The organism is Mesorhizobium sp. NZP2298 (assembly GCF_013170825.1).
Classification (GTDB): Bacteria; Pseudomonadota; Alphaproteobacteria; order Rhizobiales; family Rhizobiaceae; genus Mesorhizobium.
The window spans coordinates 3509387-3964093 of record NZ_CP033365.1 but is presented as its reverse complement, the minus strand read 5'-3'; the positions used below and the strand labels follow the sequence as shown (position 1 = coordinate 3964093).

The window sequence follows — 454707 nt, the reverse complement described above, 5'->3', positions numbered from 1 at the left end:
TGGCGTGATGCTGGTGACGCTTGGCAGCCGGCTGGTTCTATGGCGGCCAAAAGACCATTCCATCGAGCCTCTTCCTATGACCCTACCTGGCTATCCCAGAGTCAGGTTCAACGACGGGCGCGCCGATCCCCAAGGCCGCTTCTGGGTGGGCTCGATGGAGAACAACATCCTGGAAAATGGCGACCTCGATTTCGAGGTCGAGGCCAATTGGACGACACCGGGACTGGGCACGCTCTTTCGCATCGAGGCGTCCGGCGCCAGCACCGCCATGAGAACCGAGATCGGGATTTCCAATACCGTCTGCTGGAGCCCGGATGGCAACACCTTCTATTTCGGCGACACCACCGCCAACGAAATCCGCGCCTTTGATTTCGACGGATCAACCGGAGCGATCGGCAATGGCCGCGTCTTCTTCGCCGGCTTCGAGCGCGGCAGGCCGGACGGCTCGATCGTCGATAGCGAGGGCTATCTGTGGAATTGTCGTTTTGGCGGCAGCTGTGTCGTGCGCGTGTCTCCGGATGGAAAGATCGACCGCATCGTCGAGATGCCTTGCACCGACGTGACGACATGCACCTTCGGCGGCGCCGACTTCAAGACGCTCTACATCACCACCGCGATGATGCGGCTGCACAGGGGCGAACGGCTGGCCGGCGCGCTCTTTGCCCTCGACACCGACATCGCCGGGCTGCCCGAGCGCAGCTTCCGGCCGGCCAACTGAAAGGTTTTGACATGAGAATCGACGATGCCCGCGCCATGATCGCGAAGGCCCACCAACGCGCTGCCGAAATCGGTATCCAAGTGGCGGCGGCGGTGGTGGATTCGGGCGGCAATCCGGTGGCGTTCGAACGGATGGACGGAACGCAACTGGCATCGCTGACGATCGCGGCCGGCAAGGCCTACACCGCCATCTCCTGGCAGCGGCCCAGCGGCGAGTTGTGGCCGATCGCCCAGCCCGGCGCCGACGGGTTCGGCATCAACAGCATCGATCAACGCTTCGTGCTCTCGCCCGGCGGACTGCCGGTCAGGCGGGACGAGACGATCATCGGCGCCATCGGTGTCAGCGGCGGCACAGGCGAACAGGACGAAGACTGCGCCCGCGCGGCGCTCCAATAGGCTTTTGAAAATGGCGCTGGCGGCGTCGACAATTGGAGGAAGGGTTTGACGAAGTTTCTCGAATTTGGACTGAACGGTAAGGTGGCGCTGGTGACCGGCGCCGGCCGCGGCCTGGGTCGCTCGATTGCTTTGGCACTGGCGCATGCCGGAGCCGATATCGCAGTCAACGGAAGCAAAGCGGCAGGGCTTGCCAGTGTCGCCGCCGAAATCAAGGCAATGGGCCGACGGGTGGTCGAAGTTCCAGCCGACCTGTCCGATGTCGCCCTAGTCGGGGCCATGGTGAAGAAGGCCGAGAGTGCACTCGGCCCGATCGACATTCTCGTCAACAATGCCGGCATCAACCAGGTCGAGCCTTCGCTCGATGTGGCGCCGGAGACCTGGGACCGGCTGATGGACGTCAATCTCAGGGCGCCATTCTTCTGCGCCCAGGCCGTCGCCGGCGGCATGATCGAGCGCCGGCGCGGCAAGATCATCAACATCGCTTCCGACGCAGGCATCGTCGGCTATGCCGGCCATGCCGCTTACGGCACGACCAAGGGCGGCCTTATCCAGCTGACCCGCATCCTCGCGGTCGAGTGGGGACCGCACAATGTGCAGGTCAATGCCATCTGTCCGGGCGCCACATGGTCGGACATGACGACGCCGGCCATGCAGAAGCCCGAGATCGCCAGGGAGTTGCTGGCGCGTGGCGTCGCCGGCCGCATCACCGATCCCGAGGAGATCGGCGCCGCCGCTGTGTTCCTGGCATCCGAAGCGTCCAACATGATCATCGGACAGGCGCTGGGTGTCGAAGGCGGCTCGATCGCGAAATGACAGGAGGAAGCAGGATGGATCGACTGAAGGATCAAGTCGCGATCGTGACGGGAGCGAGCAAGGGCATCGGTCGCGCCAGCGCGCTCGGACTGGCCCGCGAAGGCGCTGCGGTCGTTGCCGTAGCCCGCTCGGCGGACAAGCTCGAAAGCCTCAAGGCCGAGATCGAACAACAGGGTGGCCGCTGCCTTGTTGTGGCCGGCGACGTCGCGCAGGAGGCGACAGCCAGGCAAGCCGTGGAAGGGGCGGTCGACAAATTCGGCCGGATAGACGTGTTGCTCAACAATGCCGGTATCGGCAGCTATGCCGATTTTCTCGACTATGACGTCGAGGCCTATGACGAGATCATGAACACCAACATGCGCAGCACCTTCCTGTTCACCCGCCATGCGGTGCCGGTGATGAAATCGCAGAAGAAGGGGCTGATCCTTCAGGTGTCGTCACAGGCCGGCATCCGCGGCTTCACGCGCGAGGCTGTCTATTGCGCGACAAAGCATGCACAGGTGGGCTTCACCAATGCGTTGCGCATCGAACTTCAGCCCTTCGGCATCAAGGTGGCGGTGATCTGTCCGGCCGGAGTGAAGACCGAGTTCGCCCTCGGCAAGGGGCGCACACAGGACTTCATCGACCAGTCCGGTTTTCTTGAGGCCGAGGATGTGGCGGATGCCGTGGTCTTTGCCGCGACACAGCGGCCGAACGCACGCATGACGCAGATCAATCTGATCGCTCTCGAAGAAGGGCTTTAGGATGTTTCAGGTGGGGCCGCACCGTGCGGCCCCGCTATGCCCTGCTCACCAGCGCTGATGAACGAACGGTTTCACATCGGTCTCATAGATTGCCTTCAACTGCGCCATCACCTCCGGGGACAGCGCCGGAAGTGCGGCTGCCTGAGAATTGGACCTGGCCTGTTCGGCAGTCCTTGCCCCTGGAATGACGACCGTGACGGCATCGAACATCAGGATCCAGCGCAGCGCGAACTGCGCCATGCTGACACTGCCGACGAGCGGTCGGATACGTTCGATCACCTCCAACCCCTTGTCGTAGGGCATTCCGGAAAAGGTCTCCCCGACATCGAAGGCTTCGCCATTGCGATTGAAGTTGCGGTGGTCCGCCTTGTCGAACTGGCTGTCCGGCTTGAACTTGCCCGACAGCAGCCCGCTCGCCAGCGGGACGCGTGCGACGATGGCAACATTCTTCTTCCTGGCCTGCTCGAAAAACAGGTCGATCGGCCGCTGGCGCAGGATGTTGAAGATGATCTGCACGCTGACCACGTTGGCAAACTCGATCGCCTTGAGCGCTTCCTCAATGCGCTCGACGCTGACGCCATAGGCTTTCAGCCTGCCGCTGGCGACGATCTCATCGAGCGCGGCGAAAACCTCCTGATGGTAGTAGAGATCGGTCGGCGGACAATGCAGTTGCACCAGGTCGAGCGCATCGGTCTCGAGAAAATCCAGGCTGCGCTGCACCCAGCTTTTCATGTTCTCAAGCGTGTATCCCGACACCAGTTGGCTCGGCAGCCGTTTGCCGAGTTTGGTCGCGATGAAGGGACGCGGCCCGCCTCGCCTTTTGAGCACCTTGGCGATGAGCTTTTCGGAACGGCCATCGCCATAGACGTCGGCGGTGTCAATGAATGTCACGCCTAGATCAAGCGCTGCATCGAGCGCGGCCAGCGCCTGGTCTTCCTCGACCTCGACCCATTGGCCGCCGCCGATGCCCCAGGACCCGAAACCGATCTCGCTGACGTTGCGACCCAAGCGGCCAAATTGACGATTTTTCATGGCGATGTGTCTCCTCGTAAAAGCCAAATATGTTTGCAGATATCGGTAACATAATTTTGCGGATCGCCGCCAGATGAATCTATTCCAGAATCGTCGCTATTTCGGCGGAAACGGGCCTTGGCGCAGAGCGGTTGCTTGACTTGATATCGATAACATGTAACCACTAACAACATCGATCGTGCCGCATAAAACCAGGGAGGTTGATGCCCGTCTTCTGACCGGCATGGAGGCACATCGCAGAGAGCAACAAGGTCGACCTTCACGTGAAAGCGGCGTCGGCGCCGAATTGCACCAATAAGGGAGGAATTGAGATGTCCAGAAGGCTTATGCGGACTTTTACCGCGGGTACGCTGGCCGCGATGGCGGCCAGTGGCTTGATGATGAGCGGAGCGGCACAAGCCGCCGACTTCGAACTGGCCATGGTGATCAAATCGACCACCAATCCATACTACAACGCGACGCTGGCTGGCGCGAAGATCGCGGCCGAGGAGACTGGCGGCAGCGTCAAGAACTATGGTCCCACCGAAGCCAGCGCCAAGGCGCAGGTCGATATCATCAACAGCCTGGCCGATCGCCATATCCCGGCCATCGCCATCGCGCCTAACGACCCCGACGCAGTCGTGCCTGCCATGAAGCGCGCGGCAAAATTGGGCGCCAAGGTGATCACCTTCGACGCCGATGCCAGCGGCGGCCGCACCGTGTTCGTCAATCAGGCAACGAGCGACTCGATCGGGCGCTTCGGCGCGGAACTCCTGATCCGTGAACTCGGACCGGACCCGAAGGGCCAAGTCGCGGTGGTTTCGGCACAGCCGACCGCGGCGAACCAGAACCTGTGGATCGAGGCGTTCAAGGATGAGGTTTCAAAGCACCCGGGCCTTGAGCTGGTCGACACCGTCTACGGCTACGACAATGAGCAGAAGGCATTCGACGCGACCGTTGCGTTGACGACCAAGTATCCCGACCTCAAGGGCATATTCGCACCGACCTGCCCTGGCCTGCCCGCGGTGGCGCGCGCGCTGGAATCCGTCAACAAGGGCAAGGGCCTGATCAAGCTTTCGGGCAATTGCGTGCCCAGCATCACCGCCGACTACATGCTCGATGGCACCATCGGCGGCTTCTACCTCTGGGATCCGAGCAAGCTCGGCTATGTCTCCTACTATGTCGCCAAGGCACTCGCCGAAGGCACGATCGAAGGCAAGCCTGGCGAATCGGTAACGGTGAGCAAGGGCAAGTGGCCGGGCACCTACACCATCGGTGACAATGGCCAGATCATCACCGGGACGCCTGTCGAATTCACCGCCAAGAACTACAAGGATTTTCCCTTCTAGGCGATTTCAGCACTAGACTTGTCGACGCGGCAGCTTTGCCGCGCCGACGGTCTGGAACATGGTATCGATCAAAGACGAGCGAGACCCGCTCCAGACGTGGCGCTCATGCAAGTGTGCGCCGACCAACAGAGCTTGTGCCCATGGTTTCCGCCCCCACCGTTGCCGCTCTCGAGCTGCATGACGTCAACAAGCGCTTCGGCACGGTCAATGTTCTAAGCGGCGTCGGACTGTCTCTCGAAGCGGGCCGCGTGCATGCGCTGGCCGGCGAGAATGGCGCCGGCAAGAGCACGCTGGTCAAGATTATCGGCGGCATCCATCGGCCCGACAGTGGCCGCATCGTCGTCAATGGCCAGGACGTTCATCTGGCCGGCCCGCTCGACAGCCAGAAGCGCGGCCTGGCGGTGGTTCACCAGCACCCTGCCCTGTTTCCCGACCTGACGGTCGCCGAGAATGTGTTCATCGGACGCCAGCCTCGCCGGTTCGGCGGTATCGATTGGCAACAGATGATCGAACGGTCGCGTGAATTGCTGGCCCGGTTGAGCGTCGATGTCGATGTGCTGTCGCCGGTGAAGCTGCTCGGCGTTGCGGAGCGGCAGGCGATCGAAATCGCCCGGGCGCTTGCCATCGACGCGCGCGTGCTCGTTCTGGACGAACCGACATCAGCCTTGTCGAGCCGCGAGGTCACGCGTCTCTTCGACGTTGTGGGGCGGCTGAAGGCCGACGGCGTCGCGGTTTTGTTCGTCACCCATTTCATCGACGAGATCCTCGACTTCTCCGACGACACCACCGTGTTGCGATCCGGCCGGCATGTCGTCACGGCGCCGACCAGGGATTTCACCGCCGAAACCATCGTCAGTGCGATGATCGGCACGAAACTGGAATCCTTCTATCCCAAGCAGGAAGCAACGATCGGCGATCCCGTCCTGGGCGTGCACGGTCTCATCGGCGCCAACCTTGTCGAGGACGTGAGTTTCGAGGTCCGGTCGGGCGAGATCCTCGGCTTTTTCGGTCTTGTCGGCGCCGGCCGTTCGGAAGTCGCCAACATGCTTTTCGGCATGATCGAGCCGGATGCAGGGACTATCACCATGGCTGGCGAGACGATCGCCCCGCGGTCGGCCCGGGAAGCGGTGGCGCATGGCATTTCGCTGGTTCCAGAAGACCGGCACAAGCAGGGACTGGTGCTGCAGTTTCCCATTCGCGCCAACGAGACCATGCCGATCCTGCGCAAGCTTTCGGGGCGGTTCGGCTTTATCGATCGTGGCCGCGAACGCCAGATCGCCAGCCAGTATGCCGAGCGCATGCGCGTGGTCTCCTCCGGCATCGAGCAGGTGACCGGCACCTTGTCGGGAGGCAACCAGCAGAAGGTGCTGTTGGCCAAATGGCTGATACCGTCGCCGAAACTGTTGATCCTCGATGAACCGACGCGCGGCATTGACGTCGGTGCCAAGTCGGAAATCCATCGTGTCATATCGCAGCTCGCGACAGAGGGGCTTTCAATCATTATGATCAGCGACGATGCCGGCGAACTGATCGGCATGGCCGACCGGATTCTCGTCTTCCGCAACGGCCGTATCGCCACGGAGCTGGCACGTCCCGAATTCGACCGGCAGCGCATGCTGTTGGCCGCCGCCCACGCCCCGCAGACCAACCATGCCCGCGTGGCGGAGCGGCAGGGATGAGTATGCTGGTGTCGCTGACAAGATCGCGCGAGCTCAAGCTGCTGCTTGTCCTCATCATCATCTGCATCGGCATCGCCTTGCGGGAGCCACGTTTTCTCGGCCTCCAGAATCTCGAACAGATCGCGCTTTCGGGCACGCTTTTATGCATCGTGGCGCTTGGACAGGCGCTTCTCATCATCGGTCGCCAGATAGACCTTTCGGTGGGCGCCATCGTCGCCAGCAGCGCTTTTGTCGCAACCGAATGGCTGTCGGGACATCCGGACAGTCCGCTGGTGCTTGTCTTCCTGATCGGCATCGGCGTCGGTCTTTTGCTCGGCGCCGGCAATGCCTTGCTGGTTGCGGGGTTGAGGATCCCTGCAATCGTCGCGACGCTCGGCACGCTCGCCATCTATCGCGGCGGCGCCATCGTCTATGCCGGAGGCCGCCAGATCTCGGCGACCATTCTACCTCCGGATTACGGTGCCTTCGCCCAGAAGACCATTGCAGGCCTGTCGCCGCTGATCTGGATTGCGATCGGCTTGACTCTGCTACTTGGCATTCTGGCGCGCTATGCCAGAACCGGACGCAACATCTACGCGGTGGGAAGCAACAGCGAGGGGGCGGAATTCGCCGGCATCAGCGTCAGATGGCACAGCGCCTACCTGTTCCTGCTGTCGGGCGGCCTGTGTGGCCTGACCGGCGTGCTCTGGGGCGCCCGCTTCGGTACGATCGACGCGGTCATCGCGCCCGACCTGCAACTGCAAACAATATCGGCCGCTGTCGTTGGCGGCGTCAGCATCTTTGGCGGCAGCGGCTCGGTTTATGGCGCCGCCATCGGTGCCGCGATCTTTGTCGTGTTGCAGAATGGGGTCCAGCTTCTCGGCATGGACCAGTTCTGGCTTCAGGCCATGATCGGTGCCGCGATCCTGGTGACCGTGATCCTCTACAGCCGCATCACCCTTCGCGATGGCAAGACGCCGAGGCAGAAACGAGGAGATGCGCGATGACGGCATGGACACGTCTGCTGCGTTGGGAAAGCTTTCTGCTGGTGATCCTGATCGCCACGCTGGTCGTGGGTACGCAGGTGTCGCCCTATTTCGCTACATCCTCCAACATCTCGATCGCACTGGCCGGAATGGCGCCCACGGCAATCGTCGCGCTGCCGATGACGCTGATCATCATAACCGGCGAAATCGACATTTCGGTCGGATCCATGGTCGGCCTGTGTGCGTCGATCATGGCCATCTGTCTCGAACAGCATTTGCCGATCGAGACCGCGATGCTGGTCGGCGTCGCGGTCGGGGCCTTGGCTGGCCTGTTCAACGGCTTGATCATCGTCGGCTTCGGGCTGCCCTCGCTGGTGGTCACCATCGGCACGCTGGCGCTCTACCGGGGTATCGCGCAGATCCTGCTCAAGGAGCGGGGCGTGAGCGACTTCCCGGACTGGTACCAGGAGCTTGGCTTTGGCACCGTTGCGGGCACACCGGTGCCCTGGAGCATTTTGGTATTCCTGGTGCTGTTCGTGGGGTTTGCCCTCTACCTGCACCGTAGCCATGGCGGCCGAGCCATCTACGCCATCGGCAACAACAAGGTCGCGGTCGAATATTCCGGCATCAACGTGCGGCAAAAGATGCTCGTCATCTTCATCCTTTCGGGGATCATCTGTTCGGTCGCGGCAATCATCTTCACTGCCTATCTCGCGAGTGCGCGTTCGGACACGGCGATCGGGCTGGAGCTGCCTGTCATCACCGCCGTGGTGCTGGGCGGAGTGAACATTTTTGGCGGGTCGGGTAGCCTGTTTGGCGTTCTGCTCGCGCTTTTGGTGCTGGCCTTCGTCAAGAACATCCTTGGCCTGATCGGCATGACGCCGGAACAGCAGGATATCGTCACTGGCGCCGTGCTGGTCGGCACGCTGGTGGTGTTCGGCGGCATACGAAACCTCAATGACCTGCGCGTGTTCATGCGATCGCGCCACCTCTAGGAAACACACTCGATGGCCAGAACGCTTTCACGATCGAACACGATCGGTCGCTCCACCGTCGCGGTATCGCCACTTGGCGTCGGCGGCGGCCCCTTCGGCAATCTGTTCAGCAAGGTCGAGGATCGCGACGTCGATGCCGTGATCCAGAACGCCGCGGCAGCGGGCGTGGCTTTCTTCGACACCTCGCCATTTTACGGTTTTGGCCTGAGCGAGCGCCGCATGGGCGATGCGCTACGCAATCTGCCGCGTGACAGCTTTGCCTTGTCCACCAAGGTCGGCAGGCTGCTCTACCCGCTGGCCGGCGGCATCAGCCAGCGTGCGCCTTCGGCCTTCTACGACAGCCCGATGCCCTTCGATTTCGTGTTCGACTACAGCTACGACGGTATCATGCGCTCGTATGAAGCGAGCCTGCATCGCCTCGGGCTCGGCAGGATCGACATCCTGCTGATCCATGATTTGTCGCGCGACATGCATTCTGCGGACGAGTATGCGAGGCACTTCAAAATCGCGATGGAGAGCGGCCTGAAAGCCTTGAGCGAACTGCGCTCGAGTGGGGACATCAAGGCGATCGGGCTTGGCGTCAATACGGTCGAACCTTGCCTCGAGTCCCTGCAGTACGGCGATATGGACGTCTTCCTGCTGGCGAGCCGATACACCTTGCTCGAACAGTCCAACACCGATGTGCTTTTCGACGAGTGCGTCAAACGCGACATTTCGATAATTGCCGGCGCGCCATTCAACTCCGGCATCCTGGTGACCGGCTCACGCGTCGCAACCACGTATGATCATGCGCCGGCCACCGGAACGGTGCTTGAGCGGGTCGCTGCCCTGGAAGAGATCTGCCGGTCTCACGGTATTGCCCTGCCCGCCGCCGCCCTGCAATTCCCGCTTCGACACAAGGCGGTTGCAGCCGTGCTCCCCGGCCTGCGCAACGGCAAGGAATTGTCGTCGGCCCTGTCCTGGTTCGGTGCCGAAATTCCGGAAGCCTTCTGGGATGATCTTGCGACGAATTTTCCTACCGGGATCAGTTGAAGTCTATCTGGACCTTCATGGCCTGCGAGCGGTCGCCGGCCAGATCGAACGCCTCGACCGCCCGATCGAGCGCCAGCGTGTGGCTGATCATCGGTTTCAGATTGACAAGACCCGAGCGCATGAACTCGACGGCAAGCGGGAATTCCTCGTGGAACCGGAACGTGCCATGCAGCCGCAATTCCTTCGCCGTCAGCAACTGCACGGGAACTTTCATGTCGCCGCCAAGACCAACCTGAACCACGACGCCGCGCGGCCGTACCACCGTCATGCCTTGCGCGAGCGCGGCCGCCGAGCCCGAACATTCGAACATGGCATCGAAATAACCCTTGTCCGGCAGGTAGGCATCGAGAGCGTCGGGGTTCGATGCGACGTTGATGGTGCGGTCGGCGCCAAGTTTTCCGGCCATCATCAGGGCGGCATCGGCGATATCGGTGGCGACGATCTCGATTGCTCCGGCGCGTCGCGCCTCGGCGATGGCAAGAATGCCGATGGGGCCGCAACCGGTCACCAGCACCTGGGCACCCATCAAGTCGCCCGCCTGACGCGCCGCATGAAGAATGACGGAGAAAGGTTCGGCCAGCGCCGCCTCGCCAGGGGTGAGACCCGATGCCGGCACGCACTGGACGGCATCGCAGTTCAGCAATTCGCGGAAGGCGCCCTGGATGTGCGGGAAAGGCATGGCCGACCCGTAGAACCGCATGTTCAGGCACTGGTTGCGCATGCCCAAGGCGCAATAGCGGCAATGGCCGCACGGGCGCGACGGCGAGATGGCGACCAGATCGCCAATCGCCAGCCCCGAAACGCCCTCGCCCAAGGCCGCGATGTGCCCGGACACTTCGTGGCCAAGGATCATCGGTTCCTTGAGCCGAACGGTTCCGAAGCCGCCATGCTGGTAATAGTGCAAATCAGACCCGCATATGCCGCCGACGGCAAGCCGGACCTGCACTTCGCCGGGACCGGGGGGAGAAATCTCCCGGTCGTCGATCCGTAGATCCATCTCCTGGTGAATGACGACGGCACGCATGGCTTTGGCCTTACAAGACTGGAGTGGGGAGCGCGCGACCATCGAAATGGGCGGCCAGATTGTCGAACACCAGTTTGCCCATCGCCCTGCGGGTTTCAACCGTGCCCGAGGCCTGATGCGGCTGGAGCAGCACATTATCGAGCGCAAGAAAGCGCGGATTGATCTTCGGCTCGCCGTCAAAGACATCCAGCGCGGCCGAGCCGAGCGTTTGGCTCTCCAACGCGTCCAGCAAGGCGACCTCATCGATGTTGGCGGCGCGTGAAATGTTGACCAGCATGCCTTCGGGGCCGAGCCTCTCGATCACTTGGCGCCCGACGATATGACGGGTTTTCGCCGATGCCGCCAGCGTGACGAAGAAGATATCCGACCGCGCAGCCAATTCGACTGGATCTTTCACATAGGCCCACTCGCCGGCATGCGCCTTTGGCTCGGGGCTGGAGTAGGCAATGTCCATATCGAAAGCCGCCAGCCGCCGCGCGACCTCGTAGCCGATCCGTCCAAGGCCGAGGATACCCGCCCGTTTGCCATGCACCCGCCGCTGCAGCGGATAGCCGCCCTTGCGCGCCCAATCGCCTGATCTCACCCAGTCCTCGCCACCGACGATGCCGCGGGCAAGCGCCAACATCATCGCGATGCCGAAATCGGCGACATCCTTGGTCAGCACGTCGGGGGTGTTGGTGACCCGGATACCGCGCTCGCGCGCCGCCGCGAGATCGACCGCGTCGTAGCCGACGCCGTAGATCGAGATGATCTCGAGTTTGGGCAGCGCATCAATCATCTCGCGGCTGGCGCCAAGTTCACCGCGCGTTGCTATGGCCCTGACATTGGCGCCGTTTCTTCTGAGAAACGCCGCCTTGTCGGCAGCCTCGAAATAGCGATGCGTGACGAAGCGTTGGTTGAGCGCCTCCTCGTCACCGGTGGGATAACCGCCGACCTGTAGAATTTCCACCTTGGTCAAGTTTTCATCTCCAAAATCTAGGACTTCCCGCGCGCGCTGACCACAGCCGGTGCCCAGATGTCTTTCAGGAAACGCGCCGCGTGCGCGACGAGCACCTCGGGCGCAGCGCCAATGTCGATATCGATCGTGCGCAACTCGCCACGCGTGGACTCCAGCGTCGCCAACTGGCTGGCCAGAAGACGCGCCGGCATGAAATGACCGGTGCGACTGGCAAGTCGCTCCGCAAGCAGCGTCTGGCTGCCGGTGAGATGGATGAAGGCGAGCCCTTCAGCGTCGCCCCGCAGACGCTCGCGATAACTGCGCTTCAACGCCGAACAGGAAACAATCAAACCCTCGCCTTGTCTTGCCGCATCGCGCAGCGCATCGCCGATGCGATCAAGCCAGGGCCAGCGATCTTCGTCGGTCAGCGGAACGCCCCTCGACATTTTATCGATGTTGGACGCCGGGTGCAGGCTGTCGCCTTCGAGGAAGCCGACGCCAAGATGCTGCGCCAGGGCCGCGCCGACGCGGGTCTTTCCCGAACCGGAGACGCCCATCACCACGGCCAGCGCCGGTTCAGAGCGAGATCGAAATGCCGCCATCGACATAGAGCGTGTGTCCATTGACAAAGGATGACGCAGCGCTGGCGAGGAACACGGTGGCGCCGATCAGTTCTTCGACTTCGCCCCAGCGTCCCGCGGGTGTGCGTCCCTGCAGCCAGGTGGAAAACACCGCATCATCCACCAAGGCCTGATTGAGAACGGTCTTGAAATATCCCGGCGCAATGGCGTTGACCTGCAGACCGTATCTGGCCCAGTCGGTCGCCATGCCGCGGGTCAGATTGCGCACCGCGCCTTTGGTGGCCGTATAGGGCGCTATGTTGGGGCGAGCGAGCTCGCTCTGAACCGAACCGATATTGATGATCTTGCCTTGGCCACGCTTGATCATGTGGCGGGCAACCGCTTGACCGACATTGAACACGCTCGACACATTGGTGCGCAGCAGTTCTTCCCAGCGCTCCGCGGGAAATTCCTCCAGCGGCGCGCGATGCTGCATGCCGGCATTGTTGACCAGGATGTCGACTGGCCCGATGTCACGCTCGATCTCGTCTACTCCCTGCCGCGAAGCAGCATGGTCGGTGACGTCGAAAGGCGCCGAAACCACCGAATAACCATCGGCTGCGAGCCTGCCACATGCAGACTCGAGTGCAGTCGTCTCGCGTGCGTTGAGCACGACGGTGGCGCCATGCCGCGCCAGTCCCTCTGCGATGGCGAAACCAATGCCACGGCTGGAACCGGTCACCAACGCTCTTTTGCCGCTGAGATCGAAAAGTGGAGGGCGCAATGGCTTCCTCGTACATTGCAGTCGAATGATTTCAGGCAGTGTTTATGTTATCGATAACACTGTCAAGCGGGCTTTTGCCTGGGCGGAGCACTCAGGTGCTTTCGCGCTCGACAACGCGGAAGGACGTAAGCACGATTTCATGGTGGCGAGAGGTCTCCTTGCCGCCAAGGATTTGCACCACCCGCGCGGCGGCCTGCTGGCCGATGCCGTAGCAATCGACATTGACGGTGGTGATCCGCGGAAAGCAAAAAGCTCCGACCTCGTAGTCGCCAAAGCCGGCGATTGCGAGATCGCCGGGCACGGCCAGGCCACGGCGCTTGCACTCCATGAGGGCGCCGAACGCGGAAAGATCGGAAACGCATATGGCGACTTCCGTGTCGGGCCAGTGTTCCAGCATCATCGCAATCGCCTGACCGCCTTGCTCGATGGATATTGGCGGAACGCCGAAGGACACCAATCGGCCGGGTGGCAGTCCCAACTCATCGAGAGCGCGGATGAAGCCCCTTCGGCGCTGGTCGCCGCGCTGGTCGCGCGCTGACGTCCCGCCAATGAAGCCGAACCGTCGGTAGCCGCGTCCGGCAAGCGTGCGGGTCAGCAGCGCCATGGCCTCTTCATTCGAAAAGCCCACAACCTGGTCAATCGGATCCGCTGGCAAATCCCATGTCTCCACGACAGGAATAGCCGCCATCTTGAGCATGCGCCGGGCGCGTTCGGTATGGACACCCCCGGTGAGAATGATGCCCTCGGGCCGACGGCGGAGCATTGTTTCGATCAATTCCTCTTCTTTCTGTTCCGAGTAGTCCGTGTATCCAAGCATGAGCTGCAAACCGGCGCGCTGGAGCTCTTCGGTGATCCCGCGTGCGGTATCGGAAAAGTTGGAATTGTTAATGGATGGAACCAGAGCCGCGATAAAGCCTGTACGTCTTGACGACAGAGTGCCGGCCGTGTGGTCAAGTACGTAGCCGAGTTCGTTCACCGCCTTGAGGATTTTCTCTCGGGTCGCCCCGGAGACCTGGCCATTCTGTTTGAGCGCCCGGGAAACCGTCATGGTCGAAACGCCGGCAAGGCGCGCGACATCTGCCATCGTTGGCGCTTCCAGTTCTACAGTCTTTGAAATGGACGCCTTGGCCACTTTTCCACCCACGACAATTGCAAAACCATTGTTATCGATATCAGCGCAATATGGCAACTGCATCCGCCTCCCCCGGTTGATTGAGATTTTACCCGCAGTTGCGATGTTGAGCATCGCACAGAAGTATGGCTCGGATATCTTCAAAACATGGATCGCCGATTACGTCGATGAGGCGAAAGGCGTCGCTGGATGACAGGAAGTCACCTTTGCTGATGCGATGAATGAAAAGGCGGGACCGCCAGAGTGGTAGCGGAGAGGCCGTTCAGTCGTTCCGAGGGCGCTGGCTAGAAAGATACGCGTTCGGAATCCGTGGTTGATCGGGACGTCCGCGTACAGAGCAAATGCAACCATGCCCAAGTGTGGAGGATCACGTGTGGGCACTTGCTACATACCCCAGTTCCGAAGTCACCATAATTTCGACTATTGTCGAAATATCCTCAGATCGAGCGCTGATTAACCCGCTTGGCGACTTCTTCCGCGCTTTCGACACGCTCCGAATAGCGGTCCGTCAGGTAGGCGGAACGGTCGCGCAGAAGGAGCGTGAACTTCATCAGTTCCTCCATCACGTCGACGATCCGGTTATAGTACGACGAAGGCTTCATCCTGCCGGCTTCGTCGAACTCGGCGAAAGCCTTGGCCACCGATGACTGGTTGGGGACGGTGACCATGCGCATCCAGCGGCCGAGAATGCGCAGCTGGTTGACCGCGTTGAAGCTCTGCGAGCCGCCCGACACCTGCATCACGGCAAGCGTGCGGCCCTGTGTCGTCCTGACGCCGCCCGTGGACAGCGGCAGCCAGTCAATCTGGGCCTTCATGATGCCGGACATCGAGCCATGGCGCTCTGGCGAGCACCAGACCTGACCTTCCGACCAGATGGAGAGCTCCCGCAGCTCCTGGACCTTGGGATGATCCGCAGTCGTTGAATCAGGCAGCGGGAGTCCCGCAGGGCTGTAGATGCGCACCTCGGCACCAAGTCGGCGCAGGATGCGGGCCGCTTCCTCGGTGACGAGGCGGGAATAGGAGCGCTCCCGCAGGGAGCCGTAAAGCATCAGGATGCGGGGCTTGTGAATCGAGCGCGGCGCGTCCAGCAGAGCCTGCATGTCGATCGGCAGCAACTGCTCTTCATCGATGTTCGGCAACGCGTCTTCGGCCACGTGGTTCTGTTCAGGCAATGCGCTTGCCCTTGGTATCGACGACGACTTCGCCATCCTCTTTCACGAACGGCCCGATATTGGGATTGGGCAGGATCTCGAGAACCGCTTCTGACGGCCTGGCCAGAACAACTCCGAGACGTGTGACCACGATCGGCCGGTTGATCAGGATCGGATGCGCCAGCATGAAATCGAGTATCTCGTCGTCGGTCCACTTGGGATCGCCGAGGCCGAGTTCGGCATAGGGCGTGTCCTTCTCGCGCAGCAAATCACGCGGCTTCATCTTCATGGCTGCAATAAGCTCGACCAGCCGTTCGCGAGACGGCGGGCTTTTCAGATACTCGATGACTTCAGGAGTCTCTCCCGACTGCCGGATCATGGCGAGCGTGTTGCGCGAGGTCCCGCAATCGGGATTGTGATAGATGGTGACGGTCATTTCGCTGCCTTTTCACTGGACATTGTGTTGCGCACCGCAGCCCCCTGCTCGTACCAGCCCTTGCTACGATTGACGATCCACACCACCGACAGCATGACCGGGACCTCGATGAGGACGCCGACGACAGTGGCGAGCGCGGCGCCCGAATTCAGCCCGAACAGCGCGATCGCGGCGGCCACCGCCAGCTCAAAGAAGTTCGAGGCGCCAATGAGCGCCGACGGACCGGCCACACAGTGCCGCTCGCCGGACACGCGGTTGAGCAGGTAGGCGAGGCCGGAGTTGAAATAGACCTGGATCAGGATCGGCACCGCCAGCAACGCGATCACCAGCGGCTGGGCGATGATCTGCTCGCCCTGGAAGCCGAACAGCAGCACCAGCGTCGCCAGCAGGGCAACCAGTGACAAGGGCTGCAGCGCGGCCAGCAGCGCATCAAGCCCGCGCTGTCCTCTGGTGGCCAGCAGGCGGCCTCGAACGAGCTGTGCGACGATCACGGGCAGCACAATGTAGAGCGCCACCGACAGCACCAGCGTGCCCCATGGCACGGTAATAGCCGACAGGCCGAGCAGCAGACCGACGATCGGCGCGAAGGCAACGATCATGATGGCGTCGTTGAGCGCCACTTGCGATAGGGTGAAGTTCGGTTCGCCGCGCGTCAGGTTCGACCAGACGAACACCATCGCGGTGCAGGGTGCGGCGGCAAGGATGATCAGCCCGGCAATGTAGGAATCGATCTGCACGGCTGGCAGCCAAGGCCGGAACAGCCAGCCGATGAACAGCCAGCCCAGCAGCGCCATGGAAAACGGCTTTACCGCCCAGTTGATGAATAGTGTCACGCCAATGCCGCGCCAATAGGTGCTAACGCTGGCAAGAGACGCGAAATCGACGCGCAACAGCATTGGCACGATCATCAGCCAGATCAGCACCGCGACGGGAATGTTGACCTTGGCGATCTCGGCGGACGCGATGGCGCCGAATACGCCCGGCAGCAAATGGCCGAGCGCGACACCAACGACGATGCACAACGCCACCCATACCGTGAGATATTTCTCGACGAACCCTATGCTAGGCCGCGCCGCCTCGCCGGCCTTCAAAACGTGATCGGTCATGATGGCTTTCCTTGGCTCAGCCGGCCTTCGGCAGGTTGCGGCCGATCTCGTCCAGCCGCTTTTGCAGGGCCAGCTTGTCGACCATGTTCATCGGCAGGCTGATGAAGATCGAAATGCGGTTGTTGAGCATGCGATAGGCTTCGGCGAAGGCCAAGTGCCTTTCGGCATCGCTGCCCTCCACGTCAGCCGGATCAGGCACGCCCCAATGCGCGGTCATCGGCTGGCCCGGCCAGACCGGGCATGATTCATTGGCGGCGTTGTCGCAAACCGTGAACACGAAATCCATTTGCGGCGCGGCAGGAACCGCGAATTCTTCCCAGTCTTTCGAACGGGCGAAGGACGTGTCGTAATTTAGGTTCTTCAGAAGCTGGAGCGTGTAGGGATGCACAGCCCCCTTGGGGTGCGACCCGGCCGAATAGGCCTTGAACTTGCCGGCACCGACACGGTTCAGGATCGCTTCCGCGATGATTGACCGGGCCGAGTTGCCGGTGCAGAGGAAAAGAACGTTGTATGGCTCGCTCATGGCGTAAGCCTCCCTTCTAGCATTTACAGGTCACCGCCTGAATCACGGGCTGACAGAGTTCCGGAGCCCCGTTGCAGCAATCTTCCATGAGATAGGCGAGCAGGTCGCGGAACCCGGTCATGTCGGCGACGTAGCGGATGGTACGGCCGTCGCGCTCGGCGCGGACCAGGCCAGCATGGTCAAGAACCTTCAGGTGCGCCGACATCGTGTTCTGCACGGTATCAAGGCGTGAAGCGATCTCGCCGGCGGGCACACCCTCGGCGCCTGCTTGAACGAGCAGGCGGAAGACCTCAAGCCGGGTGTCCTGGCCGAGGGCCGCCAATGCGAGGAGAGCTAACTTTTTATCCATGTATCTATAAATCCGGAATTAAGGGTACGTAGCTCCAAGATATGACAGCAGGATGACAATAGGCAAGTCGGTTGATCAGGTTTGCGGCGTGAACAGCTCGAGCGCTGGTGAGGAGCCGGGCGGATGGGTTTAGGCTAACTCCCAAACGGCTCGTAGCGCAGGGGCATGCTGTCAGTGATCTCGGCAGCTTCAGCCGGCAAGATGGCAAGGCCATTCGCCAGCGCAAGCGCCATCAAGTTGGCAGAGGATCCACGTTCGAGCAACTCGAGCACCGGTTCCCCGGTTTCGGTGCGCCCGGATATGCGGACAGGCGCAAACTCGGTCCGGCCCTGTCGTTTCTTACAGGTGAAGCCAGCCACCGCAGAAAACCATTGCGGCTGGATATCGGCGAGACCTGCAAGTTTGCGCAAGGCAGGCAAGACGATCTGTCGGAATGTGACCATCGCCGCATTGGGATTGCCGGGTAACCCGGCAAAAAGCATGTTCTTGATCTTACCGACTTTCACCGGCTTTCCCGGTCGCATCGCCACTTTGAGGACCTCGAGGCTGGCGCCGTGATGCAGGACGGCGGTGACCATATGGTCCTCTTCGCCGGCAGAGACCCCTCCGGTGGTCACCAGCGCGTCACAGGAGGCGACCGCCCGCGCAACGACGTCGGCGAGAAGATCCGGGCTGTCCGGCACGATGCCAAAATCGACGATTTCGGCCCAAGGGCAGGCTGCCAGCAACGACCGCAGCATGATCCTATTGGAATTATAAATCTGGCCATGGGCGAGAGGTTCGCCGGGCTCCTTCAACTCGGAGCCGGTCGACAGCAGACCGACCCGTACCTTTCGGAGGACTTCAACACCGGCGATCCCCACGGCGGCCAGCAGGGTAAGGTCCCTTGCGTACAGGGCCCTGCCCCGCCTTGCGAGCTCGGAATCCGCGCTGACGTCCTCGCCGGCGAGGCGGACGTGGCAGCCGCGACGCGGCCGCTCAAAGACGGTCACCATGTCACCCGAGCGTTCGCATTGCTCTTGCATGACCACCGCGTCAAAGCCCGGAGGAACGGGAGCCCCCGTAAAGATCCGCAGCGCCGTTCGCGGGTCCAGCTGGTCATGCGCGCGCACGTCGCCGGCGACAACCCGACCGGCCACCCGGAACGTCCAGGGACCGTTGCCATCGAAATCCGACGTTCGCACGGCAAACCCGTCCATGGCTGAATTGTCGAAGGGTGGCAGAGCGACCGGCGAATGAACAGCGACAGCGCAAACCCGTCCCAATGCTGCGATGAGCGAGAGATGTTCCCGGTAGCGAACCGGTCGGGCAAGCGCAACGGCCTTCGCCACCGCAGCCTCGAACGGAATAGCTTCACCGCCCTGCCCTGCCGAGCAGTCGGCTTGCAAAACGGGTTGCGCGGCGTGAAACACGATCGCTCCTCCCTTGCGCTTGATCTGGAAACGCAACGGCCTAAGGGTTTCTAGCCTGATACATTTTTGAGATAGGCGATGACGTTCTTGATGTCGTCGGGATTCTTGAGGCCAGGGAACCCCATTTTGTTCGTTGGCACTTTCGCCTTGGGGTCGGTCAGATATTCCGTCAGGTTCGGCTCATCCCAGACTAGGCCCGCAGCACCGGCATCCTTCATGGCTTTTGAATACGAATAGCCTGGCGCAGTCCCGGCCGTCCGCCCGACGACGCCCTTCAAGGTTGGCCCGACTTTATTGGCGTCGGTATCGGCGTTGTGACAGGCGGCGCATTTTTTGAAGACCACCTTGCCGGCTTCGATATCCTTGGCTTGGGCGACCGGTGGCAGGAGCGCCAAAACAAAGGTGGCGCCGACGAAAAGATATTTCACGCGGGAACTCTCCGTTTTCCGTACGATTGAAGACATGACAGCTGCCGCGAGCAGATCGGCTCGCGGCAGAAATCCGTTGGGCTTAGCCCGCCTGATATTCCGTGGATTTGAAGGAGAGATGCTTCACACCTTCCGGAGCATCTGAGATCTTCCGGATGTTGGCCCACGTCTGTTTGTAGTTCGGCAGGATCAGCTCGTTGGTGCCCGCATTGATGGCGTTCCCCACCACGCCGGTAGGGAACCCAAACAGCATGAAGGTCTCGCCCTTCTTGGCGGTTGGCGTCGGATACGCCATGGCCTGGGTCGAGCCGCTTTCATTGTAGACCTCGACGAGGTCGCCGTTGTTCAGGCCAAGCTCCTTCATATCGTCCGGACTGATCTGAATGAACGGGTAGGGCCAGCGGTCCATGACAAATTCACTGTCCTGGTCGAGGAACGCGTTCTGCCAAACGAGGTTGGCGCGTCCGTTGTTGATGAGGAACTTGTTGTTTTTCTTCTGCTCCTCCTTGCCCGGGGCCTGCAGGCCGCGCCAAGCGGCCTCCATGAAGGTCGCCTTGCCGTCCTTCGTTCCGAACTTGCCATCAGTATAGAGCCGCTTGGTGCCGACGATCTTGCCATCCGCGAAGCCGGTCGAGGGTTCCTGGAAGCCGTTGTTACCCATGGCGCGAAGCCGCTCATAGGTGACGTTTTCGCCTCCCTTGGCGTTCAAGTGATAGCCGTCCATGAACGCGTCTTCCTCGGTCTTCCAGTCGAACCCCTTGAACTGGTCGGCATATTTGGCATTCCCCGACGCACGGATAACTCTCTCCATGTTCTGGGCGATGCCTGCAGCGATGAGGCAATCCGGTTTGGCGGTGCCGGGTGGGTCCATGTAGCGCTCGACCAGCCGCATCCTGCGCTCACCGTTCATCGAGGTGAGGTTCATCTCGCCGGACTCGGCCGCCGGCAACCAAACGTGGCTGGCCGCACCGATCTTCGATGGGATGATGTCAACGTCGACGGAGAAAAGCCCACCAGCCTTGATCGCGTCGGTGATCGCCTTCACCATTGCGTCGCGATCGCCATAAGGCACCGCGTTCATAGCGTCCTTCACGATGTCGGTACGCTTCTTGTAGACCATGTTGAACTGGTGGGCGTTCAGGGTGGTCTTGTAGTGATCGCAGGCCCAGATGTGGTGAACACCGCCCTTGCCTTCGATGAGCAGCTTGTCGACGTAAGCGGCCGGCTTGCCGACATGGGCGTCGGAGGGACGTACATAGCCCTCCTGGTGGCCACCCATGCGCACGCAGCCACCGCCCTCGCGGCCGACGTTGCCGGTTGCCAGCGCCACGTTCACCAGCGCCGCATTGGTGCGGTAGTTGTCGTTGCCCCAGATCAGGCCCTTTTCGTAGGCGATCATCGTGCGCCGGCGCTTGCCTTCCTTGGGCTCGGCAATCCACGCCGCCGACTGCTTTATCTGGTCGACGGTCAGACCGGTGATCTTCGCCGCATCTTCGAGAGAGGTCTTGTTGGCGGCGACAGTCTTATCGAAATCCTTGGTGGATGCGTCGATGAAGGCCTTGTCGACCCAGCCCTTGGTGGCGATCTCGGTCAGCCAGGCGTTGAACAGCACCATGTCCGTGCCGGAGTTGATGGCGAGGTGCATGACGTTGTCTTTGCCGGCCTCGGCCTCGGCCGCGTTGATCGAAACCGTGCGACGCGGGTCGACGAAGATGATGCGCCCGTTGGCATGGGGCTCGCCCGGCAACTGCGCTTTCTTCTTGTCCATGGACGTTCCACGCAGGTTCGGAATCCAATGGTTGAGGAAATAGTTAGTCTGGGTTTCGAGCGGATTGTTGCCGACCGACACGATGGTATCGGCGAGCTCGGCGTCCTCGTAGCAGTTGTTGAGCTCGCCAACGCCCATGTCGCGCGTGGCATGGACTTCAGAGTTATAGGCCGGCCGGTTGTGAATCCGGATGTTTTTGATTTTCATCGCGCCGAAGTATAGCTTGCCCGTGCCCCAGGTGTTTTCATAGCCGCCAGCTGAGCCGCCATGATCGAACACGGACACGAACAGGCCATCCTCGCCTTGATCCTTGATGACGGCCGCAGTGACCCGCGCCACGAGGTCCAAGGCGTCGTCCCACGAGGTTGGCTGCATCTGCCCGTAGCGCCAGACCATCGGGCTGGTCAGGCGTTGCTGCTGCGAGCCGCGGGCGGTTGAGTACCGCAGTTCACCCATGCGGGCGCCACGTACCGAGCCGAGGCCAGAGTTCACCACGCACTCGGAATCGGGCTTGAGGACGATGTGCACATCCTGCCCGTCCTGCTTGACGATGTTGTACATCGAGGGTGCATACCAGGCGTCGGTCTCGGCAGCCTGCTGCTGAGAAAGGTCGACCCCGAAAGCGTTCGAGGCTGCATCGGTGCCGCCCTGCTTGTTGGCCGGCCAGGTGTAAGCATGGTAGCCACAGCCGACGATGCAGTAGTGGCAGGTGACGTTCTGTTTCTTGGCGTCGGCCGGAATGATCGGCAGACGGGCGACGTGACGTTTGTAAGCCATGATCCGATCCTCCCTTAAAGTACGTTGCTCAGGCGGCCATAAAGAAGCTCGTCGACGCCGTCGGCGTAGATGTCGCCCTTGGCATCGATGCGCAGCGCGTATTGGGGAAGGTTGGCGGTGGACTGGCCCCAGATCTGCTGGCCGCCGGCGTCGGCGTCGAAACGCGAGTAGTGGCCGGGGCAGTTGAAGGAATGATCATCCGCATTGTAATTCAGCGGGAAGCCCTTGTGAGGGCAGGTCGTCGAGAACCCGACGATGTCACCATCCGGCCCTGCACCGCCTTCCACCTTTGTGCCAAGTTTCAGCAGCACGCCGGGGGCGTTTTCATCCGGATAGCCGACTTCGAAAGGTTCGTTCGGCTTCAAATCGACTATGTTGGCCAACTTGTTTGAGGGGTATTCAACGAGAGCGAGCCCGGGGGCAGCCTTGGTCTGCGCTTGAACCGGTAGTGCCACGGCTGTGGCCATGCCTGCGGCGGCGAATGCCCCTCCCCGCAGAAATTGACGGCGGCCGACGTCGACCAGCTTGTTGCAGCGATCCATGCAATCCTCCCATTTGGCGAAACCTTGTCGCCAGGAGCTTTGCAATGCGTGTGCCAACCGCAGAAACCGTTGGTTTCGCCGCAACAGGACGGAGGAAACAGCTGGAAATTGTCCGCCACGTTCGGAAACCCGAACATGCTGCACTGCCGAAGGTTCAGGAAGTCGAACGCGCCCGATCGGCCAGTCCGAGCCGCGTCATTTTCTCCCAAAGCGTGGTTCGCGAGACCGCAAGCAGGCCGGCGGCCTTCGCTATTTGACCGCCGGTTTCGTCCAGCGCCCGCTCGATCTGGCGTCGCTCGGCCGCGTCGCGAACATCGGCGAGGGGAGCGAATGTCGTATTCCCTGATTTTACTGCCCGCTCCGGGAACAAGTCACCGGGCATGATCCATTCGCTGGTCGACAAGGCAACCGCTCGCTCGACACGGTTCCGGAGTTCCCGCACATTTCCCGGCCAAGGATAGGTAAGCGCAGCTTCCTGGGCCAACGCGCTGAACCCCCGGATCCGGACATCAGACCGGCTGACCGCATTCTCAAGAAACCGGCCGAGTAGCCAGGGGATGTCCTCGTGTCGCTCGCGCAAAGGCGGGATCGTCACCGGCAACACGGCAAGCCGGAAATAGAGATCTTCGCGGAAGCCAGACGATCCGCCACGCTGTGCAAGGTCGCGATGGGTGGCGGAGACGACACGCGCGCGAAATTTGCAGGGAGCCTCGCCACCGACCCGGTTGAAGCTGCCGTCCTCGATCAGCCTCAGGAGCTTGGCCTGTAGGGGCATTGGCATGTCGCCAATCTCATCGAGAAACAGCGTGCCCTTCCCGGCTCGCTCGGCGTAGCCGAGGTGCCGTTGCTGGGCGCCGGTAAACGCCCCCTTCTCATGTCCGAAGATCTCGCTCTCAAGCAGTTCGGCCGGGATTGCTGCACAATTCACGGCGATAAAGGGCTCGGCACTCCGAGGCGAAACCTCGTGGAGAAGGCGCGCGGCGACTTCCTTGCCGGAGCCGGTCTCGCCGGCAATCAAGACGGGCAGATCATGGCCGGCATAGCGGCGCAACAGGTCTTCGGCGTGCTGGATGGCGGTCGACTCCCCCAGAAAATAACCCTTCAGCCGGAGTTGGCTGTGGGTTGTGCGCCGTCCCGCATCGATACGCCGCAGGAATTCATCCATCGCGAATGGCTTGGTCATGAAATCAACGGCGCCGGACCGCATCAGACGAACCGCCTGATCAATCTCACCCTGGCTGGTGACGAACATGAAGGGCGGCGAGTTCGGCAGGTTGGCAAGCTCATTGAAAACGACCTCGCCCGAAATATCCGGGAGACGGATGTCGCAAATCACCAGATCGAGGGCATCGGAGATTCCTTCGATCCCGGAAATGGCGTCCCGTCCTGACTGCCACCAGGTCACGCGCCAGCCCTCGAGCTCGAGGCGTTGAACGATCGACCCTCCCATTACCGGATCATCTTCAACGAGACCTATGCGTGCTGGGTCAGGCTGCATTGGCTTTGGTCTCCCTTTCGAAGGGAATGGTCAGCGTGACCACCGTCCCTCCCCCCTCTCTTGTGGTGATTGCGGCAGACCCTCCGAGTTCGTCGACGACGCGCCGGACCATCCAGAGACCCAAGCCGCAGCCGGCTCGCACAGCGGGACCTGGATCGCTGTCGACCAGAATCCCCGCGATGTCGGGCGGGATACCGGGACCCTGGTCGCCGATCTCGATGTTGAGGAAGTCGCCCGAGCAGTTCGCCTTCAGCGAGAGCGCTCCGCCCTCTGGGGTAACCGTGCTGGCATTCAGCAGGAGGTTCAGGACGGCCTGACGCACAGGCCCTCCCCTCACCGGTAGTTCAGGCATGTCGTTCCAGATGATTTCCCAATCCAGGCGTTGCCGCTTGCGGTGCAGTTCGGGTTTCAGGAGGAGGCGGACGTCGTCAAGGTCGTCGGCCGACAACGGGCGATGCGAGCGTTCCGGTCGATAGGTCGAAAGGGCCGCTTCGACCACGTCCCGGATGCCGGCAAGGCCGCGCTCGATCAGGCTTATGGACGTGTCCCTGACGCCGGGTGTCTCTCCATGTTTTTTCAACGTATCGAGGGCGTTGAACAGCCCTCCCAGCGGGTTGTTGATCTCGTGCGCCATGCCCGATGCAAGGCGCCCCAGGCTGGACAGCTTTTCTTCCTCAGCGAGTTGCATCGCGAAATTCGCACGCTCGCGTTCGGCTTGGACCAGCGTGTTATAGCCCCTAAACAGGCCTGCCACTTCGCTATCGCCTTTGGGGATCTGATCTTGGGATATTGGCTCTGCAGCCCCGTCGGCCGCTGACCGCATGTGGTTCTCGAGGATCCGCATCGGCGCGATCATCTGCCTTACGATCAGGAAACCGCCGAGAGAAAACATCACCGCCAGCACGCCGTTGGTGATCAGCAGCGTGACCAAGATCTCACGTCGCTCGGCGAACAGATGCGACACATCGAAAGTGGCGTGAATCGTCCCGATGGACTGGCCTTGATACACCAGGTCCCGCTTGGCAAACCCGGTCGACGTCGCCTCATCGATCGTCACAATGCCTGGGCCATAACGCTTGAAGTAACTGTCCGGCAGTTGCGAGAACGTGGCCATGCGGATGGGATCGGTTGCCGCTAAAACTCGACCATCGGCACCAGTCACGACCGTTTCGACGGGAGAGAGCGCCTCATACGAGGATGAAGACCGATCGAGGGCGTCATAGACTTCCCAAACGTCCTGGCGCAGCACCGCCGGCACCACCGCCGAGGACAATCCGTCGAGATAGGTTTCCGCAAGTCCGTCCAGATAGGTCTTTTGCGTATGCGACAGCCGGTCGAGCACACGCTCAGATATGACGGCGCTGATAAACACCATCAGCAGCGCCACCATGACCGGAACACGGTAAGAAACAGGGATCGCTCGCAGTCGTTGCGCCATGCTCATCCGAACTGCCTCACGGTTTCGACCTTGGCAGCTATGGTGTCGAAGAGCGACGGATCGGTTGCAGCAAAGCCATCCAGGCGCAGCAGTCTAAGGACCTTCATTCCTTCCGGATCCTTGTTCATCGACACCAACGCCTGTTGCAGCGCCTTGACGCGCGCGTCGCCGGCGAGCGACTTCGGAGACGCCACTGGCGGAAAGCCGAGCCATTCCGACTTGCGGACAATCTTGGTCTGCTTGACCAAGTCGGGTTCGGTCTCGCGCATGACCTCATGGACATAGCCGTCAACGCTGCCGGACTGTGCCAATCCCGAGGCCACGGCACGGATGACGTTGCGGTGTCCGTAGGTGAAGAAGGTCTTTTTGAAAAACGCCTCCGGCAGCACCTTGTTTTCGGCGAGCAACGCCCGGGTGACCAGGAAACCGGAGTTCGAATCGGGATCCGAGAAGGCGTGAACGTCGCCGGCAAGCCCGTGCCAGTCGTCGACCTTACGGTCAGCAGCGGCGATCAAATAGGACTGGTAGAGTGGTTTGCCGTGCCAGACGGGGGTCGCGACCAGATCGAGCTCCCCTTTGTATTGCACATAAGGGTAGCCGCAGATCCACGCCGCATGGATTTCCCCAGACACGAGCAGCGCCGTGATTTCCTGATAGGTCCGACGCGTCACCAGCTCGACCGGGCTATCTAGCTTCGCAGTGAGATAGGCCCGGAGGTGGCCAAGAAGCTCCAGATCGTTGGAGAGGAAAACCGGAGTGAGTCCGAACTGAAAGGGCGCGATTTCGGCCGTAGACTGTCGGGATAAGCTCAGCAGAGCGAAGCCGCCCACAGCAGCTTTGAGGATATTCCGCCGACCAGGTTGGTTGTGGGTTGGCACGAATGCCTGCCTTCATTCTCGCACGGCTTCAATCTATCCAGAAGTACGGATGAGTGCGAGATGTTCGATCGAATCGATCGATTGTCCCGACTGGCGGTGCAAAATCCAGGATTCTGACCAGCATGGAGAAACGCCATTATGTCATGCCATATATAGCGGGTTGCGTTGGCCAATGGACGCGAATGTCCCCCGCGTGCGAAGGCGGTCGCCGAGTTGCTCGACCATGTGCCCCTCGTCAGAGCTGTAGCATGCGTCACCGGCAGCCAGGCGATGACATCCAGCGGCTGAGGCGCTGATTGCATCGGCCGCTCGATCCATGGCCTGAGCGGCGCCCCCCGTCGGCTCATATGACCGTTATGCAACACCGTCATGCGAGGCGGCAAGCATTCTTGCCGGTGGACAGCCAGGGCCGTGCGCGGCAAGAATGCCCCGCGCTACGCCGCCGCGATCCGTTGAACAAAATCCAGAAAAGCCCGCACTTTTGCCGGCGGCATGTGGCGTGACGGATGATAGGCGTAAAGCGGAAACTGTTCGTCGGACCATTCCGCCAGGATCGTCGTGAGCGCCCCGCTCTCAAGCCACTCGTCGAGGCCGATGGCAAGGCTCTGGAATATGCCTTGCCCCGCGAGACCGGCCGCGACGGCAGCGGAGGGATCGTCCATGACCAACCGCCCCGACGCCTTGATCTCGATGGTCCCGCTATCCCCTTGGAACTCCCAGGTGAACGGCCGCCCGGTCTGCGGGTCGCGAAATAGGATGCAATCGTGGTGCATCAGGTCGTGGGGCGTGGCTGGAATGCCGTGACGGTCGAGATAGCTTGGGGCGGCACAGGTCAGCACCGGTACGTCCAGCAGCTTGCGCGCGATCAGCGAGGATTCGTCCGGCGGACCGAAGCGCACGGCGACATCCGCGCCGCTCATCATCTCTTCGCGATAGTTGCTGGTGGTTAGATCGAGCGACAGTGCGGGGTAGCGTGCCAGGAATTCACCGATCCTCGGCGCCAGCACCATTCGCGCGAACCAGGGATCGATCGAAACCCTGAGCCGTCCGCCGACGAATGCCGCCGAACCGGCGGCTTCGGAGGCCGCCTCCTCCAGTCCGGCCAGCAGCGGCATTATCCGGGCATGGAAGCGGGCGCCCTCCTCCGTCAGCGTGACCTCGCGCGGATTGCGGTCGAACAACCTGACACCGACGCGTTGTTCGAGCCTCGCCACCGCACGACTGACCCCCGATGGCGTGAGACCGAGAACATCCGCGGCCCGCACGAAATTGCCCGCTTCCATCACCGCCCCGAAAACGCCGACCCCGGTCAACAACCGCGTGTCGAAACTCATGCCCTCTCTCCTTTGCAAGGTCGGTGATCGCAACCGTCCCATATGAGTGATTTTGAGTCATCTTATCTTTGATTTTATTGCGCGTGAATCATCGCATCGCTTCCCATAGATGATTTTTGAGCGCCCGGACGGCGCAGCGGCACACCGGACCGCGGAAGTCTCCGGCCTTGCGAGAAGGAATTCATCCATGAATGCGATCTCACGCAGAAGCCTGTTGGCGCGTGGCGGCCTTTTGCTGGCGGCGGGCGCCGCCGCCGTGAACACGCCGGTCCACGCACTGGCGGCCAACCCGCAAGCGCGGTCCGGCAACTTCAAGTCCATCGACATGGCCATGGAAGAGGCGGTGCGGGACGGTACCGTCGCCGGCGTCGTTGCCACCGCGGCAGGACCAGACAGCATGATCTATGAAGGAACCTTCGGAAAGGCCAATACCGTCACCGGAGCAATGATGCGCCCCGATACGGTATTCTGGCTGTTGTCCATGACGAAGGCCTTCACCGCTACCGCCTGCATGCAGCTAATTGAGCAGGGCAGGATCGATCCCGAGGACGATGCGGCGAAATATCTGCCGGAACTCGCCAATCCGATGGTGTTGGAGGGTTTCGACGGCGACGGCCAGCCGCGCCTGCGTCCGGCCAAGCGAGCCATCAAGGTGCGTCACCTGCTCACACACACCTCCGGCTATACCTATTCGATCTGGAGCGATGCACTAACCCGCTACGAGAACGTCACCGGCATGCCGGACATCGCCACGTGCAAGAACGGCGCCTTCCTGGCACCGCTCGAATTCGACCCCGGCGAACGCTGGCAATACGGCATCAGCATGGACTGGGTCGGAAAGCTGGTGGAAGCGGTCAGCGACCAGTCACTGGAAGTCTATTTCCGCGAGAACATCTTCGCCCCGCTCGGCATGACCGATTCAGGCTTCCTGATCGGAAGCACGCAGAAGGCCAGGGTCGCCACCTTCCATAACCGTCGCGAAGACGGCGGCCTGACGCCCGCGCCCTTCGAAATGCCTCAGCGGCCGGAATTCTTCATGGGCGGCGGCGGCGGCTTCAGTACGCCGCGCGACTACATGGCCTTCCTGCGGATGCTGCTGAACGGAGGCACTCATAAAGGCGTACGGGTGCTGAAGCCGGAAACGGTCGCGTCGATGATGCGCAACCAGATCGGCGACCTCGATGTCCAGGCCATGAGGACCGCCCAGCCTGCCTATTCGCAGAGCTTCGACCAGTTTCCCGGCGAGCCCCACAAGTGGGGATATTCGTTCGACATCAACACGCTGCCCGGTCCGAACGGTCGGTCGGCAGGCAGCATTTCCTGGGCCGGCCTGCTCAACTGCTATTTCTGGCTCGACCCTGTCAGGAAGGTGACCGGAGCTATCTTCACCCAGCTTCTGCCCTTCTACGACCAAAAGGTCGTGAAGCTCTACGGCACATTCGAGCGCGGCCTCTACGACAGCCTCGCCTGATCAATTCACGACCTCAACACCAGGAGACATACCATGTATGCGATTACAGGAATTACTGGCAAGGTCGGCGGCGCGCTGGCGAAAGCCCTGATCGATGCCGGAGAACCGGTCCGTGCGGTGCTGCGCGACCCCGCCAAGGCGGAAATCTGGCGCAAGCGAGGTTGCGAAATCGCCTTTGCCGAGATGGACGCCGCCGCGCAGCTTGCTGCCGCCTTCAACGGCGCCACTGGCGTTTTCATCCTGCCGCCGTCGGAATTCGACCCGGCGCCCGGCTATCCGGAAGCGGCGAAACAGAATGAGGTGCTGACGACCGCTCTCCTTGCTGCCCGCCCGGAAAGGGTCGTCTGCCTCTCCACCATCGGCGCCGACGCGGAAGTGGACAATCTGTTGAGCCAGCGGACGATGCTGGAACAAGCCCTCGGCGAGCTCGATCTTCCCGTCACCTTCCTGCGGCCCGGCTGGTTCATGGAAAATGCGGCCTGGGACGTCGCGCCGGCCCGCGATGAAGGCGTGCTGCATAGCTTCCTCCAGCCTGCCGACAAGACCTTCGCCATGGTGGCGACGCAGGATATCGGCCGGCTTGCCGCAGATCTGATCCGCGAGGAGTGGACCGGCAAGCGGGTCGTGGAACTGGAAGGCCCCGCACGGGTCTCGCCCAACGATCTCGCCAATGCCTTCGCGTCGGTGCTCGGGCACCCGGTGCGGGTGGAGATCGTCCCGCGGGAAAGCTGGGAGGGCCTGTTCCGTGCCCAGGGTACGCGTAACCCACAGCCGCGCATGCGCATGCTCGACGGCTTCAACGAAGGCTGGATCGACTTCAAGGCAGACGGCGAAAACCGTGCCATGGGCACGACATCACTTGAGCAGGTGATCGAAGCGCTGGTCCGGCAGGCGGCCGCGAGCGAGACCGCCTGAGCCCGCCGGTAGAACGGGCGGCGGACGGCTTCTGCCTCTGCCGCGTCCCTCGCAAATTGAAAGGAACGATCATGGAAACGGTTGAAACTCAAGGCGTCGCCATCCCCCGTCTGGGGCTTGGTACATTCCGGATGCCGGGCGATGCCGCCCGATCCGTGGTCGAAAGCGGGCTTGCCCTCGGGTTCCGACATATCGATACGGCAGCCATGTACGACAACGAAGCCGCCGTCGGGACCGCACTCGCCACTTCCGGCTTGAAGCGTGCGGATCTCTTCGTCACCACCAAGGTCTGGCACGACAAGCTTGCCCCCGACGCCCTGCGCCGATCGTTCGATGCCAGCCTCGGCAAGCTTCGTCTCGACCATGTTGATCTCTTTCTGGTCCATTGGCCGTCGGCGAACATGAAGATGGGCGAGACGTTGGAAGCGATCACCAAACTGAAGGAAGAAGGGCTGGCCCGCGCCATAGGCGTCTGCAACTTCAACCTGCCCATGATCCGGCGCGCTGTTGAGGATATCGGCGCCCCCATCGCCGTTCATCAGGTGGAATATCATCCGTTCCTGTCGCAGACGCCGATGCTGGATTATCTTCGTGGCAAGGGTATTCCGATGACCGCCTATGCGCCGCTTGCGCAGGGTCGGGCCGCGAGGGATCCCGTCCTCGCCAGGATCGGTGAAAAGCACAGCGCCACCGCCGCCCAGATCGCCATCGCCTGGCTTCTGGACCAGGAACGAGTCATCGCGATTCCCAAAGCCGCTCACCCCTCGAGCCAGGCAGCCAATCTCGATGCGCTCAACATTCGCCTCGACGATCAGGACCGCGCGGCCATCGCGGCTTTGCCGAAGAACCTACGTTACGTGGACCCGCCCTTTGCTCCAAACTGGGAGGCTGCAACGTCCTGAAACGCAGGTTCGTCAATCCACGGGCTAACCTCAAAGGACACCCTCGATTTAACCGTGCAATCCGTTTGTTGGAACCACGGCTATTGGTTGTTGGAACCACGGCTATTGGAGGCAATGACCGAGATTAGGCGCGTCGGTCCTCATCCTCCGAGTCGAATGTCCTTGGCTCGGCGGCGTCCATCTAACTGCTGACGCCATGCGCCTCGACTGCCGCCATGCGCCTCATCGACGTGTACCGAGAAGCGGCCCGTCCGCCGGATTGCCAACGTACAGTGTGCTGTCGCTTCAGATCGCGCGCGGGCCGCAGGTCCGCGTCGCCCGACGACACTGAAAAGACGGAGCGGAATTTTCGCGCCCGTCGCCCCAGCCTCCATCTTGTCGAATCCGTCCACCCTTAGTGGGAAAGTTCGTTCTTGTAGAAAACCCCACCCTTCATGATCGCCTGGAAGGATTTGCCCTCGTCGCCGAGCAGCGAGATGTCTTTCAGTGGATCGCCGTCTATCACAATCATGTCAGCATAGGCCCCTGCGGCGATGGTGCCGACCTTGCCAGCCATCAAGCACAGTTCGGCCGCGTTGATGGTGGTCGATCGGATGACCTCGATGGGCGGCAGCGCCTCGGCGCGGATATTGAATTCCAGGTTCTGGTGTGGATGTAGAAAGCCGAGATGATCCGAACCGTGGCAAATCTTTACACCGGCCTTGTGCATGATCTCGAGCGATTCCGGGCCACGATCACGCACCCACTGCAGGCGCTCAACGGCGGCAGCGTCGAGTCCGAGCCTTTCAGCCTCGATGATTTGTCCCTCGTATGCGCTGATTGTCGGCGTTGAATAGGCGCCCTTCTCGGCCATGATCGCGGCCGTCGCGGGGGTGATCAGCGTACAGTGCTCGATCGACTTGATCCCGCAGGCCAGCGCCCGCGCGATTGACTCGTCCGAATGTGCGTGCACGCAGACGTAGGTCTTGGCGTTCTCCGCTTCTTCCTGGAAGGCGCGAAGCTCATCCATCGAATAGGCATTCCATGAGCGTGGCATCCGCAGCTGCGCCGCGCCGCCGCCGGCCATCACCTTGATGAACTGAGCGCCTTTGCGTATCTCCTCGCGCGCCGCGCGGCGACACTCATCAACGCCGTCGACGATCTTCGACACGTTGCCGAGTTGATTGTTGAAGGTCTCAGCCGAGATCAGTTCGCCGCGCTCGCGCGGATCGGTATGGCCGCCGGACTGGACAAAAGCCTTGCCGCACATGGTCAACCTGGGTCCGTCGATCAGACCGCTTTCAAGCGCGTATTTGAAGCCCAGCGTCGCCCCACCGACGTCGCGGACTGTCGTGAAGCCGCGCAACAGCATGCCCTTGACGATCTTGGCCGCGTGCAGCGCCACCAGTTCGTTGGGCATACGTGAGCTGGCGGACGGATCTTCAGCGGCCGAATAAACGTGGACGTGGCAATCGATCAAGCCGGGCATCAGCGTCTTGCCCTTCAGGTCGATCATGATCGCGTTGGCGTCCTTAATCGGCTTGTCGGAAACTTCGTCAATCATGCCTTCCGACACCCGTATATGACGGTCATACTCCCCGTCGTCCGAGGAACCATCAAGCACGCGCGCGTTCTCGAAGACAAATGAAGGCATGGGAATCTCCTCTTCAATCATTCCTGTTAATAGGTCGCACGTCCGCCCGACAGGTCGAAGACCGCTCCGGTGGTGAAGGAATTCTCCTGCGTCGCCAGCCAGCAGATCATGGACGCTGCCTCCTCCAGTTCGAGCATGCGCCCGCGTGGGATCTTGCCAAGGATATAGGCTATATGTTCGGGCGCCTGGGCCATCGCGCCCGGTGTCTTGGCGACGGCCGGCGTCACGCAGTTGACGGCGATGTTGCGATCGGCCAACTCCTTACCAAGCGACTTGGTTAGCGCGATCACGCCGGCTTTCATTGACGAATAGGCGACCGCATTGGGATTGCCTTCCTTGCCGGCGACAGAGCTGATGTTGACGATGCGTCCGTAACCCTTCTCCATCATGTGCGGCACGATCGTGCGGCAGCAGTGGAAAGTTCCGTTGAGGCCGACCTGGACCACCTCTGCGAAGGCTTCCGGCGGGTACTCCCAAGTCGGCATGTTAGGGCCGACAAGGGCGGCATTGTTAATCAGGATGTCGACCTTGCCGTAGCGCCCGAGCGTCGCCTTTGTCGCCGCTTCCACTGAGGCGAGCACGCCGATATCGGCTGTCCGGCAGTATACGCGGTCGGCGTCCGCGAGCTTGTCGGCGCAGGCCCTTAGAACTGTTTCGTCGCGGTCCCAGATGGCAACGCTAGCGCCCGATTCGAGCATACGCTTGACCACCGCAAACCCGATACCTTGAGCGCCGCCCGTGATGACCGCGGTGCGGCCTTCGAGATCATATTGATTCATGTATGGACGGATCCTGACCTTTCCGTTGGTGCCCGCTTCGCCGCACGTGGGCAATTTCATTTTGTGTTTTCTGCCAAACGGGAATACGACCTTATTGGAGACATGGTGGGCAGCGCGAAGACTTGATTGGGAACGCGTGCGTCGTGATCCGCGATGCGCCCCAGCGCGACCGAACCATTCGCGATTGTCGGTCCATCCTTGGATCGTGGTCGGGCAACCTAAGCGTGGAGCTTTGTAACGAGTGCGTTTCGACCTGTTGTCACTGGAATTGTTCGTCGCAGTCTGTGAGGAGCAAAGCATTGCCAAGGCCGCCGACCGCGAGCACATAGCTGCATCTGCAATCAGCAAGCGCATTTCCGATCTCGAGGCCAGGCTCAAGACACCGCTGTTCTTGCGTGGTTCCAAGGGGTTGGAACTCACCGCGGCCGCCAATTCCCTGCTGTACCACGCCCGCGTGGTCATGCGCGACCTGCGCCAGATGGAATCCGAGCTGTCCAATCATGCCAGCGGCGTGCGCGGCCACGTCCGCGTCTATGCCAGCGTTTCCACCATCATCCAACACCTTCCGCGTGACCTGCGCGAGTTCCTCGCCCTACACGACGCCGTGCGCATTGACCTGCAGGAAGGGACCAGCCAGCAGGCGCTCGAGGCGGTGGCGGAGAACGCCGCCGATATCGGCGTCTTCGGCGGCGTTGTGCCGCGCCAAGGCTTGAAGATCATCCCCTACCGTGTCGACCGCATTGTCGCACTCGTTCACAAGGACCACCCGCTGGCGGACCGCACGATCGTCAAGTTTGCTGAATTCACCGATTTCGATCTAATCGGGCCGATGAAGGGATCCTTCCTCGACTCTCTTGTGCTACGCGCTGCTTCCGACCTCGCCCGCTCGTTGCGGATGCCGGTCCGCGTGAACGGTTTCGAGACCGTATTCAGCATGGTTGAAGCCGGACTGGGGATCGGCCTGGTCCCGGAGAAATGCGCCGAGCGCTATGTGACCAGCGGCAACACCGTCGCCATCGTCCTTGACGAACCCTGGGCCGAGCGCCAGTGGAACCTTTGCGTGCAGGCAAGCCAGACCATGCCGCCGCCCGTGCGCCTGCTGCTCAACCATCTCACCAACAGCGAAACCCGATAAGGCCGCTTGATTTCGCCAGCCGTCCTCGTCGGCGCGGTCCGCCCGCGACCGCCGACGCGCGTTCGCCTATGGCGATGGGCTGTTTCCGAAGGACGACTTCGAGGATGCACGCGACACTCCTATAAGACACCCGAAAGGGCGCGCGCCGTGGTGGTTTGCGCTCCTGTGAAATCCATCTGGAGGAATAGGACGTGAAAATCGCGGTACTTCCCGGCGACGGCATCGGCAAGGAGGTGACCGCTGAGGCGGTCAAAGTGTTGCGCGCACTTGCCGGCGCTGGACTCGCCTTCGAGATGACCGAAGCCATCATCGGCGACGAAGGCATTCAGACCGTCGGCGATGCGTTGCCGGCGAAAACGCTTGAGCTCTGCCGTGCGGTTGACGCTATCCTGCTTGGCGGTACCGGTGTGCCCGCCGACGAGCACCGCCCACCATCCGAGGGCGCTGGAAACGGGCTGTTGCGGCTTCGCCGGGCGCTGTCGCTCTATGCCAATTTTCGTCCGGTGCTGCTCTATCCCGAATTGCTCGACGCATCGACGCTGAAGCCGGAGGTGGTCGAAGGCGTCGATATGCTGATCCTGCGGGAGTTGAATGGTGACCTGTATTTCGGTGAGCCGCGCGGCATCTCGGTCAACGCGGCCGGCGAGCGCGAAGGCATCAACACAATGCGCTACACCGAGAGCGAGATAGAGCGCATCGCCCATGTAGGCTTCAAGGCGGCGCAAAAACGCGGCAGGAAGCTGTGCTCTGTCGACAAGTCGAACGTGCTGGAGACAATGATGTTGTGGCGCGAGGTGGTGACCCGCGTCGGCAAGGACTATACGGATGTGGAACTGACCCATCTCTATGTCGACGCAGCCTCCATGGCGCTGATCCGCAATCCCAGGCAGTTTGACGTCATCGTCACCGGAAATGTCTTCGGTGACATCCTCTCCGATGCCGCAGCGATGTTGGCCGGTTCAATCGGCATGCTGCCGTCGGCCTCGTTGGGCATCGGAAACAAGGGGCTCTACGAACCTGTCCACGGCACCGCACCCGACATTGCGGGCCGCAATATTGCCAATCCGCTGGCAGCGATTCTGTCGGTAGCGCTGATGCTGCGCTATTCCTTCTCGCTGGAACATGAGGCCGCGCGCGTCGAGGCTGCGGTCCGCTCGGTGCTTGCAGCTGGCTACCGAACCGCCGACATTATGCGGCCCGGCTGCCGCAGGGTCTCCACCAGCGAGATGGGTGACGCCGTTGTAGCGGTTCTCGTCGCCGGAACCAGCAGGCAGGCCGTCGGCTGATCGGTCCGATACGTCGCAAGCTCCCAGAAAGGAGAGTCCTTCTCCTGCCCGGGCGTCTTCAATCCAGGTCTGACGCTCGACTGAAATCCCGGGCAGGCGCAAAAGGAGTACGACACGCGATGAAATTGCTACGCTATGGCGAGCCGGGTGCGGAAAAGCCTGGCATTCTCGACCGCAAGGGCCTCATTCGTAGCCTGTCTGGCCATGTCTGCGATATTGCCGGCGAGACGCTGTGTCCCATTGGTCTCGACGCGCTCCGTGCGATCGATATCGCCAGTCTCCCGGTCGTCGATGGCAATCCACGCATCGGCCCTTGCGTCGCCGGGACCGGCAAATTCATCTGCATCGGGCTGAATTATTCCGACCATGCCGAGGAAACCGGCGCCACGGTGCCGTCCGAGCCGATTATCTTCATGAAGGCAACTTCGGCGATCACCGGTCCATACGACCGGGTCGAAATCCCACGCGGTTCCGAAAAGACCGACTGGGAGGTCGAACTCGGCGTCGTTATCGGCAAGACCGCGAAATACGTCTCGGAGGACGAGGCGATGGACCATGTCGCTGGCTATTGTGTCGTCAACGACTTATCCGAGCGCGCCTTCCAGGCCGAACGACAAGGTCAGTGGACCAAGGGCAAGTCGGCCGACACCTTCGGCCCGCTCGGCCCCTGGCTGGTCACCGCGGACGAGGTGTCCGATCCACAGGCGCTGAAGATGCACCTCGAGGTCAATGGCAAAGCCTTCCAGAACGGCTCGACAGCGACCATGGTCTACGGCGTGCGGCACTTGGTATCCTATCTGTCGCAGTTCATGAGCCTGCGCCCCGGCGATATCATTTCCACCGGCACTCCGCCCGGCGTCGGCCTCGGTCAGAAGCCGAATATCTTTCTCAAGGCTGGCGATGTCATTACCTTGGGCATCGAGGGTCTTGGCGAACAGCGCCAGCAATGCATCCAGGCGTAGCGATCGGATGCTCCATGACCGTCGACCCGACGCCTTTGACGTGGGTGGCAGCGATTAAATCCTCGAAGGCTGACGATTTCCGTTCGCCATCCCGGTTAGGGCCTTCACATCGCCCATCAATGTTGGCATCTGACATTTCTAGACCCGCCGGAGCAGGCATGCATTTCAATTTTTCCGACCTCAAGCCCATTGAGCGATACAAGCTCCTGTCCTCCACCATCACGCCCCGCCCTATAGCTTGGGTTTCCACCATCAGCGAAGCCGGTCAGCGCAACGCCGCGCCGTTCTCCTTCTTCAATGTTTTCGGCGAGGATCCGCCGGTTGTCGGATTCTCGATCAACGACCGCAGTCCCGGCGACCGGAAGGACACAGGCCGTAACATCCGCGCCACCGGCGAGTTCGTCGTCAACCTGGTCGACGAAGATCGGCTGAAGGTGATGAACGTCACGGCCACCGAATACGGCCCGGCCGTCGACGAGTTCACCGTCTCCGGGCTGAGCTCGCAGGCCTCGCTTTCGATCGGCGCGCCGCGCATCGCAGAAAGCCCGGTGTCCTTCGAGTGCAAGCTGATGCAAATCGTCGAGCTGGGGTCAAACCGTTCGCTTATCCTCGGCCTTGTGCAAGTCATGCATATCCGCAACGACCTGCTCATCAATCCGGAACGCTTCCATGTCGATACGGCGAAGATGCGCGTCGTCGGGCGGATGCAGGGTAACAGCTACATTGTCTGCGACGACATTTTCGAGATGGCACGCCTTCAGCCATAAGCCGGATTGCGGGAATGGAAGCGGCGCTTCCTTCACGGTGTTCGGCGCTCGTCGAGCGGCTGTCAGGGCGGCGGAGCGAGAGCGACCCTATGGAGTTTTGGCGTGTAACCGAGGCAAGTCGTTCGAGCCATGGATGACCCTAGCTGTGTCCCGATAGCGTCGCTTTCTGTAGCGGTTGTGGCTCAAACAGCAGCGAACACGATCGCTGCCAGCGTCGCAGAGAACGGTGCATCCGCGACTGCGTGGTCTCCAAGCGCAGCCGACAATAACGCCATTTGTCCCTTTCGTATCAGTCGGCGACAGCCCCGAGACTGAGCCATGGCGTCGCTTGCGCCGACGCTTTCTCATGATCTTTGATCGCCGGCAGTTCCGCCAGAGTGTCGTCGATGAAATCATTGCCCTTCAGCAGCCGCTCCCGGTCGGAATCGACAATCAAGAACGGCACTGTGCCAAGCCGCAGGTGGCTGAGCTCGCGCCTTTCCAGGTCCACCGTGAAGCGCGCTTCCTGCGGATTCGCCGCCGCGCGCAGGCACTCTGCCAGCACGTCCTCGCTGACGGTCGCAGGAATGATGCCGTTGTTGATGCAGTTCGCCTTGAATATATCGGCGAACATGGAGGAGATCAGGCAGCGTATGCCGAATGATTTCAGTGCCCAGGGCGCGTGCTCGCGCGACGAACCGGAGCCGAAATTACGCCCCGCGATGATGATCGTCGCCTCGTCATAGGGCTGCTTGTTGAGGATAAAGTCCGGATCTGGTGTGCCGTCTGGTCTGTAGCGCAGGCTGTGAAACAGGAACGGTGCCATCGCGTTGCGATCCGGCTTGCGCAGGAACTGCTGGGGATAGATCAGGTCTGTGTTGATGTCGGACATCGGAAAGGGCGCGGCGATGCCGCTGTGTCCGGAGATCGGTTCCATATTCGCCTCAGATCAGTTCGCGCACGTCTGTCAAATGGCCGGTGATCGCCGCTGCCGCGGCCATGGCGGGGCTCATCAGATGCGTACGCGCACCGCGCCCCTGTCGCCCTTCGAAATTCCGGTTCGATGTCGATGCGCATCGTTCGCCAGGTTTCAGCCGCTCGCCATTCATCGCCAGGCACATCGAGCAGCCCGGCTCACGCCAGTCGAAGCCGGCCTCGATGAAGATCTGGTCGAGTCCCTCCTGCTCAGCCTGGTCCTTGACCGGCCCCGAACCAGGCACAATCCAGGCGGTCGTACCGTCGGCGACCTTGCGCCCCCGCACCACTGCGGCCGCGGCCCGCAAATCCTCGATGCGGCCATTGGTGCACGAGCCGATGAAGACGTGATCAACGTGGATGTCGGTCAGCGCCTGTCCGGGCTGCAGGCCCATGTAGTCGAGTGCGCCTTGGATACTGGTGCGCTCGCTCTCGTTGTCGCAGGATGAAGGGTTTGGCACCCTGCCTACGATCGGCAGCGATTGGCCGGGATTGGTGCCCCAGGTGACGAAGGGCACTACGTCGGATCCGGCGATTTCGACATCCGCGTCGAAGAACGCATCCGGATCTGACTTCAGCGAGCGCCACGAATCCACTGCCCGGCCCCACATTTCGTCCTTCGGCGAGTATTTGCGTCCTTCCAGATAGGCGATGGTCTTCTCGTCGGGCGCCACCATGCCGGCGCGCGCGCCGCCCTCGATCGACATGTTGCACAGCGTCATGCGCTGTTCCATGGTCAGCGCCCGAACCGCCTCTCCCTGGTATTCGATGACGTGGCCGGTACCACCTGCCACGCCGATCGTATGCAGAATCGAAAGGATTAGGTCTTTCGCCGTTGCGCCGGAGGGCAGTTCGCCCTTCACGTTGACACGCATCGACTTGGACTTGCGCTGCACGATGGTCTGCGTCGTCAGCACGTGCTCGACCTCGGAGATGCCGATGCCAAAGGCGAGTGCCCCGAATGCGCCATGGGTGGAGGTGTGGCTGTCACCGCACACCAGCAGCGCGCCGGGCAGCACAAAGCCGAGTTCAGGCCCGATCACGTGGACGATACCCTGCCGACGGTTGCCGACCGAATAGACGTCGATACCGGCCTGCCCGCAGTAGGCCTCAATGTCCTGGACCATCTTGCGGGCGTCCTCGTCCTCATAGGCGATCCCGTTGACGCGGGGCGTCGTGGGAACGACGTGGTCGGCCACGCCGATCGTCAGATCGGGACGGTGCACCTTGCGCCCGCGCGCACTTAGCCCCGAAAATGCGTAAGTCGCGACACCTTCATGAACCAGATGGCGGTCGACAAAGAGAATGGCCCTGTTGTCGCCCAGTGGCTTGACGACATGGGCATCCCAGATTTTTTCATACAGCGTCTTCGCCATGGTGACCTCTTCGCGGCGGCGCCTGATTGCATCTGCCGAGGACACTCGCTGAACGGAGCATGCGACTGGACACCAGGCGCTCGTCGTCGGCGAAATCCACAGAGGTATCAGGCCGCCTGCAATCTAGGAGTTAGCCCACACGCCTTGAAGGCTCATTTCGACATGGCTCCGTCGCGAACGACGATGCGGATCACGCCACGGTCCAGTTGCTTCTGCCCGCCGCATCTTCAAAATCAGCGGAGCGGCTGGACAGTTCTGCCTCCCAGCCCTGTCAGGCGTTGATCGGCATTCCCAAGCCGACACCTAAAACGGTCGGTCACGAAGGCTCCGATCCCGGCACGCCTTCCTACACGCAACGAGAAGTAGGAGAATTGTCAGACACCAAGATAGTCGAGCAGACTTTGTTCCTCATCAGCCATCTGGAGATTCGTCAATTCCTTTACGATCTTCCCGTTCTCGATCATGTAGTATCTGTCCGTAACCTCAGCCGCAAACTGAAGATTCTGTTCGACCAATAGAATTGTCAGACCGGTCGACTTGATATCATTAATGATCGCACCGATTGCATCGACAACTACAGGAGCCAAGCCCTCGGTTGGCTCATCAAGCAGGAGGAACGACGCTCCCATATAGAGCGGACGCGCGATCGCCAGCATCTGCTTCTCTCCGCCAGACAGAGACGCTGCCTTTTGCAGGCGCCGTGCCTTGAGAATCGGGAAATGCTGGTAAATCCGTTCAAGTGGCCATCCTGTGGTTTTGTTCGGCCGACCGATGGTCAGATTTTCATGGACGTTCAATGTCGAAAATATGCCGCGGTCCTCAGGGGCAAAGCCCACTCCCATCCTGCAAATGCGCTCGGGCGAAATGTCGATGATTTCCGAGCTGCCAAAACGGATGCTTCCCGTCCGGCGCGGTATGTCACCAATGATGGATTTAAGCAGCGTGGTCTTGCCGGCGCCGTTGCGCCCCACCAGCGTCACGACCTCGCCTGCGTCGACTGACAGGCCGACGCTCTGCAATATATGGCTTTCACCATAATAGGCATCGAGATTTCTTATCTCCAACATACTCAATGGCGTTTTCCCAGGTAGGCTTCGATTACGCGAGGGTCCTTTCGTACGTCGTCATAGCGCCCGCAAGCGAGCAGAGCACCCTGCTGCATGACGATGATTTCGTCGGCGACATCGGCGATGACTCCAAGATTGTGCTCCACAACGATGATCGTGCGCTCGCGGGACAATTGGGCGATTAGGTCAGTTGTGCGTGACACGTCCGCACTCGTCATCCCTGCGGTCGGTTCGTCGAGAAGAAGGATCGCCGGGTGCGCCGCCAAGGAGATCGCGAGTTCCAAGGCCCGTTTGCGGCCATAGGAAAGATCACTGGCCGGCCGCTCGCGCAAAGATGGCGGAATGCCGACCTGATCCAGCAAAGCGTTGGCTTCAGGTCTGTGGTTCTCGTGCCAGCCTGACTTCGCCAGCACTTTGGCGCCCCCATCCGCTCGCCGTTGCACCGACAGGACAACATTGTCCATGACCGCCAGATTGGGAAAAATGCTGGTGATTTGAAAACTTCGCACGATCCCGCGCCGGGCAAACTGTTCGGTGCGCAGCGAAGTCATGTCTTCACCGTTAAACAGCAGACGACCACGCTTGGGCCGATAAAAACCGCTCAAGATATTGAACAGAGTGGTCTTGCCGGCGCCGTTCGGTCCGATGATCCCGTAAACCGGCTTTTTCTCGAACTTCAAGCTGATGTTGTTGATGGCCGTGAAACCGCCAAAGCTCATTGTGACCGACTGCAGTTCAAGGAGCGGCACGTCTGTCGAACCCGCCCCGTAGACGGAGTTACTAACGCCAGGATCAGGCATCGGCCACCTCTCCGGTTGTTGCAATCTGGTTCGGGTTTGCGGCGTAAAGCTCACCCTTTGCCGGCATATCGGGCGACGTGGCGCGATCGACCGAATGATGCACGATCTCGCCGAGTATTCCGCGTCGGAACAACAGTACGACGGCCACGAACAGAAGGCCGAGGAACAGGCTGCCATTGTCCGTGATTGACGACAACGTATTGCGCATGAGCAAAACGATGCCACTGCCTAGAAATGGGCCGAAGATGGTACCGGCGCCGCCAAGCAGCGTCATCATGATAGGCTCTCCAGAAGCGCGCCATGAGACCATTTCAAGGGTAACAAACTGATGGTTAAGGGCATAGAGAGCGCCGCCGATCGAGCACACCACCGCCGAAAATACATACGCCTTCACACGCAAGCCGTAGACGCTGTAGCCAAGGCTCATCATGCGCTGCTCGTTCTCGCGGGCGCCGAGAAGCGCAAGGCCGTACGGCGACTTTAGAAGTCGAATTACCGTGAAAATCACCAAGGCAGCGGCAGCGAGGCAAACATAATAGAAGATCCGGTCGTCCTTGAGGTCCAAGCCCAGGAGCGTTGGTCGAACCAATCCGTGCAACCCGTCCTCACCGCCCGTGTAGTCGGGAAACTGATTGACGACGAAATAAACGATCGACGCGAATGCAAAGGTGATCATGGAGAAATAGATCCCTTTCTTTCTTGCGACGATGAAGCCAAAAAGAAGACTTACAATCGTGCTCAGGGCGACGCCGCCGAGCAGCGAAAGGAACATTGGAGCCCCGAACTTAACCATCAGGATCCCGGTGACGTAGGCCGACATGCCCCAATAGGCGGCCTGGCCGAACGAGAGGAGTCCGCCGATCGCGAACAACAGATCGAAACCAACCGCAAACAGCCCCCAAAGGATAATGTCGGTCGCAAGGACCGGATAGACCAGCCACGGAAGCAAAAGCGCTGCCGCCAGCGCAATGAGAGCGGTGGGTCGGCTCAAGAACACCCGCCGCGCACGCTCGGTCATCGGTGTATAATGCAGCGCGAAATGCGAAATATCGATGCCTTGGAAAATCCCGCCCGGGCGTATTAGAAGCACGACAAGCATCAGAATGTATATGACTGCGGAGGCCGCCGGCGCATAGAAGATGGCCGCGATAGCCGAGACGAGGCCTGACGCAAAGCCCATGATTGCCGATCCGGCGATCGAGCCCATGCCGCCGGCGACGACCACGGCGAAGACGAAATTGATCATTTCCTCTCCCATGAACGGCGACACGTTGCGCATCGGTGCGGAAAGCGCCCCCGCGAGCCCAGCCAGAGCGGAGGCGAAAAAGAACGTGCCGGACACGAGAAGGGGCACATTGCCGCCGAAGCATTTAAGCAGATCGGGCCGCTCCGATGCCGCCCGGATCAGAGATCCCAGGCGCGTGCGCTCAAGCGCCAAATATGTGCCCAGGCATAGAAACACCGATACCACAACGACGAAGAGGCGATATTTCGGGTATGAGGCGAAGCCGAGGCTGACGGCACCCTTGAGAAGGTCAGGCACCAGGTATGGCGCCGACGTAACGCCGTAAAAAATTCGAACAACGTCTTCGATGATCAGCGAGAGGCCGAAGGTCAAAATCAGGATGTAGGCGAGATCCAAGCCATAAAGTCGGCGGATGAGCAGCCGCTCAATAATCACACCAAGCAGTCCGACCAGAACGGCGGAAATGAGAAAGCCCAGCCAAAGCGAAACACCGAGATGCGATCCCAGAATCACCGCGACGATTGCGCCCAGCATGAACATCGCGCCATGCATGAAATTGACTACGCGCATCATGCCGAAGATGATGCTCATGCCGAGACTCATCAACGCCAGGACACCTCCCGTCACAAGTCCGTTGAAGAGCAAAATTGCATAGTAAGACATTGGCCGGCCTCGGTTGCGTTGCGGATGAACGCCTCCCTCCGTCGGCGATCAGCCGATGGCGGGAGGCATGCTTCTTCCGCTACCAATCGTGCTTGCAGGTGCTTTCTGCTTCCGGGTAGTACGCCTCATCCCCTGGAACCGACCCGACGATGTTAAAAAAGTCGCTGTCGTTCTTGACCTCCGATGCGGGTTTGACCTGGCCAATAAAGGTACGCTTCACCACAAGATGGTCGCGCTTGCGCATGAGCGCGTCCTTGGTGAACATGTCGCTGAAACGCCGACCTTCTAGGGCTTCCGTTACCTTGTCGGGATCGTCCGTCCCGATTTCTTGGACGGCCTTCAGTACTTGATAGACGGCAGAATAGTTGCCCGCGTGTATGTCACCAGGGTAGAAGCTCAGCTTCTCGCGGAAACGCTTTGTGAATTTCCGGGTTTCGTCGTCGAGATCCCAATACCAGATCAGCGCGGCGTTTACGCCGGCCCACGTGTCCGGCCCGAGAGCCTTCACATCAGAAAGATTCAACTGTCCGGGAACAATCTTTATTCCGGCATCCATCAAGCCGAATTCACGGGCCTGCTTAACCGCGTTGCGCAGATCCTGTCCGGATTCAAGGATGCCAATAGCCTCGGCGCCAGCCGCCTGCGCTTTGAGAAGATAGCTTGAGAAATCGTCGTTCGGGAACGGCACCATATCCACCCCAACGACCTCACCACCATTTTGCTTAACGGCACTCGAGAAAGAAGCCAGCAACGACTTTCCGAAGGCAAAGTCGGCTGTGATAAAATACCATTTTTTGGTGCCGTCCTGGGTCATTTTCTTGACCGGCGCGGACATGGCTGAGGTATCGTATCCATAGTGCCAAGTGTATTTGCCGCAGGCTTCATTAGTAAGCGCCATGGTTCCCGGGCTAACGAAGGTCGTCAGAATGTGCCTTTCATTGGCGAGCTTGGCTATGGCGATGGCTGCAGCGGAACTCGACACGTCGGTAATGAGGTTCACGCCCTGAGAGTCTATGATCTCGCGCGCCTTATTGACCGAGAGTGCAGGATCCAGCTTGTTGTCGACGACGATGACATTGATCGGTACGCCGTTGACCTTTCCACCGAAGTCATCAACAGCCATCTTGGCGAATTCAACGTCACCGGGACCCGATGTTTCTGAGTAAACCGAAGAAAGATCGGTCAACATCAGGATATTGAACTGTTTGGCTTTCATCTGGGCATACGCCGGGACGGTACCGGCAAAAGCGATAGCCGTCAGCAGGCCAGCGGCGGCCAATGATTTTATCCGCATTTCAACTCCTCCTCCTCGAAAACAGGCATCCCTAGCCGTGAGCCACTCCAGTGACCGCATCTTATTGTCATTCGATTTTTAGCGGCAACGAAAGCAATGGGAGAAGTCTCATATGGGCAGCACGTCATCGCGTTTGGAGATGCATCACATCGCGCCCATCGCATCGCCATGGTAAACTCCAGAACATCCGCGGGCCAACCTCGAATGATTTCCGCGTGCGCCAAGGTTTTACCGCGTTTCACTGATCGCGGCGCCCCTCTGGTGACCGAGCGACACTAGTAGGCGGAACATTCCTGTATGTTCGCGACGCTTCATCCCATGGGCGCTGCCGAGCACCAGCGCCCTCAATTCAGTATCTTCTTCCTCACCTCGAAAGGGCCCATTACCGAACCTGTCCCGAGCGGCAAAGCAGGTGAGAGGACGGTCTTAGTGTCCGCTTTGAAATTTCGGCCCTTGAGTTTCTGATTGACCGGATGTGAGGCGCAAAGCTGTCATCGTCGCCTTAGCGCTCCAATGCAGCGCCGGGGTTACGACGAGAAGCCACGGTGATCGCTGGGCATCGCCGTGCATGACCACATCATCATCGGGCGCAAGGGATATGCCAGCATCAAGGGCCTGCTTCTGATCTGAGCTAGGCCGATATGGCGAACACGTCATCTTCGCCGGGAGCAAAGCCAGGACGTTCGCACGCAACGCATCCGACAAGGCTTTCGTCATCGACTTCCCGTGTTCCAGCGCCTTTCCGCCAGGCCGCTCGACCATTATTGGTTGGCAGCCAGGACCATGGTCCGACCGGCATGGGACTTCAGTGCCATCGCCGTCTCATGGCGCTGATTTGCGTGGAATATCAAATGATTACGCCGCTTGCGGTCACCGGCCTCGCGCATTGCGACCGCATTTGTCTAAAGTTTACTCCGTACGGTTAGCGGTTTCTCATATTACGCTGCCCTAGCGGTTGGGTGGAGGTGGCGATTCCCCGAGGAGGTTACCCATGACAAACCGAAAAACTCTGTTCGCGGCGCTTGCCGCATTGGCGCTTCTGGCGTCGCCGGCGCTCGCCGGAGGCGGCAATGGGCACGGTGGCGGCAACGGGCACGGCGGTGGCAACGGCAACGGCGGTGGCAATGCCGGCGGTAATGGCAACGGCAATGCCGGCGGCAATGGCCATGGCAAGAGCGGCGCTTCGCATGGAAAGTCTGCGTCAGCCCCAGGACAGGTAGCCAAGGCGGAAACGGACACAACAACCGATACCACGGTAGATACCACGGTCGACACCACCCAGGTTGCGTCCGTGCCCAAGGACAAGAACATCCATGCCAAGCTTGGTCGACTGAACTCGCTGCAGCGCAACATCAACGCTTATATGAATTCCAAGAGCAAGAAATTCGCTGCCATTCAGGCCTTTGTGACGCAGTCGGCGAAAGCCAAGAACGCCCAGGCCGCGGCCGAGGCGGCTGCCGCCACGGCCGCTGCTGCCCAGGTCCAACTGGATACGCTGAATGCGCAATTGACCGCGCTGCAGGCGGACCCGACCGCCACACCCGCGCAAGTCCAGGCTGTGAACGATCAGATCACGGCTCAGCAGGCCGTTGTCGACGCCGACAACGCGGCGGCGGCCCAGGCAGAAGCGGCGGCTGCCGCGGCGACCGTCGGCACCGATCAGGCGTCGCTCGACGCGGCGCTGACGGACATGGCCAACAAACCAGTCGACGCCGAGGTCACGGCTTGGGCCCAAGGCGTCCTTGCCGACAAGATCGACCAGATGGCGACCAAGATCAACGCGGAGACGACGCCTTAGGCGTCCACCAAAACGGCAGTATCCTGATTTGTCGAAGACAATGCCGTCGGGTTCGCCCGACGGCATTGCTGTTCTGGCCGTGGGGAAAACGCCCGAGGGCCATTCAAGCGTGGCAGCCGCTTGCTGGGTTGCTGGAAGGCGTTGCGATGAGCGTCCGATCTGGCGCAGCGGATCGAGCGAAATACGGAAATTTGAAAATCGTTCAATCCTGGAAAGATCGCTCCAGTCACCTTGATCCGCCTGGATCAATCTTCCAATAAATGAGAACGATCTTCAGTTTTTTGGAAAATAGTTTCGTTGAGGCGCCGCACGTGCGCTGCTACCGTTTGAAACGCTTCAATCGGAACCAGGCAATTGCAACGCAAGCGCCCTACCATAGCGGATGTCGCACGGACCGCCGGTGTTTCCATCGGCACGGTATCGAACTTCATCAATGGCACAGCCGGCCTCAGGGAAGACACGCGCGACCGCATCGAGAAAGCAGTCGCCGCGCTGATGTACCGGCCGAGTTCGTTTGCCCGTTCCCTGCCTGGCCGCGCACTGCGCAGGCCAAAAAACCTCGATCACCTGCCAAGGCTTCTGGTCGCCGGACGCGTCAGCGTCGACTTCCTGTGCCGGGTCGACGTGCTGCCGCATAGAGACGACCGGATCACCGCCAGCCATATCGAAAAGGCGCTTGGCGGCCCGGCGGCCAATCTCGCGGTTGCCGCGGCCGGTGTCGGGGCGCCCTACGCCCTTGACGTGGAACTGGCGACGGCGGTCGGCAGGGATGCGGAAAGCGACTGGGCGCTGGGCGAACTTTCCAAGCTGGGCGTCCACGCCCTCCCCATCCGCAGCACGCCCAACAACCGGCTTTCGCAGGCGATCGTCATCATCGAGCGCAACGGCAGCCGCACCATCATCAGCGAGCCGTTCGAACTGGGCGAGGTCGACCTGACCGCCAATCTGGACATCCAGCCCGAGCAGCGCCCGGCCTGCCTGCATATCGAAGGCTTTCACTATGAGACGATGACCGCCTCCATCACACGCTTTCATCAGGCCGGCTGGAAGGTCAGCCTGCATTCGGCCGGCTTGCCCAGAAGCGCGCGCACGCCGGAAACCTTCGCGCAGATGGTCAGGCAGATCGACCTGACCTTCATCAACGACGTAATGATGCGCGAGATTTTCGGCTTTCGCACCGGAATCGCAAGCATGATCGACGAGGTGCGGCTGATGCTGTCACGCATCAAGCCGCGAGGAACCGTCGTGCTCACCCTTGGCGAGTTTGGCGCGGTCGTCTTCCCGGCTGGCGGCGGCCCACAGATCGAGGTGCCGGCACTTCCGGTCAACCGCGTCGATGCCACCGGCGCCGGCGACAGCTTCGCCGGCATCTTCCTGAGCCTGTGGCTGCATGGCGCGTCGCTGGACGCCGCCGCCCGCCATGCCGCGATCGGCGCGAGCCTGACGACCACGGTCGAAGGCGCGCAGGGCTACATCGCGGATTTCGCCACCCTAAAGGCCGCCGCCTTGGCGAGCGACACTGTTATGACAAGTTAAATCAAAGACTTATCTATTTCTGGACATCCGCCCATCAGGCGAAATCAGGAGAATATGATCATGGCGAAAGCAAAAGTCCTTCTGGTCGGCGAGAGTTGGATGAGTTCGGCAACCCACTACAAGGGCTTCGATCAGTTCGGCAGCGTCACCTTTCATCTGGGTGCAACACCGCTCGTTGCCGCCCTGAAGGACAGCGAGTTCGATCTCGATTACATGCCGGCCCATGAGGCTGTCGAAAAGCTGCCTTTCACCATGGAAGGCCTGTCTCAATACAGGGCGATCATCCTGTCCGACATCGGTGCGAACTCGCTGCTGCTCCATCCCGATGTCTGGCTGCACGGCAAGACGGTTCCCAACCGGCTCAAACTTCTGCGCGATTGGACGCTGGCCGGCGGCGGCCTGATCATGATCGGCGGCTATTTCTCCTTCCAGGGCATCGACGGCAAGGCGCGCTGGCACCGCACGGCTGTCGAGGATGCGCTGCCGGTGACTTGTCTTCCCAATGACGACCGGCTGGAAATCCCCGAGGGCTTTCGGCCCGAGATCACCGGCCCCAGGGATCATCCGCTCTTTGCCGGCATCGACGGCGAATGGCCCATTCTTCTCGGCGCCAACGAGGTCGTTGCCCGCGACCGGGACGATGTCGAAGTCCTAGCGCGGCTGCCGCAAGACCAGGGCGGCCACCCGCTGCTGGTCACCGGACGCCATGGCGAAGGCCGCACCCTGGTCTGGACATCGGATATCGGCCCGCACTGGCTGCCCAACAGCTTTGTCGAGTGGCCCGGCTATGCGCGCCTTTGGACCAATGTGCTGCGCTGGGTGAGCAAGACCATCTAGCCACTCAGTCCGATCAGCAACGCTGGGGAACCACCATGACAGCACCGTTTCTTGTGGCCAGAAACATCGCCAAGCGCTTCGGCGCACTGACCGCGCTGGCGAATGTCGACCTGGAGATCCGCTCCGGCGAGGTGCTGGCGCTGCTCGGCGACAATGGCGCGGGCAAATCGACCTTCATCAAGATCCTGGCCGGCGCTCATGCGCCGAGCGACGGCGAACTCGTCGTCGAAGGCAAGCCGGTCGCCTTTTCCTCCCCCAAGGATGCGGCGTCCTCGGGGATCGCGACGATCTTCCAGGAATTGGCGCTTTCCGAGAACCTTTCGATTGCGGAGAACGTGTTTCTCGGCCGGGAATTGAAACGCTCCATTTTTGGCGTCCCGTTCCTGAAGCGCCAGGAAATGCGCCTGCGCGTCGACGGCCTGCTGAAAGAACTCGATGCCCATATCTCCGACCCGGAAGCGCCGGTCGGCAGCCTGTCCGGCGGTCAGCGCCAGGCTGTCGCCATTTGCCGGGCGCTCAATCTCAATGCCAAGCTGGTCATCATGGACGAACCGACGGCGGCCCTTGCCGTCGCCGAGACCCGTAAGGTGCTGGCGCTGACCCGGCGGCTCGCCGCGCGCGGCTGCGCCGTCGTCCTCATCAGCCACAACATTTCCGAAGTCTTCGAGGTTGCCGACCGCATCGTCGTGTTCCGACGCGGCCGCAAGGTGGCCGAGCGGCTGGCCACCGAGACCAATCACGAAGAAGTCGTTTCGCTCATAACAGGCGCTCATCCCGACGTGCGGGCGCTCGAAAAAACAAACTGAAACGCACGTCATTTCCAGAGAGGATCAAACCAAAATGCTTTCACAGCTCAAGAAAGTGCTCGCCGCCTCCGCATTGTCACTCGTTGTTGCCACGACAGCGCATGCCGCGGACAAGCACAAGGTCGCCTTCGTCCCGCAACTGATCGGCATCCCCTATTTCAACGCCATGGAAGCCGGCGGCAATCGCGCCGCCAAGGATCTCGGCGTCGACTTCATCTATTCCGGCCCGGTCGACACCAACCCGGTCGACCAGTTGCAGATCGTGCAGAACCTGATCGACCAGGGCGTCGAAGCGGTCTCGGTCAGCGTGCTTGATGCCTCCAGCATCGCCCCGGTGGTCGAGAGCGCCAAGGCCAAGGGCATCAAACTGTTCACCAGCGACAGCGATGCGCCCGATAGCGGCCGCGCGGTCTATGTGGCCCAGGCGACCGACGAAGGCCTTGGCACGACCATCATCGACGAACTCGTCAAGCGCGTCGGCGAGGACGCAACGATCGGTATCGTCTCCGGCGAGGCGACGGCGTCCAACCTCAACGCCTGGATCGGCTTCATGCAGAAGCAAGCCACAGCCAAATATCCGAAGCTGAAGCTGCTCGCCCCGCAATTCGCCGGCGGCACGGCGGAGCGCGCCGCGCAAATCTCAGGCGATCTCATGGCTGCCAACCCCGACATCAAGGGCATCATCGCCGTCGCATCCTCGACCTGCCCGGGCGTCGCCCAGGCCATCGAGACCGCCGGCAAGATCGGTTCCGTAATCGGCGCCGGCTATTGCAGCCCGAACACGGCGCGTTCCTACCTGAAGAGCGGCGCCTTCGGCTTCACCGTGCTGTGGGATCCCGAGCAGCTCGGCTATCTCACGGTCTGGGCCGGCAAACAGCTGATCGACGGCAAGGCCTTCGAGCCCGAGAACAAGATCGCCGGTCTGGAAAAGCCCGTCACCTATGACGCAACCAAGGGCATTTTGCTGCTCGGGCCGCCGGCTGTCTTCACCAAGGACAATGTCGACAAGTTCAACTTCTGAGCCTGACATGAGCGCGGTGCGACGGTCTGCAAACGGTGTCTTCTCCATGAACGGACGAGAGTGGTCTCTGCTTGTCGCCTGTTTGCTGGCGATCGCCATCTTTTCTGTCGCATCGCCTCACTATGCCACCTCTGGCAATGCGGCGACGGTGCTGCGCAACAGTGTCGAACTGCTGCTGATCGGCCTTGGCATGACCTTGCTGCTGGCGATGGGCGGCATCGATGTGTCGATCGGCATCGTCATGGGGCTGGCGGCCATCGCCATCGGCCGCGTGCTCGGAGCCGATGGCAGTCCGGTGCTGGCGATCATTGTCGGTCCGCTGGTCGGGGCGTTGCTCGGATGCGTGACGGCAATTGTCGTCGTCCTCGGCCGGGTCCCCGCCATCGTCGGCACGCTTGGCCTGCTCGGCGTCTACCGCACCGCCGTCTTTGTCCTGCTCGGTGGGCAATGGCTTTCCGGCCTGCCCTCGAGCCTAACCAACATCCTTGCAACAACCGTATTCGGCGTCCCCGTTCCCGCCCTGGTGATCGCCATTGCCTATCTCATCGTCTGGCTGGCGTTGCGGCGAACGCCCTACGGGCTGCATCTGCTGGCGATCGGCAATTCGGAGGAAAAGGCGCGGCTGTCGGGCATACCGGTCATCAAGACCCGCTTCATGACCTTCCTCATCAGCGGCCTTCTGACCGGCATTGCCGCCACATTCTATGTCGCCACCTACCGCAATGTGGAAATGACGGTCGGCAGCACGCTGGCGCTCGATGCCATTGCCGCGGTCATTCTCGGCGGCACGAGCATATTGGGCGGCAAATGCAGCCTGATCGGCACCGTGCTCGGCGTGCTGCTTTTGAGAATCCTCCAGAACGGGTTGCTGCTGATCGGTGTCCCCTCGCTCTGGCAACCCGTTGTCACCGGAGTTCTCATCATCGGCGTGCTCGGCTTCGAGGCCGCCTCCAACCGCTTGCCATTTGGCCTGATACAGCGGGCCCGCGCATGAAAACGCTCCGCAATCTGCAGGGCCCAGCCCTCACCTTGGCCTTGCTCTGCGGGCTCTGGCTGATCGTGGTTGTCGGCTTGGCTGTGCTCAGGCCTTCGGTCTTCAACCTCGGCACGGTCACCACCATTCTTCAGTTCTCGACGATCCTGGCGCTGGTCGGCCTCGGCCAGGCACTGGTTATCCTGGCCGGAGGCGCCGGCATCGACCTGTCGGTCGGCGGCGCGGTCTCATTATCCGCCATCGTCGCGATGCTTTGCGTCAAGCTGGGCTTGCCACCTGTCCTGCTGCCAGTCGTCTGCATCCTGGCCGGGGCGATGCTAGGCGCATTGAACGGATGGCTGGTCAACGGGCTCGCCCTGCTTCCCTTTATAGCGACGCTCGGCACATTCTTCGTCTATTCAGGCGCGGCCCTCGCCGTCACCGGCGGTGCCACCCAGGCCGGCGTGCCGTCATGGCTGCTTGTCTGGGGGCGTGGCGTGGTGATGGGCATTCCCATGCCCTTCCTCACACTTGCCATCCCGTGCTTCGTCCTGGCTGGCCTGGTGCTGATCTCGACGGCCTGGGGGCGCTGGATCTACGCCATGGGCTTCAATGAACGCTCGGCCAAGCTGGTCGGCATCCCGGTCGATCGCGTGCGTTTCATTCTCTATTGCCTGAGCGGAGCGCTCGCCGGTGCCGCCGGTCTGGTTTCGCTCGCCTGGCTCGGCAGCGGCAGGCCCAATATCGGCCAGAACCTCGAACTTGAATCGCTGACCGCCGCCATGTTGGGGGGCATCGTCATCACCGGCGGGCGCGGTGGCGTCGGCGGCGTTTTCGCGGCCGTCCTGCTGCTGGTCACGCTGAAGACCGGTCTTCTGCAATTGAACATCAACACGGTTTGGCAGGTGGGGATTGTCGGCGCCCTTCTGGTTTTCGTCCTTCTCGCCGACCGACTTTCCCAACGTTGGAGATCATGATGCCGTCCAAAGAAGAGATCATCGCCGCACGCGTCGAGGCAGCAGCCGACCGCATCGTCGCAACGCTGAGCGATCTCGTCGCCTTCCCCTCGATCGTAAAATCCAATCCCAAGGAGGCCGGGCCGGGTGAGCGTGATTGCCAGCTCTACCTGCAAAAACGCATCGAAGCGCTCGGCTTCACGACCGATCTATGGGACCCGGACGGTCCGGCGCTCTATGAAAAATACAAAGGCCGCGCCGGCGCCAACAAGGGCAGGACCTTCGATGGCCGGCCCAATCTCGGCGGCGTCCTGAAGGGCACCGGCGGCGGGCGTTCCATCATGCTCACCGGCCATATCGACGTCGTCCCACCCGGCGCCGCCAGCCACTGGACATCAGACCCGTTCAAGCCCGTCCTCAAGGATGGATTTCTGCACGGCCGCGGCACGGTCGACATGAAAGGCGGCGTCGCCTGCATGCTGATGGCCGTCGAGATCCTGAAGGAACTCGACATTCCTCTGTCCGGCGACATCGTCTTCACCACCGTCGTCGACGAGGAGATCGGCGGCATGGGCTCGCTCGCCATGGTCGATCGCGGCTTTCACGCCGACGCCGGCATCATGACCGAACCCACCGCGAACAGAATAGCGCCGCTCTGCCACGGCATCCTGTGGGGCAGGATCATCATCGACGGCATAGGCGGCCATGCCGAACTCACACCGAATGCCTGGTACTCGAGCGGCCCGGTCGATGCCGTCCAGCTTTGCCGGCAAATCCTCGACGGTATCGACATTCTCAATCGGCGCTGGATGTTCGATCCCAGGAAGAACCATCCACTGATGGACCTGCCCAACCAGATCATCGTCACTCAGATCAATGCCGGCGAACACCCCTCCTCCATGGCAGGACGCGGCGAGATCATCATCGATGCGCAGTATCTGCCGAGCGAGCATGACGAGTTCAGGCTGGGCGGCAACGTCAAACGCGAAATCGAAGAGCACATCGCCAATGTCTGCCAGGCAGACCCCTATCTGCGAAAGCACCCGGCCCGCGTCGAATGGATCCTCGACGCCGACTGCGCCGAGATCCCGTCGGACAATCCGTTCGTCGGCGTCTTCCAGCAGGCGGTCGAGGAAGCCAAGCTGTCACCAATCCTCAGCGGCTTCGGCGCGCACAGCGACATCGGCCTGCCGACCGGGCTTGGCAACACGCCGACCGTCAATTTCGGCCCAGGCGACCCGGCGCAGGCACATCAGCCGAACGAACGGGTCTCGGTGCGCGATCTCGTCGATTGCACAAAGGCCATTGCGATCGCCGTCGAGAAATGGTGCCGCTAGAGCAATTGCAGGAAAAATTGCGAAGGTTTAGAACCCGGCCGCGCTCAAGGCGGATCGGTCCGGCAGGTCCCGGCGATCTGCTCCACCGCATCTTCAAGCCCGGCAAGGTCGAAATCCGCCTGGCCGCGGCCTGACAACAATCCGAACCGCCAGGAAAGCGACAGCCGGCTTGCGGGAACAAGGCGTTTGATGCCGTCGGCGCCGTCGCGCACCAGCATTCGGCCGCGTGACCCGACCGACCAGCTCTCGTCGAACTTGCCGCCGCCGTCGACGCTAACCGACATGGTGATCTTGCGGCTGGCCGAAACCCCGTCATTCAACTGAAGCCATTCGGTCCAGCGCGGTTCGCCGTCCGCCCGGCAGGCAATGGTCAGCACCGGGCTGTAGCTCAAGGCGCCGCCGCCGGTGATCAGCTTGTTGGTCGCATGGAGCGAAGCAGTGACAAGGCCAGCGTCATCCGTGCCGAAGCGCCAGTCGCCGGCAAGCGCGTCGGCTTGGGCAAGATCACAGGCGAAGGCTAGAACGAGCGCCAGGGCGACAGCACGCCCTGTTTCAAAGAATAGGCTCAACGCCCCCTCCAGGAACCATACGGTTTGCAGCAGCAGCGCAGATAATGATCAACGCCCGGTATCGCCAAGTGCCGTGTCCCGAGAAGTGACCCGGCTGTTGCAGTTTCGCAACGAAAAAGGCCGCCTCGAGGGCGGCCTTCGTCGATTCCATCAAGTGCGGGAAACCTATTCGGCGTCCTTGGCGGCCTTCTTCTTCGGCGCGGCCTTCTTCTTCGGCTCTTCTGCCTCGTCGCTGGCCTCGCTCGCCTTGGCTTCGGCCTTCTTGGCCGCGGCCTTCTTCGCGGGCTTCGCCTTGGTCGTGGTTTCCGCTTCCTCGTCATCGGCCATCAGCTCTTCCTTGCTGACCTTGACGTCGGTGACCGAGATCTGGCCGAGCAGATGATCGACCACCTTTTCCTCGAACATCGGTGCGCGCAGCGCGTTCAGCGCTTCGGGATTGCTCCGGTAGAACTCGAAAGCTTCCTGCTGCTGGTTGGCCGGGAAGCGGCGAACCTGCTCGAACAGGCCACGCTGCAATTCCTCGTCCGATACAGTGACGCCGGCCTTCTCGCCGATCTCGGCCAGCACCAGGCCTAGGCGCACGCGGCGCTCGGCAAGACGCAGATATTCGGCGCGGGCTTCTTCTTCGGTCGTCTCTTCATCGGCGAAGGTGCGGCCGGCGGCTTCCAGATCGCGATTGACCTGCGCCCAGATGTTGTTGAACTCGGCGTCGATGAGCTTCGACGGCGCCTCGAACGAATAGGCCGCATCGAGCTGGTCGAGCAGCTGGCGCTTGACCTTTTGGCGCGTCATCGAGCCGAACTGGTTCTCGATCTGGCCGCGTACGATCTCGCGCAGGCGCTCCAGCGATTCCAGGCCAAGGTTCTTGGCGGTCTCGTCGTTGATTTCCAGTTCGCCCGGCTTCGACACTTCCTTGACGGTGACGTCGAAGGTCGCTTCCTTGCCGGCCAGATGGGCCGCCTGGTAATTTTCCGGGAAGGTCACGGTGACCTGCTTTTCGTCGCCAGCCTTGGCGCCGATGAGTTGGTCCTCGAAACCAGGGATGAACTCCTTGGAGCCCAGCACCAGCGGCTGATCAGTGCCGGCGCCGCCGGCAAAGGCCTCGCCGTCGATCTTGCCGACATAGTCGATGCTGACGCGGTCGCCTTCGGCGGCCTTGCCGGTCTTCGGCTCGTAGCTGCGTGCCGATTCGGCGACGCGCTTGACCTGCTCGTCGATCTCGCTGTCCGGCACGTCGAACACCTGACGCGTCACCTTGATGTCCGAGAAATCCTTGATCTCGATCGCCGGGATGACCTCATAGTTGAGGCGGAATTCGAAGTCGGTGCCGCCGGCCAGGATCTTCTCGGCTTCCTTCTCGTCCTCGGTCATGATGACTTCGGGCTGCATGGCGGCCTTTTCGCCACGGCCGGTAATGATCGAGCGGGTCGAATCATTGAGGATCTCGTTGACCACTTCGGCCATGAACGACTTGCCGTAGACCTTGCGCAGGTGCTGCACCGGCACCTTGCCGGGGCGGAAGCCGTTGATGCGGACCTTGTTGCGCGCGTCCGACAGCCGCGCCATCAGCTTGGCTTCCATGTCACCGGCCGGCACGGTGATCTTGATCTCGCGCTTGAGACCGGAATTGAGCGTTTCGGTGACCTGCATCGTAAAACCTTTGTTTTCACCAATGAGACTGCCACGGCCTCTGCCGTTTACAGCCTGCCGGTATAATCTTGCCGGGAATGGCTTTTGGTACGGAACCTGGCGATTTGACCGAAATTACGGCTCAAACTCTCCCAAACTGCGTTCCAAAATGTGAATAAGTTCTTGTTTTTCCTACTTCTTATCACATTCTGTAGAAGCGGATCGTCGCGTCCCGTCACATTTGACACGCCTTTTGTCACAGGCGAGGCTAATTTTCAACAGTCTTCGCGTTTAGGCGAATAACCAGCATTTCGGCCCTGACCCAACATCTTGTCTCCGACATTGACAGAATGATGGCTACATGAGATTGCCGGGCCATGCGGGTATGGCGGAACTGGTAGACGCACCAGATTTAGGTTCTGGCGAGAGATCGTGGGGGTTCGAGTCCCTCTACCCGCACCAACGATAGACATCCAACATCACTAATAGAGCGGCTCCTCGAACAACGTCTTGTCGCCATCGACCAGCGCCTTGATCTGCGCGGTACCGTCGCTGGCGAGTGCAAGACGTATCCCGAACGGGCGCACCCGCATGTCGTTCTGGATCGCGATGCCCTCGCCCTCCGGCAGGTAGAAGCGCTCGATGCCGTAATCCGGCGCGATCGTCATGCCCTCGCCGCGCAGATCCCAGCCTTCGGCGACATGGCCCAGAATATCGGCCTCGTCGGCAGCGGCCGGTGCCGGAGCCTTGCCGAACCAGGCGGTGGTCGGCGTCCAGTAGCCATCGGCGCCCTTCTTCAGGCGCACGACGATCGAGGTGTCGTCGCTGGAAAGTTTATCGGCGGGAATGTTGGCGATCATCTTCACCGGTATGCGCGAAATGTCGTAGCCGAGGATGATATAGTCGCCGCGCAGCAGGTCACGCGGATCGACGGGTTCGATCTTCAGCAGCACTTCCTTGCCGTTGCGCAGGATCGCCGCCCGGCCGGCGATGATCCAGCTCAGGAACCCTATCTGGACGAGGGCCAACACCAGCGCCGAGATAACAAGCCTTTTCCCGGTCATCATGCCGTGGCTCCCGTGGTGGCTGGACCCTTCATGCGTTTTTCGACGCGAATGATGACGACTGCCAGGATACCGAGCAGCACCGCGGCTGCCAGGAAGAAGCCGGCCGTATCGAGCATCGACTGCAAGGTCACGACATAGATCATGGCGAGTTCGAAGGCGAAGCCGAGATAGGCGAGCCAGCGCAGGCCTCGGCTTTCCCGTCCCGCCAGCACGATAGCGGCAACAATGCCGGCGAGCGCGACGACCGAGGCGATGGTGAAGCCGCTATTATAGGTGCTTTCGTCCGCCAGTTCGAACTGGATGATTGCCAGGCCGGTGAGGAAGCCGAGCAGGGCATGCAAGGGCAAGCGGCCGCCAAGGTGCACGATCCGGTCGACTGGTTCCGGTGCGAAGACGGCAGCCGTGAAAAGCACGGCAGAGACAATGACAAGGGGGATCGCCACCGGCAGCGTCGCGTGATTCCCGGCCAACAGCACGAGATAGAAAAGCAACGACAGGATGATCAGGTGCCGCGCCGGCTGGCTGCGGGTCCAGAATGAGACGGCAAACAGCGCGACGGCCATGACGACGAAGGCATGCGGAAAGTTGCTGCGGCTGTAGTAATCGAAGCCTTTCAAGAATAGCCAGGCGTCGGCGATACCCACCGCCGCGACAGTCAGGGGGTTCGATCGTAGCGCCACCGCCGCCAGCGCCGTGCCGGCGCCCCAGGTGACCAGCGCGGAAGCCTCGTCGCCGGACAAATGATACATCTGGCCGATCAGCGCGATCGAACCGCCGAAAGCAGCAGCAGCCACGATCCACAGCGCTTCGCCGATCGCCGCATGGTCGCGCGTCTTCAGCACCGCGCCGCCGACATAGCCGCCAAGGATGATGGCAAAGAGCGCGGCCACTCGAGCGAGCCGCGGGATCGCATCCCAGTTGGCGGCGACGAAGATCAGGATGGCCGCGCCAAACAGCAGCGCCGCCATCATCGCCAGGATTGAACCGAAGCTGAGTGATTTGCGCGCGTTGGCCTCGACGTCACGCGTCAGGGAGTCGGCTGTCGCGGCATCAATCAGGCCTGTCTGCAGCCACCGCGCGATGTCGGACCTGACCCGTGTCGAGTACCCTGCCATGCCCGGCCTCCCTTGCTAGGTCGTTTTTTCAGCCGAACCAGCCAAACCGTTGACGTCACGGCACTTTCTGATTCTGGCTTCTTTGTGTCAGGCCCGTGAAGGCGTATTAATGTTGCATTGCACAATTTGCATTGCTGCCATGCAGCCATAGCGCTTTTAAATCGATATGGGCCCGCCTATTTATGGTTCGTACACAAACGGAATGATCCGCAAGAAAGACGAAACGAGAACTACCATGAACCTGATCCGCAACTACCGCAACTGGCGCCGCTACAGGGACACCGTGTCCGAGCTGAGCCGCCTGAGCAACCGCGAACTGACCGACCTCGGCATCAGCCGCAGCGACATTCCTTACGTCGCTCGCAAGGCGGTCTAATTCTTCGGACCGCTAATGGTCCGAACAAGTTTCTGAAAAGAGAACGACAATGAACCTGATCCGCAACTATCGTAACTGGCGCGTTTATCGCGAGACGGTTACCGAGCTGGGTCGCCTTTCGAACCGCCAGCTGCATGATCTCGGTATCGTCCGTGACGAAATCAAGATCATCGCCCGCAGGGCAATCTAACGGAATTTCGCTGGGATCGACCTCCTCCCCGAGCCCAGCGAAGACGGTCAGCCCTTACCCTCCTCCCAAGGGTTGACCACCAAAACGGCGCCCGCCGCACCTCCTCCCGCGGCGGGCGCTGTTTCCCAGGCGGCAGCGAATTTTGCCCCAGAGGTTTCGCCCCTCTTCAAGATGGCGAAAGAAATTTCGTCAGAGCCGACCTCCTCCCCGGCGATGACGAATAGGCCCAACCTTCACCTCCTCCCGAGGGTTGGCCAACCAAACGGCGCCCGCCGCACCTCCTCCCGCGGCGGGCGCTGTTTCCCAGGCGGCAACGAATTTTGCCCCAGAGGTTTCGCCCCTCTTCAAGATGGCGAAAGGAATTTCGTCAAAGCCGACCTCCTCCCCGGCGATGACGAATACGGTCGGCCTTCACCTCCTCCCGAGGGTCGACCCCCAAAACGACACCCGCCGGACCTCCTCCCCCGGCGGGTGTTGTTGTTTCCGAGGGCAAGCTCTCCCGACCAGGCGTTTCCCGTTCACCGCCGCGCGACAATTGCAATCGCGGCGGCAAGCGATTATTCCGGCGCTCATGAGCAAAAATCCTATCCACATCATCGGCGGTGGCCTCGCCGGTTCCGAAGCCGCATGGCAGGTGGCGCAAGCCGGTGTTCCCGTTGTGCTGCATGAAATGCGGCCGGTTCGCGGCACGGACGCCCACAAGACGGATGGCCTGGCCGAGCTGGTCTGTTCCAATTCCTTCCGCTCCGACGATGCCGAAAACAACGCGGTCGGGCTGCTGCACGCCGAAATGCGGCTGGCCGGCTCCTTGATCATGAGCGCCGGCGACGCCAACCAGGTGCCGGCCGGCGGCGCGCTTGCCGTCGACCGCGACGGTTTCTCCGGGGCCGTGACGAAGAAGCTCGAAGCACATCCGCTGATCACCATCCAGCGCGAGGAAGTGCCAGGCCTGCCGCCGGCGGACTGGGATCAGGCGATCATTGCCACCGGGCCGCTGACCGCTCCTGGACTTGCCCAGTCGATAGCGGAGGCGACCGGCGCTGATGCGCTCGCCTTCTTCGACGCCATCGCGCCGATCATCCATTTCGACACGATCGACATGGACATTTGCTGGTTCCAGTCGCGCTACGACAAGGTCGGGCCTGGCGGCACCGGCAAGGACTACATCAATTGCCCGATGGACAAGGAACAGTACCTTGCCTTCGTGCAGGCATTGGTCGATGGCCAGAAGACGGAATTCAAGCAATGGGAAGGCACGCCCTATTTCGACGGCTGCCTGCCGATCGAGATCATGGCCGAGCGCGGCGTCGAGACGCTGCGCTACGGGCCGATGAAGCCGATGGGCCTGACCAATGCGCACAATCCGACGGTGAAGGCCTATGCGGTCGTCCAGTTGCGGCAGGACAATGCGCTGGGCACGCTCTACAACATGGTCGGTTTCCAGACCAAGCTGAAGCACGCTGAGCAGGTCCGTATCTTCCGCACCATTCCGGGCCTGGAAAACGCCGACTTCGCCCGCCTCGGCGGCCTGCATCGCAACACCTACATCAACTCGCCGACGCTGCTCGACGCCTCGCTGCAGCTGAAGTCGCGCCCGGGCCTGCGTTTCGCCGGCCAGATCACCGGTTGCGAAGGCTATGTCGAAAGCGCGGCCATCGGCCTGCTGGCAGGTCGCTTCGCCGCCGCCGAAAGGCTCGGCCATGCGCCGTCGCTGCCGCCGCTCACCACGGCCTTCGGCGCGCTGCTCAACCACATCACCGGCGGCCATATTGTTTCCGATGACGAGCCGGGCAAGCGCTCGTTCCAGCCGATGAACGTCAATTTCGGCCTGTTCCCCCCGGTGGAAGCGCCGAAGACCGAAGGCAAGCGCCTGCGCGGCAAGGACAAGACGGTCGCCAAAAGGCACGCCATCACATCACGCGCGCTGGGCGATTGCCGGCAATGGCTGGGGCTGCCGGCGCAAACGGCCGAAGCAGCGGAATAGCCCCCAGATTGGACCCGAAGTAGAAAGTAGGATACTATCCTACTCCGCCGGCTCGGCACCCGCCATCGGCAACCCAGGCTTGCCCGCCTCACCGGGATTCCGCCTGACATAGGCGGCCTTCAGGCTCTCCGAGGTCTCGCGTGAGCCGTCATGGCTCCAGCCGGGGGGCTTGATCAGGTAATTGATGCGATCGCCGGGCGTCAGGCCCGACGCGAAAGCGTCCCTGAACATGCCGATCCACTCGTGGAAGGCCACTTTCAACGGATTGAAAGTGCCGAGATTCTTGACGATGCCGTAGCGCGGCCTGTCTTCCTCCAATTCCTCGACGAAGGTGCCGAACACGCGGTCCCAGATGATCAGCGTTCCGGCATAGTTGGCGTCGAGATAGCGCGGGTTGGTGGCGTGATGGACGCGGTGGTGGGACGGCGTGTTGAAGATGAATTCGAACCAGCCCCACATCTTGCCGATGGTCTCGGTGTGGATCCAGAACTGCCAGACCAGGTTGAAGCCGAAGGTGAAGGCGATTACCGCCGGATGGAAGCCGAGCAGCACCAGCGGCGCCTGCAGCACGAACATGAAGGTGAACAGCCCGGTCCAGCTTTGCCGGAGCGCCGTCGACAGATTATAGTGCTGGCTCGAATGATGGTTGACATGCTCGGCCCACACCCAGCGCACCCGGTGCGCAATGCGGTGATAGACATAATAGTGCAGATCATCGAGCAGGAAGGCGGCCAGGAACACCCAGACCGACAGGCCGAGATTGAAGACGCGGAACTGCCACAGCCACAGCAAGGCCCAGTAGGAGACGACGCCAAGCAGCAGCCCGGCGACGACATTGCCGGTGCCCATCATCAGGCTGGCCAGCGTGTCGCGCGTCTCGAACGAGCCCTTGGCGCGGCCGCTGCGCACCAGCCAGAGCTCGATCAGGATCGCGGCGACGAAGAACGGAATGGCCAGTTGGGTGACCTGCGGGAAATCATAGCTGTCCATCACGCGGCCTCCCTCACGGAATTTGAATGATGCGAGCCCAGAGCCTTCAGCAAGGCCTGGGCATCGGCGGCACTCGCGAAGCGGAATCGACCGCCCTTCCAGGTGAAATCCGTCAGCCGAACCAGAATCGTATGCGCGTCGTCAGAGCCGGAGACCTTTGTGTCTGCAGGCGTGACGATGCGGGTCAAAAAGCAATCGCCGATGCTGTGAACAATGCCGATACGCCCTCGCCCAAGATCCAGAAATGCCGTCTTGGCGTCTGCCGTCAGGCGGACTGTCACAGCCGTCTCGTCAGGGTAATCTTCGGCGAAACGGTGCAACGCCTGATCCGGACCAGCCAGTGTGGCCGTCTTGCTGCCGCCGGTGAAATGCACCGCGGCGACCGACAGCGCAATGCCAAAGGCGACGATCGCGACCAGCACGGGCAAGCTCATGGAATTCCTCCGGGCCGGTCTGTCGTCTTCGGCGACAGTTTTCGGCTGGGCCGAATCCTTAACACGATTGACGTTTACGTCAAAGTACCGGCCAGCCCTTGCTTGCGCGCCGCAACAGGAGCCAATGTCGGCGCAGGGCAGAGAGCCGCGCGACGCTGTCGAGCAGTGAATGGCTCGAGCCTTCCATCTTGTCGAGATAGGCGCGCGACAGCGCCAGCGGCAGGAATGCTGGGCGTAACGACGCCGGCAATTCCGCGGCGCCCCGCTCGAAGGCGGAGAGGTGTTCGCGTGCCAGCGCGATCATCGCCGCCACGGCGCGCTGCGCCCCAGGTCCGCCATCGCCGGCAACAAATTCTTCCGGCGGCGATCCCGCCGCCGCCAGGATGTCGGCCGGGATAAAGCACTGCCCGCGCTTGCGGTGCAGCGGCAACAGCAGAAGCAGGCCGGTCATGGCCTGCGCACAGCCCGCCCTGCCCGCCAGTTCTGCAAAGCGCGGCGCCTCGACGGGATCGAGCACCATCGCCGCAAGCTGGATGAGCGCGGCTGCCGTCTCGCCGCAATAGCCTTCGAGATCCGTGCGCGACGGCATCGGATCGTCGTAGAGATCGAAGATGCGCGCTTCGAGCATGTTCTCGAAGGCCAGTTTCGGCAGGCGATGGACGGAAATTGTCGCCTTCAGCGCGTCGGCGGTGGGATGGCCGATGCCTGCGCCATCATTGTCGGCCGCGATGAGATCGCGCCACCATTGCAGCCGTACTTCACCCGGCAACGCTTCATGGATGCGGTCGCGAATGCCCGCAACCTCGGCATTGAAAGCGTAAAGCGAAAACAGCGCATCGCGCTTGCCGACGGGCGCGTAGAGCGCCGTTAGATACCGGTCATGGTCGGCGGCGCGCACCGCGTCCATGACGATTTTGGCATTTTCGGACATATCAATCGACGGCGATGAGCGCGGCAGCCACTGCGCGGTCTTCCGCCAGGAGGACATTGTAGGTCCGCACCGCTGCCCCGGTCGACATCGGATCGGACGCTATGCCTGCCTCTTTCAGCGCCGCCCGCAACGCCGCCGGCAACGGCCGGAGATCCCTGCCCATGCCGACCAGCAGGATCTCGACCTTGTCGGCCTCGACCAGAAGTTTGTCGAAATCCGCCACCGTCAGCGCAGTAGCGTCCGCCGGCTCCCAGCCATGGATGCCGGACGGCAGGCACAGCAACGAGCCGCGGTGCGACATGTCCGCAAAGCGGAACCCGCCATTGCCATAGGCCTCGATCGGAGCGCGGCCTGGGAAATGCGCCTCGCGGATTACGATCCCTCTGCCGGTCACCACTCAGTCACCCCTTCGGGGCCGCGCGTCAGGTCGCGACCGCCTTGCCGCCACCCACCGGCTTCTCCTCGTCGGCCGTGGCCTGCGGCCGCAGCTTGAACAGGATCAGCAGCGGTGCGGCGATGAAGATCGACGAATAGGTGCCGAACACAACACCGAACAGCATCGCCATGGTGAAGGAGCGGATGACCTCGCCGCCGAACAGCACCAGTGCCAGCAAGGCCAGGATCGTCGTCACCGAGGTGAGCGTCGTTCGCGACAGTGTCTCGTTGATGGCGTTGTTCAACAGCTGTGGCAGCGGCATTCGCTTGTATTTTCGCAAATCCTCGCGGACGCGGTCATAGACCACGATCGTGTCGTTCAGCGAATAGCCGATAATGGTCAGGATCGCCGCCAGCGACGACTGGTTGAATTCGAGGCCGGTGATGACGAAAAAGCCGAGCGTCATGACCACATCGTGCACCGTCGCAACGATGGCGCCGACCGCGAACTGCCATTCGAAACGGAACCAGACATAGACCAGGATGCCGACCAGCGCGACCAGCATGGCGATGGTGCCTTGCTTGGCAAGTTCGCCGGAAACCGTCGGTCCCACAACCTCGACGCGGCGGAAATCATACTGGTCCTGCAGCTCGCCGCGCACCTTGTCGATGACCGTCTGCTCGGCATTCTCGCCGCCATCCTGCGTGCCGACGCGGATCAGCACGTCGTTCGGCGCGCCGAACTGCTGAACCTGCACTTCGCCGATGTTGAGCTCCATCAATCGGCTGCGGATATCGCCGATATTGGCATCGCCGCTCTTGGCCTTCACCTCGATCATCGAACCGCCCTTGAAGTCGATGCCGTAGTTGATGTCGACGGTCATGAACAGCACGACAGACAGCACCGACAAGATGCTCGACAGCGCGAACGTCCAGCGGCGGATGCCCATGAAGGGGATCTTGGTGCCCGGCGGAATGAAGGTCACCGGCGCCTTCGGCAATTCCTTCGGACGGGCGCGGCGCAGCCAGATCGACACAAGCAGGCGCGTGAAGGTGAAAGCGGTGAAGACGGTGGTCAAAATGCCGATGGCGTAGGTGATGGCAAAGCCCTTCACCGGACCGGTGCCGAGATAAAACAGCACCACGGTGGCGATCAGCGACGTGACGTTGGAATCAACGATGGTCGCCAGCGCCTTCGAGAAGCCGGTGTCGATCGCCTGGATCACGGAGCGGCCAGCTCGTCGCTCTTCACGGATGCGTTCGTAGATCAGCACGTTGGAATCGACCGCCATGCCGATGGTCAGCACGATACCGGCGATACCCGGCAAGGTCAGCGTCGCGCCGAGCAGGGACAGCACACCGACGATCATCGCCACATGCACCGCCAGCGCGATGTTGGCGAGGAAGCCGAGGAAGCCGTAGGCGACGAACATGAAGGCAACGACGAGGATCGAACCGATGATGCCGGCGACCTTGCCGGCATGGATCGAATCCTGGCCAAGGCCTGGACCGACAGTGCGTTCCTCGATCACCGTCAGCGTCGCCGGCAGCGCACCAGCGCGCAAAAGCACGGCGAGATCGTTGGCGCTCTGGGCGGTGAAATTGCCTGAAATCTGGCCGGTGCCGCCGAGGATTGGCTCTCGGATCTGCGGCGCCGAGATCACCTGGTTGTCGAGGATGATGGCGAACAGCTTGCCGACATTCTGCGAGGTCGCCTGGCCGAAGCGCGCGGCCCCTTTCGAATCGAAGCGGAATGAAACCACCGGCTCATTGTTCTGCGAATTGTACGTCGCTTGCGCGTCGACGAGGTTTTCGCCCGAAACGATGACGCGGTTTTCAATCAGATACGGAACCGGCGGATCGTCCTGGGAATAAAGCACCGAGGAGCCGGCGGGCGGGCGCCCCTTGAGCGCGTCCTGCACCGGCATCGACTGGTCGACCATCTGGAAGGTCAGCTTTGCGGTCTGGCCGAGGATTTCCTTCAGCCGCTGCGGATCCTGCAGGCCTGGCACCTGGACAAGGATGCGGTCGTCGCCTTGCCGCTGCACGATAGGCTCGGTGGTGCCGAGTTCGTTGACGCGGCGCTCAACCACTTCGATCGATTGCGCCAAGGCGGTCGACGTGCGGTATTTGATGCCTGCGTCGGTGACGGTGAACTTGAGCAGGCCCGGTTCGGAATCGTCCAGCGACATTTCCTGGATCGACCCGCCGGTGAACAGGCCGGCGGCGACCGGATCGGTCAAGGTCTTCAACGCCTTCTTGGCGGCGTCGAGTTGCGCCGGATCCGTGATGCGGACCTGCAAGGTCCGCCCCGTGCCGCCAAGGCCGGTGTAGCCGATCTTGGCGTCGCGCAGCAGCGTGCGGATTTCGTCGCGCGTTGTCTCGAGCCGATCCTTGATCAGATCGTTCTGGTTCATCTCGAGCAGGATGTGCGAACCGCCCTGCAGGTCGAGGCCGAGTGTCATCTGCCGCTTCGGCACCCAGCTCGGGAGCTGGGCCAATGTGCTCGCGGGAATGAGATTGGGCGCGGCGAGGACCACTGTGGCGGCCACGGCCAGCCAGATCAGGATCATCTTGAAGCGCGAAAAATACAGCATATGGCGTCGTCCGTCAGAGCGTGTCCGCGGATCGCTCCGCCTGGAATTAGGTTATTTCTTGGCGTTCTGGTTCGCCACGGGTTCGCCCTTGACGCGCACGTCGGCGATCGTCGAGCGCAGCGCCGTCACCTTGGTACCGCCGCCGAGGTCGATCTCGAGCTCGTTGTCGTCGATCACCTTGGTCACCTTGCCGACGAACCCGCCGCCGGTGACAACAGTATCGCCGCGACGGACCGCCGCCAGCATCTCGCCGCGCTTCTTCAGCTGCGTGCGCTGCGGGCGGATGATCAGAAAATACATGATCACGAAAATCAGGACAAACGGCAAAATGCTGATGAGCATATCGGGAGAGGTGCCGCCGATGCCTTGGGCGTATGCCGGTGTCACGAACATCGAGAGTACTCCTGAATTTTGAAAACAGCCGCCAACCGTCCTGCGGAGCTTGGCGGCCCCTTGAAATTTGGCCGGAATATAGTCGGTAAAGTTGTCAATGCAACTGCGCGGCCGGGCAAATCGGCTGCTTTTCCGGCCTGCCGGGCCGTGTTAGAGCATGATCGCGAAAAGCGCGAGCCGGTTTTCGGAAAAGATCACGCTCGAACAAAAGGTTGGAACCGGTTTCGAACCCGACGGAATCGAACGGGTCCCACCTGCCCGCCCCAAGGAAACGAACCAAAAGACCTGAAATGACCGACAGCAGCATCGACGCCCTCAACAAGAAACTTGACCGCCTGATCGAGGCTGTCAGCCGCCTCGCCCCGCCGCCCGTGCCCGAAACCGACCTTGGTGAGGCCGAATGCTTCGTCTGGCAGGCCGATCCGGGCTATCTGGAGCCGGTGCGCAAGGTCAACCGCGTCGATATCGGCCTGATCCGGGGCGTCGACCGTGTCCGCGACATCCTTGTCGACAACACCGAGCGCTTTGCCGCCGGCCATCCGGCCAACAATGTGCTGTTGTGGGGCGCGCGCGGCATGGGCAAATCGTCGCTGGTCAAGGCCGTGCATGCCGAGATCAATGCCAAGGCCAAATCACAAAAGGCCAAATCCGACCTGCCGCTGAAGCTGATCGAGATCCACCGCGAGGACATCGACACGCTGCCGAAGCTGATGGGCTTGCTGAAGGCAGCCCCCTTCCGCTTCATCCTGTTTTGCGACGATCTGTCCTTCGATCACGACGATACATCCTACAAGTCGCTGAAGGCGGCGCTTGAGGGCGGCGTCGAGGGGCGCCCGGCCAATGTCATCTTCTACGCCACCTCGAACCGCCGTCATCTGTTGCCGCGCGACATGATCGACAATGAGCGCTCGACAGCCATCAACCCGTCCGAGGCGGTCGAGGAAAAGGTCTCGCTGTCCGATCGTTTCGGACTTTGGCTCGGCTTTCACAAATGCTCGCAGGACGAATATCTCGAGATGATCAACGGCTATGCCAGCCATCATGGCCTCGACATCGATCCCGAGCAGCTGCGCGCCGAGGCGCTGGAATGGGCGACGACGCGCGGCAGCCGCTCGGGTCGCGTCGCCTGGCAGTTCACGCAGGATCTGGCCGGCCGGCTTGGCAAGCCGCTGAAGGATTGAGATCGAAACTCAATTGGCTGTTTGCAGCAAACGTTCCAGATGGATGGCAGCGTTCACGCTGGCGTTTATCCTTCCCGGATGATGATGCAGTCGAGCCTTCGCGCACCCGGAGCCAGCGCCCATTGGACATGTCAATCAATCGCCAGTGGACCTTTGCACCAGAGTGGGACGAACGAAGTCCATCCGCCTAGAAATACAAATCTCTCAAACAAAACTGAAAAAGCCCGTTCCTCGCGGAACGGGCTGAGCCGGCGGGCCGGACTGGAGGTCAGACGGCCCGCAAATCGCTTTTTTTATTCTATTCGAGATAGGTCGAAGGATCGACCGGCGCCGAGTTCTTGCGCACTTCGAAGTGCAGCTTCGGCGAGTCCGTCGTGCCGCTCATGCCTGAGAGTGCGATTTCCTGGCCGCGCTTGACCTTCTGGCCACGCTGCACCTCGATCGAGCTGGCATGGCCGTAGACGGTGACCAGGCCGTTCTCGTGGCGCACAAGCACCGTGTTGCCGAATTCCTTGAGCCCGTCGCCGGCGTAGATGACGACGCCGTTTTCGGCCGCCTTGATCGGCGTGCCCGTGGGCACGGCGATGTCGACGCCATCCTTGCCCGATCCGAAGCCGGAGATCACCCGGCCGCGCACCGGCCAGCGCATCTTGCCGATCCCGGTGGCATCGGGAGCCACCGCATCGTCGTCCTCTGCCTGCTGGATGACTTTCGCATCCTTCTTCGGCGGCGTGTAGGACGCCAGTGTTTCCGATGGCGTGGTCTTTGCAGGAGGCTGCGTGGTTGCCGTGGTCACCGGATCGACCTTCGCCGGCTTTGCACTGGCGACCGTTGCCGTTCCGCCGGCCGGCACTTTCAGGGTCTGGCCGATCTTGAGCAAACCGTCCTTCATGCCGTTGGCCTGCTTCAGCGCCACGACGCCAACGCCGGTCTTCCTGGCAATCGAGGACATCGTGTCGCCCGACTGGACCGTGTAGGTACCGGCGGCGCCGGTTGCCTTGGCCACCTGCGCGGGCTTGGGCTCCTTGGGCTGGCTCGCGGCGGCCGAAGCATCGACCTGAGCGGCGGACTTGCCCTCCTTGAGTTTCGGCTGCTGCGGCAGAACGGCGACCTTGTCCGGCGCGGTGGCCGGCAGGTCGTGCTTGCCGTCTTTTGCCGGTTTTGCGTCCGCGACTTTCGGTTCAGCCTTGCTCGAATAGGCATAGGCCGGGATGACGATCTTCTGGCCGGTCTTAAGCCCCTTGGTCGGACTCAGGCCATTCACCTTCATGATGACATCGGCCGGCACCTTGTAATGCGCCGCCAGGCCGGAAATGGTTTCGCCGTCCCTGACGACGATCTCGGTCGCATGCGGCGTGCCGGCCTGCGCCATCTTCGGCGCGTCGGGCTGGGCATTCTTGAATGGCTTCGCGGCCGGCTCGACAGTGCCGGTCGTCGTCCTGTCGACATGAGGAGCAGGCCGAACCATGGCCGGTGCTGATGCGACACGCACGGGATTGGCGGCAGGCGCGAGTGCCGGAGCGGGTTGCGCCTGGGCTGAAACGGGCGGAGGCAGCGGCCGGCTGGAGACCGGCTCGAGGCTGGAGCGGCTGACCGACTGCGTGTGGCTGCCGTCGAGCGGGGCTGCCGAGACATCGCCCGGATAGGGCTGCACGGCATCCTGCTTGTTGATGATGGCACGCTGATTGTTGGTCGAGGATGTGAAGACGTCGTCGACACTGTTGAACCGCGACGCCTGGGAACTGCACCCGGCGGCCGCGCCTGCAATCACAAGAACGGCGCAGCCCCGCGCCAGATTGCGACTATTTGCCTTCAAAAAACTGAGTTGCATCGCACTAACCCGCACAAACTCTGCACCAACTGAGACAGGATTAAAGCGCGTTAATGTTACTGGGCGGTTAACCCATTAGAATCCGACGAAAATTTTCTTAAAACATTTTCGAGCGCGCTGGAGGCGCCTGGAGCAATTCCAAGAAAAGTGTGAACGGTTTCCCGTCCGGAATTGCGTCAAAACAAGGAGTTAGAGCGGTTCGCCGTTTCCATGAAACGGCGATATGCGCTAGATCACCGCAGCGACGCTGCGCAAGATCGGCTGCAGCCGCACGAGGCCGATATCCTCACGCTCGAAACGGCTGCCGACCTTGGTGAGCTTGGCCAGCACCTGCTCGCCCTCCTCCGGACCGATCGGCGCGATGACGATGCCACCGCTCGACAGTTGGTCGAGCAGGAAGCGCGGCAAGCTGTCGAAGGCGGCCCAGGCGACGATACGGTCGAACGGCCCTTCGGCAGGCAGACCGCCGGAACCGTCGGCCTGGCGCACTATGGCGTTGCCGATGCCGAGCGCCTCGAAGCGCTGCCTGGCCTGTTCGACAAGCGTCTTGTAGCGGTCGATGGTGACGATCCGTGCCGCCAGCCGTGACATTACCGCCGCCGTGTAGCCGGAGCCGGTGCCGATCTCGAGCACGCGATTGCCGGGCTCGATGGCAAGTGCCGCGATCACCGCCGCTTGCATGTCCGCGCCTTCTATCGCCTCGCCGCACTCGATCGGCAGCATGCGGTCGGACCAGGCGATCTGGTGGAACTGCGCTGCCAGGAAACCGCGCCGTGGCGTCGCCTCGAAAGCCGCGATCAATGCCTTCGGCACGGTTCCCCTGCCGCGCAGGCGCAGGAGGAAAGCGGCAAATCCTTCGCGGTCATCGATTGGCAGGTTCATGCAAGCGCCTTGCTCAGCTGGTCGCGGATCTCATGCGCGGTGAGGTCGAGCTGCAACGGCGTCACCGACACCAGGCGATTGCGCAAGGCGTAGAGATCGGTGCCTCGCTTGCCCTCGACCGGCTCGCGGCCAAATCGCAGCCAATAGTAAGGCAGGCCGCGCCCGTCACGGCGCTCGTCGACCCACAGGCTGTGCACGAGCTTGCCCTGCGAGGTGACCACCGTGCCGGCGACCTCCTCGGGAAGGCAGTTCGGGAAATTGACGTTGAGCAGCACGCCGTCCGGCAGAGGCGTCGCGACGAGCTTCTTCAGCAGTGCCGGCGCTAGCGCTTCGGTGGTTTCGTAGGGGACGACGCGATCCTCGCCGACATAGGAGTAGCCCTGGCTGAGCGCGATCGAGCGGATGCCGAGCAGCGCGCCTTCCATGGCGCCGGCGACGGTCCCCGAATAGGTCACGTCGTCGGCGATATTGGCGCCGGAATTGATGCCGGACAGGATCAGGTCGGGCGCTCCAGGCAGGATCTTCTTCACCCCCATGATAACGCAGTCGGTCGGCGTGCCGCGCACGGCAAAATGCTTCTCGCCGATCTTGCGCAGCCGCAACGGCTCCGAGATCGACAGCGAATGCGCATAGCCGGACTGGTCCTGCTCCGGTGCCACCACCCAGACATCGTCGGAGAGCGTGCGGGCAACGCGTTCGAGCGACGCCAGTCCCTCGGCATGAATGCCGTCGTCATTGGTCAGAAGAATGCGCATTATTTCGATTCGATCTTTTCCAGACCGCCCATGTAAGGGCGCAGCACTTCAGGAATGGTTACGCTGCCATCCTCATTCTGGTAGTTTTCGATGACAGCTATGAGAGCGCGGCCGACAGCGGTGCCCGAACCGTTGAGCGTATGGACGAAGCGATTGCCCTTGCCATCCTTGTCCTTGTAGCGGGCGTCCATGCGGCGCGCCTGGAAATCGCCGCAGACCGAGCAGGACGAGATTTCGCGATAGGCGTTCTGGCCGGGCAGCCAGACCTCGATGTCATATGTCTTGCGCGCGCCAAAACCCATGTCACCGGTGCACAGCACCATGGTGCGGAACGGCAGCTCCAGGCGCTTCAGCACTTCCTCGGCACACTCAGTCATCCGCTCATGCTCGGCAAGCGATGATTCCTGGTCGGTGATCGACACCAGCTCGACCTTGTAGAACTGGTGCTGACGCAGCATGCCGCGCGTGTCGCGTCCGGCCGAGCCTGCTTCCGAGCGGAAGCAAGGCGTCAGCGCCGTGTAGCGCAGCGGCAGTTTTTCATACGCTGTGATTTCCTCGCGCACGAGATTGGTAAGCGGCACCTCGGCGGTGGGGATCAGGCCAAGCCTGCCCTCCCCGTGCGGCGTGAAGAACAGATCCTCCTCGAACTTCGGCAGTTGGTTGGTGCCGAAAAGCACCTCGTCGCGGACCATCAGCGGCGGGATGACTTCCTCATAGCCATGTTCGGTCGTGTGCAGGTCGAGCATGAACTGGCCAATCGCGCGTTCCATCCGCGCCAGGCCGCTCTTCAGCACGGTGAAGCGCGAGCCCGACAGCTTTGCTGCCCGCTCGAAATCCATCATCCCGAGCGCTTCGCCGATCTCGAAATGTTCCTTCACCCAGTTCGGCCGCGTCGGCACCTTGCCGACGACGTGCTTGACGACATTGTCGTGCTCGTCCTTGCCGACCGGCACATCGTCGAACGGCACGTTGGGCAGCACCGCCAGCGCATCGTTCAGCGCCTTGTCGAGCTCGCGTTCGCGCGCCTCGCCATTCTGGATAAAGGTCTTGATCTCGCCGACTTCGGCTTTCAGTTTCTCGGCAAGGGCGGCATCGCCCGAACGCATGGCGTTGCCGATCTCCTTGGAGGCGGCGTTGCGGCGCTCCTGCTTGGTCTGCAGCTCGGTGACGTGCTCACGCCGCGCCTCGTCCCTGGCGATCAAATCATCGACCGTGGACTGCGCCTCTGCCGCCGACCACGAGCGCTTGGCCAGCGCCTCGACAAGGGCCTTCGGGTTGTCGCGAATCCATTTGATGTCAAGCATGGTCTATCCGTCCTCGGGTAGCATGTCGCCCAAAAGTGCGCAGCGGTTTTGGGACAACGACATGCTCAAAACAAAAACTGAAACGCACCGCCTTGATGGCGATGCGTTTCAGTCAGAGGGCGTAAACCGCATCCTTGACCGATGCAAGATGAGGCTGGGCGGCGGTTGTCGTTTTCCGCCGCGTTGATGTTCTTAGGAGGCTGCCGGCGCCGGAGGTTCGTCCGGTGCCTTGTCCGCCACGGTCTCGGCGGCTTCCTGCTTCTCGCGTGCCAGGCGCTCGCGCTCCTGGCTGCGCTCGATCCACCGCGCGGCCCAGATGGCGACCTCGTAGAGCAGGATGGTTGGAATGGCCAAGCCGATCTGGCTCATCGGATCGGGCGGCGTCAGCACCGCCGCGACGACGAAGGCGATGACGATCGCCCATTTGCGCTTCTCGGCCAGCGCCTTGGACGACAGCATGCCGACGCGGGTCATCAGGCTGGTCACCACCGGCAGCTGGAACACCAGGCCGAAGGAGAAGATCAGCGTCATGATCAGGCTGAGATATTCCGACACTTTCGGCAGCAGCGAAATCTGTACCTGCTCGTCGGTACCGGCCTGCTGCATGGCAAGGAAGAACCACATCACCATCGGCGTGAAGAAGAAATAGACCAGCGAGGCGCCCATCAGAAACAGGATCGGCGACGCGATCAGGAACGGCAGGAAAGCGTTGCGCTCGTTCTTGTAGAGGCCGGGCGCGATGAATTTGTAGATCTGCGTGGCGATCAGCGGAAAGGCGATGACCATGCCGCCGAACATGGCGAGCTTGACCTGCGTGAAAAAGAACTCCTGCGGCGCGGTGTAGATCAACTCGACCTTGTGCGGGTCGAGCCCCGCCCATTTCGTCGCCCATTTGAACGGGACGACCAGAAGATTGAACAGCTTCTTGGCGAAGAAAAAGCAAACCAGGAAGGCGACGAAAAAGCCGCCCAGCGACCAGATCAGCCGCCGACGCAGCTCGATCAGATGCTCCATCAGGGGAGCGGACGATTTCTCGATCTCGTCCTTTTCCTTGTCCGAAACGCTCACTTGGCGGCTCCAGCCGTCTTTTTGGCCACCGGCTTCTTCGCCGCGGCAGGTTTCGGTTCGGCTTTCGCCACGGCCTTGGCGGCGGGCTTCGTCGCAGCGGCGGTTGCAGGCTTTGCTGCCGTCGCGACCTTTGTCGATGCTTTGGACGCAGGTGCTGCTTTTGCCGTCACTGCTGGTGTGGCTTTTGCCGTCGCAGTCTTCGCGGATGTCGAGGCCTTGGCAGGCGCTTTTGCCACCGGTGCCGACTTGGCAACCTTCTTGACCGCGGATGCCTTTGGCCCCACGGCAGCTTCCGCGGATGCCGATACCACCGATTCATCGGTCATCGCCGGGAAAACCGGTGTTGGCGCCGCAGCTCCCGCCGCATTGACGCCAGGCATTTCCGTTGCGCCATTCTTCAACGGTTCGGCCGGCTGTGGCGTCGAAGCGGCGGGCGTAGCCGGATCAACGGCAGGCTTCGGCTTCATCGCGGCGTCGACGCCGGCGCGCACATCGGCCGCCGCCTGTTCGAACGGATTGAGCTGCTTCTTGATTTCGGCAACCGGGCTGAGGCCCCTGAGCTCGTCGACCGATTTCTTGACGTCGTCGAGTTCGGCTTCCTTCAGCGCTTCGTTGAACTGCTTCTGGAAATCGGCCGCCATGGCGCGCAGCTTCGCCGTCGTGCGGCCGAAGGTGCGCAGCATATTGGGCAAATCCTTCGGCCCGACGACCACGATCATAACGATCGCGATCACCAGCATTTCGGTCCAGCCGACTTCAAACATGGCAATCTGTTCCGACTAGAACTCTTGGCTCAGCTCTTGCTGGCCTTTTCCTTCACGGCCGAAACGGTCTCGTCGGCACGGTGTTCGACGGTACGCTTGTCCTCGGCGACGTCGTCGTCCGCCATGCCCTTCTTGAAGCTCTTGATGCCCTTGGCCATGTCGCCCATCAGCTCCGGAATCTTGCCGCGGCCGAACACCAGAAGCACGATGACCAGCACGATCATCCAATGCCAAATCGAAAATGAACCCATAGCAAATCTCTCTCGAATGTTTTCCCTGGCGATGATCTATGCGTTTTCGCGTTGGGATTCAAACACAACTGCGACAGAGTTTATGAAAGGCTGGCGGATGTCACGCATTTTCGGCAAGGTGGCCCGCTACCAAACGGCGCATGTAAAGACGTAAAGCCGCTTTTGATAGACGCTTGCGGTCAATCTTCCGTGACGCGCGGCGTCAAAAGGCCGAGTTCCTCGAGGTCGATGTCGGTCAGCGGATCCTCGTCCTCGGTCAGCGCATCCGGGTCGGCCGGCGGCTGCGGAATGGAGAAGTTCGACGGCATGCGGCCCGAAAGCAGGCCGGCGCCCTTCAACTCCTCCATGCCGGGAAGATCGCGGATTTCCTCGAGCGCGAAATGGTCGAGGAAGGTTTCGGTGGTACCGTAGGTGACGGGACGGCCGGGCGTCTTGCGACGGCCGCGCATGCGCACCCATTCCGTCTCGAGCAGCGTGTCGAGCGTGCCCTTCGAGGTCTCCACACCGCGGATGTCCTCGATCTCGGCTCGTGTCACCGGCTGGTGGTAAGCGATGATCGCCAACACTTCGAGCGCCGCGCGCGACAACTTGCGCTGCTGCACGGTGTCGCGGCTCATCAGGAAGGCCAAGTCGCCGGCGGTGCGGAACGCCCAGGCGTCGCCGACCCGCACCAGATTGACGCCGCGCCGGGCATAGACCTGCTGCAACTCGTCCATTGCGAGAGCGATGTTGATGCCATCGGGAAGGCGCGCGGCAAGCTGCTTTTCGCTGACCGGTTCGGCGCTGGCGAACACGATCGCCTCGGCCATGCGCACCGCCTCCGCCATATGCAGGCGCTCGGCCGGATTCTGTGGCGGATTCTGGGGCGAAGCCTGGTCGAGATCGCCCTCATCCGGCCCATCATCCACCTTGAAGGGGATAACCGAAGCGTTGGCGCGTTCGCTCATGATGCAACCTCGACTGCCTTGATTACCGGTGCGCGGTGGTCGCGCAGATAGATCGGCGCGAACACCTCGTCCTGCCGCACATCCATCTTGCGCTCGCGCACCAGTTCCAGTGTCGCCGCGAATGAGCTGGCGATCGCCGTGCGCCGCTCTTCCGGGCTGGTCATATATTGGATGAGGAAGCTGTCGAGAGACGTCCAGTCCCGCAGCGAGCCGATCAGCCGGGTCAGGATATCGCGCGCGTCCTTGAGCGACCAGACGCCGCGCCGGGCGATCGTCACATTGGTGATCGCCTGCTTCTGCCGCTGCTGGGCGTAGGCGGTCAAGAGGTCGTAGAGCGACGCCGAATAGGTGTTGCGCTTCTCGATAATGACCATTTCGGGCATGCCGCGCGCGAACACGTCTCGACCGAGCCGGTTGCGGTTGACGAGACGCGACGCCGCATCACGCATGGCCTCGAGCCGCTTCAGACGGAATTGCAACACCGCCGCCAGTTCCTCGCCGCTTTCGCCTTCTTCGCCAGGCTGCTTGGGGATCAGGAGCTTCGACTTCAGGAACGCCAGCCACGCCGCCATCACCAGATAGTCGGCTGCAAGCTCCAGCCGCAGCGCCCTCGCCGTCTCGACAAACGTCAGATACTGCTCGACCAGAGCCAGGATCGAGATGCGCGCCAGATCGACCTTCTGGGTGCGCGCGAGATGAAGGAGAAGGTCGAGCGGACCTTCGAAGCCGGCGACGTCGACAACCAGCGAGGGGTCGCCGGTGACGCGTGAATCGTCATTCTCGGCCCAAAGACGGTCCATCGGTGCGGCCTTCGCGGCCTTGCTTTCCAATGTTTCCGCCACTGTCCCTGTCACTTCCCTCGTTAGGCCACCGCATCGAAATAGGTGGCGAATTCAGCGCGTATCTCGGTTTCCTCGACCGCGTCGTGTTTCTTTATATAGGTCATCGCCCGCTTTGCGCGCTCCAGAGACTTGCCTTCAAGCCCCTTGGTCCGCGACGCGATGCCCGCCATCTCCTCGAAAACGCCATTGCAGTGAAGGACCAGATCGCAGCCCGCCGCAAGGATCGAGGCCGCCTTTGTCGGGAAATCCCCAGAAAGTGCCTTCATCGAGGTGTCGTCGCTCATCAAGAGCCCATCGAAGCCGATCTCGCGGCGGATGATCTCGTCGATGACCTTGCCGGAGGTGGTCGCCGGGTTGTTGGGGTCGATGGCGCTGTAGACGACATGCGCCGTCATTGCCATCGGCAGATGGTTGAGCTCCCGGAACGGGGCGAAATCATGCCGCTGCAGATCGCTGAGCGAAGCGTCGACCGTTGGCAGCTCGAAATGCGTGTCGGCAAAGGCCCGGCCATGCCCCGGAATATGCTTCATCACCGGCAGCACACCGCCGGACATCAGGCCTTCGGCCGCGGCACGGCCGAGTTCGATGACCGCGCGCGGGTCCTTGCCGTAGGCGCGCGCGCCGATTACATCGCTGGCGCCTTCGATCGGCACGTCGAGCACCGGCAGACAATCCGCCGTGATGCCGTAGCGCAACAGGTCGAATGCGTGCAGGCGCGCCATCAGCCATGCGGCACGGGCGCCGGCGTCGTGATCGTCGCGCCACAGCGCGCCAAGCGCCCCGCCGGCCGGATAGTTGGGAGCCAGCGGTGGCCGCAGGCGTTGCACCCGGCCTCCCTCCTGGTCGATGAAAACGAGCGCGTCCGGGCGTCCGATACAGTCGCGCATTTCGGCGACCAGATCGCGGATCTGCTCGGTCTCGCCAATGTTGCGGGCAAACAAGATGAAGGCCCACGGGCATTCATTGCGATAGAAATTGATTTCTTCGCGGGTGAGCGATTTCCCGGCACAGCCGAGGATCATGGATTTTGATTCGGTCATGTCAGGAGTTTAGGGCTTCGCGCGTCCAAAGGGAATCGCTTGCGATCACATGCGGTCCAACGCCAGAAGTGCTTCCACATGAAAACGCTGGGCACACGAAAAAGCCGCCGCGATCGAGGACCGCGCCGGCTTGATTGATTGATCGGCGCCTAGCGCGAGACGAAGCAGTTGCCGCCAGCCGCCTTGTAGCTGGTGCACAGGTTGATGGCATCGTTGCGCGACTGGGCCGCGACGCGGACGCGGTAGAACGTGCCCTTGCCGGCGATCTCGGCCTTGACGATGTTGGCGGTGCGACCGGCAAGCACGCTGCCATAGCGGCGCTGCAGGTCCTGGTAGGTCGACTGGGCGCTTTCCACCGTAGGCTGCGAAGCAACCTGCATCGACCACGAACCGCCACCGGTCGCCGTGGTTGCCGGATCGATGGAAGCGACCTGATCGGGCTTGACCTCGCCGACGACGTCGACCGGCTGGTCGGATGGGCGCTGCGGCGCGATCGCAACCTTGGCCGGGGTGTTTGCCGACTGGGCCTTGGCCGGTTTGGCTGCCGGCTTGAGAGCCGGTTCGTCGTCCGACTGGGCGGCGGCAGGCGCCACGGTGCCGGTCTGATCGGCATCGGCAGACGGCGCGACATGCTGCGGCGCCGGATCGGTCGGCTCAGCAGCCGCGACCTGCGGTGTGGCGGGCGCCGGGTCCTCGCGCGGCACCAGCGAGCCATCCGACTTGACAACCATGGTCCGCACCTTGCGCGGCGCAACGGCGACGACATCGGTGTTGGTGCCCTTGTCGGCATCCTGCAGCACCTGCGCGATGCGATCCTCGGACTTGGGCGCCGGCGCCGCATTGTCGGCCGGAGCCGCATTGGCGGTGGGCGAGGCGTTGCCGTCGTCGGCTCCGCCAACGGCAGCACTCTGGTCAGGAGAAAGATCTATGGCGCGGGCCGGATCCTTTGCCTGCACGTCCACCGGCACCTCGGTGTTGGTGACAAGCTTCTGCTGCACCGGTTCGGCGGGTTTCGCGCCCTTGACCACCGCGTCGTAGACCTTGTTGTCCTGGTTCGGCACCACGGTGCCGCCCGGATTTTCCGGCTTGACCTTGATCGGCGAATTGTCGGCCTTGACGATCACCGGAGCTTCGCTGCCGCCCTTGCCGCCGAAGGACAACGCAAAGGCGCCAAGACCGCCCGCGACCGCAACGGCGCCGACGATCGCAGCGATGAACAGGCCGCGACGGCCCGACGACGTGGCCGCTTCCCGCTCGCCGAGACCCGGAACGGACATGGCCTCGTCCAGTTCGGGGTCGTAGTCGAGTTCATCGACGGTGAAATCGTCCGCCTGCGAGACCGGCTGGCTGCCGGGCAGATTGTCGAGATCGAAGCCTTCCGAGGCATCGGCATAGCCAGTGTTCGCCGCAGCACGAGCAGGCGTTTCCGCCGGCCGCGCCGCATAGGTCCGCGCTTCAGTGTGATAGGCAGGCTTGGCTTCTTCGTATGCCGGCGCCTGGTATCCCGTATTGGACCTCTCATATCCCGGATTGAGACTCTCATATCCCGGATTGGGCTTCTCATATCCCGAATTGAATCCGGCATTGTAGGATTCGTCGGCATAGGCAGCGCTGCTTGCGGGAGCAGCTGGAGCAGGCGCGACCTCCACCGAATTCATTTCCGTCAGAAGGCTGGCGAACTCGGCGTCGAGATCGTCATAGCCAGGCGAGGCCGGCTCATCTTCCTCGAAATGCAGTTCCGGAATGTCGAGATCGTCCGCCAGCGCCACGACGCGCTCCGGCACATCGACAGTTTCGACATCGGGCATCTCTTCATAGCGCGACGGCTGTCGCGGCTGCGGTGTGGATACAGGGGCTGCATGGGCAGCAGCCGCAACCGGCTCGGGCGCGCGATAGGTCGGCACCACAGCCACTGCCGGGGCCACTTCCGGTGCGGCGGCCCTGGCCGCCATCGAAGCGGCCGGCTGCGTGGCAAATGCCGGCTGCTGGGGAACTGGTGTCACGCGGCTCCACGAACGGGTTGGCTCCGTCGGCACTGAGCGTTCAGCCAGCCAATCGAAGGAATCGGCCTGATCCTGCTCGGAAGCTGTCTCGTGGCGCGCATCGAGACTCCTGGCCAGGGCCGCATCGAACGCATCATCGTCGAGATCGACATGGTCAGCGGCATCCGAACCAAGATCCTGGCCCTGAATTTCGTCGAGCAGCAGATTGTCGAGGTCGGCATCGGCGGCGTGAACGCCACTCGAAGGATGCGGATTCTCGGGCGCATGGTCGTCAAGATCCCAGTCGAGATCGCCAACGAGATCGGCAGGTTCCTCGGAGACCTTCGCCGGTGCGGCGACATGGACCTGAGGGAGAGCAACAGCCGGCTGGGCTACAACAGGCCGAGCAACGACAGGCTCGTTGACCGGCGGCGGCGTGCGCGCCGTCATCGCGCCCAGAAGCGCGTTCAATTCGTCTTCGAGGCTCCGTTCGTCCGCTGCGTTGGCCCGCACCGGCTCGGCCATGACCGCCGCCGGGGCCATCGGCTGGACCGCAGCCGCAACCTCGGCGACCGGCTCTTCGGCAGGCTCGGCGAACGCATCGTCCAAAGTCAGATCGAAAGCATCATCCGAAACGGCTTCGGGGCCTGAGAACTCACCTTCCGGGTTCACGGCATCGGCGAGCACGTCGTGCGCATCCGCTGCGTCAAAGGCCACCGGCTCGTCTGCCTGAACGTCAAAATCCATGTCGACATCAGCCATGGCGTCGTCGAAATGACCCGTGAAATCCTCGTCGGAAGTCGCCTGGGCCTCATTCGCAACGGCCGGTGCCGGCTCCGAATAGTCGACCGCGGTCGCAGCCACATGGCGCTGATCCGCCGGATGGTCGTCAAGCATCAGCTCATCTTCGAGCGAAAGCGCGACCGCATCGTCGAATTGATGATCGGGCTCCACAGCCGCCGGCACTTCGGCCACCGCATGCCGAGCTTCGACGGTATCGTCCTCGATGTGGAAATCCTGATCGAGCGACGCGGCAAGCTCGTCCTCCATCGGCAGATCGTCTTCGAAGGGCGAAACGTCTTCCAGCGAACTGGCAACGGCATTGTCGAAATCGGCGTCGAAGGCAGGTTCGACGGATGGCGCGGCTTCGGCAGCGTGAGGATTGGCATGGCTGGCGACCAGCCCCTGCTCATCGGCACCCGTGAAGTCCAGATGGAAGTCGTCGTCTAGCGACAGCGCAAGGCCATCGTCGGCCGCGTGCGTGGCCGCCGTTTCGAATGTCGGCTCATGAACCTCGACGGATGGAGCGGCCGCACTGTCGCCAGTGTCGAACTCGCCCATCAACTCCTTTTCGAGGTCGATGTCGAAATCGTCCTCCTGCACGGGCTGGTTGGCGACAGGAGCCTGTACCGGCGCCTGCTGCTTGACCGGCTGGCGCGGGTCGAATCCCATGATCCTGGTCAGTTCCGCGAACGGATCATCGTCAGCGATGTCGTTGTTGTCGGCTACTCTCAGCTGGGTTCTGTCTGCCATTATTGTTCCCGAACTCGCACTCATTCGGACGCCATGGACGTCGCGCAGGGTTGGCCCTTACCAGCGCAATGTGGGCAAAAGGTGACAGGTTTTTTAGTCAAACCTAACGCATTTCGGTGGGCGCTGCGGCTCCGATCAACGTCAGGCCGGACGTCAGAACGTCCGAAACAGCCTGCACCAGCCCTAGTCTGGCATGAGTCAATTGTCGGTCGTTAACCTTAACAAAACGTAAGTCCGGATTATCCGTGCCCCGGTTCCAGTGTCCATGGAAACTGGAAGCCAGATCATAGAGGTAAAATGCCAGCCTATGCGGCTCCAGCGCAAGAGCGGCGGATTCGATCAGGCGTGGATATTCGGCGAGCTTGCGGATCAGGCCGATCTCGCCCTCGTCGGTCAGCGACGCGACGGCGGCCGCCAGGCTGCCGCGGTCGAAATTCGCCTCGCCCAATTGCTCGCTTGCCTGCCGGAACACCGAATGGCAGCGCGCCGAAGCGTACTGCACGTAAAACACCGGATTGTCCTTGGATTGCTCGGTGACCTTGGCGAAGTCGAAATCGAGCGGTGCATCGCTTTTGCGGAACAGCATCATGAAGCGCACCGCGTCGCGGCCCACCTCTTCAATGACTTCGCGCGCGGTGATGAAATTCCCAGCCCTTTTTCCCATACGGACCGGCTCGCCGTCGCGAAATAGCTTGACCAGATTGCAAAGCAGGACCGTGAGCTTCACGTCGTCGCCGGCAATCGCCCGCGCCAAGGCCTCCAGCCGCTTGACGTAGCCGCCATGGTCGGCGCCAAGCACGTAGATCAGGTCGACGAAGCCGCGATCGACCTTGTCCTTCAGATACGCCACATCGGCGGCGAAATAGGTGAACGAGCCGTCGGACTTGACCAGCGCCCGGTCCATGTCGTCGCCGACCGCCGTCGAGCGGAACAGCGTCTGCTCGCGGTCTTCCCAGTCGTCCGGCTTCTCGCCCTTGGGCGGCGGCAGCTTGCCCTTGTAGATATGGCCCTTCAGCGTCAGATCATTGATCGCCAGGCGGATTTTCCTGGCATTGTCGGCGTGCAGCGTGCGTTCGGAGAAGAACACGTCGTGATGCACGTTGAGCAGCGCCAGATCATCGCGAATCATCGCCATCATCGCGTCGATTGCGCGGTCTTTGACGATGGCCAGCGCCTCATCCTCCGGCATTTGGAGCAGGCTGCGGCCGAATTCTTTCGCCAGCGCCTGGCCGAGAGGAACCAAGTAATCACCTGGATACAGGCCGGCCGGTATCTCGCCGATCTCGTCGCCGAGCGCCTCTCGATACCGCAGTATGACCGAGCGGCCGAGCACGTCGATCTGTCCGCCGGCATCATTGATGACATATTCCTTGGTCACGTCGTAACCGGCAAACGCCATCAGATTGGCGAGCGCGTCGCCCACCACGGCGCCCCGGCAATGGCCGACATGCATCGGCCCCGTCGGGTTGGCCGAGACATATTCGACATTGGTTTTCCGGCCGGCGCCGATCGTCGAGCGGCCATAATCGCGGCCCTCGCCCAGAAGTGCCGACAGATGAGCCTGCCAGAAACCGTCCTTCAGCCTCAGATTGACGAAGCCGGGACCGGCGACGTCGACGGCGGCGACATCCTTGTCGCCCCGAAGCGCCAGTGCCAGCCTTTCGGCCAGCGCGCGCGGGTTCTGGCCGGTGGGCTTGGCCAACACCATTGCCGCATTGGTCGCGAGATCGCCATGGCTGGGGTCGCGCGGCGGTTCGACGGCAATGCGCGACAGGTCAGGCGAAACGCCGTCCTTGTCTTTCAGATCAAGCGCTTCGACAGCCTTTGTGACTCGCGCGGTGAAATCGGCGAAGATGTTCATGGGTATTGCTCTGGCGGCTTTATGGTGAATCCGGCTCGTTGGCCGGCAAAATCGCGCCCGCCCTAGCTCAAATCCGGGGTGCGGTCAAACAAACGCCGATGTTCCTTGAGCGCGTAGGTGTCGGTCATCCCTGCCAGGAAATCGGCCACGCTGCGCGCCTTGATGCGGTCCTCGGCCCGGTCCAGCCCCTCGCGCCAGCCGTCGGGCATGGCGCGCGGATCGGCGAAATAGACGTCGAACAGGTCCCTGACGATCTGCTCGGCGCCGGCGCGCACCCGCATCACCTCCTTGTGCCGATAGAGGTGCTTGTAGAGAAAGGCCTTCAGTTCCTTCTCGGCCGCGGCCATCTCGGTGGAAAAGGCCACCATCGTCTCGCCGGCCGCCCTCACAGCATCGGCATTGCGCGGGCCGACACGCTCCAGATTGGCGGTCGCGGAAACGATGACATCCTCGACCATGGCGGTGATCTGCCGCCGCATCAGTTCGTGGCCGGTGCGCACGCCATCGAGCGCCGGATAGCGTTGGCGCACCCCCCGCAGGATCGCTCCCGGCAGCGAGACGGCCTCCAGCATGTCGAGCGTCAGCAGCCCTGCCCGCAAGCCGTCGTCGATGTCATGCGTATTGTAGGCGATATCGTCCGCGATGGCGGCGCACTGCGCCTCGATGCCGGCGAAGTGGTCCAGTTCGAGATCCTGCAGCTCTGAGTAATCGCGGATCGCCTGCGGCACCGGCCCTTTCAGGCCCTTGCCGCTGCTGTCCGTCAGCGGGCCATTGTGCTTGACCAGGCCTTCCAGCGTCTCCCAGCTCAAGTTCAGCCCGTCGAATTCGGCGTAGCGCGCTTCCAGCCGGGTCACGATACGCAGCGATTGCGCATTGTGATCGAAACCGCCCCAGGCGGCCATCTTGTCGTTCAGCGCGTCCTCGCCGGTGTGGCCGAAAGGCGTGTGGCCGAAATCATGCACCAGCGCCACAGCTTCGGCCAGATCCTCGTCGCCACGCAGCGCCCGCGCCAGAGCACGCGCGATCTGGGCCACCTCGATCGAATGGGTCAGCCTTGTGCGATAATGGTCGCCTTCATGGGCGATGAAGACCTGGGTCTTGTGCTTGAGTCGCCGGAACGCCGTCGAATGGATGATGCGGTCGCGGTCGCGCTGGAACGGCGTGCGGGTCGGGCTTTCGACCTCGTCGAACAGCCGGCCGCGCGAGCGCGCCGGATCCGTGGCATAGGCCGCGCGCGGCCGGTAGCCGAATCCGATGTCGCCCAACTCGTTGGTCATGGTCGATGCCGCAGGTTGACTGGTCTAGTTGACTTGGCCGCTTGCGCTTCATACCTATCATGTGAAACCGAAAGCAAGGTGACGCCCATGGGCGCGGATGCCAAGACCGCCATGAAAGTCGATATGACCGAGGCCGCCGCCAAGCGGATCGCCAGGATTGTCTCTAACGAGGCCGGCAAGACGGCGTTGCGCGTTTCCGTCGAAGGCGGCGGTTGCTCCGGCTTTTCCTACAAGTTCGATCTGGTCGATACACGCAACGACGATGACGTCGCCATCGAGAAGGATGGCGCCACGGTGCTGATCGACGATTTGTCTCTGGTCTATATGGGCGGGTCGGTGATCGACTTCGTCGACGACCTGATGGGCCAGTCGTTCCAGATCCGCAATCCGAACGCGGTCGCCTCCTGCGGCTGCGGCACCAGTTTCTCCATCTAGCGGCATGCCTGCCGTCGGCGCGGTCCGTCAGGTCGCGCTGTCGGCCGGACGCGATCTTGATTCGACGCTCGCCTTCTGGCGCGAGGTGCTCGGCATGAATGTGCATGCCCGCTTCGACCCACCGGGCATCGCTTTCATCATGGCAGGCGCCGTACGGCTGCTGTTCACCGACGGCATACCCGCCGGCACGGTCTATCTCGACATAACGGGCCTCGAAGCCTTCCACGCCGGGGCAAAAGCCGCGGGCGTCCCCTTCACCGCGCCGCCGGCGCTCGTGCATCGCGATACCGAGGGCCAGTTCGGTCCGGCGGGGGAAAGCGAGTGGATGGCCTTCCTAAAGGACCCGGCAGGCAATACGATCGGCCTGGTCGAACGCCATCCAGCGCAAGAACCCTCAGAATAAGCACCGAGAGCGTCATGAAAATCGTCACCTGGAACATCAACGGCGTTCGCGCCCGCATCGGCAACCTCACCCATTGGTTGACCGAAAGCGCGCCCGACATCGTTTGCCTGCAGGAGATCAAGACGGTCGACGAGCAGTTCCCGCGCGCCGAGATCGAGGCGCTTGGCTACAATGTCGAAACTCATGGCCAGAAGGGTTTCAACGGCGTGGCGCTGCTGTCGAAGCTGCGCTTTGACGAAGTCATCAGAGGGTTGCCGGGTGACGACACCGACGAGCAGGCGCGCTTCATCGAAGGCGTCTTCTCGACCGACAAGGGCGCGCTTCGCGTCGCCTCCCTCTATCTGCCGAATGGCAATCCGATCGATGACGACAAGAAGTTTCCTTACAAGCTGTCCTGGATGGCCCGTCTGGAACGCTGGGCAGAAGAACGGCTGAGACTGGAAGAGGCACTCGTGCTGGCCGGCGACTATAACGTCATTCCCGAGCCGATCGATGCGCGCTTCCCGGAGAACTGGCTGGGCGACGCGCTGTTCCAGCCGCAGACGCGGCAGGCGTTCCGGCGGCTGCTCAATCTCGGCTTCACCGAAGCGGTGCGCGCGGTGACCGATGCGCCCGACACCTACACCTTCTGGGACTATCAGGCCGGTGCCTGGCAGAAGAACAACGGCATCCGCATCGACCATCTGCTGCTGTCGCCGGAAGCCGCCAACCGATTCTCGTCGGCCTCGATCGAAAAGCATGTGCGCGCCTGGGAAAAGCCATCCGATCATGTGCCGGTGGCGATCGATCTCGCGCTGCAGCCAGCCTGACCAGCCCCTTCCGCCATCGAATCGCCCCGGCTTTGTATCGCCACAAATCAGGCGCATGATGTAGAACCATCATGGCGGCGGGGGTTTCCATGACTTTTCGATTCGTTGCTTGTCCGATCGGCTTGGCATTCGCCACGGTCGTCATGCTGCCGGCCTTCGCCGCCCCGGAATGTCTCGCCAATGGAAAATCCTATCGGGTCGGTCAGGTCGCCTGCCTGACGGTTGCCGACCAGAGCCATCTGGCGCGCTGCGACATGGTGCTCAACAACACATCCTGGACCAAGGTCGGCGACAGCTGCCCCGAAAACAAGATGGCGCCGCACCTGCATGTCACGCCGATCTCGACGCCCGCGCCAAGCATGGTGCCGACGGAACCGACCGAAAATTGATTTTTCCCGATAGCTGATCTCCCTCGGGGGAAGATCACCCTTACTGGTCTGCGTTGGCGGTGCCCTTGGTAAGGATATCATCCGCCAGCGAAATCGCCGTGCGGCGATCAGCTTCACCGGCCGCGGCAAAAGCCTCTTCCTGCATGCCTCGGATCCAGGGCTGGTCGGCCGGCGACGCGCGTTCGAGCGCCGCGGTCATCATCGCCAAGCCGCGAACGATCTTGCCGCTCTGGAACAAGAGATGGCCAAGCGTCGCTTGCGCGCCGGCATGGCCCTTCTCGGCGGCGAGCTGGAACCAGCGCCCGGCCTGCTTGACGCTGGCCTTCACGCCGCCCTCGCCTTTCAGAAACATCTGCCCCATCTCGAACTGGGCGTTCGGGTTGCGGTAGTTGGCGGCGGCGCGCATGTAATATTCCTGCGCGGCCACCTCGTTCTCGGTGACCGGACTGCCCGGAATGCCCTTGCGCAGATAGTCGCCGAGCGCCACCAGCGCGTCCGACACGTAGCTTTCCTCTGGAGAACCGGGCTCGACATCCTGGTCGACGATTTCCGAGAAGAACTTGAACGCCTCATAGTCGTCGCGGGCCACGCCATCGCCCTCGGCATACATGCGCGCAAGCTTCCAGGTGGCGCCAATCTGGCCGTTTTCGGCGGCGTACTTATAGGCCTCGGCGGCCTGTTCCTTGTGGCCGTTCTTGTAGGCGGAGAAGCCGAACTGGAACACTGCCCATGGACTGGACTGCGGCTTCACGCCGGTCTTGTCGTCGAACACCTTGTCGTCGAAGGCCAAAGCCTGGCCCACGGCGCCAAAGATCGCAACAGCGACCAGTGCCGGAAGGACAGATGACCTCAACAACTCAGATATCCGCATAACAGTGTGTTTCTTTCGCACCGCCCGGATGGGTGACCGCACCATCCCTGGCAGACCCGACCGTCTGCGCGTATTTCCATATCGCGCCCGACTGGTAGTCGGTCGTGCGCGCCTTCCATGTCTTTGCCCGCGCCGCCAGTTCGGCGTCGGTCAGCGCCACTTCGATCGTGCCGTTCACGGCATCGATCGAGATCATGTCGCCATCCCGGATGAGACCGATCGGACCGCCAACCGCCGCTTCCGGCCCGACATGGCCGATGCAGAAGCCGCGCGTCGCGCCCGAGAAGCGGCCGTCGGTGATCAGCGCCACCTTGCCGCCCATGCCCTGGCCGTAGAGGGCCGCCGTCGTCGACAGCATCTCACGCATGCCTGGGCCGCCGCGCGGTCCTTCATAGCGGATGACGAGAACCTCGCCTTCCCTGTAGTTGCGATGCGTCACCGCCTCGAAACATTCTTCTTCCGAATCGAAGCAGCGCGCCGGGCCGGAGAATTTCAACTCCGCCATGCCCGCGACCTTCACGATCGCGCCTTCGGGGGCAAGGTTTCCCTTCAACCCCACGACACCGCCGGTTTGGGTAATTGGTCTGTTGGCCGGGCGGACCACATCCTGGTGTTCATTCCAGGCAACGTGCTCCATATTTTCGGCCAAAGTACGGCCAGTGACCGTCAGGCAGTCGCCATGCAGATAGCCGTGGTCGAGCAGCGTCTTCATCAACAGCGGAATGCCGCCGGCCTCGAACATGTCCTTGGCGACATATTTTCCGCCGGGCTTGAGATCGGCGATGTAAGGCGTCTTCTCGAAGATTTTCGCCACGTCGAACAGGTCGAACTTGATGCCCGCCTCATGCGCGATCGCCGGCAGATGCAGCGCTGCGTTGGTCGAGCCGCCGGTGGCCGAAACCACGGTCGCCGCATTCTCCAGCGCCTTCAGCGTGACGATGTCGCGCGGCCGGATGTTCTTGGCGATCAGCTCCATGATCTTTTCGCCGGAGGCGAAATTGAAACGGTCGCGCATTTCGTAAGGGGCCGGCGCGCCGCAGGAATAAGGCAGCGCCAAGCCGATCGCCTCGGCGACGGTAGCCATGGTGTTGGCGGTGAACTGGGCGCCGCAGGAGCCGGCCGAGGGACAGGCGGCCTGCTCGATCTCGAGCAGTTCGGCATCACCGATCGTACCGACCGAATGCTGGCCGACCGCCTCGAACACATCCTGTACGGTGATCTGTCGGCCGCGATAGCTGCCGGGCAGGATCGAACCGCCATAGATGAAGATCGACGGCACGTTGAGCCGCACCATGGCCATCATCATGCCTGGCAGCGACTTGTCGCAGCCAGCGAGGCCGACCAGTGCATCATAGCAATGGCCGCGCATGGTGAGTTCGACCGAATCGGCGATGACCTCGCGCGACACCAGCGAAGACTTCATGCCTTGGTGGCCCATGGCGATGCCGTCGGTGACGGTGATGGTGCAGAATTCGCGCGGCGTGCCATTGGCGGCCGCCACCCCCTTCTTGACCACCTGCGCCTGGCGCATCAGCGAGATGTTGCAGGGGGCGGCTTCGTTCCAGCACGAGGCTACGCCGACCAGCGGCTGCGCGATCTCGGCGGCGGAAAGCCCCATGGCATAGAGATAGGACCGGTGCGGCGCGCGCGCCGGACCGACAGTCACATGGCGGCTAGGGAGCTTAGCCTTTGAAATGACCTTGGCGTCCATTCTCATCCTTGCCGCGGGCGGTGCGGCCTGCCTCGTCGCCGGGCCTTTTGGCACGTGTCCCGAGACAGGTTCGAGGTGCGCCGGGTTTATGGCGGGAAATAGGCAATTTCCTCGGCCTGACTTTTAGCGCAGGGGTTGTTCAGAAAGTGTTGCCAAAACGTCACAATCGCACGAGGCAGTCCCAGTGCGGCTTCCATGCAACGCAGCTTGGATAGCAGCATCACCAACAATGCCCGCGCAAACGAAAAAGGCCGGGCAATTACCGGACTTTTTCTAGTATTTTCATAGGCTTAGAACTTGATCTTGAGGCCACCTGAGATCGCGGAGACCAGATCGTTACCAAAGTCGTAGCTGACGTCCGTGCCCGCCTGAAATCCGTTCTCGCCGTTCACCACGCCCGAGTGGCCGCTGGTCAGCACGCCGATCGCGCCAGCCAGGCGCAATTCGATGTTGGGCTTGGGAGTGTAGGCGACGCCGCCGCCAATCGTCCAGGTATCGGTCTGGTCGCCATAGCCGTGCGAGGTCCCGCGGTCCCATGAAATCTGGGCCGCGCCGCTCCACTGCTCGTTGAATTGGTGGCCGATGCCGCCAGTGACTGTCCAGCCGTCACGATACATCAGATCCAGCGAGGTAACGGCCGCCGCCGAACCGGTAACGCACACAGAAGCCGGAACCCCCTGCGGGCAGATCGGGATGCTTTGCAGCAGGCTCCAGTTGACCCACTTGATTGAACCGAAAGCGAGCCAGCCAGGCGCGATGCCCGACTGCAATTTCAGTTCCAGCGAGTCCGGCATCGACTGGGTTGGGCCATATATATCGCCGACAATATTCAAGGTGCCCGCGATGTTGTCGAGCTTCACCTGCGAATTGTAGACGAGGCTGGCGCGCAGCGCGATATCAGGAATTTCGTAGGCGACGCCAACGCGCCAGCCCCAGCCGCTGCTGCTCAGGTCAACACGACCGATTGTGGTGCCCAAGGCCGGGTTCGCATAGCTCTCCTTGAAGCCGTAGACTTCCTGGTAGAAAACGCCACCGATGAAGCGAAGCTGTCCCTTGCCGACATCCATCTTGTAGGAGCAGGTGCCAGCATAGTTGTTGCTTTTGATCTGGGTGTTGATGTTGGAATAGGAGCCGTTCCAGATACCGGGGTTTGAACTCGCACCCCATGGCTGCGAATAGTCAAGCATGCAGTCAACGCCATGGCCAAGCGTTGCCTTGACGCCGACATACGGCACCCAGTAGCCCTCTGTATTACGGGCGGTACTCTTGCCCGTCAGCCCGCCGCCGGACGTGTCCGTCGCGTTCTTGAGATCGCGCTGCGGCATGACATAGGTTCCGCTGACGTCCGAAGTGAAGGGGGCCGGATCGAACAACAGGTCGATGTCGTAGCCGCCGCGCTCAAGGCCGCCAGCATGCGCCGTGTCCATCACCGTGCCTATCAAAGCAACCGAAAAGCACCCCGCCCCCAGCAGCGCTTTCAGACGCGGATCGAACATGAATCTCCTCCCCGGATTCGAGTGCAACCCAAGCAAGACCGCTTTGCATGGCTAACGCAACAAGGATTTCAAGAGGTGTACACGTACGCTTGCGGCGAAATGTACTCTCGTCACGATGTCGGGTTAACTGAACCAGGCGAAATAGCCGATTTCAGAGGCGTATCTCAAAAAAACAAGGAAAATCAGCCAAGATCTTCCAGGAATGATGCCCTGGCGGCCGATTTGGGAGCTGTTACATTATGGCAACATCATGCCAAAAAAGCTTCCGTTTACGTCAAGATCAACTTAGTTAAGCAACTGCTTTTGGAGCGACGGCGCAACCGAAAAAGAAAAGGCCGGGCATTGCCCGGCCTTTCTCCAGAGATCAACTTCGTTACCACTTGATGCTGTAGCCAGCCGACAGCGCATAGCCCCAATCACCGTCCACGGAACGGTTGAAGCCATTTCGCGGGTCGGGGCTGCCAGGTACATAACTGTTATTGTATTGGGTCTCGGAAACGGAGGCCAGATATATTGCCGCTAAGCCCAAGCGCAATTCGCCACCCAACTTATCCTTCATCGAAACACCTGTGCCGATCGTATAGCTGTCGCCGGTCAGGTCCCAACCGGTGCTGACGCCACGGTCATAGGCTGCAAAAACAGTCCCTGAGAATTGATCGTTAAACTTGTGACCGATGCCGCCGGTGACCGTCCAACCGTCGCGCCAGAAATACAGATTGCCGCTGTTCAGCGCCAACGCCGGCACGTTCAGCATCAACCTTTCCGTAACGGACCAATCCGTCCACTTCACGCTACCGTAGGCGAGCCAGCCCGGAGCGATACCGGTTTGCGCCTTGAACTCGACCGATTGAGGAAAATTGGCTTGTCCCGTTGCTCCGCCAGGAAGATCCGTCCCCTGAAAACTTGCCGCGCCGGAGGCATTGATATCGACGCCGGAACGGTACATCAATTGCGTGCGCAGCGCGATCTCCGGAATCTCGTACGCAATGCCGGCACGCCAACCGAAATTGCTGTCATGCAGGTCAACACCAAGGACCGGTATGCTTGTGCCCACAGGAGCACCGGCAACGAGATTGTAATCGGTGACTTCGTTATAAACGCCGCCAATAAGCCAGACACGCCCTTTGCTGAGATCGAACTTCAACCCGCAAGTCGCACCATATTCATACATGGTGAAGTCTTCATTCAGCTTGCCGAGCGTGCCACTCGAACGAGACCAAGTCGCGGCGCCGCCGTATGATTGCGTGAGAGTGCCGGCACAGGAGAGACTGTCCGTCAGCTTGAATTTAACGGCAGCCGATGGAATGGCGTAACTGTCTGAGTAGTTCTCCCCGACCAGATAGGGATTCATCGGGTTCACCGAATATTTTCTAGTGGGCGCGACATAGGTCACGCTGGTGCGCATATTGAAGTTGCCATCCTCGAAAAGAATATCGGTATCGGCGGTGCCGCGCGAAAAACCGCTGGCATGCGCCGAACCCATCAAAGCCAGCGAACAGCACCCCGCCCCCAATAGCGCTTTCAGTCGCAGAATGGTCATGAATCTCCTCCCCCGAATTCGAGTGCATCAAGCTAGAACCAATTCAGGTTAACGGCGCAACAACGAATTCTCGGGGCGTACATGTACATGCTCGCCGAACGCATTTTCGACAAAATACAGATAAGCGCCGCAAGGCCTAAAACGGATCGAGGCGTGCTTGTCAGACCAGGAAACAACAAAAATTCGCCCCAAAAGGCTCAAAAAAAGCCACTTTTAAGGGAGTCATGGCCCCATTGTTACATTATGGCAACAATAGGCACAAAGTTTCCGTTTACGTCAAAATTAACGTAGCGGAACGCCTGTTTTCGAGGCAGCTGACGTATGGGAATTCGCCTCATGGCATGCGCGAATCTGTCCTTCAACCGGCGTCGCGAACCCTGGTCAAAGCCACTGAAAGCTTGTCCTGCGCGTCGCGGTATTCGGCGAGCTTCTCGCGCTCGGCCTCGACAATCTCGACCGGCGCGCTGGCAACGAACCGTTCGTTGGACAGCTTCTTGTGCAGGCGCGCGATTTCCTCGGTGACCTTGGCCAGTTCCTTCTGCAACCGCGTGGCCTCGGCGGCGAGATCGATCAAGCTGCCGAGCGGCAGGCAGATCGTCGCCTCGTTGAGCACGATCTGCGCCGCGCCCTTGGGCGCTGCATCGGCGAGCGAGATGTCACCGACGCGCGCCAACCGCTTGATCGCCGAGTCCTCGCGAACCAGCCGCTCACGCGTGAGATCGTTGGCGCCGACCACGACGAGTGGTGCTATCGCCGCCGGCGGCACATTCATTTCCGAACGCACCGAGCGAATGCCGGAGACGAGGTCGACCAGCCAATTGATGTCGGCGGCGGCATCCGCGTCCTCGAAATCCGGCGCCGGCCAGGCGGCGTGGCAAAGCAGCGAGGAGCGCTCCTTGCCCTCGCCCGCCGTCTGCGCCCACAGCTCTTCCGTCATGAACGGCATCATCGGATGCAAGAGCTTGTAGATCTCGTCGAGCACGAAGGCGACGCAGGCGCGGCTTTCGGCCTTGGCCGCCTCTTCCGCGCCCATGAACACCGGTTTCAGCAGCTCGAGATACCAGTCGCAGAACAGGTTCCAGACGAAGCGGTAGGCCGCCCCGGCCGCTTCATTGAAGCGGTATGAGGTGATGCCGTCCGTGACCTCGCGCGCCGCGCGTGTCAGTTCGGTCAGGATCCAGCGGTTGACCGCCAGCTTGGCATCGTTCAGCCAGAAATCGTCATTGCGGGCGACTTCGTTCATCTCGGCGAAGCGCGTTGCGTTCCACAGCTTGGTGCCGAAATTGCGATAGCCGGCGATGCGCGCCGGATCGAGCTTCACGTCGCGCCCCTGTGCCGCCATCACCGCCAGCGTGAAGCGCAGCGCGTCGGCGCCGTACTCGTCGATGAGGTCGAGCGGGTCGATGACGTTGCCTTTCGACTTCGACATCTTGGCGCCGTTCTTGTCGCGAACCAGCGCGTGCACATAGACGGTATGGAACGGCTCCTCGTCCATGAAGTGCAGGCCCATCATCATCATGCGGGCAACCCAGAAGAAGATGATGTCGAAGCCGGTCACCAGCACGTCGGTCTGGTAATAGGTCTTCAGTTCAGGCGTCTGGTCCGGCCAGCCCAAGGTTGAGAACGGCCAAAGTGCCGAGGAGAACCAGGTATCGAGCACGTCCTCGTCGCGGGTCAGGATCTCGCCGGGCTTGAAGTTCTCCAGCTTGTCCTCGACCCAGGCCTTCCACGGACCTTCAAGCGCCAGATAATATTCGATCGCCGCGCTCAGCGCCTCTTCCTCCGACTTCTCGACGAAGACGCGTCCGTCCGGCCCGTACCAGGCCGGGATCTGGTGACCCCACCACAGCTGGCGCGAGATGCACCAGGGCTGAATGTTCTCCATCCAGTCGAAATAGGTTTTTTCCCAGTTCTTCGGCACGAAGTTGGTGCGGCCCTCGCGCACCGAGGCGATCGCCGGCTTGGCGAGTTCGGCGGCGTTGGCATACCACTGCTCGGTCAGGAACGGTTCGATCGGCACACCGCCGCGGTCGCCATGCGGCACGGCATGGCGATGCGGCTCGACCTTGTCGAGGAAACCGCCGGCTTCCATCAGCTCGACGATCTTCTTGCGCGCGACGAAACGGTCGAGCCCGTCGAGCTCGTCCCAGACAGCCTGGCGCTCCGGCGTCACCTCGAGGCCGGCGAGGAAGTCCTCATTGTCCTTCAACTTGATGGCGGCTTCGACGGTCAGGATGTTTATCGCCGGCAATTTGTGGCGCTTGCCGACCTCGAAGTCGTTGAAATCATGCGCCGGCGTGATCTTGACCGCGCCCGAGCCCTTTTCGGGATCGGAATACTCGTCCGCCACGACAGGGATCTTCCTGCCGACGATCGGCAGCACCACGTTCTTGCCGACCAGATGCCGGAAGCGCTCGTCATCGGGGTGAACCGCGACCGCCGTGTCGCCCAGCATCGTCTCGGGGCGCGTGGTGGCCACGATGATGAAGGTCTTGGGGTCTTCCGGGTCGAAGGCCGCCCCCTCGATCGGATAGCGGAAATGCCAGAGATTGCCGTTGACTTCCTGCTGCTCGACCTCGAGATCGGAAATAGCGGTCAGCAGCTTCGGATCCCAGTTCACAAGGCGCTTGTCCTTGTAGATCAGCCCCTCCTTGTAGAGGGTGACGAAGACTTCGAGCACGGCCTTGGACAGGCCCTCGTCCATGGTGAAGCGCTCTCTGCTCCAGTCGGCCGAGGCGCCGAGCCGCTTCAATTGGTTGAAGATCGCGCCGCCGGATTCGGCCTTCCACTCCCACACTTTCTCGATGAATTCCTCGCGCGTCAGGTCGCGGCGATGGATCTGCTTTTCCATCAGCTGGCGCTCGACCACCATCTGCGTGGCAATGCCGGCATGGTCCATGCCCGGCTGCCACAGCACGTTCTTGCCGCGCATGCGCTCGAAGCGGATCAATATGTCCTGCAGCGTGTTGTTGAGCGCATGGCCCATATGCAGCGAGCCGGTGACGTTCGGCGGCGGGATGACGATGGTGAAGGCCTCGGCACCCTCCTCGGCGCCTGCGCCGGCGCGGAAGGCGTCCGCCTCTTCCCAGACTTTGGCGATCTTCGGCTCGACGGTCTTTGCGTCGTAGGTCTTTTCAAGCATGGGGAAATGGTCCGCGCTGTCGGGATTTTTGCTGGTTCGGTGTAAATCGGAAGGTCTTGGCCAAGTCAACCGCAAGGCCCGCTTCGGTTCATGAGAAGCAGATAGGCGCGGCGGTGTTCATTTCAACGGGAGCCATGCCGCGCGGCGTCCGCGCCTTGACCCGCGGCCGTCCCGGCAATACCTTGTCGATGCTGCTGTAGGGCGCATCGGCTTCCGGCCGGAGGGGCATTGCCCGCCTACGTCATCTTAACCCGCAATGCGCCCATGCCGACACTCGAACACCACAAGAAACAAGCCAAGCTCTATCTCAAATGGCACCGCGAGCGGTATTACCCCGTCGCTGCCGTGATTGGATGGCTCTTGCCGCGTTTTCGCCATTTCAGCGACAGCCAAATCCTCGATCACGGCTTCAAGCTGGCCGATGCCCAGGAACTCGTCGCCAGGAAGTCAGGTTTCGAGAGCTGGCAGGCGCTGAAGGAAGGCCTTCAAACCGTGACCGATCATGCAGCAACAGACGCCGCAAAACCGCATCTCGCCTTCGCCGAGCCACAGCTCTTTGTCTGCGACATCGCAGCGGCCTGTGATTTCTACCGGCAAAAGCTCGGCTTCGAGACGCGCTTCACCTATGGCGAGCCACCCTTCTACGCCCAAATCATCCGCGATGGCGCACGGCTCAACCTGCGCCACGTCGACAAGCCTCCACTGGCCGCCAATTCGACCGATGACCTACTGGCGGCGACGATCGTTGTCGACAACATCAAGGCTCTGTTTCTGGAGTACCAGGCGGCCACGGCCCCGTTCCACCAGACATTGCGGACCGAACCCTGGGGGGCCCGCACGTTCATCGTCAAGGATCCCGACGGCAACCTCATCTGCTTCGCGACCAGCGCGGGCTGACCTCATCGACAAAAACGCCGCCTCATGGGCGGCGTTTCGAGAGTGATCGTTGGAGGAGATTACTGCGCGCCACGCGCGACGCGCTCGATTTCTTCGCGCACCAGGCGCTCGACCAGCGTCGGCAGATTGTTGTCCAGCCAGTCCTGCAGCATCGGCCGCAGCATCTCCTCGGCCATCTCGTCGAACGTTTTCTTGCTGCGGCTGGCAAAGGCATCGGACAGTTCGCCAAAGGCAGCGGCGACCTGCCGGCCCGTGTGTTCGGAAAGAATTGCCGGACGAGCCGAAGGCGTTTCATTTGCCGCCGCATATGCCTGAGCGATACCGGCCGAAGCGTCGCTTGAAGAAGGCCGTCCGAACGCACCCTCCACCACCGGTTCGCTCGCCGGGGCCTCGGGCTGGGCGAGCGGCTTGCGCATGCTCCTGTCCGGCATCGCTTTCGCCTGCTCTCCAACCGCGGCGATCTCGCGCCGCCAATCGGCAACGATGGTATCGCTTGTCGCACTGGCCTCTGGGGCCGCTGGCGCGTCGATCCTGGCGTGGGGCGCCGGCTCGGCCGCGACCCTGGCACTGACCTCTGCAAGCGTCATCGACGGCCTGACCGGCACAGGATCGGCGTGCGCCTGCGATTCCATGCGCGCGATCACCGGCTCGGGCGATGGCGTCTGGACTTCCGCCAGTGCGACCGGCTTCCTGACTTCGGGAGCAGCATGCAGTTCGGCGCGAAACGCATCGACGTCCGCCGCCGGAGCTTCGCTCGGCGAAGGCTCCAGATCCTGCCGCGGCTCATCGGCGTCGCCGGGCTGCTTGCGACCGTTATCGCTATCCTCGATGATCCTCCTGATGGAAGCCAGTATCTCTTCCATGGAAGGTTCGCGCTGAGCGCTGCTTGCCATTGCCATCGTCACTTCCGCCGCCCTGGTGACCCTGCAGACTTCCACTCCGGCAGAGCCGGGTTCGAATCATGGCGACAGCGTAACCGACGGATCGCCGAACGAGAATCCCCAATCTGGGGACACGTGGGATTTCAACAGATTAGAGCGTGAAGCCGAAAAAAGCTGGACGGGTTTTTCAAAAAATCCCGTCCTGGCAGAAGGCGAGAATTCCAGCCGATGGCCTTAGCGGCCATCCGGCGTCCGCAGGCCGATCCACTTGTCCTTGACGGCGTTGTAGTGCTCTTCGGGCTTGTACTTGGTCACCGGCAAGCCAAGCCGATCGACCGACAGGCGGCCCATCGCCGACAGGATGGCATAGCTTGCCACGACCACATCGTGTTCGGAATTGGCCTGGTTGATCTTGGCGGTGATGACGGTGGCCTGCGCGTTGAGCACGTCGAGCGTGGTGCGTTGGCCGACATTGCGCTCCTCGATAACGCCGTTCAGCGCCAGTTGCGCGGCGTCGATCACTTGCCTGTTGGCCGAGACGCTCTGCTGCGCGGCGGTATATTGCGACCATGCGGTGGCAACGGCCTGGCGCACCTGGTCACGGCTGACATCGACCTGGATGCGAGCTTCACCCAACGATTCCTTGCTCTGCCGCACGAGCGCCGAGGTTCGGCCGCCAGAATAGATCGGAACGGTCAGCGTGGCGCCAATATTGGCCGAGGTCGAATTGCCGTTGGAACCCGTCGAGTCGGGGATGGCATTGCGGTAGTTTTCCGAAATGCCTGCCGACGCCGACAGCTGCGGCAACAGCGCGCCCTCAGACGATTTCACTGAAAACGCAGCCGCGTCGACGAGATGCTGGGTGGCGAGAATGGCTGGATGTTCGGCCGAGCCAATGGCAATCGCCGAATTGAGGCTCGACGGCAACAGCTTCGCCAGTGGCGCCGCTGGCTTGAGCTTGCCCGGCTCGTCGCCGACCACCTGGTGATAGGTTGCAGCGCTGGCCAACGCCTGCGCCCGGGCGGCACTGAGCGAGGCCACCGCCGAGGCGCGCGACGCGTCGGCCTGGGCGACATCGGTGCGTGTGCCCTCGCCAACCTCGAAACGCGAGCGCGCGGCGCGCGCCTGCTCGGTCAGGAACTGCAGGTTCTGTTCGGTCAGCACAGCGATCTGCCGGTCGCGGATCACGTCCATATAGGCCGTGGCCGCATTGAATAGCGTGTTCTCTTCGGTGTTGCGCAGGCTCTCCACCGACGCCTTCACCTGGGATTCCGCCGCCGCCACATTGTTCCTGGTCTGAAAGCCGTCGAACAGGGTCTGGTTGATGACAATGCCGTAACTGCCACTCGTCAGCTTCGAGTTACCGCCGCCATTTGCTTGCCGCGTGTTTGTATAGTCGATGTTGGCCGATCCCGTGATCGTCGGGCGCCAGCCGGACTTGGCGATGGCCACGCCTTCATCGGTGACGCGCACGCCGGCGCGGGACGCATTCAGCGAGGAATTATTCTGATAGGCCTTGGCGAGCGCGCCGGTGATGGTTTCCGCGGAAGCGGTCAGTGGAGACAGCGCGGTCGCGGAAACAAGGACAGCGGCAAAAAGGGTCTTGGATACAGACGGCACGGGTATATCCCTCATTCGTTTTCCATGGGAACCGCGCCGCGCCAGCTTCTCGCTAGAGTAGCCGGAGTGACGTGTTTCGATGTTCCCTGTCGTTCGGTCCCAAAGTGCCCCCAGTCCGGGATCAGCAACGATCGTTCAAATGCAAGCGACCATGACAAAGCTTCTGCTGCAAGGCCAAATCATTCAGAATTCGAAAGCATGCTCACGTTCGAATCCGGGTAGTGGCTTAATTGCCGCATTAAATGCCCGTCTCCCGGTTACAACCCCCCCAGCCTTGAAAAAAAGTCGCGCCACGCCGGAATTACCCTGCCCTTCGACCGCGACGAGTCGGCCGCCATCGGCGAGCTGATCGAGCAGCGGCGCCGGCACTTTCTCGACACTGCCGCCGATGAAGATGACGTCATAGGGTGCCTTGGCCGCATGACCTTGCGCCAGCGCGCCCTGGACCACGGTCACATTGCCGCAGCCCAGGCCCGAAAGAGTCGACGCCGCGCTTTGCGCCAGTACCGAATCGCTTTCGAGCGCCACGACGGATTTCGCCAGGCGCGACAGGATGGCCGAGGCGTAGCCGCTGCCGCTGCCGACATCGAGCGCCGAATCGGTCGGGTTGATCTCGGCCAATTGCATCAGCTTGGCCAGCGGTGATGCTTCCATGAGATAGCGCGCGCCATCGGCGCCGCCGCCGATGCGAATGTCCTCATCGATATAGGCGAGATCGCGCTGGCGGTCGCCGACGAAGAGCTCTCGCGGCACGGAAAGCAAGGCTTCTAGTAACGGGGCGCTGGTCACGTCGGTGGTGCGAACCTGACCGTCGACCATCTTGACGCGAAGCTCGGAGAAATCAGCGCTCATGTTCCAACCAATCCGCTTGCCGCGTCAAAAACGCGGCTCATTTCGACTGGAACTTCAGGCCCCGGCACGTGTGCGCGGGAGCCTGGGGCATTGGAGGCCTCGCCCGGAATCGAACCGGGGTGCAAGGATTTGCAGTCCTCTGCGTAACCACTCCGCCACGAGGCCTCATTGCTCCCGGCGTTCCACCCGGTTCCAATAGGTTGCGGCGAAAATGGCGTCAAGCGGCCTCCATGCATTCCTCGCGGTTTCCTCTGAATGAATCCTTACCCCCAAACATCGAGCGTCGCGGCCACGGTGATCGCGACGCATATTAGCACGGCATTAGATATAACAGCAGATCACGCGAAACTCCACGCCCCGGCCGCCGTTGAGAAACGGGAGGACTGCTCCATGCGGCCTGCAAGCCCGAACAACGGTATGGACGTCTGGGACGGCTTGTCGCGATCGGGATGCGAGGAGTTGCTGCGGCATGCCATCGACTGCCTTGCGATAGACGGCGCCGCCAAGCTTTCGCCGCGTGACCGCGCCCGCCTCGCCTCGGCCGCCGCCATTCTCAGGGAAATCCGCGAGGACCTGGAAAGAAGTGCGGACAGGCAAGCGGATTCGCGAAAATCCGGAACCCGAACAAGGGCATGACGCGCCGGCAGGCCTGCCCGGTCAAGGACGCGGCTTGGTGGCCGTCGTTCAGTCCGGCCGCCGCCGCCGCCGCTCCCACCAGACGACGAGGCGACGGCGATGGCGCCGCACCATGGCGAATTCATAAGAAAGCACCAGCAGTCCGATCGGAACCATCCAGAAGCCAAGAATCGGCAGAAACCCGACAATGCCGCCCATGGTCAAAAGAATACCGATCGTGATTCTGAGGCCCCGCGATCGCGGCATGGTGAACTCGCGCCCGAAAATCGAGATCTTTCGTGCCGGTATCCGATTTTCGTCTGCTGCCGTCATCGCGAATGGCTGCCCATCTGGTGGCTCGATAATGTCAGTTTACGAAAGCCGCGACCGCCCTATCGGTTCCGCGCCCGTCGCCAAGACGGCTAATATGAGGGCGGACACCGTCGATTGCGAGAAACCGCCACGCGAAAAAGTCTCGGAAAAATACGAAATGCTTCTTTGCAAAGCCGAAAGGGGTTTGCTATAGGCTGCGCCACTTGCTGAAAGAGCCTCCGTTCCCCGGTAGCTCAGTGGTAGAGCAACCGGCTGTTAACCGGTTGGTCGCTGGTTCGAATCCGGCCCGGGGAGCCAATCATTCCATGCACTTGTGATTATTTTGGCGCGCACAACAGTGCCAAGCTCTGCCTTGGGCAACGTTCGGGGCAACAATCCAGTGTCCGCGTGAGATAATCGACCAGTTTTCAGGGTACTCACCGTTACCCGAACGTCGGACGTCTCACTGTATAGCGACACCAAGCACTGCCGCCTTCTTCAAGACCAGAGCTTTCAGATCCGCGTCAGAACGTTCCGTTCCCGTCCTTTGGCGAAGCAATTCGATAAACTCGGCCATGGATTGGAAGTCATGTTCACCCAGCATCGTCTCGACCGCCATGGCCACGTCGACTGTATCGGGCCCAACCGCCGTTTTCATTTGCCGCCTCCGCACAAGGTCGCATTAGCGATCAGTAAACTTCGAACCCCCGCTTCCGTTCCTATCGGGACGATGTGACGCCTTGCATTTGAGCCAAATTGATGTGGGAGATGGTCATGGAATTCCGAGCGGGGGCTCATGACCACAGACCTGTTTCTTGCCGCTGTCGCGGCATTCGCGATTCTCGTCCCGCTCTACTTCATCCTCAAATGAGGCATTAGGCCTCCGCCAGCCTCGCCAGCGCGCGATCCCGCCAAGGGATTGAACCGTCGCGGCGTGTCGCGAGTTGATGCGGTTGTCAGGTTTGCGCCAGGGGCAACGATTGTCGATTGCTGCAAATCGGACCTGTAACCGGTCTGTCTTGGCCGGCGGCATGCCGCAGGCGCCATTCCCGTCGAGACAAGCCCCACGTGGCGCATCGAGGGCTTCGATCCCGGTCATCGAAGCCCTCGCGCTCAGCCGCCTCAGACTTGCGCCAACCCTCCGTCGACGAACACCTCGCCACCGGTCATGAAGCTGCTGTCCGAGGACGCAAGAAAGGCGGCCACGGCGCCGGTCTCCGACGGATCTCCCATCCGCCCGAGGACCGTGCTGGCCCCGAGCGCGGCTATGCCTTCGTCGCCCAGCACTTCCAGTGCCAGCTCCGTTGTGGTCGGTCCCGGCGACAGGACGTTGACGCGGATGCCCGTGCCCTTGAGATCCAGTGCCCAGCTACGCGCCAGATTGCGGACAGCCGCCTTCGTTGCGCTGTAGATGCTGAACGCCGGCGTCCCCATCACGCCCGTGCTGGAACCTGTCAGGATGATCGACGCCCCCTCGCCCATCAGCGGCAAAGCCTTCTGCACCGTGAAAACCAGTCCCTTTACATTCAGATCGAAGATCTGGTCGTAGTGTTCTGTCGTGATCTCGCCGAGTGGCGCGAACGCTCCGGTCCCGGCGTTGGCGAGCAGGATGTCCAGCCCGCCCCGCTCCGCCTTCACCGTCTCGTACAACCGATCGAGGTCGGCTGGATCGGTTACGGACCCGCCCACCGCCCGCGCATTGGGGCCTAGCTGCTCCAGGGCCGCGTCGAGCGTCTTCTGCCGCCGCCCGAAGATGTAGACGAATGCGCCTTCATCGACGAACCGTTTGGCGGCCCCGAATCCGATGCCACTTCCGCCGCCCGTCACCACTGCCGTCTTACCCTGTAGTCTGCTCATGATGTGCTCCTTCACTGAGGTTGCACAGACTTGGCGACCTACCCACCTATTGACAAGTATGCACCTTTTGGTAAGTGCCATGAAATGTCGTTAGATCACTCAGACCCAACCTCGTCGCCGACCCAGATCCCCTCGGCGGCCCAGAATTGCACGCCGACATTGCCAGGCTTCACCTGCGGCCTCGACGCCACCCTGCGAGTCATCGCGGGCAAGTGGAAGCCGCTAATCCTTTACTTCCTCGCCCAGGGTGGCCCCACCCGCTATGGCGAGTTGCGACGGGCCGTGCGCGACGTCAGCGACAAGATGCTGATCCAGCAGCTCAAGGAGCTGGAGACCGACGGTCTCGTGAAGCGGACCGACTACAAGGAGATCCCTCCTCGGGTGGATTACAGTCTCACCCCGCTCGGCCTCAGCCTGGCCGAGGCCCTCGTGCCGCTCTGCACCTGGGGCACGGAAAACATGGCTGAAGTCACGCGCGTCTTCGCCCTGCGGGAGGCCTTGAACGGCAAGATACGGTGATCCTTTTCGGCGGCTGACGATGGCGATCCGCTTTGTGTCTTCTAGACGTGTCTTCTCTGCGCGTCTTCAACAGGGCGGCTCGATGTCGTCGGTAGCCGGCTCGTAATTCGCTGCTTCGTCGGCTCCGGCGCGCCAGCATTTCCAACAGTCCGGTCCGGAAATATCCGCCAACGCCTGGCGGCGCTTGCGCGCGGTTGTCCGCCGCGCGATAGATGCGTCGGTTCAGGGAGGAATCATGCGGAAAATCCTGGTATCGGTACTGCTGACCGGAGCCGTACTTTATGCGAATTGCGCTCTCGCACTCGACAGCAGCGGCACGCCTGTCGTTGTGACACCGCTTGCATCGCGCACGACAACCGCGTCCGGCCAGCCGATCACGCTGCCGCAAAAGAACGTGCAGGTGCTGGTGTCGACCTATGATATCGCGCCGGGCGCGACCTTGCCGGTGCACCGGCACCCCTTCCCGCGTTACGCCTATGTCGAGGCCGGAACGTTGAAGGTCACCAATGTCGAGACCGGCAACAGCAACACCTACAAGACAGGCGATTTCATCGTCGAAATGATCGGGCAGTGGCATCAAGCCACCAATATCGGCGATGGCCCGGTCAAGCTCCTGGTGATCGATCAGGTCGAGGAAGGCGCCAAGAATACGGAATTGCGGCAGTAGCCGCCTATGCCCAAGGGCAAAGCAATCCGCCTTCCCGCGCCGTCGCGGACACCTCAAGCGTTTCAACGAGTGCTCAGCCCCAGGCTCCGACCCTCTGTCGGGTCGTCGCGTTCAGCCGATTGAAGGCGTTGATCAAGGCGATCTGGACAACCAAGGCGGCTAGCGCCTTTTCATCATAGTGCCTGGCGGCTTCGTCCCAGACATCGTCCGGCACGGCGTCGGGGCGGTCGGCGAGCCTTGTGCCTGCCTCGGCCAGCGCCAGGGCCGCCCGTTCGGCATCGGTGAAGTACGGCGTCTCCCGCCATGCGGCCAGCGCGAAGATGCGCTCGTCCTTTTCACCGGCTTTTTTCAGTTCGCGCGCGTGCATGTCCACGCAGACGGCGCAATTGTTGATCTGGCTGGCGCGCAGATGAATGAGCTTGCGCGTCACATAAGGCACGTCGGCCGCCTCCGTCGACTTGTCCAGAGCCAGCAGCGCTTGCAGGGCGCCCGGGATGAGCATGACCGGGTTCGTGATTCGAGCTTGCATGGGTCTTTCTCCATTGAAGGCGTTTCAAAGGGCGTGTTTTGCCGAGCCCGGATGCCGCGCATCCAGCTTCGATCCGATGAGATTTTCGGCTGCCGCCGGATCGCCGACGACCAATCAATAACCCATCAGCTATGGGTCAAATTCATAACTACACAGTTATAAGACTGTCAAGCAAGGAAATGGCGCCTGGTCCAAATGGCCTTGTTTCGTTCACGCTTTCGCGTCAGCCGCCCGGGTGCTAGGGCATTGCGCACCATCATGGACAGGATCGCCCCTTGACCACACAACCCCGCCCGCCGCTGATCGAAATCTGTGTCGAAGGCATTGATGGGCTGCTCGCAGCGCAGGCTGCCGGCGCCGATCGGGTCGAACTGTGCGCCAGCCTGGTCGAAGGCGGCATCACGCCGAGCCTGGGCACGGTGCGCGCGGCGCTGGACCAAGCGACGGTGCCGTTTCATGTCATGGTGCGGCCGCGCGGTGGCGATTTTCTCTACAGCGAGACCGAATACGGCTCGATGCTCGCCGACGTCGCCGCGCTGCGCGATCTCGGCGCGGCCGGCGTGGTGTTCGGCTGCCTGAACGCCGACGGCACCATCGACGAGAAGCGCATGGGCGAGCTGACGCAGGCCGCCGGGTCCCTGAATGTGACCTGCCACCGCGCCTTCGACATGACACGTGATCCCAGCGAGGCGCTGGAAGCGCTAGTCCGCTGCAAAGTCGGCCGCGTGCTGACCAGCGGTCAGCGCGACACCGCGATCGAAGGCCTGCCATTGCTGGCCGATCTGGTGCGGCAAGCGGGCGACCGTATAATCATCCTCGGCTGCGGCGGGCTCAATCTCGCCAACATCGCCGAGGTGCGCAAAAAGACCGGTCTGGCCGAAATGCATTTCGCGGCGCTGAAGGATGTGCCAAGCGCCATGGGTTACCGCAATCCCAAGGTCGGCATGGGCGGCTCCGATCTCGATCGCGAGTACCGCAACACATTGACCGACACACCGCTGGTGGCGGCGACGATCGCGGCGGCCAAGGCATGACCTCTCCGATAGACCGCATAGCGCCGGACGACGAGGCGGCCATACTGGCGCTCAACAACGAACATGCGGCGGAACTCTCCTGGCTCGAAGCCGAGCGGCTGTCGTTCCTGCTTGGCGAGGCATTCTACGCGCGGCGCATCGGCGATCTCGAAGCCTTCATCATGACCTTCGACCAGGAAGCCAACTACGACAGCCCGAACTTCGTCTGGTTCCGCGAGCGCTATGAACGCTTCATCTATGTCGACCGCGTCGTCGTGGCGGCGCACGCAAGGGGCCGCGGCCATGCGCGCCGGCTCTATCAGGATCTGTTCGAGCATGCGGAGCGCGCCGGCTACACGCTGGTCACCTGCGAGGTCAACATCGACCCGCCCAACCCGGCGTCGGATGCCTTCCATGCCGCTCTCGGTTTCGCCGAAGTCGGCGACGCGGTCATCCATGGCGGCAAGAAAGCCGTGCGCTATTACGCCAGGCGGATCGTCGCCTGATCCGCTAGCGCTGGCCACATAAGAAGCGGCAACTAACATAGCCGTTCCGCCAACCGGAGGAACCGCGATGCCAAGCAACGTCTTCCGCTTCGACGAAAGCTGGCACATTCCCGAAGGCACACTTCGGCAAGTGCGGGACGTGCTCTCCGACGCCGAGTTGCTGCCGCTGTGGTGGGGCGAGGACTATAAGGAAGTGGTGCCGCTCGACGCCAAGGGCAAGGCGTCAGTTGGTTCGCGGGCAAGGGCGCGTGCTCGCGGCGCCCTGCCCTATGAACTGAACTTCATCATCGAGGCCGCCGAACTCGCGCCTGGCCTGGTGGTGGTGAAGACCTTCGGCGATTTTGACGGATTGTGGCGGGCCGAACTGTCGCCGTCAGGCGCCGGCACCCATGTTCAGCTGACCTGGCAGGTCACGGTCGAGAGGCCCATCCTCAAATTCCTCCCACCGTTGCTGCGGCCGGCCTTCGCATGGAACCATCGCTGGACAACGCCGCGCGGCGAAGCCGGCCTGCGCCGTATCTGATGGCGAAAAACAGAGCCGCTTGACCGCCCGACCGAAATCCGGCCGGCCGTCTGCAGCCACGATGTCCACCCCCGCCGCAACTGCCTTGCCGTGCTCACCAGTTGCGATTGAGCCATTCGCGCGCCGGACGCTCGATGAGGTAGTAGCTGCAGAGCGCGCAGGCAAAGGCGCCGGCCAGCATCGGCCAGGGGTTGCTGCCTTGCTCATAGACGAATTTGTAGAATGGCTGCTGCCACAGATAGAGCGAATATGACCACAGGCCCAATGTCGTCATTGGCCAGGACGACAGCAGACCGGAAAAAAGTCGGCTGCTGAAATCGAGCGCGTTGACGGCCAGCGCCAGCAGCGGCGTAGCCAGGAGATAATGGATCGGCGTCGGCACCGCGTCCACGAACAGGAAAACCGCGCCAGCCGCCGCTGCCAGGGCGACATAAGGCCCTTTCAGCACGTCCGGCAGCCTGTCCTCGGCCTTGAGCAGGCAGATAGAGGCCGACAGCAGGATTGATGCGATGTGCACGTCGGTGCGCCAGTAAGTGGCCTCGTAGTCCAGATTGAAGACCCAGTACGACACCGCGCCATTGGCCATGGCGAGCAAGGCCAGCGCCACCAGCAAAGGGAGGACGCGGTCGCGGCTGAGGACCGTCGCGCTGATCAGCGCCAGGATGACATAGGCGTGCTCCTCGACGCAGAGCGACCAGATATGGTCAAGCGCCCCGGCGCGGGTGACGAGGATTCCCGCGTAATTGTAGGTGAATGTCAGCGCCGTCAGCGCAGCCTTCCATTTGAAGGCGATGAATGTGCCGGACAGCGCGATCATGGCAATGATGACGAAGACCAGGAGCGCCGGATAGATGCGCGAGAAACGGCGCTTGAAGAACTTCTTCAGCGGATACCGTTCGATGAACAGGATCTCGGCCATCAGCCGGCCGCTGAGCACGAAGAAGAACTCAACGCCGAGCACGCCGAGGTTGATTCCGGGAACCGGGAAAAAATGGCCGATCAACACCAGGGCGATCGACAGGCCGCGCCAGCCATCGAGATAGGCCAACCTTGTCCTGGCCGATCTGTCTACAACGGCCCGGGACGGAACCAAATGGGTCGCGGAAATTTCGGACATGCCGATCCTTTCGCATTGGCATGCGAAAGGGCACGGCGGTACGTGTTCCGAACCCGGCTCGCATTCCCGCCCCGACCTATACTGCAGTGCAATATAAATTTGTGCAAGTGCGAGATTGCCGCCGATACGGTTTCCAGACCGGTATGGCCCGGAATTGCTTCAAGCAAAGCGATGTTGCGCTGCGGCTGATTCCATCAGCAACTGGGCCACCACGGACGAAAAAGGGGCCACGATGGCCCCTTTCCGTGAAACCCCTGAAACGCGCCAGTGTCAGGCGTTGGCGGCTGCCACGGCGCGCTTGGCCATGACCACGATCAGATTTGCACGATAGTCGGCGGAAGCGTGGATATCGCTCATCAGGTTCCTGGCCGGCACCTTGATGCCGGCAAGCGATGCGGCGTCGAAATTCTTCGCAAGTGCCGCCTCGATTTCCTTCGAGCGAAAGACACCGTCGTCGCCGGCGCCGGTTACGGCAACGCTGACGCCATCCTTGCCCTTGGCCACGAACACGCCGACGATCGCGTAGCGCGAGGCCGGGTTGCGGAATTTTTCGTAAGCGGCCTTTGCCGGAGCGGTGAAGCTGACCGCGGTGATGATCTCGCCGTCCTTCAATGCCGTTTCGAACAGTCCCTTGAAGAACCTGTCGGCTGATATCTCGCGTTTGTTGGTGACGATGGTGGCGCCCAGCGCCAGCAGGGCCGCCGGGTAGTCCGCCGCCGGGTCGTTGTTGGCGATCGAGCCGCCAATCGTGCCCTTGTGACGCACCGCCGGGTCGCCGATCAGCGACGCCAGATGGGCAAGCGCCGGACACGCCTTCCGCAGCTTCTCGTCATTGGCGACATCATAGTGGGTCGTGGCGGCGCCGATGGTGACCGTCTTGCCCGATACCTTGACGCCATGCAGTTCCTTGATGCGCGAGAGGTCGACGAGATCTGAAGGAGCCGCCAGCCGCGTCTTCATGGCGGGGATCAAGGTCATGCCCCCCGACAAAAGCTTGGCATCGCCGCTCTTCACAAGCTTGGCGGCTTCAGTGACCGAGGCGGCACGGTGATAGTTGACCGAGTACATGGTTGTTCCTCCTCAGTGCTTCGTCGCGGCGCGGATCGCGGCCCACACGGTGGACGGCGAAGCCGGCATGGCTATATCGGCGATGCCGATGGCATCGGTGATGGCGTTGATCACCGCCGGCGGCGAGCCGATGGCGCCAGCCTCGCCGCAGCCCTTGATCCCAAGCGGGTTGCCCGGGCATGGGGTGTTCGAGGTCGAGACCGTGAACGAGGGCAGATCGCCGGCGCGCGGCATGGTGTAATCCATGTAGCTCGCCGTCAGCAGCTGTCCGCTGGCGTCATAGTGGGCGCCTTCCAGCAGTGCCTGGCCGATGCCTTGCGCCAGTCCGCCATGCACCTGGCCTTCGACGATCATCGGATTGATGATGTTGCCGAAATCATCGGCGGCGACGAATTGAACAATCTCGGTCAGGCCGGTTTCCGGATCGACCTCGACCTCGCAGATGTAGCAGCCCGCCGGGAAGGTGAAATTCGACGGATCGTAGAACGCCGTCTCCTTCAGCCCGGGCTCCATGCCGCCCGGCAGATTGTGAGCGGTGTAGGCGGCGAGCGCCATCTGGAACCATGGCACGTTCTTGTCCGTGCCGGCGACCTTCAGCGCACCATTCTCGATGACGATATCGCCCTCGTCGGCTTCGAGCAGATGAGCCGCGATCTTCTTGGCCTTGGCTTCAACCTTGTCGAGCGCCTTGACGATGGCCGACATGCCGACCGCCCCCGAGCGCGAACCGTAGGTGCCCATGCCCATCTGCACCTTGTCGGTGTCGCCGTGGACGATCGAAACCGAATCGATCGGCACTCCAAAACGCTCGTTGACCAGTTGCGCGAACGTCGTTTCGTGGCCCTGGCCATGGCTGTGCGAGCCGGTCAGCACCTCGATCGTGCCGACAGCGTTGACCCGCACCTCCGCTGATTCCCAAAGACCGACGCCGGCGCCAAGGCTGCCTACCGCCGCCGACGGCGCGATGCCGCAGGCCTCGATGTAGCAACTCATACCGATGCCGCGTAGCAGCCCCTTCTTGGCGGCAGCAGCCTTGCGCTTGGCAAAGCCGGCATAATCCGAAGCCTTCATGGCCGCATCGAGCGAAGCCGCATAGTCGCCGGCGTCATAGCACATGATGACCGGCGTCTGGTGTGGGAACGAGGTGACGAAATTCTTGCGCCGCAACTCTGCCGGCGACACGCCGAACTGGCGAGCGGCGGTTTCCATCATGCGCTCCATGACGAAGGTCGCTTCCGGACGCCCCGCACCGCGATAGGCGTCGACTGGCGCGGTGTTGGTGTAGATCGCCTTCACATTGGCGTGGATCGCCGGAATGTTGTACTGGCCCGACAACAGCGTGGCGTAGAGATAGGTCGGCGTCGCCGATGAGAACAGCGACATGTAGGCGCCGAGATTGGCCTTGGTCTCGACCTTCAGGCCAAGTATCTTGTGGTTCGCATCAAAGGCCATTTCGGCATGGGTGTGATGGTCGCGGCCATGCGCGTCGGTGAGGAAGCTCTCCGTGCGGTCGGCTACCCATTTGACCGGCACACCGGTCTTCTTCGACGCCCACAGGCAGACGATCTCCTCGGGATAGATGTAGATCTTGGAGCCAAAGCCGCCGCCGACATCCGGAGCTATGACACGCAGCTTGTTCTCCGGCGCGACATTGTAGAAGGCGCTCATCACCAGCCGCGCGACGTGCGGGTTCTGCGACGTGGTCCAGCAGGTGTAGTGATCCTCGGCCTTGTCGTAGTGGCCAAGAGCCGCCCGCGGCTCCATGGCGTTGGGAACAAGCCGGTTGTTGATGATGTCCATCTTGACGACATGGGATGCCTTCTTGAAGGCAGCCGCCGTCTCGTCGGCGTTGCCGATGTCCCAGTCGAAGATCAGGTTGTTGTCGGCTTCCGGGTGGATCTGCGGCGCGCCCTTGTCCATCGCCTTCGAGGCGTCGACAACCGCCTTCAGTTCCTTGTAGGTGATCTCGACCGCTTCGGCCGCATCGCGTGCCTGGCCCTTGGTCTCGGCGACGACGATGACGACCGCGTCGCCGACATAGCGAACCTTGTCGAAGGCCAGCGGCGACCATGCGCCCATCTTCATCGGCGAACCGTCCTTGGAATGGATCATCCAGCCGCAGATCAGGTTGCCGATGCCATCGGCCTTGAGCTCCTTACCGGTCAGCACCCCGATGACGCCGGGCATGGCTTGTGCCTTCTTGACGTCGATCTTCTTGATCTGCGCATGCGCGTGCGGGCTGCGCACGAAGGCCGCATGCTTCATGCCGGGAACCACCATGTCGTCGACATAGCGGCCGGCGCCGGTGATGAATCTTTTGTCTTCCTTGCGCGCGACCCGAGCGCCAACACCTTCAATGCCCATAAGAAATTCCTCCCGAAATGGTGAGTATGAGGTAGCGAGTACGTGAATAGTGAAGATCGCCGCCGGTTCAGACCGGCAACCGACTACTCACTACTCTACTGCTCACTCTTCACGCAGCCTGCCTCGCCTTGCCCTTGGCTCCCTTCGACATCGTCTTCGATGCGGCGAGAATCGCCTTGACGATGTTGTGGTAGCCGGTGCACCGGCAGATGTTGCCTTCCAGTTCGGCCCGCACCGTCGCCTCGTCGAGGCCTTCGGGGTGGCGGTTGATCATGTCGGTCGCCGTCATGATCATGCCTGGCGTGCAGAAACCGCACTGCAGCCCGTGATGTTCCTTGAAGGCTGCCTGCACTGGATGCAGGTCGGCGCCGTTGGCGAGACCCTCGATCGTCACAACGCTCGAGCCGGACGCCTGGACCGCAAGCATGGTGCAGGACTTGACCGCCTTGCCGTCGACATGGACGACGCAGGCCCCGCATTGCGAGGTATCGCACCCGACATGAGTGCCTGTAAGGCCGAGATTCTCGCGCAGGAAATGGACCAGAAGCGTTCGATCCTCGGCAACGCCGCTGACTCGCCTCCCGTTCACCATCAAAGAAACGTCCGACATGGTCCCTCCCTGGGTATCAACCTTGGTCATCACCTGCCGACACGCCGCTGGCGCTTCGGCCATGCGTTATTCGTACACCGCACAACGCACAAAAAACAGCGCGACGGAAAAGGCGGATCATTGTACTTTCGGGTCATGGCCAAGGCCAAAGGCGCACTCTCCTCGCCCCCATTGCCAAAACGCCGATTGGAAGCAACAATATCTTCGACGCCCGCGCGCCAGAAGCTTGTAAAATAGCCGCGCATAAAAACAGCGTCGGAGGAAGTGCGGGAGAACGCCGCTGACCTGTTCACGGACGCGCTACGCATGCGGCTTGTCGGCGCTGACCACGGACGAGCCCAACCCGGATGTTTTCGCGCGCGCGGTGGCCGCCGAGGCTGCCGCAATAAACGCCGGCTTTGCGCTGCTGTTCTTTTCCCAGAGCCTCGTCGAGGCCGGCGCCCTGTCGCGGGCACTCTCGGCCCACGCGCCGGGGCTCCATCATGCAGGCTGCTCCACCGCCGGCGAGATCACGCCGCAGGGGCTCGAGGAAGGCCATATGCTGGCAATGCTGCTGCCGTCGGCGTCGTTCACCGCGGTCAGCACCATGGTCGACAACCTGTCCACATCGGGCATGGACAAAATCACCGGCGAGGTCGAGGCCTTGCGGCGCACGCTGCGCGGCCGGCTCGGCGGTGAGCAGACCAGGAACACCTTCGCGCTCTGCTTCATCGACGGGCTATCCTATGCCGAGGAAGCGGTAAGCTCCGCCATCCACTGGGGACTTGACGACATACCGCTGCTCGGCGGCTCGGCAGGCGACGATTTGAAATTCGAGACGACACGCCTGATCTCGAACGGCAGGGTCACCTCGGACAGCGCCATCATCATGCTGATCGCCACGGAGATTCCGTTCCACGTCTTCAAGACCGACAATTTCGTTCCGACCGACGAAAAGCTGGTGGTGACGGCGTCCGATGCCGATCACCGCATCGTGCGCGAATTCAACGCCACCAATGCGGCGGAGGAATATGCCGCTTCCGTCGGGATCGTAGCGCAAACGTTGACGCCGCTGAGTTTCGCCTCGCATCCGGTGGTGGTGAAGGTGGGCGGTGAATATTATTGCCGTTCCATCCAGAAGATGCACCCGGATGGTTCGCTGTCGTTCTTCTGCGCCATCGACGACGGCGTCGTGCTGTCGATCGCCCAGCCCAAGGATATGGTGGAATCGACACGCGCCGCCCTGCGCGAGGTCGAAGAGAGGCTTGGCGGCATCGACATGATCCTCGGCTTCGACTGCGTGCTGCGCCGGCTCGATGCACGCAACCGGCAGGTCTTTCGTGACATTTCGGAACTCTACCGGGTCAACAACGTCGTCGGCTTCGGCACCTATGGCGAGCAGTACCGGTCGATGCACCTCAACCAGACTTTCACCGGCATCGCTTTCGGCGAACGGCAAGCGGCGGAATAAGATGCCGCTCAGGGACATAAACGACCTCGAAAAACTGAAGAAGATCAACGCCGCCCTGGTCAGCCGCGTCGAGCGGTCGATGGACCAGCAAGGCAATGCCTTCTCGCTGTTCCAGACCGCGATCTCGCTCGAAAACCGCGTGCGCACGCGCACGGAGGAGCTGCACTCGACCTTGCGGCGGCTCGAGCAATCCAACATCGATCTCATCGCCGCCAAGGAAAATGCCGAACTGGCGAACCTGTCCAAGACAAGGTTCCTCGCCGCCGCCAGCCATGACGTGCTGCAGCCGCTGAACGCGGCCCATCTCTCCGTCTCGGCGCTCGCCGAGGTGCAGACCAGCGACGAGGGCAGGAAGCTGGTGCGGCAGGTAGAGCGCTCGCTGGAAACGATGGAGGACCTGCTGCGCACGCTGCTCGACATTTCCAAGCTCGACGCCGGCGTGGTGCAGCCCGACATTGGCGACGTCAGCCTCGAGGCGCTGTTCTCGTCGCTGCGCTCGGATTTCCAGCCGGTCGCGGAAATGAAGGGTTTGTCGCTGAAATTCCGGCCGGTCAACGCCGTGGTCCGCTCCGACCGGACGCTGCTGCGCCGCATCCTGCAGAACATTCTTTCCAACGCACTGGGCTACACCCGCTCGGGTGGCGTCCTTGTCGGCACCAGGCATCGCGGCGACACGATCCGCATCGATGTCGCCGATACCGGCTGCGGCATTCCCGAGGACCAGCGTGAGGCGGTTTTCGAGGAGTTCCATCGCGGCACTTCGCCGACCAGTGCCGAACTCGACGGCGGCGGCCTTGGGCTCGGACTTGCCATCGTGCGCCGCATGGCCGGCGCGCTCGGCCACCCCGTGACTTTCTCGTCGAAGGTCGGGCGCGGCACGATCTTCCACATCGATGTCCCGGTCGGCATCGGGGCGCCCGCCGACGCCATCGCCAGCGCCACCGGCCTTGAGCGGTCGCGCGGCTACGGCCTGTTCGGCACCAAGGTGCTGCTGGTCGAGAACGACATCGAGGTGCTGGAGGCCATGACCTTCCTGCTCGAGCGCTGGCAATGCCTGGTGCGGGCCGCGACCTCGACCGACGATGCGCTGGACCTGCTCGGCGACACCGACTGGGTGCCCGACATCGTCATTGCCGACCAGCATCTCGATGGCGGCGATCTCGGCACCGCAACCATATCGGAAGTCCGCGACTATCTCGGCCGCGCCGTGCCGGCGCTGATCGTCACCGCCGACAGTTCCGAAGCCGTCGCCAAGGCGGCGCGGGCCGGCGGCATCGAATTGATGCGCAAGCCGCTGAAGCCGGCGCAGTTGCGCGCGCTTCTGGCGCATTTGTTGGCTTAGCCCATACCCTCGCCTCGATAGGCAGGTGAAAGATTCAAAAACCCGCCTGATCCCTGAAAAGCTCCGCATTGTCGAGTTTCGAAACCTCGATCACCGCTTGCGTACGGCTATACACGTTGAGCTTGCGCAGGATCTCCGAGACATGCGCCTTGACCGTGGTCTCGCCGACCTGCAGCTCATAGGCGATCTGCTTGTTGAGCAGGCCCTGGCGCAGCATCTGCAGCACGCGCAGTTGCTGCGGCGTCAGCTTGGAGAGGCGCTGGACCATGTCGGCACGGTCGATGCTGTCGGCGTCCGCCGGCTGGCCCTCATAGGTTTCCGGCACATAGATCGCACCGTCCATAACCGAGCGGATGGCAGCGGCCAGATCGCTCTTGCGGGCCGATTTCGGGATGAAGCCGGCGGCACCATAAGACAGTGCCTCGGAAATGATCCTTGGCTCCTCATATCCCGACACGATCACCACCGGCAGGCGCGGATAGCGGGTCCTGAGCTGCAGCAGGCCCTCGAAACCGTGCACGTCGGGCATTGAGAGATCGAGAAGCGCAAGGTCGAAAGGCTTGGCGCCCGCCAGCAATTCCACCGCCTCGGTGATCGAGCGCGCTTCCACCGTATCGACTTCCGGATAGGCCATCTGGACGGCGCTGTGCAGCGCCTCGCGAAACAGCGGATGGTCGTCGATGATCAGGAACCGGGCGCGATCGTTGGGTGCTGTCATGTGGCTCGTTCCGGTTTACCGGCCACACCATAGTCCCGCGACCATGGCCGGATTATTGGCAAATAGTCTATCGCCAATTGCCAGGATGCACCGCTGCAGAAGCAATGGAAACCCTCAATTCCTCATGCAGCCCAGGCAAAGGCCTTGCTTTATGAAAAGCGACGCCTTGCCCGCCCCCCGAAATCGGTCGAAGGTACCGCCATCATCCCGATATCCAAACGCAGAGACCAGCATGACCGCCTTTGTCCTTCCCGTGCCGCCAACACCTTCCGTCGCCGTCAGCGGCTCGGCCGAGCGCTTTGCCGTGCGGCGCATTTTCTGCGTTGGCCGCAACTATGCCGCGCACGCGCGCGAGTTCGGCAACGATGAACGTGATCCGCCCTTCTTCTTCACCAAGCCCGCCGACGCCGTGGTCGATTCCGGCACTGATATCCCCTACCCGCCGCTGACGGCCAATCTGCACCACGAAATCGAACTGGTGGCCGCGATCGGCAAACCGGGCTTCCGCATCGCGCGTGATCGGGCGCTGGATCATGTCTGGGGTTATGGCGTCGGCATCGACCTCACCCGCCGCGATCTCCAGGATGAGGCCAAGAAGGCGGCGCGGCCCTGGGACTGGTCGAAGGCCTTCGACCGTTCAGCCCCTTGCGGCCCGCTGGTTCCCGCGCAGAAATCCGGGCACCCGACGAAGGGGCGTATCTGGCTCGCCGTCAACGGCGCGGTGAAACAGGATGCCGACCTCACCGAATTGATCTGGCCAATCGCCGACATCGTCTCGATCTGCAGCGAAGCAGTCGAACTGCAACCGGGCGACCTGATCTTCACCGGCACGCCCGCCGGCGTCGGCGCGGTCAAGCCGGGCGAGACAATGACCGGCGGCGTCGACGGCATCGGCACGATCGAAGTGACGATCGGCCAGCCGCAATCTTGAACGACAAAGCCATGAGCCACATCGTCCTGCACAATTACTATCGCTCCTCCACCTCCTACCGGGTGCGGATCGCGCTGGAGATGAAGGGGCTGAGCTATGACTACGTCCCGCATCATCTGCGCCATGGCGAGCATCTGGAACCGTCCTATCTCGCGATCAACCCGCAGGGGCTGGTGCCGGCCTTGGTGCTCGACGACGGCACGCTTTTGACGCAGTCGCTGGCGATCATCGAATATCTCGACGAGATCCAGCCCGCGCCGCCGCTGCTGCCGAAAGACGCACTTGGCCGGGCTCGCGTGAGAATGGTGGCGCAGATGATCGCCTGCGATATCCACCCGGTGAACAATCTGCGCGTGCTGACCTCGCTGCGCACTTTGTTCGGCGCCGGCGACCAGGACATCACCAACTGGTTCCGCCACTGGGTGAACGAAGGCTTCCAGCCGCTTGAAAAGATTCTGGCTTCGTCCCCCGACACTGGAACTTTCTGCCATGGCGAGGCGCCGGGGCTGGCCGATATCTGCCTGGCGGCGCAGGTCACCAACAATGCCCGCTTCGGCGTCGACATGGCACCTTACCCGACGACCGCCCGCATCCACGCCGCCTGCATGGCACTGCCAGCCTTCCAGAAAGCCGCGCCGCGGAACCAGATCGATGCCGAATAGGGCCTCTACCGACCCACGCGCAGCGTGAGCGCCCAGGACGCCAAAGCCAACAGGCCGATGCTCGCCCCAAGCAGGCAAACGCCGCTCCAGCCCATGGCGCCATAGACCATGGTCGAGGCAATCGAGCCGAGCGCACTGCCGAGCGAATAGAAGATCATGTAGCCGCCAACCAGCCGGCTGCGGGCATCCGGGCGGCGCGAAAAAATCAGGCTCTGATTGGTGACGTGGACGGCTTGGATCGCCAGGTCCAGCATGACGATGCCGGCGACAAGCAGCCACAGCGATAGACCCATGAAGGCGATCGGCAGCCAGGCAGCCGTCATCAGAAGCAGGCTAAGGCCGGTGACCAGCTGCCCGCGCCCGCGATCAACGAGGCCGCCCGTCCAGCGCGCGCCCAGTGCGCCGGCGACACCGGCAAGCCCGAACAGCCCGATCTCAGTGTGTGAGAGTGAAAATGGCGCGGCACTCAGCGGCAGCACCAGCGGCGCCCACAGCACGTTGAAGCTGGCGAAGATCAGCATGGCCAGCACCGCGCGCACGCGCAGCAGCGGCTCCTGCACGAACAGCAGCACGACCGAAGTTAGCAGGCGCGGATAGGATGTGCGTGGCCGCTCCGCCTCGCGGCGCGGCAGGATGAGGAAGAGAACCACCGCCATGATCAGCGTCAGCGTCGCCGAGACCAGATAGACCCAGCGCCAGCCGGCGAGGTCGGCGACGACGCCAGCGACGAAGCGGGCAAGCAGGATGCCAAGGATGACACCACTGGTGACGGTGCCGACCGCCCGCCCCCGCTCGGACGGCACCGCGAGATCGGCCGCGTAAGCCACCAGCACCTGCACCACCACGGCAAGCAGTCCGACAACAGCAAGGCTTGCCAGCAGCATCGCCGCGCTCGGCGCGAGCCCGACCGCACTCAGCGCCACGGCGGAAAGCACCGCCTGGCCGGCGATCAGCTTGCGGCGGTCGAACAGGTCGCCCAGCGGCACGATGAAGAACAGGCCGAGCGCATAACCGATCTGCGTGACCGTCACCACGATGCCGACCGAGGCCGGCGCGATGGCAAAATCATGCGCGATGGCGTCGAGCAGCGGATGGGCGAAATAGACGTTGGCGACGCTCAGGCCACAGGCAATGGCGAAGACCAGCGCCGTCATTCCCGACAATCCCGGTGGTGACGCCGGCACGACCTGCGGTGGCCCACCGGACCGCTCCGCGCTTGACGTTGCGCTGTTCACCACCTGCAGATTCATGTCGCTCTCCACAATCGGTTTCAACTTGAAACCACTTGCTGGATAGCCAAATCAGTTTTATCTTGCAACCGACATGATTGATCTGGACCAACGATTGCCATGGTGAAACGAACGAGCCACCACGAAGCGGATTGTCTGATCGCACGGCCGCTGGACGCGATCGGCGACTGGTGGTCGCTGCTCATCGTGCGCGACGCCTTTGACGGTTTGCGGCGCTTCGGCGAGTTCCAGAAGAGCCTCGGCGTCGCCAAGAACATCCTGTCGGCGCGGCTGCGCAATCTGGTCGCGCATGGCATACTGGAAACGGTTCCCGCGCCCGACGGCAGCGCGCACCATGAATATGTGCTGACGCAAAAGGGGCGCGGCCTGTTCTATGTCCTGGTCGCCTTGCGGCAATGGGGCGAGGCCTATTTCTCCGGACCGGGCGAGCCCTACACTTTCATGGTCGATACGCAGAGCGGCAGGCCGATCAAGCGCCTTGAAGTGCATGCGGAGGATGGTCGGCTGCTTGTTCCCGGCGACACCCGACTTGCCGATTTCCGAGACCGGGAAAACAACTGACCGCTCTTGGCGCGGCGGACTGGCCAGCCTGGCGGAATCGATTTCCGCTTGACCGGACAGGGAATCGGCTATCGTTTCCCCAGACAGTACGCAGGGTGGAGTGACCGATGAAAGCCGTCGTCTTCGAGAAATTCGGCGAAGCGCCGACGATCCAGACCGTCCCTGATCCGAAGCCGGCAGCCGATGGCGTCGTCATCAAGGTCGAGGCAACGGGGCTCTGCCGCAGCGACTGGCATGGCTGGATGGGCCACGACGATGACATCCGGCTGCCGCATGTACCGGGCCATGAATTGGCGGGCGTCGTTGTGGCGGCTGGCAAGCGCGTGACGCACTGGAAGGCGGGCGACCGGGTCACGGTGCCTTTTGTCGGCGGCTGCGGCCACTGCTTCGAATGCACGTCCGGCAACCATCAGGTCTGCGAGCATCAGTTCCAGCCCGGTTTCACCGCCTGGGGCTCTTTCGCCGAATATGTCGCCATCGACTTCGCCGACACCAATCTCGTACGCCTGCCGGAAGAGATGGAATTCGCCACCGCCGCCAGCCTGGGCTGCCGCTTCGTCACGTCGTTCCGGGCGATCGTGGACCAGGGACGGGTCAAGCCCGGCGAATGGGTTGCCGTGCATGGCTGCGGCGGCGTCGGGCTTTCGGCGATCATGATCGCCAGCGCCATGGGCGCCAATGTCATTGCCATTGATCTCACCGACGAGAAACTGGAGTTTGCCCGCAAGATCGGCGCGGTGGCGACCATTAACGCCTCGTCCACCCCCAATGTGGTGAAGGCCGTCAAGCAGCTTACCAATGGCGGCGTTCACATGTCGATGGACGCGCTCGGCCATCCGACCACCTCGTTCAACTCCATCTCGAACCTGCGCCGGCGCGGCCGCCATGTGCAGGTCGGCCTGATGCTCGGCGACCATGCCAAGGCTGCGGTGCCCATGAGCAAGATCATCGCTTTCGAGTTGGAGATCCTCGGTAGTCACGGCATGCAGGCTTACCGCTACCAGGCAATGATGGAGATGATTCGTACCGGCAAGCTCAGGCCCGAACTGCTGGTCGGCAAGAAGATCAGCCTCGACGAGGCGCCCGCGGCCCTGATGGCGATGGGGGGTTTTGAGGGCATTGGTATCGGCGTGGTGACGAAGTTCTAGAGGCGGGCGTCGCCTCCCGAGCTACCGCGCGAACTTCTTTGCCCCGAACACGCACGCCACCACGCCCAGCGTGACGACCATCATCAGCGGGCTGACCTGCTCGTGGAGCAGGCTCGCCGCGAGTGCCAGGCCGAAGAAGGGCTGCAGCAATTGCAGTTGTCCGACCGCGGCAATGCCGCCTTGCGCCAGGCCGCGATACCAGAAGACGAAGCCGATCAGCATGCTGAATAGCGAGACATAGGCTAGGCCGATCCAGGCGTGGGAGCCGACGGCGGCAAAGGATGGCGGTAGCGTCGCGAAAGTCAGCACCAACATGATCGGCAGCGACAGCGTCAGCGCCCAGCAGATCACCTGCCAGCCGCCGAGCCTGCGCGACAGCGCGGCGCCCTCGGCGTAGCCCAACCCGCACACGACGATGGCGCCCAGCATCAGGCCGTCGCCGAGCGGTGACGCGGTCCCGCCTTGCGACAGGGCAAAGCCGGCGACGAGCGCGCTGCCGATGCACGAAAACAGCCAGAACGCCGGTCGTGGACGCTCGCCGCCGCGCAGCACCCCGAAGATCGCGGTTGCCAGCGGCAGCAGGCCGACGAAGATGATCGAGTGGGCGGAGGTGACGTGCTTCAGCGCCAGCGCGGTCAGCAAGGGAAAGCCGACCACCACGCCAAGTGCGACGATCGCCAGCGACAGCAGATCGCCCCGCTCCGGGCGTTTCTGCCGGAACAAGAGCAGCATTGCCAGGCCAAGCAGTCCGGCAATCGCGGCGCGGGCTGACGTCACGAATGTCGGATCGAAGTCCATCACAGCCACGCGCGTCGCCGGCAGCGAGCCTGAGAAGATCAGCACGCCGATAAATCCGTTCAGCCAGCCGCTCGCGATCTTGTCCATTCCAGGCTCCATGTCTTTCGCCCTCTATCGGGCAGATGCCATGGCGCAGCCAGAGACAATGGGGTACAATTCAGCGAAACTGTAATGGCATGACGAGCAGTACGGATGAACGACCTGGCTTTGGAAACCGACGGCGCGCGAGCCGTGGCCGGCCCCACTCTGGTCGAAAGCGTCATGGCGGCCATCCGCCAGCGGATCGCCGCGCGCAGCCTGACACCGGGAGCCCGGCTGCCGTCGATCCGCGCCTTCGCGCAATCCATGCAAGTGTCAAAGTCCACCGTGGTCGAAGCCTATGAGAGGCTCGCCGCCGAAGGCACGATCCGCTCCCGGCCGGGTTCAGGCTTCTATGCCGCCGGCTCGCTGGCGCCGCTGTCCCTGGCCGAGATCGGTCCCCGGCTCGACCGCGCCGTCGATCCGCTCTGGGTTTCGCGCCAGTCGCTGGACGCCGGCGACGAGGTGCTGAAACCCGGCTGCGGCTGGCTGCCGGCCTCGTGGATGCCCCAGGCCGGACTGCGCCGAGCGCTACGCACGGCGGCGCGTGCCGATGATGCCGCGCTTGCCGACTATGGCACGCCGCTCGGCCTGCCGCCGCTGCGGCAATTGCTGGCGCGGCGCATGGCCGGGCATGGCATCGAAGCCTCGCCTGAACAGATCATGCTGACGGAATCGGGCACGCAGGCCATCGATCTTCTGTGCCGGTTCCTGATCGAGCCCGGCGACACAGTGCTGGTCGACGATCCCTGCTATTTCAATTTCCACGCTTTGCTGCGCGCCCACCGCGCCAGGGTCGTCAGCGTTCCCTACACGCAGTCGGGGCCTGACATCGAGCTGTTCGCGCAGGCGCTCGCCGAACACCGGCCGCGCCTCTACATCACCAACTCCGCCATCCACAACCCGACCGGCGCGATCCTGTCGCCGGTCACCGCGCATCGTCTGCTGAAGCTCGCCGACCAGTCGGACCTGACCATCGTCGAGGACGATATCTTCGCCGATTTCGAACATGCCCCTGCCCCCAGGCTGGCGGCCTTCGATGGGCTGAACCGCGTCGTCCAGATCGGCAGTTTCTCCAAGACGCTGTCGGCCTCGGTCCGCTGCGGTTTCATCGCCGCGCCGCGCGACTGGATCGAGGGCCTGACCGACCTCAAGATCGCCACCACCTTCGGCGGCGGGCGCCTTGCGGCCGAACTGGTGCTGACGCTGCTCAAGGACGGCAGCTACCGCAAGCATATGGATCTGCTGCGCGCCAAGCTCGCGCGCGCGATGGTCGAGACCGGCACTCGCCTGAAGGCGATTGGCATCTCGCCCTGGATCGACCAGCCGGCCGGTCTGTTCCTGTGGTGCGGCCTGCCCGATGGCGTTGACGCGGCCGAAGTCGCACGCCGGGCGCTTGCCGATAACGTCGTGCTGGCACCCGGCAATGCGTTCAGCCTGTCCCAGACGGCCAGCCGTTTCCTGCGCTTCAACGTCGCCCAGTGCGACGACGAGCGGATCTTCAAGGTGCTGGAAACCGCGATGAAGCGGTGATCGCGCGCCGCCTGCAATCAGCGCCCCGCACAGACCTCCCGCACGCAGTCGCGCAACCACCGTTGCGCCGGATCGGCATCGAGGCGCGGATGCCAGAGCATCGAAATGGTGACCTCCACCGTCGTGACAGGCAGTGGAAAACTGTGCATGCCGGCGCGCGCGCCGGCCGTGTGCCGCTCGGGCACGCTGGCGATCAGGTCCGAGGCGCGCGCCATGGCGAGTGCTGCCGAAAAACCCGAAACCATGCACACGACGGTCCGCTGCAGGCCAAGCGCGCTCAGGGCTTCGTCGATCGGTCCTTTCTCGCGGCCACGCCGCGAAACACTGATGTGCCGGCCCGCCGCATAACGCTCGGGCGTCACCGTGCCTTCGCTCAAGGGGTGGCCTGCCCTAACAGCACCAATGAAGCGGTCGCGAAACAAGGCCTGGATGCGCACTTCGGGCCCGGTTTCCCCGGCAACGCCGATTTCCAGGTCGATCGCCGCGTCACGCAGCGACATCACATCCTTGTCGGATTTCGGCGCGAAACGCAGCCGTACTCCTGGCGCATCGGCCTCGATGCGGGCGACAAGGCGAGGCCCGAACTCCTCGACAAAGCCTTCATTGGTGCGCAGCGTAAAGACCTTGTCCATAACTGAGACATCAAGCAGCTCGGCAGGGCGCAGCAGCATCTCCGCGTCCTGGACAACGGGGCCGACCTGCCGCCGCAGTTCCTCCGCGCGCGGCGTCGCCACCAGGCCGCGCCCGGCCCGCACCAGCAGAGGATCGCCCGTTGCCTCGCGCAGCCGCGCCAGCGTCCGGCTCATCGCCGAGGGGCTGAGCCGCAAACGGCGCGCGGCGCGGGCCACGCTGCCTTCCGCCAGCAGCACGTCGAGAGCAAACAGCAAATTGAGATCCGTCATCTCCGGATCATAACATGATGTGGCGTCTGACGCATGAATATGATGCAAATGCTGCGCCTTCCGCCATATCAACCACAAGACTAGATCTCCGATGGCTCCGGTTCCGGAGCGAATGGAAAGGAGATCGCCTTGGCAGTCGCCGCACAAAGTCGAGATGGGCTGATATCAGCCCCGCAAGAGAAACAATCGGCCGGCTGGGCTCTGGCAAGCCTGTCGCTCGCCACGCTGCTGTCCTCGCTCGGAACCAGCATTGCCAGTGTCGGGTTGCCCTCGCTGATGCAGACGTTCGACGCGTCGTTCCAGGCCGTGCAATGGGTGGTTCTGGCCTACCTCCTCGCCATCACCACGCTGATCGTCAGCGCCGGGCGGCTGGCCGACATGTTCGGGCGTCGGCCATTGCTGCTTGGCGGCATCGCGCTGTTCACATCGGCATCGGTGCTCTGCGGCCTGGCCCCGACGCTCTGGCTGCTGGTTGCCGCGCGCGCCATGCAGGGGCTTGGCGCCGCATTGATGATGGCGCTGACGCTGGCCTTTGTCGCCGAGACCGTGAGCAAGGAGCGGACCGGCAGCGCCATGGGCCTGCTCGGTGCCATGTCGGCGATCGGCACCACGCTCGGTCCCTCGCTCGGCGGCCTGCTGATCGCCGGCCTCGGCTGGCGCGCGATCTTTCTTGTCAATGTGCCGCTGGGTCTCTTGACCTTCGCCCTCGCCTGGCGTGCCTTGCCTGCGAACAACAAGAACGCGCAGGCAAATAAAGGCAAGTTCGATGCGATGGGCACTGTCCTGCTGGCCCTGACGCTGGCCGCCTACGCACTGGCCATGACGCTTGGTCGAGGCAATTTCGGTCCGCTCAACATCGGCCTGCTGATCGCTACCGCTGCCGGCGTCGGTCTGTTCGTCATCGCGCAGAGGCGCGTAAAGAACCCCCTGGTCCAGCTTGCCAGCTTCCGGGATCTGCGGCTCAGCGCCAGTCTGGCCATGAGCCTCATCGTCGCCACGGTGATGATGGCAACCCTGGTGGTTGCCCCGTTCTATCTGTCGCGAGGGCTGGGGCTCGATGCCGCGATGGTCGGCGTGGTGCTTTCGACCGGGCCGCTGGTCTCGACCCTATCGGCGTTGCTGGCTGGGCGGCTTTCCGATCGCTTCGGAGCCAACAGGATGATGGTCGCCGGGCTCACCAGCCTTGCCGCGGGCACGTTCCTGCTCTCGCTTGCCATGACGAAACTCGGCATTGCCAGCTATGTCGTTCCGATCACCATCACCTGCTTTGGCTACGCCCTGTTCCAGACCTCCAACAATGCGGCCGTCATGAGCGGTGTCGGCGCCGGCGAACGCGGTGTCATGTCGGGCCTGCTCAACCTGTCGCGCAATCTCGGCCTCATCACCGGCGCATCCTTGATGGGCGCCATATTCGCGGTTGCGTCGGCTGGTGCCCGGCAAGGAGATGGTCAGGACGTTCTGAATTCGGCATCGGCCGCTCGAGGCATGCAGGTCACCTTTGAGACGGCGACGGCCCTGGCGCTGGTTGCGCTGCTGCTCGCGCTGTTTTCGCTACGGTTTGCCAGCGCCGATGAACCCAGGACCACCTGATCTGTTCGGTGGTTGCCGGTAGCGGAAACTGCCGCAGGTTGCCGAGCCAATGCCCTGCTGGTAATGAACGGCGCGCAGGGGAATGCCTGCGACGGCAATTGCGGGACAGCGGTATGGGAACCACCAAGTCAGCAGACAAGTAAGCCGCGACAACATCTTGTTGTTGCGGCCTTCTGCCCCGTCAAATCAGACCCATCTATAAAACGGCAGATCGCCGCCAAATCTCACCATTTGTGCGGATTCTCAATCATGCCTTTTCCAAAAAACCCGTCTCCAAAAAGGACGATATGGGCCTATTCCTTGCCGTCAGCGCTGCTGCTGATGGCACCTTTCGATATCCTTGCCTCGCTGGCCATGGACATCTACCTGCCGGTGGTTCCGCTGATGCCGGAAGCTCTCGGCACATCGCCCTCGGTCATCCAGCTGACGCTGAGCCTGTATATGATCACCCTTGGCCTCGGCCAGCTTGTGTTCGGCCCGATCTCGGACCGGATCGGCAGGCGCCCGGTGCTGCTTGGCGGTGGACTGCTGTTCGCGGGCGCTTCCGTGGCGCTCGGCGGCACGTCTTTGGCCACCGCCTTCGTCACGCTGCGTATCGTGCAGGCGATCGGCGCGTCCGCCGTTCTGGTCGCGACCTTCGCGACGGTGCGCGACGTCTATGCAGAGCGCCCCGAAGGCACGATCATCTATGGCCTGTTCAGCGCGATGCTGGCTTTCGTGCCGGCATTGGGGCCGATCGCCGGCGCAGTGATCGGCAAGGGTTTCGGCTGGCGAGCGATCTTCGTCACGCTCTGCATCCTGGCCACGGCCGCCACGTTCCAGGCCTGGCTGCGCTGGCACGAGACGCGGCCCTCGAACAGCTTTGGCCCGGTTCCTGCTTTCGGTCCGATCCTGCGCAGCTTCGCCTTCTGGACCTATACGCTTGGTTTCGCCGCGGCCATGGGCACGTTCTTCGTGTTCTTCTCGACGGCGCCGCGCGTGCTCATCGATCGTGCCGGCTTTACCCAGGTCGGGTTCAGCCTTGCCTTTGCGACTGCAGCACTGGCGATGATCGTGACAACGCGATTGGCCAGGCCGCACATCGCGCGCTGGGGCACTGCGGGCAGCTTGGCGCGCGGTATGGCGATGCTGCTTCTCGGCGCATCGATGCTGGCAATCGGCCAGTTGTTCGCCGCACCCTCCTTCGCGAGCTTCGTCCTGCCGATGTGGGTGATGGCGGTGGGCATCGTCCTTGCCGGATCGGTCACCGCCAACGGCGCGCTTGAAGCATTCGGGAATATCGCGGGAACCGCGGCGGCGCTATATTTCTGTGCCCAGAGCCTGATTGTCGGCATTATGGGTACATTGTTCGTCATCCTCTTGGGAGGCGACACCGCATGGCCGCTGGCCGGCTACGCCACGGTGCTCGCGGCAACGACGCTAGGTGCATTGAGGCGTCTTCAGAACCGGCGACGAGCCGCCAACTGAAAAATCGCAGGGACTTGGGCGGGTGCGCTCAGGCCCCTGCGCGTTTGCGGCGCTCGTAAAGCATGACCAGCGTTTCCGCCGTCAGTGCCGGCTTTTCCTCGCCTTCGATCTCGACGGTGTTGGCTGCCTTCATCAGGTATTGGCCGGGGCCTCTGTCTTCCATGGAAAGCAAGACCGTGCGCAGCCTGATGCGTGCTCCGACCTTGACCGGCGCGAGGAAACGCACCTTGTCGAAGCCGTAGTTGAAGGCGGCCTGCGTATTCTCGGGCACGATCCCCATGCCCAGCGCCAGCGCGCCGATGATCGACAGCGTCAGGTAGCCATGCGCGATCGTCGTGCGGAACGGGCTTTGCCGCCGCGCCCGCTCGGGATCGACATGGATCCATTGATGGTCGCCAGTGCATTCGGCGAACTGGTTGATACGGTTCTGGTCGACCGTGGTCCATTCCGAGACGCCCAGTTCCTGCCCGGACATCGTTCTCAACTGCTCGTAGGTCGGCGGCGTTTTAGGCCGTACTTCAGTCATTCCTGCTTTCCCGATAGCTTGCAGTGCCTCCGGACCACGAACGGACGGCTCCTGTCAATTCGCCTTGCGTGAATCCGTTCCGCCGAATTCCGGCTGAATCGTGCCATGCCGCCTGACGCGTGGCGCCGATGCAACTATGCGCAAGGGATAAGGAGTGCCGACGACCCGCGTGGGGATGCGGACAACGGCGCACGCAGACCTATTTCTTCTCGTAGCCGGCGCGGATTTCCTCCATCGCCTCCTTGATCCGCGCGCGCAGGATGTCGATCGATTCGGTGCCGGATTTCCGGGCCAATTCAGCCACTTCGCCGGCATTCTTGAGCGCCGCCTCGAACGATTTCCTGGCGAACTCCGTCTGCTTGGCCATGAGCTCCTGTGGATTGCCCGGCGCCCGATAGCTTTGCGCCACGTCGGCAACCTCGCGCAACGTGTCCTGCAGCATCTCGCGTTGCCTCGACAACAGCGAGGTCGCTCCGGCTGCGCCGGCTCGCGCCGCCTTTTCCAGCGCTTCCAGGTTCTTGCGGTGATGGGCGAGGATCGCCTCGACATCGACATTGGGCACCTTCAGGTCGCGGCCGAATTTGCCGAACATGTCCATGAAGGAATCGGATTCCGGTTGTTTTGCCATGACTTCTTCTCCCCTGTCGCCGCGGATGCGGGCGCCCTTGCCGGAGAATAGCACTCGCGTGTCACGAGTCCATTCGGACACAGGCATGGCGATCGACATGGAATCAATTGACCGGGAGCAGCAGCTCGATCGTATAAAGCACTATGCCCGCCAGCCCGCCGATGATCATGCCATTGAAGCGGATGTACTGCAGGTCTCGGCCAATGTTCATCTCGATCAGCCGCGTCAGTTGGGCAAGGTCCCAGCGCTTGACCTGATCGGCGATGAATTTCGACACGCCGCTCTTCTGGCTCTCGACGAAGGAGGCCAGCGCCACGACGAAGCCCTGGTTCATGTCGGCCCGGATCTGCGCATCGCCGGCAAGATGCCGGCCGACCTCGACGAACATGTTGGCGAGATGCGCGCGGATCACCGAATTCGGCGCCTTGGCGTCCTGCTCGATGAACAGGCTGAGACTCTCCCACATGTCGCCGGCCAGCGCCCTGACTTCGGGGCGGGCGAGGAAATCGTGCTTCATCTTCTCGGCACGCTTTGCATATTGCTTGGACGTCCGCAGCCGCTCGACGAAGCCTTGCGCGAAACGATCGAACTCGGCCCGCATCGGATGGTCGGGATCGGCCCGCACCTCGTCGAGCAAGGAACCCGCCGAGGCGACGATCTTCTTCAGGAGATAGGCGTCTGCGCGGAACAGGTTGAACAGCGACGGCAATTCCTCGCGGATTTTCTCGCGCATCGTCGCCAGCGCCTGTTCATCATTGAGGAAGCGTCCGACCACCTTGATGAATTCGTCGAACAGTTTCTGGTGGCGACGATCGTCGGTCAGCGCCGACAGGAGTTCCGCCGCCAGCGGCGCCAGCGGCACCTTTTCGATCTGTTCGAGCATGCGGCTGGTGACGAAGCCGCGCAGGCCGGATTGTTCGACGGCCGCAAGTGTCTGCGGCACCAGCCGAACCACGAAGCGCGACAGGCCAGCGGCGCGTTCGGCATCAGTCAGCCAGTCGGCGACGAGTGCGGCAAAATCGACCTCGGCCAGTTTCTCCCGCACCGGCTCCGGCGCCAGGAAATTGCCTTCGATGAAACGGCCGAGATTGTCCGCGATCCGGTTCTGGTTTTCCGGGATGATGGCGGTGTGCGGGATCGGCAGGCCGAGCGGCCGCCTGAACAGCGCCACCACCGCGTACCAGTCTGCCAGGCCGCCAATGGTCGCCGCCTCTGCGAAGGCAGCGACGAACCCCAGCCACGGATAGGTGTTTTGGAACGACTTGGCCAAGGCGAACACCAGCACGCAAACCGCCAGCGCGGCCGTGGCGATGAATTTGGTCCGCCGCAGCGCCGAGAGCTTGGCGGCCGCATCGGCATCGAAACGGACAGGCGCCAGGGACGAAGCCGATTGTGACATGGACGAATTGCTCCTCGTCGATTTCTGGTCGACCACTGGTCGATCTCGGGGTCGATCTCCGGCCTATCTAGGGTTTCATCAGCCGAAATGCCCGTGACGACCAGCTTTCCCCGCGTCCCGCCCGGTTGCGCACATAAAGTTGACGAGAATATTCATCTATAATGCGAAGCTAGTCTGGAATTATTCCAAGGTATAAGCCATATTCGGGCCAAGGCCAGCGTGCGACTCCGAAACTTCCGGATCACAGCCGCGCCAGCAAAAGTTCTGGAATCTGGCGTGGTTGCACCGCGCCGGCGCCTAGTGAGGACAAAAAATGCGGCTTACACGCCAGACCAATTATGCCATGCGCATCCTGATGTATTGTGCCGCCAACAACGATCGGCTGAGCCGCATTCCCGAAATCGCGGCCGCCTATTCGGTATCGGAACTGTTCCTGTTCAAGATCTTGCAGCCGCTGGTCGAGCATGGCCTGGTCGAGACGGTGCGCGGCCGCAATGGCGGCGTCAGGCTTGGCCGTGCCGCCGAGGCGATCAGCCTCTTTGACGTCGTGCGCGTCACCGAGGAAAGCTTCGCCATGGCCGAATGCTTCGAGAACGATGCGGCCGAGTGCCCGCTGGTCGACAGCTGCGCGTTGAATTCAGCGCTGCGCGAGGCGCTCAACGCCTTCTTCGCCGTGCTTTCCCGCTACACGATCGCCGATATGGTGGCGGCACGGCCGAACGTGCGTAACCTGCTTGGCATCGACATGCTGGAACGCCGCGCCCCGGCGGCCTGAGCTTCTTTCTCCCCGTTCCACGGGGAGAAATGCCCGGCAGGGCAATGAGGGGCAGCGCCGACTTCGACAATTGAGGCGTCACTGCCGGAAGCGCAGGAAGCCAGCCTCACCTGAATATCAACCGACCGACGATTGCGGCAGCACGAACGGCATATTTCCGGCCGGCAACACACCGACCCTGAGCCGGCAGTCGAACACTTTCTCGATCAAATCGTCGCTCAGCACCTCTTGCGGCGAGCCGGTCGCGGCCAGCCGGCCGCGATGCATGACAAAGATGCGGTCGGCATACATGGCCGTCAGATTGAGGTCGTGCAGGATGGCGACCACGCCGCCACCCCTTCTGGCGAAGTCGCGGGCGATGTTCATGATGATCAGCTGGTGCTTGATGTCGAGGCTGGAAACAGGCTCGTCGAGGAATAGATAGCGCGGCTTGCCATCGAGGACTGGCGCCCAGACCTGGCACAGCACGCGCGCAAGCTGGACGCGCTGCTGCTCGCCGCCCGAAAGCTCCTGGTAGAAGCGCCCGGCAAAACCGTCGAGGTCGACGCGAGCCAACGCCCGCTCCGGCAGCCGCGCATCCTCGCCAGGCAAGGCACCCGAGCGGCCGCCGACGAGGCCGAGCTTGACCACCTCGCGCACGGTGAATGGAAACGACAGCGTCGTCGCCTGCGGCAGGACCGCGCGATGGACTGCAATCTCGACTGGCTTCATCGCCGCAAGGTCGCGGCCGTTGAGCGCGATGCGCCCTGTATGGGCAAGCTCGCCGGACAACGCCTTCAGGAAGGTCGTCTTGCCCGAGCCGTTGGGGCCGACGATCGCCGCGATTTCGCCGGGTCGCGCATCGAAATCGACACCGCCGACGATACGTTTGCCGGCGATATCAACCGAAACATCTCTTGCCTCGATCATCCCAGCCTCACAAATCCCGAATTTCACAGGTCAATGACGCCTCGCTTGCGCAGCAGGATCCACAGGAAGAACGGCGCGCCGGCGACCGCGGTGACAATGCCGATCGGCAGTTCCGCCGGCGCCACGATGGTACGTGCGACGGCATCGGCAAGCAGCAGCAGCGAGGCCCCGAGCAGTGCCGAGGCCGGCAAAAGATAACGATTGTCCGGACCGATCAGCAGGCGCAGCAGATGCGGCACGACGATGCCGACGAAGCCGATACCGCCGCTGACGGCGACTGACGCCCCGACCGCTGCCGAGACACCGATGATGGCCGTATACTTCAGCCGCTGTACCGGAATGCCGAGATGGCCGGCGGTCGCCTCGCCCAACGCCAGCGCGTTCAGCCCGCGCGCCAGGAACGGCATCGCTGCCAATGCCAGTATGATGATCGGCCCGACGGAACCGATCTTCTGCCAGGTTGCGCCACCGAGCGATCCCAATTGCCAGAAGGTCAGGTCGCGCAACTGGCGATCGTCCGCCATGAAGATGAGGATGCCGGTCAGCGCCATGGCAAGGGCTGCCAGCGCGATGCCGGCCAGCAGCATGGTGGCGACCGAAGTTTGCCCGCGTCGCGTGGCGACCTGATAGAGCACAAGTGTCGTGGCAAGACCGCCGAAGAAGGCGGCCAGCGGCAGCGCGAGCGTGCCGAACAAGGCTGTCACCGGCGCCAGTACCGTCGTGCCAAGCACGATGACGGCCACCGCGCCAAGGCTGGAGCCGGCGGAAACGCCGATCAGGCCGGGGTCGGCCAGTGGATTGCGGAACAGTCCCTGCATGACGGCGCCGGAGACCGCGAGCGCCGCGCCGACCAGCATGCCGAGGATGATGCGCGGCAAGCGGATGTCGTAGACGATCAGGTTGTCACGCGCGCTCAGCGCCGCATCACCCGGGACGGCTCCAAGCAGCCAGTCTCTGAGAACATTGACGGCCGAAGCATCCGATGCCCCTGACGTGAGCGACAAAAGCACGGCGGCCGCGAGCCCGAGGCACAACAAGAGGATGACGATGCGGGCGCGGCCCGAGCGGTCGCCTTCGGATGCATTCGCCATCACCTTCACCGGGCCGGCGATCGATTGATCGACCATGATGCGCCCGCTCAGTCCGTGACCTGCGCGCCATAGAGCGAGACGGCGAGCTCGTGTATGGCTTCAGCCGTGCGCGGCCCGAAGCCGAGCAGATAGCCGCCATCGATGCGGATAACCTTGCGCGCGGTTCCGGCCGGCGTCGAGGCAACAGACGGATTGCCGAACAATTCGTCGTCCGACACCGGTGGTCCGGCATTGCTCATCATCAGGATCACGTCCGGCCTGGCGGTGATGATCGCCTCGTCTGACATCTGCTTGTAGCCGGAAAAGCCATCGACGGCATTGACCCCGCCCGCCAGCTTGACCATGCCGTCGGCAGCGGTATCGCTGCCGGCCGCCAGGATCTTGCCGCCCTGGACCGACAGCACGAACAGGACGCGCTTGCGCTCCTTGATCGAGGCAGTCTGCTTTTCGGCGGCGGTGAGCCTGGCATCGAGGTCCCTGGCCAGCACCTCGGCCTTGGCGTCGGCGCCCAGCGCCTTGCCGACGATACGAACCTTCTCCAGGATGCCCTCACGGCTATAATGTTCAGGCACTTCGATGAAGGGGATGCTCGCCTTCTTCAGCACGTCGACGGCTTCCTTGGGACCGCTGCCCTGCAACGCCAGGATGCCGGTCGGATTGACCGACAGCACACCTTCCGGCGACAGCGCGCGCATATAGCCGACATCGGGCAGATCGAACGCCGCCTTCGGATAGCGGCTGCTGGAGTCGCGCGCCACCAGTCGTTTCTCCTCGCCAAGCGCATAGACGATCTCGGTGATCGAACCGCCTATGGCGACGATCTTCGAGGTGTCCGTGAAAATCGAGACGCCTTCGGTGGCGGCAGCCGGCTGCAGCATGGCAAAAACGAGGGAAAGGCCGACCATTGCGCCACGCATGGTCGGCGATTTCGAAAGAAAAGACATCGTTTTGTTCCTCAGGCTGCCGTCGGGTTCGGGATGCGCGGCAGGTTCTCGGCCAGGAAGCGCCAATCGTCGCGCTCGCTTTCGCCTTCATGGCGCTTGCCGAAGAACTGAATGATCATCTCGCCGTCGGCGGCGTAGACCTCGAGCGAGGTGACATGGCCGTCCTTGGTCGGCTTGCGCACCGCCCAGACTTCATGGATGTGATCGGTGCGCAGGTGCAGATGGAAGGTCTCGTCGAGCACGTTGATCCACGGCCCCATCGGCTTGATCGACCTGACCGGTCCGGAATGGATCTGGATGCAGCCGCGGTTTCCGACGAAGCACATGATCGGCATCTCGCCTTCGGAGGCGTGATGGAACATGGCACGGACAGCGTCATTGTCGAGCAGCCAGGCATAGTCCGTTCCGACCATGCGCACAGCCTGGCGACGGCTGAGCTTCAATGTCTTCAGCATGCCGAAGAACTGGTGCACATCGGTCAGCCGGCTCCAGCGGTCGCGCAGGTCGTCAAGATTGGCGGTGATTGCTCCGGCCTCGCTCTCATCATCCGGGATTGGTCCCGAAATATCGATCGTCGGCTCCTGGTTCGACGATGCCAGCGCGGCGACCAGCTTCTGGTAGGCATAGAGGCTGGAGGCCGGGCGGAGATGCACCTTATGCACCGCTTCGCCCGCCTCGTCGAAGAACTGCAGGCTGCGGCGGATCTCTTCGCCGTCACGCTTTTCCACCGCGAAGCCATGCGCCCAGACTTTCGGGAAGATGCGCAGGTCGATGTTCTCGCCAAGCACCATGGCATTGTGGTTGCCGGTGACCACCTTGTCATAGACGCCGATCTTTTCGTGGACCGCGCTTTCATTACGGGTCAGGGCCATCACCTCGCCGACGGCCTCGAGGCCGGTCAGAAGGTCGTTGACGCGCGGCTCGACGCGCACGACGCCGTCGCCGCAATGTGCGGCCACCAGTTCGGCCTCCGAAATGCCGAGCTGAGCGGCAAGGTCACGCTCGCGCGCTTTCGGATTGTCCGTCCGTGCCCGCCGGATTTCATGCGGGGCGGGTTTTACGCGCTGGTCCATGTCTTGACCCCTGATACCTTTTTACTTGTTGAGAATGAGCTTGCCCTGCCGGGTGATCTTCAGCCGGTAGAGCGCACCATGATGCTCGATGCCGATCTCGTGCTCGCCCTGGAACAGCGTGTTGCTGGACAGCGTTCGCACCGCCAGCGGGATCCGGTCGAAGCGGGTGGAGGCATCATCGGAACGCCGGACGCGATAACGAAAATCGTTGGGATTGTGCGTGTTCATCTGGGTCGATCCCTTTCCTGTGCCGGGCATCTGGCTAGGCGTTGCGTAATTGCCGATTCATTTCTTGACTTGAATAATCATGTTTATTAGTCAGTGCAATACCGGAGCAAATGAGTCAACATTTAACACGCCGGACACGATGAAAAATGCCAGCCAGCCCCGGGCCAGCCAGCATGAAACCTGGAATTTGGAGTTGGGGCATGGGGTTGGTGAACTGGGAATGGCGTGGCCGGTCGGCGGCGAGCGGGATGGCGGCTTTGTTGGCAAGCGTGGCGGTCATCGCCCTGTCCGCGCCGGCAGCCCGCGCCCAACAGGCAACGCAGCCGGCGGGCGATCAAACGGATCAATCGAAGAAGGCTGACCAGGAAAAAGCAGTACCCGCGGGTGCGACGCTGCTCGACAAGATCCTGGTGCTCAGCCGCACCGGCGAAACAGCGATCGAATCACTGGCCTCGGCCAGCCATATCGATCAGGAACAGCTGGACCGTCGCATGGCGACGACGCCGAACGAGATGCTGCTCGGCGTGCCCGGTGTCGCCGCGCAGGCCGACGCCAGGCGTGTCAGCACCAGCATCAACATCCGCGGCTTGCAGGATTTTGGCCGTGTCGCCGTCATCGTCGACGGCGCGCGCCAGGATTTCCAGCGGTCCGACCACGGCACGCAGTCGACCTTCTATATCGATCCCGAACTCGTCAAATCCGTCGATGTGATCCGTGGTCCTGTCGCCAACACCTACGGTTCGGGCGCCATTGGCGGCGTCGTCTTCTTCGACACGAAGGATGCCTCGGATTTTCTCAAGCCTGAAGAGACGTGGGCCGGCTCCGTCACCGGACGCTACGAGAGCAACGGCAAGGGCTGGAGCACCAGTGCCACCGGCGCCTATCGTCTCAACGAGAATTGGGATGTGCTGGGCAATATCGTCTACCGCAACTATGACGACTACAAGGATGGTGGCGGCGACACCGTCAAGGGCACCGGCTTCGACGTGCTGAGTGGCCTGCTCAAGACCACCATCCGCCCGACCGACAACAGCGAACTGAAGCTCGGCTGGGTCGGCTCAAGCGACGGTTGGAACGAGATCAGCGGCGGCGTGCCGATCAATGATGCAGATCTGAAATCCAACACTTTCACGGCTCGCTACAACATCACCGACGAAGACAAGAGCTGGCTCGATCTCCACATCAACACCTCCTACAACAAGACCGATCTCGGCCTGACCAGCCTTGTTCCTCTCAGCCGATTCGATCCCATCACGGGCGATTCCATAATCCTTCCGGTTGGATCGACATCGACATTCGATGTCGGCACGGCGGCGATAGACATCTGGAATACATCGAGATTCGAGACTGGCGGCGTAGCGCACGAACTGACCTATGGCGGCGATTGGGTCAATGATGACGTCAAAACCGGCGGTACCGCGGGCGGAGACAGTTTCTACACACCTTCGGGAAAGCGTAACGTCTCTGGAGCCTACGTTCAGGACAAGCTCACCTGGGAATGGCTCGAAGTCATTGCCGGGCTGCGCTACGACAACTACAGCCTCAAGGACGGCACCCATGAAACGTCAGGTGACCGTCTTTCGCCGCGCATCACCGTCGGCGTCACGCCCTTCGACACGCCAAGCCTGTCGGGGTTGCAGTTCTACGGCACCTATGCGGAGGGCTACCGCTCTCCATCGCTGACCGAGACACTGATCAGCGGCAACCATCCGGCGGGGGTCACCTTCCCGTTCCTGCCCAATCCCAACCTGAAGCCCGAGACCGGCAAGACCGTGGAATTCGGCGTCAACTACAAACAGAATGACATCCTTGAACCCGGCGATGCGCTTCGCATCAAGGCGGCCTACTTCAACAACAATGTGGACGACTACATAGAGGGTACCTCCTTCGGGGCTTCCTTCACCAATCCAGCGAGCGCCTGCCCGGTCGATTGGGACCAGCTCATGAACAACCCCGGCTACATCCCGATCTGCTACCAGTATCAGAATTTTGCCAAGGCCAAGATAAACGGCTTCGAGTTGGAAGGCGTCTATGACGCCGGTTGGGGATATGCTGGCCTCTCTGCCTCGATAACCAATGGTCACACCATTTCCTACACGGGCGTTCGAGCAGACCTCGCCACGATACCGTCCTCTCAGGTCACGGCCCAGCTTGGCCTGCGCTTCCTCGAGGACAAGCTGACCGTCGGCGGCGAAGTGCAATACAATGGCAAGCCGAAGGGCAATGCCGTGGCCACGGACTATACGCTGGTCAACGCCTTCGCCAGCTATCAGGCGACGGACGATCTGAAGGTCGATTTCCGTGCCGATAATCTGTTCGACGTCAAATACGCCAACCCGTTGAACGGCAGCACGACAGTTGCGGTCTATGAGCCGGGCATAACGTTGAAGCTGGCGGCAACCATGCGTTTTGGAGGCTGATGGTCATGAAGAGCTTGACGGCATCACTTCGTCTGCTGACCTCGACGTTTGCGATGTCGCTGGCGATGGTTCCGGCGTGGGCTGAAGGGTCCGCGCCGGTCCCCGCACTGACCCTCGAACTGAACGCGGCGCAACCTTCCGACAAGGGTTGCCGGCTGACATTCCTGGTCAACAACAACCTCGGCGCCGGCCTCTCCAAGGCGGCATTCGAGATCGCGCTGTTCAACGAGGCTGGCGTCGTCGACCGGCTGACCGTGCTCGACTTCAAGGATTTGCCGGAAGGCAAGACCAAGGTGACGCGCTTTGATCTCGCCGGCACCGATTGCACCAAGATCAGCCGCGTTCTGATCAACAGCGCGACGGAATGCGCCGGCACCGGCGTCGAGCCGAACGCCTGCATGCGCAGGCTGAAGACCGACACCAAGACCGGCATCGCTTTCGGCGTCTAAGGTGGGGCTGCACACCGCGTTCACACAAGACACCGCGGCATGGTCCATGGCCGGCTGCGGTCTGCCGCCGTGCGGGGCAATCGATCTTGATTTGACAACACTGTGTGGGCCGCTGCAGTTTCCGGCCCGCAACATGCAGGAAGTCAGTCCCCTCCCCGACGCTGGCGGCGAGCTGGCGATAGCGCCGGCCGAGCCGCTTGCCCAGACGCGACCGCAAGCCGGCAACGGCAAGTGGGCGACGGCGATTATCATCTCCGGTCTGCTCCATGCCGCGGCAGCGGCGGCCTTTCTGGTCTCGCCCGCCGGCACATTCGATTTCCAGGATGCGGAGCAGTCGGAAGGCAGCAATCAGACAGGTGACAGGGTCGCCGGCAGCGCACTGGACAAGGACCCCGCGGCAGTGAACGTCAGGCTGGTGCCGAGCCCTCGGCCGGCCAGGCCACATCAGGCAAAGCCTGCCAGACCAGCGCCGCCGGCAAAACCTTCGCGGCCCGAGCAGGAAACCGTGAACCAAGCTCCCGAGCCAACAAAGGAGGCGGCAAAGCAACTGCCCCAGCCTTTGCCGGAAGCTGTCAAAGAGCAAGCGGTCACGCCGGACGTACTGGTGGCGGCGGCCCCGCGCCCCGATGACCAAAGCGTGGCTGCCGAGGCCGAAACGCCGGCACAGCCAAGAGCCCAGGCCGAAACCATCAAAATGCCTGTCGCCGTTCCGGACCAGCCGCCGATCCCCAGCGCCAGGCCAACGCCGGCGGCGATCCCTTCAAAAGCAGCGGATGAGAAGCGCGGCACCGCTGACGGCCAGGACCTGCTGGCTCAAGCGGCCAGCAAGGGCAAGAAACAGGAAGAGCCAGGCAGCGCCGCGGAAGACAGCTACCGGGGCGATGTGATCAGAAAGCTCAGCCGCGTCAATCGAGCCGTCCCGCCTTCCCTGCAACTGACCGCGCGCAACAATGCCGTTGTGACATTCGTTATCAGCAGCAAAGGCGGCATTGATGACCTGCGAATCCTGGAAAGCTCCGGATCGCCAAACTTCGACCAGATCGTGCTTGGCATCGTCCGCAAGGCGGCGCCGTTCCCGCCTATTCCGCCCAAAATCGGCAGCAGCCTGGAGTTTACCGGCGCTATCGGGCCGTTTTGAATGTCCCGCCTTCAACCATCAACAGTCCGCAATCCATTGATTGAAAAAGGAAATCCCATGTACATCGCCATGAACCGCTTCAAGGTGCAGAACGGCTCGGAAGCCGATTTCGAAGCCGTATGGAAGAACCGCGATTCCAGCCTTGCCGAGATGAAGGGTTTTCGGGAATTCCACCTGCTGCGCGGCCCGGTCAACGAGACCGAAGGCTATACGCTGTTTGCCTCGCACACCGTGTGGGCAAGCCAGGACGATTTTGTCGCCTGGACCAGATCGGAGAATTTCCGCGCGGCCCACAGGAATGTCGGCACGACGAAAGTCCACTATCTCGGCCATCCGCTATTCGAGGGCTTCTCCGTCGTCGAGGGTGCCTGACGTGGCTTTGCGCGAGCGACTGTGAGCACCCGGAACCCTCGTCATGGTCGCGTGGAACCGCGCCCACCCAGCCGACGCAGCCATTGGGCAATGTGCATGCGCAGCCACTGCCAGGGCCGTCCCCGGGTCAGGTCTCGCATCAGTCGCGGATCGTCGGCCAGCTCCCTGAACTGACGCACATGCTGCTTCAGGAATGCGGGTACGAACTTGCGCCCGTTGACATCACTGAGCCAGGCTGAATTCTCCAGCACATAGTCGACGACATCCGCCGCCAATATGCTCCTGTAGGCCCGGTAGCCAGATGTTTGCCCCACATGGCCGCCGGCAAACGCAGCGCCAGTGGAGGACAGGTTCGACCCGTGCAGGCGGTAGAGGCTGAGGCCTTCGGACAGGATGAGGCTACCACCGGCCAGATGCGCGCACGTGGCCGTCAGATAATCCGTACCCACCTTGGCCTTGAACGGGAAGGACAAGACCGATTCCAGCGCGCCACGCCGATACATGATCGCAGAGCATGGTGACCATAGCCAGCCAGTTGTCGCAGGCGTGAAATAGGTCACCGGATGCTTCGATGCGTAGGCAATCCCGGACGCTATATCGGCAAGCTGGCCACCAGGCGCAATGGCGACGCCATTGTCATCAACGCCGGAGCGCGGTTTGCGCAAGGCAAGGAAAGTGCCGCTCAGCAAGGTGCCGCTGCCATCGACCAGGAACACATCGGAGCTCGATAGCGCGGCCGAATGTGTTGCGTTGAGGTGGGCGGACAGATGCGCCAGGAGAAAATCCGGCAGCCACGCATCGTCGGCATCGAGAAATACCACGAAAGGCGCGTCGGTCGCGGCGAAGCCATCGCGGAATCCCGCGATCTGCCCGCCATTCTGCGAGCGCGCCAGCAGGCGCAGGCGCGGATCGTCTATGGCAGCCAGAAGCTCGCGGATATGGTCGGCCGAGCCGTCGGTCGAGGCGTCGTCGACAATGATGCAGTTCCAGTTCCGATAGGTCTGCGCCAACACCGAGCGGATCGCCTGTTCGACATAGGCTCGGTAATTGTAGCAGGTGATGACCACCGCCACGCGCGGCAGCTCAAACGGTGGGGACTTGTTACTCATCTGATCGGTTGCCCCGCTCGAATTGCCGGCCACGTTTATCCCCGGCAACTCGACATAAGGCAAGCGAGGTACGAATAGTCCTTATGCTGCCGCCAGCAGGCTGGCATTACCGCCGGCCGCGGTCGTGTCGACGCAGACGGCCCGCTCATGCGCATAGGCCGCCGGGTTGAGCACTTCGCTCACCAGCGGCACGATCGGGCCAGTCCTCTCGGCAATGACCTTGCGCACGATGCGCGCGGCTTCCGGCGTGCCCGAAAAAGCGACGACATCGACGCGCAGCGAGCGCGCCTCGATCGGATCAGGCCGGCCATCTATTGCCGCGAGCGGCAGCCCCTTGCCGGTCAACGCCGAAAGCGCCGCTGGCGCCCCAGGGGCAACGGCCAGCACCGCATTGCCGGCGGCAAGCGCCTGGATCGTCTGGGCAAGCAGCGTGTCGGCATCCGGCCCCAGGCACAGCACGCGGCCGCGCGGCGACAGCGACAGCGTGTTGGCCTCACCGGTCGGCCCGGGCAGATCGACCTGGCCGAAATCGATACCAGCGGCGGCCCCGATGGCGGCAGCTCCCTTGCCGCGCAGGTGCTTCCTCAGGATGGCGATCCGGTCCGGGCGCGTCGACCAGCCGCCCAGCGTGGGATCGGGCAGATTGTCGGCCAGTTCGGTCGCTGTCACCTTGTGGCCATCCTGCAAATGGGTGCCCGCCTCCGGCCCCTTGCGGAAGCGACGGAGATAATGCGGTCCGCCGGCCTTCGGGCCGGTGCCCGACAGCCCCTCGCCGCCAAAGGGTTGCGAACCGACGACAGCGCCGATCTGGTTGCGGTTGACATAGATGTTGCCGGCATGGATGCCGTCGACGAAATGCTGAACGCGCCCCTCGATGCGGGTATGCAGGCCAAAAGTCAGGCCATAGCCCTTGCGGTTGATGGCGGCGATCACGGCGTCGATCTCATCGGCGTCGAATGTCGCGACATGCAGCACCGGCCCGAACACTTCCCGCTCCATCTCCTCGATGCCCTTGACCCTGAACACATGCGGCGCGACGAAGCGGCCATCCTTCGGCGCCTCGAGCTTGGCGATCAGCCGGCCCTCGAGGCCCATCTTGGAGCAATAGTCGCTGATCGAAGCCTGTGCCTCATCGTCGATGACCGGGCCGACATCGGTCGAAATTTGCCAGGGATCACCGATGTTGAGCGCTTCCATGGCGCCCTTCAGCATCTCCAGCATCTTCTTCTCGACGTCTTTCTGCACATAGAGCACTCGCAGCGCAGAGCAGCGCTGGCCGGCGCTCTGGAAGGCCGAGGCCAGGATGTCGCGCACCGCCTGTTCGGGCAGCGCGGTGGAATCGACGATCATCGCGTTGAGACCGCCGGTCTCGGCGATCAGCATGGCGTCCGGTACCGCGGTCTCGGCTAACTGCTTTTCGATCAGCTTGGCGACCTCGGTCGAGCCTGTGAAGCAGACACCGGCAATGCGCGGGTCGGCGGTCAGCGGCGCGCCGACCGATGGGCCGTCGCCGGGCAGGAGTTGGATGACGTCCTCCGGCACGCCGGCCTCGCGCAGCAGTTCGACGGCGCGGAAGGCGATCAGCGGTGTCTGCTCGGCCGGCTTGGCGATCACCGAATTGCCGGTGACCAGCGCCGCCGCGATCTGGCCGGTGAAGATGGCGAGCGGGAAATTCCACGGCGAAATGCAGACGATGGCGCCGCGCGCCTGCGTGCCCGCCTCGGCGTTTGCCGCCTCGGCTGCGTAATAGCGCAGGAAATCGACGGCTTCGCGCACTTCCGCCACGCCGTCGGCCAGCGACTTGCCGGCCTCGCGGGTGGCCAGCGCGAAGAACTCGACGGCATTGGCTTCATAGAGATCGGCGGCCCGGTCGAGGATGGCGGCGCGCTCGGCAACGGGGCGCTTTGCCCAAGCCGGCTGCGCTTCCACCGCAATGCGCACGGCGGTCGCGACTTGCTTGGCCGCGGCCTCGTGAACGGTGCCGACCACTTCGTCAGGCTTGGCCGGATTGACCACCGGGCGCTGCTTGCCATAGCCGGCGGCCCGCGTGATCGGCTTGGCATGCCAGCGGTCCGGTCCGGCAAAGGCCGCCTTGGCCCTGTCGATCGCCGCCAGCGTCACCGTGTCGGTGATGTCGAATCCCTTCGAGTTGCGGCGGCCAGCGCCAAAAATCTGCGAAGGCCGGGCTATCGCCGGATTGGCGGCGGGGCCCTGGCTTTCGATCGTTTCGAGCGGATCGCGCGCGATGTCCTCCGGCTCGACGTCTTCGTCGGTCAACTGGTGGACAAAGGAAGAGTTGGCGCCGTTTTCCAGCAGCCGGCGGACCAGATAGGCCAGCAGGTCGGAATGCGCACCGACCGGCGCATAGATACGGCAGCGCGTGCCTTCGGCCTGGCGCACCGTCTCGTGCAATGCCTCGCCCATGCCGTGCAGGCGCTGGAACTCGAAGGAATTGCGATCACCCGCCATCGACAGGATGGCGGCGACGGTATGCGCGTTATGGGTGGCGAACTGCGGATAGATGCGGTCGGTCATGCCGAGCAGTTTTTTCGCGCAAGCCATGTAGGAAACGTCGGTGTTGGCCTTGCGGGTGAAGACGGGATAGCCGTCAAGCCCGAGCGTTTGCGCCCGCTTGATCTCGGTATCCCAATAAGCACCCTTGACCAGCCGCACCATGATGGTGCGGTCGTACTTCTTCGCCAGCGCGTAGAGCCAGTCGATAGCGAAGGCCGCACGCGGGCCATAGGCCTGGACGACGACGCCGAAGCCGTTCCAGCCGGCGAGTTCCGGCTCGGCCAGAACCCGCTCGATGACGTCGAGCGAAAGGTCGAGCCGATCCGCCTCCTCGGCGTCGATATTGAGGCCCATGCGCGAATGCCGTGCCGCGAGCGCCAGCGACAACAGGCGCTCGGCCATGACAGGCAGCATCTCTTCCTTCTGCGCCACTTCATAGCGCGGATGCAGCGCCGAGAGCTTCACCGAGATACCATGGTTCTGCCTGATGTCAGGACCGTTCGAGCCGGAATCGAGCGACGAGATCGCATCGGCATAGGCCTTGTGGTAGCGCAGCGCGTCAGCCTCGGTGCGGGCAGCCTCGCCCAGCATGTCGAAGGAATAGAGATAGCCCTTCTGGATCATCGGCCGGCCGCGCTTGACGGCTTCGGCGATGGTGCGGCCGAGCACGAACTGTTCGCCCATTTCACGCATGGCGGCGGCCACCGCTTTGCGGATGACCGGCTCGCCCAGCCGCCGCACCATCGAGCGCAGCGTGCCTTCGATCCCGCCCTCGCCCTCGTCGAGGACACGACCGGTCAGCATCAGCGCCCAGGTCGAGGCGTTGACGAAGATCGAGCTCGAACCACCGGAATGCGCGGACCAATCATGCGGCGCGATCTTGTCGGCGATCAGATCGTCCATCGTCTCGGTGTCCGGCACGCGCAGCAGCGCCTCGGCCAGGCACATCAGCGCCACGCCTTCCTTGGTGGAGAGACCGTAGGCCGAGAGAAAGACCTCCATCAGCCGGGGATCGGACGAGCCGCGCACCGCCTGCACCAGATCGGCGGCGCGGGCCGAGATCGCATTCCGATCTTCTGTCGAGAGTCCTGTCGCCTCGGCCAGCCGCTTCACGGCCTCGTCTTCGTCAGGCAAATAGTTGGCACGGATCTGCTGGCGGATGGTGTCGAGCGGCATGGCGGTCCTGCGGAACGAGCATCGGGGAGCGGGCCGGCGGTCACCGGACCGAATGGCGCAAGCTAGCACAGCTGTGAATTTCCATCGGTCCAAAGAAATCGACAGGGCAAACCAATCGACCTATCATTATGTCAATTTTCCAAAGTTTGGACTGTGATTTCCATGACAGAAGACCAATTGGACCGCATCGACCGAAACATCCTGTCGGCGCTGGCAAGCAATGGCCGGCTTTCCATGTCGGAATTGGCGGCAAAGGTCGGTCTGTCGAAGACACCGGTGCAGGCGCGGGTGAAGCGGCTGGAGAAGGATGGCTATATCAGGGGCTACCAGGCAATCATCGACCGCGAGCGCATGGGCGAAGGCCATGTCGCCTTCGTCCAGGTTAAATTGTCCGACACCCGTTCAGCAGCACTCGACGCATTCAACCGGTCGGTACATTCCGTGCCTGAAATCGAGCAGTGCCACATGATGGCGTCGAGTTTCGATTACCTGTTGAAGGTCCGCACCAGGGATATCGCCGCCTATCGCCGTGTACTGGGCGAGCGCATCTCGGCCCTTCCCCACGTCGCCCAGACCTCGACCTTCGTGGCGATGGAGACGGTGAAGGACCGCTGACCATGATCCCGAAAAGCGGGCGCCGGTTTTCGGACCAGATCATGGTCAAACAAGACAACAGAGCCTACTCCGACAGCGTCTTCAGGAACGCCACCAGCGCGGCACGCTCGCGATCCGACAACTCCAGCGGATGGATCTCGGATGTCCCCTCGACGCTGGGAGCCGCCTTGGCATAGTGCGCCACCACCTCGTCCAGCGACGAAAACTGCCCGGCATGCATATAGGGCGGCCGCGTGGCCGCGCCGCGCAACGACGGCGTCTTGTAGGCGCGGATCAGTTGCGGCGCATCCTTGACCATGAAGCGCAATTCGCCGCAGGCGGCGACGTCGCCGTCACGATAGGTGCCGAAGCAGTTGAACGGATCAGCCTCGACTTGGTGGACCGCGTCGACGCGGCCACGATCCGGCGGCAGATCCGCGACGGGCGGCACACCGGTATTGTGAAAACCGTTGTCGGTGAAGCGCGGGCCGTCGTGGCACGTTACGCAATTGGCCTTGCCTATGAACAGTTTCAGCCCAAGGATTTCTTCGCGCGTAAAGACCGCATCGCCTTTCGGTTCGGCGCCGGTGGCGAGGTCCAGCGCAAAGCGGTCGAAGCGCGTCTGCGGCGGCTCGATCGAGCGTTCGAAGGCCGCGATCGCCTTGCCGATATTGGCAAAGACGCGATTGATCGAGTCGCGCTGTGCATCGCTCATCGCGTTCCAGGCGGCCTTCTCCGCATCGGTGCCGAGCGGGCTGGCATTCAGCGGAATGCCGGAAAAGTCGGGCAGCGGCCCAAAAATGCGCTCATAGCGCTCGCCGAAGCGGGCCTTGATGTAATGCGCGTAGGCGGCGCGGTTTCCAGCCTGCTCCAGCGGGTTTTCGAGTGGGGTCAGCGCTTGCGCCCACAGGCTGTCGCGGCGGCCGTCCCAGAAGAAAAAGGGGTCGCGCGCCACGCCCGCCAGCGGCATGGTGCGCCGGTTGGTGCGGCCGACGCCGACGGCTTGCGGCAGGTCGTCCTGGAACTGGCGGTCGATCTTGTGGCAGGTCGAGCACGACACGGTGCCGTCGCGGCTCATGCCCAGATCGAAGAACAGCGTCGAGCCAAGCGCCGCCGCGGCCGGCACGTCAGCGAAGCGATTGGTGGTGTCGGGCTTCAGAGACGGCAAGGTGTTCAGGGTCAGCGAAGCGATGGTCTTCTTCTCGGCGTCGGAAAAATCCGGTTTGCCGCAGCCGCCAAGGATGACGGCCACCGTCAGCGCCAGAAAGCAGAACAGGCGCTTCATCGATCGCTCACAGCACCACGTTGAACAGCACCGTGTCGGAGCCGGCGCCGGACGAGATGGCGAAACGAAATTGCCACCAGCCGCTCATGGTGAATTTCAGCCCCTCGATGCGGTAGCGGCCGTCGCCCAGGTAATCGGTCACCTGCGGGCTGGTCGGCAGGCCGTGATTGTGTTGCGGCATGCCGCCGGAGATGGCGATCGCGGCGCGCTCCACCGAAGCCCCCGTCTTTGTTTTCAGGGTCAGCAGCCAGGATTCCAGTTCGCCCTGCCGCACCACGCCCCGTTCCGGCACGAAGCTGGCCATGTACAGCCCATTCTCGGATTTCTTCGTCCGCGAGACATCCGGGCCGGCAAGCTGCGCTGATTGTGGCGCCGTCAGATAGACGACCGCGAGAACGCCGACCAGCAGAGCAGCCAGACCAAGACCCGCCAGGAGATAACGCCATATCGATGCCAAACCGGTTCCTCTTCTGCAGACAACGTTCTGCCGGGTGGATCGCATCCCGCCAGCCTGTGGGAAAACGCTGTGGCGGAAAAAAGCCTGCTTGCCAAGCATGGCGCCGCCGCCGGCAAAAAGCTACAGCACGGAAATCACTGGAGGATAGCAGATGGCGGGAAACGGCGTCGCATCGATCGGCGAATGCATGCTCGAACTGTCGGGCCAGACCGGCACGAACTGGCGCATGGGTTTTGCCGGTGACACCTTCAACACGCTGTGGGCGCTGCATGCGTTGAGCGGTGACCGGCCGGCAACCTATGTCTCGGCCTTCGGCGATGACCCCTTCTCGCAGGGCCAGATCGGCTTCTTCGCCGAAAACGGCATCGGCATCGGTTCCAGCCCGGTGATATCAGGCGCAAGGCCTGGCCTCTACGCCATCACGCTGACCGGCGCCGAGCGCTCCTTCACCTATTGGCGCGGCGACGCCGCCGCCCGGCAGCTTGCGTCCGATCCCGCCGCACTGTCGAAAAACCTTGAAAATCAGTCGCTTGTGTACTTTTCCGGAATCACCTTGGCAATTCTGGAGGATGCGGCGCGCAAAACACTGCTGGAAGCGGTGGCCAAGGCACGCGCCGCGGGCTCGCTGATCGCCTTCGACCCCAACTATCGGCCGCGGCTTTGGCGCGACCGCGAAAGCGCGCAGGCAGCGATTGTCGAAGCACTCGGCGTCACCGACATCGCACTGCCGACCTTCCCCGACGAGCAGATGCTGTTTGGTGACCAGACACCGCAGGCGACCGCCGGACGGCTCAGGCAATGGGTCGCCGAAGTCGTCGTCAAGAACGGCGAACAGCCGGCGCTGATTGCCGAAAACGGAACGCTGCACGACGTGCCGGCCATCCATGTCGCGGACCCAGTCGACACGACCGGGGCCGGCGATTCCTTCAATGGCGGCTATCTGGCGGCACGCCTTGCCGGCCATGGTCCGCGGGAAGCGGCAAGCCGGGCCCATCGCGTCGCCGCCGCCGTGGTGCGGGTCCGCGGCGCGCTGGCGCCGTTCGAGACATTGCGGGCGGCGTTTGAAAACTAGCGCCTGGAGAAACTAGGGAAGACGGAAACGATATTCCGTCACGTGGTGATAAATTGCACCCGGCCACAGCGTCGCCTGTGGAAAATACGGCCGGTTCGGCGCATCCGGCCATATTTGAGGCTCCAGGCAGAAGCCGCTGAAGGCTTTGTAGTCTCGCCCTTCCAGCCCCTTGCGGGGCGTCACATACTGGCCTGTATAGAGCTGGACGCCAGGCTCCGTCGTCCAGACCTCCATCTCGACGCCGGAGCTTGCCCCTTGCGTCCATGACGCTTGCCGCAGCGGCCCGCGCGCCGAGGCAAGGCAGAAATTCTGGTCGTACGGCAGTTGTTCGCCCTCGGTCTCCATGCGCAACGGCCGCGCCTGGCGGAAATCGAAAGGCGTGCCGTCAACCGGCTTGACCACACCGGTCGGGATCATGTCGCCATCGACCGGCAGATAGGCGCCGGCGTTCAGCATCATCCTGTGATCGAGAATGTCGCCGGCGCCGCCATCATCCAGGTTGAAATAGGAGTGCTGCGTGAGATTGCACAGCGTCGGCTCCTCGCAGGTCGCCGTCAGTTCGACGCTGAGCGTGCCGGGTATCTTCAGCCGGTAGGTGCAGGTGACGTCGAGCGCGCCGGGAAAGCCCATCGCGCCGTCGGGATCGTGCAGCGTCAGCGTGACGAAATCCCGGCCGTGCAGTGAAACCGCCCATGGCCGGTGCGAATAGCCCTGCGAGCCGCCATGCAGCGTGTGCCTGTCGAGGAAATTTGGCTCGGTCTGGTAGCGGTTGCCGCCAATGGTGAAGCGGCCGTCGCGGATGCGGTTGGCATAGCGGCCGACCACCGCGCCGAAGAAGGCGTTGTCGGCCTCATACTCTTGCAGGGTGCTGTAGCCGAGCACCAGCGGCGCCTCATGGCCGGTCAGGCGCAAATCCTGGATGATGGCGCCGAGACCGATGATGTTGGCGGTGAGGCCACCGCCCCTGATGGTAAAGCGGCGCACGGGCTCGCCCGCCTGTGTCGTGCCGAAAACCTCGCCGTCCTTCATCGCCATGCCCGCAAATGCCAGTTGATCCAGAGGACTTCGGGAGGTCTTCCCAGGAAAGATGGGCCGCCCGTTGGGCTGCCCATCTCAAGAGCCGCCTATCAGAGGCCGAGGCCGCCGATGCAGACATATTTGGTATCGAGATAATCCTCGATGCCCTGATGTCCGCCTTCCTTGCCGAGACCTGATTCCTTGACGCCACCGAACGGCGCCTCCGGCGTGGTGATGAGGCCTTCATTGACGCCGACCATACCGTATTTCAGCCCTTCCATGACCCGGAAGGCACGGCCGAGATCACCGGTGTAGAAATAGCAGGCAAGGCCGAACTCGGTGTCGTTGGCCAGTTGCACCGCCTCTTCCTCGGTCTCGAACTTGAACACCGGTGCGACCGGGCCAAAGATCTCTTCCTTCATGAAGCGCATCTTGGGTGTAGCATTGGCGATGACCGTCGGCTGGAAGAACGAGCCGCCGAGCGCATGACGCTTGCCGCCGGCGACGATCTTGCCGCCCTTCGAGGTGGCGTCAGCAATCAGTTCCTCGACCTTCTCGACCGCCTTCTCGTCGATCAGCGGTCCCTGCTGCACGCCTTCCTCGAGGCCGGAACCGACCTTCAGCCCATTGCTGGCGGCGGCCAGTTTCTCGACGAACTTGTCATAGACGCCGGCCTGCACGAGGAAGCGGTTGGTGCACACGCAGGTCTGGCCGGAATTGCGGTACTTGGCTGTTATGGCGCCGGTGACGGCACGGTCGATATCGGCGTCGTCGAAGACGATGAACGGCGCGTTGCCGCCGAGTTCCATCGACACTTTCTTGACGGTGACGGACGACTTCTGGATCAGGATCTTGCCGACCTCGGTCGAGCCGGTGAAGGTGATCTTCTTGACCAGCGGGTTGGCGCAGATCTCGTCGCCGATTTCGCCGGCGGCACCGGTCAGGATGTTGACGACGCCCTTGGGGAAGCCGACTTCCTCGGCTAGCGCGCCCCAGGCAAGGCCCGAATACGGCGTCTGCGAGGCTGGCTTGACGACGGCGGTGCAGCCGGCGGCGAGAGCCGGGCCGAGCTTGCGGGCCAGCATCGAGGACGGGAAATTCCACGGCGTGATGGCGGCGATGACGCCGACCGGCTCCTTGGTCACCAGGATGCGGCGGTCCGCCCATGGCGACGGCACGACGTCGCCGTAAGTGCGGCGGCCTTCCTCGGCGAACCACAGAATGTAGGCCGCGGCAGAGCCGATCTCGCCCTTGGATTCGAACAGCGACTTGCCCTGCTCGATGGTCAAGAGTTCGGCCAGCACGTCCTGATTGTCCATCATCGCGTCATGCAGCTTGCGCAGCAGCTTCGAACGCTCGAGCGCGGTCGTCTTGCGCCACGACTTGAAGGCGGCATCGGCCGCCTCGATGGCGCGGCGGGTCTCGGCCTTGCCCGACCTCGGCACGGTGCCGATCTTGAGGCCGGTGGCCGGGTTGTTGACGTCGACCGTCTGGCCGCTGTCGGCCTGCACCCATTCGCCGTTGATGAGATTGGCCTGCCGCATGAAATGGCTGGTTTTCTGAAGCATGGTCTAGCCTCCGCTCGGCGCACTGACGGGCCGGTATCTGGATTTTCTTCGATGGGCGTGCCCGATGATATCGAGGCCGGGACACTGGAGCCAGTGCTCTTTACCTAGGGCAAGCCACGCAATCAATTGCAAGATGGCATATAGGCTTTGGGCCAGCGCGAAACCAGCCGAAGACGAACTAGCCGTAGATGTGGAGAACCACGGTCAGCCAGAAAGCCGTGGTGACAGCGGCACAGGCCGTGGCGATGGTCATCTGGTTCGAAGCCAGCGCCTGGCCGGTGTTGAACTGCACGGCGATGAGATAGGAATTGATCCCGGATGGCAGCGCTGCGACCACGACCGCCACCTTGGCGGTCATCGGAGGCAGGCCGAGCAGCCAGACGAAGGCGAGAACCAGCGCCGGCATCAGGAACAGCTTCAGCGCCGAAAGCGCCAGGGCCGGCCTGACATTGCCGGAAACGCCGAAGCGGCGCAGGCTGAGCCCCATGGCAAACAGCGCCACCGGCCCCGCCGTGTCGGCCAGCGCATCGACCAGCCGCATGGCGAGGTCGGGCAGCGGCACGCCGCTGAGCCGCCATGCCAGCCCCAGCAGAATGCCGATGATCAGCGGGTTCATGAACAAGCGCCGCAGGAAGCTGCGCAGCACCCGCAGCGGATGGACATGTTCACCGCTGCCGCGGCCGAACATCTCGAACAGCACGATCGAGGCCATCATCATGACCGGCAGATGCACGGAGACCAGAAGCGACAGCACTTCGAAGCCGCTCGGACCGAATATGCCAAGGATGAACGGCGCGCCGAGCAGCACCACATTGGAATAGGCCGACGACACGCCCCCGACGACGCCGGCGCGCGCATCACGTCCGAAGATCCGCGTGGTGACGACATGGCCGGCCGCCCAGGTGATCGCCACCGCCGTGAAATAAGCCCCCCACAGCGGCCATGGCGCCACGCCGTGGAAATCGGCATTCACCATCGTCTGGAACAGAAGCAGCGGCATCGCCACCGAGACCGCGAAGTCCGATATCCCCTCACCGCTCGCCGGTCTGAGATAGCCGGTGAGCCCGGCGAGATAGCCGAGCGCAACCAGGCTGAAGACGAAAAGCACGGTTTCTGTGAGCGGGGACATTTTTTCAGGGATAGGCGAGCCACGCCCGTGGCGCAATCGCGCCCGAATTTGATCATGCCCGAATTTGATCATGGTCTGCAGGCAGCGCTATAGAGGGTTTGGAACATCAGGGCGGACACGAACGACAAATGACCTTTGTCGAAACCTCAGGACGCAATCTTTTTGCGCGGATGTGGCTGACGGCCTTCGTCGCCGCTCTGTTTTGTCTTGCCGCGACGGCGTTTGCATTTGCCGAACCGAAAAACCTCAAGGGTGTGGCGCTGATTATCGGTCAGTCGAAATACGAACACATCGCCGCCCTGCCCAACCCGGCCAACGACGCCCGCGACATGGCCAAGATGCTGACCGACCTCGGTTTCGATGCCCGCAACGTCACCGATCGCGATGCCGCCAAGCTGAAGCGCGACCTCGAACGATTCGTCGAGGATGCCGAAGGCGCCGACGTCGCCTTCATCTACTATTCCGGCCACGGTATCGAAGCCGGTGGCGAGAACTATCTGGTTCCGGTCGATGCCGACGTCTCGTCGCTCAAGGATGCCGGTCAGGCCCTGGTGCCGATGTCCGCCGTCATGGATGAATTGAAAAAGACCGTGCCGGTGACGATCATGCTGCTCGACGCCTGCCGCACCAATCCGTTTCCGGCCGACGCCGTGGTGCGGCGCGCACCAACCGCTTCCGCCGAGCCGATCGGTGCTGGCGGGCTGGAACCGGTGCGTGGCGCCAAGGCCCTCGGCAACACGCCGGCGGCGGACGCGAGCCTGGGCACGGTGGTCGGCTTCGCCGCCGAGCCGGGGCGCCCGGCTCTGGATGGTGCCGCCGGTGAAAACAGCCCTTACGCGGCAGCGCTGCTGCGCCACCTCGCGGCGATGAAAGGCACGGAGTTCGGCGCGGTCATGCGCATGGTGACCGAGGAAGTCTATCTCGACACCAAGGCAAAGCAGCGCCCCTGGGTCAATGAAAGCCTGCGCCGGCTGCTCTATTTCGGTGTCGCGCCACCGGAACCGACAGGCGATGACGGGCTGATCACCGGCGAAAGACGGCAGTTGCTCTTGACCATCTCCGACCTGCCCGACCCGAAGCGGGCGCAGGTGGAACTGGCCTCGCTGCAGGACGGAGTGCCCCTCGACGCGCTCTATGGGGTGCTGAGGGCACTCGGCACTGAAAAGATCCCCGAGGATCCGGCCGACCTGCAGAAGGTACTCGACGCGCAGGCCGAGCGCCTGAAGAAGATGATGTCCGAGCGCGCGGCACTGCGTACAGACGATCCGGAGATCAAGCGGCTGGTCGCGTCCGCCGACAAGGCCGTCAGCCAGGGCGCAATGGTGACGGCGCGCAAATTCCTCGATGACGCGGTCGGCAGGGTCGAGCGGAACAGCGACGCGGTTGACGAGGCCGAGGACCTGGTCCGGCAGAAACGGATCGCCGACGCCGCCATCTACGCCAAGCGCGCCGACGCGTCGGCGCTGGTCTTCGACTACAGATCCGCCGCCAACGACTACGCCAAGGCATTCTCGCTGGCCGAGAAATGGGACGAAAAGCTGCGCTGGAACTACAAGAACCAGGAAGCCGAGGCACTCAATGCCCATGGGTATGCCACCGGCGACCTCGATGCGCTGCAGCACGCAATCGAAGCCTATCGCGTCATCCTGGACTTCATCCCTAATGGCGAACAGAACCGCGACTGGGCCATCACCCGCAACAACATGGCGGTGGTGTTGCAGACCATCGGCGAACGCGAGACCGAAACCGCCCATCTCGAAGAAGCGGCACAGATCTTTCGCGATTCGCTTGCCATTTTCGAGCGCGAGAAGGACGACCGCAACTGGGCGGCCGCGCAGAATAACCTCGCCAATGTGCTCTTGAAGATGGGGGAGCGGGAAAGCGACCCGAAGCGACTCAATGAAGCGGTGGCGGCGATGCACGCCACGCTCGAAAAGCGCCCACGCGACAAGCTGCCGCTCGACTGGGCCGCTTCGCAGAACAATCTCGGCCTCGCGCTCTATGCGCTCTCGGAGCGTGAGCCTGACGGCGGGCATCTGAAGGATGCGGAAGCAGCCTACCGGCTGGCGCTTGAGGAATACACGCGCGAGAAAACACCCGTGGAATGGGCGATGGTCGAGAATAATCTCGGCAATACCCTTGTGACTTCAGGCATCCAGCTCAACGACAAGGCCAAGATCAACGAGGCGGCCGATGCGTTCCGAGCGGCGCTCAAGGTGCGGACCCGCGAGACCTTCCCGGTGTCATGGGCGACCAGCCGGCTCAATCTCGGCAACGCGCTGAGCGGGGTTGCCCGCTTCGATATGGGCACGGGCACGCTCGAAGAGGCCGCCGCGGCCTATGACGACGCACTGACGGTGTTTACCCGCCAGCGGTTCCCGATGGATTGGGCGTCGGCGCAGAACAATCTCGGCTCGATCTACCAGACGCTTGGCCAGCGGACCCGCGATGCGGCCAAGCTTGAGCAGTCGGCGGCAGCCTTCCAGGCCGCCCGACAGGTCTATGTCAGGCGGAAATTCCCGCAGGATTGGGCCATGAGCTACTACAATCTCGGCAACACGCTTCAGCTGCTTGGCGGCGTCACGGACAAGCCCGGGCACTACAGCGAGGCGGTCGACGCCTATCGGAATGCTCTGCGCGAATACAAGCGCGAGACGAACCCTCGGCAATGGGCGCTGGCACAGGCCGGTCTGGGCTCGACGCTGCACTGGCTGAGCATGAGCAATGCCGATCCGAAAACCTTGCAGGATTCGATCGCGGCGCGGCGGGCGGCACTTGAAGTGCTGTCCATCGAATCGGCACCCGTCGACTGGGCCAACGCCCAGAATGGCATCGGCATGAGCCTGCTCAACCTCGGCAATATCGAACGGACCGGCAAATATCTCGACGAGGCCGAGGCGGCTTTCACCGCGACGCTGAAGGTGTTCACAAGGGAAAACCAGCCCATGCAATGGGCTTTCGAACAGAATAATCTCGGCGATATCCACTGGAACCGCGCCAGCTATGGCGGCGGCAAGCCGGAATATCTCAGGGCCATCGAGTTCTTCGAGAACGCCAAGCAGGGCTTTACCGAAGCCGGCTACACCGTACCCATCCCGCTCACCGACCAGAAGATCGATCTGGTGAAGCAGCAGCTCGCCAAAAAGTGAGACTGGGCCGTCTGCGACGCCCGCTTGTCTTTGTGCCGGCCTTCCGATCCCTATATGCGAATGACCGGAGCCCGGTGTCGGGCTCCTGGAAGGACCGCGATGATCCGATTTGCCCTGGCCTTGTTCCTGCTCGTCATTCCCGTCGCGGCCCATGCCACGGATGCCGGCTGGGCGTTGCTGCGCGATGGCGGCCATGTGGTGCTGCTGCGCCATGCCATGGTCACTGGCACCACTGATCCAGCCAATTTCGACATCGACAGCTGCGCCACCCAGATCAACCTCTCTGCGCGCGGCAAACAGCAGGCGAGCAAGATCGGCGCCTTGTTTGCCGCGCGCGCCGCGCCGATCGAGCGCGTGCTGTCCAGCCGCTACTGCCGCTGCCTCGACACCGCCCGCATCGCCTTCGAGGCCGAGCCGGAGCTGTTTGCGCCGCTCGATCTGCTGAGGGGTGACGATGCTCAAAAGGCAGCGCAGATCGCCGCCATCATGAAGGAAATCCGCGCCTATTCCGGCTCGGATAACCTGGTCATGGTCACCCATCTGGAAGACATCGTGGCGCTGACCGGTATTTCGCCGCGAGAGGGAGAAGCCGTGGTCGTCGAGCCGCAGGGCGACGGCCTGCGTGTGCTCGGCCGTGTCACCTTCTAGCGATGCGGTATCGCGTCACAGACGTCGGACGCGGTGTTGCCGAAATACCACCCCCGAAAGAAGCCGCGAATTCGCCCCGACAATGCCGCTTGCGACAACCCGTCGCAGGCTCTATAGCCGCGCTCCCGGTCACGAGAACCGAAGTGAGCACAACGGTTGGAGCTTTCGTCTCCGCCCGTGCAGGCGGCTTTGCCGCCCTGTATACGGCGCCGCTTTGGGGATTGGGATCGCGGATGTAGCTCAACTGGGAGAGCGCCGGACTTGGGTCCGGAGGTTGTGGGTTCGAGTCCCGTCGTCTGCACCACGGATAGCTCAGTTGGGAGAGCATCAGACTTGTAATCTGACTGTCGAAGGTTCGATTCCTTCTCCATTGGCCTGATAAGCCAGCACCCTGCCACGGTGTTATCTGAAAACGGTCCGGGGACTGGAATGCTGAAGACCTGACAAACGGCCGAAGCCTTCGGGCCAAGGCCGTTTTGAAAGGTCCGATGCCATCGGCTCGCGGCCAGGTCCGCGGTGACGGTCAAGGCGCAGTGTCGCCGGCAATGCAGGCCAAGGCTTGCCGAGCCCGCTTCGCTGCCCCGCGACCCGCTCCCGAAGGCCCGCCACGGATTGATGCCACCAGTCCCCGGATCATTCGTGTCCGGACCATGACGACGTGAAACGAGAAACGAAGGGAAGATCGACGCATGACGTGACGCCTCGCATGGGGCCATGCCCGACAGGAGTAAGACAATGACGACTATTCTCGACAAGGTTCTTGGACGCGAGCGCGTCCTCGTAAGGGAAAACGAACGTGCCCTCACCCTCCACAAGGGGGAGATCAAGGCCGTCCTGCTGCCGGGCGAGCACTCGCTCGCCAATCGGCGCGGAAGCCTGGAAGTGTCCCGGCACGATCTGAAGAATCCGGAATTCGTTTCGGCATATGAGAAGGCGTTGTTCGACAAGCTCCCGGATGTGGCCGCGCGTCATCTCACCGTCGTTCGCACCGGGCGCACGGATGTCGCCGTCATCGAGCGTGACGGCAATTTGCATGCCGTGCTGGCGCCGGATCGCAAGCTGGTGCTGTGGACGGATGCCGGTCCGTGGACGGTGGCGCTGATCGACACATCGGCCGATCTGACCATCGATCCGGCGGTCATGCGCCGGCTCGGCCAGGCCAGGAAGGCGGAGTTGATGTCGGTCCATCCGGTCCTCGACGGCCAGGCCGGGTTGCTGTTCATCGACGGTGTTCTGGTCCGGACGCTTTCCGCGGGCATGCACGGCTTCTGGAATGTCGGACGCATGGTGCAGGTGAAGGTCGTCGACCTCAAGCGCCAGTCGCTCGACGTCGCCGGGCAGGAAGTGCTGACCAAGGATCGCGTGACGATCCGCGTCAACATCGCCGCCGAATACCGGGTCGTCGATCCGGTCAAGGCGGTGAGCGCCGTGAAGGACTTCTCTGAAGCCCTTTACCGCGCCCTGCAATACGCCTTCCGCAAGACGCTGGGCTCGCTGACGCTTGACCAGATCCTTGAAAAGAAGGTGACAGTCGACGAGGAAGCGGCAGCCAAGGTGCGTGCCGACATGGCCGAGATCGGTGTGGAGGTCAGCGATATCGCCCTCAAGGATGTCATCCTGCCGGGCGAAATGCGCGAGATCCTGAATCAGGTGGTGTCGGCCGAAAAGCAGGCCGAGGCCAATGTCATCCGCCGCCGCGAGGAGACGAACGCCACGCGTTCGCTGCTCAACACGGCCAGGGTGATGGCGGAGAACCCGGTGATGCTGCGGCTGAAGGAGCTCGAGGCTCTGGAAACCATCGCCGGCAAGGTCGAGCGGCTGACCGTCCACAACGGAACGGGCGGATTGCTCAACGACCTGGTCAAGCTCCGCGACAACTGATGCATGTCGCCCAAAATTGATTCCGGTTTTGGGAAAACGACAGGCACCGAAACAGGGACTGACGTGACGTAATGGGAAGGGCCACCGGGTTGACCGGCCGGCCCTTCTTGCGTTTCTTGGGCAGCCTACCCATCTGCGCCCGGCTTATCAGGCCTTTTCCTGCTGGGAAAAACCGATTAGACAGCGCCCAAACAAGATGCGGACAGATTCCGCCCGCAAAGAAGGAAAAGCCCGTTGTCCACCACGAATTCCACCACGTTCGACAAAGTCGCCAAGATCATTGCCGACACCAGCGAGATCGATATCGACACCATCACACCCGAGAGCCACACGATCGACGATCTCGGCATCGACAGCCTCGATTTCCTCGACATCGTCTTCGCCATCGACAAGGAATTCGGCATCAAGGTGCCGCTGGAAAAGTGGACCCAGGAAGTCAATGACGGCAAGGCGTCGACCGACGACTACTTCGTCATGAAGAACCTGTGCGCCAAGATCGACGCGCTGGTCGCAGCCAAGACCGCCTGACGTCAGTTGAGCACGCGACCTTGACGCGCTCTGCCGCCTGACCCACAAAGCCGCCCATGAGCAGCCCCCGCGACGTCGTCATCACTGGTATCGGCCTTGTCTCCTCGCTGGGAGAAGGTCCTGACGCCCACTGGCAGAAGCTGGCGCAGCCGGGCCTGCAGCCGGTGCTCGAAGCCGCTCGCTTTGCGCCCTACACCGTCCATCCGCTGCCGGAGATCGACTGGAACCTGCAGATCGCCAAGCGCGGCGACCAGCGGCAGATGGAAACATGGCAGCGGCTCGGCACCTATGCCGCCGGGCTTGCGCTCGACGACGCCGGCATCAAAGGCAATGATGAGCTCTGCACGACCATGGACATGGTGGTGGCCGCCGGCGGCGGCGAGCGCGACGAGGCAGTCGATGCCGCCATTCTCGCCGCATCCGAGAGCCGCAACGACCGCGACGTGCTGCTCAATGAGAAGCTGACCACCGAGTTGCGGCCGACCCTGTTTTTGGCGCAGCTTTCCAACCTGCTCGCCGGCAACATCTCCATCGTCCACAAGGTGACGGGCTCGTCGCGCACCTTCATGGGCGAGGAAGGTGCCGGCGTCGCCGCCGTCGAAACGGCCGCCGCGCGCATCCGTTCCGGCCAGTCGACGCACATCCTGGTCGGCGGCGCCTTCCAGACCGAACATTCCGACATGCTGCTCGGTTACGAGCTGGCCGGCTATTTGCATCGCGGCCCCTGGAAACCTGTGTGGCAAAGACAGGGCGCCGAGGGGGGCGGCATCGTCACTGGATCCGGCGGTGCCTTCCTGGTGCTGGAGCAGCGCGAACACGCCGTGAGCCGCGGGCGCAAGATCTACGCCGAGCTCGGACCGGTGGTTTCCGGCCGCGCCAGGCGCTCGCGCGGAGAGCTCGGCGCCGAGATCGCAGCATTACTCAGCCAGGCGGCGCTGCCGAACGGCAAGCTGCTTGCCTTGTCGGGCGCCTCGGGCGCGCATGCCGCAACCACCGCCGAGAAGGCGGTGCTCGATGCCAATCCGGCGATTGCCACGCGCGGCTTCTCGACGCTGACCGGACACATGAAGGAAGCGCAGTTTCCTTTCGCGGTGGCGCTGGCGGCACTCGCCGTCGACCGCAGGGCCGGCTACCCTATTTTCGATGCCGCAGCCGAGAAGCCGTTCGAAGGCGTTCCCACGACGGTCCTTGCAACGGCGATCGGCTATCACCAATTCGAGGGCATGGCGCTGGTCAACGCCGCGTAACGCGGCGCTCCCGATCCATGCTGCAACGATAAACGCTCGAGGGCTCCCGGATGGCCAATCTGAACGATCACATGGGCAGGCCAATCGTCGCCGTCACCGGCATCGGCGTGGTCACCTCGCTTGGCGTCGGCAAGACCGACAATTGGGCGGCGTTGACCTCCGGCAAGTCGGGCATCCACCCGATCACCCGCTTTCCCATCGATCAACTGAATACCCGCATCTCCGGCATGGTCGATTTCCTGCCGTCGAGTTCGAAAGGTGCCAGTCCGCTCACCTATGAGCTAGCCGAGCTTGCGGGCCTCGAAGCGGTGACCGAAGCCGGTCTTGATTCCAGCGACTTCGGTGGACCGCTTTTCCTAGCATCGCCGCCGGTCGAACTCGACTGGGCCGAGCGCTTCTCGCTCTACAATTCTGACAAGGACAAGGATGACACCGCCGCCGAAAGACTGCTTCGGGTGGCGCGTAGCTTGAAAGAGCTGGATATTTTCGAGACCACCCAGTTCGGTTCGATCGCCGACCGCCTTGCCGACCGCCTTGGCACACGCGGTCTGCCGATCACCCTGTCGACGGCTTGCGCTTCAGGTGCCACCGCGATCCAGCTCGGTGTCGAGGCGATCCGACGCGGCGAATGCGACCGTGCGCTATCGATCGGCGCGGACGGTTCTGCCACCGCCGAGGCATTGATCCGCTTCTCATTGCTTTCGGCGCTCTCCACGCACAACGACATTCCCGAAAAGGCATCGAAGCCTTTTTCCAGGGATCGCGACGGCTTCGTATTGGCCGAGGGATCCGGGGCGCTGGTATTAGAATCGCTTGAGGCGGCACTGGCTCGCGGCGCGACCGTTCTTGGCGTCCTCAGCGGTTGCGGCGAGAAGGCCGACGACTTCCACCGCACCCGCTCGAAGCCGGACGCTTCGCCCGCCATCGCCGCGGTTCGCGCCGCCCTCGCCGATGCCGGCCTGAGTGAAGACGAGATCGACTATGTCAACGCCCACGGCACGTCGACCCCCGAGAACGACAAGATGGAACATCTGGCGCTGTCGACCGTATTCGGCGAGCGCATAAGCTCCATGCCGGTTTCGTCCAACAAGTCGATGATCGGCCACACGCTGTCGGCGGCTGGCGCCGTCGAGGCGGCATTCTCGCTGATGACCATGCGCGAAAGCGTCATCCCGCCGACCATCAACTACGACAATCCCGACCCGGCGATCGTGCTCGACGTGGTGCCCAACAAGAAGCGCAACGCCGAGGTTCGCAGCGTTTTGTCGAACTCCTTCGGCTTCGGCGGCCAGAACACTTGCCTTGTCATGGCACGGGAACCGGTCTAAGCGACCTTTTTCAGCCCTACAGAACCGACAGGCCCAATGCGCGCATTGCAACTTATCGAGGACCGGCGTCTTGAGACGGTGGACCTGCCGCCTCCCCCGCCGCCCGCACTCGGCGAAGTCACGTTGCGCGTGAAGGCGGTGGCGCTGAACCATATCGACGTCTGGGGCTGGCGCGGCATGGCCTTCGCCAAGCGCAAGCTGCCGCTGGTCGTCGGCGCTGAAGCCTCCGGCGAGGTCGAGGCGGTCGGCCCTGGCGTTTCCAGCCTGCTGCCCGGACAATTGGTGTCGATCTATGGCGCGCGCACCTGCGGCCTTTGTCGCGCCTGCCGCGAAGGCCGCGACAATCTGTGCGAACATGTTTCCGGCGTTCACGGTTTCCATCTCGACGGCTTCGCGCAGGAAAAGATCAACCTGCCCGCACGCCTGCTGGTGCCGGCCCCACCCGGCGTGACCGACATTGGCGCCGCGGTGGCGCCTGTCACCTTCGGCACGGTCGAGCACATGCTGTTCGACAACGCCAAGCTTCAGCCGGGTGAAACCATCCTCGTCCATGCCGGCGGCTCCGGCATCGGCTCGGCCGCCATCCAGCTCGCCAAGCGGATGGGTTGCACCATCATCACCACGGTCGGCTCGAACGACAAGATCGACAAGGCCAAGGCGCTCGGCGCCGACCATGTCATCAACTATCGCGACGACCGCTTCGAAGGCGTCGTGCGCAAGCTGACGAAGAAGAAGGGCGTCGACGTCGTGTTCGAACATGTCGGCGCCGACACCTTTGCCGGCTCGATGCTGTGCCTGAAGCGCGGCGGCCGCCTGGTGACCTGCGGCTCGACCTCCGGCGTGTCGACGCAGATCAACCTGATGCAGCTGTTCCAGCAGCAGCTGAAGCTGCTCGGATCCTTCGGTTGCCGAATGGAAAACATGGCCAACGCCATGCAGAAAATGGCGGCGGGACAGGTCGCACCGGTCATCGACACCGAGGTCGGATTCGACGATATCGACGCCGCGTTGAAGCGCATGGAAGGCCGCGACGTCTTCGGCAAGATCATCCTGCGCGTCGCCTAGGGCCTTGACCTCGGTGCTCAAGAAGTTTCGCCGCGACCTCAGATTTCGCTACGGTCGGCAGTTGCGCCAGGCGAACTACTGGCTGGTTGCGCGTGCGGCGATGATCATCCTTTCGGTGCTGCGCCTGCTGCCGGTCGACAGCGCATTGAATTTCGCCGACCGGGTCGCGCGCCTCATTGGCCCCCGGGTCGGGCGCCATCAGGTCGCCATCGACAATCTGCGCAACGCCTATCCGGAAAAGAGCGAGGACGAAATCCAGGCCATCGCCTCCGACATGTGGGGCAACATGGCCCGCCTCGCCGCCGAATACATCTTCCTCGACGCCCTGTTCGACTATGACCCGGCTGCCAGCAAGCCCGGCCGCGTCGAGGTCAAGGGAGTAGAACATTTCGTCGAGATCGCCGCGGAGAAGCAGCCGCATATCGTCTTCACCGGCCATCTCGGCAATTTCGAACTGCTGCCGGTGGCGGCGGCCACTTTCGGCATGAACATCACGGCGCTGTTTCGCCCGCCCAACAACCCATACCTCGCCGACTACATCCTTTCGACGCGGCGTTCGACCATGGGGGCGCTGCTGCCGTCGATGGCGGGAGCCTCGTTTGCCCTGGCGTCTGTGTTGGAAAACGGCGGCAATATCGGTGTCCTTGTCGACCAGAAATTCTCCAACGGCCTGGAGACGACATTCTTCGGCCGTCCCTGCCAAAGCAACCGGGTGCTCGGCACCCTTGCCCGCCACTACGACTGCGACGTCTATCCGGCGCGTTGCATCAGGTTGCCAGGCAACCGTTTCCGGCTCGAGATCGAGGACAAGCTGGTCCTGCCGCGCACCGCTGACGGCAGCGTCGACGTCCACGCCACCACCCAGCTGCTGAACGATGTGGTCGAGCGCTGGGTGCGCGAGGATCCCGGCCAGTGGATGTGGTTTCACAAAAGGTGGGAAATCAGCAACTGGCGGCGCAAAAAGCGGCCGAAGCCAGCTCCTGCCGCGAGCGCTTAGCTCAAGCTGCTGGCGAGAAAGCGACTTCTGCGCCAGCCATTGATGCCACGGCGAATCCGGGACGTTTCAGTTCGTCACGACAATGCGCGTGTTGCCGAAGCCCACTTCCCGCACCATCGAATAGAAAGCCGCGGCATTGGCCGTGTGCAGCCGCACGCAGCCATGCGAGGCCGGACGGCCGAGTTGCCTGACAGCGCCCGTCCCATGGATGGCGTAGCCACCATGGAAGAACACCGAATAGGGCATCGGCGACATGTCGTATTTGCGCGAATACCACATCTTGGCGGTTCGCTGCGGCCGATATGTACCACGCGGGGTGAAATAACCCGAGCGGGCGGTCGACACGGCCCAGCGATAGACCTCCGACCCGTACCGCACCGTCATCGTCTGCGACGACACGTCGATCTTCGCTTCCAACATCGCCGCGTAACTTGCGGACGGCGTGCCAAACAGCGCGGTTGCCAACATCGCAGCTGCCACGAGAAAGAACTTCTTCATGCGATCAAACCCCTTTGATTGCCCCTTGCCTGCTTGCCATCACGTTGTTTTTCACCTTTTTAATGGCAGTGAACAGATAGCACACACTCCTTGATCAATTCCCCAATCCAAAGCAGCGAATTTGAATGATTTCCCGCGATAGTTGCGGCAACGACACGTCACGCCGGCTTGATGCCCGGCGGGCTTGCAATGCAACACCGAACGCTGCTCAACTCTCCCGATGAACGAGAGACTCCTGCAAGCAATCGATGACAGGCGCGACGATGTCGTCGCGCTGACCGCCGACCTCATCCGTTTTCCGACCATCAACCCACCGGGCGAAGCCTACCGGCCATGCGCCGAATATCTTGGCGCGCGGCTGAGGAAGCGTGGTTTTGAAACCGAATTCATCCGCGCCGAAGGCACGCCCGGCGATACCGACCGCTACCCGCGTGTCAATGTCGTGGCCCGTTTCGACGGCCGATCACCCGGTGCCTGCGTCCACTTCAACTCGCATATCGACGTCGTCGAGGCTGGCGACGGCTGGACCGTCGATCCGTTTGCCGGCGTCGTCAAGGACGGCAAGGTCTATGGACGCGGCGCCTGCGACATGAAGGGCGGCCTGGCCGCGTCGATCATCGCTGTCGAAGCCTTCATGGACGCCTATCCGGACTTCCCCGGCGCCATCGAAATATCCGGCACGGTCGACGAGGAATCCGGCGGTTTCGGCGGTGTCGCCCATCTGGCCGGCCTCGGCTATTTCTCCAAGCCCAGGGTCGACCACGTCATCATCCCCGAGCCGTTGAACAAGGACCGCATCTGCCTTGGCCACCGCGGCGTCTGGTGGGCGGAGATCGAGACCAAGGGCGAGATCGCGCATGGCTCGATGCCGTTTCTCGGCGACAATGCTGTGCGCCATATGGGTGCCGTGCTGAGGGCTTTCGAGGACGAATTATTCCCGGCGCTCGACCGCAAGGTGACGCGCATGCCGGTCGTGCCCGAAGGCGCCAGGCGCTCGACCATGAACATCAATTCCATCCATGGCGGCCAGACCGAGGATTTCCGGCCCGGCCTGCCCTCGCCCAACGTGCCCGATTCCTGCCGGCTGACCATCGACCGCCGCTTCCTGCTCGAGGAAGATCTCGCCACGGTCAAGGGCGAAGTGACCGGCATTCTCGAGCGGCTGAAGCGCGAGCGCAGAAAATTCGACTACGAAATCCGCGACCTGATGGAAGTACTGCCGTTGATGACCGAGCGCGACGCGCCGGTGGTCCAGGCCGTGGCGCAAGGCATTCACGCGATCTTCGACCGCGAACCCGACTACGTCATCTCGCCCGGCACCTACGACCAGAAGCACATTGCCCGCATCGGCCATATCTACGACTGCATCGCCTATGGACCGGGCATTCTCGACCTCGCCCACCGGCCGGACGAGTGGGTCGGCATAGAGGACATGGTGGAATCGGCCAAGGTGATGGCGATCGGGCTCAACGTGCTGCTGCGCGGCACAATCGGATGATCGGCCCGCGGCGCAAAAACATTTCTCCTGACGCGGCGCGACAGCACGAAACGCAATTTACTCCCGCGCGAAATCACGCTTCTATCCGCCGGCTTGAGCATTTGAGCACATGGGGAGTTCAGCGATGAAACTGTGGAAGACCCTTCTGGCCGCTGCCGTGCTGGCGGTCGCAACCGCCACGTCGGCGTTTGCCGCCCGGACTGATCTTGTCATCGGCATTCCGCTTGAACCCCCGCATCTCGACCCGACGGCGGGGGCGGCCGCGGCAATCCGGGAGGTCACCTACGCCAATGTGTTCGAGGGCCTGACCCGGATCGGCCCGAATGGCGAGGTTCTGCCGGATCTCGCCGAAAGCTGGGCCATTTCCGATGACGGCAAGGTCTACACCTTCAAGCTGCACACCGGCGTGAAATTCCACGACGGCACCGATTTCAGCGCCGACGACGTGAAGTTCTCGCTCGACCGTGCCCGCGCGGAAAACTCCGTCAACGCGCAAAAGCAGCTCTTTGCCGCCATCGACAAGGTCGAAGTGGTCGACCCCGCCACCGTGAAGGTGACGCTCAGCCACCCGCAAGGCTCGTTCCTCTACAATATGGGCTGGGGCGATGCGGTGATCGTGTCGTCGAAATCCGCCGACACCAACAAGGAAAAGCCCGTTGGCACCGGCCCCTTCAAATTCCAAAGCTGGGCCAAGGGCTCATCGATCACCCTGGTGAAATCAGTTCATTACTGGGGCACCCCTGCTTTCCTCGAAAAGGTCGAGTTCCGCATCGTTCCCGATGCCGCGGCCGCGGTGCCGGCTCTGCTTTCCGGCGACATACAGGCTTTCCCCTTCTTCGATCCCGACAGCGTTTCCCAGGTCAAGGATGATCCCCGCTTCAAGGTTGTTGTCGGCGCGACCGAAGGCGAGACCATCCTGTCCATCAACAACAAGAAGCCACCCTTCGACAAGCTGCAGGTCAGGCAGGCGATCTCCTACGCGCTCGATCGCAAGGCGATCATCGACGGAGCCTCGGCCGGGCTCGGCCTGCCAATCGGCTCGCATATGTCGCCAGCTAACAAATATTATGTCGACCTGACCGGCCGCTATCCGCACGACGTGGCCAAGGCCAAGGAACTCCTCAAGGAGGCGGGACTGGAGAACGGCTTCAAGGCCACGTTGAAGCTACCGCCGACGACCTATGCGCGGCTCGGCGGCGAGATCATCGCCTCGCAGCTCCGCGATGTCGGCATCAACCTGGAAATTATCCCCGTCGAGTGGGCGCAGTGGCTGGACCAGGTGTTCACCAAGAAAGACTACGACCTGACCATCGTCTCCCATACCGAGCCGAACGACATCGATATCTACGCGCGCAAGGATTACTACTTCAACTACGACAACCCCGCCTTCAACAAGGTCATCGCCGATCTGGAGCTGACGTCCGACGAGGCCAAGCGCAAGGAATTGTATGCGCAAGCGCAAAAGATCCTGGCCGACGACGCGGTGGTCGGCTTCCTCTACGAACTGCCCAAGGTCGGGGTCTGGGACGCCAAGCTGCAAGGCTTGTGGGAAGACGCGCCGATCCCCGCCAACGACCTGACCAAGGTGAAGTGGAGCGAGTGAGGCTCTCTCGGTTTCGTCATCCTAGGGCGAAGCAGGCGCGCAGCGGCTGCGTAGCCCCTAGGATCCATTCCGTGACTTGCGAGCGCCCGCGCGGCGCAGAATCTGGGAGACGCAGCAGTGGAGACAGAAAGAGGCGCTGGTTTTGGACCGTCGCGCTCTTTGATCTCTGTCACGGCATGGATCCTAGGGTCTTCGCGACGTCGCTTCGCTCCTGCTTCGCCCCAGGATGACGACGCTACTGTCGTCGTGCAACATCCATGACCACCTATCTCCTCAAGCGCCTGGCCATCTCCCTCGCCACGCTGGTGCTGGCTTCCATCGTGGTGTTCGCGGTGCTGGAGATCCTGCCCGGCGATCCGGCGCGGCTGATGCTGGGCATGAACGCCAGCGCCGACCAGGTTGAACTCTTGCGCAATCAGATGGGCCTCAACGCGCCGCTTGCCCTGCGCTATTTGCACTGGGCCGGCGGCCTGCTCAGCCTCGATTTCGGCCGCTCCTACACCTATTCGGTGCCGGTCATCGACCTCGTGCGCGAACGCTTGGCCGTCTCCCTGCCGCTGGCGCTGATCGCGCTCGCGCTCTCCACCCTCATCGCCATTCCGGTCGGCCTGTTTTCCGCCAGCCGGCGCGGCCGCGCCGGTGACACGATTTCCATGGGCGCGGCACAGCTTGGCGTCGCCGTGCCCAATTTCTGGTTCGCGCTGATGCTGATCTATGTCTTCGCCGTCTGGCTGCGGCTGGTGCCGGCCGGCGGGTTTCCCGGCTGGGGAGCCGGTATCTGGCCTGCGCTGAAATCGCTGCTGCTGCCGGCGGTCGCCCTTGCGCTGCCGCAAGCAGCGATCCTGGCGCGCGTCACCCGCTCGGCATTGATCGAGGTGCTGAACGAGGACTATATCCGCACCGCCCGCGCCAAGGGCCTGCCCTACCGCGCCGTGCTGTGGCGGCACGCGCTGCGCAACGCCATGATCCCGGTGCTGACCATCCTTGGCCTGCAATTCGCCTTCCTGCTCGCCGGCACCATCGTCATCGAGAATGTGTTCTATCTCCCGGGCCTCGGCCGGCTGGTGTTCCAGGCGATTACCCAGCGCGACCTGATCGTCGTCGAAAGCGTCGTCATGCTGCTGGTTGCCGCCGTCATTGCCGTCAACCTCGTTGTCGACCTTTCCTACGCGGTAGTCGATCCGCGCCTGAGAGGCCTGCAATGACCTTGCACATCGATATCCCCGAGGAGACATTCAGCTCCATTCTGGCCAAGGCGTTCCGAAACACGGCTTTCGTCACCGGCTTCGTCATCACCGTGCTGATCCTGGCGATGGCTATAATCTCCTATGTCTGGACGCCTTACGACGTGACGAAGCTGATCATTGCGGACAAGACGCAAGGACCTTCGCCAACCCATTGGTTCGGCACCGACCATTTCGGCCGCGATATCCTGTCGATGATCATGGTTGGCGCCCGCAATTCGATCGCCGTGGCGCTGGTCGCGGTCGGCATCGGCATGGGCATCGGCGTGCCGCTCGGCGCCTTTGCCGCGGCACGCGGCGGCTTGATCGACGAGGCGCTGATGCGCGTCAACGATCTGGTCTTCGCCTTTCCCGCGCTGCTGTCGGCCATCATGATCACCGCCATCTTCGGGCCGGGCGCCGTCAACGCCATCATCGCCATCGGCATCTTCAACATCCCGGTCTTTGCCCGCGTCGCCCGCGCCGGTGCGCTGGCGATCTGGCCGCGCGAATTCATCCTTGCCGCGCGCGCAGCGGGCAAGAGCAGCACGCAGATCACCGTCGAACATGTGCTGCCCAACATCGCCACGCTGCTGCTGGTCCAGGGCACCATCCAGTTCGCGCTGGGTATCCTGGCCGAGGCTGGGCTTTCCTATCTCGGCCTCGGCGCACAACCGCCAATGCCAAGTTGGGGCCGCATGCTGTTCGACGCCCAGACCCGCATGGTGGTGGCGCCCTGGATGGCGATCTTCCCCGGCATGGCGATCGTCATCACCGTGCTTGGGCTCAATCTTCTGGGCGACGGCATCGCCGATATTCTCGACCCGAAATCGCGGCGGCAGCGATGAGCCTGCTGGAGATCCAGAACCTGTCGTTGTCCATCGGCGACACCCAGATCCTGAAAGACATGGAGCTTTCCGTCGCGCCCGGCGAGGTCATGGGGCTGGTTGGCGAATCCGGCTCCGGCAAATCGATGACCGCGCTGACGATGATGCGGCTTCTTCCCCATGCAGCGCGCGCCACCGGGCGCGTCTCGTTCGACGGCATCGATATCCTGGCGGCAAGCGAGGACCAGATGTGCGCGCTGCGCGGCGACGATATCGGCATGGTTTTCCAGGAGCCTATGACGGCGCTGAACCCGGTCAAGACCATCGGCGAACAGGTAGCCGAGGGCATTCGCTGGCACACCAAGGCGACACGCGCGCAAGCCGAGGAGCGGGCGCGAAAAATGCTCGACCGGGTCGGTCTGCCCTCGGCAAAATTCCCGATGTCGCGCTATCCGCATGAACTGTCCGGCGGCCAGCGCCAGCGTGTCCTCATCGCCATCGCCTGCGCCTTGAGACCGAAACTGCTGATCGCCGACGAGCCGACGACGGCGCTCGACGTCGTGCTGCAGGCGCAGATCCTGGACCTTCTGCGTGATCTCGTCGCGGAGAGTCGCATGGGCCTGCTGCTGATCTCGCACGACCTCGCCGTGGTGACCGAGATGGCCGACCGCATCACCATCCTGCGCCGCGGCAAGGTGATGGAGGCCGGAGACACCGCGCGCACGCTGTCCGAACAACTCCACCCCTACACGCGCCAGCTGGCGCAAGCCTCGATGCATGTGCCGGCACGCGCCAGACGACATGACGCCAGCCAGGGCAAGCCCCTGCTCCAGGTCGAAGGTGTAACCCGCGACTATCGCGGCCGCCGCGCCTCGCTGTTCCGCCGCGCGCCTGACATCCGCGCCGTCGACGACGTCTCGCTGTCGATGACGCCAGGCCAGTCTGTGGCGCTGGTCGGCCGCTCCGGCTGCGGCAAGTCGACGCTCGCGCGCATGATCCTGGCGCTGGACCGGCCGAGTTCAGGCACGATCCGGTTTCGCGGCGAAGCGATCACCGGCAAGAGCGAAGCCGAGTTGAAGCCGGCCCGGCGTGACATGCAGGTTGTCTTCCAGGATCCCTACAGCTCCTTCGACCCGCGCCAGAAGGTCGAAAAACTGGTCTCGGAACCCTTGCATGTGCTCGAGAACAAACCGACGCGCGCCGAGCGCCGCGAGATGGTGGCGCATGCGCTGCACGAGGTCGGCCTCGACCAGCGCGACATGGAGAAGTACCCGCACGAGTTCTCCGGCGGCCAGCGCCAGCGCCTGTCGATTGCCCGCGCCATCATCACCCGCCCCAAGCTGGTGGTCGCCGACGAGCCGGTCTCGGCGCTCGACGTCTCGATCCGCGCCCAGATCCTAGATCTGTTCGCCGAGCTCAACCAGAAGCTCGGCATCGCCTACCTCTTCATCACCCATGACCTGACCGTCGCCCGTGCCATCACCGACGAGGTGCTGGTGATGCATGAAGGCAAGATCGTCGAGCGCGGCAAGACGAGCGAGGTGCTGGACCATCCGCAGTCCGAGGCCGCCAGGGAGCTGGTCACCGCGGCCCCCGATTTACACCGGGCGATCGCTCGGAAGATGCAAGAGCAAGGGTGAGCGGGATGACGGCCCCTATTCTTCCGGCTTCACCACATCGACCGGGCTGATATCGAGCAGGTCGAGCGTGCGGCGCAAGAGACGCACCTCTGTCTCGGCCAGTTGCGAATCCGCCTTGGCGATCTCCGCCATGTGCCGAGCCAATTGCTTGCGCCGCTCGACGTCGAGATCGCGAAACAGCGCGATCGCCTGCGAGCCGTTGGTCTCATAGCCGAACTCGTTAAGATATTCGACGACGCTATCGATACTGGTCTCGGCAATGCCGAACGCCTCTTTGCAGATGCGCCGGAAGGCAACCATCTCGCTCTCGCTGACCGTCCCGTCGGCCAGGATCATGCGGAAAAGCATCAGAAGTTCGGCCGACAGCACCGGATCGTCCGCGACTTTGCGCACACCCGGGTCGCCGTCGAAGATCGAGCGTATCTGGTCCAGCAATGCGAATGCCATGGGGCGGCCCCTTTCCGATTCCTCTTCAATAGAGTTAGCGCGGAATCGGCCTTGCGCAAACGGGGCTGTCGTGGTCGAACGCCCCGCTATCTCCAGTCTACCGGACATCTCCACACATCAGATGATCGATCTCACCACCCAGACTGTCGCCATGCTCGCCTTGGCCGCCTTTGCGGCGGGCTTTGTGGACTCGATTGCCGGTGGCGGCGGGCTGATCACCATACCCGCACTGCTGCTTGCCGGGTTCTCTCCGGTCGAAGCGCTTGGGACCAACAAGTTGCAAGGTATGTTCGGCTCCGGATCGGCGACGATCCACTATGCCTCCAAGGGTCATGTCGACTTGCGCCGACAATTGCCGTCGGCCCTGCTGGCGGCCGCTGGGGGTGTCGTTGGCGCCTTGCTGGCCACCATTGTTCCGGGCGACCTGTTGCGCGCCCTGTTGCCGCTGGTGCTGATCGCCATCGCACTCTATTTCGCGCTCAAGCCCAACATGAACGATGTCGACCGGGCCGAGCGCCTGTCGCCCTTCCTGTTCGGACTGACCCTGGTGCCGGCAATCGGCTTCTATGACGGCCTGTTCGGCCCCGGCGCCGGTTCCTTCTACATGCTGGCCTTCGTCGCTCTTGCCGGCTACGGCGTGCTCAAGGCGACGGCACATACGAAGCTGCTCAACTTCGCTTCCAATATCGGCGGCTTCATCGTCTTCGCCGCTGTCGGCGTTATCTCCTGGAAGATCGGGCTGATGATGGGCGTTGCCCAGTTCCTCGGCGCCCGCGTCGGTGCGAGCCTTGCCATGCGCATCGGCGCCAGACTGATCAAGCCGCTGCTGGTGGTCGTCTGCCTCGCCCTGGCGGTGAAACTGCTGGCCGACCCGGCCAACCCGCTGCGTGTCATGATTGGTGTGTGATCACGCGCCTGTTACTATGCCGTTGTTCGAATCATGTTGCAGGAGCCCGGACATGAATCTCAGCGCGCCTACCCAGATTGTTTTCATAATTTCTCTTGTCATCGCCATCATCGGCATTCTTGCCGCCCTTGGCGTTCTCGCCTTTATCCCGCTCGCATCGGTGTGGATCGTTCTGATTGCCTACATCGTGCTCGCCGCCGGCTGCCTGATGCGCGGCGCCTGACAAGTTCCCTTGAAGTGGGGACGGAAAACGCCCGGCCAAAAGCCGGGCGTTTTTGATTCTGACCTTCGGTCTGCTAGATTCCCGAGCAGAAGGATGGCCAATGCCGATCGAGATGCAGCGCCGGAAAGAACAGGACCGCTCCGTCGCGGGGCGCTTCGAGATGCACCGGCGCCTTCCCGATCCGGCGCTTGATGGGATCGTCACCGACATTTGCGGCTACCGCGAAACGGCGCCAGGTCATTTCCGCAATGTCGAATACGCTTCGCTCACCGTGCCGCTGGTGATCAGCTTCGCCGAACCCTTCGCCATCGGCCTCGGCAAGGCGCCCGGCGACAATGACCGCTTCGCCAGTTTCGCCGCCGGCCTCTTTGCCGGACCGGTGATGATCGAATCCTTCGGCGCCGCCTGCTGCGTGCAGATCAACTTCACCCCGCTTGGCGCGCGCCGTTTCTTCCGCCTGCCGATGAGCGAACTGACCGACAGCATGGTCGCCCTCGACGACGTGCTGGGCGCCGAGGGCCTGGCCCTGCGCGAACGGCTCGGCAACGCGCCGGACTGGGCGTCGCGTTTCGACCTCGCCGAAGCTTTCGTCACCGTCAGGCTTGAGCACGCCGCCGAAACGCCGCTCGAAATCACCTGGGCCTATGACCGCATCATCGCATCAGGCGGTCGGGCCAGCATTTCCTCGATTGCCGAAAAGCTGGGCTGGAGCCGAAAGCATCTCGCCGGCAGCTTTTCCAATGCGATCGGCATCGGCCCAAAGACATTGTCGCGCATCGTCCGCTTCAACCGGGCGCTCGGCCTGTCGCGGCAGCTGACCGCCGATTGGGCCGGTATCGCCGCCGATTGCGGCTATGCCGACCAGGCGCATCTGGTGCGCGAATTCCGCGACCTCGCCGGCGAGACGCCGACGGCACTTGTCGGCAGGTAACATTTCTTCAAGACGCTGGAACAGCCTTCGCCGAGATTGGGGCATCGACCAATCCAGATGAAGGAGTTCCCATGCCCACCACCACCGAAGCCCCCCGCCTCTACCCCGCTTTGCGCTACAAGAACGCGGCGAAAATGATCGACTGGTTCTGCGAAGCCTTCGGCTTCAGCGTCCGCGCCCGCCATGGCGAAGGCGATGTCGTGCACCATGCCGAACTGGTCTTCGGCTCCTCGATGATCATGCTCGGCACAGTGCGCGATGACGACTACGGCAAGATGGTCGGCGAGCCCGGTTCAGGCGGCGGCAAGTCGATCTATATCGCTGTCGACGATGCCGATGCCGCCTATGCCAAGGCCAGGAAGGCCGGCGCGACGATCATCCAGGAACTGACGAACCGGGACTATGGCAGCCGCGAATTCATCTGTCGTGACCCGGAAGGTGGTGTCTGGTCGTTCGGCACCTACTGGCCGAAGGCGGGGGATAAGGGCTGACACCGGCCTGAGGTGTGCTGAGATTCAGGTCAGGCCGAGCCGAAAATGACGGGTTCCGAGAACCGGAGCGGAGCGTACTCAAGTACGTGAGCACCGGAAGCACAGGAACCCGCCGTTTGCAGGCCGGCCTCACCTGAATATCGGCGCGCCTCACCGAGCCAGGCCGAAAATCGCGTTACAGTCGAGATGGGTTTCCAACTCGGCCGCGACCTCGTCCAGCGCCCGTTCGACTTCGGCGCGGTAGTCGATGCCGCCGTCCTTGATGCCGAGGCTTTCCAGGAATTTCCCGCGAAAGGCGTCGGCGCCGAACAGGCCATGCATATAGGTGCCGATCACCTTGCCATCGGCCGAGATCGCGCCATCCTCGACGCCATTGATGACCGCCGACGGCCGCAGCGTATCCGGGCCGGTGGTACGGCCGAGATGGATTTCGTAGCCATCAAGCGGCAAGTCGAACTGGACCGAGCGGGCGCTGACATTGCGCACCGTCTTCTCCGGTTCCATCACCGTTTCGATATCGAGCAGGCCAAGCCCCTCGGCCTCGGTGACGCTGCCTTCGATGCCGTCGGGATCGCGCACCATACGCCCAAGCATCTGGAAGCCGCCGCAGATGCCGACAACATGGCCGCCGCGCTTGCGGTGCGCGGCAAGATCCCTGTCCCAGCCGTTCTCGCGGAATTTCAGGAGATCACCGATCGTCGACTTGGAGCCGGGAATGACCACCAGCCCGGCGTCCTCCGGCAACGGCTTGCCAGGGGGCACGAACACCACTTCGACCTGCGGTTCGGCCTTGAGAGGATCGAGATCGTCGAAATTGGCGATGCGGCCAAGCATCGGCACCGCCACTTTCAACGCACGCGCCTCGCCGGACGCCAGCCGTTCCAACACCACCGAATCCTCTGAAGGCAGCCGAGCCGCCGCCTTCAGCCACGGCACGACGCCGAAGCAGCGCCACCCGGTGAAACTGTCGATTGCCTTGATGCCGTCATCAAACAGCGAGACATCGCCACGGAACTTGTTGATGAGGTAGCCGACGATCATGCGCCGGTCCTCTTCCGGCAGGATCAGATGTGTGCCGGCGACAGAGGCGATGACACCGCCGCGATCGATGTCGCCGACCAGCACCACCGGCACATCGGCACGCGTGGCAAAGCCCATATTGGCGATGTCGCGGCTGCGCAGGTTGATTTCGGCCGGCGAGCCGGCACCCTCGACGAGGATGAGATCAGCGCCCTCGCCAACCTTCGCCCAGGAGTCCAGCACCGCATCCATCAGCCGGCCCTTCAGCGCCTGGTAGTCACGCGCCCGCGCCTCGCCGAACACCTTGCCCTGCACGATGACTTGCGCGCCGACATCGGTCTGCGGCTTGAGCAGCACCGGGTTCATGTGCACCGACGGCGCGACGCCACAGGCGATTGCCTGCAGCCATTGCGCGCGGCCGATCTCGCCGCCGCTTTTGCTGTTGTCGCCGGGAATGTCGGCGACGGCGGCATTGTTCGACATGTTCTGCGGCTTGAACGGCCGCACCTTCAGGCCACGCTTTTTCGCGGCGCGGCACAGGCCGGCGACCAGCACCGTCTTGCCGACATCCGAACCCGTCCCTTGCAGCATGATCGCCTTGGCCATCAGTTCCGCCCCTGCGCTGCGGTTCCGGTGATCGTCGATTTCTGCGCCAGCGGGCCGCCGCGCCAGATGTAGAGCGCCAGAAGCGGCTCGTTGCCGGTTCGCATGGCATGGTTGACATTGGACGCGTGATGGACGACCTCGCCGGCCTTCCGCTTGCGAAATCCCTCCTCGCCCATGCGCCATTCGGTGCCGCCGGTCAGCGGAATATAGATCTCCTCGGCGACGTGATGGTGGTCTGGGTAGACGATTTCGGGTCCAAGGATCAGCAGGCCGGCCGCCACCTCATCATTGGCGAAATGGCCGCGCGTGCCGAACAATTCCAGCCAGCCATAATTGTCGATGAAGGTCTTGCCGAAATCGGCCTCGGTGTAGGTCTGCCCCCAATGCAATTCGTTGCGCCGCTGCGCCAGCCATTGGACCAGCGGTTGCGCGGCCATCGGCGCCAGGTCAGCCGCGCGATCGAGATGGCGCAGGCAACCGAGCGCATGCGGCTCCAGGGCGCGGGCCGGCATGTCCCAGCCTATGCGCGCGACGGCGTCGCGCACCCGCGCGTCATCCACAGAAGCGAGATAGGCGTGGAACCGTCCCAGCAGCTCATCGAATTTTGTCGTCACTTCTTGCTCCGGACATGCATTGGTGCACAGCCGCTCCGCAGCGGGTCGGGTTGCGCGGCGGCATCATTGGTCTAGATTGGTGCGCGCGCAAAGCCAAAAACGACAGGCCAGCAGGACCGAAACCATCAGGGAGCACGCCATGGACGCCGCGGTCGATGCGAGCACCAGCCAGTACGAACTCAACGAGGAGCAGCGTGCCATCCAGGAGATGGCGCAGGCCTTCGCCGCCGATCGCGTCGCGCCGAATGCGCTCGACTGGGACCGCAGGAAATACTTCCCCGCCGACGTGATCCGCGAGACCGGGCCGCTCGGCCTCGGCGGCATCTATGTCAGGGACGATGTCGGCGGTTCGGCCCTCGGTCGCCTCGACGCCGTGCTGATCTTCGAGGCTCTGTCGCACGCCGACCCAGGCTTTTCATCCTTCATCTCGATCCACAACATGGTGGCCTGGATGATCGACCGGTTCGGTAATGACGAGCAGCGCCAGCGCTTCCTGCCGAAGCTGACCTCGATGGAATGGCTGGCAAGCTACTGCCTGACCGAACCGGGCTCCGGCTCGGACGCCGCGGCGTTGAAGACGCGCGCGGTCAAGAGCGGCGGCGACTATGTCCTCAACGGCGCCAAGCAATTCATCTCGGGCGCCGGCGACAGCGATGTCTATGCCGTGATGGTGCGCACCGGCGCCGAGGGGCCGAAAGGCATTTCCACCATCGTTGTGCCGAAGGATGCGCCCGGACTCTCCTTCGGCGCGAATGAACACAAGATGGGCTGGCACATGCAGTCGACCCGCCAGGTCATCTTCGAGGACTGCAAGGTGCCGGCGGAAAACCTCTTGTCGGGCGAAGGCGCTGGCTTCGGCATCGCCATGGCCGGCCTCGATGGCGGCAGGCTGAACATCGCCGCCTGTTCGCTGGGCGGCGCGCAGTCGGCGCTCGACAAGGCGCTGTCCTACACGGCCGAGCGCAAGGCCTTCGGCTCGAAGATCAACCAGTTCCAGGCGCTGCAATTCAGGCTGGCCGACATGGAGACCGAACTGCAGGCGTCACGCATTTTCCTCTATGCCGCCGCCTCCAAGCTCGACCGCAAGGCGCCCGATGCCGGCAAATGGTCCGCCATGGCCAAGCGCTTCGTCACCGACACCGGCTTCAACGTCGCCAACAATGCGCTGCAGTTGCTTGGCGGCTACGGCTATCTGCACGACTACGGCATCGAGAAACTGGTACGCGACCTGCGCGTTCACCAGATCCTCGAAGGCACCAACGAGATCATGCGCGTCATCATCGCGCGGGCGCTGATCGGCCGCTGAAGCCAGCAAACTCCGGGAGTGAGACAATGACAACGATCGCCTTCATCGGCCTCGGTAACATGGGCAATCCAATGGCCGCGAATCTGGTCAAGGCGGGGCATCAGGTGCACGGCTTCGACCTCATGCCCGAGAATCTGGCGACCGCGCGCGAGCATGGCATCATCGTCATGGCCAACGCACCGACGGCGGTGAAGGATGCTGACGTTGTGATCACCATGCTGCCCGCCGGCAGGCACGTGCTGTCGGTCTACGAAGACATCGCGCCCAAGGCAAAGAAGGGCGCACTGTTCATCGATTCCTCGACCATTGATGTCGAATCGGCTCGCAAGGCGCATGCGCTGGCTGCAAAACACGGCCTGCTGTCGGTCGATGCGCCCGTCTCGGGCGGCACCGGAGGCGCCACGGCCGGCACGCTGACATTCATGGCCGGCGGCTCCAACGATGCCTTCGCCGCCGCCGAGCCGATCCTGAAGCCGATGGCCGGCCGCATCGTCCATTGCGGCGGTGATGGTGCCGGCCAGGCGGCGAAGATCTGCAACAACATGATCCTCGGCATTTCGATGATCGGCGTCGCCGAGGCCTTCGTGCTGGCGGAAAAACTCGGCCTGTCGCATCAGGCGCTGTTCGACGTCGCCTCGACGTCTTCAGGCCAATGCTGGTCGCTGACCACCTATTGTCCGGTTCCCGGGCCCGTGCCGACCTCACCCGCCAACAGGGATTACAAACCGGGTTTTGCCGCGGCCCTTATGTTGAAAGACCTGAAATTGTCCCAGGAGGCAGCACTTGGCGCTGGTGCGGTGACCCCACTTGGCGCCGAAGCGGCGCAGCTCTACGCCCTGTTCAGCGCCCAGGGCCATGGCGGCGCCGATTTCTCCGGCATAATTAATTTTCTCAGGGGTGACCTAGCGTAACCAACGGATTTGATGGACTTTTTCGGATTCTTCCGGCAGAAAAACCGCAAATTTAGATTTGCTTAAGCTCTCGATAACTCCGCGGTAACGATGTCGCTATAAAACTGATCGTGAGGCGGACATATCGCATCCGCCCGGCGCTCCGGATCAGGTCTCGCGTACCGGAGCCCGTAAGTTTCGACAAGTGCCCATAAGTTTCGCAAATTGTTTGCGTAGCGAAGCTCCCATGCGTATCTGGCAAAGCCGCGTTCCCGATGGAGCGCGGTTTTTGCATTTCTGCACCGCTCAATCCGGGCTGACGTCTATATTCCGATCGCCGCGTTCGGGATTGGCACGTGGTCTTCGTTGGTCAGCACGATCGGCGCGTCCACTCCATCAACCCTGACCACGAGCAGGCGCATGCTCCAAGTGCCGGCATTGCGAACCAGATGGGAAAACACGGTGCCTTTGCCCTTGGTGCCGTGGACGGGAATACTGAACTGCGCGTCGCCCGTCCCATTCGCGTTGACGTTGAGATGGCCGCCGACCCAGAAATTGTCGGCTACGTCGTCGCCAATGGCAGCCTTCACACGGGTGTCGGCGCGAATGGCATCCATGGTCATGTGGTAGGCGCCGTTGCCCTTGAGCATGAAGGGGATGCTGCCTACCATGGTCGCACAGCCGCCGATACTGACCACCCAGACAGCAAGACCGGCGATTGCCCAGTTGCGCTGCGTCTTGCGGAACTGTTCCGCGTCGCGCCAGGCCCGGTTCTGCCACGCCCAGCGGCTGCCGCGCGCGCCAAGCACGATGATCACGATGAGGTTGACGACCGGGATCAGCGCCAGCAGCGCGATGAAAGTGCTGTTGCCGATACCCCAGATCCAGTTGAGGAAGAAAGCGCCCCAGTTCCAGCGGTCGAGTTCGGCCGGGATTTCGGCGGGTTGGTTAAGCGGCTGACCGGCCATGGAGGTCCCCCTGATGCAAGCCGCCCCCAGATCGGTTCTGGAATACCGGCACGCACAATGCGCTGCGGGCAAATCTGCCTCAGTGGGTTCTACATCACCATCCCGAAAACCGTAACCGCTCCCCTTCGGGCGACAATCCGTGGCCTCGGGGTCAAGCCTATGACGAAAGGCGGTGAAAATTCGCCTTTACCGTGCGGCTGGCCGGCTTCAGCGCCGCGCTGACCGACCGTTCAGCGGCGACGCCATTGAACAGCGACGGTGTGCGGCCCGAAAGAACCTCCGGCCAGAACCGCGAAGCCGATTGCAGCAAGGACATTTGCGCCGCAAGCGTGCCTTCGGCCATGGCAAGGGTCTTCTCGCTGACCGCCCTCGCCGTCTCCGTGGCCCAGGGTTCGCCGCTCCTGGCGTCCATGACCATCAGGGGCAGGCGCATCATCGCCACCAAAGGCGCCAGCATCAGGTCCGCGCCGATGCCGGCCGCATCTTGCATACCTCGGCTCTTGCCGGTCTTTCTCATGGAAACAAATCCCTCGTCGCGGGCCGATCGGCCGCCGCCTCACACACTACGCGCCAAGAACGGGATTCGTTCCCGACCATCACGGCATGTATCCCGAAACCGGGCATTCCCTTGAAGAACGCCCGGTCGAGGTTTGCTCTTATCGTTTGCGCAGATCGGCCTCTGCCAGATCCAGCGCCTTGCCGATACGCTCGCAGGCCATGTCGATCGTGTCGCGAGTCCAGATCAGCGGCGGCGACAGGATCATCGTGTCGCCTGTGGCGCGCAGCATCATGCCGTTGGCGATCGCATGGTCGCGCACCGTCACCGCGGCACTTCCCGACGGCAGGAACCGTTCCTTGGTCGCCTTGTCCTTGACGATCTCGATCGCGCCCATCAGGCCGATCGAACGCACCTCGCCGACGAGGTCATGTCCGGCAATGCGCTCCTGCAGGGCCTTGGCGAAATAAGGCCCGGTGTCGTTCCTGACGCGGTCGACAAGGCCTTCCTGCTCGATGATTTCCAGGTTCTTCAACGCCACGGCGCAAGCCACCGGGTGACCGGAATAGGTGTAGCCGTGATTGAACTCGCCGCCCTTCTCGACCAGCGTCGATGCAATGCGGTCGCCGACCAGCAAGGCCGACAACGGCTGGTAACCTGACGTCAGCGCCTTGGCCGTGGTGATGGTGTCCGGTTCGATGCCAAGCGTCTGCGCCGCGAACCATTCACCGGTGCGGCCATAGCCCGTGATGACCTCGTCCAGCATCAGCAGAACATCATATTTGCGGCAGATGCGCTGCACTTCCGGCCAGTAGCTCGCCGGCGGAATCTTGACACCGCCCGCCCCCATCACCGGCTCGCCGATAAAGGCCGCGACCTTGTCGGCGCCGGCTTCGAGGATGGCGTCCTCGACCGACTTTGCCGCGCGCAGGCCGAAATCATGATCGCTCTCGCCAGGCAGTGCCAGTTCATAGGCATAGGGCATCATCACATGGACGATGTTGGGCACGGCGCCGCCGAGCTGCTTGTGCATGGCATCCATGCCGCCGAGCGAGGTGCCGGCGATGGTCGAGCCATGATAGGCCATCTTGCGCGAGATGATGCGGTTCTTTTCCGGCTTGCCTTCCAGCACCCAGTAGTGGCGCACCAGGCGGAGCGCCGTATCATTGGCCTCCGAACCGGAGGAACCATAAAACACCTGGTTGACGTGCTTCGGCGCGATCTCGGCCAGCTTCTTGGACAACAGCACCGGCGTCGGCGTCGAGCATTTGAAGAAGGAATTGTAGTAGGGCAGTTCCTTCATCTGGGCGTAAGCGGCCTCCGCCAGCTCGTCGCGGCCATAGCCGATGTTGACGCACCACAGCCCGGCCATGCCGTCGAGGATTTCGGCCCCTTCGGAATCGTAGATGAACGGGCCGTTGGCGTGGGTGATGATGCGCGAGCCGGCTTCGCGCAGTTCCTTGTGGTCGGTGAAGGGATGAAGATGATGCGCGGCGTCGATCTGCTGAAGCTGCTTCAGCGAATAATTCTGATAGGTCATGTCTGGATCTTTCCTCTGGATTCTGTCCGGCTGGCGCCGGGGCGAATGCATCAGAGGGCTGCGGGCGGTGAATAACCGATGCGGGCGCACAGCCGCAAAAGCTCGGCGCGCAGCGTGCGCGGCGACGGTGTCACCGCGACCCGCGATGCGCGAGCCTCAAACGCGCGAACCAAGGTCCTGACGAGAGCCATGCCGGCACCTTAGAGCAAAGGCTGGTCGAGGTGAACCACCCTTTGCTTGGCCCATGAACGAATGATTCTAGGCCTTGGCGGTCAGCGCCCGCTGCAGGAAGACATATTTCATCGCCGTCTGCGCCGCCTGCGGCCGGCGGTCGCCACGCCCGCCATGTCCGCCTTCGGTTTCCTCGAAAAACAGCGTCCTGGCGTGGCCCGCCTCCTGCAGGCGAGCCGCCATCTTGCGCGCATGGCCGGGATGGACCCGGTCATCGGCGGTCGAGGTCGTCAGCAGCACCGGCGGATAGGCGGGATTGGCCTTGACGTGCTGGTAGGGCGAATAGGCGGACAGCCACTTGGCGTCTTCCGGCTTCGACGGATCGCCATATTCGGCCATCCACGAGGCGCCGGGCGGCAGCTCGGTGTACCGCAGCATGTCGAGCAGCGGCACCTCGATGATGGCGGCGCCGAAAAGTTCGGGATGCTGCGTCAGCGAAACGCCGGTCAGCAGGCCGCCATTCGAGCCGCCCTGGATGCCGAGCGAGCTTGCTGTCGCGATGCCGCGCCTGACGACGTCCTCAGCCACCGCGGCGAAATCGTCAAAACCGTTCTGGCGATTACCTTTCAGCGCCGCCTGGTGCCAGGCCGGCCCGAACTCACCGCCGCCACGGATGCAGGCCTGCACATAGGCATTGCCCTTCTCCAGCCACAGCCTGCCACGCACGCCGGCATAGCCGGGCAGGAGCGGCACTTCGAAGCCGCCATAGCCATAGAGCAGCGTCGGCACCGGACCCTTCTGGTCGCGCCGCCTGACGACGAAATACGGGATCATCGTGCCGTCCTTCGAGCGCGCCTCGAACTGCTCCGAGATCAGCGGCGCGGCATCGAACCGCGCCGGCTGCGACTTCACCGTGGCGAGCGTCTCGCCATCATCATCCGACCAGATGATCGAGCTCGGCGTCAGGAAATCCGTGAACGAGAAGGACACGCTCGACCCGAAATGCTCGGCATGGCTGATGCCGACAGTACCGTTTTCAGGCAACGCCACCGGTTTCATGGACCAGGCGCCCTCCTTGCGTTCGCAGACAAGAGCCTTGCCGCGGACATTGTCCATCAGGCTGATGAACAGCCGGTCCTGCGTTCTGGCGAGCCCGGCGATGGACACGCGATGCGCCGGCGCCAACAAGGTTTCGATGGTCCCAAAACCGCCGGCTTCGATCCAGTGGGCGAAATTGAACGAATAGAGCCCGTCCGGCTGGCACACCGTGCCGTCAGGCGCCGTCCACGGCGTGCGCACGCCAAACACCAGTTGATCCTTGAAAAGCGATGTATCGGTGGCGTCGTCGGGCAGCGGAATGCGCCTGTTTTCACCAGACGGGAAATGCAGGAAACTGTGCGACGCGAAGAAATTGATCGCCCGCGCCAGAAACACGTGACGCTTGTCGCCGTCGAACTCCACGCCGGCGCCGGCGGCGAGGTCTTCGGTCTTTGCCTCGAAGATCGGCGTCGCCTCCTCCAGCGTCGTGCCACGCTTCCAGAGCTTGATCACGCGCGGGTAGCCGGACTCGGTCTTGTCGGCCTCCTCGAAGGCAGCCGAGACAATGACCGTGTCCTTGTCCAGCCAGCCAAAACTCGACTTCGAGGCCGGCGCCCGGAAACCACCCTCGATAAACGATTTGGTTTCGATGTCGAACTCACGCATCTCGCTGGCGTCGCCGCCATCGGGCGACATCGACAGCAGGCAGCGGCTGAAATCCGGATAGAGCCGGCTGGCGCCGCTGAACACCCATTTTATCCCCTCCTTCGCCGCAAGCTGGTCGAAGTCGATGATTGTTTCCCAGACCGGCTTCTCGGTCTTGTAGGAAGCGACCGTCGTGCGGCGCCACAGCCCGAGCGCATTGGTCTTGTCCTGCCAGAAATTATAGACATGGCCGGCGATTGCCGCGCCGACCGCGATATTGTCCTCGGCCGTCATCAGGTCGAGCGCCGTTTGGAACGACGCCTGGTAGGACGGATCGCCCTGCAATTCGCCAACCGTGATCTCGTTCTGGCGATGCACCCAGTCCAGAGACTGTTTGCTGGTCCTGTCTTCCAGCCAGAGATAGGGATCTGCGGCTTCTGGCTTGGCGATGGGCTTGGGCATGGAATCTCCGATAGGCAATGCTTCGGCATGCAAGATCGACATGCCTTGTCCGATATTCAATAGCTGCGGCATCTCAGCAGAGGATTCGGGCCTTACCGCGACCAGCGACACTCGCAACCGCCAGCACCAGGCACATCAGGCCCAGCGTGATCGGCAGGCCACCGGCGCCCAGCAAATCCATCGCGCTTCCCGCCAGCGGCGGCACGGCTATGCCACCCACGCCCCACATCAGCGAGAAGGCGGCGTTGCCGGCGACCAGTGTCGAGCCGGTGAAGCGCTCGCCAAGCTCAATGATCGACATCGTGTAGATGCCGTACGAAACCGCGCCCCAGACAAAGATCATCGGCCAGATCAGCGGCGTTTCGATGAGAAGCGGCAGCAGCACGCATCCGAGCACGGTCAAGCAAACACAGGCAAGCCGCACCAGACGCGCGGAAATCCGCTCCGCCAGCAGGCCAAGCGGCACCTGCATGGCGATGTTGCCGGCAATCATCACCGACAGCAGCGCCGACATGCGGACCTCCGCGATGCCGTGATGGGTGCCATAGACCGGCAGCAGGGCCAGCGCGCCCTGTTCGAAACCCGCGGCAACGATGACCGCAAACAAAAGCAGCCACGCCATCGACACGAAGCCCAGGACCGAGACCTGGTGACCGGCCTCGTCGACCTTGGGCAGGCGCGGCAGCACCGAAGCCAGACAGATGCCGCATAGAACGAAGGCGGAAATACCGACGAGGAAGGGGGGCCAGCCTTCGGTGCCGACGGCAAGCAGGCAAAGCGGGCCAGCCGCGAATCCGGCCGAGATGATCGTCGAATAGACGCCCATGATGCGCCCTCGCCGCGCCGGCGGCGCCAGTGCGATCACCCAGATTTCACTCAGCACATAGAGCGGATTGGTCACCGCGCCGATCAGGAAGCGCAGCGGAAACCACAGATAGACATTCTGCGTCCAGCCGATCAGCGCCAGCACCACAGCCGAAAGCGCTGCACAGGTAAGCGCCGTCCGCCCTGCCCCGAACCGCCGCGCCAATCCTGGGATGAGCGGCGACGAGACGATGAAGCCGATCGGCGTCATCGCCGCCGACAAGCCGATCATTGCCGGCGAGACGCCCTGGCGCTGCAGGATGAAGCTCAACAGCGGATAGGACAGCCCTTGCGCGATCGCGAACACCGAGACGGTCGCGATCACGCCGGTGATCGCTGCCCATTGCATCCCGGCCTGGCTGTTGTCCGAACCGGCCGCCATCATGCCTGGCCGCTCCGGCGAACTGATGCGCGATAGAGCGCGAAGATCACCAGCAAGGCGTCGAGGCCGATGATCACCACGGGCAGGCCCAGCGGGCCGATGCCCTGCATCAGCAGGCCGGCGCCGGGCGGGCCGACGATACCGCCAACGCCCCACAGCAAGGCGAAGGCGGCGTTGCCGGTGACAAGCAGCGTGCCCTTGAACCGGCTGCCGAGCTCGACCAATGCCATCGTATAGACGCCGTAGCCGACCGCGCCCATCACCAGCAGCACGCCCCATATCAGCGGTGTCAGGATCAGCAGCGGCAGCAGAATCGCGCAGGCGGCCGTTGCCATCGCGCAAGCCAGGATCATCGGGCGGCCGCCGAACCGCTCAGCGAGCAGGCCAAGCGGGATCTGCAGCAGGATGTTGCCCAGGGAAAGCGCCATCACCAGCGCGGCGAGCACGGCTTCCGGCAAGCCATAGCCGGCGCCGAAGACCGGGACCAGCGCATAGGTGCTTTGCTGGACGGCGGCCGAGACCAGCACGGCCAGCAGCAGCGCCGGCGCCAGCCGTGCGAAACCGATAAAGCTGCCGGCGGGCTGGCCGTCATCCTCGAAACCGGCGAGCTTCGAGGAGACAAGACGCAGGATGATCGCGCATAGCACGAAGCCGCCGACACCAACGCTGAAAGGCCCCCAGCCCGAAGTTCCGACCAGGGTCAAGGTGAACGGGCCGGCCGCATAGCCGGCGCCCATCAGCGTGTTGAACACGCCCATCACGCGACCGCGCCGTGAGGGCGGCGCCAGCGACAGTGCCCAGACCTCGCCGAGGATATAGAGCGGGTTGATGACGACGCCGATGATGAAGCGGATGGCATACCAGGCCACCCAGTTTTGCAGGTAGCCGATGCCCAGGAAGCACAGCGCTCCAACCAGCGAGCAGCCGACCGCCAGGTTTCGCGCACCGACCAGCCGTACTGCCGCCGGCACGAACGACGCCGACAGGATCAGCCCGAGCGGCATCATTGCCGCCGACAGGCCGATAAGCCCAGGCGACATGCCTTGCTTCTGCATCAGGAGCGTGAACAGGGGCGAGCTCAGCCCTTGCGCAGCGCCGAACATGGCAAGCGCCGCGGTCACGCCGGCAAGCGCCGCCCACTGCGTCCCCGCTTCGCCTTCGCTCGAGCCGGTTGCGACCATTCCGTCATTCCATGTGAGGTGCCGGCTGACCTCCCGGCCGGCAAGTGTCACTAGCTACTGGCTCGATCATGGGAAAGAAAGGGCCGGCAGGGGAAATCCGCTTGCGCCAATCAACCCGAGCGATTGGCGATCACCGATCGGTCCGGATTGAAACGCGCGACTTGGCGACGCTACGGAAAATACCGGGCAATCGCGCCTTTCTTGCCTTCTGCGTAAGGCTTCAGCCACTTGTCGTCGACCGAAATCCCGTCATCGGCGGAAGGCCCTTTGCCGATCGTCCTTCGCCAGGCGCGGAACTTGTAGTGGTCGAAGACGTCGAGCATGTGCACGGCATAGGCCGCGGCAAATGTCTTGTCGCCTTCCACGATCACCAGGTTCTCGTCGTTTTCGTAGGACGCCTTGTAACCGAGGTTGTGGCTGCCGGTGATGACGGTGGCGTTGTTCTCCATCGGATCGATGATGACGATCTTGTCGTGCACGATGGCATGGCCGACGGTCAGCACCTCCGCCTGGAAGTCGCGTGCGATCGTGGCGCCGGTCAGGTTCGCCGCCCGCACGATGGAGACATTCGGCGCTTCCCAGACCTTCTCCGGATACACGAAGGGCGCCTTGCCGTCCTTGTTCGACTTGTGGGTGACCGGATCCTTGGTCGGAGCGACATAATTGGGCATTGCGGTTTCATCGCTGATCGCGCCTTGCACGATCAAATTCGGATCCGCCTTCGCCGCCGCGACGGCCTGGTCGACAATCGAGTTTTCGCCAAGCAGCGAAGGATTGAACACCAGGAACAGCACCGCCCGCTTCGCCGCCTTGATGCGTGCGAAGACATCTTCCAGATCCACCGGTCGCACCGAGATATCCTTCTTGCTGCGCTTCGGGTCGTTCGGGGAGAACCAGACTGTCATGCCGTCCAGCGCCGAGGTCGCCCCATTCCGCGGATTGGGCAAATGGTTATCCCTGCGGAACGGCACGCCTTGCATCTGCGCGACGTGCCCGGCAGCGGTTTCGCTGGCTGGCGGAGGAAACACGTCCGCCTTCATGCGCTGCCAATAGTCGTTGAAGACCTCGGCCATCGCGGGATCGTCACGGACGAAGGCATTGTTGGATTGTCCGCAAATGCCCGTCGAGGTCCAGTTGGTGCTGCCGGTCATCACCGCCAGCGGCTTGCCCTGCGCATCGCGGTAGACGGCGAATTTGTTGTGGCCGATATGGTTGTTGTTGAACAGGCGGTCCGTCACCACCACGCCCGCATCGCGCAGGCGCTGCCTGTACCGAAAGTTGCCGGCATCCCAAACCTCGGTCTTGTCGTCTTCGGCCGCGTCTGGAAGCTTGCCCTTGCCGGAATTGGAAAGGATAACCTCGATGACATCCTTGGCGGCGATGATAGCGTCACACAATTCGTCATCACCAAGCTCATAGAGGGCAAGCCTGACCGTGCCGCCCTCGGTCCTGGCCCGTTTCAGGAGACTGGTCAGTACATCGGGCACATCGCCATGCAGGTAGGCGCGTATCTTGCTGGTCGGGTCCTGAAGGATCGCGGCGATCTTCTCGCGCTGCCCCACCTTGATGCCGGCTTCCTGCAACGCGTGCGACATCCATTGCGTCGACAGCACGCCATTGGTGAAGGCGATGCGTGCCTTGCCGAACATCTGGCCAAGGAAGATCGGCGGGCTGATGGCACCCTGGCCGAGATAGCCGAGCGGCCGCGATGGCCCCGTATAGGCGGGTTTGCCGTCGACGACCTGATCGGGGCGCACCGGCACCGGATCGAGGCCCGGCTTCATGTCGCCAACGGGACGCACCCGGTAGGCGATCATCTCGCCGTCCGGTCTGACGTCGATGCTGTCGCGCCGTCGCCGCACGGTCAGATCGCGCCAAAATGTCTTCTGCACCGGCCAGACGCCGGTGTCCTGCGGAATCCATCGCGGATTGCGCTGCCCCTTGAACGGCACCCAGGACGCCAGGCAGCGCTCTTCGCCTGTGTCTGGATAGAGGCGCACGATCTCGAAACCGAGGCAACCCGGGATCATCCCGTCAAGATCCCAGGAAAGGAACGCGACTTCGTTGTTTGTCGCGGCACGCACTTTGACGACGTCAGGCATGACTGCCCCCCTCCAAAGACGTTAAGCGCCGAAGTATATCAGAAGTAAAAGACGGAAGTGTAACGCACTCCACGTCAGCCTCTATCCCGCCTGCCGCTCGCGGGCATTTCCCGGCGAGCCGGTTTGGCCAAGGCGAATGTCGTAGCCACGCGGCTGCCGTTCCGGCATGTCGCTTCCCTCGCCCTAGTGGTCGCCACCTCCGCAATGGCCGGCGGGCCGCCGGTCCATTATGCCGCCCGCCATTCGCATCCTACGAGGACCATCATGACCGCCGCCCTAAACCCTGCAGAACCGGCCCTGGCACCCGACCGTGCCCGCCGTGGCGGCCGTGCCGGAAAGCGAGCCGGAGGCTCGGCCGCGTTCGAGCAGCCGCCGTTTCGGCAGTTGAAGATCCCGCTGCAACCCACGAAGCTGGTTTCGGACGACGAGCTGGAGTCGATCCACCTCACCTCCTTGCGCGTGCTCAAGGAAATCGGCGTCGACGTCCTGCACGACGAGGCCCGGCGTATCATGAAGGCGCATGGCGCCGATGTGCGCGAAGGCTCGGAACGCGTTCGCTTCGACAGCGACATGATTCTCGAACTCGTCTCGCATTGTCCGTCCGAATTCACCATCCATGCCCGCAATCCCGCGCACAATGTCCGCTTCGGCGGCGATAATCTGATCATCTCGATGATGGCGTCGGCACCCAATTGCTCCGACATCGACCGTGGCCGCCGGCCCGGCAACCAGGCGGACTACCGCAATTTCCTGCGCCTTGCGCAGATGCACAACATCCTGAACTGCACCGGCGGCTATCCGGTCGAGCCGACCGATATCCATCCATCCGTCCGCCACCTCGAATGTGTTCGCGACCTCGCAATGCTGACCGACAAGGTGTTCCACATCTATTCGCTCGGCAAGGAACGCAATGTCGACGGCATTGAGATCACCCGCATCGCGCGCGGCATCAGCCACGAGCAACTGCTTGAGGAGCCGTCCGTATTCACCATCATCAACACCAATTCGCCGCTCAAGCTCGACGTGCCGATGATGGAAGGCATCATCCAGATGTCGAGCAAGGGCCAGGTCGTCATCGTCACACCCTTCACCCTGTCGGGCGCGATGGCGCCTGTGACCATCGCCGGTGCGCTGGTGCAGCAGAATGCCGAGGCGCTGTCGGGCATTGCCTTTGCCCAGATGGTGAAGAAGGGTGCGCCTGTCGGCTATGGCGGCTTCACTTCCAATGTCGACATGAAGTCCGGTTCGCCGGCCTTCGGCACGCCCGAATACATGAAGGCGCAGCTTGTCGGCGGCCAGCTTGCCCGCCGCTACAACATTCCCTATCGCACATCCAACACCTGCGCCGCCAATACGGTCGACGCGCAGGCGGCCTATGAGAGCGTGTTTTCGCTGTGGGGCGCCATCCAGGGCGGCGGCAACCTGATGATGCACGCGGCCGGCTGGCTCGAGGGCGGCCTGCGCTGCTCCTACGAAAAGACCATTCTCGACATCGACCTCTTGCAGATGGTGGCGGAATTCCTGACCCCGCTCGATTTGTCGGAAGAAGCGCTAGGCTTCGACGCCATCCAGTCGGTTGGCCCAGGCGGCCACTTCTTCGGCACCCAGCACACGCAGGACCGCTACAAGACCGCGTTCTACTCGCCGATCCTTTCCGACTGGCGCAATTTCGAGACCTGGGCGGAAGCCGGCTCGCCGACGGCAATGGAAAAAGCCAACAAGGTCTGGAAAGAGCGGCTGGCCTCCTATGACGAGCCCTACATGGATCCGGCGATCCGCGAGGAACTCAACGACTTCGTCCAGAAGCGCACGGCCGAAGGCGGCGCGCCGACCGATTTTTGATCGTGCTTGGCGTGCGTCGTCACGCCAGCGACCGAAACCTCTGATTCAATTTACGCAAAAACGGACCTATCTTCATGAAATCCCATGTAAAAGCGGTTGTCATCGGCGGCGGCGTCGTCGGCTGCTCGGTGCTCTATCACCTGGCCAAGGCTGGGTGGACCGACATCATGCTGATCGAACGCTCGGAGCTCACCTCTGGCTCGTCCTGGCACGCGGCCGGCGGCTTCCACACGCTGAACGGCGACCCCAACGTCGCCAAGCTGCAGGCCTACACGGTGCAGCTCTACAAGGAGATCGAGGAATTATCAGGCCAGTCCTGCTCGCTGCACCTGACCGGCGGCGTGATGATGGCTGATACGCCCGAGCGCATGGACTTCCTGCGGCTCGCGCACGCCAAGGGCCGCTATCTCGGCATGGATACCGAGCTGATCACGCCTTCGGAAGCCAAGGCGATGTTCCCGCTGATGGATGAGACGAACTTCGTCGGCGCCATGTGGGATCCGGTCGAAGGCCACCTCGATCCCTCCGGCACCACCATTGCCTACTCCAAGGCGGCCAAGAAACTCGGCGCCGAGATCGTGCTGCGCAACCGCGTCGTCGACCTGACGCAGCAGCCCGACGGCACCTGGAACGTGGTCACCGAACAGGGCACTGTCCATGCCGAGCACGTCGTCAACTGCGGCGGCCTGTGGGCGCGCGAGATCGGCCGCATGGTCGGCGTCGAGCTGCCGGTTCTGGCGATGGAGCACATGTACCTCCTCACCGAGCCGATGCCGGAGGTCGAGGAATTCAACAAGTCGACTGGCCGCGAGATGATCGGCGTGCTCGACTTCAAGGGCGAGATCTACACCCGCCAGGAGCGCAACGGCATCCTGCTCGGCACCTATGAAAAGGCCTGCAAGCCGTGGTCGCCGGTCAACACGCCTTGGGATTTCGGCCATGAATTGCTGCCGCCGGACCTCGACCGCATCGCGCCGTCGCTGGAAATCGGCTTCAAGCATTTCCCCGGCATCGAAAAGGCCGGCATCAAGCAGATCATCAACGGCCCCTTCACCTTCGCGCTCGACGGCAACCCGCTGGTCGGCCCGGTGCAGGGCCTGACCAATTTCTGGTGCGCCTGCGCCGTCATGGCCGGCTTCAGCCAGGGCGGCGGCGTCGGCCTCGCTCTGTCCAACTGGATGGTGCATGGTGATCCCGGTTTCGACGTCTGGGGCATGGATGTCGCCCGCTTCGGCGAATGGGCCGGCCTGCGCTACACCAACGCCAAGGTGCGCGAAAACTATTCGCGTCGCTTCTCGATCCGCTTCCCGAACGAGGAACTGCCGGCAGCGCGTCCGGCGCAGACGACGCCACTCTACGACACCATGCTCGCCAATAACGCCGTCATGGGCGACTCGTGGGGCCTGGAAACCCCGCTGTGGTTCGCGCCGACGGGCAAGGAGCCAAAGGACATCGTCTCGTTCCACCGGTCCAACGATTTCGGCCCGATTGGCGAGGAAGTCCGCGCCACGCGCGAGCGCGTCGGCGTGACCGAGATCGCCAACTTCGCCAAATACGAAGTGTCGGGACCGGGGGCGGAAGAGTTCCTCAACCGGCTGATGACCAACCGCATGCCGAAAACCGGCCGCATCGTGCTCACCCCGATGATCAACGAGTTCGGCAAGCTGATCGGCGACTTCACCATCGCCAAGGCGGGTGAAGATCGCTTCATGATCTGGGGTTCTTCGGCCGCGCAGAAATACCACATGCGCTGGTTCGAAAAGCACCTGCCGAAGGACGGTTCGGTGCGCATCCATCGCTTCGACCAGACGCTGGTCGGCTTGTCGATCGCCGGACCCAAATCCCGCGACCTCTTGCAGAAGCTGGTCGATGTCGACATCTCGACCAAGGCTTTCCGCTTCATGGATTTCCGCGAGATGGCGGTCGGTGGCGCGCCTTGCATGGTCAACCGCATCACCTACACCGGAGACCTCGGCTACGAGATCTGGATGGCGCCGGCCTACCAGCGTTTGGTGTACAAGGCGATCAAGGACGCCGGCGAGGAATTCGGCCTGGTCGATTTCGGCATGCGCGCGCTGCTGTCGATGCGTCTTGAGAAGAACTTCCCGACCTGGTTCCGCGAGCTGCGTCCGATCTACGGGCCGTTCGAAGGTTCGATGGACCGCTTCATCAAGCTCGAGAAGAACGACTTCATCGGCCGCGAAGCCGCCGCCAAGGAACAGGCGGAAGGCCCGAAACTGCGCCGTGTCTCCTTCATCGTTGATGCCGCCGATGCCGACGTGATGGGGGACGAACCGATCTGGGCCAAGGTCAGCAAGGATTTTGGCACGGTGGACAAGCCGCATGGCTATGGCGCGCCCCGCTTCGACGACAAGGGCAAGGAAGTGCGTGGCTCCAAGGCTGCCGAGGGCGCTTCGGCCGTGCGCGGCATCATCGACGGTGACTGGCGCGTGGTCGGCTGGGTGACGTCGGGCGGCTATGCCCATTATGTCCAGAAGTCGATGGCACAGGGTTATGTGCCGGCGGCGCTTGCCGAGGACGAAAGCGCCGGCCTGTTCGAGATCGAGATTCTTGGACATCGGCGTCCGGCCCGCATCAATGTCGAGGCGCCTTTCGACCCGAGCGGCGAGAAGATGCGGACCTGAGGTTCGACAATGGACAGCGCGGCGCCAAAGGGGAGCTTCGGCCGCCATCGCAAGATCATGCCTTTCGAGCCTGGCTCGATCGAGGAATTGCGCGAAGGCTCCCGCCAGAAGGCGGCTTCGCTCAACCAGCATGTGCTGGGCTATGGCGTCCAAGCTGAAGCGGAATGGGCGGCAGCGGGCATTGCCGCCCCCGATCTTCCGGCTATGCGCAAATACCGGCTGGAGCGCATCCGCGCCGAGCTGAAGCGCCGCGGCTATGCCGGCGCCCTCCTCTACGATCCGGTCAATATCCGCTATGCGACCGACAGCACCAACATGCAACTGTGGGTGGCGCACAACCCGACGCGGCATTGTTTCGTCGCCACCGAAGGCCCGGTGGTGCTGTTCGACTATTTTTCCTGTGAGCATCTGTCCGACCATTCCGGCGTCGTTGACGAAGTGCGTCCAGCTATCTCGTGGATGTATCTCTATGGCGGCGAACTGACGGAGCAGAAAGTCCGCCGCTGGGCCGCAAGCATTGCCGATCTGGTGAGAGAGCATGGCGGCGGCAACAGCCGCATCGCGGTCGATCACATCAATCCGGAAGGCGTCGAGGAACTGGCGCGGCTTGGCATCTCCATCGGCAATGGCGAAGCGGTGATGGAGAATGCCCGGCTGATCAAATCGCCGGACGAAATCCTCGCCATGCGCCGTGCCATCGTCGCCTGCGAGGCGGCAATGGGCGAGATGGAACAGGCGCTGAAGCCGGGCATCTCCGAGAACGAATTGTGGGCCGAACTGCATCGCGGCAACATTGCGCGCGGTGGCGAATGGATCGAAACGCGGCTGCTGGCGTCGGGCCCGCGCACCAATCCGTGGTTCCAGGAATGCTCGTCGCGCGTGATCGAAGCGGGCGACCTCGTCGCCTTCGACACCGACCTGATCGGCCCCTACGGCTTCTGCGCCGACCTGTCGCGCACCTGGCTTTGCGGCGACGCAAAGCCGAACAACGAGCAGCGCGACCTCTTCCGCATCGCCGCCGACCAGATCGAACACAACACGCAACTGATGCAACGTGGCATTTCGTTCCGCGATCTTGTCGAGCGCTCGACGGTGCCACCGGGAGACTGCTTCCCGACACGCTACGGCGTCCTCTACCACGGCGTCGGGTTGGCCGACGAATACCCCACGCTGCCACATGCCAGCGACTGGACGCCGGACACGCCCGACGGCGTGCTTGAACCGGGCATGGTGCTGTGCGTGGAAAGCTATATCGGCCGGCTGGGCGGGCACGAGGGCGTCAAGATCGAGGAGCAGATCCTGATTACCGAGAGCGGCAACGAGCAGCTCTCAACCTACCCGCTGGATGCGAGGCTGCTCGGCTAATCCAGCGAGAGCTTCGCGCATTGCCTTGACCGTCTTTTCCGGCGTCGTCCTGGCGGTGATGAAAGGCAGACCCTTGCGCCGTGCCGTCCAGCCGACAATGGCGACCTTGCGGGCGGCCGGCTCGAAACGCTGCGCCAGCGCCCAGCTTTCGCAGTCGATCGCAGCGATATCCGCCTTGCCCTCGGCGACAGTGACGATCGACGCGCGATGACCGCCGCTTGCGCTGCGCGCCGAAAAGATATCGAGGCTTTCGCCGGCCGCGTGCAGGTCGCGCGTCAGTCCGATGATGCCCGACATCGAATCGAGACCGTTGAACGTGAAGCGCTTGCCACGCATCAGATCTAGTGGAAGCAAGGCCTTGCCGTCCGCGGGCGAGCGAACCTCCGGCCCCTCGCCCGTCCGCATCACCAGCGCACTGGAATAGAGCTCGCTTTGCCCGCCTTCATAGGCGTCGTAGCTCGGCTGGCCGACCACTTGCACATGGCTCGACAGGCCAAGCTCCATCGGCCCCCAGCAGGTCTGCGCAAACAGCAGCGCCGGGTGCAGCCAAAGCTGGTGATAATCGAGTTCGTCGGTCGGCAATGTCGCCGGGTCCGGCGCGATCAAGGCGCCCTGGGCATCGCGGATGCCACCCGGCACGGCCGGCAGGTCACCATTGCGGCGCACGAGGGTCTGCGGCGCATCGATGCCCTTTTGACGGAAGGCGTCCCGCAGCAGCACCCATTGCGCGTCGACCTCGCCGCGTACCTCGGGCCAGTCATACATTGGCAATGCCGCAATCGATTCACTCATGCCGATATCAAATCATCCTGTCCGAGAGAGGATCGCAAAAACGCGGCGTCCAATCAGAACTGGCCGACACGCATCCCGGGATGCCCGGACTATTCCTTGGGCGGTTCGGCGGGCACCGGCGCGGTGCCGAGTCCGTTGATGTTGCGGGCCCGGATGCGTGGCTTGAATGCCCGGCCGTGCTCAGGCGCACGACGCAGCACCGGGTGCACGATCGGCTCCTTTGCCTTGAAGGCATAGGCTTTGATCAGCGCGAAATAATTCGGATAGGCATAGCCATTGTTCATCCGCAGCCACTCGTCGCGGCGCTCGCGAAACAGCTTGGGCAGCTTGTACCAGGCCACTGTCGGGGTCTTGTGGTGGACGAAGTGCAGATTGTTGTTCAGGAACAGGAACGACAGCGGCGAGCGCTCGATGATCACCGTCCGGCCTTCTGGGTGCTCGGACCACTGATGCTCGGCAAAGGTGCGGATCGCGATCAGCGACTGACCGAGCCAGACCGGTGCCAGAATGTAGAGCCAAAGCGGAATGCCGAAGCCGAACTGCACGATCGGCGCCACGATGGCGAGGCCGATCGCATGCAACAGCCAGGCTTTGCGGATCGCCTTGTCGCCAGCCATGATCTGCTTGGCGTCGTCGATGAAGAAGCCGATGCAGGACAGCCAGGGGCCGAGGAAGAACCGGCCGGCCATGGTGTTGTTGACCTTGAGCAGGAATTTCATCGTCGACGGCAATTCGTCGTGCTGCCACAGCGCCTGATAGTAGCTTTCCGGATCGTCCAGCGGATCGGTCAGCCGCTCGTCGGCATGGTGGCGCAAGTGCAGCGTCTTGAAGCGCCGGAACGGCCAGACAAGACCGATCGGCAGGAAGACGAAGGCTTCGTTGATCAACGCATTGCGCGTCGGATGGCCATGCAGCACTTCGTGCATGATCGACGACTGAAGCGCCAGGACAAAGCCGAGGAGAAAGAGCGCCACGATGGGATAGGAAGGCCAGAGCAGGAAACCGGTGGCAAGCCACGTTCCGTAACAGAAGAAAGCGAGAACCGTGGTCGGCCATTCGATGGCCGGTGCGTTTCGTCGCTTGATGCTCTTGCCTGTCATGCTATCGACCACTGCCCCTCAGTCGCCGGAACCCCAAATGGTTCCTGACAACATAGTGTCAGGAGAAATGATTCCACTCAACGCGACAAAGTATACAAAATGTTGCGATTGCGCATTTTTGACCGCACATGTTACACATTGTAAACAACCTTAGGGATTCATTTACGCCTGAGACGGCTCCCGGGCCGCTTCGGCGCAAATTTTTCCTCAAGATTCGGAGGACCGGACGATGGACAAACGCGACCTGTCAGCAATCTTCCGGGAGCGTCTGAAGCTGCTCCTGACACGATCGGATCTCAACCAGTCTGCCTTCGCTTCAGCGGTCGGCATCGACCGGTCGGCACTGTCGCAGCTGATGTCGGGCGCTTCGACGCGCCTGCCGAGGGCCGAAACGCTGCTCAACATCGCCGCTGAATTCAAGGTCTCGCTCGACTGGCTGCTCGGCCTCAGCCAGGACGAAGGCGTAACCGGTGAAATCCGTGAAAGCCTGGAAATCGAGGAAGCGCCCGACGGTTTCGACCGCACGCTGCTCGCCAAATGGTTCGCCGAGGCCGCTGGCACCAAGATCCGCTACGTGCCGGCCGGCATCCCCGACCTGCTGCGGACTCGCGCGCTGGTCGACTACGAGGCCAACATCACCAACAGGAGCCGCCTGGCGCAGGCCAGCGAGACGCAGTACCGCATCGAATACAACCGGCGCCCGGAAACCGACATGGAAGTCTGCATGCCGCGCCACACGCTGGAGATTTTCGCTCGCGGCCTCGGTGTCTGGGACCGTTTTCCGGAGGCCGATCGCCAGCAGCAGCTCGCCCATATGGCGACGCTGCTTGACGATCTCTACCCGACCTTCCGGCTGTTTCTCTATGACGGCCGCATGCGCTATTCGATCCCGCTCACCATCTTCGGGCCCTATCGCGCCGCCATCTATGTCGGTGATATGTATGTCGTGCTGAACGCCACCCAGCCGGTTCAGGCACTGACCCAGCACTTCGACAACCTGATCCGGGCCGCCGACGTCAACCCGCACGAGGCCGCCGCCTTCGCGCGCAATCTGGCCGGCATGACGTTCCCGTCAGGCTCCGCCTGATCGACGACCATCGCGGTTATCGAGCAGCTCGTCGCTTGCAAATCATTGACTGGACATAAAGACTTCTTTATATCCTTATTCGAATTAGAAATGTGAAAGCCAATCCGATGACGACGACCAATCCGATCGATGCCCTGCTGGCTGAAAAGGGCGTGCTGCTGGCCGATGGCGCCACGGGCACCAATTTGTTCGCCATGGGTCTGGAGGCCGGCGAGGCGCCGGAACTGCTCAACGAGACCGCGCCCGACACCATCACCAGCCTGCACCAGAATTTCGTCGATGCCGGCGCCGACATCATCCTGACCAACTCCTTCGGCGGCACCCGTCATCGGTTGAAGCTCCACCATGCGCAGGACCGTGTTCATGCGCTGAACAAGCGCGCCGCCGAGATTGCGCGGGCCGTTGCCGACAAGGCCGGCCGCAAGGTGATCGTTGCCGGCTCCGTTGGCCCGACCGGTGAATTGCTGGTGCCGCTCGGCACCATGACCTATGACGAGGCGGTCGACGCCTTTGCCGAGCAGATCGAGGGTCTCAAGGAAGGCGGCGCCGAAGTCGCCTGGATCGAGACCATGTCGGCACCCGACGAAATCCGCGCCGCCGCCGAGGCCGCAATCCGCGTCGGCCTGCCCTACACCTATACCGGCTCCTTCGACACGGCCGGCCGCACCATGATGGGCCTGTTGCCGAAAGACATCCATGGCGTCGCCGATGGCCTGGCGCAGGCCCCGCTCGGCGTTGGCGCCAATTGCGGTGTCGGCGCCTCCGATATCCTGGCCTCGCTGCTCGACATGACCGAGGCGAAGCCGCAGGCGACGGTGATCGTCAAGGGCAATTGCGGCATTCCTGAATTCCGCGGCACCGAGATCCATTATTCCGGCACGCCGGAATTGATGGCCGACTATGTCCGTCTCGCCGTCGATGCCGGCGCCAAGATCGTCGGCGGCTGCTGCGGCACCTCGTTCCAGCACCTTGCCGCCATGCGCAAGGCGCTCGACGCCCATACCAAAGCCAGCCGCCCGACGGTCGAGACGATCGTCGAGCGCATCGGTCCGATGCGCAACAAGGTGGCGACGGAAAACACCACCGAGACCAGCGAAGCCCGCCGCGAACGCCGCCGCGGCCGGGCCTGAAGCAATATCTTTGGGTTAATCGCTATTGTCGGCGTAGCTCGACTGCGCCGACTTGAAATCGACCAGATTGTCGCCGCGCATCGTCATCAGAGCACCGGATGAACCCGGGTCGGTGATCTGTTCCAGCATCAAGCGGAAGCGGTCGTTGGTCAGCGCCGACATTGCGGTGTCACGCGCCTGCGCGACATCGTCGCTGATGCGTCTGGTTTCGGCTGACAGGGCTGATGAAATCGGCGAAGCGTCCCGCGCCGGCGGCAGCGAGTTGGCGATAGTCTTGATCTGCAATTCCGGCTCCCTCAAGCCCTGTAAACAAGCCCGGTGTAACAAGAGGACATTGCGATCCGGTACCGGAAATACCGCGCAATTTAACGATCATGTGGGTTAAGGCCGCGCCTTGGAATCTGTTGAGATTCAGGTCAGGCCGGTCTCACCTGAATATCAATAGATCCGAAAAAAGGCCGGCAAGGGTAATATCCCTCGCCGGCCTGCCTCACCCGCCCGTAGGCCGATTTCCCGTATCAGAACGATCCCATCTGAAAGAAACCGGCCGTATCACCACTACCGGTTGCCGCCCAGCGCCGAGGCAAGGCGCACAAGCGAGAGGAACTCGGACCTGTACCCAAACGGGTCGGCTCCTCGAGCGGCGGTGGCGATCTCCATGATCTTGTCGTAACCGAACTTCGCGGTCGCATCCTCGTCGCGCAGCTTCTGGCCAAAAGCCGCGACCGCGACGGAGAAACGCTGGTCGGTGCTGGCCTCGTCGAAGGATGCCACCTCGTTGGCTGATGTCACCGGCGTGGTGATCAGCTTCGAGACGTCCTCGTTGGGCAGCTTGTAGCGAATCTTGACGAAGGCATATTCATCCGCGTTGGCGACACCGCCATTGTTGACCGTGGCCTGGCCATAGCGTAGCGGGTCGATCTGCTCGCCGCCGCTGCCCTTCGGCGTGATCTCGTAGATCGCGGTGACCGAATGGCCGGAGCCGATGTCGCCGGCATCGACGCGGTCGTTGTTGAAATCCTCGCGGTTGAGCGCCCGGGTCTCGTAACCGATCAGGCGATATTCGGAGACCTTGTTCGGGTTGAACTCGACCTGGATCTTCACGTCCTTGGCGATCGGGAACAGCGTCGAAGAAGCGTCTTCGACCAGCACCTTTTCAGCCTCGGCCAGCGTGTCGATATAGGCCGCCGTGCCGTTGCCGTTCTGGGCAATGGTCTGCATCATCTGGTCGTTCAGATTGCCGCGGCCGAAGCCGAACACCGACAGGAAGACACCGGTCTTGCGCTCGCTCTCGATCAGCCGTTTGAGGTCGTCATCGTCGGTCTGGCCGACATTGAAGTCGCCGTCGGTGGCAAGCATCACCCGGTTGATACCGTCCTTGACGAAGGACTGCCCGGCAAGCTTGTAGGCCTCCTTGATGCCGGCCTCGCCGGCGGTCGAGCCACCAGGCTGCAAATTGTCGATGGCATTGAGGATCTTGTCCTTCTCGGCAACCTTGGTCGGCATCAGCACGGTGCCGGCGTCACCGGCATAGGTGACGATCGAGATCGTGTCGTCGGCCTTCAGCTTGCTCACCAGCAGCCGGAACGCCGATTTGAGCAGCGGCAGCTTGTCGGGTTCATCCATGGAGCCCGAGACGTCGATCAGGAAGACCAGATTGGCCTTGGGCTGCTCGGTCGGCTTGATGTCGAACCCCTTGATGGCGACGTGCATCAGCCTGGTGTGCGTGTTCCATGGGGTCGGCATGACGCTGACCGTCGAGTTGAACGGTGTCGACGCCGAGTCCGGCCCCTTCCAGTCATAGGGGAAGTAATTGATCATCTCCTCGACGCGCACCGTGTCGGCCTGCGGCACGAAGCCTTGCTTCAGGGAACTGCGCACGAAGGAATAGGATGCCGTGTCGACATCGATCGAGAAGGTCGAGACCGGATCTTCAAGTGCGGCGTGCACCGGATTGGTCTTGAAATCCTGGACGCGGTCGCGGTTCTCCTCTTGCGGCGCGATCTGGTCGGCCGGTGCCACGGCCGGCTGCTGCGGTGCCATCAGCTTGGACTGGGCCGCGGGCATGCGGGCGACCCGCGATGTGCTGGGCGTGCTTACAGTTCCGTCCAATGCGAATTCACCCGTCGGCGCCGGCGGTGCCGGCTCGGCCACTATCCCGCGCTCCGCGGCAGTCTGCTGAGCTGAGCCACCGGCCTGGGCGGATTCGGGTTTCGGCGGAGCGGCCGGCGCGACAAGCGCATCGGCGGCGTCGCGGCTTTCCACATCGGTATCGGCCTTCTTGTCCTTCGCCAGTTCGGTCGGAGCCTGCTTCGGCTCTGCCACGATTGGCTTCACGGTCGCCGGCTTGTTAGCCAGCGTCTCGGTGATCTTTTCGTCGCCGCCGAATTTGGGCGGCTGTTCCCTCAGCAGATGGAAGGTGGCGTATCCGGCGATCGGCAGGGCGACGAGCCCGGCAAGGGCCGGCGTGGCGATGAGTTTCTTTTGCATGATCTCGCTCCAGAGCTTTTGTGCTCGCTCTGTGAGACGAAGACCGCCGACTGATCCTTGGGTGACGGCAGAAATATTTTCCTGATCATAGGCCCGCATGGCGGCCTCGAAGGCGCGCGCCTTCGCGCTCTCGCCCGGCGCCGGCGTTGCGATATCGCGCAGTCTCTTGAGTTCGTTGTCGTCGACCATGGTCACACTTCCCCGGCCGAGCGCATCAGCGTCTTCAGCCGTTTCTTCGCTTCATGGATGTGCCAGGAAACCGTCGCCTCCGAGATCGCCATCGCCTCTGCGGCGGCCGCGTGGCTCAGGCCCTCTCCATAGACAAGCAGCACGGCGTCGCGCTGCTTGTCCGGCAGTTGCCGCACCGCCGCCCACAGCGCCTCGGCCGGGTCTTCCGGTTCGGCCAGAGCCTCGCCCGAAATCAGCGCATGAACGCCGTAGGCCTCGGTCTTGGCCATGTCGCGGGCGGATTTGCGCATCATGTCGCGCGCGGCGTTCAAGGTCACGGAGTAAAGCCATGTCGTGAAGGCGCCGCCGCCGCGATAGTCGCGGATCGCCCGGCCGAGCCGGACGCAGACTTCCTGGGCGATGTCTTCGGCATCCGCCTTCTTGCCGCACCAGCGATAGGCGGCGCGATAGACGAAGTCGTAGTGGCGCTCCAGCAATTTGCCGAAGGCCCCCCTGTCTCCGCCCTTCGCCCGACCGATCAGTTCGGCGTCGGAGGCTTCGCTCTCATCCAGCATCATCGCCATCATTTGCCTGTTGGACGAAGGCTAATGGCCAATCCTTGGGGTGATGCAAAGATTTTTTTCAGCCCAGCGCTTTGACGCTCAAATCGCCTGCCGGGACGGCTTCACATCCGGCGCAAGAAAGAGTGACCCGCTGGCATCAAGCATGGTGCTGGCAATTCCATATCGACTCGGGTCTCTGGTTCTCTTGCCACAGTCCAACAAAGAGATGGTCGCGGTCAGAACGTCGACATGTCCGAACCGGAAACACCATCGGCCCCCAGCTGCTCGCAGCTGTTCTGGATTTTCACACGCATCGCCCTGACCAGTTTCGGCGGTGGATTGAGCGGCTGGCTGCTCCGGGAATTTGTTCAGAGCCGCAAGTGGATGACGCAGGAGGAATTTCTCAACGGCCTGTCGATTTCCCAGGCGCTCCCGGGTGTGAACGTCAAGAACATGGCTGTCTGGATCGGCTACCGGCTGCTTGGCTGGCGTGGCGCCGTTATTGGCTTTGTCGGCATTATCGTCCCGCCTGCGATCGTCATAGTCCTGTTGGGAACGGTATTCTCTTCACTGTCGCGCTATGCGCTGACACATGTTGCGCTAACCGGAGCCGCGGCGGCGGCCGTTGGCCTATCGCTCTCAATGGGCATCACGGCCGCGCGAGCGGTGCCTCGAAACGTTGTTCCCATGACGATCATGGCCGGCACATTCATTGCCGTCGCACTTCTGCACTGGCCGCTTTTCTGGGTCGTTCTCGCGGCTGGGACAGTAAGCGTCGCCTACACCTACGCCAAGGCAGGTTGATGAGCGAGACCCCACACACATCGTTGTTGCTGAGCTTGCTGGCGGTATTTGCTCCGCTCTCCCTCGTCACCATCGGCGGCGGGCAGAGCGCCATCGCCGATATCAACCGGCAGGTCGTCGACGTCCATCAGTGGCTTAGCCAGGCGCAATTCGTCGACGCCTTCGCCATTTCGCGCATGGCCCCGGGTCCGGGATCGCTGCTGGTTACGCTGATCGGCTGGCAAGTCGCGGGTTTTTGGGGCGCCGTCGTTTCAACGCTGGCAATTTTCGGCCCAACCACCTTTCTTATCTACGCGGTCGCTCATCTGTGGTCCCGCAACGGCGGCGCGCGCTGGAAGCGTGCGCTGGAGACAGGGCTCCGGCCAGTCGCCGCGGGGATGATCCTCGCGGCGACCTACGTGTTGCTGCAGGCGATAGATGGCGGCTGGGTCGCGCGCGCCATCGCATTGGCGTCAACAGCCACGCTTCTTCTGACCAAGGTCAATCCGCTGCTTTTGATCGGCGCAGGCGTGGCTATTTTCATCGGACTTCATGCGATCGGCCTGGTTTAGGCGATCCGCTCGACGGCTCAGATCAATGTTTCGGCAAACAGCGTGATCAGCCTTTGCCAATGCCGCTCGGCGCCGGCTTCGTTGTAGACGCTGTGATCCGGCACGCACCAGCCATGCGCCATGCCGATATAGTTCTCGATCGTGTGGTCGACTTCCGCGTTCCGCAGTGCCTCCTCCAGCCGCGTCGACTGTTCCGGTGGGAAACTCCTGTCGACGCCGGCCATGCCGACATAGACGCGTGCCTTGATCGACGCGGCCTTTCGGTGCGGGCTGTCGGCGGCGTCGCTGGCGAGATTGCCGCCATGAAAACTGGCGGCGGCCTTGATCCTTTCGGGATAGGACGCGGCGGCGTTCAGCGCCCGCGCGCCACCCATGCAATAGCCGACTGTGCCGACAGGCCCGGTGACGCCTTCGCCAACGAGCGCATCAAGAAAGGCCGCGCTGTCGCTGATCGTCATCTCCTGTGTCGTGCCGGTGACCAGCGCCATCAGCGCTGCCTTGGTCTTTTCCTCGACGAAGGCGGTCTTGGCATCGAACGGCCCGTAAGGCGCGTTGCGGTGGAAGAGATCGGGCACCAGCACCGCATAACCTTCACCCGCCAGTCGCTCGGCCATGCCGTCGAGCGCCGGGCGTGGACCGAACGCATCCTGGTAGACAATGACGCCGGCCTTGGCTGGAGAGTTCTTGGCCGAGCGGAACAGGCCCGCCTTCGCCACACCGTCACGGGTCTTGATCTGAAGGTCCTGCTTCGTCATTGCCTGCTCCGTTGATCAGATCAGCGATACATATCCGCGCAAACCGCCACGGCAAGGCGTTCCCTGAGCCCCTTGGTCAACATTTCGTGCAGGATCGCGTGACGCGTTGGCGAGTGTCCGAGGCAGCGACTTGGAAGGCCTGGATCAGCCTTCCCCCTCGATGCGCATGGTCCTGGCGCCGACATGCAGCGCACGTCCGGCGCCGAACCCCATGATGGCGGCACCCAGTCCAAGCGCGACGAAGAGGAAGGCAGATTCCGCGAAACTGCCGGTCCAGCCGCGGATCAGGCCGACCAACAGCGGGCCGGTTGCCGCAAGCACATAGCCCACGCCTTGCGCCATGCCCGAAAGATGCGCGGCGACATGCGAATCCGGCGAACGTAGAACGATCAGGGTCATGGCGGCAGCGATCAGGCCACCTTGCCCAATGCCTTGCAGGACCGCCCAGAAAAGCACGGTCGAGGTCGGCGCGAAGAGAATGCCGAGCAGCGCGACCACCGCTATGCCGACAAGCGCCACGTTGATGCCGCGCTGGTCCTTGAGCCGTACCGCGACGGAAGGCACGGCAAGGCAAGTGATGACCTGCGCCATGACAGACACCGACGCGATGGCGCCGGCAGAGGCCGCGTCGAAGCCGCGCTCGCGCAGGATCGGCGCCAGCCAGCCGAAGATGCAATAAGCAAGCGCCGACTGCAGCCCCATGAACAGCGTCACCTGCCAGGCCAGGCGATCGCGCCACAGGCCGACGACGCGAAAGCCGCGATGGCTGACCTGTCGCCGGCTGCCCAGCGCTTGCGGGATCCAGATCAGCAGCACGACCAATGTCGGCACCGCCCATGAGGCGAGCGCGCCCGACCATGAGCCCGTGACAAAATGTTCGATCGGCAGGGTGAGGCCGGCGGCAGCGGCTGAACCGGCGCACAGGGCCATCGTGTAGAGCCCGGTCATGACGGCGGCGCTGCCGGAAAAATCGCGTTTGACCAGACCCGGCAGCAGCACGTTGCCGATGGCGATGGCGCCGCCGGCAAGGAAGGTGGCGACAAACAGCAGCGGCACCGAGCCGAACCAACGCAGCCCGGTTCCCAGCGCCAGCAGCGCAAGCGCGCCAAGCAAGGTGCGTTCAGCCCCGTAGCGCTGGGCAAGCCTGGGCGCAAAGGGGGCGAAAAGGCCGAGACACAAGACCGGAAGCGTGGTCAGCAGGCTGGCGCCAGTCGTCGAAAGACCGGTCGCCTGCATCACCTCGGGCAGCAGCACCGACAGGCTGGAAAATAGTGGCCGCAGGTTGAAGGCGATCAGCACAAGGCTGGCGCCAAGCACGATGCGCGCGGCACGGCTGCGCAGTTCGGGTGGCTGCGGCTTCGGCAAGCTATCGGCTTCGGCATCGATGAGATCCACCCCCTCGACGGCCTTGGATTGCGCCGTCGGAGCGGGCTGACGAAACGTCTGGTTCATTGGGAAAGCAGTCTTTCAAGTTGGGCAAGCACCGGCGCCATGAAAGCGCGGACGGCGGAAACCGCTCGGTCGGGGTCACCCGCGGCTATGGCGTCGACGATTGCCGCATGCGCCTGCTGGTCCGGCTCGGGCAGTTCGCCGTCGATGGTGGCGTGGATGGTTTCGGTGATGGCCGCGGTGAAGAAGTCGTAGAGCTCCATCATCGCCTTGTTGCCGGAAGCCGCGACGACCGACTTGTGGAAGGCGAGATCGCGCCGGATGAAAGCTTCGCTTCCACCGTCGGCAATGGTGCCGCGTTCGGCAAGCAGTTGGCGCATCCGCTCGAGATCGGCGGGCGTGCGGCGCAAGGCGGCAAGCCGTGCGGCCTCCAGGTCCAGCGCTGCCCGCGCCTCCCACTGGTCGCGCAAGCCGGTGCGCTTGACGCGGTCGAGCGCGGCCGATGAATCGACGGTGGAGCGCACATAGGTGCCCGAGCCCTGGCGCGTGTCCAGCAATCCTTGCGAGACCAGCACCCTCACCGCCTCACGCACTGTGCCGCGGCTGACCGACAGCAGGTCGCTGAGCGCCGCTTCATTGGGAATGCGTTCGCCCACGCCCCAGCGGCCACCGACGATTTCGGCGCGCAGGCTCCCGGTTGCGCTGTCGGTAAGATTCGTTCGGATGGCAGGTTGCATCGGCCTATTCATCAAGTCATCTGATGACTTGATGAATAGGCTTGCTTTCGCCTGCCGTCAAGGTTCACATCAGCAAGTCCAAGCGCCACGCAATGGCGACGATCAGCTCCTGGCCCGTGCGAAGCTCGCCATATGGAAGGCCTGAACTTCCGGCGGATAACGATAGGCGGTGCCATAGGGACAGGCATTGCGGTCGAGGCAGCCGCCGCTCCGGCACGGTTCGCCATTCCCGCCACGCACATGCGCCAGGCAGGCCTGGTAGGCGAAGCCTTCCCTGGAATAGGCATCGACCGGACAGGATTTCAGGCAAGGTTTCTCGATACAGGTGTCGCAAAGGTGGATTGCCGCGGCCTGCTCTGGAAGCGCGATCTCGTCCTCGAACAGCAACGCGCCGCGATAGGCATGCCAGAGCCCGTATTGCGGATGCATGAGAATACCGAGCGGCGACGGTTTTAGCCCCTCTGCACGCATCGCCCATTGCTGGAACGGCAGATAGGGCTTGTCCGAGGGCGAAACGGCACGGGCGCCAAATTTTTCCGCGATCGCGCCAATTATTTCGCGTGACCATGTGTCGAGCGGATTGGCGATTGCCTGGGGTTGTTGCTCTCCCCAACCCAGGAAATGCGGCCAGGGCGCCGCACCCGCATGCCCCACCAGCAGCAAGGACCTTGCCGGCGCGCCCGACGGGCCATGAGGGGAACCCTCATTATCGGGGAAAACGAAACCGCCGCGCAGGATCAGGCCGTTGGCGCCAAGCGCGGCCGTGATCCCGTCGATCATGCCGCGCGCAAGAATCATCCCTTCTTGTCCGGATCGGAGAAGGCGCTCCGCCAGACTTCCTTGTGGATGATGTTGGCGACTTTAGCCCCGCCTGACTCGGGCTCCTTTCAGGTGAAGGCGTCGGGCATCGACCCCTTCTTCCTGGCGATGAAGTCCTTCAGGGCTTCGTCGATGCTCGGATCGAGATGCGGCGCCTCGTAGCTCTCCAGCCAGCGGCGGGCGAGTTCGTTGGCGCGCTGCGGCGCGGTCTTTTCGCCTTCGGCCAGCCACTGTTCATAGGAATTGTTGTCGGCGATGTTGGAGCGGTAGAAGGCGGTCTGGAAATTGGCCTGGGTGTGGTCGCAGCCGAGATAATGGCTGCCCGGCCCGACCTGGCGGATGGCGTCCATCGCCTGGCCGTTCTCCGACAGATCGACGCCCTCGGAGAATTTCTGCTGCATGCCGAGCTGGTCGACGTCCATCATGAATTTTTCATAGCAGGATGCCAGCCCGCCCTCGAGCCAGCCCGCCGAATGAAGCACAAAGTTGGTGCCGGCAAGGATGGTGGAGTTCAGCGTGTTGGCGCTTTCGTAGGCGGCCTGCGCATCCGGAACCTTGGACGCGCAGAGCGAACCGCCGGTGCGGAACGGCAGGCCGAGACGGCGGGCGAGTTGCGCCGCGCCGTAGGAGACCAGCGACGGTTCGGGCGTGCCGAAGGTTGGCGCGCCCGACTGCATCGAGATCGACGAGGCGAAGGTGCCGAACAGCACCGGCGCGCCCGGCCGGATCAGCTGCGTGAACGATGCGCCGGCCAGCACTTCGGCCAGGACCTGCGTCAGCGTGCCGGCGACCGTCACCGGGCTCATCGCGCCGGCAAGGATGAACGGTGTGACGATGCAGGCCTGGTTGTGCCGCGAATAGACCTTCAGCGCGCCGAGCATCGTCTCGTCGAACACCATCGGCGAGTTGGCGTTAATCAGGCTGGTCAGCACCGTATTGTTCTCGACGAAGTCGTCACCGAAGACGAGCTTGGCCATCGCCACCGTGTCCTCGGCGCGCTCCGGCGCGGTCACCGAACCCATGAACGGCTTGTCCGAATATTTGATGTGCGCATAGACCATGTCGAGGTGGCGCTTGTTGACCGGCACGTCGACCGGTTCGCACACAGTACCGCCGGAATGGTGGATTGACGGCGCCATATAGGCGAGTTTCACGAAATTCCGGAAATCCTCGATCGTCGCATAGCGCCTGACACCATCGAGGTCGCGCACGAAGGGCGGGCCGTAGACCGGTGCGAACACCGTGGCATTGCCGCCGATCTGCACCGAGCGTTCTGAATTGCGGGCATGCTGTGTATAGACCGACGGCGCGGTCTTCAGCAGCGAACGGCAAAGACCCTTCGGGAAATGCACGCGCTCGCCCTTGACGTCGGCGCCGGCCTCTTTCCAGAGCTGCAGCGCTTCGGCGTCGTCGCGGAAGATGATGCCGATTTCCTCGAGCACCGTGTCGGTGTTCTTCTCGATCAGCGCCAGCCCTTCCTCGTCGAGCACCTCATAGACGTTGATCTTGCGCTTGATGTAGGTGAGCTGGGTGCCGGGCCCGCCACCGGAGCGCGCCGCGCGCCTGGCCGCCGCTCCGCCGCTGGCGCCGCGCCCACGCCGCGCGTTTGACGCTTCCTGGTCGACTGCCGCGTGTTCGCTCATGATCGCTCTTCCCTGAATATGGCCTGGCCTTACTATGGGCCGGTCCGTAACCGTTGCGGCCGCATGGCGCGGCTTTCGCCGGATCGTAGCCATGCACCCTATTCGAAACGGCCCGTCCGCGCCAACGCCTGTCGCAAAATCGACAAGAAAACCAGTAGATTTTCCAGTCGCTTTCCTTTTGCGGGAAGTCGCAAATCAGCTATGGATACCCGCCCGTTGCGGGTTAGGTATGAACGCCAATATTTTGTGCCTTGCGACACAGTCGCGATGCCGTGAGGAGCTGGATTAAAATGTCCGACGACGAGATCATCCTTTCTGAACTTTCCGACGACGAGTTGGTGCAGCAGATGCACGACGACCTCTATGACGGGTTGAAGGAAGAGATCGAGGAAGGCACGCGCATCCTGCTGGAGCGTGGCTGGGCACCTTACAAGGTGCTGACCGAGGCGCTTGTCGAAGGCATGCGCATCGTCGGCGAGGATTTCCGCGACGGCATCCTGTTCGTTCCCGAAGTGCTGCTGTCCGCCAACGCCATGAAGGCCGGCATGTTCATCCTGCGCCCGCTGCTGGCCGCCACCGGTGCGCCGAAGCAGGGCAAGATGGTGATCGGCACCGTCAAGGGCGACATCCACGACATCGGCAAGAACCTGGTCGGCATGATGATGGAGGGCGCAGGCTTCGACGTCATCGACCTCGGCATCAACAATGCGGTCGAGAAATATCTTGATGCGATCGAGCAGCATCAGCCCGACATCATCGGCATGTCGGCGCTGCTCACCACGACCATGCCCTACATGAAGGTCGTCATCGACACGATGAAGGAAAAGGGCATCCGCGACGACTATGTCGTACTGGTTGGCGGCGCCCCGCTCAACGAGGAATTCGGCAAGGCCGTCGGCGCCGACGCCTATTGCCGCGATGCCGCGGTGGCGGTCGAGACCGCCAAGGACTTCATGAAGCGTAAGCATAACGTGCGCGCTTCCGCCTGATCCAAGGCATCAGGATGGAGACAGAAAAAGCCGCGCCTTGCAGCGCGGCTTTTTTGTTCCCAGATGATGGACGAGGCTGCCGATCAGTTGGCGACAGTGTCTTTGACAGCCCTCGCCGTCGATTTGACATCCTTGCCGACGCCCCGAATGGTGTTGGCGCAGGCCGTAAGGGCCAAGGCACAGGCAAGAATGGCAATCGGCGCGATGCGCAGCAGTTTCATGGACGGTGTCTCCCTCGACAGATAAATTAGCCCCGCAGCGAAAGCCGGCTCGACTTGGTCAAGACGCAAAAAACGAAACCGAATCAGACAGACAGGCTCCTCGTCATCGCCTGCGGGATGATTGCGCGCGAGGTATTGGCCGTCAAGGAACAGCTCGGGCTGGATCACCTCGACCTGACCTGCCTGCCGGCCGAGTTTCACTTCTATCCCGACCGCATCGCGCCCGCCATGGACAAGGCGATCGGGAAGGCCAAGGCGGAGGGCTACGACCACATCTTTGTGGGATATGCCGATTGCGGCACCGGCGGCCTGCTCGACCGCGTCATCGAGAAACATGGCGTCGAGCGCATGGCCGGCCCGCATTGCTTCGCCTTCTATCAAGGCATGGAAGCCTACGCGAAGGTTGCCGACGACGACATGATGTCCTTCTACATGACGGATTTCCTCTGCCGCCAGTTCGATGCTTTCTTCATGAAGCCGCTCGGCCTCGACAAGCACCCGGAACTGATCAAGGACTATTTCGGCAATTACGAGAAGCTGATTTATCTCGCCCAGACCGATGATCCCGAACTCGACAAGGTCGCGGAAAAAGCAGCCGCCCTGCTCGGCCTCGCCTATGAGCGGCGCGCGACCGGCTATGGCGACCTGACCGCGGGAATGGCGCAGGCGGCGAAGGTCGCCTGAGCCAATCTAGCCTGGCCCGTTCTCCGCCCTCAGCGCCGCCAGCACATCGGCAAAGCTCGTCCTGCAGACAAAACCCAGCCTGTCCCTCGCCCGCGACGCGTCGTAGACGCGATCGATGGAGGAAAACATCGTCCAGCCCTTGCGCGCGTAGAGGGCCGCGAAGTCCGGGAAATAGCGCGAGACGACCGACGGCGCGTCCCTGATCAGCGCGTCGCAATCGTCGGGCCGGAACGATGTAGGCGCGGATACGATAAAAGTGTCGAAGCCCAGCTGCGGCGCCTTTTCCAGCGCGGCGACATGCGCCTGCGCCGCATCGTCCACCGTCAGCCGGCGAAACAGCAGCTCATTCGCCTTGGTATTGGCATCCGATTGTTCGATCGCATGCGCCATGTCATCGGCCTCGGGAAAGAAGCGGGCCGTGCGCAGGACGACCACCGGCAGGCCGTGCTGAAGATGATAGAGGCGGCAGAGATGTTCGGCCGAGAGCTTGGTGACGCCATAGATATTGCGCGGCTCCGGCGACATCGCTTCGGTCAGCCATGCCGCCTTGCGCGCGCCGCCCTTGAAGCCGTCGCGTATCGCCTGCGAGATCATCAGCGATGTTGTCGAGGTGAAGACGAAGCGCTCGACGCCGGTCGCCACCGCCGCGTCGAGCAGATTGAGTGTGCCCTGCACATTGGTGGCGACGAAATCGCTGTTGGCGCGGCTCTCTATATTGGGCTTGTGCAGCGCGCCGCTGTGGATGATGGCTTCGATATCATTATCCCCGACCGCCCGCACAACCAGGTCACGATCGGCGATCGAGCCGATGATCTGGGTTTCAACAGATGGAACAGGGTCGAGGCCAATCACCTGATGGCCAAGCGCGCGCAAGCGCGGCGCCAGCGCGCCGCCCAGCCAACCCGACGATCCCGTGAGCAAGATTCGCATGCGCACCACCATGATTTTTGACGGTGACGCTGTTAAGCACGGATGACAGGCGCGAGCGACCCGGTAAAGTCAGCCATCAGCCGGCAGAAGCGCCGCTCCGGACATTAACTGCCATTTTCAACTGCCATTTCAGAGACTCGGGGAGTTCCAGATGATCCTTCGCCCACTGCTTGCGGCCATCGGCCTGCTCTGCTGCACCTTGCCCACCCTCGCCGACGGCCAGGTGCAGAAGCTGATCACGCCCGCCGACAAGGCCCGTCTCGACCAGTATGGCGAGACGCGCAAGGCGGCGCTTGCCGAGGCGAAGGCGGGCAATCCGGACGAGGTCAAACAGCTCGATGCCTTGCTGGCGAAGCCGCTGGTGTCGTTCTCCGACAAGGACCTGACCGGCAATTGGAAGTGCCGCACCATCAAGGCAGGCGGGTTGAGCCCGCTCGTCATCTATGGCTGGTTCAAGTGCAAGGTGACCGACGACGGCTCCGGGTGGCGGCTGGAAAAGATCAGCGGGTCGCAGCGAACCCAAGGCCGCTTCTTCGACGACAACGAGAAACGCGCCATCTATCTCGGCTCCGGCTCCGTCAACAACGATCGGGCCAAACCTTACGGCAGCGGCCCGCAGGCCGACCAGGTCGGCTATGCCTTCCGCACCAGCGCCAGCGAATGGCGCATCGAACTTCCCGCGCCCTACTACGAATCGAAGCTCGACATCATCGAGTTCAAGCGCTGAGCGTGGTCATCAAGATTTAACCCCCTTCCGGCACAAAATCCGGCCAGCGCGCGGCAGCCGGTCGCATGCAAGGCAGGAAAACGGGCAATGTCTTCACCGGGAGCAACGAGCGCGCCGATCGTCGTCGTGACCGGCGGCGGCCAGCATGTCTGGGCCATGATCAACGCAATCGCCGATCGCGTTGGTCCTGTCAGCGTCATCCTCGAAATCCCTGAATCCAAAAAGCAATTGCTGCGTGGCCGGGCTCGGCGCCAGGGCTGGGTTTCGGCCATGGGCCAGCTTGGCACGATGGTGCTGAGCAGGTTGGGCAAGCGGCTTCTGGCCAGCCATGGCGCGCGATTGATCGCGCAGGAGAAACTGGAGGTCGAGCCGCGACCAGGCCAGGAGATCATCCAGGTGGCCTCGGCCAATGGGCCTGAGTGCCTGCAGGCGATCCAGAAGATCCAGCCAGGCGTCGTGCTGCTCAACGGTTGCCGGCTGATTTCGGCCGGGATGCTGAGCAAGATGCCTTGCCCGGTGCTCAACTACCATGCGGGCATCACGCCGAAATATCGCGGCATGAATGGTGGCTACTGGGCTCTGGTATCAGGCGACGCGCAGAATTTCGGCACGACTGTCCATCTCGTCGACGCTGGCGTCGACACTGGCGGCGTGCTGAAGCAGGCCCGCGGCAGACCGAAAAAAGGCGACACCATCTCGACTCACGCGCTGCGCCAGGCGGCGTTCTCACGCGACATCTGCGTCGAGGCCGTGCGCGATGCACTGGCCGGAAAACTCACGACGATCGACCCGGGCCTGCCTTCGAAACAATGGTATCACCCGACGATCTGGTTCTACCTCTGGACCGGCCTCAGAACCGGAATCTGGTAGGCTCTTTTCAGTCCGGCACCGCATAAGGCAGGACGGCTTTTCCGGCATGCCGAACCTGCCGCCGGTGCACGTCGCAAACGAATAAAGACACCTTTCATTTTACGACATTGAAATGCGTCGCTTTTGAATGCGCGCGCGTCGTCCCATAACAAGCGGCCCCATTGCGCATGCGGCAATGCTCGATAGTTCGAGGAGCGAGAATTCATGGCCGATCTTATCGTCGTCTACTGGCGCGACATCCCTGCCCAGGTCATCGTCAAGAAGGGCCGGCAGAACGCCAAGCGTGAGCTGCCGCTGCGCTTCACCGAGGCCATCGACATGTGCGCCATGCGCACCGGCGCTGGCGGCACCGACGACTATCTGGCCGAATGGCGCAAGGCCGATCCGGTCCCGGTTGGCGACGACCTCGAAGCCGAGGTCGAAAAGGCTTTTCAGGAGCTCGATGCGAAATACGACCGCGAGCGGCTGGTCGCTCTGGTCAAGGCGGGCGGGAAAGAAAATGTCTGAGACGAACCCGGCGGTTACCCAGGCCACCCTGGTCAAGAAGGCAGCGCCGAAATCCGACTACAAGCCAGCCGACGTGTCGCCGCAGCGGCGCGTGCAGCGTTCTTTCGCGGTGAGATTGTGGTCGGTCCGGCATTCGCGCCTGCTTGAATGGTTCTATTCCCGTTTCGCCGACATGTTTCTGCTGCTGCACCCCTTGTGGAAGGGCATCGGCTACGGTCGCGTCGAGGCCCCGATCAAATTCGTCGAGAAGCGCGTAAAAGGCTTTATGTTCGACTGCCGCATGTGCGGCCAGTGCATCCTGTCCTCGACCGGCATGTCATGCCCGATGAACTGCCCCAAGCAACTGCGCAACGGTCCTTGCGGCGGCGTGCGCGCCAACGGCAATTGCGAGGTGGAGCCCGATATGCCCTGCGTCTGGGTCAAGGCCTGGGAAGGTTCGCAGAACATGGTCAACTCCGACAAGATCCTGGCCGTGCAGAAGCCGGTCGACCAGTCGTTGCGGGAAACGTCAGCCTGGCTGCGGGTCACCGCGCAGGCGGCGGCAGCTCGTGAAGCCGCTGCCGCGTCAAAGACCGGAGCCGCCGCATGACCGCTCGCCAGCGCGACGAAAACCCGGCCGGCATTCACTTGCCGCTCGATCCCCTGCCCGGGCACTCTTCCCGCGGCCGGCTGGAGCGCGTGCTGCGGCGCGGTGAATTCGCGGTGACGACCGAGCTCAATCCCCCAGACAGCGCCGATCCCGAGGACGTCTACAACAGAGCGAAGATTTTCGATGGCTGGGTCGACGCCATCAACGCCGTCGATGCCTCGGGCGCCAACTGCCACATGTCCTCGGTCGGCATCTGCGCGCTTCTGACCCGCATGGGTTATGCCCCGATCATGCAGATCGCCTGCCGGGACAAGAACCGCATCGCCATCCAGGGCGACGTGCTGGGCGGCGCCGCCATGGGTGTCGCCAACATGCTGTGCCTGACCGGCGATGGCGTGCAGGCAGGCGACCAGCCCGGCGCCAAGCCGGTGTTCGACCTCGATTCCATGTCGCTGCTCGAAACCGTCCGCATCATGCGCGACAACGGCAAGTTCCTGTCCGGCCGCAAGCTGACGACGCCGCCGCAGGTCTTCCTGGGGGCTGCCGTCAATCCATTCGCGCCGCCCTTCGATTTCCGCCCGATCCATCTTGGCAAGAAGATCGCGGCCGGCGCGCAGTTCGTGCAGACGCAGTATTGTTTCGACGTGCCGATGTTCAAGACCTTCATGCAGAAGGCGCGCGACCTCGGCCACACCGAGAAAGTGTTCGTCCTGTGCGGCGTCGGCCCCCTCGCCTCGGCCAAGACCGCCAAGTGGATCCGCTCCAACGTGCCGGGTATCCATATCCCGGACGCCGTCATCAAGCGGCTGGAGGGTGCCCAGGACCAGAAGAAGGAAGGCAAGCAGCTCTGCATCGACATCATCAACGAGGTGAAGGAAATCCCCGGTATTTCGGGCATCCATGTGATGGCCTACCGCCAGGAGGAATACGTCGCCGAGATCGTCGATGAATCGGGTGTGCTCAGGGGCCGCCAGCCCTGGAAGCGCGAAATCCGGCGCGACGACCAGATGGTTGCCGATCGGCTGGACCACATCCTGCATGACGAGATTACCGAAACCCAGGTGGACATGGTGAAGACCGCGCACTGATCCTGCACGGAGCACCAGCATTCACTTGATCGAAAAGAGATAACGATATAAAGAACTCTTTATATCACGACGGAGAGATTTCATGACCCGGACCATCGTTGCCTCGGCGACACGAGAAATCATCATCGGCTTCGACCAGCCCTTCTGCGTGATTGGCGAGCGCATCAACCCGACCGGCCGCAAGAAGCTTGCCGCCGAGATGGTCGCCGGCAATTTCGAGACCGTCATCAAGGATGCGCTGGAGCAGGCCGCCTGCGGCGCCACCATGCTCGACGTCAATGCCGGCGTCACCGCGGTCGACCCCAATGCGACCGAGCCGGCGCTGCTGGTGCAGACACTGGAGATCGTGCAGGGTCTCGTTGACCTGCCGCTTTCGATCGACAGCTCGGTCACCGCGGCGATCGAGGCGGCACTCAAGGTCGCCAAGGGCCGCCCGCTGGTCAACTCCGTCACCGGCGAGGAAGAAAAGCTCGAGGCCATCCTGCCGCTGATCAAGAAATACAATGTTCCGGTCGTCGCCATCTCCAATGACGAAACCGGCATTTCGATGGATCCGGATGTGCGCTTCGCCGTCGCCAAGAAGATCGTGCAGCGCTGCGCCGATTTCGGCATTCCGGCGCACGACGTCGTCGTCGATCCGCTGGTCATGCCGATCGGTGCGCTCGGTGATGCCGGCCGCCAGGTGTTCGCGCTGCTGCGCCGCCTGCGCGAAGAACTCAAGGTCAACACCACTTGCGGCCTGTCCAACATCTCCTTCGGCCTCCCGCACCGCCATGGCATCAACGCCGCCTTCATCCCGATGGTGATCGGCGCCGGCATGACCTCGGCGATCATGAACCCGGTTCGGCCGCAGGAAATGGAAGCCGTGCGCGGTGCCAATGTGTTGAACGGCACCGACGAGAACTGCACCAACTGGATCAGGACCTACAAGGACTACAAGCCTGCCGAAGGCGGCCAGGCGGTTGCGGCGCCGACGCAGGTCAATGCTCCCGGCGAAGGCGGCGGCAATGGCGGACGCCGGCGCGGTGGCCGTGAAGCCCGAATGGCCAGGGGATAAGCGCGCAATCGTGAACCGAACTGCAAACCACGCTGAACCGATCGCATCATTGATGCGGTCGGACGCGTCTGCTTTGCGCTCAGGCGATGCTCAGTACGGCGTCAAGCAACGCCATTCCCGTCCACGATCCGAATACACCGGTCACGCCGCCTATGATTCCGATGGCCAGGCATTGCGAATTGCGCAGCCATGGGCCCTTGAGCAGCCGCACCATGGTGAAGGCGGTGAATATGCCGGAAAGCAGGAGATCGGACATGATCGGTCTCTGGACCATCAGACATTCCGCCCAATCCTGAGACGATCCGTTAAACGGTATCGACAATTCTTACCGAGACACGTGCAAGCATGAATTCTCCCGCCAACATCACCGATCCGCTCGTGCTGTTTATGCCGTCGGGCAAGCGCGGCCGGTTTCCCGTCGGCACGCCGGTGCTGGATGCCGCGCGCCAGCTCGGCGTCTATGTCGAGAGCGTGTGCGGCGGCCGGGCCACGTGCGGGCGCTGCCAGATCGAGGTGCAGGAAGGCAATTTCGCCAAGCACAAGATCGTCTCCTCCAACGATCACATTTCGCCCAAGGGCCCCAAGGAAGAGCGCTACGAGCGCGTGCGCGGCCTGCCCGAGCGGCGCCGTCTCTCCTGCTCGGCGCAGATCCTCGGCGACCTCGTCATCGACGTGCCGCAGGATACGGTCATCAATGCGCAGACCATCCGCAAGGATGCCGATACCAGGGTGATCGCCCGCGATACGGCGATCCGCATGTGCTATGTCGAGATCGAAGAGCCCGACATGCACAAGCCGCTCGGCGACCTCGACCGGCTGAAGATCGCGCTGATGAAGGATTGGGGCTTCAAAAACCTCGAATTCGACTTTTACCTGCTGCCGCAGGTGCAGGGCATATTGCGCAAGGGCAACTGGACCGCCACCGCCGCCATCCACAAGGATGCCGACAGCGACATCGCACGCGTCATCGCGTTGTGGCCGGGCCTCAAGAACGAGGCCTATGGCCTGGCCTGCGACATCGGCTCGACCACCATCGCCATGCATCTGGTGTCCCTGCTCTCGGGCCGTGTCGCGGCTTCGTCCGGCACATCGAACCCGCAGATCCGCTTCGGCGAGGATCTGATGAGCCGGGTCTCCTATGTGATGATGAACCCGGATGGCCGCGAAGGCATGACGGTGGCTGTGCGCGAGGCGATCTCCAGCCTCGTCGACAAGGTCTGCGCGGAAGGCAATGTCCAGCGCAACGACATCCTGGATTCCGTTTTCGTCGGCAATCCGATCATGCACCATCTGTTCCTCGGCATCGATCCGACCGAACTCGGCGGCGCCCCCTTCGCGCTCGCCGTCTCGGGTGCGGTGCGCATCAAGGCCTCCGATATCGGCCTCAAGCTCAACCAGGGCGCACGCCTCTACATGCTGCCTTGCATCGCGGGCCATGTCGGCGCCGATGCCGCAGCGGTCACGCTGTCGGAAGGCCCGCATCGCCAGGACGAGATGATGCTGATCGTCGACGTCGGCACCAACGCCGAGATCGTGCTCGGCAACCGTACGCGGGTCGTGGCGGCTTCATCTCCCACCGGCCCAGCTTTCGAGGGCGCCGAAATCTCCGGCGGCCAGCGTGCCGCGCCCGGCGCCATCGAGCGCGTGCGCATCGACCCCGAAACGCTGGAGCCAAAATACCGCGTCATCGGCTCCGAACTGTGGTCCGACGAGCCGGGTTTCCTCGACAGCGTGCAGGCAACGGGCGTTACCGGCATCTGCGGTTCCGGCATCATCGAGATCGTGGCGGAGATGTATCTCGCCGGCATCATTTCCGAGGATGGCGTCGTCGACGGATCGCTCAGCTCGCGCTCGCCCCGGGTCGTCGCCAACGGCCGAACCTTCTCCTACGTGCTGAAGGAAGGCGAACCGAAGATCACCATCACCCAGACCGACGTGCGCGCCATCCAGCTCGCCAAGGCCGCCCTTTACGCCGGCACCAAGCTGCTGATGGAAAAGCAGAACACCGAGCACGTCGACCGCATCCATTTCGCCGGCGCTTTCGGCTCCTTCATCGATCCGAAATACGCCATGGTGCTGGGCCTGATCCCTGATTGCGACCTCGACAAGGTCTCGGCCGTCGGCAACGCCGCCGGGGCCGGTGCGCGCATGGCGCTCCTGAACCGCGGCTATCGCCGCGAGATCGAGGAGACGGTGAGCCAGATCGAGAAGATCGAGACTGCCCTGGAGCCGAAATTCCAGGAGCATTTCGTCTACGCCATGGCGCTGCCCAACAAGGTCGATCCGTTCCCGAAACTATCGGCGGCGGTGAAACTGCCGCCACGCAAGACGGTCAGCGAGGATGGTGTCGCCGGCGACGCCACTCCGCGCCGGCGCTCGCGCGAAGGCCACGCGGCACGACGCGGCCGGGAATAAAGGCGACCTCTACAGGTTGCCTCGAAATCTCAAACTCATTTGCATGCAAATGTTTCCGGATCGAACCGATCCGGAAACCGAAACGCTGTTTTCGCGAAATCTATCCGATACATAGCAGGCGCATTTACCCCGCATCGAACGGCAGCCGAAGATAAACCTCGGCCGCAGCCGTTCTTCAAGGGAGATGAAAATGTCGATGTTCGAAAATCTTGGCCGGTTCGGAGTGACCATCAGGCAGACCCATGCCAGGAACAAGGCGATCCGCGCGCTGAACAGCCTGCCGGCGCATGTCCAGAAGGATATTGGCTGGCCGGCTTCGCCGCCCAGCGACCCGCAGGCCGCGCTCACGTCGCTGCTTCTGGGTACGGCGCGCTGATGACTTTCGCCGACAAATGCAAATTGCTCGGCGTCCGCCGGGGAGCTCGCACATCGCCGGCGGCAACCAGCAACCGGCTGCGCGCGGCACTTTTGCCGCGCCGCTGACGTCAGCGGCGCGGATCACAGCGCCGTGTGGACGCTGCGTAAAACTTGACTTTCTCGGCCAAGGTACGATCTTCGGAAATAGTGGAGGTTTCTCTTAGTCGGCTGCAGCCGAAGTTCGTGTATCCGCATGCCAAGTTTCAAAAGCCACGTCGTGTCCTTCGTGCTCAGGTACAGCCGCAAGAAGGCGTTTTCCAGCCCGGAAAACCTGCAGCGCTGGATCGCGGCCGCGCGCAAGACGGAGGATCACCATCCGCCGGCCTCCCTGCGCCAGCGCTTGGATATCCAGACACGCACCGTCGACGGCTTTCCGGTATACGAAATCGCCCCGAGGGACGGCCAGTATAAGCGCATCCTCTATTTGCATGGCGGCGCCTATGTGTTTGAGATCACGCCCTATCACTGGCGTCTGATCGCCGACATGGCCGACCGGCTGGGCTACGGCATCACCGTGCCGATCTATCCCATCGCCCCGGAACACGATTTCCACGCCATGTTCGGCATGGTCGGCGACGTCTATCGCCAGATGCTCGACGAGACGGAACCGGAGGACATCATCTTCATGGGCGATTCCGCCGGCGGCAACATGGCCGTGGTGCTGACCATGATGGCTGCCGAAGAGGCCCTGCCCTTGCCGTCGCGCCATGTGCTGATTTCACCCGGGCTCGACATGTCGCTGTCCAACCCCGAACTGTTCGAGGCAGAGCGCAATGACCCTTGGCTCGGCATCCCGGGCGGCCTCGAGGCGATCCGGATGTACAGTGCCGGCATGGACCGCAGCGACTGGCATATCAGCCCGGTCTACGGCGATCTCTCGGTGCTGCCGAAAACGCTGATGCTGACGGGCTCGCGTGATCTTCTGACCCCCGACAATCTGATCTTCGCCGAAAAGGCGCGGGCAGCCGGCGTCGAGGTCGATGTCGTCCACGAGGAAGGCATGTTCCACGTCTGGCCGCTGATCGACATGCCGGAATCACGACGCGCACGCCAGCACATCGTCGCGTTCCTCAGCGAGAACCGCTCACCGGTCAGGCAAGACAGGAAAACAAGGTTTGAAGCGCCCTCCGCCGAGGCCGCGGAGTAGCGCTTCTGCCTTCGGTCCGATCCCGGCGGCTCAGAACTTGCCGGTTTCCCGAAACACTTCGAATGTCGCACGGATGTGGTCGGCCACCGCCTTGACCGGCGCGCTGGCGTCCGGGGCCACCACCATGGCCAGATTGTAGGTGCCGATATCGGGCATGCCGTCCTTCGGGCAGAGCTCGACCATGTCGTTGCCGAGGAATGACCGCGGCAGCGGCGCGACCGCGAGGTCGGCCATGATCGCGGCACGCTGGCCGGCCGTATGCGCGCTCATGTAGGCGACGCGGTAATTGCGGCCCTCGCGCCCCAGCGCATCGAGCGCGCCGGCTCGCCAGGCGCAACCCTCCTCCCACAGCGACACCGGCAACGGTTCGCGCAGATGCGCGCAGCCGCCCTTGGCGCCGGCCCACACGATCGGTTCGGTCAAAAGCACCTCGGCGCCGAGCGCGCTGGTCTTGTAGGAGTTGGTCAGCAGCGTGATGTCGAGCGCGCGGTCGTCCATGCGCCGGCGCAGATTGCTGCTCTGGTCTATGGTGACATCGACGGCGATCGAGGGGTGCGACTGCGCGAAGCGCTTCAGCACATGCGGCAGCACGCGCTCGCCATAATCATCCGGCGACCCCAGCCGCACCACACCGACAATCTCGGGAATGATGAATTTCGACACCACCTCGCGGTTGATCGACAGCAGCCGACGGGCATAGCCAAGCAGCATCTCGCCATCCGTGGTCAGCGACACTGAGCGGGCGTCTCGCGCGAACACCGAGCGGCCAAGAATGTCCTCCAGCTTCTTGATCTGCATCGACACCGCCGACGGCGTACGAAAGACGGCATTGGCGGCGGTGGTGAAGCTGCCGGTCTCGGCAATGGCCACGAAAGTACGCAGAACATCGAGATCGAGCAGTGGCAGCGGATGATTAAGCGGGGCGTTCATGGCGATCAGCCTTCAATTTTTCTGATACAAAGCATCATTCCATTTCGTTTGATTGAACATCAGATCGGGAGCATAGTCAACTCCATCGATTGAGGATGCTGCCACAAGCAGCCATGAAACGACCACGACACAGACCTGCAATCGACACGAAATGAAGCTGAAACAAACCTGACTTAACAGTCGCTGCCCTGGCATCCCCGCCAGGCGCGCAAGGAGAAATGAAATGTCTATCCTGTCGTCCCTCGGCCGCATCGCGACCGAATTCAGCGCGGCCCGCGCCCGCTACCAGACCGAGCGTGCCATCCGTTCCCTGCCGATCGAACTGCAGAAGGATATCGGCTGGCCCGAGGCATCCGACACCAAGAGCGGTATTCGCAACGGTATCGGATCCTGGGCTGGAGCAAAGTAAATCGTGTGTATCAGACGCTGAAGGCCTGCCGCGCAGTCCGCCCGGCAGGCCTTCTCTATCTTATTTGCATTCAAATGAGTTTCGAAGCCATGCAAGCGCTGCATGACGCATATGAGCAAGCCGCATAGCGGCGCGGATTTCAAACTAACGCTCTGTAAATAATTGCAAATTTCAGGCACTCTGCCCAAATTTGTCGCATTCGGTGTCGCATTTCATATCAAGCGCTTCGTTTTTGCGATTTAGTTTCTGCTCACACAAGCCTATATCAGCGCCAGCAAACGAGCTGCCCCACTCCATCAAGCGAAGGCGACCCGTCTGAGCAACCGATTGGAGATGATCATGAAGCTTTTTTCCCGCCTCTTTGCCCGCCGCGAAATGAACCTGACCACCGCTCTCGAGCGTCAGCGCCTTGCCAACACCATGCCCGGCCAGACCGGCGCGATGGCTGCGGCGCGCCTCGGCTTCGTCGCCTGACCATTTCCAGGCAGCGCTTCCCTGCCGCTGCTTCAAGACTGTACGCCGCCTGGCTCCGGCCACGGCGGCGTTTTTGTTCGCCTTTGCGCATTTTGCCCGTCGTTTGGACAGTTGATGCCGCGCCCCGGGGCATCGCCGCACAGCAATTGCCCATTTGCGACCCATGTCGCAAATTTAATCTTACCCAGGCGGCGTAGCCAATTGACAAGCATGGTTTTTCCTGATGTCGCTATGCTATTCGCGACATCCTGTTCGCGTCATGGCCAGATGAGGTTCCCGTGAACGCCGTCAAGCATCCGATCAAGCGATCGTTTGTGTTCTTCCTTATCCCCGATTTCACCATGATCGCTTTTGCGACCGCGCTCGACCCGCTGCGCTCCGCCAACCGCATGCTCGGCTACGAAGCCTATCGCTGGCGCCTCGCCAGCATCGATGGCAAGCCGGTGCGCGCCTCGAACGGCGTCGAATGCGCGGTCAACACCTCGCTGGAGGACGAGCGCAAGAAGATGGCCGGCCCTGATCGGCCCAACATGGCCATCGTCTGCAGCGGCATCAATGTCGAGCGTTACCAGAACAAGTCGGCCTTTGCCTGGCTGCGCGAAGAGTACAATCGCGGCGTCGCCGTCGGCGGTCTGTGCACCGGCGCGCATATCCTCGCCGCCGCCGGCCTGCTGTCCAACAAGCGCTGCGCCATCCATTGGGAAAACCTGCCGGGCTTCTCCGAGGCGTTTCCGAAGGCCAATGTCTTTGCCGACCTCTTCGAGATCGATCAGAACATCTACACTTGCGCCGGCGGCACAGCCGCGCTCGACATGATGCTGAAGCTGATCGGCGACGATTTCGACGAGAGCCTCGTCAATCGCGTCTGCGAGCAGGTGCTGACCGACCGCGTGCGCAGCCCGACCGACCGCCAGCGCCTGCCGCTGCGGGCTCGCCTTGGCGTGCAGAACTCGAAAGTGCTGACCATCATCGAATTGATGGAGGCGAACCTCTCCGAGCCATTGTCACTGATCGAGATCGCCGACCATGTCGACCTGTCGCGCCGCCAGATCGAACGCCTGTTCCGCACCGAGATGGGCCGCTCCCCTGCCCGCTACTACCTGGAAATCCGGCTCGACCGCGCCAGGCACCTGTTGATCCAGTCCTCGTTGCCGGTGGTCGAGGTCGCGGTCGCCTGCGGCTTCGTCTCGGCCTCGCATTTCTCCAAGTGCTACCGTGAACTCTATGCCCGTTCGCCGCAGCAGGAGCGCGTCGATCGCAAGCAATTGCTGGCGGCCTGACCGGATCAAGCCTCCGCGGGCTGGCCCTGCGCCGTGCGCATCGCCTCGACGCGGATATCCTCGGTCAGCCGCGCCTTCAGCGCCGAGAACTCCGGACTGGTCTTGAGCGTGTAGTGGCGCGGATGCGGCAGGTCGATGGCGACATCCGACTTGATGCGGCCTGGCCGCGCCGTCATCACGATGACGCGCGAGGCCATGAAGATCGCTTCCTCGATGTCATGGGTGACGAACAGCACCGTCTTCTTGCGCCGCTCCCATATGCCGAGCAAAAGCTCCTGCATCAGTCCGCGCGTCTGGTTGTCCAGTGCCCCGAACGGCTCGTCCAGCAGCAGGATCTCGGGATCGTTGGCGAGCGCGCGGGCGATCGCCGTGCGCTGTTGCATACCGCCAGAGAGCTGCTTCGGCCAATGGTTCTCGAACCCCTTCAGGCCGACGAGATCAACATAGGACGCAACGATTCCGTCTCGCTCCTTTTCAGCCATGCCGCGTTCGCGCAGGCCAAAGGCGATGTTTTCGGCGACCGTCAGCCACGGAAACAATGTGTAGGACTGGAAGACCATGCCGCGATCCGGTCCCGGCCGGGTCACCGCCTTGCCGTCGAGCAGCACACGGCCCTCGCTCGGCGCCTCGAGACCGGCGACGATCCTGAGCAGTGTCGACTTTCCGCAGCCGGACGGACCAAGGATGGTGATGAAGTCATTGGCGCCGACCACCAGGTCGATCGGCATCAGAGCCTTGACCGGCTGTCCGCCGCGCACGCCGGTAAAGGTGCGCGAAACGCCCTCGATGAGAAGCTTGCTCACGCCAGGCTCCATGGAAAGAGCCAGCGGTTGAACGCCTTGAAGGCGAAATCGGACAACAGCCCGATCAGCCCGATGACGATGATGCCGAAAATGATCTGCCCGGTCGCCAGGCGCGACTGGCTGTTGATGATCATGTAGCCGATACCGGAGGACGAGCCGATCAGTTCGGCGACGATGACATAGGTCCACGCCCAGCCGAGCACCAGCCGCAGCGTCTCGGCGATTTCAGGCGCATTGGCCGGCATGATCACCCGCTTGACGATGCTGTTGTTCGTCGAGCCAAGCGTATAGGCGGCCTCGACAAGGTCGCGCCGCGTCGACCCCACCTTGACGGCGATGATCAGAATGATCTGGAACACCGAGCCGACGAAGATGACCAGCAGCTTTTCCAGCTCACCAATGCCCGCCCACAGGATGAGCAGCGGAATGAAGGCCGAGGCCGGCAGATAGCGGGCGAAGGAGACAAAGGGCTCCAGGAAGGCTTCCACGGGCTTCCATGCCCCCATGGCGATGCCGAGCGGCACGGCGACTACCGACGCCAGCACGAAACCGCCAAAGACCCGCCAGATGGTGATCAGGATGTCGAGCCAGAAACGGTCCTCGACAAGCAGCCGCCAGCCGTCCCTGAGCATCGACAGAGGGTCGGCGAGGAAGATGCGGTTGACGTGACCGCCAAGTGTGATCCAGGCCCAGAACGCGATGAACAGCACGAAGAAGGAAATGCCGAGCACGGTTCGCAGGCCCGGCGAAACTGGATGCAAGGGGCGCATCGTCAAATCGACCCCATCTTCAAATCGTCCCCATGCTCAAGTCGTGCTTTGTCCAGGAGAAAACGGCGGCGCCGAGCGCCGCCGCATTATGGTCGGAAGCCGGACCGTCAGTTCGACACGGCGCTGGTGTCGGCCAGCGTGGAAACGTCGGGCGCTTCCTTGATCAGCCCCATCTGCAGCAGCAGTTCGCCGGCGGTCTTGGAAAAATCCTGGAATTCCTTGGTGAAGAACTGCTTGTTCTCCGCCCGGTCGGCCCATTTCAGGTACTTCGCCGAATCCTCGAACTCCTTGGCCGACTGCTTCACGTCGGCGCCCATGATCTCATAGGATTTCTGCGGGTCCTTCTTGATCAGGTCGAGCGCGTCGAAATAGCTGTCGGCGAGCGCCTTTGCCGCGTCGGGATTGGCCTTGAGGAATTCGGGCGTGCAGCCGACCGTGTCGAGCACCATCGGATAGTCGAGCGTGGTCGCCAGTATGTGCCCCTGGTCGGACTTGTCGCGCACGGCCGAGATGAACGGCTCATAGGTGACCGCTGCATCGTTTTGCCCGGCAAGGAAGGCCTGCGCCGCCGCGTCCGGCTCAAGGTTGACGACGGTCACATCCTTGGTCGACATGCCGTTCTTGTTCAGCACCCAGGCGAGCAGGAAATAGGGCGATGTGCCCGGCGCCGAGGAGGCGACGTTCTTGCCCTTGAGATCGGCGACGGTCTTGATGTCGTTGCGGGCGACAATACCATCGGCGCCATAGGACTTGTCGAGCTGGAAGATCTGCTTGGTGGTCACCCCGCTGGCGTTCCACACCAGCCAGGTTTCGACCGTGGTGGCGGCGCATTGCAAGTCGCCGCTGGCGATGGCAAGCGGACGGCTCGCCTGCGGCACCTTCTTCAAGGTCACGTCGAGGCCGTGTTTCTCGAAGAGGCCTGCTTGCTTGGCAAGCGTCAGCGGCGCGAAGCCGGTCCATCCGCTGATGCCGATGGTGACCGATGTGGCGGCCATCACCGGCGCCGACAGATCGGCGGCAAGCGTCAATGTTGCGGCAAAAACGGCGATCCTGTTCATGCGAGTTCCCCTTTTGTTTTATCTGGGGAAATTGTTCACAGACGCCAATGGGCTTGTCAATCAACAGGAACGTGTTTGGCGGCGGGAAGCCCGCTCACCTCGTGGCCGGCGCTCGGCAGGGCCAACGCCCTGCCCCGTCAATACCCGTCGCAGACGCACTCGGCCGATGAGATGCGGTCGTTCCAGTCCCCGAGAGCACGGGCCCTGCGCCTGATTTCGATTGAACGGCCGCCCATTCGCGTATCCTCATAGGCAACGAGGCTGCAGCCGCGGCGAACGAAAACCGACGATACGCGGTCATTCCAGAACTGGCCGCCGCGAAAATTCACCGAATCGTCGGGGCTCATTTCGATCGACCGCCCGCGAAAATTCACATGCTCGAACATGACGCAGGCGGGCTGGTCATTGTACTGGGCGCTGGCGCCGTCGGCAAAAAGCACGGACGCGGCAGCTGTCAGGATGGCAAGGCGTTTCATCTGCTGTTTCCTCGGTTTCAACCGCGGCCCCCATCAACTGGATAGCGCGGTCTGGCCAGTTTGCCAATGCTTGCCGCGCCGTTGCCCAGGCCTAGCGACTGTCCAGCATCCAGCTGCGGTTACGCCACATTTTCTCTCCGATCTGGCAGTCGGCGGCCGGCTTGTCCTGCGCCAGCACCACCGGCGGATGATCGGCCTCCTCCACAGCCCACTGCCGTGACGCCGGGCCGGCGAGTTCCAGCACCAGCTTGCGGCGTATGGCTTCGGGAAATTGCGTCCAGTCGTTGACCGGGATCATGAAGGCACCGGGGCCGCCTATGACGCAGTCGCTGTAGTAACGGTCGAGATCATTGACGTCATAGGCGCCTGAAAATCCGCCTCGGGTCATCAGCGGCAGGCCGTTGATGACGATACCCTGCCTGACCACCCCGTCGCGAGTGAGATTGACCGGCGCGCCCTGATTGTTGGGACCGTCGCCCGAAATATCGATGACCCGCTTGGTTCCCTGGTAGCCGCTTTCGGCGAAGAGATCGCTGCCGAACTCCAGCGCGCCTGAAATCGAGGTGCGGCGCGCGCTGTTGGGCGGCTGGGCGGACAACTGCGCCACCACTCGCTCGGCATCGGCGCGGTTGGCGATGACAGTCCACGGCACGATGACGCGTTGCCATGTGGTGCCGGCCCATTCGACATAGGTGACGGCGATCTTGCCATAGGCGCCATCGGCGATCGCCTGCAGTACATTGTCATGCGTCAGGGCCGCCGCGTAGCCGTGTCGCTGGATCTCGAGCTCATCCGCCGACATCGACAGCGAGACATCGACCGCCAGCACCAGCTCGACATCGACCGGCTCGTCCGCGAGCGACACGTCGGCGGTGAGCGGCAGGATAACCGCGGATACTGCCAGCAGTGCTGTCAATGCCCGAACCATGTCCGGATAATGCGCTCAGCCGACTGGCGCGTGAAGTGGCACCACTCACATTTTCTCGCATTGGCGCGCTTGCGCAGTGTTTCGCCCGACCGCTGTCGTTGTTGGCAAGTCGCGGAGAAAATTCGCGCCATCGGGTCGAAGTACTTCTGCGGCGAGCGGATTTGAACTATTGTTTCGCCTTCTGCTGGGAGGAAAACCATGTCTCGGACAAGCTCGGGCGATGAGGTCAGCCTTCAACTTGCCGCCGCGCAAAGCCAAGCTGTCGAGCAACTCCGCGTGCTGGAAAACGAATTGTCGAGACTGGAGTTGCGCGGCGTGTTGCCGACGCAAGAGATTTCGGAACGCGTCGATCTCCAGCCCATGGTACGCGCGCTCGCTCTGGCGACGCGGGTTTTGACTTTCAACGCAGCATCGCCCCCCGTCGACAACCCGAAGTCGATCTCGACCTTTGAACTGGCCGAGGCCATCACCGCCCTGGACAAGAGCCGGCAGGCGATGCTGCCAATCGGCCCAGCCGAGCCGCTGATGCGAGTGCTTTTCGAGAGCGTGAAGCTGTTGACGGCCCTGGCCGCGGCCAGCGAATGCCAACTGGCTGTACCTTACGCGCCGATGCATCAGGTTCGCAGGCCGGACGGCAGCGTCGTCTGGCAATGCAGCCATCGTCCCTCCCAACATCCATAATTGCCATGTTTGGGCTGGGTAAGTTCCTTTCGGAATTGCAAGACCTGTTCGGGGATCTTCGCGGCCCCGCCAAGGCGCTGATTGTCGTGTTGATTGGCATGGCTTTCGCATGGATGTTGATACATCACCAATGGGCTGAAGCGCTTCTGCTGGTGTTGTCGGCAATCGTGGCCGGCTATCTGCTGGAATTGATCGGCACCCTGTTGCTGCCGAAAAGGCCGCGCGCCGGGCTGCTTTTCCTTGAAGGTTGGGTGCTGGGACCGGCAGCCATAGCGGCTTTCGTTTCCGGCCTGATCGTCGTCCTGGCCATCGACCTCACACCGCCGAAGGACACGGATGCCACAACCGAAGAGATGATGAAAACGCTTGCCGCCGGGCTATCGACATTCCTGTCGGCGGCCTTCGTGTCCTGGATCAGTGAACAGGACAACACCCGGATCAGCGACCGCATCCGCGGCCAGTTCTACAAGAAGTACAAACGCGCCATGGTTTACCCGTCTCCGGCGGACGGAGCCATGTATTTCACGCCGGGATCAAGGGGCGAGACCACCGTCTATTCGAGTGTCCAGATCGGCGGGTGGAACTTCGCCGACCGCTGGGAGCGGGCAAGCCGATTGAGTGAAGAAATCGCCGCCGGCGGCAGCATTCCATCAAGCCAGGCTGAAATAGACAATGCACTGACCTAAAGCGCCTCGCGTTTGAACGGATTCAGGCTACGCGATTCAGGTTCTTGCTTTTGCATCTCGCTTGGATTTGGGTGCAACCGCCACGCAGCGCGCCCAAGGCTCTTGTGCTCAGCTGCGCGGCTTCAAGTTCTCCGGATCGTAGAGTGGCTTGTAACCAACGCCGGCGACTTCGACCGGGTAGGTCTCGCCGAAATATTCCACCTTGAGCTTGCGGCCTTCCTGCGCATACGAATGTGGCAGGTAGGCGAGCGCGATGTTCTTGCCGATGGTCGGGCCATAGGCGACCGATGTGGTGAAGGAGCGGCGGCCGAGTTCGTCGACCAGTGTCTCGCCGGTGGCGGGATCCAGCACCGGCATGGTGCCCACGGGATAACGCGCCACGCCTTTCGAATCGGTGTTTTCGGTCATCACCAGCGTGCACAAAGTCGCCGGCTGGTGTTCGCGGGCACGGTATTCCAGGTGCTTGGCCTTGCCGCAGAAATCGTTCTCCTTGACCTTCGGGCGCGCGAGATCGGCTTCGAGCAGATTGTACTCGGTCAGAAGGTCGGCGTTCTGCAGCCGCAGGCTCTTTTCCATGCGTCGCGTATTGGCATAGGTCTCGACGCCGAACGGCATGACGCCGGTCGTGCGCAGCGCGTCCCAGACGGCCAGCCCGTCCTCATAGCGCATGTGCAGTTCCCACCCCTGCTCGCCGACATAGGAGATGCGGAAAGCGGTGACATCCTTGCCGCCGATCCGGATCGGCTTGATCGCGGCGAAGGGGAAGTTTTCAACCGAGAGCCCGTCCGGATTCTCGACCACCTTCTGTAGGGTCGCGCGGGCATTCGGCCCCCAGATGCCGATGGTGACGTATTTTTCCGTCACATCGGTGATGGTGACATCAAAACCCTTGTCCTGCGCGGTTCGCTGCATGTAGCGGAAGTCGCGCGGGCCGGCGTCGGCACCGTCGATCACACGGCAGCGATCGGCCATCCGGATGACGGTGAAGTCGGCGCGCACCATGCCTTCCTCGTCGAGGAAGTGGGTGTAGATGCCCTTGCCGATGTTGTTGTCGCCGCCGATCTTGGCCGCGCACAGCCATTCCAGCAGCGCGACATGGTCGGGCCCTTCGACATCATACATGGAGAAATGCGAGAGATTGACGATGCCGCAATCCTCGCTCATCGCCAGATGCTCGGCATTGGAGACGCGCCAGAAATGGCGGTTGTCCCACTCGTTCTCGCGCACCGGCACCCGGTTGCCGTATTTTTCCAGCAGATGCTCGTTGGCGGCATAGCCATGGGCGCGCTCCCAGCCGCCCAGTTCCATGAAGTAGCCGCCGAGTTCCTTCTCGCGCTCCCAGAACGGCGAGCGCCTGATGTTGCGGCCCTTGGAGAACGGTTCGCGCGGATGCACCGCGGGATTGTAGACCTTCATCGCCGTCTCGGTGCAGCGATCCCAGATGAACTGCTCCTTGGTCTGGTGCGGATAGAAGCGGGCATAGTCAATGGCGTGATGATCGATCGCGGTGCGGCCGTCGGTCATCCAGTCGGCGATCAGCTTGCCCATGCCGGGCCCGTCCTTGACCCAGATGGCGACGGCATACCACAGGCCCCTCACCTTCTGGCTTTCGCCCATCGACGGACCGCCATCGGCCGTCACCTGCAGCAGGCCGTTGAAGGAATGGCTTTCATTGTAGCCGAGCTCGCCCAGGATCGGCGTCAACTCCATGGCGCGCTCGAGCGGCGCCAGGATCTGCTCCATGTCGAGATCGCGCTGCGACGGCGAAAGACGGGCCTGGTCCTTCTCCAGCAGGTCGCGCGGATGACAAAGGCGCGGATTGGTCTCTTCGTAGTAACCCCATTCGATTTGCCCGCCTTCGGCGGTCTTGGGATCGCCAGTGTCGCGCATGTAGGCCGAGTTGCCCTGGTCGCGCAGCAGCGGCCAGCCGATCTCCTTGCCGGTGCCGGCGAACTCGTTGTAAGGCCCGAAGAAGGTCAGCGGATGATCGATCGGCATGACCGGCAGGTCCTCGCCGACCATTTCCGCGATCAGCCGGCCCCAGATGCCGGCGCAGACGATGACATAGTCGGCCTCGATGGTACCGCGGTCCGTCACCACGGCGCTGATGCGGCCGTCCTTGACCACGAGCGACTTGGCGGGCGTGTTGGCGAAGGATTTCAGCTTCCCCGACGCCTCCGCCTGGTCGACCAGCTTGCCGGCAACGGTCTGCGAGCGTGGAATGACGAGGCCGGCGTCCGGATCCCACAGGCCGCCCTGGACCATGTCCTGTTCGATCAGCGGGAACTTTTCCTTGATCTCGGCCGGTTCGATCAGGCGGGCGCGTGTGCCGAAAGCTTTCGCCGAGGCGATCTTGCGCTTGATCTCGTCCATGCGGCCGTCGTCGCCGACACGGGCCACTTCAAGGCCGCCGATGCGGGCGTAGTGGCCCATCTTCTCGTAGAAATCGATGGAATAGAGCGTCGTCCAGCAGGACAGGAAATCATGGCTGGTGGTGTAGCAGAAATCAGAGGCGTGCGCGGTCGAACCGATGTCTGTCGGGATGCCCGACTTGTCGATGCCGACAATGTCGTCCCAGCCACGTTCGATCAGGTGATGGGCGATCGACGCGCCGACAATACCGCCGAGGCCAATGATGACGACCTTCGCCTTTTTCGGAAACTCTGCCATTGCCCGCGACTCCAAAGTGATAAAGCGGGCGGACTATAGGGCGGAGCGGTGGGCCTGATGAAGCCTGTTTGCGACATTGGTAAAAAGCCGAGCGACCAGACGACAGAATGGTTCTGTTCGTGGCTCAGTCCAGCCCGACCTTGCCCGGCGCCCAATAGGCCTTGGCTTTCACCCGTGACGATCCGACGCCCTCGGTTTTCAGCACGCGGCTCACATGCTGGATCGACCGCGCCTTGCCTGTCAGGATGACATACGCACCGCCGGCAGCATGCGTGGCCACCTCGACTGAAGCCGCGGTGAGATGCGCATCGTCGGTGGCACGCGCAATCAGCGTCGCACCGCCAAGGCCGATCGCCTCCAGTACCGGCTGCGATTCCGCAATATCAGTCGCTTCGAAAATACAGCTCACGCGCGATCTGGGAATGGCGTGGAATGCCGCCGCCAGGGCGAAGGAAGTTTCGTCCCCGAACAGCACCATCGTTGCCTCAAGGCCGGAGAGGTCGAGCGAACGGCGTGGCCCGAAGAACTGGCAACTATCGCCTTCGCGCAAGGCATCAGCCCACCGGCTGCCGGGACCGTCGCCATGCGCGAAGGCGAGCAGCCGTGTCCTGCCGCGTTCCGCGTCCCAGGATATCGGCGTATAGGTTCGGGCAGTCAGGCCCGTGCCCATGGATATCTGCAGCTTCTGGCCGACCGCCCAGGCGATCCCCTTAAGCGCCTCGCCTTCAAGATCGATCAGGCGGAAATGCTGCGACAGGGCCTCCACGGCGGCAACGCGCGCTGGGCGCATCAACCATCGCAGCAAGGTCCGCGTGACGTAGCCCGGCTGAGGCGAAGACGTCGTCTCCTGGAAGCGGTGGGCAGAATTGGTCAAAAGCATCACTCCATTATAGCGTCTGGGCGGGATATCGGCACCGCGAGCCGATCACGGTGGAACCGAACGGAGGTAGCCCTGGCGGTCCGTTTCCAGACCTTTCCGCAAAAGATCGGAAACGCCGGGAACCGACACGGCAGCACTCGCAAGTTCGGCGCCGAGGCCCGTGTGCCGGCCGGGCCTGATGTGCGCGGCGAATGGCTTGGCCGCCTCCATCGCGCGGACTGGTGGCCTGCCGGGCCAATCGCCGAGGCGCAGAAGGGTCGAGCTCTCGCCGAACTCGGCGGCGGGGTCCTCGATGATGGCGACCAGCGCTGCCGTCTCGTCCTGGAAGACGAATGGTGCGCATGCGGTCTGATCGGCTGATATGCGGACGGTGCCCGACACACGAACGACCTGCGCCGAACCCAGGACCAGCACCAGGGCAGCGACCTGCGGCTGCGCAAGATGATCGCCGAAGACGCGATTGCCCGGACGCTCCGTGAAACCGTTCCCGCCGCTCCGCGCCAGTATGCCGGCCGGATCGTCCTTGGGACTGAGCTCGACACGGCCCCACGCATCGACGGTCGCCAGCGCCATGAAGCGGTTGGCGGCAGCGAACGCGCTGACGCCTTGCGGCGCCAGCATCTCGAACAGGGCCGCCCAATATTCGGAGCGGATCAACGCCTTGTCGCAATGGCCATAGCATTCCTCGACGGCAATGCGGATTTCGCCATTCCGAACCTCCCTCACCGTGCCGTTGACGCGCATCGTCTCGCCGACGCATGGCAGCAGGAACAGCGAGCCAAAACCCTGGCCAGGCACGGCCAAGGCCGGATCGTCGAGCATCGCAACCGGCAACCGCAGTTCGTATGTGTCGCCGCTGGCGAAACCAGTAACGCCACCGCCGAGGGTGACGCCGAGCCCGGAGCTGTCTCCGAACGCTGCGAACATCAACGGCGAAGCCGCGATCCAGCGCAGCGCGGCATAATCGAGATGACCGATAATCCGAGAGTTCATCGGCGGCGGGGTCGCGCCCATGGTTGCTTTCAACAGGGCGGCGGTATCAACCGGCTTGTTCATGGCGGCACTCCACGTTTGGGTGGGCATTGAGAGGGCGCGACGGATACGACCTCAATACCCCTTCTCCATGGCCTCCTAATGGGCTCCTTGGTGGCATTTCCCTTAGGTTCGAGGACAATCACTACAATCTCAAGCGATTGGCGACATCGGGCAAATATGACAAAATGTTTCGAGATCCTGCCAATGTGGAAAGCCAGCAGACCAGATGCCCATTATCGAATCGCATCCCAAACCTGCCGATTTTCCCGATCCGGACGATGTGCCTCGACCAGTGATGGTCTATGGCTTGACGCTGGCCACAGGCGTCATCGAGCTCAGCCATCACGCGCACCGCAAGGCTCAGCTGCTGCTCACAATGCGCGGCGTCTTCACATGCGAAGTCGAGAGCGGTCTGTGGCTGGTGCCGCCACATTGCGCGATCTGGATGCCCGGCGGTGCCGTGCACGCCATCAAGGCGTCCGGACCAATTGAAGGCTATAATGTCTTTATCGATCCCGCGATGGCGGCTGCCTTGCCGGCCACCTGCTGTACGCTGTCCGTCTCACCACTGCTGCGCGAATTGCTGATCCGCGCCGCCAGCTTTCCCCTGGACTATCCCGAAGGCGGCCGAGAATCGCATCTGGGCACGCTTTTGCTCGATGAGATCGCCGCGGCTCCGGTCGAGCATCTGCACCTGCCGATGCCGCGAGACGATCGGCTGCGCCGGATCGTCGAGGCGATGATGGCCGACCCCGCCGATCGCGGCACGATGGAGACATGGGCGAGACGCGCCGGTCTCAGCGAGCGGACGTTTGCACGCATTCTCACGCGCGAGACGGGCATGAGCTTCGGCCGCTGGCGCCAGCAACTGACGATCATGCTTGCGCTACAGTGGATGGCGGCGGGCGCCTCGATCCAGAGCGTGGCGCTCGACCTTGGCTATGAAAGCGCGGGCAGTTTCGTCACGATGTTCCGAAAAGCGTTCGGTACCTCGCCGGGCCGCTATATGGCTGAACGACGCGGAGCCACTGCCGCCGTTGATGGGTAAACCTTACGCGAACGCCCAGATATCCTCGGCCTGGAAGCCGACCTGGTAGCCCGCCGTCTTCAGCTTGACCACGACCTGGCCGATCTCGGGCGCCGGCAGCGCGCCGACTTCCACCTTGATCAAGCCCGGGCGGTAGCGCTTGAGGTCGAGCTGCTCGAAGACCATCCAGTCCGCGCCTTCGCAATCGACGAGGAAAGCGTCGATATGGCTGATGCCATTGCGGTCGAGCAGCGTCTGCAGCGTTTCCGACGGCACCTCGATATCCCTGAGGTGCGGCGCGAATTTGTTGAAATTGGCATCGGCCTCGCCCCAGGCATTCTTGCCCGACATCAGATTGGTGTCGGTGACCGACGAGCAACCGATGAACTCGATCGGCAGCGTGCCGGCCTCCAGCGCGGCTGCGTCGAAAGTATGGACGGTGATCGTGCCCCTGGTTTTTGTGACGGCCACCGGCTCGATGATGAAGCGGTCCATGTCGGGATAATTGGCGCGCAGCCGTTTCTGATTGTACGGAATCGGCTCGACCAGCATGGCGCGGGCGCCGGCAATCCTGTGCAGCCACGGCGTGACATCGTCGAACAGCGCGCCGTCGCAGGCGCCGACATTGACCATCTGGAACGGCTGCCCTGCTCCACCGAAGCGCGCTTTCAGCGCCGCCTTGGCGAGGAATTTCGTGCCGCGCAGCGACGGCCCGCGATCGAGCAGGCCGGAGGGAAGACCGAGCGACAAGGCGATGCGCGCCAGGCTGGATAGAGAACTCATGGCTTGTCTCCGGGAATGACGTGCAAGGCCGCGCGGTGTTGGCCACGAACCGATACAGCCCACAGCGCCATGAAGGGCGCCGCCAGCAGCAGGAATGGCGGGATCAGATGTGGGAAATAGATGCGCGTGTCGTGGATCGGGAAGACCGTGAACTTCGCCAGCGCACCGAGGACCAGCGCCGCGAACAGGATGCCGGCACGGCGCTCGAGGTGGAACCCGGCACGGCCGGCGGCAAACCAGCCGGCCAGCGCCAGCACGGAGACCCCGACCCAGCTGTTCAGGTTGACGGCGCGCAGCAGCGACGTCGCAAACGCCCTGAGATAGGCGGTGACCGAGAACGCCGGCTCGAACCCGTCCATATTGTAGTGCTGTTCGATGCTGGAGAACCACAGATGCGGCCACCAGCCGGGATGATGGGCCCAGTGCGAAATGGCGAAATAGGCAACGAAGGACGCGGCGAAGCCGGCCAGCGCGCCCCACGCCTGCTGCCGGAAGGAGACCAGCAACACAGCAAGGATGGCAAGGAAGACAATATTGTCAGGCCGCACCATGAAGGCGAGGAAGAGCAGGATCGCCGTCGCCGCCTCGCGGCCCCTGACATAGGCGTAGAGCCCGCCGAGCAGCAGCGCCGACGTGAGCAGGTCCGGCGTCGAAGCACGCGCCGCATCGCCGAAATCAGCCATGATCAGCACCGCGCCGATCACCGGTGCCAAGGCCAAGGCCTTTTCCCAGCGCAGCCAGAGCAGCACGATCGCGCCGAACAGCAGCACCGAAAACACCTGTACGAGGCGCATCGCCTCGACCGGCGACATCACCGCGCTCAGCGTCGACAGCATCTCGGCATAGAGGAACTTGATCCGATACATGCCGAGCAGCGAATGGAAGTCGGCGGCATTCTCCGTCATGTGGCTGCGGAAGCCGCCGCCATCATCGGTCAGCGTCTTGTAATCGGCGACCGAAACACCCGCTTTGACCGTGCCGTAGGCGTAATCATGCAGCGCCTGCGCATCGGGATAGGTGCCTTCCTCTGATATTGCGAGGTAAGGCAGCATGTCCCAGTTGGCGTCGGGCATTACCCATGCCGTGAACGCGGTCAGAAGAATATAGAGCGCGAAGGCCGCCGCGCCGATGGGTGCGGCCAGCCGCGCATAGGTCCCCTCGCCCCAGGCCAGACCGGTTTCAGCGAGCCGGTCGAGCGGGTTTTTCGCGGCGGGAGACTTGGTCAGCATCGTTCTGCCCAATGAGCTTTCTTTTAGCGAACTTGGCTTTTGACGAAGTCCTTGACGATCGACACGATGCCGCGTGACAGCAAGCTGTCGAAGGCGTCGACGAAGCGGTCGACATGTTCGCGCTGGCAGATCAGCGGGGGTTCGAGCCTGATGACGTTGCGGTTGTACTCGGTGAAGGCGACGAGCACGTCGTAGTCGCGCAGCAAGAGCGCGCCGACAAAACCCGACAGCGAACCCTTCAGCTTGTCGTCGAGCACGCTGACGACCGGCCTGAGCACCATCGGCAAGGTCTGCGAGAAGTCGTGGAACTCCAGGCCGACCATAAGACCCTTGCCGCGCACATCCTTGATGATCTTCGGGTATTTGTCCTTGAGCGCCCGCAGCCGCTGCAGCAGATAATCGCCGGTGGCGGCGGCGTTGTCGATCAGCCCCTCGTCATAGAGCACGTTGAGCGCCTCGATCGAGGTGATGCAGGCCTCGCCCATGCCGCCGAAAGTCGCCATGGCATGGATCATCGCGGTCTTCGGCGTGCCATAGGCCTTCATGTAGATTTCGCGTCTGGCGATCATCGCGCCGACCGCCGCCTTGCCGCCGCCGAGCGACTTCGCCAGTGCCGTCACATCCGGCACGACGCCGTAGTGCTCGAAGGCATAGAAGCGGCCCGAACGGCCATAGCCGCATTGCACTTCGTCGGCCACCCACAGCACGCCATGCTGGTCGCACAGCGCGCGCAGCTTCTGCCAGTATTCGGCTGGCGCCTGGATGATGCCGCCGCCACCCTGGATGGTTTCGAGCACGATGACGCCGACCTCGGGATCGCTGCGGAACAGACGCTCGACCGCCTCGATGTCGCCGAACGGAATGCGGACCGTGTTCTCGGCCATCTTGAAGTCAGCGCGGTAGAGCTGGCCGTCGGTGATGCCGAGCACGCCCTTGGTCTTGCCGTGGAAGGAATTCTCGGCATAGACGATTTTCGGCCGCTTCGGTCCGGCGGCGCGCTCGGCGAGCTTGACCGCCGCTTCCATCGCCTCCGAGCCGGACGAGCCCAGAAACACCATGTCGAGATCGCCCGGCGAGCATTTGGCGATGTTGTGCGCCAATGCCGCCGCATATTGCGACATGAAGGCGATGGCGATTTCCTGGCGCTTTTCCTCCTGGAACTTTTTGCGCGCCTCAAGCAGGCGCGGATGGTTGTGGCCGAAGGCCAGCGAACCGAAGCCGCCAAAGAAATCGAGGATCTTGCGGCCGTTCTGATCGATGTAGAACATGCCTTCGGCACGCTCGATCTTGATCTTGTGGAAGCCGAGCAGCTTCATGAAATGCAGCTGGCCGGGATTGAGATGCGCCTTGAAGAGGTCGGTCATGCGGGCGACATCCATCGCCTTGGCCTGCTCGACGCTGATCAGATCGGGCTTGGCGATGGTGGCGGGCGACAGCGCCGGTGCGCTCACCATGGTGCGCGCATTGGTCTGTTCGGGCTTGGCCATGACGGTCATTTCAATCTCCTGTCCGCGCTACGACCAGCGTCGTGCGCCATAAAACTGTTTGGCGAGCCCGCTATTCGGCGGGCACATGTTTGGTGGCGACGGCGTGCCCTGCCTTCTTGGCGCGGTATTCGCTGTAGGCGGCGATCAGCATGTCCTCGTCGCGATATTGCGGCACCCAGCCGAGCTGGCGCTCGGCCTTGGACACGTCGAGCACACATTCCTCGTCGGCGATGAGATATTGCTCCGGGTCCATGATCGGCATGTTCACGAGGTCGAGCAGGTCGAGCGTGCGCTTGACCGCCCAGCCCGGTGTCGGGATCAAGATCGATTTCGAACCGGCATGCCGGATCAGGTCGCCGAGCAATTTCTTCACCGGTGGCGGATTGAGCGAGCCGAGATTATAGGCCTCGTTGGGCACGCCGACCTTCCAGGCGGCACGCGCGGCTTCCGCGCAATCGAACACAGAGATGAACTGATAGGGGTTTTTGCCCGAGCCGATCATCGGCACCGGAAGGTTCCAGTCGATCAGCTTGAACAGTTTCTCCAATATGCCGAGCCGGCCGGGGCCGATGATCAGGCGCGGCCGGAACAATGAGATCGACATGCCGCGCTTGCGCCATTCGGCGGCGAGTTCCTCGGTCTTCTGCTTCGACCAGCCATATTCGCCGAGCGGCGCGACGGGGTGCTCCTCGGTCATGGGCTGTGTGACCGTGTGGCCGTAGATCATGTCGGTCGTGTAGTGGACAAGCCTGGGCGCGCCGGCTTTGTCCATGGCCTGCATGATGTGCTCGGTGCCGTGGAAATTGACCGGGAAGAAGAAGTCGTGCCGCTTGGCCCGCACCTGGATCGGCGACAGCATCTTGGCCGACAGATTGTAGACCATGTCGTCGGCCTTGAGCTCGACAGCGGCGACCGAGGCCGGATCGGTGACATCGCACTGGACGAACCGGACATTGCGGTAGTGCGCCAGATCGCTTTTGACGATGTCGGCGACGACAACCTCTTCGCCATCGGCCACAAGCTTCGGGGCAAGGTGGCGGCCGACGAAGCCGTCACCGCCGAAAATCACATGTCTCATCGAACGGTCTCGTTTGCAGGGATCTTGTCGGGCGTGATGGAAGCGGTCTGGTCTTCATGTCCTCGCCCACTTTGCGCGATCAGCACGGTGCCGACGCAGATGAAGGCGATGCCGGCAATGCGCCAGCCATTGAGGTCTTCGCGAAAGACGAAGTAGGCGAAGATGGCGACAGCGACATAAGCGAGGCTGAGGAACGGATAGGCAAAGGAAAGCTCGACCTTGGACAGCACGTAGAGATGCGAAGCCATGGAAATCACGAAAGTGCAGAGCCCAAGAAACACCCAGGGGCTGAAGACGATCTGCAGCAATTTGAGGAGCGGATTGATGCCTTCGAACGAGATCGGCCCAAGCGACATCATGCCTTGCTTCAGCATGAGCTGCGCGGCGGCATTGGTCATGACCGTAAAGAGAATGAAGACGATATATTTCATGCCAGCTCGCCACCCCGTGTCATCGACTAATACAAACCTGAAAAGATATCGTGAACTCACAAGAATGTTTTGAGTAAATCCTGCGATTAATCATTCACTAACCACGATTCATTCCAATTGTATCTATTCGGCTGCCTCGACTCCACGCCGCCGCAGATCGATGCTGCCGGCCGTGCGCGCCCAGAAATCCGACATGAAGGCAGGGTCGCGCAACGCTTCCAGCCTCGGCCAGTCGGCGAAGGAGGCAGCGAAGGTTGCAGCACTCATGCGCGCATCCTTGTAAGGGTTGACAGCTCCACCAGCCGCGATCGCGATGCGGTCGAGCTCGCCAAGCAGGGCAAGCGTCGCCGCCCCCTTGTTGGGGAAATCCAGCGTCAGCGTGTAGCCCGGTCGCGGGAACGACAGCAGCGCGGGCGAGCGGACCTCGCCGAAACGCTTCAGTACTGTGAGGAAGGAGCCTTGCCCGGCCTGTCGGGCCGCTGTCAGCAGCTCTGGCACAACGATGCGCGCAGCCTCTTCCGGCACCACGCTCTGATGTTGGAACAGCCCCCTGGGGCCATAAAGCCGGTTCCAGTCACGTACACCGTCGAGCGGAAAGAAAAAACCGTGGTAGCCGGTCTGGCGCGGCACGGTCGCCCGGCCCTTCTTCCATCGGTAGGCGGCGTTGAAAGCGGTCAGGAACGGCCGGCTGAGCACATTGAAGGGCGGCTGAAACGGTATCGCCAGGTTGCCGCCGGCGCGCGAGGCCGCATGCGAGCCGTGTTCGGCGTGGTTGCCGGTAAACAGCAGGCCACGCCCGCTGTTGCGGCCGCCGGCAAGTTGATCGATCCAGGCGACGGCATATTCATTGGCCTGGTCCGCCGCTTCGGCGAGGTCAAAGAACTCGGCGAGGTCGCGAAACGGTGTCGTCTTTTCGACGATGTCGAGCGAATGCACCCGCATCAACCGGATCGATGCGGACAGGATGAGGCCAGTCAGCCCCATGCCGCCGATGGTTGCCCGGAACAGGCGCGGATTGTCTGATGCCGAGCAGCGATGGGTCTTTCCATCGGACCGCAGCAACGTGGAGCTTTCGACATGGCAGCCGAAGGTACCGCGCCGATGATGGTTCTTGCCATGCACATCATTGGCGATAGCGCCGCCGAGCGTCACGAATTGCGTACCCGGAACGACAGCCGGAAAGAAGCCGTAGGGCGCAGCGTGTGCGATGATATCCGCCAGCAGCACGCCGGCATCCGCTTCGAGCACACCGGTTTCGGCATTGAAGGCGCGGATGCGGTTCAGCGTCCGCATGTCGACGACCGCGCCGGCGTGGTTCTGGCAGGAATCGCCGTAGGAACGCCCATTGCCGTAGGCCAGCAGCGATGCTTCCTTCGCCTGGCCGCCCTTCAACAGCGCGATGGCGTCATCGGCGTGGATGGCATGCGGCGCGGGCGGCGTGGCAAGGCCAAAGCTCCGGAAGCGGTCAACCATGCCTACCAGCCCCCGATGACCAGCAGCACCGCGCCGATCAGCACCACGATCTGGCTGCGCCAGTCACGGATGATGAAGACGACCGGGTCGTCATGCATTTCGTCACGGCGCGCCAGGATCCAGACGCGCATGGTGAGGTAAAGCACGATCGGCGGCAGCGGCCAGATCAGCCATGGATGCGGGTAGAGCTCGCGCACCGCGACACTGTCCATGTAGAGCGCCAGCACCAGCGCCGAAGAAAAGGCCGATGCCATGCCGGCCTGGGCGACGATCTCCTGGTCTTCGGTGCGATAGCCACGGCCGGCGATGCGCTCACCAGGTGGAATGGCGGTGGTGCGCAGTTCGACAAAGCGCTTCACCAGCGCCAGCGACAGGAAGAAGAAGATCGAGAAGGCGAGCAGCCAGAAAGAGACGTCGACACCGGTCGCGGCGGCACCGGCGAGCACGCGGATGGTGTAGAGGCCGGCAAGCGTCAGCACGTCGACCAGCAGCATGCGCTTGAACGACAGCGAATAAGCCGTGGTGACGACCATGTAGCCGCCGAGGACGGCCAGGAATTCAGGCGCCAGGAACAGCCCGGTGCCGACGCCGACCGCCAGCAGCACCGCGATCGCGCCAAGGCCGAACGGGATCGACAGCGCGCCGCTGGCGAACGGCCTGTTGCGCTTGGTGGCGTGTTTGCGGTCGAGCGCGAGGTCGAAGAAATCGTTGAGGATATAGATAGCCGAGGCCACCGCGCTGAACGAGATGAAGGCCAGTACGCATTGCCAGATCATGTTGGTGTTGAAATACTCGTGCGACAGCACCATCGGCACGGCGATCAGTGAGTTCTTCAGCCACTGATGCACGCGCAACATCTTGATGATGGTCCGCAAGGTCGGCTTGGGCGCCGGCATGGTTTCGGCGCCATTCGCCGCCTGCCAGCGTGCGGCGTGGCGGTCGGGCGCGACGACGATTGCATTGCGCGCGGCATCGAAGACCTGGAGATCGTGGCGGCTGTTGCCGGCATAGTCGAAGCCGCCATCGCCGTAGGCCGCGACCAGCGAGGCGCGCTTCTTGCCCGAGGTAAGATTGTCGAAACCATCGGTCGCCAGCACACGGTCGAAAATGCCGAGATGGGCCGATATGGCGTCGGCGAACTTGCGCGGCGTGCCGGTCGCCAGCACGATCTTGCGTCCCTCGGCATGTTCAGTGCGAAGCCGGTCGAGCAGCGGCGCGCGATAGGGCAGCGACGCGGGATCGATGTCGATGCGCCGCGCGATCGCCTGCTTCAGCCGCGCCGGCCCGCCGGCCGCCCAGAAAGGCACCAGGAAAACATAGAGAGGATTCTTCTTGAGGAGGAGGAACAGGCCTTCCCACAACAGGTCGGTAGCGATCAGCGTGCCGTCGAGATCGACCGCAAGCGGTATTGCGTTCCTGTCCGACCGCGCATCCATGCCCGTCCTGCCTTGCCAGCGTATGATCCGGAAAACCGGAATCCCGTTGCGCGCCGCTTTTCGGCGTCTTGATGCTGGTATAGCGGGGGATGACGTAGCGAACGTTAAAACGCCTGGTTGCAGGCGGCTGCCGCACCGGTATTTCCGGCATCATTGTTAAACAACGGCTACTGGAAACGATAAAAGGCCGGGCAAATACCCGGCCTTTCCAATGATACCGCCAGAATTACTTGATGCGCGCGACGCCGCCGGAAATTTCGACGGTTTCCGAACCGGTCAGGGCTTCGAGGTCACCGTTCGGCAAGGTGACGAAGCAGCCGTTCTGGCAGAATTCAACGGTTTCACCGCCGGCCAGAGCAAGGTCGGTCTTGCTGCCGCCCTCCGTCACGACCAGCGTACGGGTCTCGGCGTCCTTGTTGACCGCGCTGGCGGCATGAGCCGAGCCGCTCACGGCGAGCAAGGCGACGGCAGCGACGAGAGACTTCCACATGGTGCAATATCGGTGTTCCCACCGCCTCTGTTGCATTTCGCAAGGCATTTTCGCCCTTTGCTTGCAAGCTTATATGAGATGGAAGCTGAACCGCAACTGAATGCCGTATTCATGCCGCAATTGGTTTTGGCATTCTCCAATGCCGGTTGCCCGGCACACGCCTGGGCCCTGTTAATTTACCCGACCGGCACAATATGATGCCGAAGGCGGCAACCGCGAAGAAAGACAATGCCCGGCACCGAGACAATGCACCGCAATTGGCTGGAAACGATCGGCGTTGGAGTTGAGACGCGAAGGATTGCCGCTGGACTGACCCATTATGTGCCTGCATCCATCAACCATCGGCTTGGAATCCACGTCGGGGCGCCGGTCAACGCGTCGTGCCACTGCGATGGAAAACATCACCGGCGGGTCCAGTCGGACGGCGACATCGATATTGTACCCGCAGGGCTCGACGGCGACTGGAAAGACGACGCGGATTGCACCATCCTGCGGCTGTGGGTCAGCCCGGCGCTGGTTCGGCGCGCGGCCGAGGATCTCGAGATCGATCCGGACAGGATCGTCGTCCATCCCCAGTTCCAACGTCGCGATCCGAGGATCGAACATATCGCCCATGCGCTGGCGACTGGTCTCAGCCCGGACGTGCCATCCGACCGGCTGTATTTCGAAAGCCTGGCCAAGGCATTGGCGATACAGATCATCCAGGGTGCTGCGTCGAAGTCGGACGTTCCAGCCAGGCAAACGCTTTCCTTCCGCCAGAAGCGCAGGCTGGCCGATTTCATCGAAGCCAACCTCGCTCAGGACCTTTCACTGGACGAGCTGGCGCAGGTGGCTGCCATCAGCGTCTCGCATCTGAAAGTGCTGTTTCGCCGTACATTCGGCATGCCGCCTCATCAATATGTTATCCATCGGCGGGTTGAGCGCGCCAAGGCGTTGCTGCACCAGGGAAAAATGCCGCTCAGCCAGATCGCGCTGGAAGCAGGGTTCGCGCATCAGAGCCACATGGCTCAAAGCATGAAGCGCATCCTCGGCGCCACGCCTGGCGCACTAATCCGTATGCGCCGATAGCAGGCGATCCGGCATTTTCGCCGTCTGCGGCTTCGAGTCCAATCATCCGTTTTTGTCTTCCGCCGTCCATATCTGGGCGACCTCGGCCCACCAATCCGGCATTCCTGACATCCCATTGGCCAGAATGAAGGATACGGGCATGTTTGTTGTGTTGGGCGCTGCCGGGAAGATCGGACGGGCGACGGTTGGCGCACTTCGTCGACATGGCGTTCCGGTAAGGACCGTGGTGCGAAACCCGTCGCATGCCGACGAATTCCGCGGGCTCGGTTGCGACGCGGAAATCGCCGATCTGCGCGATGCGCCGGCTTTGGCCCGGGCAACAAGGGGCGCGACAGCGGTGCAAGTCATCTGCCCAACTGGCGTCCGCGCCGACAGTGCGGCAGCCGAGATGGAATCCACCATCCGGTCCATCATGGATGCACTCGATCAGACCAGGCCGGAAAGCATCCTGGCGATCTCGGATTATGGGGCCCAGCTTGCCGCCGGCACCGGCATCACGCTGACCTTCCATCATCTGGAATCGCGGTTGAAAAAGATGCCGGCGGCGCTGACGGTGCTGCGCTCGGCCGAGCACATGCAGAACTGGAGCCGCCTGGTTGGCAGGGCAATCGAGACTGGCGTGCTGCCGAGCCTGCATCATCCCCTGTCCAAATCCTTCCCGACCGTCTCGGCCGGCGATGTCGGCCTGATGGCGGCCGATCTGCTTCTTTCGCCGGGCGGCGAAACGTTGCGTGTGGTCCATGCCGAAGGGCCTGATCGTTACAGCGCAAGCGATGTGGCGCGGACACTTGGTGAGATTGCCGGCGGCGAGATTGTCGCTCGCGAATTGCCGAGACAGGACTGGATTCCCGCCCTCGTCGGCGGCGGCATCGGTACGAGCTACGCCGAACTGGTCGCCGCGATGTTCGACGCCCACAATGCCGGCCGCATAGATGTGGAACACGGCGTCGGTGAGATCAGGCGCGGCAAGACCGATCTGCGCACGGCACTGTCGGCGCTGGTCCCAACCGTGAGCAGGCCTCGAGCAAGTCCAGGAAAAGTGTGAACGGTTTTCCGTCGGAGTTGCGTTAAAACAAAGAGTTAGAGCGGTTGGCCGCGTTTCCGGGAAACGGTGAAATGCGCTAGTCGGGATCGGGCTTGCGCAGCTTGCGCCCTGATTTGGCCAGCTTTTTCGCTTCCGCCGCCGCTTCTGCCTTGGCCAGCTCCTGTTCGGCAAAGTCGGCCTCGATCTTGTCGTCGTCGGTAGGCCAGGCCGTGGCATGCTTGGGCTCGACGACAGCGCGGGGCGTCGACGGTATCTCGATATGCTGGTCGTCGAATTTTTCGAGAACGGTGAAGCGGATGTCGTTTTGCACCGCGCTGCCGTTCATAATATCGGCCAGGAACACGCGGATCTCGAATTCCAGCGCGGCGGCGCCGAAATTGGAAAACAGCACGAAGGGCTCGGGGTTCTTCAGCACCAGCGGATGGCTGCGCGCGATTTCCAGCAGGATGGCATGCACCTGCCTGACGTCGCTGCCATAGGCGACGCCGACCTTGATCTCGACACGGCCGAGCTTGTTGCGGTGCGTCCAGTTGCCGACGGCGTTGTTAATCAGGTTTGAGTTGGGCAGGATCACCGACTGCCGCTGGAAAGTCTCGATCTCGGTGGCGCGCACGCTGATCTTCCTGACCGTGCCGCTGACGTCGCCGGCGACGATCCAGTCGCCGACCTTGAACGGCCGCTCGGCCAGAAGGATCAGGCCGGAGACGAAATTCGACACCACATTCTGCAAGCCAAAACCGATACCGAGGGAGAGCGCGCCGGCAACCAGTGCCAAGCTGGAGAGGTCGATGCCGGCGGCCGAGATGCCAACGAGCGCCGCCAGCGCGACACCGGCATAGCCGACCGCCAGCCGGATCGAGTTTCGCACCCCGGTATCGACCTTGCCGCGCGCCATGACGGAACCGTCGAGCCAGCCCTGGAACCAGCGCGTCAGGAAATAGCCGATGACGAACACGACGATGCCCGAAAGAATGCCGGTGACCGAAATCGTCACCGACCCGATATTGATCCCAGTCGCCAGCTTGTAGCCCCAAGCCTGGATGTCGCCGGGCTGGAAGCCCCACATCAGCAGGATCAGCGGCAAGAAAACCAGCACGATCAACAAATTGATGGCTACACTGACGACAAGGCCGAGCTGGTCGAGTGCAGTGTCCTCGTAGCTGGAATTGGTCGACAGCCAGCGCCCGACAGTCGTGTTGGCGAACGCCCCCTCCTCGCCGATCGCCTGCGCCGAGAGGAAGCCGATATAGGCGGTGATCAGCGCCGTGCCGGTGACCACGACCTGCAGCGAGACGAACAGCGCAAGGCCGATGAAGCCGAGCAAGGCGGCGGTAATGGTGAACAGGCCAAGCGCCAGTGCCAGGTAGCGCAGCCATGCGGGCCACGGTCGCCAGCTTCCGTCACGCGCCTTGAACGGCCGCAGCATCGCCATGAGGATCAGGATGATGCCGACGACAATGGTGGCGACGAAACTGCGCGCGATGGTCAGCGACAGCGGCGATCCCATCTTGTCGTTGATAATAGACAGGAATGTGTTGGCGCTGATGACCACGGCCATGGCGGTCGCCAGGCGCACCAGCCAGCGCGCCGGCCCGGTTTCGACCGGGATGAGACGCCAGTTCGGCAGCCGCGGAGACAGTGCCGCGTTGGTCAGCCGGTTGACGCAGAACACCACCCCGATGGCGGTCGCCAGTGCATTGAGGAAGAGGCCAATGTCGCCACGCAACACATTGTAATAATTGAAGAAGAAGATGGTCGAGCCGAGAAAGGCGCCGACCGCCAGCGTCGGCAGCAAGGTAGACCAGAAGGCCACCGACAAGCGGCTGAGATAGGACGGGTCTTCGTTGGAAGGGTCTGCCTCGAACACGCGCCCGAACAGGCGCCTGCCGCCGACCAGCAGCACCAGCGCCAGCCCGAGCGCCACGAAGGTTGCCGCCAGAATGGCCTGGAACTTGAACTTGAAAGCGAAGCTCAGCCAGGACGACACCGCCTTGTAGAAATTGGCGTATTCGTCCTGCGCGTCGGAAAACACCTGCGGGCTCAGTGCGTCCGACAGGACGTAGCGCTTGGTCAAAAGGTTGCGGAACAGCTCGCTGCGCATATTGCCGATCTTGTCGATCAGCCCGCTGATACGGATCGACAGGTTCTGCGCGCTCGCGACGACCGCGTTGATCTCGGCCTTTTCCGACTCCAGTGCCTGGCGCTCGCCGGTCACGATGTCGGGCTCTTGCGGCTGGCCGGCGGCCGGCGGCGGGCCCAGCACCTCGATGCGATTGTTGATATCGGTCAGTCGCGGACGGAACGCCAGCGCACTGGTTAATGCCGCCCGCGACAAATCCTCCAGTTGCAGGCGGATATCCACGAGCGAGGAATCGTCGTCACTGTCCTGCTGTATTTTCTTCTCGAGATCGTCGGTCTTGGCCGTCAGGCCCTGGATGACCTTCTGCTGATCGGTGATCAATCCGGCGGAGCCTTGACCAAGCGCCTGAGCCATGGCCTCGAACGAAGGCGGCGCCGAAATAACCAGCGCGAGGATCAGAATGAGGCGGAGCAATCTCAAAAGCATGACGTATTGGCGACTCATGGGCGGCAAAGGCATTCAAAAGCCTGTCCTTGATAAAGACGGCCATATCTTGGGGCAAGCCGTCGCATCCGATCGCGTTCGGATCGCGATCCGAGCGTCGGCCAGTCGAAAGGCAATGGCGCAATATTGGCTTTGCGGATACAGCCTGCTCTATAGTCTGCCGCATCGCCCGAACCGGATGACAATGATGGCAGAGTACTCGGCCTTTTCGCTGCTCGCGAACGCGCTCAAGGGAAACAAGGACTGGAAGCCGGCCTGGCGCAAGCCCGACCCGAAGGCTTCCTATGATGTCATCATCATCGGTGGCGGCGGCCATGGGCTCGCGACCGCTTACTATCTGGCCAAGGAACACGGCATCACCAATGTCGCCGTACTCGAGAAGGGTTGGCTCGGCTCCGGCAATGTCGGCCGCAACACGACGGCCGTGCGCTCGAACTACCTGCTGCCCGCCAACACCCGCTTCTACGAACATTCGATGAAGCTGTGGGAGGGCTTGTCGCACGAGCTCAACTACAACGTCATGTTCTCGCAGCGCGGTTGCCTGAACCTGGCGCACACCCCTGCCCAGTTCGACGACTATGCAAGGCGCGGCAACGCCATGCGACATCTCGGCGTCGACGCCGAACTGATGACGCCTGCCGAAATCAAGCGCCTGATCCCGGCACTCGACATTTCCAGCGATGCACGATTTCCGGTGGTCGGAGGCTTGATGCAGCGACGCGCCGGCACCGCCCGTCACGACGCGGTGGCCTGGGGCTATGCGCGCGGCGCCGACCGGCGCGGCGTCGACATCATCGAGAATTGTGAGGTCACCGGCTTCCTGCGCGATGGCGACCGCATCACCGGCGTCACCACGTCGCGCGGCGATATCAGGGCCAAAAAGGTGGCGGTCGCGGTGGCCGGCAGCACCGGGCGCGTCATGCGGTTGGCCGGCATCGAGACGATGCCGATCGAAAGCCATGTGCTGCAGGCCTTCGTGACGGAATCGCTGAAGCCCTTCATCGACACGGTCGTGACCTTCGGCATGGGTCATTTCTACATGTCGCAGTCCGACAAGGGCGGCCTGGTCTATGGCGGCGATATCGACGGCTACAACAGCTACGCCCAGCGCGGCAACCTGCCCATCGTCGACGAGGTGATGAGCGAGATGCTGGCGCTGTTCCCGGGCCTTGCGCGTGTACGCATGCTGCGCTCCTGGGGTGGCGTATGCGACATGTCGATGGATGGCTCGCCGATCATCACCACGGGCCCCCTGCCCGGCATGTATCTCAACTGCGGCTGGTGCTATGGCGGCTTCAAGGCGACGCCGGCTTCCGGGTGGACCTTCGCCTGGACCATCGCCAAGGATGAGCCGCACGATTTCAACGCGCCGTTCACCCTCGACCGCTTCCACCGCGGCCTCGTCATCGACGACAAGGGCCAGGGTGCGAACCCGCGGCTCCATTAGGAAACATCCTGTGCTCATCACTTGCCCCTATTGCGGCCCGCGCGACGTCATCGAGTTCACCTATCAAGGTGACGGCAACCGCGAGCGCCCCGACCCCGCCTCGCAGAACTTCGAGGCATGGAACGCCTATGTCTACGACCGGCTGAACCCGGCCGGCGACCACAATGAGATCTGGCAGCATTCCGGCGGCTGCCGCGCGCATCTCAGGGTCGTGCGCAACACGCTGACGCATGAGATTTCGAGCGTTGCCTTCGTGCGCGGCGACCATGTCTCGACCGCGCGCCGCAAGGCGGAGGACAAGGCATGAGTCCGCGCCGCACCGACACTGGCGGCCGCGTCGACCGGCTGAAGACGATCCGTTTCACCTTCGACGGCGTCGCCTACACCGGCCATGCCGGCGACACGCTGGCGTCCGCGCTGCTGGCCAAGGGCATCACGCTTTTCGGGCGCTCGTTCAAGTACCACCGCCCGCGCGGCCTGCTGACTGCTGGTGTGGAGGAACCCAACGCGCTGGTGACAGTGCTGAAGGGCGAGGTGCGCGAACCCAACATCCCGGCGACCATGGTCGAGATCCACGACGGGCTTGTGGCGATCAGCCAGAACCGCTTCCCCTCGCTGGCCTGGGACGTCAATGCCGTCAACCAGCTCGGCGGCAAGATCCTGTCCGCCGGCTTCTACTACAAGACCTTCATGGGACCGGTGATCGGTCCGCTCAAGGGTACGCGTTTCTGGATGTTCTGCGAGCATTTCATCCGCCGCGCCGCCGGTCTCGGCAGCGCCGGATCGGCGAAGGATCCGGCTCGCTATGAGCGCATGAACGCCTTCTGCGACGTGATGGTGGTCGGTTCCGGCCCCGCCGGCCTGATGGCCGCCAAGGCCGCCGCCGATCAGGGGGCACGCGTCATGCTGGCCGATCTCGAGCCGCGTTTCGGCGGCTCGACCAACTGGTCCGAGGAAACCATCGATGGCGCGCCGGCCGCCGATTGGGCCCGCCGCACCGTCACTCAGCTCGAAGGCCGCGACAATGTCCGGCTTTTGCCGCGCACCACGGTCTGGGGCTACTACGACAACAACACGCTGGCCGCGCTCGAGCGGGTGAGCGACCACAAGGAACAGCCCGCCAAGGGCGAGCCGCGCCATCGTTATTGGGCAATCCGTGCCAAATCCGTGGTGCTGGCAACCGGCGCTTTCGAACGGCCGCTAGTCTTCCCGGGTAACGACAGGCCGGGCGTGATGCTGGCCCATGCCGCCGAGCGCTACGCCAACGAGTTCGGCGTGCTGCCAGGCGAGAGAATCGCCCTGTTCACCAACAATGACAGCGCCTATCGCGCGGCCATCGCCCTGAAAAAGGCGGGTTCGGCAATCGTCGCCATCGTCGACGTCCGGTCCGAGCTTTCGGCCGAGATGCGCAAGCTGGCCACCGAGGCCGAAGCCGAGATCTTTGCCGGCCACGCCGTCGTCGCCACCGAGGGCGGCAAGGCGCTTTCCGGCTTCAAGGTTCAGCGTTTCGACATGGTCACCGGGGCGCTCACCGGTGATGAGCGAAGCATCCATGCCGACTGCCTGCTGATGTCGGGCGGCTGGTCGCCGACCATCCATCTGGCCAGCCAGGCCGGCGCCAAAGCGGAATGGAATGCCGCCCGGCAGGCTTTCCTGCCACCGACGCCGACACAGAAATGGATCGGGGCCGGCGCTTTCACAGGCAGTTTTTCGACGGCCGAGGCGATCGCCGAAGGCCGCGCCGCCGGTCTTGCCGCCGCGGGTGGAACAGGCACGCCCGCGGCATTGCCGACTGTGGAAGCTGTGGGCGGCGACCCCGATCCGGCGCCCGTCTTCGAGATCAGGGCCAAGGGCAAGAGCTTCGTCGACTTCCAGCATGACGTGACGGCTGAGGATGTACGGCTGGCCCACCGCGAAGGCTTCGTCTCGGTCGAGCACCTGAAGCGCTACACCACGCTTGGCATGGCGACCGACCAGGGCAAGAGCTCCAACATTCCCGGCCTTGCCATCATGGCCGAGGCGCTGGGCAAGCCGATCCCGGAAGTCGGCACGACACGCTTCCGGCCGCCCTTCGCGCCGGTGTCGATCGGCTCGCTCGCGGCCGAGCGCTTCGGCGACCTGAAGCCTGAGCGGCTGACGCCGATGCATGACTGGCACCTCGACAATGGCGCGACCATGTACTCCGCCGGCCTCTGGTACCGGCCGATGATCTACGGGCTTTCAGGCGAAACGGTCGAGCAGGCCTATGTGCGCGAGGCCAGGGCGACGCGCGAAAGCGCTGGCATCGTCGATGTCTCGACACTAGGCAAGATCGCCGTGCAGGGCCCCGACGCCGCCGCCTTCCTCGACCGCGTGTACACCAACATGTTTTCGACGCTCGCCGTTGGCAAGGCGCGCTACGGGCTGATGCTGCGCGAGGACGGCTTTGCCTTCGACGACGGCACCACCTGGCGGCTCGGCGAACAGGATTTCCTGATGACCACCACGACGGCCAATGCCGGCAAGGTGATGCAGCATCTGGAATATTTCCTCGACGTGATCTGGCCGGAGCTGAAAGTCCATGTCACTTCGGTGACCGACGAATGGGCGGGTGCCGCGATCGGCGGACCGAAGGCCAGGCAGATCCTGGCCTCCTGTGTCACCGGCACCGCCGTCGACAATGCGACCCTGCCCTTCATGGGCATCGTGCGCGGCGAGATAGCAGGCGTTCCGGTGATGATTTGTCGACTGTCTTTCTCCGGCGAGATGGCCTTCGAGGTCTATTGTGGTGCCGGCCATGGCACGCATGTCTGGCAAGCGCTGATCGACGCCGGCAAGCCGTTCGGGCTGGTCACCTACGGGCTCGAGGCGCTGGGCACGATGCGCATCGAGAAAGGCCATGTCACCGGCGCCGAGATCGACGGTCGCACCACGGCGCGCGACCTGCATCTCGACTGGATGCTGTCGAAGAAGAAGCCGTTCATCGGCTCGGCCATGATGGACCGCGAAGGCCTGATCGCGTCCGACCGCCTGGAACTGGTCGGCCTGATCGCGCTCGACAACCGGCCGCTCAATGGCGGCGCGCACATTGTCGAGACGTTGGACGAGGCCAATCCACACGGCTCGATCGGCCACATCACCGCCTGCTGCTATTCGCCGGCGCTCGGCAAGCATATCGCACTGGCGCTGGTCGAGGGCGGCAAGGCGCGGCACGGCACGCGTGCCCATGTCTCCGATCCCTTGCGCAACCGCTTCGGGCCGGTCGAGATCGTCTCCAACCATTTCTACGATCCGGAAGGGACCCGCATGCATGGTTGAGCGCCAATCCCCCCTCGAGCCGGAATTCCATGTCGGCTCGCATGGTAATTTCGAACACGGCGTCGAGATCCTCCTGACCGAAACGCGGCCGGGTTCGATCGTGCAGCTCGCCGCCTGGCCTGGGGAGGAGAAGAAGTTGATCGCGGCCATCCGCGCCGTCACCGGGCTTGCGCTGCCCGATGGCGCCGGCGGTGGCCTGAGCGAGGGCACGAAATCTGTGTTCGGCTTCGCACCGGGAAAATTCACCGTGGCCGACGAAGCCGAAGGGTTGGTCGCTTCCTTTGCCAAGGCGGTGACGCCGGCCATCGGCACGGTGACGGACCTGTCGCATGGCCGCACCGCCATCCGCATCGCCGGACCGAAAGCGGAGTGGGTGCTGGCGAAATTCTTCGCCATCGACTTCGCGCTGCCGGCCTTCCCCATCGGCGCGGGCCGCTCGACCACCCATCACGACGTCTTCGCCCAGATCCAGCGCACCGGTGCCGACCAGTTCGACATCTATGTCTTCCGCTCCTTCGCGCGTTCTTTCTGGAAGGCGCTTTGCCATGCCAGCGAGGAGGTCGGCTACGAAGTACAATAGCCGGTGGCGACGTATGGTCGCTCGCCCGTTGCTTCTGGCCTCCCCGTTGCTTCTGGCCTCCCCGTTGCTTCTGGCCTCAATGCCGGCCGGTTCTGTCGCTAGAGAATCCTGCCGCGGGCGCCCATGATGGAGTCACGTGGCCGCCCAAACGGTCCAAGGGGTAGAAAAATCCCGTCTTAAGAGTCGGCGCATTCGTTTGGTTCGAACATCCCCATGACCGCAGAAATATCCGCCGGCGCCACGGATCGCGCCGAGGTGTCGGCCAGAGCCTTGCTTCTGCTGCCGCTGACGGTCGCCTGCGGCGTGTTCATGACCAGCCTCGACCAGAATGTCGTGGTGACGGCGCTGCCCGGCATCGGCGAAAGCCTGGCTCGACCGCCCAGCCAGCTCGGCCTCTTGATCACCGTCTATGTCGCCAGCCTGATCATCTCGATGCCGCTCGGCGGCTGGGCGGCCGACCGTTTCGGCCTGCGCAATGTCTACTGCTTTGCCTTGCTGGTGTTCGCCACCTCCTCGGCGCTCTGCGGCCTGTCGAACGACATCTGGACGCTGGTCGGCGCTCGCGCGCTGCAGGGATTTGGCGGCGCGCTGATGGGCACGCTCGGCCAGGTCGTCATCCTGTCGAGCTTTCCGCGCAACCGGACGCTGAAGATCAACATGTATATCTCCGTGGCCAGCCAGACCGGTCCGCTGGTCGGGCCGCTCGTCGGCGGCGCGCTGACCACCTACATTTCCTGGCGCTGGATCTTCTTCATCAATGTGCCGTTCGCGCTGGCGGCGGCAATCCTTGCCGCCTCGCTGTTCCCGACAGTGACCAAGCCGGTGCGCACGCGCTTCGATTTTCCAGGCTTCCTGCTGGTCGGCAGCGGCATGATCCTGCTTGTCTTCGGCATGGACTCGCTTGCCGCCAAGGATGCCGCCGGCGGCATGATTGCCGGTGAACTGGCGCTGGCGGTCGTCATCCTGTCGATTGCCTCGCTCTACTGCCTGCGCGTGGCCAATCCCCTGCTCGACCTCAAGCTGCTGCGCATCCGCACCTTCCGCATCTCGTTCCTCACCGGCGGCGGGCTGGACACGATCGGGCTCAGTTCCGTCGCCTTCCTGCTGCCGCTGATGTTCCAGCTCGGCTTCGGCATGAGCGCGGTGCAGGCGGGATCGCTGACCTTCGTTGCCGCGCTCGGCTCGGTGGTCATGCGTTTCTTCATGCCACGCGTTCTCAACAGGTTCGGGTTTCGCCGCGTACTGGTCTTCAACACGCCTGTTGTGGCAGCGATGGTCGCGGGCTTCGCCTTGATGCAGGCCACGACGCCGGTCTGGATCGTGCTTGGCTACATCTTTGTTTTCGGCGTCTTCCGCTCCATCCAGTGGGCCTCGACCGGAAACCTCGCCTATTCCGACATCGCCCCCGAACAGCTTGCCCGCTTCAGCGCCCTCTATTACATCCTCTGGCAGCTGGCGGTGGCCATCAGCGTCGGCCTTTCGGCGGCGATGCTGTCGTTCCTGGCCGGCGGCGGCCCGGCCGTGACCAATGATTTCCGGATCCTGTTCGCGATCGAAGGCGTCATCACGCTCTGCGCGCTGCTCGCCTACCTCAAGCTGACGCCACAGGACGGCGCCCATGTCAGCGGCCACGGCATGCAGATGAACACGGAATAATGCATGTTGCCCAAAAGTGTGCAGCGGTTTTGGGACAACGACATGCATAAGAGAAAAGTCAACCGCTGGCGCGGCTACTCGCTGAACGTCACCCACTCTTCCAGCGGCACACGGTCGGTACGAAAGGCGTTTTCGGGCTTGGACGTGTCTTCATAGCCAAGCGCCATGCCGCAGACGACGATCTCCTCGTCGGGAATGTTGAGCACCGGGCGGATCTGCCTGTGATAGGGCGCGAATGCGGCTTGCGGGCACGTGTGCAGGCCCCTGCCCCGCGCCGCGACCATGATGTTCTGCAGGAACATGCCGTAGTCGATCCACGAGCCCTGGTTGAGCCGGCGATCGATGGTGAAGATCATGCCTACCGGAGCGTCGAAGAAAACGAAGTTGCGGTCATGCTGGGCGCGCATCTTGTCCACCTCCCGGCGGCCGATCCCGAGCGCACCGTAGAGGCCGAAACCGTTCGCCCGGCGGCGGGTAAGATACGGCTCGAAGAACTGGGTGGGATAGTAGCGATACTCGTCCCAGTCGGCCTTTTCGGCTCGGATACCGGAATTCAGGATGGCATCGGAGATCTGTTGCTTGGTCTCGCCCTTGGTGACGTAGACCCGCCACGGCTGCATGTTGGTGCCGGACGGCGCGCGCGCCGCGACCGCCAGAATGTCCCGGATGGTGTCGTCGTCGATCATGTCGGGCAGGAATGCGCGCACAGAACGGCGCGACATGATCGCCTCGTCGACGATCTCGGCATCACCCGCGATTCGAGCCTTCTTTTCCAGCATGGGCCGTCCCTTAGCCTTTTTGTCGATCGGACGTCCCCACTCGCCGCTCGCGGCGGAGCCTTTGCATGAACCGCCAAAATCCTGCAAGCAAATCTTGAGCATTGGTGAAAATCCACTTGATTTTTTCATAAGCTTGATTTCTCATGAAATTCTGAATGAAATTTTCACGAAGAGAGCGTTTTGCCCTCCACCACCGCACGAACATTGCAGGGACCCGACGAACGCGTTCTGGCCGGCGATATCAGGGCGCTGCGTCGCGCGCGCGGGCTGACCCTGGCGGAGATCGCGCTGAAACTTGGCCGCTCGGTCGGCTGGGTCAGCCAGGTCGAGCGCGGCCTATCGACGCCGTCGCTGAGCGATCTCAGGGCCTTCGCTGAGCTGTTCGGCGTGCCGATCAGCCTGTTCTTCAGCCACGACGTGCCTGTCGAGAGCGAACGCGGCGTGGTGGTGCGCGCCGGCAGGCGCCGCACGCTTGGCACCAGCGAGACCGGCCTGGTGGAAGAACTCCTATCGCCCGATCTCGGTGGCAGCTTCGAGATGGTGCGCTCGATCTTCGCGGCAGGCGCGGAGATGAAGACCGAGCAACTGCGGCCGACCGAGGAAGCCGGCTATATCGCCTCGGGTATTTTCGAAATCGAGATAGCGGGCGTCTGGCACCGGCTCGGCGAAGGCGATTCCTTCCGCTTCGAAGGCAAGCCCTATCGCTGGCGCAATCCAGGCACCGAGCCCGCGGTGATCATCTGGGTGGTTTCGCCACCCGTATACTAAGTTCAGTTTGGGAGAAGAAACATGGCGGGTTTGCCGAGCACGGCGCGCGTGGTGATCATCGGAGGTGGTGTTGTCGGCACCTCCTCGCTCTATCATCTCGCCAAGGCGGGTTGGACCGACTGCGTGCTTCTGGAGAAGAACGAACTGACCTCGGGCTCCACCTGGCATGCCGCCGGCAATGTGCCGACCTTCTCCTCGTCCTGGTCGCTGATGAACATGCAGCGCTATTCGACCGAGCTTTACCGGGGCCTGGCCGACGCTGTCGACTATCCCATGAACTATCACGTCACCGGTTCTCTGCGTCTCGCCCATTCGAAAGAGCGCATGCAGGAGTTCCAGCGCGCCAAGGGCATGGGCCGCTACCAGGGCATGGACATCGACGTGGTCGGTGTCGACGAGATCAAGCGCCGTTACCCCTTCATCGAGACGCACGATCTGGAAGGCGCGCTCTACGACCCGAGCGACGGCGACATCGACCCGGCGCAGTTGACCCAAGCGTTGGCCAAGGGCTCGCGCGACATGGGCGCCAAGATCATCCGCTTCTGCCCCGTCACCGGCGTGCGCCGCGAGAAGGATGAATGGGTGGTCGCCACGCCGCAAGGCGAGATCCGCTGCGAGATCGTCGTCAATGCCGCCGGCTATCGCGCCGCTGAAGTGGGCCGGATGTTCGGCCGCGAGGTGCCGATGATGGTGATGAGCCACCAATACATCCTGTTCGAGGAAATCCCCGAACTCGCCGCATGGTCGAAGGAACAGGGCAAGAAGCTGCCGCTGCTGCGCGATGTCGACACTTCCTATTATCTGCGTCAGGAAAAGGCCGGCATGAATCTCGGCCCCTATGAGCGCAATTGCCGCGCGCATTGGGCCACCCCTGGCGATCCCATGCCGGAGGATTTTTCCTTCCAGCTCTTCCCCGACGATCTCGACCGGCTGGAACACTATCTGGCCGATGCCGTCGCGCGCGTGCCGATCCTCGGCACAGCCGGCCTGTCCAAGGTTATCAACGGACCTATCCCCTATGCACCGGACGGCAATCCGCTGATCGGGCCGATGCCCGGCGTGCCCAATGCCTTCGAGGCTTGCGTCTTCACCTTCGGCATCGCCCAGGGCGGTGGCGCCGGCAAGGTGCTGGCCGAATGGGTCACGCAAGGCCAGACGGAATGGGACATGTGGTCTTGCGATCCGCGTCGCTTCACCTCTTTCGCCGCCGCACCCGACTACTGCGTCGCCAAGGGCCTGGAAATCTACGGCAATGAATATGCCATCCAGTTCCCGCGCCATGCCTGGCCGGAAGGGCGTGACAGGAAACTGTCGCCGATCCACGACCGCATCAAGGCGTTCGGCGGTCGTTTCGACGCCTATAATGGCTGGGAGCGCGCCACCTGGTACGCGAAGGACGGCGACGACATCTCCGAGGAAGCCACGCTGACCTTCCGTCGCGACGGGCCCTGGCAGCATCGCGTGCGCGAGGAATGCCTGGCGGTGCGCGACGCCGCCGGCATCCTCGACCTGCCGGGTTTCTCACGCTTCAACCTCGAAGGTCCGGGCGCCGCCGAATGGCTGAGCCTGCAGGTCACCGGACTGGTGCCGAAGCCCGGCCGCATCGGCCTCGTCTATTTCGCCGACGACAAGGGCCGCATCGTCACAGAAATGTCCGTCGTGCGCCACGACGAGAATGTGATGACGCTGATCACCGCCGCGGTCGCGCAATGGCATGATTTCGAGTGGTTGAAATCGCGCATGCCCAAGGACTCGCCATTCAAGCTGATCGACCGGACCGAGGAATTCTCCACTCAAATCCTGGCCGGCCCCAATTCGCGAAAAATCCTCGCCGAAGTCTGCGACGCCGACCTTACGCTGCCGTGGCTGACGCATCAGGAAACGAAGATCGCCGGCCGCTGGGCCAAGCTCGTGCGTGTTTCCTTCGCCGGCGAACTCGGCTGGGAAATCCACACCAGGGTCGACGACACAGCCGCCATCTTCGATGCCGTTTGTGCGGCAGGACAACAGCATGGCCTGAAGCCGTTCGGCATGTATGCGCTGGATTCACTGCGGCTCGAAAAGGGCTACCGCACCTGGAAAGGCGATCTCTCGACCGACTATTCCATCCTGCAGGGCGGGCTTGAGCGCTTCGTCAAATGGGAAAAGCCCGACTTCCGTGGCAAAGCCGCGCTGCAGAACGAGAAGCAGCAAGGCGTGAAGAAGCGCTTCGTCACACTGGTCGTTGAAAACCCCGGCGATTGCGACGCACCCTACATGTCGACGCTGTGGCATAACGGCCAGATCGTCGGCGAGACCACGTCAGGCGGCTGGGGCCATCGCATCGACCAGTCGATCGCGCTCGGCATGTTGCGCGTCGATTTGACCGAACCCGGCACATCAGTCGAGGTCGAAATCTTTGGCGACCGCTTCAAGGCGGTGGTGCAGAAGGACGAGCCGCTCTGGGATCCCAGGAACGAGAGGCTGCGCGCATGAAGAAAGTCATCCTCACCGACGGTGGCATGGGTCAGGAACTGGTCCGGCGCAGCAAATCCGAGCCGACGCCGCTGTGGTCGGCCAGGGTGCTGATCGATGAACCCGATCTGGTGCGCGACCTGCATGCCGAATTCATCCGCGCCGGCGCCCGCGTCATCACCATCAACACCTATTCGGCGACACCCGAACGCCTGGCGCGCGAGGGTGCCGAGGACCTGTTCAAGCCGCTGCAGAAGCGTGGCATCGAGCTTGCGAGGCAAGCCCGCGACGAGGCCGGCGACACAGCGATCGCCGGCTGCCTGTCGCCGCTTTTCGGCAGCTACGCACCGGCGCTGACCATTTCCTACCAGGAGACGCTCGACATCTACCGCCGCATCGTTGCCGAGCAGGCGGATGGCGTCGATCTCTTCCTCTGCGAGACCATGGCCTCGGCCGATGAGGCGCGCGCGGCCGTCACCGCGGCCGCTGAGAGCGGCAAGCCGATCTGGGTGTCGTGGACGCTCGCCGATCACGGCGCGCCGCGGCTGCGCAGCGGCGAAACAATCACCGCCGCGGCCAGCGCGCTTGATGGCTTGCCGATAGCGGCGCGGCTGCTCAATTGCTGCCGGCCGGAAGCGATCGCCGCCGCCTTGCCTGAACTGATCGATCTTGGCGGCCCGGTCGGCGCCTATGCCAATGGCTTCACCTCCACGGAGGCGCTCAAGCACGGCGGCACCGTCGATGTGCTGCATGCCCGCCACGACCTCGGCCCGGACGCCTATGCCGAGCAGGCGATCGGCTGGGTGGAGGCAGGTGCTGACATCGTCGGCGGCTGCTGCGAAGTCGGACCGCCGCACATTGCCGCGCTACGCGACCGTCTGCAGCAGGATGGTTACGAAATTTCGGGAGTTTTGCATGCCTAGACCATCGTCGCGCATTTCCGGCATTGTCCCGTCGGGCAAGGATGGCTGGGAAGTCCATTCCGCCGCCTGGGCCCGCAAGGAAGCGGGCGAGGACATCATCATGTTGTCGGTCGGCGACCATGATTTCGACACGCCTTCCCAAACGATCGAGGCTTGCGTCGCCGCAGTCCGCGGCAGCAATCACCACTACACGCCGCTGCCCGGCCTGCCGCGCCTGCGCCAGGCGATGGCGGCAGCCTCCAGCGCCTGCACCGGCGTCGAGACGACGCCGGATCAGGTGATTGCCACGCCGGGCGGCCAGGCGGCCCTTTACGCGTCCGTGCAGGCCGTGCTCGACCAGGGCGACCACGCCATCGTCGTTGCTCCCTACTACGCCACCTACCCCAACACGTTCAGCGCCGCCGGTGCCAGTTTCACCGTCGTCGAGACGCCGGCCGAGGATGGTTTCCAGCCGCACGCCGACATGATCCGCGCGGCACTCAAGCCCAACACGCGTGCCATCCTGATCAACACGCCGAACAACCCCACCGGTGCGGTCTATTCGCGAGAGCGGCTCGAACAGCTGGCCGAAATCTGCAGGGAGCACGACCTCTGGCTGCTGTCGGACGAGGTCTACTGGACGCTGGGCGGCGGCGAGCACATCTCGCCGCGCTCATTGCCCGGCATGGCCGAACGCACGCTGGTCATCAATTCCATGTCCAAGAGCCATGGCATGACCGGCTGGCGCATGGGCTGGCTGACCGGTCCTGAAGCGATGATCACACTGCTCATCAATCTCAATCTGGTGACGACCTACGGCCTCCCGGCCTTCATTTCGGTCGCTTGCGCCGAGGCGCTGGAGAACCATTACGGCGTAAAAGACATCGCCGAGCGCTACGCGGCGCGCCGTACCGTCCTCCTCGATGCCGTGCGCGGCATGAACGACGTCAGCGTGCGCGGCTCCGAAGGCGGCATGTATGTCATGCTCGACATATCCGCGGTCGAACCTGACGACGAGAAATTCGCCTTCGCCTTCCTCGACAAGGAGAAGGTCGGCGTGATGCCGGGGTCCAGCTTCGGCGAAGCCGCTGCCGGCCACATCCGCATCAGCCTCTGCCAGCCGGAGCCCGTGCTGCAAGAAGCAGCGGCCCGGCTACGCCGTTTTGCTTCCACTTATCGCCGCGAGGCCGCATGACCAAGACCATTCCCACCAAGGCCATTCCCACCAAAGCAAGGGCGGTGATCATCGGCGGTGGCGTTTCCGGCTGTTCGGTCGCCTATCACCTGGCCAAGCTCGGCTGGACCGACATCGTGCTTCTGGAGCGCAAGCAGCTGACCTCGGGCACGACATGGCACGCCGCCGGCCTGATCGGCCAGTTGCGCGGTTCGCAGAACATGACGCGGCTGGCGAAATATTCGGCCGACCTCTACGTCAAGCTGGAAGCCGAGACTGAAGTCGGCACCGGCATGCGCCAGGTCGGCTCGATCACCGTGGCGCTGACCGAGGAGCGCAAGCACGAGATCTACCGGCAGGCGTCTCTCGCCCGTGCCTTCGATGTCGATGTGCGCGAGATTTCCCCCAACGAGGTCAAAGAGATGTACCCGCATCTCAACGTGTCCGACGTCGTCGGCGCCGTGCACCTGCCGCTCGACGGCCAGTGCGACCCCGCCAACATCGCCATGGCGCTGGCCAAGGGCGCGCGCCAGCGCGGCGCCACCATCGCCGAGAATGTGAAGGTCACCAAGGTCCACACCAAGGCCGGCCGCGTCACTGGCGTGTCGTGGGCGCAAGGTGAGGACCAAGGCACCATCGAGGCTGACATCGTCGTCAACTGCGCTGGCATGTGGGCCCGAGAACTCGGGCGTCAGAACGGCATCACCATCCCGCTGCACGCCTGTGAGCATTTCTATCTCGTCACCGAGCCGATCCCAGGCCTCTCCCGCCTGCCGGTGCTGCGCGTCCCCGATGAGTGCGCTTACTACAAGGAAGATGCCGGCAAGATGATGCTCGGCGCCTTCGAGCCGGTGGCCAAGCCATGGGGCATGGACGGCATCCGCGAGGATTTCTGCTTCGACCAGTTGCCCGAGGACATGGACCATTTCGAGCCGATCCTCGAAATGGGCGTCAACCGCATGCCGATGCTGGCGACCGCCGGCATCCACACCTTCTTCAACGGCCCCGAGAGTTTTACCCCGGACGACCGCTATTATCTCGGCGAGGCGCCGGAACTGCGGGGCTACTGGATGGCGACCGGCTACAATTCGATCGGCATCGTCTCTTCCGGCGGCGCCGGCATGGCGCTGGCGCAGTGGATCAACGATGGCGAAGCGCCCTTCGACCTGTGGGAAGTCGACATCCGCCGCGCCCAGCCCTTCCAGAAGAACCGCCGCTACCTCAAGGAGCGCGTCTCAGAAACACTCGGCCTGCTCTATGCCGACCATTTCCCCTACCGGCAGATGGCGACATCGCGAAATGTCAGGCGCTCGCCCCTGCATGAGCATCTGAAAGCGCGGGGTGCCGTGTTCGGCGAAGTCGCCGGCTGGGAGCGCGCCAACTGGTTCGCCCGCGAAGGCCAGGAGCGCGAATACCGCTATTCCTGGAAGCGGCAGAACTGGTTCGACAACCAGCGCGACGAGCATCTGGCGATCCGCAACAAGGTCGGGCTGTTCGACATGACCTCGTTCGGCAAGATCCGTGTCGAGGGCCGCGATGCCTGTGCCTTCCTGCAAAAACTGTGCGCCAACGACATGGACGTGGCGCCGGGCAAGATCGTCTACACGCAAATGCTCAACCAGCGCGGCGGCATAGAGAGCGATCTCACCGTGTCCAGGCTCTCGGAAACGGCCTATTTCCTCGTCGTGCCGGGTGCCACGCTGCAGCGCGATCTGGCCTGGTTGCGCAAACACCTGGCCGACGAGTTCGTCGTCATCACGGATGTGACCGCTGCAGAAAGCGTGCTCTGCCTGATGGGCCCGGATGCGCGAAAGCTGATCCAGAAAGTCAGCCCCAACGATTTCTCCAACGAGAACAATCCGTTCGGCACGTTCCAGGAGATCGAGATCGGCATGGGCCTCGCCCGCGCCCACCGCGTCACCTATGTCGGCGAACTCGGCTGGGAACTCTATGTCTCGACCGACCAGGCGGCCCATGTCTTCGAGGCAATCAACGAGGTCGGCGCCGATGTCGGCCTGAAGCTCTGCGGCCTGCATACGCTGGATTCCTGCCGCATCGAAAAAGCCTTCCGGCATTTCGGCCACGACATCACCGACGAGGACAATGTGCTGGAAGCAGGTCTCGGTTTCGCGGTGAAGACGGCCAAGGGCGAGTTCATCGGCCGCGATGCCGTCCTGAAGAAGAAGGAGGCCGGATTGAACCGCCGGCTCGTGCAGTTCCGCCTGAAGGACCCGCAACCCCTGCTCTTCCACAACGAAGCGATCCTGCGCGACGGCAAGATCGTCGGCCCAATCACGTCAGGCAATTACGGCCATCATCTCGGTGGCGCCATCGGGCTGGGCTATGTGCCCTGCCCAGGCGAAAGCGAGGCGGATGTGCTGGCTTCGACCTACGAGATCGAGATCGCCGGCGAGCGGTTTGCGGCCGAAGCGTCGCTGAAGCCGATGTATGACCCGAAGGCGGAACGGGTGAAGATGTGATCTCTTCCTTCGCCCCTTAAACGGGGCGAAGGAAGCTGCTTCTAAAACCGCTCCAGCTTCGCCCGCACCTTTGCTAGAAACGCCGATCTCGTTGCCGGCGTCGAGGCATCCATCAAATAATGCGCCAGGAAAAACGTCTTGCAGCGCGTCGCGCACAGTGCCCGCATGCCGCGCAGCAAGGTCTTGCGTCCGGGCTGTCCAACGACGACGCTCCACCAGGTCGGCGCGCCGCAGGTGGTGATGACGCCGACCTTGGTGACATGCCTCATCAGCGATGTGATCCGCCCCTTGCCCGCCGGCAGCTTGAAGGCGACATCGGTCGCCCACACCCGGTCAAGCCAGCCCTTCAGCATCGCCGGTAACCCGTACCACCAGGTCGGATAGACGAACAGGATCGCTTCAGCCCAGGCGAGCAGTTCGAAATGCGGCTTCAGCGCGGGATCGCGCGGCGCCTGGTCATTGTAGGTGCGCCGCTCGTCACAACCCATCACCGGATCGAATTTCTCGGCATAGAGATCGAGCAGCCGCACCTCCCAGCCTCTTGCCTTCAGCACATCGAGAGCGGTGTCGCGGACCGCTGCGCAAAAACTCTCCGGCACCGGATGGCAGTAGACCACGAGGACCCGCATCAGAACGCATCCATGCTCGCCGCAACCTTCGTCATGAAGGACTTCCGTGTTTCGTCGGTCGACAGGTTCATTGCGTAGTGCGCGAGGTAGGTGACCGGCGCGCCTGGCTTTACCGTCGCGCGCAGCATGCGCTTGATCAGCCTGCGTGGCGGATCGCCCATCAGCATGGCGCGAAACCGGCTGCCGCCATAGGTGGTGACGGCCGCGACCTTCCTGATGTTGTGCAGGGACGGCTGCACCTTGCCGTCGACCAGCTTGAACGACACGCCAGGCAGGAACACGCGATCGAAGAAGCCCTTCAGGATCGCCGGAAATCCGTAGTTCCAAACAGGATAGGAAAGCACCAGCGCATCGGCCCGCAGCAGACGTTCGACATAGGGCGCCGCGGGGTCTGCGGAGCCGCGCTGGTCATGATAGTCCAGCCTCTCCTGGCGCGTCAGCCTTGGATCGAAATTCTCGGCGTAGAGGTCGCAATCATCGATCGTATGGCCCGCCGCCATCAGCCGCTCGACGACCAACTGGTGCAGGCCGGCATTGAAGCTGGTCTCGACCGGATGGGCGTAGAGGACGAGGATGTTCATCAGCCTGCCTTTTGCAGCCCCTTGAACAAAAAAGTCCGCCCGGAGCGGTAGTCGTAGTCCGGATTTTCCCAGGCGATCATCTTGCCGGGGTTAAGAAGGCCTTGCGGGTCCGTCTCGCGCTTGAAGGCGAGCTGCAAGGCATCCGTCTGCTTCATGCCGCCCTCTTCCAGCGTATAGCGGTGCGGGTTGAAGATCGGGCAGCCATTCTCCTCATGCAGCCGCACGATCTCGTCGAGCCGCGCCTCGGTGGTGAACTTCACCAATGGCAGGCCGAAACAGGTGATGTTGCCGTCGAGCCGCACGAATTCGAGATGCGAGAACACTTCGCCGGGGAACATTGCATCCATTTTCTCGACCAGCGCCAGCTGGTTGGGAAAGGGATAGAGCGATTGCAGATAGGTGATGTCGGGGTCGACACGCAGTGCCCTGAGCGTGGTGTGGTTCCAGGCCAGCTCGTAGGCCGGCGGCAGGCCCTTTTTCTCCTCCGGCGTCGCTGTGGCCGCGTTGAAGATAACCTCGCCGCCGGCGCGCCGGGTGAAGGCAAGGAAGGCATCCAGCCCATGCTGCGCCACCAGGACGACGCAGATGCTTTGCCCTTCCCTGAAAAACTTCTGATGCCGCTTGAAATAAAGCTGCGGCACGGGTGCGGCGATCGGGGTGATAAGCTTGGTCAGGATGCCGTCCTGGCAAGCGAGCGCATTGCCGTAGCGCGCCGCGCCCATGAAGGCATCGAAGCCGACAATGACATCGACCCAGTCATAGGCCGCGGTCAGCGGCATCTCGACTTCGGTGATGATGCCGTTCGTACCGTAGGCGTGGGTCACCTTGTGCAAATCCTCGCCGGTGAGTTCGAGCGCTTTTGGTTCGGCCTCCATCGTCACCACGCGCAGGCGAAGCACATTGCCGAAATCGCGCAACCCGCCGAAATTGATCGAGCCGACGCCGCCCGAACCGCCGGCGATGAAGCCGCCGATCGAGGCCGTGTTGTAGGTCGAGGGCGAGAGCCTGAGTTCCTGGCCGGAATGCGCCCGCGTCGCCTTGTCGATATCCGCCAGCACCGCGCCCGGCCCGGTCACCACGCGCCCCGGCGCGATCGACTTGATCTCGTTCATCTCGGCGAGGTTGAGCACGACACCGCCCGACAGCGGCATTGCCTGCCCATAATTGCCCGTGCCGCTGCCGCGCGGCGTCACCGGTACGCCATGCCGATGACAGGCGGCCAGCACGCGGATCAGTTCGGCCTCGGTTTTCGGCGTCACGACCAGGTCGCCGGTGACATGGTCGAGCTGCCGCTTCAGCACCGGGCTGTACCAGTAGAAGTCGCGGCTCTTCTGCTGGACGATGGCCGGATTGTCGTCGAGCTTTATCCCGTCGAGATCGCGTTTGAGCGCCGAGACGTCCATCATTCCACCATCAGTTCGTCGAGCTCGGCATAGTCGGGCAATTGCCGGTCGATCGCGCGTCCGGCGCGCACGACGATGCGATCCGATTCGGGCCGCGACAGCAATTCCGTCCAGCTTCGACCTTTGAACAGAATGAAATCGGCACCGCCGCCGGCGGCAAGCGTGCCGAAGCCATCAAGCCGCATCACCTTGGCCGGCGTCGCGGTGACCGCTTGCGGCCAGTCGGCGACCGGATGGTCGAAATGCAGGATGCGCGTCGCCATGCGATAGACCTCCAGCACGTCGAGGTCGCCATAGGCATAGAAGGGATCGCGTGTATTGTCGGAAGCAACTGCCACCGGAATGCCCCTCGCCTTCATCTCATGCAGCAGCGTGACGCCGCGCCAGCGCGGCGTGGTGGCGTCGACACGCCGGTCCTGCAGATAGAGATTGCACATCGGCAGAGAAACGATCGCCAACCCGGCCTTCGCCACCTTGTCCAGCGTGTCCAGAACCTCGAGATCGGGCTGCCGTGCCAGCGAGCAGCAATGGCCGACGAGGATATTGCCCTCGAAGCCGCTCCAAAGCGCTGCCTCGGCGATCTTCTTCAGCGAGATGGCAGCAATGTCGTCGGTCTCGTCGGCATGGAAATCGAGATCGAGCCCATGCTTGATCGCCTGCGCGAAGACATGGTCGAGCAGCTCTTCCAGGTCCGGCACCATATAGGTGACGACGCCGAGTACGCCCTTGGCGGCAGCCACCCGCTTTGCCAGCCTGTCGAACCATGTCTTGTCGCGCACGCCCTCGATGCCGAGAAGGCAGGCGCCCTGCAGCTCGATGCGGCCGCGCCATGTCTCGCGCATCGTCTCGAACACCGGCCAGGAGATTTCCTCCTGCGGCGCGACACTGTCGAGATGGGTGCGCAGCGCCCTGGTGCCATGCGCGTAGGCCGAGCGCAGTGAAAAATCCATGCGCCGCGCCACGTCCTGCGCGCTCCAGCGCGCGACGCGGTCGGCGCCGGTGGCGTTCAACGCTCCCATGAAAGTGCCGTCGGGATTGGGTTTTCGCGGCCAGATATGGCCCTTGTCGATATGCGTATGGCAGTCGACGAAACAGGGCAAGATGATGCGGCCGTGAAGGTCGATAGCATCGGCGGGCGCCTTCGGTCGGCCATGCGCGGTGATGCTGGAAATCTTGTCGTCGGCGACAGAAATATCGGCGAGCGCAAAGCCATCGCCGTCAAAGGCCGCGGCAAGTCCGGGCGTCAGCGACGCATGAACGCGAGCGTTGGCGAGATGGTATGAACCTGTGTTCGGAATCAAGGACCTACCGCTCCTGTTTCAGCGCGCTTTCGTGCCAGCGCCGCAGAATGAGATGCGAAATCAGCGACAGCACGAGGAAGATCAGGATGCCGGTCAGCGAGATCAGGAACAGCGCCGCGAACAGCCTCGGCGCGTTCAGCCGGTAGCCGGCCTCGATGATGCGCGAGGCAAGTCCCGACGACTGGCCGGTGGCGCCGGCGACGAACTCGGCCACCACGGCGCCGATCAGCGATAGGCCGCCGGCGATCTTCAAGCCCCCGAGGAAATAAGGCATTGCCGCCGGCAGCCGCAGATATCGCAATTGCTGCCAGCGCGTCGCGCCGTTGAGCTTGAACAGGTCGCGCAGATTGCGGTCGACGGAGTTGAGGCCAAGCGTGGTGTTGGACAGGATCGGGAAGAAGGCGACGATCCAGGCGCAGAGCAGGAGCTTGGTCGTCTGGTTGTTCACATAGATATTGATCAGCGGAAAGATCGCCACGATCGGCGTCACCTGCAGCACGATGGCGAAGGGGAAGAACGACATCTCCACCCATTTCGACTGCGCGAACAGCACCGAAAGGCCAACGCCGCCGATGACGGCCAGGGCCAGGCTGAGAAAGGTGATACGCAAGGTGACCAGCAGCGAGGAGAACAGCAGGCCGGCATCGTTGTAGAGCGTCTGCAGCACCACGCCGGGGCGCGGCAGGATATATTGCGGGATCTCGTTCCAGACGCAGATGCGGTCCCACAGCCAGATCGCCAGGATCATGATCGCCAGCGGCAGCACCCAACGGCCGACCCGCTCGAGCCGCTCCTGGCGCACGCGGCGCGCTTCCTCGGGGTCGAGTTTGAGCACCCCTTCGTCAATGACCGTCATGATGCGCGCCTGCTGTTGAATTGATGGCATTGACCAGCACGTCCGAGGCTTGCCGGCACAGTGCCGCGTAGTCCGGCGAGGTCCGAAACGCCTCGTCGCGCGGATAGGAAGCCTCGATGGCGAGCTCGTCGAACACCCTGCCCGGCCGCGCCGCCATGACGACGACGCGGTTGGAAAGGAACACGCTCTCAAAGACGCTGTGGGTGACGAAGACGACGGTGAAGCGTTCGTCCTGCCAAAGCTCCAGCAGATCGTTGTTGAGCTTGAAGCGGGTGATCTCGTCCAGTGCCGCGAACGGTTCGTCCATCAAAAGCACGCGCGGCTTGGTTACCATGGCCCGCGCGATGGACACACGCATCTTCATGCCGCCCGACAGTTCGCGCGGCACGGCGTGCTCGAAGCCGGTCAGGTGGACCCGCGCCAGCATCTCATTTATCGCCGGGGCAGCCTTGGCGCGGGAAATGCCTTTCAGCCTGAGCGGCAGCCAGACATTGTCGAAGACGCTGGCCCAGGGCAGCAGCGTCGGTTCCTGGAAGACGAAGCCGATATTGGCGCGGTCGAGCGAACCACCGCCGCGCCAGTCGAGCACGCCGGAGGTCGGCGTCGACAGGCCGGCGATCAGCCGCAGCGCCGTCGACTTGCCGCAGCCGGACGGCCCGAGCAGGCTAAGGAAATCGCCTTCCCGGATCGTCAGGTCGACAGCGCTCAGTGCCGTCACGCCGTTGGAAAACACCTTGCCGACGCCGCGCAGCGCCAGCAAGGCCGGAGCGACGTCCGACGCCGGCGCTTGCGCCACCTTTTCCCCTATCATGCCCAGGCTGGCCTATTTCTTCAGGTCGAGCCCGACACCCTTGTTGACGAAGGCCAGCGTGTAGGCCTTGGTGATGTCGATGCCATCAGGCGTGACCTTGGCCTTGACCATCTTGTCGTAGAAACTCTTGATCCGTGCATCGGTCATGGCGCCGATGCCGAGCTTTTCGGTATCGCCGGAATCGGCAAGCCCGAACTTCTTCATCTGCTCGATCGAAAAGGCGATCTGCTCATCCGTCATGTCAGGATTGTCTTTCTTGATCATGTCGTTGGCGGCCTTGTTGTCGCCGTAGAGGTACTTGTACCAGCCCTTGGCCGAGCCATCGACGAAGCACTGGACCACTTCCGGTTTCTTGTCGATCGTGTCCTGCATGACCTCGATCGTCGTCGAGTAGGTGTCCCAGCCATAGTCGGCGAGCAGGAACTGGTTGGGCACGAAGCCGCCTTCCTTCTTGACCGCGAACGGCTCCGACGTGACGTAGCCCTGCTGGATCGACTTCTTGTTGGCGAGGAAAGGAGCGGTGTTGTAGGTGTAGGGTGCGCGCTTGGCGGCGTCGAAGCCAAGTGCCGTGACCATCCACTGGAAGAAGGTCTGCACGCCTTCATCGCCCAGAATGTATTGGTCGGCGTTCTTGAGGTCTTCCCATTTGTCGAGCCCCTCGCCGGGATGGGACATGATGACCTGTGGGTCCTTCTGGAAATCGGCGGCCACGACGCGCATCGGAATGCCTTGCTGGACGGCATCGAAGGCCGACAACAGGTTGCCTCCCATGTAGAAATCGATCTTGCCGGCCAGCAGCATCGGCCGGCCGCTGACCTGCGGGCCGCCCTGCATGATCGTGACGTCGAGGCCGCAAGCGGCATAGGTGCCGTCCGCCACGGCCTGGTAATATCCACCATGTTCCGGCTCGGCCAGCCAGTTGGTGCCGAAGGTCACCTTTTCATTCGCCGCGGCCCCCAGTGTGCTGGCGGCAAGCAAGGCCACCACCGCCACCGAGGTCTTCTGTTTTGCGTACATCGACAACCACCCTTTGTTTGCTCCGGCGCGCCTCGCGCCAGGCTCGACACCAAAGATTCAAGAAGCAAGACACATGCCACCGGCGTCTCGCGCCGGGACCCGCCGGCTTGCACCACAGCCATCTGCGAAAGCCGGATAGGTCGTGCTGCACCGGAGGCATCGTGCCTATTTTTTGAACGCCTGTCCACAATCGCACCAGCGACATCCCAGGCCATCTTGAAGCTGTAGTGAATACGGCCTTAGGCTGACGGCATCCAGGAGATTGCCATGTTCAGATTCCTCACCCCCAAGTCGATCAAGCCTCCCTTTGCCCGCTACAGCCACGGCGTCGAAGTGCCCGCCGGCAAGCGGCTGGTGCTGTGCTCGGGCCAGGTCGCCATCACGGCGGACGACCAGATCCCCGAGGATGCCGGCGCCCAGGCCGAGCTCTGCTTCCGCAACGTCGAGGCGATCCTCGGAGAGGCCGGGCTGGGACTCGGGGATATCGTGCGCATCAACGCCTACGTCACCGACCGCGCGCATCTGCGGCCCTATATGGATGTCCGCGATCGGCTGTTTTCAAGCCCGGCGCCGGCTTCGACACTTATGATCGTTTCCGGCTTTGCCCGGCCCGAATTCAAGGTCGAGGTCGAAGCCATCGCTGCCGGGTGATCGACAGGCCGCCCATGCCGCGCTAGAGCAACTCCAGGAAAAGTGTGAAACGGTTTTCCCTAGGGAATTGCGTCAAAACAAAGAGTTAGAGCGGTTCGTCGTTTCCGTGAAACGGTGAACTGCTCTCTGCCCTGAGCATTGAAGAGGCATGATATGACCGTAGCCAAAAGACGAGTCTGGTGGGGTGACTACCGGACCACAGAATACGCCTCGATCGATCCGGAGGCGACGATCGCCGTCCTGCCGGTGGCGGCGATCGAGCAGCATGGCCCGCATCTGCCTGTCTCGACCGATACCTCGATCATGAACGGCATGCTCGACACGGTGATCGCCCGCCTGCCCGACGATCTGGACATCCGCATCCTGCCGGTCCAGGCGGTCGGCAAGTCGAATGAGCATCTGCACGCGCCGGGCACGCTCACCCTGCCCGCAACGACTCTGGTCGAGGCCTGGACCGAACTTGGCGTGTCGATCGCACGCGCCGGCGTGCGCAAGCTCATCTTCGTCAATTCGCATGGCGGCAACGAAGAGATCATGGGCATCATCACGCGCGAATTGCGGGTGCGCGAAAGGATGCTGGCGGTGAAGACGAGCTGGCAGCGTTTTGGCCGGCCGGCCGGCATGTATACCGAACTCGAGGATCGTCACGGAATCCATGGCGGCGATGTCGAGACCTCGCTGATGCTGCATTTCCGGCCGGATCTCGTCGACATGGCCAAGGCCGAGAATTTCGTTTCCAACGTCGCCGGGGCCGAGAAGGAATTCTCGCTGCTGCGCCATACCGGCACCCACGCCTTTGCCTGGATCGCCGGCGATCTCAACCCGAACGGGGTGGTCGGCGATGCAAGCATCGCGACATCGGAAAAAGGCCGGCTGACAGCGGAACATCAAGCCGACGGGTTCATCAGCCTGCTCAGGGATGTGCGCAAGGCAAAGCTAGCCGATTGGCTGAAATAATCGGCTTAGATATCGATCTTCAGCTCGAACGGCGTGCCCTCAAACGCGTCGGCGCCGCGCCCGATCGAATGGATCGCCTCGATCATTCGGCCATCGCGCTCCAGCAGCGCGTCGGCCACCGCAATCAAGCGCGGATTGGGTGTCGCCGATGGCGACAGTGTCCGCAGCGTCCGAGCCAGTTCGACCTCGTCGCGCTTCGGCGCGAGCGCGGCGGCGATGATGTAGGCCGAAGCCGTCGAGCGGCTGATGCCGGCATAGCAATGCACGACCATGGGCTTCGCCCGGTCCCAGCGGCGCGCGAAATCGAGCAGGTTGCGCACATGCTCCTCGCCCGGCATGGTCATGCCGTCCTGAGCCACCGCGATATCGTGCATGACCAGGTGCAGATGATTTTCTCTCGATATCGATGCCGGACGCGTCACATCCGTTCCGACGGAGAGCAGCGACAGCATGCGGTCGGCACCGGCCCTGGCCACCGTCTCCTCGATCTTCGACAACGAACAGACATGGATCATGGTGTTGAACCCTTTGATCGATCCTCGTGCCGCGTCGCCCAACCGGCAAGGGCCGATTCGAGCCGCAGCCATTCCTCCTGACTCCCCGGCAGGCCGGCGCGCAGGACATGCGGCCGGCTGGAGAAATGCCGAAGCAGGACGCCACGCTCGCCAAGCGCTGAAAACAGGCCAGCGGCATCCGGCAGGCTGAGATAGCGGAACAACGTGGTGCCGCCCACGACAGGCACGCCGAAACGATCGAACAATGTGTCCAGCCGCGCCGCCGCGTCCGCCAGGGAGCCCCGCATCGTTTCCTGCCAACCGATATCGGCAAGCGCGCGGATGCCGTATTCCAGCGCCGGGCCGGCAACAGCCCATGGCCCGAATTGCGATTCCAGAGATTCCACCGTCGCTGCATCCGAAAGCGCGAAGCCGAGCCGCAGGCCGGCCAGGCCGAAGAACTTGCCGAACGAGCGCAGCACGACGATGCCGCCTTGATCGACGTCACCGGCGAGGCTGTGCTGGCGCGGGCCGACATCCATGAACGCTTCGTCGACGACCAGCAGCCCGCCTTTTGCACGCAGCCCGGCGGCCAGCGCCAGCAGCCGGTCGCGCTCGATCACGCGACCGTCGGGATTGTTGGGATTGACGATGACGGCAAGGTCAGCCTGCGCCAGCGCCGCGAAATCGCTGACTTCGCTCACCTCGTGACCGGCGATCGCGGCGGCACGCGCATGTTCGGCATAGGTCGGCCCCAGCACCAACGCCTTGCCAGGCCTGACCCGCGACGCCACGCGCGGCAACAGGATCTGCGTGCCGGGCGCCGCGACGACGTTGGCTGGCGACGGCGCGCCGTAGGTTCTGGCCGCTATCTCTGTCAGCTCACGCGCTCGCCCGGCTTCCGGCAATCGCCACAGCGAGGTGGCGGGCAGGTCGAAAAGCGGGTAGGAGTGCGGATTGATACCGGTAGAGAGGTCGACGAAAGGCAATACGGCGTTGGGGAAAAGCACCCTCGCCCGGCCGAGACTTCCACCATGGTCCACCGCTCCTTCAAGAAGCTTCATGTCAGTCCTGATCGCTTTCCTGTCATTGGCCGTCGAATTCGCCCTCGGTTACCCGGATTGGCTCTTTCGCGCCATCGGCCATCCGGTGACGTGGTTCGGCAGGCTGATATCCTTTCTCGATCGCAGGCTCAACCGCGCCACTGATCCCGACGCACTACGTCGCCAACGCGGTGTCCAGGCACTTCTGGTCATCGTGCTGGTGCCGGCGGCGATCGGCCTTTGCGTACAGCTTGTCCTGCTCTGGTTCGTTCCCCTGGGACTGATCGTTGCCGCCCTTCTGGCGACATCGCTTCTGTCGCAGAAGAGCCTTTACGAACATGTCGAATCCGTCGCCGACGCGCTCGATACAGGCGGGCTGGCCATGGGCCGTGTCGCCGTCTCGCGAATCGTTGGCCGTGATCCCGAAGCGCTCGACCGCGCCGCCGTCTGCCGTGCGGCGATCGAAAGCCTGGCGGAGAATTTTTCCGACGGGATCGTCGCTCCCGCCTTCTGGACCGGTGTCGGCGGGCTGGCCGGCGGCGCCGCCTACAAGGCCGCCAACACCGCCGATTCGATGATCGGCCACCGCACCCCGCGCCACGAGGCCTTCGGCTGGGCGGCGGCGCGCTTCGACGACTGGATCAACCTGCCGGCCTCTCGGCTGACGGCGCTGCTGATCGTGCTGGCGGCTTTCCTGGTCAGGGACGCCGATCCCCGCAGCGCCTGGCACGCGGTGTGGCGCGACGCGAAAAAACATCGCTCGCCCAACGCCGGCTGGCCGGAAGCGGCCATGGCCGGCGCGCTCGGTCTGGCACTGGCCGGGCCGCGCAGCTATGGCGGCGTGCTGGTCGATGATGTCTTCATGGGTGAAGGCGGCCGCCGCGACGTCGACAGCGGCGACATCAGGCGGGCGCTGAAACTCTACCGCGTCGCTGACTATCTGCTGATCGCGCTGTTCGGCTTGGTCTCGGTTGTCGCGGTTCTGGCGTTCTAGAACTCGATCCCCTGCTGGGCTTTCACGCCTGCCGAAAAGTGGTGCTTGGTCACGGCCATTTCGGTGACCAGGTCGGCCGCTTCGACCAGTGCCGGCTTGGCGTTGCGGCCAGTGACGACGACATGCAGTCCCTCGCGACGCGCTTTCAGCGCTGCGACCACCTTGTCGAGATCGAGATAGTCGTAGCGCAATGCGATATTGAGCTCGTCGAGCACGACAAGGCTGATGGACGGATCGGCCATCAACTCCAGCGCCTTGGCCCAGGCGGCTTCGGCAGCGGCGATATCGCGTTTCAGATCCTGCGTCTCCCAGGTGAAGCCCTCGCCCATCGCGTGCCAGACGACGCGGTCGCCGAAGGTTGCGAAAGCATCCTTCTCGCCCGTGTGCCACTTGCCCTTGATGAACTGGACGACGCCGACGCGCTTCCCATAGCCGAGCATGCGGAGCGCCAAACCGAACGCTGCTGTCGTCTTGCCCTTGCCCGGGCCGGTGTTGACGATCAGCAGGCCCTTCTCGATCGTCTTGGCCGCCACCTCGGCGTCCTGCACCGCCTTGCGCTTGGCCATCTTGGCGCGGTGGCGCTCTTCGTCCCGGTCTTCGGTGGTCTTGCCGTCGATATCGGTCATCTCATTTCACCTTGAGTGGCAGCCCCGCCACCATCAGCAGCACCGTATCGGCGATCGCCGCGATCTGCTGGTTGAGTCGACCGGCCTCATCACGAAAGCGGCGCGACAGCGCATTGTCCGGCACGATGCCTTGCCCGACTTCGTTGGATACCACGAACCACGGCCCGCGAGGTCGCGACAACACATCCGCCAGCCGCCGGCACTCAAACCCAAGGTCATGGTCTGCCAGCAAGTGATTGGTCAGCCACAGCGTCAGGCAGTCGACCAGCACCGGGTGGCTATCGGGCAAGGCCTCGAGCGCGCCGGCGAGGTCGAGCGGCGCATCGATAGTCGTCCAGCCCGCGCCGCGCCGCGCCCGATGCAGCGCTATGCGCTCGCGCATCTCGTCGTCATAGGCTTGCGCGGTGGCGATATAGGCCCATGGCGAGGGCAACGCCGTCGCCAGGGTTTCGGCGTGCGCGCTCTTTCCCGAGCGCGCACCACCAATGATGAAGCTCAGCTTGCCGCGATCAGGCAAAGCTGTCGCGCAGGCTGGTCGCGGTGCCGGTGAAGCGTCCGCGCACCACGCCGACGACGGCGCCAAGCATCAGCCAGAACACCAGATTGGTCAGCGTCACCGCCACCACGAACTGGTGGTGCAGGCCTTCCGGGATCGGTGTCTCGAAGCTATCGGGCTGCGGCGCGCCGACGATGTGCGGCGCCACGATCAGCAGCACGGCAAGGATGGCAAGCGGCAACGACTTGCGGAACGCGATCAGGCCAAGCCCGATGGCGGTCGCGACCACCGTTGCCACCCACCAGATCTGGCGCTGCGTGAGGTCGGCCGCCGGCATGGCCGGCAGTTCCGGCGGCAGGCCGAGGCCGGGCGCCAGCGTGAAAACGGCAAAGCCGGCCAGGCCCCAGAACACGCCCTGGCGCCAATTGCCGATGCCTCCGGCGAATTCCGAAACAGCGACCAGGATCAGCGCGAAGCCGATGCCGGTAACGACGTTGGACACCACGTTGAAGGCAAAACGTTCGAAGCCGTCGGCAGGCGCCCAGCCCTCGTCCTCGGCCGGAACAGCCGCTGCGGCCGGAGCCGGGGTGGCAGCGCTCATGGCATTCGATGCTGGCGCGGCGGAACTCATTGCGTTGCCGCTGGCGGCATCAGCCGGCGCCGTGGCATGGTCATGGCTATGGCCGCCTTCGGCCTGTTCGTAGACTTCCGCCTTGAGGATCAGCGGCACGGTGGCATAGGCCTGCATGCAGGCGAGAACGACGCCGGCCACGAGCCCTGCGATCGCCGCGATGAACACGACGTTGCGAAACAGATTCATGATGTCAGATCCTCGTCAGTGGCAGGGAAACGCCATCGAATGCCGGTTGTCATGACCGGCATTGTGGACCGCATCGATATGCGAGAAGCCGACGAAGCCGATGATGAAGGTGCCGAGCAGCGCGGCGAGCGCCAGCTGCATGAAGCGCGACTGCGAGGAAACGGAGGCGCCGAGAGAGACGGAAGCGGTAGTCATGTCTTGTCCTTTCACCCTCCACCCGAGGGCATCGAAGTCAGTTTCCTGTCGCCGGCAGGTCTCCTGGCTCACGGATCAGCGCCCTTCCCCACCTTCCCGAAGACAAATCTTCAGTGGCATATGGAGAGGACTACCGCATACAGTTGCGGGGGCAGCAACGGCATTGGGCAACAAGTCAGCCCGCACCGCATTCCCTCTTGGCTCCAAAATGGAACCGACGACATCGGCGACTATAGGCAGAATCATCGCCTCCGGCAAACCAAATTCCGCCGGTAACCAGCGCGATTACGCCATGCCGCCCACATCCGCCGTCATCGGCACCACAATTGACAATTATGCTGGCCGGGTGTCGGCTGGCCTCTTCACAGGAAGCCAGCCATGCAGCCAATTGCCAGCGAGCGCCATCCCTATAACGGCCTGACCCAAACCGAACCCACCCTGCCCTCATCGGCCTATTGGGATGCAGCGGCCTATCAACTGGACCTCGATGCCATCTGGTACAAGAACTGGCTGCTGGTCTGCCGCGAGGCCGATCTGGCCCAACCGCTGGCCTTTCGCCGATTCCGCATCGGCACGCAGGACATCATCGTGCTGCGCGACGACACCGGCGCGTTACGGGCCTTCCACAACACGTGCCGGCATCGCGGCTCCCAACTTTGCCAGGAGAGCGAGGGCCGGCTGAAGGCGCGGCTGATCACCTGCCCCTATCATGCCTGGTCTTATTCGCTGCGCGGCGACCTCGTGCGCGTGCCGTCGAAATCATTGCCGGACGGCTTCGACAAGGCCGACCATCCGCTCCATCGCGTCGCACTTTCGGTATGGCGCGGCTTCGTGTTCATCAATTTGCAGGAGGACGCGGCGGGCTCCGCGCAGGCATCCTTCGACCCGGCCTCCGGCAATCTCGGCAACTGGCCTCTGGAAACGCTGGTGGCAGGCCATGTGCTGCGCAAGGTGATGCACTGCAACTGGAAGATCTTTTGGGAGAACTTCAACGAGTGCCTGCATTGTCCGGGCGTCCACAAGGACCTGTCGCGGCTGGTGCCGATCTATGGCCGCGGCCTGATGAGCCGGCATGACGACCCCGAATGGACCCGCCACGCCGACAATGACGCGCCGGAGTTTTCCGGTGGTCTGCGGGCGGGCGCCGAAACCTGGTCGAGCGACGGCAAGACCCATGGGCCGGTCTTCTCGGGATTGACACCAGCCGAACGCGCCGCCGGCCAGACCTACGCCACCAGCCTGCCCTCGATGTTCATCGTCGGCCATGTCGACTATGTCAGGACCGTTCGGCTGGTGCCGCTCGGGCCGGAACAGACGGAACTTGTCTCCGAATGGCTGTTCGCGCCCGAAGCGCTGGCCGCGACCGACATCGACAACATCATCGCCTTCGGCACACAGGTGCTGGAGGAGGATGCGGCGATCTGCGAGGTCAACCAGAGAGGCCTGCGCTCGATGCGGCACGCCGCCGGCGTGCTGATGCCCGAGGAATATGAACTGCACCGCTTCCACAACTGGGTGCGCGAACACCACGCAACGCTTTCGCCGTGATCCTCACAGTGACTTCGGCAGATAGCGCCAGGTCACGAAGCCGCACGCCGCCGCCAGCAGGCCGAGCGTGACGAACACCGAACCCAGCCCGAAGAAAGCCAGCACCACTGAATAGACCAGAGGCGGCGTCAGTTCGGAAAAATCGAGATAGGTGCGGTAGACCGCAGCCATCTGCGGCCGTTCATAAGATCGTACCGAACGCATGAAGGCGGTCGAACCCAAGGCGTCGAGCGCGATGGTGAAGAAGGCGCCGCACAACAGGAAGGCGCCGGTGAGCAGCGGCACGCTCTCGCCCACCGCGCCTGCCGCCATAAGCGTTGCCGACATGGCGAAATAGGCAAAGGTCATGGTCATGCGACCGCCAAAGCGTTTTCCGGCCTTGCCCCAGAAGATGGCCATGAACAGCAGCGCATTGCCGGCGGAGACCAAGAGGCCGCCGGCCAGCTCGCCCTGGCCGGTGATCACCATGAACAGCGGCCCATAGACGAAGAACGTCGTCCAGAAGCAGGAGCGGCCAAAGGCGATCAGCCAGGCAAGCCTCAATCTGGGCTGCGCGATGAAGCGGCCGATATTGGCGAGCGGATTGGCCGGCCGGGTCTTGCCGGGCCGGATCGACTGGTTGTCGCCCAGCCGATAGGTCCAGAACAACGCCAGCAAGGCCAGCGCGAACACCGCCACCGCTCCATGCGCCGCGTAGATGCCGAAGCGTGTATAGAGGAAGATGCCGAGCGTCGGCCCGCCGGTCCAGGCGAACATCGACCACGCCATGCGCAGCGATTCGGCCTGCATGAAGTCGGTCTTGCGGATGTGGTCCATGATGTAGAGATTGAGGGTGATCGACAAAGCGCTCGCGCCCATCACCCGGCACAACATCCCGGCCAGTTGCCCGGCAAGCGTATGGGTGACGAAGAACAGCGAGCCGATGGCAAGCAGGCAGGCGCCCGCCGTGTAGACCCAGCGCCTAGCAAAGCGGCGGATCAGCATCGGCATGAACAAGGTCACTGACAGGCCGAGCAGCGCCACGATGGTGTAGAGGATCGAGACGATCTGCTCGTTGTGCAGGATCTCGTAGGCCTGGATCGGGATGACGCTCGACACCGTGGCGCGGGCAAAGGACTCCACCGCGTAGAGCGAGGCGAAGGTGCGCGCATCCGCGGCCTTGAGGGCCGGGAGCCAGATCGGATGGCGCACATGGGTGGACATTGCTTCCCCAAAGCAGAATCACCAGCCAAATCTGCCCTGGCCATTCCCGGGCGATTAAGAGGAAACCGACCCGTTACCGGCCAAAAGCGAAGCCGGTCAAAGGCTTCCCGGCTCTGGCCTAAAGCGTCGCTTGATCCACCCCCTGGCCTTCTTCTGTCCCGTCCAACCGTGATAGTCCTCAGGCGGGCTGAATCAGATCGCGAGACCATGACCATCCATATGCCGACCGCACCCGTTCCGGAGCCATCCAGGCGCATCGTCGCCATCGACATCGTGCGCGGCATCGCGCTGCTGGCCATGGCGAGCTACCATTTCACCTGGGACCTGGAATTCTTCGGCTACACCGATCCGGGCCTCACCGCCTTCGGCTGGTGGAAGATCTACGCACGCTGCATCGCCTCGACCTTCCTGTTCCTGGTCGGCGTCAGCCTGTACCTCGCCCATGGCCGGCAAATCCGCTGGAACGGCTTCTGGAAGCGGTTCGCCATGGTTGCCGGAGCGGCGATCGCCATTTCGGTCGTCACGCGGATTGCCACGCCTGACGGCTTCATCTTCTTCGGAATCCTGCACCAGATCGCGCTCGCCAGCCTGCTCGGCCTCGCCTTCCTGCGGCTGCCCGCGCTGCTGACGCTTGTCATTGCCGCGCTGGTCATCGCGGCGCCCATCTACTTGCGCTTCCAGGCGCTGGATCATCCCTGGCTGTGGTGGATCGGCCTGTCGGCGATCAATCCGCGATCCAACGACTATGTGCCCCTGTTTCCATGGTTCGGCGCGGTGCTTGTCGGCATCGGCGTGGCGAAACTCGCCTCCGCATTCGGCATGCGAGCCCGCCTTGCGAGCCTCGAACCCGGCCGCTGGGCCAATCCGCTGGTCTTCATTGGCCGCCACAGCCTCGCCTTCTACCTGATCCACCAGCCGTTGCTGATCGGCTGCGTGTGGCTGTTCTCGCAACTGATGCCGGCCCAGGTCGAAACCCCGCAGGTCAATTTCCTCAAAACCTGCCAGCGCTCGTGCGAGCAGACGCGCAACGCAACCTTCTGTTCGAGCTATTGCGGCTGCATGCTGACGACGCTCGAGGGCGAAGCCTCTCTTGATCGGCTCGAGAACAACGACCAGACTGCGGAATTCCGGGCGCATCTGGGCGATCTGGCCGGCAGCTGCACGGCCCAGACCGAAGACAAGATGGATGAGGGAGGAACGCAATGACCGAGCCCCAGCCGAAGCCCGGGGTGATCCCGTGGCCGCCGGTTATCTACACCGCGGCGATCGCCATCAGCGTCATCCTCGGCATGCTCTATCCCCTGCCCTGGATCGGCGATCTCCTGGGCGACATCCTGTTCGCGGCGGGCTGGGTGGCATTGTTCGGCGTCGCCGTGCTCTGGTTCACCGCCATCCGCACCATGATGCGGGCCAGGACAACGCTCAATCCCAACGCCGTGCCCGACCATCTCGTCACGACCGGCCCCTTCGGCGTCACCCGCAACCCGATGTATCTGGCCAATACACTGCTGTTGATCGGCGTCGCCTTTGTCTCGGGGATAGCCTGGTTCCTGCTCTTTGCCTTCATCGCCGCCTTCCTCACCCAGAAACTGGCGATCGAGGGCGAGGAAAAGATACTGGCGGCGAAATTCGGCAAGAAATACCGCGACTACGCGAAGCGGGTGCGGCGCTGGATTTGAACAGCGTCAGGTGTTGACGCCAAGCTCCACGAGCCGCTCGACGCAGGATTCCTCGGCTTGGTCGAGTTCGGCCAGCGTCTCCTCGAGGTCGCGGCGCTTTTGCCTCAGATCCTCGCGCTTTTCCTCGATGCGCTTGATCATCAGCTTGAGCTGCCCGACCTCGCCCGGCGGCTCCTTGTACATCTGGATGATTTCGCGAATCTCGTTGATCGAGAAGCCGAGCCTTTTGCCGCGCATGATCTGCCGGATGAGATGGCGGTCGGAGGGACGAAACAGCCGCGTTCGGCCACGCCGCACCGGCTGCACCAGGCCTTCGTCCTCATAGAAACGCAGCGTCCGCGTCGACACGTCGAATTCGCGGGTCAGTTCGGTGATCGAATAATATTCCCGCATTGTCACTCCAAGTCGGAATTCCGGGCGACCGCCACGCGGCGCCGCCTTCTGTCCTGAACCAAACCCTTGGCCGCCGGAATCGACATGGCCCCCGCGCGAGCCTCGCACGGCATTTACGTAAAAGTCAATTGAGGCGACTACCTTACGCCGAACCACCAGCTTGCAAGGCCAAGGAAAGCGAAAAAGCCGACGCAGTCGGTGACGGTGGTGACGAAAACCGCCGACGCCACGGCCGGGTCGATCTTGAACCGGTCGAGCAGCAGCGGGATCAGGATGCCGGCGAGTGCGGCCGCGAACATATTGATGATCATGGCCGCTCCGATGATCCCGCCCAGATTGGGATCGCGAAACCAGACGGCGGCGACGATGCCGATCAGAACGGCAAAGACGATGCCGTTGATGAAGCCCACACCCATTTCGCGGCGGATGATGCGGGCGGCATTGTAGATGTCGAGGTCCTTCGTCGCCAGCGCCCGCACGGTGACGGTCATGGTCTGCGAACCGGCATTGCCGCCCATGCCGGCCACGATCGGCATCAGCACGGCGAGCGCCACGATCCGCTCGATCGTGTGGTCGAACAGGCCGATCACCGATGCCGCCAGAAATGCCGTGACAAGGTTGACCAGCAGCCAGGGAACGCGCGAGCGCGAGGTCGCAAACACTGTGTCGGACAGTTCCTCGTCGCCAACGCCGCCCATGCGCAGCAGATCTTCCTCCGCTTCCTGCTGGATGACGTCGACGACATCGTCGATGGTCAGCACGCCGACCAGCCGCTCATTCTCGTCGACGACCGCGGCTGACAAAAGATCGTACTGCTCGAACTCCCGCGCCGCCTCTTCCTGGTCCATGGTGGCCGGAATGGCGTGGCGCGTCTCGTGCATGACATCCTCGACCTTGACCGCGCGCTTGGTGCGCAGGATCTGGTCGAGGTCGATGGCCCCCAGCAGTTTGAAGGTCGGGTCGATGACGAAGATCTGACTGAAGCGCTCAGGCAGGTTCTTGTCCTCGCGCATGTAGTCGATGGTCTGGCCGATGGTCCAGAACGGCGGCACCGCGACGAACTCGGTCTGCATGCGTCGCCCGGCGGTCTCCTCGGGATAGTCGAGCGAGCGGCGCAGCCTGATCCGTTCGGTGAACGGGAGCTGCGAGAGGATCTCGTCCTGGTCTTCCTTTTCGAGATCTTCGAGAATGTAGACGGCGTCGTCGGAATCGAGTTCCTGCACCGCCTGCGCGATCTGCGCGTTGGGCAGATGATCGACGATCTCCATGCGGATCGCCTCGTCGACCTCGGTCAGCGCGGAAAAGTCGAAATCAGCGCCCAGCAGCTCGACCAAGGCCTGCCGCTGTTCGGGATGCAGCGCCTCGATCAGGTCGCCGAGTTCCGACTGGTGCAGATGGTCGACTTCATGCTTGAGGGTCAGCGTATCGCGATCGGCGATCGCCGCCCCGATCAGGGCAAGGAAAGACGGAAGGACCGCACCGTCCTCGCCATAGATATCGGCGCGGGCATCGTCGGCCGCCTTGGCGGAGGTCGTCTGCTTGTCCTCCACCAGCGCCTCCTGCCATCCCGGAAAAATTGTGCCTCAGGTCTAGAGCATCGGACCCTAAAGCGGAAACCGGTTTCGCGGAAATCCGATGCATCTCGCGTACAGACGCGATTCGATTCGAGAACTTATCGCTCTAAGGTACGGAATATCAAACGAAACGCCTGCTCCACGTCGCCCGGCGAGTGTATCGCGGATGCCTGACCTGGCAATGCCTATCCCATCAAGAACCAGCCAATCCCGGCTTCAGGCGGCGCGACAGCCGATGTCGCTGGGGAAAGAGCACCCCGGCGCGATTGGGGCAGAATTGTCATGATACGGGTCCAGGCCTGAAGCCTGGCCTCGGAGTTGCGGCACAATCAGCCCAGGACAAAAACGGCCCTTGAACAGCAAGCCCGGGAAAACGAGCAAGGCAGTTGGCGACCGGCGCATGCGCATTGTCGTCGCCGAGCGCAACCCATTCGTCATATCGGCGCTGCGCGAAATGCTCGAATGCGACGGCCGTTTCGACCTGTTGAGCACCGTGCAGAGCGGCAGGCAATTCCTGGATCTGGCGGCAAAGGGCGGGTTCGACGTCGCCGTCATCGGCTGGAAGCTCGCCGACATGGACGGCGCTGATGTGCTGGCCGAGGTCCAGAGCCGCAAGCTTGACGTGCGCATCACCGTCTTTTCCAACGACCATGACATCGGCATCCTGAAGCAATGCGTGCGGCTCGGCGCCCAGGGCTACTGTTTCCAGTTCGACGAACCAGCCATCATCTTCGACACGATACTGGCGGTCGCGCATGGCCGCATCTGCATCCCCTATATCGACATCAACAAGGTCAATGACACGCCGCTGGCGCAGCTCACCGTGCGCGAACGCGAGCTGCTGGCCGTGCTTTCCGACGGCTGGACCAATCTGCAGATCGCCACGCGGACCGGCATTTCCGAGAACACGGTGAAGTATCACCTCAAGAACCTCTACGACAAGCTCGACGTCCGCAACCGGGCGATGGCCGTCGCGCTCTATGCGCGAGAGAGGCGTACCCAGAAGCAGCCTTTCGGGTAGGCTGAGCGGGTAGGCTTTTCCCACCCGCGCGCGGCGAGATCTTACCCGCCAAGGTGTTGTTGGCTTTAGCCCTCGAAACGAAACTCCCCCCACCGCTTTGCTGGATCAGGAGGAGTTCGTATCATGGCCGGTTTCACCCATCTTTTCATTCCCGGGCCGACCAACATCCCCGAACAGGTCCGGCAGGCGATGAACCTGCCCATGGAGGACATGCGCGCCGCGTCCTTCCCCGATCTCACTCTGCCGCTGTTCGAGGATATCAAACGCGTTTTCAAGAACGAGACCGGCCGCGTCTTCATCTACCCCTCCTCCGGCACCGGCGCCTGGGAAGCGGCGATGACCAATGTGCTCAGCCCCGGCGACCGCGTGCTGATGTCGCGCTTCGGCCAGTTCTCGCATCTGTGGGTCGACATGGCCGAGCGCCTCGACTTCGAGGTCGAGGTGATCGACTGCGAATGGGGCACCGGCGTACCGCTCGAGGTCTATGCCGAACGGCTGAAGGCGGACAAGACGCATCGCATCAAGGCAATCTTCTGCACGCAGAACGAAACGGCGACCGGCGTGACCAGCGACGTTGCCGGCTGCCGCGCCGCGCTCAACGACGCAAACCACCCTGCCCTGCTCTTCGTCGACGGCGTGTCGTCGATCGGCTCGATCGACTTCCGCCAGGAGGAATGGGGCGTCGACTGCGCCGTCAGTGGTTCGCAAAAGGGTTTCATGCTGCCCGCCGGCCTCGGTTTCCTCTCGGTCAGCAAGAAGGCGCTGGTGGCTTCTCGAAGCGCCACCCACCGGCGCTGCTTCTTCTCCTTCGAGGACATGATCCGCGCCAACGATGCCGGCTATTTCCCCTACACGCCGGCCACGCAGCTTTTGCGCGGCCTGCGCGCCTCGCTCGACCTGATCGCGGAGGAAGGGCTCGACACCATCTTCGCCCGCCATCATCGGCTCGCCGAAGGCGTACGAAAGGCGGTCGACGCCTGGGGCCTGAAGCTGTGTGCCAGGGCGCCGAAATGGCATTCCGATACGGTGAGCGCCATTCTGGTTCCTGAAGGCATCGACAGCGGCGACGTCGTCAAGCGCGCCTACCGCACCTACCAGACCTCGCTCGGCGGCGGCCTCAACAAGGTGATGGGCAAGGTCTTCCGCATCGGCCATCTCGGCTGGCTGAACGAGGTGATGGTGCTCGCCTCGCTGTCGGCGGCCGAAATGGCGCTGCTCGATTGCGGCGTCAAGCTGGCGCCTGGCTCCGGCGTCGGCGCAGCCATCCAGCATTTCCGCGCCTCGGCCGCCGTGCCGGTCGCCGAAGCCGCCTGAGGGATACGACGATGAGCCACACCATCAACCACCTCAGGAAATTGAGACTCCAGCGCAGCGAACTGGCGGTTCCCGGCTCCAGCCCGGAGATGATCGACAAGGCGGCCAACAGCGCCGCCGACTTCGTCTTCCTCGACATCGAGGACGCGGTCGCCCCGCCCGACAAGGAACGCGCCCGCAAGAACATCATCCAGGCGCTCAACGACATCGACTGGCGCGCCAAGGGCAAGACCGTCTCGGTGCGCATCAACGGGCTGGACACCCACTACATGTACCGCGACGTGGTCGATGTGATGGAACAGGCCGGCGACCGGCTGGACACCATGCTGGTGCCGAAGGTCGGCGTCCCGGCCGATCTCTACATGGTCGAGGCCATGGTCAACCAGATCGAGATGGCCAAGGGTTACAAGACCCGTGTCGGCCTCGAAGCGTTGATCGAAACCGCGCTCGGCATGGCCAATGTCGAGGCGATCGCCGCGACGCCTGGCCGGCTCGAGGCGATGCATTTCGGCGTCGCCGACTATGCCGCCAGCTGCAAGGCGCGCACCGTCAACATTGGTGGCCTCAACCCCGACTATCCCGGCGACCAGTGGCATTTCGCGCTATCGCGGATGACCGTCGCCTGCCGCGCCTATGGCTTGCGCGCCATTGACGGACCATTCGGCGATTTCTCCGATCCGGAGGGCTACATCGCCGGCGCGAGGCGCGCGGCGGCACTCGGCATCGAAGGCAAATGGGCGATCCACCCCTCGCAGATCGCGCTTGCCAACGACGTCTTCTCGCCGCCGGAAAAGGAGGTTGCGCGGGCCAGGCGCATCCTTGAGGTGCTCAAGGAAGCCGAGGCTCTGGGAAAAGGCGCAGCCGCACTCGACGGCAAGATGATCGACGCCGCGTCGGAACGCATGGCGAGGAATGTTCTGGTGGTCAACGAAGCCATCGAACGTGCTGGCCAAACCGCCACGCATTGACTGTTCAGGGAGGACGAGAATGGACATCCACGAATATCAGGCCAAGGAATTGCTCGCCCGGCACGGCGTGCATGTGCCGCGCGGCGGGCTGGCCTACAGCCCCGAGCAGGCGACCTACCGCGCGCGCGAGATCGGCGGCGGCAAATGGGTCTTGAAGGCGCAGGTTCATTCCGGCGCCCGCGGCAAGGCCGGCGGCATCAAGCTGTGCGCCAATGACGAGGAAATCTCCAGTGCCGCCGAAGCGATGCTCGGGCGCAAGCTTGTGACCCAGCAGACCGGCCCGCGCGGCAAGCTGATCTCCAGGCTCTATCTCGAGGAAGCGGTCGATATCGCGCAGGAGCTCTATGTCGGCTTCGTCCTCGACCGCAAGGAAGAGCGCGTGATGATCGTGGCCTCGGCCGCCGGCGGCATGGAGATCGAGGACATCGTCGAGAAGGCCCCCGATTCCATCCTGCGCACCTCGGTCGATCCCGGCGTCGGCATGCAGCGTTTCCAGGCCCGCGAGATCGCCTTCGGGCTCGGCCTCGATCACGACCTGATCGGCAAGGCGACCGAGACCATCTTCAGCTGCTACCAGGTGTTCCGCGACTACGACGCCTCGATGCTGGAGATCAATCCGCTGGTGGTGACCCGCGACGGCAATCTGATCGCGCTCGACGCCAAGATGTCGTTCGACGAGAACGCGCTGTTCCGGCGGCCGGAAATCTCCGAACTGCGCGACAAGAGCCAGGAAGACCCGCGCGAAACCTTCGCCAGCGACCGTGGCCTCTCCTATGTCGGCCTCGACGGCAACATCGGCTGCATCATCAATGGCGCGGGGCTCGCCATGGCGACCATGGACATGATCAAGATCGCCGGCGGCGAGCCGGCCAATTTCCTCGACATTGGCGGCGGCGCCTCGCCCGAGCGGGTGGCGAAATCCTTCCGCGCCGTGCTCGGCGACAAGAATGTCGAGACCATCCTGGTCAACATCTTCGCCGGCATCAACCGCTGCGACTGGGTCGCGGAGGGCGTGATCAAGGCGATACGCGAGGTCGGCGTCACCATACCGCTGGTGGTGCGGCTCTCCGGCACCAAGGCCGAGGAAGGACGCCGCATCCTGGCCGATTCCGGCGAGGCGGTGATCGTCGCCGACACGCTTGCCGAAGCCGCCGAAAAAGCCGTCGCCGCCTGGCGCGCGGCCGCCAAGAAAAAAGCAGCCTAGAGCCGGATGATTTCAGGTCGAATCGACCTGAAATCTGAATCCGTCCCTAAAATCAAACAGATAGAGCATGATGTCGTCCGAAAACCGCTTCACACTTTTCGGCATCATGCTCTAGGGAGGTCAAAAAATGGCAATCCTGCTCAACCGCAGCACCCGCGTCATCGTCCAGGGTTTCACCGGCAAGATCGGCAGTTTCCATGCCGAGGACATGAAGCGCTACGGCACCAAGCTTGTCGGCGGCGTCACCCCCGGCAAGGGCGGCCAGACGCATCTCGGCCTGCCCGTCTTCAACACCGTCAAGGGCGCGGTGCGCGAGACCCGCGCGGAGGCGAGCATCGTCTTCGTGCCGCCGCCCTTCGCCGCCGATTCGATCATGGAAGCCGCCGATGCGGGGATAAAACTCTGCGTCTGCATCACCGACGGCATCCCCTCGCAGGACATGATGCAGGTCAAGCGCTACATGCGCCGCTACCGCTTCGAGGACCGCATGCGGCTGATCGGTCCGAACTGCGCCGGCGTCATCACGCCCGGGCAAGCCCTGATGGGCATCATGCCCGGCTCGATCTACCTGCCCGGCCGCGTCGGCATCGTCGGCCGTTCCGGTACGCTCGGCTACGAGGCGGCCTCGCAGATGAAGGCGCTCGGCATCGGCGTGTCGACCAGCGTCGGCATCGGCGGCGACCCGATCAACGGCTCCTCCTTCAAGGACATGCTGAAGCTGTTCGAACAGGACGACGAGACCGACGCCGTGGTGATGATCGGCGAGATCGGCGGACCGCAGGAAGCCGAAGCCGCGATCTGGGCGCGCGACAACATGCGCAAGCCGCTCATCGCCTACATTGCCGGCCTTTCCGCCCCGAAGGGCCGCCGCATGGGCCACGCCGGCGCCATCATCTCCGCCTTCGGCGAGTCGGCGCAGGAGAAGGTCGAAATCCTGAAGGAGGCAGGCGTCATCATCGTGCCGACGCCATCGTCGTTTGGCGAGGTGGTGGCCGATACGCTGGCACGGATGAAAAAGGCGGCGTGATTTCCGGGCCTCTCGACGCTGGGGGTGTCCCTCACCTACGCCCGCGCGATCGTTCCGGGTCATAGGGAGAGTCGGCGATCACCCCTGCCGGGCGCCGCTCGCCGAGAATTGAAACCTCCAGCGCCGTGCCGGGCGTGCCAAGACCAGCGGCAGCAGGGCCAATGCTATGTCATGGCCAAATGCGTGGGCGTAACCTGCCGCCTGAAGCGTCACCATGAGTTAGCGCGCGCATTCGCGTAGCAAGGTTGTGATTTTCGCATCAAGATCGCGAGCGACGGCAAGAGCCTCCAAACTGCCATAAGGGAGCAGACAACTCTCCATTTTGTCGTAGGAGACATGAACGCCATCGAGACGTTCATCAACAAGGACTGTGACCGGAGCGTAAGATCCAGCATCGGGAACGTGCTTGACCATTTCTTTCATGATGAGTGGATTGCCCACCAGGAGCCGCATGCTCTTGGGAGTCTCGGTTCCAGTTTCGCGACGCAGAATGGCGCCCAGGTCGAATTCCGCGAAAAGCATGAGACCTGTTCGGCCGAGGCCGTTTTGTACAACGCGCTCCAAATCCGAGAAGGAATTTGCAGCCCTCGTCGCCTTGAAAAATCCGACCATGTCAGGTTGCCCGACCGCTGACTTGAGCGCGGCCACAACGGCGTCGAATGGTTTGGAACACGTCAGGCTGAAACGCTCAACCTCGACCTTTGCGATTGTCATTTCTTTCTCCGCAACAGTTCTCAAGAACAAAGGTGCGACCCATCGCGCCGGGACGGTGCCACCGCCGGTCACGCCTCCAGGAAGGTCCGGACGTGGCTGACGAACAATTCGTGGTACTGAAACAGGGCGCCGTGGCCGGAATCGGGATAGAGGACCATCTGGGCGTTGCTTAGAGCCTTGAACATTGCGTAGGCGTTGTCCGCCGGCAGCATGGTGTCGTGGCTGCCGCTGACCACAAGGGCGGGCTGATGGATGGCGCGCAGAATGGCTTGCTCGGGATCAGGTGTGGCGCACCAGCTAATAAGCGCCTTGGCCTGTGGATCCGTCACCGCGCCGCCATTATCGGTGTCCCGATCTTCCTTACGCACCTTCGCCCGCTTCAGGAACGCCAGGCCGGCCGACTGGCTGGCGGACGACTTCGTGAAGAACAGCGGCAGGCGAACGTCCGGGGCCTCGGTTTGGGAAAACGCGTCCTGCAGAACCGCCAACAGATGTTCCTCTCCGCCTTTCGGAGCGGTGCCGACGAGGATGAGCTTGCGGACCAGCGTTGCGTGCTCGGCGGCGATCTGCTGGGCGATGCAGCCGCCGAGGGAAAAGCCCAGAAGGTCGACTTGGGAGAGGCCGAGCTGGTTGATAAAGGCGACCGCGTCTCGGGCCATCGCCGCGATATTGTCGGGCGTTTGGCCTGTCGAGCGGCCGACCCCGGCATTGTCGAAAACGACCACCGGGCGATCGGCGGCCAAGGCATTGACGACAGCGGGATCCCATGCATCGATGTTGCCCGAGAAATGCTGCAGGAGAACGAGCGGCGTTCCGGTCGATGGGCCGAGGCGGCGATAGGCGAAGCGGATTCCGCCGCCTTCGATGTAACGGGTGGGCGCCGTTTCTAGAGTGGCGGCGTCATGGCTCGCAGGGTCGAACTCAGTCATGTCATCCTCCGGATGCTTGGCATCGAATAATTGAATGGGAGTAGCTGGCGCGGTTTTGGCTGGGTCTGAGCCGCTCGCGGTCCAAGGCATTCCGTGGTCCGTCGAGCACGCGTGTTGCTCCCGGCACGAAGGTGCCGGGAGCGGTATCGTCACTTCACGAGTGCAGCCTTTTCAATCACCGCGGCGACTTCCTTGGCGTGGACGACCAGGGAGGCATGGCTACCGGCGACCTCCGTCGTCTGGGCCTTCATCCTTTCGGCGAATATCTTCTGGACCTCGGGTGCGATGACCTTGTCCTTCGTGCTGATCACATAGAATGTCGGCTTGTCATGCCAGGCTGCCGTATCGACGGGAGCCTCGAACGCCGTGTGGTTCAACGGCAGCTGATGGTTTGCCAGGGATTCGGCGATCTCCGCGGGAAGGTCGGCCGCGACTGCCGAAGGAAACACTTTGGGATCGATGTAGAGGTTGCCCTTTTCGTCGGGATGAATCGCCGCGCCGCCCGCGGTTGCCGGACCGCTCTTGGCCAGGCTCGCCAGGGATTCTCCCACGTCGGGCGCGAATGCGGAGACGTAGACGAGCGCCGAAACCTTGGGATCGTTACCCGCCTGCGTGATGACCACACCGCCCCAGGAGTGGCCAACGAGGACGGTCCTGCCGTTCTGTTTGGCGAGCGCCTGTTTGGTGGCATCGACGTCCGCCGCAAGCGAGGTGAGCGGGTTTTCGACGAGCGTTACGTTGTAGCCCTTCTTCGTGAGGATGTCGGCAACCGGCTTCCAGCTCGTCTCGTCGACGAAGGCGCCATGGACGAGCACGATATTGTGAGCCGCCCCCTTGGGCAGCTGAGCCGATTGGGCGGGGGCGGCAATTGCTGCTCCGGCCATGAGGATAGTGGCGACGGAGAGTAGAAGATTTCGCATTGGTGCTCCTGTTGAGATAACGGACGAAGGGGGTCCGAGGAAAGAACAGACGTGTCGGCACAAGTCGCGGTTCTCCCATCCGCCGCTGCGGGTGATGGTTGCCGCGCGACCTGTCGGCTCGACTTGCGATCAACTAGTACGGGGGTCATTTGGACGTTAGGCCTCAATCGTCCGAATATTGTGTCGGACCGTCCGTCGTATTAGCATCGGGAGGATGGACATCCTCGCTGAAGTGCTCGATCGCGTTCGCCTTGGCGGAACCTTGCTGTTCCACTTCGAGCTCGGCCATCCCTGGAATGTCGCGTTGCCAAAGCGCCCCTACGCCCTGTTCCACTATCTCAGCCGTGGCTCGGCTACCCTCGCGCTCGAAGAGGGACGAGAACTCCACATGAGCGAGGGCGACTTTGTCGTCGTCACGCGTGGCGAGCCCCATGTGATCTACTCGGATAGCCGGACGGAGCCGTTACCGATTGTCGACATCGATCGACTGGCCGGGCGTCTTGGCCTCATTCGTCACGGCGGCGGCGGGCAGCCTGTCGCGACGATGATCTGTGGTAATTTCACTGTGGCACGGCCCTCGCGCGGCAGCGTTTTGGAATTGCTTCCGCCCCTGCTTCTCCTGAAGCCGGCGGAAGACGGAGGATGGCTCGCGGCGATTTTGCAACGCATGGTGAGCGAGGCGGCGTTCGAGCGTCCCGGACAAGGCGTCGCGCTCTCACGTCTGACTGAAGTGCTGTTCGTCGAGGTGTTGCGGAGCTGGATCAAGTCGCTCGGCCCCGGAGAAGGCGGATGGCTAGGGGCGATGGCGGACCCGCACATAGGACCGGCCCTTCAGTTGATCCACGAACGACCGGATCGGCCCTGGACGCTTGGCGACCTCGGGCAAAGCGTGGGACTTGGTCGTTCGGCGTTTTCGGCCCGCTTCACCAAGCTCGTCGGCGAGCCCATGTACCGCTATCTGATCGCGCGCCGGATGTCGGAGGCCGCATTTCTGCTCGAAACAAGCGACGAGGCGATTGCACGGATTGCGGCCCGTGTCGGCTATGAGACCGCGACCGCATTTTCGAAGCTTTTCCATCGACATCACGGCCTATCGCCTGGCCGCTACCGAGCATTTCGCCGTTCTGACGGTGGCCGGAGGCAAGGGGACGATCTGGAAGCAGAAGTCGTCGATTGACCTCCCGCGCTTGTGGCCGCGCGGTGATCGACAACGTCGACGGTGGACGGCACGGAAATCTGTACTCTCGGAAGGCAGACGGTTCTGGAAATCTGGTGATGGGCGGCGGCACGGCTCCGGCAGGAGTGCCCGGTTTTGTACCGAAATGGCGCGGTCGAGAAGAATCGACTTCCACGGGGTTGCCACACAGCGACCTCTACGCCGCGCACTGCCGGCTCCAAAAGGGTGTGCAACAAGGCCCCGCGGCTGCTCGACCTCAAGATACGGCTGGACGTCGAGACCTGATCTCTGTTTGGGCTTCGGATGGCGGCAATCGCGATGCCGACGGATCGAGAGTTGGTGCGGTCGAGAAGACTCGAACTTCCACGGGTTGCCCCACAGCGACCTCAACGCTGCGCGTCTACCAATTCCGCCACGACCGCACGTGGTAGGAGCCGGAACCGACCGGCTCGCGGCGTGTAGCAAATCGTTTCCGGTGAAACAAGTGCGCTACACGCAATAATCTCAAGCGATTGGCATAACGGTCCACAGGATTGGAATGAAGGGCCGGAACTGGACGTTTCCAGCTGATAACGCCATATGGAGACAGATGCATGCCGCCCGAAAGTGCAAGCGGATCGCGGCGGCATAAGTGAAAAACGAAAAGCCATGACAGAACGCAGCCAGATCGCCACGTCGTTCCTGCCGCTCCCCGGTTCAGCACCGGTCGAGTGGCGCATCGAGCCTGGCCTTACCCCCTATCCCGATGCGCTTGCCTTCATGGAGGCGCGTGCCGAGGCGATACGCAGCGGCGCCGCCGGCGAAATGGTCTGGCTGGTCGAACATCCGCCGCTCTACACCGCCGGCACCAGCGCGCGCGTCGAGGACCTGATCGATCCCGACCGGTTCCCGGTCTTTTCGGCCGGTCGCGGCGGCGAATACACCTATCATGGACCGGGCCAGCGGGTCGCTTATGTCATGCTTGACCTGAAACGGCGACGCGAGGACGTGCGCGCCTTCGTCGCCGCGCTCGAACAGTGGATCATCGGCACGCTCGCCGCCTTCAACGTGCGCGGCGAACGCCGCGAGGACCGGGTCGGCGTCTGGGTGATGCGGCCCGATCGCCCTGCCTTGCCGGACGGTTCGCCGGCCGAGGATAAGATCGCGGCAATAGGTATCCGGCTGCGGCGCTGGGTGAGTTTTCACGGCATCGCCATCAATGTCGAGCCGGATCTCGACCATTTCAGCGGCATCGTGCCCTGCGGCGTGCAGGACCACGGTGTCACCAGCCTCGTCGACCTCGGCCTTCCCATTGGCATGGCCGACCTCGATCTGGCGCTGAAATCAGCCTTCGAGGATGTTTTCGGTCCCGCCGTGGCTGCACCCACCGAGCCAGTCCGAAAGACTGGTTGAACCCTTCGGGTTCAACATGGCTCAAAGCAACTGCGCCGACGCCCACAGGACGCCGCAGCCATGGATGACGAACACCGCCAGCAGCGCGCAGGCGATGGCGAAGCGGTCGACCGTGCGGATCGGCTCCAGCTCGTAACGCGGCTTGATCCCGCTGCCCATGGTCAGCAGGCTGAGGATTGAAAAGACCGCCCCCGCCGCGAGCAGGAAGCCGGAGGAAAAGCCGGCCCGCCACCCCACCGCCAGGAACGCCGAGAGCAGGAAAAACGAAGCCAGCGCCAGCGCGATCGGCCCCGGGCAGATCTGGCGCAGCACCTGGCCGCCGTCGAACTTCCACACCGGCACCAGATTGGCGATGTTGAACAAGGCGGCGCAGCCCGCCAGCGCCGCCAGCAGCGCGGCCGCGGCCTTGTGCCCCTCGCCGCCCGAAACGCACTGGGGGCAATGACGATCGGCACCAGGAAGGCGGAGAATCCAGCCCCCATCAGCGCCACGAAGGCAACTTCGAAACGGCTGTTGTATGGCCGGCCGCCAATGGCGATGCCGCCGAGCAGCGGGATGAAGATCATCCGCGCCTTGCGGTGGCCCATCAGCCGGAACGCCGCCATGTGGCCGAGTTCATGCAGGGCCACGACCGAGGTAAGGATCGAGGCGAGCGCCAGCCCGCCGAGGTGAAGGCCGAAGAACGGCCACAGCATCAATGCCGACAGTACGGCAAAGCCGCTAACCGGTCATTATCGCAAGGGCGGCTGGTTCGAGCATCCGCTCAGCCAGGTCGCCCAGCGTTGCAGCTTGGACAACTCGCGGCGCATGGCGAAGTAACGGAACACCAGGAAGGCAACGCCGCGGTAACGATCCGTCTGGCCGAGCGTCACCCGCGTGCCGCCGCCTTCGGAAACGAGCTCCGTGGTTTCGCGATAGTCCGTCCAGAACGAGGCATCGAGCGCGGTATCCTCGACGACACGCATCGTGAAGCGGCTGCCTTCGACGATATCGTCAAACCGTGCCCTGCGTTCGATCGGCTTGCCGTCGCGGCCTTCCCACGACAGCAGGATGCGGGCCACACCGTCCCCTTCCAACGGCTGCACCGACAGGATCTCGCCGGACCAGCCGGCATCGCTGCCAAGCGGCCACAGCGCCTGCCAGAGGCGCTGACGGTCCATCGCAATCAAGCGGCTCATCCTGACCGTGCGCAAACCGAGCGGTGCGGTCATCAAGAGAAAGATCAGCCCGAGATTGCTGGCCACCAGAAGGGCCGTGACGATGGGCGACACCTCGACATTGCTCCCTGCCTTGGAAGCGCACCCTAGCGTCGCTGCGGCAAGAAAGACTTAACGGGGAGCGGCTTTCACCTGCGGAAACCAAAGCGGCGAGAGCCGCCAAATCACATGGCGCCGATCCAGATCGCCATGGAAACGAGAAACGCACTCATGCAAACCAGCGAGATGACATCCTGAACCAGATCGGTCATAACTCTCTCCTGTTGTTGATATGTTCTCAATTTGTTCTAACTTTGTTTCAAAGTCAACGCACAGAATCCGCCCGCGGCCGGAATCTTCGAGCGATCAAATCGGCAGGGTTAAGGAAAGGTTGACGGCGCGAAACCTATCAACAGGTCAGGAGGATGTGGGCGACGCCATCTTCCCGTAGCGTATGGATGAGCCTTTTGCGGCTCCTGGCGCGCTTCAAGCTTGCGGTTCCTCGGCTAGGGCAAGCTGTGGTAACGCCTGCTTGCACTCAATCTCAGTCGAGACAATAGTGGCCAAGCTGTACGACTACCGAGCGATGGACGTGGGGCAACACGAAGGCGCCAATCAAGCTGATCGCTGGCGAAAGCGTATGAGACAGGGCCGCCGGTGGCGCCTCTCGCGCAACTTTGTAACCTGGCTGCTGATCCTGGTGATGATCGCGATCTCTTCCACCTTGATCGCGCTGAATGCTTACTGGCGGTTCTAAGCCTGAGTGGCTGTCGAAGATATCAGAATCCCTGACGGCAACTTATATTCGCGAAATCTCGCTGGAGGTTGTCCAGGTTGGACCCACTCCGGCACCGAACATCGACCTGCCCTAAAGCGGCACCACCTTGCCATCGGCGAGCGTAACGCGCCGATCCATGCGCGATGCCAGGTCGTGATTGTGGGTCGCGATCAACGCCGCGAGGCCCGATTGCTTGACCAGTGCGCCCAGCGCGTCGAACACATAGGAGGCGGTGACCGGGTCGAGATTGCCGGTCGGCTCGTCGGCCAGCAGCACCAGCGGCGCATTGGCGACCGCGCGCGCAATCGCGACGCGTTGTTGCTCGCCGCCGGACAATTCGGCCGGCCGGTGCGAGGCGCGCTTGCCGATCTGCATATAGTCGAGCAGCTGTGCGGCGCGCTCCGCCGCTTCTTTGCGCGACAGGCCCTTGATCAGCTGCGGCATCATGATGTTTTCCAATGCGGAAAACTCCGGCAGCAGGTGATGGAACTGGTAGACGAAGCCGACATCGTTGCGGCGGATCGACGTGCGTTCGTCGTCGGACAGTCGTCCGCAGGCCCGGCCGGACAGGATCACGTCGCCGGCGTCAGGGCGCTCCAGCAGGCCGGCCGTGTGCAGCAGCGTCGACTTGCCGGTGCCCGACGGCGCCACCAGCGCCACCATCTCGCCGCGCTTCAGCGAGAAATCGGCGCCGTTCAGGATGGTGAGCTTGCGCGGCCCCTGCACATAGTGCCGCTCGACGCTCTTCAGTTCGATAATGACCTCGGCCACTACTCGTACCTCAAGGCTTCGACGGGATCGAGGCGAGCCGCCCGCCATGCTGGAAACACCGTCGCCAGGAAGGACAGTCCAAGTGCCATGATGACGACATAGGTCGTTTCGCGTGGATCCATCTTTGCCGGCAACTGGCTGAGGAAATAGAGCTCCGGGTTGAACAGCACCTTCCCGGTCATCCAGGAGAAAAACTGGCGGATCGATTCGATGTTGGTGCAGATGACGACGCCGAGCAGCACGCCGGCGAGCGTACCGGTGACGCCGATCGCCGCCCCCGTCATCAGGAAGATGCGCAGGATGGCACCGCGCGTCGCGCCCATGGTGCGCAGGATGGCGATATCGTGCCCCTTGTCCTTCACCAGCATGATCAATCCGGAAATGATGTTGAGCGCCGCCACCAGCACGATCAGCGTCAGGATCATGAACATGACGTTGCGCTCGACCTGCAGGGCGGAAAAGAAGGTCTCGTTGCGCTGGCGCCAGTCGACCATGTCGATGGGCCGCTGCGCCGCCTCTTCCACCTTCGGTTTCAGCGCGTCGACATCGTCGGGATTGTCGACATAGATCTCGATCGTCTGCGCGCGTCCATCCATGTTGAAGTAGAGCTGCGCTTCCGAGAACGGCATGTAGACGATGGAGCTGTCATATTCCGACATGCCGACTTCGAAGATCGCCGCGATCTTGTAGCCCTTCATGCGCGGCGTGGTGCCCAGCGGCGTCACGTCGCCATCGGGCGAGATCAAGGTGATGGTGTCGCCGAGCGTCAGCCCGAGATTCTCGGCCATGCGCTTGCCGATGGCCACGCCTTCGCCCGAGTCGAAATCGGCGAGCGTGCCTTGTTTGACGTTGCTGGCGACGATGGCGATCTTGCCGAGATCCTCTCCGCGTATGCCGCGCACCAGCGCGCCGGTGCCGCCGCCGACATTGCCTTGCGCCAGCACCTGGCCGTCGATCAGCGGGATGGCGTATTTTACGCCGGGCACGCCATTGATGCGGCCGGCGACCTGGGCGTAGTCCTCAAGCGGCGAATCGAGCGGCTGCACGATCAGATGCCCGTTGACGCCGAGGATGCGCGTCAGAAGCTCGGCCCGGAATCCGTTCATCACGGCCATGACGACGATCAGCGTCGCCACCCCCAGCATGATGCCGAGGAAGGAGATCGAGGCGATCACCGATATCACCGTCTCCTTGCGCCGCGAGCGCAAATAGCGCCATGCCACCATGCGTTCGAAGATGGAGAACGGCCCGGCGCCCGCCGATCTTGCCGCAGCCGCCTCGCTCATGCGGCCGCACCGAAGCGTTTTTTCGCGTCGGCCAGCGGCAGCGTTTCGCGCTCGCCGGTCTTGCGATTCTTGATCTCGACCTCGCCGGCGGCCACGCCGCGCGGCCCGACGATCACTTGCCAGGGCAGGCCGATCAGGTCGGCGGTGGCGAACTTGCCGCCCGGCCGCTGGTCGGTGTCGTCATAGAGCACGTCCTTGCCGGCGGCGGTGAAGGCGGCATTGAGCTCCTCGCAGACGCGGTCGCACTCGGCGTCGCCCACCTTCATGTTGATCAGGCCGATGTCGAACGGCGCCACGGCGTCGGGCCAGATGATGCCGTTCTCGTCATGGCTGGCCTCGATGATCGCCGCGACCAGCCGTGACGGGCCAATGCCGTAGGAACCGCCGGAGACGAAATGGTCCTTGCCGTCGGGCCCGGTCACCTTGGCGCCCATGGGCTTGGAATATTTGTCACCGAAATGGAAGATGTGGCCGACCTCGATGCCCCGCGCCGAGACCCGGTCCGCTTCGCCGAGCTTGTCCCACGCCGCCTCATCATGCATCTCGTCGGTAGCGGCGTAAGGCGTCGTCCAGGTTTTGACGATGTCCGATATCTCGGCGTCATTGGCGAAGTCGGTGTTTTCGTCAGGCACCTGGAGCGACAGATAATCGCGATCGCAATAGACCTGGCTCTCGCCGGTGTCCGCCAGGATGATGAATTCGTGGCTGAGATCGCCGCCGATCGGCCCGGTGTCGGCGCGCATCGGGATCGCCTGCAGGCCCATGCGCGTGAAGGTCCTGAGATAGGACACGAACATCCTGTTGTAGGCGGCCCTCGCGCCTTCGAAGTTAAGGTCGAAGGAATAGGCGTCCTTCATCAGGAATTCGCGTGAGCGCATGACGCCGAAGCGCGGCCGCACCTCGTCACGGAACTTCCACTGGATGTGGTAGAGATTGAGCGGCAGGTCCTTGTAGGACTTGACGTAGGCGCGGACGATTTCGGTGACCACTTCCTCATTGGTCGGGCCGTAGAGCATGTCGCGGTCCTGCCGATCCTTGATGCGCAGCATCTCCTTGCCGTAGTCGTCATAGCGACCGCTTTCGCGCCACAGATCGGCCGACTGGATGGTCGGCATCAGGATCTCCAGCGCGCCGGCGCGGTTCTGCTCCTCGCGGATGATCTGGCAAACCTTGTCCAGCACCCGCTTGCCGAGTGGCAGCCAGGAAAAACTGCCCTGCCCCTGCTGGCGGATCATGCCGGCACGCAGCATCAGCCGGTGCGAGACGATCTCGGCCTCACGCGGATTTTCTTTGAGGATAGGCAGGAAATAGCGCGACAAACGCATGGACTGGTCCGTGAATGAGAATGGTCGCGCCAGAATCGGTGCGACGCAGGCTTGCTTGACCCGGCTTCATAGCCATTTCATGGCGGAATGGAAACCCGGCCATCGCGGCACATCAGCGCGTTGCGGCCCGGAAACCTCCGCTTTCCGGGCTAGGCCGCGCCGGCTTTGAGCCCACACAATCTCTTCGCGTTCGGCCTCGAATTCTTTGCGCACGTCAACTCAAAACATGCCGCAGCAGCTCCTCTTTGCCTTGCTGGTCGTTTCGAAAGCAAAGCATGCCATACTATTGTGCAGTGCAGCACGAGAATGCCTGTTTCGAGGCAAAATTCTTCGTGACATTTTCATTCGGCTTAGGCTAGTGTGCCGCGATAACCGAGAGGGCGGAGACAAATCTGCTCTCCTACGCGGTCAAAGTCTTGGGAGGATGCGATCTAGGCGCGGTTACTCGCTGCCGCCGGAAACCGGAAACAGATCGGACGCGTTTAATTGCAAGGCCTCGTGCCTTGCATTTTTTTTGTGCAATCATCTGGTTAGCACAGCGAGTTGCCAGGCTACATTACCCTGCGTCAGCAAGCATACAGCCGCCAGGCAGCGCGGCGTCTCGATCCCCTCCGCCACGCTTACGGTATCGAAGCGCCCTTGCCGGGCGATCTATTTTGCGGGTGTCTGGCCGAAATCCGGCACGATGTGCGGGATGTCGTTGAGGCTGTATCCCAAGCCATGCGTCAGGCCGTAGAAAATGCCCATCAGGATCGCGGTGGCGATGGTGGTGCGGATGACGGCACGCAGCATGTGCGGGCCGCGCGGCGCGCTTGGAACCGTGCCCAGCGTCACGTCATGATCGTCGTCCTGTGTCCTGACGCTGAACGGCAGGACGGCGAACAGCACCACCCACCACGTGGCGAAAAACAGGGCGGTGAACGAAACCCAGCTCATGATTGCTCCAGTTCGATCAGCGTGCCGAAGAAATCCTTCGGGTGCAGGAACAGCACAGGCTTGCCATGGGCACCGGTCTTCGGGTTGCCGTCGCCCAGCACACGGGCGCCGGCGGCCTTGAGCTGATCACGCGCGGCCAGGATGTCGTCGACCTCGTAGCAGAGGTGATGCATGCCGCCGGACGGGTTCTTCGCGAGGAACGCCGCGATCGGCGAGCTTTCGCCCAAGGGCTCCAGCAATTCGATCTTGGTGTTGCCGACATTGACGAACACCACCGTGACGCCATGCTCCGGCAAAACCTGCGGCTCCGTCACTTCGGCGCCGAGCGTATCGCGGTAGGCGGAGACCGCCGCCGCCAGATCCGGCACCGCAAGCGCGACATGGTTCAAGCGTCCAAGCATAGAAATTCCTCAGGCAAGTAAGGCAATAGGGCAGTACGGCAATGGGGGAAAGGCAGACGTATAGCCCATGTCGAAATCCCTACTGCCCTAGTCCCTTCATCTCGTAACAAACACCGTCACCAGCGGCTTCTTGCCCCAAGCCTCGTTGGCCGCACCGCGCACCGCCCGCCGCACGGCCTCCTGCACAAGGTCCAGGTCTTTCCGGCGCTGACGGGGAATCGAGTCGACCGCGCCGACCGCCGCATCGATCATCAGGTCTTCGAGCGTCTCGCCGCTGGCATCCGCCTCGGCGACGCCAATGGCGACCAGGTCGGGGTCACCGGCCAACTCATATTTGTCGTCCAGCACGACATTGACCGCGACATGGCCGGCAAAGGACAATTTGCGCCGGTCACGAATGCCCATCGCCTGGTCGGTGCCGATCAGCCTGCCGTCCTTGTAGATGCGGCCGAACGGCACCTGGTCGATAATGGTGGCAGGACCGGGCGCGAGCCTCAGCATGTCGCCGTCGCGCACCTGCGCCACCTGGCCGATGCCGGATGTCGACATCAGCGATCCCTGCGCCACCAGATGCGCCGCCTCGCCATGCACGGGAACGCCGATCTGCGGACGCACCCATTCATACATCTTGCGCAGCTCGCTACGGCGCGGGTGGCCGGAGACATGCACCAGCGCGTCGCCGTCCTCGATGATCTTGATGCCGAGATCGATGAGGCGGTTCTTGATCTCGAGAATCGCCTTCTCATTGCCGGGAATGGTGCGCGAGGAAAACACCACCGTGTCGCCTGCCGTCAGCGACACCGATTTCATCTCGTCGCGCGACAGTTTTGCAAGTGCGGCAAGCGGCTCGCCCTGGCTGCCGGTGCAGATGATGACGAGGTTTTCGCGCGGGATGAAGCCGAAATCCTCCTCGGCGATGAATTCCGGCAAGCCGTCCATGTAGCCGAGCTCGTCGGCGACATCGATGACCCGCTTCAGCGAGCGGCCCAACACCAGGCACTGGCGGCCGGCATCGCGTGCTGCTCTCGCGATGGAGACGATGCGCCCGACATTGGAGGAGAATGTGGTGACGGCGACGCGGCCGACAGCACTCTGGATGACGCCCTTCAGGCCCTCGCCAACGGCGACTTCCGAAGGCGATTCGCCTTCGCGCAGCGCATTGGTCGAATCGCAGATCAGTGCCAGCACGCCCTTGTCGCCATAGGCGCGGAAACGCGCCTCGTCGGTCTTGGGTCCGATCGTCGGCTCCGGATCGATCTTCCAGTCGCCGGTGTGGATGACCGTACCGGCTGGCGTGGTGATGGCCAGCGACATCGGCTCGGGGATGGAGTGCGCCACCGGAATGGCTTCGATCTCGAACGGGCCGACAGTGAATTTCTCGCCAGCCCGGTAGATCGTCAACGGGATCTTGGCTGCCCCCTGCTCGCCCTGGCGCTTGGCTTCCAGCAGCCCGGCGCTGAACGGCGTCATCCACACGGGCGCCTTGAGCTTCGGCCAGATGTCGAGTAGCGCGCCGTAATGATCCTCATGCGCGTGGGTGATGATGATGCCACGCAGATTGGCGAGGTTCTCCTCGATGAAGCGCGTGTCGGGCAGGATCAGGTCGACGCCCGGATGCGCCGCGTCTGGAAAGGTGACACCGACATCGATGACAATCCATTCGCGCGCGCTCGGCGGGCCATAGCCGTAGAGGGCGAAGTTCATACCGATCTCGCCGACGCCGCCGAGCGGCACGAAGACGAGTTCGGCGTTTTCCGTTTTCGCCATGATTTTTCCCTTCCTGGCCCTCAGGCCAAGCCGTTAAAGCAATTCCAGGAAAAGTGTCTAACCATTTTCCGTCCGGAATTGCGCAAGGACAAACTATACCCGGGCGGATGCCACGGCGCCGAAATGCACATCGCCGGCAGCGATCGTCAGAACCGCCCCTTCATCGTCGCGGATCACGAAACGGCAATCCTCGTCAATGGTCTCGAACACCCCACGCACCACATTACCGTCAATTCTGACAGCAACCTCGCCGCCGAGTCCCGCAGCGCGCGCCAGCCAGCGTCTCCTGATGGCTGAAAGCCCGCGCCCCTCATCCCACAGCCGGGCATTCTCGCTCCAGGCATCCGACAGCGCCAGGAACAGCGTTTCGGCATCGCATGTCGCGCCGAGCGCTTGGAGCGATGTCGCGGGATACGGCAAATCCGTGGGATGCGCCACCACATTGACGCCGATGCCCACCGCGACGGCAAAACGGCCGCCGTCCAGCATCGCCGACTCCAGCAGGATGCCGGCCAGCTTGGCGCCGGAGGCCAGAACGTCGTTCGGCCATTTCAACTCGAAACGGTTTTGTCCCTGGCTTGCGCCATCAAGCCCGATGGCGATGCGACCCTTCGGCACCACGGCATCGAGTGCGTCGGCAAGCGACAGGCCGGCGACAAAACCCAGCGTCGCGGCAAGACGAAGTTCACCGCCGGTGACGACAAGCAAGGTCGCCGCCAGATTGCCTTCGGGCGACACCCAGGCGCGGCCGCGCCGGCCACGCCCGCTTTCCTGCTTCTTGGAAACAACCCATAATTTGCCCGGATCGCCTGCCCTTGCGTGATCCAGCGCCACCGTGTTGGTGGAGCCGATACTGTCATGGGCCTCGAGCCGGAACCCTTCCGACGCCGAGGTTGGGGCCAGCCGAAATGCCATCCCGTCAGAAAAATGTCTTGGCGGCGGCTTCGGCATAGGTACCGATCGGCCCGCCGATCAGCACATAGAACAGCACGAAGGCGCCGGAGACGCCGAGCACGAGGCGCAGTTCACTGGCCATCGGCACGAAGCCGCCGACCGGTTCGTCGAACCACATGATCTTGATGATGCGCAGATAGTAGTAAGCGCCCACCACCGAGGCCAGAACACCGATGATCGCCAGCGCGTAGAGGTTGGCGTTGATGGCCGCGAGGAAGACGTACCACTTCCCCCAGAAGCCAGCGAGCGGCGGAATGCCGGCCAGCGAGAACATCAGGATGGTCAGGATCGTCGCCATGATCGGGTTGGTCGAGGACAGCCCTGCCAGGTCGCTGATCTGTTCTACATTGCCTTCCTTGCGCCGCATGGCAAGGATGAAGGCGAAGGTGCCGAGCGTCATCACCAGGTAGATCAGCATGTAGATGGCGACGCCACGCACGCCGGCCTGGCTGTTGGCGGCAAGGCCGACCAGCGCGTAACCCATATGGCCGATCGAGGAATAGGCCATCAGGCGCTTGATGTTGGTCTGGCCGATCGCGGCGAACGCGCCGAGCGCCATCGAGGCGATCGAGATGAAGACGATGATCTGCTGCCAGTCGGCGGCGATCGGCTTGAACGCGCCCATGGTGACGCGCACGATCAGTGCCATTGCAGCCATCTTGGGGGCTGCGGCGAGGAAGGCCGTCACCGGCGTCGGCGCACCTTCATAGACATCGGGCGTCCACATATGGAACGGCACCGCCGAGATCTTGAAGGCAAGGCCGGCCAGCACGAAGACGAGACCGAAGACGAGGCCGAGTTGGCGTTCGCCGCTGCCAAGTGCCGTGGCGATCTCCTGGAAGCCGGTATTGCCGGTATAACCATAGACCAGGCTGATGCCGTAGAGCAGCATGCCCGACGACAGCGCGCCGAGGACGAAGTACTTCAGGCCCGCCTCGGTCGAACGCAGATTGTCGCGATTGATCGCCGCCAGCACGTAGATCGCCAGCGACTGCAGTTCGAGGCCGAGATAGAGCCCGATCATGCCATTGGCCGAGATCATCAGCATCATGCCGAGCGTGCACAGCAGGATCAGCACCGGATATTCGAACTTGTCGAAATGCTCCGCCTTGGCAAAGCGCATCGACATGACCAGCGTCACCGCCGAACCGACCAGCGCCAGCACCTTCATGAAGCGGGCGAAGGGATCCTGGATGAAGGCATTGCCATAGGCGCTGCCCTGCCCGGTGTGAAAGATCAGCCAAGCGCCGGCGACCACCAGCACGGCGACGGCAAGGCCGGTCACCGTATTGGCGGTGTTGGCGCGCGAATAGGCGCCGACCATCAACAGCGCGAGCGCGCCGATGGCAAGGATCAGCTCGGGCGTCGAGAGCGACAGGCTGGAGAGAAGGTCCGGCGTCATGGTTCGCAAAACCTCTGGTCAGTTCGCCGCCGCGGTCTGCGCGGCGCCGATGGATGCGGTGACATTGGTGACGAGCGACTTGACCGATTGGGCCGTCGCATCGAAGACGGGAGCGGGATAGACGCCGAAGAAGATGACCAGCACGACCAGCGGGTAGATGATCACCTTCTCGCGCGCCGACAGGTCGAGCAACCCCTTCAGGCTGTCCTTGGTCAGCGCGCCGAAGATCACCCGGCGGTAGAGCCAGAGCGCGTATGCCGCCGACAGGATGACGCCGGTGGCGGCGAAGAACGCCACCCAGGTGTTGACCCGGAACACGCCGAGCATGGTCAGGAACTCGCCGATGAAGCCTGAGGTGCCTGGCAGGCCGACATTGGCCATGGTGAAGATCAGGAACACGGTGGCGTATTTCGGCATGTTGTTGACCAGGCCGCCATAGGCATCGATCTCACGCGTGTGCATGCGGTCATAGATGACGCCGACGCACAGGAACAGCGCGCCCGAGACGAGGCCGTGGCTGAGCATCTGGAAGATCGCGCCCTGCACGCCCTCCTGGTTCATGGCGAAGATGCCCATGGTGACGAAGCCCATATGGGCGACCGACGAATAGGCGATCAGCTTCTTCATGTCCTCCTGCATCAGCGCCACCAGCGAGGTGTAGATGATGGCGACGACCGAGAGCGTGAAGACCAGCGGCGCGAACATTTCGGACGCCAGCGGGAACATCGGCAGGGAGAAGCGCAGGAAGCCGTATCCACCCATCTTCAGGAGGATGCCGGCCAGGATGACCGAACCGGCCGTTGGCGCCTCGACGTGTGCATCCGGCAGCCAGGTGTGCACCGGCCACATCGGCATCTTCACCGCGAAGGAGGCGAAGAAGGCTAGAAATAGCCAGGTCTGCATGTTGGCCGGGAAGTTGTGGGTCAACAGCGTCGGGATGTCGGTGGTGCCGGACTGATAGAACATCGCCATGATGGCGAGCAGCATCAGCACCGAGCCGGCGAGCGTGTAGAGGAAGAACTTGAACGAGGCGTAGACGCGACGCTTGCCGCCCCAGACGCCGATGATGATGAACATCGGGATCAGGCCGGCTTCGAAGAAGACGTAGAACAGCACGATGTCGAGCGCGCAGAACACGCCGATCATCAGCGTCTCGAGCAACAGGAAGGCGATCATGTAGGCCTTGACGCGCTTCTCGATCGATTCCCACGACGCCAGGATGCAGAGCGGCATCAGGAAGGTCGTCAGGATGACGAAAAGCATGGAAATGCCGTCGACGCCCATGTGGTAGGAGATGCCGGAGTCGAGCCACGCGACCTTTTCGACGAACTGGAAGCCCGCCTGCGCATTGTCGAAGCCGGTCCAGATGAACAGCGAGATGATGAACGTGAACGTCGTGGTCAACAGCGCAATGGCGCGGATGTTGCGGCGTGCGTTTTCGCTGTCATCGTTGATGAACAGGATCAACAGCACACCAACCAGCGGCAGGAAGGTGACCAGCGAGAGGATTGGCCAGGCGGTCATCAGAGCATCATCCAGGTGACGAGTGCGGCAACGCCGATCAGCATGGCGAAGGCATAATGGTAGAGGTAGCCGGTCTGCAGCTTGACGACGCGGTTGGTGACATCGACGACGCGCGCCGAAATGCCATCCGGCCCGAGCCCATCGATGATGGTGCCGTCACCGGTCTTCCACAGGAAATGGCCGAGGCGCTTGGCCGGCCGCACGAACAGGAAGTCGTAGAGCTCGTCAAAATACCACTTGTTGAGCAGGAAGGCGTAGAGCCCGCGATTCTGCTTGGCAAGGTTCACGGGCATTTCCGGCGAGCGGATATAGAACTTCCAGGCCAGCGCGAAGCCGATCAGCATGGCGATGAAGGGCGACAGCTCGACCCACAACGGCAGTTCATGGATCTCGTGCAGGATGTGGTTGTCCGGCAGCGTGAACAGCGACGCCTTCCAGAACTCGGCATAGCCTTCGCCGATAAAGGAATTGTGGAAGATGATGCCGGCGAACAGCGCGCCGGCGGCCAGGATGAACAGCGGCACCAGCATCACCGGCGGCGATTCATGGACATGGTGCATCACCTCATGGCTCGCCCGCGGCTTGCCGTGGAAGGTCATGAAGATCAGCCGCCAGGAGTAGAAGGAGGTGAAGCAGGCGGCGATGACCAGCAGCACGAAGGCAAAGCCGGCGACCGAGTTATGTCCGGCAAAGGCGCTCTCGATGATGGCGTCCTTGGAGAAGAAGCCGGCGGTGCCGATGACGGTCACCGGAATGCCGACGCCGGTCAGCGCCAGCGTGCCGATCACCATCATCCAGTAGGTTGTCGGGATCAGTGACCGCAGGCCGCCCATCTTGCGCATGTCCTGCTCGTCGGAGACGGCGTGGATGACCGAGCCCGAACCGAGGAACAGCAGCGCCTTGAAGAAGGCATGCGTGAACAGGTGGAAGATCGCCGCGCCATAGGCCCCGACGCCGAGCGCCACGAACATGTAGCCGAGCTGCGAGCAGGTCGAATAGGCGATGACCCGCTTGATGTCGTTCTGGACCAGGCCGACGGTCGCCGCGAAGAAGGCGGTGAAGGCACCGATGAAGGTCACCACCGTCAGCGCCGAATGCGACAGCTCGAACAGCGGCGACAGCCGCGCCAGCATGAACACGCCCGCCGTCACCATGGTGGCGGCGTGGATGAGCGCGGAGACCGGCGTCGGGCCTTCCATGGCGTCCGGCAGCCAGGTGTGCAGCGGCACCTGCGCCGACTTGCCCATGGCGCCCATGAACAGGAGCAGGCAGACGACGGTCATCGCCGACTGCTTGTCCAGCGCATGGCCGAGGAAGGTCAGCACAGCCGCACCTTGCGGGGCGCCTTCAGCCGGAATGAACGTTGCTGCGTTGGCGAAGATGGTGCCGAGATTGACCGAACCAAAAAGGACGAAAACGCCGAAGATGCCGAGCGCGAAGCCAAAATCGCCGACGCGGTTGACGACGAAGGCCTTGATGGCCGCGGCATTGGCCGACGGCTTCTTGTACCAGAAGCCGATCAGCAGGTAGGAGGCAAGGCCCACCCCTTCCCAGCCGAAGAACATCTGCACCAGATTGTCGGCCGTCACCAGCATCAGCATGGCGAAGGTGAACAGCGACAGATAGGCGAAGAAGCGCGGCCGGTTCGGATCGTGGTGCATGTAGCCGATCGAATAGATGTGGACCAGCGCCGACACGGTGTTGACCACCACCAGCATCACCACCGTCAGCGTATCGATGCGAAGCGCCCAGGATACGTCCAGCCCGCCGGACTGGATCCAGTGCAGCACCGGCACGACGAACACCTCGCCATGGCCGAAGCCGACGCTGAAGAAGGCAACCCACGACAGAACAGCCGAAATCACCAGGAAGCCGGAGGTGATGTATTCGGACGCCTTGGCGCCGAGCGACGTGCCGAACAGGCCGACGATCAGGAAGCCGAGCAGTGGAAGGAAGACGATGGCCTGATACATGGTGGTTCCGTCAACCCTTCATCATGTTCACGTCTTCGACCGCGATCGAGCCGCGGTTGCGGAAGAAGACGACGAGAATGGCAAGTCCGATTGCCGCCTCGGCCGCCGCGACCGTCAGCACGAACAGTGCGAACACCTGGCCGACCAGATCGCCGAGCGCCGCCGAGAAGGCGACAAAGTTGATGTTGACCGCAAGCAGGATCAGCTCGACCGACATCAGGATGACGATGACGTTCTTGCGGTTCAGGAAGATACCGAACACGCCGAGCGTGAACAGGATCGCCGATACGGTCAGATAATGTGCGATGCCGACGACCATCTCAGACTCCTTCGCCCGACTTGACCTTGCGGATTTCCATGCCGGTGGCCGGCGTGCGGCCGACCTGGGCTGCGATCGACTGCCGCTTGACCCCTTCCTTGTGGCGCAGCGTCAGCACGATGGCGCCGATCATGGCGACCAGCAGGATGAGGCCCGAAATCTGGAAGTAGTAGAGGTAGTCGGTGTAGAGGATGTCGCCGAGTGCGGCCGTGTTCGAGCGCGTGGCGAGATCCGGAATGGGTTTGGAGATCGTCGAGGCGAGCTGCGGTACGAAGGTGTAGCCGCCCAGCACCACGATCAGTTCCGCCGCCAGGATCAGCCCGACGAAGGCGCCGATCGGCGCATATTGCAGCGCGCCGCTCTTCAGTTCGGCGAAATCGACGTCGAGCATCATGACGACGAACAGGAACAGCACCATGACCGCGCCGACATAGACGACAAGCAGGATCATCGCCAGGAATTCGGCGCCGGTCAGCATGAACAGGCCGGCGGCGTTGAAGAAGGTCAGGATCAGGAACAGCACCGAATGCACGGGGTTGCGCGACGAAATGACCATGAACGCCGACGCCACGGCGACAAAGGCGAAGAGGTAGAAAAAGGCCGCCTCTAGTCCACTCAGCATTGGGGTTCCCCCGGGTTCCTGTTCGAACATGGCGCTCGCGCCGGGTTCGATTGTTTGCGACCGCCTCCGGTCGGCAAGTTGCGTGTTCCTATCGCATGTTTCGATCGGGTTGAAAGACCCGATCGAAAGAAACATGCGACACTCTTTTCATCCGGAGGAGGATCTGGTCCGAAAAGTCTGCAACTTTTCGGGATCATCCTCTGGACGAGGCCCCTCGCCCCGTCCATGCGTCAAATATCAGCGGTAGGGCGAGTCCAGCGAGATGTTGCGCGCCAGTTCGCGCTCCCACCGGTCGCCATTCGCCAACAGCTTGTCCTTGTCGTAGTAGAGTTCCTCGCGCGTCTCCGTCGCGAACTCGAAATTCGGCCCCTCGACGATGGCATCGACCGGGCAGGCTTCCTGGCAGAAGCCGCAATAGATGCACTTCACCATGTCGATGTCGTAACGCACCGTCCGGCGCGTGCCGTCATTGCGGCGCGGGCCGGCCTCGATGGTGATCGCCTGCGCCGGGCAGATCGCCTCGCACAGTTTGCAGGCGATGCAGCGTTCCTCGCCGTTGGGATAGCGGCGCAGTGCGTGCTCGCCACGGAAGCGCGGACTGGTCGGCCCCTTCTCGTGCGGATAGTTGATCGTCTCCTTCGGCGCGAAGAACTGGCGCATCGACAGGAAGAAGGCGCTGACGAAATCCTGCAGCAGCAGCGATTTTGCGGCCTGGGAAAGAGCGGACATCACGCAAACCCCGTGATCTTGAGGAAGGCTGCGGTGGCGACCACCATGAACAGCGAGATCGGCAGGAACACTTTCCAGCCCAGCCGCATCAGCTGGTCGTAGCGGTAGCGCGGCACGAAGGCCTTCACCATCGAAATGCCGAAGAACACGAAACAGACCTTCAGCACGAACCAGATGACGCCGGGCACCCAGGTGAAGGGCGCGAAGTCGAAGGGCGGCAGCCAGCCACCGAGGAACAGGATGGTGGCCAGCGCGCACATCAGCACGATGGCGACATACTCACCGAGGAAGAACAGCAGGAACGGCGTCGACGAATATTCCACCATGTGGCCGGCGACCAGCTCCGATTCGGCTTCGACCAGGTCGAAGGGCGGCCGGTTCGTCTCGGCCAGTGCCGAGATGAAGAAGATGATGAACATCGGGAACAGGGCCAGCCAGTTCCAGTCGAGGAAGGTGTTGGGCAGGCCAAGCCGCGTGCCAAGCCCACCCTGCTGCGACAGCACGATATCGCTGAGGTTGAGCGAGCCGGCCGTCAGCAGCACGGTGACGATGACGAAGCCGATCGAGACTTCGTAGGACACCATCTGCGCGGCCGAGCGCAGCGCGCCGAGGAACGGATATTTCGAGTTGGACGCCCAGCCACCCATGATCACGCCATAGACCTCGAGCGAGGAGATGGCGAAGACATAGAGGATGCCGACATTGACGTTGGCGATCGCCCAGCCCTGGTTGACCGGAATGACCGCCCAGGCCGAGATCGCCAGCACAGCCGACACCAGCGGCGCCAAAAGGAACACGCCCTTGTTGGCGCCTGACGGGATGATCGGTTCCTTGAAGACAAATTTCAACAGATCGGCGAAAGCCTGCAGCGTGCCCCAGGGGCCGACCACGTTCGGGCCACGGCGCAACTGCACCGCCGCCCAGATCTTGCGGTCGGCGTAGAGGATATACGCGACGAAGACCAGCAGCACCACGATCAGCACGACTGACTTCAAGAGGATCAGCAGCGCCGGCAGCACGTAGAAGGAGAAGAAGGTGTCCATGCTTATTCCGCCGCCTGCTTGAAGCCGCTCTTGGCCAGTGCCGAGCATTCCGCCATCACGGCCGATGCCCGCGCGATCGGGTTGGTCAGGTAGAAATCCTTGACCGGCGACGTGAAGGTGCCCTTGTTCAGCCGCCCGCCGAGCTTCGCCACGCCGGCGACGTCCTCGGCATTGCCGGCCGCGACCTGGTCGATGCGAGCCAGATGCGGGTATTCGCCGTAGAGCTTCGCGCGCAGTTGCGGCAGTGAATCGAACGGCAGTTTCTTGCCCAGAACGTCGGACAGCGCCCGCAGGATCGCCCAGTCCTCGCGTGCATCGCCCGGCGCGAAGCCGGCGCGGTTGGTCTGCTGCACGCGCCCTTCGGTGTTGACGTAGGTGGCCGACTTTTCGGTGTAAGCCGCAGCCGGCAGGATGACATTGGCGCGGTGGGCGCCGGCGTCACCATGCGTACCGATATAGACGACGAAGGCGCCGCCGGTCCTGCCCATGTCGATCTCGTCGGCACCGAGCAGGAACAGCACGTCCGTTTCGCCCAGCATGCCGGCGACATCCTTGCCGCCCTCGCCCGGCACGAAGCCGAGATCGAGGCCGCCGACTCTGGCTGCCGCATTGTGCAGCACGGCAAAGCCGTTCCAGTCCGCGCGAGCGGCGTTGACCGCCGTGGCGAGCTTGGCCGCCTGGCCGAGCACGGCCGCGCCGTCGGCGCGCGCCAGTGCACCCTGGCCCACGATGATCAGCGGATGCGTCGCCTTCTTCAGCGTCTGGAAGAACTTGCCATTGCCGTCGGCCAGATCCTTGAGCGAATCCGGACCGGCACCCAGCAATTCGTAATCATAGCGCGTGTCGCCGACATCGCCGATGACGCCGACCGGCAGGTTGCCGACCCGCCAGCGCTTGCGGATGCGGGCATTGAGCACGGAGGCTTCGAAGCGCGGATTGGCGCCGATGATCAGCACCGCGTCGGCCTGCTCGATGCCCTCGATGGTCGGGTTGAAGATATAGCTGGCGCGTCCGAGCGACGGGTCGAGCGCGGCGCCATCCTGGCGGCAGTCGATGTTGTTCGAGCTGAGCGAAGCCATCAAGAGCTTCAGGGCGTAAATCTCTTCGACCGCCGCGAGATCGCCTGCAATGGCACCGATCTTCTCTGGCGTCGTCTTCGATACCGCATCCTTGATCGCCGCGAACGCGTCTGCCCAGCTTGCCGGAACCAGCTTGCCGTCCTTGCGCACATAAGGGCGGTCGAGGCGCTGCGTGCGCAGTCCGTCCCAGATGAAGCGGGTCTTGTCGGAAATCCACTCCTCGTTCACCTGTTCGTTGACACGCGGCAGGATGCGCATCACTTCGCGGCCACGGCTATCGATGCGGATCGCCGAGCCGACCGCATCCATCACATCGATGGATTCGGTTTTGGTCAGCTCCCACGGCCGCGCCTGGAAAGCGAAGGGCTTGGAAGTCAAAGCGCCGACCGGGCAGAGATCGATGACATTGCCCTGCAGCTCCGAGGTCATCGCCTGTTCGAGATAGGTGGTGATTTCGGCGTCCTCGCCGCGACCGATCAGGCCGAGCTCGGAAATGCCGGCAACCTCGGTGGTGAAGCGGACGCAGCGCGTGCAATGGATGCAGCGGTTCATCACCGTCTTGACCAGCGGGCCGATATACTTGTCTTCGACCGCGCGCTTGTTCTCGTGATAGCGCGAGGAATCGACGCCGAATGCCATCGCCTGGTCCTGCAGGTCGCACTCGCCGCCCTGGTCGCAGATCGGGCAGTCCAGCGGATGGTTGATCAGCAAGAATTCCATCACGCCTTCCCGGGCCTTCTTGACCATCGGCGTGTTGGTGAAGATTTCCGGCGGCTCGCCATTGGGGCCCGGGCGCAGGTCGCGCACGCCCATGGCGCAGGAGGCCTGCGGCTTGGGCGGCCCGCCCTTCACCTCGATAAGGCACATGCGGCAATTGCCGGCGATCGACAGCCGCTCGTGGAAGCAGAAGCGCGGCACTTCCGCGCCCGCGTCTTCCGCCGCCTGCAGCAGCGTGTAGTGGTCGGGTACAGTGATCTCTTTCCCGTCGACCTTGAGCTTTGCCATTCGCTTCAAACCCCTGCGGATTTCCCGCAATCTCATTTTCCGGGCGCGGCAGACGCGCCCGACATTTCATTCACTTCTTCGCGGCCAGCGCCGCCGCCTGGGCGGTCCAGTCGTCGCGGCCGATGCGGCCGTTGAACGACAGATAGTCGTCGACCCAGGCGATCTCTTGCGGCGACCAGGCGGCGATCTGGGCATATGTCCAGATGCCAAGCCCGTTCAGCACCTTCTCCAGCTTCGGGCCGATGCCCGATATCGCCTTGAGGTTGGAGGGTTTCGCAGGCCTGTCCATGGTCTTGGGCTGCCTGAAATCTTCAGGCAGCAGCACATCCGCGGCCTCGCCGGTTGCCGGAGCGGCATTCACCGCTGGCGCCGTGGTGGCGGCTTCCTTGGCGGCGATGTCGGTGACCTCCTGCGCGAAGGACTGCGCCTCGGCAATCAGCGTCTTCGCCGTCGCCCGCGCCTTGATGGACGACGAGTTCGCGTCCTCGAACTGTTCGATGCGTGCCTCGAAATCCTCGATCAGCGGCTGCATGAGGCGCTGTGATGCCTCGGCGGCTCCCGACAGCGCGCCCATCCAGACGCCGAACGCGTGGTTGGCGAGCCCGATGCCGAGCGCCGACATCGCCGCCGCACCCGCGACAGGGTGCACGAAAAGGTTGACGGCGCTGGCCATCTCCTTCGGCATCATCCTGGTCAGGTCCTGGTTCATCTTCTCGAGCTGGTCCAAATTGGGCATCAATGGGTTGGGTGTCGAATACGGCGCCATAGAATTCTCCTGGTCGTTTCTTCGTTCGCCCGCCCCGTTATTCTCGCTTCGGGCTCTCGCCCGCGGTCACAAACTCTATTCCGCTGCCACCATCACCGGCTCGGCCCGGTGCGCGTTGCGCGAAAACTCGTCGATGCGCCGCTCCACCTCGCCGCGGAAATGCCGCATCAGGCCCTGGATCGGCCACGCGGCCGCGTCGCCCAGCGCGCAGATCGTGTGCCCCTCGACCTGCTTGGTGACGTCGAGCAGCATGTCGATCTCGCGCTTCTGCGCCTCGCCTCGCACCAGCCGCTCCATCACTCGCCACATCCAGCCGGTGCCTTCGCGGCACGGCGTGCACTGGCCGCAGCTCTCGTGCTTGTAGAAGTAGGACAGCCTCGCGATCGCCTTCACCACGTCGGTCGACTTGTCCATGACGATGACGGCGGCCGTGCCGAGGCCGGATTTGAGGTCGCGCAGCGCATCGAAATCCATCGGCGTGTCGATGATCTGCTCGGCCGGCACCAGCGGCACCGAGGCGCCGCCGGGAATGACCGCCAGGAGATTGTCCCAGCCGCCGCGAATGCCACCGCAATGCGTCTCGATCAGCTCGCGGAACGGGATCGACATCGCCTCTTCGACGGTGCACGGATTGTTGACGTGGCCGGAGATGCAGAACAGCTTCGTGCCGACATTGTTTGGCCGGCCGAAGGACGAGAACCAGGCCGCGCCCCGGCGCAGGATGGTCGGCGCCACCGCGATCGATTCGACATTGTTGACAGTGGTCGGACAGCCATAGAGGCCGACATTGGCCGGGAATGGCGGCTTCAGCCTGGGCTGGCCCTTCTTGCCTTCGAGGCTTTCCAGCAGCGCGGTTTCCTCGCCGCAGATATAGGCGCCGGCGCCATGATGCATGTAGACGTCGAAGTCGTAGCCGGATGTGTTGTTCTTGCCGATCAGCTTGGCCTCATAGGCCTCGTCGATGGCACGCTGCAGCGCCTCGCGCTCGCGGATGAACTCGCCGCGCACATAGATGTAGGCGGCGACCGCGCCCATGGCGAAGCCGGCGAGCAGCGCGCCCTCGACCAGCGTGTGCGGGTCATTGCGCAGGATGTCGCGGTCCTTGCAGGTGCCGGGTTCGGACTCGTCGGCATTGATGACGAGGTAGCTCGGGCGGCCGTCGCTCTGCTTGGGCATGAACGACCATTTGAGACCGGTCGGGAAGCCGGCGCCGCCACGGCCGCGCAGGCCCGACGCCTTCATCTCGTTGACGATCCAGTCGCGTCCCTTGGCAACGATGCCGGGCGTGTTGTCCCAAGCGCCGCGCGCCATCGCGCCGGCCAGCGACTTGTCGAAGAGGCCGTAGATGTTGGTGAAGATGCGGTCTTTGTCCTGGAGCATTTTTCGTCCCTCAGACCGGCTTCTTGCCGAAGACGCGGATGTATTCGGCGACACCGCCCTTGGCGAGCGCCTTGGCCTGCTTGACCCAGTCGTCGCGCTCGATACGGCCTTGGAAAGAGAGGTAGCCGTCCACCCACTCGCGCTCGGCCTTCTTCCACGCCGCGACCTGCGCGAAGGTGAAGATGCCCAGCGTATGCAGGATGCCCTCGATCTTCGGGCCGACGCCGGAGATCAGCTTGAGATCGTCGACCGCGGCCGGCCTGTCGATGCCTGCCGGACGGTTCTTGTCGTCCAGCGACGGCTTCGCCTGTTTTGCGGCCGGCGCCTTGGTTTCCGGCGCCTTGAAGGCAGCGGCCGGTTCGGCCTTGGCCGTCGGCCCATTGCGCTGCTTGGCGACCTTCTCGACTTCCGGCGCTGCCGTGTTGGCGTTGGCGGCCGAATGCAGCGGCGCCGAAACACTTGCCGCCTTCTCCGCCGCCGGTGCCACCTTGGTCGCCGAAGGCGTCTTCAACGCCGGGCTGGTTTCGGGCGCGTCGGTCTTCGGCTTGCTGGCATTGGACGGTGCGACAGCGGCGGCTGCGGGTGCCTGCGCAGCAGGAGCGGCGGTAGCGGTCGGCGCCGCATTCTGGGCGGCCTTGGTCGCCGCCTTGGCTTCCTTGTCACGTGTCGACTTGAGGATCGCCTTTTCGCTCTTCAGCGTCGTCAGGCCGGAGGCCGGCTCCGAGCCGGTGCGACCATTCTGCGGTCCAGGCGCCACTGAGGCGCCCTTGCCGGCGTCATAGAGATCGATGATTTCGGCCAGCCGTTCCGGCGTCAGATCCTCGAACGTGTCCTTGAAGACCATGACCATCGGTGCGTTGACGCAGGCGCCAAGGCATTCGACCTCTTCCCACGACAGGGTGCCCTTGTCGTTGGTGTGGAACTGGTCGTGGTGGATTTTCGAGCGGCAGACATCCATCAGCGCTTCCGAACCGCGCAGCATGCAGGGCGTGGTGCCGCAGACCTGGATATGCGCGCGGGTACCAACCGGGTTCAGCTGATACTGTGTGTAGAAGGTCGCGACTTCGAGACCGCGGATGCGCGGCATGCCGAGCATGTCCGAAATCGTCTCGATCGCCGCCTTGGTGACCCAGCCTTCCTGCTCCTGCGCTATCATCAGCAGCGGAATGATCGCCGACTGCTCGCGACCCTTCGGGTACTTCTTGATCCATTGCTTCGCCGCTGCCGCGTTCGCCCGGTTGAAGGCGAAGGATGCTGGCTGGACGCTGGCTTCTGCGAGACGGCGGACTGACATTTAGCGATCGACCTCACCAAACACGATGTCGAGGGAGCCGAGAACGGCGGTGACGTCGGCCAGCATGTGGCCGCGGCAGAGGAAGTCCATGGCTTGCAGATGCGCGAAACCGGGTGCGCGCAGCTTGCAGCGGTATGGCTTGTTCGAGCCGTCGGAGACGAGATAGACGCCGAACTCGCCCTTGGGCGCCTCGACGGCCGCGTAGACCTCGCCGGCCGGCACGCGATAGCCCTCGGTGTAGAGCTTGAAGTGATGAATCAGCGCTTCCATCGAGCGCTTCATCGCCTGGCGCTTCGGCGGCACCACCTTGCCGTCAAGGTTCGACACCGGGCCAGTGCTTTCCTTGCCGAGCAGGAGATCGACGCACTGGCGCATGATCCGCGCAGACTGCCGCATCTCTTCCATGCGCACGAGATAACGGTCGTAGCAGTCGCCGTTCTTACCGATCGGAATGTCGAAATCCATTTCCGAATAGCATTCATAGGGTTGCGACTTGCGCAGGTCCCAGGGCGCACCCGAGCCGCGCACCATGACGCCCGAAAAGCCCCAGGCCCAGGCATCGGCCAGCGACACAATGCCGATATCGACATTGCGCTGCTTGAAGATGCGGTTGCCGGTCAGCAGCTTGTCGAGATCATCGATCGACTTCAGGAACGGGTCGATCCATTTGCCGATGTCCTCGACCAGTTGGCGCGGCAGGTCCTGGTGGACGCCGCCGGGGCGGAAATAGGCGGCATGCATGCGCGAGCCGGAGGCGCGCTCATAAAACACCATCAGCTTTTCGCGTTCGACGAAGCCCCACAGCGGCGGCGTCAGCGCGCCGACATCCATCGCCTGCGTCGTCACATTGAGGATGTGCGACATGATGCGGCCGATTTCGCAATAAAGCACGCGGATCAGCTGGCCGCGCCTCGGCACCTCGATGCCGAGCAGGCGCTCGGCGGCAAGAGCGAAGGCATGTTCCTGGTTCATCGGCGCGCAATAATCGAGCCGGTCGAGATAAGGCACCGCCTGCAGATAGGTCTTGGCCTCGATCAGCTTTTCCGTGCCGCGATGCAAGAGCCCGATATGCGGATCGACGCGATCGACGACTTCGCCGTCCAGCTCCAGCACGAGGCGCAAAACGCCGTGCGCCGCAGGATGTTGCGGACCGAAGTTGATGTTGAAATTGCGGACGGAGGTCTCAGCCATTGTGGCGCCTCAATTCGTCTTGGCTTTTTCGTCCCCGGGCAGCACGTAATCCGTGCCTTCCCAAGGGGAAAGAAAATCGAAATTGCGGAATTCCTGCTTCAATTCCACGGGCTCGTAGATGACGCGCTTGGCTTCGTCGTCGTAACGCACCTCGACAAAGCCGGTCAGCGGGAAATCCTTGCGCAGCGGATGGCCTTCGAAACCGTAGTCGGTCAACAGGCGCCGCAGGTCGGGATGGCCCGAGAACAGCACGCCATAGAGATCGTAGGTCTCGCGCTCGAACCAGTCGGCGCCGGGATAGACGCTGGTGATCGACGGCACCATCGTCTCCTCGTCGGCCTGCACCTTGACGCGGATGCGCACATTCTGCTTCGGCGACAGCAGGTGGTAGACGACGTCGAAGCGCTTGGCCCGCGACGGATAATCGGCCCCACAGACATCAATGATCGAGATGAACTGGCAGCGCGCATCGTCGCGCAGGAAGGTCACCACCTCGACCAGGTCGCGCGGTTCGACATGGATGGTGAGCTCGCCATAGGCGATCACCGCGTCATTGACGCGGCCGATCAGCTTTTCGCCGAGATAGGTCGACAGTTCACTCAGGGATGCGGCCATGGATTTACCGTTCGATCGTGCCGGTGCGGCGGATCTTCTTCTGCAGCAGAAGAATGCCGTAGAGCAAAGCTTCGGCGCTCGGCGGGCAGCCGGGCACATAGATATCGACCGGCACGACGCGGTCGCAGCCGCGCACCACCGAATAGGAATAGTGGTAGTAGCCGCCGCCATTGGCGCAGGAGCCCATCGAGATGACGTAGCGAGGCTCCGGCATCTGGTCGTAGACCTTGCGCAGCGCCGGCGCCATCTTGTTGGTCAGCGTGCCGGCGACGATCATGATGTCGGACTGGCGCGGAGACGCGCGCGGCGCGACGCCGAACCGCTCCGAGTCGTAGCGCGGCATCGAGGTGTGGATCATCTCGACCGCGCAGCACGCCAGACCAAAGGTCATGAACATCAGCGAGCCGCTGCGCGCCCAGGTGATCAGCGCCTCGGTCGAGGTGACCAGAAAGCCTTTGTCGGCAAGCTCATTGTTGATTTCGAGGAAGAAGGGATCGTCCTCCCCCACCGGCCTGCCGGTGTTGGGATCGATGATGCCCTTCGGCTTCGGCGCGACGAGGGTGCCTGAACTGTCGTTCAATCCCATTCCAGCGCTCCTTTTTTCCATTCATAGGCAAAGCCGATGGTCAGCACCGCCAAAAACACCATCATCGACCAGAAGCCGAGCATGCCGATCTTCGAGAAGGACACGGCCCAGGGAAACAGGAAGGCCACCTCCAGGTCGAAGATGATGAACAGGATCGACACCAGGTAGAAACGGATGTCGAATTTCATGCGGGCGTCGTCGAACGAGTTGAAACCGCACTCGTAGGCGGAAAGCTTTTCGGGATCGGGATTGCGGTAGGCCACCAGGAACGGGGCGGCCAGCAGCGCCAGGCCGACGACCAGTGCCACGCCTATGAACAGGACGATGGGCAGGTACGAACTGAGAAGTGCGTTCATGCAGCGGTTTTCCGTTGGCGCCAATCCACTTTGATTACAGCACCGGACCTTAATGCGGAAGCGTGACAGTTTAACCGCTGAACCGTTTTAAGGGGCCTATGCTGCAACGCGGCGAGGGTTAGCGCAGCACTTCCAGCGAAGCAAGTCAAACCTTGTTCAAAACGCCGACCTGGACGGCATATCCGGAGAAACTGGTCCGATCCGCTCCTGTTTGATTTCCTTCGTCTTTTACTCCACTTTTCTCTCCTGACATGGTTGCCGCCAAAACCCTGCTAGCATGGGTTGGAATCACCATGCAGGTTCCGCAAAAGCGGACCCGATTTTGCGACAAGAACCTGCCCAGACAAAGACCCGACCCACAGCCGAAGCCCCTCAGAGTGATGCCTGCATGAAGGAAAAAATCTCGCTCGCCGCCGCCCGCCGCATTGCACTCGCCGCTCAAGGGTTCCTCGATCCGCGCCCAAATGGCACACCCGACCGCCGCCATTTCGCCCGTGTGCTTTCCCGTACCGGCCTGCTGCAGATCGATTCCGTCAGCGCGGTGGTGCGTGCTCATTACATGCCGCTCTATTCGCGCCTGGGTCCCTACCCGTTCGCTTTGCTCGACAATGCCGCCGTGACTCGCAAGCGCACTGTCTTCGAATACTGGGCGCATGAGGCTTCGTTCCTGCCGGTCGAGACCTACCCGCTGATGCGCTGGCGCATGCAGCGCGCCGAGCAAGGCGATGAAATGTATCTGGGGCTGGCCAAATGGGGTCGCGAACACGCCGCCTATATAGAAGACATTTACCGCGCGGTCGTCGAGCTCGGCCCGATCGCCGCGTCGGCGCTCGAAGGCCAGAAAGGTTCGGGCGGCTGGTGGGGCTGGAGCCATGCCAAGCACGCCTTCGAATGGCTGTTCTGGGCCGGGCGCATCACCACGGCGCACCGCCGCGGCTTCGAGCGCTTCTACGATTTGCCAGAGCGGGTGCTGCCGCAGGCGATCCTCGATCTGCCGGCGCCCCCGGCCGAGGACGCGCATCGCGAATTGCTGCGCATCTCGGCCCGCGCCCATGGCGTGGCGACATCGGGCGACCTGCGCGACTATTTCCGGCTGTCGCCGGCCGATATGAAAGGCCGGCTGGAGGAACTGGTCGAGTTGGGCGAGTTGCTGCCGGTGCGCGTCGAAGGCTGGGACAAGCCGGCCTACCTTCACAAGGACGCGCGCCTGCCCCGGAAAATCGAGGCCCGCGCGCTGTTGGCGCCGTTCGACCCGGTCGTCTTCGAGCGCTCGCGCTCTGAGCGGCTGTTCGATTTCCACTACCGCATCGAAATCTACACGCCGGCTGAAAAGCGCCAATACGGCTACTACGTCCTCCCCTTCCTGCTCGGCGACAAGATCGTGGCGCGCGTCGACCTCAAGGCAGACCGGCCGGCCAGCGTCCTGCGCGTCCATGCCGCCTACCCCGAGCCCGGCGCCCCGCCTGATACCGCCGCGCAGCTCTTCGAGGAATTGAAGCAGATGCAGGGCTGGCTTGGCCTTGAACGCATGGACGTGACGCCGGCAGGCGATCTGGGCCCGGCGCTGGCCGACATCGTCGTGTCGTAAGCCCGCGTTGACACCGCTGCCTGCAAAAGCCTAAATCCCGTCCAGACGGTCCCTTGCCCGCAACGGCAGGGGCTAAGAGGGAATGCGGTGCGAGGTGAAAAATCTCAAATCCGCGGCTGTCCCCGCAACTGTAAGCGAAGAGCCAAGGCCGAAAGCCACTGGGAATTCCCGGGAAGGCGGCACCCAAGGCGATGATCCGCGAGCCAGGAGACCTGCCGTCTGCGACAAAAGAATCCGATCGCCCGGCGGGTTTCCGGGCAAGGAGCCCGGTTTTTTGGACCAGAACGGCAGTTTTTCGGCTGGCACAGCGGACAATTCGTCCGCCGACGGCGAAGCCTTGGCCGGCGTCACCATCATCGTCTGCGCCTCCTGTCGCGACGAGACCGGCTCGGACGCGCATCCCCGCGCCGGCGAACTGCTGGCTGAGGACACGCGCCGCGCCGCGGCCGGCGACGACATCCGCGTCCGCACGGTCGAATGCCTCGGCAATTGCAAGCACCGGCTGAGCGCCGCCATCCTGCGCGACGGCTGCTGGAGCTATGTCTTCGGCGACCTGACCGCGGCCAGCGGCGCCGACCTTGTCACCGGCGCCAAGCTCTTCGCCACCTCGACGGACGGCCTCATTCCATGGCGTGGCCGGCCCGATTCCCTCAAGCGCGGCCTCGTGGCCCGCATTCCTCCCCTCGACCTGTTGAAGGATTGATCATGAGCGCCCCAAATTCGACCGGCAATCTCTCCCGCGTCCCCTGCACCGTCGTCACCGGCTTCCTCGGCGCCGGCAAGACGACGCTGGTCCGCCATCTCCTGGAAAACGCCGGCGGCAAGCGTATTGCCATCATCGTCAACGAGTTCGGCGACATCGGCATCGACGGCGAGATTTTGAAGGGCTGCGGCATCGACACCTGCCCGGAGGAGAACATCGTCGAACTGGCCAATGGCTGCATCTGCTGCACCGTGGCAGACGATTTCGTGCCAGCGCTGGACCAGATCCTGTCGCTGACGCCGAAGGTCGACCACATCCTGATCGAAACCTCGGGCCTCGCTCTGCCCAAGCCGCTGGTCCAGGCGTTCCAGTGGCCGACGGTGAAGAGCCGCGTGACGGTCGACGGCGTCATCGCCGTGGTCGACGGCCCCGCATTGGCCGAAGGCCGCGTCGCCAACGACATGGACGCCTTGCAAGCGCAGCGCGCCGGGGATGAGAGCCTCGACCATGACGACCCGGTCGAGGAAGTGTTCGAGGATCAGATCGCTTGCGCGGATCTGATCATCCTGTCGAAGAGCGACCTGATGGACGCCGCCGGTTCGGCCCGCGCCAACGCCATCATCAACGAACATTCCGCCCGCGCCGTGAAGATCGTGCCGACCTCGCATGGCAAGGTCGACCCCTCGGTGCTGCTCGGCCTCGGTCTCGCTGTCGAGAACGATATCGAAAACCGCAAGTCGCATCATGACGGCGCTTTCGACCACGAGCATGACGACTTCGATACCTTCATCGTCGACATCCCCTCGATCGCCAATCCGGACGAGTTGGCAAAGCGCGTCGCGGCCGCCGCCGAACAGGAAAACGTGCTGCGTGTGAAAGGCTTCGTCGAGGTCGGCGGCAAGCCGATGCGGCTCCTGCTGCAGGCCGTCGGCCCGCGCGTCAATCACTACTATGACCGCGCCTGGACGGCCGAGGACGACCGCCGTTCGCGCCTGGTCGTCATCGGCCTCAAGGGGCTGAACCGCCCGGCAATCGAGCGTATACTCGCCGGCTGATTTTCAGACACGAGCCGCGATGCATATCCTCACCACGACCTCCGCCTCGCTCGACGATCTTGCCGAGCCGGTCGATCTGCGGCAGACGCCGGCGGATATCGTGGCCCTGTCCTTCACCGACAGCGATCTTGCCGGGCTGGCGGCGGCGTGGAAGGCCGATGCCGGCCGCGTGCCCTCGATGCGGCTGGCGGCGCTGCGCGACCTGCGCCATCCCATGTCCGTCGACCTCTGGGTCGACAGCGTCGCCCGCCACGCCAAGATCATCCTGGTGCGCATCCTCGGCGGCCACGATTGGTGGCGCTATGGCTGCGACCAGTTGGCTTCGATCGCCCGCGAGCGCGGCATAAAACTGGCGCTGCTTCCCGGTGAAAGCCACGACGAGGATCTCAGGCTGATCGAAGCCTCGACGCTGCCGCGCCAGGAATTGGACGCGTTGCTCGGCTATTTCCGCGAAGGCGGCCCGGCCAATATGAGCGCGCTGGTGCAGAGGCTGGGGCGGCTGGCTGGACAAGATGCGGCCGTTGTTGAGCCGGTGGCGGTGCCAAAAGCCGGCTACTACGAGCCCACACGCGGCGTCCTCCCCCTCCCCCTGCAAGTGGAGGGAAAGGTGGTACCGATCCTCTTCTACCGCTCGATGCTTCTTGCCGCCGATGTCGCGCCGATCGATGCCCTTTTTGAGGCGCTGCGCCAACGCGGCATCCTCCCGGTCCCCATCTTCGTCTCCAGCCTGAAAGAGCCGGCGTCACTCGCCTTTGTGGAAACCGCGTTCGCCGCGCTGAAACCCGCCGCCATCATCACCGCGACCGCCTTCGCCTCCGGTGCCGAACCCGGCGTCGAAACCCTATTCGACCGTGCCGGCGTGCCCGTCTTCCAGGTCATCGTCGCCACCACCCGCCGCGACGTCTGGGAAAACAACCAGCGCGGCGTGGCGCCCGCCGACCTCGCCATGCATGTCGTGCTGCCAGAACTGGACGGCCGCATCCTCGCCGGCGCCATTTCCTTCAAGGGCGAAAGCGATGTCGATCCGGCACTTGGCCACCGTGCCTTCGCCAACCGGCCGGAGCCGGATCGCGTGGCGCAGGTGGCGGATCGCGTGGTGGCCTTCATCAAGCTGCAGGACACGCCACGCGCCGAGCGCAAGCTTGTCATCCTGATCCCGGACTATCCAAGCGCACCGGGCCGCACGGGATATGCCGTCGGCCTCGATGTGCCGTCCAGCGTGCTGGCGATGCTGCATGACCTGAAGGAGCAGGGTTATGGCGTTGAGGGGATTCCGAAATCGCAGCGGGAATTGCTGGATTTGCTGGAGAGGGGCGATGACGGGCTGGGGCTGGAGGATTATCTCGGCTTCTCGAAGGAGTTGCCGGTTGAGGCAATGACTGCCGTTGAAGCGGCCTGGGGAAAAGCGGAATACGAGACCGGCCAGAAACACTTCCCCTTCCGCGCCGCGACCTTCGGCAACATCACCGTAGCCCTCGCCCCCGATCGCGGCCGCTCCGCCGATCGCCGCGCCGACTACCACGATCCAACCTTGCCCCCGCGTCACGCCCTGGTCGCGTTTGGCCTGTGGCTGCGCAAATCCCTCGGCATCCATGCGCTCATCCATGTCGGCGCGCACGGCACGCTGGAATGGCTGCCCGGCAAGACGGTTGCACTCTCGCAAAGCTGCTTTCCCGAGATCGTCACCGGTCCCTTGCCCGTCATCTACCCCTTCATCGTCTCCAACCCAGGCGAAGCGGCGCAGGCCAAGCGGCGCATCGCCGCCGTCACCCTTGGCCATCTGCCGCCGCCGCTGACCGTCGCGGGACTGGACGAAGACCAGCACAAACTCGAGCGCCTGGTCGACGAATATGCCCAGGCAGACGGCCTCGACCGTCGCCGCCGCGATCGCCTGGCAAAACTGATCGTGGACACGGCGCAAAAGACCGGCCTCGCCACCGAAGCCGGCGTCGCCAGGACCGACGCGCCCGATGAGGCGCTGCGCCGCATCGACGCCTGGCTCTGCGACCTCAAGGACTTCGCCATCAAGGACGGATTGCATATCTACGGCCGTGCACCCGATGGCGAGCCTGACACCATGCGCCGCCAAAGTGCCGAGGCTGAAAGGTCGGCGCTGGTCGCCGCGCTCGATGGCCGTCACGTCAAGGCCGGCCCGGCCGGCGCGCCGGCGCGCGGACGTTCCGACGTGCTGCCCACCGGCCGCAACCTGTTCACGTCGGACCCACGCACCATGCCGACCCCGACCGCCTATGATCTGGGCAAGGCGGCGGCGGAAGAGGTCGTGCGCGGCTACCTCCAGTCGCATGGCGACTGGCCGCGCTCGCTGGTGATAGACCTCTGGGGCTCGGCCTCGCTGCGCACCGGCGGCGAGGAAATCGCGCAAGGCCTGGCGCTGATGGGCTGCCGGCCGCAATGGGATGCCGCCACCGGCCGCGTCACCGGCATCGAGGTGCTGCCGCCGGCAACGCTCGACCGCCCGCGCGTCGACGTCACCTGGCGCATTTCGGGCCTCTTCCGCGACATGTTCCCGACCCAGATCGCGCTGATCGACGCCACCGCCAATGCCGTCGCCGCTCGCGACGAGGAGGATTCGGAAAACCCGCTCGCGGCCCGGACCCGAGCCGACGGCAAGATCAGCCCGCGCATCTTCGGCACCTCGCCCGGCACTTACGGCGCCGGCGTCGAGAATCTCCTGTCGAGCGGCGACTGGGCAGCGCGCGAAGAAATCGGCCGCGCCTATCTCGACGCCACCTCGCATGCCTATGGCGGCGCCGGCGGCGAAGGCGTCTCGGCGCCCGGCGCGTTCGAAACCCGCATCGCCGAAGCCGATCTTCTGGTCCACACCGGCGACGATCCCGGCCGCGACATTCTCGAAGGCTCCGCCGACGTCGCCTTCATCGGCGGCTTTTCGGCCGCGCTTGCAGCACTTGGCCGGAATGCCGACGTCATCGTCCTCGACACGACAGACCCGCAAAAGCCGAAGCCGCGTTCGGTCGGCGAGGCCGTCTCGCGTGTGGTGCGCGCCCGCGCCGTCAACGCGCGTTTCATTGCCGGACAGATGCGGCACGGCCCGCGCGGCGCCTCCGAATTCGCCGAGACGGTCGACCGGCTGGTTGGCTTCGCCGAGACCACCCATGCCATTTCGGGCGCGCTGATCGAGGCCGTGCACGACGCCTATGTCGGCGACGCGGAAGTTCGCGCCTTCATCCTGCGCGAAAACCCGGCGGCCGCGAAAGTCATCGCCGAGCGTTTTCTCTCGGCGCGCCGGCGCGGCCTCTGGCATCCCTTGCGCAATTCCATCGACGACGATCTCGCCGCGCTGATTGCCGAGGCAGAGGCATTGGGAGTGGCGGCATGAACGCCTTCTCGCGCCGTGGCGCGTGTCCGGCCCTGTCGGCCCCGATGCAGACCGGCGATGGGCTCCTAGTGCGGCTCAACCCGGTTGCTGGAGCCCTGACGCCGAAGCTTTTGATCGAGTTGGCTGAATCTGCCCAGCGGCATGGCAACGGCGTCATGGAAGTGACGGCGCGCGGCAGTCTGCAGATACGTGGGCTGACAGCGGAGAGCGCAGCATTGCTGGCAGCGGAGGTCGATGCGCTGGGCATTGCGGTGCGGACCGGCGTGCCGGTGGAGACAGGACCGCTGGCGGGCATCGATCCGCAGGAGATCGCCGATCCGCGACCGCTGGCAGAGCGGATCAGGATGGCGATTGAAGAGGCCGGGCTGGCGCCAAGGCTGGGGCCGAAGGTGTCGGTGGTTGTCGACGGCGGCGGGCAACTGACGATGGATGCGGTGACGGCCGACGTGCGGCTGAAGGCGGAGCGAGCCGACAACGTCATCGTCTGGAGCGTATCGGTTGCCGGTGACGGCCGAAACGCGAAGGTGCTGGCAACAGTCGATGCGGATGCCGCTAGAGACATAGCCGTCGCTACGCTCAGGATGGTCGCTGAAAAGGGCCGCGAAGCGCATGCGAGGGATTTGTCGGAGAGGCAATTAATATCTCTCGCAGGCTGGCATTCTGTGGCGCCCCCCTCTGTCTTGCAGGACATCTCCCCCACAAGAGGGGAGATTGCTCATTCACGCTCGCCTTCGCCAATTTCCAACGCCGAAACAGCTGAGCCCACCTCCGCCTTCGCAAGAGCAGCGCCGCCGGCAGGGCTGCCAATCTCCCCCCTAGTGGGGGAGATGTCCGGCAGGACAGAGGGGGGCGCCTCGCCCAAACCTATCGGCCTTTTCCCCTTGGCCGATGGTACTTTCACTCTCGGCATCGGCCTCCCCTATGGCAGCATGCCGGCGGACAAGATCATCAGCCTCGCGCAAAGCGCCCTCGCCCTTGGCACCACCGAAATCCGCCTCGCCCCGGGCCGCGCCTTGCTCTTCGTTGATCAGCCGGACGTCGCTTGCACAAGCCTCCAGCAAACAGCCGCCGCCCTCGGCTTCGTCACCTCTCCCACCGATCCGCGCACCCGCATCGCCGCCTGCCCCGGCACGCCGGCCTGCGCCTCCGGCCGCATCGCCACGCGTGACATCGCCGAGACGATCGCCACCGAAAACGCAGACATTCTCGACTTCACCCTGCATATTTCCGGCTGCGCCAAGGGCTGCGCGCATCCCGGTCCGGCGGCGCTCACAATCGTCGGCGGCGAAAATGGAGCCGGACTTGTCGTGAACGCGACGGCAAAGGCTCTTCCTGCCGGCTACAGGCCGGGCTATGACGCCGCGCGCGGCTTCAGTCGCGTCGCGGCGACGATCCGCAGCACACGATATCGAGGCGAAACCGCCGCCGCTTGCCTGACAAGGCTCGGGGCGGCGGCAATCGCCGAGACTTACCGACAGGCCCAAACTAAAAACCGGAAATGAGCATGGCCGCCTACGACTACATCCACGACGGCACGGCGATCTATGAGCGCTCCTTCGCCATTATCCGCGCCGAGGCCGACCTCAAGCGCTTCTCGGACGCCGAGTCCGATGTCGCCATCCGCATGATTCATGCCTGCGGCCAGGTCGAAGCATCAAGCCATTTTGTTTTCTCGCCTGATTTCGTCACAGCCGCACGCAAGGCACTCGCTGCCGGCGCGCCGATCTTCTGCGATGCCGAAATGGTTGCGCATGGGGTCACCCGCGCTCGTCTGCCGGCCGGCAACGAGGTGATCTGCACCTTGCGCGATCCGCGCACGCACGACATCGCCAAGGCGATCGGCAACACCCGTTCGGCCGCCGCGATCGACCTGTGGGGCGAGCGCATGGCCGGTTCGGTGGTCGCCATCGGCAATGCGCCGACAGCACTTTTCTACCTGCTGGAAAAATTGCGCGACGGCGCGCCGAAGCCGGCGGCCATCATCGGCATGCCAGTCGGCTTCGTCGGTGCTGCCGAATCCAAGGATGCGTTGGCCGAGAATTCCTATGGCGTGCCTTATGCCATTGTGCGTGGCCGACTTGGCGGCAGCGCCATGACCGCCGCCGCGCTCAATTCATTGGCGAGGCCCGGCCTGTGAACGCGCTCCCCAAAGGCCGACTTGTCGGCGTCGGCACCGGTCCCGGCGATCCAGAATTGTTGACGCTGAAGGCCGCGCGGGCCTTGGCCGAGGCCGATGTCGTCGCCTATTTCGCCAAGCGCGGCAACAACAGCAACGCGCGCGCCATCGTCGAAGCGCGCTTCCGGCCGGACATGCTGGAACTGCCGCTGCTCTATCCCGTGACCACCGAAATCGACAAGAATCACGACGATTACCGCTCGCAGATCACCGGTTTCTACGAGGAGTCGGCCGAAAAGGTCGCAGAACACCTCGAAGCCGGCAGGATGGTAGCCGTCCTGTCCGAGGGCGACCCGCTGTTCTACGGCTCCTACATGCATCTGCATGTGCGCCTTGCTCATCGCTTCCCCACGGAAGTCATCCCCGGCGTCACCGCAATGTCCGGCTGCTGGTCGCAGACCGGTGTGCCGATCGTCCAGGGCGATGACGTGCTGACGGTTTTGCCCGGCACGATGAGCGAGTTCGAACTGACGCGTCGCCTCGCCGACACCGATGCCGCCGTTATCATGAAGGTCGGCCGCAACCTGCCCAAGATCAGGCGGGCGCTCGAAGCCACAGGCAAGCTGACGCGCGCCGTCTATGTCGAGCGCGGCACCATGGCCGGCAGCGTCTCGATGAAGCTCGCCGACAAGCAGGACGACAAGGCCCCCTATTTCGCCATCGTGCTGGTCGCCGGCTGGTCCGGCCGGTCAGGGGCACTGGGGGCACAGGCATGAGCGGCCGTCTCACCGTCATCGGCCTTGGACCCGGCAATGCCGATCAGGTCACGCCGCAAGCAAGCCGCGCCGTGGCCGAGGCAAAGTTCTTCTATGGCTACAAGCCCTATCTCGACCGGCTGGACCTGCGCCCGGACCAGACTCGCGTTGCCTCCGACAACCGCGAGGAACTCGCCCGCTCCAAGGACGCCTTGATCAAGGCCGCCGAGGGCCATGAGGTCGCCGTCGTCTCCGGCGGCGATCCCGGCGTCTTTGCCATGGCAGCCGCGGTTTGCGAGGCGATCGAGGCCGGCCCGGCTGAATGGCGGGCTGTCGACGTTGCCGTGGTGCCCGGCGTCACCGCCATGCTGGCGGTCGCCGCCCGCATCGGCGCCCCGCTCGGCCATGATTTCTGCGCCATCTCGCTGTCCGACAATCTGAAGCCGTGGGAACTGATCGAACTGCGCCTGCTGGCGGCGGCCGGCGCCGGTTTCGTCATCGCGCTCTACAACCCCATCAGCAAGGCACGCCCCTGGCAGCTTGGCCGCGCCTTCGAATGCCTGACCGCGATCCTGCCCGGCACCACGCCGGTCATCTTCGGCCGCGCCGCCGGCCGTCCGGACGAGCGCATCGAGGTTTATCTGTTGGCCGACGTCGACGCGCAAAAGGCCGACATGGCGACCTGCATCATCATCGGGTCGCCGGAAACCCGGATCATCAAGCGCGCAGACAAGCCGGCGCTGGTCTACACGCCGCGTTCGGCATCGGGTTCGACAAAATGATCGGCCCCAAATTGGTTGACAATCGCGGCCAGCGCTTCGACGGTTTCAGCCGAAGGCACCTCCGGCAACATCGGCCTGCGGACCATGATCACCTCGACACCAAGCGCCCGCGCTGCGGCAATCTTGCCGTAAGTGGCGGCGCCACCGCTGTTCTTGGACACGACAACATCGATGCTGTGTCTTTCCAGCAGCACACGCTCGTCAGCTTCGCGGAACGGACCGCGCGCCAGCAGGTAGTCAGCGTCGGGCACGGCGAGCTTCGGCTCGACCGGATCGACGCTGCGGATGAGGTAATGGTGCTGGGGCGCGGCTTCGAAGGCCGCGACCTCCTGTCGGCCAAGCGCCAGGAAGACGCGGCGCGGTGCCGATCCAAGCGCATGCACGGCATCGGTGACGCTATCGACATCAGTCCAGTGGTCGCCTTCAATAGGCTCCCAGCCCGGACGGCGCAGAGCGAAGATCGGCACGCCGGTCGCTCGCGCCGCTTGCGCGGCATTGGCGGAGATTCGCGCCGCATAGGGATGCGTGGCATCGATCAGCAGGTCGGTGCTGGTCTCCTTGAGGTAGGCGGCCAGACCATCGGCGCCGCCAAAGCCGCCGCTGCGCACCGGCACGCCCTGCGCGACCGGGCTTTCGGTACGACCGGCCAGCGACAAGGTGAGCGACATATCGGCACGCGCGGCCAGCTTTCCCGCCAGTTGCCGGGCTTCGCTGGTGCCGCCGAGGATCAGAATCTTCTTCATGGGCACCATATCGAACAGCGTCGGCGCTGCCCCTCACCCTTACCCTCTCCCCGTGAAGAACGGGGAGAGGGAGGCGTCAGCGTCGGAACTACTCCCTTCTCCCCGTCACTATACGGGGAGAAGGTGCCGGCAGGCGGATGAGGGGCGGCGCGACATGTCAAAACAACAGCCAACGCCAAAATGGCTTACAATCATCGGCATCGGCGAGGACGGTTTAGCGGGTCTCGGCGACGAGGCCAAGCAGCGGATTGCCAAGGCGGAATTCATCTTCGGCGGCAAGCGGCATCTGGCGCTGGTCGCATCCTTCGCCAAGGGCGAGCCGCGCCCCTGGCCGGTGCCCTTCGATGCCGGGATGGCTGACGTGCTGGCGCTGGTGGGCCGCAAAGTCTGCGTGCTCGCCTCCGGCGATCCTTTTTTCCACGGGGTCGGTGCCACCCTCGCCCGCAAGGTCGAGCTGCGGGAGATGCATGTCATCCCAGCGCCGTCGGCCGTCTCGCTGGCCGCCGCCCGCCTTGGCTGGGCACTGCAGGATATCGAGACCGTCTCGCTGCATGGCCGGCCGCTCGACCTGATCCGGCCGCTGCTGCAGCCCAATGCACGCATCCTGGCACTGACGTCGGACGGCAACGCGCCGGCGGCAATTGCCCGCCTGCTCACAGAACTCGATTTCGGCGCATCGCGGCTGACGGTCCTGGAGGCTTTGGGCGGACCGAACGAGAAACAGCACATGGCACGCGCCGATGCCTTTGACCTCGAAAACATCAATCCGCTCAACGTGCTGGCCATCGAAATTGATTCGAACCCGCAAGGCCGTGTGCTGCCGCTCACGGTTGGCCTTGCCGATCATCTGTTCGACCATGACGGCCAGATCACCAAGCGCGAAATCCGCGCTGTCACCTTGTCGACGCTGGCGCCCAGGCGCGGCGAGTTGCTGTGGGACATCGGCGCCGGCTCAGGCTCGATCGGCATCGAGTGGATGCTCGCCCACCCCTTGATGCGCGCCATTGCCATCGAGGCCGACCCGAGCCGCGCCGCTCGCATCCACCGCAATGCCGCCGCCTGCGGCGTTCCGGGCCTTGTGGTGGTGGAAGGCAACGCGCCAAGGGCGCTTGCCGGGCTGGAGACGCCGGACGCTATCTTCATCGGCGGCGGCGGCAGCGACACCGGTGTCTTGAACACCGCCATCAAGGCGCTGCGCCCAGGTGGCCGTCTCGTCGCCAATGCGGTGACGCTGGAAATGGAAACGCTGCTTCTCGCCCAGCACCTGAAACTGGGCGGCGATCTTACCCGGATAGACATTTCGCGCGCCTCGCCGGTCGGTTCGATGCAGGCCTGGCGGCCGGCAATGCCGGTCACGCAATGGAACTGGGTGAAGCCATGATGGTCGCGGGCATCGGCAGCCGCAAAGGCGTTGGCGTCGAAGACGTGCTTGCCGCGATTGAAACCGCGCTTGAAGCGCACGGGCTGGCAATGACGGCGCTCTCGGCACTGGCCACCGCAGCGTTCAAGAAGGATGAAGACGCGATCGCTGGCGCTGGCCGCGCGCTGAACCTCCCGGTTGTCATCGTCGATGACGCAGCGCTTCAAGCCGCCTCGCCAGGCACGCTCAGCCATTCCAGCCTCTCGCAGGAACTCGCCGGCACGCCCTCCGTTTCCGAAGCGGCAGCCCTTGCCGTTGCCGGAGCCGGCGCAAAACTGCTTGGCCCTCGCACCGTGCTTGGCCCGGTCACCTGCGCCATCGCCATCAGCGGAGACGCGCCATGACCGTTCATTTCATCGGTGCCGGTCCCGGCGCGGCCGACCTCATCACGCTGCGCGGCGCCAGGCTCCTGGCAAGCTGTCCGGTCTGCCTTCACGCCGGCTCCATCGTCGCACCCGAATTGCTGCAGCACTGCACACCCGGGACCAAACTGATCGACACCGCGCCAATGTCGCTCGACGAGATAGAGGCCGCCTATGTCGAGGCCCACAAGGCTGGTCATGATGTAGCGCGGCTGCATTCCGGCGACTTGTCGGTTTGGAGTGCGGTGGCCGAGCAGATCCGCCGGCTGGAAAAACACGGCATCCCTTACACGCTGACGCCGGGCGTTCCCTCCTTCGCCGCAGCCGCCGCGGCGCTGCGGCGCGAGCTGACCATTCCCGAAGTGGCGCAAAGCCTGGTGCTGACCCGCATCTCCGGCCGCGCCTCAAAAATGCCGCCCGGCGAAACGCTGGCCGGCTTCGGCCGCACCGGCGCCACGCTGGCCATCCATCTTGCCATTCACGCCATCGACCGTGTCGTCGCCGAACTGACGCCGCACTATGGCGGCGATTGTCCGGTGGCGATCGTCTTCCGTGCCTCGTGGCCAGATGAGCGCGTGCTGACGGGAACGCTGGAAACGATCGAGGCGCAGCTGGCCGCCGATCCGATGGAGCGCACGGCGATCATCTTCGTCGGCCGCTCGCTGGCGGCGGAAGGGTTTGGCGAGAGTGCATTGTACGACGCCCACTATCAGCGGCGTTTTCGCGGACGGGACGGATTGTGAGCGGCAGCATCAAAAAGAAGAGCGAAAACGCCACGCTCGAACAGGCGCTCGCCCGGCTGAACTTCAAGCCGCGTCCGCTTGAGCCGGGCCATGTCTGGCTGGCCGGCGGCGGCCCCGGGGATCCCGGCTGCCTGACCCTGGAAGTGCTGGCGGCCTTGGCCGAGGCGGATGCGCTGGTCTATGATGCGCTGGTCTCACCCGATGTCGTGGCGGTGGCATCGGCAGCCGAGCTGTTCTACGCCGGCAAACGCGGCGGCCAGCCTTCGATGAAGCAGGACGACATCACCGCCCTGCTGGTGCGGCTGGCGCGCGAAGGCCGCCGCGTCGTCAGGCTGAAAGGCGGCGATCCCTATATTTTCGGCCGTGGCGGTGAAGAGGCACTGGCGCTCGCGCGCGAAGCTATCCCCTTCCGGGTTTTGCCCGGCCTGACATCCGGCCTCAGCGCGCTGGCCGCGACCGGCATCCCGGCCACCATGCGCGGCATCAACAAGGCGGTGATCCTGGCGACCGGCCACGCCGCCGGCACCGACGACGACATCGACTGGGCGGCGATCGCCCGCACCGGCCAGCCGGTTGTCGTCTACATGGGCATGGCGAACCTGCCGCTGATCGCGGCAGCGCTGCTCGACGGCGGGCTGGCGCCATCGACCCCGGCTGCGGTGATCGTCGCCGCGACCACACCGCAGGAGCGAACCGTCGTAGCCACGCTCGCCACCATCGCCGAGGAAGCGGCCGCCGCCGGCCTTGCCTCGCCGGCATTGATTGTTGTCGGCGGCATCGTCGCCATGCGCGCGGCACTGGCAGGCAAGGCATGACGGCCCGCGCGATCATCATCGGCGCGCCGCGTTCCGGCTCGGGCAAGACCAGCGTCACCATCGGCATTCTGCGCGCGCTCACCCGGCGCGGGCTGAAGGTGCGGGGCGCCAAATCCGGCCCCGACTATATCGATCCCGGCTTCCACACGGCTGCCACGGGCCTGTCCGGCGTCAATCTCGACAGCTGGGCCATGCCGCCATCGCTGCTCAATGCGCTCGCCGCACAGGCGGCCGACGACACCGACTTCGTTATCCTCGAAAGCGCCATGGGCCTGTTCGACGGCATTCCAGCCACGCCGGGGCGCACCGGCTCGGCGGCAGATCTCGCCCGGCTCTACGGCCTGCCGGTGCTTTTGGTGCTCGACGTTTCCGGACAATCGACCACGGCGGCGGCCGTCGCCAAGGGCTTTGCCACCTACGATCCGGATGTCCGCATGGCCGGCGTCGTGCTCAACCGGCTTGGCAGCGAGCGCCACCGCCGGCTGTCCGGCGACGCGATCGAGGCGATCGGCCTGCCTGTCGTCGGCGCCATCTTACGCGACCCTACCCTGAACCTGCCCGAGCGGCACCTCGGTCTCGTCCAGGCCGGCGAGTATGATGATCTGATGGCGCATCTGGACCGCCTCGCCGACATGGCGGAGAAGTCGCTCGACCTCGATGCGGTCATGGCGCTGGCAACGCCCCTCACCCCGGCAGAAGGCGGCTTCGACGAGGCGCTGCAGCCGCCCGGACAGCGGATAGCCCTGGCAGAAGACGCCGCCTTCACCTTCCTCTACCCGCACGTCGCCAGCTGTTGGCGCAAGGCGGGCGCGGAAATCGTTCCGTTCTCGCCACTCGCCGACGAAGCGCCCGACGAGGATTGTGACGTCTGCTGGCTGCCCGGCGGCTATCCCGAGCTTCACGCCGGTCGGCTCGCAGCGTCGGAGACTTTCAAGACCGGAATGGCGCGCTTCGCCGCGACCAAGCCAGTGCATGGCGAGTGCGGCGGCTTCATGGTGCTTGGCCAGACGCTGGAGGATGCCTCCGGCGAAACGCACGGAATGCTTGGCCTGCTTGGCCATTCCACCAGTTTTGCAAAGCGGAAGATGAATCTTGGCTACCGCGAGGCGCGGCTGCGCGCCGATTGCCCATTGGGCTCACAGGGCGCGCTGATCCGGGGGCATGAATTCCACTATGCGCAGATGACCGCAACCGGCAATGACGAGCCGCTGGCCGACCTCGCCGATGGTCAGGGCAATCCGATCGGCGCCTCCGGCTATCGGCGTGGTCATGTCAGCGGCACCTTCTTCCATGCGATAGCGAGGGGCGGCGCATGAAGCTCCCGAATTTGACCCTTTCGCCCCGGCAAATCCTCGACGACTTGGCGCTCTGCCTGGTCTTCTTCACCCGCCTGCCTCTGCCCATCCTCGATTTTCGCGGCCGCGGCCTTGCCGCCGCGATCTGGGCGGCGCCGGTCGCCGGCCTCGTCGTCGGCCTGATCGGCGCCATCGTCTTTGCCACGGCGGAACGGTTTGGCCTTGCCATGGGCCCGGCGGCAGCCCTTGCCCTGGTCGCAACGGTGGTCACCACCGGCTGCCTGCACGAGGACGGGCTTTCCGATGTCGCCGACGGCTTTGGCGGCGGCAAATCGCGCGGCCGCAAGCTGGACATCATGCGCGACAGCCGCATCGGCGCCTATGGCGCCATGGCGCTGGCTCTGTCGCTGCTCATCCGCTGGAGCGCACTGTCGCAACTGGTCGACCCCACTCAGGCTCTCTTTGCCCTTATTGCCGCCCACGCGGCCTCGCGTGGCGTGTTGGGCGCCTTCATGCATCTGTTGCCTCCGGCGCGCGATGACGGCCTCTCGGCCGGCGCCGGCACTGTCTCGCTTGAAACGGCAATCGTCGGCGCCGTGCTTGGCGCGATCCCTCTCCTGCTGCTTGGGCTCGGCGGCGCCATCGCCGCGCTGATCCTGCTCGGCCTGCTGTTTGCCGCCTTCCACGCCCTTTGCCTCAACCAGATCGGTGGCCAGACCGGCGACACGATCGGCGCCTTGCAGCAAGTGAGCGAAATATCCGTGCTTCTCGTCGCTTCCGTCGCGCTTTCCTGATTCCCCTTGACCTGATTCTCTTCCGGAGACTTTGCCCCCATGCCCTTCAAATCCCTTGATGAATTGCGCGCCGCCTGCCTTGACCTCCCGGCTGGCAGCGATACCGCGGCAAACGCCGTCGCCCGCCGCCAGGACACACTGACCAAGCCGCAAGGCAGCCTCGGCCGGCTGGAAACCATCGCCGCATGGCTGGCGCGCTGGCAGGGCCGCGACATGCCAAAACTCGATCGCGTGAAAGTGTTCGTCTTCGCCGGCAATCACGGCGTCACCGCGCAGGGCGTGTCGGCCTTTCCTTCCGAAGTGACAGTGCAGATGGTGGCGAACTTCGCCGGCGGCGGGGCCGCCATCAACCAGCTCGCCCGCATCGCCGGCGCCGAACTCGATGTCATCCCGCTCGACCTCGACCATCCTACGGGCGACTTCACGCAAGTGCCGGCAATGGACGAGAAAGCCTTCCTCGCCGCCGTGTCGGCCGGCTACGATGCGGTGACGAAAGATCTCGACCTGATCTGCTTCGGCGAGATGGGCATCGGCAACACCACGCCGGCTGCCGCCATCTCGGCCGCGCTGTTCGGCGGGGGCGCGGAAAAATGGACCGGGCGCGGCACCGGCGTCGACGATGCCGGCCTGAAGCGCAAGGTGGTCGCCATCGAAGCCGGCCTGAAGCGTCATGCCGCCGCCCTTGCCGACCCGTTGGGGGTTGCCGCGGCACTCGGTGGCCGAGAACTCGCCGCCATCTTCGGCGCCACACTCGCCGCCCGTCATCTCGGCATTCCCGTGCTGCTCGACGGTTTCGTCTGCACCGCCGCCGCGGCCCCGCTGGCAAGGCTGCACCCGACAGGGCTGGCCCACACAATCGCGGCCCACGTCTCGGCCGAATCGGGCCATCGCGGCCTGCTCGAAGCGCTCGGCCTGCCGCCGCTGCTCGATCTCGGCATGCGGCTCGGTGAGGGTTCGGGTGCCTGCCTCGCCGTCAACATCGTGCGCTCGGCGCTGGAGTGTCATGCGAGAATGGCGAGCTTTGCCGAGGCTGGGGTCTCGGAGAAGTAGCTTCGGACTTCTACGGTTGGGTCCGTGAAGCTGCTCCCGTCACAGGCAGGAGTGGCATCTTCCTGCTACGGCGATTCTCGAATAGATCTGGCGGATGAAAAAACTCCATCCCGCTGCCGCTGCTGTGGCTATTGCCGTTGTGCTTGCCATTGTGCTTCGGCGCGATGGATACTCCAGCCACAGCCCGATCGACACCGCGATTTTCGTTGTTTTCCTGGTTTTCTTCTTGGTGGCTCATCAGCGATTTCTCGGGCGGGAAAGGCGGAACTGAGGCTAGCGAAGCTGAGAGCGCAGAAAAGAACATTGCTTTTCGGTTCGGCCGATTTCTAAGCCGCATTTTTGCACGCAATTAGATCATCATGAGCACGAAATAGCGTTGCTGGTTGAAAAGCGCAGCATTTGGCCCGAGACGCGCCACACGCGTCTCGCTTTTCAGGGTCTTTCCACCAAGTCTTCTAGGAATTTGGTGGGTGCGCACAGGATTGAACTGTGGACCCGCTGATTAAGAGTCAGCTGCTCTACCAACTGAGCTACGCACCCACTCGGCCGGCAAAAACCGGCGTTGGCGGGCATATAGCCGCCACCATCGGTCATGTCTAGCCCTGCCGGAATCATTTCCCGACAAATCGCTGAAGTGACGCAGATGGTCACACGAAAAGCTTGCCTTCCGCCACCTTGACCGCGTTACCGCCAATGCGCGCCGAGGCCAGTTTTCCGCCTTCGACATTGAGCTCCAGGCGGATGCGAGACGGCCGGCCCATCTCCAGCCCCTGCTCGATCCACAGCTGTGAAATGCCATCCGTCGGGCCGTCGAAATGCATGATGGCGCCGGCGAAGGCGGCCGCCGCTGAACCGGTCGCCGGATCCTCATAGGAAGGCGTACCGGGCACGATCATGCGGACATGAAAGGCGCTTTCGTGGTTCACCGTCTCGCGGCAATAGACATAGGGGCTGGCGAAGGCCCATTCGCTCTTGCGCGGCGCCAGTTCCGACCAGGCCTGATTGTCCAGCCGGATGCGGCCCGCCGCCTCGAGATTGGCGACGGGAATGGTCACATAGGGCACGCCGGCCGACCAGAACGAGACGCGGTGATTCTCGAAGCCGATCTCGTGCGGCGCCAGGCCAAGGGCCGCCCCGATCGCTTCCGGATCGGCCTCGAGCTTCAGCGGTTCCGGCAGTTTCGCCAGATCGAACTCGGCGAAGGTGTTGCCATCGTGCGCGCTGACGGCGCAGCGCACCGGGCCGATGTTCTCTTCCAGCACGAAGATGCCGGCCCCGCCCTCACCCGCTAGTTCGGCCAGCGCGATTGCCGATCCCACCGTCGGATGGCCGGCGAACGGCATTTCATAGTCGGGCGTGAAGATGCGGATGCGGTTTTTGTGCTTGGGATTGTCGGGCGGCAGCACAAAGACCGATTCGGACAGGTTGAATTCGCGCGCGATGGCCTGCATCGCCGCCGTATCCAGACCTTTGCAATCCAACACCACGGCCAGGGGGTTTCCGGCCAGTCGCTCGGTCGTAAACACATCGTAAAGCAAGTAATTCCGGGTTTGCATTCCTGCCTCAATCCCAACATGGGCGAAATTTAATTTGATATTTGAACCGGTAAGCCTGATCTGTGCACAGATAGGGACATACGCATCATAGGGGTCCGACGTGGACCAGATTGTCAATCTGCCAAAGACGGAATCGGATTCCGCCATCGAGACGGCGCTTGGGCTCGACCGACAAGGTCTGCGCAAGACGCGCCGGCGTGGCTGGCTCTATGCGCTGCTGGCCCTGATCGTGCTTGCCGCCGGTTTTGGCCTCTATCAATGGTACGCGGCCACGCCCGCCAGGATTGATTACACCACCGTGCCGGCCGCCAAGGCCGACCTGACCGTCCAGGTTTCGGCGACGGGCACGCTGCAGCCACTCACCCAGGTCGACATTTCCAGCCAGCTCTCCGGCATCATACGCTCGGTCTCGGTCAACGAGAACCAGCAGGTGAAGAAAGGCGACGTGCTGGCGGCTCTCGACACCGCCAAACTGCAGGTCCAGATCGAACGGGCCGAGGCTTCCGCGAAAGGGGCCGCCGCCAATGTCGAGGACGCCACGGTGACGCTGGCCGAGAACGAAAGCGCGCTGGTGCGCGCGGCGGCCCTGACCAAGCGCGGCATGGCGACCGACCAGTCGCTCGAGGCGGCAACCGCGACGCGCGACCGCTCCAAGGCAGCGCTCGACAGCGCCCAGGCCAATCTCGCAATCGCCAATGCCGATCTCAAATCGCAGCAGACCGACCTTGCCAACAGCACCATCTATGCCCCGATCGACGGCATCGTGCTGACGCGCTCGGTCGACCCCGGCCAGACGGTAGCCTCCTCGCTGCAGGCGCCGGTGCTGTTCGTCATCGCCGCGGATTTGCGGAACATGGAACTGGTGGCGGCGGTCGACGAGGCCGACATCGGCGCCGTCAAGACAGGCCAGCATGCTCGTTTCACCGTCGATGCCTTCCCCGACCGGCCGTTCGATGCCGAGATCCGCGACATCTCCTATGCCTCGGTCACGACAGACGGCGTCGTCACCTATAATGCGCGGCTCGAGGTCGACAACAACGAGCTGTTGTTGCGGCCCGGCATGACCGCCACCGTTTCCGTCGTCACAAGGGAGGCCAAGGGCGTGCTGACCGTGCCCTCCTCCGCCTTCCGCTACCGCCCGGCGCAGCAGGCCGCGCGTGGCTGGAGCTTCAGCGACCTGTTCACCGGCCGCATGAGTCGTCCGGGCGGCAACCGCCAGCGTCAGGCGACGACCCCGACCGATGGCTCGCGCACGCTCTATGTGCTGGAGAACGGCCGGCCGCGTCCGGTCAACGTCAAGATCGGCTCGACCGATGGCGAACTGACCGAGATCACGTCCGGCCTGGACGAAGGCGCGCAAGTCATCACCGCCTCGCAGCCGCGGAGCTGACGGCCGTGGCCGCGGGCGCGACGCTCATTACCTTCGACAAGGTCTGGAAGAGCTATGGCCAGGGCGAAGCCAAGGTCCATGCGCTGGCCGGCGTCGACCTTGCCATCAGGCGCGGCGAATTCGTCGCCATCATGGGGCCGTCCGGCTCCGGCAAATCAACGGCGATGAACATAATTGGCTGCCTCGACACGCCGACGGCCGGAACCTACTCCTTCATGGGCGTCGACGCCGGCCGGCTCGACCGCAACCGCCGCGCCATGCTGCGCAACCTCTATGTCGGCTTCGTCTTCCAGGGCTACAACCTGCTCGCGCGCACCACGGCCGCCGAAAACGTCGAACTGCCGTTGATCTATCGCGGCGTGGCCGCCCGCGAGCGGCGCGACCTGGCCATGCAAGCACTCGCCCAGGTCGGCCTGGTCGGCCGCGAGCATCATACGCCGGCGGAACTTTCCGGCGGCCAGCAGCAGCGCGTGGCCATCGCGCGCGCCATCGTCACCCGGCCGACGCTGCTCGTCGCCGACGAACCGACCGGCAACCTCGACACCGCCCGCACGCATGAGATCATGGAACTGCTGACGAAGCTCAACAAGGAGCTTGGCCTGACCGTCACCATGGTCACGCATGAGGCCGACGTCGCCGAATATGCCGAGCGCACCATCCGCTTCCTCGACGGCCACGTCGCCTCGGACACCATGAATGTCGAGGTGGCCTGACCATGATCTGGGAAACCGTTCGCCTCTCGCTGCGCTCGATCCGCCGCAATGTGCTGCGCTCGTTCCTGACGCTGCTCGGCATCGTCATCGGTGTCGCCGCCGTCATCGCCATGCTCACCATCGGCTCCGGCACCACGCAAAAGGTCAAGGCCGACATCTCCAAGCTCGGCAGCAACCTGCTGGTCGTCCGTGCCGGACGTCCAGCCGGTCCCGGCGGCCCGGGCGGGCTCGACCAGGTGGTGCGGCCACTGGCCGAGAAGGACATTGCCGCACTGGTCGCGCATCTGACCGGCGCGCGCGCCATCTCGCCGGCCTCGCAGAAGCAGGTGCGCGTCATCTTCGGCACCGAAAGCCTGACCTCGGGCGTGACCGGCACCGACAGCGCCTATCTCGACGCTCGCGACTGGAAGCTGGTGTCCGGCCGCCCGTTCAGCGATTCCGAAACCCGCTCGGGCACCGGCGTGTGCCTGATCGGCGAAACGGTGCGCCAGCAGTTCTTTGGCGCCGGCGACCCCGAGGGCGAGATCATCCGCGTCAACCGTACCTCCTGCAAGATCATCGGCCTGCTCGAACCCAAGGGCTATACCGGCTTCGGCCAGGACCAGGACAATGTCGTGCTGATGCCGCTGCACGCCTATCAGCGCCGCATCGCTGGCAACCGCGACATCGACAACATCTACATCGCCGCCGACGACCGCACGCCGACCAGCGAATTGCAGCCGCGAGTCGAGGACATCTTGCGCGACGCGCGCCGCATGCCCCCCGACCGCGAGAGCGATTTCGCCATCCGCGACATGACCCAGATCGCCGACGCCATGGCCAGCGCCACCACCACCATGGCCGGCATGCTCGGCGCGGTCGCCGGCGTCAGCCTTCTGGTCGGCGGCATCGGCATCATGAACATCATGCTGGTCTCGGTCACCGAGCGCACCCGCGAGATCGGCATCAGGCTCGCCATCGGCGCGCATGAAAAGCACATCCTTATCCAGTTCCTGGTCGAGGCGACGGTGCTGTCGCTGCTCGGCGGCATTATCGGCATCCTGATCGGCCTGGCCCTGGCCGGCCTTGCCTCCGTGACGCTGACCATCCCCTTCGCGCCAAGCCCGGCGGTCATCCTGCTCGCCGTCGGCTTTTCAGCGCTCATCGGCATGGTGTTCGGCTTCTTCCCGGCCCTGCGCGGCGCCAGGCTCGATCCGATCGACGCGCTACGGCACGAATAGGCAGCAGCTTCAACGGCTATTCCCATCCTTGGACGCTTGCCTGCGCGCCGCCGGGCAACGCCGCGCTGACTAGGCCGGTGAAAAACCGGGCAAGCTACACGCTGGCCGGGTCCGGCGTCCTGCCGATCACCCATTTCATCGTCAGTCCCTGCACGATGATCGAGAAGATCACCACCGCGTAGGTCGCGGTCAGCAGCACCGGTTTGGCCGCGCTGTCCGGCAAGGACAGCGCCAGCGCCACTGAAACGCCGCCGCGCAGACCGCCCCAGGTCAACACTGGAATGGATCCCGCCGAGAAGGTCTGGCGTAACGCCAGCAGCGAGATCGGAATCCAGACGGAGACAAAGCGCCCGGTCAGCACGATCGGGATCGCGATCAGCACGATCCAGCCATGCGAGGGATCGAACGACAGCACCAGCACTTCCAGTCCGAGCAACAGGAACAGGACGGAATTCAGCATCTCGTCGACCACTTCCCAGAAGGCGAAGAGATAATCCTCCACCGTCTCGCTCATCGCATGCTCGGCGCCATGGTTGCCAATCAAAAGCCCCGCGACAACCACGGCGATCGGCCCCGAAATGTGCAGCCGGTTGCAGAGCGTGTAGGTGCCGATGCAGACGGCGAGCGAGATCAGGATCTCGACGATGTGATCGTCAACGGCCAGCATGGCGCGATAGGCGATCCAGCCGGTCAGGAGCCCGAACAGCGCGCCGCCCAGCCCATCACGCAGCAGCAGTTCGCCGATATCCCAAAGGTCGGGCCGGTGCTGGCCCGTGGTCGCGACAGCCACCGCCAGCAGCACGCCGAACGCCACCACCGCGACGCCGTCGTTGAACAAGGATTCGCCGGCGATCTTGGCCTTGATCGATTCCGGCACGTTGATGGATTTGAGCAGGCCGAGCACGGCGACCGGATCGGTCGGCGAAATCAGCGCGCCGAACACCAGGGCCCATGGCAGGGGGACGTTGAAGCCAAGCCCGCCAGCCATGAACCACAAGGCTACCCCGACCACCGCCGTCGAGATGACGACGCCGATGCTGGCCATCAGGGTGATCGCCCATTTCTGCCCTTTGAGCAGATCGAAATCGACATGCAGGGCGCCGGCAAACAGCAGCAGCGACAACATGCCGTTCATGATCGCCGAGGTAAAATCGATCTCTTGCATCACATTCTGCAGCGTCGCCGTGATGCCGAGGCCCGGCGCGACCTTCTCCAGGGCTAGCAAGAGCAGTGACGCCGCCAGCGCCATGATCAAAAGCCCGATCGTATGCGGCAGTTTGAGGAAACGCAGGTTCAGCCAGCCGAACAGGGCCGACAACATCAACAGCAGCGCGGCGATTTCAAAGACTGACAGCATGCGGCCCCCGCCGATTCGTCAAAACCGAGCGGAGTTTAAAAGCCGGCGGGCGGAAACGACAATCTAGCTGTAGGCGAAATGCCACTCGACCAGCGGCTTCATGTGCGGCGACAGCCCATCCGGCAGGTCGGCGGCGTGACGGATGATCACCGGCCCCTCGATCTCCGGATCGGTTTCGGCGGCAACGAAGGCAGAAATTCGGCGCGCGACCTCATCGGCCGGCTCATCGACATGATAGCGGCGGAAGATCACCGTGCCGCTTGCCGTCGACAAAGCGTGCCAGCGCACGCCGCGCCTGGCATCCGTCAGGTCGATACCGGTCTCTTCGCGCACCTCGCGGATCATGTTGAAATCGACATCGACCATCCCGTCGCGGAAATCCACAGGTTCGAACGAGCCGGCGGCGAAATAGACGCGGCCGGCATTGACCGTCTGCGGTCCCATGCGGATCGCCACCAGCGCATTGTCGCCCGCCACCAGCACGGCATGAGCATAGGCGTGCTCGGCGCCGGAATTCTCTGGCCGCTTCCGCCAGAGCATGAAGGTGGAGTAGTTGACCGCATGGCAGCGGCCGACGAGGCGGTTGTCGCGCCAGGCAAGTTGCGACAGCAGCACCACGGTGCCGTCGAACAGCGCGGGATTGGCTGCTATCTCGCGCTGCCAGTTCTCGGCGATCGCCGCCGCATTATCCCTGGCGAAAGGATGCGGGCCGGGGTCGAGCCGGACGTCGACGGCATCGACCGTCAGGATGACATTGCGCGGCAGGTCGAAACTCATGCCAATCCAGCCTCAGTCCCTTATCAAGCCATGTCCAGCGTGATCGCCACCGGGCAATGGTCGGACGCTTTCGGCCGGTCCCAGCCGGCGCGCGGAAAGCGCTCGACCTCCTGGCCCGCCGGAAAGATCGTGCGCCAGGGCTGGCCGTTGCGGATGATGTCGGGAACGGCGGTGGCATTCTTCGCCGCCAGTCCCCTGGAGAGTAGTATGTAGTCGAGCTGGCAGAGATGCCGCTCTTCAGGCCCGCGTGTGTGATAGAAGGTCCAGCGGTTCATTTCCGGCCGCCGCTCGACGACGTTTTCGCAGAAGCCGCCAGCCGTCAGCAGGTTGATGCAGGACTGGCTCTCGTCGACCACCTCGAAACGGTAGCCGTCGACATCATCGCCGGCGATCTTGACGCGCTGCCGGTAGTCGTTCATGTCGCCGCAGATCGCCCAGCGCTTGTCGGCGGCATGGTCCCTACCAAAGCGCTCCTCGATGATCCGGCGCACGGCTAGCGCCTCGGCGATGCGCACCGGCATCGTCGCCTCGCGTCCGTCGAGCCCGTTGCGCGGCGGGCCCATCGACTTGAAATGCACGAGATAAAGCGTCAGCGGCAGGCCGCCCACGGTGATGTCGACTTCCAGGCAGTCGCGCCGGAAGATGCGTTCATTGGCCTGGCTGCCGAGGGCCGCCAGTTCCGGCGTATGCAGCCCGAACTGCTCGTAGGTGACATAGGCATGGCTGGTCATGCGCACGAATTCGATCGGCTGTCCCTGCGCGGTCTCGTTGCGCATCATCACGGCGACGTCGATGCCGCGAGAATCATTGCCTGACGTGGTGTATTTCTGCCGGTAGCCCTGCCCCACCATCTTGAACAAATAGCCATATTCGAAGGCCTTCAGCGCCTCGATGTTGTCGACCTCCTGCATGCAGATGATGTCGGCCCGGGTAGCGGCGATCGCCAACGCCGAGAGCTGGCGCGTGTCGTCGGACTGCGCGATGGCGCGGGCCTGTTCCAGCACCTTGTACTCGGCCTCGCTCTGTATATCGAACAGCGCCAGCGTCCGATCCTCGTTGAGCTGGTTGCGATAGCCGGAAAAATCGAACCTGTTCATCAGGTTCTCGACATTGAAGGTAGCAAGGCGCAGCGACATGCCCAGACCTTTGCCTGCAAGAGCGCCGGAAAACAAGATCGCAGGACCACAAGCAGAGATCGGTTGGTCCTGCCGGCATTCGCGCCATGGTTGACGGAACCTTTCCGTTCATGCGCCGTTCAGATGCAAACATCCACATTGGGCCCATTCCCAGGGCAGGCGTGGGGCCGTATCTCTTGGAGAGTGTAATGAACTCGCTCTTTTCTTCCACCATCAAGTCCGGGCTGATAGCGCTCGGCATCGTCTCAGGCATCACGGCGCCGTCGGCCGCCGGACCGATCCTGCAGCCGGACCTGTCGGTTCCCACCAACACCGCGGCACCGACGGTCACGCCGGTTCGTGACAGCTGGGCGGGCGGCAACAACAATAACCGTAGCTTCAACAATGACTGGCGCTTGCGCCGGTCGGGCCATTGGAACGGAAACCGGCACTGGAATGGTGGCGGCAACTGGAACGGCGGCGACAACTGGCGCTGGCGCCATGGCCGCCGCCACTACCACGGCGGCTACTATGATGACGGCGCCGCCGCTGCGGTCCTTGGCCTTGGCTTGGGGCTCGGCCTTGGCAGCATGTATAACAACTACGATTACTATGCACCGCCGCCGCGCCGTTATTATCGCGCCGGACGGCTTTCCAACGCCCATGTGCAATGGTGCTACAACCGCTACCGGTCGTATCGCTCCTGGGACAACACGTTCCAGCCCTATAATGGCCCGCGCCAGCAGTGCTACTCGCCTTACAGCTGAGTTTAGCGTGATGCGAAAATGAAAAACGGCGCCACGAGGCGCCGTTTCTGTTTTTGATAGAGCTGACTTCGCCCAGTTCTTGGCCTTGTCGACCAGCTTGTCCCTCGATATCCCCGCGCTCCCGCAGGGCGAAGCCCGAGGACGCGCAAGGCAAGAAACGTGGATCTGCTCAGTTCTTTGCCTTGTCGACCAGCTTGTTCTTCGAGATCCACGGCATCATCGCGCGCAGCTTGGCGCCGACTTCCTCGATCTGGTGGCTGTCATTCATGCGGCGGATGCCCTTGAAGCGCGACAGGCCGGCACGGTATTCCTGCATCCATTCCGACGTGAACTTGCCGGTCTGGATGTCCTTCAGCACGCGCTTCATCTCGGCCTTGGTCTCGGCGGTGATGATGCGCGGGCCCGAGACATACTCGCCCCACTCGGCGGTGTTCGAGATCGAGTAGTTCATGTTGGCGATGCCGCCTTCATAGATCAGGTCGACGATCAGCTTGACCTCGTGCAGACACTCGAAATAGGCCATTTCCGGCGCGTAGCCGGCTTCCACCAGCGTCTCGAAGCCGGCGCGGATCAGTTCGACCAGGCCGCCGCACAGCACGACCTGCTCGCCGAACAGATCGGTCTCGCATTCCTCGCGGAAATTGGTCTCGATGATGCCCGAACGGCCGCCGCCGACGCCGCAGGCGTAGGAAAGCGCCAGGTCGAGCGCATTGCCCGAAGCGTCCTGGTTGACGGCGACCAGGCACGGCACGCCGCCGCCCTTCTGGTATTCGCCGCGCACCGTGTGGCCCGGGCCCTTCGGCGCGATCATGACGACGTCGACGGTCGACTTCGGCTCGATCAGGCCGAAATGCACGTTGAGGCCATGCGCGAAGGCGATCGCCGCGCCATCGCGGATGTTCGGCGCGATCTCGTTCTTGTAGATGTCGGCCTGCAGCTCGTCGGGCGTCGCCATCATCATCAGGTCGGCCCATTTGGCGGCGTCGGCCACGCTCATCACCTTGAGCCCGTCGGCCTCGACCTTCTTGGCGGTCGCCGAGCCCGCCTTGAGGCCGATGGCGATCTCCTTGGCGCCGGAATCCTTGAGGTTGAGCGCATGCGCCCGGCCCTGGCTGCCATAGCCGATGATGGCGACCTTCTTGCCCTTGATCAGGTTGAGATCGGCATCACGATCGTAATAGACGCGCATTTTTTACTTCCTTCCCGTTTCTAAGATCAGAGGCCTTGCGGCCGGGTTTTTGCTCCGAAAAGAGCGAGAAACTGCTGCGTCGCGCGCACGGAATCGCCGCCGATCGTCGCCTCAGTCAATTCCAGCCGGTCGCCGAGCAGCAGACGGATCTGCACGTCGCGGGCAACCAGCCCGAAAAAAGTGCGGAACGCCGTCTCGGCGTCCGTGAACTCCAGCAGCCCGGCCTGGCGTCCCGCCTCGAGCACCGGCTTCAGCCGCCTCGCCAGCGCGAAACGGCCGTTTTCCAGCACAACGGCGCCGAGATTGTCCTTGCCCGATCCGGCATGACCGACCGCCACCCGGTTGAGCGCGATCGAGGTGTCGCTGGAGATCACCTTGAGCCAGTCGGAGGCGAAGCGCTCGAGGCTTGCCGTCAGGGAGGCAAGGTCGAGCCCCTTGCCGTCGACCTGCGCCACACGCACCTTTGAGGCCTGCCACTGCACCGTCGCCGTCAGCAACCCGTCACGGTCGCCAAACCACTTGTAGAGCGTTTCCTTGGAACAACTGGCCCGCCGCGCCACGGCGGTCATGGTCAGATGGTCGCCCTCCTCGACCAACAGCCGCAATGCCGCATCCAGAACGGCTTTCTGGCGCTCCGTCAGCGCCTGGCTGTTGTCGATGTCGGCGTTTGCCAGCAACACGCTTTGTTCCCGTTCAAAGGCAGAGGCCTTGGCGTCACCCAGAAGCCGTACCGTACGTTACGGTTCGGCATATTGCGCAATCCGATGCTCGGCGCAAGGGGACATGACGAAAAATATCCGCAACTATCCGCGCGACGCGCGCAGCGCCTATGCTCAATCGCCGGCAGGCGGATGGCGCAGCCGGCCAAGCAGTGCCGACACCATGTTCAGCTCGTCCGGTGAAAGCCTGGCGCCAACCAGTTCGGCGATCGACCGCCCGTAAATGGCCCACATCCGGCGGCGCGTCTCGCGCCCCTTGGCCGTGATGCGTATGGTCTGGCCTCGGCCGTCATCGGCCACCGGCAGCTTCTCGACCAATCCGTCGGCCTCAAGCCGCGCCAGCAGCCGCGAGATGTTGTACTGCGCGAACAGGGTGCGCTCGATCAATTGAAACGGCCGCAAGCCCCCCTCGCCCGCCTCGGCGAGCTCATGCAGCACATCGTACCAGGCAAGCGGCGGCAGGCCGCCCTCTTTCAGGGCGTCTTCGGCACGTTCCACCAGTTGGCGCGAAACGCGCATCAGGCGGGCCCAGGCCTTGATGGCTTCCGGCGAAGGCATGGCTTTCTCGGTCATGAGCCACCCTAGGCGATAGATGCAGATGCATCAAGCTTGACGATAAATGCACATGCATCTATATAGATGCAACTGCATCAACGTCGAAAGGCAATCATGTCCGACATGCTCATCCTCGTCAGCCATCCTCTCTGTCCCTATGTCCAGCGCGCGGCAATCTCGCTGACCGAGAAAGGCGTGCCGTTCGAGCGCGTCGACATCGACCTCGCCGACAAGCCTGTGTGGTTCAAGGCGATCTCGCCGCTCGGCAAGGTGCCGCTGCTGCGCGTGCAGCGAAATGGCGACGAAACGATCGTCTTCGAATCCGCCGTCATCCTCGAATTCCTCGAGGAGACACAGGCCAATCCCCTGCACCCGGCCGACCCCTATACCCGTGCCCGGCACCGTGCCTGGATCGAATACGGCTCGGCCATGCTCAATGCCATCGGCCGGTTCTATTCAGCGCCGACCGAGGCCGGCTTCCTTGCCGAGTCCCGCGCGCTGTCGGGGATGTTCGAGCGCCTCGAGGCCGAACTGGCTGATGGCACCGACCGGAGCGAGCCATGGTTCGCCGGCGACAGCTTCTCGCTCGTCGACGCGGTCTACGGCCCTGTTTTCAGATATGTCGACGCTTTCGACCGGATCGGCGACTTCGGCATCCTGGATGGCAAGCCGCGCGTCCAGGCCTGGCGGAAAGCGCTGAATGATCGATCGTCGATCAGGGACACCGTGGCGCCGGATTATCCGCAACGCCTGCATGCCTTCCTGCAAGCGAAGGGATCTTTCCTGTCGAGCCTCATCCGCCGAAGCGATGCAGCCGGACCATTTGCGTTGGCGCGATCCGCGTGAGCGCCCGCGAGCAATCACTCGCCTTGAGCGGCCTCAGTTCTCGAACATGACAAAGGCGGCCCAGACCCGCGAATCCTGGGCGCCTGATATCTTGCCGTCGCGGGCATCGCGGCGGGTCTGGCGCAGTGCTTCCGGATAGGTCTGTCCGGCGGCAAGATAGTGGTAGAACCCGACCATGAAGGCGGCGGTACCGGCGTCGTCCACCGGCCACAGCGTCAGCAGCGAGCGTTTGGCGCCGGCAATGTTGATTGCCGTAGGCAGACCGCGCAAGCCGCCGACGAATGTCTCCTGGCCGCGCGCCGTCTCACAGGCGGACAGGACAAGCAGGTCGAGCCCCGACAGATCCCAGTTCGTCAGTTCCATGCCATAGAGCCGACCGTCATCATCGTCACGTTTCATCGACTGCCGGTCTCCGGCTTGCGACAGCACGACCTGGCTCTGCCAAAGGGCGTTCACACCGCCCACGCCGCCCTCTTTTTCGTCACGGTAGGCGCCGTGGGTGGCCAGATGCGCGACCGTCGCCTGCTCCATATCCTCGCGCAACGTCCGCTCGCTGGCCGCCGTTCCGGTCAGCATTTGGACCGAATAGTCATCGGCGCGCAGGATCGAGGCGATCGCATCCACCTCCTTGCGGGTGCCCGGTAACGGCTCCGCCCCCTTTTCCGGACCTCGCGCATAATCCAGCCCGCCGGCCAGCAGGGCTCTGCCGGTCTTGGGAAGACTCTGGTCGACGCTGGCGTTCAGCAGCGATTCCGGCCGCGTCAGCATGCGCACGGCGAAGTGGTCATCAAGCGTTGCACCCTTGCCGTCCTGCAGCAGCGGGAACGGCACCGAAAACAGTTTGCCGTCCGGCACCACGAAGAGCGTGTCGGCGCCACCGAGCGATGGCTCCAGCGGTGCGATCAGACCGGCATAAAGCCCCGTGAATGTGGCGTTCAGGTCGACCAACGTCACGGCGCCGCGCTCCTGCGCGGAACGCGTCGACCTCAGATTTGCCATGCGTGTTTCGCGAGCGGCCGGGATGAGCCGGCGCGGATCGCCGAGATCGTAGAGGCGCGGCGGCTGGTCCTTGCGTGTGACGATCGCATAGAGGCGCTCGTCTTCCAGCGGTTCGGCGCTCTCCCGATCGGCCCGCCACTTGCGGGTGATGAAGTAGTCGATCAGCGCCTGATTGGGCTTCAGCAAGGTGCCGGGCGACGGGAGGGGTTTGTCCACCAGACCCTGGCTGAAACTGTACTTGGCCATGACTTTGGCGATGGCTTTTTGGTACGCCGCCTCAACCTGGTCGGGCTGCACCGCTCCCGGATCATCGGAGCTGTCACCGCTGGAAGCCGCCTCTTGATAGGCCAGGGACAGCTGGATCCCTGCCTCGATCAAGTGCCGTGTCTCCAGATCGTTCGGATCGATCAAGCGGGATAGCCTGCGCAACAGATCGCGTTTCTCATTCTCAAGCGTCGGCCAGCGGCGCACGGCTAGCAAACGCCGACACCACCGACGCATTGTCTTTTGCGAGGCGCGCATAGTCGTAAAGCATGTCGTCGGCCAGGGCGCGGCTGGCCTCGGCAACGACGGGATTGCCAGATGTGCTCACCTGGAACCAATTCCAACGCAGCATGTCATCGTCGAGAGCAGCGAAATCGGCGGCCGCGGCGGCGGGATTCCTCCTTGCCTTGAGATTGGCCATCGCCTGGCGCGCGGCAAATGTCAGCGGATGCACCACCCCGTAAGTCGATCCGGCGACGCTGTAGGCTCGTTCGAGTTGGGCCATACTGCTTTCGGTGTCGCCCGCGGTGGCAAAATGCGCGGCCAGCAGGTTGGCGATCTTGATCGCCAGTATCTCGGGATAATTCGGGTCGGTGGTCAGTTGCCGCAGCTGTGCCAGCGTTGGCTGATCGAGCCGCTGCGCACCAGAGAGCACCCTGGTATAGAGCATCCAAGCATCGGCCTGTTCGACCAGATTGCCTTCCTGCTTGAGAACGACGGCAATGTCCCGGTCCTGCTGGAAGTGGCGCAAGGCCTCGTCGTATTTGCCAAGGTCCAGATAGTCCTGCGCGGTGTTGTTGGCGCTGACCAAAACGTTGAAGTGGTCCGGGCCGTAGTAGCCGATACGCTTCTCCAGCACGGCCAGATCATATTGCAGGGCGCGTGTCGGAGCTCCCATCTGGCGCAGCATGTCGGCCAGATTGTTCTGCAGTTTCCAGATGAAACGATCATCGGTACCTGTCACCTGCTCGGCCAACTTCAGATTGCGCTGCTCGATATTGATGGCTGAAGCGATTTGACCGAACGCCGCGACCCCGGTCGCCAACACATCGTTGGCATACAGGAGTTCCTGCGACTCCTTGCCGTGATAGTGGGCGTATAAATTGGTGGCTGTCGCGCACATCGACACGAAGCCCTGATAATCCTTCTCCGCCTGCTTCAGCATTGCGTAGTTGAGATAAAAGTCGGCGCGCTTGGCGACATCCTGCTGCATCGCCCTCGTCTTCAGGCCCTCGGCAAAAATCGCCTCGGCTTCGTCGAGGATCTGGTTGTTGAGGAATGTCGCGCCCGCGTTCGAGTAACTCTCCACGGTGAATTCGTAGAGGTCGCTTCTGGCGGTGGCGAGCAGCGCTGCCCGCAATTGCGCATAGCCTTCGTCGAACCGTCCCGCGTCCATCATCAGTCTGTAAGCCGCGTCGATGCGGGCGGTCAGCGTTGCCTGGCTGTCCGATGGTTGCTGTTGGCCGGACTGGCTTGTCGTCTGGGCGTATGCCTTCGGCATAGGCAGCGCGACGATCAACATCGCCAGCATCGAAGCCGCAACGCGGATCAGACCTCTCGGTCCTCTGGCTATGGACATCACTGTGTTCACGCGGATCGGCCTGGCGAAAACTCTATGATGCTGTCGTACCATGACCTGGATTTTGTCCGAAATCCCATCGGGCTTCCGTCAACCCTGCCGGCCTGAACGGATCGATCACCGTGCCGGCGACCATTGAGGCCAGAAGCTGCGGTGCCGGCGGGATCTTTGCGATGGTCGCCACCAGCCTGTCGCGGATGAAGGGCAGCGCCACGGAATCCGATTGGTAGAATGGCGTGAACGCCAGCGACAGCGCCTGGAAGACACGCACGTGCCATCGCCGCGCCCTGGCATAGGCCTCAAGTGCTGCCTCGACGCTCTGCGTGCGTGCCAGCGCATGGCTGAGCGCCGCCGCGTCGAGCAGCGCCATGTTGGCTCCTTGTCCGAGCTGCGGGCTGGTCGAATGCGCGGCATCGCCGATGACGGCCAATCTTCGGCCGACCGGCAGCTTCATCGTGTGATGGCCGTAGCGGGCCAGTGACAGCTGGTCGAAACTGTCGATCTGGCGGGTGAACGCTTCGCTTTGCGGCCAGAGCCGCACCAGCCTCTCCTTCCAGGCGTCGAGGCCGGCAGCGCGCACCGCATCGGCATCATCAGGCTTCAGGCTCCAGAAGAAGGCCACCATTTTTTCGGCACCGGGCTCCGGCCGGCCGATCGGCAGCACGCCGATCATTACGCTGGCCTTGTCGTAACGCTGCAAGAGCGCGTGCTCGTCAAAGCCTTCGCCGCGCCAGCCGAGCGATGCCCAGAACGCGCCATAGGTGAGTGGCCGTGGTTCGCCTGCATTGCCGGCGTGCTGCCGCAGTTTCGAGCGCGAACCGCTGGCGTCGACGACCAGATCGAATGGCCCTGCCCTTCGCCCGTTGCCACGGATGAGCATCGCCTGTTCGCCAGCCTCCATGGTCTCGATCTCGACGCCGGTCTCGATGGCGATCGCTTCGCGCCGGGCGGCGCGAAAGAGCGTGCCGAACAGCGCAGCCCGGTGCACCGCCAGGCCAAAACGGCGGCCGCGCTGGGCATCATAGCGAACGTCGAGCACGGTGCGGCCGGTCGAGGCATCGGCGCCATGCAGCCGGTCGATGCGGACGCCGAGCGACAGTATGTCGTCGAGCAGGCCGAGATCGGCCAGAACCGTCAACCCGGTCGGCTGCAGGATCAGCCCGGAGCCGACCGGCTTCGGTTCCTCGAAGCGCTCGAAGACGGTGACCCTGTGCCCGGCCCGCTTGAGATAAAGCGCCATGGCCAGCCCCGCCGGGCCGGCGCCTGCAATTGCGATGTCGTAGGAAATGCCGATGCCCCCAAGCCGAACTGGCCGGGACAATCCTTCAGCCGCTGTGCGAAATCAAGTCGCGGCGCCTAGCTCTGTCCGGCTGTTCAAGCCTGTGTTGCGTCGAAGCCGGCCCGTGCCGCGCGCACCGCATCATGGTTGAATTCCGCCCACTGCAACAAATGCCGCAATGCGTCGAACATCGACCGCCCGAGATCGGTGAGACTATATTCGACGCTCGGCGGCTTGGTCGGGAACACTTCGCGATGCACGTAGCCGTCGCGCTGCAGATCGTAGAGCGTCTGGGTCAGCATGCGCTGCGAGATATCGGGAACCAGCCGCCGCAACTCGCCGAAGCGGTAGGGCTGCTCGGCCAGCGCCGCCATCAACAGCGAACTCCACTTGCCATTGAGTCCCTGGATGACGTCGCGGACCGGGCAATCGGCAAGATTGCCGCCGTCGGTCATGGCTTTGTAGATGTCGAGTTTGGATTTCAGATTGATGATCTTGCTGTCCACGGCTGGTTCCCTGCCTGTGCCTACCTCCCCAAAAACTGCCTTCTTTACGGCACCGGGTCAATTCCTATTTTAGTGCTGGTCTCTTTTTGAGACCAGCAACCGAACCGCCTTTCGGCGCAATGTCAGGATTCCCCATGACTGCAACCCTTCTCGTCACCGGCGCTTCCGGCCAGCTCGGCCGCGGCGTCATCAACCACCTGCTGGACACATTCAAGATACCGGCGGGCCGGATCATCGCCACCACGCGCACGCCCGCCAACCTTGCGGACCTTGCAGCGCGCGGGGTCACCATCCGCCAGGCCGACTTCGATGACACGGCGTCGCTGCCAAAAACCTTCGAAGGCGCCGACCGGGCGCTCATCATCTCGACCAACGAGTTGGCGATCCAGGGAAAGCGTCGCGAGCAGCAACTGGCGGCGGTCGCCGCTGCCAGAAAGGCAGGTGTCAAGCATCTGCTCTACACCTCCTTGCCCAACACTGAGCCGGGCTCGCCGGTCCTCTTCGCGCCTGACCACTACGATACCGAGCAGGCGATCAAGGCGAGCGGCATCCCCTACACGATCTTCCGCAATGGCTGGTACGACGAGAACCTCTTTATGGCGATGCCGCAGATTCTGGCGTCGGGCCAATGGTATACGTCCGCGGGCGACGGCGCCATTTCCTATGGAGCGCGCGACGATCTCGCCGCGGCCATAGCCGCGGGGCTGGCCTCGCAAACCGTTGCGAGCAAGACCTACACGCTGACCGGCCCCAAGGCCTATACGACAGCCGAGGTCGCCGCGCTTGTCACTGAAGCCACCGGCAAGCCGATCCAGGTCGTCCAGCTCTCCGATGAAGCACTGACCGACGGCATGAAGGCCGCTGGGCTTCCCGAGCCGATCGCCAAGCTTCTGGTGTCCTTCGACGCCGCCGCGCGCGCCGGCGACCTTGGCATGGTGACGGATTCGGTCGAGACGCTTTCCGGCCGAAAGTCGGTACCGCTGAAGCAGTTCCTGGAAGCCAACAAAGCCGCGCTGGCTGGTTGAAACCAGAGCGGTGGGAGGTCACCCTCCCGCCGCGCTACTTCGATGTCTTGAGCAGGCCGAGCCGGACCAGGCTCTCGCCTGTAGCAGCCAGCGCGTCTTCGCGCGAGCGCGGCGCCCAGCCAAGCACACGCACCGCCTTGGCGTTGGTGGCATTCTTGACCTTGCCCAGTTCCGTCACCAGTTGCGCGGCTTCGGCGTTGAACAATCCGACGATCCGCACCAGCCAATCGGGAAGCTGCCTCGTCGATACGCGCGACGCCGCGTCGCCGAGCCGCGCCTTCACGGTCTGCGCGATTTCCCGCACGGTCATGAAGTCGCCTGATACCGCGAGGAAGCGCTCGCCTTTGGCGGCTGGATTGGTCATGGCACGCACATGCAGGTCGGCCACGTCGCGTGCGTCGACGACGCCGAAGGACAGACGCGGCAGCCCCGGCATGGCGCCGTTCATCATCCGCTGGACAAATTCGGTGGAGGTCGAATGGTCGGAGCCGAGAACCGGTCCGAAGATGCCGACCGGATTGACGACCGCCAACTCCAGCCTGCCGCCCTCGGCGGCGATGAAATCCCAGGCCGCCCGCTCGGCAAGCGTCTTCGACTTCACATAGGCGCTGACCTTGGCCGTCGGATCGGTCCAGCTTTCTTCGGTGAAAGGCCGGCCGTCTGGCGGCATCTTGCCATAGCCGATCGCCGCGAAGGACGAGGTCAGCACGACGCGTTTGACGCCAGCGTCCCGCGCCGCCCGCAGCACCCGCAGCGCACCCTCGCGAGCCGGGATGATCAGATCATCCTCATGCTTGGGCACACCAGGCGGAAATGGCGAGGCGACATGGAGTACATAGTCGCAACCGGCGACGGCTTGCGGCCAGCCTGCGTCGCTCGTGAGGTCGGCGATGGCAAAGGACAGCCTGTCGCCCGGCTCGATGCCGCCGGCCTTGAGCATGTCCAGCACATCGGCTTCCCGCTTGGCGGAGCGCACCGTGGTGCGTACGCGGTTGCCGGCCTTCAGGAGTTCAAGGATACAGTGGGCGCCGAGGAAACCCGATCCGCCGGTGACAAGCACCAATTCGCCGCTCATGCCCGCCCTCCACCAGGTTAGGTCGAGGCGATCAGGTCGTCAGATCGCCACCTGCGTACCGATTTCCACCACGCGTCCGGTCGGGATCTGGAAATATTCGGTCGCGTCGGCGGCCGTGCGCGCCAGGCCGATGAACAGCCGGTCCTGCCACACCGGCATGCCGGAGTTGGGCGATGCCTTGAGCGACCGGCGCGACAGGAAGAAGGACGTCGTCATGATGTCGAACTTCCAGCCCTGCTTGCGGCAGATCGCCAGCGCGCGCGGAATATTGGGCTGTTCCATGTAGCCGAACGTCAGCGTCACCCGCATGAACAGTTCGTTTACGGTCTCCATCTTGACCCGGTCGCTATCGGGCACCACCGGCTGCGGCGCCGTCACCACCGAAAGGATGACGTTCTGCTCATGCAGCACCTTGTAGTGCTTCAGGCTGTGCATAAGCGCTGTCGGCGCGCTGAGCGGATCGCTGGTCAGGAACACCGCGGTGCCCGACACCAGCTGCGGTTTCTTCTTCAACAGATTGCCGGCGAGGAAATCGAGCGGGATCTCGTTGCGGCGGGTCTTGTCGAACAGGTAGCGGCTGCCGCGCACCCAGGTCCACATGGCTGTGACAATGGTGAAGGCCACCGCCAGCGAGGCCCAGCCACCCTCGAACACCTTGACGATGTTGGAAGCGAAGAAGCCGACATCGATGAAGGCAAACAGTGCGGTCATCGCGACGGCAACCCACAACCGCCATTTCCAGATGCGGGTCATCACGACGTAGAGCAGCACCGTCGTCACCAGCATGTTGCCGGTCACCGATATGCCGTAGGCCGAAGCCAGCTTGCTGGACTCGCCGAACCCGACCACCAGCATCATCACCACCAGCGCCAGCAACAGGTTGACGCGCGGCATGTAGATCTGGCCGGATTGTCTTTCCGAGGTGTGCAGGATTTCGAGCCGCGGCAGCATGTTGAGCTGCACCGCCTGCCTGGTCAGCGAGAATGCGCCCGAAATCACCGCCTGGCTGGCGATGACCGTCGCCGCAGTCGCCAGCACCACCATCGGGATCAGCGTCCAGCCCTCGTTCATCTCGAAGAACGGATGGCCGACCACGCCGTTCTTGGCCAGCACGAAGGCACCCTGCCCGGCATAGTTGAGCAGCAGGCAGGGAAACACGACCGACAGCCAGGCCAGCACGATCGGCTTGCGGCCGAAATGGCCGAGATCGGCATAGAGTGCCTCGGCGCCGGTGACGGCGAGGAAGATGGCGCCGATGGTGACGAAGGCAACGTCGGGCGAATGGATCAGGAAGGCGACGATATAGTGCGGGCTGACCGCCCACAGGATCTCCGGATCGGCGATGATGTGCTTGAGGCCGGACAGGCCGATAGCCAGGAACCACACAGCGGTGATCGGGCCGAAGATAAGCGCCACGCCGCCGGTGCCGAATCGCTGCACGGAAAACAGGATCGCCAGGATGACCAGCGTCAGCGGCACGACATAGGGCTGGAAGGTGGGCGTGACGACATTCATGCCCTCGACCGCCGACAGCACCGAAATCGCCGGCGTGATGACGGCGTCGCCGAAAAACAGCGAGGCGCCGACGATGCCGATGCCGAGGATGACCGCCGAGCGCTTCGGGAAACTGCCGCGCGCCAGCGCCATCAGCGACAGCACGCCGCCCTCGCCCCGGTTGTCGGCGCGCAGCACGAACATGATGTACTTGATGGTGACGATGATCGTCAGCGACCAGATGATCAGCGACAACACACCGAGAATATCGCCACGATCGGCGACTTCACCGCCCGACGACGCCACCAGGGCCTCGCGGAAAGCATAGATCGGGCTGGTGCCGATATCGCCATAGACAACGCCAAGCGCGCCCAGCATCAACACCTTGGTGCTGTGCTGCTCGATTTCCGGATGGCTCGATTGTTCGACGGGTTCTGCCTCACTACCAGTATTGGCAAGGGCCATGGACGACACTCCGATAAGCGCGCGGTGCTCTACGCTTGCTGCGATGCAATATCAAGTACCGTCACGTTATGGCTGCCATGCCTGGTGCGCGAGGCTGCCATCATTACCACCCACAAGCCCTGAGAAACCGACCCACCGTGCCGGCCATGCCATACTCCAACGCGTCGGCTGTCAACCCATGTCCGATTGACACTTCGGCCAATGCCGGAATGCGCTTCGCCAGAGCGGGTAGATTGCCCACCGTCAGATCGTGCCCGGCATTGACCTGGAGACCGGCCGCAGATGCAGCATCGGCTGTTTTCCCCAATCTTTCCAGCTCGTTGGCGGCCTTTGCGGAATCGGAATGGTAGCTGCCATAAGGGCCGGTATAGAGCTCAATCCGGTCTGCGCCGGTATCGCGCGCGGCCGCGATGCCGGCGGGATCGGCGTCGGAGAACAGCGACACCCTGAAACCACCCTTCTTCAAGCGCTTGACGATTGGTGTCAGGAACGCCGCATCGGCGACGAAGTTCCAGCCATGGTCGGAGGTTGCCTGTGCCGGGTCATCGGGAACCAGCGTCACCTGTTCGGGCTGGTGCTTTTCCACAAGCGTCAGGAAATCCTCGCTCGGATAGCCCTCGATGTTGAATTCGGCCTGCGGGAACTCGTCGTCGATCAGCGCCCGGATCTCCGGCAGGTCGGAATGCCGCGTGTGACGTTCGTCGGGACGCGGATGGACGGTCAGCCCATGCGCTCCGGCGGCAAGCGCGAGCCGGCCGATGCCGATCACGCTGGGCCACGGCAAGTCGCGCCGGTTGCGCAGCATGGCGATGGCGTTGAGGTTGACGGAAAGCTTTGCGGGCATGGGCTGGTGTCCGTGAAACAGGCGGGTTGACGGCGCGCCACAACCATCCGTTCAGCCTCGGCGCGCTTGAGACCGGCATCTATAGCGTCTTTGGCGGGAACAGATAGGGCTTTCCAGTGTTCCAGAAGACCAACTCTGTTCCGTAAAAGGAGGCCCGCCGTGAATTTCCTGCAATCCGTGCCGGCGATCCGTCGCATCGACACCAGTCGCGACGACCTGTTCGCAATCGATGTGGTCGGGCATGTCTCGGCGGCCGATGCGGAAAACCTGTTCGGCCTGCTGGAAGCGGCCTACGCGCTCCATCAGCGAATCGACGTGGCTGTGCGCATGGTCGATCACGACGGCGTCGACTGGGCCGACATCTCCGACGAGACCCTCAAACTGGGCGCCCTCCATGCCCTGGAGCATATAGGCCGCTGCGCGGCGATCGGCGCACCGGACTGGACTCCGGACGCACGGCACGCCTTGCCCGCGTCGTCACCCATCGAATTCAGGTATTTCAAGGCCGAGGATGAGGAAGAGGCCTGGGAATGGCTCGGCGTCAGGCACGTCGGCGTGCGGGAAAAGCCGTCGTCGTAGCTACCTGACGATGGTCAGCCGTTCGGCTGCCCGGGTTATCGCGGTATAAAGCCAGCGCTGGCGGGTTTCCTTGAAGGCCCAGCTCTCGTCGAACAGCACGATCTCGTTCCACTGCGAGCCCTGCGCCTTGTGCACGGTCAGCGCATAACCATAGTCGAAATCATCGAAGCGCTTCTTCTGCTGCCATGGGATATCGGCGTCGGGATCCTCGAACGCCGCCTTGAGAAGCTTGATCTTGGCGACGCCGCGGTCGGGATCGTCCTCTTCGGGCGAAACCAGCAGGTTGATGCCGGGCTTCACCGTCTCGCGCGACGAGGTCATCACCTTCCACAGCGAGCCATTGAGCAGCCCCTTGGCGGGATCGTTGCGCAGGCAGACCAGCTTGTCGCCGGCTTGGGGATAGTCGGCATTGAAGCCTTTGAGCTCACGCAGACGCTGGTTGTAGCGGCGGCGCGTGCGGTTGGTGCCGACCAGGACCTGGTCCGCCCTCAGCACCAGCTCCTGGTTGACGTCTTCCTTGCCGATCACCTGCGCCGTGCCATAGTCGCCGCGCATGAATTCGCGGCCTTCGCGCACGTCGAGCGCCAAGCGCAGGATCGGATTGTCACGCGCCTGCCGGTGGATTTCGGTGAGCAGGAAATCGGGCTCGTGATCGGTGAAGAAGCCGCCGCCGGAAATCGGCGGCAACTGGCCGGGGTCGCCCAGTACCAGGATCGGCGTGCCGAAACTCATGAGGTCGCGGCCGAGCTGCTCGTCGACCATCGAGCATTCGTCGATGACGACCAGCTTGGCGCGCGAGATCGGGCTCTGCCGGTTGAGCGAGAAGGTCGGCGACATCGAGGTCTTGCCGGTGACCTCGTCCTCGACCGATTCCTCGCCCTTGGGCCTGTAGATCAGCGAATGGATGGTACGGGCATTGACCGCCCCCTTGGAGCGCAGCACCTGGGCCGCCTTCCCGGTGAAGGCGGCGAATTGCACCTGGCCGTCGACATGTTCGGCAAAATAGCGTGCCAGCGTGGTCTTGCCGGTGCCGGCATAGCCGAACAGCCGGAACAGCTGCGGCTTGCCGGCCTGCAGCCAGCGGGCAACCGCCTGCAGCGCCTCGTCCTGTTGGGGTGAGAATTCCATCAGTGCGACAGACCGGATTCGCAAGCGAAACACAAGACAGCCGCCAATCGACTGCCGTCAATGACGCACCGCGCGCCTTCGACGGTTGAGGCTATCAGGCGCATACGAGAACGTAAAGAGAACAAAAAGCAGGCGCCCGGCTCATCGTTGCTGTCAGCCGAGCGCAATCAAGGCTGTGCCGGCGAAGGCGAGCACCGCCCCCGCCCAGGCCGGTGCCGGCGGCCTGTAGCCGCTGCGCAGCCACACCATCGGCAACACCAGCACCGGCGACAGTGATGACAATGTCGAGACGATGCCGACCTTGCCGCCGGCCAATGCGGCCATTATGAGCGACATGCCCATGCCCGTGCCGATCAGCGCGCCGCCAATGCCGATGCCGAGTGTTCGCGCCGATGGCTGGGAGCGCTTCGCAACGCCAGGCAGCGGAACCACCAGCAGCAACAGGAACAGTGCGGCCGACACGCCGGTCCGGATCGCCATCGCCGTGAACGGGTTGACACCCGACGCCATGACGGGACGCGCGACCAGCGCGCCGGCGGCCTGCCCCAATGCCGCAATCAGCCCAAAGACGAGACCGACAGGCAAGGTCATCTGTCGTTCCGGCAGCGCCGGCGTTTCGATGGGCGGTGTCGGGAAGATGCCTTCCGGCTGAACTTTGGCGGGGCGCCCGAACAGGATGGCGAGCACGATGCCCGCGATGACCAGCGCCACGCCAGTCAGTTTCACCGGACCGACCGTCTCGCCCAGGAACACGTAGCCCATGATCAGGGCAAAGGGCGAAGTCAACGAGAAGACCAGCAGCGCCAGACGCGGCCCGAGCGCGAATATCGACGAGATATAGGCGGATGAGGCAACGAAGATCCCGAACACGCCGGACGCCGCAAGATAGGCCACCTGCCACGGAACGAGCCCGCCCCAGCCGCCCAGCACCGTTGCCGCGATGGCAGTGGCAACGGTCACCCGAGCGTCTGCAGCCGCGTCAGGGTCAGGGCATCGATCCGGCCGACCAGCTCACCGGCGAGCATGCCGCTTGTGGCTATGCACAGGGCCGCGCCGATCGAAAGAATTTCCGACAGGTACATTCATTCTCTTTTGGGTAGAGGGCGGCTTTCGAGGCGGATGGCTGCCATCGCTCAGGCGGAGGCGAGGATTTGGCGCGGTCCTGGACATCCGCTCACGTCGCGGTTTGGAACTCCGGGTCGTTCTCGAGCAGGATCGGCCTGCCGTGAGGCGTGGCGTGCGCGGCGCGCTCCCAGGCTTCGGCCATCGCGTCGACATCGGATTTGGCGGCCAATCCCTTCGACGCCAGAAGCCGTTCCAGTGCTGCCAGCCAATGCTCGTAATAGTCATGGCCGTCGGTTGCCGCACTTGGCCTCTTCACCTCCGCCGATAGTGCATCGGCCCATTCGCCCCACGAAAACAGGCCCTTGTCGTGCAGCGCCACCGTCATGGCGAACGCCTCGGCCTGCCAGGGCTCGGCGAAAACAGGCGCGTCGAGGCCAACGGGCAAATCGGCGGCGATCCCGTCAGGCCGGCTCAAGATAGCTCTCCCAGGCGTCGATCGAGACAACAAGCGTCGGATCGGCACCCTCGCCCCAGATCTCCATGCCGTCGAAAACCACCGTATAGACCCATTGCGGGTTCTCGCCTTGCCCGTGCGCGTTGGTGTCGGGAAAGACGAAGCCGTCGCGCACCGCCTCGATCTTGCCCAGCTTGCCGCGCGCATAGCGCGGCAGCCGCGTGTGACCGGTGGGATTGAAATTCTTCGTCCGCACGTGCTGGCCGGCCTTGAATCGCGCCGGCGAGGCAACGGGCCGGTCGCAGGGACCACCCTTGGCCAGCACCGCCGGCACGTTTTCCGCCTTCAGCACCCGCTTCGGGGTCGCCGCCGCATCGATCGCCTCGCCCGCCTCGAGATCGCGCTCGCTGACGAAACCATGGCGCTTGAGCAAGGTCTCCAGCGCCTTGATCCAGATCTGATAGTAGCTGGAACCATAGTAATCGGCCGGATGCAGCGATTCCCGCGCATGCCGGCTCTCATCGATATTCCAGGCTCCCATGGCGCCGGCGCAAAGCGTCACGCCGAGCGCCCGCCTTTCCCAGGCAGCGTGGAAATAGGGTTCGTCCTTTTCGGGCGCGACCGGGCCGAACCCCATCTGCCCGCCGAGATCCTGCGGTCCGTTCATGCCGGTTCTTTCGCCAGGGCGGTGCCGATCATTGCATCGCGGCTCACCAGATCGGCCAGTTGCTCCTCGCTCCAGCCCTGGGTACCGTCCGGCCGCATCGGCACCACGAGATAGCGCAGCTCCGCCGTCGAATCCCAGACGCGTATCTTGGTTGCGGCCGGCAACGCCAGCCCGAATTCCTTGAGCACACCACGCGGATCGATGACAGCCCGCGACCGATAGGGCGGCGCCTTGTACCAGACAGGCGGCAGGCCGAGTACCGACCATGGATAGCAGGAGCACAGCGTGCAGACGACGAGGTTGTGGGTGTCGCTGGTGTTGAACACCGCCTGCATGTGCTCGCCCTGGCGGCCGGTATAGCTCAGCGATTCGATCGCCGCCGTCGCGTCGCGCTTCAGCCAGTCGGCATAGGCGGGATCGTTCCATGCCTTGGCCACCACCCTTGCGCCGTTGCGGGGGCCGATCTTGGTCTCGTAGGTATCGACGATGACGTCAATCGCCGCCGGATCGATCAGTCCCTTGCGGGTCAGGATGGTTTCCAGGGCCCGCACGCGAGCGGCAAACGGATCGAGTTCGTTGTCGTGGTCATGATCATGGGACATGGCCGTAAATTACGGCTCTACTCTGCCAGCCGCAAGCACGACAACTTGGGCCAGTTTCCATCCTTGCCGTGTCAGCCCGTCATTCAGCTGCGGTCTTTTGCGCGTCTGCCGGGATGTCGTCATTGGTGCCGAACAGCGAGGGCTGGTCGCCACTCTCTTTGATCACCTGCGGGTTGGCCTTGCCCCTCGACCACAGTCCGGCCAGCCAGCCCGAGAAATTCTCCATGTAGACATAGATCACCGGCGTCACGAACAGGGTCAGCGCCTGCGAAGCCAGCAGGCCGCCGACAACGGCAACGCCCAGCGGCTGGCGCAGTTCGGCGCTGGCGCCGGTGCCGAGCGCGATCGGGAATGTCCCCATCAGCGCCGCCAGCGTCGTCATCATGATCGGCCTGAAACGCATCAGGCAGGCCTTGTGGATGGACTCCTTGGCCGACATGCCCTCTCGTCGCAGTTCAAGCGCGACGTCGACCATCATGATGCCGTTCTTCTTGACGATGCCGATCAGCATCAGGATGCCGATCACCGCGATGACGGACAGATCCATGCCGGCGAAGCGCAAGGCAACCACCGCTCCGAGCACAGCCGACGGCAGGCCGGTGAGAATCGTGAGCGGATGGATGAAGCTCTCGTAGAGAATGCCGAGCACGATATAGATGGTCAGGATCGCGCCGCCGACCAGAAGCCCCTGGTTGGCCAGTGAATCCTGGAAAGTCTTGGCCGTGCCGGCAAAGGTGGTCGAGATCTCCGTCGGCATGCCGATCTGCTGTTTGAGCGCGTTGATGCGGGTCACGCTGTCACCCAGCGCCACGCCTTGCGGCAAATTGTAGGAGATCGTCACGGCCGGAAGCTGGCCGAGCTGGTTGACGGTCAGGGCGCCGGCCGTGCGGTCGACCCGGGCGAAGGCGCCAAGCGGAACCAGGGAGCCGCTCGCCGTCCTCATCTGGATGGCAAGCATCCGCTCGGGCGACCATTCGATCTTGGGATCGAGCTCGGTGATGACTTCGTAGCTGTCGGCCGAACCGAAGATCGTCGAAACCTGATCGGTGCCGAACCCGCCATAGAGCGCGGTGCGCAGCGTGTCGGTGTCGATGCCGAGCTGGGCGGCCTTGTCGCGATCCACCACCAGCGATGCCTGCAGCGCATTGTTCTGCAGGTCGCTGGTAACGTCGGTGAACGTCGCATGGTCGGCCGCCATCGCGTCGTTCAGTTTCTGCGCCCACGTGTCGGTCAGGCCGGTATCGAGGCCCTGAACCACGAGCTGGTAGGCGCTGGCCGACGAGCGCGAACCGAGCCGCAGATTCTGCACCGGCTGCATGTATGCTTCGATGCCGGCCACATTCGACAATTGCCGCCTCAGATCGGAAAGCACCTTCTCGATATCCGGCCGCTGGTCCTTGGGTTTCAGCTGAACGAAGGCCCGGCCCTGGTTGAGGGCGTTATTGCCCCCGCCCACCGACCACGCCACATGGTCGACATAGGGCGAATGCGAGAACACGCTGGCCACCTGTCCTTGCAGCTTCGACATGGCGGCGAACGAGATGTCCTGGCGCGCGATGGTGGTCACCGAGATCTGGCCGATATCCTCTTGCGGAAAGAAGCCTTTCGGCGAGATCTGGATCAGCCACACCGACGCTGCCGCGGTGCCGACAAAGACGAGGAACACCAGGAAGGTGTGCCGCAGGCAGAATGTCAGGACCCGGTCGTACCCGCGTGTGACGAGGTCCTGCTTATGACCAGGGCCATGCTTGTCGCGATCGGCCTTGGTGACCGACAGCAGCCGCGAGCACAGCATCGGCGTCAGCGTCAACGACACGAACATCGATGCCAGGATGGCGACCGTCACCACGACGGCGAACTCGTTGAAGATGCGCCCGATCACGCCGCCCATCAGAAGCACCGGGATGAACACCGCCACCAGCGAGATCGAGATCGAGATGATGGTGAAGCCGATTTCGCGCGCGCCCTTGAGCGAGGCATCGAAGGCCGACAACCCATCCTCCTCCATGTGCCGGAAGATGTTTTCCAGCATCACGATGGCGTCGTCGACGACGAGGCCCACCGCAAGCGTCAGGCCCATCAGCGATATGTTGTCGATGGAGAATCCGAACAGGAACATCGCGCCGAGCGTGGCGATCAGCGAGATCGGCACCGCCACGGCCGGGATGATGGTCGCCGTCACCCGGCGCAGGAACACGAAGATCACCATGACCACCAGCGCGATGGTCAAAAGCAGCGTGAACTGCACGTCGTCGACGGCCTGACGGATCGAGGTCGAGCGGTCGTTGAGCAGCTTGATCGAGGCAGCGGCCGGCATCTGGTCCTGGAAGGACGGCAGCATCGCCTTCACCTTGTCGACGACATCGACGGTGTTGGCGTCTGGCTGGCGCTGGACGGCAAGGATGATGGCGCGGGTGCCGTCATACCAGCTTGCCGTCGTCGTCGTCTCGACCGAGTCGATGACACGGGTCACCTCGCCCAGTCGCACCGGGTGGCCGTTCTTGGTCGCGATTATCAGGTTGGAAAACCCGGCTGCATTGTCGAGCTGGGTGTTGGCCGTGATAGTTAGCTGTTGCTTGTTGTTCTGCAGTACGCCGAGAGGCGTGTTGCTGTTGGCGGAAGCAATCGCCGCCTGGAGTTGATCGATCGAGATGCCGCGCGCGGCAAGCGCGGTCGGATCGATCTGCACGCGCACGGCGAATTTCTGCTGGCCGTAGATCGAAACCTGCGCCACGCCGTCGATCGTCGACAGCGATGGCGAGATCACGTTTTCCGCGAAAGCATCGAGGTCGGTCAGCGGAACCGTATCGCTGACCAGCGACATCAACAGGATCGGCGCATCGGCCGGATTGACCTTGCGATAGCTGGGCGGCGCCGTCATTTCGGGCGGCAGCGATTTTTGCGTGCGCGCGATCGCCGCCTGCACGTCCGCGGCCGCGGCGTCGATGTCGCGGTTGAGCACGAACTGGATGGCGATCGAAGTCTGGCCGAGCGAGTTCGTGGTTGAAATGGAATCGATGCCGGCGATGGTCGCGAACTGCTTGATCAGCGGCGTCGCCACGGATGTCGCCATCGTTTCCGGCGAGGCGCCCGGCAGCGAGGCCGAGACGTTGACCACCGGGAATTCGGCGCTGGGCAGTGCCGCCACCGGCAGGAACTTGTAGGCAAACAGTCCGCCCAGCACGAGGGCGAACGACATCAGAAGGGTGGCGACAGGCCTGCGAATGCAGAATTCGGAGATCATTGGGCCGTCTCGCCCGCGTTGGTCGCCTCGGCCACCTTCGGCGCGGCGACGGCCGTAGCCTTGCCTTCATGCACGGCGGCGCCGTCCTTCAGCCTTGTCTGGCCTTCGGTGACGACCTTCTCGCCGCTTTTCAGTCCCTGGCTGATGGCGCTGTTCTCGCCTTGGGTCAGCGCCACCTGCACCGGCCGCATCTCGACGGTGCTGTCCGGCTTGACCACATAGACGAACGGCCCCTTCTGGCTGGGCTGGACCGCGACGGTCGGAACGGAGATCATCTGCGGCATGATCCCGGCGTCAAGGACGACATTCACATACTGGCCGGGCCACAGCGACAGATCGGCATTCGGTATGCTTGCCCGCGTGGCGATCGTGCCCGACGCGGTGTCGACACTGGAATCGACGAAATCGAGCGTGCCCTTGCCGATCGGCGTCGGGTCGCCGTTCTTGGTCAACGTCACCGCCCCTTGCCGCGGATTGGCAAGCGCCTTGTGCAACAGCGCAAGGTTGCTTTCCGGCAGATTGAAATTGACCTGCAACGGGTCCATCTGGGTGATCGTCACCAGCGGCGTTGCCGTACTGCTGTTGCCATTGCTGACCGTGACGAGATCACCGACCGACACGTTGACGGCGCCAAGTCGACCCGCGATCGGCGCGGTGATCGTGGCAAAGCCAAGCTGGACGTTGTCGGCATCGATCGTCGCCTTGTCGGCATCCACAGTGGCGGCCGCCGCCTTCTGCGCGGCAACAGCCTGGTCATAGGTCTGCTGGGTACCGGCCTGCTTGGCGACAAGATCCTTGGCGCGCTGAAGATCGGAACTCGAGCTGGCGAGCATCGCCTGGTCCTTGGCCAGCTGCGCCTGGTCCTTGGCGAGTTGCGCCTTCAGCGCGCGGTCATCGAGCGAGAACAGCGTGTCGCCCGCCTTCACCATTTGCCCGTCCTTGACGTCGATCGACACGATCTGGCTGGAGACCCGCGCGTTGATGTTGACCACGGCCGGAGAGGAGACGAAGCCGATGGCATAGCGCCGGATCGGGAAGTCCGCCGTCGTTGCCGTTGCCGAAACGATCGAGGCCGAACGGGCGCCACCGCCGCCTGATGCCTGCTTGTCGCCCGCCGCCGGCTTGTCGGTTGCCGATTTGCCCGCAACTGCGACCGGCTTTACGCCGACCAGTTGCTCGACCTTGCCCAGCGTATCGGGAGACAGATAGAGCCAGGCCGCGCCCGCACAGGCGACGGCAAGCAATGAAAGAATGGCTTTCCCACGTATCGTCAAAGTACCCTCTCGGTCCGACACGCCGTTGCCAGGTGGTCGTATTATAGCTCATTCGCGGCTGATTGCCGCGATTTAGCCGAATAGATAGGACAGGCGTTCGTCGGAAAAGGGCCAAAACACGGCATTACGAAGATTTAATGTGCACTGCACAATAGGTGTGCAGCCTGTCGCCGCCAGGGGGGGCCGAGCCCCGTCAAATCGCCGGGAACCCTATTTCAGCATCGGCCACAGCGTCGCCGCAAGCAGCACGCCCATGCCGATGTTGAACCATTTCAGCCGCACCGGATCCGACAGGAATCCACGCAATGCCGTGCCGAATCCCGCCCACACCGAAACGCTGGGCAGGTTGACGACGGCGAAGGCGATCGAGATCAGCGCCACCGAGATGAAGGGGTGATCGGGATTCGTGTAGACAGCCATGGCGGTGATTGCCATCACCCAGGCCTTGGGATTGACCCACTGGAATGCCGCCGCATCGATGAAGCGCATCGGCCGCGCTTCCGCCTCACCCTTGCCGCTCAGTGAGCGCGACATGGCGATCTTCCATGCGAGGTAGAGCAGATAGGCGGCGCCGGCGATCTTGAGGGCATTGTGCAGCGCCGGAAACGCCGTCAGCACCGCGCCAAGCCCGAAACCGACGGCCAGCAACAGGACGAGAAAGCCGATGCTGATGCCCAGCATGTGCGGTATCGTCCTGATGATGCCGAAATTGACACCGGAGACCAAGAGCATGAGGTTGTTCGGCCCCGGCGTGATCGAGGTCACGAAGGCATAGACGAGCAGTGCGAGGAATGCGTCGAGTGACATCGGGTCCACAAGGCCAGCAATGCTGCCATAGATAGCGGACACACCCGACGCAACCGCAATCCTTTGGTCCAGCAACCGCCGGCCATATCGATCGTGGCTTCAGCCCGCCGAACCCAAGGATGCCGTCATCTGCCGTGAGACGGCGCCGGCAGCCGCTTGTTGGCGGCGGGCATGGCCTGCTGCCCGCCGCGCAGGCGGCGCAACCCCTTCCGTCTTGGAGTATTTTCCGGGAGTTTCACGCTGTGCGCGAGACCAAGGCCGGCAAGGATCCGGATAAAGACCCAGCCGAGGTCGATCTGCCCCCGTTCGAGACCAAGCCTGGCGGATTCGGGAAATGCGTGATGATTGCCGTGAAAACTTTCTCCGAACGTCACCAATCCGAAACGCGGCAGATTGTAGCCCTGCACCGCCACGCCTTCGACACACCATCCCTGGTCGCCGCCCCGATGCGCGAAATGACCGACCAGCCAATGCCCGGTTAGAGACGCGGAAACACGCACCGCGATGCCCCAGACCACCCAGCTCCAGCCGCCGAGCAGCAGGAAGGCAATGGCCCATGGCAGTTGCTGCAGCACCCACGTGCGCTCGAGGAATTTGTAGAACCGATCATTCCTGATCGACGGCTCGATGATGAAATCAGGCGGATTGCGCAAGGCGACCGCGCAGTGCATCTGCCAGAAGGCGTCGATGAAAAAGGGCCGGCGGTGGGCATGCAGGTCGTGGCAGGCCGTCTGGCGCTGCGCCCAGTCGCGGATATCGTGCGCATGAATCATTCCGAGCGGGCCAGCCATGCCGACCAGCACGCCGAGATAGACCAATGCGTGTTCGATCCAGATGTGAACCTTGAACGAGCGATGGATGAGCAGGCGATGCATGCCGACCGAGTGCCCGGCGCAGATCGTCGCCGCTGTCGTCACCACGAACAGCGCAAAGGCGCTCCAGCTGAAGGTGAGCGGTCCGAACACGATCGCGATAAGTGTCATCGTGCCGACCCAGATCGACTTGGCCGGCATCCAGACAACCCTGCCATCGCGCGCGTCGCTGTCTTGTCGAGAAATCATTCTGCCCGTGGATATGGTCTTCATGGGAACCCCTCGCATGAACATTTTCCGAACCAAGCCTTGCCTTTTGGCGTCTCGCGCCGTATTTAGGCAATAAGCTAATCATCTATTATGCGGGATTAGGCATTTAGGCAATAGTCTAAATGATAGCCGAAAAAAAATGCCGACAAGCGTCTCCATGGCGCCTGTGATTACGAGGTCGCGAAGTGGTCGAGAAAACTGAACAGGTATCGGAGGCTGAAGCCGGCATCGGCGCCAGCGGCGCGATCCAGCGCGTCTTCGAGGCGCTCTCTTCGGCACCCCGGCGCAGGATCCTCGCCTATCTTGCCCATTCCTCGCTGACCGCGGGCGAGATCGCGGCACGCTTCGACATGTCGAAGCCATCGATCTCGCAGCACCTGAATATTCTGGAAACGGCAGGCCTCATCGCCAGGGAACGGCAGGGACAGTTCATCCACTACTCGCTGGTCGAGAACAATCTGGTAAACACCCTGAACGGCTTCGTTCAGGATGTCTGCCCGGTGTCGCGCCCACTAAAAAGGGAAAGCAAGGCCCTGGCCAGCGGCAAAAGCGAGGTCCCGCCGGCAAAACCCAAGGATTGATCCGGCGGCGACGTGACAGGCCTTACATGCCTTGCGGACCGCGGTTCATCGCCGCCACGCCGGTGCGGCAGATCTCGACCAGACCCAGCGGCTTCATGATTGCGATGAACTGGTCGAGCTTGGAGCCCTTGCCGGTGATCTCGAAGATGAAATGCTCGGTGTTGGCGTCGATGACACTGGCGCGGAAGGCGTCCGCCAGGCGCAGCGCCTCGACGCGAGCCTCGCCGGAGCCGGCCACCTTGACCAGCGCCAGTTCCCGCTCCAATGGCCGCTCCTGCCCAAGCTCGTGCGAGCGGACAGTCAGATCGACCACACGGTGTACCGGCACGATGCGCTCGAGCTGGTTCTTGATCTGCTCCATCACATGCGGCGTGCCGCGCGTCACGATAGTGATGCGCGACAGGTGCTTCTCATGTTCGGTCTCGGAGACGGTCAGGCTCTCGATGTTGTAGCCGCGTCCGGAAAACAGGCCGATGACCCGGGCGAGCACGCCGGGCTCGTTGTCGACCAACACGGAAAGCGTATGGATTTCCGGCCGCTCCGTTTCCTTGGCGATGAAGTAGGCGGAGCCGGTCGGTTGAAGGTGCTGTGCGTTCATGACATGGATCTCAAATTCTTGATCTAATTATTGTTTGCGCACGGCTTCTTTCGACAAGCCCTGCCTTGGCTCGTCGATTACACCAGTTCCCGGCCCTTGGCGTCGATGGCATTCGCCACCGCCTCGTCGGTCGCCTCGTCCGGCAACAGCATCTCGTTATGTGCCTTGCCCGACGGGATCATCGGGAAGCAATTGGCGAGATTCGCCACCCGGCAGTCGAAAAGCACCGGCTTCCTGACCGAGATCATCTCCTTGATGGCATCGTCCAGCTCGTCCGGCTTCTCGCAGCGAATGCCGTGGCCGCCATAGGCCTCGGCCAGTTTGACGAAGTCCGGCATAGCCTCGGTGTAGGAATGCGACAGCCGGTTGCCATGCAGCAACTGCTGCCACTGACGCACCATGCCCATGTACTGGTTGTTGAGGATGAAGATCTTGATCGGCGCATTATGCTGCACCGCGGCACTCATCTCCTGCATCGTCATCTGCACCGAGGCATCGCCGGCAATGTCGACGACCAGCGCGTCGGGATGCGCGATCTGCACGCCGAGCGCGGCCGGCAGGCCGTAACCCATCGTGCCCAGCCCGCCTGACGTCATCCAGCGGTTCGGCTTTTCGAAATGATAGTGCTGCGCCGCCCACATCTGGTGCTGGCCGACCTCGGTGGTGATGTAGGTGTCCATGTCCTTGGTCAGTTCGTAGAGCCGCTGGATGGCATATTGCGGCATGATCACGTCGTTGTTCATCTTGAACGCCAGGGAATCGCGCGCGCGCCATTTGGCGATCTGCTCCCACCAGGGATAGAGCGCCTTCTTGTCGGCCTTGGCGGTTGCCCGCCACAACCGCACCATATCCTCAAGCACCCGGCCGACGTCACCGATGATCGGCACTTCGGTGTGCACGTTCTTGTTGATCGACGACGGATCGATGTCGATGTGGATCTTGCGTGAATTCGGTGAGAACGCGTTGAGCCGGCCGGTGATACGGTCGTCGAAGCGCGCGCCGATGCAGACCATCACGTCGCAATCATGCATGGCCATGTTGGCTTCGTAGGTGCCGTGCATGCCAAGCATGCCCAGCCAGTTCTTGCCCGACGCCGGATAGGCGCCGAGCCCCATCAGCGTCGAGGTGATCGGGAAACCGGTGAGGTCGACCAATTCGCGCAGCAGATGGCTCGCTTCCGGGCCGGAATTGATCACGCCGCCACCGCTATAAATGATCGGCCTTTTGGCGCCGGCCATCAGGTCGACCGCCGCCTTCACCTTCTCCAGGTCACCCTGAACCTTGGGCTGGTAGCTGGTGCGCGGCGCGATCTGCGGCGGGACGTAGAACCCCTTGGCGAACTGCACGTCCTTGGGGATGTCGACCACCACCGGACCGGGGCGGCCGGTCGTCGCGACATGGAAGGCCTCGTGGATGGTCGCCGCGAGTTCGTTGACGTCCTTCACCAGCCAGTTGTGCTTGGTGCAGGGCCGCGTGATGCCGACCGTATCGCACTCCTGGAACGCATCGGAACCGATGAGCGAGGTCGGCACCTGCCCCGTCAGGCAGACCAGCGGGATCGAATCCATCAGCGCGTCCTGCAGCGGCGTCACCGCGTTGGTGGCACCGGGGCCGGAGGTCACCAGCATGACGCCGGCCTTGCCGGTCGAGCGCGCATAGCCCTCGGCCGCATGGCCCGCGCCTTGTTCGTGCCGCACCAGAATGTGCTCGACCTCGTCCTGCTGGAAAATCTCGTCATAGATCGGAAGGACCGCGCCGCCCGGATAGCCGAAGACGTGCTTGACGCCGTTGTCCTTCAACGCCTGCACCACCATTTCGGCGCCCGTCATTTCACGTCGCCCGTTCTGTCCATTGCTCATCGGTCTGGTCCCGTACTGTCCGCCATCTGGCGATTGCTGGTCGTTTAGTCGTGTTTCAGGCAATAAAAAAGGCCCCCGAGGGAGCCTGTGTGTTGCGCATGGGAGGATTTCGCCCGGCGGTTACACCGCCTTGCCCACGCGCCTTCCTACGAGAATGAGTGCCTTTTTCATGGTGGCGAACCATAAAGGCGGAGTCGCGGGCTCGTCAATGGGGGATAATGCGAATTCACTCGCCTGTGAGATCTGCCCCGTCTTCGCGAGACTGCGATAAAGCCACGCGCTACCATAGTACAGTTGAGCCCATGCGGCCGGCGCACCACTATGCCAGGCTAGGACGTTGCCTTGGGAGGAGGACGCGTGGCTGGCGAACGGGAGCATATCCGGGAGATAGAGCAGGTCCTGTCCGGCAGGACATCGGCCCGCGACGATGTCGTGGTCAAGTCCTGGCTACGCTGTGTCGACACCCACCGGCTCGACCCGGCCCGGCCGACGGAAGCCTATATCGTCCCCGATACCCAGTTGCGCGAACATCGCGAACAGTCCGAGCGGCTGATCGCGATCGCCCGCAGCGGACTGGAAACCCTCTTCAAGCAGGTGGCGGGCCAGAACTATGTGCTGCTGCTGGCAAACGCCAAGGGCGTCACTGTCGACTTCCTCGGTGATCCCCTGTTCATGGACCAGTTGCGCACCGCAGGGCTTTATCTCGGCTCCGAATGGTCGGAAAGCCGCACCGGAACCTGCGGTGTTGGCTCCTGCATCGTCACCGGCGAGGCAATGACGATCCACCAGACCGACCATTTCGACACGACCCACACGCCGCTCTCCTGCACCGCCGCGCCGATCTTCGACACCAATGGCGAGCTCGCCGCCGTGCTCGACATTTCCCTGCTCCGCTCCCCGCAACCGAAAATCAGCCAGAATCTGGCGCTGCATCTGGTGACGGCTTCCGCACGGCGCATCGAACTCGCCAACCTGATGGCACAGATGCACTCCGAATGGGTGCTGCGTTTTTCCCGTTCGCCGGAATTCCTCGACGTCGACCCCGAGGCAGCCATCGCACTCGATGCCTCCGGCCGCATCCTTGGCACGACGCGTGGCGGAGCGCTGCTCCTGGCGCAGGCCGGAGGCGTCGACTGGCGGCACTCGCCCTCCCCCATTGGCCAGTCGATCTCGCGCTATCTCGATGTCAGCGTCGATGATTTGCCGAGCCTGACACGCGGCCGCCCGACCGAGGAGCGGCTGGTGTTCGGCCGCAGCGGCAGCGCGCTGTTCGCGCATGCCATCGAACCGCAGCCGACGACCGGACGCCGCGCGCCGGTCGAGGCGGTGCCGAAACCGATCGGCGACCTTTCCGGCGGCGATCCGGCGATGGCCGCCACGCAACTGCGTGCCGCCAAGCTGGCGCGCACGACCATTCCCATCCTGATTCATGGCGAGACCGGCTCCGGCAAGGAGTATCTCGCCCGCGCGATCCACGATTGCGCGCAGCGGCCCGGCCCGTTTGTCGCCATCAACTGCGCGGCCATTCCCGAGCATCTGATCGAGAGCGAACTTTTTGGCCATGTCGCCGGTGCTTTTACCGGAGCCGCCGCCAAGGGGCGCAAGGGATTGATCGAGGGGGCGAACGGCGGCACACTGTTCCTCGACGAGATCGGCGACATGCCCTACCCCCTGCAATCGCGGCTGCTGCGCGTGATCGCCGAACGCGAACTGGTCCCGGTCGGCGCCATTGAGCCGCGACAGGTCGACATCAAGATCATTTCGGCCTCGCACCATGATCTGCGCAAGCTGGTCGAAGAGGGACGTTTCCGCGAGGATCTGTTCTACCGGCTGAACGCGGCCTCGCTGACCTTGCCGGCGCTGCGCGAACGCACCGATTTCGAATGGCTGCTGGACCGGCTGGTGGATCAGCGCGCCCACCTTGCCGGCCGGATGGCGAGGCTCTCGCCCGCGGCGCGTCTGGCGCTGATCCGCCACCGCTGGCCCGGCAACATCCGCGAACTCGCAAACGCCATCGATCTGGCGGTGACGCTTTGCGAAGGCGGGATGATCGAGCCCGCCGACCTGCCCGACTTCGCATTGCCGTACCTGACGCCGCTTGCCTCGCCCGCCAGGCTGGTTGCCCTGCGTGCTCCGTCGCCCGAGGACGAGCGTGCGGCACTTCTGGACGCCCTCGTGGCCGCGGGCTGGAACATTTCCGAGGCCGCGCGGCGTCTGGGTGTCGACCGCACGACGGTGCATCGCCGCATGAAGCGGCTGCGGCTGGACGCGCCCAATTAGTGTTGCGTCGGCTGTGGCGCGCCATGGCGCGCGCAACACCGCCGCAACAGCCTATGACAGTAGAAACCGCTAGATGATGCTGATTTTATTACGATTTCTGATTCAGCAGTATGGTTGGCATGCTGCTTGCTCCCCGTTCCAGGTACCCACATGGAACTTGGAGGAGAAGCCATGACACAGAACGCGGTCAATCTCGCAGCCACGGCGCGGAGCATGCAGGCCCTGCGCTTTCATGCCGCCAGGGATTTGCGCATCGAGGACATTCCCAGGCCGGCAAGACCGGGGCCGGGACAGGTTGTTCTCCGCAACAGGTTTGTCGGAATCTGCGGAACCGACCTGCATGAATACAGTTACGGGCCGATCTTCATACCGACGCAGCCGCATCCGTTCACCGGCGCCAGCGGTGTGCAGGTGCTTGGACATGAATTTGGCGGCGTGATAGAGGCCGTCGGCGACGGCGTGACATCGGTCTCGGTTGGCGACCGCGTGGCCGTGCAGCCGCTGATCATGCCGCGCTCGGGAGACTATTATGCCGCGCGCGGCCTGTACCATCTGTCCGACAAGCTTGCCCTGGCGGGCTTGAGCTGGATCGGCGGCGGCATGGCGGAAGCCGCCTTGCTCAACGACTACAATGTCGAGCGCATTCCAGACGAAATGTCCGACGAGGAAGCTGCGTTGGTCGAGCCGACCGCGGTCGCCGTCTATGCCTGCGACCGTGGTGGGGTAAGCGCCGGGAGCTCGGTGCTGATCACCGGCGCCGGTCCGATCGGCATTCTGACGATGCTGGCCGCGCGGGCCGCGGGCGCAACGCAACTGTTCATCTCGGACCTGAACGACACCAGGCTGGAGATGGCGCGTTCGATCCTGCCCGGCGTCGTGCCTCTCAATCCGAAGCGGGACAAAGTGGATGAGGCAGTGCGCGCCGCGAGCGAAGGCAACGTCGGTTGCGATATCGCCATCGAATGCGTCGGCAACGAGCATGCGCTGAAGGCCTGCCTCGCGGCTGTGCGCAAGCAAGGTGTCGTCGTGCAAACTGGCCTGCATCCGCACGAGAACCCGCTCGACTGGTTCCAGGTCACGTTCAAGGACGTCGATATCCGCGGCTCCTGGGCCTATCCAACGCATCTATGGCCGCGTGTCATCCGTCTCATCAGTTCGGGACAGTTGCCTGCCTCCAAGGTGGTCACCAGGCGCATACGTCTTGCGGAGGCGGTGTCCGACGGTTTCGATGCGCTGCTCGATCCCGCCGGAACCCAGCTGAAGATCCTGATCGACCTTTCCTGATCAATTTGACAACCGGAGGAGAAACCATGCTTGAGAGAACTCCCACCACGAAGGCGCAGGCGCTGCTCGACAAGTTCGGCAAGGCGCTCGCGGACGGCGACATCGACGCGGCCGTCAATTGTTTCCAGGCGGATTGCTACTGGCGCGACCTCGTCACCTTTACCTGGAACCTGAAGACGATGGAGGGCCAGGACCAGGTCCGCGACATGCTGACGGCAACCTTGGCTGAAACCGGACCGAGCGACTGGAAGGTCGCCGAAGGCGAGGAAGCGAGCGAGGCGGACGGCGTTACCACTGCCTGGATCACCTTCGAGACCAGGGCGGCGCGCGGCTTCGGCCTGGTTCGCTTCAAGGGCGACCTCATCTGGACCTTGCTCACCACCATGGCTGAATTGAAGGGACACGAGGAGAAGTCCGGCTTCACCCGACCGCTCGGTGCCAAGCATGGTCACGGCAAGGACAGGAAATCCTGGCGCGAGGAGCGTGACGACGAGGTCGCCGAACTCGGCCACAGCAGACAGCCCTACGTCGTGATCATCGGCGGCGGCCAGGGCGGCATTGCGCTGGGTGCACGTCTGCGTCAGCTCGGCGTGTCGGCCATCATCATCGAAAAGAATGAACGCCCGGGCGATTCCTGGCGCAAGCGCTACAAGTCGCTCTGCCTGCATGATCCCGTCTGGTACGACCATCTGCCCTATATCGACTTCCCAAAGAACTGGCCGGTCTTCGCGCCGAAGGACAAGATCGGCGACTGGCTTGAGATGTACACGAAGGTGATGGAGCTGAACTACTGGTCCTCCACATCAGCCAAATCCGCCAAGTACGACGAGAAGGCCAAGGAATGGACCATCGTCGTCGAGCGCGATGGCGAGGAGATCGTGCTCAAGCCCAAGCAGTTGGTGCTTGCGACAGGCATGTCCGGCAAGGCGAACTGGCCGAAATACAAGGGCCAGGACATCTTCAAGGGCGAACAGCAGCATTCCTCGACCCATCCGGGCCCAGACAAGTACCGTGGCAAGAAGGTCGTGGTCATCGGCTCCAACAACTCCGCCCACGACATATGCGCGGCATTATGGGAGGGAGGCGCCGACGTCACCATGGTGCAGCGCTCCTCCACCCATATCGTCAGGTCCGATACGCTGATGGATATCGGGCTCGGCGGGCTCTATTCCGAGCAGGCGGTCGAGAACGGCATGACGACGCGCAAGGCCGACCTGATCTTCGCCTCCCTGCCCTACCGCATCATGCACGAGTTCCAGATCCCTCTTTACCAGCAGATGAAGGAACGCGACGCGAAGTTCTACGCGGATCTGGAAAAGGCCGGCTTCCTGCTCGACTGGGGTGATGACGGTTCGGGCTTGTTCATGAAATACCTGCGCCGCGGTTCGGGCTACTATATCGATGTCGGCGCTTGCGATCTCGTCATCGACGGCTCGATCAAGCTCAAGAGCGGGCCAGGTGCCGCGGTGCAGGAATTGACGCAAACCGGCGTCAAATTCGCCGACGGCACCGAATTGCCGGCCGATCTCGTCATCTATGCCACCGGCTATGGCTCGATGAACGGCTGGGCCGCGGACCTCATCTCGCAGGAGGTGGCCGACAAGGTCGGCAAGGTCTGGGGCCTTGGCTCCGACACCGCCAAGGATCCCGGCCCGTGGGAAGGCGAGCAGCGCAACATGTGGAAGCCGACCCAGCAGGAAGCACTGTGGTTCCATGGCGGCAACCTCCACCAGTCTCGCCACTATTCGCAGTATCTGTCGCTGCAGCTGAAAGCCCGGCAGGTCGGCTTGCCAACGCCGGTCTATGGGCTGCAACAGGTTTACCATAAGGCCTAGCTGCCAATCCCAAGGAGTTCCTCCTCTCCTGCGATCAGCAAGGCCGGACCCGCGCGGCGTATCCGCCGCGCGGGTCAGTCGCGGAGCATCACGCCCCTTGCCTTGGCCCACCGCTCGATGACCTTGCGCTCTTCGGGCAAGGCGATGCGATTGGAGAAACCACGCACCTGAACCGCGCGGTTCTGCGGATCGAGTTCGATCGTCAGCAGCCGCTCGATCTTTCCCAGTGCCGTGCGCCGCAGCACCCAGATCGAGGCATTGCCCGCGATGCATTTGGCCGCGTAGGTCGAGACGCAATGATGCATCGCCCTGGATTCGCCGACCAGGTCCTCGGCGGTCCTCAACTGGCGGACGAAGAAGCGCTCGCCATGTGCCTTCGCTTCCTTGGCCGAAGGCTGCCACTCCCAGTCCTCAAGGCGCGAGCCATCCCATGCGCCCTTTACCGCCGAACCCCGGCCGGCGACACGGCGGCGCATGGCCTCGATGCGCTCGACGGCGGCAATGTCGCGGTGCCACTCCGACATCTGCTTGCGCAGCGAGGCGAGCGTGCGCCCCTTCAGGCTGTAGGCTCGATCATGCCGGTGCATGGCGCCAACGTAGTCGCTGAGATCGTCGGTCTCTTCCTTGGACGTCGGATGTGCGCAGAAGAACCGTGCCACTTCGCGCCAGAAGGCCAGATCGGCACGCGGCGCGCGCGATATCTTCGTGCGCGCAAGGCGGGCCGCCAATCCGAAATCATCCGTGTAGGACCGGATGATCGCCATCCAGAACGCCTCGTCGAAGGTCAAGTCGTCCGACAGGTTCAGGAAGCAATGCACCTCCTTGCGCGACAGCCACGCATTTGCACCTGCCTTGTAGAGCGAGTCACCGCGCGCAACCGCGACATACCAGGCCTTGCGGAGCGCGATCTCGGCGGCATCCAGCCCCGAACCATCCCGCCAGATGGCCTCGAGCGCGGCCGAGACCGGATAGCGGGCATAAAGATGACGGGCAGCAGCCAGCCGCAGCCGCGCAGGATCGCGCGTCTTCAGCTTCGGACGCCACAACGCGCCGTCGCGGATCGCCATGCCGGCATAGCCCCGGCGTACCTCGTCGAGCGCCCGCTCGAAATCCGGAGCGGGACGCGGCGTGGGAGAAACCCGCCGCAGCGTCGCGGTGTATATTTCAATGCGTTCGCGCTCGGCGTCCTGCCTGCGCTGGATCATGGACCTGGCCATGGCCGTTCTTCCCGATTGGAACCCTGTCAGCCGCACGCAAGTCCAGCGCCGGCACGGAATGTGTCGATCTGGGTTGGCGTGACATTTGACAGGTCTCCTTTGGGGATGACGGTTGGAATGGGCGGGCTCTCTATGCCCCCACAGGCAATCGAGCAAGGGCAATTATCTCAAGATTTACAATGGCCTGACGGAGTGTTGCAACGGCGCATCTCGAGGTTTCGCGCAACCGCCATCGTCGGCCGGGAAGCCCCCACCGTCACAATGACATGACCAGCATCGATACCGCTCGGGCGCACGAGAAAAGGACCGCCGCACACATTTCGGACGGGCGGTTCTCAGATCATCGGGGACGTAGAATTCGCTGGGGCGCGAGTCAGCCCTTTCGACCGCCACGAAGGCGCGAAACGCGTGAACAAGATCTCATCTTCGCCTCCATGAAACGTGTGGTCGATGTCTACGGCAAGACGAAATGGACGCCGCAGGTAGGCGCGGCTAATATCCGGAAAAGGGGGCAACGGCAAGACGACCCGCGTGTCCGGCTTCAGCGACCTCGAACGAGGCGGCTGCGGAGAACTGATCAGGCCCGCCGCTGGGCGCGATCGGCAATGGGCCGAAAATAGACGCGTCAGGCGAACGCTCGCGACAGGTCTCTGGCCGGAATGCAGCCAGCGCGTTTGCGCCATCGAAGCAGAAACACATGGGCTGACACTCCCGGTGATCGACCGCGGTCAGGCGCGATGGGCGAAATCGCGCACGACGCGCTGCAGCAACGGCACATAATCGCGAAACGCCCGCGTCTTCATGTTCGCGATCTTGCCGCCCTCGTCCCAGATGCGGACCCGCACCGCTTCCTCATGGAACGGGTTCTTGCGGAAATCGGCCACCTCGTCGGCGCTCATCGGTCCGCCCTGTAGCGACAGGGTATGCACCGAAGCCGGCGACAGCTTGGAGAAATAGGTCGGATCGGTGGCGCAGAGATAGCGCTTGGCCGCGACGTGCAGCCTCACGCACTCGACGATGACAGGCGGGAAGAACGGCGCCAGCACCTCGCCTCCGGCCTCGTCATGATGCTTGTCCTCGACATCGTCGGGCGAATAGGTGCCGAACTCGCTGGTGTAATGGCCGATGTCGTGCAGCAGCGCGGCGGCCACCAGCGCGTCGGGCGCGCCGTCCTGTTCCGCCAGCCATGCCCCCTGCAGCATATGCTCGGACATCGTCACCGGCTCACCGAGATAGGATTCGGCGCCCCGGCGCTCAAAGATGTCGGCAATGAATTCGACGATGTTGTCGGCGTTCAGATCCTGGCCGCTCATTCCGCGGCCTCCTTGAAGCTGTGCTCGATCGCCGCAAGCGTCGACAACAGGCCGTCCTTGTCGGCGTAGCAGCCTTGCAGCCAGCGCTTTCCGGTGCCGGAAAACGCCTTTCGGGCATGCATGACGCGCGTGTTGTCGACGATGAAGGCCTGCCCCGCTTCCAGCTTGAACGTCACTTCGAAAGAGGGATCCTCGATCAGCTGGGCGAACCGGCGATAGGCGCCATAATAGGCATCCATGTCGGCGAACGGCACGTCGACGACCGGCGCCAGCGAGCGGTTGTTGAAGCGGATGCAGATGAGTTCGCCATCCGGCCCGAGTTCGATCATCGGCCGCTTAGCCTGCAGCCGCACACCCGAGGAGCCGGCATATTCGAAGCGTGCCGGACAGGAACTCAACAGCCGGAAGCCTTCCGGGTTTTCAGCCTGCAGCGCGGCCGCGACGGCAAAACCGTCGACCACGCTCGACTCGCCGCCCTCCACCGTATTCTCGATGCAGGAAAGGATCTGCAGCGTCGGCACCGGATCGCGATAGGGATTGTCGGTGTGTGCCTGGAGGCCGAGATTGGTGTAGGCGAGATTGTTCGGGTTGACCTCCGCCCGCACTTCGAACCAGCGGCCGTAATTGGTCTCCCTGATATAGCCAAACAGATCGGAGACCTTGCACAGCGCGCCGGATTCGGCCGGCAGGCCGTCCATCACCGCAAAGCCATAGGTCCTCACCGCCGAAAGCCATTCGCGCAGCACGCTGCGGCTGTGAAAGGCCGCCGCGTATCGGGCGCGCGGCACCGAATTCTGCATCGTCGCCTTGGTCCAGCGCTGGATGATGTCGCCCGTCCAGCCGGGCTCGCCAGGCTCGTCGCGGTCATAGGCGTTTGCGCTCAGCCATTGCGCGGGAAAGCTGACCGTTTTTCCTTCCGGCACGAAGCTGACTTCCAGCGCACCGGCCTTGATGGTGGCCTCGCCAATCCTCGTCTCGGCCGGAATGTCGAGAATGGTGATCAGGCGCTGGCCGTTGCCGGCGCTACGCGTCTTGTCGTCGAGCGCATTGTCACGCAGCCACATGGCGTGAAAGCGCGCGCGCCTGCCACCTTGCCAGCCAAGTTCGATTGTCTTGCCTTCGTCGCCAACCAGCGCGTGGGTGAGCATGGGAATGCCGTTCCTGTCCGTTGCGCCCCACGGCCCGATCCGTGAGGTTTCGATTGCATGTTGGCCACAGCAAAGGCATAATTCAAATTATCATTTTTTGGCCAAAGACCATAAATTTCTAATGCCTCGAAAACCCATTCCCTCTGTGCCCCCGCTCGACTGGCTGCGCAGTTTCGAGGCCGCGGCACGGCTGTCAAATTTCACGGCGGCAGCGGCCGAACTCGGCCTGACCCAAGCCGCCGTCAGCCAGCATATCCGGCTGCTCGAGGAACGATTGAAGACGCGCCTGTTTTCAAGGCTGGCGCGTGGTGTCGCCCTGTCGCCCGAGGGCGCGGCCTACCTGCCCCACATCCAGTCGGCATTCGCCACCATCTCCAGCAGCACGACGGAACTGTTCGAGCCGCGCGCCGTCCAGACCGTCTCGATCCGGGTGCCGATCTCCTTCGCCCTGCTGATACTGGTCCCGGCGCTGCCCGATCTCGCCGAGGCGCTGCCACGTATCCAGCTCGATCTGGTGACGATCCATCGGCCGACCGACTACGATTTGCCGGGCTCCGCGCTCGACATCCGTTTCGGCAACGGATCCTTTCCCGGACGCGAGGCCGACAGGCTGACCGCCGAGCGCCTTTTGCCGGTGGCAAGCCCGGCGCTCGCCGGTGCCGCCGACTGGACATCCCTGCCGCTGCTTCTGGTCGCCGGCGCGCGCGAAATGTGGTCGGAATGGTTCGCGGCGGCCGGACTGGCCGGCCACCCCCAACGGTCGCATCGCTTCGACAGCTTTGTCGCCGCCATGGAAGCGGCGAGTTCCGGAGCCGGCGTGCTTCTGGGGTCGCGGCCGCTTGTCGACATGGCACTGACGACCAGGAGCCTGGTGCCGCTTTCCGGTTTCGAGCTCTCCAGCACGTCAGGCCATTTCCTCACCAAGGCGTCGACCGCGCGCCTGACCAGTGCCGAGCAGGATTTCCGCCAGTGGCTGCTGAGGCACCTGTCCAGGGAAACCTCTACCCGACCGGCGTGAGCTATCACGATCGGGCGCCGATGCGCTTCCAGTAGATCAGCGTGCCGGTCAGCCCGCCATGCGGCTTCAGCGCATAGTCCGGAATTTCCCCGGCCAGGGTGAAACCGAGTTTTTCGTAGAGGCCCGAGGCGCCCTCTTCCGTTGCCGTATCCAGAACCAGCAGCGTGCGCCCCTTCTCGACGGCGAGACGCTCCGCCGCGCCCATCAGCCGCGTTCCGATACCCTTGCCCCGGTATTCGACTGATGTCATCAGCTTGGCGATTTCGGCCCGGTGCGGCTGGTTGGGTGGGCAGTCGAGCAGCAAGGTGACGGTACCGGCCAACACCTTGCCGTCCCAGGCGCCAAGCACCACCCTTTCGCCCTTTGCCGCCGCGGCCAGCGACCTCGCCCAGAATGCGCTTGCCGCTTCCGGCGCCAGCGGATGCATGAAGCTGACCGAGCCGCCGGCGGCAACTGTCTCGACCAGCAGGTCAGCCAGCTTTGCCAGTGTTTCCGCACTGGCGCTCAGGGCTCCGATCTCGATGAAATCCATGGCCAGTCCTCTGGAAACGATGAATGGGGTCGATAGCGCGCCGGCATCAGTCGAGATGGCGCACGCGCCGCCGCTTGCGCGCCGCCTTGATGGCGCTGATGCGCTCGGCGTCTTCTTCCCTGAGATGCCGTCCGCGCTCGAGGATCTCGAGCGTGTATTCCTCATAGGTCAGGCCCAGCCGCTCGGCCTTGTCCATGCGCATCAGCATGATTTCGTGGCTTGGCGCCTTCCATGCCTTGGCATGCGCGGCCTGCCAGGCCAGGAAGATAAAGGGATCACCCTTGCCCCATGGCGGCCCCTTGTAGTCGTCAAGAGGCGGCCCCCCATTGTGGGAGCGCTTTGGCCGTCTCGCCATGGCGTCAGCCCTTGACCAGCGCGACAAGATAGTCGGCGCCCGCCTCCAGGGCATGGAAGATGCAGTCCGACGGCGCCCCGAGCGCCAGGCAGTCGCCGGGCTCCAGCCTGTGCACCACATCGCCCTCGGTGAATTCGAGCTGTCCGGAAATCAGCCAGATCTGCTGCTTGATGAAGGCGTAGGAGGCCGCCGGCAGGCTGACCCTGGCGCCCGCCGGCAGATGCACCTTGATCAGTTCGAGCGGCATGTCGCAGGCCGGCGACAAATGCCGCCTGACATAGCCTGTATCAGGATCGCGCCACACTGGCTGGTCGGCTTCGCGCAACAGTCCGCCGCCTTGTAGTTCCGCCCGAGCGATGAGCGTCGACAGGGTCATGCCGAAGGCCGCCGCAATGCGCACCAGCAGGGCCGCCGTCGGGCTGGTCATGCCGCGTTCGATCGTGCTCAGCATCGCCTTGGAAACACCGGACCGCTCGGCGAGTTCGGCCAGCGACCAGTCCCGCATGGTCCTTTCGGTGTGAATCCGTCTGCCGATGGTCGAGGAAATATCGTTCGCTATATCATCCATTCGTCCATTATAGCGAAATTCCGACCATCGAAAAGTGCCCTCTTGTGACAATTTTCAACAAGCGCTTAATCCTCTCTACACCATCCAGCCTCATCCGACCTTAACCCCGCTCCGATAGGATCCGATCTCCAGGGAAACGGGGATTGGCCTGTCCATGTATGTCGAACGCGAAGCTTCCGTCGGAGAACCGACGTCGCAGGAGCGCCGCAACGCAGAGCAGAACGACCGGCGCATCCTGGGCAATGTCGTGCAATGCGACGGCGCGCGCGCCACCATCAGCGCCTATGCCGACGATGTCGACGGTGCGGTCACCGGCCTTTGGACGGTCGGCAAGATGATCTCGATCAACCTGGGCACGACGCGAACGGTCGGCCTGGTCTATGCCATCGGCAAGTCGGACCGTGCCTGGAGCAGTGAGGGCCAGAACGCCATCGAGGTCAGCATCGAACTGATCGGCGAAGTGCGCGACGCCGCCGAGCCAGGCGCCAAGCCGATCTTCGACCGCGGCATCACCAGCTATCCGCATATCGGCGCCGTCGCCCACCGGATCCGCAGCCGTGATCTCCATGCGGTCTACGATCTGGCCGGCCGCCATTCCATCACCATCGGCTCGCTGTCCCAGGACGAAGGGATCGCCGCCAACATCGCGATCGACGACACGCTGGCGCGCCATTTCGCCATTGTCGGCACCACGGGCGTCGGCAAGTCCACCGCTGTCTCGCTGCTGCTGCGCAAATCGATCGCGGCGCGGCCCGATCTGCGCATCCTGATCCTCGACCCGCACAATGAATTCGCCAGCTCATTGCCCGAATATTGCGTCAAGGTCGATTCCAAGACTCTCGACCTGCCGTTCTGGATGTTCAAGCTCGAGGAATTCGCCGAAGTGCTGTTCCGCGGCCGTGAGACGGTCCCGGAGGAGATCGACGCTCTGCGCGACCTTATTCCACTCGCCAAGAACCTCTACCGCAACCCGAATTCGGGCGCCTATCTCAGGCGCGGCAACGATGCGCTGACTGCCGATACGCCGGTACCTTACCGCATCGCCGACCTGCTCAAGCAGATCGACGAGCGCATGGGCATGCTCGAAGGCAAGACCGATCGTCCGACGCTGAAAGCGCTGAAGACGCGCATCGAATCGGCTGCGGCCGATCCGCGCTACCGCTTCATGTTCAGCTCGCGCCTGATCGAGGACACCATCCACGAGACGATCGGCAACATCTTCCGCGTGCCGCATCACGGCCGCCCGGTGACCTGCTTCGAGATGGCCGGCATGCCATCCGAAGTGGTCAATTCCGTCTGCTCGGTGCTGGCGCGCCTGGCCTTCGATCTCGCTCTGTGGAGCGAGGGCAAGCTGCAACTCCTGTTTCTGTGCGAGGAAGCGCATCGCTACATGCCGGCCGATCCGCGTCTCGGCTTCGCGCCGACCCGGCACGCGCTGTCACGCATCGCCAAGGAAGGCCGCAAATATGGCTGCTATCTCGGCGTCGTCACCCAGCGTCCGGGCGAGCTTGACCCGACCATCCTGTCGCAATGCTCGACCTTCTTCGCGATGCGGCTCGCCAATGAGCAGGACCAGGCGATCATCCGCTCGGCCATCGCCGACTCTTCCGCATCCACGCTTGCCTTCCTGTCGTCCATGGGCCAGCGCGAGGCCATTGCCTTCGGCGAAGGCGTGGCGACGACCATGCGGTTGAAGTTTGAAAAGCTGCCCGCCCACCTGCTGCCCGGCACGGCCAAACGCGAAGAAGCCGAGGCGCCGAAGACCGGCGACGATGTCGATCTGGTGGCGATCGTAGAGCGGCTGCGCAACGTGCCCAAACCGACGCCGCAGGCGATGGCCTTCGCCGAGGTGGTCGATTCCGGCCGCCAGGCCGGCGACCCCGACTACCGCAAGCCGGCGACCGCCCGCGTGCCGTCGGACGACGATTTCGACATGCGCTACGGCCTGAAGCCCGCCACCTTCGGCCTGCGCCCCCAGAACGACTGAGCCCAGGGCGTCACGCCCATTTGCCGGCAGTTCTGAGAAGCCGCGCCAGGCTTCCATGGCTCTTCTTCGCTCGAAAGCTTGGTAAATCCCGTCAGGGAATTCGTCAGGCCGAGTCGGCTGGTGCTGTTTTCGAGAACCGGAGCGGAGCGGACATTGAGTCCGTGAGCACCGGAAGCGCAGAAAATGGCGGCAGACGGCCGGCCTCGCGCATTCAATGATGGGATTTCAGGCGCAGACGCGGTTGCGGCCTTGCCTCTTCGCCTCGTAGAGCTGGCGGTCGGCGCGACGGTAGAACTCTTCGGCGGTTTCCTTGCGGTCCCAGACGGCGAGCCCGACGCTGGTGGTGATCTTGAGCCTGACATTGCCCGAAAGGATCGACATGTTGGCGATGGCCTTGCGGATGCGCTCGGCGAATTTGCCGAGCAGTTCCGCCTCCATGTTGGGCGTGACCACGGCAAACTCCTCACCGCCCAGGCGAGCCACCACATCATGGAAGCGTGTCATGTCCTTCAGGCAACTGGCGACGGCCTTCAGCACCTCGTCGCCGACGTCGTGGCCGTGCGTGTCGTTGACCTGCTTGAAATGGTCGAGATCGAGGATCATCAGCCCGACAGGCTTTTCGATACGCCGGAACTCCTCGAGATATTCCTTCAGCGCATCGTCGAAATAGCGCCTGTTCTGCATGCCGGTCAGGCCATCTGTCAGGGCGGCGTGCTCGAGCGTTTCGGAACGGGCGCTGAGCGAAACCGTCATGGCGCGCAGCTTGCCTTCTTCCGTCGCCTGTTTGCGGATCAGCGGGTAGATGAAGAAGATACCGAAAAACAGCGCGGTGGCGAGCAGAACGCCGGTCGCGAACAACAGCTTGTTGAGGTAGATGACCTTGTCCAGGCCCGACTGGGTATGGAGTTCGGTGGCGAAGGATTGCATGAGTCCATAGGCGTGCAGCGTCACCAGACCAGCGGCCAGGATCACGAAAATAAAGACGAAAAAAGCGGATTCCGCCTTATGGAAACGCATCTGCTCCCCAATGGAAAAGTGCCCGTCGACCTTATGGCACGGACCGCCTTACGGAGCGTTAACTCCGACAACCTCGACGGGAACCTTTCCCTCAAGGTCAACTTTTTAAGTTGCATTAGCAACAAGTGTTTGGATCGTGGTTTCGAGATCGTCATCCCAGCGCAATCTTTGCCATTCCGGCCCCAGCTGGTGCCGAAACCAGGTCGCTTGCCGCTTGGCATATTGCCGGGTCGCGATCTTGGAGCGCTCGATCGCCTCGGGAAAGCTTGATAGTCCGGCCATCGCGGCTTGCAGTTCGCGAACGCCGATCGCCTTCATCGCCGGCAGGTCCGGATCGAGGCGAAGGGCCGCAAGTTGCCTGACCTCCTCCAGCGCGCCCTTGTCCAGCATCTGGTCGAAGCGCCTTTCGATACGATCGACCAGCGCGGCCCGATCCGGCTCGATGACCAGGAAACGCGCCGTCTGCCTGTCGATGAGCGGCCGGCCGCGCTCTGCCTGCCACTCCAGGATCGACCGGCCGGAGGCGTCGAGCACTTCGAGCGCACGCACGATGCGCTGGCTGTCGGTTGGCTTGAGCTGCATGGCGGCTCTCGAATCCTCGCGCAGCAGCAGCCCGTGCAGCTTGACCGCGCCTTGCTCTTTCAGCTCGTAGCGCCAGCGGTCGCGGATGCGCGGCGGAATATCGGGCATTTCCGAAATGCCCTCGGCCAGCGCGCGAAAATAGAGGCCCGTGCCACCGACGAAGACCGGCCGCCGCGACAACGTTCCGTCGTCGACAAGTTTCATCACGTCGCGCAGCCACGCGCCGGTCGAATAGGCCGTATCGGGACGGACATGGCCGTACAGAAAATGCGGCACCCGTGCGAGGTCGGCCGGTTGTGGCCTGGCGGTCAGCACGTCGAGAACCGAATAGCCTTGCATGGAATCGGTGTTGACGATGACGCCGCCTGTGCGTTCGGCCAGGTCGAGCGCCAGCGCCGACTTGCCGCTGGCGGTCGGCCCGGCTATCAGGATCGCATTCTTCACGCGGCCTTCGCCCGCATCCGCGCCGGAATTCTCGATGCCGCTCATTGCCACGCTTGTTTCCCGTCCCGCTGACCGCGCTCTGTCGCAGTCGCTTGCGAATATGGCCTCGCGGACGGTGGGCGCAAGCACCGTCGTCTGGCTGGCCGAAGGCATTGCCTGCGATCTTGCCTTGCCGCAAGGGGCTGACACCGCAGGGATCACCGATGCCCTGCGCGCCGCATTGGCCGGTGAACCGGTCGACGTGATCGTCCAGCTGGCGGAAACGCGTCGCAAGAAAATCCTCATCGCCGACATGGATTCGACCATGATCGACCAGGAATGCATCGACGAACTGGCCGACGAGATCGGCGTCAAGGATCGCGTTGCCACTATTACCGCGCGGTCGATGAACGGCGAGATCGCCTTCGAACCGGCCCTGCGCGAACGCGTCGCGCTGTTGAAGGGGCTCGATGCCGCCGTCGTCGACCGCATCGTCGCCAACCGGCTGACATTGGCTTCGGGCGGCCGCGAACTGGTCCAGACCATGCGCGCCAACGGCGCCTGGGCTGCGCTGGTCTCGGGCGGCTTCGAGGTCTTCACCACACGCATCGCGACGATGCTAGGCTTTCATGAAAACCGCGCCAACCGCCTGCTCGAACAGGATGGACACTTCACCGGCCTGGTCGGCGAGCCGATCCTCGGTCGCGCCGCCAAGGCCGATGCACTGCTCGAAATTTCGGCGCGCCTTGGACTGACACCCGCCGACGCCATCGCCGTCGGCGACGGCGCCAACGATCTCGACATGATCCGCCTCGCCGGCACCGGCGTGGCGCTCCATGCCAAGCCCACGGTGGCGGCGCAGGCGAAGGTGCGCATCGACCATGGCGACCTGACCGCACTGCTCTATTTGCAGGGCTATCGCCAGGAAGAATTTGCGCAATGAAACCAATGCGTACCGAGCGGCTGATCCTGCGCAACTGGGAAGAGCGCGACCGCGAGCTCTTCCATCGCATCAATTCCGACGAGCGCGTCATGGAATTCTTCCCGTTCCGTCGCGACCGCGCCGCCGCCGACGCCAAGATGGACGAGGTCCGCGCATGGATCGATGAGGATGGCTATGGCTTCGCCGCGGCCGAGATTGCCGCCACGGGCGAGTGCATCGGCTTTGTCGGACTATCAGGAACCGAGGACATGGATGTCCTGCCGGCCGGCACGATCGAGATCGGCTGGCGGTTGGCTCCGGAATTCTGGGGCAAGGGCTATGTCACCGAGGCCGCCGAGGCATGGCTTGCCTACGGTTTCGAGACGCTTGACGTCGACGAAATCGTCTCCTTCGCCGTCGCGGAAAACCACCGCTCGACCGCCGTCATGAAACGCCTCGGCATGACGGCCGATCCATCGGCTGACTTCGATCATCCCGGCATTCCCGACAGCCATCCCGCGCTCAAGCGGCATGTGCTCTATCGGCTCTCTCGCGCCGGTTGGCGGGCAAGAAAAAAGGCGGCTGGCTAGGCAATTCCAGGAAAAGTGTGAAGCGGTTTTCCGTCCGGAATTGCTTCAAAACGAAGAGGTAGAGGATTTCGCCGTTTCCGTGAAACAGTGAAATGCTCTACCCGCCTTTTTGAAAGATCGGCGGATTGAAAACTCAATCCATCCGGATCGTCACGAAGCGCAACTCACCGGTCTTCGACGCCAGCATCAGAAGCGCGTTCTTGCGACCCTGCTCCTTCAGCGCGCCGATCCGGTCCATGACATCCTTGGGCGTGGCGACCGATTCCTGCGCGATCTCGGTGATCACTTCGCCCGGCTGGATGCCCCGCTCCGCGGCGGCCGAGTCCTTTGCCACGTCCGTGATGACGACGCCGGAGACATCAGCGGCGATGCTGAATTTCTTGCGCGTCTCGTCATTGAGCTCGCCCACGGTCATGCCGAGCACCGAGGCGGTCGAAACGGCCGGAGCCTTGTCGCCCTTGTCCTGGTCGGTGTTGCCATTCTCGCCGCTGGCGAGCTTCTCGCCATCCTCGAGCCGGCCGAGCGTCACCTTCACCGTCTGCTCGACGCCCTTGCGCACGATCAGCACGTCGACGGCCTTGCCGACAGGGCTTTCGGCAACGACGCGCGGCAGGTCGCGCATTTCATGGATGTCCTTGCCGTCGAACTTGATGATGACGTCGCCGGCCTGGATTGTGCCGTTGTCGACAGGTCCGCCCTTGATGACGCCGGCCACCAGCGCCCCCTTGGCGGTCGCCATGCCGAGGCTCTCGGCGATGTCGTCCGTCACTGGCTGGATGCGCACGCCGAGCCAGCCGCGCCGCGTCTCGCCAAACTGGCGCAACTGGTCGACGACGCCCGAGGCGAGCTGCGAGGGGATGGAGAAGCCGATGCCGATCGAGCCGCCGGAGGGCGAAATGATCGCCGTGTTGATGCCGATGACCTCGCCGGCGCTGTTGAACAGCGGTCCGCCGGAATTGCCACGGTTGATTGCCGCATCGGTCTGGATGAAATCGTCATAGGGGCCGGAATTGATGTCGCGGTTGCGCGCCGAGACGATGCCGACCGTGACCGTGCCGCCAAGGCCGAACGGATTGCCGATCGCCATCACCCAGTCGCCGACGCGCATCTTGGTGGAATCGCCGAACTTCACCGCGGTGAGCTTGTGGCCTTTCGGATCGACCTTGAGCACCGCGACGTCGGTCTTGGTGTCGGTGCCGACCAGCGTTGCCTTCAGCGTCACGCCATCGGAGAAATTGACTTCGATGTCGTCGGCGTCCGCAATCACGTGGTTGTTGGTGACGACGATGCCTTGCTCGGCGTCGATGACGAAACCGGATCCCAGCGACTGCACCTTCTGCGCGCCATTATCCTTGTCGCCGCCGCGGTTCTTGAAGAAATCGTCGAAGAAATCCTGGAAGGGCGAGCCTTCTGGAAGCTGCGGCATCGGCACGGCGCCTGGCCCTTCCGTGCCCTTCACCGTCTGCGAGGTCGAGATGTTGACCACCGCGCCGAGCAGGCCTTCCGCCAGGTCGGCCACCGAAGCAGGTCCGTCCGCCGCGAAGGTTGGCGTCACGAAGGACGGGACGGCGACAGTGCCGACAAGAAGCGCTGCCGCGCCGGCTATGAATGTCCGCCGTGCTGCGCGCAAAAGGAGTGTTGACGTCATCGAGAAGCCTCCCGGTATTTCTGAAAGAGAAAGCGCAACGGCAAAAACACCGCGTTGCGCCATGTTGGCAAAAAATACGGCACGTTTGCGGCTACCACCAGCGGCAGAGGATAAATCCTCCGTTTTGCCCAAGACGAAAACCGATGATTCTCACCCGCCCCGCACCAGCCAGACGATGCCGACCCCGATGGCGATGGCGACCAGCCCTGCGATCCGCAATGCGTTCTCCGGCATTGACAGCACCTCGCCCGCGAGCTTCCTCGCGAAACCGGGAAAGCCGCCATAGACCAGGCCCTCTATGACGAGGACCAGGCCTATCGCCGCGAAGAAGTCCTGCACCGGCTATTGCTGGCCGGCGCCGGGTTGGGTCGTCGGCGCGGCGGGTGCCGTCGCCGGTGCTGCCGGTGCCGGCGGCGTCTGTTTCGCCGGCCCTTCCTTGCCGTCGGGATCGCGGAAGTAGCGGAAGAACTCCGAATTCGGCGACAGCACCATGGTCGTCCCGGTGTTGTCCAGCGCCGTGCCATAGGCGTTCATCGACCGGTAGAAATCGAAGAAGGCCGGGTCGCGCTGATAGGCTTGCGCGAAGGTGGCGCTACGCTGGGCCTCGCCCTCGCCGCGCAGGATTTCCGATTCCTTCTGCGCCTCGGCGATGATCTCCACGACTTCGCGGTCGGCGCGGGCGCGGATGCGCTGCGCCGCTTCGTTGCCGCGTGCCCTCAGCCTTTCGGCCTCGGCCAGACGTTCGGCCTTCATGCGGTCGAAGGTCTGTTGCGAGACCTCGGCGGTGAGGTCGGTGCGGCGGATGCGGACATCCTCGATCTGCAGGCCGAGCGAGGTGGCGTCGGGCCGGAGCTGATCGCGCACTTCGCGCATCATCACCGCACGCTCTTCCGAAAGAGCAGCCTCGAAATCGCGCAGACCGTAGACGCGGCGCAAGGCAGCGTCGAGACGGGTCCTGAGCCGCGCCTCGGCCAGTTCGATCTGGCCGGACACCGCGGCACGGAACACGCGCGGATCCGAAATGCGATAGGCGATGAAAGCGTCGACCTCATAGAACTTGCCGCCCGAAACCTGGACGCGGATGTTGTCGAGGTCGAAGCGCAGCACCCGGTTCTCGATCAGTTGCACCGTGTCGGCGTCGAAGAACGAGAACGGCGCCTTGAAGTAGATGCCGGGCTCCGTCTTGACGTCGACGATCTCGCCGAAGCGAAGCACCAGCGCCTGCTGGCGCGCATTGACCACGAAAACCGAGGAATAGATGAGGAACAGGATGACCGCCGCGATGACGACGAAAACGGGGAGACGGTTGCCCATCACTGGTTACCTCCCGTGTTCGCGCCAAGCGCGGCCGGAGCCGGCGCTTTCTGCTGCAATGCCGGGAGCGGCAGGTAGGGGACGACCCCTTGCCCGTTGCCCTGTTCGACGATGACCTTGCTCGAGTCCTTCAGAACCTTCTCCATGGTTTCCAGATAGAGGCGCTTGCGCGTGACATCGGGCGCCTTGGCGTATTCGTCGTAGACCGAGATGAAGCGCTGCGCCTCACCCTCGGCTTCCTGCACCACCCGGTTCTTGTAGGCGGCCGCGTCTTCGCGGACCTGTGCGGCCTCGCCGCGTGCCTGGCCGAGCTTCTGGTTGGAATACTGGTTGGCCTGCTCGACGAACTTGTCCTCGTCCTGCTCGGCGCGCTGCACTTCGTCGAAGGCGTCGGCCACTTCGCGTGGCGGCGCCGCGTCCTCGATCGAGATGGCGTTGACCTGCAGGCCGGCCTTGTAGCCGTCGAGCGTGGTCTGGATGATCTCGCGCACCGAGGCCGCTATGCCCTGGCGGTCGTCACGGAAGATATCCTGCGCCGGCCTGCGGCCGACGGCTTCGCGCATGGCGCTTTCGGCGACCTGCCGCAGCATGCCGTCCGGATCGGAGACGTCGAACAGATAGGCGCGGGGATCGGAGACCTGGTAAGCCACCGAAAACTGCACGTTGACGATGTTCTGGTCGCCCGACAGCATCAGGCCGTTGCCGCTGGTGTTGCCGCCGCCAATGTCGACGAGCTGCTCGGAAATCTTGGCCGTCTCGACGGTCTCAAGCGGCCACCAATGGAAATGCAGGCCCGGCTGGGAAAGTTCGGCCTTCGGCTTGCCGAAACGCAGTTCGACCGCGACCTCGTCGGGCTGCACTGTGTAGACCGCCTGGAAAGCCCACAGCACGACCAGCACCGCGGCGATCAGTCCGAAAACGGCCGGACTGGCACCGCCACCGCCGGGCAGCGCGCGCCGCAGCCGGTCCTGGCCGCGGCGGATTATGTCTTCGAGGTCGGGAGGCGAGCCCTGCGGGCCGCTTGGCCCCTTTGGCCCCTGCCCCCAGGGTCCCTGATTGTTACCGCCGCCGCCCCACGGGCCGCCGCCTCCGCCACTCTTGTCGTTCCAGGGCATGAATGTCCTTTCGCTTGGAATTCCCTCAAGCGCCGGAGTTACGGCGCAAATCCAGTGTTGTTCTTCTATAGGGACGCCACGGCGCGCTTTCAACGCGATGCGCCGCCGACATCATCCCTTTTGGCCCTGTAGCGACCCTTTGTCGTCCCTCAATGCACGTTTTGTCTGTCAAAGTATCTGGCGACGGCGCTCGTAGACCGAATAGCGCGTTGCGTGGCTGTCCTTTTCTCCAGCCGGAACCTCCTGCGCACTGACCATGCGCCATGTCTCAGGGTCGATCGGCGGAAAATGCGCATCGCCATCGACGGTGGCCAGCACATGGGTGACGTGCAGCCGGTCGGCCAGCGGCAGCGCCTGGGCATAGATCTCGCCGCCGCCGATGACGCAGACCTCGTCCACGCCAGCCATGCAGCGCCCGCGCACCGTTGCCAGCTGAATCGCGGCTTCCAGCGTATGCGCCACCTCGATGCCCTCGGCGCGCCAGGTCTTGTCGCGCGTGACGACGATGTTCAGCCTGCCCGGCAGCGGACGACCGATGCCTTCATAGGTCTTGCGGCCCATGATGATGGGCTTGCCCATCGTGTCGGCCTTGAACCGCTTCAGATCGGTGGGGAGCCGCCAGGGCAACCCGCCGTCCCGCCCGATCACGCCGTTCTCGGCAATGGCGACATAGATGGCGACATGCATCAGTTCGCGTCCCCGCCATTGCTGTTCGACGGTTCGAGCAGCAGGATATCAATGTCGTGCTCCGGGTAGAAATCGTCCGCCGTCATCTGGAAGGTCGTCGGCCCTACCTTTTTTACGTTGTTGCCGCAGAATGAGACCAGGGCTTTCGGATTGCCCTTGTCGATGGTCAGCTTGAACTTGCCGATGGTGCCCGCCGCCCAGTTGCCGCCCGTGGTCAGGATATAGGCGATGCGGCTTTCGTAATATTTCGGGTAACCGTCCGGATTGTCCTTCGCTGCCTTGCGCACCGCGTTCTCGAATGTGCCGTCCATGCAGTAGCGGGTCTTGTAGGCGGCGTATGCGTCCTGGAACTGGCCGTCACTGAAGAAGCTGACCGATGACGTGGCGCCGACGCTGGGCTTGTAGCGGTGAGAGACACGGACGTCCTTGTTGGCCGGAAAGGTCGAGCGCCACCAATAGGTCGAGCGCAATTGCCAGAAGGGTGCATAGGACGGGCTGGTGCTTGGGTCGCTGTCGCCCTCCGGATCCTCGATGATGATGCCGCGGTCGACCCAGTCGTCGGTCACCGCCTTCGGCAACTTCGCCAGTGCCGCCTTGGCCGCGTCGCCGAACGGGTTGAACGGCACATTCTGCGCCTTCAGGTCGGCGCTGATGTCGATGCCGAGCGCGAACACCTTCTGCTCGAGTTGCGGCTTTGCCGCGACACCGTCGATCGTCACCTCGAAGCCGAGGAAATTGTCGCTCTGGTTTTCAGGAATCGCCGGCATCTCATGGGGATCGCCCGAAATGTCCGGCATCGGGAAGGCGACGATCGCATCGACATCCCTATCGGTGTTGTTGTGGAAAACGTAGTCGACCGTCACCTTTTCGGGCGAGATGAAGAGGTCCTCGCTTTGCATCGCGACCGCGTCGCTGCGCGACAGGATCAGGCCGCCGGTGCCGAGTTCGGCAACAGAGTCGTTGGCCAAGGCAGGCGCGGCTGAAAGCGCCAGCGCCGCAGTCATAACATATCGCAACATCGAAGCCCCCTTGGCAAGAATGCCCTGATGACCCTAGCCGTTTCAATGCGGCGTTTCAAAGCCCTTCGCTCGCATGGGTACGACAGCGTCTGGACACGCGGTAGCGGTCTGGACACGCGGTAGCGGTCTGGACACGCAGCGGCGGTCTGGACACGCAGGTTCCGATCGGGCAGGAGTTCGCCCATGCGCAAGCTCCTCGTCATCGGCATCGGCGCCGGCAATCCCGACCACATGACCGTGCAGGCCATATCAGGCCTGAACCGCGCCGACGTGCTGTTCATCCCCGACAAGGGCGCGAAGAAGAACGACCTCGCCGACCTGCGGCGCGAGATCTGCGACCGCTTCGTCACCAACCCGAAATCACGCCGGGTCGAGTTCGACGTGCCGGTGCGCGCCGAACCGACATCCTCCTACCGCTCGACCGTCGACGACTGGCACGAGGCGATCGCCGCCATCTACGAAGGCCTGATCCGCGACGAGATTGCGGACGATGGCTGCGGCGCCTTCCTGATCTGGGGCGACCCTTCGCTTTACGACAGCGCGTTGCGCATCCTCGAGCGGGTGCGCCTGAGAGACAATGTCGCCTTCGAACTGGAGGTCATCCCCGGCATCACCGCAATCCAGGCGCTTGCCGCCAGCCACAAGACAGCGCTGAACCGCATAGGCGATTCCATCCTGGTCACCACCGGCCGACGGCTGACCGAGGAAGGCCTTGCGGAAAATGCCGGCAGCACAGTCGTCATGCTGGACGGCAAATGCGCCTTCAACACGCTGGCCGACCATGATCTCGTCATTCACTGGGGCGCCTATCTTGGCACACCGGACGAGATCATCATCTCCGGCCGCCTGGGGGATGTCGGTGCCGAAATCGAAAAGGTCCGCGAGGAGGCCCGCCGGAAAAAGGGCTGGATCATGGACACCTATCTGCTGCGCAAGGCCGGTGAACCGGAAGAGAACTAATCTTTTTTGTCAGCGCTAACGCTGAGATCGGCTCGAAATTCGCCCTGGCGAGGTCAATATCGTGAATTTCGAGAACCGGAGCGGACATTAAGTCCGTGAGCACCGGAGGCGCGGAAGATCGCGCTAGTCGCCCGTCGGGGCAGAGTTTCTAGTCGATCTCACCCCGCGTCGATCTCCGCCTGCAGTGCATCCATATGCGTCGCCGCCACGGCCGTCGCCGCGCGCTCGATGGCGCGGAACCGGCTGACCACGGCCAGGCCGATGGCCGTCAGCTGCGCGCCGCCGCCCTTGCGGCCGCCGGTCTGCGCCGCAACCAGCGGCTTGCCGAAGACACGGTTCATGTCCTCGACCAGGTCCCAGGCGTGCTTGTAGGACATCTCCATGCCGCGCGCGGCGGCGGAGATCGAGCCGAAGGTGGCGATGTGTTCCAGAAGCTCGATCTTGCCCGGACCGATCCGTCCGTCAGGATCGAGATTTATCCGCAAGCTCAGCGATGGCATTTTTGATCCTCCTCGCTCACGCCCGATCCCCATAGTAGAAGGTCTTCAGCGATACCGCTATTCCAAAAAGACATAGCGCACTCATCCATCCGCCTCGGCAGGCAGGCCGGCCCCTGTGTTTGCCCGGTCGAAGCTCACTGTCTTGACCACCGCGAAAACCTTGCCGCCAAGCCGCAGTTTCAGCGCCTGCCGCGACTGTTCGGTGATGCGGGCCATCACGGTCGCGCCATTGCAATCGATGCCGACTTCGACCGTCGGCCCCTCGCCCGGGCTGATCGCGACGATCGCGCCGGGCAGGATGTTGAGCGCGCTGAGGCCTGTCGGCTTCTCCGTCGCGATCATCACATCGCGGGCACGAATGCGGACACGCACGGGAGCCCCTGCCTTCATCGCAAGGCGTGGCACGCGGATCTCGCCGGCGGCCGAGCCGAGCACGGTCATGCCGAACACCTCGTCGTGACGCAGCACCTTCGTGTCCAGCACGGCACCGCCCTCGCCGCGCTCTTCCGCCGGCAACAGGTCGAGCCTTTGCATGACGGCCTCGGTCGGGCCACTGGCGACGACCTTGCCTTGCGCCAGCATCACCACGTCACTGGCCAGCCGCGCCACCTCGGCGACCGAATGGCTGACGTAGACAATCGGGATTTTCGTCTCGTCGCGCAGCCGCTCGATATAGGGCAGGATCTCGGCCTTGCGCCCCTCGTCGAGCGAGGCCAGCGGCTCGTCCATCAGCAGCAATCCGGGGCTGGCCAGCAGCGCCCGACCGATCGCCACGCGCTGCTTCTCGCCGCCCGACAGCTTTGCCGGGCGCCGCCCGAGCAGCGGGCCGATGCCGAGCAAGTCGACGACGTCATCCATGTCGGCATAGCGCTCCTTTGCCGGCGTGAACCAGCGGCCGTAACGCAGATTGCTGGCCACGCTCATATGCGGGAAGAGGCGCGCATCCTGAAACACCATGCCGATGCGGCGCTTGTGCTTGGGCACGAAAATGCCGGCGCCTGTGTCGACCAGCACGCGGCCGTCGACCTCGATGCGGCCCTTGTCAGGCCGGATCAGCCCGGCAATCATGTTGATGAGCGTGGTCTTGCCCGAGCCGGACGGCCCGAACAGCGCTGTGAGCCGCCCTGCGCTCTCGAAACGGGCCTCGATGGCGAAGTCGCCCAGCCGGTGGCTGATGTCGACGATGACGCTCATTCGATGTCCATCCGCCGCCCAACGCGCCGTGCCAGCACTTCCGAGGCGACCAGTGCCGCCATCGAGATGACGATCGAGATAAATGTCAGCCGCAATGCGCCCTCATCGCCGCCCGGCACCTGCGTGAAAGTGTAGATCGCCGACGGCAGCGTCTGCGTCTCGCCAGGGATGTTGGAGACGAAGGTGATGGTCGCGCCGAATTCCCCCATCGCTTTCGCAAAGGCCAGGATGGAACCGGCGATCAGCCCGGGCAGGATCAGTGGCAGCGTGATGGTGCCAAACACCCACAAGGGATTGGCGCCAAGCGTGCCCGCCGCCGCCTCCATCTTGCGGTCCACCGCTTCGATCGACAGCCGGATCGCCCGCACCATCAGCGGAAATCCCATGACGCCGCAGGCAAGTGCCGCACCTGTCCAGCGAAACGAGAAGACGATGCCGAAATGCTCGGCCAGGAAGGCACCGGCCGGGCCGCGCTTGCCGAAAGTCAAAAGCAGGAGATAACCGGTCACCACGGGCGGCAGGATCAACGGCAGGTGAACAACGCCGTTGAGGAGCGTCTTGCCCCAGAATTGCCCTCGGGCAAGCAGCAGCGCGATCAATATGCCGGGCGGCAGGCTGGCGACCATCGCCACAGTCGCCACCTTGACGGACAGCCGGACCGCATTCCATTCGTCGGGAGTGAGGTCCAGCAGCCAGTTCATATTGCGATGTCAGACCCGTCTCAGTTGCTCGGCGTGAGCACGGTGAAGCCCTGTTCCTTGAAGAGCGCGCCGGCCTTGGCGGACTGCAGGCATTTCAGGAAAGCCGGCGTATCCTTGTCCTTCGAATCGGCGGTCTGGGCAACCGGGTAGATGATCGGCGGATGCGAATCCTCCGGGAATGTGCCGACCACCTTGACGCCCTTTTCGGCGTGAGCGTCGGTGGCGTAGACGATGCCGAGAGCGGCCTCACCCGTTGAAACCAGCTTGAGTGCCGCGCGCACATTCTCGGCCTGCGCCACCTTGCCTTCGACCGAGGACCAGACGCCCAGCGATTCCAGTGCCGCCTTGCCGTACTTGCCGGCCGGCACCGCCTTGAAATCGCCCATGGCGAGCTTGCCGTCGCCGACCAGCTTGGCGAGGTCAAAACCCTTCTCGATCTTGGCGTCAACCGTCGAATCCTTCGGCGCCACCAGCACGATCTCGTTGCCGAGCAGCTTCACCTCGGTGTCCGGCTTGGTCAGCTTCTTGTCGGAGAGATATTTCATCCAGTCGAGATCGGCCGAGATGAAGACGTCGGCCGGCGCCCCGCCCTCGATCTGCTTGGCCAGTGCCGAGCTCGCGGCATAGGAGACGGTCGCGGCCTCGCCGACATCAGCCTCGCAGGCCTTGTTCACCGCATCGAGCGCGTCCTTGAGGCTGGCCGCCGCGAACACCACGACCTTGTCTTCCGCATGGGCGGCCGGCATCGCCGCCATCAGCGTCGCCACAAAACCGACAATGGCGATCGCCCTCAACCCGAAACCTTTGCGCGTCATTGAAAACTCTCCCTGGTTTGAAGTCCGTGCGGCTCGCAGCCATCCGATATATCCGCATGAATATAACAAGGGAAGGCCCGGCACCTCGCGAAAACGTCTGTGCGGCGTCGATTGTCCTGGTAAGACGAGCAGGAACCCCAATGCATGTCGCCCAAAAGCGACCTCGGTTTTGGAGGGGAACGACATGCATGAAAGCAAAGGAGAGCCCGATGAAGGTCAGCGCCCGCAACGTCCTCAAGGGGACAATCACCGAGATCGTCAAGGGAGCGACCACCTCGCATGTCAGGATCGATATTGGCGGCGGCGCCATCGTCACCGCCTCGATCACCAACGAAGCCGTTGCCGACCTCAAGCTCGAAGGGTAAGCAGGCCTATGCCGTGGTCAAGGCCATCGGACGATGGTCGGCATCGACTGAACCGCTTGCTGGCTTGCAAAGCTCACGCAGCAAGCCGGTGGATCAAGGCATCCTCGACATAGATGCCATTGATAGTGTTGTGGGAAAAGCGCACCTCCCCAAGACCATCAACCCGCATGGCTATGCCTAAACCGGCGATGAGACGATCATCCGCCGACGTTATCTTCACTTTGCTAAGATCTAAAATGGGTTCGTTTGGCCGAGCCTTACGCCAGTCTGCCGCAATGGTCGCAGCTTCCAGGTATTTTTTCTCTAGATCCTTGCGCGGGCCGCGATAGGCGATAATCATCCGCCAATTGTCAACATCGCTGTTATACAACCAGAGTGCAGCAGCGACTCCAAATTTTTTCTCATCGAGAGCCCGAATTAGGTTGATGCCGGCATCAACGTCCGTCCTTACCAGCGCTCCCGAAGCCATGTGAATATTCCTTGCTCTTCATCAACCATAGCATTTCGCATGGCCGTCGCTTCAAACACATCTATCATATCGTAACGAGAAGCCTCATTCCAATCTGAGACGGCCGACCAGTGGCCATCAAATACCGGAGACGCCGTTCGGCTCTCGGCAAGTTCCGCGGATAACCCAGCTAAGCCTATGAGCCTGTTGAGATCGTGACTATAAATATCTTGGACAAATTTCTTATCGGGAATCGTGTCCGGTAGAAAAAGCCTAGAAATTCGTGACTTGATGGCAATTTCTGCTGCATAGCCGAAAAGATAGTAGGCGTTCGAAAAGCGCTCGTTCTGAAACAGGAGCTCAGCATCGTTCAGTTTGGCATTGGCAATAGCTTGAAGTGTCGCTTTGTCCAGCGTCATACGGCGATTGGCGCCTTGATCGACGCATCGGCGACATAATTTTCCAGCCGGAAATCCTCGAAGCGGAAGGCGAACAGATCCCTCACCTCCGGATTGATCCACATGGTCGGCAGCGCCCTGGGCGTGCGCCGCAATTGTTCGCGCGCCTGTTCGAAATGGTTCGAGTAGAGATGCGCGTCACCCAGCGTATGGACGAAATCGCCCGGCTTCAGCCCGGTCACCTGCGCCACCATCAGCGTCAGCAGCGCGTAGGACGCGATGTTGAACGGCACGCCGAGGAAGATGTCGGCGGAGCGCTGGTAGAGCTGGCAGGAAAGCCGGCCCTCGGAGACATAGAACTGGAACAGGCAGTGGCACGGCGGCAGTGCCATGGCTTCCACCTCGGCGGGGTTCCATGCAGAGACAATCAGTCGCCGCGATTGAGGATTGCGGCGTATCTCCTTGAGAAGATTCGCGATCTGGTCGATCGAGCCGCCATGACCATCCGGCCAGGAACGCCATTGCTTGCCATAGACGGGGCCAAGGTCGCCGTTCTCGTCGGCCCATTCGTCCCAGATCGTGACGCCATGGTCGGTCAGGTACTTGATGTTGGTGTCGCCGGCCAGGAACCACAGCAGTTCATGGATGATCGACTTCAGATGCAGCTTCTTGGTCGTGGTGACGGGAAAGCCGCGCGCCAGATCGAAACGCATCTGGTAGCCGAAGACGGAGCGCGTGCCGGTGCCGGTACGGTCGCCGCGATCGGCACCGTTTTCCAGCACATGCTGCAAGAGGTCGAGATATTGGCGCATCGGTTCCGGCTCGATTCGAGATTTCGCCAATCATAGCGAATGTGCGCGCCGACGCCATGCCTGTCTGAAGTCTTCCCCACGCGGATGGCAGCGGACTCTTCAGAACTCGCTCTGGCGAGCCGGAAGCGCGGAAGACCGCGCCAATCGGCCGCCAAAGTGGAATTGTCAGATGTCTCAGAGCGAGCCGAGCTTGCCCAGATCCTTGGCCACCAGATAGTAGAAAGTCACCCGGCTCTTGGTATTGTCGGACTGCATGGCCTTGCAGGTCTTCTCGATCGAGGCGTCGGCTTTCGCGCCGTCGCTGATGCCGAGCTTCTTGGCGACCCAGTTCTCCTTGACGCGTTCAAGCTCCTTCGGGTCCGTGCAGGACACCAGCGAGGAGTCGCGGTTCCTGAGCGCAATGCCCAGATGCTTGACGATCTTTTCGACAATTTCGGCGCTGGCGCCCGCGTCGTACTTCTTCACGTCTGCAAGATAGTCGGCCATTAAAATTCCCCTCGTCGGCGCCACGGATCCGATCGATGAGGGCTGTGGCGCGCTTCGCAATCCGTGCGTTAGGTCGATAACTCCTCACCGCCCGCAAAGCTTCGGTTGAGACCGCTCCCAAGTCAACCCTTGCCGTCGCAATTTGACACAGGGACAAAGCCCCATTGCGGCCTTTCATTTCAGTCAAACGCCCCCTATATTCGTTTTGTCGGCTTGACCGACTATGGCGATAAATGGGCGATGAAATAAGCCGTTCGGACCCGGGGGCGGTACCCGGCGCCTCCACCAAAAGCCGCTGTCGACGACAGAGCGGTTTTTGCTGGGGGCGAAATAGGATCGACGAAGGTGTAAAGATCGTACTTTTGCCCGGCATTGTACCACCGTTATCGGGCTAAACTTATAGTTGCCAACGACAACTATGCGGAAGCTCGTCTCGCTGCTTAATGCAGTGCGAACGCTTCAAATCAAGCCCTAGGGGTTCGCACTTCTAGGCGGGGTTCGGAGGTACCTGGCAACAGAAACCTCCACTTCTCCTTCCCCTCAATAGACGCGCGTCACGCGAAATGGCAGCTTCCGCTGGCGGCTCCTTCGCATGCCTTCGGGCAGCCATGCGTGCGCCCCTTTCTCCATGGATAGGACATTGCAAAACGATTCCGATCGATTCTTCGTGCTGACCGGCGGCCCGGGCTCCGGCAAGACCACCTTGATCGAGGCGCTGAAACAAGCAGGCTTCCCGACAGCGCCGGAAGCCGGACGCGGCATCATCCGCGATCAGGTGGCGATCGGCGGCCCTGCCCTTCCCTGGCAGGATCGCGCGCTCTTTGCCGAACTGATGCTTTCCTGGGAGCTGCGCTCCTGGCATGCCGCGCATGCCGAATCCGGTCCGGTCTTCTTCGATCGCGGCGTGCCGGACACGATCGGCTACCTCAGGCTCTGCGGCCTGCCGGTGCCGGATCACGCCGTCAGCGCGGCGGAGAAATTCCGCTATGCGCGCCGTGTCTTCATCGCGCCGCCCTGGCCGGAGATCTTTGCGCCGGACAAAGAGCGCAAACAGACGCTCGACGAAGCCAGGCGCACCCATGACTCGGTGGCTGGCGTCTATGCCGAACTGGGGCACGAACTGGTGCCCCTGCCGCTTGTGCCGGTGGAGGACCGCGTCCGCTTCATCCTCGATGAGGTCGGCCTGCGGGCATAAGAGCTCGTGGGCAAGAGAAAGGCCGGGACGAACCCGGCCTTCTCATGCGTTTGGGTTTGCTTATTCCGCCGGCGCCTCGACTGCCTCGCGCGAACGGCCGAGCGTGACCTTGGCCAGCGTGAACGAAATCACCGCGCAGAGCGTGATGCCGGCGACCATCGGCAGCGGCGTGCCGTCGAAGAACACACCGGCGACGCCCATGGCGAGCGCGCCGATGGCGAAGTGCAGCGTGCCCATCAACGCCGAAGCCGTGCCGGCGATCTCGCCATGCTCTTCCATGGCCAGCACCGAAGTGGTCGGGATGACCAGGCCGAGGAAGCCGTATCCGACGAAGAGCAGTGCCGCCATCACATCGAGCCGGTCGATACCCGTCGCCATCACCGCGAGCAGCACCACCATCGTCGAGGCATAGCCGGTCACCGCGACGCGCACCACGCGCCGCAGCCCAAAACGCTCGGCCAGCACTCCCGTCAATTGCGACATGCCGATGAAGGCGACCGCATTGATCGAGAAGAACACGCTGTAGACCGAAGGCGAAAGCCCGTAATGGTCGATCAGGATGAAGGACGAGCTCGACAGATAGACGAAGAAGCTCGCAATGCCGAAGCCGGCGATCGCCACGAGGCCAAGGAAATTGCGGTCCCCCATCAGGAAGCGGTAGCCGGCAAGTGCGGTTCCAAAGGAAGAACCGACGCGTTCTTCCGCCGGCCGCGTCTCCTTGAGCGAGGTCGCGAGCAGGATGGTGGCAAGGGCCGCCGCACCGGTCACCGTCCAGAACACGGCACGCCAGCCGAAATTCTCGATGATCTGGCTGCCGGTCAGCGGCGCCAGGATCGGCGACACCGAAAACACCAGCATCAGCAAGGACATCAGCTTGGCCGCCTCATTGCCTGTGTGCAGGTCGCGCACGATCGCGCGCGGCACGGCCATGCCGGCGCTGGCGCCGAGGCCCTGCAGGAACCGGAAGGCGATCAGCCACTCGATGGTCGGCGCCATTGCCGAACCGATGCCGCCGACCATGAACAGCGCAAGGCCGCCATAGAGCGGCAGCTTGCGGCCGACCATGTCGGAGATCGGCCCGACGACGATCTGGCCGAAACCCATCGACAGAAAGAAGATCAGCAGGCTCATCTGCACGGCGGCGGTGCCGGCGTGCAGATCCGCCCCGATCGACGGCAGAGCGGGAAGATACATGTCGATCGCGAACGGTCCGATGGCGGACAACAGGCCGAGCACGACCGCGATGCGGAGGAATTTGGGACTCATGATATTGGCTTCTTTCGAATCTGGCTGCCGCCGCCAGGCGACGTCTAACCCTAGGACGGTCCACCCCGCGAGATTCCGACTCGCCAAGAGCGAATTCTATTCGCTTCCCCAATGCGAAATCTCTTTGTATCCTGTCCACAAATTTAGACACTCTTGTCTAAATGGTCAATCGCCTCTATATAGATTTTCATGAGACCGGGCGTTTCTCCTGACACTTTCCCGCCACGCGGCCACGAGGCCAAGCGCGTATCGATTGTCGACGCTGCCGCTGGCGTGTTCTGCCGCGAGGGCTTCGCCGGCGCCAATATCGACCTGATCGCCGCCAAGGCGGGCGTCTCGCGCCAGACCGTCTACAACCACCATGGCGACAAGGAAAAGCTCTTCATGGCCGTGGTGCGCGACCTCACCGAGCGCTGCAATGTCGGCATCTTCGCCACCATAGCCACCTTTCCCGACCAGCCAGGGGATCTCGAAGCCGACCTGATCGGCTTTGCCGTGCGCCTGAACCAGAACTGCATCTGCAACCGCGACGGAAAATTCCTGCGCAAGCTGATCCAGACCGAAGGTGAGCGCTATCCCGAATTGTTTGCCGAATGGCGCGAGCAAGGCCCGGGCAGGACATGGCCGGCAATCGCCGCCCGCTTCGCCCGCCTCGCCTATGGCGGCTACCTCGCAATCGATGATCCCGACGTCGCGGCGCGCCAGTTCCTCGGCCTGGTCAATGCCGAACTGCAGACCACCTTCATGCTCGGCGGCACGCCGCGCGAGGATGAGGTGGTGCAATCGGCGACAAACGGCGTGCGCACCTTCCTGCGCGCTTTCGGCAAGCGCCCCACGGCGGCCAGCGTGAAAAAGCACGCTACGCTGGCTAACGCATAACATTTGCGGTTGCCATGAAGCCGGCTTGCCGATCAAATCGTTTGCAATAGTCCTCGCTTCGACGCGGCGGTGATCTATATGCGGTTTACGCCGCGCTCAAGCTTGATTACAGCTATGCGGACGATTCAACGGAACCCGACCACCACATGGCCGACGACCACATCCGCTACGACATTCTGGCCCAGGAGGCGTTGCGCGGCGTCATGCGCAAGGTCCTGGCCGAGGTCGCACGCACCGGCCTTCCCGGCAACCACCACTTCTTCATCACCTTCCTGACCGGCGCGCCCGGCGTGCGCGTGTCGTCGCGGCTGCGCGAGCGCTATCCAGAGCAGATGACCATCGTAATCCAGTTCCAGTATTGGGACCTGAAGGTGACCGACACCGGCTTCGAGGTTGGCCTGTCCTTCTCCGACGTGCCCGAGAAACTGGAAATTCCGTTCTCGGCCGTGCGCGGCTTCTATGATCCCTCGGTCAATTTCGAGCTCGAGTTCGACGTCAAAACCGACACCCAGCCCGATGAGGAGCCGGCCGCCCCCGCCCCCGAGCCGCTGACCATCGTCTCCGAGAAGAAGCCGAAGGCCGAGAAGAAAGCCGCCGCCGAAGCGGAGAAGAAGCCCGCCGCGGCTGAAGCCGGCACCAAGGGCGCCGAAGTGGTTTCGCTCGACGCCTTCCGCAAGAAATAGGCTCCCGGGCTCCCGCCATGGCCGACATCGTCAATCTCCGCCAGGCTCGCAAGCAGAGGGCGCGGGACGAGAAGCTGCGCATCGCCGAACAGAACCGGGCCCTGCACGGCCGTTCCAAGGCGGACAAGCAACGCGATCGGCTGGTCACCGACAAGGCAGAAAGATTTGTCGAAGGCCATCGCCTCGAGCCGTCCGGCAAGGACGAGCAATGAGCGTTCGGCCGTGAGCGTCGTCGAAAAGCGCTCGGTGACCATCCGCGGCCATCGCACCAGCTATTCCCTTGAAAAACCCTTCTACGACGATCTCGTCGCGATCGCGGCGCAGAGAAAGCTGACGCTCGCCGCGCTCGTGGCCGAAGTCGACGAGACCCGGCCCCGCGATACCAACCTGTCCTCGGCGCTGAGGCTGCACGTGCTGCAATGGGCCAAGCGTGGAACGGACACCTGAACTAGACCAATTCCAGGAAAAGCGTGAAGCGGTTTTCCCACAGGAATAGCGTCAAAACAAAGAGTTGGATCGGTTGGATCGGTTCACCGTTTCCATGAAACGGGGAACCGATCTAGGCGTTCTCGACCGGGTCCGTCTTTTTCCCGCTCCTGGTGCCGAAGCCAAGCAAGGTCGAACGATCACGCTCCTCGGCCTGTTTTCTGGACCGCACGCGCATCAGATCCTTCCAGCCGACATAGCCAACCAGCTTTGCGTCCTCGCGCGAGACGACCGGCAGATGCGACACATTGGCCATCAACAGCTTGTCGGACAGACCTTCCAGATATTCGTCGGGAAAAGCGAGCGTCACCTTGCTTCCGGCGAGCAGCTCGCCGAGCGTCGCCGTCCTGTGCGTGCCGGCACGGCGCCAGCGCAGGATCGCCGGCGGATCGATGAGGCCGAGCACCTGCCCGTTCTCATCGACTACGGGAAAACTCGGATGGCGTGTTTCCGGCGCGGTCAGGAAGGCCGCCGCGCCATGCAGCGTCATCGTCGCCGGCACGCTCTCGACCTGCGACGTCATAACCTCGCGCACCCTGGTCAGCGCGAACGGATCGACACGATATTCGCGCACCAGGTGGTGCCCTCGCCTGGCGATCTTCTCGGTCAGGATCGAACGCTTCATCAGGAGCACCGTCACGGCATGCGCCGCCGCACAGGCCGCGATCAGCGGCACCAGCACATGCGTGTTGCCGGTCAACTCGACGGCGAAGAAAGTAGCTGTCAGCGGCGCGCGCATCGTGCCGCCCATAGTGGCGGCCATGGCCAGCAGAGCCCAGAAGCCCGGATCCGCCGCGGGCAGAATCCCGGCAAGCACCGCGCCCATTGCGCCACCCATGATCAGCAGTGGCGCCAGCACGCCGCCGGATGTTCCCGAGCCAAGCGCCACCGACCAGATGATCGCCTTGACCACAAGCAGGAGAAGTGCCGCGGCGGCGATCGTGCGGCCATCCAGCATGTCGGCGATGTTGTCGTAGCCGACGCCGAGTGCCCGTGGTTCGATCAAGCCGCCGACGCCGACCACCAGGCCGCCGATCATCGGCCACCACATCCAGTGGATCGGCAATTTCTGGAAGGCGTCCTCGCAGGCATAGACCATCTGGGTGAGCAGTCCCGACAACAGGCCGGCGCAGATGCCGACCAGAACCCAGCCGCCGAGCCCGGTGAACGACACCGCCATGCCGCCCTGGAACGGAAAGATCGGCCCGGGCAAATGCAGCACGGTGCGCTCGACCTCGGCCACGATGGCCGCCACCGCCACCGGAATGAAGCTGCGCGGAGTCCATTCGAACAGAAGCAGTTCCACCGCCAGCATGATCGCGGCGATCGGCGTGCCGAACACCGTGGTCATGCCCGCCGCCGCCCCCGCCACCAGCAGCGTCTTGCGCTCATTGTCGCTGACCGGCAGCATCTGCGCGATCAGCGAGCCGATCGCGCCGCCGGTCATGATGATCGGACCCTCGGCGCCGAAGGGGCCGCCGGAGCCGATCGAAATCGCCGACGACAGCGGCTTCAGGATCGCAACCTTGGCATCGAGCTTCGAGCGCCCGAGCAGGATCGCCTCGATGGCCTCGGGAATGCCGTGGCCACGGATCTTCTCGCTGCCATAGCGCGCCATCAGGCCGATGATCAGTGCGCCTATCACCGGCACCACCACCGCGGCGTAACCGAGCGGCGTGTCCTGCAACTTCAGGTCGTCGAGCGTGAACTGGCCGAAATAGGCGATGTTGGTGGCGAGCCGGATCAGTTTCAAAAGCACGATGCCGGCGAACAGCCCCGCCGTGGCGACCACCACGGCAATGGTGGCAATGGTCAAGACTCGCGCGTCGGTGGTGAAATCGCGCAAGTGACCGTTTTCGGAATGATGGGGCTTCATGGCTGGCTTTCTGGTGGCGGCCGGATCTCGGATATGCGGCACGGGCGAAGACGCCAGCCGGCTTTGTCGGTTCGCTATGTATCGTAACACGATATAAATTCAAGCCGGTTTGCATCAAAACCGTTTGAGCCTTTTGCCGGAATGGAACAAATGTCTGGAATGACACAGCCCGGAAAATCTCGCCCCGCCATCAAACAGGCCGACTACCAGCGGCTGTCCGAGTTCCGCTACCTGATCCGCCGCTTCCTCGAATTCAGCCAGCTGCAGGCGGAAGACGCGGGCCTGACGCCGCGCCAGCACCAGGCCCTGCTGGCGATCAAGGGATTTCCGGGGGGCGGACAGGTGACGGTCGGCGACCTGGCGGAACGCCTGCGCATCCGCCACCACAGCGCGGTCGAACTGGTCAATCGCCTCAGCGAGGCGGGCCTGGTCGCGCGGGATCAGGACAAGGATGACCATCGCCGTGTGCTGCTGCGATTGACCGAGCGCGCCGACGATTGCCTGGCCGAACTGTCGGCGGCGCATCTCGACGAGCTTTCTCGCATCGAGCCCATGCTGCGGCGCCTGCTCGACCAGGGCCGGGAGTGACGCCCAGGCGTCTTGCGCCGGATGGCATTGTCATTTTTTGCGGCGCCCGAATCCTTTGACCTCGCCGCAACGTCTAGGGGATGAAGGTTTCAAAGGGCGCTAGGCAATCGAGAGGAAGACCCGCGATGAAACGCCATCTGATACGCTACAAGACCAAACCCGAACGGGCTGACGAGAACGAGCGGCTGATCAAGGCCGTTTTCAAGGAGCTACGCGACAAATCACCGGACGGCGTTCGCTACATGACCTTGCGGTCCCCCGACGGGACATTCGTCCATCTGGTCGAGACGGAAACCGATGCCCATGCCGAAATCATCACCGGACTGGCCGCATTCGAGGCCTTTCAAAACGGCATCAGGGATCGCTGCAGCGAACGTCCGCAACGCGACGAGATGACCGTGGTGGGCAGCTATCGGATGCTGGATGAGTGACCGGGACAGACGACGTCATCGAACGGGAGGCTTATGAACATTCCCATTCCCGGCGAGCAGCATCGGCTCTTTGAACGCCTGTCTGGGGAATTGCGCCCCAAGCTGCACCGCTATTGTGCCCGCATGACGGGTTCGGTCATCGACGGCGAGGACGTGCTGCAGGAGGCGCTGGCCAAGGCATTCGAGGCGTTGCCCGGCGCCGGCCCGATCGCCAATCCGGAGGGCTGGCTGTTTCGCATCGCGCACAATACGGCGCTCGACTTCCTGCGCCGGCGCTCCCGCGAAAAGACCTCCGCCGATGAGGACCCGGACATGATCGTCGACCCGGTAAACCCCACCATCGATCGTCAGGCCGCGGCAGCCGGGCTGCATACCTTCATGCGGCTTCCCGTCGCGCAGCGAAGCAGCGTCATCATGATGGACGTCCTGGGCTATTCCCTGCAGGAGATCAGCGCGACGCTCGACACCAGCATCCCCGCGGTCAAGGCGGCGCTTCATCGCGGCCGCGACCGGCTGCGCCGGATTGCCGACGAACCGGACGACCGCCCTCTTCCCAGTCTGGGCGCCGCTGAACGACTGCTGCTCGATGCCTACATCGATCGCTTCAATGCCCGCGATTTCGATGCGGTGCGCGACATGCTGGCGCAAGAAGTGCGGCTGGAACTGGTGGCCAGGACACGGCTCAACGGCCGCAAGGAAGTGGCCACCTACTTCCACAATTATTCCCGAGTCCAGGATTGGCGTCTCGTGCCCGGCTTCGTTGAAAACAGGCCGGCAATCCTCGTCCGCGATCCCAACGACCCAGCGGCCCGCCCCGCCTATTTCATCCTGCTGGCCTGGCAGGATGGCAGGCTTGCCGCCATCCGCGATTTCCGCCACGCCCGCTACGTCGCCGACGGCGCCGAACTGTCCATCCTTTGAGGGAATTGTCCTTCAGGAGAGCACCTGGGAAGGCCGCCCTACTGCCCTACTGCAACGACTTCAGCAGATTGTCGATCGTGAACGGATTGGACTTCGGCTTGGCCGGCGGTGGATTGTCGTTGGCCTCGGGCAGCGGCGCACGCTCGACCCTGGGTGCCTGTTCCGCGGCCTTGCGTTCGGCCTCGAGCCTGGCCTTTTCTTGCGAAGCGATGCGCAGCGCCTCTTCCGCCTTCTGCCGCTCCTGCTCGGCTTGCGCCTTGGCGGCTTCGTCGGCGGCCTGCTGCTCGGCCGCGGCCTTCGCATCGGCATCGGCCTTTGCCTTGGCATCGGCCTGGGCTTTCGCCTCTTCGTCGGCCTTCGCCTTAGCCTCCGCTTCAGCCTGGGCCCGGGCTTCAGCCTCCGCTTTCGCCTTGGCGTCCGCCTCGGCTTTCAGCCGCGCCGCTTCCTCCCGCTGGCGCAGCTCTTCGGCGGCCTTGTCGCGTGCGTCCTGCAGTGCCGCGTAATAGCGCACCTCGCGCCGCAGCCTCTGCTTTTCGAGCAGCGCCGCCTGCATCGCCTCGACGCGCTGCTGCTCTTTCTCCAGCGCGCGCTGGGTCAGGAACTGCGCCAGCGGCTCGCTGTCGAACTGCCGCGTGATGGCGCCGAAAGGCCCTTCGGCGGTGAAATTGACGACCGGCTCCGAACCGACCAGCGCCTCGTCTCCTGGCCGATAGGTGATCGCGCCCTTGGCGGAGACCGTGCTGGTGTTGAGATCCGCCGTGATGTCGGCGGACAGGGTCGCCGCCGGGTTTTCAAGGCTGATCGGCGGCGCCCGCAGCGTACCGCCGGCAATCGTGAAGGCGATGTCGGCATCCTTGGCGGCGAAACTGCCATCGGCCGCGATCCCGGGCGCGAAGCCGGCGGTCTTGGCCACGTCGATGTCGCGCCCGATCGCGTCCGCCTTGGCCAGGAAGGCGCTGAACGCATCGGGGTTGACGCCGGCGACCTGCAAGCCCCTCAGCGTCGCCGTACCGGAGCCGGACAGAGCGGCGATCATCGCATCGACCGACTTGCCGCTGGTCGACAGCGTCGTCGAGAAATCGCCGATGCCGCCAATGCCGGCATCCGGCAACACGTTCGCCAGATCGGCACCCGCCAGTTTCATCTGGCCGGTGAAGAGCCCGGTGCCTTCATTGTTCTTCAGCTCGAACAGGCCGGTCAACGCACCACCAAGAAGCTTCGCCTTGAGGTCCGAAACACGGATGCCTTCCTTGTCGAGCTTGAGCGAAAAGGCGGCGTCATAGGCGGTGGCGAACGGTCCGGCGGCAAGGGCTGATGTCGTCAGGTCGAGGTCGGCGGTGAACGGCAGGCTGGATTTCTGGCTGAAGGGCGAGGACGGCCAAGCGCCCCCCTTGTCACTCGCGCTCTTGTCGGCCCCGTTTTTCTTGTCAACAAGGAAAGCGGAATCGCCGAACAGCGCCACGGCCATCGGATCGAGATCGAGCTCATCGAGCGCCAGCGCGCCGGCCAGATGCGGAATGCCGTCCTTGGTGTCGATATTGACGTCGCCTGAGACCGCCGCTTCGTTGATGGCGCCGCTGACACTGTCCAGCACCAGCAGCCCGTTGCCGTAGTCGCCTTGGGCCGAGAGCGACGTCGACATGCCCGCTCCCATGCCCGGCAGGCCAATGCCTGTCGTCATCAGCCAGGGTTCGATGTCTGCGGCATCGAGGTCGATCCTGCCTTTGGCGGTGGGCCCTTGCGGCGTATCGGCGATCATCCCTTCGAAGCCGGCCTTGAAGTCATTGCCGACAAGGCTGAAAGTCGTCGCCAGCCCGCCGCCAAGCGTGCCTTTGGCCTGGATGTCGGTGTGTGCCTCGCCCAGCATGCCAAGCGGCAGCGCCGGCAGTCCGTAAAGCGCCAGCAGTGCCGTGGCGTCCGGGTTCTTGGCGTTGAAGGTCAGCGTCACCGGTGCCTCAAGCAGTCTGTCCAGCGCGCCCTTCCCCGACAGCGAAGCCGAAAAGGCCGAGCCTCCGGCATTACCCTGCCCGCTTACAGCCAATCCCGTCGTGCCGTCGCCATTGTCGGCGGCGCTCGCCACAAGGTCGACACGCGCATCCTGGAACAGGTCCGGATAGGCCGACGCACGGCTCGCCAGCCCCTTCAGCACCGCATTATTGGGATAATGCTGCGCGGCAACGTCGATCAGCGGCTTGAGGTCGACAGCAACGACGGAAGCGTCGAGCTTGCCGGTCGGGCTTGCCGGGAAATCCTTGATCCGGCCCGTGGCGCTGATCGAGGCGCCCGCCAGCCCGCCGACCGACAGCCGGTCGACTTCAAGCAAACCGTCGCGCAGCCTGAGCGCGGTGTCGACCGTGTCGGCGGTCAACCCTCCGGCACTGACCGGCCCTGCCTTGATCTGGAAATCGAGATCGCGGTCGGCAAAGCGGTTGGCCCCCTTGTCGCTGACGAAGATCGAGGCAAAGGCCGCCAGCCCATCCACGTCAAGCTCGCCGCCTTCAAGCCGCATCAGCACCGATGGCCTGGCTTCGTCAGGCTGGCTGGAATCGATGCGTCCGGAAAACTTCGCCTTGCCCAGGATCAGTTCGAGGTCGCTGAAGGCCTGGCGCTTCTCGGAGAGATCGACCTTGGCCTTGAAGCCGGCGGCGGGCAGACGGCGGATCGCCTCGTCGACATCCTTCGACAGCCAGGCGGCAAAACCGGACGGCTGCGCCACTGCCAGCAGCAGCGAGCCGGTGAAGCCGAAATGGTCCCCGACGCTCAGCATGCCATTGGCTTCCAGCGTGGTGCGGCCGGGCAAGGTCGCGGCCAGCGATTTCACCGACCAGCCCCCTTCGACCGGCTCGGCGGAAAGATGGACATCGCGCACCGTCGTATCGCCGGCCACCACCGCCGGCAGCTTCACCTCGACGGTGCCGGGTATGGTCGGCTTCGGCAGCCCGAGCAGCGCCTGCTCCAGCCCGGCAATGCGCTGGTCGAGCGTCAGGCCGGCGCCGGCCTCGGCACCGACCGCCTCGTCGAACTGCACCTGCGCGCCATTGGCCTCGATGGCGAAGCTCGGCTTCTGGCCGAGATCGACCGAGGCCTTGCCGTCGGCTGTATAGGGATTGTCCAACGGTCCGGTCTCGAAGCGGAATTCATCGACGCCGAGCTTCTGGTGGTCGAGCGAAAACTTGCCGTTCAGCCGGAAGCCCGGATCGGGCTTGCCGGCGCTGACCTTCACGGTCTCGCCATCGTTGCCGCGCAGTTGGGCGCTGTTCTTGTCGGCGCCATTCTTGTCAGCACTCGAAATCTTGAACTGGCCGGAATAGACGGCGGCGCCGTTGACGATGCCGGCATTGCCGTCGGTCTCGATGACCAGCGGATAGGCATCGGGATCGGCCTTCAGGCGAAGCCGCATCTGGCCATTGCCTTCGGCCTTGCCGGTCGACGCCGCGACTGTGGTGCGCAACCCGTCCAGCCGCAACGTGCCATCCATGCGCCATGGGCCGGCCAGCGACTTGGCCGAGATGGTCGAGTTGATTTCGGACAAGACATGGCTGCGTCCGCCCGCGGCATGGCGCAGTTCGATCTGCCCCTCCGTCACCGTCAGCTTCTCGATCGAGATCTGGTTGAGATCGAAGGGCGAGGACGGCCGTATCGCCCAGTCGACCGTGCCGTCATTGGCGATATCGATGGTCGCCTTCGGGTGCACCAGCCGCATGTCGAAGATCAGCACCTCGCCGCGCAGGAAGGGCGCCAGTTCCGCGTCCATCGAAAACGTCTCGACGGTCATGGCCGGCTGGCCGTTGGGGCCACCGGCGACGGCAACGTTGGAGAAGGTCACCGAGGGGAACGGCAAAAGCCTGGCCGTGGCGTCGCCCTGCACGGTCACCTTGCGGCCGAGGATCGCGCTTGCCTCGCGCTCGAACTGGGCGCGGTAGCTGGTCCAGTCGACAAAATACGGTCCCACCAGCGCCGCGCACAGCACCAGCACGAACAAGCCACCGAAGATCACGAACAGGCGTGCGAGCATCAGCTCCGAACAGGTTGATTGAAATTCTGCCGCACTCTACCCGCATCCGCGTGTCGATAAAGAGGCAATTCATCCAGTATTGCGTCATCCCGGACGATCTGAAACAAATCCGGGAAAAGCGGAGATTTTCGGATGTCGAGTAAGAACTGGGACCGTGTGCCGATCGATGCGCAGAGCGTCGATGCTCCGCTTTCGCAATCGGCGATTTTCCTCGTTGTCACGGTCGCCGCGGAACAGCCGGCCCTGGCCAAGGTTTGTTCCGTGCTCGGTGAGCTTGACGACCTGGTCAAGACTGTCGGGTTCCGCGACCTGGGCGGCCATCTGTCGTGCATTGCCGGCATCGGCCGCGATCTCTGGGACCGGCTCAGCCCCGGCCGGCGGCCGCTGGAACTGAAACCGTTCGCGCCGATCAAGGGAGCGGTCCATTCGGCGCCCTCGACACCGGGAGACCTCCTCTTCCACATCCGGGCCGAGCGGCCCGACATGTGCTTCGAGCTCGAGCGTATCCTGCTCGACAGGCTTGGTCCCGATGTGACCGTCGTCGACGAGGTGACCGGCTTTCGCTACTTCGACGCTCGCGACCTGCTCGGCTTCGTCGACGGCACCGCCAACCCGACCGGCCTCGACCTGCCCGCCTCGGCGCTCGTGGGCGACGAAGATGGCGACTTTGCCGGCGGCAGCTATGTCGTCGTCCAGAAATATCTGCACGATATGCAGGCCTGGGCGCGCATTCCAACGCCCGAGCAGGAGGCGATCATCGGCCGCACCAAGATCGACAACATCGAGATCGATGATGACGACGCGCCGCGCAAATCGCACAAGTCCCTGGCCACGATCGAGGATGCCGACGGCAACGAGTACGACATATTGCGCGACAACATGCCGTTCGGCCGGCCCGGGCAGAACGAGTTCGGCACCTACTTCATCGGCTACAGCAGGTACCTCTGGGTCACCGAGAAAATGCTGCAGCGCATGTATGTCGGCGACCCGCCGGGGGCTTACGACCGGCTGCTCGACGTCTCGACACCGCAGACCGGCACGACATTCTTCGCGCCGACCCGTCCCATGCTGCAGACCCTTGTCCAGAACGCGCAGGAGCAGCTTCCCGCTGGACGGTAAAGCGGCGGGCCGACAGCCATTGTCCGCGGGACCTCAGCGTGCGTCGCGCTTGGCTTGCGCCACCTTGCCTGCCTTGCGCTGCCGGCCGAGTTCCGCCGGCCGGACCAGATTCGACGCCCGCTTATTGGCCACGGAGCGCATGCCCTTGTGAGCCGTCCGTGAATTGTGAGACGGACCGTCCGATGGCGCACCTTGCTTCAAGGCCAACGCCTTGCTGGCGTTCCCGACCAGGGAAACGCGGGCCGCCAGTTGGCGCCGCCGTTCGGCCTCGCCATTCAGCCGCCGCATGGCCATGGCCAGCACGGCCAACTTCACCTGCGAGCCACCATCGGCCTTTGAAGCGGCAGCCCCTTTCGGCGCGCCCTTGCCACGGATCTCGCGCCGGCGGCGGTGCGCCTCGGCCTGCGCCTTGTCGCGCCGGTCCCGCAGCAGCTTGACCAGACCGGAAAGGTCGGCGTCGGAAAGGTCCTGCACCGCCGGATGGTGCGACTTTTCCACCAGTTCCTTTTCATCGGCGCTCAGCGCGCGCGCTTCTTCCTTGCGTGAAATGGCCATCACAGTCCTCCTCGGCTGGCGTGCCTGTTCTTTCAGGCTCGCCGCCTCGGGAGCCTCGACCCGAATGGTGGCGCGGTCAAGACGAGCCTTTTCGTGAAGCCCTACCCCACATCGGGCAGGATCTTGCCGGGATTCATGATGTTTTGCGGGTCGAGCGCCTGCTTGATGGTGCGCATGATGTCGACGCCGTGGCCGAGTTCGCGGCGCAGGAAGCCGATCTTGCCCTGGCCAATGCCGTGCTCGCCGGTGCAGGTGCCATCCATGGCGATCGCCCGCAAATTGAGCCGCGCGACGAACTTTTCCGACAGCGCTATCTCGTTCGGGTCGTTCACATCCATCAGCACCAGCACGTGGAAATTGCCGTCGCCGGCATGGCCGACGATCGGCGCGATCAGGCCCATCTCGGCGATATCGGCCTCGGTTTCGGTGACACACTCGGCAAAGCGCGAGATGGGCACGCAGACATCGGTCGACAGGCCCTTGGCGCCCGGCCGCAGCGTCAGCGACGACCAATAGGCGTCGTGCCTGGCCTTCCAAAGTTTGGTGCGCTCCTCGGCGACGCTTGTCCACAGGAACGGGCCGCCACCATTTTCCTCGGCGATCATGCCGAAAGTCTCGGCCTGTTCGGCAACGCCGGCATCGCTGCCGTGGAACTCCACGAACAGGCACGGGCTCTCGGGATAATCGAGTTTGGAATAATTCTTCATCGCCCGCATCTGCAGCGCGTTGACCAGTTCGATGCGCGCCACCGGAATGCCCATCTGGATCGTCGCGATGACGGCGTTGCAGGCCGCTTCGACACTCGGGAACGGACATACGCCGCCGGAGATTGCCTGTGGAATGCCTTGCAGCTTCAACGTCAGTGCGGTGATGATGCCGAGCGTGCCTTCCGAGCCGACCATAAGCCTGGTCAAATCGTAGCCGGCCGAGCTCTTTTTGGCCCGCTTGCCGGTCGTCACCGTCTCGCCATCGGCCATGACGGCCGTCAGCGACAGCACGTTCTCGCGCATCGTGCCGTAGCGCACCGCATTGGTACCGGAAGCCCGCGTCGCCGCCATGCCGCCAAGCGAGGCATTGGCGCCCGGATCGATCGGAAAGAACAGGCCGGTGTCGCGCAGATGCCGGTTCAGATCCTCACGTGTCACGCCAGGCTCGACCGTGCAGTCGAGATCCTGCGGGTTGACCGAAAGAATGCGGTTCATGCGCGACGTGTCGACCGAGATGCCGCCGCCCGGCGCGTTGGTATGGCCTTCCAGCGACGAGCCGACACCGAAGGCGATGACCGGCACGCGGTGCGCCGCGCAGGCGCGCACGATCTCCTGCACCTCGGCCGTCGTCTCCGGGAAAGCGACGCCATCGGGCGCCTGCGTCGGGATATAGGTGGTGGTGTGCGCGTGCTGCGAGCGGATGGCCTGGCCGGTCTGGAAGCGCTCGCCCAACTGTTGCTTGAGGATGCCGAGCACCGCCGCGATGCCTTCCTCATTGCGTTCGACCGGATTGAGGTCGCTCAGAGCCATGAATTCCTCCGCGAATGGACCAGCGCCCACGCTTGTTTTGCAGCTATGGATGCCTAAAGCAATTCCAGGAAAAGTGTGAAGCGCTTTTCCTGGGAAACCGCATGGCGCTTTCCCTAGGGAATTGCGTCAGAACAAAAAAGACCCCGCAGCCACGCTCTGTCCAGCACCAGAACAAGGAAGTTTCAATGTCCATCCCCGCCCCCTTCATCTCCAGGCCCATGGACATCGAGAAGGACTGGATCGATTACAACGGCCATCTCAACATGGCCTATTATAACGTCCTGTTCGACCGCTGCTCGGATGAGGCCTTCGAGGCGATGGGCGTGGGACTGGACTATGTGAAGCAACGGCGCCTCACCATCTACACCGCCGAAATCCATGTCTGCTACGTCCAGGAATTGCATCTCGACCACAAGGTCACGGTCTCCTTCCAGCTCATCGACCATGACGCGAAGCGGCTCAGGTCCTACCAGGAAATCCGCCATGTCGACGGCTGGCTCGCCGCCACGTCCGAGACGCTGTCGTTGCATGTCGACATGGCTGGGCCAAAGGTCGCGCCCTTCCCCGCCGATGTGCTGGCCAGGATCGAGGCCATCCGCGCCGCCCATTCGGTGCTGCCCATGCCGGAGCGCGCCGGCCGCGCCATCGGCATCAAACGCAAATAGGGCGAAGCCGATATCCATCCGGATTCGGCACGCCGAGGCATTGGGTCTGACTTCAAAGCCACACCCTGAACTCAAAATCACAGAGCCCCCAATATCCACCGGCAGCGGTGCTTGAAGCGGGTTTGGACCGGCGTTAACCTTACCGAGGTTTTAACGGGAAGAAGCCAATTGAGCCGTTGAACGACTCAGCGGAGCGGTCGAAAACCATCCGCATAGAGTTGTTTACGAGCGGCGGGGCGAAGCCGGTTCGAGGGACGTGCATGAAAACCGACATCAAGGTCGAGGTGGACAGGCTGGCCGCTGATCCGCGCATATCGGACTATGATTTCTGGCGTTCGCTCAAGAACGTCGACAACGAGATCTTCCATATCGCCAACAACAATGAGCCGATCCCGTTCGACATGATCCGCTGGCGCAGCATTTTGAAGCGCGCCCGCTTGAAGCGCGGCCACGCATAGCGTCCGCGAGTCGGCCTGAGAAAAATCGGGGCGACCAATTAAGTCGTGCCGTTTCATTAAGTCGTGCCGTTTCATGGCGATCGCCTGATTGCCGCCAGCGGCGAGCGGGCCACCACCGGCGATGACTGGATGATGGCCGTATTCGTCATCGCATAGGGGATGATGCGGTCGATCACCCGTTCGAGCTCGGCCACCGACCCGACATGAGCGAGCGCGATGAAGCAATCCTCGCCAGTCACCCGGTCGCATTGCGCGATCTCCGGCAACTCGCGGATGATATCGGCGACGACCGACAATTGTCCCGGCACTGGCCGGATGCGCAGCCACGCCGACAGCGTCAGGCCAAGCGCGGCGGGATTGATCCGGACGCAATAGGCTTCGATGACGCCATTCTCCTGCAGCCGCTTGATGCGCTCGGCGACACTCGGTGCCGACAGGCCGACCGAGCGCGCAAGCTCCGCCGTGCTGGTGCGCGCATCCTTTTCCAGCAGGCGCAGGATTTTCATATCCGCCGCGTCGAGATCGGGACTTTCAGTTCCAAGGCGTTTCAACGAAAAGCCCTTTCTTTCAGGAATGAAATTGCCGGATAAATCGGCCATTCATCATATAAAATAGAAAAACTGCCTGCGATACTGATCCGATGGACGATCAGACGCAAGCGCCCGCTGCCGGCCCGGCCCTCAACGGCCCCGTGCTCGACACCCTGGCGGCAAGGTTGCCGCCGCATGTCTGGTTCGGCGTCAGCGCAATCTTCCACTATCTCGGCCCGGCCTTCGCGGTGCTGCTGTTCCCGCATGTCGGCGTGCTCGGCATGGCATGGCTGCGCATCTCCACCGCGGCGCTGATCTTCGCGCCGCTGACGCGCCCGTGGCGAAGCTTCGCTCGCGCCGATCCCGCAACGCGCCTGCTGCTGATGGCTTTCGGCGTGTGCCTGGCGGTGATGAATTGCTCGTTCTACCTGGCACTCGACCGCCTGCCGATCTCGCTGGTGGCGGCGATCGAATTTGTCGGCACCATCGGCGTCGCGCTCGTCGGCCTCAGGAGCGCCCGCAACCTAGCTGCCCTCGCCGTCGCCGTCATCGGCACCTTGCTGCTCATCGACGTCAGATGGTCCGATGATCTCGTCGGCCTGTTCTGGGCCTTCCTCAACGGCGCGCTGTTTGTCGGCTACATCGTGCTCGGCCACCGCGTCGCCCGTTCCGGCGCCGGCGACGGCATTGCGGGCCTCGGCGCCGCCATGGCGGTCGCCTTCATCGTCGTGCTGCCGATCGGCTTCGCGGATGCACTACCCGCCTTTTTCTCACCACCGCTGCTGGTCGCCGCCATCGGCGTCGGCATCTGCTCCTCGGTCATTCCCTACATCTGCGACCAGCTTGCCATGTCGCGGTTGCCGCGCTCGAGTTTCGCCCTAATGCTGTCGCTGCTGCCGGTCACGGCAACGCTGATCGGCGTCATCGTGCTGCGCCAGATTCCGAGCTTTATCGATTGCCTCGGCATCGCACTGGTGGTTGCCGGTGTCGCCTTCCACAAGCCTGCATCCAGCAGCTAGCTGCCAGGAAAGCCTTTATCTTCAATTGCTTGTAGAACTGCCGAGTCGGTTCCCGATCTCGCCGGACTGCGACAAGACGCTCAATATTGAACCAATTTCGCCCTTGAGCCGTTGTCCCCTAAGAAAACGGCTTGGAGTGACACCATGGACTGGAAACGGACCAGGGAGCCAGCCGACGCTTGGCACATGACGGATGACCTTCATGTCGAGCACGGCAAGGGCGACCCGTTCGCGGCGGCCATCCGCGCCACCCGCATGTCGATGATCATCACTGATCCTCGACGGCCTGATAATCCGATCGTCTTTGCCAATGACGCCTTCCTGCGCCTGACCGGCTATGAGCGACAGGAGGTGCTGGGCAAGAACTGCCGCTTCCTGCAGGGGCCGAAAACCGACAAGGCCGCCGTCGGGCAAATCCGCAGGGCGATCGAAGACAACGCCGACGTCAGCGTCGACATCCTGAACTATCGCAAGGATGGTTCGACCTTTTGGAACGCGCTCTACATCAGCCCTGTCTCCAACGACAAAGGCGAAGTGCAGTTCTTTTTCGCCTCGCAACTCGACGTCTCGGACCGCAAGCGCTCGGAGCATCGCATCACGGCCGACAAGGATCGCTTCGAGAAAGCGGTGAAGGAACGCACCGCCGAACTGGAAGCAGCACTGGAGGCACAGACTACCCTGCTGCACGAGGTCGATCATCGGGTGAAAAACAATCTGCAGATGATCTCATCGCTCATCATCATGCAGCGCCGGACCATAAAGGATGAAGCGACCAGGCATTCGTTGACCACCATGCTGGAGCGCATCGAGGCGCTCAGCACCGTGCATCGCCGGCTCTACCAGTCGAAGGATGTCAGCCGGTTCGACGTTTCGGATTTCGCCAAGGACCTGGTGACGGATCTTCTGACGGCGTCGGGGCGATCCGGGATCAAGTCGAACCTTGAGCTCGAACCCATTGTGATTTCGGCAGAGAAGGCGACGCCTGTCGCGCTGATGGTCAATGAACTCGTCACCAATGCCTTGAAGCATGCCTTCAAGGAGGCGCCGGACGGGACCACCGCAGGGCGCATCGGCGTCAAGATGAGCCAGCCCGACGGCCATTTCAACATTGAGATCTCGGACGATGGCGTCGGGATGGCCGAAGCCAATGGCGATGCCTCTTTCGGCATGCGGCTGATCAAATCGCTCGCCCGCCAGCTGCACGCCGATATCGAATGGCGTGACGCCGGCCCCGGCACCACGGTCGTGATCTCGATGCCAAACGAACCGCAGCAAAAAGGGACTCTCTCATGACTGAACCACTCAAGGTCCTGATCGTCGAGGATGAAGCGCTGTTGGCGATGGAGCTGGAAAGCCTTGTCGAGGAAGCCGGCCATAGCGTCGTCGGCTGGGCGACGTCCTCGGCGCAAGCAAAAAGCATGGTCGAGTCCACGGATGCCGACATCGCCTTTGTCGACATCCATCTCACCGATGGCCCGACTGGTGTCGAGGTGGCCGAATATATCGGCGAGAAGAAGAACTCGATGGTGGTGTTCATGACCGCCAATCCGAAGCGCATTCCCGAGCATTTCGCCGGTGCGATCGGTGTCATCGCCAAGCCCTATACGATGAACGGGCTGACGTCGGCGTTGCGGTACCTGCAGGAGGGCGTGCGCCGCCCGCCTCCGGTTTCGACACGTCCAGCCGGCTTCACCCTGTCGCCGGCCTTCGCGGCGGTCTGGGCGCCAGCGGCCTGACGTCCTACGTCAGCTTCTGTTTCAGGAAGGCGATCGTCCTGCCCCAGGCGAGATCGGCCGCCTTCTTGTCGTAACGCGCAGCCGAGGTATCGTTGTTGAAGGCATGGTTGGCGCCTTCATAGACATAGACCGTGTATTCGACATGCGCGGCATCGAGCTCCTTCTGGAAGGCGTCGATGCCGGCATTGGTGCGATCGTCGAGGCCGGCATAGTGCAGCATCAGTGCGGCCCTGATCTTCGAAACATCGGCGGCCTTCGGCTGCATACCGTAATAGGCCACGCTCGCCGCGAGATCCGGCGCATTGACGGCCAGCATGTTGGCCGTGCCGCCGCCCCAGCAGAAGCCGATGGCGCCGACCTTGCCATTGCCGTCCTTGTCGTCCTTCAGGAGAGCGACGGTCGCCACGCCATTGGCGACCGTCTGCGCCGGGTCGAGCTTCGCGAACATGTCACGCGCCTTGTCCTCATCGGCGGGCGTGCCGCCAAGCGGCGACAGGAAGTCCGGCGCCAGCGCCACGAACCCCTCCAGCGCCACGCGCCGGGCCACGTCGCGTATATGCGGGTTGAGCCCCCTGTTTTCATGGATGACGATGACGGTGCCGAGTTTGCCGGCCTGGTTTGCCGGTTTGACCAGATAGCCCTTCATATCGCCCCCGTTGCCGGGATAGCTGATCTCCTCGCCTTTCACCCGTGGATCGTTGTCGGCAACGATTGCCGCCTGGGCGGAGTTCGCCGCCAGCATCGGCACGATCGCGACCGCCGCGGCACCCGATCCGGCAAGCCTGGTCAGTTGTTCCATGAAGTGCCGGCGGTCGAGCGTCAGATGCGTGTATTCGTCATAGGCGTCGATCATCGCCTGGGTGACGGCGGGTTTGTCGCTGGCGGTGGATTTGGTCATCGGCGCACTCCTCGATCTCGCTATCTCGATGCGATGTCTTGCCGTTCGCAAGATAGGGGCGAGCCTTGTATCGTCCAGTCACGGCCCGGTGAGACACCCATCTCTCCCGGCGAGCCGCGGCAACATCATCCCAATCTGGCATCATCACAATTTGGTCATCGGCGACAAATCTTGATGGCGCTGCCACAATAGTAGGGGAAACTGACCATACGGCCGCCCCATGGCGCGGCCACGGTCCTGAAAGGCCAGAGCTGAAGGAAGCCGCCGATGACCATGCCCTCGCCGATCCTGGCAACCGCCTTTATCGTTGCCGCAGCCGCGATCCTGACGATGCGCGCGGCCGTTGTAGCGGCGAGCCGGAAGTCCATGGTCAAGGTCCGCGGCCGCCAGCGCCATCCGGCAAACACGAAAACCCAAGGTTGAGGTGAAGTCATGGACGTACAGGATATCGTGAACACCGTTTCGCAGAAGGCCGGCCTTGACCAGGCAACGACGGAAAAGGTCGTCGGCACCATCTTCTCGGTGCTCGAGCACGAGGCGGAAGGCACCAGCGCCTCATCCTTCTTCGCCAAGATTCCGGGCGCCGATGCACTGGCGCAGAAATATGACGTCATGGCCGCCGCCCCCGCCGGCGGCGGTGGCGGCTTCCTGTCCTCGCTGCAAGGCGCGCTTGGCGGCGTTCTCGGCGAGAAAGCGGGCGCGCTGGTCAACGGCCTCGCCGCCCTCAAGGCATCCGGCCTCGATCTGGCGCAGATCCAGAAGGCTGGCGCCACACTGGTCCAGCAGGCCGAAACCGCTGCCGGCCCCGATCTGACCAACCAGGTGCTGGGCTCGGTGCCCAGCCTGAAGAGCCATCTCGGACTCGGCTGACCGTCAATTCGCCGAGCTTGCCTCCAGGCAACCCCGTCTACTTGGGCAGCGCGTAAGCCATCACATAATCCCCCGGCTTGGTGCCGACCGAGCCGTGGCCGCCGGCAACGATGACCACGAACTGGCGTCCGTCGGCGACCGTATAGGTCATCGGCGTCGATTGCCCGCCGGCCGGCAGCCGCGCCCGCCAGAGTTGCTTGCCCGACGTCAGGTCGTAGGCGCGCAGATAATCGTCGACCGCGGCCCCCAGGAAAGCGACACCACCGGCTGTGATCATCGGCCCACCAATGCCGGGCACCCCGACCTTCAGCGGCAACGGCAGCGGCGTCATGTCATAGACGGTGCCGTTGCGGTGCTTGTAGGCGATTGTGCCGGTTCTCAGATCGACGCCGGCGACATATCCCCAGGGCGGCGCCTGGCAGGGAATGCCGAGCGGCGACAGGAACGGTCCCATCACCACCGCATAGGGTGCGCCCTCATTGCGGTTCAAGCCCTGTTCGCTGCCGCGCCCTCCATCCGGTGGCGGCACCTGGTCGCGCGGGATGAGTCGCGACTTGAACGCCAGATAGGTCGGCATGCCGAACATTACCTGCCGAACCGGATCGACCGCGACGCCGCCCCAGTTGAAGGTGCCGAAATTGCCGGGATAGATCAGCGAGCCCTGTACGGAAGGCGGCGTATAGCGGCCTTCGTAACGCAGGCCCTGAAATTCGATTCGGCAAGCCAGCTGGTCGAACATGGTGATGCCCCACATGTCGGCTTCGGTCAGCGGCTTCGGGTTGAAGGAGAGATCGGACGAAGGCTGCGTCGGCGACGCATGGTCGCCCTCGATGGCGCCGCCGGGCGCCGGCACTTCCTTGACCGCGATCACCGGCTCGCCGGTGCGCCGGTCGAGCACATAGAGGTCGCCCTGCTTGGTCGGCCCGACCAGCGCGGGCACGATCGTGCCGTCGGCCTTGGTGATGTCGATCAGGCTCGGCTGCGCCGGCACGTCCATGTCCCAGAGGTCGTGGTGCACGGTCTGCCGCACCCATTTCAACTGCCCGGTATTGAGATCGAGCGCGGTGATCGAGGAGGAGAACTTCTCGACATTGGCGCTGCGTCCGGCGCCGAGCTGGTCCGGCGTCTGGTTGCCGAGCGGCACGTAAAGCAGGCCAAGCTTCTCGTCGGCGCTCGGCGTCGACCACATGTTGGGCGAGTTGGCGGTGTAGGTCTGGCCGGCCGGCAGCGGCGTCGTCTCGTCCGGATTGCCTGAATCCCAGTTCCACAGCAGCTTGCCTGTGCCCGCATCATAGGCGCGGATAACGCCCGACGGCTCCTGCGTCGAATAATTGTCGTTGACCGCGCCGCCGACGATGATCTTGCCGCCGGCAATCAGCGGCGCCGAGGTCGAATAGTAGTAGCCCGATTTCGGGTATGGCATGTTGGTCAGGAGGTTGAGCGTGCCGGCCTCGGCGAAGGCGGGACAGACCTGGCCGTTGGCGGCATCGAGCGCGATCAGCCGGGCATCCGAGGTCGGCAGGTAGACGCGGGTCGCGCAGGGCTGGCCGGCGGCGCCAGCGGCACCGGCATAGTAGGACACGCCGCGGCAGGTCTGGTGCTGGCGGTCCTTGTCGAGCTTGATCTTGGGGTCGTAGCGCCATTTTTCCTTGCCGGTCGCGGCGTCGACCGCGATGGCGAAATTGTGCGGCGTGCAGATGTAGAGCGTGTCGCCGACCTTGAGCGGCGTCACCTGATAGGTGGTCTCGCCGACATCGTCCGGCCCCTTCACGTCGCCGGTGCGATAGGTCCAGGCCGGCTGCAGATTGGCGACATTGTCGGGCGTGATCTGGTCAAGCGGCGAATAGCGCTGGCCGAATTGCGTGCGCCCGTAGAAGTGCCATTCGCCGGCCGGCACATCGTTGCCCAGATTGGCGTTTGGGGTCACCTTGTCGGTGTCGAGCGCGCCGGCGATGTCCTTCGGGTCCGTGGTCATCGAATAGCCGGCCACCGCCAGCGAGGCCAGCACGGCCAGGATCAGCGGCGCGCGCCCATCAGGACCGGCAAGGCCCCGCCGCGCCCACGGCGTCAGCAGCCATAGCGCCACCAGCACGATGATGCCGCCGCGCGGGCCGAGTTCCCACCAGTCGAAGCCGGTTTCCCAGACCGCCCAGGCCAGAGTGCCGAGCACGATCGCCGCGTAGAGCCACAGCGCGGTGGAGCGGCGCCGGTAGAACAGCCAGGCGGTGATCAGGAACGCGAGACCTGATATGATGTAGTACCAGCTGCCGCCCAGCGAGGCCAACCAGATGCCGCCAGCGCCAAGCGCCAGACCGAGAAGAAAGAGAACAAGGGAGGTGATGGTGACAGCCAAGATGATACTCCTTCGACTGTTGCGCGCCTCGCGCGGCCATGGGCAACCCGGCATTGCGCTCCTGCCCGGTACACAACTTTCTCCCGCCCGCCTCGCCTGTCAAGCTTGGGCCACGAGCCGAAAGGCAGCGCTCGGTCCGGCTGCAAATGCGCGGCGGGCTGAGCGTCATGCGTGCCAAGGTGACCGGATAAGCCACTTTACCGGGAACAAAACGTAGACAGTTCTGGTCTTTCCCAACCGAATCACTACATTCGGGGGCGATGTCCGGCTTTTCCGAAGACATGCCCTTCTTCGACGAACCCAATGCGCGGCCCACGGCCCCGTCGGGCATTGCCGCGCGCGCCATGGCTGCCCGCGGCGGCCACAACAATGCGCCGGACTATCTCCGGGGGCTGAATCCGGAACAAAGGCTGGCGGTGGAGACCACCGAGGGTCCTGTTCTGGTGCTGGCCGGCGCCGGCACCGGCAAGACGCGCGTGCTCACCACCCGCATCGCCCATATTCTCGCCACGGGAAAAGCCTTCCCCTCGCAGATTCTGGCCGTGACCTTCACCAACAAGGCCGCGCGCGAGATGAAACAGCGCATCGGCATCCTGATCGGCGAAGGCAATGTCGAGGGCATGCCGTGGCTGGGCACCTTCCACTCGATCGGCGTGAAGCTGCTGCGCCGCCATGCCGAGCTCGCCGGTCTGCGTTCCGACTTCACCATCCTCGACACCGACGATGTCGTGCGGCTGATCAAGCAGCTGATCCAGGCCGAGGGACTCGACGACAAGCGCTGGCCGGCCAAGCAGTTCGCGCAGATGATCGACGGCTGGAAGAACAAGGGCCAAGGACCGGCCGATATCGCCGAGGGCGACGCGCGCAGCTTCGCCAATGGCAAGGGCCGCGAACTGTACAAGGCCTATCAGGAGCGCCTGCAGACGCTCAATGCCTGCGACTTCGGCGACCTGCTCTGCCACCCGATCCGCATCTTCCGCGCCAATCCGGATGTGCTGAAGGACTACCACCGGCGCTTCAAATACATCCTCGTCGACGAATACCAGGACACCAACACCGCCCAGTACATGTGGCTGCGCCTTTTGGCACAGCGGCCGGACAGCGGGCGCGGATCAACGTCGACGGATCTGCGATCGGCCGAAGGCCGCAAGCCCGACCGGGCGTCCGAGCCGTTGCGAGGCCCCCGCGGAGGGCCCGCGCCGGCAGGCGCGGAACAGCCCGTGAGCGATAACAAAGTCAACATCTGTTGCGTCGGCGACGACGATCAGTCGATCTATGGCTGGCGCGGCGCCGAGGTCGACAACATCCTGCGCTTCGACAAGGATTTCCCGGGCGCCACCATCATAAGGTTGGAGCGCAACTACCGCTCGACCGCGCATATCCTTGGCGCGGCTTCGCATCTCATCGCCTACAATGAGGGCCGTTTCGGCAAGACGCTGTTCACCGACCGCAACGACCCCGAGGACGGCAAGGTCAATGTCCACGCCGCGTGGGATTCCGAGGAGGAAGCCCGCGCCATCGGCGAGACCATCGAGGCCTATCAGCGCGAGAAGCATAATCTGAACGACATGGCGATCCTTGTGCGCGCGTCCTTCCAGATGCGCGCCTTCGAGGACCGCTTCATCACGCTCGGCCTCAACTACCGCGTCATCGGCGGCCCGCGCTTCTACGAGCGCATGGAAATTCGCGACGCGCTGGCCTTCTTCCGCGTCGTCGCCAACGGCGGCGACGACCTCGCCTTCGAGCGCATCGTCAATGTGCCGAAGCGGGGCCTGGGCGAAGCCACCATCCGCCAGATCCACGACACGGCGCGTGCGCTGCGCATTCCGATGCTGGAGGCCGCCGGCAATCTCGCCGAAAGCGACGAGTTGAAGCCGAAGCCGCGCGCCGCATTGCGCGAAGTGGCCGCCAATTTCGAACGCTGGGCAAAGGCGCTGGAAACCACGCCGCACACCGAGCTCGCCGAGACCATTCTCGAAGAGAGCGGCTACACCGACATGTGGAAGAACGACCGCTCGGCCGAAGCGCCGGGGCGGCTGGAGAATCTCAAGGAACTGATCCGCTCGATGGAGGAGTACGAGTCGCTGCGCTCCTTCCTCGAACACGTGGCGCTGGTCATGGATGCCGAGCAGAATGCCGGGCAGGACGCCGTCTCGATCATGACGCTGCATTCGGCCAAGGGCCTCGAATTCGAGACGGTTTTTCTCCCTGGCTGGGAGGAAGGCCTCTTTCCCCACCAGCGCGCGCTCGATGAAGGCGGCCGCTCCGGTCTGGAGGAAGAGCGCCGGCTGGCCTATGTCGGCCTCACCCGGGCCAAGAAGAACCTGCATATCTGGTTCGTCTCCAACCGCCTCATCCACGGGCTCTGGCAATCGACCATCCCGTCGCGCTTCCTGGAGGAGCTGCCGGAGGCCCATGTCGAGGTCGCGGAAAGCGGCAACAGCTATGGCGGCTATGGCAATTCCTACGGCGGCGGCTCATTCGCTTCCGGTCGTGGTGGCCGCCAGAACCCTTATGGCGCGTCGCGTTTCGACAATGTTGGCGCCAACAATGGCGGCGCGGAGAAATCCGGCGCCTTCTCCAACACCTATTCGACGCCCGGCTGGCAGCGCGCACAGGCCAATCGCACCGAAGCGACCGACCGCAACTGGGGCTCGCGCTCCGGCCACCAGGTCGAGCGCATCGGCTATGGCGAGACCGACAGCGGCTACGGCGCCGGCCGCACGAGCGTGAAGGGCCGCACCATCGATGGCGAACTGGTCGCCAAATCCGTCTCCGACACGCCGTCCGCCTTCAGCGTCGGCGACCGCGTCTTCCACCAGAAATTCGGCAACGGCAATATCTCGGCCATCGAAGGCAACAAGCTGACCATCGACTTCGACAAGGCAGGGCAGAAACGCGTGCTGGACGGGTTCGTCGCGGCGGTGTGAACCGAACCCCGCGGGCTTCGCGCAAAAGTCGGCGAAGGCAATCAATCCACCTTCTTCTCGCCCCGCTCGCCGGCCTTGACGATGTCGCCCGTCGTGAACAGGATTTCCTTCAGTTCCGCCCGCCAGTCCTGCTTCTGGCGCAGCAGGAATTCCAGATCCATGCCGAAATGCTTGAACTCCTCGCCCTGCGCGTTCTTCATGATCGCGCGGGCCTGAGGATCCTTTTCCACCGAAATGCGCTGTTCGTACCAGCCGATGGCTTCCGCCTCCTCGATCAGCGAGGTGATCATGCGGGCAAAGGTCCGCACCTTCTGCGACAGTTCTTCAGGAGGTTCGTGATACTGGTCGAAACCCATGTCGTCCTCCGATGGTTCATTCCCATGAATGCCTGGGAATGCCGCCGGTTCCGCATCATCGCTGCAATTCCGCCAATGCCCGCTCCAGCGGCGCCGACGAAATCTGGATCGGGCCGGAGAACGGCACATCCATGTCGAGGATCAGGTAGATCGCCCCGGCGATCAGCGCGGCCGACACCATGAGGGTTCCTGCGGTGATTGTATTCTTCGGTGCCCTGAACCCGAAACTGGCGAAGATCAGCGCCAGCCAGGTAACCAGCATGGCGATCAGCGGCCAGGGAATCGTGCCCTCCGACTGCTCGACCAGGATCCAGCGCAATTCCAGCACCTTCTGCAGGCGCTGGCGTCCGTCCTGCAGAAGGGAACCGTGTACAGCGTCGGGAGGGGTCAGCCCATTGAGCCGTGAGCCGATCTCCGTCAGCAGACGTTCGGACAACTGGTTGGCGGCGATAGTCGTCTCGCTGTCTTGTGACGAGGTGTCTACCACCCTTTGCATATAGGCGACCAACGGTTGGCGCACCGCGTCGGTTTCCGGGCCATACAGCCGCAGTGTCCTGTCGAGCAGGATCAGCTCCGTCGCATAGGCGTGCACATTGTGATCGATCGATTCGAAGGTGTTCTTGGCCGAGTTGATCATCAGGCCGAGCATCAGTGAGGTCATGACCCCGAACAGATTGGCGGCGAGCCGAACCACCGCGTTCGTGTCGTCATCACGATGTCTGGCCGGCAATCTCGGCCAGATCGCCATGCTGGCGAACGCCGACGCCGCCAGGCACAGGAAGATCACCATTGCGATGAAGGCTTCGAGCATCGCTCATCTCTGCACGGGACGCACCAATTGCCAATGGCGGGAACCGATCCACCGAAAAGTTCCCGCAGGCATCACGCGTCTTGGGGCTTACTCACCGCTCACGAAACCGGTGCGGCTCCGCCCTCTTCGGTGCGCCGCGCGATGAATTCGTCGAGCACGCCCGATGTGGCGGCAGCCGATGCGGGTGGCTCGAAATCGGCAACCGCGCGCCGCCAGACACTGGTGGCGCGCTCGCTGGCGGTCTTTGATCCGCTTTGCGTCCAGTTGCCGAAATTCGACCAGTCGGCCACCAGTGGCTCATAGAATGCGGTGCGGTAGCGCGCCATCGTGTGGCCGGCCGAGAAGAAATGCCCGCCAGGTTGCACTTCGGCGATCGCCTCGAAGCCGATCGAATCATCGTCGCCGGGCGTCGCGGCGCAGAGTTCCGCGACCGTCTGCAGCGCCTCGATATCGGTGATCATCTTCTCGAAAGAGACACTCAGGCCGCCTTCCAGCCAGCCGGCGGCATGGATGCACATCGTCGCCCCGGCCAGCACCGAGCCCCACAGAGCGAACTGCGTTTCGTGCGCTGCCTGCGCATCCGAAATGTTGGCCGCACTGCCGCCGCCCGACCGCCAGGGCAGTCCAGTGAAGCGCGCCAATTGGCCGGCGCCCAGCGTCGCCTTGACATGCTCCGGCGTGCCGAAGGCCGGCGCTCCCGATTTCATGTCGACATTGGAGGAGAAGGAACCGTAGACGACCGGCGCACCGGGCCGTACGATCTGCGCCAGCGTCAGGCCCGCCAGTGCCTCGGCATGCTGCAGCGCCAGCGCGCCGGCGACCGTGATCGGCGCCATCGCACCCGCCAGGCAGAACGGCGTGATGACGGAGACCTGGCCGGCTCTTGCGAAATCGATGATGCCTTGCGCCATCGGAATGTCGAGCTGGCGCGGCGAGTTGGTGTTGATGACGGTGTAGCAATGCGCGTTCGCCAGGAATTCGTCCGGCGACAGGCCGCGCGCCAACCGGATCATCTCGAACCCGTCCTCGACCTGCGGCGTGCCGCGCGCGAAGACGAACGGAAACTTGTCGGACAGCGTCAGTTGCGCGCGGTTGACGGCATAGTGGCGAAGGCGGTTGTCGACATCCTGCGGCTCGATGCAGGGGCCAAGCATATGCAGCACGTCGAAATGCTGCACCAGCCGCAGCAAATCCTCGAAATCTGCCAGCGTACCCGGCCGGCGGCCACGTTCGAGATCGGTGACGTTCGGCGCCCCGCATCCGGCCAGGAAGGTCATCGATCCGAGTTCCAGCGTCAGATCGCGGGAACGGTCGCCGGCTTGCGCCTGGATCGATTTCGGCGCCGAGGCGAGTGCCGCCGCCACCATGTCGCGGCCGATGCGCACCATGTCGGTGTCCGGGTCGACCAGGGCGCCGGCGCTGGCAAAAAGCTCTCGTGCCTGCGGCAGCAGCACCTTGATGCCGAGCTCTTCCAGCACCCGCAGCGCCGTGTCGTGGATGGCGGCGACCTGGTCGTCGGAAAAGATCGGTTGCGGCAGGAACGGGTTCTTCAGCGACCGGTAATTGGGTCGGCGGCTGCTTTCGCTGCCGGCTTCGCCCGTGCGTCCGCGCCGGCGTTCGCGCCTGCTGTCTCGTGCCGCGTCATCGACCATCGAAAATCCTCCTCATTGCCGCATCGCCTTGCCCGAGGGATCGTAGGGCGACGCCGCGATGATCCGTGCCGGCCGTTCGACGCCGACAATGTGCACCGAAAGCGCCACCCCCTCCTCGGCAAAATCGTCGTCGACCAACGCCAGCGCGACGCTCTTGCCGATCGTGTAGCCAAAACCGCCCGAAGTGACGAAGCCGACGCGCCGGCCGCCGTGCCAGACCGGCTCGAAGCCGCTGGCGTCGGCATCGAGCGCATCGATCTCCAGCGTCACAATCCGCTGGACGGCACCGGCTTCGCGCGCCTTCAGCGCCGCCTCGCGACCGACGAAATCGCCCTTGTCGAAGGCGATGAAGCGGTCGAGGCCGGTCTGGCCTGGCGTGTAGCCCTGCGTGAATTCACGCGACCAGATGCCGAAGCTCTTCTCCAGCCTGAGCGCATTGAGCGCGTAGTAGCCGACCTCGGCGAGACCAAGATCCTCGCCTGCCGCGAGCAGCGTGTCACGCAGCGTGGCATGCATGGTAACCGGGCAACTGATCTCGAAGCCGAGCTCGCCGGCGATAGAGAGGCGGGCAACCCGCGCCCGCACCATGCCGATGTCGAACGCGCCGCACGCCATGAACGGCAGTGCGGCGACGGAGACGTCCTGATGTGTTGTACGCTCCAGGATTTTCCGCGCATTCGGCCCGGTCAGCAGGAAGCCGCCCGTCGCGTCGGAAATGTCGGTGACCGCGGCGCCCTCTCCTGCCTGGCTCTCGAACCAGCGCATGTGGAATTCCCTGAGATAGTAGGAACCCATCAGCCAATAGTCACTGCTGCCCCAATTGATCACGGTGAGGTCGCCCTTCAGCCGTCCGTCCGGCCCGAGCATCGGCGCCAGCCGCGCCTGTCCCGCCGTCGGCAGCTTGCAGGCCAGCAGCCGGTCGAGCCATGCCTCCGCATCCGCGCCGGACACCGCATAGCGTGAATAGGCCGAGATATCGACGAGGCCGGCGGCACGCCGGACTTGCAGCGCCTCGTCGCCGACGATGTCGAAGGCGTTGGAGCGCTTGAGCGTGGTGTTCTCGCGAAAACCCATCGGCGCGAAATAGGCCGGGATTTCCAGCCCCCACGATGCCGTCCATTCGCAACCCGCGGCACTCATGCCGTCATAGGCGCCAGGGCGTTTCAGCGGCCTGCCGGCTGGCAGGCGCTCATTGGGAAAGGTCATGACGAAACGGCGCGAATAGAACTGCCGCGTCGTTTGCTTCAGATATTCGCGATTGGCGGCGAAGGCGCCGTAGCGGGCAATGTCCATGCCGAAAATGTCGGCCTGCGGCTCGCCGTAAATCATCCATTCGGCCAGCGATTTGCCGACGCCCCCGCCCTGGCTGAAGCCCGCCATGACGCCGCAGGCGACCCAGTAGTTCTTAAGGCCACGCACCGGTCCGACGATCGGGTTGCCGTCGGGCGTGAAGGTGAAGGCGCCGTTGACCCATTTGCGGATGCCGGCGCTCGCCAGGCAGGGAAAGCGCTCATGCGCCTTGGCGAGTTCCGGGCTGATGCGGTCGATGTCTTCCGGGATCAACTCGATCCCGTAATCCCAAGGCGCGCCGTCCATGTTCCAGTGCTTCGGGTTCTGCTCGTAGACGCCAAGCAGCACGCCCTTGCGCTCTTGCCTGAGGTAGGAAAAGCCGTCGAGGTCGACGGCGATGCCGATTTCCCGGTCAAGTGCCGCGATCTCCGGAATGTCCTCGGTGATGAAATAGTGGTGCTCCATCGGCGTCACCGGCAGGTCGACGCCGGCCATGCGGCCGAGCTGCTTGGCCCACAGCCCGCCGGCGTTGACGACATGCTCGGCGACGATTGTGCCCTGTTCGGTGACGACGTCCCAGTGGCCGTCCGCGCGAGACTTCAACTCGACGACACGGTTGCGCAGGATCACCTCGGCACCGCGCTTCTTCGCGGCGCCCGCATAAGCATGTGTCGTGCCGTAGGGGTCGAGATGGCCTTCGTTGGAATCATGCAGGCCGCCGAGTACGCCGGCGACATCGACGATCGGGCAGATCGCCTTGATCTCTTCCGGGGTCACCAGCCGCGCGCTTTCGATGCCGACCGACTGGAACACCGCCCAGGCCGATTTCAGCCACTCCCAGCGCTGGGGGTCGCTGGCGATATTGACGCCGCCGGTCATGTGCAGGCCGATGTCCTGGCCGGACTCGGCTTCGATCTCGCGATAGAGATTGATGGTGTAATCCTGCAGCGCCGCGACGTTGGGATCGGCATTGAGCGCATGAAATCCGGCCGCCGCATGCCAAGTCGAACCGGCCGTCAATTCGGCGCGCTCGATCAGCGCCACATCGGACCAGCCGAATCGCGTCAGATGGTAGAGCACCGAGGCGCCGACCACCCCACCCCCGATGACCACTGCGCGATAATGCGGCTTCAAGGCTTTCCTCCCGGTCCGTCAGAAGCCGCACCATATACGCGCTGTACATAAGTGTCTAGTACTGCGCTTGCCCACCCAAATGGATGCGGCAGTGATCAAATTCTCGCCTCGAGCGCATGTCCTCACAGGGCAATGAACACGCCGGCGGGCATACGTGCCGCGCTGTCACGCAAGCATCATGTTCGCGCCGTAGACCGCTTTCGGGGGACGGCACGCGGCATCATCGATGTGCCGCCTCCTTGAGCTTTTTCGTTCTTCGGCCGCTCCGGCACATCCGCCACCAAGAGGACTATCCATGAAACACCTGCACCGAACCGTCTCGCTCGGCGTCGCGCTGGCCTTGTTCACCGCCTTGACGCCGGCGCTCGCCGACAGCACCGCGACCGTCGGCGCCACCAGCTTTGTCAACAAGGGCCTGGTTGGCGTCGGTCGCATCCCGGCGGCACAGCGCGACAAGTTCGTCGAGACGTTCGGCTCAGGCTCCGGCATGTCGATCGACGCCGCCGGCTGGACGCATGACGCGGGCACCTACAAGGGTTCGCTCTGGTTGCTGCCGGATCGCGGTTACAATGTCGCCGGCACCACCGACTACCGGCCGCGCCTTAACACCATCGACATCGAATTCACGCCGACAGCACCGGGTGCCGCTGGCCAGGAGCAGACAGGCGTGAAGGCAACGCTTGGCGACACCTTGCTGCTCACCGACGACAAGGGCACTGATGCCAGCGGCCTCGATCCGCTGTCGGATGTGCGTGCCGCGGCTGGCGACATGCCGATCCTGCCCGCCGCCACCAACGGCAAGCTCGCCCTCGACAACGAGGCGATCGTGCGGCTGCCCGACGGTTCGATGTTCATCTCCGATGAATATGGCCCGAATATCTACCGGTTCTCCGCGCAAGGCCGTCTGATGTCGGCGACCCAACCGCCGGCGGCGCTGGTGCCGATGCGCAAGGGCGCGCCGAACTTCTCCTCTGACAATCCCGGTCCAGGTGCCGCCGAACCCGCTCCGAAGGATCCCGATACCGGCCGCCAGAACAACCAGGGCCTGGAAGGCATGGCGATGACGCCGGACGGCAAGTTCCTGATCGCCGTGCTGCAGTCGGCGACCAGGCAGGACGGCGGCGATTCACCTTCGACCCGGCAGAACACACGGGCGCTGGTCTATGACGCCTCCGATCTCGCCCATCTCAAGCTGGCGCACGAATATGTCGTGCCGCTGCCTGTGTTCAAGGACGCCAAGGGCAAGACCAAGGTCGCCGCCCAAAGCGAGATCGTGGCGTTGTCGGACACGGCGTTCCTCATGCTGGCGCGCGACAGCGGCAACGGCCAGGGCCTGAAGGGCGATACATCACTCTACCGCGAAATCAGCATCGTCGATGTCTCGGCCGCGACCGACATTGCCGGCGGTCCTTTCGACGCCGCGGACAAGCCGCTCGCCCCCAAGGGCGTACTCGACCCGTCGGTGACGCCGGCCAAGCTGACCCCGTTCATCGACGTCAACGACAATGCCGAGCTTGGCCGCTTCGGCCTGCACAATGGCGCCCCGAACGACCACAATAACCTGTCCGAGAAGTGGGAAGCGATGTCGCTGGCGAGCGTGCTCGATCCGAAGCTGCCCGACGATTATTTCCTGTTCGTCGCCAATGACAACGACTTCCTCGCCCAGGACGGTTTCCAGGTCGGCGCGCCCTACAAGGCCGACGACGGCGCCAATGTCGACACCATGTTCCTGGTCTATCAGGTCACGCTTCCCGGCCTCGCCAAGAAGTAACGCATACAAAGGGCGGGCGCGCCCGGCGCGTCCGCCTGAGCGACCTCGAACGGCTGACCGTGAGGACGCCTACTTCAGGAACTCCGCGTCCTTCGGCACGCCCGCATCGATCGGCTCGGCCGTCCTGCTCGACACGGCCATCATCTTGCCGGCGGCCGACAGGTTCGGGCGGACGAAGACCTGTGCGGGACCGTTGACGCGGCTGTAGAGGTCGATGATGTCCTGGTTCATGAAGCGCACGCAGCCCGACGAGGCATTCTTCCCGATGGAATCCCACTCCGGCGTGCCATGCAGCCGGTACATCGTGTCCTTGCCGTCACGGAACAGATAGAGGGCGCGGGCGCCCAGCGGGCTCTGCGGGCCGGGCGGCATGCCGTCCTTGTATTTCGCCAGTTCCGGCCGGCGCTGGATCATCTCCGGCGGCGGCGTCCACACCGGCCACTTCTTCCTCGCCTGCACCACGGCGCTGCCGGTCCATCCAAAACCGGCCTTGCCGAGACTGACGCCGTAGCGGATGGCCTTGCCGCCATCGCGCACCAGATACAGGAAGTGCTCGGAGACATCGACGACGATGGTGCCGGGTTTCTCTCCGGTCGGGTCGGCCACGATCTGGCGCACGAACTTCGGATCGAGCTTGGCCACCGGGATTGCCGGCAGTTGATAACCCTCATCGGTGCGCGCCGCGTACATGCTTGCGGCATCGCCGAACGCCGCATCGGGTGGCGCCGCGGCCACCGGCGGCGGCGGCGTTGCCACATCCGTCGTGGTGCAGGCCGAAAGAGCCATGGAGGCCGCACCCAAAGCGGACGCACCAAGAAACGCGCGCCGGCTCAGGCGCTCGGAAAACAGCGGAATATCGGACATGATCCCCCCGGCTTGTCCATATCTGATAAGGATATGCGGGCCCCACGCCCCAAGGATCAATACCCCATTCCGGGAGCTTTGAGAACATGATCGGACCAAAGCAATTCCAGGAAAATGCGTTCGGTTTCCCAGGCAGAGCGCATATCGCTTTCCACCTTTGGAATTGCGTCACACAGGGAGATCAAGCGGTTCGCCGTTTCGTGAAGCGGTGAACCGCTCGATACACGCCAAGCGGAATTTTGCGACGCCGCATCGACCTGTGCCGTTGAATCGGCAATCATCGCGGACCGAGTTGGGATAAACCTCCAGCCATGACCGAAAAAATGCCCACGCGCCGGCGCACCGGCGACCTGACCAGCGGCCCGATCCCGCGTACGCTGCTGCTGTTTGCCTTGCCGGTGTTGGGCTCCAACGTGCTGCAGTCGCTCAACGGGTCGATCAATGCCGTCTGGGTCGGCCGTTTCCTTGGCGAATCGGCCCTGACGGCCACCTCCAACGCCAACCTCGTCCTGTTCCTGATCCTGGGCACGGTGTTCGGCATCGGCATGGCGGCGACCATCCTGGTGGCGCAGTCGGTCGGTGCCCGCGACCTGCCCGAGGCGCGCCGCATCGTTGGCACCAGCGCCACCTTCTTCTTCCTCGTTTCCATAGTCTTCGCGATATGCGGCTGGATCTGGGTGGACGCCATCCTCAACACGCTTGGCACACCGGCGGACGCCTTGCCGCTGGCGCGTTCCTATCTGCGCATCATCTTCATCGCCGTGCCGATGATGAACCTTCTGTCCTTCGTCATGACCGTGCTGCGCGGTGCCGGCGATTCGCGTACACCCTTCTTCTTCATGGCGCTGGCGGTCGTGCTCGATATCGTGCTCAACCCGCTGCTGATCCGCGGCATCGGCCCCTTCCCCGAACTCGGCATCGCCGGATCGGCGACCTCGACGCTGATCGGTCAGACCGTGAGTGTCATCGCTATCCTTGTCGTGCTCTATGCGCGCAAGCATCCGCTGCGGCTGGCCGGCGCCAATCTCGCTCTGCTGCGGCCCGACCCCGCCTTGCTGCGCATTGTCGTCTTCAAGGGTGTGCCGATGGGGCTGCAGATGATCGTCATTTCGGCGGCGGCACTCACGGTGATGGGCATCGTCAACTCCTATGGCTCGCAAGTCGCCGCCGCCTACGGCATCGCCGCGCAGCTGTGGACCTACATCCAGATGCCGGCGCTCGCCATCGGTGCCGCGGTCTCCTCGATGGCGGCGCAGAATGTCGGCGCCGGCCGCTGGGACCGGATCGGCCGCGTCGCCGCGTCCGGCGTCGGCTTCAACCTTGTCCTGACCGGCGCTCTCGTTGCGCTGCTGTGGCTCTTCGACCGCTCGATCCTCAGCCTGTTCCTGAGCAGCGACAGCGCGGCAATTGATATCGCCGCCCATATCAATACCGTGGCGTCCTGGTCGTTCATCCTGTTCGGCATCACCATCGTGCTGTTCGCCACGGTGCGCGCCACCGGTGCGGTGATGCCGCCGCTGATCATCCTGGTGATCTCGGTGCTCGTCATACGCACCGGCTTTGCCTATTTCATGCGCGGCGTGATCGGCGAGGAAGCGTTGTGGTGGAGTTTTCCGGCCGGCTCGATCACCTCGCTGGTTCTGGCCGCGGCCTATTACCGCTTCGGCGGCTGGCGCACCATGCACATGATCGAGGACAGGCCGGCCGCCGGCGAGCCGCCGGACACCGGGCTTGGGGTGCCGCGTGGGCGCGCGAACATGGCACCCGAGACACCGAACGGTTGAGAACCGACCTCGAGCCCTTTCCCGATGCCGTTCGGCTCATCTAGACTGGCAACCTGGCGGCAGGAGGCTCCATGGGCAAAGGCAGGGTCGAGGCATTCACCGACGGCGTGGTGGCCATCATCATCACCATCATGGTGCTGGACCTCAAGGTGCCGGAGGGCGAGGACTTGTCCGCCCTGGTACCGCAGTTGCCGATCTTCCTGTGCTACGTGCTCTCATTCATCAATGTCGGCATCTACTGGAACAATCTGCACAACATGTTCCACACCGTACAGCGCGTCGACGGTGGCGTGTTGTGGGCAAACCTGCATCTGTTGTTCTGGTTGTCCCTGATGCCGGTAACGACCGCTTTCATGGGCGAGAACCACTTCGCCACGGTTCCGGTCGCGGTCTATGGTTTCGACCTTGCAATGTGCGCGGCCGCCTACAGCATCCTGGTCATCGCCCTGCACCGTCTGCATGGGCCGGATACCGCCTTCGCCAAGGCAATCGGCAGCGACCGCAAGGGAAGGATTTCGCTTGCCGTCTATCTGGCGACCATCGCGCTTGCCTTCCTCAACCGGTGGATCAGCGTGGCGCTCTACGTTGCGATCGCCTTGGTATGGCTTGTGCCGGACACGCGTTTCTCGCGCGTCCTGGAGAAGTAGTTTTATCTTTCGACGCAATTTCCAAGGGAAAGCGCTGCACATTTTTCCTGGAATTGCCTAGCCGCGCATCGCCTTCAGCTTTTCCGCCACCGAAGCGGCAAGGTCGGCATAGCGCTCCTCCAGCCGTTCGGCTGCCTTGATGATCGAGAAATCATGGCCGAACTTCTCCAGCGCCATGCGCAGTTTCTCGACGAATTCGGCCTGTTTTTCCAACGCGGAGAACAGCGTCTTCACCTGGGCTTCGCTGATATCGGGATTGGCCAGCATCTGCGGCACCTCTCGCCCCATCTGATCGCCGGTGGCGGTCTGTTCCTTCAGAATTGCAACCCAATCCGTCAATAGAAAATCTCCATTACCGGGACAGCATGCGCAGCCTCGACCGGCCCGGTCAACCCGGACACGTGCCGACGCAGGCTTGCGCAAGCCTGTTCCGGCGCTAAGTTCGGCGCCATCGAGAGAAGGACCCGTTGCTCATGATCACCGACGCCGAAATCCAGACCGCCCTGCCCGCGCTTAGCACCGGCAACACCGCCGTCATCACCGGGGCCGCGAGCGGCATTGGTCTGGCGGCCGCCAAACGGCTTGCGTTGATGGGCATGAAGATCGTGCTCGCGGACATTGCCGGGACCCGCCTTGACGATGCCTCCCGGGCCGTCTCGGCCATTGCCGGCGACGACGCCGTGCTTGCCGTTGCGTCGGACGTTTCGAAGGCCGACGAGGTCGATCGTCTCGCCGACCGGGCATTCGGCGCCTTCGGCGAGATCTCGCTGCTGATGAACAATGCCGGCGTCGGCGACAACCCGGGAAAGCCCTGGGAGAACCGCGATGCGTGGAAGCGGCTGCTCGACATCAATTTCTGGGGTGTCGTGCATGGTGTCGAAGCCTTCGCGCCGCGCATGCTGGCATCGGCCAAGCCGGGCCTGATCGTCAACACCGGCTCCAAGCAAGGCATCACCACGCCGCCCGGCAACCTTGCCTACAATGTCTCCAAGGCCGGCGTGAAGACATTCACCGAAGGCCTGGCGCATGCGCTGCGCAACGAGCCTGGTGCGCGCCTGTCAGCGCATCTGCTCATCCCCGGCTTCACCTATACCGGCCTCACCGAGGGTGCCACGGAAAAACCGGCCGGCGCTTGGATCGGCGAGCAGGTCGTTGATTTCATGTTGGAATCCCTGGTCAGAGGTGACTTCTACATCCTGTGCCCCGACAATGAAGTGGCGCGGCCGCTGGACGAGAAGCGCATGGCGTGGGCCATTGGCGACATCATCGAAAACCGCCCGGCTCTTTCGCGCTGGCATCCGGATTACAAGGAACCTTTCGCCGCCTTCCTGAAGCACTGAATTTCGCTTCAGGCGGCGCGCTTCTTCGGAGGCCGCTTTTGCGCCACGGCCTTCTTCGCGGCCATGGCTGCGATCTTTTCGTCATGCCGTCGCGCCGCCCGTTCGCACTTGGCGCGGATTTCCTCGACCTCGGATTCCGTCAGGTGCTCGATGCCGATGAAGCGGTTGTGGCCCTCGCTGACCCGGATCAGTTCATCGAGCTTGGCCTGGATCGCCGCTCCATCGCGGTTCTGGGTGTTCTGGATGAGAAACACCATCAGGAAGGTGATGATGGTCGTGCCGGTGTTGATCACCAATTGCCAGGTGTCCGAGAAACCGAAGAACGGCCCGCTTATCGCCCAGACGACGACGATCAGGCAGCAGGCGGCAAAGGTCAGCGGTAGGCCGGTTATGTGCGCGACCCAGTTGGCGACCTTGGTGAAAAGCTTTTCCATCATCGAGAACCCTCAATGGCTGCCGCGATGAGAAACAACCGACGACCGTTCCAGGTTCCACCGGCAACAAATACGTCTGGCGCAATTGAATGCACGCAATGAGGGTGTTTGGCGAAAGCACACCTTATCGGTTTAGTGTCATGGTAACCATGCAGGCAAAGAGCCTGCTCCTTCCGCTTCACGGCGGTTTAACTCCAGCCCCTTCCGCCGCGCCACCCCCGCATGGCGGAAGGGGTTTCCCGAAAGCGCCGACCGGCACTCGGGCAGACGATCGACTCTAAGCGGCGTCATTTTCCCAACGGTCGAGGAAGGCCTCGATCGGCATTGCCTGGATGTCGGGAACCGCCCTGGCGAGTTTCTCGACCGGCCAGTCCCACCAGGCGAGCGCTTCGATCCGTGCCGCGACAGCCGGGGGAAAGCGCGGTCGCAGCGGCTTCGCCGGCACGCCGGCGACGATCATGTAGGACGGCACGTCCTGCGTCACCACCGCATTGGCGCCGATGACAGCGCCGTTGCCGACAGTGATGCCAGGCATGATCACCGCGCCGTGGCCGACCCAGACATCATGGCCGATGGTCACGGCATTCGCTTGCCGCCGCTCGCGGAACGCGGCATCGACGCCCAGCCAGCGAAAATACTCGTTCGGCCGATAGCTGACCTTGTGCTGGGTCAGCCGCTCGATCGGATGCTCCAGCGCATTGATACGGCTGTTGGCGGCGATCGAGCAGAATTTGCCGATGGTTGTGTAGATGGCTTCCGAATGGCGCTCGAAATAGGAGAAGTCGCCGACGCTCACTTCGCGCAGCACCACCCGTTCGCCGATCGAAGCATAGCGGCCGAGCTTGCACGTCTTGAGTTCCGCGGTCGGATGGATGCGCGGCTCGGGGTCTTTGAGGACGAGGTTTTCGGAACGGTCCATGCGGCGGCTTTACGTCAGAGCAATTGCTCCTGCAAGGCAGGAGCAATTGTCCGTGGGGCCAATCAGCCCAAAAGAGGCCCACCCCGCTTAGTTCGGCTTGCCCTTGCTCCACACCACATTCTGGCCGTAGAGCGGCACTGTCGTCACCGACATCTTGGCCGAGCCGTTCTGCACCTGGCGGGAATGCGAGAGGTAGATCAACGTCTCGTTGGCCTTGTCGTAGATGCGGTTCACCACCTGCTTCTTCCAGATCAGGCTGAGGCCTTGCTTGAACACCTCCTCGCCGCCCTCGCTCATGTCGATGTCGCCGATCGTGATAGGGCCTGTCTGGCGGCAGGAGATCGAGGAATCGCTGGGGTCCTCGAACCAGTTGCCCTTGTGCAGGCGATCGATGACGCTGCGGTCGAAATAGGCGACATGGCAGGTCACGCCATCCACCTTGGGGTCCTTGATCGCGTCGATCATGATGTCGTTGCCGACCCAGTCGACGCCCACCTTGCCGACTTCCTCGGCGACGGCGCCGCCGGTGCCGAGCGCAATGCATGCGGCCAAGGCGCCGCCGATCACTTTTCGCCCAATCAGTTTGCGCAAAGGAGTCTCCCTGCGGTTCGAGTTGCCGGTTTCAGGTGGGGCGCGTTGTGCCGCTTTGCAAGCGGATGCGTCAACACCACCGCGGTTGCGGCAACGCGGCACTTTGCCTGCGCAGGGCCGAACCGCTAAGACTGTCGCACCGGCGCGGCATTGAGCCGGCGCGATGATTTCTGCAGACGGACTTTTCTGATGATGCGTTCTATCCTGGTCGGTATTCTCGTCCTGATGGCGGCCGGCATCGGCTGGCTGACCTTCGACTGGTATCGCGGCCATTATGGCGGCGAACCGTTCGGCGCACCCTTCACCCTGGTCGACCAGAAAGGCGCGCCGATCACCGAGGCCGCGTTCAGGGGGCAGCCCAGCGTCGTCTTCTTCGGCTTCACCCACTGCCCCGAGGTTTGCCCGACCACGCTGTTCGAACTCTCCGGCTGGCTGAAGACGCTCGGCGACGACGGCAAGACCCTGCACGCCTATTTCGTGTCGGTCGACCCGGAACGTGATACGCCGGCGGTGATGAATGCCTATGTCAGCAACTTCTCCGACCGCATCACCGGCATCACCGGCGACCCTGACAAGGTCCATGCCATGGCAAAGTCGTTCGGCATCTACTGGAAGAAGGTCGACACCGGCGACGGCGACTATACGATGGACCACACCGCCTCGGTGCTGCTGCTCAACGGCAAGGGCGACTTCGCCGGCACGATCGCCTATGGCGAAAGCGCCAGCACCGCGGTCGAAAAGCTGAAGCGTCTTGCCACGAAGGGCTAGAGTTTGATCCCGAAAAGTGGAAACCGGTTTTCTCCGACAAACGGTTCCGTTTGTCCAAAGATCAAACTCGAAGAAGAAACTCCCGATGACCCAGACGCGGCTCCATTTCACCACCGGAAAGATCGAGGCTGAGCGCGTCTTCGCGGCGCTTGAGTTGGCCTTCGAGGATGAAGGCTTGCCGATTGCCGTGCTCGAAGTCGACGAGGACAAGGACATCCACGAGGTCTCGCTCTACGCCGATGGCGACGTCGACGCCGTCGAGGCGCGGGTGAAGGACATTCTTGCCGGCCTCGCTCTGTCGCAGCCGGTCGAGCGCGAAGCACTGCCCGACATCGACTGGGTGGCGCGTTCGCTGGAAGGCCTGAAGCCGGTGCGCGCCGGCCGTTTCTTCGTCCACGGTGGACATGATCGCACAAAGCGCCACAGCGGCGAACTCGCCATCGAGATCGAGGCAGGCCTCGCCTTCGGCACCGGCCACCATGGCACCACCGCCGGATGCCTCGATATGCTGGAGAAAGTGGTGCGGCGCGAGCATCCGCGCAATGCGCTCGACCTCGGCACCGGCAGCGCGGTACTGGCCATCGCCGTCGCCAAGCTGGCGCATATTCCGGTGCTCGCCACCGACATCGATCCCGTGGCGGTGAAGGTCGCCGCCGCCAATGCGCGGCTCAACCATGTCAAGGCGCTCGTCGAAACGGTGACAGCCCCGGGCTTTCACAACCCGATCTTCGGCAAGCGCGCCCCCTTCGATCTCATCGTCGCCAACATATTGGCGCGGCCGCTGATGCGGCTGGCGCCGCAAATGGCCGGGCACATCGCGCTTGGTGGCTCGATCGTGCTGTCAGGCATTCTCGAGCGCCAGCGCGATGCCGTCATCTCGGCCTATGTCGGCCAGAATTTCCGGCACGTGCGCACCTTGCATCGCGAAGGCTGGGTGACGATCCATCTCAAGCATTGAGACAGGGCGGGCACTGCAGCGCCGGCAACAGCAAGATCCGTTCCGAAATTGTTGCCAAAGCCCAAAACTCCGCCGACCGGAGTCAGCGGAGCCTTGAATGCTGTTTTCTACCAGCTTCAGATGCCTGTGAGGGAAACAGGCCTTTCAGAACTTCGCCACTGCACGAATGTTCCGCCCCAACAGCAAAAAGCCCCGTCGCCGCCTAGAAGCTGATGCCCAGATTGGCCTTGAAGCCGTTGTCGAAGGCATCCGGCCCGAACTGCCCGGCATAGGACAGGCCAAGCGTCGCGTTTCGCGCCAGTTGCACATCGAAGCCGGCTTCGACCAGCATCGCATCCCTGGCGATCGGCGCCCCGGCGATGGTGAAATCGTCGCCGCCGGCAAAGGCGACGGTCGACAGCGGCGTGACCTCGCCATAGGCATGGCGCCAGCCGAACATGCCACGCGCGGTCGCCGCCACGCCACCAATTGTGATGTCGGTGGAAGCTCTGACGCCGAGCGTGGTGAAGGTCGCATCCGACGAGGAACTGCCGCTGGTCAGCGCCGCGGCGCCGCCGCTCTCCGCGAAGCCGTCTGTGTGCAGGTTCACGTAAGCGAGATTGGCGAACGGCTCGAAGGCAAACGGCCCGGCATCGGTCTTGTAGGCCAGTTCGCCGAAGGCCTGCGCGGTCGCGGCGTCGTAGTCGGCTGACAGGCCGTCGGTGAAGCCCTGGAGCGCGACGGAGCGCGACGTCGAGATCCGGTGCCAGGTGTAGGCGGCCCCGGTACGAAAGGCGATGGCGCCCCAATTGGTCCCGCCATAGAGGCCGAGATGGTAATTGTCGCTGTCGCCGGAAGAATGCCTGTCGTCGGCATTGAAGCTGGTGCGGCTGTAGCCGCCGACCACGCCGATGCGCCAGTCGCCGGCCAGGCCGTCGGCGCCGACCAGCAGGCCGCCGGTCGACCGGTCGAAGGCGGCCGCATTGCCGTCGCTGTCGGTACCGCCCCAGGAGCCGAAACCCTGCGACCAGATGGCGAAGCGGTCGGTGTCGGCGGCGACGGACTGAACGCCGTCCTCGCCATAGGCCATGACCGGCAGCGAAGTGGTCTTGCCGCTGTCGCCGAAGGCCGAACGCAGGCGCGCCGTCACCGCGTCCTGCAGGAAGTGGCTGTCCTGGAGGAGCATGCCCTTGGCCGAGGCATGGACTTCGCCCGAAAGCTGGTCGAAAGCGGCCTGCGCGGCCGCGTCGCTCGGCAAGGCAAGCACCGCGCTGACCAAGGCACTGCTGGCCGCACTGTCCAGCCCCGCGCCGGTGGCGATCTGGTTCGGCGTCAGGCCGGCGGAGCCGAAGGTCTGCGTCTGGGTGACATCGATATAGGCATGCGTCGCATCGGACGTGGTGCTCAGGCTGATGAAGGCGGAAACCTGCGGATCTCCGACCAGAGTAAAGGTTCCGCTGACGCTGGCGGCTTCGAGCACCGTGTAGCGGGTGCCCGCCACCAGGCTACCCAGCCCGATATTGCTCACTGTCAAGCCGGCGCCACTGTCGATGGTGGCGGCGCCCGTTGCGTCGATCAGGTCGGAGAGCCCGGCGGAATTGAGTTCCACCGCATAGGTCGAACCGGCCCGGAATTGGGCGGAGTAGTCGACGGTCAAAGTGCCGATCGCGTTTTTGCCGGGCGCGACCGTGCCGAAAGCATCGAGCACGCCAACCGTGCCGCCGCCGCCGAGCGTGCCGCCGCTATCGACCGTAATCCCCGCACTAACAAGTGAGCCGGAGACCAGCAAGGTGCCGGCCTTCACCACGACCCCGCCAGACAACGGGCTCGAACCCGACAGCTCGAAAGTTCCCGTGCCGTCCTTGATCAATCCGCCATTGCCGGTGATGACGCCCGAAAATACCGTCGAGCCGTTGTTGCCTCCCGTGAGCAGGCCGCCTACCCCGGCATTGACCGTTCCCGCGCCGGCAAGCGAGCCGATCGTCTGTTGGAAATTGTTGAGATCGAGCGTTGCGCCGCTTTCGATCGTATAGGCGCTGTTTGCGCTGAAAAGGTTGGTGCCCAGGCCCGCCTTCAGCGTCCCTTGGGCGACATCGGTGGCCGTGGCATAATTGTTGTTGCCGGCGAAACCGTCCACCGTCAGCGTTCCGGCCCCAGTCTTGGTGAACGTCCCGCTTGGCGTATCGTTGTCACCCATGCTGGCGGTCGTGCTGACGTCGAAACCGTTGGTGTCGATGGTACCGCCCGCAGCGCCAAACAGGATCGAGACGTTCGGAAGGTTGAGGTTTGCGCCGGCCTGCAACGTGCCGCCATCCAGTGTGATCGGGCCTGAGCCTAGCGCATGATCGGCAGTGACCCGGATCGTTCCCTCCTCGATCATAGCGCCGGAGCTGAAACTGTTGCTGTTGGTCAAAACAAGCGTGCCGGCGCCGGTCTTGACGATCGCGGTTGGATCGCTGAATTCCGAAATCTGACCGGCATAGGTTCCGGTTGCCCCCAAGCCGACATTCAGATTCATGCCGGCATACATGGTGAGGTCGTTGTTGATCGTGATGCCGTTCTGGATGTCGATGGTCGTGCCGCCGTTGGCGTAGACGGGCCCCGTTCCAAGCGCCGCATTGTTGCCCAGGCTGAGCGTGCCGCCATAGAGATTGGTGCCGCCGGTGTAGGTGTTTGCGCCATTCAAGGTCAGCAATCCATCACCGCTCTTGGTGAGGCTTGCGCCTGAGATCACGCCATCGGCCGTAAAATGAGCACCGGCATCGACCGTGACGACAGTGTCGGAGACGAGATTGAAACTGGCGCTGGCGTCCAGGTCGGGAATGAAATTGTGCGTCTGCACGTTGATCGCGGCCTGCCCGGAGGCCTCGAAATTCAAAACGCCGCTTGAAAACCGGTAACCGCCGGAGGTGCTCGTGGCATTCAAGTTCAGCGTGCCGACCGTATAGGGTCCGCCAGCCAGGAAAACGGTATAGCCGAGCCCCTGGTCCGGCGCGTCATGGTTGAAGTTCGCGACCGCATCGACGCCGTTGGGAACCGTTGCGGGAGTCCAGTTCGCGGCCGTACCCCAATCGCCGCTGTTGTGAGCGAAATCCTCGGCCGAGGCGACACCTGACGTGATCGGCGTTACAGCGGCCACGATCAGCCCGGCTAACAGCAGAGCGGGAAGCGACGTGGACGACAGAAGCGAGCCCGCAAGCCGCGCATTCACTTCGCCATCGCCTTTGGCACGCGCTGCGCAAACAGAATGTCTCATCTACCCCCCGACCAACCATCCATTGGGTGAATCGACCCCTTAAGCCCGTGGCGACGCTACGAAACCCGCTGCCGAGAGACAAGCGAATGTAAGCCGTAAAGATTACCGGAACCAAGCAACACAGAACTCGGCCAGAAATCAGAGCAAATCCGTTGCGAATTTGCATCAATCAACAGTTGGCCACACCAGACGCCAGACCGCGAACAAGCACGGTTTCTGCCGACTGACTGGCTCAGGATGCAGTCCTCATTTCCAACATCGATCCTGCAAGCGGCGCATGGCTAGCATCATGGCCATGTCGGAATTGGTCCGCCAACACCAACCTTGACCGGAAGGCCCCCCCCTCCGGTCAAGACAAGAAAACCCGAGACAGATAACTTGCCGTGCGAAGTGACGCACGCGCAAAAAGCGGCCATTGCTGACTTTTTCTGGTTACAATTGCCGGGGTGCTGGCGGGCAGCGCGGCGATGCCGCGTCGTGTTGGGGGCGAACAACGAATACCCCGCCCTCGTGCCGCGGCTGGACCAGCCCCATTTGGTTGTCAGCCAGGCGGCGCTGTAGCAGTTTGCGCCGGCCGGAAATCGATTCCGCTTTCCCAGCCCATAGGTTACGGTCGCGCGACTACCAAGGAGGCCCATAATGTTCCAGACCTTCGATTCCGCCGGCGACCCCTCGGTCGGAAAGCCGCGCGTGGCGCTGCTGCGCCAATGGCTGGGCGCCAATGGCCTCGATGGTTTTATCGTGCCACGCGCGGACGAGCATCAGGGCGAATATGTCGCCGATCGTTCGGCACGGCTGAAATGGCTGACCGGCTTCAGCGGCTCGGCCGGTGTCGCCATCGTTCTGCGCGACCGCGCCTTCGTCTTCGTCGATGGGCGCTACACGCTGCAGGTGCGCAATGAGGTCGATCTCGACATTTTTTCGATCGAAAGCCTGGTCGACAACCCACCCGCTGTCTGGCTCAAGGACAATATCGGCAAGGGCGCGCGGCTCGGCTTCGATCCATGGCTGCACACGATCGGCGAGGTCAAGGCGCTGCAGGCCTCGGCCGACAAGACCGGCGCCGTGCTGGTGCCGCTCGACAAAAACCCGATCGACATCATCTGGAAGGACCAGCCCGCCGCACCCGTGACCCCGGTCGAGCTGCACCCGATCGGCTTCGCCGGCGAGCTCGCCAAGGACAAGCTGGCGCGGCTGGCAACGGCGATCGGCAAGGACGGCGCCACTCACGCGGTGCTGACCGACCCCTCCTCCATCGCCTGGGTCTTCAACATTCGCGGCGGCGACGTGCCGCATACGCCCCTGGCGCTCGGCTTCGCCATCCTCGCCGCCGACGGGTCGCACCAGCTGTTCATGGACAAGCGCAAATTCTCGCGCCAGGTCGCGGCCTATCTCACCCAACTCGCCGATCCGCATGAGCCCGGCGAGTTCGAGGCGGCGGTCGCAGCGCTTGCCAAGGGCGGCGCCAAGATCGCGCTCGACCCGGTGCTGGCGGCCGACAGGCTGCGCATGCTGGTCGAGGACAATGGCGGCATGGTGATTGCCGCGCCCGACCCGGCCCGCATCCCGCGCGCCACCAAGAACCAGGCCGAGATCGCCGGCTCACGCGCCGCGCATCGCCGTGACGGCGCGGCGGTGGCGAAGCTCTTGTGCTGGCTGGAGCGGCAGAAGCCCGGCTCGCTCGACGAGATCGCGGTGGTCACCAGGCTGGAAGAGAGCCGCCGGCAGACCGGCGAGGAAACGCAGATGCCGCTGCGCGACGTCTCCTTCGACACCATTTCCGGCGCCGGTCCGAACGGCGCCATCATGCATTACCGCGTGTCGCGCGCCACCAGCCGCAAGCTCCAGGCCGGCGAGCTGTTCCTGCTCGATTCCGGCGCGCAGTATCAGGACGGCACCACCGACATCACCCGCACCGTGCCGATCGGCCAGCCGACCGAGGAGATGCGCGAGCGCTTCACGCTGGTGCTGAAAGGCATGATCGGCATTTCCACGTTGCGCTTCCCCGCCGGCACGCGCGGTTCGGAGATCGACGCCGTCGCCCGCGTGGCGCTCTGGAAGCATGGCTGCGACTTCGCCCACGGCACCGGCCATGGCGTCGGCTCGTACCTGGCCGTGCATGAAGGTCCACAGCGCATTGCCCGCACCGGCACCGAAAAGCTGCTCGAAGGCATGATGCTGTCCAACGAGCCGGGTTACTACAAGGAAGGCGCCTACGGCATCCGCATCGAGAACCTCATCCTGGTGACGCCGGCTGAACGGATCGAGGGCGGCGACATCGCCATGCACGGCTTCGAGACGCTGACGCTGGCGCCGATCGACCTCAGGCTGGTGCGGTCAGACCTGCTGACGCGCGAGGAACTGCATTGGCTCGATGCCTACCATGCCCGTGTGCTGGCCGAGATCGGACCGATGCTCGATGGCGAAACCCTGGCCTGGCTGGAAAAGGCGACGGCACCGCTGCCGCACGACGCGAAGATTTGAGGTTAGCTTCTTTCTCCCCGTTCTACGGGGGTGAGACGTAGTCCGCGCAGTGGACGAAAAGCCAACTGCCTGGCTTTTCGAACAACGAACGCCCGGAGCGACAGCGGAGGGCATGCCCGGCAGGGCAATGAGGGGCAGCGCCAATGTTCCGAAAAAGATCGCGCTTACAAACTACCCTACAAATTGTCGCGCCAGGATCAGCACCGCGGCACCCGCCAGAAACATCGACATCAGCCCGCCGCGCAGCGAGACCGCGGCGGTGACGACCAGTGCGGCCCATTCCGCCGGTCCGGCATTCAACAGTTCCGGCGCCACCAGCGTCGTCAGAACCGCCGCCGGCACCGCATTGAGGCCTGCTTCCACGCGCGGATGGATGTTCTCGAAGCGGGAGATGACCAGATGTCCGCCGACGCGCGTGAGATAAGTGGCGATCGCGCCCGCGATGATGATCCAGAACGTCGTGCTCATGGCCGCTCTCCAACGCCGCTATGGTGCGGCGGCAGGATGACGGCGAGCAGCACGCCGGCAACAGCGCCGATCGAGACGTGCCAGGGCGAGCCAACCGTCTTGTACGCGATGATGGACGCCGCGGCGCTGGCGATGACCACCGGCAGCCACAGCGGCCGCTTGCGAAAGCCCATGACGAGGCCAAGAAAATAGATCGGCAGCAGAAAATCGATACCCAGCGCATGCGTATCGGGGATCAGCTTGCCGAACACCGCGCCGAGCGCGCTTTCGATGATCCAGAACAGATAGACCGGCAGGCCGAGTCCCAGATACCAGGCAAAGCTGACGGTCTGGCCCGATTGCGCCCGCGCTTCGGTCACCGCGTATTGCGGATCGGTGAGGATGAAATAGCCGAGAGCTTGGCTGACGACAGGCCAGTGCGCGATGCGCCGGCCAATGCCGGCCGAGTAGAGCACATGGCGGAAGTTGACGGCGAAGATCGACAGCACGATCAGCCACGGCGCGACATGCTGGCCGAACAGCTGGATGCCGACCATCTGGCTGGCGCCGCCGAAGACCAGCGCGCTCATCAGGAAGGCTTCGAAGACCGAGAAACCTTGGTCAACGGCAAGCGCTCCAAACAGCACAGCGAACGGCGCCGACGCCACCACGACAGGCATGGAGAGCCGCACGCCTTGCCAGAAGTCGCTTTTGCCGCCGCTCTGCGAGATCACGTCCGTCGCCATCGACCACTCCTGATGCATGTTCGCCCAAAAGTGCGTAGCGGTTTGGGAGTACGACATGCACAACAACAAGGAGTGGCGGTATGTAGGTGGCACACCGTGCCTTGTCACACGAATTCGCTTGAGCCAAACCATCAGCGGAAATGATCGTGGCGCTCCGGTCCGAATAGAACTTAGTCCTTCGCGATTTTGCCCTCGATCGTCCTGCCCCAGTCGAGCAGCGGCTTGGCGCGCATGGTGAAATCGACGAGTTCCTCGACCAGCGCTGGCGTATGGATTCCCGCCGGATCGATGACGTGCTGGACCACGAAATGCCGGTTGCGGATGGCCTCGGCCAGATCGGGATCGCTGATATGCTCGAAGCCGCGCGGCGTCCGCTTCATGCGACCCTCCGCCTCCAGCCCAAGCCGGTTCTTCTTCAAGGCCGCCGCCAGGCCGCGAAATGTATCTGGCCGCGTTGCGATCGCCTTGCGCATGGCGAGCAGCGAGGCCGGCTCCGGGTCCCACCAGGCGACGTCGGCAAAACAACGCTCCAGCCCGATATGAACATAGAAGACGCCTTGCGACATCTTGGTACCGTCCGGCGACAGGATCGCCGAGACATGCCGGTTGTAGGGCCGCTTGTCCTTGGCGAAGCGCACATCGCGATTGATGCGGAACAGCGACTTCTTGCGGTCGCCACGCAGGCCAAGCCCGGCATCGGCGAAACGCTGCGTCAGTGTGTCGACGAGATCGCCCAGGGGATCACGCAGTTCCTTTTCGAACAAGTCGCGGTTCTCCAGGAACCACTCCCGGCTCTGGTGGAAATCCAGTGCCTTCAGGAACGGGATGGCCTTCGGGCCGAACCCTTTGAACGCTCCTTCCATCACGCCTTGCCGACCCGCTGCAGCCAGGTGTCCTCGTCGATCACTTCGACGCCGAGTTCACTGGCAAGCTTGAGCTTGGAGCCGGCACCCGGTCCCGCCACCACCAGATCCGTCTTGGCCGAAACCGAGCCGGCGACCTTGGCGCCGAGACGCTCGGCCATAGCCTTGGCTTCGGAGCGGGTCATCTTTTCCAGCGAGCCGGTAAAGACGATGGTCTTGCCGGCGACCTCGCTGTCGGCCGAGACGGTGACGATATACGGTTTCGGCTTGACCTGTTCGAGCAGCTTATCGAGCACGTCGTCATTGCGCTCATTGCCGAAGAAATCGCGCAGCGCGTCGATCACCGTGTCGCCAATGCCGTTGATCGACGGGAAAACGGCATGCGGATCCTCCGCCGCCGCCGTCTCCTTGCCAACGCGGATCAGTTCCTCGATGGTCGAGAAGGTCCTTGCAAGCACAGCCGCCGTCGTCTCGCCGATATGGCGGATGCCGAGCGCGAAGATGAAGCGGTCGAGCTCCGGTTCGCGGCGCGAATCGATCGCCGCGAACAGCTTGTCGAGGCCTTCATAGTTGCGATCCTCGACGCTGCGCACATTCTTGCGCGTCTTGCCGGACGCCGCCTCGCGCTGCCTGGCCTGCTCCTCTCGCCGCTCGGCAAGCGCCTTGGTGACGGCGGGTCGACGGTCCCGGAGCGTGAAGATATCGGCGGCTGTCTTGATCAGTCCGGCATTGAAGAAGGTGTCGATGTTCTCCGCGCCCAGACCCTCGATATCCAGGGCACCACGCGACACGAAATGGCGCAATCGTTCCACGGCTTGTGCTGCGCAGATCAGCTCGCCGGTGCAGCGCCGTCGGGAATCCTCCTTGCCGGTCTTCTCGTTGATCTCGCGCGTTGCCGGTGAACCGCAAACCGGACAGTTGTGCGGGAATTCATAAGGCACGGCATTGGCAGGACGCTTGTCGATGACGACGCTGACAATCTGCGGGATGACGTCCCCTGCCCGCTGGATCACCACCGTGTCGCCGATGCGCACATCGATGCCGTCGCGGATCGGCAGGCCGTTGCTGTCGAAACCCTTGATGTAATCCTCATTGTGCAGCGTGACGTTCTCGACCACCACGCCGCCGACGGTGACAGGGGCCAGCCGCGCGACCGGCGCCAGCGTGCCGGTGCGGCCAACCTGGATGTCGATCTTCTCGACCGTCGTCATTGCCTGTTCGGCGGGGAATTTATGGGCAATGGCCCAGCGCGGCTCGCCGGTGACGAAGCCCCAGCGGCGCTGCAACTCCAACTGGTCGACCTTGTAGACGACGCCGTCAATGTCGTAGCCGAGCGACGAGCGCTGCTCCTCGATCAGATGGTAATGCGCCACCAGTTCCTCGACCGACTTCGCCCGCACCATCAAGGGGCTGATCTTGAAGCCCCAATCGGCGAATTTTTGCACCGATTCGTACTGGGTCGGTGCCGGATCCGCCGTCGTGAAGCCCCAGGCATAGGCGAAGAACTTGAGGTTTCGGGTGGCGGTGACGGAGGGATCCTTCTGGCGCAGCGAGCCGGCCGCCGTGTTGCGCGGATTGACGTAATCCTGGCCGCCGGCCGCTGCCGAGCGCTGCTTCAGCGCCTCGAATTCCGCATAGGTCATGTAGACCTCGCCGCGTATCTCGATGATTTCGGGCCAGCCCGAGCCTTTCAGCTTGGCGGGGATGTCGGCGATGGTCCTGAGATTGGCGGTGATATCTTCGCCGACGGCACCATCGCCGCGCGTCGCGCCCTGCACGAACACGCCCTTTTCGTAGCGCAGCGACGCCGACAGCCCGTCGATCTTCGGCTCCGCGGTGAAAGCGATGTCGAGATCCTTGTCACGGTCGAAGAAGCGCCGGCCGCGCTCGATGAAATCGGTAACATCTTGGTCTGTGTAGGCCTTGGCGAGGCTGAGCATAGGCACGGCATGGCGTACCTTGGCAAAGCCCTCCGCCGGCGGCGACCCGACCCGGCGCGAAGGCGAATCGTCGCGCACCAGGTCGGGAAAACGCTCTTCGATAGCGAGATTGCGCCGCGTCAGCGCATCATAGGCCGCATCCGAGATTATCGGCGCGTCTTCGGTATGGTAGCGCCGGTCGTGCTCGGCAATCTCCTCCGCGAGGCGCTTCAGCTCGGCTTCAGCCTCGCTTTCGCTAAGCGAATAGACAGGTTTTTCCGACATGCTTTTCGTCCCCGACGGTGGCGCGTCACAATAGATCAGGATTTTGGGAAAATCATTCCCAACCAGTAGCATGGAGCCATATCCTGACTCGATCCGTGGCGCCGGATATTGTTGTTACGCCGCGTTTGTATTTTCGCGCAGCAGCCGCTCGGCGGCCGCGCGTGCCTCGTCGGTGATCGTGGCGCCGGCCAGCATGCGGGCGATCTCTTCCTGTCGTGCCGTCCTGTCCATCTCGGCAATGCCGGTCGCCACACGATCGGTGCCGCCCGATTTGGAGATCAGGAAATGCGTCGCCGCGCGCGCCGCCACCTGCGGCGCGTGGGTCACCGACAGCACCTGCACGCGCTTCGACAGCCGCGCCAGCCTTTGGCCGATGGCGTCTGCCACGGCGCCACCGACGCCGGTGTCGATTTCGTCGAAAACCAGCGTCGGTGCCGAGCCACGGTCGGCCAGCGCCACCTTCAGCGCCAGCAGGAAGCGCGACAGCTCGCCGCCGGATGCAACCTTCATCATCGGCCCGGGTCGCGTGCCGGGGTTGGTGCGTACCCAGAACTCGATCTGGTCTATGCCCTCTTCCATGCGGATCTCGGCCTCGCTCTTCATCTCGACGATGAAGGCGGCGCGTTCGAGCTTCAACGCCGGCAATTCGGCCATCACGGCCTTGGTCAGGCCAACGGCCGCCGCGTGACGAAGCGAGGAAAGCTGCGCGGCGGCGATGTCATAGGCTTCACGCCCCGCGGCGGCCTGCTTTTCCAGCCCATGCAGGCGTTCCTCGCCAGCGTCGAGATCGGCGAGGTCGGCCACCATCGTGTCGCGCAGTTGCGCCAGATCGTCGACGGCAACGCTGTGCTTGCGTGAAGCCGCGCGCAGCGAAAACAGCCGCTCCTCGGCTTTCTCCAGCCGCTGAGGGTCATATTCGGTGGCGCGAAGTGCTTCCTCGACGCCAGACTGCGCCGCGTCGAGCGACAACATGGCTTCGTCGAGCGACTTGACCACGTCCTCGAGCAGGCCGGGCGCCTCGGTCGCCTTGCGCTGCAGCCGCCTCAGCAGACTGGCGAGTTGCGGCAAGGGTGACGACGGACCTGACAGCACATCCTGCGCATCATGGATTTCGGAAGCGATCTTTTCGGCGCGCATCATGTGGGCGCGCAGTTCGGCAAGTTCCGTTTCCTCGCCGGGCTGCGGATCGAGCTTGGTCAGTTCCGTGACCGCGGCGCGCAGATAGTCGGCCTCGCGTGCCGCCGCCGCCACCTTGGCGCGGTGGCGCGTAAGCTCCTGCTCGCAGGCGCGCCAGTGCCGCCAAGCCTCGCCGGTCGAGCGGACGGCGCCAAGATGGCCGCCGAAGGCGTCGAGCACATCCCGGTGCGCACCGGGATCGACCAAGGCTCGCTCATCGTGCTGGCCGTGGATTTCGACCAGCGCGCGGCCGACATCGCGCATCAGGGTCACGCTGGATGGCTGGTCGTTGACGAAGACCCGAGTGCGGCCGTCCGCCGTCTGCACGCGGCGCAGGATGATGTCGCCGTCATCCTCGATGGCGTTTTCGACAAGCAGCGCGCGCACCGGATGGTTTCGCGGCACATCGAACACGGCAATGACCTGGCCTTGTGCCGCGCCATGGCGCACCAGCGACGCGTCGCCACGCGCGCCAAGCGCCAGCGACAGGGCATCGAGCAGGATGGATTTGCCGGCGCCGGTTTCGCCGGTCAGCACGGAAAGGCCCGGCTGGAAGTCGATATCCAGCTTCTCGATCAGGACGATATCGCGGATCGACAGTCTGGAAAGCATCAGAACCCGGACCTCAAGCAATTCCAGGAAAAGTGCGTAACGGTTTTCCCATCGGAATTGCGACAACAAGAGATAGGACGGTTCAGCGGCTCAATCAAACCACAGAACCGCCGTGGAGCGGCACGCGACCAATCGGAGTCGCAGCGCCGCACTATCTTTTTGTTTCAGCGTCGGATCAATCCGAAAAAGCGCGTCGCCGCGACGCGCCTTAGAGCAATTCCAGGAAAAGTGTGAAACGGGGTTCCCATGGGAATTGCGTCAAAAACAAAGAGATAGAGCGGTTCGCCGTTTCCGTGAAACGGCGAGCCGCTCTAAGATCAGGCGCCGGTGATCAGCTTTCCGGCCTTGGATATCCACGATCCGGCATTCTCGCGCGGCGCCAGTCCGTTGCTCTGCAGGAGCTTGTAGGAATCCTTGTACCACGGGCTGTCGGGATAGTTGGTGCCGAGCACGGCGGCTGCCGTCTGCGCCTCCGAGGTCAGCCCCAGCGCGTAATAGCTTTCGGTCAGGCGGGCGAGTGCTTCCTCGACATGGCGCGTGTTGGAATAGCTCTCCACCACGGTGCGGAAGCGCTTGACGGCGGCGATGTATTCACGGCGCTCCAGATAATAGCGGCCGATCTGCATTTCCTTGCCGGCGAGCTGGTCGTTGGCGAAGCGCATCTTCTCCTTGGCGTCGTCGACATATTCCGAGTTCGGCCAGCGCGTCACCAGATCCTGCATCGTCTGCAAGGTCTGGCGTGCTTCCTTCTGATCCTGGGTCACGTCCTTGATCTGGCGATAGTAGCTCAGGCCGATGATGTACTGCGCGTAGGGCGCATCATCGGTGGACGGATACAGCGCCAGATAGCGCTTGGCCGACGAGATAGCATCGTCGTAGCTGCCCTTTCGATAGTCGGCGAAAGCGCCCATGACCATCGATTTACGGGCCCATTCCGAATAGGGATGCTGGCGATCGACGGCGTCGAACTTCTTGCTCGCCTCATCCAGGCGTCCCGCGTTCATGTTGGCGAGGCCCTGATTGTAGAGGACGTCGGCCGGCTCGGTCTGGTCGACATAGGTCGACAGGTCGATGTCTTTCTCCGACGACATGCAGGCCGAGAGGAAGAGCGATGGAACAACCAGCGAAAGCGCCAGGAGAACAGACCGCTGGGGCGCTTTCGATTGACCGACTCGCTTGAAGAACATGATTGGATTGCGCCCTTTCGGCGTTATTTTAATGCCTCTTGCATGCTGTTGTCCCAAAATTGGTCCCCACTTTTGAGCGACATGCACTAATCGACGGCAGCAGCCATAAACCATAACCGCCTTGCCCGGCAACGCTATGTCTAGCCAATCGCACATTTTTGTGGCGGCCGACCGGCGTCGAAGCATCCCTGCAATTTCGCGTGCTTGTGGTACATTCCTGCAACACTCGGCGCCCCCGTCACCGGGGACGAAAACGTCGCGGGGCTCAGATCATCCAGGGCGCGTAGAGCGGCGCATTGACGGCGCTCATCTCCGCCGCGCGGCCACGCTCGCGGCGTGTGGTCTCGACGATCTCGAAGGCCGTGCGGTCCGACAGCAGGCGGCGCAGCGCGGCCGCGTTCAGCCTGTGGCCGCCTCGATAGGAGCGGAAACAGCCGATGAAACGGGCTCCGGCCAACGCCAGGTCGCCCATGGCGTCGAGCGTCTTGTGACGCACGAATTCGTTGGGATAACGCAGGCCGCCCATGTTGATGACCCGGTTGTCGTCGCCGATCACCAGCGAGTTCTCGAGCGACGAGCCAAGCGCATAGCCGGCGGCCCACAGCCGTTCGACATCCTTCATGAAGCCGAAGGTGCGGGCGCGCGCAATGTCGCGGCGGAAAATGTCCGCATTGATATCCGATGCGAAGAGCTGGCGGCCGATGGCGGGGCTTTCGAAATCGATCTCGATCTCGAAGCGGGTGCCGTCATAGGGCCTGAACTCCGCCCAGGACGCACCGTTCTCGATGCGGACCGGCTTGACGACCCTGATGTAGCGCCGCTTGACCAGCAACGTCTCGATGCCCGCCTGGTCGATGGCTTCCACGAAGTCCATGGCGCTGCCATCGAGGATCGGAACCTCGTGGCCATCGATCTCGATGAGGACATTGTCGATGCCGAGCCCGAGCAGCGCGGCCATGATGTGCTCGACGGTGGCGATGTGCTCGCCCGAGGGATCGCCAAGCATGGTGCAAAGGTCGGTGGCGCCGATCTCGGAAAACAGAGCGCGGAATTCGCGGCCCTGCCCTTCTCCACCGATCAGCTGGAACACGATGCCGGTATCGGCATCCGCGGGCAGGAAACTGACGGAAACTTCTTTGCCGCTGTGAACGCCGGTGCCTGTAAGCGACGCGCGCGTCTTCACTGTCGTCTGGTAGTCGTGCAAGACAATCCCCATAAGCCCGAAATGCCTAGGTCCGCTTCTCCAGCCCGAGGGCGCGGCTCTTGTGAAATCGGCAGGCAGGGCCACTTCCCCGAAATCCCGGCAGACCGACTATGGTAGGCAGCGAAGATAATGTCCCGGCAGGGAGACTCCAAATCACGGTTTCTTACTCTTTGTAACCGCGAACTGGAACATGTACGGCACTGTAACCGATTGATTTTACACCATTTAAAACGTTAACAGGCAAGCAATTCCTTGCTTGCCTGTTAACGATTGTTACAGTCCGTTAACGGTTCAGTTGGCTTGGCGGCGCAGGAACGCCGGAATCTCCAACTGATCGTCGTCCTGAGTCGCCCTGGTCTGCGGCGTCAGGCGGCCCTGGTCATCCAGCTGGCCGCGGCGCGGGGCGTAGAGCTGGGCGTCCTGGCTGGCGAGACGGCGCACTTCAGGAGCCGCCTGGCGCAGCTTCGGCTCGCGCGGTTGCGCCGGCTGCAGCCGTGCCGGCTCCTCTTCGCGGCGGGTCAGGCCGTTGGTCAGGCGCTTCAGAAGACCCATCGGTCCGCTGTTGTTCTCGTGGTCCGCCGGACGGCTCTTGGCGTCCACCTCGGCCTTGACCACCGGCGGGAAGTCCTCGACGCGCGGCATGCGCTGCGGCGCCATCGCCACCGGTTGCTGGACCTCGCGCAGTATTTCGCGCGGCTGCGGAGCCGGCTGCATCATCTGCTGGACGACCGGCTGCGGCATGGGCTGCGGTTGTGCCGGGGGCGCCTGGAAGATCTTGCTCTGCGGCCGGAAATCGTCCGCATGGGCGACCGGAGCCGGGCGAGCCTGAGCCATGGCCGCGGCATTTGCCTCGGCGAGTTGGATGGCCTCGGCGACCGGGTCGGCGGCACGCGGCTCATAGACAGGCTGCTGGACTGGCGCCGGGCGGCTTTCCACGGCGGCCACGGCCGGACGGCCGGCCGGCTTCGGCGGAGCGGTACGGATCGAGATCGGCGCCGCTGCGATTTCAGCCGCCGACTTGTCGAT

429 protein-coding genes, 7 tRNA genes, 1 other RNA gene, 3 pseudogenes and 2 riboswitches (2 of these 442 only partly in view) are annotated in these 454707 nt (G+C 63.2%); of the genes and pseudogenes, 186 read left to right on the top strand and 254 right to left on the bottom strand.

Annotation, left to right across the window (positions count from 1 at the left end; genetic code table 11):
• The 4 genes in view from EB231_RS19155 to EB231_RS19140 are tightly spaced (at most 45 nt apart) and all read left to right on the top strand, a layout consistent with a single transcriptional unit that may run on beyond the window.
• Window positions 1-718, top strand: the 3' portion of a protein-coding gene (locus EB231_RS19155) for an SMP-30/gluconolactonase/LRE family protein (RefSeq protein ID WP_172350242.1). 194 nt of this gene lie to the left of the window's left edge; only the last 718 of its 912 coding nucleotides appear in the window; the start codon falls outside the window, past its left edge; it ends in the stop codon at window positions 716-718.
• 35 nt (window positions 719-753) lie between these two features.
• Window positions 754-1113 carry a GlcG/HbpS family heme-binding protein gene (locus EB231_RS19150; RefSeq protein ID WP_172350241.1) on the top strand — a complete coding sequence of 120 codons (360 nt, stop codon included), beginning with the start codon at window positions 754-756 and terminating at the stop codon, window positions 1111-1113.
• Window positions 1114-1158: 45 nt separating this feature from the next.
• A complete protein-coding gene (locus EB231_RS19145; RefSeq protein ID WP_172350240.1) occupies window positions 1159-1926 on the top strand; it encodes an SDR family NAD(P)-dependent oxidoreductase in 768 nt (255 codons plus the stop codon).
• Between the two features lie 14 nt (window positions 1927-1940).
• On the top strand, window positions 1941-2669 hold the full coding sequence (locus EB231_RS19140; protein WP_172350239.1) for an SDR family oxidoreductase: 729 nt from the start codon (window positions 1941-1943) through the stop codon (window positions 2667-2669).
• A gap of 45 nt (window positions 2670-2714) precedes the next feature.
• Here EB231_RS19140 and EB231_RS19135 read toward each other — a convergent pair whose 3' ends face one another.
• Window positions 2715-3701: an aldo/keto reductase gene (locus tag EB231_RS19135; RefSeq protein WP_172350238.1), complete on the bottom strand. Its 987-nt coding sequence runs from the start codon at window positions 3699-3701 to the stop codon at window positions 2715-2717.
• Window positions 3702-4012: 311 nt separating this feature from the next.
• On the opposite strand from EB231_RS19135, the gene EB231_RS19130 reads away from it, so the two are divergent.
• The 5 genes from EB231_RS19130 to EB231_RS19110 all read left to right on the top strand — a co-directional run bounded on the left by EB231_RS19130 (window position 4013) and on the right by EB231_RS19110 (window position 9700).
• Entirely contained in the window at window positions 4013-5029 is a 1017-nt protein-coding gene (locus EB231_RS19130) for a substrate-binding domain-containing protein (protein ID WP_172350237.1), read from the top strand.
• Window positions 5030-5169: 140 nt separating this feature from the next.
• Window positions 5170-6708 (top strand): sugar ABC transporter ATP-binding protein, encoded by a 1539-nt coding sequence (locus EB231_RS19125; RefSeq protein ID WP_172350236.1) that lies wholly within the window; start codon window positions 5170-5172, stop codon window positions 6706-6708.
• Window positions 6705-7694, top strand: coding sequence for an ABC transporter permease (locus EB231_RS19120; protein ID WP_172350235.1), 990 nt, complete (start codon window positions 6705-6707; stop codon window positions 7692-7694). Before EB231_RS19125 ends, EB231_RS19120 begins: the two co-directional genes overlap by 4 nt.
• The gene (locus EB231_RS19115; protein ID WP_172350234.1) at window positions 7691-8668 is read left to right on the top strand and encodes an ABC transporter permease; all 978 of its coding nucleotides are present in this window, start codon (window positions 7691-7693) and stop codon (window positions 8666-8668) included. The genes EB231_RS19120 and EB231_RS19115 overlap by 4 nt, the downstream gene beginning before the upstream one ends.
• A 12-nt stretch (window positions 8669-8680) precedes the next feature.
• Window positions 8681-9700 (top strand): aldo/keto reductase, encoded by a 1020-nt coding sequence (locus tag EB231_RS19110; RefSeq protein ID WP_172350233.1) that lies wholly within the window; start codon window positions 8681-8683, stop codon window positions 9698-9700.
• On the opposite strand, the gene EB231_RS19105 is transcribed toward EB231_RS19110, so the two are convergent.
• From EB231_RS19105 to EB231_RS19020, 19 genes and pseudogenes are all read right to left on the bottom strand, one after another.
• On the bottom strand, window positions 9693-10724 hold the full coding sequence (locus EB231_RS19105) for an L-idonate 5-dehydrogenase (protein ID WP_172350232.1): 1032 nt from the start codon (window positions 10722-10724) through the stop codon (window positions 9693-9695). The two genes, EB231_RS19110 and EB231_RS19105, sit on opposite strands and share 8 nt — an antisense overlap.
• A gap of 10 nt (window positions 10725-10734) precedes the next feature.
• Entirely contained in the window at window positions 10735-11682 is a 948-nt protein-coding gene (locus tag EB231_RS19100; protein ID WP_172350231.1) for a 2-hydroxyacid dehydrogenase, read from the bottom strand.
• A gap of 17 nt (window positions 11683-11699) precedes the next feature.
• Window positions 11700-12269 (bottom strand): gluconokinase, encoded by a 570-nt coding sequence (locus tag EB231_RS19095; protein WP_246740680.1) that lies wholly within the window; start codon window positions 12267-12269, stop codon window positions 11700-11702.
• A complete protein-coding gene (locus EB231_RS19090; protein WP_172350230.1) occupies window positions 12238-13005 on the bottom strand; it encodes an SDR family oxidoreductase in 768 nt (255 codons plus the stop codon). Before EB231_RS19090 ends, EB231_RS19095 begins: the two co-directional genes overlap by 32 nt.
• Window positions 13006-13096: 91 nt before the next feature.
• Entirely contained in the window at window positions 13097-14089 is a 993-nt protein-coding gene (locus EB231_RS19085; protein WP_172352961.1) for a LacI family DNA-binding transcriptional regulator, read from the bottom strand.
• A 485-nt stretch (window positions 14090-14574) separates the two neighbouring features.
• Complete coding sequence (arsH, locus tag EB231_RS19080) at window positions 14575-15237, bottom strand: arsenical resistance protein ArsH (protein ID WP_246741027.1); 663 nt, start codon at window positions 15235-15237, stop codon at window positions 14575-14577.
• 64 nt (window positions 15238-15301) lie between these two features.
• Window positions 15302-15724, bottom strand: coding sequence for an arsenate reductase (glutaredoxin) (gene arsC, locus EB231_RS19075; protein WP_172350228.1), 423 nt, complete (start codon window positions 15722-15724; stop codon window positions 15302-15304).
• The gene (arsB, locus tag EB231_RS19070) at window positions 15721-16830 is read right to left on the bottom strand and encodes an ACR3 family arsenite efflux transporter (protein ID WP_445299283.1); all 1110 of its coding nucleotides are present in this window, start codon (window positions 16828-16830) and stop codon (window positions 15721-15723) included. Before arsB ends, arsC begins: the two co-directional genes overlap by 4 nt.
• Window positions 16831-16846: 16 nt before the next feature.
• Window positions 16847-17353: an arsenate reductase ArsC gene (locus tag EB231_RS19065; protein ID WP_172350227.1), complete on the bottom strand. Its 507-nt coding sequence runs from the start codon at window positions 17351-17353 to the stop codon at window positions 16847-16849.
• A 16-nt stretch (window positions 17354-17369) separates the two neighbouring features.
• Window positions 17370-17702: an ArsR/SmtB family transcription factor gene (locus EB231_RS19060; RefSeq protein ID WP_172350226.1), complete on the bottom strand. Its 333-nt coding sequence runs from the start codon at window positions 17700-17702 to the stop codon at window positions 17370-17372.
• Window positions 17703-17836: 134 nt separating this feature from the next.
• Window positions 17837-18004 carry a hypothetical protein gene (locus EB231_RS35725; protein ID WP_445299322.1) on the bottom strand — a complete coding sequence of 56 codons (168 nt, stop codon included), beginning with the start codon at window positions 18002-18004 and terminating at the stop codon, window positions 17837-17839.
• 159 nt (window positions 18005-18163) lie between these two features.
• A pseudogene (locus EB231_RS19055) lies at window positions 18164-19033 on the bottom strand (molybdopterin molybdotransferase MoeA); the annotation flags it as partial.
• A 131-nt stretch (window positions 19034-19164) separates the two neighbouring features.
• A complete protein-coding gene (locus tag EB231_RS19050) occupies window positions 19165-19542 on the bottom strand; it encodes a c-type cytochrome (RefSeq protein WP_340163184.1) in 378 nt (125 codons plus the stop codon).
• Between the two features lie 82 nt (window positions 19543-19624).
• Complete coding sequence (locus EB231_RS19045; protein ID WP_172350224.1) at window positions 19625-22087, bottom strand: arsenate reductase (azurin) large subunit; 2463 nt, start codon at window positions 22085-22087, stop codon at window positions 19625-19627.
• Window positions 22088-22101: 14 nt separating this feature from the next.
• The gene (locus EB231_RS19040) at window positions 22102-22629 is read right to left on the bottom strand and encodes an arsenate reductase (azurin) small subunit (RefSeq protein ID WP_172350223.1); all 528 of its coding nucleotides are present in this window, start codon (window positions 22627-22629) and stop codon (window positions 22102-22104) included.
• A gap of 154 nt (window positions 22630-22783) precedes the next feature.
• The gene (locus tag EB231_RS19035) at window positions 22784-24127 is read right to left on the bottom strand and encodes a sigma-54-dependent transcriptional regulator (protein ID WP_172350222.1); all 1344 of its coding nucleotides are present in this window, start codon (window positions 24125-24127) and stop codon (window positions 22784-22786) included.
• Entirely contained in the window at window positions 24117-25571 is a 1455-nt protein-coding gene (locus tag EB231_RS19030) for a sensor histidine kinase (protein WP_172350221.1), read from the bottom strand. The genes EB231_RS19035 and EB231_RS19030 overlap by 11 nt, the downstream gene beginning before the upstream one ends.
• Entirely contained in the window at window positions 25568-26443 is an 876-nt protein-coding gene (locus tag EB231_RS19025) for a substrate-binding domain-containing protein (protein WP_172350220.1), read from the bottom strand. Before EB231_RS19025 ends, EB231_RS19030 begins: the two co-directional genes overlap by 4 nt.
• 434 nt (window positions 26444-26877) lie before the next feature.
• Window positions 26878-27777, bottom strand: coding sequence for a LysR family transcriptional regulator (locus tag EB231_RS19020; RefSeq protein WP_172350219.1), 900 nt, complete (start codon window positions 27775-27777; stop codon window positions 26878-26880).
• Between the two features lie 187 nt (window positions 27778-27964).
• Here EB231_RS19020 and EB231_RS19015 point away from each other — a divergent pair, with 187 nt between their 5' ends.
• The 3 genes from EB231_RS19015 (at window position 27965) to EB231_RS19005 (ending at window position 31065) form a co-directional block, all read left to right on the top strand.
• The gene (locus tag EB231_RS19015) at window positions 27965-29248 is read left to right on the top strand and encodes a serine hydrolase domain-containing protein (protein WP_172350218.1); all 1284 of its coding nucleotides are present in this window, start codon (window positions 27965-27967) and stop codon (window positions 29246-29248) included.
• A 33-nt stretch (window positions 29249-29281) separates the two neighbouring features.
• A complete protein-coding gene (locus tag EB231_RS19010) occupies window positions 29282-30163 on the top strand; it encodes an NmrA family NAD(P)-binding protein (protein ID WP_172350217.1) in 882 nt (293 codons plus the stop codon).
• Window positions 30164-30234: 71 nt separating this feature from the next.
• The gene (locus EB231_RS19005) at window positions 30235-31065 is read left to right on the top strand and encodes an aldo/keto reductase (protein ID WP_172350216.1); all 831 of its coding nucleotides are present in this window, start codon (window positions 30235-30237) and stop codon (window positions 31063-31065) included.
• Window positions 31066-31459: 394 nt separating this feature from the next.
• On the opposite strand, the gene EB231_RS19000 is transcribed toward EB231_RS19005, so the two are convergent.
• The gene (locus EB231_RS19000; RefSeq protein ID WP_246740678.1) at window positions 31460-32719 is read right to left on the bottom strand and encodes a metal-dependent hydrolase family protein; all 1260 of its coding nucleotides are present in this window, start codon (window positions 32717-32719) and stop codon (window positions 31460-31462) included.
• 5 nt (window positions 32720-32724) lie between these two features.
• A complete protein-coding gene (locus tag EB231_RS18995) occupies window positions 32725-33537 on the bottom strand; it encodes an SDR family NAD(P)-dependent oxidoreductase (protein ID WP_340163183.1) in 813 nt (270 codons plus the stop codon).
• Between the two features lie 181 nt (window positions 33538-33718).
• Between EB231_RS18995 and EB231_RS18990 the strand changes: the two genes are divergently transcribed.
• The 4 genes from EB231_RS18990 (at window position 33719) to EB231_RS18975 (ending at window position 37627) form a co-directional block, all read left to right on the top strand.
• Window positions 33719-34612: a LysR family transcriptional regulator gene (locus tag EB231_RS18990; protein WP_172350214.1), complete on the top strand. Its 894-nt coding sequence runs from the start codon at window positions 33719-33721 to the stop codon at window positions 34610-34612.
• A gap of 191 nt (window positions 34613-34803) precedes the next feature.
• Window positions 34804-35898 carry a 3-isopropylmalate dehydrogenase gene (leuB, locus tag EB231_RS18985; protein ID WP_172350213.1) on the top strand — a complete coding sequence of 365 codons (1095 nt, stop codon included), beginning with the start codon at window positions 34804-34806 and terminating at the stop codon, window positions 35896-35898.
• 119 nt (window positions 35899-36017) lie between these two features.
• Window positions 36018-36860, top strand: coding sequence for a fumarylacetoacetate hydrolase family protein (locus EB231_RS18980; protein ID WP_172350212.1), 843 nt, complete (start codon window positions 36018-36020; stop codon window positions 36858-36860).
• Window positions 36861-36874: 14 nt separating this feature from the next.
• The gene (locus EB231_RS18975; RefSeq protein WP_206681844.1) at window positions 36875-37627 is read left to right on the top strand and encodes a flavin reductase family protein; all 753 of its coding nucleotides are present in this window, start codon (window positions 36875-36877) and stop codon (window positions 37625-37627) included.
• 289 nt (window positions 37628-37916) lie between these two features.
• On the opposite strand, the gene leuD is transcribed toward EB231_RS18975, so the two are convergent.
• The 6 genes from leuD to EB231_RS18945 form a co-directional block, all read right to left on the bottom strand.
• On the bottom strand, window positions 37917-38543 hold the full coding sequence (gene leuD, locus EB231_RS18970; RefSeq protein ID WP_172350211.1) for a 3-isopropylmalate dehydratase small subunit: 627 nt from the start codon (window positions 38541-38543) through the stop codon (window positions 37917-37919).
• A gap of 7 nt (window positions 38544-38550) precedes the next feature.
• A complete protein-coding gene (gene leuC, locus EB231_RS18965) occupies window positions 38551-39957 on the bottom strand; it encodes a 3-isopropylmalate dehydratase large subunit (protein WP_172350210.1) in 1407 nt (468 codons plus the stop codon).
• 374 nt (window positions 39958-40331) lie between these two features.
• The gene (locus EB231_RS18960; RefSeq protein WP_172352956.1) at window positions 40332-41024 is read right to left on the bottom strand and encodes an ABC transporter ATP-binding protein; all 693 of its coding nucleotides are present in this window, start codon (window positions 41022-41024) and stop codon (window positions 40332-40334) included.
• A gap of 2 nt (window positions 41025-41026) precedes the next feature.
• Window positions 41027-41824, bottom strand: a complete 798-nt coding sequence (locus tag EB231_RS18955) for an ABC transporter ATP-binding protein (protein ID WP_172350209.1) — start codon at window positions 41822-41824, stop codon at window positions 41027-41029.
• The gene (locus EB231_RS18950; RefSeq protein WP_246740677.1) at window positions 41817-43661 is read right to left on the bottom strand and encodes an ABC transporter permease; all 1845 of its coding nucleotides are present in this window, start codon (window positions 43659-43661) and stop codon (window positions 41817-41819) included. The genes EB231_RS18955 and EB231_RS18950 overlap by 8 nt, the downstream gene beginning before the upstream one ends.
• A 151-nt stretch (window positions 43662-43812) precedes the next feature.
• Window positions 43813-45027: an ABC transporter substrate-binding protein gene (locus EB231_RS18945; RefSeq protein WP_172350207.1), complete on the bottom strand. Its 1215-nt coding sequence runs from the start codon at window positions 45025-45027 to the stop codon at window positions 43813-43815.
• A 991-nt stretch (window positions 45028-46018) separates the two neighbouring features.
• Between EB231_RS18945 and EB231_RS18940 the strand changes: the two genes are divergently transcribed.
• The 8 genes from EB231_RS18940 (at window position 46019) to EB231_RS18905 (ending at window position 54291) form a co-directional block, all read left to right on the top strand.
• A complete protein-coding gene (locus EB231_RS18940) occupies window positions 46019-46825 on the top strand; it encodes a hypothetical protein (protein WP_172350206.1) in 807 nt (268 codons plus the stop codon).
• A 354-nt stretch (window positions 46826-47179) separates the two neighbouring features.
• Complete coding sequence (locus EB231_RS18935; protein ID WP_172350205.1) at window positions 47180-48361, top strand: carbohydrate kinase family protein; 1182 nt, start codon at window positions 47180-47182, stop codon at window positions 48359-48361.
• A gap of 60 nt (window positions 48362-48421) precedes the next feature.
• Entirely contained in the window at window positions 48422-49198 is a 777-nt protein-coding gene (locus EB231_RS18930) for a glutamine amidotransferase (RefSeq protein WP_172350204.1), read from the top strand.
• A gap of 35 nt (window positions 49199-49233) precedes the next feature.
• Window positions 49234-50004 (top strand): ATP-binding cassette domain-containing protein, encoded by a 771-nt coding sequence (locus EB231_RS18925; RefSeq protein WP_172350203.1) that lies wholly within the window; start codon window positions 49234-49236, stop codon window positions 50002-50004.
• A gap of 34 nt (window positions 50005-50038) precedes the next feature.
• Window positions 50039-51025, top strand: a complete 987-nt coding sequence (locus tag EB231_RS18920; protein WP_172350202.1) for an autoinducer 2 ABC transporter substrate-binding protein — start codon at window positions 50039-50041, stop codon at window positions 51023-51025.
• Window positions 51026-51071: 46 nt separating this feature from the next.
• The gene (locus EB231_RS18915) at window positions 51072-52019 is read left to right on the top strand and encodes an ABC transporter permease (protein ID WP_246740676.1); all 948 of its coding nucleotides are present in this window, start codon (window positions 51072-51074) and stop codon (window positions 52017-52019) included.
• A complete protein-coding gene (locus EB231_RS18910) occupies window positions 52016-52975 on the top strand; it encodes an ABC transporter permease (RefSeq protein ID WP_172350200.1) in 960 nt (319 codons plus the stop codon). The genes EB231_RS18915 and EB231_RS18910 overlap by 4 nt, the downstream gene beginning before the upstream one ends.
• On the top strand, window positions 52975-54291 hold the full coding sequence (locus tag EB231_RS18905) for a M20 family metallopeptidase (RefSeq protein WP_172350199.1): 1317 nt from the start codon (window positions 52975-52977) through the stop codon (window positions 54289-54291). The genes EB231_RS18910 and EB231_RS18905 overlap by 1 nt, the downstream gene beginning before the upstream one ends.
• Before the next feature lie 44 nt (window positions 54292-54335).
• Here EB231_RS18905 and EB231_RS18900 read toward each other — a convergent pair whose 3' ends face one another.
• Window positions 54336-54860 (bottom strand): hypothetical protein, encoded by a 525-nt coding sequence (locus EB231_RS18900; RefSeq protein ID WP_172350198.1) that lies wholly within the window; start codon window positions 54858-54860, stop codon window positions 54336-54338.
• Window positions 54861-55025: 165 nt separating this feature from the next.
• Window positions 55026-56510 carry a trigger factor gene (gene tig / locus EB231_RS18895; protein ID WP_056572338.1) on the bottom strand — a complete coding sequence of 495 codons (1485 nt, stop codon included), beginning with the start codon at window positions 56508-56510 and terminating at the stop codon, window positions 55026-55028.
• 358 nt (window positions 56511-56868) lie between these two features.
• Between tig and EB231_RS18890 the strand changes: the two genes are divergently transcribed.
• Window positions 56869-56951, top strand: a tRNA-Leu gene (locus tag EB231_RS18890).
• A 20-nt stretch (window positions 56952-56971) separates the two neighbouring features.
• Here the strand turns inward: EB231_RS18890 and EB231_RS18885 are convergent.
• Both EB231_RS18885 and EB231_RS18880 read right to left on the bottom strand, forming a co-directional pair.
• Window positions 56972-57556: a GDYXXLXY domain-containing protein gene (locus EB231_RS18885; RefSeq protein ID WP_172350197.1), complete on the bottom strand. Its 585-nt coding sequence runs from the start codon at window positions 57554-57556 to the stop codon at window positions 56972-56974.
• Window positions 57553-58671, bottom strand: coding sequence for a DUF2157 domain-containing protein (locus EB231_RS18880; protein WP_172350196.1), 1119 nt, complete (start codon window positions 58669-58671; stop codon window positions 57553-57555). Before EB231_RS18880 ends, EB231_RS18885 begins: the two co-directional genes overlap by 4 nt.
• Window positions 58672-58906: 235 nt before the next feature.
• On the opposite strand from EB231_RS18880, the gene EB231_RS18875 reads away from it, so the two are divergent.
• From EB231_RS18875 to trmFO, 3 genes are all read left to right on the top strand, one after another.
• Window positions 58907-59047, top strand: a complete 141-nt coding sequence (locus EB231_RS18875) for a DUF1127 domain-containing protein (RefSeq protein ID WP_013531315.1) — start codon at window positions 58907-58909, stop codon at window positions 59045-59047.
• A 49-nt stretch (window positions 59048-59096) separates the two neighbouring features.
• Entirely contained in the window at window positions 59097-59237 is a 141-nt protein-coding gene (locus EB231_RS18870; RefSeq protein WP_019858543.1) for a DUF1127 domain-containing protein, read from the top strand.
• Between the two features lie 571 nt (window positions 59238-59808).
• A complete protein-coding gene (gene trmFO / locus EB231_RS18865; protein WP_172350195.1) occupies window positions 59809-61221 on the top strand; it encodes a methylenetetrahydrofolate--tRNA-(uracil(54)-C(5))-methyltransferase (FADH(2)-oxidizing) TrmFO in 1413 nt (470 codons plus the stop codon).
• Window positions 61222-61260: 39 nt separating this feature from the next.
• On the opposite strand, the gene EB231_RS18860 is transcribed toward trmFO, so the two are convergent.
• From EB231_RS18860 to EB231_RS18830, 7 genes are all read right to left on the bottom strand, one after another.
• Window positions 61261-62211 carry a sterol desaturase family protein gene (locus tag EB231_RS18860; RefSeq protein ID WP_172350194.1) on the bottom strand — a complete coding sequence of 317 codons (951 nt, stop codon included), beginning with the start codon at window positions 62209-62211 and terminating at the stop codon, window positions 61261-61263.
• The gene (locus EB231_RS18855; protein WP_172350193.1) at window positions 62211-62645 is read right to left on the bottom strand and encodes a hypothetical protein; all 435 of its coding nucleotides are present in this window, start codon (window positions 62643-62645) and stop codon (window positions 62211-62213) included. The genes EB231_RS18860 and EB231_RS18855 overlap by 1 nt, the downstream gene beginning before the upstream one ends.
• A gap of 79 nt (window positions 62646-62724) precedes the next feature.
• The gene (locus tag EB231_RS18850) at window positions 62725-63576 is read right to left on the bottom strand and encodes a phytoene/squalene synthase family protein (protein WP_172350192.1); all 852 of its coding nucleotides are present in this window, start codon (window positions 63574-63576) and stop codon (window positions 62725-62727) included.
• Between the two features lies 1 nt (window position 63577).
• The gene (locus EB231_RS18845; RefSeq protein WP_172350191.1) at window positions 63578-63973 is read right to left on the bottom strand and encodes an Mth938-like domain-containing protein; all 396 of its coding nucleotides are present in this window, start codon (window positions 63971-63973) and stop codon (window positions 63578-63580) included.
• Window positions 63974-63998: 25 nt separating this feature from the next.
• A complete protein-coding gene (gene secDF / locus EB231_RS18840) occupies window positions 63999-66548 on the bottom strand; it encodes a protein translocase subunit SecDF (RefSeq protein ID WP_172350190.1) in 2550 nt (849 codons plus the stop codon).
• Window positions 66549-66599: 51 nt separating this feature from the next.
• Window positions 66600-66941: a preprotein translocase subunit YajC gene (yajC, locus tag EB231_RS18835; protein ID WP_056572354.1), complete on the bottom strand. Its 342-nt coding sequence runs from the start codon at window positions 66939-66941 to the stop codon at window positions 66600-66602.
• Window positions 66942-67035: 94 nt separating this feature from the next.
• Complete coding sequence (locus tag EB231_RS18830) at window positions 67036-67248, bottom strand: hypothetical protein (RefSeq protein WP_172350189.1); 213 nt, start codon at window positions 67246-67248, stop codon at window positions 67036-67038.
• Here EB231_RS18830 and EB231_RS18825 point away from each other — a divergent pair.
• The gene (locus EB231_RS18825) at window positions 67232-68122 is read left to right on the top strand and encodes an ATP-binding protein (RefSeq protein WP_172350188.1); all 891 of its coding nucleotides are present in this window, start codon (window positions 67232-67234) and stop codon (window positions 68120-68122) included. The two genes, EB231_RS18830 and EB231_RS18825, sit on opposite strands and share 17 nt — an antisense overlap.
• A gap of 298 nt (window positions 68123-68420) precedes the next feature.
• Here EB231_RS18825 and EB231_RS18820 read toward each other — a convergent pair whose 3' ends face one another.
• From EB231_RS18820 to EB231_RS18760, 13 genes are all read right to left on the bottom strand, one after another.
• Window positions 68421-69953 (bottom strand): peptidoglycan DD-metalloendopeptidase family protein, encoded by a 1533-nt coding sequence (locus EB231_RS18820; RefSeq protein WP_172350187.1) that lies wholly within the window; start codon window positions 69951-69953, stop codon window positions 68421-68423.
• Between the two features lie 228 nt (window positions 69954-70181).
• Entirely contained in the window at window positions 70182-70835 is a 654-nt protein-coding gene (locus EB231_RS18815) for a protein-L-isoaspartate(D-aspartate) O-methyltransferase (RefSeq protein ID WP_172350186.1), read from the bottom strand.
• Window positions 70832-71590: a 5'/3'-nucleotidase SurE gene (surE, locus tag EB231_RS18810; RefSeq protein ID WP_056572365.1), complete on the bottom strand. Its 759-nt coding sequence runs from the start codon at window positions 71588-71590 to the stop codon at window positions 70832-70834. The genes EB231_RS18815 and surE overlap by 4 nt, the downstream gene beginning before the upstream one ends.
• On the bottom strand, window positions 71590-72894 hold the full coding sequence (serS, locus tag EB231_RS18805) for a serine--tRNA ligase (protein ID WP_172350185.1): 1305 nt from the start codon (window positions 72892-72894) through the stop codon (window positions 71590-71592). The genes surE and serS overlap by 1 nt, the downstream gene beginning before the upstream one ends.
• A 192-nt stretch (window positions 72895-73086) precedes the next feature.
• On the bottom strand, window positions 73087-73962 hold the full coding sequence (gene tatC / locus EB231_RS18800) for a twin-arginine translocase subunit TatC (protein WP_172350184.1): 876 nt from the start codon (window positions 73960-73962) through the stop codon (window positions 73087-73089).
• Complete coding sequence (gene tatB, locus EB231_RS18795; protein ID WP_172350183.1) at window positions 73959-74726, bottom strand: Sec-independent protein translocase protein TatB; 768 nt, start codon at window positions 74724-74726, stop codon at window positions 73959-73961. The genes tatC and tatB overlap by 4 nt, the downstream gene beginning before the upstream one ends.
• 29 nt (window positions 74727-74755) lie before the next feature.
• Window positions 74756-74977: a twin-arginine translocase TatA/TatE family subunit gene (locus EB231_RS18790; RefSeq protein ID WP_013895102.1), complete on the bottom strand. Its 222-nt coding sequence runs from the start codon at window positions 74975-74977 to the stop codon at window positions 74756-74758.
• A gap of 179 nt (window positions 74978-75156) precedes the next feature.
• On the bottom strand, window positions 75157-75924 hold the full coding sequence (gene scpB, locus EB231_RS18785; RefSeq protein ID WP_140773145.1) for an SMC-Scp complex subunit ScpB: 768 nt from the start codon (window positions 75922-75924) through the stop codon (window positions 75157-75159).
• The gene (locus EB231_RS18780; protein WP_172350182.1) at window positions 75921-76724 is read right to left on the bottom strand and encodes a segregation and condensation protein A; all 804 of its coding nucleotides are present in this window, start codon (window positions 76722-76724) and stop codon (window positions 75921-75923) included. Before EB231_RS18780 ends, scpB begins: the two co-directional genes overlap by 4 nt.
• Before the next feature lie 62 nt (window positions 76725-76786).
• Window positions 76787-77806: a beta-N-acetylhexosaminidase gene (gene nagZ, locus EB231_RS18775; RefSeq protein WP_172350181.1), complete on the bottom strand. Its 1020-nt coding sequence runs from the start codon at window positions 77804-77806 to the stop codon at window positions 76787-76789.
• Window positions 77807-77955: 149 nt separating this feature from the next.
• The gene (locus EB231_RS18770) at window positions 77956-81321 is read right to left on the bottom strand and encodes an SPOR domain-containing protein (protein ID WP_172350180.1); all 3366 of its coding nucleotides are present in this window, start codon (window positions 81319-81321) and stop codon (window positions 77956-77958) included.
• Window positions 81322-81424: 103 nt separating this feature from the next.
• Window positions 81425-83182: an arginine--tRNA ligase gene (gene argS / locus EB231_RS18765; RefSeq protein WP_172350179.1), complete on the bottom strand. Its 1758-nt coding sequence runs from the start codon at window positions 83180-83182 to the stop codon at window positions 81425-81427.
• 62 nt (window positions 83183-83244) lie between these two features.
• Window positions 83245-84459, bottom strand: a complete 1215-nt coding sequence (locus tag EB231_RS18760; protein WP_172350178.1) for a deoxyguanosinetriphosphate triphosphohydrolase — start codon at window positions 84457-84459, stop codon at window positions 83245-83247.
• A gap of 87 nt (window positions 84460-84546) precedes the next feature.
• On the opposite strand from EB231_RS18760, the gene erpA reads away from it, so the two are divergent.
• From erpA to EB231_RS18740, 4 genes are all read left to right on the top strand, one after another.
• Entirely contained in the window at window positions 84547-84894 is a 348-nt protein-coding gene (gene erpA, locus EB231_RS18755; RefSeq protein ID WP_013531288.1) for an iron-sulfur cluster insertion protein ErpA, read from the top strand.
• A gap of 4 nt (window positions 84895-84898) precedes the next feature.
• Entirely contained in the window at window positions 84899-85297 is a 399-nt protein-coding gene (locus tag EB231_RS18750) for a VOC family protein (protein WP_172350177.1), read from the top strand.
• Between the two features lie 14 nt (window positions 85298-85311).
• Window positions 85312-86106, top strand: a complete 795-nt coding sequence (xth, locus tag EB231_RS18745; protein ID WP_172350176.1) for an exodeoxyribonuclease III — start codon at window positions 85312-85314, stop codon at window positions 86104-86106.
• A gap of 71 nt (window positions 86107-86177) precedes the next feature.
• Entirely contained in the window at window positions 86178-86495 is a 318-nt protein-coding gene (locus EB231_RS18740; protein WP_172350175.1) for a hypothetical protein, read from the top strand.
• A gap of 40 nt (window positions 86496-86535) precedes the next feature.
• Here EB231_RS18740 and EB231_RS18735 read toward each other — a convergent pair whose 3' ends face one another.
• From EB231_RS18735 to EB231_RS18725, 3 genes are all read right to left on the bottom strand, one after another.
• Window positions 86536-87366: a tetratricopeptide repeat protein gene (locus tag EB231_RS18735; protein WP_172350174.1), complete on the bottom strand. Its 831-nt coding sequence runs from the start codon at window positions 87364-87366 to the stop codon at window positions 86536-86538.
• Window positions 87353-89077, bottom strand: coding sequence for a dihydroxy-acid dehydratase (ilvD, locus tag EB231_RS18730; protein WP_172350173.1), 1725 nt, complete (start codon window positions 89075-89077; stop codon window positions 87353-87355). The genes EB231_RS18735 and ilvD overlap by 14 nt, the downstream gene beginning before the upstream one ends.
• A 290-nt stretch (window positions 89078-89367) precedes the next feature.
• Window positions 89368-90573 carry an OmpP1/FadL family transporter gene (locus tag EB231_RS18725; protein WP_172350172.1) on the bottom strand — a complete coding sequence of 402 codons (1206 nt, stop codon included), beginning with the start codon at window positions 90571-90573 and terminating at the stop codon, window positions 89368-89370.
• Window positions 90574-90648: 75 nt separating this feature from the next.
• On the opposite strand from EB231_RS18725, the gene EB231_RS18720 reads away from it, so the two are divergent.
• Entirely contained in the window at window positions 90649-90957 is a 309-nt protein-coding gene (locus EB231_RS18720) for a hypothetical protein (RefSeq protein WP_172350171.1), read from the top strand.
• On the opposite strand, the gene EB231_RS18715 is transcribed toward EB231_RS18720, so the two are convergent.
• Window positions 90947-92113, bottom strand: coding sequence for an outer membrane protein transport protein (locus tag EB231_RS18715; RefSeq protein ID WP_172350170.1), 1167 nt, complete (start codon window positions 92111-92113; stop codon window positions 90947-90949). The two genes, EB231_RS18720 and EB231_RS18715, sit on opposite strands and share 11 nt — an antisense overlap.
• Before the next feature lie 358 nt (window positions 92114-92471).
• Window positions 92472-95255, bottom strand: a complete 2784-nt coding sequence (locus tag EB231_RS18710; protein WP_172350169.1) for a valine--tRNA ligase — start codon at window positions 95253-95255, stop codon at window positions 92472-92474.
• 264 nt (window positions 95256-95519) lie between these two features.
• On the opposite strand from EB231_RS18710, the gene EB231_RS18705 reads away from it, so the two are divergent.
• Window positions 95520-96152, top strand: a complete 633-nt coding sequence (locus EB231_RS18705; protein ID WP_172350168.1) for a bleomycin resistance protein — start codon at window positions 95520-95522, stop codon at window positions 96150-96152.
• Window positions 96153-96211: 59 nt separating this feature from the next.
• Here EB231_RS18705 and EB231_RS18700 read toward each other — a convergent pair whose 3' ends face one another.
• The 4 genes from EB231_RS18700 to EB231_RS18685 all read right to left on the bottom strand — a co-directional run bounded on the left by EB231_RS18700 (window position 96212) and on the right by EB231_RS18685 (window position 99670).
• Window positions 96212-97051 (bottom strand): PopZ family protein, encoded by an 840-nt coding sequence (locus EB231_RS18700; RefSeq protein ID WP_172350167.1) that lies wholly within the window; start codon window positions 97049-97051, stop codon window positions 96212-96214.
• A gap of 216 nt (window positions 97052-97267) precedes the next feature.
• Window positions 97268-98668, bottom strand: a complete 1401-nt coding sequence (locus tag EB231_RS18695; protein WP_172350166.1) for a TolC family outer membrane protein — start codon at window positions 98666-98668, stop codon at window positions 97268-97270.
• Window positions 98669-98836: 168 nt separating this feature from the next.
• Entirely contained in the window at window positions 98837-99505 is a 669-nt protein-coding gene (locus tag EB231_RS18690; RefSeq protein ID WP_172350165.1) for a protein-L-isoaspartate O-methyltransferase family protein, read from the bottom strand.
• 91 nt (window positions 99506-99596) lie between these two features.
• A tRNA-Cys gene (locus tag EB231_RS18685) sits at window positions 99597-99670 on the bottom strand.
• A gap of 90 nt (window positions 99671-99760) precedes the next feature.
• On the opposite strand from EB231_RS18685, the gene EB231_RS18680 reads away from it, so the two are divergent.
• Window positions 99761-100141, top strand: a complete 381-nt coding sequence (locus EB231_RS18680; RefSeq protein WP_172350164.1) for a hypothetical protein — start codon at window positions 99761-99763, stop codon at window positions 100139-100141.
• Window positions 100142-100189: 48 nt separating this feature from the next.
• Here EB231_RS18680 and EB231_RS18675 read toward each other — a convergent pair whose 3' ends face one another.
• The gene (locus EB231_RS18675) at window positions 100190-100453 is read right to left on the bottom strand and encodes a hypothetical protein (RefSeq protein ID WP_172350163.1); all 264 of its coding nucleotides are present in this window, start codon (window positions 100451-100453) and stop codon (window positions 100190-100192) included.
• 222 nt (window positions 100454-100675) lie between these two features.
• Between EB231_RS18675 and EB231_RS18670 the strand changes: the two genes are divergently transcribed.
• Window positions 100676-100750, top strand: a tRNA-Asn gene (locus EB231_RS18670).
• A gap of 145 nt (window positions 100751-100895) precedes the next feature.
• On the opposite strand, the gene EB231_RS18665 is transcribed toward EB231_RS18670, so the two are convergent.
• The 3 genes from EB231_RS18665 to EB231_RS18655 all read right to left on the bottom strand — a co-directional run bounded on the left by EB231_RS18665 (window position 100896) and on the right by EB231_RS18655 (window position 102289).
• Window positions 100896-101090: a hypothetical protein gene (locus tag EB231_RS18665; RefSeq protein WP_172350162.1), complete on the bottom strand. Its 195-nt coding sequence runs from the start codon at window positions 101088-101090 to the stop codon at window positions 100896-100898.
• A 114-nt stretch (window positions 101091-101204) separates the two neighbouring features.
• On the bottom strand, window positions 101205-101531 hold the full coding sequence (locus EB231_RS18660) for a hypothetical protein (RefSeq protein WP_172350161.1): 327 nt from the start codon (window positions 101529-101531) through the stop codon (window positions 101205-101207).
• A gap of 23 nt (window positions 101532-101554) precedes the next feature.
• On the bottom strand, window positions 101555-102289 hold the full coding sequence (locus tag EB231_RS18655) for an SDR family NAD(P)-dependent oxidoreductase (RefSeq protein ID WP_172350160.1): 735 nt from the start codon (window positions 102287-102289) through the stop codon (window positions 101555-101557).
• 159 nt (window positions 102290-102448) lie between these two features.
• Here EB231_RS18655 and EB231_RS18650 point away from each other — a divergent pair, with 159 nt between their 5' ends.
• Together EB231_RS18650 and EB231_RS18645 are read left to right on the top strand one after the other, a co-directional pair.
• Window positions 102449-102808, top strand: a complete 360-nt coding sequence (locus EB231_RS18650; RefSeq protein WP_246741025.1) for a winged helix-turn-helix transcriptional regulator — start codon at window positions 102449-102451, stop codon at window positions 102806-102808.
• A gap of 235 nt (window positions 102809-103043) precedes the next feature.
• On the top strand, window positions 103044-103475 hold the full coding sequence (locus EB231_RS18645) for a cupin domain-containing protein (RefSeq protein WP_172350158.1): 432 nt from the start codon (window positions 103044-103046) through the stop codon (window positions 103473-103475).
• Window positions 103476-103548: 73 nt separating this feature from the next.
• Here the strand turns inward: EB231_RS18645 and EB231_RS18640 are convergent, their stop codons facing one another.
• Complete coding sequence (locus EB231_RS18640; RefSeq protein WP_172350157.1) at window positions 103549-104004, bottom strand: carboxymuconolactone decarboxylase family protein; 456 nt, start codon at window positions 104002-104004, stop codon at window positions 103549-103551.
• Window positions 104005-104279: 275 nt separating this feature from the next.
• Here EB231_RS18640 and EB231_RS18635 point away from each other — a divergent pair, with 275 nt between their 5' ends.
• The 3 genes from EB231_RS18635 (at window position 104280) to EB231_RS18625 (ending at window position 106046) form a co-directional block, all read left to right on the top strand.
• The gene (locus EB231_RS18635) at window positions 104280-105038 is read left to right on the top strand and encodes a copper homeostasis protein CutC (RefSeq protein WP_172350156.1); all 759 of its coding nucleotides are present in this window, start codon (window positions 104280-104282) and stop codon (window positions 105036-105038) included.
• The gene (locus EB231_RS18630; RefSeq protein WP_172350155.1) at window positions 105035-105523 is read left to right on the top strand and encodes a GNAT family N-acetyltransferase; all 489 of its coding nucleotides are present in this window, start codon (window positions 105035-105037) and stop codon (window positions 105521-105523) included. The genes EB231_RS18635 and EB231_RS18630 overlap by 4 nt, the downstream gene beginning before the upstream one ends.
• 67 nt (window positions 105524-105590) lie before the next feature.
• Complete coding sequence (locus tag EB231_RS18625; RefSeq protein ID WP_172350154.1) at window positions 105591-106046, top strand: SRPBCC family protein; 456 nt, start codon at window positions 105591-105593, stop codon at window positions 106044-106046.
• Between the two features lie 94 nt (window positions 106047-106140).
• Here EB231_RS18625 and EB231_RS18620 read toward each other — a convergent pair whose 3' ends face one another.
• The 4 genes from EB231_RS18620 to EB231_RS18605 form a co-directional block, all read right to left on the bottom strand.
• Window positions 106141-107163, bottom strand: a complete 1023-nt coding sequence (locus EB231_RS18620; protein ID WP_172350153.1) for an acyltransferase family protein — start codon at window positions 107161-107163, stop codon at window positions 106141-106143.
• A gap of 270 nt (window positions 107164-107433) precedes the next feature.
• The gene (locus tag EB231_RS18615; RefSeq protein WP_172350152.1) at window positions 107434-108231 is read right to left on the bottom strand and encodes an FAD binding domain-containing protein; all 798 of its coding nucleotides are present in this window, start codon (window positions 108229-108231) and stop codon (window positions 107434-107436) included.
• Window positions 108232-108243: 12 nt separating this feature from the next.
• Complete coding sequence (locus EB231_RS18610; protein WP_140773107.1) at window positions 108244-110595, bottom strand: xanthine dehydrogenase family protein molybdopterin-binding subunit; 2352 nt, start codon at window positions 110593-110595, stop codon at window positions 108244-108246.
• 109 nt (window positions 110596-110704) lie between these two features.
• Entirely contained in the window at window positions 110705-111205 is a 501-nt protein-coding gene (locus EB231_RS18605; protein ID WP_172350151.1) for a (2Fe-2S)-binding protein, read from the bottom strand.
• 313 nt (window positions 111206-111518) lie between these two features.
• On the opposite strand from EB231_RS18605, the gene EB231_RS18600 reads away from it, so the two are divergent.
• Together EB231_RS18600 and EB231_RS18595 are read left to right on the top strand one after the other, a co-directional pair.
• The gene (locus EB231_RS18600; RefSeq protein ID WP_172350150.1) at window positions 111519-112655 is read left to right on the top strand and encodes an FIST signal transduction protein; all 1137 of its coding nucleotides are present in this window, start codon (window positions 111519-111521) and stop codon (window positions 112653-112655) included.
• 1 nt (window position 112656) lies between these two features.
• Window positions 112657-113997: a hybrid sensor histidine kinase/response regulator gene (locus EB231_RS18595; protein ID WP_172350149.1), complete on the top strand. Its 1341-nt coding sequence runs from the start codon at window positions 112657-112659 to the stop codon at window positions 113995-113997.
• A gap of 34 nt (window positions 113998-114031) precedes the next feature.
• Here EB231_RS18595 and EB231_RS18590 read toward each other — a convergent pair whose 3' ends face one another.
• The gene (locus EB231_RS18590; RefSeq protein WP_140773104.1) at window positions 114032-114715 is read right to left on the bottom strand and encodes a response regulator; all 684 of its coding nucleotides are present in this window, start codon (window positions 114713-114715) and stop codon (window positions 114032-114034) included.
• Window positions 114716-114947: 232 nt separating this feature from the next.
• Here EB231_RS18590 and EB231_RS18585 point away from each other — a divergent pair, with 232 nt between their 5' ends.
• Both EB231_RS18585 and maiA read left to right on the top strand, forming a co-directional pair.
• Window positions 114948-115646, top strand: a complete 699-nt coding sequence (locus EB231_RS18585) for a fumarylacetoacetate hydrolase family protein (protein WP_172350148.1) — start codon at window positions 114948-114950, stop codon at window positions 115644-115646.
• 11 nt (window positions 115647-115657) lie between these two features.
• Window positions 115658-116308: a maleylacetoacetate isomerase gene (gene maiA / locus EB231_RS18580; protein WP_172350147.1), complete on the top strand. Its 651-nt coding sequence runs from the start codon at window positions 115658-115660 to the stop codon at window positions 116306-116308.
• A 5-nt stretch (window positions 116309-116313) separates the two neighbouring features.
• Here the strand turns inward: maiA and EB231_RS18575 are convergent, their stop codons facing one another.
• Window positions 116314-117558 carry an MFS transporter gene (locus tag EB231_RS18575; RefSeq protein ID WP_172350146.1) on the bottom strand — a complete coding sequence of 415 codons (1245 nt, stop codon included), beginning with the start codon at window positions 117556-117558 and terminating at the stop codon, window positions 116314-116316.
• Between the two features lie 99 nt (window positions 117559-117657).
• Here EB231_RS18575 and EB231_RS18570 point away from each other — a divergent pair, with 99 nt between their 5' ends.
• A complete protein-coding gene (locus EB231_RS18570) occupies window positions 117658-118119 on the top strand; it encodes a winged helix-turn-helix transcriptional regulator (RefSeq protein ID WP_172350145.1) in 462 nt (153 codons plus the stop codon).
• Between the two features lie 107 nt (window positions 118120-118226).
• Window positions 118227-119267 (top strand): zinc-dependent alcohol dehydrogenase family protein, encoded by a 1041-nt coding sequence (locus EB231_RS18565; protein ID WP_172350144.1) that lies wholly within the window; start codon window positions 118227-118229, stop codon window positions 119265-119267.
• Window positions 119268-119288: 21 nt separating this feature from the next.
• Here EB231_RS18565 and EB231_RS18560 read toward each other — a convergent pair whose 3' ends face one another.
• The gene (locus EB231_RS18560) at window positions 119289-120152 is read right to left on the bottom strand and encodes a DMT family transporter (RefSeq protein ID WP_172350143.1); all 864 of its coding nucleotides are present in this window, start codon (window positions 120150-120152) and stop codon (window positions 119289-119291) included.
• Window positions 120153-120257: 105 nt separating this feature from the next.
• Between EB231_RS18560 and EB231_RS18555 the strand changes: the two genes are divergently transcribed.
• On the top strand, window positions 120258-121676 hold the full coding sequence (locus EB231_RS18555; protein WP_172350142.1) for an aminotransferase-like domain-containing protein: 1419 nt from the start codon (window positions 120258-120260) through the stop codon (window positions 121674-121676).
• 17 nt (window positions 121677-121693) lie between these two features.
• On the opposite strand, the gene EB231_RS18550 is transcribed toward EB231_RS18555, so the two are convergent.
• Complete coding sequence (locus EB231_RS18550) at window positions 121694-122578, bottom strand: LysR family transcriptional regulator (RefSeq protein ID WP_172350141.1); 885 nt, start codon at window positions 122576-122578, stop codon at window positions 121694-121696.
• Between the two features lie 129 nt (window positions 122579-122707).
• Between EB231_RS18550 and EB231_RS18545 the strand changes: the two genes are divergently transcribed.
• Entirely contained in the window at window positions 122708-124168 is a 1461-nt protein-coding gene (locus tag EB231_RS18545; RefSeq protein ID WP_172350140.1) for an MFS transporter, read from the top strand.
• A 249-nt stretch (window positions 124169-124417) separates the two neighbouring features.
• On the top strand, window positions 124418-125635 hold the full coding sequence (gene cml / locus EB231_RS18540; RefSeq protein ID WP_172350139.1) for a CmlA/FloR family chloramphenicol efflux MFS transporter: 1218 nt from the start codon (window positions 124418-124420) through the stop codon (window positions 125633-125635).
• Window positions 125636-125663: 28 nt separating this feature from the next.
• Here cml and EB231_RS18535 read toward each other — a convergent pair whose 3' ends face one another.
• From EB231_RS18535 to EB231_RS18525, 3 genes are all read right to left on the bottom strand, one after another.
• Window positions 125664-126161 (bottom strand): MaoC family dehydratase, encoded by a 498-nt coding sequence (locus EB231_RS18535; protein ID WP_027043813.1) that lies wholly within the window; start codon window positions 126159-126161, stop codon window positions 125664-125666.
• Window positions 126162-126360: 199 nt separating this feature from the next.
• Complete coding sequence (locus EB231_RS18530; protein ID WP_140773084.1) at window positions 126361-126789, bottom strand: phasin family protein; 429 nt, start codon at window positions 126787-126789, stop codon at window positions 126361-126363.
• Window positions 126790-126892: 103 nt separating this feature from the next.
• Window positions 126893-128188 carry a DUF445 domain-containing protein gene (locus EB231_RS18525; RefSeq protein WP_172350138.1) on the bottom strand — a complete coding sequence of 432 codons (1296 nt, stop codon included), beginning with the start codon at window positions 128186-128188 and terminating at the stop codon, window positions 126893-126895.
• A gap of 313 nt (window positions 128189-128501) precedes the next feature.
• On the opposite strand from EB231_RS18525, the gene rirA reads away from it, so the two are divergent.
• Complete coding sequence (gene rirA, locus EB231_RS18520) at window positions 128502-128963, top strand: iron-responsive transcriptional regulator RirA (RefSeq protein ID WP_172350137.1); 462 nt, start codon at window positions 128502-128504, stop codon at window positions 128961-128963.
• A 117-nt stretch (window positions 128964-129080) separates the two neighbouring features.
• Here the strand turns inward: rirA and EB231_RS18515 are convergent, their stop codons facing one another.
• Genes EB231_RS18515 through hemP form a run of 5 tightly spaced genes read right to left on the bottom strand, consistent with a single transcriptional unit; the run spans window position 129081 to window position 133208 of the window.
• Window positions 129081-129872 (bottom strand): heme ABC transporter ATP-binding protein, encoded by a 792-nt coding sequence (locus tag EB231_RS18515; RefSeq protein WP_172350136.1) that lies wholly within the window; start codon window positions 129870-129872, stop codon window positions 129081-129083.
• A gap of 23 nt (window positions 129873-129895) precedes the next feature.
• On the bottom strand, window positions 129896-130999 hold the full coding sequence (locus EB231_RS18510; protein WP_172350135.1) for a FecCD family ABC transporter permease: 1104 nt from the start codon (window positions 130997-130999) through the stop codon (window positions 129896-129898).
• Window positions 131000-131010: 11 nt separating this feature from the next.
• Entirely contained in the window at window positions 131011-131907 is an 897-nt protein-coding gene (locus tag EB231_RS18505; protein ID WP_172350134.1) for a heme/hemin ABC transporter substrate-binding protein, read from the bottom strand.
• An 11-nt stretch (window positions 131908-131918) separates the two neighbouring features.
• Window positions 131919-132980, bottom strand: coding sequence for a hemin-degrading factor (locus tag EB231_RS18500; protein WP_172350133.1), 1062 nt, complete (start codon window positions 132978-132980; stop codon window positions 131919-131921).
• A gap of 21 nt (window positions 132981-133001) precedes the next feature.
• On the bottom strand, window positions 133002-133208 hold the full coding sequence (hemP, locus tag EB231_RS18495) for a hemin uptake protein HemP (protein WP_010909946.1): 207 nt from the start codon (window positions 133206-133208) through the stop codon (window positions 133002-133004).
• Window positions 133209-133408: 200 nt separating this feature from the next.
• On the opposite strand from hemP, the gene EB231_RS18490 reads away from it, so the two are divergent.
• From EB231_RS18490 to EB231_RS18475, 4 genes are read left to right on the top strand one after another with little or no spacing between them, the layout of a single operon-like run.
• On the top strand, window positions 133409-135628 hold the full coding sequence (locus tag EB231_RS18490; RefSeq protein WP_172352955.1) for a TonB-dependent hemoglobin/transferrin/lactoferrin family receptor: 2220 nt from the start codon (window positions 133409-133411) through the stop codon (window positions 135626-135628).
• 5 nt (window positions 135629-135633) lie between these two features.
• A complete protein-coding gene (locus tag EB231_RS18485; RefSeq protein WP_172350132.1) occupies window positions 135634-136077 on the top strand; it encodes a hypothetical protein in 444 nt (147 codons plus the stop codon).
• A gap of 1 nt (window position 136078) precedes the next feature.
• Entirely contained in the window at window positions 136079-137215 is a 1137-nt protein-coding gene (locus EB231_RS18480) for a TonB family protein (RefSeq protein WP_340163182.1), read from the top strand.
• A gap of 57 nt (window positions 137216-137272) precedes the next feature.
• Window positions 137273-137587 (top strand): antibiotic biosynthesis monooxygenase family protein, encoded by a 315-nt coding sequence (locus EB231_RS18475; protein ID WP_172350131.1) that lies wholly within the window; start codon window positions 137273-137275, stop codon window positions 137585-137587.
• 41 nt (window positions 137588-137628) lie between these two features.
• On the opposite strand, the gene EB231_RS18470 is transcribed toward EB231_RS18475, so the two are convergent.
• A complete protein-coding gene (locus EB231_RS18470) occupies window positions 137629-138696 on the bottom strand; it encodes a glycosyltransferase (RefSeq protein WP_172350130.1) in 1068 nt (355 codons plus the stop codon).
• Between the two features lie 81 nt (window positions 138697-138777).
• A complete protein-coding gene (putA, locus tag EB231_RS18465; RefSeq protein WP_172350129.1) occupies window positions 138778-142386 on the bottom strand; it encodes a bifunctional proline dehydrogenase/L-glutamate gamma-semialdehyde dehydrogenase PutA in 3609 nt (1202 codons plus the stop codon).
• A 162-nt stretch (window positions 142387-142548) separates the two neighbouring features.
• Between putA and EB231_RS18460 the strand changes: the two genes are divergently transcribed.
• Window positions 142549-143001 (top strand): Lrp/AsnC family transcriptional regulator, encoded by a 453-nt coding sequence (locus EB231_RS18460; protein ID WP_172350128.1) that lies wholly within the window; start codon window positions 142549-142551, stop codon window positions 142999-143001.
• 64 nt (window positions 143002-143065) lie between these two features.
• Here the strand turns inward: EB231_RS18460 and EB231_RS18455 are convergent, their stop codons facing one another.
• Both EB231_RS18455 and EB231_RS18450 read right to left on the bottom strand, forming a co-directional pair.
• A complete protein-coding gene (locus EB231_RS18455; protein ID WP_172350127.1) occupies window positions 143066-144265 on the bottom strand; it encodes a cytochrome-c peroxidase in 1200 nt (399 codons plus the stop codon).
• Between the two features lie 7 nt (window positions 144266-144272).
• Complete coding sequence (locus tag EB231_RS18450; protein WP_140773928.1) at window positions 144273-144722, bottom strand: FixH family protein; 450 nt, start codon at window positions 144720-144722, stop codon at window positions 144273-144275.
• 151 nt (window positions 144723-144873) lie between these two features.
• Between EB231_RS18450 and EB231_RS18445 the strand changes: the two genes are divergently transcribed.
• Complete coding sequence (locus EB231_RS18445; RefSeq protein WP_172350126.1) at window positions 144874-145794, top strand: sugar kinase; 921 nt, start codon at window positions 144874-144876, stop codon at window positions 145792-145794.
• A gap of 12 nt (window positions 145795-145806) precedes the next feature.
• On the opposite strand, the gene EB231_RS18440 is transcribed toward EB231_RS18445, so the two are convergent.
• The 3 genes from EB231_RS18440 to EB231_RS18430 form a co-directional block, all read right to left on the bottom strand.
• Window positions 145807-146829 carry an aldose epimerase family protein gene (locus EB231_RS18440; RefSeq protein ID WP_172350125.1) on the bottom strand — a complete coding sequence of 341 codons (1023 nt, stop codon included), beginning with the start codon at window positions 146827-146829 and terminating at the stop codon, window positions 145807-145809.
• Between the two features lie 92 nt (window positions 146830-146921).
• On the bottom strand, window positions 146922-148379 hold the full coding sequence (locus EB231_RS18435) for an NAD-dependent succinate-semialdehyde dehydrogenase (RefSeq protein WP_172350124.1): 1458 nt from the start codon (window positions 148377-148379) through the stop codon (window positions 146922-146924).
• Between the two features lie 178 nt (window positions 148380-148557).
• Window positions 148558-149508 (bottom strand): AEC family transporter, encoded by a 951-nt coding sequence (locus EB231_RS18430; RefSeq protein WP_172350123.1) that lies wholly within the window; start codon window positions 149506-149508, stop codon window positions 148558-148560.
• A gap of 128 nt (window positions 149509-149636) precedes the next feature.
• Between EB231_RS18430 and EB231_RS18425 the strand changes: the two genes are divergently transcribed.
• The 10 genes from EB231_RS18425 to EB231_RS18380 all read left to right on the top strand — a co-directional run bounded on the left by EB231_RS18425 (window position 149637) and on the right by EB231_RS18380 (window position 160351).
• A complete protein-coding gene (locus tag EB231_RS18425; RefSeq protein ID WP_172350122.1) occupies window positions 149637-152657 on the top strand; it encodes a caspase family protein in 3021 nt (1006 codons plus the stop codon).
• A gap of 99 nt (window positions 152658-152756) precedes the next feature.
• Window positions 152757-153305, top strand: a complete 549-nt coding sequence (locus EB231_RS18420; protein WP_172350121.1) for a histidine phosphatase family protein — start codon at window positions 152757-152759, stop codon at window positions 153303-153305.
• 229 nt (window positions 153306-153534) lie between these two features.
• Window positions 153535-153609, top strand: a tRNA-OTHER gene (locus EB231_RS18415).
• A 2-nt stretch (window positions 153610-153611) separates the two neighbouring features.
• Window positions 153612-153679, top strand: a tRNA-Thr gene (locus EB231_RS18410).
• A 361-nt stretch (window positions 153680-154040) separates the two neighbouring features.
• Window positions 154041-155186: a slipin family protein gene (locus EB231_RS18405; protein ID WP_172350120.1), complete on the top strand. Its 1146-nt coding sequence runs from the start codon at window positions 154041-154043 to the stop codon at window positions 155184-155186.
• Between the two features lie 234 nt (window positions 155187-155420).
• Window positions 155421-155714 (top strand): acyl carrier protein, encoded by a 294-nt coding sequence (locus EB231_RS18400; RefSeq protein WP_027029416.1) that lies wholly within the window; start codon window positions 155421-155423, stop codon window positions 155712-155714.
• A 56-nt stretch (window positions 155715-155770) separates the two neighbouring features.
• Entirely contained in the window at window positions 155771-156961 is a 1191-nt protein-coding gene (locus EB231_RS18395; protein ID WP_172350119.1) for a beta-ketoacyl-ACP synthase, read from the top strand.
• Window positions 156962-157011: 50 nt separating this feature from the next.
• On the top strand, window positions 157012-158289 hold the full coding sequence (locus EB231_RS18390; RefSeq protein ID WP_172350118.1) for a beta-ketoacyl-ACP synthase: 1278 nt from the start codon (window positions 157012-157014) through the stop codon (window positions 158287-158289).
• Between the two features lie 36 nt (window positions 158290-158325).
• Window positions 158326-159354 (top strand): zinc-binding dehydrogenase, encoded by a 1029-nt coding sequence (locus EB231_RS18385; RefSeq protein WP_172350117.1) that lies wholly within the window; start codon window positions 158326-158328, stop codon window positions 159352-159354.
• A 13-nt stretch (window positions 159355-159367) separates the two neighbouring features.
• The gene (locus EB231_RS18380; RefSeq protein WP_172350116.1) at window positions 159368-160351 is read left to right on the top strand and encodes a lipid A biosynthesis lauroyl acyltransferase; all 984 of its coding nucleotides are present in this window, start codon (window positions 159368-159370) and stop codon (window positions 160349-160351) included.
• A 66-nt stretch (window positions 160352-160417) separates the two neighbouring features.
• Here the strand turns inward: EB231_RS18380 and EB231_RS18375 are convergent, their stop codons facing one another.
• Window positions 160418-160849, bottom strand: a complete 432-nt coding sequence (locus EB231_RS18375) for a L,D-transpeptidase (RefSeq protein ID WP_172350115.1) — start codon at window positions 160847-160849, stop codon at window positions 160418-160420.
• 220 nt (window positions 160850-161069) lie between these two features.
• On the opposite strand from EB231_RS18375, the gene EB231_RS18370 reads away from it, so the two are divergent.
• The 5 genes from EB231_RS18370 to EB231_RS18350 all read left to right on the top strand — a co-directional run bounded on the left by EB231_RS18370 (window position 161070) and on the right by EB231_RS18350 (window position 167640).
• Entirely contained in the window at window positions 161070-162347 is a 1278-nt protein-coding gene (locus EB231_RS18370; RefSeq protein ID WP_172350114.1) for an acetylornithine deacetylase/succinyl-diaminopimelate desuccinylase family protein, read from the top strand.
• Window positions 162348-162471: 124 nt separating this feature from the next.
• Window positions 162472-163950 carry an ABC transporter substrate-binding protein gene (locus EB231_RS18365; RefSeq protein ID WP_172350113.1) on the top strand — a complete coding sequence of 493 codons (1479 nt, stop codon included), beginning with the start codon at window positions 162472-162474 and terminating at the stop codon, window positions 163948-163950.
• Window positions 163951-164207: 257 nt separating this feature from the next.
• On the top strand, window positions 164208-165155 hold the full coding sequence (locus EB231_RS18360; protein WP_172350112.1) for an ABC transporter permease: 948 nt from the start codon (window positions 164208-164210) through the stop codon (window positions 165153-165155).
• Entirely contained in the window at window positions 165152-166021 is an 870-nt protein-coding gene (locus EB231_RS18355) for an ABC transporter permease (RefSeq protein ID WP_172350111.1), read from the top strand. Before EB231_RS18360 ends, EB231_RS18355 begins: the two co-directional genes overlap by 4 nt.
• On the top strand, window positions 166018-167640 hold the full coding sequence (locus tag EB231_RS18350) for an ABC transporter ATP-binding protein (protein ID WP_172350110.1): 1623 nt from the start codon (window positions 166018-166020) through the stop codon (window positions 167638-167640). Before EB231_RS18355 ends, EB231_RS18350 begins: the two co-directional genes overlap by 4 nt.
• Window positions 167641-167655: 15 nt before the next feature.
• On the opposite strand, the gene EB231_RS18345 is transcribed toward EB231_RS18350, so the two are convergent.
• A complete protein-coding gene (locus EB231_RS18345) occupies window positions 167656-168087 on the bottom strand; it encodes a TerB family tellurite resistance protein (RefSeq protein ID WP_172350109.1) in 432 nt (143 codons plus the stop codon).
• 121 nt (window positions 168088-168208) lie between these two features.
• Between EB231_RS18345 and EB231_RS18340 the strand changes: the two genes are divergently transcribed.
• From EB231_RS18340 to EB231_RS18325, 4 genes are all read left to right on the top strand, one after another.
• Window positions 168209-168994, top strand: coding sequence for a TSUP family transporter (locus EB231_RS18340; protein WP_172352954.1), 786 nt, complete (start codon window positions 168209-168211; stop codon window positions 168992-168994).
• A 52-nt stretch (window positions 168995-169046) separates the two neighbouring features.
• Window positions 169047-169217: a hypothetical protein gene (locus EB231_RS18335; RefSeq protein ID WP_080511798.1), complete on the top strand. Its 171-nt coding sequence runs from the start codon at window positions 169047-169049 to the stop codon at window positions 169215-169217.
• A gap of 100 nt (window positions 169218-169317) precedes the next feature.
• Window positions 169318-170148, top strand: coding sequence for a helix-turn-helix domain-containing protein (locus EB231_RS18330; protein WP_172350108.1), 831 nt, complete (start codon window positions 169318-169320; stop codon window positions 170146-170148).
• Between the two features lie 71 nt (window positions 170149-170219).
• Window positions 170220-170639, top strand: a complete 420-nt coding sequence (locus EB231_RS18325) for a VOC family protein (RefSeq protein WP_172350107.1) — start codon at window positions 170220-170222, stop codon at window positions 170637-170639.
• Window positions 170640-170789: 150 nt separating this feature from the next.
• On the opposite strand, the gene EB231_RS18320 is transcribed toward EB231_RS18325, so the two are convergent.
• Together EB231_RS18320 and EB231_RS18315 are read right to left on the bottom strand one after the other, a co-directional pair.
• Window positions 170790-172265, bottom strand: a complete 1476-nt coding sequence (locus tag EB231_RS18320) for a cobyric acid synthase (protein WP_172350106.1) — start codon at window positions 172263-172265, stop codon at window positions 170790-170792.
• Window positions 172265-172879 (bottom strand): dimethylsulfonioproprionate lyase family protein, encoded by a 615-nt coding sequence (locus tag EB231_RS18315; RefSeq protein WP_172350105.1) that lies wholly within the window; start codon window positions 172877-172879, stop codon window positions 172265-172267. Before EB231_RS18315 ends, EB231_RS18320 begins: the two co-directional genes overlap by 1 nt.
• A gap of 139 nt (window positions 172880-173018) precedes the next feature.
• Between EB231_RS18315 and EB231_RS18310 the strand changes: the two genes are divergently transcribed.
• Window positions 173019-174185, top strand: a complete 1167-nt coding sequence (locus EB231_RS18310; protein WP_172350104.1) for an isobutyryl-CoA dehydrogenase — start codon at window positions 173019-173021, stop codon at window positions 174183-174185.
• Window positions 174186-174211: 26 nt separating this feature from the next.
• Complete coding sequence (mmsB, locus tag EB231_RS18305; RefSeq protein WP_172350103.1) at window positions 174212-175096, top strand: 3-hydroxyisobutyrate dehydrogenase; 885 nt, start codon at window positions 174212-174214, stop codon at window positions 175094-175096.
• 302 nt (window positions 175097-175398) lie between these two features.
• Here the strand turns inward: mmsB and EB231_RS18300 are convergent, their stop codons facing one another.
• From EB231_RS18300 to EB231_RS18270, 7 genes are all read right to left on the bottom strand, one after another.
• The gene (locus tag EB231_RS18300; RefSeq protein ID WP_172350102.1) at window positions 175399-176043 is read right to left on the bottom strand and encodes a cytochrome c oxidase assembly factor Coa1 family protein; all 645 of its coding nucleotides are present in this window, start codon (window positions 176041-176043) and stop codon (window positions 175399-175401) included.
• 157 nt (window positions 176044-176200) lie between these two features.
• Complete coding sequence (locus EB231_RS18295; RefSeq protein ID WP_172350101.1) at window positions 176201-176560, bottom strand: hypothetical protein; 360 nt, start codon at window positions 176558-176560, stop codon at window positions 176201-176203.
• A 139-nt stretch (window positions 176561-176699) separates the two neighbouring features.
• Entirely contained in the window at window positions 176700-178079 is a 1380-nt protein-coding gene (locus EB231_RS18290; RefSeq protein ID WP_172350100.1) for an aspartate aminotransferase family protein, read from the bottom strand.
• 258 nt (window positions 178080-178337) lie between these two features.
• Window positions 178338-180395: a prolyl oligopeptidase family serine peptidase gene (locus EB231_RS18285; RefSeq protein ID WP_172350099.1), complete on the bottom strand. Its 2058-nt coding sequence runs from the start codon at window positions 180393-180395 to the stop codon at window positions 178338-178340.
• Window positions 180396-180468: 73 nt separating this feature from the next.
• Window positions 180469-181641: an MFS transporter gene (locus EB231_RS18280; protein WP_445299321.1), complete on the bottom strand. Its 1173-nt coding sequence runs from the start codon at window positions 181639-181641 to the stop codon at window positions 180469-180471.
• A complete protein-coding gene (locus EB231_RS18275) occupies window positions 181641-182822 on the bottom strand; it encodes an MFS transporter (RefSeq protein WP_172350097.1) in 1182 nt (393 codons plus the stop codon). The genes EB231_RS18280 and EB231_RS18275 overlap by 1 nt, the downstream gene beginning before the upstream one ends.
• Window positions 182823-182992: 170 nt before the next feature.
• The gene (locus EB231_RS18270; RefSeq protein ID WP_172350096.1) at window positions 182993-184924 is read right to left on the bottom strand and encodes a phospholipase D-like domain-containing protein; all 1932 of its coding nucleotides are present in this window, start codon (window positions 184922-184924) and stop codon (window positions 182993-182995) included.
• Between the two features lie 264 nt (window positions 184925-185188).
• On the opposite strand from EB231_RS18270, the gene EB231_RS18265 reads away from it, so the two are divergent.
• From EB231_RS18265 to EB231_RS18255, 3 genes are all read left to right on the top strand, one after another.
• Window positions 185189-186766 carry a trimethylamine methyltransferase family protein gene (locus EB231_RS18265; protein WP_172350095.1) on the top strand — a complete coding sequence of 526 codons (1578 nt, stop codon included), beginning with the start codon at window positions 185189-185191 and terminating at the stop codon, window positions 186764-186766.
• Window positions 186767-186840: 74 nt separating this feature from the next.
• Window positions 186841-189411: a GcvT family protein gene (locus EB231_RS18260; RefSeq protein ID WP_172350094.1), complete on the top strand. Its 2571-nt coding sequence runs from the start codon at window positions 186841-186843 to the stop codon at window positions 189409-189411.
• Window positions 189412-189420: 9 nt separating this feature from the next.
• Window positions 189421-190776, top strand: coding sequence for a M24 family metallopeptidase (locus tag EB231_RS18255; protein WP_172350093.1), 1356 nt, complete (start codon window positions 189421-189423; stop codon window positions 190774-190776).
• Here the strand turns inward: EB231_RS18255 and EB231_RS18250 are convergent.
• Window positions 190741-191568 (bottom strand): phosphate/phosphite/phosphonate ABC transporter substrate-binding protein, encoded by an 828-nt coding sequence (locus tag EB231_RS18250; RefSeq protein WP_172350092.1) that lies wholly within the window; start codon window positions 191566-191568, stop codon window positions 190741-190743. The genes EB231_RS18255 and EB231_RS18250 overlap by 36 nt on opposite strands.
• Before the next feature lie 89 nt (window positions 191569-191657).
• Entirely contained in the window at window positions 191658-192668 is a 1011-nt protein-coding gene (locus EB231_RS18245) for a fatty acid desaturase (protein WP_172350091.1), read from the bottom strand.
• Window positions 192669-192897: 229 nt separating this feature from the next.
• Here EB231_RS18245 and EB231_RS18240 point away from each other — a divergent pair, with 229 nt between their 5' ends.
• Together EB231_RS18240 and bmt are read left to right on the top strand one after the other, a co-directional pair.
• Complete coding sequence (locus tag EB231_RS18240; protein WP_172350090.1) at window positions 192898-193755, top strand: helix-turn-helix domain-containing protein; 858 nt, start codon at window positions 192898-192900, stop codon at window positions 193753-193755.
• Between the two features lie 107 nt (window positions 193756-193862).
• Window positions 193863-194885, top strand: coding sequence for a betaine--homocysteine S-methyltransferase (gene bmt, locus EB231_RS18235; protein WP_172350089.1), 1023 nt, complete (start codon window positions 193863-193865; stop codon window positions 194883-194885).
• A 15-nt stretch (window positions 194886-194900) separates the two neighbouring features.
• Here bmt and EB231_RS18230 read toward each other — a convergent pair whose 3' ends face one another.
• From EB231_RS18230 to EB231_RS18220, 3 genes are all read right to left on the bottom strand, one after another.
• On the bottom strand, window positions 194901-195170 hold the full coding sequence (locus EB231_RS18230) for a hypothetical protein (protein ID WP_172350088.1): 270 nt from the start codon (window positions 195168-195170) through the stop codon (window positions 194901-194903).
• A 273-nt stretch (window positions 195171-195443) separates the two neighbouring features.
• Window positions 195444-197564: a vWA domain-containing protein gene (locus EB231_RS18225; RefSeq protein WP_172350087.1), complete on the bottom strand. Its 2121-nt coding sequence runs from the start codon at window positions 197562-197564 to the stop codon at window positions 195444-195446.
• 2 nt (window positions 197565-197566) lie between these two features.
• Window positions 197567-198127: an RNA polymerase sigma factor gene (locus tag EB231_RS18220; protein ID WP_172350086.1), complete on the bottom strand. Its 561-nt coding sequence runs from the start codon at window positions 198125-198127 to the stop codon at window positions 197567-197569.
• A gap of 228 nt (window positions 198128-198355) precedes the next feature.
• On the opposite strand from EB231_RS18220, the gene EB231_RS18215 reads away from it, so the two are divergent.
• A complete protein-coding gene (locus EB231_RS18215; RefSeq protein WP_172350085.1) occupies window positions 198356-198910 on the top strand; it encodes a chromate transporter in 555 nt (184 codons plus the stop codon).
• Window positions 198910-199461 (top strand): chromate transporter, encoded by a 552-nt coding sequence (locus EB231_RS18210; protein WP_172352953.1) that lies wholly within the window; start codon window positions 198910-198912, stop codon window positions 199459-199461. Before EB231_RS18215 ends, EB231_RS18210 begins: the two co-directional genes overlap by 1 nt.
• Before the next feature lie 17 nt (window positions 199462-199478).
• Here EB231_RS18210 and EB231_RS18205 read toward each other — a convergent pair whose 3' ends face one another.
• From EB231_RS18205 to EB231_RS18185, 5 genes are all read right to left on the bottom strand, one after another.
• Window positions 199479-200216 carry a dienelactone hydrolase family protein gene (locus EB231_RS18205; RefSeq protein WP_172350084.1) on the bottom strand — a complete coding sequence of 246 codons (738 nt, stop codon included), beginning with the start codon at window positions 200214-200216 and terminating at the stop codon, window positions 199479-199481.
• Window positions 200217-200360: 144 nt separating this feature from the next.
• Window positions 200361-201668, bottom strand: coding sequence for a CynX/NimT family MFS transporter (locus EB231_RS18200; protein ID WP_172350083.1), 1308 nt, complete (start codon window positions 201666-201668; stop codon window positions 200361-200363).
• Window positions 201665-202342 carry a FadR/GntR family transcriptional regulator gene (locus EB231_RS18195; protein WP_172350082.1) on the bottom strand — a complete coding sequence of 226 codons (678 nt, stop codon included), beginning with the start codon at window positions 202340-202342 and terminating at the stop codon, window positions 201665-201667. The genes EB231_RS18200 and EB231_RS18195 overlap by 4 nt, the downstream gene beginning before the upstream one ends.
• Window positions 202343-202444: 102 nt before the next feature.
• Window positions 202445-203140, bottom strand: coding sequence for a 4Fe-4S dicluster domain-containing protein (locus tag EB231_RS18190; protein WP_172350081.1), 696 nt, complete (start codon window positions 203138-203140; stop codon window positions 202445-202447).
• An 89-nt stretch (window positions 203141-203229) separates the two neighbouring features.
• Window positions 203230-204804, bottom strand: a complete 1575-nt coding sequence (locus EB231_RS18185; RefSeq protein WP_172350080.1) for a trimethylamine methyltransferase family protein — start codon at window positions 204802-204804, stop codon at window positions 203230-203232.
• A gap of 290 nt (window positions 204805-205094) precedes the next feature.
• Here EB231_RS18185 and EB231_RS18180 point away from each other — a divergent pair, with 290 nt between their 5' ends.
• Window positions 205095-205793, top strand: coding sequence for a corrinoid protein (locus tag EB231_RS18180; protein ID WP_032930649.1), 699 nt, complete (start codon window positions 205095-205097; stop codon window positions 205791-205793).
• 83 nt (window positions 205794-205876) lie between these two features.
• On the opposite strand, the gene EB231_RS18175 is transcribed toward EB231_RS18180, so the two are convergent.
• Complete coding sequence (locus tag EB231_RS18175; RefSeq protein WP_019858698.1) at window positions 205877-206014, bottom strand: entericidin A/B family lipoprotein; 138 nt, start codon at window positions 206012-206014, stop codon at window positions 205877-205879.
• Window positions 206015-206068: 54 nt separating this feature from the next.
• Between EB231_RS18175 and EB231_RS18170 the strand changes: the two genes are divergently transcribed.
• The gene (locus EB231_RS18170; RefSeq protein ID WP_172350079.1) at window positions 206069-206698 is read left to right on the top strand and encodes a DUF1638 domain-containing protein; all 630 of its coding nucleotides are present in this window, start codon (window positions 206069-206071) and stop codon (window positions 206696-206698) included.
• Between the two features lie 6 nt (window positions 206699-206704).
• Here the strand turns inward: EB231_RS18170 and EB231_RS18165 are convergent, their stop codons facing one another.
• Window positions 206705-207628 (bottom strand): NAD-dependent epimerase/dehydratase family protein, encoded by a 924-nt coding sequence (locus EB231_RS18165; protein ID WP_172350078.1) that lies wholly within the window; start codon window positions 207626-207628, stop codon window positions 206705-206707.
• A gap of 151 nt (window positions 207629-207779) precedes the next feature.
• Between EB231_RS18165 and EB231_RS18160 the strand changes: the two genes are divergently transcribed.
• The 6 genes from EB231_RS18160 (at window position 207780) to EB231_RS18135 (ending at window position 212466) form a co-directional block, all read left to right on the top strand.
• Window positions 207780-208355 (top strand): DUF4893 domain-containing protein, encoded by a 576-nt coding sequence (locus EB231_RS18160; protein WP_172350077.1) that lies wholly within the window; start codon window positions 207780-207782, stop codon window positions 208353-208355.
• A gap of 87 nt (window positions 208356-208442) precedes the next feature.
• Entirely contained in the window at window positions 208443-209225 is a 783-nt protein-coding gene (locus EB231_RS18155) for a formyl transferase (protein ID WP_172350076.1), read from the top strand.
• A gap of 204 nt (window positions 209226-209429) precedes the next feature.
• Window positions 209430-209732, top strand: a complete 303-nt coding sequence (locus EB231_RS18150) for a virulence factor (RefSeq protein WP_056572575.1) — start codon at window positions 209430-209432, stop codon at window positions 209730-209732.
• Window positions 209725-210321, top strand: a complete 597-nt coding sequence (locus EB231_RS18145; RefSeq protein ID WP_172350075.1) for a methylenetetrahydrofolate reductase C-terminal domain-containing protein — start codon at window positions 209725-209727, stop codon at window positions 210319-210321. Before EB231_RS18150 ends, EB231_RS18145 begins: the two co-directional genes overlap by 8 nt.
• Entirely contained in the window at window positions 210318-211409 is a 1092-nt protein-coding gene (locus tag EB231_RS18140) for a methylenetetrahydrofolate reductase (RefSeq protein ID WP_172350074.1), read from the top strand. The genes EB231_RS18145 and EB231_RS18140 overlap by 4 nt, the downstream gene beginning before the upstream one ends.
• 82 nt (window positions 211410-211491) lie before the next feature.
• Window positions 211492-212466 carry a methyltetrahydrofolate cobalamin methyltransferase gene (locus EB231_RS18135; RefSeq protein WP_056572581.1) on the top strand — a complete coding sequence of 325 codons (975 nt, stop codon included), beginning with the start codon at window positions 211492-211494 and terminating at the stop codon, window positions 212464-212466.
• Window positions 212467-212545: 79 nt separating this feature from the next.
• Here the strand turns inward: EB231_RS18135 and EB231_RS18130 are convergent, their stop codons facing one another.
• Complete coding sequence (locus tag EB231_RS18130) at window positions 212546-212740, bottom strand: hypothetical protein (RefSeq protein ID WP_172350073.1); 195 nt, start codon at window positions 212738-212740, stop codon at window positions 212546-212548.
• A 71-nt stretch (window positions 212741-212811) separates the two neighbouring features.
• Here EB231_RS18130 and EB231_RS18125 point away from each other — a divergent pair, with 71 nt between their 5' ends.
• The 3 genes from EB231_RS18125 to EB231_RS18115 all read left to right on the top strand — a co-directional run bounded on the left by EB231_RS18125 (window position 212812) and on the right by EB231_RS18115 (window position 216445).
• On the top strand, window positions 212812-214881 hold the full coding sequence (locus tag EB231_RS18125) for an ASKHA domain-containing protein (protein WP_172350072.1): 2070 nt from the start codon (window positions 212812-212814) through the stop codon (window positions 214879-214881).
• Between the two features lie 190 nt (window positions 214882-215071).
• On the top strand, window positions 215072-215257 hold the full coding sequence (locus EB231_RS18120) for a hypothetical protein (protein ID WP_172350071.1): 186 nt from the start codon (window positions 215072-215074) through the stop codon (window positions 215255-215257).
• A gap of 234 nt (window positions 215258-215491) precedes the next feature.
• A complete protein-coding gene (locus tag EB231_RS18115; RefSeq protein WP_172350070.1) occupies window positions 215492-216445 on the top strand; it encodes an alpha/beta hydrolase in 954 nt (317 codons plus the stop codon).
• Window positions 216446-216475: 30 nt separating this feature from the next.
• Here the strand turns inward: EB231_RS18115 and EB231_RS18110 are convergent, their stop codons facing one another.
• Window positions 216476-217375, bottom strand: coding sequence for a LysR substrate-binding domain-containing protein (locus EB231_RS18110; protein ID WP_027043894.1), 900 nt, complete (start codon window positions 217373-217375; stop codon window positions 216476-216478).
• Window positions 217376-217598: 223 nt separating this feature from the next.
• Between EB231_RS18110 and EB231_RS18105 the strand changes: the two genes are divergently transcribed.
• From EB231_RS18105 to EB231_RS18100, 3 genes are all read left to right on the top strand, one after another.
• Entirely contained in the window at window positions 217599-217784 is a 186-nt protein-coding gene (locus EB231_RS18105; RefSeq protein WP_172350069.1) for a hypothetical protein, read from the top strand.
• Window positions 217785-218123: 339 nt separating this feature from the next.
• Window positions 218124-218258, top strand: coding sequence for a hypothetical protein (locus EB231_RS35540; protein WP_081295128.1), 135 nt, complete (start codon window positions 218124-218126; stop codon window positions 218256-218258).
• Between the two features lie 341 nt (window positions 218259-218599).
• Entirely contained in the window at window positions 218600-219538 is a 939-nt protein-coding gene (locus EB231_RS18100; RefSeq protein ID WP_413814136.1) for a GlxA family transcriptional regulator, read from the top strand.
• 5 nt (window positions 219539-219543) lie between these two features.
• Here the strand turns inward: EB231_RS18100 and EB231_RS18095 are convergent, their stop codons facing one another.
• The 5 genes from EB231_RS18095 to EB231_RS18075 all read right to left on the bottom strand — a co-directional run bounded on the left by EB231_RS18095 (window position 219544) and on the right by EB231_RS18075 (window position 223573).
• The gene (locus tag EB231_RS18095; RefSeq protein WP_172350068.1) at window positions 219544-220341 is read right to left on the bottom strand and encodes an ABC transporter ATP-binding protein; all 798 of its coding nucleotides are present in this window, start codon (window positions 220339-220341) and stop codon (window positions 219544-219546) included.
• The gene (locus EB231_RS18090; RefSeq protein WP_172350067.1) at window positions 220338-221111 is read right to left on the bottom strand and encodes an ABC transporter permease; all 774 of its coding nucleotides are present in this window, start codon (window positions 221109-221111) and stop codon (window positions 220338-220340) included. Before EB231_RS18090 ends, EB231_RS18095 begins: the two co-directional genes overlap by 4 nt.
• A gap of 107 nt (window positions 221112-221218) precedes the next feature.
• Window positions 221219-222169 carry an ABC transporter substrate-binding protein gene (locus tag EB231_RS18085; protein ID WP_172350066.1) on the bottom strand — a complete coding sequence of 317 codons (951 nt, stop codon included), beginning with the start codon at window positions 222167-222169 and terminating at the stop codon, window positions 221219-221221.
• Between the two features lie 137 nt (window positions 222170-222306).
• The gene (locus EB231_RS18080) at window positions 222307-222645 is read right to left on the bottom strand and encodes a peptidase inhibitor family I36 protein (RefSeq protein ID WP_172350065.1); all 339 of its coding nucleotides are present in this window, start codon (window positions 222643-222645) and stop codon (window positions 222307-222309) included.
• Between the two features lie 91 nt (window positions 222646-222736).
• Window positions 222737-223573, bottom strand: coding sequence for a DUF1194 domain-containing protein (locus tag EB231_RS18075; RefSeq protein ID WP_172350064.1), 837 nt, complete (start codon window positions 223571-223573; stop codon window positions 222737-222739).
• A gap of 198 nt (window positions 223574-223771) precedes the next feature.
• Between EB231_RS18075 and EB231_RS18070 the strand changes: the two genes are divergently transcribed.
• Window positions 223772-224254, top strand: a complete 483-nt coding sequence (locus tag EB231_RS18070; RefSeq protein WP_172350063.1) for a hypothetical protein — start codon at window positions 223772-223774, stop codon at window positions 224252-224254.
• Between the two features lie 5 nt (window positions 224255-224259).
• Complete coding sequence (locus tag EB231_RS18065) at window positions 224260-224940, top strand: hypothetical protein (RefSeq protein ID WP_172350062.1); 681 nt, start codon at window positions 224260-224262, stop codon at window positions 224938-224940.
• A 108-nt stretch (window positions 224941-225048) separates the two neighbouring features.
• On the opposite strand, the gene EB231_RS18060 is transcribed toward EB231_RS18065, so the two are convergent.
• From EB231_RS18060 to EB231_RS18050, 3 genes are all read right to left on the bottom strand, one after another.
• Entirely contained in the window at window positions 225049-227610 is a 2562-nt protein-coding gene (locus tag EB231_RS18060; RefSeq protein WP_172350061.1) for a GcvT family protein, read from the bottom strand.
• Between the two features lie 124 nt (window positions 227611-227734).
• A complete protein-coding gene (locus EB231_RS18055) occupies window positions 227735-228484 on the bottom strand; it encodes a siderophore-interacting protein (protein WP_246740674.1) in 750 nt (249 codons plus the stop codon).
• A gap of 51 nt (window positions 228485-228535) precedes the next feature.
• Window positions 228536-229546, bottom strand: a complete 1011-nt coding sequence (locus EB231_RS18050; RefSeq protein WP_172350059.1) for a pyridoxamine 5'-phosphate oxidase family protein — start codon at window positions 229544-229546, stop codon at window positions 228536-228538.
• A gap of 205 nt (window positions 229547-229751) precedes the next feature.
• Here EB231_RS18050 and EB231_RS18045 point away from each other — a divergent pair, with 205 nt between their 5' ends.
• A complete protein-coding gene (locus EB231_RS18045) occupies window positions 229752-230573 on the top strand; it encodes an AraC family transcriptional regulator (RefSeq protein ID WP_172350058.1) in 822 nt (273 codons plus the stop codon).
• 3 nt (window positions 230574-230576) lie between these two features.
• Here EB231_RS18045 and EB231_RS18040 read toward each other — a convergent pair whose 3' ends face one another.
• The 8 genes from EB231_RS18040 to EB231_RS18005 form a co-directional block, all read right to left on the bottom strand.
• A complete protein-coding gene (locus EB231_RS18040; RefSeq protein ID WP_172350057.1) occupies window positions 230577-231335 on the bottom strand; it encodes an FkbM family methyltransferase in 759 nt (252 codons plus the stop codon).
• A complete protein-coding gene (locus EB231_RS18035) occupies window positions 231332-232564 on the bottom strand; it encodes a glycosyltransferase 87 family protein (RefSeq protein ID WP_172350056.1) in 1233 nt (410 codons plus the stop codon). Before EB231_RS18035 ends, EB231_RS18040 begins: the two co-directional genes overlap by 4 nt.
• A 23-nt stretch (window positions 232565-232587) precedes the next feature.
• The gene (locus EB231_RS18030) at window positions 232588-234018 is read right to left on the bottom strand and encodes an aspartate aminotransferase family protein (protein ID WP_172352952.1); all 1431 of its coding nucleotides are present in this window, start codon (window positions 234016-234018) and stop codon (window positions 232588-232590) included.
• Between the two features lie 103 nt (window positions 234019-234121).
• Entirely contained in the window at window positions 234122-235129 is a 1008-nt protein-coding gene (locus EB231_RS18025) for an NAD-dependent epimerase/dehydratase family protein (RefSeq protein ID WP_172350055.1), read from the bottom strand.
• Entirely contained in the window at window positions 235126-235560 is a 435-nt protein-coding gene (locus EB231_RS18020; protein ID WP_172350054.1) for an EamA family transporter, read from the bottom strand. The genes EB231_RS18025 and EB231_RS18020 overlap by 4 nt, the downstream gene beginning before the upstream one ends.
• A gap of 123 nt (window positions 235561-235683) precedes the next feature.
• Window positions 235684-237033: an FAD-binding oxidoreductase gene (locus EB231_RS18015; protein ID WP_172350053.1), complete on the bottom strand. Its 1350-nt coding sequence runs from the start codon at window positions 237031-237033 to the stop codon at window positions 235684-235686.
• A 2-nt stretch (window positions 237034-237035) separates the two neighbouring features.
• Window positions 237036-238469: a UbiA family prenyltransferase gene (locus EB231_RS18010; protein ID WP_172350052.1), complete on the bottom strand. Its 1434-nt coding sequence runs from the start codon at window positions 238467-238469 to the stop codon at window positions 237036-237038.
• Between the two features lie 226 nt (window positions 238470-238695).
• On the bottom strand, window positions 238696-238959 hold the full coding sequence (locus EB231_RS18005) for a hypothetical protein (RefSeq protein WP_032930670.1): 264 nt from the start codon (window positions 238957-238959) through the stop codon (window positions 238696-238698).
• Between the two features lie 228 nt (window positions 238960-239187).
• On the opposite strand from EB231_RS18005, the gene EB231_RS18000 reads away from it, so the two are divergent.
• Together EB231_RS18000 and EB231_RS17995 are read left to right on the top strand one after the other, a co-directional pair.
• Entirely contained in the window at window positions 239188-240027 is an 840-nt protein-coding gene (locus EB231_RS18000) for an AraC family transcriptional regulator (RefSeq protein ID WP_246740673.1), read from the top strand.
• A gap of 124 nt (window positions 240028-240151) precedes the next feature.
• A complete protein-coding gene (locus EB231_RS17995) occupies window positions 240152-241072 on the top strand; it encodes an NAD(P)H-binding protein (RefSeq protein ID WP_172352950.1) in 921 nt (306 codons plus the stop codon).
• 76 nt (window positions 241073-241148) lie between these two features.
• On the opposite strand, the gene EB231_RS17990 is transcribed toward EB231_RS17995, so the two are convergent.
• Window positions 241149-243638, bottom strand: coding sequence for a mechanosensitive ion channel family protein (locus EB231_RS17990; protein WP_172352949.1), 2490 nt, complete (start codon window positions 243636-243638; stop codon window positions 241149-241151).
• Between the two features lie 205 nt (window positions 243639-243843).
• Here EB231_RS17990 and EB231_RS17985 point away from each other — a divergent pair, with 205 nt between their 5' ends.
• The 5 genes from EB231_RS17985 (at window position 243844) to EB231_RS17965 (ending at window position 250636) form a co-directional block, all read left to right on the top strand.
• Window positions 243844-245103 (top strand): sarcosine oxidase subunit beta, encoded by a 1260-nt coding sequence (locus tag EB231_RS17985; RefSeq protein ID WP_172350051.1) that lies wholly within the window; start codon window positions 243844-243846, stop codon window positions 245101-245103.
• Window positions 245104-245113: 10 nt separating this feature from the next.
• The gene (locus tag EB231_RS17980; RefSeq protein ID WP_056572614.1) at window positions 245114-245410 is read left to right on the top strand and encodes a sarcosine oxidase subunit delta; all 297 of its coding nucleotides are present in this window, start codon (window positions 245114-245116) and stop codon (window positions 245408-245410) included.
• On the top strand, window positions 245407-248400 hold the full coding sequence (locus EB231_RS17975; protein ID WP_172350050.1) for a sarcosine oxidase subunit alpha: 2994 nt from the start codon (window positions 245407-245409) through the stop codon (window positions 248398-248400). The genes EB231_RS17980 and EB231_RS17975 overlap by 4 nt, the downstream gene beginning before the upstream one ends.
• Complete coding sequence (locus EB231_RS17970; protein WP_172350049.1) at window positions 248393-248980, top strand: sarcosine oxidase subunit gamma; 588 nt, start codon at window positions 248393-248395, stop codon at window positions 248978-248980. The genes EB231_RS17975 and EB231_RS17970 overlap by 8 nt, the downstream gene beginning before the upstream one ends.
• 213 nt (window positions 248981-249193) lie before the next feature.
• Window positions 249194-250636 carry an MFS transporter gene (locus EB231_RS17965; RefSeq protein ID WP_172350048.1) on the top strand — a complete coding sequence of 481 codons (1443 nt, stop codon included), beginning with the start codon at window positions 249194-249196 and terminating at the stop codon, window positions 250634-250636.
• A gap of 74 nt (window positions 250637-250710) precedes the next feature.
• Here EB231_RS17965 and EB231_RS17960 read toward each other — a convergent pair whose 3' ends face one another.
• Window positions 250711-251415, bottom strand: coding sequence for a nitroreductase (locus EB231_RS17960; RefSeq protein ID WP_056573483.1), 705 nt, complete (start codon window positions 251413-251415; stop codon window positions 250711-250713).
• Window positions 251416-251595: 180 nt separating this feature from the next.
• On the opposite strand from EB231_RS17960, the gene EB231_RS17955 reads away from it, so the two are divergent.
• Genes EB231_RS17955 through EB231_RS17935 form a run of 5 tightly spaced genes read left to right on the top strand, consistent with a single transcriptional unit; the run spans window position 251596 to window position 259193 of the window.
• Complete coding sequence (locus EB231_RS17955) at window positions 251596-252183, top strand: helix-turn-helix domain-containing protein (RefSeq protein ID WP_244494098.1); 588 nt, start codon at window positions 251596-251598, stop codon at window positions 252181-252183.
• Window positions 252184-252204: 21 nt separating this feature from the next.
• Window positions 252205-254658 carry a GcvT family protein gene (locus EB231_RS17950; RefSeq protein WP_172350047.1) on the top strand — a complete coding sequence of 818 codons (2454 nt, stop codon included), beginning with the start codon at window positions 252205-252207 and terminating at the stop codon, window positions 254656-254658.
• Window positions 254655-255560: a homocysteine S-methyltransferase family protein gene (locus tag EB231_RS17945; protein WP_172350046.1), complete on the top strand. Its 906-nt coding sequence runs from the start codon at window positions 254655-254657 to the stop codon at window positions 255558-255560. The genes EB231_RS17950 and EB231_RS17945 overlap by 4 nt, the downstream gene beginning before the upstream one ends.
• Window positions 255553-256734 (top strand): pyridoxal phosphate-dependent aminotransferase, encoded by a 1182-nt coding sequence (locus EB231_RS17940; protein WP_172350045.1) that lies wholly within the window; start codon window positions 255553-255555, stop codon window positions 256732-256734. The genes EB231_RS17945 and EB231_RS17940 overlap by 8 nt, the downstream gene beginning before the upstream one ends.
• Window positions 256731-259193 carry a GcvT family protein gene (locus EB231_RS17935; protein ID WP_172350044.1) on the top strand — a complete coding sequence of 821 codons (2463 nt, stop codon included), beginning with the start codon at window positions 256731-256733 and terminating at the stop codon, window positions 259191-259193. The genes EB231_RS17940 and EB231_RS17935 overlap by 4 nt, the downstream gene beginning before the upstream one ends.
• A 41-nt stretch (window positions 259194-259234) precedes the next feature.
• Here EB231_RS17935 and EB231_RS17930 read toward each other — a convergent pair whose 3' ends face one another.
• Genes EB231_RS17930 through EB231_RS17900 form a run of 7 tightly spaced genes read right to left on the bottom strand, consistent with a single transcriptional unit; the run spans window position 259235 to window position 265791 of the window.
• Window positions 259235-259822 carry an NAD(P)H-dependent oxidoreductase gene (locus EB231_RS17930; protein ID WP_172350043.1) on the bottom strand — a complete coding sequence of 196 codons (588 nt, stop codon included), beginning with the start codon at window positions 259820-259822 and terminating at the stop codon, window positions 259235-259237.
• The gene (locus EB231_RS17925; RefSeq protein ID WP_172350042.1) at window positions 259822-260403 is read right to left on the bottom strand and encodes an NAD(P)H-dependent oxidoreductase; all 582 of its coding nucleotides are present in this window, start codon (window positions 260401-260403) and stop codon (window positions 259822-259824) included. The genes EB231_RS17930 and EB231_RS17925 overlap by 1 nt, the downstream gene beginning before the upstream one ends.
• Window positions 260403-261806, bottom strand: coding sequence for an FAD-binding oxidoreductase (locus EB231_RS17920; protein ID WP_172352948.1), 1404 nt, complete (start codon window positions 261804-261806; stop codon window positions 260403-260405). The genes EB231_RS17925 and EB231_RS17920 overlap by 1 nt, the downstream gene beginning before the upstream one ends.
• A complete protein-coding gene (locus EB231_RS17915; protein WP_172350041.1) occupies window positions 261806-263107 on the bottom strand; it encodes a cytosine deaminase in 1302 nt (433 codons plus the stop codon). Before EB231_RS17915 ends, EB231_RS17920 begins: the two co-directional genes overlap by 1 nt.
• Window positions 263108-263111: 4 nt before the next feature.
• Window positions 263112-263963, bottom strand: a complete 852-nt coding sequence (locus EB231_RS17910; RefSeq protein WP_172350040.1) for an ABC transporter permease — start codon at window positions 263961-263963, stop codon at window positions 263112-263114.
• Complete coding sequence (locus EB231_RS17905) at window positions 263950-264774, bottom strand: ABC transporter ATP-binding protein (RefSeq protein WP_172350039.1); 825 nt, start codon at window positions 264772-264774, stop codon at window positions 263950-263952. Before EB231_RS17905 ends, EB231_RS17910 begins: the two co-directional genes overlap by 14 nt.
• Before the next feature lie 12 nt (window positions 264775-264786).
• A complete protein-coding gene (locus EB231_RS17900) occupies window positions 264787-265791 on the bottom strand; it encodes an ABC transporter substrate-binding protein (RefSeq protein ID WP_172350038.1) in 1005 nt (334 codons plus the stop codon).
• A 267-nt stretch (window positions 265792-266058) separates the two neighbouring features.
• Here EB231_RS17900 and EB231_RS17895 point away from each other — a divergent pair, with 267 nt between their 5' ends.
• On the top strand, window positions 266059-266442 hold the full coding sequence (locus tag EB231_RS17895) for a RidA family protein (RefSeq protein ID WP_172350037.1): 384 nt from the start codon (window positions 266059-266061) through the stop codon (window positions 266440-266442).
• 153 nt (window positions 266443-266595) lie between these two features.
• Window positions 266596-267399 (top strand): creatininase family protein, encoded by an 804-nt coding sequence (locus tag EB231_RS17890; RefSeq protein ID WP_172350036.1) that lies wholly within the window; start codon window positions 266596-266598, stop codon window positions 267397-267399.
• Between the two features lie 5 nt (window positions 267400-267404).
• Here EB231_RS17890 and EB231_RS17885 read toward each other — a convergent pair whose 3' ends face one another.
• On the bottom strand, window positions 267405-267914 hold the full coding sequence (locus tag EB231_RS17885; protein WP_172350035.1) for a tyrosine phosphatase family protein: 510 nt from the start codon (window positions 267912-267914) through the stop codon (window positions 267405-267407).
• On the bottom strand, window positions 267911-268957 hold the full coding sequence (gene cobD, locus EB231_RS17880) for a threonine-phosphate decarboxylase CobD (RefSeq protein WP_172350034.1): 1047 nt from the start codon (window positions 268955-268957) through the stop codon (window positions 267911-267913). Before cobD ends, EB231_RS17885 begins: the two co-directional genes overlap by 4 nt.
• Between cobD and cbiB the strand changes: the two genes are divergently transcribed.
• On the top strand, window positions 268956-269930 hold the full coding sequence (cbiB, locus tag EB231_RS17875; protein ID WP_172350033.1) for an adenosylcobinamide-phosphate synthase CbiB: 975 nt from the start codon (window positions 268956-268958) through the stop codon (window positions 269928-269930). The genes cobD and cbiB overlap by 2 nt on opposite strands.
• Here the strand turns inward: cbiB and cobO are convergent.
• From cobO to EB231_RS17855, 4 genes are read right to left on the bottom strand one after another with little or no spacing between them, the layout of a single operon-like run.
• Entirely contained in the window at window positions 269927-270556 is a 630-nt protein-coding gene (gene cobO, locus EB231_RS17870) for a cob(I)yrinic acid a,c-diamide adenosyltransferase (RefSeq protein WP_172350032.1), read from the bottom strand. The genes cbiB and cobO overlap by 4 nt on opposite strands.
• Window position 270557: 1 nt before the next feature.
• Window positions 270558-271073, bottom strand: a complete 516-nt coding sequence (cobU, locus tag EB231_RS17865; protein WP_172350031.1) for a bifunctional adenosylcobinamide kinase/adenosylcobinamide-phosphate guanylyltransferase — start codon at window positions 271071-271073, stop codon at window positions 270558-270560.
• Complete coding sequence (locus EB231_RS17860; RefSeq protein ID WP_172350030.1) at window positions 271066-271872, bottom strand: CbtA family protein; 807 nt, start codon at window positions 271870-271872, stop codon at window positions 271066-271068. The genes cobU and EB231_RS17860 overlap by 8 nt, the downstream gene beginning before the upstream one ends.
• Window positions 271873-271887: 15 nt before the next feature.
• Window positions 271888-272067 carry a CbtB domain-containing protein gene (locus EB231_RS17855; RefSeq protein ID WP_027029535.1) on the bottom strand — a complete coding sequence of 60 codons (180 nt, stop codon included), beginning with the start codon at window positions 272065-272067 and terminating at the stop codon, window positions 271888-271890.
• 36 nt (window positions 272068-272103) lie between these two features.
• Window positions 272104-272301, bottom strand: a riboswitch (cobalamin riboswitch).
• 144 nt (window positions 272302-272445) lie between these two features.
• Here EB231_RS17855 and EB231_RS17850 point away from each other — a divergent pair.
• Entirely contained in the window at window positions 272446-273615 is a 1170-nt protein-coding gene (locus EB231_RS17850) for an aromatic ring-hydroxylating oxygenase subunit alpha (RefSeq protein ID WP_172350029.1), read from the top strand.
• Between the two features lie 3 nt (window positions 273616-273618).
• Here the strand turns inward: EB231_RS17850 and EB231_RS17845 are convergent, their stop codons facing one another.
• Window positions 273619-274818 carry an MFS transporter gene (locus EB231_RS17845; RefSeq protein WP_172350028.1) on the bottom strand — a complete coding sequence of 400 codons (1200 nt, stop codon included), beginning with the start codon at window positions 274816-274818 and terminating at the stop codon, window positions 273619-273621.
• A gap of 207 nt (window positions 274819-275025) precedes the next feature.
• Here EB231_RS17845 and EB231_RS17840 point away from each other — a divergent pair, with 207 nt between their 5' ends.
• Together EB231_RS17840 and EB231_RS17835 are read left to right on the top strand one after the other, a co-directional pair.
• Complete coding sequence (locus EB231_RS17840; RefSeq protein WP_172350027.1) at window positions 275026-276024, top strand: heparan-alpha-glucosaminide N-acetyltransferase; 999 nt, start codon at window positions 275026-275028, stop codon at window positions 276022-276024.
• Window positions 276021-276497 carry a methyltransferase family protein gene (locus EB231_RS17835; protein WP_172350026.1) on the top strand — a complete coding sequence of 159 codons (477 nt, stop codon included), beginning with the start codon at window positions 276021-276023 and terminating at the stop codon, window positions 276495-276497. Before EB231_RS17840 ends, EB231_RS17835 begins: the two co-directional genes overlap by 4 nt.
• Window positions 276498-276503: 6 nt before the next feature.
• Here the strand turns inward: EB231_RS17835 and EB231_RS17830 are convergent, their stop codons facing one another.
• A complete protein-coding gene (locus tag EB231_RS17830; protein ID WP_006203215.1) occupies window positions 276504-276890 on the bottom strand; it encodes a MerR family transcriptional regulator in 387 nt (128 codons plus the stop codon).
• Window positions 276891-277027: 137 nt separating this feature from the next.
• Entirely contained in the window at window positions 277028-278440 is a 1413-nt protein-coding gene (gene mgtE / locus EB231_RS17825; RefSeq protein ID WP_172350025.1) for a magnesium transporter, read from the bottom strand.
• Between the two features lie 424 nt (window positions 278441-278864).
• Here mgtE and EB231_RS17820 point away from each other — a divergent pair, with 424 nt between their 5' ends.
• The 5 genes from EB231_RS17820 to sucD all read left to right on the top strand — a co-directional run bounded on the left by EB231_RS17820 (window position 278865) and on the right by sucD (window position 283998).
• Complete coding sequence (locus tag EB231_RS17820; RefSeq protein WP_172350024.1) at window positions 278865-279485, top strand: LuxR C-terminal-related transcriptional regulator; 621 nt, start codon at window positions 278865-278867, stop codon at window positions 279483-279485.
• 123 nt (window positions 279486-279608) lie between these two features.
• Window positions 279609-280799 (top strand): aminotransferase class V-fold PLP-dependent enzyme, encoded by a 1191-nt coding sequence (locus tag EB231_RS17815; protein WP_172350023.1) that lies wholly within the window; start codon window positions 279609-279611, stop codon window positions 280797-280799.
• A gap of 11 nt (window positions 280800-280810) precedes the next feature.
• The gene (locus EB231_RS17810) at window positions 280811-281767 is read left to right on the top strand and encodes an HpcH/HpaI aldolase/citrate lyase family protein (protein WP_172350022.1); all 957 of its coding nucleotides are present in this window, start codon (window positions 280811-280813) and stop codon (window positions 281765-281767) included.
• 19 nt (window positions 281768-281786) lie between these two features.
• Window positions 281787-282971: a malate--CoA ligase subunit beta gene (locus tag EB231_RS17805; RefSeq protein ID WP_172350021.1), complete on the top strand. Its 1185-nt coding sequence runs from the start codon at window positions 281787-281789 to the stop codon at window positions 282969-282971.
• Between the two features lie 127 nt (window positions 282972-283098).
• On the top strand, window positions 283099-283998 hold the full coding sequence (sucD, locus tag EB231_RS17800; protein WP_172350020.1) for a succinate--CoA ligase subunit alpha: 900 nt from the start codon (window positions 283099-283101) through the stop codon (window positions 283996-283998).
• 219 nt (window positions 283999-284217) lie between these two features.
• Here the strand turns inward: sucD and EB231_RS17795 are convergent, their stop codons facing one another.
• The 3 genes from EB231_RS17795 to EB231_RS17785 form a co-directional block, all read right to left on the bottom strand.
• Complete coding sequence (locus tag EB231_RS17795; protein WP_172350019.1) at window positions 284218-284712, bottom strand: DUF302 domain-containing protein; 495 nt, start codon at window positions 284710-284712, stop codon at window positions 284218-284220.
• Between the two features lie 68 nt (window positions 284713-284780).
• Window positions 284781-285641, bottom strand: a complete 861-nt coding sequence (locus EB231_RS17790; RefSeq protein WP_172352947.1) for an alpha/beta fold hydrolase — start codon at window positions 285639-285641, stop codon at window positions 284781-284783.
• Window positions 285642-285790: 149 nt separating this feature from the next.
• Complete coding sequence (locus EB231_RS17785; protein ID WP_172350018.1) at window positions 285791-286561, bottom strand: alpha/beta hydrolase; 771 nt, start codon at window positions 286559-286561, stop codon at window positions 285791-285793.
• Between the two features lie 214 nt (window positions 286562-286775).
• Here EB231_RS17785 and EB231_RS17780 point away from each other — a divergent pair, with 214 nt between their 5' ends.
• Window positions 286776-287738 (top strand): AraC family transcriptional regulator, encoded by a 963-nt coding sequence (locus tag EB231_RS17780; RefSeq protein ID WP_172350017.1) that lies wholly within the window; start codon window positions 286776-286778, stop codon window positions 287736-287738.
• A 337-nt stretch (window positions 287739-288075) separates the two neighbouring features.
• On the opposite strand, the gene EB231_RS17775 is transcribed toward EB231_RS17780, so the two are convergent.
• Window positions 288076-288160, bottom strand: a tRNA-Leu gene (locus EB231_RS17775).
• Window positions 288161-288386: 226 nt separating this feature from the next.
• On the opposite strand from EB231_RS17775, the gene lipB reads away from it, so the two are divergent.
• Window positions 288387-289130, top strand: coding sequence for a lipoyl(octanoyl) transferase LipB (lipB, locus tag EB231_RS17770; protein WP_172350016.1), 744 nt, complete (start codon window positions 288387-288389; stop codon window positions 289128-289130).
• Window positions 289131-289151: 21 nt separating this feature from the next.
• Here lipB and EB231_RS35185 read toward each other — a convergent pair whose 3' ends face one another.
• From EB231_RS35185 to EB231_RS35180, 3 genes and pseudogenes are all read right to left on the bottom strand, one after another.
• Window positions 289152-289493, bottom strand: coding sequence for a hypothetical protein (locus EB231_RS35185; RefSeq protein WP_246740672.1), 342 nt, complete (start codon window positions 289491-289493; stop codon window positions 289152-289154).
• A 131-nt stretch (window positions 289494-289624) separates the two neighbouring features.
• Window positions 289625-289735, bottom strand: a pseudogene (locus tag EB231_RS35600) (hypothetical protein); the annotation flags it as partial.
• A gap of 126 nt (window positions 289736-289861) precedes the next feature.
• Window positions 289862-290401, bottom strand: coding sequence for an SRPBCC family protein (locus tag EB231_RS35180; RefSeq protein ID WP_246740671.1), 540 nt, complete (start codon window positions 290399-290401; stop codon window positions 289862-289864).
• 484 nt (window positions 290402-290885) lie between these two features.
• On the opposite strand from EB231_RS35180, the gene EB231_RS17760 reads away from it, so the two are divergent.
• Window positions 290886-291083 carry a hypothetical protein gene (locus EB231_RS17760; protein ID WP_172350015.1) on the top strand — a complete coding sequence of 66 codons (198 nt, stop codon included), beginning with the start codon at window positions 290886-290888 and terminating at the stop codon, window positions 291081-291083.
• A 111-nt stretch (window positions 291084-291194) separates the two neighbouring features.
• Here the strand turns inward: EB231_RS17760 and EB231_RS17755 are convergent, their stop codons facing one another.
• The 22 genes from EB231_RS17755 to EB231_RS17650 form a co-directional block, all read right to left on the bottom strand.
• Window positions 291195-291923, bottom strand: coding sequence for an ABC transporter ATP-binding protein (locus EB231_RS17755; protein ID WP_172350014.1), 729 nt, complete (start codon window positions 291921-291923; stop codon window positions 291195-291197).
• Complete coding sequence (locus tag EB231_RS17750; RefSeq protein WP_172350013.1) at window positions 291875-293161, bottom strand: lipoprotein-releasing ABC transporter permease subunit; 1287 nt, start codon at window positions 293159-293161, stop codon at window positions 291875-291877. Before EB231_RS17750 ends, EB231_RS17755 begins: the two co-directional genes overlap by 49 nt.
• The gene (proS, locus tag EB231_RS17745) at window positions 293158-294486 is read right to left on the bottom strand and encodes a proline--tRNA ligase (RefSeq protein WP_172350011.1); all 1329 of its coding nucleotides are present in this window, start codon (window positions 294484-294486) and stop codon (window positions 293158-293160) included. The genes EB231_RS17750 and proS overlap by 4 nt, the downstream gene beginning before the upstream one ends.
• 651 nt (window positions 294487-295137) lie before the next feature.
• Complete coding sequence (locus EB231_RS17740) at window positions 295138-295422, bottom strand: DUF1467 family protein (RefSeq protein ID WP_010910093.1); 285 nt, start codon at window positions 295420-295422, stop codon at window positions 295138-295140.
• Window positions 295419-295823, bottom strand: a complete 405-nt coding sequence (gene mce / locus EB231_RS17735; protein WP_172350009.1) for a methylmalonyl-CoA epimerase — start codon at window positions 295821-295823, stop codon at window positions 295419-295421. The genes EB231_RS17740 and mce overlap by 4 nt, the downstream gene beginning before the upstream one ends.
• Before the next feature lie 96 nt (window positions 295824-295919).
• Complete coding sequence (locus EB231_RS17730; protein ID WP_172350007.1) at window positions 295920-297590, bottom strand: ribonuclease J; 1671 nt, start codon at window positions 297588-297590, stop codon at window positions 295920-295922.
• A 93-nt stretch (window positions 297591-297683) separates the two neighbouring features.
• Window positions 297684-298505, bottom strand: a complete 822-nt coding sequence (locus EB231_RS17725) for a biotin--[acetyl-CoA-carboxylase] ligase (RefSeq protein WP_172350005.1) — start codon at window positions 298503-298505, stop codon at window positions 297684-297686.
• Window positions 298506-298509: 4 nt separating this feature from the next.
• The gene (gene nuoN, locus EB231_RS17720) at window positions 298510-299946 is read right to left on the bottom strand and encodes an NADH-quinone oxidoreductase subunit NuoN (RefSeq protein ID WP_172350004.1); all 1437 of its coding nucleotides are present in this window, start codon (window positions 299944-299946) and stop codon (window positions 298510-298512) included.
• Window positions 299947-299964: 18 nt separating this feature from the next.
• Complete coding sequence (locus tag EB231_RS17715; RefSeq protein WP_172350002.1) at window positions 299965-301470, bottom strand: NADH-quinone oxidoreductase subunit M; 1506 nt, start codon at window positions 301468-301470, stop codon at window positions 299965-299967.
• Window positions 301470-303443 (bottom strand): NADH-quinone oxidoreductase subunit L, encoded by a 1974-nt coding sequence (nuoL, locus tag EB231_RS17710; RefSeq protein ID WP_172350000.1) that lies wholly within the window; start codon window positions 303441-303443, stop codon window positions 301470-301472. The genes EB231_RS17715 and nuoL overlap by 1 nt, the downstream gene beginning before the upstream one ends.
• 10 nt (window positions 303444-303453) lie before the next feature.
• A complete protein-coding gene (gene nuoK / locus EB231_RS17705) occupies window positions 303454-303762 on the bottom strand; it encodes an NADH-quinone oxidoreductase subunit NuoK (protein ID WP_019858930.1) in 309 nt (102 codons plus the stop codon).
• A 1-nt stretch (window position 303763) separates the two neighbouring features.
• Window positions 303764-304384: an NADH-quinone oxidoreductase subunit J gene (locus EB231_RS17700; RefSeq protein WP_172349998.1), complete on the bottom strand. Its 621-nt coding sequence runs from the start codon at window positions 304382-304384 to the stop codon at window positions 303764-303766.
• A 237-nt stretch (window positions 304385-304621) separates the two neighbouring features.
• The gene (nuoI, locus tag EB231_RS17695) at window positions 304622-305113 is read right to left on the bottom strand and encodes an NADH-quinone oxidoreductase subunit NuoI (protein WP_023812382.1); all 492 of its coding nucleotides are present in this window, start codon (window positions 305111-305113) and stop codon (window positions 304622-304624) included.
• Entirely contained in the window at window positions 305113-306156 is a 1044-nt protein-coding gene (gene nuoH, locus EB231_RS17690; RefSeq protein ID WP_172349997.1) for an NADH-quinone oxidoreductase subunit NuoH, read from the bottom strand. The genes nuoI and nuoH overlap by 1 nt, the downstream gene beginning before the upstream one ends.
• A 2-nt stretch (window positions 306157-306158) precedes the next feature.
• Window positions 306159-308240 (bottom strand): NADH-quinone oxidoreductase subunit NuoG, encoded by a 2082-nt coding sequence (gene nuoG / locus EB231_RS17685; protein WP_172349995.1) that lies wholly within the window; start codon window positions 308238-308240, stop codon window positions 306159-306161.
• A 70-nt stretch (window positions 308241-308310) separates the two neighbouring features.
• Window positions 308311-309006: an NADH-ubiquinone dehydrogenase gene (locus EB231_RS17680; protein ID WP_172349993.1), complete on the bottom strand. Its 696-nt coding sequence runs from the start codon at window positions 309004-309006 to the stop codon at window positions 308311-308313.
• A 75-nt stretch (window positions 309007-309081) separates the two neighbouring features.
• Window positions 309082-310386 carry an NADH-quinone oxidoreductase subunit NuoF gene (gene nuoF, locus EB231_RS17675; RefSeq protein WP_172349991.1) on the bottom strand — a complete coding sequence of 435 codons (1305 nt, stop codon included), beginning with the start codon at window positions 310384-310386 and terminating at the stop codon, window positions 309082-309084.
• Between the two features lie 10 nt (window positions 310387-310396).
• Complete coding sequence (locus EB231_RS17670; RefSeq protein ID WP_172349989.1) at window positions 310397-311680, bottom strand: NADH-quinone oxidoreductase subunit E; 1284 nt, start codon at window positions 311678-311680, stop codon at window positions 310397-310399.
• The gene (locus EB231_RS17665) at window positions 311681-312871 is read right to left on the bottom strand and encodes an NADH-quinone oxidoreductase subunit D (RefSeq protein WP_027044896.1); all 1191 of its coding nucleotides are present in this window, start codon (window positions 312869-312871) and stop codon (window positions 311681-311683) included.
• A 9-nt stretch (window positions 312872-312880) separates the two neighbouring features.
• Entirely contained in the window at window positions 312881-313486 is a 606-nt protein-coding gene (locus EB231_RS17660) for an NADH-quinone oxidoreductase subunit C (protein ID WP_172349987.1), read from the bottom strand.
• Between the two features lie 4 nt (window positions 313487-313490).
• Window positions 313491-314072 (bottom strand): NuoB/complex I 20 kDa subunit family protein, encoded by a 582-nt coding sequence (locus EB231_RS17655; RefSeq protein WP_015317338.1) that lies wholly within the window; start codon window positions 314070-314072, stop codon window positions 313491-313493.
• The gene (locus EB231_RS17650) at window positions 314063-314428 is read right to left on the bottom strand and encodes an NADH-quinone oxidoreductase subunit A (protein WP_010910112.1); all 366 of its coding nucleotides are present in this window, start codon (window positions 314426-314428) and stop codon (window positions 314063-314065) included. The genes EB231_RS17655 and EB231_RS17650 overlap by 10 nt, the downstream gene beginning before the upstream one ends.
• Before the next feature lie 388 nt (window positions 314429-314816).
• On the opposite strand from EB231_RS17650, the gene EB231_RS17645 reads away from it, so the two are divergent.
• The 8 genes from EB231_RS17645 (at window position 314817) to EB231_RS17610 (ending at window position 324785) form a co-directional block, all read left to right on the top strand.
• Window positions 314817-316016 (top strand): winged helix-turn-helix domain-containing protein, encoded by a 1200-nt coding sequence (locus tag EB231_RS17645; protein WP_172349986.1) that lies wholly within the window; start codon window positions 314817-314819, stop codon window positions 316014-316016.
• A 29-nt stretch (window positions 316017-316045) separates the two neighbouring features.
• Window positions 316046-316250, top strand: a riboswitch (cobalamin riboswitch).
• Window positions 316251-316290: 40 nt separating this feature from the next.
• Window positions 316291-316719, top strand: a complete 429-nt coding sequence (locus EB231_RS17640) for a DUF1636 family protein (protein ID WP_172349984.1) — start codon at window positions 316291-316293, stop codon at window positions 316717-316719.
• 2 nt (window positions 316720-316721) lie between these two features.
• On the top strand, window positions 316722-317774 hold the full coding sequence (gene cobW, locus EB231_RS17635) for a cobalamin biosynthesis protein CobW (protein ID WP_172349982.1): 1053 nt from the start codon (window positions 316722-316724) through the stop codon (window positions 317772-317774).
• 19 nt (window positions 317775-317793) lie between these two features.
• Window positions 317794-321132, top strand: coding sequence for a cobaltochelatase subunit CobN (gene cobN, locus EB231_RS17630; protein WP_172349980.1), 3339 nt, complete (start codon window positions 317794-317796; stop codon window positions 321130-321132).
• Entirely contained in the window at window positions 321129-322634 is a 1506-nt protein-coding gene (gene cobG, locus EB231_RS17625; protein ID WP_172349979.1) for a precorrin-3B synthase, read from the top strand. The genes cobN and cobG overlap by 4 nt, the downstream gene beginning before the upstream one ends.
• Before the next feature lie 2 nt (window positions 322635-322636).
• Window positions 322637-323269 (top strand): precorrin-8X methylmutase, encoded by a 633-nt coding sequence (locus tag EB231_RS17620; RefSeq protein WP_172349977.1) that lies wholly within the window; start codon window positions 322637-322639, stop codon window positions 323267-323269.
• Window positions 323266-324024 (top strand): precorrin-2 C(20)-methyltransferase, encoded by a 759-nt coding sequence (locus tag EB231_RS17615; RefSeq protein WP_172349975.1) that lies wholly within the window; start codon window positions 323266-323268, stop codon window positions 324022-324024. The genes EB231_RS17620 and EB231_RS17615 overlap by 4 nt, the downstream gene beginning before the upstream one ends.
• Window positions 324021-324785 (top strand): precorrin-3B C(17)-methyltransferase, encoded by a 765-nt coding sequence (locus EB231_RS17610; RefSeq protein ID WP_172349973.1) that lies wholly within the window; start codon window positions 324021-324023, stop codon window positions 324783-324785. The genes EB231_RS17615 and EB231_RS17610 overlap by 4 nt, the downstream gene beginning before the upstream one ends.
• Here the strand turns inward: EB231_RS17610 and EB231_RS17605 are convergent.
• Window positions 324749-325528 (bottom strand): cobalt-precorrin-6A reductase, encoded by a 780-nt coding sequence (locus EB231_RS17605; RefSeq protein ID WP_172349971.1) that lies wholly within the window; start codon window positions 325526-325528, stop codon window positions 324749-324751. The genes EB231_RS17610 and EB231_RS17605 overlap by 37 nt on opposite strands.
• A 154-nt stretch (window positions 325529-325682) precedes the next feature.
• Between EB231_RS17605 and cbiE the strand changes: the two genes are divergently transcribed.
• Genes cbiE through cobT form a run of 7 tightly spaced genes read left to right on the top strand, consistent with a single transcriptional unit; the run spans window position 325683 to window position 332007 of the window.
• Complete coding sequence (gene cbiE, locus EB231_RS17600) at window positions 325683-326909, top strand: precorrin-6y C5,15-methyltransferase (decarboxylating) subunit CbiE (protein WP_172349969.1); 1227 nt, start codon at window positions 325683-325685, stop codon at window positions 326907-326909.
• Window positions 326906-327292, top strand: a complete 387-nt coding sequence (locus EB231_RS17595; protein WP_172352946.1) for a cobalamin biosynthesis protein — start codon at window positions 326906-326908, stop codon at window positions 327290-327292. The genes cbiE and EB231_RS17595 overlap by 4 nt, the downstream gene beginning before the upstream one ends.
• The gene (gene cobM / locus EB231_RS17590; RefSeq protein ID WP_172349968.1) at window positions 327289-328053 is read left to right on the top strand and encodes a precorrin-4 C(11)-methyltransferase; all 765 of its coding nucleotides are present in this window, start codon (window positions 327289-327291) and stop codon (window positions 328051-328053) included. Before EB231_RS17595 ends, cobM begins: the two co-directional genes overlap by 4 nt.
• Window positions 328050-328868, top strand: a complete 819-nt coding sequence (gene cobA, locus EB231_RS17585) for a uroporphyrinogen-III C-methyltransferase (protein ID WP_172349966.1) — start codon at window positions 328050-328052, stop codon at window positions 328866-328868. The genes cobM and cobA overlap by 4 nt, the downstream gene beginning before the upstream one ends.
• Complete coding sequence (locus EB231_RS17580) at window positions 328865-330184, top strand: cobyrinate a,c-diamide synthase (RefSeq protein WP_172349964.1); 1320 nt, start codon at window positions 328865-328867, stop codon at window positions 330182-330184. The genes cobA and EB231_RS17580 overlap by 4 nt, the downstream gene beginning before the upstream one ends.
• Complete coding sequence (gene cobS, locus EB231_RS17575) at window positions 330181-330957, top strand: adenosylcobinamide-GDP ribazoletransferase (RefSeq protein WP_172349962.1); 777 nt, start codon at window positions 330181-330183, stop codon at window positions 330955-330957. Before EB231_RS17580 ends, cobS begins: the two co-directional genes overlap by 4 nt.
• A 39-nt stretch (window positions 330958-330996) precedes the next feature.
• Window positions 330997-332007, top strand: coding sequence for a nicotinate-nucleotide--dimethylbenzimidazole phosphoribosyltransferase (cobT, locus tag EB231_RS17570; protein WP_172349960.1), 1011 nt, complete (start codon window positions 330997-330999; stop codon window positions 332005-332007).
• 10 nt (window positions 332008-332017) lie between these two features.
• On the opposite strand, the gene EB231_RS17565 is transcribed toward cobT, so the two are convergent.
• The 3 genes from EB231_RS17565 to EB231_RS17555 all read right to left on the bottom strand — a co-directional run bounded on the left by EB231_RS17565 (window position 332018) and on the right by EB231_RS17555 (window position 333563).
• On the bottom strand, window positions 332018-332245 hold the full coding sequence (locus tag EB231_RS17565) for a hypothetical protein (protein ID WP_172349958.1): 228 nt from the start codon (window positions 332243-332245) through the stop codon (window positions 332018-332020).
• Between the two features lie 226 nt (window positions 332246-332471).
• Window positions 332472-332547, bottom strand: a tRNA-Lys gene (locus EB231_RS17560).
• Between the two features lie 107 nt (window positions 332548-332654).
• Window positions 332655-333563 carry a PhzF family phenazine biosynthesis protein gene (locus tag EB231_RS17555; protein WP_172349956.1) on the bottom strand — a complete coding sequence of 303 codons (909 nt, stop codon included), beginning with the start codon at window positions 333561-333563 and terminating at the stop codon, window positions 332655-332657.
• 100 nt (window positions 333564-333663) lie between these two features.
• On the opposite strand from EB231_RS17555, the gene EB231_RS17550 reads away from it, so the two are divergent.
• Genes EB231_RS17550 through EB231_RS17540 form a run of 3 tightly spaced genes read left to right on the top strand, consistent with a single transcriptional unit; the run spans window position 333664 to window position 336886 of the window.
• Complete coding sequence (locus tag EB231_RS17550) at window positions 333664-334953, top strand: efflux RND transporter periplasmic adaptor subunit (RefSeq protein WP_172349954.1); 1290 nt, start codon at window positions 333664-333666, stop codon at window positions 334951-334953.
• A gap of 5 nt (window positions 334954-334958) precedes the next feature.
• Window positions 334959-335666 (top strand): ABC transporter ATP-binding protein, encoded by a 708-nt coding sequence (locus EB231_RS17545; RefSeq protein WP_140775901.1) that lies wholly within the window; start codon window positions 334959-334961, stop codon window positions 335664-335666.
• Between the two features lie 2 nt (window positions 335667-335668).
• Complete coding sequence (locus tag EB231_RS17540; protein ID WP_172349952.1) at window positions 335669-336886, top strand: ABC transporter permease; 1218 nt, start codon at window positions 335669-335671, stop codon at window positions 336884-336886.
• 94 nt (window positions 336887-336980) lie between these two features.
• Here the strand turns inward: EB231_RS17540 and EB231_RS17535 are convergent, their stop codons facing one another.
• The 3 genes from EB231_RS17535 to EB231_RS17525 form a co-directional block, all read right to left on the bottom strand.
• Window positions 336981-338243 (bottom strand): cation:proton antiporter, encoded by a 1263-nt coding sequence (locus EB231_RS17535; protein WP_172349950.1) that lies wholly within the window; start codon window positions 338241-338243, stop codon window positions 336981-336983.
• A 63-nt stretch (window positions 338244-338306) separates the two neighbouring features.
• Complete coding sequence (locus tag EB231_RS17530) at window positions 338307-339020, bottom strand: hypothetical protein (protein WP_172349948.1); 714 nt, start codon at window positions 339018-339020, stop codon at window positions 338307-338309.
• 23 nt (window positions 339021-339043) lie between these two features.
• Window positions 339044-340156 carry an endonuclease/exonuclease/phosphatase family protein gene (locus EB231_RS17525; protein WP_172349946.1) on the bottom strand — a complete coding sequence of 371 codons (1113 nt, stop codon included), beginning with the start codon at window positions 340154-340156 and terminating at the stop codon, window positions 339044-339046.
• 188 nt (window positions 340157-340344) lie between these two features.
• Here EB231_RS17525 and EB231_RS17520 point away from each other — a divergent pair, with 188 nt between their 5' ends.
• The gene (locus EB231_RS17520; protein WP_172349944.1) at window positions 340345-340902 is read left to right on the top strand and encodes a BA14K family protein; all 558 of its coding nucleotides are present in this window, start codon (window positions 340345-340347) and stop codon (window positions 340900-340902) included.
• A gap of 169 nt (window positions 340903-341071) precedes the next feature.
• Here the strand turns inward: EB231_RS17520 and ilvC are convergent, their stop codons facing one another.
• The 3 genes from ilvC to EB231_RS17505 all read right to left on the bottom strand — a co-directional run bounded on the left by ilvC (window position 341072) and on the right by EB231_RS17505 (window position 343383).
• Window positions 341072-342091: a ketol-acid reductoisomerase gene (ilvC, locus tag EB231_RS17515; RefSeq protein WP_010910140.1), complete on the bottom strand. Its 1020-nt coding sequence runs from the start codon at window positions 342089-342091 to the stop codon at window positions 341072-341074.
• A 26-nt stretch (window positions 342092-342117) separates the two neighbouring features.
• A complete protein-coding gene (locus EB231_RS17510) occupies window positions 342118-342771 on the bottom strand; it encodes a TetR/AcrR family transcriptional regulator (RefSeq protein WP_172349942.1) in 654 nt (217 codons plus the stop codon).
• Between the two features lie 153 nt (window positions 342772-342924).
• Complete coding sequence (locus EB231_RS17505; protein WP_172349940.1) at window positions 342925-343383, bottom strand: MarR family winged helix-turn-helix transcriptional regulator; 459 nt, start codon at window positions 343381-343383, stop codon at window positions 342925-342927.
• 96 nt (window positions 343384-343479) lie between these two features.
• Between EB231_RS17505 and EB231_RS17500 the strand changes: the two genes are divergently transcribed.
• On the top strand, window positions 343480-344211 hold the full coding sequence (locus EB231_RS17500; RefSeq protein ID WP_172349938.1) for a glutathione S-transferase family protein: 732 nt from the start codon (window positions 343480-343482) through the stop codon (window positions 344209-344211).
• 33 nt (window positions 344212-344244) lie between these two features.
• Here the strand turns inward: EB231_RS17500 and EB231_RS17495 are convergent, their stop codons facing one another.
• From EB231_RS17495 to EB231_RS17480, 4 genes are read right to left on the bottom strand one after another with little or no spacing between them, the layout of a single operon-like run.
• Window positions 344245-345621: a CHAT domain-containing protein gene (locus EB231_RS17495; RefSeq protein ID WP_172349935.1), complete on the bottom strand. Its 1377-nt coding sequence runs from the start codon at window positions 345619-345621 to the stop codon at window positions 344245-344247.
• A 37-nt stretch (window positions 345622-345658) separates the two neighbouring features.
• On the bottom strand, window positions 345659-347053 hold the full coding sequence (locus EB231_RS17490; RefSeq protein WP_172349934.1) for a tetratricopeptide repeat protein: 1395 nt from the start codon (window positions 347051-347053) through the stop codon (window positions 345659-345661).
• 34 nt (window positions 347054-347087) lie between these two features.
• A complete protein-coding gene (locus tag EB231_RS17485; RefSeq protein WP_172349932.1) occupies window positions 347088-348374 on the bottom strand; it encodes an FAD-dependent oxidoreductase in 1287 nt (428 codons plus the stop codon).
• 53 nt (window positions 348375-348427) lie between these two features.
• Window positions 348428-348838, bottom strand: coding sequence for a winged helix-turn-helix transcriptional regulator (locus EB231_RS17480; RefSeq protein WP_172349930.1), 411 nt, complete (start codon window positions 348836-348838; stop codon window positions 348428-348430).
• Window positions 348839-348972: 134 nt separating this feature from the next.
• Here EB231_RS17480 and EB231_RS17475 point away from each other — a divergent pair, with 134 nt between their 5' ends.
• Window positions 348973-349863 carry an SDR family oxidoreductase gene (locus tag EB231_RS17475; protein ID WP_172349928.1) on the top strand — a complete coding sequence of 297 codons (891 nt, stop codon included), beginning with the start codon at window positions 348973-348975 and terminating at the stop codon, window positions 349861-349863.
• Window positions 349864-349897: 34 nt separating this feature from the next.
• On the opposite strand, the gene EB231_RS17470 is transcribed toward EB231_RS17475, so the two are convergent.
• The 3 genes from EB231_RS17470 to EB231_RS17460 form a co-directional block, all read right to left on the bottom strand.
• Window positions 349898-350938 (bottom strand): SDR family oxidoreductase, encoded by a 1041-nt coding sequence (locus tag EB231_RS17470; protein ID WP_172349926.1) that lies wholly within the window; start codon window positions 350936-350938, stop codon window positions 349898-349900.
• 39 nt (window positions 350939-350977) lie between these two features.
• Window positions 350978-352897: a potassium transporter Kup gene (locus tag EB231_RS17465; RefSeq protein WP_172349925.1), complete on the bottom strand. Its 1920-nt coding sequence runs from the start codon at window positions 352895-352897 to the stop codon at window positions 350978-350980.
• Window positions 352898-353000: 103 nt separating this feature from the next.
• On the bottom strand, window positions 353001-353741 hold the full coding sequence (locus EB231_RS17460) for a pyridoxine 5'-phosphate synthase (protein ID WP_172349923.1): 741 nt from the start codon (window positions 353739-353741) through the stop codon (window positions 353001-353003).
• A 159-nt stretch (window positions 353742-353900) separates the two neighbouring features.
• Between EB231_RS17460 and EB231_RS17455 the strand changes: the two genes are divergently transcribed.
• Entirely contained in the window at window positions 353901-354320 is a 420-nt protein-coding gene (locus EB231_RS17455) for a SpoIIAA family protein (protein WP_172349921.1), read from the top strand.
• On the opposite strand, the gene EB231_RS17450 is transcribed toward EB231_RS17455, so the two are convergent.
• From EB231_RS17450 to EB231_RS17410, 10 genes are all read right to left on the bottom strand, one after another.
• A complete protein-coding gene (locus tag EB231_RS17450; protein WP_140775885.1) occupies window positions 354321-355448 on the bottom strand; it encodes an ATP-dependent DNA helicase in 1128 nt (375 codons plus the stop codon).
• 153 nt (window positions 355449-355601) lie between these two features.
• Complete coding sequence (locus EB231_RS17445) at window positions 355602-356408, bottom strand: EamA family transporter (RefSeq protein WP_172349919.1); 807 nt, start codon at window positions 356406-356408, stop codon at window positions 355602-355604.
• Entirely contained in the window at window positions 356405-356530 is a 126-nt protein-coding gene (locus EB231_RS35535) for a hypothetical protein (protein ID WP_281411447.1), read from the bottom strand. Before EB231_RS35535 ends, EB231_RS17445 begins: the two co-directional genes overlap by 4 nt.
• Before the next feature lie 92 nt (window positions 356531-356622).
• Window positions 356623-356988, bottom strand: a complete 366-nt coding sequence (locus EB231_RS17440; RefSeq protein WP_172349917.1) for a nitrile hydratase accessory protein — start codon at window positions 356986-356988, stop codon at window positions 356623-356625.
• The gene (gene nthB, locus EB231_RS17435; RefSeq protein WP_172349915.1) at window positions 356975-357634 is read right to left on the bottom strand and encodes a nitrile hydratase subunit beta; all 660 of its coding nucleotides are present in this window, start codon (window positions 357632-357634) and stop codon (window positions 356975-356977) included. The genes EB231_RS17440 and nthB overlap by 14 nt, the downstream gene beginning before the upstream one ends.
• A complete protein-coding gene (gene nthA, locus EB231_RS17430) occupies window positions 357631-358236 on the bottom strand; it encodes a nitrile hydratase subunit alpha (protein ID WP_172349913.1) in 606 nt (201 codons plus the stop codon). The genes nthB and nthA overlap by 4 nt, the downstream gene beginning before the upstream one ends.
• A 79-nt stretch (window positions 358237-358315) precedes the next feature.
• Window positions 358316-361480: an efflux RND transporter permease subunit gene (locus EB231_RS17425; RefSeq protein WP_172349911.1), complete on the bottom strand. Its 3165-nt coding sequence runs from the start codon at window positions 361478-361480 to the stop codon at window positions 358316-358318.
• Entirely contained in the window at window positions 361477-362748 is a 1272-nt protein-coding gene (locus tag EB231_RS17420; RefSeq protein ID WP_172352945.1) for an efflux RND transporter periplasmic adaptor subunit, read from the bottom strand. The genes EB231_RS17425 and EB231_RS17420 overlap by 4 nt, the downstream gene beginning before the upstream one ends.
• A 216-nt stretch (window positions 362749-362964) precedes the next feature.
• Window positions 362965-363561: a LysE family translocator gene (locus EB231_RS17415; RefSeq protein WP_172349909.1), complete on the bottom strand. Its 597-nt coding sequence runs from the start codon at window positions 363559-363561 to the stop codon at window positions 362965-362967.
• Window positions 363562-363686: 125 nt separating this feature from the next.
• Window positions 363687-364646, bottom strand: a complete 960-nt coding sequence (locus EB231_RS17410) for an acyl-CoA desaturase (RefSeq protein ID WP_172349907.1) — start codon at window positions 364644-364646, stop codon at window positions 363687-363689.
• 182 nt (window positions 364647-364828) lie between these two features.
• Between EB231_RS17410 and EB231_RS17405 the strand changes: the two genes are divergently transcribed.
• Window positions 364829-365224 (top strand): metalloregulator ArsR/SmtB family transcription factor, encoded by a 396-nt coding sequence (locus EB231_RS17405; RefSeq protein WP_246740987.1) that lies wholly within the window; start codon window positions 364829-364831, stop codon window positions 365222-365224.
• A 22-nt stretch (window positions 365225-365246) separates the two neighbouring features.
• Here the strand turns inward: EB231_RS17405 and ilvN are convergent, their stop codons facing one another.
• Both ilvN and EB231_RS17395 read right to left on the bottom strand, forming a co-directional pair.
• Complete coding sequence (ilvN, locus tag EB231_RS17400) at window positions 365247-365822, bottom strand: acetolactate synthase small subunit (protein WP_010910160.1); 576 nt, start codon at window positions 365820-365822, stop codon at window positions 365247-365249.
• A 77-nt stretch (window positions 365823-365899) separates the two neighbouring features.
• Entirely contained in the window at window positions 365900-367651 is a 1752-nt protein-coding gene (locus EB231_RS17395; protein WP_246740986.1) for an acetolactate synthase 3 large subunit, read from the bottom strand.
• A gap of 387 nt (window positions 367652-368038) precedes the next feature.
• Between EB231_RS17395 and EB231_RS17390 the strand changes: the two genes are divergently transcribed.
• The 3 genes from EB231_RS17390 to EB231_RS17380 all read left to right on the top strand — a co-directional run bounded on the left by EB231_RS17390 (window position 368039) and on the right by EB231_RS17380 (window position 373080).
• Entirely contained in the window at window positions 368039-369961 is a 1923-nt protein-coding gene (locus EB231_RS17390) for a sigma-54-dependent Fis family transcriptional regulator (protein ID WP_172349904.1), read from the top strand.
• Window positions 369962-370174: 213 nt separating this feature from the next.
• Window positions 370175-371245, top strand: a complete 1071-nt coding sequence (locus tag EB231_RS17385) for a 2,3-butanediol dehydrogenase (RefSeq protein WP_172352943.1) — start codon at window positions 370175-370177, stop codon at window positions 371243-371245.
• A gap of 26 nt (window positions 371246-371271) precedes the next feature.
• On the top strand, window positions 371272-373080 hold the full coding sequence (locus tag EB231_RS17380) for an NAD(P)/FAD-dependent oxidoreductase (RefSeq protein WP_172349902.1): 1809 nt from the start codon (window positions 371272-371274) through the stop codon (window positions 373078-373080).
• Window positions 373081-373154: 74 nt separating this feature from the next.
• Here the strand turns inward: EB231_RS17380 and EB231_RS17375 are convergent, their stop codons facing one another.
• The 3 genes from EB231_RS17375 to tmpA form a co-directional block, all read right to left on the bottom strand.
• Window positions 373155-374297, bottom strand: a complete 1143-nt coding sequence (locus EB231_RS17375; protein ID WP_172349900.1) for a PcfJ domain-containing protein — start codon at window positions 374295-374297, stop codon at window positions 373155-373157.
• A 728-nt stretch (window positions 374298-375025) separates the two neighbouring features.
• On the bottom strand, window positions 375026-375610 hold the full coding sequence (gene tmpB / locus EB231_RS17370; RefSeq protein WP_172349898.1) for a (R)-1-hydroxy-2-trimethylaminoethylphosphonate oxygenase: 585 nt from the start codon (window positions 375608-375610) through the stop codon (window positions 375026-375028).
• Window positions 375607-376758 carry a 2-trimethylaminoethylphosphonate dioxygenase gene (gene tmpA / locus EB231_RS17365; protein ID WP_172349896.1) on the bottom strand — a complete coding sequence of 384 codons (1152 nt, stop codon included), beginning with the start codon at window positions 376756-376758 and terminating at the stop codon, window positions 375607-375609. Before tmpA ends, tmpB begins: the two co-directional genes overlap by 4 nt.
• 121 nt (window positions 376759-376879) lie before the next feature.
• Here tmpA and EB231_RS17360 point away from each other — a divergent pair, with 121 nt between their 5' ends.
• Window positions 376880-377776: a LysR family transcriptional regulator gene (locus EB231_RS17360; RefSeq protein WP_172349894.1), complete on the top strand. Its 897-nt coding sequence runs from the start codon at window positions 376880-376882 to the stop codon at window positions 377774-377776.
• A 4-nt stretch (window positions 377777-377780) separates the two neighbouring features.
• Here EB231_RS17360 and EB231_RS17355 read toward each other — a convergent pair whose 3' ends face one another.
• Genes EB231_RS17355 through EB231_RS17345 form a run of 3 tightly spaced genes read right to left on the bottom strand, consistent with a single transcriptional unit; the run spans window position 377781 to window position 379231 of the window.
• On the bottom strand, window positions 377781-378308 hold the full coding sequence (locus tag EB231_RS17355; protein WP_172349893.1) for a GNAT family N-acetyltransferase: 528 nt from the start codon (window positions 378306-378308) through the stop codon (window positions 377781-377783).
• A gap of 46 nt (window positions 378309-378354) precedes the next feature.
• Window positions 378355-378663, bottom strand: a complete 309-nt coding sequence (locus EB231_RS17350) for a hypothetical protein (protein ID WP_172349891.1) — start codon at window positions 378661-378663, stop codon at window positions 378355-378357.
• Window positions 378664-378667: 4 nt separating this feature from the next.
• Window positions 378668-379231, bottom strand: coding sequence for an XRE family transcriptional regulator (locus tag EB231_RS17345; protein WP_172349889.1), 564 nt, complete (start codon window positions 379229-379231; stop codon window positions 378668-378670).
• Between the two features lie 154 nt (window positions 379232-379385).
• Here EB231_RS17345 and EB231_RS17340 point away from each other — a divergent pair, with 154 nt between their 5' ends.
• On the top strand, window positions 379386-381218 hold the full coding sequence (locus tag EB231_RS17340) for an ATP-binding protein (RefSeq protein WP_172349887.1): 1833 nt from the start codon (window positions 379386-379388) through the stop codon (window positions 381216-381218).
• A gap of 225 nt (window positions 381219-381443) precedes the next feature.
• On the opposite strand, the gene EB231_RS17335 is transcribed toward EB231_RS17340, so the two are convergent.
• On the bottom strand, window positions 381444-382235 hold the full coding sequence (locus tag EB231_RS17335) for a GGDEF domain-containing protein (RefSeq protein WP_056573060.1): 792 nt from the start codon (window positions 382233-382235) through the stop codon (window positions 381444-381446).
• A 105-nt stretch (window positions 382236-382340) separates the two neighbouring features.
• Window positions 382341-383306 carry a tRNA (adenosine(37)-N6)-dimethylallyltransferase MiaA gene (miaA, locus tag EB231_RS17330; RefSeq protein ID WP_172349885.1) on the bottom strand — a complete coding sequence of 322 codons (966 nt, stop codon included), beginning with the start codon at window positions 383304-383306 and terminating at the stop codon, window positions 382341-382343.
• On the opposite strand from miaA, the gene serB reads away from it, so the two are divergent.
• Both serB and EB231_RS17320 read left to right on the top strand, forming a co-directional pair.
• Window positions 383296-384183 (top strand): phosphoserine phosphatase SerB, encoded by an 888-nt coding sequence (gene serB, locus EB231_RS17325; protein WP_172349883.1) that lies wholly within the window; start codon window positions 383296-383298, stop codon window positions 384181-384183. The two genes, miaA and serB, sit on opposite strands and share 11 nt — an antisense overlap.
• On the top strand, window positions 384180-384752 hold the full coding sequence (locus EB231_RS17320) for a GNAT family N-acetyltransferase (protein ID WP_172349881.1): 573 nt from the start codon (window positions 384180-384182) through the stop codon (window positions 384750-384752). Before serB ends, EB231_RS17320 begins: the two co-directional genes overlap by 4 nt.
• A 133-nt stretch (window positions 384753-384885) precedes the next feature.
• On the opposite strand, the gene EB231_RS17315 is transcribed toward EB231_RS17320, so the two are convergent.
• From EB231_RS17315 to EB231_RS17290, 6 genes are all read right to left on the bottom strand, one after another.
• Window positions 384886-386400 (bottom strand): DegQ family serine endoprotease, encoded by a 1515-nt coding sequence (locus tag EB231_RS17315; RefSeq protein ID WP_172349880.1) that lies wholly within the window; start codon window positions 386398-386400, stop codon window positions 384886-384888.
• 150 nt (window positions 386401-386550) lie between these two features.
• Window positions 386551-386739, bottom strand: a complete 189-nt coding sequence (locus tag EB231_RS17310) for a DUF2065 domain-containing protein (protein ID WP_056573074.1) — start codon at window positions 386737-386739, stop codon at window positions 386551-386553.
• A 3-nt stretch (window positions 386740-386742) separates the two neighbouring features.
• The gene (gene hflC, locus EB231_RS17305) at window positions 386743-387714 is read right to left on the bottom strand and encodes a protease modulator HflC (protein ID WP_172349878.1); all 972 of its coding nucleotides are present in this window, start codon (window positions 387712-387714) and stop codon (window positions 386743-386745) included.
• Window positions 387714-388829 (bottom strand): FtsH protease activity modulator HflK, encoded by a 1116-nt coding sequence (gene hflK, locus EB231_RS17300; RefSeq protein ID WP_056573080.1) that lies wholly within the window; start codon window positions 388827-388829, stop codon window positions 387714-387716. Before hflK ends, hflC begins: the two co-directional genes overlap by 1 nt.
• 168 nt (window positions 388830-388997) lie before the next feature.
• Window positions 388998-389516 carry a dihydrofolate reductase gene (locus EB231_RS17295; RefSeq protein ID WP_172349876.1) on the bottom strand — a complete coding sequence of 173 codons (519 nt, stop codon included), beginning with the start codon at window positions 389514-389516 and terminating at the stop codon, window positions 388998-389000.
• Entirely contained in the window at window positions 389516-390535 is a 1020-nt protein-coding gene (locus EB231_RS17290) for a DUF4424 domain-containing protein (protein WP_172349874.1), read from the bottom strand. Before EB231_RS17290 ends, EB231_RS17295 begins: the two co-directional genes overlap by 1 nt.
• A gap of 183 nt (window positions 390536-390718) precedes the next feature.
• On the opposite strand from EB231_RS17290, the gene cobF reads away from it, so the two are divergent.
• A complete protein-coding gene (gene cobF / locus EB231_RS17285; RefSeq protein WP_172349872.1) occupies window positions 390719-391495 on the top strand; it encodes a precorrin-6A synthase (deacetylating) in 777 nt (258 codons plus the stop codon).
• A 158-nt stretch (window positions 391496-391653) separates the two neighbouring features.
• Here cobF and EB231_RS17280 read toward each other — a convergent pair whose 3' ends face one another.
• The 4 genes from EB231_RS17280 to modA all read right to left on the bottom strand — a co-directional run bounded on the left by EB231_RS17280 (window position 391654) and on the right by modA (window position 394705).
• On the bottom strand, window positions 391654-391995 hold the full coding sequence (locus tag EB231_RS17280) for a winged helix-turn-helix domain-containing protein (protein WP_172349870.1): 342 nt from the start codon (window positions 391993-391995) through the stop codon (window positions 391654-391656).
• 81 nt (window positions 391996-392076) lie between these two features.
• The gene (modC, locus tag EB231_RS17275) at window positions 392077-393189 is read right to left on the bottom strand and encodes a molybdenum ABC transporter ATP-binding protein (RefSeq protein WP_172349868.1); all 1113 of its coding nucleotides are present in this window, start codon (window positions 393187-393189) and stop codon (window positions 392077-392079) included.
• Complete coding sequence (modB, locus tag EB231_RS17270; protein WP_172349866.1) at window positions 393186-393890, bottom strand: molybdate ABC transporter permease subunit; 705 nt, start codon at window positions 393888-393890, stop codon at window positions 393186-393188. Before modB ends, modC begins: the two co-directional genes overlap by 4 nt.
• A 20-nt stretch (window positions 393891-393910) precedes the next feature.
• Window positions 393911-394705, bottom strand: a complete 795-nt coding sequence (modA, locus tag EB231_RS17265; RefSeq protein WP_172349864.1) for a molybdate ABC transporter substrate-binding protein — start codon at window positions 394703-394705, stop codon at window positions 393911-393913.
• Between the two features lie 209 nt (window positions 394706-394914).
• On the opposite strand from modA, the pseudogene EB231_RS17260 reads away from it, so the two are divergent.
• A pseudogene (locus EB231_RS17260) lies at window positions 394915-395121 on the top strand (TOBE domain-containing protein).
• Between the two features lie 22 nt (window positions 395122-395143).
• Here the strand turns inward: EB231_RS17260 and EB231_RS17255 are convergent.
• From EB231_RS17255 to EB231_RS17240, 4 genes are all read right to left on the bottom strand, one after another.
• Complete coding sequence (locus EB231_RS17255; RefSeq protein WP_172349862.1) at window positions 395144-395539, bottom strand: hypothetical protein; 396 nt, start codon at window positions 395537-395539, stop codon at window positions 395144-395146.
• Window positions 395518-395937, bottom strand: coding sequence for a HEPN domain-containing protein (locus EB231_RS17250; protein ID WP_172349861.1), 420 nt, complete (start codon window positions 395935-395937; stop codon window positions 395518-395520). Before EB231_RS17250 ends, EB231_RS17255 begins: the two co-directional genes overlap by 22 nt.
• On the bottom strand, window positions 395934-396728 hold the full coding sequence (locus EB231_RS17245) for a thymidylate synthase (protein WP_172349860.1): 795 nt from the start codon (window positions 396726-396728) through the stop codon (window positions 395934-395936). Before EB231_RS17245 ends, EB231_RS17250 begins: the two co-directional genes overlap by 4 nt.
• Before the next feature lie 174 nt (window positions 396729-396902).
• Window positions 396903-397214: a DUF2853 family protein gene (locus EB231_RS17240; protein WP_172349859.1), complete on the bottom strand. Its 312-nt coding sequence runs from the start codon at window positions 397212-397214 to the stop codon at window positions 396903-396905.
• Window positions 397215-397382: 168 nt separating this feature from the next.
• Here EB231_RS17240 and ssrA point away from each other — a divergent pair.
• Window positions 397383-397743: a transfer-messenger RNA gene (gene ssrA, locus EB231_RS17235) on the top strand.
• A 111-nt stretch (window positions 397744-397854) separates the two neighbouring features.
• Window positions 397855-398409 (top strand): AAA family ATPase, encoded by a 555-nt coding sequence (locus EB231_RS17230; RefSeq protein WP_246740985.1) that lies wholly within the window; start codon window positions 397855-397857, stop codon window positions 398407-398409.
• Between the two features lie 60 nt (window positions 398410-398469).
• On the opposite strand, the gene EB231_RS17225 is transcribed toward EB231_RS17230, so the two are convergent.
• Window positions 398470-399675, bottom strand: coding sequence for a multidrug effflux MFS transporter (locus EB231_RS17225; RefSeq protein WP_172349857.1), 1206 nt, complete (start codon window positions 399673-399675; stop codon window positions 398470-398472).
• Between the two features lie 189 nt (window positions 399676-399864).
• Between EB231_RS17225 and EB231_RS17220 the strand changes: the two genes are divergently transcribed.
• The 4 genes from EB231_RS17220 to EB231_RS17205 all read left to right on the top strand — a co-directional run bounded on the left by EB231_RS17220 (window position 399865) and on the right by EB231_RS17205 (window position 401684).
• Window positions 399865-400554: a TetR/AcrR family transcriptional regulator gene (locus tag EB231_RS17220; protein WP_172349856.1), complete on the top strand. Its 690-nt coding sequence runs from the start codon at window positions 399865-399867 to the stop codon at window positions 400552-400554.
• Window positions 400555-400700: 146 nt separating this feature from the next.
• Window positions 400701-401237, top strand: a complete 537-nt coding sequence (locus tag EB231_RS17215) for an SspB family protein (RefSeq protein ID WP_172349855.1) — start codon at window positions 400701-400703, stop codon at window positions 401235-401237.
• Between the two features lie 17 nt (window positions 401238-401254).
• Window positions 401255-401449: a DUF4169 family protein gene (locus EB231_RS17210; protein ID WP_172349854.1), complete on the top strand. Its 195-nt coding sequence runs from the start codon at window positions 401255-401257 to the stop codon at window positions 401447-401449.
• Between the two features lie 10 nt (window positions 401450-401459).
• On the top strand, window positions 401460-401684 hold the full coding sequence (locus EB231_RS17205; protein WP_172349853.1) for a ribbon-helix-helix domain-containing protein: 225 nt from the start codon (window positions 401460-401462) through the stop codon (window positions 401682-401684).
• 112 nt (window positions 401685-401796) lie between these two features.
• Here the strand turns inward: EB231_RS17205 and EB231_RS17200 are convergent, their stop codons facing one another.
• Complete coding sequence (locus EB231_RS17200; protein ID WP_172349852.1) at window positions 401797-403599, bottom strand: chloride channel protein; 1803 nt, start codon at window positions 403597-403599, stop codon at window positions 401797-401799.
• A 150-nt stretch (window positions 403600-403749) separates the two neighbouring features.
• On the opposite strand from EB231_RS17200, the gene EB231_RS17195 reads away from it, so the two are divergent.
• The 3 genes from EB231_RS17195 to EB231_RS17185 all read left to right on the top strand — a co-directional run bounded on the left by EB231_RS17195 (window position 403750) and on the right by EB231_RS17185 (window position 405539).
• Complete coding sequence (locus EB231_RS17195) at window positions 403750-404187, top strand: MarR family winged helix-turn-helix transcriptional regulator (RefSeq protein WP_445299309.1); 438 nt, start codon at window positions 403750-403752, stop codon at window positions 404185-404187.
• Between the two features lie 125 nt (window positions 404188-404312).
• Complete coding sequence (locus tag EB231_RS17190; protein ID WP_172349850.1) at window positions 404313-404618, top strand: hypothetical protein; 306 nt, start codon at window positions 404313-404315, stop codon at window positions 404616-404618.
• 33 nt (window positions 404619-404651) lie between these two features.
• Window positions 404652-405539, top strand: coding sequence for a sigma-70 family RNA polymerase sigma factor (locus EB231_RS17185; RefSeq protein ID WP_172349849.1), 888 nt, complete (start codon window positions 404652-404654; stop codon window positions 405537-405539).
• Between the two features lie 46 nt (window positions 405540-405585).
• On the opposite strand, the gene EB231_RS17180 is transcribed toward EB231_RS17185, so the two are convergent.
• A complete protein-coding gene (locus EB231_RS17180) occupies window positions 405586-409554 on the bottom strand; it encodes an AsmA family protein (protein WP_172349848.1) in 3969 nt (1322 codons plus the stop codon).
• Window positions 409555-409686: 132 nt separating this feature from the next.
• On the opposite strand from EB231_RS17180, the gene EB231_RS17175 reads away from it, so the two are divergent.
• Complete coding sequence (locus tag EB231_RS17175) at window positions 409687-410673, top strand: Dyp-type peroxidase (protein ID WP_172349847.1); 987 nt, start codon at window positions 409687-409689, stop codon at window positions 410671-410673.
• Window positions 410674-410706: 33 nt separating this feature from the next.
• Here EB231_RS17175 and EB231_RS17170 read toward each other — a convergent pair whose 3' ends face one another.
• Both EB231_RS17170 and EB231_RS17165 read right to left on the bottom strand, forming a co-directional pair.
• Window positions 410707-411228 carry a hypothetical protein gene (locus EB231_RS17170; protein ID WP_172349846.1) on the bottom strand — a complete coding sequence of 174 codons (522 nt, stop codon included), beginning with the start codon at window positions 411226-411228 and terminating at the stop codon, window positions 410707-410709.
• A gap of 101 nt (window positions 411229-411329) precedes the next feature.
• Entirely contained in the window at window positions 411330-412745 is a 1416-nt protein-coding gene (locus EB231_RS17165) for an FAD-binding oxidoreductase (protein ID WP_172349845.1), read from the bottom strand.
• 185 nt (window positions 412746-412930) lie between these two features.
• Here EB231_RS17165 and EB231_RS17160 point away from each other — a divergent pair, with 185 nt between their 5' ends.
• Window positions 412931-413410, top strand: coding sequence for a thioesterase family protein (locus EB231_RS17160; protein ID WP_172349844.1), 480 nt, complete (start codon window positions 412931-412933; stop codon window positions 413408-413410).
• A gap of 260 nt (window positions 413411-413670) precedes the next feature.
• Window positions 413671-413868: a hypothetical protein gene (locus tag EB231_RS17155; protein WP_015317249.1), complete on the top strand. Its 198-nt coding sequence runs from the start codon at window positions 413671-413673 to the stop codon at window positions 413866-413868.
• A 71-nt stretch (window positions 413869-413939) separates the two neighbouring features.
• Here the strand turns inward: EB231_RS17155 and EB231_RS17150 are convergent, their stop codons facing one another.
• Window positions 413940-414467 (bottom strand): Lrp/AsnC family transcriptional regulator, encoded by a 528-nt coding sequence (locus tag EB231_RS17150; protein WP_445299308.1) that lies wholly within the window; start codon window positions 414465-414467, stop codon window positions 413940-413942.
• A gap of 41 nt (window positions 414468-414508) precedes the next feature.
• On the opposite strand from EB231_RS17150, the gene EB231_RS17145 reads away from it, so the two are divergent.
• The 3 genes from EB231_RS17145 (at window position 414509) to EB231_RS17135 (ending at window position 417153) form a co-directional block, all read left to right on the top strand.
• The gene (locus EB231_RS17145) at window positions 414509-415417 is read left to right on the top strand and encodes an EamA family transporter (protein WP_172349842.1); all 909 of its coding nucleotides are present in this window, start codon (window positions 414509-414511) and stop codon (window positions 415415-415417) included.
• A 144-nt stretch (window positions 415418-415561) separates the two neighbouring features.
• Complete coding sequence (locus EB231_RS17140; RefSeq protein WP_281411446.1) at window positions 415562-416710, top strand: histidine kinase dimerization/phosphoacceptor domain -containing protein; 1149 nt, start codon at window positions 415562-415564, stop codon at window positions 416708-416710.
• Window positions 416707-417153 (top strand): response regulator, encoded by a 447-nt coding sequence (locus EB231_RS17135; protein WP_172349841.1) that lies wholly within the window; start codon window positions 416707-416709, stop codon window positions 417151-417153. Before EB231_RS17140 ends, EB231_RS17135 begins: the two co-directional genes overlap by 4 nt.
• Window positions 417154-417157: 4 nt before the next feature.
• Here the strand turns inward: EB231_RS17135 and EB231_RS17130 are convergent, their stop codons facing one another.
• Window positions 417158-418051 (bottom strand): dienelactone hydrolase family protein, encoded by an 894-nt coding sequence (locus tag EB231_RS17130; RefSeq protein WP_172349840.1) that lies wholly within the window; start codon window positions 418049-418051, stop codon window positions 417158-417160.
• Between the two features lie 267 nt (window positions 418052-418318).
• Between EB231_RS17130 and EB231_RS17125 the strand changes: the two genes are divergently transcribed.
• Window positions 418319-418474, top strand: a complete 156-nt coding sequence (locus EB231_RS17125) for a hypothetical protein (RefSeq protein ID WP_172349839.1) — start codon at window positions 418319-418321, stop codon at window positions 418472-418474.
• Between the two features lie 9 nt (window positions 418475-418483).
• Complete coding sequence (locus EB231_RS17120; protein WP_172349838.1) at window positions 418484-418921, top strand: hypothetical protein; 438 nt, start codon at window positions 418484-418486, stop codon at window positions 418919-418921.
• A gap of 37 nt (window positions 418922-418958) precedes the next feature.
• Here EB231_RS17120 and EB231_RS17115 read toward each other — a convergent pair whose 3' ends face one another.
• Window positions 418959-421274, bottom strand: a complete 2316-nt coding sequence (locus EB231_RS17115; protein ID WP_281411445.1) for a glucose/quinate/shikimate family membrane-bound PQQ-dependent dehydrogenase — start codon at window positions 421272-421274, stop codon at window positions 418959-418961.
• A 260-nt stretch (window positions 421275-421534) separates the two neighbouring features.
• Between EB231_RS17115 and EB231_RS17110 the strand changes: the two genes are divergently transcribed.
• Window positions 421535-424204: an ATP-dependent helicase gene (locus EB231_RS17110; protein ID WP_172349836.1), complete on the top strand. Its 2670-nt coding sequence runs from the start codon at window positions 421535-421537 to the stop codon at window positions 424202-424204.
• Between the two features lie 41 nt (window positions 424205-424245).
• Here EB231_RS17110 and EB231_RS17105 read toward each other — a convergent pair whose 3' ends face one another.
• The 4 genes from EB231_RS17105 to EB231_RS17090 all read right to left on the bottom strand — a co-directional run bounded on the left by EB231_RS17105 (window position 424246) and on the right by EB231_RS17090 (window position 429447).
• Entirely contained in the window at window positions 424246-424560 is a 315-nt protein-coding gene (locus tag EB231_RS17105; RefSeq protein ID WP_172349835.1) for a ferritin family protein, read from the bottom strand.
• Window positions 424561-424615: 55 nt separating this feature from the next.
• Entirely contained in the window at window positions 424616-425371 is a 756-nt protein-coding gene (locus tag EB231_RS17100) for a bestrophin-like domain (RefSeq protein WP_172349834.1), read from the bottom strand.
• A 98-nt stretch (window positions 425372-425469) separates the two neighbouring features.
• The gene (locus EB231_RS17095) at window positions 425470-427023 is read right to left on the bottom strand and encodes a trimethylamine methyltransferase family protein (protein WP_172349833.1); all 1554 of its coding nucleotides are present in this window, start codon (window positions 427021-427023) and stop codon (window positions 425470-425472) included.
• A 12-nt stretch (window positions 427024-427035) separates the two neighbouring features.
• Window positions 427036-429447 carry a GcvT family protein gene (locus tag EB231_RS17090; protein ID WP_172349832.1) on the bottom strand — a complete coding sequence of 804 codons (2412 nt, stop codon included), beginning with the start codon at window positions 429445-429447 and terminating at the stop codon, window positions 427036-427038.
• 295 nt (window positions 429448-429742) lie between these two features.
• Here EB231_RS17090 and EB231_RS17085 point away from each other — a divergent pair, with 295 nt between their 5' ends.
• Entirely contained in the window at window positions 429743-431218 is a 1476-nt protein-coding gene (locus EB231_RS17085; protein ID WP_172349831.1) for an esterase-like activity of phytase family protein, read from the top strand.
• Window positions 431219-431287: 69 nt separating this feature from the next.
• Here the strand turns inward: EB231_RS17085 and EB231_RS17080 are convergent, their stop codons facing one another.
• On the bottom strand, window positions 431288-432082 hold the full coding sequence (locus tag EB231_RS17080; RefSeq protein ID WP_172349830.1) for a L,D-transpeptidase: 795 nt from the start codon (window positions 432080-432082) through the stop codon (window positions 431288-431290).
• Window positions 432083-432393: 311 nt separating this feature from the next.
• On the opposite strand from EB231_RS17080, the gene EB231_RS17075 reads away from it, so the two are divergent.
• Window positions 432394-433866: an MATE family efflux transporter gene (locus EB231_RS17075; protein WP_172349829.1), complete on the top strand. Its 1473-nt coding sequence runs from the start codon at window positions 432394-432396 to the stop codon at window positions 433864-433866.
• Window positions 433867-433937: 71 nt separating this feature from the next.
• On the top strand, window positions 433938-434513 hold the full coding sequence (locus tag EB231_RS17070; protein WP_172349828.1) for a TMEM175 family protein: 576 nt from the start codon (window positions 433938-433940) through the stop codon (window positions 434511-434513).
• 57 nt (window positions 434514-434570) lie between these two features.
• Here EB231_RS17070 and EB231_RS17065 read toward each other — a convergent pair whose 3' ends face one another.
• Window positions 434571-434852, bottom strand: a complete 282-nt coding sequence (locus EB231_RS17065) for a hypothetical protein (protein ID WP_023792142.1) — start codon at window positions 434850-434852, stop codon at window positions 434571-434573.
• A gap of 134 nt (window positions 434853-434986) precedes the next feature.
• Here EB231_RS17065 and EB231_RS17060 point away from each other — a divergent pair, with 134 nt between their 5' ends.
• Entirely contained in the window at window positions 434987-435853 is an 867-nt protein-coding gene (locus EB231_RS17060; protein ID WP_172349827.1) for an SDR family NAD(P)-dependent oxidoreductase, read from the top strand.
• 8 nt (window positions 435854-435861) lie between these two features.
• Here the strand turns inward: EB231_RS17060 and EB231_RS17055 are convergent, their stop codons facing one another.
• From EB231_RS17055 to EB231_RS17045, 3 genes are all read right to left on the bottom strand, one after another.
• Window positions 435862-436287: a low affinity iron permease family protein gene (locus EB231_RS17055; RefSeq protein WP_172349826.1), complete on the bottom strand. Its 426-nt coding sequence runs from the start codon at window positions 436285-436287 to the stop codon at window positions 435862-435864.
• Window positions 436288-436564: 277 nt separating this feature from the next.
• Complete coding sequence (locus EB231_RS17050) at window positions 436565-437206, bottom strand: transferase hexapeptide repeat family protein (RefSeq protein WP_172349825.1); 642 nt, start codon at window positions 437204-437206, stop codon at window positions 436565-436567.
• A gap of 87 nt (window positions 437207-437293) precedes the next feature.
• Window positions 437294-437797: a CreA family protein gene (locus EB231_RS17045; protein WP_172349824.1), complete on the bottom strand. Its 504-nt coding sequence runs from the start codon at window positions 437795-437797 to the stop codon at window positions 437294-437296.
• Between the two features lie 189 nt (window positions 437798-437986).
• Here EB231_RS17045 and EB231_RS17040 point away from each other — a divergent pair, with 189 nt between their 5' ends.
• Window positions 437987-438565 (top strand): SCO family protein, encoded by a 579-nt coding sequence (locus EB231_RS17040; protein ID WP_172349823.1) that lies wholly within the window; start codon window positions 437987-437989, stop codon window positions 438563-438565.
• 85 nt (window positions 438566-438650) lie between these two features.
• Complete coding sequence (locus EB231_RS17035; protein ID WP_172349822.1) at window positions 438651-439523, top strand: 50S ribosomal protein L11 methyltransferase; 873 nt, start codon at window positions 438651-438653, stop codon at window positions 439521-439523.
• A gap of 202 nt (window positions 439524-439725) precedes the next feature.
• Here the strand turns inward: EB231_RS17035 and EB231_RS17030 are convergent, their stop codons facing one another.
• Entirely contained in the window at window positions 439726-442758 is a 3033-nt protein-coding gene (locus tag EB231_RS17030; RefSeq protein WP_172349821.1) for an autotransporter outer membrane beta-barrel domain-containing protein, read from the bottom strand.
• 639 nt (window positions 442759-443397) lie between these two features.
• On the opposite strand from EB231_RS17030, the gene EB231_RS17025 reads away from it, so the two are divergent.
• A complete protein-coding gene (locus EB231_RS17025; protein ID WP_172349820.1) occupies window positions 443398-445242 on the top strand; it encodes an aminopeptidase P family protein in 1845 nt (614 codons plus the stop codon).
• A 171-nt stretch (window positions 445243-445413) separates the two neighbouring features.
• On the opposite strand, the gene EB231_RS17020 is transcribed toward EB231_RS17025, so the two are convergent.
• The 8 genes from EB231_RS17020 to ftsZ all read right to left on the bottom strand — a co-directional run.
• Window positions 445414-445710 (bottom strand): AzlD family protein, encoded by a 297-nt coding sequence (locus EB231_RS17020; protein ID WP_172349819.1) that lies wholly within the window; start codon window positions 445708-445710, stop codon window positions 445414-445416.
• A complete protein-coding gene (locus EB231_RS17015; RefSeq protein ID WP_172349818.1) occupies window positions 445707-446435 on the bottom strand; it encodes an AzlC family ABC transporter permease in 729 nt (242 codons plus the stop codon). Before EB231_RS17015 ends, EB231_RS17020 begins: the two co-directional genes overlap by 4 nt.
• Window positions 446436-446605: 170 nt before the next feature.
• Window positions 446606-447298, bottom strand: coding sequence for a DUF2461 domain-containing protein (locus tag EB231_RS17010; protein WP_172349817.1), 693 nt, complete (start codon window positions 447296-447298; stop codon window positions 446606-446608).
• The gene (ligA, locus tag EB231_RS17005) at window positions 447298-449502 is read right to left on the bottom strand and encodes an NAD-dependent DNA ligase LigA (RefSeq protein WP_172349816.1); all 2205 of its coding nucleotides are present in this window, start codon (window positions 449500-449502) and stop codon (window positions 447298-447300) included. The genes EB231_RS17010 and ligA overlap by 1 nt, the downstream gene beginning before the upstream one ends.
• A gap of 114 nt (window positions 449503-449616) precedes the next feature.
• Window positions 449617-451290, bottom strand: a complete 1674-nt coding sequence (gene recN / locus EB231_RS17000; RefSeq protein WP_172349815.1) for a DNA repair protein RecN — start codon at window positions 451288-451290, stop codon at window positions 449617-449619.
• Window positions 451291-451607: 317 nt separating this feature from the next.
• A complete protein-coding gene (locus EB231_RS16995) occupies window positions 451608-452477 on the bottom strand; it encodes an outer membrane protein assembly factor BamD (protein ID WP_172349814.1) in 870 nt (289 codons plus the stop codon).
• Between the two features lie 265 nt (window positions 452478-452742).
• On the bottom strand, window positions 452743-453693 hold the full coding sequence (gene lpxC / locus EB231_RS16990; RefSeq protein WP_172349813.1) for a UDP-3-O-acyl-N-acetylglucosamine deacetylase: 951 nt from the start codon (window positions 453691-453693) through the stop codon (window positions 452743-452745).
• A gap of 279 nt (window positions 453694-453972) precedes the next feature.
• Window positions 453973-454707 carry the 3' end of a cell division protein FtsZ gene (gene ftsZ / locus EB231_RS16985; protein ID WP_172349812.1) on the bottom strand. Its footprint extends 954 nt past the window's final position, so the window shows 735 of its 1689 coding nt (coding positions 955-1689); the start codon falls outside the window, past its right edge; the stop codon is at window positions 453973-453975.

Bases quoted from the DNA above. Each gene is read 5' to 3' on its own strand.
- EB231_RS18160 (WP_172350077.1), top strand. From the start codon at position 207,780: ATGATCCTTCGCCCACTGCTTGCGGCCATCGGCCTGCTCTGCTGCACC.
- EB231_RS18175 (WP_019858698.1), bottom strand. From the start codon at position 206,014: ATGAAACTGCTGCGCATCGCGCCGATTGCCATTCTTGCCTGTGCCTTG.
- trmFO (WP_172350195.1), top strand. From the start codon at position 59,809: ATGAGCAAAAATCCTATCCACATCATCGGCGGTGGCCTCGCCGGTTCC.
- EB231_RS18070 (WP_172350063.1), top strand. From the start codon at position 223,772: ATGTCTCGGACAAGCTCGGGCGATGAGGTCAGCCTTCAACTTGCCGCC.
- EB231_RS19040 (WP_172350223.1), bottom strand. From the start codon at position 22,629: ATGGATCGCTGCAACAAGCTGGTCGACGTCGGCCGCCGTCAATTTCTG.
- EB231_RS18960 (WP_172352956.1), bottom strand. From the start codon at position 41,024: ATGTTGGAGATAAGAAATCTCGATGCCTATTATGGTGAAAGCCATATA.
- EB231_RS18225 (WP_172350087.1), bottom strand. From the start codon at position 197,564: ATGGTCGACGACAACGAACTCAAGAGACTGCGCGATATCGCAACGCCG.
- EB231_RS18750 (WP_172350177.1), top strand. From the start codon at position 84,899: ATGCCTGCCGTCGGCGCGGTCCGTCAGGTCGCGCTGTCGGCCGGACGC.
- EB231_RS17755 (WP_172350014.1), bottom strand. From the start codon at position 291,923: ATGGCGGGCGGCTCGCCTCGATCCCGTCGAAGCCTTGAGGTACGAGTA.
- EB231_RS18570 (WP_172350145.1), top strand. From the start codon at position 117,658: ATGGTGAAACGAACGAGCCACCACGAAGCGGATTGTCTGATCGCACGG.
- EB231_RS16995 (WP_172349814.1), bottom strand. From the start codon at position 452,477: ATGTTCTTCAAGCGAGTCGGTCAATCGAAAGCGCCCCAGCGGTCTGTT.
- nagZ (WP_172350181.1), bottom strand. From the start codon at position 77,806: ATGACCGAATCAAAATCCATGATCCTCGGCTGTGCCGGGAAATCGCTC.
- EB231_RS17970 (WP_172350049.1), top strand. From the start codon at position 248,393: ATGGTTGAGCGCCAATCCCCCCTCGAGCCGGAATTCCATGTCGGCTCG.
- EB231_RS18130 (WP_172350073.1), bottom strand. From the start codon at position 212,740: ATGGTCCAGAGACCGATCATGTCCGATCTCCTGCTTTCCGGCATATTC.
- ilvD (WP_172350173.1), bottom strand. From the start codon at position 89,077: ATGGACGCCAAGGTCATTTCAAAGGCTAAGCTCCCTAGCCGCCATGTG.
- EB231_RS17185 (WP_172349849.1), top strand. From the start codon at position 404,652: ATGAACATTCCCATTCCCGGCGAGCAGCATCGGCTCTTTGAACGCCTG.
- arsH (WP_246741027.1), bottom strand. From the start codon at position 15,237: ATGCAGGCTCTGCTGGACGCGCCGCGCTCGATTCACAAGCCCCGCATC.
- EB231_RS17470 (WP_172349926.1), bottom strand. From the start codon at position 350,938: ATGAGCGGCGAATTGGTGCTTGTCACCGGCGGATCGGGTTTCCTCGGC.
- EB231_RS17740 (WP_010910093.1), bottom strand. From the start codon at position 295,422: ATGAGCTGGGTTTCGTTCACCGCCCTGTTTTTCGCCACGTGGTGGGTG.
- EB231_RS18830 (WP_172350189.1), bottom strand. From the start codon at position 67,248: ATGCTGCTGTCGGTCATTTCAGGTCTTTTGGTTCGTTTCCTTGGGGCG.
- EB231_RS17620 (WP_172349977.1), top strand. From the start codon at position 322,637: ATGGCCGCCTACGACTACATCCACGACGGCACGGCGATCTATGAGCGC.
- EB231_RS17680 (WP_172349993.1), bottom strand. From the start codon at position 309,006: ATGGCGCCGTATTCGACACCCAACCCATTGATGCCCAATTTGGACCAG.
- EB231_RS18980 (WP_172350212.1), top strand. From the start codon at position 36,018: ATGAAATTGCTACGCTATGGCGAGCCGGGTGCGGAAAAGCCTGGCATT.
- EB231_RS18040 (WP_172350057.1), bottom strand. From the start codon at position 231,335: ATGAGTTCTCTATCCAGCCTGGCGCGCATCGCCTTGTCGCTCGGTCTT.
- cbiB (WP_172350033.1), top strand. From the start codon at position 268,956: ATGTCAGTCCTGATCGCTTTCCTGTCATTGGCCGTCGAATTCGCCCTC.
- EB231_RS18155 (WP_172350076.1), top strand. From the start codon at position 208,443: ATGTCTTCACCGGGAGCAACGAGCGCGCCGATCGTCGTCGTGACCGGC.
- mmsB (WP_172350103.1), top strand. From the start codon at position 174,212: ATGACAACGATCGCCTTCATCGGCCTCGGTAACATGGGCAATCCAATG.
- EB231_RS17360 (WP_172349894.1), top strand. From the start codon at position 376,880: ATGCCTCGAAAACCCATTCCCTCTGTGCCCCCGCTCGACTGGCTGCGC.
- EB231_RS17475 (WP_172349928.1), top strand. From the start codon at position 348,973: ATGACTGCAACCCTTCTCGTCACCGGCGCTTCCGGCCAGCTCGGCCGC.
- EB231_RS18065 (WP_172350062.1), top strand. From the start codon at position 224,260: ATGTTTGGGCTGGGTAAGTTCCTTTCGGAATTGCAAGACCTGTTCGGG.
- EB231_RS17035 (WP_172349822.1), top strand. From the start codon at position 438,651: ATGACCCAGACGCGGCTCCATTTCACCACCGGAAAGATCGAGGCTGAG.
- EB231_RS17190 (WP_172349850.1), top strand. From the start codon at position 404,313: ATGAAACGCCATCTGATACGCTACAAGACCAAACCCGAACGGGCTGAC.
- EB231_RS18105 (WP_172350069.1), top strand. From the start codon at position 217,599: ATGTCTATCCTGTCGTCCCTCGGCCGCATCGCGACCGAATTCAGCGCG.
- EB231_RS17025 (WP_172349820.1), top strand. From the start codon at position 443,398: ATGTTCCAGACCTTCGATTCCGCCGGCGACCCCTCGGTCGGAAAGCCG.
- nuoH (WP_172349997.1), bottom strand. From the start codon at position 306,156: ATGGACACCTTCTTCTCCTTCTACGTGCTGCCGGCGCTGCTGATCCTC.
- EB231_RS18630 (WP_172350155.1), top strand. From the start codon at position 105,035: ATGACCTCTCCGATAGACCGCATAGCGCCGGACGACGAGGCGGCCATA.
- EB231_RS17375 (WP_172349900.1), bottom strand. From the start codon at position 374,297: ATGGCCAGGTCCATGATCCAGCGCAGGCAGGACGCCGAGCGCGAACGC.
- EB231_RS18260 (WP_172350094.1), top strand. From the start codon at position 186,841: ATGAAATCCCATGTAAAAGCGGTTGTCATCGGCGGCGGCGTCGTCGGC.
- EB231_RS18210 (WP_172352953.1), top strand. From the start codon at position 198,910: ATGAGCGAGACCCCACACACATCGTTGTTGCTGAGCTTGCTGGCGGTA.
- xth (WP_172350176.1), top strand. From the start codon at position 85,312: ATGAAAATCGTCACCTGGAACATCAACGGCGTTCGCGCCCGCATCGGC.
- EB231_RS18505 (WP_172350134.1), bottom strand. From the start codon at position 131,907: ATGTCTTTTCTTTCGAAATCGCCGACCATGCGTGGCGCAATGGTCGGC.
- EB231_RS18420 (WP_172350121.1), top strand. From the start codon at position 152,757: ATGATCCGATTTGCCCTGGCCTTGTTCCTGCTCGTCATTCCCGTCGCG.
- EB231_RS17985 (WP_172350051.1), top strand. From the start codon at position 243,844: ATGGCAGAGTACTCGGCCTTTTCGCTGCTCGCGAACGCGCTCAAGGGA.
- EB231_RS17295 (WP_172349876.1), bottom strand. From the start codon at position 389,516: ATGCATGTCGCCATCTATGTCGCCATTGCCGAGAACGGCGTGATCGGG.
- EB231_RS17055 (WP_172349826.1), bottom strand. From the start codon at position 436,287: ATGGAAAAGCTTTTCACCAAGGTCGCCAACTGGGTCGCGCACATAACC.
- EB231_RS18910 (WP_172350200.1), top strand. From the start codon at position 52,016: ATGAAAACGCTCCGCAATCTGCAGGGCCCAGCCCTCACCTTGGCCTTG.
- EB231_RS18285 (WP_172350099.1), bottom strand. From the start codon at position 180,395: ATGCCCAAGCCCATCGCCAAGCCAGAAGCCGCAGATCCCTATCTCTGG.
- cobS (WP_172349962.1), top strand. From the start codon at position 330,181: ATGAAGCTCCCGAATTTGACCCTTTCGCCCCGGCAAATCCTCGACGAC.
- EB231_RS17280 (WP_172349870.1), bottom strand. From the start codon at position 391,995: ATGCCATCGCTGAGCTTGCGGATAAATCTCGATCCTGACGGACGGATC.
- EB231_RS17540 (WP_172349952.1), top strand. From the start codon at position 335,669: ATGATCTGGGAAACCGTTCGCCTCTCGCTGCGCTCGATCCGCCGCAAT.
- EB231_RS18375 (WP_172350115.1), bottom strand. From the start codon at position 160,849: ATGAAGAAGTTCTTTCTCGTGGCAGCTGCGATGTTGGCAACCGCGCTG.
- EB231_RS18015 (WP_172350053.1), bottom strand. From the start codon at position 237,033: ATGGTTGACCGCTTCCGGAGCTTTGGCCTTGCCACGCCGCCCGCGCCG.
- EB231_RS19005 (WP_172350216.1), top strand. From the start codon at position 30,235: ATGGAAACGGTTGAAACTCAAGGCGTCGCCATCCCCCGTCTGGGGCTT.
- EB231_RS17835 (WP_172350026.1), top strand. From the start codon at position 276,021: ATGACCGAGCCCCAGCCGAAGCCCGGGGTGATCCCGTGGCCGCCGGTT.
- EB231_RS17830 (WP_006203215.1), bottom strand. From the start codon at position 276,890: ATGCGGGAATATTATTCGATCACCGAACTGACCCGCGAATTCGACGTG.
- EB231_RS18940 (WP_172350206.1), top strand. From the start codon at position 46,019: ATGACAAACCGAAAAACTCTGTTCGCGGCGCTTGCCGCATTGGCGCTT.
- EB231_RS17565 (WP_172349958.1), bottom strand. From the start codon at position 332,245: ATGAGCCACCAAGAAGAAAACCAGGAAAACAACGAAAATCGCGGTGTC.
- EB231_RS17425 (WP_172349911.1), bottom strand. From the start codon at position 361,480: ATGATCTCCGAATTCTGCATTCGCAGGCCTGTCGCCACCCTTCTGATG.
- EB231_RS18440 (WP_172350125.1), bottom strand. From the start codon at position 146,829: ATGGCGATGAAGGACGGCGAGGTTTTCGGCACGACACAGGCGGGCGAG.
- EB231_RS17920 (WP_172352948.1), bottom strand. From the start codon at position 261,806: ATGGACGTCTCGGCGCTCAAACGCGATCTCGACGGGATAAAGCTCGAC.
- EB231_RS17345 (WP_172349889.1), bottom strand. From the start codon at position 379,231: ATGGATGATATAGCGAACGATATTTCCTCGACCATCGGCAGACGGATT.
- EB231_RS18725 (WP_172350172.1), bottom strand. From the start codon at position 90,573: ATGTTCGATCCGCGTCTGAAAGCGCTGCTGGGGGCGGGGTGCTTTTCG.
- arsC (WP_172350228.1), bottom strand. From the start codon at position 15,724: ATGACCGTCACCATCTATCACAATCCCGATTGCGGGACCTCGCGCAAC.
- ilvC (WP_010910140.1), bottom strand. From the start codon at position 342,091: ATGCGCGTCTATTACGATCGTGATGCCGATCTCAACCTGATCAAGGGC.
- EB231_RS18605 (WP_172350151.1), bottom strand. From the start codon at position 111,205: ATGTCGGACGTTTCTTTGATGGTGAACGGGAGGCGAGTCAGCGGCGTT.
- EB231_RS17670 (WP_172349989.1), bottom strand. From the start codon at position 311,680: ATGTCAGTCCGCCGTCTCGCAGAAGCCAGCGTCCAGCCAGCATCCTTC.
- ilvN (WP_010910160.1), bottom strand. From the start codon at position 365,822: ATGAACGCACAGCACCTTCAACCGACCGGCTCCGCCTACTTCATCGCC.
- hflK (WP_056573080.1), bottom strand. From the start codon at position 388,829: ATGCCCTGGAACGACAAGAGTGGCGGAGGCGGCGGCCCGTGGGGCGGC.
- EB231_RS17350 (WP_172349891.1), bottom strand. From the start codon at position 378,663: ATGGCGAGACGGCCAAAGCGCTCCCACAATGGGGGGCCGCCTCTTGAC.
- EB231_RS18860 (WP_172350194.1), bottom strand. From the start codon at position 62,211: ATGGACAGCTATGATTTCCCGCAGGTCACCCAACTGGCCATTCCGTTC.
- EB231_RS18080 (WP_172350065.1), bottom strand. From the start codon at position 222,645: ATGAAACGCCTTGCCATCCTGACAGCTGCCGCGTCCGTGCTTTTTGCC.
- modA (WP_172349864.1), bottom strand. From the start codon at position 394,705: ATGACGCGCAAAGGTTTCGGGTTGAGGGCGATCGCCATTGTCGGTTTT.
- EB231_RS18455 (WP_172350127.1), bottom strand. From the start codon at position 144,265: ATGAAGCGCCTGTTCTGCTTTCTGGCGCTGACGGTGGCCGTCATCCTT.
- EB231_RS17245 (WP_172349860.1), bottom strand. From the start codon at position 396,728: ATGCGCCAATATCTCGACCTCTTGCAGCATGTGCTGGAAAACGGTGCC.
- EB231_RS19120 (WP_172350235.1), top strand. From the start codon at position 6,705: ATGAGTATGCTGGTGTCGCTGACAAGATCGCGCGAGCTCAAGCTGCTG.
- EB231_RS19015 (WP_172350218.1), top strand. From the start codon at position 27,965: ATGAATGCGATCTCACGCAGAAGCCTGTTGGCGCGTGGCGGCCTTTTG.
- EB231_RS18575 (WP_172350146.1), bottom strand. From the start codon at position 117,558: ATGAATCTGCAGGTGGTGAACAGCGCAACGTCAAGCGCGGAGCGGTCC.
- EB231_RS17220 (WP_172349856.1), top strand. From the start codon at position 399,865: ATGAGACCGGGCGTTTCTCCTGACACTTTCCCGCCACGCGGCCACGAG.
- maiA (WP_172350147.1), top strand. From the start codon at position 115,658: ATGAGCCACATCGTCCTGCACAATTACTATCGCTCCTCCACCTCCTAC.
- EB231_RS17645 (WP_172349986.1), top strand. From the start codon at position 314,817: ATGAAGGAAAAAATCTCGCTCGCCGCCGCCCGCCGCATTGCACTCGCC.
- EB231_RS17580 (WP_172349964.1), top strand. From the start codon at position 328,865: ATGACGGCCCGCGCGATCATCATCGGCGCGCCGCGTTCCGGCTCGGGC.
- EB231_RS19115 (WP_172350234.1), top strand. From the start codon at position 7,691: ATGACGGCATGGACACGTCTGCTGCGTTGGGAAAGCTTTCTGCTGGTG.
- EB231_RS35535 (WP_281411447.1), bottom strand. From the start codon at position 356,530: ATGTACCTGTCGGAAATTCTTTCGATCGGCGCGGCCCTGTGCATAGCC.
- EB231_RS17200 (WP_172349852.1), bottom strand. From the start codon at position 403,599: ATGAAGCCCCATCATTCCGAAAACGGTCACTTGCGCGATTTCACCACC.
- EB231_RS17610 (WP_172349973.1), top strand. From the start codon at position 324,021: ATGAGCGGCCGTCTCACCGTCATCGGCCTTGGACCCGGCAATGCCGAT.
- erpA (WP_013531288.1), top strand. From the start codon at position 84,547: ATGGGCGCGGATGCCAAGACCGCCATGAAAGTCGATATGACCGAGGCC.
- EB231_RS17730 (WP_172350007.1), bottom strand. From the start codon at position 297,590: ATGGCGAAAACGGAAAACGCCGAACTCGTCTTCGTGCCGCTCGGCGGC.
- nuoK (WP_019858930.1), bottom strand. From the start codon at position 303,762: ATGGTCGTCGGCATCGCACATTATCTGACCGTATCGGCGATCCTGTTC.
- lipB (WP_172350016.1), top strand. From the start codon at position 288,387: ATGACAGAACGCAGCCAGATCGCCACGTCGTTCCTGCCGCTCCCCGGT.
- EB231_RS17085 (WP_172349831.1), top strand. From the start codon at position 429,743: ATGAAACACCTGCACCGAACCGTCTCGCTCGGCGTCGCGCTGGCCTTG.
- EB231_RS17855 (WP_027029535.1), bottom strand. From the start codon at position 272,067: ATGACTACCGCTTCCGTCTCTCTCGGCGCCTCCGTTTCCTCGCAGTCG.
- EB231_RS18060 (WP_172350061.1), bottom strand. From the start codon at position 227,610: ATGGCAGAGTTTCCGAAAAAGGCGAAGGTCGTCATCATTGGCCTCGGC.
- EB231_RS18460 (WP_172350128.1), top strand. From the start codon at position 142,549: ATGACAGAAGACCAATTGGACCGCATCGACCGAAACATCCTGTCGGCG.
- EB231_RS17145 (WP_172349842.1), top strand. From the start codon at position 414,509: ATGGACGATCAGACGCAAGCGCCCGCTGCCGGCCCGGCCCTCAACGGC.
- EB231_RS18525 (WP_172350138.1), bottom strand. From the start codon at position 128,188: ATGTCACAATCGGCTTCGTCCCTGGCGCCTGTCCGTTTCGATGCCGAT.
- EB231_RS17555 (WP_172349956.1), bottom strand. From the start codon at position 333,563: ATGCAAACCCGGAATTACTTGCTTTACGATGTGTTTACGACCGAGCGA.
- EB231_RS17930 (WP_172350043.1), bottom strand. From the start codon at position 259,822: ATGCGGGTCCTCGTGGTCTACTGCCATCCGGTGCCGGAGAGTTTTTGC.
- EB231_RS18915 (WP_246740676.1), top strand. From the start codon at position 51,072: ATGAACGGACGAGAGTGGTCTCTGCTTGTCGCCTGTTTGCTGGCGATC.
- EB231_RS17385 (WP_172352943.1), top strand. From the start codon at position 370,175: ATGCAGGCCCTGCGCTTTCATGCCGCCAGGGATTTGCGCATCGAGGAC.
- EB231_RS18735 (WP_172350174.1), bottom strand. From the start codon at position 87,366: ATGCGGATATCTGAGTTGTTGAGGTCATCTGTCCTTCCGGCACTGGTC.
- tatB (WP_172350183.1), bottom strand. From the start codon at position 74,726: ATGTTTGAAGTCGGCTGGACCGAAATGCTGGTGATCGCGATCGTTATG.
- nuoG (WP_172349995.1), bottom strand. From the start codon at position 308,240: ATGGCAAAGCTCAAGGTCGACGGGAAAGAGATCACTGTACCCGACCAC.
- serS (WP_172350185.1), bottom strand. From the start codon at position 72,894: ATGCTTGACATCAAATGGATTCGCGACAACCCGAAGGCCCTTGTCGAG.
- nthB (WP_172349915.1), bottom strand. From the start codon at position 357,634: ATGAACGGACCGCAGGATCTCGGCGGGCAGATGGGGTTCGGCCCGGTC.
- EB231_RS17890 (WP_172350036.1), top strand. From the start codon at position 266,596: ATGACCGTAGCCAAAAGACGAGTCTGGTGGGGTGACTACCGGACCACA.
- EB231_RS17895 (WP_172350037.1), top strand. From the start codon at position 266,059: ATGTTCAGATTCCTCACCCCCAAGTCGATCAAGCCTCCCTTTGCCCGC.
- EB231_RS17340 (WP_172349887.1), top strand. From the start codon at position 379,386: ATGTATGTCGAACGCGAAGCTTCCGTCGGAGAACCGACGTCGCAGGAG.
- EB231_RS18165 (WP_172350078.1), bottom strand. From the start codon at position 207,628: ATGCGAATCTTGCTCACGGGATCGTCGGGTTGGCTGGGCGGCGCGCTG.
- EB231_RS17450 (WP_140775885.1), bottom strand. From the start codon at position 355,448: ATGGAATTCTCACCCCAACAGGACGAGGCGCTGCAGGCGGTTGCCCGC.
- EB231_RS18780 (WP_172350182.1), bottom strand. From the start codon at position 76,724: ATGGACCGTCTTTGGGCCGAGAATGACGATTCACGCGTCACCGGCGAC.
- EB231_RS18695 (WP_172350166.1), bottom strand. From the start codon at position 98,668: ATGAGGGATATACCCGTGCCGTCTGTATCCAAGACCCTTTTTGCCGCT.
- EB231_RS18485 (WP_172350132.1), top strand. From the start codon at position 135,634: ATGAAGAGCTTGACGGCATCACTTCGTCTGCTGACCTCGACGTTTGCG.
- EB231_RS19020 (WP_172350219.1), bottom strand. From the start codon at position 27,777: ATGAGTTTCGACACGCGGTTGTTGACCGGGGTCGGCGTTTTCGGGGCG.
- EB231_RS18655 (WP_172350160.1), bottom strand. From the start codon at position 102,289: ATGAGCAGACTACAGGGTAAGACGGCAGTGGTGACGGGCGGCGGAAGT.
- EB231_RS19105 (WP_172350232.1), bottom strand. From the start codon at position 10,724: ATGCGTGCCGTCGTCATTCACCAGGAGATGGATCTACGGATCGACGAC.
- EB231_RS17650 (WP_010910112.1), bottom strand. From the start codon at position 314,428: ATGAACGCACTTCTCAGTTCGTACCTGCCCATCGTCCTGTTCATAGGC.
- EB231_RS18675 (WP_172350163.1), bottom strand. From the start codon at position 100,453: ATGACGGCAGCAGACGAAAATCGGATACCGGCACGAAAGATCTCGATT.
- EB231_RS18020 (WP_172350054.1), bottom strand. From the start codon at position 235,560: ATGAAATATATCGTCTTCATTCTCTTTACGGTCATGACCAATGCCGCC.
- EB231_RS17785 (WP_172350018.1), bottom strand. From the start codon at position 286,561: ATGCGAAATCTTCTACTCTCCGTCGCCACTATCCTCATGGCCGGAGCA.
- EB231_RS17315 (WP_172349880.1), bottom strand. From the start codon at position 386,400: ATGACGTCAACACTCCTTTTGCGCGCAGCACGGCGGACATTCATAGCC.
- EB231_RS18510 (WP_172350135.1), bottom strand. From the start codon at position 130,999: ATGGTCGATCAATCGATCGCCGGCCCGGTGAAGGTGATGGCGAATGCA.
- EB231_RS18640 (WP_172350157.1), bottom strand. From the start codon at position 104,004: ATGCAAGCTCGAATCACGAACCCGGTCATGCTCATCCCGGGCGCCCTG.
- EB231_RS17015 (WP_172349818.1), bottom strand. From the start codon at position 446,435: ATGGCGACGGACGTGATCTCGCAGAGCGGCGGCAAAAGCGACTTCTGG.
- EB231_RS17860 (WP_172350030.1), bottom strand. From the start codon at position 271,872: ATGAATCTGTTTCGCAACGTCGTGTTCATCGCGGCGATCGCAGGGCTC.
- EB231_RS17965 (WP_172350048.1), top strand. From the start codon at position 249,194: ATGACCGCAGAAATATCCGCCGGCGCCACGGATCGCGCCGAGGTGTCG.
- EB231_RS18395 (WP_172350119.1), top strand. From the start codon at position 155,771: ATGAGCAGCCCCCGCGACGTCGTCATCACTGGTATCGGCCTTGTCTCC.
- EB231_RS18930 (WP_172350204.1), top strand. From the start codon at position 48,422: ATGGCGAAAGCAAAAGTCCTTCTGGTCGGCGAGAGTTGGATGAGTTCG.
- EB231_RS18615 (WP_172350152.1), bottom strand. From the start codon at position 108,231: ATGTACTCGGTCAACTATCACCGTGCCGCCTCGGTCACTGAAGCCGCC.
- EB231_RS18715 (WP_172350170.1), bottom strand. From the start codon at position 92,113: ATGACCATTCTGCGACTGAAAGCGCTATTGGGGGCGGGGTGCTGTTCG.
- EB231_RS17725 (WP_172350005.1), bottom strand. From the start codon at position 298,505: ATGGCATTTCGGCTGGCCCCAACCTCGGCGTCGGAAGGGTTCCGGCTC.
- EB231_RS17605 (WP_172349971.1), bottom strand. From the start codon at position 325,528: ATGAAGAAGATTCTGATCCTCGGCGGCACCAGCGAAGCCCGGCAACTG.
- nuoI (WP_023812382.1), bottom strand. From the start codon at position 305,113: ATGTCCGCTCTTTCCCAGGCCGCAAAATCGCTGCTGCTGCAGGATTTC.
- modC (WP_172349868.1), bottom strand. From the start codon at position 393,189: ATGAGCGTCATCGTCGACATCAGCCACCGGCTGGGCGACTTCGCCATC.
- EB231_RS18880 (WP_172350196.1), bottom strand. From the start codon at position 58,671: ATGGCAGGGTACTCGACACGGGTCAGGTCCGACATCGCGCGGTGGCTG.
- EB231_RS18120 (WP_172350071.1), top strand. From the start codon at position 215,072: ATGTCGATGTTCGAAAATCTTGGCCGGTTCGGAGTGACCATCAGGCAG.
- EB231_RS18790 (WP_013895102.1), bottom strand. From the start codon at position 74,977: ATGGGTTCATTTTCGATTTGGCATTGGATGATCGTGCTGGTCATCGTG.
- EB231_RS18425 (WP_172350122.1), top strand. From the start codon at position 149,637: ATGACCTTTGTCGAAACCTCAGGACGCAATCTTTTTGCGCGGATGTGG.
- tmpA (WP_172349896.1), bottom strand. From the start codon at position 376,758: ATGCTCACCCACGCGCTGGTTGGCGACGAAGGCAAGACAATCGAACTT.
- EB231_RS18355 (WP_172350111.1), top strand. From the start codon at position 165,152: ATGACCTTGCACATCGATATCCCCGAGGAGACATTCAGCTCCATTCTG.
- EB231_RS18595 (WP_172350149.1), top strand. From the start codon at position 112,657: ATGCCGCTCAGGGACATAAACGACCTCGAAAAACTGAAGAAGATCAAC.
- EB231_RS18245 (WP_172350091.1), bottom strand. From the start codon at position 192,668: ATGACAGGCAAGAGCATCAAGCGACGAAACGCACCGGCCATCGAATGG.
- EB231_RS17255 (WP_172349862.1), bottom strand. From the start codon at position 395,539: ATGGCTTCGGGAGCGCTGGTAAGGACGGACGTTGATGCCGGCATCAAC.
- EB231_RS17950 (WP_172350047.1), top strand. From the start codon at position 252,205: ATGGCGGGTTTGCCGAGCACGGCGCGCGTGGTGATCATCGGAGGTGGT.
- EB231_RS17795 (WP_172350019.1), bottom strand. From the start codon at position 284,712: ATGACAATCGCAAAGGTCGAGGTTGAGCGTTTCAGCCTGACGTGTTCC.
- cobW (WP_172349982.1), top strand. From the start codon at position 316,722: ATGAGCGCCCCAAATTCGACCGGCAATCTCTCCCGCGTCCCCTGCACC.
- EB231_RS18560 (WP_172350143.1), bottom strand. From the start codon at position 120,152: ATGGACAAGATCGCGAGCGGCTGGCTGAACGGATTTATCGGCGTGCTG.
- EB231_RS18075 (WP_172350064.1), bottom strand. From the start codon at position 223,573: ATGGTTCGGGCATTGACAGCACTGCTGGCAGTATCCGCGGTTATCCTG.
- cml (WP_172350139.1), top strand. From the start codon at position 124,418: ATGCCTTTTCCAAAAAACCCGTCTCCAAAAAGGACGATATGGGCCTAT.
- EB231_RS18025 (WP_172350055.1), bottom strand. From the start codon at position 235,129: ATGAGACATGTGATTTTCGGCGGTGACGGCTTCGTCGGCCGCCACCTT.
- EB231_RS18975 (WP_206681844.1), top strand. From the start codon at position 36,875: ATGACCGTCGACCCGACGCCTTTGACGTGGGTGGCAGCGATTAAATCC.
- sucD (WP_172350020.1), top strand. From the start codon at position 283,099: ATGGCAATCCTGCTCAACCGCAGCACCCGCGTCATCGTCCAGGGTTTC.
- EB231_RS17395 (WP_246740986.1), bottom strand. From the start codon at position 367,651: ATGACGGGCGCCGAAATGGTGGTGCAGGCGTTGAAGGACAACGGCGTC.
- EB231_RS17050 (WP_172349825.1), bottom strand. From the start codon at position 437,206: ATGGACCGTTCCGAAAACCTCGTCCTCAAAGACCCCGAGCCGCGCATC.
- EB231_RS19095 (WP_246740680.1), bottom strand. From the start codon at position 12,269: ATGTCGATGGCGGCATTTCGATCTCGCTCTGAACCGGCGCTGGCCGTG.
- EB231_RS17655 (WP_015317338.1), bottom strand. From the start codon at position 314,072: ATGGGATTGAACGACAGTTCAGGCACCCTCGTCGCGCCGAAGCCGAAG.
- EB231_RS17080 (WP_172349830.1), bottom strand. From the start codon at position 432,082: ATGTCCGATATTCCGCTGTTTTCCGAGCGCCTGAGCCGGCGCGCGTTT.
- EB231_RS18240 (WP_172350090.1), top strand. From the start codon at position 192,898: ATGGACAAACGCGACCTGTCAGCAATCTTCCGGGAGCGTCTGAAGCTG.
- EB231_RS18565 (WP_172350144.1), top strand. From the start codon at position 118,227: ATGAAAGCCGTCGTCTTCGAGAAATTCGGCGAAGCGCCGACGATCCAG.
- ligA (WP_172349816.1), bottom strand. From the start codon at position 449,502: ATGTCGGAAAAACCTGTCTATTCGCTTAGCGAAAGCGAGGCTGAAGCC.
- EB231_RS17525 (WP_172349946.1), bottom strand. From the start codon at position 340,156: ATGTCGCTGCGCCTTGCTACCTTCAATGTCGAGAACCTGATGAACAGG.
- EB231_RS18690 (WP_172350165.1), bottom strand. From the start codon at position 99,505: ATGAGCGCTGATTTCTCCGAGCTTCGCGTCAAGATGGTCGACGGTCAG.
- EB231_RS17490 (WP_172349934.1), bottom strand. From the start codon at position 347,053: ATGTCCATAGCCAGAGGACCGAGAGGTCTGATCCGCGTTGCGGCTTCG.
- cobG (WP_172349979.1), top strand. From the start codon at position 321,129: ATGAACGCCTTCTCGCGCCGTGGCGCGTGTCCGGCCCTGTCGGCCCCG.
- EB231_RS17460 (WP_172349923.1), bottom strand. From the start codon at position 353,741: ATGCCCGCAAAGCTTTCCGTCAACCTCAACGCCATCGCCATGCTGCGC.
- EB231_RS18875 (WP_013531315.1), top strand. From the start codon at position 58,907: ATGAACCTGATCCGCAACTACCGCAACTGGCGCCGCTACAGGGACACC.
- EB231_RS17505 (WP_172349940.1), bottom strand. From the start codon at position 343,383: ATGACCGAGAAAGCCATGCCTTCGCCGGAAGCCATCAAGGCCTGGGCC.
- EB231_RS18500 (WP_172350133.1), bottom strand. From the start codon at position 132,980: ATGGACCAGCGCGTAAAACCCGCCCCGCATGAAATCCGGCGGGCACGG.
- EB231_RS18045 (WP_172350058.1), top strand. From the start codon at position 229,752: ATGCCCATTATCGAATCGCATCCCAAACCTGCCGATTTTCCCGATCCG.
- EB231_RS18710 (WP_172350169.1), bottom strand. From the start codon at position 95,255: ATGCTTGAAAAGACCTACGACGCAAAGACCGTCGAGCCGAAGATCGCC.
- EB231_RS17900 (WP_172350038.1), bottom strand. From the start codon at position 265,791: ATGTACGCAAAACAGAAGACCTCGGTGGCGGTGGTGGCCTTGCTTGCC.
- cobM (WP_172349968.1), top strand. From the start codon at position 327,289: ATGACCGTTCATTTCATCGGTGCCGGTCCCGGCGCGGCCGACCTCATC.
- EB231_RS17660 (WP_172349987.1), bottom strand. From the start codon at position 313,486: ATGGCCGCATCCCTGAGTGAACTGTCGACCTATCTCGGCGAAAAGCTG.
- mce (WP_172350009.1), bottom strand. From the start codon at position 295,823: ATGCTTGGACGCTTGAACCATGTCGCGCTTGCGGTGCCGGATCTGGCG.
- EB231_RS19045 (WP_172350224.1), bottom strand. From the start codon at position 22,087: ATGGCTTACAAACGTCACGTCGCCCGTCTGCCGATCATTCCGGCCGAC.
- EB231_RS17850 (WP_172350029.1), top strand. From the start codon at position 272,446: ATGCAGCCAATTGCCAGCGAGCGCCATCCCTATAACGGCCTGACCCAA.
- EB231_RS19085 (WP_172352961.1), bottom strand. From the start codon at position 14,089: ATGGCAGATGTCGCGCGCCTTGCCGGCGTTTCGACCATGACGGTTTCC.
- EB231_RS18820 (WP_172350187.1), bottom strand. From the start codon at position 69,953: ATGCAACTCAGTTTTTTGAAGGCAAATAGTCGCAATCTGGCGCGGGGC.
- EB231_RS19130 (WP_172350237.1), top strand. From the start codon at position 4,013: ATGTCCAGAAGGCTTATGCGGACTTTTACCGCGGGTACGCTGGCCGCG.
- EB231_RS18295 (WP_172350101.1), bottom strand. From the start codon at position 176,560: ATGAGAAAGACCGGCAAGAGCCGAGGTATGCAAGATGCGGCCGGCATC.
- EB231_RS18275 (WP_172350097.1), bottom strand. From the start codon at position 182,822: ATGGTCGCAACCGGCTCGAGCGAAGGCGAAGCGGGGACGCAGTGGGCG.
- EB231_RS35540 (WP_081295128.1), top strand. From the start codon at position 218,124: ATGAAGCTTTTTTCCCGCCTCTTTGCCCGCCGCGAAATGAACCTGACC.
- EB231_RS17820 (WP_172350024.1), top strand. From the start codon at position 278,865: ATGCGCATTGTCGTCGCCGAGCGCAACCCATTCGTCATATCGGCGCTG.
- EB231_RS17945 (WP_172350046.1), top strand. From the start codon at position 254,655: ATGAAGAAAGTCATCCTCACCGACGGTGGCATGGGTCAGGAACTGGTC.
- EB231_RS18205 (WP_172350084.1), bottom strand. From the start codon at position 200,216: ATGACGAAGCAGGACCTTCAGATCAAGACCCGTGACGGTGTGGCGAAG.
- argS (WP_172350179.1), bottom strand. From the start codon at position 83,182: ATGAACATCTTCGCCGATTTCACCGCGCGAGTCACAAAGGCTGTCGAA.
- EB231_RS18350 (WP_172350110.1), top strand. From the start codon at position 166,018: ATGAGCCTGCTGGAGATCCAGAACCTGTCGTTGTCCATCGGCGACACC.
- EB231_RS18530 (WP_140773084.1), bottom strand. From the start codon at position 126,789: ATGGCAAAACAACCGGAATCCGATTCCTTCATGGACATGTTCGGCAAA.
- EB231_RS18850 (WP_172350192.1), bottom strand. From the start codon at position 63,576: ATGTCCGAAAATGCCAAAATCGTCATGGACGCGGTGCGCGCCGCCGAC.
- cbiE (WP_172349969.1), top strand. From the start codon at position 325,683: ATGTCAAAACAACAGCCAACGCCAAAATGGCTTACAATCATCGGCATC.
- EB231_RS17905 (WP_172350039.1), bottom strand. From the start codon at position 264,774: ATGATAGGGGAAAAGGTGGCGCAAGCGCCGGCGTCGGACGTCGCTCCG.
- surE (WP_056572365.1), bottom strand. From the start codon at position 71,590: ATGCGCATTCTTCTGACCAATGACGACGGCATTCATGCCGAGGGACTG.
- EB231_RS17780 (WP_172350017.1), top strand. From the start codon at position 286,776: ATGGACATCCTCGCTGAAGTGCTCGATCGCGTTCGCCTTGGCGGAACC.
- EB231_RS18825 (WP_172350188.1), top strand. From the start codon at position 67,232: ATGACCGACAGCAGCATCGACGCCCTCAACAAGAAACTTGACCGCCTG.
- EB231_RS18645 (WP_172350158.1), top strand. From the start codon at position 103,044: ATGCGGAAAATCCTGGTATCGGTACTGCTGACCGGAGCCGTACTTTAT.
- nuoF (WP_172349991.1), bottom strand. From the start codon at position 310,386: ATGCTCCAGGACAAAGACCGCATCTTCACCAACATCTACGGCCTCTTC.
- EB231_RS17240 (WP_172349859.1), bottom strand. From the start codon at position 397,214: ATGGCCGACTATCTTGCAGACGTGAAGAAGTACGACGCGGGCGCCAGC.
- EB231_RS18280 (WP_445299321.1), bottom strand. From the start codon at position 181,641: ATGGCGGCCGGTTCGGACAACAGCCAGGCCGGGATGCAATGGGCAGCG.
- tmpB (WP_172349898.1), bottom strand. From the start codon at position 375,610: ATGAGCGGCCAGGATCTGAACGCCGACAACATCGTCGAATTCATTGCC.
- EB231_RS18115 (WP_172350070.1), top strand. From the start codon at position 215,492: ATGCCAAGTTTCAAAAGCCACGTCGTGTCCTTCGTGCTCAGGTACAGC.
- EB231_RS18870 (WP_019858543.1), top strand. From the start codon at position 59,097: ATGAACCTGATCCGCAACTATCGTAACTGGCGCGTTTATCGCGAGACG.
- EB231_RS18255 (WP_172350093.1), top strand. From the start codon at position 189,421: ATGGACAGCGCGGCGCCAAAGGGGAGCTTCGGCCGCCATCGCAAGATC.
- EB231_RS17120 (WP_172349838.1), top strand. From the start codon at position 418,484: ATGGACGTACAGGATATCGTGAACACCGTTTCGCAGAAGGCCGGCCTT.
- EB231_RS17805 (WP_172350021.1), top strand. From the start codon at position 281,787: ATGGACATCCACGAATATCAGGCCAAGGAATTGCTCGCCCGGCACGGC.
- EB231_RS17810 (WP_172350022.1), top strand. From the start codon at position 280,811: ATGAGCCACACCATCAACCACCTCAGGAAATTGAGACTCCAGCGCAGC.
- tig (WP_056572338.1), bottom strand. From the start codon at position 56,510: ATGCAGGTCACCGAAACGCTCAATTCCGGTCTCAAGCGCGAGATCAAG.
- EB231_RS18950 (WP_246740677.1), bottom strand. From the start codon at position 43,661: ATGAGCATCATCTTCGGCATGATGCGCGTAGTCAATTTCATGCATGGC.
- EB231_RS19140 (WP_172350239.1), top strand. From the start codon at position 1,941: ATGGATCGACTGAAGGATCAAGTCGCGATCGTGACGGGAGCGAGCAAG.
- EB231_RS18335 (WP_080511798.1), top strand. From the start codon at position 169,047: ATGAATCTCAGCGCGCCTACCCAGATTGTTTTCATAATTTCTCTTGTC.
- EB231_RS17410 (WP_172349907.1), bottom strand. From the start codon at position 364,646: ATGAAGACCATATCCACGGGCAGAATGATTTCTCGACAAGACAGCGAC.
- EB231_RS18740 (WP_172350175.1), top strand. From the start codon at position 86,178: ATGGCGGCGGGGGTTTCCATGACTTTTCGATTCGTTGCTTGTCCGATC.
- EB231_RS17140 (WP_281411446.1), top strand. From the start codon at position 415,562: ATGGACTGGAAACGGACCAGGGAGCCAGCCGACGCTTGGCACATGACG.
- leuD (WP_172350211.1), bottom strand. From the start codon at position 38,543: ATGGAACCGATCTCCGGACACAGCGGCATCGCCGCGCCCTTTCCGATG.
- EB231_RS18885 (WP_172350197.1), bottom strand. From the start codon at position 57,556: ATGATGACCGGGAAAAGGCTTGTTATCTCGGCGCTGGTGTTGGCCCTC.
- EB231_RS17530 (WP_172349948.1), bottom strand. From the start codon at position 339,020: ATGAGTTTCGACCTGCCGCGCAATGTCATCCTGACGGTCGATGCCGTC.
- EB231_RS17995 (WP_172352950.1), top strand. From the start codon at position 240,152: ATGAAGGATACGGGCATGTTTGTTGTGTTGGGCGCTGCCGGGAAGATC.
- EB231_RS17075 (WP_172349829.1), top strand. From the start codon at position 432,394: ATGACCGAAAAAATGCCCACGCGCCGGCGCACCGGCGACCTGACCAGC.
- EB231_RS18330 (WP_172350108.1), top strand. From the start codon at position 169,318: ATGCCGATCGAGATGCAGCGCCGGAAAGAACAGGACCGCTCCGTCGCG.
- EB231_RS18995 (WP_340163183.1), bottom strand. From the start codon at position 33,537: ATGAAATTGCCCACGTGCGGCGAAGCGGGCACCAACGGAAAGGTCAGG.
- EB231_RS17935 (WP_172350044.1), top strand. From the start codon at position 256,731: ATGACCAAGACCATTCCCACCAAGGCCATTCCCACCAAAGCAAGGGCG.
- EB231_RS17415 (WP_172349909.1), bottom strand. From the start codon at position 363,561: ATGTCACTCGACGCATTCCTCGCACTGCTCGTCTATGCCTTCGTGACC.
- EB231_RS17135 (WP_172349841.1), top strand. From the start codon at position 416,707: ATGACTGAACCACTCAAGGTCCTGATCGTCGAGGATGAAGCGCTGTTG.
- EB231_RS17215 (WP_172349855.1), top strand. From the start codon at position 400,701: ATGGCCGACGACCACATCCGCTACGACATTCTGGCCCAGGAGGCGTTG.
- EB231_RS17500 (WP_172349938.1), top strand. From the start codon at position 343,480: ATGTCCGACATGCTCATCCTCGTCAGCCATCCTCTCTGTCCCTATGTC.
- EB231_RS17885 (WP_172350035.1), bottom strand. From the start codon at position 267,914: ATGATCCATGTCTGTTCGTTGTCGAAGATCGAGGAGACGGTGGCCAGG.
- EB231_RS18185 (WP_172350080.1), bottom strand. From the start codon at position 204,804: ATGAGCGAACACGCGGCAGTCGACCAGGAAGCGTCAAACGCGCGGCGT.
- EB231_RS18365 (WP_172350113.1), top strand. From the start codon at position 162,472: ATGAAACTGTGGAAGACCCTTCTGGCCGCTGCCGTGCTGGCGGTCGCA.
- EB231_RS18290 (WP_172350100.1), bottom strand. From the start codon at position 178,079: ATGACCTATCAGAATTATTCGCTGAAGCAGCTTCAGCAGATCGACGCC.
- EB231_RS18705 (WP_172350168.1), top strand. From the start codon at position 95,520: ATGCCGACACTCGAACACCACAAGAAACAAGCCAAGCTCTATCTCAAA.
- EB231_RS18325 (WP_172350107.1), top strand. From the start codon at position 170,220: ATGCCCACCACCACCGAAGCCCCCCGCCTCTACCCCGCTTTGCGCTAC.
- EB231_RS19030 (WP_172350221.1), bottom strand. From the start codon at position 25,571: ATGAGCATGGCGCAACGACTGCGAGCGATCCCTGTTTCTTACCGTGTT.
- EB231_RS18610 (WP_140773107.1), bottom strand. From the start codon at position 110,595: ATGGGCATTGAAGGTGTTGGCGCTCGGGTCGCGCGCAAGGAAGACAAA.
- EB231_RS17250 (WP_172349861.1), bottom strand. From the start codon at position 395,937: ATGACGCTGGACAAAGCGACACTTCAAGCTATTGCCAATGCCAAACTG.
- EB231_RS18620 (WP_172350153.1), bottom strand. From the start codon at position 107,163: ATGTCCGAAATTTCCGCGACCCATTTGGTTCCGTCCCGGGCCGTTGTA.
- EB231_RS17665 (WP_027044896.1), bottom strand. From the start codon at position 312,871: ATGGCTGAGACCTCCGTCCGCAATTTCAACATCAACTTCGGTCCGCAA.
- EB231_RS18625 (WP_172350154.1), top strand. From the start codon at position 105,591: ATGCCAAGCAACGTCTTCCGCTTCGACGAAAGCTGGCACATTCCCGAA.
- EB231_RS18370 (WP_172350114.1), top strand. From the start codon at position 161,070: ATGAACGAGAGACTCCTGCAAGCAATCGATGACAGGCGCGACGATGTC.
- EB231_RS18215 (WP_172350085.1), top strand. From the start codon at position 198,356: ATGTCCGAACCGGAAACACCATCGGCCCCCAGCTGCTCGCAGCTGTTC.
- EB231_RS17175 (WP_172349847.1), top strand. From the start codon at position 409,687: ATGTCGAGTAAGAACTGGGACCGTGTGCCGATCGATGCGCAGAGCGTC.
- EB231_RS17170 (WP_172349846.1), bottom strand. From the start codon at position 411,228: ATGGCCATTTCACGCAAGGAAGAAGCGCGCGCGCTGAGCGCCGATGAA.
- lpxC (WP_172349813.1), bottom strand. From the start codon at position 453,693: ATGGGGATTGTCTTGCACGACTACCAGACGACAGTGAAGACGCGCGCG.
- EB231_RS18925 (WP_172350203.1), top strand. From the start codon at position 49,234: ATGACAGCACCGTTTCTTGTGGCCAGAAACATCGCCAAGCGCTTCGGC.
- EB231_RS17355 (WP_172349893.1), bottom strand. From the start codon at position 378,308: ATGGATTTCATCGAGATCGGAGCCCTGAGCGCCAGTGCGGAAACACTG.
- EB231_RS17815 (WP_172350023.1), top strand. From the start codon at position 279,609: ATGGCCGGTTTCACCCATCTTTTCATTCCCGGGCCGACCAACATCCCC.
- cobO (WP_172350032.1), bottom strand. From the start codon at position 270,556: ATGACCGATATCGACGGCAAGACCACCGAAGACCGGGACGAAGAGCGC.
- modB (WP_172349866.1), bottom strand. From the start codon at position 393,890: ATGAACTGGCTGCTGGACCTCACTCCCGACGAATGGAATGCGGTCCGG.
- EB231_RS17845 (WP_172350028.1), bottom strand. From the start codon at position 274,818: ATGTCCACCCATGTGCGCCATCCGATCTGGCTCCCGGCCCTCAAGGCC.
- EB231_RS18110 (WP_027043894.1), bottom strand. From the start codon at position 217,375: ATGAACGCCCCGCTTAATCATCCGCTGCCACTGCTCGATCTCGATGTT.
- EB231_RS18100 (WP_413814136.1), top strand. From the start codon at position 218,600: ATGATCGCTTTTGCGACCGCGCTCGACCCGCTGCGCTCCGCCAACCGC.
- EB231_RS18905 (WP_172350199.1), top strand. From the start codon at position 52,975: ATGCCGTCCAAAGAAGAGATCATCGCCGCACGCGTCGAGGCAGCAGCC.
- EB231_RS18815 (WP_172350186.1), bottom strand. From the start codon at position 70,835: ATGAACCTGCCAATCGATGACCGCGAAGGATTTGCCGCTTTCCTCCTG.
- EB231_RS19135 (WP_172350238.1), bottom strand. From the start codon at position 3,701: ATGAAAAATCGTCAATTTGGCCGCTTGGGTCGCAACGTCAGCGAGATC.
- EB231_RS18035 (WP_172350056.1), bottom strand. From the start codon at position 232,564: ATGCTGACCAAGTCTCCCGCCGCGAAAAACCCGCTCGACCGGCTCGCT.
- EB231_RS18385 (WP_172350117.1), top strand. From the start codon at position 158,326: ATGCGCGCATTGCAACTTATCGAGGACCGGCGTCTTGAGACGGTGGAC.
- EB231_RS18200 (WP_172350083.1), bottom strand. From the start codon at position 201,668: ATGAACCAGACGTTTCGTCAGCCCGCTCCGACGGCGCAATCCAAGGCC.
- EB231_RS17320 (WP_172349881.1), top strand. From the start codon at position 384,180: ATGAAACCAATGCGTACCGAGCGGCTGATCCTGCGCAACTGGGAAGAG.
- EB231_RS18180 (WP_032930649.1), top strand. From the start codon at position 205,095: ATGTCCGACGACGAGATCATCCTTTCTGAACTTTCCGACGACGAGTTG.
- hemP (WP_010909946.1), bottom strand. From the start codon at position 133,208: ATGAACACGCACAATCCCAACGATTTTCGTTATCGCGTCCGGCGTTCC.
- EB231_RS19110 (WP_172350233.1), top strand. From the start codon at position 8,681: ATGGCCAGAACGCTTTCACGATCGAACACGATCGGTCGCTCCACCGTC.
- EB231_RS18340 (WP_172352954.1), top strand. From the start codon at position 168,209: ATGATCGATCTCACCACCCAGACTGTCGCCATGCTCGCCTTGGCCGCC.
- EB231_RS18300 (WP_172350102.1), bottom strand. From the start codon at position 176,043: ATGGCCGGTCAGCCGCTTAACCAACCCGCCGAAATCCCGGCCGAACTC.
- nthA (WP_172349913.1), bottom strand. From the start codon at position 358,236: ATGTCCCATGATCATGACCACGACAACGAACTCGATCCGTTTGCCGCT.
- EB231_RS18010 (WP_172350052.1), bottom strand. From the start codon at position 238,469: ATGGATGCGCGGTCGGACAGGAACGCAATACCGCTTGCGGTCGATCTC.
- EB231_RS18085 (WP_172350066.1), bottom strand. From the start codon at position 222,169: ATGAACAGGATCGCCGTTTTTGCCGCAACATTGACGCTTGCCGCCGAT.
- EB231_RS17595 (WP_172352946.1), top strand. From the start codon at position 326,906: ATGATGGTCGCGGGCATCGGCAGCCGCAAAGGCGTTGGCGTCGAAGAC.
- EB231_RS18360 (WP_172350112.1), top strand. From the start codon at position 164,208: ATGACCACCTATCTCCTCAAGCGCCTGGCCATCTCCCTCGCCACGCTG.
- EB231_RS17110 (WP_172349836.1), top strand. From the start codon at position 421,535: ATGTCCGGCTTTTCCGAAGACATGCCCTTCTTCGACGAACCCAATGCG.
- EB231_RS18700 (WP_172350167.1), bottom strand. From the start codon at position 97,051: ATGGCAATGGCAAGCAGCGCTCAGCGCGAACCTTCCATGGAAGAGATA.
- EB231_RS18955 (WP_172350209.1), bottom strand. From the start codon at position 41,824: ATGCCTGATCCTGGCGTTAGTAACTCCGTCTACGGGGCGGGTTCGACA.
- EB231_RS18390 (WP_172350118.1), top strand. From the start codon at position 157,012: ATGGCCAATCTGAACGATCACATGGGCAGGCCAATCGTCGCCGTCACC.
- serB (WP_172349883.1), top strand. From the start codon at position 383,296: ATGCCGCTCATTGCCACGCTTGTTTCCCGTCCCGCTGACCGCGCTCTG.
- EB231_RS17940 (WP_172350045.1), top strand. From the start codon at position 255,553: ATGCCTAGACCATCGTCGCGCATTTCCGGCATTGTCCCGTCGGGCAAG.
- EB231_RS17165 (WP_172349845.1), bottom strand. From the start codon at position 412,745: ATGGCTCTGAGCGACCTCAATCCGGTCGAACGCAATGAGGAAGGCATC.
- EB231_RS18145 (WP_172350075.1), top strand. From the start codon at position 209,725: ATGTCTGAGACGAACCCGGCGGTTACCCAGGCCACCCTGGTCAAGAAG.
- EB231_RS17290 (WP_172349874.1), bottom strand. From the start codon at position 390,535: ATGTTGCGATATGTTATGACTGCGGCGCTGGCGCTTTCAGCCGCGCCT.
- nuoN (WP_172350004.1), bottom strand. From the start codon at position 299,946: ATGACGCCGGACCTTCTCTCCAGCCTGTCGCTCTCGACGCCCGAGCTG.
- scpB (WP_140773145.1), bottom strand. From the start codon at position 75,924: ATGAGCGAACGCGCCAACGCTTCGGTTATCCCCTTCAAGGTGGATGAT.
- EB231_RS18555 (WP_172350142.1), top strand. From the start codon at position 120,258: ATGAACGACCTGGCTTTGGAAACCGACGGCGCGCGAGCCGTGGCCGGC.
- EB231_RS18590 (WP_140773104.1), bottom strand. From the start codon at position 114,715: ATGACAGCACCCAACGATCGCGCCCGGTTCCTGATCATCGACGACCAT.
- EB231_RS18345 (WP_172350109.1), bottom strand. From the start codon at position 168,087: ATGGCATTCGCATTGCTGGACCAGATACGCTCGATCTTCGACGGCGAC.
- EB231_RS18515 (WP_172350136.1), bottom strand. From the start codon at position 129,872: ATGATCGAGGCAAGAGATGTTTCGGTTGATATCGCCGGCAAACGTATC.
- EB231_RS19010 (WP_172350217.1), top strand. From the start codon at position 29,282: ATGTATGCGATTACAGGAATTACTGGCAAGGTCGGCGGCGCGCTGGCG.
- EB231_RS17990 (WP_172352949.1), bottom strand. From the start codon at position 243,638: ATGCTTTTGAGATTGCTCCGCCTCATTCTGATCCTCGCGCTGGTTATT.
- EB231_RS17840 (WP_172350027.1), top strand. From the start codon at position 275,026: ATGACCATCCATATGCCGACCGCACCCGTTCCGGAGCCATCCAGGCGC.
- EB231_RS17040 (WP_172349823.1), top strand. From the start codon at position 437,987: ATGATGCGTTCTATCCTGGTCGGTATTCTCGTCCTGATGGCGGCCGGC.
- EB231_RS18945 (WP_172350207.1), bottom strand. From the start codon at position 45,027: ATGCGGATAAAATCATTGGCCGCCGCTGGCCTGCTGACGGCTATCGCT.
- EB231_RS17155 (WP_015317249.1), top strand. From the start codon at position 413,671: ATGAAAACCGACATCAAGGTCGAGGTGGACAGGCTGGCCGCTGATCCG.
- EB231_RS17535 (WP_172349950.1), bottom strand. From the start codon at position 338,243: ATGCTGTCAGTCTTTGAAATCGCCGCGCTGCTGTTGATGTTGTCGGCC.
- yajC (WP_056572354.1), bottom strand. From the start codon at position 66,941: ATGTTCGTGACACCGGCATACGCCCAAGGCATCGGCGGCACCTCTCCC.
- EB231_RS18855 (WP_172350193.1), bottom strand. From the start codon at position 62,645: ATGAGCTTGCCCGTGCTGGTCGCGATCGTCGCCTTTGGCATTGCGCTG.
- EB231_RS17105 (WP_172349835.1), bottom strand. From the start codon at position 424,560: ATGGGTTTCGACCAGTATCACGAACCTCCTGAAGAACTGTCGCAGAAG.
- EB231_RS18490 (WP_172352955.1), top strand. From the start codon at position 133,409: ATGGGGTTGGTGAACTGGGAATGGCGTGGCCGGTCGGCGGCGAGCGGG.
- EB231_RS17700 (WP_172349998.1), bottom strand. From the start codon at position 304,384: ATGCTGAGTGGACTAGAGGCGGCCTTTTTCTACCTCTTCGCCTTTGTC.
- EB231_RS19065 (WP_172350227.1), bottom strand. From the start codon at position 17,353: ATGAGCGAGCCATACAACGTTCTTTTCCTCTGCACCGGCAACTCGGCC.
- EB231_RS18050 (WP_172350059.1), bottom strand. From the start codon at position 229,546: ATGAACAAGCCGGTTGATACCGCCGCCCTGTTGAAAGCAACCATGGGC.
- EB231_RS18000 (WP_246740673.1), top strand. From the start codon at position 239,188: ATGCCCGGCACCGAGACAATGCACCGCAATTGGCTGGAAACGATCGGC.
- EB231_RS17715 (WP_172350002.1), bottom strand. From the start codon at position 301,470: ATGACCGCCTGGCCAATCCTCTCGCTGGTCACCTTCCTGCCGCTGGTT.
- EB231_RS17925 (WP_172350042.1), bottom strand. From the start codon at position 260,403: ATGAACATCCTCGTCCTCTACGCCCATCCGGTCGAGACCAGCTTCAAT.
- EB231_RS17095 (WP_172349833.1), bottom strand. From the start codon at position 427,023: ATGGTCGATGACGCGGCACGAGACAGCAGGCGCGAACGCCGGCGCGGA.
- EB231_RS17130 (WP_172349840.1), bottom strand. From the start codon at position 418,051: ATGACCAAATCCACCGCCAGCGACAAACCCGCCGTCACCCAGGCGATG.
- EB231_RS17910 (WP_172350040.1), bottom strand. From the start codon at position 263,963: ATGACGGTCATTGACGAAGGGGTGCTCAAACTCGACCCCGAGGAAGCG.
- EB231_RS17335 (WP_056573060.1), bottom strand. From the start codon at position 382,235: ATGCGTTTCCATAAGGCGGAATCCGCTTTTTTCGTCTTTATTTTCGTG.
- EB231_RS18090 (WP_172350067.1), bottom strand. From the start codon at position 221,111: ATGCGCCCCTTGCATCCAGTTTCGCCGGGCCTGCGAACCGTGCTCGGC.
- EB231_RS18920 (WP_172350202.1), top strand. From the start codon at position 50,039: ATGCTTTCACAGCTCAAGAAAGTGCTCGCCGCCTCCGCATTGTCACTC.
- EB231_RS18760 (WP_172350178.1), bottom strand. From the start codon at position 84,459: ATGACCAACGAGTTGGGCGACATCGGATTCGGCTACCGGCCGCGCGCG.
- cobF (WP_172349872.1), top strand. From the start codon at position 390,719: ATGCGCAAGCTCCTCGTCATCGGCATCGGCGCCGGCAATCCCGACCAC.
- EB231_RS18250 (WP_172350092.1), bottom strand. From the start codon at position 191,568: ATGAGTGAATCGATTGCGGCATTGCCAATGTATGACTGGCCCGAGGTA.
- EB231_RS18435 (WP_172350124.1), bottom strand. From the start codon at position 148,379: ATGCTTCAGAAAACCAGCCATTTCATGCGGCAGGCCAATCTCATCAAC.
- cobD (WP_172350034.1), bottom strand. From the start codon at position 268,957: ATGAAGCTTCTTGAAGGAGCGGTGGACCATGGTGGAAGTCTCGGCCGG.
- EB231_RS17210 (WP_172349854.1), top strand. From the start codon at position 401,255: ATGGCCGACATCGTCAATCTCCGCCAGGCTCGCAAGCAGAGGGCGCGG.
- bmt (WP_172350089.1), top strand. From the start codon at position 193,863: ATGACGACGACCAATCCGATCGATGCCCTGCTGGCTGAAAAGGGCGTG.
- EB231_RS18660 (WP_172350161.1), bottom strand. From the start codon at position 101,531: ATGACCGGGATCGAAGCCCTCGATGCGCCACGTGGGGCTTGTCTCGAC.
- EB231_RS17180 (WP_172349848.1), bottom strand. From the start codon at position 409,554: ATGCTCGCACGCCTGTTCGTGATCTTCGGTGGCTTGTTCGTGCTGGTG.
- hflC (WP_172349878.1), bottom strand. From the start codon at position 387,714: ATGGGCAACCGTCTCCCCGTTTTCGTCGTCATCGCGGCGGTCATCCTG.
- EB231_RS18005 (WP_032930670.1), bottom strand. From the start codon at position 238,959: ATGTGGAAGTCTCTCGTCGCTGCCGTCGCCTTGCTCGCCGTGAGCGGC.
- EB231_RS18135 (WP_056572581.1), top strand. From the start codon at position 211,492: ATGACCCGGACCATCGTTGCCTCGGCGACACGAGAAATCATCATCGGC.
- EB231_RS18475 (WP_172350131.1), top strand. From the start codon at position 137,273: ATGTACATCGCCATGAACCGCTTCAAGGTGCAGAACGGCTCGGAAGCC.
- miaA (WP_172349885.1), bottom strand. From the start codon at position 383,306: ATGAGCGGCATCGAGAATTCCGGCGCGGATGCGGGCGAAGGCCGCGTG.
- EB231_RS17030 (WP_172349821.1), bottom strand. From the start codon at position 442,758: ATGAGACATTCTGTTTGCGCAGCGCGTGCCAAAGGCGATGGCGAAGTG.
- EB231_RS17020 (WP_172349819.1), bottom strand. From the start codon at position 445,710: ATGAGCACGACGTTCTGGATCATCATCGCGGGCGCGATCGCCACTTAT.
- EB231_RS17380 (WP_172349902.1), top strand. From the start codon at position 371,272: ATGCTTGAGAGAACTCCCACCACGAAGGCGCAGGCGCTGCTCGACAAG.
- EB231_RS17070 (WP_172349828.1), top strand. From the start codon at position 433,938: ATGGGCAAAGGCAGGGTCGAGGCATTCACCGACGGCGTGGTGGCCATC.
- EB231_RS18445 (WP_172350126.1), top strand. From the start codon at position 144,874: ATGGCGGGAAACGGCGTCGCATCGATCGGCGAATGCATGCTCGAACTG.
- cobT (WP_172349960.1), top strand. From the start codon at position 330,997: ATGCCCTTCAAATCCCTTGATGAATTGCGCGCCGCCTGCCTTGACCTC.
- EB231_RS17975 (WP_172350050.1), top strand. From the start codon at position 245,407: ATGAGTCCGCGCCGCACCGACACTGGCGGCCGCGTCGACCGGCTGAAG.
- EB231_RS17225 (WP_172349857.1), bottom strand. From the start codon at position 399,675: ATGAGTCCCAAATTCCTCCGCATCGCGGTCGTGCTCGGCCTGTTGTCC.
- nuoL (WP_172350000.1), bottom strand. From the start codon at position 303,443: ATGTATCAGGCCATCGTCTTCCTTCCACTGCTCGGCTTCCTGATCGTC.
- EB231_RS17150 (WP_445299308.1), bottom strand. From the start codon at position 414,467: ATGGCCGATTTATCCGGCAATTTCATTCCTGAAAGAAAGGGCTTTTCG.
- EB231_RS18270 (WP_172350096.1), bottom strand. From the start codon at position 184,924: ATGCCTGACGTCGTCAAAGTGCGTGCCGCGACAAACAACGAAGTCGCG.
- EB231_RS18125 (WP_172350072.1), top strand. From the start codon at position 212,812: ATGAATTCTCCCGCCAACATCACCGATCCGCTCGTGCTGTTTATGCCG.
- EB231_RS17790 (WP_172352947.1), bottom strand. From the start codon at position 285,641: ATGACTGAGTTCGACCCTGCGAGCCATGACGCCGCCACTCTAGAAACG.
- EB231_RS18140 (WP_172350074.1), top strand. From the start codon at position 210,318: ATGACCGCTCGCCAGCGCGACGAAAACCCGGCCGGCATTCACTTGCCG.
- EB231_RS18535 (WP_027043813.1), bottom strand. From the start codon at position 126,161: ATGACTGAAGTACGGCCTAAAACGCCGCCGACCTACGAGCAGTTGAGA.
- EB231_RS19035 (WP_172350222.1), bottom strand. From the start codon at position 24,127: ATGCAGCCTGACCCAGCACGCATAGGTCTCGTTGAAGATGATCCGGTA.
- EB231_RS18770 (WP_172350180.1), bottom strand. From the start codon at position 81,321: ATGGCAGACAGAACCCAGCTGAGAGTAGCCGACAACAACGACATCGCT.
- rirA (WP_172350137.1), top strand. From the start codon at position 128,502: ATGCGGCTTACACGCCAGACCAATTATGCCATGCGCATCCTGATGTAT.
- EB231_RS18585 (WP_172350148.1), top strand. From the start codon at position 114,948: ATGACCGCCTTTGTCCTTCCCGTGCCGCCAACACCTTCCGTCGCCGTC.
- EB231_RS17060 (WP_172349827.1), top strand. From the start codon at position 434,987: ATGATCACCGACGCCGAAATCCAGACCGCCCTGCCCGCGCTTAGCACC.
- EB231_RS18320 (WP_172350106.1), bottom strand. From the start codon at position 172,265: ATGGCCAAGGCGATCATGCTGCAAGGGACGGGTTCGGATGTCGGCAAG.
- putA (WP_172350129.1), bottom strand. From the start codon at position 142,386: ATGCCGCTCGACACCATCCGCCAGCAGATCCGTGCCAACTATTTGCCT.
- EB231_RS17195 (WP_445299309.1), top strand. From the start codon at position 403,750: ATGTCTGGAATGACACAGCCCGGAAAATCTCGCCCCGCCATCAAACAG.
- EB231_RS19150 (WP_172350241.1), top strand. From the start codon at position 754: ATGATCGCGAAGGCCCACCAACGCGCTGCCGAAATCGGTATCCAAGTG.
- EB231_RS19125 (WP_172350236.1), top strand. From the start codon at position 5,170: ATGGTTTCCGCCCCCACCGTTGCCGCTCTCGAGCTGCATGACGTCAAC.
- EB231_RS18030 (WP_172352952.1), bottom strand. From the start codon at position 234,018: ATGGTGAGCGCACCGGCGCTGTCGCCCGCCACCATCGCCAAGCCCGAT.
- EB231_RS17125 (WP_172349839.1), top strand. From the start codon at position 418,319: ATGACCATGCCCTCGCCGATCCTGGCAACCGCCTTTATCGTTGCCGCA.
- EB231_RS18190 (WP_172350081.1), bottom strand. From the start codon at position 203,140: ATGATTCTTGCGCGCGGCATGATCGACGGGATCACGGCCGCGCTTGGC.
- EB231_RS18195 (WP_172350082.1), bottom strand. From the start codon at position 202,342: ATGCAACCTGCCATCCGAACGAATCTTACCGACAGCGCAACCGGGAGC.
- EB231_RS18550 (WP_172350141.1), bottom strand. From the start codon at position 122,578: ATGACGGATCTCAATTTGCTGTTTGCTCTCGACGTGCTGCTGGCGGAA.
- EB231_RS19060 (WP_172350226.1), bottom strand. From the start codon at position 17,702: ATGGATAAAAAGTTAGCTCTCCTCGCATTGGCGGCCCTCGGCCAGGAC.
- EB231_RS18310 (WP_172350104.1), top strand. From the start codon at position 173,019: ATGGACGCCGCGGTCGATGCGAGCACCAGCCAGTACGAACTCAACGAG.
- EB231_RS18665 (WP_172350162.1), bottom strand. From the start codon at position 101,090: ATGAAAACGGCGGTTGGGCCCGATACAGTCGACGTGGCCATGGCGGTC.
- EB231_RS18680 (WP_172350164.1), top strand. From the start codon at position 99,761: ATGAATCCTTACCCCCAAACATCGAGCGTCGCGGCCACGGTGATCGCG.
- EB231_RS17160 (WP_172349844.1), top strand. From the start codon at position 412,931: ATGTCCATCCCCGCCCCCTTCATCTCCAGGCCCATGGACATCGAGAAG.
- proS (WP_172350011.1), bottom strand. From the start codon at position 294,486: ATGCGTTTGTCGCGCTATTTCCTGCCTATCCTCAAAGAAAATCCGCGT.
- EB231_RS18430 (WP_172350123.1), bottom strand. From the start codon at position 149,508: ATGTCCCCGCTCACAGAAACCGTGCTTTTCGTCTTCAGCCTGGTTGCG.
- EB231_RS17100 (WP_172349834.1), bottom strand. From the start codon at position 425,371: ATGCTCGAAGCCTTCATCGCAATGGTGATCTTCCTGTGCCTGGCGGCG.
- EB231_RS17960 (WP_056573483.1), bottom strand. From the start codon at position 251,415: ATGCTGGAAAAGAAGGCTCGAATCGCGGGTGATGCCGAGATCGTCGAC.
- recN (WP_172349815.1), bottom strand. From the start codon at position 451,290: ATGCTTTCCAGACTGTCGATCCGCGATATCGTCCTGATCGAGAAGCTG.
- EB231_RS17520 (WP_172349944.1), top strand. From the start codon at position 340,345: ATGAACTCGCTCTTTTCTTCCACCATCAAGTCCGGGCTGATAGCGCTC.
- EB231_RS17750 (WP_172350013.1), bottom strand. From the start codon at position 293,161: ATGAGCGAGGCGGCTGCGGCAAGATCGGCGGGCGCCGGGCCGTTCTCC.
- EB231_RS18265 (WP_172350095.1), top strand. From the start codon at position 185,189: ATGACCGCCGCCCTAAACCCTGCAGAACCGGCCCTGGCACCCGACCGT.
- EB231_RS17010 (WP_172349817.1), bottom strand. From the start codon at position 447,298: ATGGAAGGAGCGTTCAAAGGGTTCGGCCCGAAGGCCATCCCGTTCCTG.
- EB231_RS17465 (WP_172349925.1), bottom strand. From the start codon at position 352,897: ATGGCCCTTGCCAATACTGGTAGTGAGGCAGAACCCGTCGAACAATCG.
- arsB (WP_445299283.1), bottom strand. From the start codon at position 16,830: ATGACCGATCACGTTTTGAAGGCCGGCGAGGCGGCGCGGCCTAGCATA.
- cobN (WP_172349980.1), top strand. From the start codon at position 317,794: ATGCATATCCTCACCACGACCTCCGCCTCGCTCGACGATCTTGCCGAG.
- EB231_RS19000 (WP_246740678.1), bottom strand. From the start codon at position 32,719: ATGATTGAAGAGGAGATTCCCATGCCTTCATTTGTCTTCGAGAACGCG.
- EB231_RS18150 (WP_056572575.1), top strand. From the start codon at position 209,430: ATGGCCGATCTTATCGTCGTCTACTGGCGCGACATCCCTGCCCAGGTC.
- EB231_RS18470 (WP_172350130.1), bottom strand. From the start codon at position 138,696: ATGAGTAACAAGTCCCCACCGTTTGAGCTGCCGCGCGTGGCGGTGGTC.
- leuC (WP_172350210.1), bottom strand. From the start codon at position 39,957: ATGGCGAAGACGCTGTATGAAAAAATCTGGGATGCCCATGTCGTCAAG.
- secDF (WP_172350190.1), bottom strand. From the start codon at position 66,548: ATGCTGTATTTTTCGCGCTTCAAGATGATCCTGATCTGGCTGGCCGTG.
- EB231_RS18220 (WP_172350086.1), bottom strand. From the start codon at position 198,127: ATGGCGATGATGCTGGATGAGAGCGAAGCCTCCGACGCCGAACTGATC.
- EB231_RS18405 (WP_172350120.1), top strand. From the start codon at position 154,041: ATGACGACTATTCTCGACAAGGTTCTTGGACGCGAGCGCGTCCTCGTA.